Genomic DNA, 384,773 nt, shown 5'->3' with positions numbered 1-384,773 from the left:
CGGGCGTCGACGCCTCACCGGCAATGATCAGTCGGGCACGCCGCCTGCACCCCACCATGCGCTTTGCCGCCCTGGACGCACCACCGGCCTCGCCCCGTCCGGACGCAGGCTTCGACGCCGTTCTGCTCTTCGCCGTGCTGACCTGCATTCCCGGCGATGAAGCCCAGCACCGGTTGATCGCCGAGCTGAAACGCATCCTCAAGCCCGGCGGGATCCTCTACATCAGCGATCTTCTGCTGCAGGACGACGAACGCAACCGCAGCCGTTACGGCCGCCATGCTGATCACTACGGCAGCTATGGCGTGTTCGAAACCGGCGACGGTGCGGTCTGCCGTCACCACCCCCGCGAGTGGTTCTCCACCCTCCTCACCGAGTTCCAGAACGTCGACACCCGGACCATCACGGTGCCCACCATGAACGGGCACGAGTCAACGGGGATCCAGATCCTCGCCCGCAAGCCCACATCAGCATGAACGCAGCTCAGATCCACGGGTATTGACAATTACTCCGTCATTCCAGGCGCCCAGCCGTGGCAAGGTCTCCCGTGAGGATCAAGTTCCGGATCTAGAGGTGTTAGCGATGGCATTATCAGGCGGAGCACGATCCCCCTCACGTCACACAACGAGCGTCGCCACGTTAATTCTCCCCGGGCCAGAGACTACTTGCCGTGCTGGCCCTCCGCCGCCGTCGAGCAGCAGCGGAGTTCGGTACCGCACCACAAGTGCACCTGATCGAGCGGGGAGCACCGGGGAATCACGGTGAAGACAACCGAGTCCGACGATCCCACGGCTCGACCGTTCGCCCAGGTCAGCACCCGAACCGCCCCCGAATGCCCGCAGCTTCCCAAGTTGAGGTCTCCGGCCCCGTAGTCACGCACCGGCTGCCGTGGCTTGCTCCGGTCGACGGCATCAACAGCGTGGCTGAGCCCGGTGGGGGTGTAGCGAGGCATACGCACCCCTGATCGGTCGGCGCACCCGCCATCGTGGCTGACTGTCGTCGGCTGAGTTACAGACCCCGACGATTCTCCAGCTCTGTTCAGCGCGAAGGAGTGAAGCCAGCGGACTCGTCGAGGTGGAACGCAGAGCCCGGGACCGTCGGAGTCCAACCCTCGCTCAGGGCAAGACGAACAGCCGCAGCAACACCGGCCGGCAGTACAGGCTCAGCCTCGCGACCGATCCAGTTACTCGGATGTGGCTGGTCGGTGGTGACCACGAGCGTCATGCCCGGGGTGTCCGCATGCTCGACCACAAACGTGCACGGCGACCAGGCCAAGCCCCGGAAGTACGTCGGCCTGCCACGCAGCCGCCAGCGGTAGGCCGTACCGTCGACAACGATCCGTCGTGATCCCTTGCGGACCAGAGCCATCACACCCCTCCAACAGCGAAGATGCTAGCGAGCCCGGCCGCACCGTCCGTCTCAGTTTCCGTCTCATTCAGCGCCGGATCACGGACGTTCAGACGGGATCGGAGTCGGTAACCGCCCAGACGAACGGCCACCCACGAACACAGGTGAACGGCCCCATCCGAACCGCTCAGGACCACCACCACAGTTGGAAAGCGTGTTGGCAACCCTGCCCATCGGGGCTGAGGAGACGAGCCGACCTTGAATCGAGGATTCAGCGCGGCCCGCTCCGAGGAGTAGCCGGCGCGCGCCATCGTGTCCTCCTGAGGAAGACGTATCCCCAGGCCCGGCGCGTCATCGGATGCGCTGGGCCTGGGGGGGCAGCCTCAGCTCGTGAAGGTGAAGTACTTCCAGGAGCCGTGCGTAGTCGAGTTCACGGTGTCGTTCGAGGAGTTGTTGATGTAGGACGACCGCACGCGCATCGAGTAGCCGGTCTGGTGCGTGCCACGCAGTTCCACCACCGACTTGCCCTTGGAGTCGAGCTTGAAGTAGTCGTACCCCGCCGACCGCCAGGCGCCGGCGGAGTAGATCTGGAACTCCAGCTTCTGCGAGCGGCCGGGGTAGGCCGTCATCGTTGTCGTGAGAAGCGGATTGGTCTTCTTCCGGAAGTAGTACTTGGTCTGCCCGCTGACCTTGGCCGTCTTGTAGTAGCGGCTCAGGCTCAGCGACACCTTGACCTTCGCGCCCACCCGGCTCGTGGCCGTCTTCGGGGCGGTCCGCGCGTCGCCGGAGAAGGACGCGCTCACCGTGGTGTCGCGCTTGAGGGGCAAGGTGACCGACAGATTGCCCGCGCTGTTGACCGTGCCGGTCTTGACCAGGTACTTGCCCTTGCCGTCGCCCGCTGTGTCCGCGTAGAGCGAGAGCGTCCGGTTCTTGTACGTCGTGCCGAGATGGGCGGTGAACGTCACGTTGCTGGCGTAGTCGTAGACCGTGCCGTTCTTGTTCACGGTCAGGGTCGCGGAGGACCGGGAGACCTCGACCGTGTCCGAGGCGGAGGCAGCGGTGCGATCGGCGCCGCCGGCGTAGGAGACCTTGTACGTGACCTTGCCGCCCGCGGGCGGGATGTCGGTGAAGGAGAAGGTCCCGTCCGCTTTCACCGTCGTGGCAGGGAGCGCCTTGCCGTTCGGCGACTCCTGGTCCGTCCGGGTCACCGCGAGGGTGGTCCCCGCGGGCAGCCCGAGCGTGTTCGTGACCTTGCCGGAGACGGTCAGCGACTTGGCTCGGTCGGCGGTCGCCGGGGCGTTCACCGTGACGGTGGTGACGGCCTTGCCGGGGTCGGTGACGACGCGCAGGCTGTACTTGTTGGAGAGACCGTGTGTGACCGCGAAGAGCCGGCTGCTGTCGGGTGCGAAGGCGAGGTCGCCGTGATCGAGCAGCGTCTCCTGGGAGACTCCACCCTGTTCGTCGGTGAAATCGGCGGTCCGCCTCGGGGCCGTGCCGCCCGGCTCGTAGACGGACACCTGGGGGGTGAAGTTGGCGTAGGTGTCCGTGCCCACCGCGACGAGGCCGTCCGGCGCGACATCCACCGACCGTTGTGCCGAGTAGCCGCTTGGATACCTGATGGTCTGCGACAGGTCCGAGGTCCGGAAGACCTGCTGGAAGTCGCCTGCCGAGGTGGCCACCACGAGTTCCGTGCCGTCCGGGGTGAGCGCCAGGTCCTCCGCGGTGTTGCCGATGGCGGCGTCCTGCCCGCCGAGGAACGCGGTCCGGCCGGCCGTGCCGGACGACACGTCGTAGACGCCGAGGGTGAAGTAGTACTGGCGCGAGCCGGCCGCCAGGGTGTCGGGAGCGCCGGGTGCCGAGTCCAGCAGGGGAGCGTCCTTCCACGTCCCGTCGGCCTCCTGGGCGAGGGAAACCTGCGGCTGCCCGCCGGACAGGTCGAGAGAGCCGATGTTGCCGTGGCCGACGCTGCCGTAGCCGAACCAGAGTTTGCCGCCCGCGAGCGCCAGGTGCTGCGGATCTGTGCCGTCACCCGTCGCGTACCGCCCGGCCTCGGTGAGCGTCGCCGTGTCGATGGCCACGATCTCATCGGCTCCCGGCACGGCGACGTAGACCGTTGCCGAGTCGGCAGAAAGCTCCAGGCCGTCAGCCTGCGGCAGCGAGGTGATCGTCCCGATGACGGTGCCGTTGTAGTCGGTGGCGACGACCTTGCCTCCCGACGGGTCACTGATGAAGACCCGGTGGTGAACGCCGTCCACGATGATGTCGCCGCTGGACGTGATGGGCAGCGCGGCGCTGCTGTCGGCGACAGCAGCGCCCGCCGCCGACCCGATCAGGGCGACAGAACCGAGAGTGACCGCGAGCGCTGTTACGGCCGAAATGCTGCGCACACGCACAGTGATGCAACCCCCACTAGGAAGACAGGATGCCCACAAGACCCCTGGAGCCCCGTCAGGGTTGTACGGCACACCTGCGCAAGTTTCCGCAGGTCCCACTGGACGCCGCCCAGAAGCCGGGCACCTCTTATGGCAGGCGCGCACTCGGATCGCTGCGATCGAGGTCGAGCGGGTCGGGGATCGCGGCCGGCCGTGGGTGTCCTAAGCACTCGTCAGACATGCGGCCGACGATGTCCAGGGACGGCACTCAACGGCTGCTGAATTACAGCAGCGCCCAGCAGTATGGCAGGAGAGAGTGCCTCGAGCCCCGACCGCTGTACGGCAGGGCCGTACAGCAACCACCACGACCGCAGCCGACCGTCAATGTCTCCAAACACCCACGTGATCTGCCGAGCAGACTTCGACGCCGTCCCGCCCATGGTTCGGGATGAAGAGGTCGTCACTCATGTCTCGGCGTCGCGGCCGGCCCGGAGTACGCGCTGCTTGGGGTATGGCCCCCGAAACTGGCGCTGCCCGTCGATGAACACTCGCGTGAGTGCGGCGACCGATGGAATCACCGGAGTTTTCACGTCGGACGAAGGCGCACGCATCGAGGTCCGCGACCTGGGTGGCGAGATCGTCCTTGCGGCAAACGCTGCCGGGTTCAAGACTCTGGCCGGCCACCTCCTCACTCTCACTCAGGACGGCACGCCGGACGGCGCTCACCTCCACTGCCCAGCCACGGACGTAGGGGACGCCGGGCATCAGGTTCTCCGCACGCTTGGCGACTACCACTCCCCTGGTGACGTCAACCGCATGGGCTGGCACTGATGTCCAACCGCCCGGAGGCGTACGGCAGTGACAGGCAGATTACCCCGGAGACGAGCCACTCTCAGGCATACACTTCCGCCCACGGGGGTCGGCCTCTGTCAGGAAACTTACGCGCGAGCAGACAGAAGATGATCAAGGCATGGTCGCAGCCAAACACCCCCGGGCGAAACTGCACCCCTAACCAAGGACCACCCTTGCTGCATTTTGACGCCAATCTTGGCAAAGATCCACAGATTCTCCTTGCTTACTTTCGCGACGAATTCTCCAGAGCGGCAACCCGTCTAGGCTTCGAATATAAAAGTTCGCAATATAAGTTGCACGCCGCAGCGTTCAACCAATCTGCCGCCAAGATCATAGGTGGCGTAAAGCAAATGATTGACGCCACCGCGCGCAGTCAGAACTGGGCAGGCACGGAACGGCTATCAGCGCTACTCATGGCCCACTATACCGGCTGCATCACCATGATCGAAGGTCGAAATGCAATATGGCCGTATGAATACATGGCCTTTTCGCGCCGCATGGGCGAGCTGTGGCAGGCTTTCTGCCAGTTGGCCTTCGACCACCCACTGAGAAAACTGAAGCTGATCGATCCACCCCTATTTCAGGACGTCAGGAAAGAACTACAGCGAGAGCTAGCCGAATATGTAACTTCGCTCGACCTTACCACTACTGCAAAAAACGAGCTTCACGGTTACTACGACAAGGTGTGGCTACTCGTAGACTCCGGCCAGATAAAATTGGAACTCGACCTTCACTTCGAACAAGACGGCCAGAAGATAGTGGTAGACTTCAAGAGCGGATTCGGCTCAAATGAGAAGGGCAACACCAATCGACTTCTACTGGTAGCAACAATCTATAAAACGCTAGTTGAAGATTACCGGTGTCTGCTACTGGTTCGATCACCCGAGGATCAAAATAATCACTATTTCAGATCGCTTCGGGATTCTAAGGTTTGGGAGGCCTACTCGGGGCCCGGAGCGTATGAAAAGATCGGGGAATTCACCGGATTCGATTTGCGGAGGTGGATCGATTCTCATGTTGACTGGCTGGAACACCTCAACCATGGCACCGCACGTCTGATCCAAGAATCAGGGATGAAGGGATACATAGAGTGGTGACGCAGGGCAAGAAGCGATTTCAGGAATACTATACGACCTCTTCTCCAATTGTGGAGTACATGAGTCGAATGTTGTCGCCGAAGCCCGGAGATCGAGTTCTGGAGCCGGCAGCTGGTCAGGGCGCACTCATTGATTCGGTCATCAAGGCTGAGCCACACGCAGCTATTGACGCATATGAACTCAACGAGGAATCAGTACTTCACCTAAAAAAGGAATACGCCCACAACAACGAGGTTAGCGTAATCCATGCGAACACACTACTCCAGCGATCCTTTGGCGAGGAAGGGAAAGGTTCTGAGGTCTACGACAAGATCATCGGAAACCCGCCGTACGGTGCCTGGCTGGATTACGATGAACGGTCCAACCTGAAAAACCTCTTTCCCGGCATGTACGTGAAGGAGACGTATGGTCTATTTTTGGCTAGGTGCGTTGAATTGCTCAAGCCGGGTGGGCGACTGGTCTTTATTATCCCCGAGACTTTCCTCACTCTGCATCGGCATCAAAATTTGCGTCGTTTCATTCTGGAAACCTGCACAATTCACGAAATCTCAATTTTCCCGTCCGCCTATTTCCCTGGGGTTAATTTCGGGTACGCTAAACTGTGCATTATCACCCTGGAGAAGACGGGCATCTTGGGTGACCTTTCGGATCATGAAGTATCTATCCGATACAACTTTTCAGATGCTCATGAACTACTCAAGGGCATTTCTTTTTCGGGCACCAGAGTCCTGCGCAAGCAAGGGGACATCTACGCTTCAGCTGATCATGCCTTGCATCTTCACAGCACTCCCGGGGTCGTAGAGCTCATTAGCTCGGCAACCTCGCGGCTAGGTGACCTCGCTGACTGTGTTACCGGGTTCTACTCCGGCAACGATCTCCGGTTTCTTCGCCACAACTGTCCTAGCGCTCGAAGCGCTAAGCGATACGAGCAAATTACTGAAGAGTTGGTGACTTTCTCGCCAAGTAACGATGAGAAAATGCTTGGGATCGACGGGCCTCGACACTACGTCCCGATTCGCAAAGGTGGATCAGCAGAGTACGTGGCTGTGGAGAAATGGTACATGGACTGGTCACCCGACGCTGTTCATCATTACAAGACCGACAAGAAATCGCGCTACCAGAATTCTCTGTACTACTTCCGTAACGGGATCGGCGTACCGATGGTTTCCTCAACTCGGATTAAGGCCGCCCTCATCCAAGAGGAACTATTTGACCAATCGATTGTCGGCATCTTCCCGAGAGATCTAAGGCTGATCCCCTACCTGCTGGCCTTCTTGAATTCAGCAACCGGCAATACTCTCGTTAGGACGATCAACCCGACAGCAAATAACTCTGCAAACTATTTGAAAAAAGTTCCCGTGATCATCCCGAAAGACTCTACGCTGGATCGAATCGACGGGCTCGTCTCTCGCGTTATCGAGGAGCTTTCGACAGCCCCCTCGTCGACGCTTCTGAATTCAGTTCGATGCGAAGTCGATTCCATCTTCAAGGATATCTACGGCTTCTGACTGTTACTGCTGGTCGGCGAATTTTTCCATCCGAAAGGGTCCGTAATTTTCAAGCTCAAGGTTTGAGCAACCCTAGAACAACCCACATGTGACAGGGTTTCGCTCCGCTAGCCGCGTTGTACGCGGAGCATCCTTCTGAGCCGTTCCGATGATTCGGAGCGGCTTTTCTGCTGCCGAAGAGCGCTAACAGTCGCTGCGGCCTTACATCGCCTAGCACCTCCCAGGCTCGAGCGGATCGCTCGCGCCTTTTGCATGCCCGGAACCACCGGGCCCATCCCCGCCCCGGAGAGCTCCGGCTGCCCAGCGCCACGCGCCAGCGCGAGGCGCGAAAGGAAACGATCATGCGTTCTTCACTCGCCACCTACATGCTCGGCGCAACCAGCTCTACCGCGTCTGCATTGAGCGGAGCCCCGTGGGGTGCAGTCCTTGCTCTGGCGGCAGTGGCGCTTCTACTGCCTGTGATCCTCATGGAGTGGCGTAATTGGCGAGGCGACTGCCACAGAAGGACGGTCGATCAGTGGGCCTAAGCGCGTCGTCGCCGGCAGGAGGACGAACGTCGGGAGATACACGGCCTGATCAGGAGCGAGATCAGCCAGCTGCCAGAACCGGCAACCCGAGTTGAGACGTACCTGCAAATCCTCGCGAGGACTGGTTCTGACGAGTACGTGCAGGAACCACACCCGGCGAGGGCGCCGGGAACTTCCCTTAGGAGGCGTTCGCCGAGGGAGGCCCCGGAGGCGACTTCCGATCCCCTGTGCCCGACCATCCACCCTCAGAGCCGTCGAGGGAGTCACATTCGTACAGGTCAGGGAGGGATTGAGGGTGAAGCGTGCGGCCCCTTCTAAGGGCCTGCTCGATCATTTTGGGAACGTGAGCACGGGCTAGCCTCGATCTTGCATGACGTCCGTCGGTTCTTCCGACGGACCGTCGCGAGCTGGTCGTGGGATTGCTGGTGGCCCGGCTGTCGCGTCGGGTGGGCGCCGGGTTCCACTGCTCCGGTGGGGTGATGCGGCTCGGAGGGACTCGAGGGTGCCGGTCATGCCGGGGTTCGGTAGGGCTTGGAGCCGGTCAACCGCTGCGCTGATCACGTCGATCCAGGGCCAGTGCGCCGCGAGGCGCAGGTAGCGGCGGCGGCCGGTGGTGACGAGTTGCGCGGCGGCTGAGAACAGGCGGAAGCGAAGTTTCTTGGGTTCCCAGCGGCGGTTCTCGCCGGTCAGGGCGAGCATCGGCATCCAGGCGAGCAGGTCCAGGGCGAGCTGGACGATCTCCAGCCAGATCTGGTTCTGGGCGAGGCCGTGGAAGGGAAGATTGCGCAGGCCGGTGGAGCGGGCGTCCCGGATGCGGTCCTCGCAGCGGGCACGCTGGCGGTGGCGCAGTTCGAGGCCGGCGATGGCTTCGCCGGGAGTGTTGGTGGCGAAGCAGGTCAGGCGCATGCCGTCGGCGTCGGTGAAGCGCAGTTGGGCTCCGGGGTGCGGGTGCTCCTTGCGGACGATCAGCCGCATCCCCTTCGGCCACCCCTTCAGGCAGTCCCCGCCGATCTCGGCCACCCAGGCGCCGTCGCGGACCTCGCCGCCGAGCTCGACGGCCGGGGTCCAGGCCGATGCCGGGACCTTCAGCACGGTCTGGTGAATAGTGTCGGTGATGGTCATGCCGACCGAGTACGACAGCCACCGGCCCCGCGCCGCGAGCCAGTTGACGAACTCGTGGGTGCCGCCGCCGGAGTCGGTGCGGATCAGTGTGCGGCGCCCGCGCCTAAACCTCTTCGGGAGCTGGGCCAGGGCCAGCTGGGTGGCGGTGATGTGGTCGGCGGCGGTGTTGCTGCCCGCGTTCCCCGCTCTGAGCAGGCCCGCGACCGGCTCACCGGCGCCGCCCGCCCCGTGGTCGACGAACCCCATGATCGGATGGTGGCCGAACGTCCGCTTCCAGGTCGCCGCGGCGTCCTGCTTGTCCGAGTGGGCGATCACCAGCACCCCGTCCAGGTCCACGATCACCTGACCGCCCTGGTCGGGGGCGGCTTCCCCGGCCAACGCCCAGACACGTTCGCGGACCTGGGCGCGGGCCCGACGGATCGCGCCCAGCGCACGCTTCCCGCTGCCGGCAAGCGTGTCGACCAGGCGGGAGATGGTCGGGTCGGAGGCCACCGGCCCGAACACCGCCGGCTCGGCCCGCAGCATGGCGACATCGGACAGACATTCCCCGCCCAGCGCCACCGCGAGCGCCACATCCAGCAGGATCTTGCCCGGATCGTGCACCGCCCGCGCCTTGCGCCACGGCGCCAACGCCGCCGATATCGCGCTGTCCAGCCCGGTCTTGCGGACCGTCTCCACCAACAGCCCCGCCCCGGCCTGCGAAACCACTCCACGACCGCCGCCCTCAACACGGACACGCGGGTAAGACCCGATACGCTTGGTCACCTGAGAAGTGCTTCTTTCCTCGCAGCCAAGAGGACTCTCGACAAGCCCTATCGTTGCAGGTCAGGAGCACTTCTCGCATGTGTGATCAAACCGGGTCTTCAAATTCAGTGGGGGTGCGCTTCTCGTCGGCTCCGGCGAGTGGTTGCACAGCGTGAGCGCAGGCGCTGGTTCTCTCAGTTCCTGAAGCCGAAGGCGTTCCGCGCTTCGAGCTTGATGCCGCGCTCGACCGTGTGCCGAGCCTTCGTCCGCCGGTTCCATCCTCTGCGAAGGCCATGACGTTCACAGGATCTGAGAGATCTTGTAGGCGAGGCCGCCTTCGACCGGGTATCCCGACCCGACGCAGACCGTGCCGTTGAGCCATGCGTAGGGCTCGGCCCCTGTCTCGAAGAGCGGGGTGGTCCGGAAGTAGTAGCGGGTGGGGTCGGGGTCGGCCATGGCGTCGGGCGCGGGCGGGTTGACCCAGCGGCCCCCGTAGGTCATGTACAGGAGGGCACCGTCGTGAGTGCGCAGAGTCAGGCGTATGTCCAGGCATATCGTTCCATCGGTGCCGATCAACGCCCAGTCTCCGCCGCCGGGGAGGACGTCGCCGTGCAGCCTGGGGCCGTGGAACGTGCCGCCTGCGGCACCGAAGAGAACCCGACGGCCGAACGGGCCGCTACCGAAGGGCAGGGGCGGGTCCAAGTCGACGACCATGTCGAACAGGTGTGCTGTGCGGATGTCGCCGATGTCCTTCACACGCGGGTCTGCTGTCACGTGGTGTCGCCTCCTGTGCGCGCGGGAAGAGGGTGCGTCGGACCTCGTCCGTCGAGACGCCCGACTGGGCGCACAGCGTGGCCATGTCGAAGAAGAACCGTTCGCCCGCGATGAGGTCGCTTTTGAAGGTTAACTGGATGCCCCGTTCCCTGCCGAAGTGACTCAAGCCAGGCATACTGGATGGTTCATTGAGCTCTTTCAGCGTTGCCGCTCCAGGGTGAGTACGGCGGCGGCGATTGGCGGCATTCGATTCGGGCTGCATCGGGACCTGCGGAAGATCCGCCACGACTTCAGTCGTGCGACGCCGCGCTCGACCGGTGCCCAAGCCGCGGACAGTGCGCGGTTGACGGTTTGCCGGGTAGGGTCCTGACGGTCTCCTATTCGTTGGCGAGAAGTCCAGCGGGCACTTCCTCGGAGCAGGCATCGTCAGGGCTCCTCTCTTGAAACCCATCTGCCCTGTTGTCACCTCTCCCCGCATCTCGGGAACCTCATAGCGGTGCTTGATCGCACGCACGAATGGTTTTCGAAGCGTGAGCCGTCACGATGATCGGACACCCCAGGCCGCCGCGGAACGATGCGCGCTCACTTGAGAAGTGCGTCCGGCGGGCGCTGCGATTAGGAACTCGCCAGCACCATTCTTGCTGGTCAAGGCACTCTTTGCCTGCCTGGCGGCCCGTCGCGCAACATGCTCCGTGAAAGCGCGAGGCTAGGCCGACCGCCGAGCGTCAGGCAGGTCAAGCGGCTCATGGTGATGCCAAAGCAGGTGGCGGTCACCGCGGCGCAGCTCTGCGTCTCCCCACTCAAGGCGCATGACTCCGGTACCCATGGCGCACGCGTAAGCCAGGAGTACCAGGCCGGCGTCCGGGTCGAGCTGACCCAGCTCTTTATGGAACTCCTGCTCTTGCAGCTCCTCAAGCCCAAGATCTAACTCCCCCTGCATGGGTTCGGGACCGTGACGCCGAATCAGATCAGCTCGGAGGCCGACTGCACGACGGAGACGAGCCACGGTGACCGGTACGTCCCGCTTGGCGTAGCGGATCGGGTAGAGCACCTGTCCGGCGACAACCATCACCGTGCGCGCTTGCAGACGCACCGCTGTGACGCCTGGAAGATCAGCGAGCCCCGCTGCGAGCTCCTCGTATTGCGAGGCGTGAAGACCATGTCCGTACGCTTCCAGGGTCTGCGTACCCACGCCCCGGTGGCCGTCCCGAGCCCGCTCATGAGCCCTACCGATGCACTCTGGGATCAGCTTCGACAGCGGCACAGCCAGCTCGCCGAAGACGCTCCGCGACCATGACGAGCGTGCGCCCAGGTCCCCCATCTCGTTCCCCCTCGTACTCACGGCACTGTCAGAGGCAACTGCCAAACTCCGACGGTGACGCACAGTTAGGCTCCCCACAAGGGCGCACAGCAGGCGCTCCCGGCGCAGACCTTCAACAACACCGAAGTTGCGCCATCAACATCAGCTGTTCTGTGGACTGTCGACGCCGCGTCAAAGCTGGTGAGCGCCGCGGTGGGGATTGCTGGCATCTGGACTATCTGTGCACAGATCCGCGGCAACTTGACTCGATAGGTCCGCTGACCAGCACGATCCCCACGAGGCGAGGGACCCCCGGAGCCGTGTGCGCAGGTTCGAATCCTGCCGGGGGCACTCGCCGGTTCAGAAACTTGAAAGTGCGATCTGACGAGGGCGGATGCCTACAGATGATGCCGGGAGTCAGTCTCACTGACTCCCCCCATTTCTCGTTGTCTCTCACCGTTTGCGCACTATCTGCGATACACGCGGCCCACCTCCGACACACCGCGTGTGGTCGCCACGCGGTGGCGGAAGGGTGCGGACATGCCCAAGCCAAAGACCTTCGCTGCCGGGGCAAGCCCCGGCTGAGCTCCGCTCCGCCGGGCGCGCTCCCGGCTCCGCGGCGGGCGCCGCTTTTGCCTTCGGCCCGCTCCGCTTACGGGGCCATGATCACTCCCGCCAAAGCAGCTCCCGGCCAAAGTCGCTCCGCTGCCCGCGTGGTAGCGGGCCGCGCTGCCCACCTTGGCTTCGGAGGCATCCATGGCCAGCTATGAAGAACACGAGCAGGCTGCCATCGACCTCTTGGCGCCGCTTAGAGCTGTCGCGGGAGGAACGGTCCAGGTGGACTACCGCTTGCAGATGGCTCAGGTGGAGGCGCTTCTGGCGCTCGCCGCAGCCATAGCCGGTCGCCATTATGGGGACGGGGCGCCGGGCCAGCCGCCGGTCCCGAACGGCCACGCCGGCTTCTGAAGAGGAATACCGCCGAAGCCGCTACGCGGTGTTGGGCGTCTTGGCTCGTCCGAGGTCGCACAGCGACGACCAACGCTGACAACCCTCGACAGCCAAGGCAAAGGTCACAGTATTGGTCGCGCCCTCCTCGAACGACTCCATGACCTGGATGCGGAAATTGCGGGGGACGCCGGCGTCGCGGAGGAGTTGTGCCGCTTCCCCGGTTCCGGCGTAGGGACCCAGGGCGCCGGTCTCGCAGGGGGCGAGTCCGAGCGGGTCAGCCCAGGACCGGGGATCGGTCACGTAGGCGACGGGGTTGGGGGCTGGGGCGAGCCCGAGGGGATCGAGCGTGAGGGAGCGGCCCGCTTCCGGGTCGTAGTGGCGGAAGTGTTGTAGTGGAGCTCGGTTTCGGGGTCGTGGTACTGGCCGGGGAATCGAGGGGCGTGTACGCCGCGCTGTCGGCGCCCCAGGAGGTCCTGTCCTACAGCGTGGAACGTGTGCGCCGGACGATCCCGCCGGATTCATCGACAAGTTCTGTTGGTGCTCCGACGAGATCGGTGACGATCGCGAAGAAGCGGGAGTCGATCTCCTTCTGCGGCGCGTCGAAGGTCGTGCGGCGTTCGTCTGGGCGATGGGGCGCAGGCCGTCGTGGTCCCAGGTGAGGACGACGGGATGGGGGCCTCTGATGTGAGGGTGGTCTGCTCGCAGAGGGTGGCGCCATCCCAGGTGAACGTGGTTTGTTCGACGATCGTTTGGTTGTCGCTGCCAGGCGCTGCCTGGCTACGGACTATCACCGTTGGTGAAAGGAACATCACCCTAGGTCAGCAGGCCGCCCAAGTTACTTCGCGGCAAAGCGGTCGCTCCGTCGGATGCGGCGCATGTGACACCGCCTGCTTCAAGTTTTTACGCCTGCCTCAAGGGCACTCGGCCAGTGAGCGCGGAGGTACTGAGATGAGTGCCGGAGAGAAAACCAAGGCGAAGGTCGAACAAGTCGTCGGAAGGACCGTGCGAAAGGCGGCCCATGCGGTGCACCAGGATGCCCTCGCAGCCAAGGGTGCCGCCCTCGAAGCGCGAGGAAGGGTGCGGGGCGCGAAGGAGAGGACCAAGGAAGCCTTCAAGCGGTGACGCGTCGGGACACTTGAGTCACTGTGCGTGGTCGCGTCTGGCGCGGAACCATTGACAGAACCATTGACCAAGGCAGTGGCCGACTGGACAGCCGTTCTGCCAAGGGGGCAGCAGAGCCGGTTCGTGTCCTACGCGTGGTGGGCGCCCGGCACGCCTCCGACACAGCCTGTGTCGCCGGCGTGGTGGGCGCCCGGCACGCCTCCGACACAGCCTGTGTCGCCGGCGCCCTCTGGCGAACTCCGCCGCCGGTCCAACCGCCCGGCGGTGTCAGTCCTGCCGGGCACAATGCCGTCCATGAGTGAGCGCTACGAGGTCGTCTTTTCCTGCTACTTGCGCGACGACACCCCCGAACAGGTCATGGCCGCCCTGCGGTGGCACTTGGGCATGGATGCCGAGTTTCCCGAAGGTCTCGACGATCAGGACGGATTCCTGTACCCGCTACTCCTTCCCGGTGGCTACGCAAACCGCCGGGTGCCCGGTGGAGACGTCGTGTCCCTGCGTCGCGAGGTGCAGGAGTTCACGAGATCCGGGGAGCGGTACGAATGGGAGCTCTTCGCACGTAACGACTGGGTTGACGACTCCATGCTTCACCTCCGGGGCCTGTTGGACCTGCTGGCCCCACACATCGCGCAACCCGGCTACGGGGGCCACTTCCGCCACATATTCGACACCGAAGTGACTGTCTTCGACTTCCACGACGGAACGTACGAGCCCATCAAGATATGGGGTGTCGACCCACGCTGACAGGCGGCGACGGGTTCGTTCCCCGCGTGACCCACCGAACGGACGTCAGCGGCGACGGCGAAACTTCCTGCCCCCTCTGGCGTCCCGGGCCGGCGGTTGGGCTGTCTGTCGTCAGCCCGCGCTCGTCCACGCATCCGGGTGGGGCACCAGCACTGCGGTGACCACCGCGTGGGACGAGGCCATGACATCGGCCACGAACCGCAGGCGCCCCATGTCGAGTCGGCGCAGCGCCGGGCCGTGGTCGGCGGCGACGACCAGAGAGGCGGCGAGCAGGAGAAGTCGCCACGAGGCCATGACCGGGCGGCGCGTTGCGCGGGGCAGCTCGGCCAGGGAGCCGTGCAGTCGCTCGCAGTGGAACGGGACGTGGCGCTGCTCGTCGGTCAGGATCCGTCCCGCCACTTCCGCCGTGAGCGAGTCGTCGGTGCCATCACGCAGGGCCCGGTAATAACGCAGTGCCACCACTTCCGCGATCATCAGCACCAGCAGTTCCATGCGTAGGCCCATGAGACGCCGCAACCGTACGAAGACCGTGTCGCTCCAGTGCCCCGTCAGCGTCTCTTTGCCCCCGGCGGCCAGCAACCGCGCGAGCAGACGGGCGTGGTTCTGTTCTTCGGCGATGAAGAGCCGGACCGCCTGCGCGTAGTCGGAGTCGCCGGCCTGGTCCGCCTTGCCGACGAGGTTGGCACCGTCGCCGTCCTCGCCGACCTGGAAGCGCTGGATGCTGGCCCACACCGCCGGATGCAGCGTCGCGCCTTGCCCCCAGTCCGGGTCACCCTCGGCGCGTCTGCGCTCCCGCTCGTCCTCGAACCGCCTTGTCCACTTGGCGAAGCCGCCCGTACGCACCCGGTCTCCCCTCTCCCGGACACGGCCCTCGTGCCCCGGAGAGGGACGACGCCCGCGGGCAGCAAACCGTTCCACTGCTGCCCGACGACCACGGTTCACGGATTCATGTGCACGCGCCGTGCGAGAGTCCTGCCGGTCCCCCCTGGTGAACGGGGGTCGTCACCCGACCGCGCCGGGCGCTGCCGGGGAGCGGACGAGGGAGGACTCGTGTACTGCGAATACGGCGTCGCAGCGACGGCGGACACCGGCATCGTGGGTGGCGATGACCACGGCGCATCCGGCCTCGCTCATCTCGCGAAGGATGTCGATGACGACCGTGCCGTTGTCTTCGTCGAGTGCACCGGTCGGCTCGTCCGCGAGCACCAGGGCCGGCCGCTGGACCATGAGACGCGCCAGAGCCACGCGCTGCTGCTCGCCACCACTGAGGTGGAAGATCTTCTCCTTCTCGCGCCCCGCCAGACCGACGCGGTCAAGGGCTTCAGCGACAGCCGCACTGCCGTCGTTCCTGCCGTAGCCGTTGCCAGTGCCGTTGCCGTTCCCTTTGCCCTCGCTCCGCGCCAACCGCCGTGGCTTGGAGACCACTTCCAGGTTCTCGACGACCGTCGCGTTCTCGATCAACGCATAGTGCTGAAACAGATAGCCGAGAGTGTCACGGCGGAACCGACGGACATCACCTCGGCCGAATCGGGTGATGTCCTTCCCCTCGTGCCGGATCGTCCCGGTACTCGGCCTGTCGAGCAGGCCGAGGCAGTTCAGGAGGGTCGACTTGCCCGATCCACTCGGCCCTACGAGGGCAAGCATCTCACCACGGTTGACGGTGAGGTTGACGTTGCGCCACAAGGTCCGGGCGCCGAAGACCTTCGAAAGGTTCTCGATTTCGATCACAACATACTCCGGCTGAATGGCGGGTTTTTCGCACGGGCGGGGCTCACGACTCCGTCGCCCCTTCCTTCACGATGCGGCGATGGAAGAACGCGAGAGCGAGCAGCACGGCTCCGAGTTCGAAGACAACAAGACCGGTGATGACGGTGAGATCCAGTGCGCTGATGTGAATCGGCTGGAAGGGGGCAGGCGCGCCGGCCGCGGCGAACCTCTTCAGTTCCTGGTTCTGCTGCCAGGCCTGGAAAGGGACCCGCGTGGCGAAGACAAGCGCGATGGCCACCTCCACGGCGAGGACGAAGCGGTGGTTGGCGACATATCTCCAGCCGCCGATGTGTCGTACGAATATGCTCTGCGCGTTCTTTCGCGCGTAGATGAGGCAGACACCGACCCCGGCGATGAGAAGCACTATCACGGCAACAACAAGGTTGAATATCTCAAGCCGGAGCTTGGTGACCGCACTTCGTAGGTCCAGGGCGGTCTTCTGCCCGACCGGGCTCACCGAGTTCACGTAGTTCTGGACTTTTTTCGTCCTGATGGCATTCAGCACGTCATCAGGGTCGGGGAAGACCACTCCCGCCTGGGTGGCGAACGAGGTATAGGCGTCGTCCGTGAGGAAATGCGAACCATTGGGTACGGCGACGATGATCGGGTCGCGCACCAGGGACCTGTCCTCGTCCGCACTGTGCGCGGAATTGTAGACGTACGTGCCGGTGCTGTAGCCGAAGAGGCGCTGTCCGTCTCTACTGCTGAGTGTTTCCATCGGGATGTGCCGACTGCGATCCGGATCGATGATCTCGGAGGCCGCCTTGGCGATCGTCGCTGTGCGCGAGGAGAGGGAATCGGGAATGATGACCCGTACCGAGCGGGAGTCCGGTGCCTTGCCGCTCCGGGCCTCGGACACATAACGCCGTCCTGCGGGGTCGAAAACCGGCTGCTTGCCGAGATACGTGTCGTTGACGATGAGAATCTCTCCGGCCGGCAGCCGCGCGTCCGGCGCGGAGACCTGGAGGTCCCTGCGCCCGGCGACAATGACCTCGCCCCGCTTGTCGGCCTGGCGCAGCCACGGACCGACATGGTCGTTCAGTTGGTCCATGTGCATGGCGAAGGCGCCGTTGAGGCGGATCGAGACCGCGTCGCCCACGGTGCCGTAGATGTCCCGGTTCTCCTGGCGGGTCAGTACGTCCCGGCTCGCGAGCGTGACGTTCGTGGCGATGCCGAGAGCGAGCAGCAGCGCGGGGACGCGTACGAGGTAGACGCTGACGGACGCCGCCCGTGAGGGCAGTTCGCCCTTGAGGGCGTGCAGTACGTCGACCTTGTAGGTCAGAGCCAGCGCACCCGCGTGAGTGGCCAGCACCAGGGCGACGAGCAGGGCGGCGATGCCCGCGGCCAGCGCAGCGAACAGCCCCAGCCAGGCAAGGCCGTTGTAGAAGCCGAGGAAGGCGAGCGCCGCGGCCGTCACGGTGGCGACCGCGGTCAGCCAGAACACGGCCAGCTGCCGTAGCTCGCGAAGGAGGATGCCGGCGAAGGACATGCCCTGCATCCGCAGAATTCCGTACGACTTGGCGTTGAGCAGCACGCTCGCGCCGGTCATCGTCAGCGCCGCGAGGGCGACCACGCAGAAGGCCCAGTACAGGGGATCGTCCGAGTATCGGTCGACCAGTTCGGTGTACGACAGGGGGTGGGTAACGCCTACGGTCATGCCGTGGTCGTCGAGCTCCGCCTTCAGGGCGTCGGCCGCCGCGGCTGATCCGAACACGTAGTAGGAACCCCGCGGGTCCTGCTGTCCGATCTCGGAGATCGGATGCACCCGCGTCTCGTAGTTCCTGCTGAACGCCGGATAGCCCTTGTCCAACCAGTCCGCGGTCACGGAATGGGGTCCGCCCGGAGCCAGGTAAAGATGCCGAATCCCGTCGGGGTTCTTCAGATCGGCCACCTCGCGGGCCACCCCGACTTGGTGCTCGGCCGAGAAGGACTTGATTTCCCGGACGACTTGGGCACCGCTGACAGAATTGTCCGAATCCGCCACGTCGACCAGGGCCGAGTTTCCCAGGACCCCGCTCTCGTCCAGGCCGCGCAGGAACAGAAAGGCAAGGACTGCGGAGAAGGCCAGGACGGCGGCGTGGACGAATCGTATACCTCGATGCAGCATGGGATACCTAGGTCGAGGGCGCTCGGGAGCGCCCGTCCGGGAATTCATGGTCCGAGCAGAAAGGCTGTGGAGGCGAGGAATGCTCGCCTCCACAGCCAACAGAGCTCAGTCAGGCAACCGAGAGCGGCGCCACTCGTGGCTGCCTAGACTCGTCGAGTTTCGACCGGGAGGCTCAGCAGTTCGGGTTGTAGTAGTACGACACCGAGCCGTTCAGCCCCGCCGAGGCGAGGGACCACTTCCCCTTCGCGGTGCAGCCGCTGCCGAATACCGTGCCGCCCGTCTTCACCGAAGACGCGTGCTGGTTGTTCGGGTGCTTGTAGTTCGACCACGCCGTGTTGGCGCCATGGTCGTAGCTCCACGTGCCACCGCCCACATCGACGGTGGTCGCCAAGGCCGGCGTGGCCGCGGCCACGATGATGGCAGTGGCCGCCAGCGCAGCCTTTACCCCGTTGCGCATGCTCAAGACTGACTCCTCGTCATCCTGTTTTGGTCGGAACAGGGACAGATCTTGAACGAAAAATATGAGCGCGAGCAACCGAATATTCGAGTAACCCAGATCACAGCAGTAAATCGGCCGTGGCATGCATCAGGCAGGGTGCGCGATTTCCGGCCAACCGACCAGGACCACGTGCGGGTCGGAGAGAGAGATGAAACGCGCGAGTGGATGTCAAATACCGTTTCCGGGTTGCACTAAATATCGCCAGATTCAGGGGAGAGTTTTCAGCCATGGCCTCGGGGGCGTGGCGGACTTTTTCATGTACATGTACTGTCGTCGGGTTACGGGGAGGCGCAGACAATGTCCCTTGCCTTGCCGGCCAGTCTGGAATGCGCGCTTTTCTCGGGTGCTCCCGCGCGAACCGACAGCCGGTCCGGCGGGTCCTCAGTCATGTCGACGAACCGCTGACTTCAGTTCGCACCGCTACCCGAGGGCCCGACCACCTTCATGACTCCCCATCTGACCGCCCGCCGCCGACCCCTGCCCGTCTGGCTGATTCCCCTGCTGTGGACCCTGGCCCTGGGTGGGTGGGGACTGTCCCGGCAGCACAGCCTGTGGCGGGACGAGGCGGCGACCTGGCAGGTGGCCCAGCGGCCCACCCCCGAGATCTGGCACATGCTGGGGCAGGTCGACGCCGTACACGGGCTCTACTACCTGCTGATGCACGGACTCTTCGAATGCTTCGGGCCCGGCACGACGACGCTGCGGCTGCCCTCCGTGCTGGCCGTGGCGCTGGCCGCGGCCTGCGTGACGGTCATCGGCCGGCGACTGGCCGGGACCTGGGCGGGTCTGGGGGCGGGACTGTCACTCGGCCTGCTTCCGGCGGTGCAGTTCTATCTCCAGGAGGGGCGCCCGTACGCACTGGTCACGGCCGGAGCCGCGATCTCGACGCTGCTGCTGGTGACCGTGCTCGAGGGCCGCGGCGGAACAGCGCGGTGGGCGGCCTACGCCGGAGCCGTCCTGCTGTGCGGGTTGCTGAACTGGCTGGCGCTGATGATTCTGCCCGCGCACGCGGCGACCCTGATCTGGACACGGGCCCGGCGCGCGGTGTGGACCCGATGGACGGCGGCCTCGGCGGCGGCCGTGGCGGGCGTGCTGCCCCTGATCCTGTTCAGCCGGAGCCAGTCCGAACAGATCTCCTGGATACCGCCGTTGACCTGGCACATGATGATCGGCCCGGCGGTCCTGCTGGCGATCGGTGGCCTCGGCGCCCTGCTGGACCGGCCGCAGGCGGGCCGGCTGTCGGCGGCAGCCGTGGGGCTGCCGCTGCTCGCGGTGCCGCAGTTCATCCTGGTCGGCCTCTCCCTGGTCCAGCCGCTGTTCCTGGACCGGTACGTCCTGTTCAGCCAGCTGGGTCTGGCGCTGCTGATCGGGACGGCGCTGGGCACGGCGGTACGGGCGGCCACGCCGCGCTTCCCGAGGGCATCGCCCTGGATCCTCCCCGCGGTGATCGCCGTGGCCATGGCGGCGCTGCTCCCCCAGTCCCTGGCCAAGCGCTCCCCGGCCAGCCGGGTGGACGACGTCTTCGCCGTGGCGACGGACGTACAGCGACTCAAGAAGCCCGGAGACGCGGTGGTCTTCGTACCTGCGGCGCGACGCGACACCAAGCTCGTCTCCCCCCGCGCCTTCACCGGTCTGCGGGACATAGCCCTGACCGAGAGTCCGGAGAAGTCCGGGACGCTCAAGGGTGTGGAGGCCGCCCCGGCCCGGATCCGGACGGTGATGCTGGCCCAGCGACGGATCCTGCTGGTGACGGACAAGGCGGAGGTCGCGACGCCGGTGTCGGCGCAGCGGGACCAGACGAAGATCGCAGTGCTGAAGAGGTACTTCACGCCGGTGACGGACGAGCAGGTCCGCGGTCGCAGGGTGACGGTGTACCAGCGCATCGGGAGCCCGTGACCGGGCACGTGGCTCCGACGGCGAGGACGGTGAGAACGGTGAGGACCGTGAGGACGGTGAGGACGGCCCGAGGACACAGCCGCGTGGGCGTGGCAGCCCCGCCTCGACCGTGAAGTGGTCCCCTGGGCGCCTGGCGAGAGGACTGTCCGTCAGGCCGCGTTCGGGTCCGGGGCCTTGGAGGCGGACTGGGTGTGGGGGGACTTCTGCCGGGTCCGCAGGGCCACCAGTGTGGCGAGGCCGGCCGCCGCCGCTCCGGCGAGCATCGCGGCGCGGTCACCGACCGCCATGCTGCTGTGGCCCGTTCGGTCCACCGCGTCGGCGATGGCGGGAAGCAGCGCCGCTCCCAGCGCGGCGCCCAGCTGGCGGCTCATGTTGACCACGCCGCCCACCAGACCCTGGTCGCGGTCGGCGACGCCGGCGCTGGCGGTCACCATGCTTCCGAACGCCGTGCCGGCGGTGCCGAACCCGACCAGGGCCACGGCCGCCAGCTGTGCACGGTAGCCGCCACCCATGGGGAGCTGAGTCAGGATCAGGAAGCCGGCGGTGGCGGCCAGCGCGGTCAGCACCAGGACGCGCTGGATCCCCACGCGTCGCGCCAGCCGGGCGCCCAGCAACCCGGTCACCAGGCCGACGATGCCCTGCGGGGCGACCACCAGGCCGGCCACCAGCGGGGACATGTGCAGAACTTCCTGGAGGTACACGGAGAGCACCAGCATCTCCCCGCCGTTCCACAGGCCGAGCAGCATCATCAGGGTGCCGGCACTGCGCAGCCCTCGGGTGCGCAGCAGCGCGAGCCGCACGAGCGGATCGGCACGCCGTTGCTCGACGGCGAAGAACGCCACGGCGGCCAGGGCCGACAGGCCGAGCGGAACCAGCACGCCGGCGGATCCCACGCCGGTGATCCCGGCCTGGGAGACCGCGAAGACCAGCGCGGCGACGGCTCCCGTGATGAGCGTCGCGCCGACGGTGTCCAGGTGCCGCCCGGCCCGGCGCAGCCTCGACTCGTGCAGGAGACGGGGGGCCAGCAACAGGGCGGCCAGCCCCACCGGAACGTTCACCAGGAACACCGAGCGCCAGCTGAAGAACTCCACCAGGACACCGCCGAGCACCTGCCCGGCGACGAAGCCGACCGACGCCGTCGCCCCGTACAGGCCCAACGCACGGGTGCGCCGGGGGCCTTCGGGGAAGCCCGTGGTGATCAGGGAGAGCGCGGCGGGCGCGACCATCGCGGCGCCACAGCCCTGCACCGTGCGGGACACGATCAGGAGCAGCGGATCGTGCGCGAGCCCGCCGGACAGCGACGCGGCGGTGAAGACGCCGATCCCGGCCATGAACAGGCGCCGCCGCCCGTAGAGGTCCCCTGCGCGGCCGCCGAGGATCAGCAGCCCGCCGAAGGTGATCGCGTAGGCCGTGACCACCCACTGCACGGAGGTGGCCGAGATGCCGAGCTCGTGCTGGATGGACGACAGCGCGACGTTCACGATGCTGAAGTCGAGCACCACCATGAAGGACGCGACGAGGATCAGCGCGAGTCCCAGCCGTGGGTGCCCGGAGGCAGGGGCGGGGGCCGGCGTGCCCGCCGTCGGGACGGGGTCCCCGGGGGGCCGTGTCAGGCCGTTCTCCGGGTCACTTCGGGTGGCCGGCACAGCTGCTGCGGTCATCACCGGGGTCCTCTCTTGTGGGGTCCTGCGCGGCCCTTGCTCAGAAACCGCGCAGAAACCGCGCAGGGCTGGTACGGGGCTTGTACGGGGCTGGTCAGGCGGCGGTGTACACCGCGGCCAGGTCGTCGTCGGCGTGCCTTGCCGCGACGTCCCGCCAGCGGGGCAGCAGCGCCTGGGTGAGCGCGAGTTCGGTACCGCTGGCCCGCGCCGCCTGCACCGCCAGCTCGGCGTCCTTGAGCGCGTGCTTGAGCGCGAACGCGGGGGTGAAGTCACCGGTCAGCATGGTGGTGGCCTTCTGCATGGCGTACGGCGACGCGAGTGGCGTCGACTGCAGCAGGTCCACGATCGCGGTCGGGTCCAGACCGAGCCGGCGGGCGAAGGAGAGAGACTCCGCGGTGGTCTCGGCGAGGTCGACGAGCCAGTTGTTGAGCACCAGCTTGGCGCTGGTGCCGGCACCGGCCGGGCCCAGCCAGACGGTGGCCCTGCCGAGCGCGCCGAACATCGGGGCGAGGCCGTTGCGCATCCGGTCCGGCCCGCTGGCCAGGACGATGAGCTGCCCGGCCCGGGCCGGGCCCTCGCTGCCGGAGACCGGGGCGTCCACGAACGTCACCCCGTGGCGGGCGGCGGTGCGGCCGAGCCGGGCCGTCCATTCGGCTCCGACGGTCGCCATCTGCACCCAGACCAGCCGGGGCGCATGGGCCAGGAATCCGTCGGGTCCGGTGGCCGCCTGTTCGGTGGCGGGACCGTCGGCCAGCATGGTGACGAGGATCCCCGCACCCCGGACGGCCTCCGCCGGGGTGGGTGCTACGGCGGCGCCCACGCCGGTGAGGAGTGCGGCGCGGTCGGCGGTCCGGTTCCACACCCGTACGTCGAAACCGGCGCGGGCCAGGTTGGCGGCCATGGGGGCGCCCATTCGCCCGGTGCCCACGAAGGCGATCGGCGGGGTCCCCGTTGCGTGGCGGCGACCGTGCTGGTCGTCGGGGGCGGTGTGCTGTCGGGCGGGCGAGTTGGTGCTCATGGCATTCCCTCCGGCGGTGGTGGGGTTCGTACTTCGACGGTCGCAGCCGCGGAAATCCACTGGTAGTGGCCCCACGCTTGCCGGGGTACAAGCCGGGCTTGTACGGGAGCGCAGGCCTCGACGGCCGGAAGGCCGCAAGATCGCAGAACGGCATGACCGGGAGATCGGAGGACCGGAAGACCGGGAGACCGGAAGACCGGGAGACCGGAAGACCGGGAGACCGGGAGACCGGAAAGCCTCACCCCCGTGATCGACGAGTACGCGTCGACCACCCGTCGACCACGCACGTCCATCGACCTCGACCACGCGCCCCGTCGTCCACGTCCGTCTGCGCGCGGCCACCACGCACAGCGGTGACAACAGCCCTTCCGGCCACACCGCCCCTACGCCCCGCTGTCGCCCCGTCAGTGGGTTCGGCCGCTGTGACGCTTCTGGCTCTGGCGGGTCAGGATGTGGGCGATCAGGTCGCGGGCCGCGCCGCTGGGCGGGCTGGCGGCGCCGTCCCAGACGGCGCGCAGAGTGCGGCGCAGGTCGAGTTCGGGTGTCTGTACCGCGACGAGCCGGCCGCTGGCCAGGTCGTCGGCGACGGCGAGTTCACTGATGACCGCGGGTGCCGCACCGGCCAGCGCGGCCGAGCGGATCGCCGCCGTGGTGGACAGCGACAGCGCCGCGGGGGCCTGCGGGACACCGGGGCCGAGTACGGCGCTCAGCGCGGCGGTGAAGGTGTCCCGGGTACCGGAGCCGCTCTCCCGACTCACCAGCGGAGTGCCGGCCAGTTCGGCGGCGCTGACGGGCCGAGGGCGTGCCCACGGGTGGCCGGGAGCGACGACGACCGTGAGCCGGTCGTGGCCGACGGCCCTGCCGTGCAGTCCGGCGGGTTCGTGCGGGCCCTCGGTGAAGCCGATGTCCGCGATGCCCTCGGTGACATGGGTGACGACCATGGCGGTGTTGGCGTAGGTCAGGACGATCTCCGGGGCGTGCCTGCCCGGCGGGGTCTCCGCGCGGAAGGACGCCAGCCAGCCGGGCAGGAGCATCTCGGAGATGGTCGAGCTGGCGCTGACCCGGAGCCGGGCCCGCTGGCCGGCCCGCAGTGCCGTGATCCCGGCGTCCATTTCGGCCGCGACGTCCAGCAGCCGGGCGGCCCACTCCGCGATCATGACGCCTTCGACGGTCAGACTGGACCCGCGTGGGGTCCGGTGCACGAGGGTGACCCCGGTCTGTGCCTCCATCGCGCGGATCCGCGCCGATACGGCCTGCTGACTCACCCCGGCCTTGCGGGCGACGCTGTTCAGGCTGCCTTCCCGGGCTACACCGAGCAGCAGTTCCAGCGCGGCCAGGTCGGGGACATGCGTGCTGAGCATCGTCCCAGCCCTCCCAGCTGTGAGCCAGGGTTCCTGCCCCTCAAGCGTACGACCGCCGTTCGACCGCCATACGACGCCATACGACCGCCGCACGACCGCCGCACGACCCCCACCGGGGCCCGGCCGTGGTGGCGGGCCGCCGTGGTGATCACTCGCCGGGTGAGGTCTCGCGAGGCGGGGCGACGATGTCCGGGCTCGACCACGAGGACGTGGGCTTGACGGCCGGCGGCCGTAACCGGGTCCGCCCCGCCCGGTGGCCTGACCAGGGGGACGGGGCGGGACGCGTTCAGACGCTCAGTGCGATCGCGGCACCGATGCCGCCCAGACCGAGCGCGACGGCGGCGGCGGCCCAGCCGCCCGAGCGCCAGGGGAAGAACCGGTCGACGGACAGCCGACCAGGGCCGATGGCGGCGAGGGCGAGGGCCACGATGCAGATGGCGACGCTGTACTCGACACCGCCGTTCTGGATCCACAGGCCGTGGGCCCCGCTCACGGTCACCATGGCGTTGATCATCACGCCGATGATGGCGGCGGCAGCCAGCGGAGTGAACAGTCCGACGGCCAGACCGAGCCCCCCGGCGAGTTCGGACAGGCCTCCGAGCAGGGCGAACACCTTGCCCGGGTGGTAGCCGAGGGCGTCGAAGCCTCTGCCGGTGGCCGCCAGGCCCGGCCCCCCGAAGATGCCGAACAGCTTCTGCGCACCGTGGCCGGCCATCAGCAGTCCGAAGGTCAGCCTGATCAGCAGCAGTCCGCAATCACCGGCGGACAGCCGGGGACCAGCGCCGGCGGCATGCGTACCGCCCGGGGGGCCCGAGGCGGCCGGGTCGGCGGGCCTGCGGATCTCCGCGACGGGGCCCGCGGGGGCGCGTGCCTGGGTCAGTGACAGGACATGAGTTCTACCGAAGGGGTGGAGATGCAGAGCACGCATGACGATGCCTTCGCAGGTGAGAACGAGCCGGTCTGCCCGCTATAAGGCGAGCACTCCCCTTCGTCCAGCATTGCGCCATTACCTCAGCACATCCACCGGTATGTTGAAATATGCATTATTCCGATCGTTGATAACGAGCATGGCGCAACCCGGCGGCCATGGGGCGCGGTGCGCCACGGGGATCCGGACGGCGTCGGAGAAGCGCACGGTGACGGGTCGCCGGAGAAGCCGAGACGCGCGTCCGACACGGAGCCGCGGTGCCGGACGGGAGTGGTTTCATGCGGAGCGCTTGCGCGCTGCGACCGTCTTCTTGGCCGTCGACTTCTTCGCCGCCGTTTTCTTGGCCGTCGACTTCTGGGCCGTCGCCTTCCGGGCAGGCGTCTTCGCGGCAGACGTCTTCGCGGCCGTCCCCTTCGTCGCCGTCTTCTTCGGCGCCGTCTTCTCCGCCGTCGCCGTCTTCTTCGCCGCCGTCTTCTTCGCCGCCGCCCTCGGCCTCTTGCTCGGCATCGGGGTGACCTCCGCCTCCTCACCCCGCGACTCCTCGCCCCTCGACTCCTTCGCCGCGCGGACGCTCTTCTCCAGGGCCGCCATCAGGTCCAGGACCTTGCCGCCCTTGGCCGGTTCGGGGGTCTCCGGTGGGGCCTCACCGGCCGCCTTCGCGGCGATGACCTCCTCCAGGGCCGTCCGGTACTCGTCGTGCAGGTCCTCCAGGTCGACCTCGCCGAGGGTGTCCATCAGGGCGTCGGCGAGGTCGAGTTCCTTGTCGCGGACGGTGACGTCGACGTCGGGGGCGACGCCCTCCGGGGCGCGGACCTCGTCCGGCCAGAGCAGGCCGTGCATGGCGATGGCGTCGCCGACCACGCGGAGCATGCCGAGGCGTTCCCGGCCGCGCAGCGCGTATTTCGCGATGGCCACCTTGTGGCTGCGTTTCAGGGCCTCACGCAGGAGGGTGTACGGCTTCGCCGCCGGGGCGCCGCTCGCCGCCAGGTAGTACGCCGCGTCCATCTGGAGCGGGTCGATCCGGTCGGCCGGGACGAAGGCCACGATCTCGATGGTGCGGGCGGTGGGGATGGGCAGGTGGGACAGGTCGTCGTCGCTGATCGGGATGATCGAGCCGTCGGCGTCCTCGTACCCCTTGCCGATCTCCGACTGGGTGACCTCGCGGTCCTCCAGCTCGCAGAACTTGCGGTAGCGGATCCGGCCGTTGTCCTCGGTGTGGACCTGGCGGAAGGAGATCGAGTGGCTCTCCGTGGCGTTCACCAGCTTGATGGGGATGCTGACGAGCCCGAAGGAGATCGCGCCGTTCCATATGGATCGCACCTGCGGTTTCCTTCCGTCCGGACGTCCATCGCCTGCATGAGAATTTTGTATGAGATTGTCATCGTATGACGCCGATCACAGAGGTGGACGGGCGGAGGATCGCGCTCAGCAATCTGGAGAAGGTGCTGTATCCCGCGACCGGGTTCACCAAGGGCGAGCTGCTGCACTACTACGCGACGACCGCCGAGGTTCTGCTGCCGCATCTGCGCGACCGGCCGGTGTCCTTCCTGCGCTATCCGGACGGGCCGGACGGGCAGGTGTTCTTCACCAAGAACGTGCCGCCGGGTACGCCCGAGTGGGTCACCACCGCCGAGGTGCGCCGGTCGGACGGGCCGGCCCGGATGGTGCTGGTGCAGGACCTGGCGAGCCTGATGTGGGCGGCGAACCTGGTCACCGAGTTCCATACGCACCAGTGGCTGGTGCGGACGCCGGACGAGGCCGACCGGATCGTCTTCGACCTGGACCCCGGGGCTCCGGCGACGGTGGTGGAGTGCTGCGAGGTCGCGCTGTGGCTGCGGGAACGGCTGGCCGAGGACGGGATCGAGGCGTACGCCAAGACGGCCGGATCGAAGGGGCTGCACCTGCTGGCCGGGGTGCGGGGGGCGTCCAGCGAGCGGGTGAGCGAGTACGCCAAGGGGCTGGCCGTGGCGGCGGAGCGGGCGATGCCGCGACTGGTGGTGCACCGGATGACGCGGAGCCTGCGGCCGGGGAAGGTGTTCGTGGACTGGAGTCAGAACGCGGGTCGGAAGACCACGGCGGCCCCTTACACGGCGCGTGCGCGGCGGGAGCCGATGGTGTCCGCACCGGTGACTTGGGAGGAGATCACGGAGTGCCGGCGGGCGGAGGAGCTGGAGTTCCGGGCCGGGGAGGTCGCGGGGCGGGTCCAGCAGTACGGGGACCTGCTGGCACCGCTACTGGACCCGGAGCGGGCGACGCCGCTGCCGTGAGCGGGACGGGAGCCGACACGACGCCGCCGCCCTGAGCGGAGACCAGCGGCCGACGCGACGCCGCCGCCCTGAGCGGGGCCAGATCACAGGGGCCAACCCGACGCCGCCGCCCTGAGCGGGGCCAGATCAGGACCAACCCGACGCCGCCGCCCCGGAGCGGAGACAGGGGCCAACCCGACGCCGCCGCCGTGAGCGGAGACCAGGGGACGAGCGTCAGACCCTTCCCCACGTGTTGCGGTCCCGTGCCATCGCGTGCAGTGCCTCGACGTCCGTCGGTTTGAGGATTTCGCCCAGGCGGGACAGGCCCTCCAGGTCCCGGTCGCGTAGGACGCGGACCGCGCGGGGCGGGGCCGTCAGCGTGACGTCCGCCGGGTCGGTCAGCGCCAGGACCGGGTGCACCTCGGCCGTCAGGGCGTAGGAGGCCCGGTCGGCGTCCGCGCGCAGGCGGCGCAGCAGCGGCCGGGGCTCACGGCGGCCCAGGGAGACCATCGGGTCGGCGACCAGTACCTTCTGCTTGCGGGCGTAGAGCGCGTGCACGCAGAAGAGGCCGCCGGGGCCGATCAGCAGATGGTGGAGGCGGTCGCCGCCGGGCAGCGGGACGGAGTGCAGGGCGTGCCAGCCCACGCCGTCCAGTTGGTCCAGGGCGTCGCCGACGGTCTGCTCGGCGGTCAGCGCGCGGCGGCGCGGGTCGGGGCGCAGGCGGTGGGCCGGACCGGGGTCCCGGTCGAGAGCGATCAGCAGCGCCTCGCCGGGGCGGTTGGGCGCGAGGTCGTCATCGGGGTGCAGGGTCAGCCGCGCCAGTTCGGCGGGCGTGGGTACCGGTGGCGGGCCGACCGTGACCGAGCCGGTCAGGAACGGCCGCAGGGTTTCGAGTACGTCGTCCCGGCGCTCCTCGCTGAGCAGATTGACCCGGGCCGCCTCACGGTCGTACCAGGCGATGTTCCGTCCGTCCGTGAGGCAGACGTACAGCCGTTCCTGGCCGTGGCGCCAGGTCGGCACGACGCGCAGTCCGCTCATTGCGACATCACCCCACGACCATGGGAACAGGCGGGGTGCTCCGCGGGCAAGAACCCCGCTACCTTTGACAGGGGTTGACGGCCAGGGTTGGACGGACAGGGGTTGGCGCGCGCAGCGGGGAGGCGCCGGTGCGGATCCGTGGAGAGCAGTACGACGTTCCGGCTCCGGACAGCCCGTGGAGCGAGGTGCTGCCCGGGCTGTGGATGGGCGGCCACGAGTTCCGGGGGCGTGCGGGGCAGCTGGAGTCCGTTGTCGTACGGGACGAGTTCGATCTGGTGCAGAGTCTGCTGCGGCTGCCCGGACACGGCCCGGACACCGGGGTCGAGCATCAGGTGTGGCCGATCCCCGACGGGCCACTGGACGGTACCCAGCTGGCCGGCGTGATCCGGCTCGCCCGGGCGGCCAGTGAGGCCTTGGACGCCGGGCGGTCGGTGCTGGTGCGCTGCTACAGCGGGTACAACCGGTCGGGGCTGGTGGTCGCGCAGGCGCTGGTGCACCGGGGGCGTACGGCCGAGGAGGCGATACGGCTGGTGCGGGCCCGGCGCTCGCCCTGGGCGCTGCACAACGAGCTGTTCGTCGCCTATCTGCGCGCCGGTCTGACCACCGCCCGGCTGCTCGAGGAACTCGCCGAGTAGCCTCTCCCCTGCTCTCTCCCGTGCACCGGCCCCCCGGGCACAAAAAGGATTTCCCTACGAATTCGCGAATAAGGTGTACGGGGCCCCGAGACCCACAACCCCCCGAACCGCCCAGGAGCAGCGTGCCGACCCGTCGTCCCCTCCGTACCGCCCTCGCCGCCACCGCCGTCGCCCTGCTGGCGACGGCGGTGTCCGGCTGTGGCGACTCCGGCGGGCTCCAGGAGGCCGGAGCCACCCCGACCGCGGTCAGCCCCGTGAAGCTCTGGCCCGACCTGCGGCCGGCGTCCAGCCCGGCCTGGCCCTACGACGAGGGCAGCGCGCAGACCGTGAAGGGCGTCACGGTTCCCGGCGACGACCTCCGCGGGGTCGATCCGGTGGCCGTCGTACGGGCGGAGATCGCCTCGGACTCGGCGGCCTACGGGTCCAAGGGCGCGTACCACGAGACCACGAACCGGATGAAGGAGTGCGCGGCCGGTGGCGGCGGGGCGCGGTGTCCGCTGCTCAAGCCGTACTACCGGGATCTGACCGGGGACGGGCGGGACGAGCTGACGCTCGGCTTCCGGCTGTATCCGACCAACCAGACCGCGCTGCGCGTGTACACCGTCGAGAACCACCGGCTGGTGCAGGTGCTGGAGGACGACGACGCGATCATCGGGGTCGAGCTGGCCGGGCGGGCGGTCATCGTGCGGTCGCCGGCCGGGATCACCGGGTACGAGTACCGGACGACCTGGGCGTGGGACCCGGAACAGAAGGCGATGGTGTTCTCCCGGGACGAGTTCCTGCGCACCGGCAAGGCACGGCACAGCCGCACGCCGGCACCCTCCGCGCCCCCGGCTTCCGCCTCCGCCGCTCCGCCGGCCTCCGCCTCCCCCTCCGCGAGTGCGCGATGAGGCTTCCCCGCTGGGCCGGGACGCTCGCGGCGAAGTCGGCCGGGTTCATCACGGTGATGTGCTGTGCGCTGGCCGCGCTGCTCGGCGTGCTCGTGCATGTGTCGGTCACCGACCAGACCGTCGCACAGGCCCGTGATCAGGCATTGTCCCGGCTGACGGACGCGACGACCGCGTACGAGGCGGGCGACGCGCTGCTGCCGGGCTCGGCGATCGACCCGCCGGGGCTGCCGCCGCGGCTGCGGGTGCTGGCGGTGGCCGGGGAGCGCGGCACGATGGTCTCCAGGGAGGACGGTCGCCCCACGATGTGGGCGGCGGGCCCGGCCGACCACGGCCGGGCGCTCGCGGTGGCCGTCGACTACTCCCAGCAGGCCCGTACGATCGCCGGCCTGGACCGCTCCATCCTCTGGTCGTCGGCCCTCGCCATCGGGGCGACGCTGCTGGTCGGCGCGTTCGCGGTGACCCGGGTGACCCGGCGGCTGCACGGCACCGCGCAGGTGGCCCGGCGGATCAGCGCCGGGGACCTGGACGCGCGGGTGCACGACCCCCGGACGAAGGATCCGACCCGGCCGCAGGACGAGGTGGCCGCGGTCGCCGCCGCGCTGGACCGCATGGCCGCGTCGCTGCAGAGCAAGCTGCTGAGCGAGCAGCGGTTCACCGCCGACGTGGCGCATGAGCTGCGGACGCCGTTGACCGGGCTGCACGCGGCGGCGGAACTGCTGCCTCCGGGGCGGCCGACGGAACTGGTGCGGGACCGGGTCGCCGCGCTGCGCACACTCACCGAGGACCTGCTGGAGATCTCCCGCCTGGACACCGGCCGGGAGCGGCTGGAGACCGACGCGGAGGCGCTGGGCGCGCTGGCCGAGCGGGTGGTGCGGGCGTCCGGGACGGAGACCGAGGTGAAGGTCGTACGGGACGTGTGGGTGGAGACGGACCGGCGGCGGCTGGAACGGGTACTGGGGAACCTGGTCGCCAACGCGCACCGCCACGGGCGGGCGCCGGTGGTGCTGACGGTGGAGGGCAAGGAGGTCACCGTCCGGGATCACGGGAGCGGGTTTCCCGAGTACCTGGTGGCACACGGGCCCCAGCGGTTCCGGACGGAGGGCGGAGCCAAGGGGCACGGGCTGGGGCTGACGATCGCGGTGGGGCAGGCGGAGGTGCTGGGCGCGCGGCTGTCGTTCGGCAACGCGATCGACGGCGGGGCCGTGGCGACGTTGACGCTGCCGTAGGGAGCCGCGGGCGGTGCGCGCGGCTGCGGGCCGTCTGTGGCTCGTCGCGCGGTTCCCCGCGCCCCTTTGGGCAGGTGCACTGGCCCCACCCAAAGGGGCGCGGGGCTGTGTCGATATGCGGCTCCGCCGCGTGGGCGTGAGCAACCCCCACCGGCCGGCACATGACCCATCCCCCGAAACACCCCCGGACCACACGCCACGCTGGCGCAAGGCAACAAAGCACGCAACTAGCACTATGTGGGTAAGTTCCGGACATGACCAAGGCCGGAACCACCCTCACGGCGTCCGCGGCCCCGGCCGCCGCCGTCCGTCTCCCCCGGCGCCGTGGCATCGAGCTCGCCCTGATCGTGCTGGCCGTCCTGCTCTCCGTGTACGGCTACTGCGCGGTCGGCCTGGCCCGGACCGGCACCGTGCCGCCCGGTGCCGCCGGTTACGGCGCCGGCCTCGGCGTCCTCGCGCTCGTCGCCCATCTCGCCGTACGCTTTCGCGCGCCGTACGCCGACCCGCTGCCGCTGCCCATCGGCGTGCTGCTCAACGGACTCGGCCTGGTCCTGATCTACCGGCTGGACCTGCAGACCCCCGGCGACCGGGCGGCCCCCGCCCAACTCGTCTGGTCCACCCTGGGCGTCGGCCTGTTCATCATGGTCGTGCTGATGCTGCGCGACCACCGCCTCCTGCAGCGCTACTCCTACGTCTGTGTCGCCGCCGCGCTCGTCCTGCTGCTGCTCCCGATCTTCTTCCCGGCCGTCAACGGCGCCCGGATCTGGATCCGGATCGCCGGATTCTCCATCCAGCCCAGCGAGTTCGCGAAGGTGCTGCTCGCGGTGTTCTTCGCCGCGTACCTGGCCGCCAACCGCAACGCCCTCGCCTACGCCGGCCGCCGGCTGTGGTTCATGCAGTTCCCGACCGGGCGGGTGCTCGGCCCGATCGTCACCATCTGGCTGGTGAGCGTCGGCGTCCTGATCCTCGAACGCGACCTGGGCACGTCGCTGCTCTTCTTCGGCCTCTTCGTCGTCATGCTCTACGTCGCCACCGGACGCACCGGCTGGATCGCCGTGGGCTTGCTGCTCGCGGTACTCGGCGCGGTCGCCGTCGGCCATCTGGAACCGCATGTCCACGGCCGGATCGAGGACTGGCTGCACCCCTTCGCCTCGATCGACGCCGGGCACGGACCGAACCAACTCGCCCAGTCCCTCTTCGCGTTCGCCGCCGGGGGGGTCCTCGGCACCGGACTCGGCCTCGGCCACTCGATCCTGATCGGCTTCGCCACCAAGTCGGACTTCATCCTGGCCACCGCGGGCGAGGAGCTCGGCCTGACCGGCCTGTCCGCGATCTTCCTTCTCTACGGGCTGCTCGTCGAGCGCGGCTACCGGGCCGGCCTCGCCCTGCGCGAGCCCTTCGGCCGGCTGCTCGCGGTCGGGCTGGCCTCGATCGTCGCGCTCCAGGTGTTCGTCATCGCGGGCGGGGTCACCGGGCTGATCCCGCTGACCGGGATGGCGATGCCGTTCCTCGCCCAGGGCGGCTCCTCGGTGGTCACCAACTGGGCGATCGTGGCCCTGCTGATCCGGGTGAGCGACTCGGCCCGCCGCCACTACGACGGACGGGTGGCCCCATGAGCCGCCACGACCGCCAGGGCGCCGGCCTGGCCCGGTACATCCGACGGGCCCGCGCCTTCTGCGCGCTGCTGCTCTTCGCCCTGCTCGTCAACGCGGCCCGCGTCCAGGTGGTCCGGGCCCACGCCTACGACGACAACCCCGCCAACCGCCGCGCCTCCATCGCGCGTTACGGCCTGCCGCGCGGCGACATCCTGGTCGGCGGCGAGCCGGTCACCGGCTCCCGGGACAGCAGGGAGCAGCTCCGCTACGAACGCACGTATCCGCAGGGCCCGTTGTACGCCCCGGTGACCGGCTTCGCCTCCCAGCTGTACGGCACCACGTTCCTGGAGCACGCCGAGGACGCGCTGCTCTCCGGGACCGACCCGATGCTCGCGCCGTTCCCGCTGTGGAACGACACCAGCCGGTCGCAGAACCCGGGCGGGAACGTCGTCACCACCCTGAACCGGTACGCCCAGGAGGCCGCCTTCCGGGGCCTGGGCTCCCGCAAGGGCGCGGTGGCCGCGATCGAGCCGTCGACCGGCCGGATCCTCGCCCTGGTGTCCACGCCGTCGTACGACCCCTCCGAACTGTCCGGCAACGGCGAGCCGGTGGCCTCGGCCTGGGCGCGCCTCAACGGCGACCCGGAGAAGCCGATGCTCAACCGCGCGGTACGGCAGACGTATCCGCCGGGGTCGACCTTCAAGGTGGTCACCGCGGCCGCCGCCCTTGACGCGGGTGTGGTCACCGACCTGGACGCGCCGACCGACTCCCCCGACCCCTTCCGGCTGCCGGGCACCACGACCCGGCTGACCAACGAGGGCGACGGCTGCGCGGACGCCTCACTGCGGGCCGCCTTCGAGTGGTCCTGCAACACGGTCTTCGCCAAGCTGGGCGTGGATGTGGGGGTCGCGGACATGACGGCGACGGCCCAGGCGTTCGGCTTCAACGACAGACACCTGCGCATCCCCTTCTCCGCCGTGCCGAGCACCTTCGACACGAGCGTGGACAAGGCGCAGCTGGCGCTGTCGTCGATCGGGCAGTACAACACCCGCGCCACCCCGCTGCAGATGGCGATGGTCGCGGCGGCGGTGGCCAACGGCGGGATGGCCCGGCCGCCGTATCTGGTGGAGCGGACCGTGCGGCGGACCGGCGAGACGGTCGGCACGGGCGGCGCCGGGCCGGTCCGGCAGGTGATGAGCCCCTCGACGGCCGTCCTGATGAAGGAGCTGATGACGGACGTGGTCGAGGAGGGCACCGGCTCCAACGCGGCGATCCGCGGCGCCACGGTCGGTGGCAAGACCGGCACCGCGCAGCACGGCATCGGCAACTCCGGCGTGCCGTACGCCTGGTTCGTGTCCTGGGCGCAGGCGGACAACGACCTGGAGCCGAAGGTCGCGGTGGCCGTGGTGGTGGAGGACGCGGCGGCCGAGCGGGGCGACATCAGCGGGGGCGGGGACGCGGCGCCGATCGCCAGGGCGGTGATGCGGGCGGTGTTGGGGCTCTGAACCGGGGGCGGGTGGACGGGGCGGGTGGGCGGGGACGGGGGGCGGGGCCGACTGAACTGGGCCGGCTGTTCCGGGGCGATGGGACGGGATCCGGGTAGACGCGGAGTCAACAAGTCGCGCGCGGGGGATTGACCGTCTTGCTGACAAGCGGTCTCATAAGAGCCGACGGCAACATACCCCCGGGTAACGAGGTGAGGGAGCCATGACGACCCTGACGGAAGCGGACGCGGTCGACGGACTGCGCGACGCGCTCGGCCTGCTCAAGGACCGCGAGCAGGTGGCCGAACGGCTGCTCGTCTCCTCCGCGAAGCACTCCTTCGACCCGGACAAGGAGCTGGACTGGGACGCGCCCTTCGAGGACGGCAAGTGGTTCTGGCCGCCGGAGCTGGTGTCGCTCTACGACACCCCGATGTGGCGGCGGATGTCCGAGGAACAGCGGATCCTGCTCTCCCAGCACGAGGCCGCGGCCCTCGCCTCGCTCGGCATCTGGTTCGAGCTGATCCTGATGCAGCTGCTGGTGCGGCACATCTACGACAAGGCGGCGACGAGCGCGCATGTGCGCTACGCGCTGACCGAGATCGAGGACGAGTGCCGGCACTCGAAGATGTTCGCCCGCCTGATAGCCCGCGGTGACGCGCCCTGGTACCCGGTGAGCCGGGCCCACCTCAACCTGGGCCGCCTGTTCAAGACGATCTCGACCACGCCCGGTTCCTTCACGGCCACGCTGCTCGGCGAGGAGGTCCTGGACTGGATGCAGCGGCTGACGTTCCCCGACGAGCGGGTGCAGACACTGGTCCGTGGGGTCACGCGCATCCACGTGGTCGAGGAGGCCCGGCACGTCCGGTACGCCCGCGAGGAGCTGCGCCGCCAGATGATGACGGCACCCCGCTGGTCCCAGGAGTTCACCCGGGTCACCTCCGGCGAGTTCGCACGGGTGTTCTCGGTGGCCTTCGTCAATCCCGAGGTCTACACGAACGTGGGCCTGGACCGGCGGGAGGCGGTGGCCCAGGTACGGGCGAGCGGCCACCGGCGGGAGGTCATGCAGAACGGCGCGAGGAAACTGACGGACTTCCTGGACGACATCGGGGTTCTTCGGGGTGCCGGTCGGCGGCTGTGGAAGAGCTCGGGGCTGCTGGCCTGAGCCCCCGCGCGTCCTCAGGTGAGGGTCGGAGCCGTCGGTCCTGGCGTGCCGAAGCTCTCGTCCGGGCCCTCTGTCGCCGTCTTCGGGATGGCCGGGGGTGTGTAGCGGCCCAGGGGCCGGGACCCCGGGTCCGGGCGCACGGCGCCCAGGATGGGGTTGGCGGCGATCGGGGAGACCTTGATCCTCGCACCGGGGCGGGGGGCCTGGACCACCTTGCCGTCGCCCAGGTAGAGGGCCACGTGGGTGGCCTCGGGGAAGTAGACGACCAGGTCACCCGGGCGCAGCTGGTTCAGCGGGACGTGGGGCAGGTCGGCCCACTGCTGCTGGCTGGTGCGGGGGATGGGGGTGCCGGCATGGTCCCAGGCCTGTGAGGTCAGGCCCGAGCAGTCGTACGACGTCGGGCCCTGCGCGCCCCACTGGTACGGCTTCCCCAGCTGCCGTACCGCGTAGCGCACCGCGCGGTCGCCCTCCTGGGACGGGGGCGGTGTGGTGGCGCTGAGGGCACCGGACGTGGTGAGTTCGCGCTGCGCGTCGGCGGTGCTGGTCCGCTCCAGGTCGGCCACGGCGGTCAGCTGGGCGGGGGTGAGGGAGGCCAGCATGCGCTCCACCTCGGACAGCCGGCCCTGGACCTCGTCGCGCTGCTTCTTCTGGCTCTCGGCGAGGGCGAGTCGGGTGTCCAGCGCCTTGCGGGCCTTGCGGGCCAGGTCAGCCTGCCGCTTCTCGTCGTCCGCGAGACGTCCCACCGTCTCGGCCCGCTCGCGCGCCAACTGCCCAATGACATGGCCCTCGTCGAGCGCGTGCTGCGGGTCGCGGGCCAGGAGCAGCCGCACGTACGGGGAGATCCCGGTGACGCTCTGGTACTGCTGCCGGGCCAACCGGCCCGCCTCGGCCCTGCTGGAGTGCAGGGAGAGCCGGGACCTGGCCAGCTCGTCGTCCAGCCGGTCCACCTCGGCGCGCTGCCGCTCGAGCCGTTCCTCGGTGGCGTTGTAGGTCTCGGTGGCCTGCTCCACCTGCCGGTACCGCTGCTGAAGGTCGGTCAGCAATTCGGCCACCGGCCGCTCGGGGCCGGGCGCGGGGGGCGCGGCGACCGCGGCCACGGGCGCGAGGACGGCCTGGGCCGCCACCGCCGCCGTACAGGCCAGGCGCAGGAACCTTCCTGACACGTCATCACCTCCGATGCGGGACGGCCTCTCCGTTCCGCATCGTGATAATCAGACATGTACGTTTGATCCGCGCAGCGATTATGGGCTTATCGGCCCAGCCGTTTCACCCGTCCGTGTCATCCGGCTTGCGGAGCGGGGTGCTGTCCGGTGCGGGGGGCTGGTCCGGGACCGGATCCGGCTTCGACCACGGCCACTTCAGACCTCCTCCGCCGCCGCCGCGGCCGATGGGGTCGTACTCGTACTTCCAGCCCTGGGTCAGGCCCAGGCGCTTGCTCTGTCCGCGCGCGACGCGCCGGTAGACCAGGACGGTGGGCGGGCCGCCGGCCGGGTCCGGGACCGGAATGCGGTACGTCTTCGGGGGGTGGCCGGTCATACCGAGCAGCACCGGGAGCACGCGCCCGTCCATGGGGCCGCCCTCGAAGGGGGTGTCCTGACTCTTCACGGCACCAGTTTCAGCCATCCGACGCGAGGGCGTCGACGAGGGCGGCCGTCTGCGGGTCGCGGCGCGCGGTGACGCTCAGTACGGCGACGAACTGTTCCACCAGCCAGTCCCGCAGCTCCTCGACGGGCGGCTGCTTGTCCTCGTCCAGCCAGATCAGGGAGGCCGCCTCGACGGCCGTGATCCACATGCGGACGGTCATCCGCAGCCGGGGCCCGGGGTCGGCGATGCCGAGGTGGCTGAGAATGTGCCGCGCGGCGGCCCGTCGTACGCCGTCCACGGTCGCCGTCGTCCGTGAGGTCTCGACCACGCTGCCGCCCTGGAGCAGGGCGCTGAAGCCGGCGTCGTGCTGGTCGACGAAGGCGAGATAGCGGTCGAGGGCACGGGAGAGGCGGGGCAGCAGGGGGCCCTCGCGGGGTTCGTCGAAGCAGTGCTCCAGCTCCTCGGCGGCCGACCTGAGGGCGGCCTCGTAGAGCTGCTGCTTGCCGCCCGGGAAGTACCGGTACACCAGGGGGCGGGAGACCCCGGCCGCCTCCGCCACGTCATCGAGGGAGACGTCCTCGGGGACGCGGTGCGCGAAGAGGGAGAGGGCCGCTTCGAGGAGCTGGCTGCGCCGCTCCTCGACGGACAGCCTGCGGTAGGCGGGGGTGGCGGCCTGCGGGCTCATGGCTGCAGCGTATGCGCTCCGCCGGGGGCGCGGCGACGGGCGTCGTGCCGCGATGGGCCGCCGGTCGGGTGCGGCGCCGTCGTGGCCGGTCGCGCCCACGCGGCGGAGCCGCGTGTCGGCACAGCCCCGCGCCCCTTCAGGTGGGACCAGTGCACCTACCTGAGGGGCGCGGGGAACTGTGCGACCGGCCACCACGCACCGGCGGCCGAAAACCGCCCGGATCAGGCGGCGCCGGCCACCGACGCCAGATAGGCCGCCGTCGCGATGGCCGTGCGGGTCCGCTCCTGGCTACTGGGCATGAGGTGAGCGTAGATCCGCAGCGTCAAGGCAGCAGACGCGGCCCATGGCGTCCAGGTCGTTCGTACAGTGGCGCGCTCCGCCTGGACGCCAGGAACCACGCCCGCTCCACAGACGTGTGGGTCGACGGCGGACGGGATGGGCGCTGGGGAGAGTGGTGGGTGGAGATCGTCTGGTCCCTGACGAGGGACGACTACAGCCGAGATCGTAATGCCGTGGTGTTTGGAGGCGGCCGCTGTCAGACTCGCGGCGTTCGGTGAAGCACGTGATGGTTGAGGCTGCGGAGGGGACATGCTGGACGGGCTGCGGGACTATACGGGGACCATCTTGTTCTTTGGGATCCCCGTTGCCGCAGGGTCGATCGTCTTCATCTGGCGGCATCAGAATCTCGCACGCCGGGGTGTGACCGTCCATGCGCTGTGCTCCACCACTGCCCGAAACGAAAAGGGCCTGGTCACGCTCCGTCTGCTGTACGAGGTCGACGGCTCGCAGTACTACTGCGACAGCATGCCGTACAAGTTCCCGCCGATCGGCGTCGGCCAGCGCTTGGAAGTCATCTACGACGCGAAGGACCCCAGCTACGCCGAAGTCGTCGAACAGCGTGGGCGAGGCCGAGTGCCGTGGTTCCTCGGGGGAATCGCCCTGGTCTTCCTGCTGCTGCTCGGCCTTGCGCATCTATGAACGCTGCGCATGCGCCAACTGGAACCCATACGAGCATGACGCCAGCAGGCAATCGGTCTCGACGGGGACAACCATGAACTGGCGGGCAGTGAAAGCCAAACTGTCAAGGGCACCTGGGCCGTCTGACACCAGCGGCTGACACCAACAAGGGCGTACGGCGCCGATTAATGCCGAACCTCAGCGGCGGCCGCATCAGGGCTCAACGGACCTTCATCACGGTCGAGAGACCACCTCGATCGACCTGATAAGGATGAGGCCAGACCTTCAGGTCTGTGTCCGGCGCGGGCGCTGTTCCAACCCATGGGCGGCGTCCCGTGGCTTGCCCCAGTCACTGAGTCTCCGCCACCCGGAGGGTGCGTGGATCAGCTCCTGGCTACGCCGGAGGCGCGTAAGGGTTCCCGTCGGAGGCCGGTGGGCCACCCCATTGCACCCCCGGCGGCGGGACAGGAGCCCAGTCCGGGCCGCGGTGATCCAGCCACCACCTACCGACTGTGTGGAACTTGTCCTCGAAACTGCGATCCCAGCTGAGGAACCCGGTGATCGGCGCCCGCAGGCGGGTACAGCGGCCGCCCGCTTCGTAGATCACGACGGTCCGGCTTCCGAAGAAAGACTCGATCTGGACAGCTTGGACGTCCGACCACTGGATGGTCCGGCGGCGGAGGTTGCGCACGACAGCCGCCGATGGCGTGAGAGTGACCCCGAAAGGCAGCAAGGTGATCAGAACTGGCAGAACACCCCACAAAAGCAGTCCTGAGACAAGTAGAGGACCGAATGGTCCCCCGTCCAACCAGATCAAGACCTGGAAGGCCGTGACCATGACGACGCCAGGCAGCACGGGCAGCAAGCGTTGGAGGCGCGTCAACCGGTAACGAATGCGCTCCGGCGGCACAGCTGCGACCTGCGATTGCTCCATCGATCCCCACCCCTAACCCAATGCGGCCAGCGCTGACCCCTCACCGCCAAGGCAGCATGGCGGACCAGGGGCACACTGTCCACCTGCCTACTCTTGAGAGCTGAGCAAGCGCTCTGGAGAACTTGTCTAGCCACTTGGCGTGGTCGTGGATCTTGAGACTGACGACTTCGGCGTCGGCGTACCCGCCGGGTACGCCGACGCCGAAGTCGGGACAGTACACGGTCCCCGGCTCCAAGACCGAGGTCACGGCCGTGAAGGGCAAGCCCCTTCCGCCGACGCCCAAGGCTGGCCAGGGTTACACGCTTGTTGACCCGACCAAGCACAAGCCGAAGGGCAAGTGATGGGCGGGGCAGGCTCTTCGGGGCCTGCCCTTCCCACAGCGCGCTTCCACCAACAGCTTGAACTTGGAGTTCCGGTCATGAACGTCTACCCGGCCCACGGGCATCCCGAGGGAACCAGCGGCAGACCCTGGTTCACGACGAGGTAGCTGAACGTCAAAGGCCACAGCCGGCCCCATATCCGGGGCCGTCTGTGGGCCGTCCGAGGGCACCCAACGTCGACCAACAACGACAGAGGACGACAGCCGGAGCCCAGGTCAGGGCCCCGTCAGGCTCCAGAGATCGAGGCCAGATAGGCCTCCGTCCTCGCCGGCTCGTAGAAGAAGTTCTCGAAGTCCGAGGGGTCGTTGAAGGCGTTGGCGAAGCGGTCGGCGGCCGGCTGGAGCTGGCCGGCCGCGCCGATCAGGTTGAGGACGTGCTCCGGCGGCGGGGCGAGCATCGCGTTCGTCCACTTGGTGACGTGCTGGGCGGTGTCCCAGTAGCGGTCGAAGGTCTGCTGCATCCAGGTCTCGTCGAACTCCTTCTCGCCGTGTTCGAGGATCGAGGCGAGATAGGCGGCGGCGCACTTGGCGGCCGAGTTGGAGCCCTGGCCGGTGATCGGGTCGTTGGCGACGACGACGTCCGCGACGCCCAGCACCAGGCCGCCGCCGGGAAGACGGCCGATGGGGTTGCGGACCGTGGGTGCGTAGCGGCCGGCCAGTGTGCCGCCCGCGTCGGTCAGTTCGGCCTTGGCGGCCCGCGCGTACTCCCAGGGCGTGTACCGCTCCATGAGTTCCAGGGTCAGGGAGAGGTGCTCCGCCGGGTCCTTGACGCCGTTGAAGGCGTCCAGCGGGCCGCCGGGTATGCCCTCCCAGAAGAGGATGTCGGCCGGTCCCGAGGTGGTCAGGGTCGGCATGACGAAGAGTTCGCCGACACCGGGGACCAGGTTGCAGCGGACCGCGTGGAAGTCCGGGTGCTCGGGGCGGGGGCCGAGGCCGTGGACGTAGGCGACGGCGAGGGCCCGCTGCGGCTCGGTGTAGGGGGACCGCTCCGCGTCCCGGCCGAACATCTGGACCAGCTCGCCCTTGCCCGCCGAGACCAGCACCAGGTCGTAGGCGCGGGCGAAGTAGTCGAGGTCGCCGACCGCCGCCCCGTGGATGACCAGCTGGCCGCCGCGCTGGGCGAAGGTCTCCATCCAGCCGGCCATCTTCACCCGCTGGTCGACCGACTGCGCGTACCCGTCGAGCCTGCCCACCCAGTCGATGGCGCGGGCCGCGGGACCCTCGGCCCAGGAGCCGGGGGCCGCGACCGAGACGCCGAGTCCTTCGATCTTCGGGGCCTGGGACTCCCAGAAGTTCAGCTGGAGATCGCGCTCGTGCTGCAGTGCCGTGTGGAACATGCACTGCGTCGACATGACCCGGCCGGAGCGGATCTCGTCCGCGGTCCGGTTCGACATCAGGGTGACCTCGTAGCCGTGCGACTGGAGGCCGAGGGCGAGCTGGAGACCGGACTGGCCGGCCCCCACGACGAGTATCTTCCGCATGCGGGTGGTGGCTCCTAACGAAGATCTACTCGGGGACTACTCGGGGGGCTACTCGAGGACTATTCAGGGGTTTCGTCCAGCGCGTGGCCGACCAGGGACAGCAGTGTCTCGATCACCGGGACACGGCGGCGGGCGTCCATGATCATTACAGGTATGCGCGGCGGGATCGTCAACGCCTCCCGCACGTCCTCGGGTTCGAAGCGCTCGCTGCCGTCGAAGTGGTTGACCGCCACGACGTACGGCAGCCCGCAGCTCTCGAAGTAGTCCAGCGCCGGGAAGCAGTCCTTCAGACGCCGGGTGTCCGCCAGCACGACGGCCCCGATCGCGCCCCGCACCAGGTCGTCCCACATGAACCAGAACCGCTGCTGGCCCGGCGTGCCGAACAGGTAGAGCACGAGGTCGTCGTCGAGGGTGAGGCGGCCGAAGTCCATGGCCACCGTGGTGGTGAGCTTGCCGGGCGTGGCGGCGAGGTCGTCGGTCTCCTCGCTCGCCTCGGTCATCAGCGCCTCGGTCTGCAGGGGCGTGATCTCCGAGACGGCGGTGACCAGCGTGGTCTTGCCGACACCGAAACCGCCCGCCACGACTATCTTCGTCGCGATGGGGGCCCGGCCGCGGTCCGTCTGCCAGGACCGCACTTGCTCCTCGCCGTCGAGGAGCGGGGCGACGCCGGAGGCGTCAGAGACGGCGTAGTCCACTCAGCACCCTTTCCAGCAGAGCGCGGTCCGGGCGGCCCACGCCGTGACCGGTCCCCGTTCCGTACACACGGATCTTTCCCTGGTCCGCGAGGTCACTGAGCAGGACCCGGACCACACCGAGCGGCATCTTCAGCAGCGCGGCGATCTCGGCCACCGTGCGCATCCGGCGGCACAGTTCGACGATGGCCCGCATCTCCGGCATGACCCGGGTGTTGAGGGAACCATTCGTCAGTTCCTTGCGCTCCTCCGGGGCCTCCAGCGCGGCTGTGCTGCCGACGAACGTCTCCACGAGGAGGACGTGACCGAAGCGGGTACGGCCACCGGTGAGCGAGTAGGGGCGGACGCGGGCGGGTTTTCGGTCGCCGCGCACCGGGAGGTTCTGCCTGCGGTTCTTCGGCACGTTGCTCACTGGCCGCTCCTCGTCGCGTCTGCCTCCAGGGATTTCCTCAGTTCGCTGCGGAGCTCGGGGGTCAGGACGTGACCGGCGCGGCCGACGAACAGCGCCATGTGGTACGCCACGACACTCATGTCGCACTCCGCGGAACCGTGCACGCCGAGCAGCGAGCCGTCGCTGATCGACATCACGAAGAGGCTGCCCTCGTCCATCGCGACCATCGTGTGCTTGACCCCGCCGAAGTCCATCAGCCGGGCGGCGCCGACGGTCAGGCTGCCGATGCCGGAGACGATGGTGGCGAGGTCGGCGGCGGAGCCGCGCGGGCCGCGCCGCTTCTCGGTGCGGGCCTCCCGGGCCTCTTCGTTGCGGCCGGGGTCAGATGAGAGCAGGAGCAGGCCGTCCGAGGAGACCACGGCGACCGACTGGATGCCGGACACCTCCTCCACGAGGTTGCTCAGCAGCCAGTGCAGGTTACGGGCCTCACTGCTCAGTCCGAAGGTACTGGGCGCGGTCAACTGCTTGCCTCCTCGACTGTGCCCCCCGTGGCTTCACCGGATGCGGCTGATCCGGGTACCGCTGGTGTGGTGCTCGGCACGTGGTTCCGGGTGCCAGGCACCTGGTTCTGGCCGGTCTGCTCGGCGATCTCCGCCGCGACGTCACGGCGGCCGGCGTCGGCGCCGCTGCGGAAGCCGCCGAGCCTGCGCCGCAGGGCGTCGGCGTCGACGCCGGTGCCGCGCTGGCGGGGGGCCGGGGCTTGGGCGGTGATCTTGGGGGTGCGCTTGGGGAGGCCCTTGCTGGTGACCGGGTCCTCGTCGTCGGCGCCGCCGTCCCCGACGGGACCGCCGGTGCGGGCTTCGCCGAAGCCGTCGTTGCCACCCGCACCGCCCGTGCGGCTCTCGTGGGCGCCTGCGGACGGCCCCAGCGGGGACCGCTCACCGTCGGCGCCCGCGGATCGCGGCCGCGTATGCCCCTCGGCGTCAGCGGGATGCGTCCGCTGCCCGGCTGCGGGGTAGGCCTGCCCCCCGGCTGCGGGGTGCGCCTGCTCTCCGGCGGCAGCGGCGGGGTACGCCTGCTCCCCCGTGGTGGCTCGGGGCGGCTGTTCGGGAGTCGCGTTCGGTGGCACCGTGTGGTCCGGGACCAGGAGTTCCATCGTCGTCTCGGCGGGGGTCTCCGCCGGGGCCTTCGGGCGGGCCGCCGGTTCGGGGACCGTCGCCCTGGGTACGGCCGCCTGTTCGTGGGCGGGCTGCTCGTCGGCCTTCCGTACGGCCTGCTCCGCCAGCGTGACCAGGGGGTCGCCGGACTTCGAGCGGCCGTGCAGGACGTTCGAGTTGACCTCCGCGTCCGCGCCGGGCAGCGAGAAGCCGTGGGCGCCGCCGGCAGCCGTGGCGGCCGAGGGGACCGCCGTCGCGGGGGCCGCGGCCAGCAGGGCCTGGGGCAGGACCACGACCGCCGCCACGCCGCCCTGCTTCTGCTCGCGCAGCTGCACCCGGACGCCGTGCCGGTGGGCCAGGCGGGCCACCACGTACAGGCCGAGCCCGAGACCGTTCTCGCCCTCCTGGTCGTACGGCGCCTCGGGGTCGAAGCCGGCGAGGCGGCCGTTGAGGCGGACCAGGCGGTCGGCGGTCATGCCGATGCCCTCGTCCTGCACGGAGAGCATGACCTCGCCGCTCTCCAGCAGCCAGCCGGAGATCTCCACGGGCACGTCGGGCGGCGAGAACGAGGTGGCGTTCTCCATGAGTTCGGCGAGCAGGTGGCTGAGGTCGTCGGCGGCGAAGCCGGCCACGTGCGCGTGCGGGGGCAGGGCCGAGATACGGACCCGCTCGTAGCGCTCGATCTCGCTGACCGCCGCCCGCACCACGTCCACCAGCGGGATCGGGCCCGCGTGCTGCTGGACGTGCTCGGTGCCGGCGAGGACCAGGAGGTTCTCGCTGTGCCGGCGCATGACCGTGGCGAAGTGGTCGAGCTTGAACAGGGTGGCCAGGCGGTCCGGGTCCTGCTCGCGCTCCTCCAGGCCCTCGATGACGGCGAGCTGCCGCTCGACGAGGCCGAGGGTGCGCAGCGCGAGGTTGACGAAGGTGCCGCCGATGCTGGTGCGCAGCCGCTCCAGCTGGTCGCCGGCGGAGGTCAGTTCGGCGCGCAGTTCCTCGCGGGCGTCGGCCATCTTCTGGCGCTGGCCGACCAGGTGCTTGCGGTCGGTCTCCAGGGTGGCGATGCGGTCGTACAGTTCGGCGGCGTGTGCGTGCAGGGCGTTGACGGAGCGGACGACCTGGGCGAACTCGTCGTCGCGGCCCGTGAACGCGATCGGTTCCGCGGTGCGCGGGTCCTGGGCCTCGGCCAGCCGCGCCGAGCCCCGGCGGAGCACCGAGAGGGGGCGGGTGAGGGTGCGGGCCATGGCCGTGGCGATGCCGACCGCCACCAGCATCAGGGCGCCCAGCACCGCGACCCGGATCTCCAGCGCGGTGACGTCGTCGTCGCGGAGCCCCGCGAGATCCTTGGTGCGGTGGTCGTAGAGGGCGGACTCGGTGCCCCGCATCAGGTCGACCCGGGCGGACAGCGCCGTGTCCAGCTTCTTGGTGCCGGTGGCGAGGTCGTCGTCGGAGAGGGTCGGCTGGTCGGTGAGGGCGGCCAGGTACTTGTCGGCGTCGTTGACGTCGTTGCCGGTGACCGTGGAGTCGTACGACTCGACCGCCGCCTCGGGCGCGGTGTCGCGGAAGCCGGCGAGGGCCGCGTCGGCGCGCAGCCTGGCCTGCTGGGCGGCGGCGGTGAGCGCGTCGCGCTGCTTCCGGTCGGCGTCGGAGGTGGTGGTGCTCGTGGTGGGCAGACCGGTGAGCGGGTCGATCGTGGTCCGGGTGGTGCTGGGGATGGCCAGGGCGGCGAGGAGGAGACCCCGGGCGGCCGCGGACTGCTGGACGGCGGAGTCCAGCTCGGCGAGCGCGTAGGCGCCGGAGCCGGCCCTCGGGGGTGTCTGCTCGGCCAGTTCCTCGGCGAGCCGGTGGAGTTCGGTGATGGTCCGGGAGTACGCCTCGTGCGCCTGCAGGGCCGTGCTCTGGCCGGTGAGCGCGGACCGGCGGACGGCCGCGATGCCGTCGAGGTCGGTGCGCAGCCAGCCCGGGAGGTCGGTGTTCGCGCGCAGGTCCTCGACCTGGCGGTCGACCCGGGCACCGCGGTCCTGCGAGGGCGCCTTGGACTTGGGGCGGCCCGCGGCGACGTAGGAGGTGACCTCGTCGCGCTCGTCGGCGAGCGAGTTGGCCAGCGCCAGCGCGTCCTGGGTGCGCCCGGCGAGGGTCACCAGCTCCTGGGAGTCGCTCAGCTGACCGGAGGCGGTCAGCAGGGCGGGCGCGCCGGCCCCCGCGATCGCCGCGGCGACCACCGCCACGGCCACGATCAGCCGCGTGCGGACATGCTTGCGGCGGCCGGTGCCGACGGGAGCGGCGGTGCCCGTTTCGGAGGCCGTCTTCTTGCCTGTGCGCCGAGGCCGCGTCTTCTGCACCGGTGCTCGCATTCCTGAACTCGTGTACCCAAGGAGCCGGGTGGCACCCCGTCATAATCCCCGGCATTTCGGTGCCAAGTGGTGCGCGTACCCGGTACGTGCACCCGTTATGTAGGTCCCCGACCCTCCCAGCGCCGGTGGGCGGTGGTCTCGCATCGCCTGCCCCGCCACCCGAAGGAGTGAACATCGGAGGGGAGTTGGCGGGCAAGTTCCGGCGGGGCATGCGGAACCCTCTTCCGGCGGGCCGGTTGGACGCGGGCGACAGGCTTTGACAGGATTCGCCACCACGCCTTCCCGGAGTGCGCCATTCCAGCCCAAAACAGGCGGCTGACCTGCGAGAGCGCGTATATTCCCGGGCGGTTGCCAGCCTTTGGCGAAGATCGTGAAGGGGTCGTGCAGACTGGCCGGATGCGAACTGAACTCGTTTCGGAACCCGGCGCCCGCGACCGCCCCAACGAGGACTTCGCCGGTGTCGGACTTCCCGCCTCGGGGCAGGGAGGCTGTGCGATCGTCCTGGACGGGGTCACTCCGCCCAAGGACGGAACCGGCTGTCTGCATTCCGTCCCCTGGTTCACCGCGCGGCTAGGCGGCGCGCTGACCGAACTGACCGTTTCGGCACGAGATCTGACGCTGCGGGAGATCCTTGAACAGGCGATCCGGCGCACAGCCGACGCACACGGTGACACCTGTGACCTTTCTCACCCGCGCACGCCCCAGGCCACGGTCGTCCTGACCCGCTGGTCCGAGGAGACCCTGGAGTACCTCGTCCTGTCCGACTCCGCGCTGCTCCTGCGCTCCCCCGACGGCCGGGTCACCCCGGTCCTGGACGACCGGCTCGACCGTGTCCCCCGCTCCTCGCTGGCCTCGGACGCGATCGCCGACGCCACGGTCCGCAACAAGGAGGGCGGCTTCTTCACGGCCGCCGCCGACCCCTCGGTCGCGGCCCGTGCGGTGGCCGGGAGCCTGCCCCGGAACAGGGTCGGCGCGTTCGCCGCCCTCACCGACGGGGCGACCCGCTGGACGGAGAAGTTCCACGAGGGTGACTGGGCGGCCCTCTTCGACGTCGTACGCAAGGAGGGCGCGCGGGCGGTGGTCGACCGGGTACGGGAGCTGGAGGCGGCCGACCGGGAGAAGCGGGCGTTCCTGCGGCGGAGCAAGACGCACGACGACGCGACGGTGGTGTACGTCGAGTTCTGAAGCCCCGGCGCGCCCCGAAGCTCCCCGGTGCGCCTGAGGCCTCCGGCGGCGGCTACTTCTCCATCACGCCGTTCAGCTGGTGCAGCAGTCGGGCCAGTTCGGCGACCTCCTGGCGCGGCCAGTGGGCGAGCTGGCTGACGTAACGGCCGCGGCGGGCCTCGCGGACCGTGCCGACCCGGCGCCGGCCCTCGTCGGTGAGGGCGACCAGCCAGGCCCGTCCGTCGGCCGGGTCGGGCTCGCGGGCGATCAGCCCGAGCTCCTCCAGCGCCCGCAGCTGGCGTGACATGGTGGCCTTGCCGACGCCGATGTAGGCGGCCAGTTCGGTGGCGCGCTGGCCGCCGCACTCGTCGAGCCGGACCAGCAGGCCGTACGCGGCGGACTCCAGGTCGGGGTGGACCTCCCGGGCCATCTCCCCCTGGTTGGCCCGAGCGCGCCGCAGCAGCACCGTCAACTCGCGTTCCAGGGTCAGGAATTCCTGGTCTGCACCACTTGGCGTCAACCCGGTGGCGGCGCGCTGTTCGTCGCCCTTGTCGTCCTCGTGCACGTCAGCACCCCTGATCGGTTTCGCAGTCCTGAAAGTTTCCGTCAAACCCCGTCATCGCCGCAGCTCGCCAAGTATTCCGCAGGCGTAGACCAACGGCAGCCTCCGGACCCCCTTCCCCGGTTTCCTCTACGTGCGTAGCGTCTCTACCAGGCAATTGATGGCATGCCCACGCCAGCGGTTGGCGTCGCGCCGTGTGACCCCGCGTCGTGTCGCGCCTCTCGCGCCGACCGTCTCTGGCATATCTGGGACCCCCACCTCACCCCACGGAGGCACGTCATGCCCGTGCACAGACCCGCCCCCACTGTCCTCACCGGACTGCTCGCGCTGCTGCTCGCGACGGTCTCCATGCCCCCGGCCCACGCCGACCCGGCCGCCCCCGCCCGCGGTTCGGCGTACATGGGCATGGGCGTCCTGGCCCACGACGGCCAGAGCGGTACGCCCAAGAGCGGCGACGCCACCCAGACCGAGGGCGTCGACGTCGCCGGCTACCAGGGCAACGTCGCCTGGTCGACCCTGCTGGGCAGCGGGGTCAAATGGGCGTACACCAAGGCGACCGAAGGCACCTACTACACGAACCCCTACTTCACCCAGCAGTACAACGGCTCCTACGACGTGGGCATGATCCGCGGCGCGTACCACTTCGCGACCCCGGACACCACGAGCGGCGCCACCCAGGCCAACTACTTCGTCGACCACGGCGGCGGCTGGTCCAAGGACGGCCGGACCCTCCCCGGCGTCCTCGACATCGAGTGGAACCCGTACGGCGCCGCGTGCTACGGCAAGTCCGCGAGCTCGATGGTCAGCTGGATCGCCGACTTCCTGAACACCTACAAGGCGCGGACCGGCCGGGACGCCGTGATCTACACGGCGACCAGCTGGTGGACCGACTGCACCGGCAACTACAGCGGTTTCGCCGCGCGCAACCCACTGTGGATCGCCCGGTACGCCTCGGACGTGGGGACGCTGCCGGCCGGATGGTCGTACTACACGGCGTGGCAGTACACGTCGTCCGGTCCGACCGTCGGAGACCACGACAAGTTCAACGGGGCCATTGACCGGGTGATCGCACTCGCCAACGGCTGACACCGCACAGCGCGAAGGCCCGGGCCTCCTCGCGGGGACCCGGGCCCTCTTCATCCGGCAGCGTCCGTCACGCCGCTACCGGAACCTCCGGCGTCGCGCCGTTCGTGGCGGGCGCGAGCGCCAGCTCCAGGACCTGGCGGACGTCGGTGACGGCGTGGACGTCGAGCTTGTCCAGCACCTCCGCCGGGACGTCGTCCAGGTCGGCCTCGTTGCGCTTGGGGATGATGACGGTGCTCACCCCGGCGCGCTGGGCGGCGAGCAGCTTCTGCTTCACGCCCCCGATGGGCAGCACCCGGCCGGTCAGCGAGACCTCACCGGTCATCGCCACGTCCGTGCGGACCAGCCGGCCGGACAGGAGGGACGCGAGGGCCGTCGTCATGGTGACGCCGGCGCTCGGGCCGTCCTTCGGGACCGCGCCCGCCGGGAAGTGGATGTGCACGCCCCGCTCCTTCAGGTCGCCGACCGGGAGTTCCAGTTCGGCGCCGTGCGAGCGGAGGAAGGACAGGGCGATCTGCGCGCTCTCCTTCATCACGTCACCCAGCTGACCGGTGAGGGTCAGACCCGCCGCGCCCGTCTCCGGGTCGGCCAGGGATGCCTCCACGAAGAGGACGTCGCCGCCCGCTCCGGTGACCGCGAGCCCGGTCGCCACGCCCGGGACCGCCGTACGGCGCTCGGCCGGGTCCTGGGCGGACTCGGGCACGTGGTGCGGCCGGCCGATCAGGGCGCGCAGGTCCTCGTCCATGATCGTGAACGGCAGCTCCCGCTCGCCCAGTTCATGCTGGGCCGCGACCTTGCGCAGCAGCCGGGCGATCGACCGCTCCAGGGTGCGGACGCCCGCCTCGCGGGTGTACTCGCCGGCGAGCCTGCGCAGCGCGCTCTCGTCGAGGATCACCTCGTCCTTGGCGAGCCCGGCCCGCTCCAGCTGGCGCGGAAGCAGGTGGTCTCGGGCGATGACGACCTTCTCGTCCTCGGTGTAGCCGTCCAGGCGGACCAGCTCCATACGGTCGAGCAGGGCCTCCGGGATGGCCTCCAGGACGTTGGCGGTGGCCAGGAAGACGACGTCGGACAGGTCGAGTTCCACTTCCAGGTAGTGGTCGCGGAAGGTGTGGTTCTGCGCTGGGTCGAGGACTTCGAGCAGGGCGGCCGCCGGGTCGCCCCGGAAGTCGGACCCCACCTTGTCGATCTCGTCGAGCAGGACGACCGGGTTCATCGAACCGGCCTCCTTGATGGCCCGCACGATCCGGCCGGGCAGCGCACCGACGTACGTACGCCGGTGACCACGGATCTCGGCCTCGTCCCGGACACCGCCGAGGGCGACCCGGACGAACTTGCGGCCCATGGCGTGCGCGACCGACTCGCCGAGCGAGGTCTTGCCGACACCGGGCGGGCCGACGAGGGCGAGCACGGCACCGCCACGGCGGCCGCCGATGACTCCGAGCCCCCGGTCGCTGCGGCGCTTGCGCACCGCCAGGTACTCGGTGATCCGCTCCTTCACGTCCGCCAGGCCCGCGTGCTCCGCGTCCAGGATCGCCTTGGCGCCCTGGATGTCGTAGGCGTCCTCGGTTCGCTCGTTCCACGGCAGTTCGAGCACCGTGTCCAGCCAGGTGCGGATCCACGAGCCCTCGGGCGACTGGTCGCTGGACCGCTCCAGCTTGTCGACCTCCTTGAGGGCGGCCTCGCGGACCTTCTCCGGCAGGTCGGCGGCCTCCACGCGGGCGCGGTAGTCGTCGGACTCCTCGCCGTCCTTCGCGGAGTCGCCGTTCAGCTCGCGCAGCTCCTTGCGGACGGCTTCGAGCTGGCGGCGGAGCAGGAACTCACGCTGCTGCTTGTCGACGCCCTCCTGGACGTCCTTGGCGATCGTCTCGGCCACGTCCTGCTCGGCGAGGTGGTCGCGGAGCTGCTGGGTGGCGAGCTTCAGCCGGGCGACCGGGTCGGCGGTCTCCAGCAGCTCGATCTTCTGCTCGGTGGTCAGGAACGGCGAGTAACCCGAGTTGTCGGCGAGCGCGGAGACGTCGTCGATGGCCTGCACCCGGTCCACGACCTGCCAGGCGGCGCGCTTGCGCAGCCAGGCGGTGGCGAGGGCCTTGTACTCCTTGACCAGTTCGGTGACATGACCGGGCACCGGTTCCGGGACGCTCTCCTCGATACGGGTGCCCTCCACCCACAGGGCGGCACCCGGGCCGGTGGTACCGGCGCCGATGCGGACGCGGTGACGGCCGCGGATCAGCGCACCGGGGTCACCGTCGGCCAGCCGGCCGACCTGCTCCACGGTGCCGAGCACACCGGTGCTCGGGTAGGTCCCGTCGATACGCGGCACCAGCAGCACCCTGGGCTTGCCGGGCTCGGTACGGGCGGCGGCCTGGGCGGCCTCCACGGCGGCACGTACATCGGGGTCCTTGAGGTCCAGCGGGACCACCATCCCGGGCAGCACGACCTCGCCGTCGAGCGGCAGCACAGGGAGGGTGAGTGATGCGGACGTCGAAGCCATGATCTCCCCTTCGGCATTGAACTTGAGCTATGCCGACTCAATGCATGTGAGCCTCGGAATGTTCCCAGGGCCGCGTTCGCTCTGAGCGATCGGGTGGTGACCTGGCGATAGGGGACCGACGAAGGGAAAACAGCGGGATGGCACGGGCGCATTCCCGCCCCATCAGGGGCACGGGGCCGTGACCCGCGGGGCCGCACGGCCCAAGGCGCCGGAGCGGTGCCCCTCCGCGAGTTCGCCGTGCTCTACCGCGAGTCGCCGTACGCTTCCGCGAGTTCGCCGTGCTCCACCGCGAGTCGCCGTTCGCTTCCGCGAGTCGCCGTGCTCCTCCGCGAGTTCCACGACCTGGCCGCCGACCCGTACCCGCGCACCTGCCACCGACCGCCTGCACGGCGTGGCCCGGGAGCGGGGCCAGACCCTGGGCGTGGCGGAACCGGCGAACGGCCGGCGGCGGCGCGCCGGGCCCGACCCCGTGCGTCAAGCGGCGGTGGCACCGGCCGGGACCGGAGCCCGGTGCCGCTCCCGGTACCAGCGCCGGACCGCCGGCCAGAGCGCCGTCCCGATGCCCAGCGAGATCAGGTGGCCCCAGTTGGTCATCGGATCCTCGAAGGCGATGAGGTCCGTGACGAGGCTGTAGCCGACCACGGCGAGCAGGGGCCAGCGCAGCCAGGGGGCGAGCAGGCCGGAGAGGGCGCCGATGCTGGCGGCCACGCCGAAGCTGATGCCGTAGTCGAGGCGGTGCAGGGAGGTGTCGGGGAGGTGGCCGACCAGGACCGCGAGGCCGACCGGGACCTCGGTGGCGAGGGTGGCCAGCACATGGCCCGTCAGGAAGACGAGGATCGCCCGGGCGCCCCCTATCCGCCGCTCCAGCGCGGTCAGGACCAGCACGAAGGCGAGGGCGTACGGGGAGAGGAGACCGCCGGCGACCCACAGCGCACTGGCCAGCAGGACGAAGACGGGCGTGCGCACGAGGTGGGCGACGTCGGTGCTGGAGTCCTGGTAGACGGCGTGCAGCAGGCCGGGGCCGGCGTAGACGGCGAAGAGTGAGGTCAGGGCCAGGATCACCGTGTAGGCGAAGGTGACCGGGGCGCCGGTGGGGGTGGGCAGCAGCCGCCAGGGACGGAGGCGGAGGGCGGGGCGCGGGGCCCTCGGGGCGGGGAGCCCGTCCGAGCCGCGCTGGCGGGGCACACCGTCCAGCAGGACGGCGACCTCCGCGGCGGGAAACGGTCCCGGCGAAGCAGCCGGAAGGGGCCCCGGTGAAGCAGCACGGAAGGGCCCGCGCGAGGCAGCCGGAAGGGAGCCGGACGATCCACCCGGCGGACGTCCCGGCGAAGCGGACGGGAGCTGCCCCGTCGGCCCCGCCGCAGGCGTCCCCGGCGAAGTCGCCAGAACGGGCTCCGGCGTGGGCGTCGACGCGGCCCCAACGGTCCGTTCCACGGTGAGGCGCTCCTTCCGTTTCACCTCACCAGCCTTCGCCGTCCCGCGAGTCGCTGTCTATGACCGAGGCCACGCGGGGAGCGATTCACAGGATTTTCCGAATAACCGTGAGGGGTCGGGAGGAACCATATGAGTCACCTGCGGCCGCCTGCGGGCACGAAGCGCCGGGCGGCCCCTCGAACGAGTGACACCCGGGAGGACCGTCCGACACCCGTAATTCGCGTGGCCGCAAAGCCCTGTTGGGGCAGGATGGCCGTCATGGCGAACATCATGGGCACGAGGTCCGTGGACGACGGCCCTCCCGTGGTCCTGGACCGGCGCGAGGGGCCGTACGGCGAGGTGGTCCTGCGCAGACACGGCGGGCTGCTGCAGATCATCGCCAACGGCTGCTTCCTGATGGACACCTCTGACGGCCGCTCGGAGCGGCTGCTCGTGGACGCCGCCCGCGACGCCCTGGACCGACGGCCGGGGCCGGCCGTGCTGATCGGCGGGCTCGGCGTCGGGTTCTCGCTCGCGCACGCCGCGCGGGACCCCCGCTGGGGACGGATCACGGTCGTGGAGCGGGAGCCGGCGGTCGTGGACTGGCACCGGGACGGCCCGCTGTCGCCGCTGTCCGCGGGCGCGTTCGCCGATCCGCGCACGGTGATCGTCGAGGCCGATCTCGTCGCGTACGTCAATGAGACTTCCGACACATTCGACGCGCTGTGCCTGGACATCGACAACGGGCCCGGCTGGACCGTCGACGAGGACAACGAGGGCCTCTACTCCCCCGCCGGACTCGCAAGCTGCGCAAGGGTGTTGAGACCGGGCGGGGTACTCGCCGTATGGTCGGCGCAGCCCTCGGCCGAATTCGAGGAATCCTTGTGGAATGCCGGGTTCAAACAGGTGCGTACCGAAGAGATCCCGGTTGCCCGGGGCGTTCCGGACGTCGTTCACCTTGCCGTCCGCCCTGGATAGCGAGTGCGCCGCCTGTCCCCGTAATGTGCATCCCTGACGCGGATCATTCAAGCGTCAATCGCAGTCATGGGATCACCCCACTGGTTCCGGAAAGCACACAGGGGCGGGCGATGGAGCAGACACACACCTCCCACAACGGCACGGCGACGGCTACTCCGGGCGCCCAGCGCCGGGTTCTGGTCGTCGAGGACGACGCCACGATCGTCGACGCCATCGCGGCCCGCCTGCGCGCCGAGGGATTTCTCGTGCAAACAGCGGGCGACGGGCCGGCCGCCGTCGACACCGCCGAGGCCTGGCAGCCCGATCTGCTGATCCTCGACATCATGCTGCCCGGCTTCGACGGTCTGGAGGTCTGCCGTCGCGTGCAGGCCCAGCGGCCGGTGCCGGTGCTGATGCTCACCGCGCGCGACGACGAGACCGACATGCTGGTCGGCCTGGGGGTCGGCGCCGACGACTACATGACCAAGCCGTTCTCCATGCGGGAGCTGGCGGCCCGGGTGCACGTCCTGCTGCGCCGGGTGGAGCGGGCGGCCGTCGCGGCCTCCACCCCCCGGTCCGGCATCCTGCGCCTGGGCGAGCTGGAGATCGACCACGCGCAGCGCCGGGTGCGGGTGCGCAGCGAGGACGTACACCTCACGCCGACCGAGTTCGACCTGCTGGTGTGCCTGGCGAACACCCCGCGCGCGGTGCTCTCCCGTGAGCAGCTGCTCGCCGAGGTGTGGGACTGGGCGGACGCCTCCGGCACCCGCACGGTCGACAGCCACATCAAGGCACTGCGCCGGAAGATCGGCGCCGAGCGGATCCGCACCGTGCACGGTGTGGGCTACGCGCTGGAGACACCGACGCCATGACCGCCGGGCCGGCCGGACCGAGAGGCCCCGGGGAGGAGCCCTGGGGCACCGTGCGCCCGTTCTCGATCAAGACCAAGCTCGGCGCGCTGGTCGTCGTCTCGGTCCTGATCACCACGGGTCTGTCGATGATCGCGGTGCACACCAAGACGGAGCTCCGCTTCATCACGGTCTTCTCGATGATCGCCACACTGCTGATAACGCAGTTCGTGGCCCACTCGCTCACCGCGCCGCTGGACGACATGAACGCGGTGGCCCGGTCCATCTCGCAGGGTGACTACACGCGCCGGGTGCGCGAGAACCGCCGGGACGAGCTGGGCGACCTGGCCGAGACGATCAACGTCATGGCCGACGAGCTGGAGGCCCAGGACCGCCAGCGCAAGGAACTGGTGGCGAACGTCTCGCACGAGCTGCGCACGCCCATCGCGGGCCTGCGGGCCGTCCTGGAGAACGTCGTCGACGGGATCGCCGAGCCGGACACCGAGACCATGCGCACGGCCCTAAAGCAGACCGAGCGCCTCGGACGGCTCGTGGAGACCCTGCTGGACCTCTCCCGCCTGGACAACGGCGTCGTACCGCTGCGGCAGCGCCGCTTCGAGGTGTGGCCGTATCTCTCGGGCGTGCTCAAGGAGGCCAACATGGTCGCCGGGGCGCGCGGTCTGGCCTCGAACTCCGGCAGTCACACCCGTACGGACGTCCATCTGCACCTGGACGTCTCCCCGCCGGAGCTGACCGCGCACGCCGACCCGGAGCGCATCCACCAGGTGGTGGCGAACCTCATCGACAACGCGGTCAAGCACAGCCCGCCGCACGGCCGGGTGACCCTGAAGGCCCGGCGCGGCCTGCAGCCGGAGTCGCTGGAGCTGGAGGTCCTCGACGAGGGCCCCGGCATTCCGCGCTCGGAGTGGCACCGCGTCTTCGAGCGCTTCAACCGGGGAGCCGTACGACGGCCGCACGGGCCCGGCAGCGACGGCGGTACGGGGCTGGGGCTGGCGATCGCCCGATGGGCGGTTGATCTGCACGGCGGCCGGATCGGCGTGGCCGAATCCGACCGGGGCTGCAGGATTATCGTCACCCTCCCGGGGCTCTGATCCGTGCCAAGTTGACGTAAAGTTCGGTCCGGAGCCTCAAGATCCACCGGCGGTCCCGCGGACGACCGCGCAGCCGGACACGTGTGATCAGGTGCGGCCTCCGCGCACGTCGCGCCGGGGCCTGGAGCGCGGTGATCACCGGCGTGGCGGAGCCATGCCCGATTCAGTCCTCGCACAGCGGAACTACGCTTGTTTCCCGCCATTTCAAGCCCCGAAACACGGTTTCCGATGTGACTTACACGACGATGAACCGGCCCGAGCTGACCTTCACGGTCTTGGAGGCGTAGCCTTAATTCCCGCTGTCCATCACCTTGTGAAGCGGAAGAGGGCGGTTGCCGCCGTGTCGCCACAGTCCCCCAGTAACTCGAGCATCTCAACCGACGCAGACCAAGCGGGCAAGAATCCCGCAGCCGCGTTCGGACCGAACGAGTGGCTCGTCGACGAGATCTATCAGCAGTACCTCCAGGACCCGAATTCGGTAGACCGTGCCTGGTGGGACTTCTTCGCCGACTACAAGCCGGGAGCGCCCGCCGCCTCGGCTCCGGCAGGTACCGCGGCCGCGGGGGCCGCGGGCACCACGACGCCCGCGCAACCGCAGGCGCAGCAGGCCGCGGCTCCGGCCGCGCCGGCGCCCACCACGCCCGCGCCCGCCGCTCCGGCGCCCGCCCCGGCTGCTCCGGCCGCCCCGGCCGCTCCCCAGGCCGCAGCGCCCGCCGCCGCTCCGGCGCCCGCCGCCGCTCCGGCGCCGGCCGCCGCGAAGCCGCCCGTCGCCGCTCCGGCCGCCGCGAAGGCCGCGCCCGCCGCCGCGGCGCCCGAGGGTCCCGAGCTGGTCACCCTGCGTGGTCCCGCCGCGGCCGTCGCGAAGAACATGAACGCCTCGCTGGAGCTGCCGACGGCCACCTCGGTCCGCGCGGTCCCGGTGAAGCTGCTCTTCGACAACCGGATCGTCATCAACAACCACCTGAAGCGCGCCCGGGGCGGGAAGATCTCCTTCACGCACCTGATCGGCTTCGCGATGGTCCAGGCGATCAAGGCCATGCCGTCGATGAACTACGCGTTCGGCGAGAAGGACGGCAAGCCGACCCTCGTCAAGCCGGCGCACGTCAACCTGGGCCTGGCCATCGACCTGGTGAAGCCCAACGGCGACCGCCAGCTGGTCGTCGCGGCCATCAAGAAGGCCGAGACGCTGAACTTCTTCGAGTTCTGGCAGGCCTACGAGGACATCGTCCGTCGCGCCCGCGACAACAAGCTGACGATGGACGACTTCACCGGTGTCACGGTCTCCCTGACCAACCCCGGCGGCCTCGGCACCGTCCACTCGGTCCCGCGTCTGATGCCCGGCCAGTCGGTCATCATGGGCGTCGGCTCCATGGACTACCCGGCGGAGTTCCAGGGCACCAGCCAGGACACCCTGAACAAGCTCGGCATCTCGAAGGTCATGACGCTCACGTCGACCTACGACCACCGGGTCATCCAGGGCGCCGCCTCCGGCGAGTTCCTGCGCTCGGTCGCGAACCTCCTGCTCGGCGACAACGGCTTCTACGACGACATCTTCGAGGCGCTGCGCATCCCCTACGAGCCGGTCCGCTGGCTCAAGGACATCGACGCCTCGCACGACGACGACGTCACCAAGGCCGCCCGGGTCTTCGAGCTGATCCACTCCTACCGGGTCCGCGGCCACGTCATGGCCGACACCGACCCGCTGGAGTACAAGCAGCGCAAGCACCCCGACCTGGACATCGTCGAGCACGGCCTCACCCTGTGGGACCTGGAGCGGGACTTCGCCGTCGGCGGCTTCGCCGGCAAGTCGATGATGAAGCTGCGCGACATCCTCGGCGTGCTGCGCGACTCGTACTGCCGCACCACCGGCATCGAGTTCATGCACATCCAGGACCCCAAGCAGCGCAAGTGGATCCAGGACCGTGTGGAGCGCCCGCACTCCAAGATGGAGCGCGAGGAGCAGCTGCGGATCCTGCGCCGCCTGAACGCCGCGGAGGCCTTCGAGACCTTCCTGCAGACGAAGTACGTCGGCCAGAAGCGCTTCTCCCTGGAGGGCGGCGAGTCCGTCATCCCGCTGCTCGACGCGGTGCTGGACTCGGCCGCCGAGTCCCGCCTGGACGAGATCATCATCGGCATGGCCCACCGCGGCCGGCTGAACGTGCTCGCCAACATCGTCGGCAAGTCGTACGCGCAGATCTTCCGCGAGTTCGAGGGCAACCTCGACCCGAAGTCGATGCACGGCTCCGGCGACGTGAAGTACCACCTGGGCGCCGAGGGCACCTTCACCGGCCTGGACGGCGAGCAGATCAAGGTCTCGCTGGCCGCCAACCCCTCCCACCTGGAGACGGTCGACCCGGTCATCGAGGGCATCGCCCGCGCCAAGCAGGACATCATCAACAAGGGCGGCACGGACTTCACGGTGCTGCCGGTGGCGATCCACGGCGACGCGGCCTTCGCGGGCCAGGGCGTGGTGGCCGAGACCCTGAACATGTCGCAGCTGCGGGGCTACCGCACCGGCGGCACGGTCCACATCGTCATCAACAACCAGGTCGGCTTCACGGCGGCCCCCGAGTCGTCGCGCTCCTCGATGTACGCCACGGACGTGGCCCGCATGATCGAGGCCCCGATCTTCCACGTGAACGGCGACGACCCGGAGGCCGTGGTGCGCGTCGCGCGCCTCGCCTTCGAGTTCCGTCAGGCGTTCAACAAGGACGTGGTGATCGACCTCATCTGCTACCGCCGCCGCGGTCACAACGAGTCGGACAACCCGGCCTTCACCCAGCCGCTGATGTACGACCTGATCGACAAGAAGCGCTCGGTGCGCAAGCTCTACACCGAGTCCCTGATCGGTCGCGGCGACATCACCCTGGAAGAGGCCGAGCAGGCCCTGCAGGACTACCAGGGCCAGCTGGAGAAGGTCTTCACGGAGGTCCGCGAGGCCACCGCGCAGCCGGCCGTCGCGGACGCCCAGGCGCCGCAGGACGGCTTCCCTATCGCCGTCCCGACGGCGATCTCCACGGAGGTCCTCAAGCGGATCGCCGAGTCCCAGGTCAACATCCCGGACTACTTCACCGTCCACCCGCGTCTGCTGCCGCAGCTGCAGCGCCGGGCGGCGATGATCGAGGACGGCACGATCGACTGGGGCATGGGCGAGACCCTCGCCATCGGCTCGCTGCTGATGGAGGGCACCCCGGTCCGGCTCTCCGGCCAGGACTCCCAGCGCGGCACCTTCGGCCAGCGCCACGCGGTCCTGATCGACCGCGAGACGGGCGCCGACTACACCCCGCTGCTGTACCTGTCCGAGGACCAGGCCCGCTACAACGTCTACAACTCGCTGCTCTCCGAGTACGCGGTGATGGGCTTCGAGTACGGCTACTCGCTCACCCGTCCGGACGCGCTGGTGATGTGGGAGGCCCAGTTCGGCGACTTCGCCAACGGCGCCCAGTCGGTCATCGACGAGTACATCTCGGCGGCCGAGCAGAAGTGGGGCCAGACTTCCGGCGTCACGCTGCTCCTCCCGCACGGCTACGAGGGCCAGGGCCCGGACCACTCCTCGGCCCGTATCGAGCGCTACCTCCAGCTGTGCGCGCAGAACAACATGACGGTCGCGATGCCGACCCTCCCGTCGAACTACTTCCACCTCCTGCGGTGGCAGGTGCACAACCCGCACCACAAGCCGCTGGTCGTCTTCACCCCGAAGTCGATGCTGCGCCTCAAGGCGGCGGCCTCGAAGGCGGAGGAGTTCACGAGCGGGCAGTTCCGCCCGGTCATCGGCGACGCCTCGGTCGAGGCGAACGCGGTCCGCAAGGTCGTCTTCTGCACCGGCAAGGTCTACTACGACCTGGAGGCCGAGCGGCAGAAGCGCGGTGTCACGGACACGGCGATCATCCGTGTCGAGCGCCTGTACCCGCTGCCGGGTGCGGAGCTCCAGGCGGAGGTCAACAAGTACCCGAACGCCGAGAAGTACCTGTGGGCCCAGGAGGAGCCGGCGAACCAGGGTGCCTGGCCGTTCATCGCCCTCAACCTGATCGACCACCTGGACCTGGCGGTCGGCGCGGACGTCCCGGCCGGCGAACGCCTGCGCCGCATCTCCCGCCCGCACAGCTCCTCCCCGGCCGTCGGTTCCGCGAAGCGGCACCAGGCGGAGCAGGAGCAGCTGGTGCGTGAGGTGTTCGAGGCGTAGGCCTCCGGTTCAGCACGCCTAAGGGCCCGGCCCCCGTCAGGGGGGCCGGGCCCTTAGGCGTGTGTGCGCGTCAGCTGGCCTGGGGTTCGAAGTCCCAGTACGGCCGGTTGCGGGCGCGGGCCGAGACGGTGTGGACGTGCTGCTTGCCCAGGGTCGCCTCCAGGTCGGACAGGGCCTCCTGCTCGGTCTTCTCCGCCTGCTGACGGGCGCGCAGCCCGCGCAGGTCGGCCGCGTACGCGACCCGGGCGGACAGGGTGAGAGGGTGGGTGCGGCCGAGGGTCTCGGTGGCCCGGGCGATGGCGATCCTGCTCAGCTCCGCGGCGGACTCCGTCTCACCGACGAGGTTGCGCAGCGCGGAGGCGTTGATGGCGCAGCCGAGCGTGTAGGGGTGGTTCTCGCCCACGGCCACGGCCATGTCGGCGAGGGCCTGCTCGATCAGCACGTGGGCGTGCTCGCGCTCACCGACGTTGCGCAGGATCAGAGCGTGGTTGGCCCGGGCGCCGATGCTGAACGGATGTGCCTCCGGAAGCAGTTGCCCGTACCGGGCCAGGATGGACTCACTGGTCTCCCGGGCCAGGTCGATGTCACCGTGCTCACGGTTGAAGCAGCTGTGGCTGACGGCGGCGGAGAGGGTCAGGAGATCCCGGTCGCCGAGTTTGCGTTCGAAGCCCTCCAGCACCTTCGTCAGCAGCTTTCCGGCTGTTTCGCGCTCCCCGCCCCGCAGCATGCACAGCGCCAGGTTGTGTTCGGCGCGCAGGGTGTCCTGGTTGGTCTCTCCGGTGACGATCCGGTACTCGCGGACGTTTTTGGCCTGGATGGACTGCGCCTCCGCGTAGCGGCCCAACAGCCTGAGACCGATCGAGTACGACACCTCGGCGAAGAGCGTCCAGAGGTGCCGGTTCGTCAGTACGAGTCGTCGTTGCTCCAGGGTGCGCTGGGCGATGTCCAGCGCCTGCTGGTACCGGCCCATCAGCCTCAGCGTGTAGCCCCAGTTGTTCAGCGCGTTGAGCGTGCGCGAGTCCTGCTCGCCGAGGAGTTCCCGGTACATGGGATACAGCTGTTCGTCCAGCGCGAGGGCCTCGTCGTAGCGACCGAGAGCGCGTACGTCGGCGGCCAGCCCCATGAGCACGCGCAGATAGTCGAGATCGCGTTCGCCACGCTCCTCGCGCAGCCGGTTCACCGCCGCCCGTTCGATGGCTTCCGTCTCTTCCAGCCGTCCCGCCGCGCGCAACAGGTTGGCGTAGTGGTAGGTCACGTCCCAGATACGGGGATGGGAGTCGCCGAGCAGCGCGCGCCAGGTGTCCAGGGTTCGCCGGGCGAGTTTCCAGCCCGCGGTGTACTCGCCCGCGAAGTACATGTAGCGGAGGCAGTTGAGGACCAGGGTCTGTACCTTGCGGTCCCTGCTGTTGAGGACGTCGGCGTACTTCAGGTGCGGAATGAGTTCCGCGTACGCCTCCCAGTTGCGGGTGTCGGTCGGACGGCCGGGGTCGGCCTCGGCCAGTGCCCGGCGCACCACGTCGATGAACTCCCGCCGGTCCTGTTCCGGCATGTCCTTGCCGACGACCTGGTGGACCATCCGGTGGAGATAGACGGACTCACCGGCACCGGGTGACAGGGCCTCGTCCACACCCACCTCGTGGGACTCCAGGCGGACCACGGAGTACTGCCGCAACTGGTTGATCGCCTTGTTCCACAGCAGCGGGTTGTCCAGCAGCCCGGTGATCTGTTCGGGCAGATCGTCGTGGGGCATCTCGCGCAGCATGCGCACCGGGATGAAGCCCGGTGCGAAGAACGTGCACAGGCGGAGCAGGTCGACGGATTCCGGGACCGTGTCGCGCAGCTTGTTCAGCAGTATCGACCAGGCGGTCTGGAAGGTCACGGGGAAGTCGGCGGACACCCTCACGACGTCCTGGTCGACGCCGCCCTCCAGCAGCGCGATGTAGTCCTCGACGGACAGGTCGGAGTCGTTGAGCCAGCCGGCCGTCTGGTCGAGCAGCAGGGGCAGGTCCTCCAGGGCCTCGGCGAGTTCGTCGGCCTCCGGCTCCGTAAGCCGCGGCGCCCTGCGCCGGATGAAGGCGACCGACTCGTCACGGCCGTAGACGGGTACTTCGAGCAGCTTGCTGTTGTGCTCGCTCCACTCGGTGTTCCGGGAGGTGATGAGCACATGCCCGGGGCCGGTCGGGACCATGTCCCAGATCTGGTCGGGTTCGTCGGCGCCGTCCAGGATCAGCAGCCAGCGGGAGAACGGGGCGCCCCGGCGCAGGCCGTCACGGACCGCGCGGAGCCGCTCGCCGTATTCGTCACCCGTCGACAGACCGAGTTTCGGGGCGAGTTCGGCCAGCACGCGACGGTAGGTGGCCCGGCTCTCGGCGTTGACCCACCACACCACGTCGTACTCGGGCCCGAACCGGTACACGTATTCAGCCGCGAGCTGGGTCTTGCCCACCCCGGACATGCCGTGCAGCGTCAGCACGCCGGCGCCGGGTTCGCTGTTCTGGAGCAGGTGGAAAGCGTCGTTCAGCAGCGGCTCGCGACCGGTGAAGCGAGTGTTGCGGCGCGGCACCCCGCCCCACACCTCCGGCATGGCGGCGGGGAAGCGCGGCCCGCGTGGGCCGTTCGCCACCGGGGGGCGGACAGCCGGCACGTCGAGTCGGTCCAGCAGGCGGCGTTCCGCCTCGTCGGCGCCCATGTTGGTCAGGTCGACGGGGGCCAGCACCGCGACCGCCGCGGGCACCTGGGTGTTGGTGACGGAGACGGCGGCGAACTTGGAGGGATCCGGCGCGACGACCTCGCGCAGCGCCGCGTTCCACTCCTCGAAGGTCCGGGGGCCGAGTTGGAAGTAGCGCTCGCTCACCAGGATAAGGACCCGCCCCTCGGCGAGTGCCAGACCGCGCAGGAGGTCCACCAGGGTCTCCTCCGCCGGGGAGTCCCAGCGGATGTAGGCGACGCGAACCCCTTGCCGCTCCAGTCTGTCCCCGATCCACATCGCCCAGGCCCGGTTGAATCCGGCGAAGCTGATCGTGACGGTCTGCCTCGCGGCCGCCCTGTCGGTCGACCTGACTGGCGTACGAGTTTCAGACATGCGACAGCCTCCACGCGTAGTCATAAAAGCCTAGAACCTCGTTGCGGCTCTGGGGAGTCCGGCGACTTCGCAACCGAACACCTCGGTCTGTCGATCTTCGCGCAAGAGCGTCTGAGAAGTCGTCATTTCCGGGATTCACCACGAGGTCGGCGCTGCGTCCAGAGCACACGCGCGGCCTTGACATACGCCTGCGCACGCGCCGTGTCGCCCCGGGGGGCGGGCCGCTCCGCAAGCCGTTCGTGAGTGGCGGTCATCTCGTCGACGAAGCGCCGCCCCACCGCCGTCAGGTCCGGCGAGCCGGCCAACGCTGGCAGGGCGGCCCCGACCTGGGCGTGACAGCGCGCGAAGGACGCCCACGCGCCCTCGCTCCGCGCCGGGTCCCCGGTGAGCGCCCGGCGCTGGAAGAAGTCCGCGAGGGCGAGGTAGGAATACGTGCCCTGGAGGAGTCCGTCGTACGGCCTCGGGTCCGGGCGCCAGGGCGCGAAGTACCGGGCCGCCGGTCCCGCCCGGTGCAGTTCCGCCATCTCGCTCAGCGCCGTCAGCTTGGCGTGCTGGAGCTCATGGACGAGGGTCGCCGCGAGGGCGACCGGGGTCACGGGAGCGCTGCTGAGCAACGCCCCGAATGCCTCCCGGCTGGTTCCACTGCAACTGCCCCGGCCGCCCGCGGCCGGCATCTCCAGCGGAACGAGGCACCGCAGCAGCGCCAGCACTTCCATGAGCCGCCCCTCGCCGCCGCTGCGCAGTACTGCGGCGGTGCCGGACCAGTTCTGGAGCCACCGCTTGCGTTCGTGGTCGTCCGGCGCCACCGGGCCGCTCAGCCCGAACTGGTCCGGTGCACGGCCCGGCACCCGATAGGGGTCGAGGTCGTCCAGGGGCACGGACTCGGCATCGGCCACCAGGCCCGGCAGCGCGTACGCCGAGGTCCAGGCAAGCGAACCGGACCAGGCGCCGGTGCCGTTCTCCAGATACACGGACACCTGATCAAGCGTGATACGGCCTCGTGAGTGGGTCACTCGAACCCTCGCGTCACCGCCCTCGGCCGTGTGCAACATGCCCAGCGCCGGAAGGACCAGGACGCCGTCGCGGGCCGTCAGCTCGGTGGTGAAGGGGATTCCTGCGCGGGCCGCGGCCACGGCCGCCAGGGCGCTGAAGTAGGTCAGGTCACGGGCGAGTTCGCGACGCCGGTCCTCGGCGGGGGGACCCGTGCCGCCCGAGCCGAGGCCGGTCAGGCAGCTGCGGGCCCAGGCGCCGGTCAGCGGATACCGGAGTCGCTCCCGCGCCGGGGACGGCAAGGCCGCCCGGTCCGCCGCCGTCAGCAGCGCCCAGTCCTCCCGCAGCCGCGCCTTCGCCGCCGGCGGGCAGATCCCCGGTTCCGCCGCCTGGACCCCGTCCAGCACCGCGCGCAGCAGGAGCAGCCGCCGGGTGTCCTGGTCCCGGCCCAGCAGGGCGAGCGTGTCGGCGCCGCCCTCAGTGCGCCCGAGTTCGGCCAGGGCCACCTCCGGGACCGCCGGAAATATCACGGGGTGCCCCCTTCGTGAGCGGTCAGGGCGGGTGCCGCGTCGACGGCGAGCCGGCCGGCCACATGTCGGATGAAACGCTTCAGGTCGGCGCAGTACACCGAGGGATTTCGGAAGCCGTGCCCGTCCCGGTAGCGGTGGGCGTAGTGGCCACCGCCGCACACCGACAACAGCGGGCAGGCCCGGCATTCGTCGGCCAGGGCGGCCACGCCCGCGTGCCGTGCGGCGACCCCCGGGTGGCGTAACGCTTCGTCGAAGGCGTGCCGGAAGACGTCCAGTCCCGTCCGCGCCGCGCCCTCGTACGCCGATTTCAGGGAGTCGACCTGCTCGATCGTCCCGTCCGTCTCCACCACCAGCGCGTCGAACGGTGACAGGCCAAGGGATTCGGTGGCCGCCGGAAGGCCCAGCAGCAGCGCCAGGCACTCCTCGAAGAGCCGCACCCGGGTCTCCCGCCGTCCGGCCGACCACCAGCGGTCGAAGACGGCGCACAGCCAGTCGCCGTGGCGGCCGTCGCCCCACTGTGGCGGCGGCGCGGACCAATTGCCGTGCGGGAGGAGCAAGTCCATTGCGGGCGGTCGGAGTTCGAGCAGACTTTCGTAGGTCTCCACCGGATCCAGCATGGGGTCGACGACGGCCAGGATGCCCGCGTACGACTCCGGGAAACGGTCGGCGACCAGGCGCGCCCCGCGAACGGCGGCGGGCCAGGACGGGCGGCCGGCGTGGTCGACGCGACGCGCGTTGTGCTCGGGGCGGCCGCCGTCGAGGCTGATGCCGACCTTGATGCCGTGCCGGGCCAGGACCGTCAGACGCTCCTCGGTGAGGAGGGTGGCGTTGGTCTGCACAGTGGGCTGGACCGTGCAGGCGTCGGGCACGCGCGTGCGTACGGCGTCAGTGAGGCGGCCAAGGGTGTCGGGGCCCGCCAGCAAGGGCTCTCCGCCGTGCAGGACGAGGGAGACGGTGGTCAGCCCGTGGGTGCGGGCGTGCTCGGCGATGCGGTCGGCGGCGCGGTCCAGGACGGCCGGCGGAGCTGCTGCCGGGCGCCTGCGCCAGGTGCTGTCCGGGCCCTCGTAGAGGTAGCAGTAGGTACAGGCCAGGTTGCAGCGGCCGTGCACCTTCACGATGAACTGGCGGAAGGGGTGACCGGTCGTAGACACTCCAGCACCCCCATGCCGTACACCTTTCACACGTATCAGGCCGCATTCCCGGTCGGAGACCGGACGCAAACCCGAAACGATCGAAGTAGCCTTTTCCTGTCCCTATTTGGCAGAACGCGGCCGTCTTTTACTGCGTCATGTGGCTCGCAGCGCGCGTCCTGTGCGGTTCACATCGCGCTGTTGAATCCCCAGAGCATCTCGCTCGGCCGTTCCGCCCGTTCACGCAGCTCTTCCACCACATCGCGCAGTACCGGGTGTTGGATCGTCCTCAGCTTCTCCAGATCGAGGCCCAGTAACTCCGGCAAGGTTCCACCCGTTGCCGCCGACGTGTCGTCCTGTCCGCTCATGTCCCCGTTCCTCTCCAGTCGGTGTCGCGACTCGGTGTCGCGCTCACTCCAGTTCAGCCAGCCGCTCGGCCGTGTCGTCGGCCGTCGGCTCCCCCGTGCCCAGCGTGCCATCCGGCAGCCGCGACCACTCCGTGCGGGCGGCCCGGTAGGCCTCGCGGGCGGCCCGTGGACGGGCGGCCGCCTCGTAGGACATACCCCGCCAGTGGTGGGCCTGCGCGCCCAGCACCACCGCTTCCTGGCGGCGGCGCTCGGTACGGGCCTCCGCCTCCGCCTCTCGGGCCGACTCGGCGGCGAGACGGAAGGCGTCCACCGCCTCGTCGAGCCGGGTCGGGCGGCCGAGGCTGCGGTAGGCCTCGTACTGCGCCTGCCCCAGCTCCAGCCGGCAGCGGGCGGCCAGCAACGGACCGTCCGCAGCGGTCGCCGCGAGCCCGAAGAGGTACTCCGCCTCCCGGAGGTCGACGCGGTCGCCGCGCAGCCGGTAGCGGAGGATCAGGGCACGGCCGAGCAACAGCAGCCGCAGACCGAGCTCCCGGTTCCCCGTGGAGGTCTCCCGGCGGCAGTCCCGCAGCACCCGGATCGCCTGCGACAGCGGCGCCCACGCGCGGTCGCCGGTCTCCGAGTCCGCCCGGCGCAGCAGCGCCTCGCCCCACTCGGCGAGGACCTGGGAGTACTCGGGGTCGTCCCGCGGCATCTCCGCCGCCGCGCTCCCGAACGCGGTGGCCGCGTCCTGGAGTTCGCGCGGATCACCGGTCTCCGCGTACCGGGCGACCCGGATCCGCCCGGCCCGCAGATGCAGGGCGGACCGCTGGCCGCGCTTCCGGGTGACCGCCAGCGCCTCGTCGACCAGGTCCTGGGCCTCGTCCAGGGGAGCGCCCGCGCACAGCAGGGCGTCCACCAGGTCGAGCCGTACCCTGACCCGGTCCGGGGCCTCGGGGGCGGCCTCCAGGGCGTCGCGCAGCGACCCGGACGCCTGTTCCGCGTAGCCGCGGGCCTGCTCGGGGTCGGTCGTCGCGGCCGACAGGCGCAGCAGGATCCGGCCGTGCGCGCGCGGCAGTTCGGGCGGCCGGTGCCGGCGGTCCGGCCAGGCGTCGGCGAACGCCTCCAGCATGCCGACCGCGCTCTGCAGCAGCGCGCTGTCGCCGCCGAGGCTCCACTGCGCCTCCAGCGCGCCGACCCGCTCCAGCGTCAGCCGCAGCGCCTCCCGCTGATCGAGGTCGGGGGCGCCGCACGCCACCACGTACTCCCGATCGGCACGGCGCAGCAGGTCGAGGGCGCCCGCCCGGTCGCCGTGCCGCCTGCGGTCGGTGGCGGCGGCCCGCAACACCTGGGCCAGGACAGCCCGTTCGCGCCGGGCATGCGGGTGGGCCACGGCCCGCTCCGCCGCCTCCTCGGCCTCCCGCAGCAGCTCGGCGCCGCCCTGCACCTCCCACAGGCGCAGGGTGCAGTGCGCGTACTCCGCCCACAGCTCCGGGTCCGCGCCCACCGGCTCCTCGTGCTCGGTGGCCCCGCGCAGCAGCTGCACGGCGTCGATCAGGTCCTGCACCATGCCCTCGGTGTCGAACCGGACGAGCAGGGCGCGGGCCCGGTCGACCGCCTGGTGGGTGCGGTGTTCGCCCGGTCGTACGGCGGTGTCGCGGCCGCCGTAGAGGCGGAACTGCTCGGGCAACGGCATGAAACGCTCCAGGACGCGGGCCGCGACCTCGGCAAAGGGCTGCGGGACGAGGGTCGCGTCGCCGTTGTCGCCGCCCTGGGCCGGGTAGCCGGTGCCCGGCGGGGTGTACGGCCGCCCGGAGTCGCCGTCGCCGAGCTGGGCGAGCGCGAGGGCGGGGAAGTTGGGGCCGCCCTTGCCGAAGCGCTGCTCGATGTACTCGGAGCAGTGCTTGAGGACGAGCAGGGCCTCGTCGCGGCCGAGCGTGGAGAGCAGCGCCTCCTGGACCTCGGGGGCCATCTCGTACCACTGGGTGCCGTCCGTGTTCTGGTCGGCTTGGTCCTCGCGGGCCCGGGTGACCAGGCCGCCGAGCAGCACCTCGGCGAGTTCGGAGGGGCCGGAGTCGGGCAGCATGGTCCGCTGGACCAGTTGCATCACCGGGAGGCTGAGCGGGGCGGCGGCCAGGTAGACGGCGAGCCGGCCGGCGCTCGGGGAGGCGCCGGACTGGAACCTGCTGACCCGCTCGATCGGCGACAGCGGACGCCCGGCGCGGACCGCCTGCGCGGGCGGCTGGTCGGCGCGCACCCAGCCCACCGCGCCCGCCACCGGCCCGGCGCCGACCCCGGACAGCAGCCTCGCCCACGCGCCCAGCGCCACCGGCTCGGGCGGCAGCACCGGCACCGGTAGGGCGCCCCGTGGGCCGCCCGACGGCGTACCGGCCGGGGTGCGGACGCGCAGCGCGGTGGCGCCGCCCAGCGTCTCGCCGCGGCTCAGCTCCCCGTAGGTCACGGGCAGCCTGGTGCGGCTCCACATCCGCTGCGGCAGCGGCTGGAGCACCGCGACCGGCGCCTGCCGGGACAGGTGGTGCAGCAGCCGGTGGGCGCGGCCGCTGTGCCACAGTGGTCCGGCACAGTCGCTGATCAGGACGGTGATCCGGCGCCCGGTCGGATCGCTGAGGCGGTCGGCGGTGTGCAGCGGTGCCGTGCGCGCGTCCGCGCTGCGGCTGACCGCCGGCTCGCCGTCGGGGCCGGTGTGCAGATGGCTGATCTGGATGTCCCCGAAGGCACCCAACTGGCCGAAGACCTGGACCAGTTCGTCGAACATCCGGTCCCAGACCCGCATCGACGGGGAGGCCTCCAGAACCAGTTGGAGGCGGGCGTCGCCCCGGGTCACCGCGCGGTACACGGGCAGGATCAGACCGCCCGCGCGGGCGCTGTGCTCGGCGGTCCGCGTCTCGTCCAGTTCGGCGCGCAGCGGCGGAGCGGCGCTGCGGTAGGCCTGCAACGGCCGTAAAGCGCGCTGGAGTTCGAGTGGCGCGGGCAACGCGGGGGCGGCGGGTACGCCGACCGGCAGCCCAGTGATCCGGCCGGCCGGCCTGCTGTGCCCGCCGCCGTGCTGCTGCGGCACGGGGTACAGGGAGGTACGGCGATCGGCTCCACCGGCGCCGGGGGCGGCCGGCGCCGGCCGCGCCGGCCGGCTCTCACCGCCTGCCGCCGGGGTGTCCCCCGACGGGTCCTTCGGCGGTACGACGGGCCGCTTCGGCAGGCCGCCACCGGGGCCGGGGACCGCCTGCTCCGCCGCCGTCCCGACGGCGGGCCGAGCCCACCGGGCCAGCCAGAGGGCGTCGCTCAGCCCCTCGGTGTCCGGGTCGAGCCCGACCTCCCGCAGCCTGCGGACGAGTTCGGCCAGCGGGTCGCCATCGGCGAGGCCGCCCGGTTCCGGGCCGCCGCCGGCAGCGCCGGGGCCGCCCCGGTCCCCGTCGGTGCTCCCGGCCGTCCCGGGCACGCCGGAGGGTTCTGCCGCCAGGTCGCCGGGAGACGTACCGGGCGCGCCCGGTGCCTGGTCCTGGTCGGGTGGAAGGGGGCCGTGTCGCGGCGCTGCGTCCGGCATCAGCGGCTCACCTCGGGCGGTCGAGCCGCTGGATGAGCAGGTCGGCGAGCCGGTCGCGGCTGGGCGGGGCGGCCGCGTCGGTGAGGTAGACGGCGTTCAGCAGCTGGTCGGCGGCGAGCAGCTCGCTGCGGGAACGCTCCAGGAAACGGCTGATCAGATCGTCGCCCGCGCGGGCCGCCTCGTCGCCGAGGTGGGCGCGGACGAAGGTGGCGAGACGGTTGTGGTCGGGGCGGTCCAGTTCGAGATGGATGCAGCGGCGCATCAGCGGGGCCGGGAAGTCCCGCTCGCCGTTGCTGGTGAGGACCACGAACGGGAAGGCCCGGCAGCGCACCCGGCCGTCGCGGATCCGGACCTTGGTGCCGTCGGCGGTGAGCACCTCGGCCTCGCCGTCCGGCAGCCGGTCGGCGATCCGCTGGAGCTCGGGGATCTCGAACTCCCCTTCCTCCAGCACGTTCAGCAGGTCGTTGGGCAGGTCGATGTCGCTCTTGTCGAGCTCGTCGATCAGCAGCACGCGCGGGGTGTCGGAGGGCAGCAGGGCCGTGCCGAGCGGGCCCAGGCGGACATAGCTGCCGATCGCTTCCACGGCACCCGGGGTGCCGCCGGCGGTGCCGTACCCGCCCTGCGCGGCGATCTGGACGTCCTGGAGCCGGGCGATGGCGTCGTAGTGGTAGAGGCCGTCCTGGAGCGTGGAGCGGCTGACGATGGACCAGCGCAGCACGTCGCCCAGACCGAGTTCGTACGCCACCGAGTGCGCCAGGGTGCTCTTGCCCGCGCCGGGGCTGCCGGTGACGAGGAGCGGGCGGCGCAGATACAGCGCCGCGTTGATCATCTCCAGCTCCTCGGCGCCGGGCCGGTGCAGCTCGGCCAGATGCCGGTTGGCGCCGAGCCTGCGGTCCCGGGAGCCGTCGCCGTCGTGGGCCGCGTCCCGGCCGGAGAAGTCCCGCCAAGGGGGCGGCGGGGGCAGCCTGTTCATGCCGTCATGGGGTTCGCCGGCGCCTCGGTAGATGAGCCACTCACTGGATTCGGTCATGTCCGGTCCTCGTCGTCACTCGTCCGTCCGGTCCCCACGGCAGCCATCGAACGTGCATCACGTTATCGACCTTCAGGAGACCCCGTAAGGGCCTCACACAGGGCGCGCGAGTTCACGGCGCCTGCAGCAGGTCGCCCGTACCGGGCAGGGGTCGGTGCGGGTCGTCGTACAGGAGAGCGATGTCCTTGGCCCAGAACGCCTCCGTGAGCCCCTCGCGCACCTGTTTGCGCAGCCTGTGCACCGATTCGGGCAGCTCCCAGGCGCCGTCCACGTCGTAGACGGTCATCCTGGCGCCCCGGTGGAACTCACCGCACACGGAGTCGGTCGGGCGGCTCCAGCGCCGCCACAGCACCACCCCGTACCCCGCCCGGACGATCCGGCCGAGGGCGGTGGCGTCGTCCGGGTAGCGCCGGTCGCCCTGCCGGCACAGCACCGGGACGGTCCCGGGCGCGAGGCCGCGCAGCACGGCCACGTCGGACACCGGCCGGCGCACCGCGTCGTCGCAGTCCAGTATCTCGGCCCTGGCCCGGTTCTCGGCCCGCTCACGCCCGTCGTGCACCCGGTGCCAGCGGTCACGGCGGTCGGACTCCTCGTCGTCGTCGGGGAATCCGTCGCCCGGGAATTCGCCTCCTGGGCCTTCACCTCCGTACCAGCCGTCCTCCTCCCCCGGCAGCTGGTCACGGTCCTTGCAGCGGACCACGACCGGCCGTTCGACGCCCAACGGGTCGGCGCCGCGCCGCAGCCGCCACTCGTCCACCGGGAGGTCGAGCAGCAGATGCGGCAGCGCGGCCTGCAGCGGGACCGGCCGGCCGGGCTCGTCACAGCGGCGGAAGGCCTCGGCCAGCGGCTCGGCGACCCGGGCGGCGAGGTCGGCGAGCGGGGCACCCTGCCCGTCGTCGAGCCGGGTCGCCTCGCCGTCGGCCCGCACCACCGCGACCGACCAGTCGCAGTGGCCGCGGTTCCAGGCCAGATGCTCCACTTCGAGCAGGACGGACTGGTCGCGCGCGGTGTGCGGATGGTCCCTGCCCTGCTCCCCCGCCGCCCCCGCGACCCGGTGATCGCCGCGGTCGCGGCCGGTCCGCTCGCGCAGCCGGTCACCGAGGTGCTGGGCGCGCCTGCGGGCCAGCTCGCTGCGGTAGTCGCTGTCCAGCCGGGTCGCGGCCTGCTTGATCCATTCCCACAGGGCCTGCTCGGCGTCCAGCACGAAGGGCGTGACCGGGCGCTCGGCGGTCATGACCCGCATCGCGTACTCGGCGACGAGGCGCAGCGCGCCGTCGTTGCGCACGTTCTCGTACACCGCGCCGAGGCCGTCCCGCCAGCCGCGCGGTGCGAGCGACAGGGCCGGCGGCCGGAAGTTCGGCAGCGAGTGGAGGATGTCCAGCAGGCCACGGGTACTGTCCGGCGGCGGCAGGTCGGCGAGCCGGCCGAGCAGCTCCACCCGCTCGTCCGGGCTCAGGGTGCGGCCCGGGCGGGTGCCGAGTTCGGCCTGGAGGTCGGTCCAGGTGGGGCGCCCGGCGTCGGTGGGCTGCTGGCGGTCGCGGTGGTAGCGGTCGTGGGCGTGACAGACGGCCTGGTAGAGGTCGTGCTGGTACGGGTCGTGGTGGCGCAGCCCGTGCCGGTACAGGTCGTGCCGCCGGTCGCCCGGCACCGCCTGCAGGGTGCGCAGCCGCTCGATCCCGATGGAGGTGCCGCCCGATCCGTGGGCCGCACGTGCCTTGAGCACACCGACCACCTCGCCCCGCACCGGGTCGATCACCGGCCCGCCGGAGACCCCGGGCGGCAGCTCGTTCTCGCCGAGGCGCATCTGGACACCCGCCGACCAGCCGCCGACGGTGCCGTGCACGGTGAGGAAGCCGTCGAGGATCTCCGGCCGGCCCTGGTAGGAGGTCCAACCCGCGTAGAACACCCGGCCCTCGGTGTAGTGCGGCATCGGCCGCTCGGAGACGTAGACACAGTCGTGGTCCACCGGCTCGCGCAACCGGACGAGCGCCAGGTCCGGGGCGGGCCAGCCGCCCTGGACGGGTCGGTCGACGTGCTCGGGGAGGGTCGCGGCGACCTTGCCGGGCACCGCGCAGGGCTCCTCGAAGGGACCGGGCTGATAGACCACCGTGACCTCGCCCCCCTCCCCGCCGTGGATCACATGGGCACAGGTCAGCACCCAGTTCGGTGCGATGAAGAAGCCACTGCCGAGGAACGCCCCGGACTCCTCCGGGGCATACCCGACACCTGTGCGATGGATGCGTACGGTGGCCGCCATCACGAGTTCACGCAGCGCATGGTGGGCCGGATCCCAGCCGCCGGATGCGCCCCCGTCGTGCCGGTCCGTCATTCCGCGCCCCCGGCCCCGGCTCCCTGGGCGCCCCCGTGCACCGGGGCGCCGCCGGACGCGCCCGCTCGGGCGGCCGGGGAGCCGTCGTGACCGGCGTCCGGATCGGGCGGGCCGCCCCCGTGCCAGGTCAGGGTGACCGTGATGGCCGCCTTCGCCTCCCCGTCCGCGAGCAGCCCGACGACCTTGCCGGCCTTCGCGGTCAGCTCGATGCCGAACTCGACGCTCACCTCGTCGGGCCGCACCGCCCGCAACGGCTCGGCGAGCGACCGCGCGACCCCGCCGACCAGCGAGTTCAGGCTCTCGACAGTCGCCTCCACACGCTCGGTGAACCCGGTGTCGGTGTACGACAACTCCCCCGACGGCACGGCCAGTTCCTCGGCGCCCGAGATCCGCGCCCACACCGGTGTACCGTCCGGCAACCGCACCCGCGCTATCCGCGCGGCGTCCTGCTCCATGCCGCTCCCCCGTTCCCCCGAGCCCCGTGTGCTCCCTACGCCGTACCGTTCGTGGTTTCCCGCCCTTCCCGCACGGGAACACATCGCCGCTTCAATCCACGGGGAAAGAGTCCTTCCCCCCGGAGCCGAGCCCTACCCTTCGCCGACGGCACACCTTTGCCGTCGGCCTAGGCTGGTAGGCGCCCACCACCGGGCACCCACACATGCAGGCAGCAGGAGAGCAACCCATGTACTTCACCGACCGAGGCATCGAGGAACTGGAGAAGCGGCGCGGCGAGGAGGAGATCACCTTCGAGTGGCTCGCGGAACAGCTCCGCACCTTCGTCGACCTGAACCCCGACTTCGAGGTCCCGGTGGAGCGCCTGGCGACCTGGCTGGCCCGACTGGACGACGAGGACGAGGAGTAGGAGTAGGACGCCCCCTGCGAAGCAGCCCGCCAGGGGGCGCGGGAACCACGTGACCGGCCCCCACCGGCCCGTAGCGGGGGTGCGGCCCCGGGCCCTCGGCCGGCCGTCGTCAGTCCCGCGGAAACACCGTCTCGTACGACAGCTCCATCGCCCCGTGCGCCATCAGCACCGCCCCCACCGCGGCCCACGGCACACTGCGCCGGCGCATCCCCCACGCCACCGCCGGCAGCCCCACCGCCATCTCGGCCAGCGCCACCCTATGGGCTCTCGGCAGGCCGTCCCCGCCCGGCGGCGTACCTGTGCCGGACCCCGGAGGCCGGCAAAGGGCCCTGGATTCATCCGTCGACATGGACACACGGTAGGCAATTAATCCACTCATCGCCCGATATGTAACCACTCGAACCCTTCGAAGGGTCAACACGGAGCCCAACCGGTCACTCCGAAGAGCGCCTTGACTTCCGACAGCCACGATATATCGTGTTTATGGAAGACGCGATATGGCGCGAGCCGTGCACGCGCGTCTCGTACGCAGCCGCCATGCCCGGCCGAGGGAGGTCCGCACCATGTCCGAGTGGTCCGTCGCTGAGCCCAGGAAGCTCACCTTCGACACCCCCGTGAGCGATCTGCACGTGCGCATCGTCAACGGAACAGTCAACGTCGTGGGCACGGACGAGGGTTCCGCCCGCCTGGAAGTCTCCGAGATCGAGGGACCGCCCCTGATCGTCACGCACCACGGCGGCACCCTCACGGTGGCCTACGAGGACCTGCCCTGGAAGGGCTTCCTCAAGTGGCTCGACCGCAAGGGCTGGCGGCGCAGCGCCGTCGTCTCGCTCGCCGTCCCGGCGGAGACCCGCGTGGAGGTGGGCGTGGTCGGCGCCGTCGCGGTCGTCTCCGGGATCAGCGGCACGTCGGTGGTCAAGGGCGTCACCGGCGACACGACCCTGGTCGGCCTCGCCGGCCAGGTCCGGGCGGACACCGTCTCCGGGAACCTGGAGGCCCAGGCCGTCACCGGCGACCTGCGGTTCAACTCGGTCTCCGGAGACCTGACCGTCGTCGAGGGCTCGGGCTCCGCCGTGCGCGCGGACTCGGTCAGCGGCTCCATGATCATCGACCTGGACCCGGACGGCCCGACGGACGTCCGGCTGACCAGCGTCTCCGGCGAGATCGCCATCCGGCTGCCGCATCCGGCCGACGCCGAGGTCGAGGCCAACACCGCGAGCGGCACGATCTCCAACGCCTTCGACGGACTGCGGGTGCACGGCCAGTGGGGCGCCCACAAGATCACCGGCCGCCTCGGCGCGGGCACCGGCAAGCTCCGCGCCACCACGGTCTCCGGTTCCATCGCCCTGCTGCGCCGCCCGCCCAAGGAGGACGACGACGAGAAGACGGCCTGGGAGTCCGGCCCGACGCCCGGCCCCTCCGGACCGAGGGAACCCGTAGGTCCGACGGAACCCGTAGGGCCGACAGGACCTGTGGGCCCGACGGAACCCGTAGGGCCGACAGGACCCGTGGGTCCGACGGGACCCGCAGGGCCGACGGGCCTGTCCGCCCCGTCCGCACCCGCCTCGCCCCCCGCGCCCGCCTCCGGGTCCGAGACCGGGACCGGGACCGGGTCCGACAGGTCCGAGACCGGATCGGGGCCCGGGTCCGCAGACCCGGCCGACGGTACGACCGACAAGAAGGTGCTCTGAGATGCCTCCCGTCTTCGCCCACGGACGTCTCCGCCTCTACCTGCTCAAACTGCTGGACGAGGCCCCGCGCCACGGCTACGAGGTGATCCGGCTGCTCGAAGAACGCTTCCAGGGCCTGTACGCCCCGTCGGCGGGCACCGTCTACCCCCGCCTCGCCAAACTGGAGGCGGAGGGCCTGGTCACGCACACCACCGAGGGCGGCCGCAAGGTCTACGCCATCACCGACGCCGGTCGCGCCGAACTGGCGGATCGCGGCGGCGAGTTGGCCGACCTGGAGCTGGAGATCCGGGAGTCGGTGGCCGAACTGGCCGCCGAGATAAGGGCCGACGTCCGTGGCGCGGCCGGCGATCTGCGCCGCGAGGTGCGGGCGGCCGCCTCGGAGGCCCGGCGCGGCAGCGGGACGGGGGCCGCGGCCGGGGCCGGGGAGTTCGGCGACCTCGGTGACAAGGAGTCCTGGCGGGCCGCCAAGGAGGAGATGCGGCGTGCCAAGCAGGAGTGGAAGGAGCAGGCCCGCCGGGCCAAGGACGAGAGCCGCCGGGCCCGTGACGAGGCCCAGCGGGCGCGCCGGCAGGCCCAGGAGGCCCAGGCCCGGGCCCGCGCCCAGGCCCAGGAGGAGATGCAGCGCATCGCCCACCGGGTGCAGGAGCACGTCCAGGACCACTTCGCACGCGGTGACTGGCCGACGGGGGTCCGCGAGGGCCTGACCGAACTCGCCAAGGAGTTCGGGGAGTTCGGCAAGGACTACGGCAAGGGGTTCGGGAGGGAGTTCGGCAAGGACTTCGGCTTCGGCGGCCGTACCGAGCCGCAGCCCGGATCGGGCCCGGACCTCCGCAAGCCGGCGCCGGCCCAGCCCCGGACACCGGAGTACTCGGAGACCCCGGAGGACTTCCCGGCCCAGTACGTCCCCGAGTGGGCGCACGGCGACGAGACCGGCACCGGAGACCCGGCCCGCGACCTCGACCGGCTCCTGGACCGCTTCCGCGACGACATCCGGGACGCGGCCCGCGACCACGGAGTCAGCGCGGAGCAGCTCGCCGACACCCGTCGCCACCTGTCGGCGGCGGCGGCCCGCATCGGAGCGCTGCTGCGCGGCCCGAAGTCCTGAGGAAGGGGCGAGGGGAAGCGGGCCGCCCGTACACGGCCCAACCCGCTTCCCCTCCCGCCCGCTTCCCCCTCGCGCACGGCCTGGCCGCTCTCCCGCCCCTCAGGAGCCGGTCACGAGTTGGTCAGGACGATCTTCCCGAACTGGTCGCCGGACTCCAGCCGCTGGAAGCCCTCGCGGGCGCGGTCGAGCGGCAGCAGTTCGTCGATGACGGGACGTACTCCGGTGGCGGCGCAGAAGGCGAGCAGGTCCTCCAGCTCGTCCTTGGTCCCCATGGTCGAGCCCACGACCTTCAGTTCGAGGAAGAAGATCCGGGTCAGCTCGGCGTGCGAGGGCCGGTCGCCGCTGGTGGCGCCGGAGATGACGATCGTGCCGCCGGGGCGCAGCGACTTCACCGAGTGGGACCAGGTGGCGGCGCCGACGGTCTCGATCACGGCGTCCACCCGCTGCGGCAGCCGGGCTCCCGGTTCCACCGCCTCGACGGCGCCCAGTTCCAGGGCCCGCTTGCGCTTCGCCTCGTCCCGGCTGGTCGCGAAGACCCGCAGCCCCGCGGCCTTGCCGAGCACGATGGCGGCGGTGGCGACCCCGCCGCCCGCGCCCTGCACGAGGACCGAGTCACCGGGACGGACGCCCGCGTTGGTGAACAGCATCCGGTACGCCGTCAGCCAGGCGGTGGGCAGACAGGCGGCCTCCGCGAAGGACAGCTCCCTGGGCTTGGGCAGGAGGTTCCAGGTGGGTACGGCGACCTGCTCGGCGAAGGTGCCCTGGTAGCGCTCGGTGAGGATGGACCGGGGTTCGTTCGGCCCGACCCCGTGGCCGCTCTGCCCGATCACGGAGTGCAGGACGACCTCGTTGCCGTCCGCGTCGACGCCGGCGGCGTCACAGCCGAGGATCATCGGCAGCCGGTCCTCCGGGAGACCGACACCGCGCAGGGACCAGAGGTCGTGGTGGTTGAGGGAGGCGGCCCGGACATCGACGGTACTCCAGCCGGGACGGGCCCCGGGGGCGGGACGATCCCCCAACTCAAGGCCGGAGAGCGGCTGGTCGCGGTCGATTCGGGCGGCGTAGACGGCGAACATAGGGCCGACGATAGGTTCCCGGGGCCGAGGGCGAAACCGGGGGGTGCTGTGACACATCCCCTCTTGCGCGAGGCGCCCCGCGCAGGGGCACGGCCGCCGGCGTCCCGTGAGGGGCGCGGGGAACTGCGCGACCAGCCCCCACTCACCGGAACGGACGCAGCGCGTCCCGCCATCCCGTCCGGGGGTCCGGGGGCGGCGGCCTCCAGGGCAACGGTCACCACACCGGCACCCGAACGGGTGGGCGGCCAGGCAAAGAAATGGCCCCGCCCGGAAGGGCGGGGCCATTCGGGTTACCGCCGGGCAACACCTTCGGCCCGGGCAGCCGCGGCCACCGCCGCGGTCACCGCGGGGGCGACCCGCTCGTCGAACGGCGAGGGGATGACGTAGTCGGCGGCGAGATCGTCGCCGACGACCGACGCCAGCGCCTCCGCCGCCGCGATCTTCATCCCCTCCGTGATCCTGGAGGCCCGCACCTGGAGCGCGCCCGCGAAGATCCCGGGGAACGCCAGCACGTTGTTGATCTGGTTGGGGAAGTCCGACCGCCCGGTCGCGACGACCGCCGCGTACTTGTGGGCGACGTCGGGGTGCACCTCCGGGTTCGGGTTGGCCATGGCGAACACGAACGCGCCCTCGGCCATGGAGGCGACGGCCTCCTCCGGGACCGTACCGCCGGAGACGCCGATGAAGACGTCGGCGCCGGCCAGCGCGTCCTCCAGGGTGCCCTTGAGCCCGGCCTTGTTGGTGAACCCGGCCACCTCGCGCTTGACGGCGGTGAGGTCGTCACGGTCCGCCGAGATGATGCCCTTGCGGTCGGCCAGGGCGACGTCCCCGATGCCGGCCTCGACCAGCATCTTGGCGATCGCGACCCCGGCCGCGCCGGCGCCCGAGATCACCGCCCGCAGCTGGCCGATCTCCCGGCGGCTGAGCCGCGCCGCGTTCCGCAGCGCGGCCAGCGTCACGACGGCCGTGCCGTGCTGGTCGTCGTGGAAGACCGGGATGTCGACGCGTTCCTGGAGCTTGCGCTCGATCTCGAAGCACCTCGGTGCCGAGATGTCCTCCAGGTTGACCCCGCCGAAGGACGGGGCCAGCCGGACGACGGTCTCCACGATCTCGTCGACGTCGGTGCAGTCGAGGGCGATCGGGACCGCGTCCACGCCGCCGAACTGCTTGAAGAGGATCGCCTTGCCCTCCATCACGGGGAGGGAGGCCTCGGGGCCGATGTCCCCGAGTCCGAGCACGGCCGTACCGTCGGTGACGACGGCCACGACGGACGACTTCCATGTGTAGTCGTTGACCAGCTCGGGCTGTTCCGCGATCGCGGTGCACACGCGCGCGACTCCGGGCGTGTACGCGAGGGAAAGGTCGTCCTTGTCACGGATCGGCACGGTGGCCTGCACGGCCATCTTGCCGCCGCGGTGCAGCGCGAACGCCGGATCGAAGGAATCGAGGGGCTCGGCCCCACCGTCCTGGTCCGAATTGCCCGGCGTGCTGTCGCTGCGAGGATTGACGATCTCCGCTGCCACTTGTCTTACCCCTTAGGTATGCATGGTTGAGGGTCGGCCACTCCCGGTGAGGAAGTGGACGGGCACCGCGCAGGGCCCGATCACTGATACGTACGAGTGGCACGTACGAGCGCCTGCGCGACGGGCGCGCCGCACACGCGCCCTGGAGCCCCGGATGAGGGGTGTAAAGAACCTTCTTACCGGACGGACGGCGCCCACGACGAGTCGAATAGGCGCAAGGTCACATCACGGATGTCGTAGGTAACCGACAGATGAGCGGTCCGGGTGGCCGGCGGACGACCCCGGGGTGGGGCCCGGGATGAACCGGCGGTGAACCGAAGATCTTCCGGCCAGAAGGTCGGATTCCCGCAGATGTGCGGGGCGGCGAGTCAGGGAAGGCCCTGCCCGACGCGTCCCGGGGGTCACCCGTTATCCGATTTTGACATCGTGACACGCCTGAATGGGGCAATCCCAATGGCAGGATGCCGTAAACCCACGAGGTCGCGACACCCGATGGTGTGTGTTTCCGTCGACCCATCGGCATATCGACATATCAGGCACATCGGTATATCGGCTTGTTCAACCCACCGCCGGAGGAAACCACCATGATCGCAAGCTCCACCCGTCGTACCACTGTCGCGCGCTCCAGGACCGCAGCGTTCGGTGCGATCGCGGTCGCGGGCGCCCTGATCCTCACCGGCTGCGGTGACCAGACGGACAAGGGCAGCGACACCGGCTCCTCCTCGTCCTCGGCCCCGCTGGCGAGCAAGCTGCCGGACGACATCCGCAAGGCCGGTGTGATCAAGGTGGGCTCGGACATCGCCTACCCGCCGGTCGAGTACATGGAGAACGGCAAGGCCGTCGGTGTCGACCCGGACATCGCGGACGCGCTGGGCAAGCAGCTGGGCGTGCGGTTCGACTTCCAGAACGGCAAGTTCGCCCAGCTCATCGTGGGTCTGCAGTCCAAGCGGTTCGACATGGTGATGTCGGCGATGAACGACACCAAGGACCGCCAGAACGGCATCGACTCCGACACCGGCAAGAAGGTCGGCAACGGCGTCGACTTCGTCGACTACTTCACCGCCGGTACCTCGATCCTCGTCCAGAAGGGCAACCCGAAGGGCATCAAGTCCCTCGACGACCTGTGCGGCAAGGTCGTCGCCCTGCAGCAGGGCACCACCTCCGAGGGCATCGCCAAGGCGCAGAGCACGAAGTGTACGAAGGACGGCAAGAAGGCCATCACCCTGCAGACCTTCGACACCGACCCCGAGGCGCTGCTCCGGCTGAAGCAGGGTGCGTCCGTCGCCGACCTGAACGACTTCCCGGTCGCGGCCTACAACGCCAAGACCTCGGGTGGCGGCAAGGACTTCGAGGTCGTCGGCGACCAGATCGAGGCCGGCCCCTACGGCATCGCCGTCACCAAGGAGAACACCCAGCTGCGTGACGCCCTCCAGGCCGCCCTCGCCGCGATCATCAAGAACGGCGACTACCAGAAGATCCTGGCGAAGTGGAACGTCACGCAGGGCGCGGTCACCGAGGCGAAGACCAACGGCGGCTCCTGAGCACCCCGGGCAAGACTGAAGGGCTGTCACTGTGACTGACACGGCCGACAAGACTCCGGCGCCAGCGGTGCCGCCGGAGCAGATCAAGGCCATCCCGGTACGCCACTACGGCCGCTGGGTGGCCGGCGCCGCCGTCATCGCCGTCCTGGTGCTGATCGGTATCGCCTTCTCCAACGCGAACATCAACTACAGCATCATCCCGGACTACCTCACGGACGGCACCATCCTGTCCGGCGTCTGGCACACGCTGTACATCTCGGTGCTCGCGATGGTCCTGGGCCTGGTCCTCGGCATCATCCTCGCGGTGATGCGGATGTCCTCGAACCCGGTCACCAGCACCGTGGGCTGGCTGTACGTCTGGTTCTTCCGCGGTACTCCGGTGCTGGTGCAGCTGCTGCTCTGGTACAACCTGTCCCTCGTGTTCCCCATCCTCAACCTGGGGTTCTACAAGGACGAGATGAACCAGGTCATGACGCCGTTCCTGGCGGCGCTGCTGGGTCTCGGCCTCAACGAGGCCGCGTACATGTCCGAGATCGTCCGGGCCGGCATCCAGTCGGTCGACGAGGGCCAGACCGAGGCCTCGCACGCGCTGGGCATGACCAGCGGCCAGACGCTGCGCCGGGTGATCCTGCCGCAGGCGATGCGGGTGATCGTGCCGCCGACCGGCAACGAGTTCATCAACATGCTCAAGACCTCGTCGCTGGCGTACGCGGTGCAGTTCAACGAACTGATCAAGCGCGCCCAGGACATCTCCAGCACCTCGCTGGCGGTCGTGGAGATGTACTTCGTCGCGTCGATCTGGTACCTGATCCTCACCAGCGTCTTCAGCGTCGGCCAGTACTACCTGGAGCGCCGTTACGCCCGCGGTTCGACGCGCAACCTGCCGCCGACGCCGTTCCAGCGTCTGCGGAAGAACCTCCGCCTGTTCGGTTCCTTCCGCCGCCCGGAGGTGGCCCGATGACCGGTCTCGCCAAGGACATCACCCCGCCGAGCAGCGGCGCGCCGATGGTCAAGGCCGAGGGCGTGCACAAGTCGTTCGGGCTGGCGCACATCCTCAAGGGCATCGACCTGGAGGTGCTGCCGCGCGAGGTGTTCTGCCTGATCGGCCCGTCCGGTTCCGGCAAGAGCACGTTCCTGCGGTGCATCAACCATCTGGAGAAGATCAGCGCCGGCCGGCTGTACGTCGACGGGCACCTGGTCGGCTACCGCCAGCACGGCGACAAGCTCTACGAGCTGAAGGAGAAGGAGGTCGCGGCGCAGCGACGGGACATCGGCATGGTGTTCCAGCGCTTCAACCTCTTCCCGCACATGACGGCCCTGGAGAACGTCATGGAGGCGCCGGTCCAGGTCAAGCGCGAGTCCAGGGCGGTGGCCCGGGAGCGCGCGGAGCGACTCCTCGACCGGGTGGGCCTCGGCGACCGCAAGGGCCACTACCCGGCGCAGCTCTCCGGCGGCCAGCAGCAGCGGGTGGCGATCGCCCGCGCGCTCGCCATGCAGCCGAAGCTGATGCTCTTCGACGAGCCGACCTCCGCGCTCGACCCGGAGCTGGTCGGCGAGGTCCTGGACGTGATGCGGGACCTGGCCGAGGACGGCATGACGATGATCGTCGTCACCCACGAGATGGGCTTCGCCCGCGAGGTCGGCGACAGCCTGGTCTTCATGGACGACGGCGTGGTGGTCGAGTCCGGCCACCCGCGCGACGTCCTGACCAACCCCCAGCACGACCGCACGAAGTCGTTCCTGTCGAAGGTGCTGTAGCGCGGGTACCGCGGTTCCGTCGCGGCACGACGCGAAACAGCGGTGCGACGCGAAGGCGCGGTACGAGGCGAAGGCGCGATGCGACCCGGAAGGGGCGGTACGAGGATGCTCGTACCGCCCCTTCGGCGTTTACCTGACCGCGAGCAGCAGCGTGTCCGACGGCGAGCACCACACCGCCCGGGCCTCGCCGAAGCCCTTCTCCCGCAGCACGCGTGCGTGCCAGGCCGCGGGGGGCATCTCGCCCTCCGCGTGCTCGCCGTAGATCTCGAACCGACGGGCCGTCGGCCCGGCCAGTACCGGGTCCTGCGCGGCCAGCTGCCACCACTCGGCCCAGTCGAGCGCTCCCGATTCCTTGGCCTGGTCCATACGGCGATGCCGCTGCGCCCGTTCCGCCGCGTTGATCCGGGGCGTGCTGTCGTCGATCATGTGGTCCGCGTTCATGAAGACACCGCCGTCGCGGACGAGTTCCGCGACCTGACCGTAGAGAGCCGCGAGGGGTTCGCTGTGCAGCCAGTGCAGGGCCGTGGCGGTCAGGACGGCGTCGTACGAGTCGTACGGCAGCCTCGCGGTCCACTCGGGGTCCTTGAGGTCGGCGGTGACGAACGTGGCCCGCTCGTCGCCCGCGAAGGTGCCCTCGGCGATGGCGAGGAGGGCCGGGTCGAGGTCGACTCCGACGCTCACCGCCGCCGGGAAGCGGTCGAGCAGCCGGGCGGTGATGCTGCCGGTGCCGCACGCGAGGTCGAGGATCCGCGGGGCCGTACCGACGAGCGCCTCGACCATGTCGAGCATGATCCGGAACCGTTCCTCGCGGTCCGGCATGTACCACTCCTGCTGCCGGTCCCAGCTCTCCTGCCAGGCCCGCCAGTCGGCCCCGGTCGTGGTCGTCTGCGCGTCCGTCATGGCAACCCTCCGCCGTACGAGTCCCGTAATACCCTGGAAGCACGACCGGCTGTTACCCGACCGCACCACTGACCGTAGAACACCCCCGTAAGGACTACAAGTGGAACTGGCCTATTACTCGGACTACGCCGTCCGACTCGTCAACAGCGAGGAACCGGCCCGGGGCAAGGACTCCCTGACCTCGGTCGAGGCCGTCCGCGCCCTCTTCGGGGTCAACGCGTCGGCGGCCCGCCGCACCACCGACGCCGACGTCACCCGCTTCCGCTCGGTACGGGCCCGGCTGCGCGCGGTCTTCGAGGCGGCCGACAAGGGCGACGAGACGCTGGCCGTGGACCTGCTGAACTCACTGCTGCTCGAATTCCCGGTGTCACCGCAGATCTCCGGCCACGACCACCGGGACGAGGACGACCGCCCGCTGTGGCACATGCACCTGGCCGACCACCCCTCCAACGCCACCGCGGGCTATGCGGCGATCGCGGCGATGGGCCTGGCCTTCCACCTCACCGAGTACGGCGTCGACCGGCTCGGCCTGTGCGAGGCGACGCCGTGCCGCAACGCCTATCTCGACACCTCCACCAACCGCTCCCGGCGCTACTGCTCGGACCGCTGCGCGACCCGCGCCAACGTGGCCGCCTACCGGGCCCGCAAACGCCTGGAGGCGGACCGGCCCGACCTGGCCGAGCGGTCGGCGAGCACCGGGCGGGCCGCCGAGAGCGCCCAGCGCGCCAGCGCCAGCGGCGAGCGCTGACCGGCCCTGGGCGGCCGCCAGCGGAACAGGGCGCGGCCGAGGATCAGTTCCTCCGGCACGGCCCCGTAGTCCGTGCTGTCCCCGCCCGCGTACGCGTTGTCCCCGAGCACCCACCAGCCGCCCTCGCGCAGCTCCACGGCCCGCTTGACGACCAGCAGGTCCTGCTGGAAAGGATGGCGCAGGACGACGACGTCACCGGCCCTCACCCGGGTCCCATAGCGCACCAGGAGCTGATCCCCCTGGTACAGCGTGGGCACCATCGACGGGCCGGTCACCTCGGCCAGCCCGAAGAGCGCGGCGCCCCTCCCCCGCTCGGTCTCCTGCGACAGCTCCGGCATCGCCGGCACCTCCCCGGTCCGTTCCTCCACCAGTCTCAGTCTGACCCTGGACTTTTGTCCTAAGCCCATGGGGGCACTCGCGAAATCAGGCTTCCCAGGGAGTAATGTCCCACCTGAGAAGACGATCACGAGGAAGGAATGCTCCATGCTTTCCCGCCTGTTTGCCCCCAAGGTCAAGGTCAGCGCGCACTGCGACCTGCCCTGCGGTGTGTACGACCCGGCCCAGGCCCGCATCGAGGCGGAGTCGGTGAAGGCCGTGCAGGAGAAGATGGCCGCCAACGACGACCCGCACTTCCAGGCTCGCGCCACCGTCATCAAGGAGCAGCGCGCCGAGCTTGCCAAGCACCACGTGTCGGTGCTCTGGAGTGACTACTTCAAGCCCCCGCACTTCGAGAAGTACCCGCAGCTGCACGTCCTGGTCAACGACACCCTGAAGGCCCTGTCCGCCGCCAAGGCGTCCACGGACCCGAAGACCGGCGAGAAGGCCCTGGAGCTCATCGCCGAGATCGACAAGATCTTCTGGGAGACCAAGAAGGCCTGACCTTCCCGGTCCACCAGCCCGCACCCGGCCCGCAGGCCGCCACCCACGGCGGCCGAGGCGGCCGGGTGCGGTCGTCTTTCCCCGGCCCGGCCCATGAGGCGGCGGCCGGGCCCGGGTTCAGATCATGCGGAAGATCCCCGGGCCCTGCGCCGAGCCGTGGTCATTCGGTTTCACGAGCAAAGAGCCCGGCCGGGGAACCGGCCGGGCTCTTCGAGGTCGGGGCCAGGGCCTGTCTGACAATGCCCGTCTGCCTCGCGACGCCATGCGGGCGACGACGGGAATGGTCAGACCGGCCCTAGTGGTGGTCGTCCTCGCCGGCCTCCAGGAGGCCCGCCGCCGCACCCACGATCCGCGGGTCCGGGCTGCCGACGACCTCCTCGTCCTTGTTGGCGTAGTCGAAACGGGCCAGAACGCTGCGCATGGCCTCGACACGGGCCCGCTTCTTGTCGTTGCTCTTGACCACCGTCCAGGGGGCGTACTCGGTGTCCGTCTCCCGGAACATCGCGACCTTCGCGGCCGTGTAGTCGTCCCAGCGGTCCAGCGAGGCCAGGTCCATCGGGCTGAGCTTCCACTGCCGTACCGGGTCGACCTGGCGGATGGTGAAGCGGGTCCGCTGCTCGCTCTGCGAGACCGAGAACCAGAACTTCACCAGGTCCACCCCGTCGTCCACCAGCATCCGCTCGAACAGCGGGGCCTGCCGCATGAAGCGCCGGTACTCGTCGTCCGAGCAGAAGCCCATGACCCGCTCGACGCCGGCCCGGTTGTACCAGGACCGGTCGAAGAGGACGATCTCACCGGCCGTCGGGAGGTGTTCGACGTAGCGCTGGAAGTACCACTGGCCGCTCTCGCGCTCGGTGGGCTTCTCCAGCGCCACCACCCGCGCGCCACGGGGGTTCAGGTGCTCCGTGAAGCGCTTGATGGTGCCGCCCTTGCCGGCCGCGTCCCGGCCCTCGAAGACGATGACTATCCGGCGCCCGGTCTCCTTGATCCAGGTCTGCAGCTTCAGCAGCTCGATCTGCTGGAGCCGCTTGTGCCACTCGTACTCCTTGCGCTCCATGCGCTGCGGATACGGGTAGTTCTCCCGCCAGGTGTCGATCGGGGATCCGTCCGGGCGGATGAGTACGGGGTCGTCCGGGTCGCTGTAGTCGACCTTCAGGTCGGCCAGGTCGGACAGCAGGTCCGGCGTCGTCATCCAGTCCTCCTCAGCGGCTTGTGGGTCGGTGGATCAGTGGAACTGCGGCACGATCAGGTAGATGCCGTACGCCACCACCGCCGCGCAGGCGAGGAAGCACAGCCCCGCCTGGGCGGCGCCCACGGCGCTGGTGCCGCCCTGCTCCTTGGCCCCCTCGCGGCGGGCGAGCCCGAGGACGCCGAGGGAGAAGACAACCACCACTGCGAATGTAACTCCGATGCTCACGGCGGTGACCTCGCCGAGTGCGGTCCAGTCGATGCTCATGGGAACTCCCTCACTCAGGCGGCGGTGCCCACGTGCGACGGGGGCGTGGTGCGGATGGCGACCTCGTGGCCGTCGTTGACGTTCTTCGCGTCGATCGGGTTGCGACGCGACAGCAGGACGATGCCCGCCGCCAGCGCGGCGCCGACCAGCGCGACCACGACCGTGCCGAAGTTGCCGCCGTGCTTGACCGCGGCCGCGGAGATGCCGCCGACCAGCGCGGCGCAGGGCAGGGTGATCACCCAGGCGGCCACCATGCGCCCGGCGATGCCCCAGCGGACCTCCGCGAGCCGCCGGCCGAGGCCCGCGCCGAGGATGGAACCGGAGGCGACCTGCGTGGTGGACAGGGCGAAGCCCATGTGGGCGGAGGTCAGGATGACGGCCGTGGAGGCGGTCTCGGCCGCGAAACCCTGCGGGGACTGAATCTCGGTCAGGCCCTTGCCCATGGTGCGGATGATCCGCCAGCCGCCGATGTAGGTGCCGAGGGCGATGGCGAGACCGGCGGTGAAGATGACCCAGACCGGCGGGCCGGCGTCGCCGGGGAGCGCGCCGACGGAGATCAGGGTCAGGGTGATGATGCCCATGGTCTTCTGGGCGTCGTTGGTGCCGTGCGCGAGCGAGACCAGTGAGGCCGAGCCGATCTGCCCGAGCCGGAAGCCCCTGGTCACGGAGTCCGCGCGGCCGCGGGCGGTGAGCTTGTAGGCGCAGTACGTCGCGATCAGCGCGGCGACGCCCGCCACCACCGGCGAGGCGAACGCCGGGATGATGATCTTCTCGAGGACCTTGCTGAAGTTGACCGCGCCGGAGCCCGCGCCGACCCACACGGCGCCGATCAGCCCGCCGAACAGGGCGTGCGAGGAGCTGGAGGGCAGTCCGACCAGCCAGGTCAGGAGATTCCAGAGGATCGCACCCACCAGCCCCGCGAAGATCATCGCGGGGGTCACCTTGGCGTCGTTCACAATGCCGCCGGAGATCGTCTTGGCGACCTCGGTCGAGAGGAAGGCTCCGACCAGGTTCAGCACTCCGCTGATCAGAACGGCCGTCTTCGGTTTGAGAGCACCCGTCGCGATGGACGTGGCCATCGCGTTCGCCGTGTCGTGGAACCCGTTGGTGAAGTCGAAAGCAAGTGCAGTGACGATCACGACCGCCACGAGGAACGTGATGTGGTCCATTCCTATATGCAAACAAGCGCGAGCCAATTGCGCGAGAACCGGAGGGAAACGAAGGTACAAGAACAGATCCGGTCCGAGTGCGCGATGTGCATGCCATGCTGAGGCCATGACCCTGGAGGACCTGAGGCGGCTGCGCCGAACGCGCGACCGCATGGACCGCGAGTACGCCGAGCCGCTCGACATGACCGAGCTCGCGCGCACGGCCCTCATGTCGCCGGGGCACTTCCAGCGCAGCTTCCGCAAGGCCTTCGGGGAGACGCCGTACAGCTACCTCATGACCCGGCGCGTCGAACGGGCCAAGGCGCTCCTGCGGCGCGGCGACCTCACCGTGACGGAGGTGTGCATGGCCGTCGGCTGTACCTCGCTCGGATCCTTCAGCTCACGGTTCACCGAGCTGGTCGGGGAGACGCCGAGCGCGTACCGGGCGCGAGACCACGAGGAGAGCACGGTGATCCCGTCCTGCGTGGCCCGTACGTTCACCCGGCCCCGTCGCCGCCCGTACTGACCGGATCACTTTCCGCTGCCCCGGCCCTACACTGGCCGCCGAGGTCAACACCGTTGCCCGACAAGGTCTGTGCACGCATCGGGCAGGGTCCGCGCATGCATCGGGGGGATCCGTGGCAACTGCAATCATCTCCGTCCTCAGCCCTGCCCCGGTCGCGGACGCCGAGTCCCTGACCGACTGGCTCAGAGGCGAGCCGGCGCTCGCCGGCAAGGTCCGGCTGACCGGGGGCGGCCCGGCCGAGGGGCAGCTGGGCGTCCCCCTCGACACGGTGTCCGTACTGCTGGGCGCGGGCGGCCCGCTCACCCTGCTCGCCTCCTGCCTGCGCGCCTGGATCACCCAACCGCGCCGCAGCGACGTGAAACTGAGCGTCCGGCACGAGCACGGCCCGGCCGTCGAGATCGACGCCAGGCGGGTCAGCCGCGAGGACGTGGCGGAGATCCTGCGGCAGGCCCTGGAGGAGCGGCCGGAACAGGGCGCGTGACGTGCGGCTCCCCGACCCCCACCGCTCCCGGGTCGTCCTGATCGGCGCGAGCCGCTACTGCGACCCGGCGCTGCCCGACCTGCCGGTGGTGGAGCGGACCGTCACCGATCTCGCCGGGCTGCTCACCGAGCCCCCGTACCGGCTCGTCCCCGAGAACCACTGCACGGTGTTGCTCGACGACGGCGACCTGCGCACGGTCGGCGACCGGCTGCGCGCCGCCGTCGCCGACGCCGAGGACCTCCTGCTGGTCTACTACGCCGGTCACGGCCTGGTCTCCGGGCGCCGGCACACCCTGTACCTGGCGCTGCCGGACAGCCGCTGGGAGGCGCCCGACTTCAACTCCCTGGAGTACGACAAGCTGCGCGACGCCGTCCTCGACTCCCCCGCCGAGACCAAGGTGGTCGTCCTCGACTGCTGCTTCTCCGGCCGGGCCGTCGGCGACTCGCTCAGCGGCGACACCGGGCGGATCGACCGGCTGGAGGTGGCCGGCACCTATGTCCTGACCTCCGCCCAGCGCGACCAGGTCGCCCTCGCCCTCCCCGACGAGGAACACACCGCGTTCTCGGGCCGGTTGATACGACTGCTGCGCGAAGGGGTGGTCGGCGGGCCCGAGTTGCTCACGGTCGACGACCTCTACCGCCGGCTGAGCGCCGTCATGGCCGCCGAGGGCCTGCCCACCCCGCTCAACCGGGGCGCCGGCACGGCCGGTTCGATCGCCCTGGGCATCAACCGCGCCTTCGGCGCCACCGCCGGACCCGAACTGCGCCGCCGCCACACGGCCGCCGTCGAGCAGGGCCGGGCCGGGGACTGGACCGGGGCCGCCGCGCTGCTGCGGGAGATCGTCGACGAGCAGACCCGGATCCTGGGCGCCGAGCACGAGGACACCCTGCGCGGCCGCCAGTCCCACGCACACAGCCTCGGCGGCGCCGGCAGCCCCGTGGCGGCGGCCGCTCTGCTGCGCCACCTCCTCGCCGATCAGCTGCGGTTGCTCGGCCCCGACCATCCGGACACCCTGCGCACCCGGCAGTTCCTCGCTGTCAACCTGGGGGAGGCGGGGCACCGGGAGGAGGCGGTCGGGATGCTCCGGGTGCTGCTCGCGGACCGGGGGCGGGTGCTGGGCACGGACCATCCGCACACGCTGCGGACCCGCCATCTGCTGGCCCGCAACCTGGCGTTCGCGGGCGGCCGGGAGGAGGCCCTGGCGCTGCTGCGGGAGGTGGTGGCGGTGCGGGAGCGCCTGCTGGGCCCGGAGCATCCGCACACCCGGAGAGCCCGGGAGGATCTGGCGGGGGTGAGTCATGTACGAGAGGTTCAGTGACCGGGCGCGGGACGTCGTCGACCTCGCCCGCGCGGAGGCACGGGCGCTCAGGCACTGGTACGTCGAGCCCGGGCATGTCCTGCTCGGGCTGCTCGACGCGGACGAGACCGAGGTCGTACGACTGCTCGGCACGCCCGCCGGACGGCTGCGCGTGGCGTTGACCACGGCCCTGGGCGTGGGCACGGTCGAACCGGGGGACTTCCTGCCGCTGACCGGTGAGGCCACCGCGGTGTTCGAGCTGGCGTCCCAGGAGGCCGACCGGCTCGGTCACCGGCTCGTGCAGCCCTTTCACCTCCTGTTCGCCCTGCTGGCCACCGCGAACACCGTGCTGGTGGACGTTCTCGCGGAACACCGGGTCGACCCCCGGCGGGTCCGCGCATCCTTCACCGCCCCGGCCACCCCCGCCGCCCTGCTGGACTCCCTCGTCACCCGGGCCCTCGCCGGCGCCTCGGGCATCCACGCCCCCGACCCCGCCGACGGGGCCGCCCCGCCACCCGGTCACGACCCCTACGTCTGGGCCATGAGCTGACCCGGCACGGCGGACTGTTTCCTCCTAGCCTGACCCCATGGACGTAAAACTCGCGCAGTGTTTCATCGCCGTCGACGACCATGACAAGGCCCTGGCCTTCTACCGGGACGTTCTCGGCCTGGAGGTCCACAACGACGTGGCGTTCGAGGGGATGCGCTGGGTGACCGTCGGGTCGCCGCAGCAGCCGGGCGTGGAGATCGTGCTGGAGCCGCCGGGCGCCAACCCGGACGCCTCCCCGGCCGACCGGCAGGCCATGGCGGAGTTGCTCGCCAAGGGGATGCTGCGCGGGGTGATCTTCTCCACCACCGACTGCGACGCGCTGTACGAACGGGTGCGGGAGCACGGCGGTGACGTGATCCAGGAACCGACGGACCAGCACTGGGGCGTGCGGGACTGCGCGTTCCGGGACCCGGCGGGCAACCTGCTGCGCTTCACGGAACGCCGGGACGAGTAGCCCCTCTACGATCCCCTCCATGACCATCCGCTGGACGTACGCCTTCGCCGACCGCCCCGCCGCGCACCTGGCCGCCGCCCAGGCCTTCTGGACGGCCGTCACGGGCACCTTCCTCTCCGCACCCCGCGGGGAGAACGACGAGTTCGTGACGCTGCTGCCGACCACCGGTGTCGACGCCTGCGTCAAGGTCCAGGGCGTCGACTCGGGGCCCGGCGGAGCCCACCTGGACCTCTGCGCGGAGGACGTGCCGGGGCTGGTGAAGCGGGCCCGCGAACTCGGCGCCGAACCGGTCGCCGAGCACGAGGGCTGGGCCGTACTGCGGTCGCCGGCCGGGCAGTCGTGGTGCGCGGTGCCCTGGCAGGGGGAGTCGGTACGGCCGCCGGTCGTCGCGGGCAGCCGGCTCGACCAGGTCAGCCTCGACATCCCGCCGTCCGCGTACGAGACGGAGACCGCGTTCTGGGCGGAGCTGACCGGCTGGGAGCTGCTGACCGGTTCGCTGCCGGAGTTCCGGGTACTCAGGCCGCCGGCCGGGCTGCCCGTGCGGATCCTGCTCCAGCGGCTGGCCGACGAGCGGCCCGCCACCGCCCACCTCGACCTGGCCTGCGCGGACATCGCGGCGACCCGGGCCAGGCACGAGGAGCTCGGCGCCGTCCAGGTGGCCGAGGGCCGGCACTGGACGGTCCTGCGCGACCCGGCGGGCGGCGTCTACTGCCTGACCGGCCGGGACCCGGAGACCGGCGGACTTCCCGGCCGGGGCTAGCCCCAGGGCTCCACATCCACCACGGCCGCGACCGGGATCGGCCCGTACACGTGCGGGAACTCCTCGCCGCCCGGCTCCGCCGCCTCCCACTTCACCGGTACGCCGACCCGGGCCGGGTCCACGACCAGCACCACCAGCTCGTCCGGTCCGTCGTAGGAGCCGTACAGGAAGGCGGCTATGCGCGGGAGTTGGTCGCGGGTGGAGCAGTGGATGAAGCCCTCCTCCTGGAGGGTGCGGCCGCGGGTGGACAGCTCGTAGGAGCCCCGCGCGCGGGCCTCTTCCCACAGGGAGCGCTCGGTGATGTGCAGGATGTTCGGAAGTCCGGTCATGCCGTAACGCTAGGGCGTCGCCGGGTCGTGCTTCCCGGCGCCCTCTGACGGCGGGGACTGCGGCGGCCGCTTCCCCGCACGGTTCCCGGCGCAGTCGGGATTACGACAGGGACCGGGCCCCCAGACGGGAACCCACGCGCCCAGCGTCTTGTGCCGACGCACCACTCTCTCCACGGTCTGCCCGCACTCCGGACAAACCCGCTCCTGGCTGTCCATGTCTCCAGCCTAGGCCGAAACCGAGACCTCCGGGATCCGAAGGAAACCGGCAGAACCCGGCAGAAGGGCGACGGCGAAGGGCGTCGAGCCCGCCCCCCATGGCAGGCCCCGCACGCCGTGGCAGGCGACGCGCCCCTCGAAAACGACGGGCCCCGCACGCCGTGGGGATGTGCGGGACCCGTTGGGCCGGAGCCCCCGGAGAGCCGTACGGGGTCAGGAGCCGCGCGGTTCCGGGGGCCCCGGGGTCTTCACCTGCTGCGCCGGGTCACGAACTCGGCGAGCGCGAGCAGACCGCCGGCGGACTCGGGGTCGGGCACGGCACGGGCGAGCTCCTGCATCGCCCGGGCCATCCGGTCTGCCGCCTCGGCCTGTGCCCAGTCACGGCCGCCCGCCCGCTCCACGGCCAGTGCCGTACGCGCGATCTCGTCGGCGTCGGCCCGCACCCGCGGCTTGGCGTACAGCTCGGCGAGTTCGCCCGCGGCCGGGGTACCGGAGGTGAGGGCCGCGACGACCGGCAGGGACTTCTTGCGGGCCGCCAGGTCCGCGCCGGCCGGCTTGCCGGTGCGCCGTGGATCACCCCATATCCCGATGACGTCGTCGATCAGCTGGAAGGCGAGCCCGGACTGCCGGCCGAAGCCGTCGAGCGCCGCCACCTCCTCCTCCGCCGCCCCCGCGTACAGCGCGCCCAGGGCGCAGGCGGAGCCGAGCAGCGCCCCGGTCTTGGCCTCGGCCATGACGAGCACCTCGTCGAGGGTGACCTCGCCGGGTGCCCGGTCCTCCAAGGCCGTGTCCGCGTGCTGACCGGCGCACAGTTCGAGGACGCACTGTGCGAGCCGGGCGGCGGCGGGCCCGGACGCCGGGTGCGGGTCCTCGGCGAGCAGCCGCAGGGCCAGCGCCTGGAGGGCGTCCCCTGCGAGGATCGCGTCGGCGTCGCCGAACACGGTCCACGCCGTGGGCCGGTGCCGCCGGGAGGTGTCCCGGTCCATGACGTCGTCGTGCAGCAGCGTGAAGTTGTGCACCAGCTCCACGGCGGCCGCGGCCCGCACGGCGGCCGCGCGGGCTGCCGGTCCGCCGAGCGCGTCGGCGGCGGCGAGGACGAGGGCGGGCCGGATGGCCTTGCCCGCGTCGCCGGCCGCCGGGGTGCCGTCCGCGTGCTCCCACCCGAAGTGGTAGAGCGCGATCCGCCGCATCGAACCGGGCAACGAGTCGACGGCCGCGTGCAGTTCGGGGTCGACGGACGCCCTGGCCCGCTCCAGTATGGCCGCCGCCTCGGCCCCCTCGAGGGACTCGACCCCCTCCGGCGGCACCCCCGTGGCACGCTGCTGGCGCTCCGTCACGAACTCGGCCATGGCCTCCCCCTCGCGGAGTGCGCATATGGTGGCGTCTCCGCCCCGGCTCGGCACGTACCCCGAGGGTGTACCCGCCCCGGAGGGCGGGGACACGGCCGCGAAGTGCGGAAACGTCACCTCCAGCGGCCGATCTCGACGTTCTCCAGCACGCCGAGCGCGTCGGGGACCAGAACGGCCGCCGAGTAGTAGGCCGTGACCAGGTAGTTGATGATGGCCTGCTCGTTGATGCCCATGAAGCGCACCGAGAGGCTCGGCTCGATCTCGTCGGGGATCCCGGACTGGCGCAGCCCGATGACGCCCTGGTCCGCCTCGCCCGTACGCATGGCGATGATCGAGGTGGTCCGGGCCTCGGAGACCGGGATCTTGTTGCACGGGTAGATCGGGACCCCGCGCCAGGTCGGGATGCGGTTGCCGCCGACCTCGACGGACTCGGGGACCAGTCCGCGCTTGTTGAGCTCACGGCCGAAGGCGGCGATCGCACGCGGGTGGGCGAGGAAGAGCTTGGTGCCGCGGCGGCGGCTGAGCAGCTCGTCCATGTCGTCGGGGCTGGGCACGCCGTCGTGCGGCTGCAGCCGCTGGTCGTACTGGCAGTTGCTGAGCAGACCGAACTCCGCGTTGTTGATCAGCTCGTGCTCCTGGCGCTCCTTCAACGCCTCGACGGTGAGCCGGAGCTGATGTTCGGTCTGGTTCATCGGCTGGTTGTAGAGGTCGGCGACCCGGGTGTGGATGCGCAGCACGGTCTGGGCGATGCTCAGCTCGTACTCACGCGGCCGGGCCTCGTAGTCGACGAAGGTGTGCGGGATCTCGGGCTCGCCGCTGTGGCCGGCCGCGAGGGCGACCTCCTTCTCGCCGAACTTGTTGGTGCGCTGCTCGGGGATCGCACGCAGCTGCTGAAGGTGCTCACGCAGCGAGTCGGCGCGCTCCGCTACCTGCTCGAAGTCCTGCCGGGACAGGGTCAGCACGGTGCAGGCCGTGTCCGCGCGGGCGGTGTACTCCCAGATGGCGTCCGGGTCGATCAGGCCCTGCTCGCCGAAGTGCGCGCCGTCGGCGAGGACGCCGAGCACCGCGTCGTCGCCGTACGGGCCGGTGCCGATCTTCTCGACACGGCCGTGGGCCAGCAGATAGACCTCCTCCGCCTGGCTGCCGAACGAGGCGATGACCTCTCCCGCGGCGAAGTCGCGCTGCCGGCAGCGCTGGGCCAGCTCCCCCAGCACCTCCTGGTCCTCGTACGACCGCAGGACGGGCAGCTCGCCCAGCTCCGCGGGGATGACCTCGACCCGGTCTCCGGTCTTCAGGAACGTGATACGGCCGTCACCGACCGTGTAGGTGAGCCGCCGGTTCACTCGGTACGTGCCGCCCTGGACTTCGACCCAGGGGAGTGTCCGCAGCAGCCAGCGGGAGCTGATCTCCTGCATCTGTGGAGCGGACTTGGTCGTGGTGGCCAGGTTCCGCGCGGCCGCCGTGTCCAGAGACTGCTGCGGCTTGCCCTGATCCGTGCGGACCTCTTCGCCTACCGACATAAGGAAATGCCCTCCCATACCTGCGCGGACGCCGAACTGCCCACGCATCGGTCTCACCGGCCACCCTGTCATCACGGAACGTGCTCGGGCCATTACCCGAAAGAGCGGGAATAGATCATCGAACAAGTGGGCATGCCGGGCGAATATCCGCTTACCTGACCCGCGATATGGCGACTTGTCCGGATCGGCTCGTACACGATCCGAACACCTCCGCAGGGGCTGGTCCGGGACAGCCGACTTCTGTAGAAGGTTCGGGACAAGCCAGCACAAAAGCTAAGGAGGCGGTCATGGCCCCACCCATGTCCGCGGACGCTCTCCTCGACGCGTTGCGGAGCGAGGGCGTCACGGTCGTCGAGGTCGGCGACTGGCGAGAACACAACCGGAACCACAAGGGGCCCTGGGGCCCGGTGCACGGGGTGATGATCCACCACACCGTGACCCACGGCACCGGACCCACGGTCCGGATCTGCTACGACGGCCGCCCCGACCTGCCCGGCCCGCTCTGCCACGGCGTGATCACCAAGGACGGCACGGTCCACCTCGTCGGCCACGGCCGTGCCAACCACGCGGGACTGGGTGACGACGACGTCCTGCGCGCCGTGATCGCCGAGAAGGCCCTGCCCCCGGACAACGAGGCGAACACCGACGGCAACCGGCACTTCTACGGCTTCGAGTGCGAGAACCTGGGCGACGGCGCGGACCCCTGGCCCGAGGCCCAGCTGGAGGCGGTCGAGAAGGTGGCCGCGGCGGTGTGCCGGCGGCACGGCTGGTCCGAGCGGTCCGTGATCGGGCACGCGGAGTGGCAGCCGGGGAAGGTGGACCCCCGCGGTTTCACGATGACCTGGCTGCGCGAGCGCGTCCGGGACCGTCTGAAGTGAGCCCTTGTGCACGCTCCGGGCGAGAATGACGGCGTGACCAGCGCCGACATACTCACCCCCCGGCTCCCGTCCCCGCTTGAGGAGGTGGCCGACGACCGGTTCGCCCGCCACGGCGTCCGGCTCCTCCTCAAGCGGGACGACCTGATCCACCCGGAGCTGATCGGCAACAAGTGGCGCAAGCTGGTCCCGAACATCGAGGCGGCGGCCGGACGCCCCGTGCTCACCTTCGGCGGGGCGTACTCCAACCATCTGCGGGCGACGGCCGCGGCGGGGCGCCTGCTCGGCTTTCCGACGGTGGGCGTGGTCCGGGGCGAGGAACTGGCGGCCCGGCCGCTGAACCCCTCGCTGGCGCGGTGCGCGGCCGACGGCATGCGTCTGCACTTCGTCGACAGGTCGACGTACCGACGCAAGACCGACCCTGAGGTGCTCGCCGCTCTGGCGCGGGCGACGGGAGCCGCGGACGCGTACGCCGTGCCGGAGGGCGGCAGCAACGCGGCCGCCGTACGCGGATGCCGGGCCCTGGGCGAGGAGCTGCGCGGACGGGCCGACGTGGTGGCGATCGCGTGCGGAACCGGCGGCACGCTGGCCGGGCTCGCCGCCGGGCTGGGCGCGGGGCAGCGCGCGCTGGGGGTGCCGGTGCTGCGGGGCGGGTTCCTGGCCGCGGAGACGGAGCGGCTCCAGCGGGAGGCGTTCGGGGGCCGGCGGGGGGACTGGTCGCTCGACGAGCGGTTCCACTTCGGCGGGTACGCCCGGACGACGCCCGAACTCGACGACTTCGCCAGGGACTTCGAGGACCGGCACGGGCTGGCGGTGGAGCGGTTGTATGTCGCCAAATTGCTGTATGGGCTTGTCGAGCTGGCCGCGGAGGGCGCGTTGCGGCGCGGGACCCGGGTGGCGGCGGTGATCACCGCCTGACCAGCGCTTGCGCCGCGGACTCAGGCGGCCTCCCGGTATGCCGCCGCCTCCTCCAGGTCCAGACGTCGTAGCAGCGTGCGGAGCATCTCGTCGTCGATGTAGCGGTGGTCGCGGAGGCGCACGAAGACCTCGCGTTCGGCGCTGATCATGTCGCGGGACAGCCGGCGGTAGGTGTCGTCGACCGACTCGCCGGTGACGGGGTTGGTCTGGCCGAGGCGCTCCCAGACGGCGTTGCGGCGGCGTTCCAGGACCGAGCGCAGGCGGTCGGCGAGCGGCGGTGGCAGTTCGTTGCGTTCGTCGGAGAGAAGTTCGTCGAGACGGTTCTCGGCCGCGCGGGACGCCTGCGCCTGGGCGTTGGCCTCGGCGAGGGTCTCGGCCTGCACGTCCCGGGGCGGGAACTTCATCAGGCGGATCAGCGGGGCCAGGCTGAGGCCCTGCACCACCAGGGTGCCGATGACGGTCGTGAAGGTCAGGAACAGGATCAGGTTGCGCTGCGGGAAGGGGCCGCCGTCGTGCACGGTGAGCGGGATCGAGAACGCGACGGCCAGCGAGACGACCCCGCGCATGCCGGCCCAGGACTCGACGGCGGGCGTTCTCCAGGTGGGGTTCTCCTCCCGTTCGCGGATCCGCCGGGACAGCATGCGCGGCAGGAAGGTCGCCGGGTAGATCCACACGAACCTGGCCGCGACCACGACGAGGAAGAGGGCGATCGCGTACCAGGCGGCGTCGATGCCCCGGTACGCGCCGAGGCCCTTCAGGACGACCGGCAGTTGCAGTCCGATCAGCGCGAAGACCGCCGACTCCAGCAGGAACGCGACCATCCGCCACACCGCGTCCTCCTGGAGACGGGTGGCGAAGTCGACCTCCCAGGCGCGGTGGCCGAGATAGAGGGCGACCACCACGACCGCCAGCACACCGGAGGCGTGAAACTGCTCGGCGATGCCATAGGCGACGAACGGGATCAGCAGCGACAGCGTGTTCTGGAGCAGGGGCTCCTGGAGATGGGTGCGCAGCCAGTGGATCGGCACCATCAGCGCCAGGCCGACCAGCACGCCGCCGATCGCGGCCACCAGGAACTCGCCGACCCCGTGCATCCAGGAGGCGCCCTCGCCGATGGCGGCCGCGACGGCGACCCGGAAGGCGGTGATCGCGGTGGCGTCGTTCAGCAGGGACTCGCCCTGCAGGACCGTGGTGAGCCGGGACGGCAGCCCCACCCGGCGGGCGATCGCGGCGGCCGCGACGGCGTCCGTGGGCGCCAGCACCGCGCCCAGCGCCAGCGCCGCCGGCAGCGGCAGCCCGGGCACGATCGCGTAGGCGGCCCAGCCGACGACGAAGGTCGCGAAGAGCACGTACCCGACCGACAGCAGCGCCACGGGCCGCATGTTGGCCCGCAGGTCCAGGTACGAGCTCTCGGTGCCCTCCTTGTACAGGAGCGGGGGCAGCACCAGCGGCAGCACGATGTCCGGGTCGAGCGTGTAGCCGGGGACTCCGGGAATGTACGAGACCGCCAGTCCGACGGCGACCAGCAGCAGGGGCGCCGGCACCGGGGTGCGACGCGCCGCACCCGCGATCGCCGCGCTTCCCGCGACCAGCAACAGCAGTGGCAACACGTCCAAGATCCTCGCCCGCCCTCATTTTTCGCGCGGCCACCCGCACACCCGTCGTAATCTGGCAATCATGAAACAGTGCACGCACGCCGGCGCGCTGCCGCACCCGGAACCCGAACCGCTGAACGAGACCTGCCCAGAGTGTCTCTCGCGGGGCTGGCACCCCGTCCAGCTGCGGCTCTGTCTGACCTGTGGCCATGTCGCCTGCTGCGACTCGTCACCGGGAAGACATGCGACGGGACACCACGAGACGTCCGGTCACCCCGTGATGCGGACCTTCGAGCCGGGCGAGGACTGGCGCTGGTGCTTCGTCGACCACGTCCTCGTGTGACACTGCACTAGGGCCGCCGAAGGCGGCCGTGGTGACGGTTCGACGGTTCGACGCCGGGGTACGTCAACCCGGCGCGCGCTCTTCCCAATTGGGCAAGCCGGACCCCTAGACACGGAGCGTATCCACAGGTTTACTGTGAGTGACGCCAGGGGGTTGGGGTCCCGGGACGGAAAAGTTCGGAGCGCGGTAGCGTCACCGCTGAACCACGTAGTGCGTTACCCCGGGGGGCGACCCTCGGCCCCGAAAAGCTTGTACCACCATGGAGGTGAGGGTGTCCCAGATCGCAGGCGAGCCCGCGACCCAGGACTTCGTGGAAGTCCGGCTGCCGGCTGCGGGTGCCTACCTGTCGGTGCTGCGGACGGCCACGGCCGGTCTCGCCGCCCGCTTGGACTTCACCCTGGACGAGATCGAGGACCTGCGCATCGCGGTGGACGAGGCCTGCGCGATCCTGCTCCAGCAGGCCGTTCCCGGCTCGGTGCTCAGCTGTGTCTTCCGCCTCGTCGACGACTCGCTGGAGGTCACGGTCTCCGCCCCGACCACGGACGGCCACGCCCCTTCGCGCGACACCTTCGCCTGGACCGTGCTCTCGGCCCTGGCGGGCAAGGTCTCGTCGGCCGTCGACGAGGACAAGACCGTGTCGATCAGCCTCTACAAACAGCGCGGCGCGGGACCCGGGCCGGCGTGAGGAACGGGGACGGGCCGGTGCGGGACGAAGAGCGCGGCACACGGGAGCTGTCGGCCGGGGGCGAGGACCCCGAGGCCGGCTCCCGCCGCATGGCTGACGGCATCGACGGCATCCCGGAACAGGCCAGGCCGCACCCGGAGGAACCCTCCGCGCCGGTCGGGCTGGACGGTGCCGCGCAGAGCGCGCCTCCGGACGGGCGGAACGGGGTCGCGGCCCCGAACCGAGCCGGGGCGAAGGCTCGTGGAAGGGCGACGGGCGGGACGATGAGCGAGCACGAGCGATACGCCGAGGACGAGGCGCTGGCCGCGGAGGTTGTGCAGGCGACCCAGCACGTACAACCTCAGGACCGCAGCGGAGCCCGCGCCATGTTCATCGAGCTGCGCAAGCTGAAGGACGGCAGCGCCGAGTACGCGGAGCTGCGCAACAAGCTGGTCCGGATGCACCTGCCGCTCGTGGAGCACCTCGCACGCCGGTTCCGCAACCGTGGCGAGCCACTGGACGACCTCACCCAGGTCGCCACCATCGGCCTGATCAAGTCGGTCGACCGGTTCGATCCGGAGCGGGGCGTGGAGTTCTCCACGTACGCCACCCCGACCGTGGTCGGCGAGATCAAGCGGCACTTCCGTGACAAGGGCTGGGCGGTCCGCGTTCCGCGCCGCCTCCAGGAGCTGCGTCTCGCGCTCACGACCGCCACGGCGGAGCTGTCCCAGCAGCACGGCCGCTCCCCCACGGTCCACGAGCTGGCCGAGAAGCTCGCGATCTCGGAGGAGGAGGTCCTGGAGGGCCTGGAGTCGGCCAACGCGTACTCCACGCTGTCCCTGGACGTCCCCGACACCGACGACGAGTCCCCGGCGGTCGCCGACACGCTCGGCGCGGAGGACGAGGCCCTGGAGGGTGTCGAGTACCGCGAGTCTCTCAAGCCGTTGCTGGAGGACCTGCCGCCCCGCGAGAAGCGGATCCTTCTCCTCCGCTTCTTCGGCAACATGACGCAGTCCCAGATCGCCCAGGAGGTCGGCATCAGCCAGATGCACGTCTCCCGGCTGCTGGCCCGTACGCTGGCCCAGCTCCGGGAGAAGCTGCTGGTCGAGGAGTAGGTCTTTCCGTCGAGGCCGGAGATCAGCCGCTACGCCCCGGTCCCTTGATCCCAAGGGCCTGGGTGGTAGCCGAGTTCACCAGCAGAACCAGCGAAGCGATGGCCACCACGGCCAACGCGATCCCCGCCGGGATGGCCGCGCTGTCGGCCTGCAGCAGGTTGTAGGCCACCGGCAGCGCCATGATCTGCGTGATCACCGCGGGCCCCCGGCTCCAGCTCTTCCGCAGCAGCAGCCCCCGCGCCGCCAGCAACGGCAGCAGCGCCAGCACGATCACCGTGATGCCCCCGGTGACCGCCTGCCCCCGGTCGTCCGGAGACCCGGTGAGTCCGAGGACGAGCATCCAGACCCCGCCGACCGCCAGCGCGAGCCCTTCCACTCCGCTCAGCGCGGCCGCATACGTCAGCCGTCGCGGACGGGGTCCGTCGGTTACGTCGGCCTTCTCAGCCGTAGGCGCATTGCTCACGCCAGAAGGGTAGCCCTCGCCCGAAAACGTCGGCGCCGCCCCCGCGAGGCCACGTGTTCAGACTCACGCCTCTTTCTCTTACCGGATCCCTAACACGGCCTGGGCCCGGTACTTCCCAGTAGGTACGCTGCAATCCATGCGTGCACTTCTCGTGGTCAATCCGGCGGCAACCACCACAAGCGCACGTAGGCGCGATGTCCTGATCCACGCGCTCGCGAGCGAGGTCGAACTGGAGGCCGTCACCACCGAGTACCGCGGCCACGCCCGTGACCTCGGCCGACAGGCGGCGGAGAGCGAAGACATCGACCTGGTCGTGGCCCTCGGCGGCGACGGTACGGTCAACGAGGTGGTCAACGGTCTCCTGCACGCCGGCCCCGACCCGGACCGGCTGCCCGGACTCGCCGTGGTCCCCGGCGGCTCCACCAACGTCTTCGCACGCGCTCTCGGCCTGCCCAACGACCCGGTCGAGGCCACCGGCGCCCTCCTCGACGCACTGCGTGAGAAACAGGAGCGGGTCGTCGGCCTCGGACTGACGGCCGGCACCCCCGGCACCGCGGACGAGGCGGCCCCGGCCCGCTGGTTCACCTTCAACGCCGGGCTCGGCTTCGACGCCGGCGTGGTCGGCCGGGTCGAGCAGCAGCGCGAGCTCGGCAAGAAATCGACGCACGCTCTGTATGTACGACAGGTCGTGCGGCAGTTCTTCGGTGAACAGCACCGCCGGCACGGCACGATCACCCTCGAACAGCCCGGCGCCGACCCGATCACGGATCTCGTGGTGGCGATAGTCTCGAACACCTCGCCCTGGACGTATCTCGGCAATCGCCCGATGTACACGTCGCCTAAGGCCTCGTTCGATAAAGGCATCGACGTACTCGGTCTCAGCCGCCTGTCGACCGCCGCGGTTGCCCGGTATGGCACCCAGTTGCTCACTTCGTCCCCCGAGCGCGGACCCCATGGCAAGCACGCCGTGTCCCTGCACGACCTGGACCAGTTCACCTTGCATTCGAAGGTCCCCCTCCCCCTTCAGATGGACGGCGACCACCTAGGACTGCGTACGAGCGTGACGTTCACAGGCGTACGCCGCGCACTGCGTGTGATTGTGTGAGCGGAACGGGCCAAAGTCCTTTCACTCGAACGTTTAGGCCAGGATCCACCCCATGGAAGTACGGCTGTGACCCAGTCGACACCGAGGAATCAAAAAAAACTTTCCGGAAGGGGTTGTATCCGTCGCTGAGGTTTGCGAGGCTCTACGTGGCGATCGGGACGGCCCGCAAGACCGGCCTCCACTGATCACCGGAATCCCACTTCAACTCACAGGACCCCTGCCAGGGAACCTGGCGGTCGGCCCTTCACTTGTTGAGGGATTCGTGAAAGCGTTCACATTCACAAGCAACGTGCATGTAATACCAAGGAGAGGTAGCAGCCATGGACTGGCGTCACAACGCCGTTTGCCGCGAGGAAGACCCCGAGCTCTTCTTCCCCATCGGCAACACCGGTCCTGCGCTGCTGCAGATCGAGGAAGCCAAGGCCGTCTGCCGTCGCTGCCCTGTTATGGACCAGTGCCTGCAGTGGGCGCTTGAGTCCGGTCAGGACTCCGGCGTCTGGGGTGGCCTCAGCGAGGACGAGCGTCGCGCGATGAAGCGCCGTGCCGCCCGCAACCGAGCCCGTCAGGCCACCGCCTGACGGTCCCACCCCTGGTGACAGCCTGAGCTTGGCGGCGCGTACAGCGAGTACGCATCTCCCGCCCCCGAGCCGCAGCGCGCAGTACCCCCGATGCGCTTAACAGCAGCAACGAGTAATAAGCCCCGGACCCACCAGGTCCGGGGCTCTTTGCTGTGCGCAGGGTCCCCGGCGCTGCGCCCCGGCGCCCGAAGTGCCCCCCGTTCGGGCTACTTCTGCGGCTGCACCGGAACGTCGAGGATCACCCGGGTCCCCCGCTCCGGCGCCGGCACCATGTCGAACGTACCGCCCAACTCGCCCTCCACCAGCGTCCGTACGATCTGCAGACCGAGGTTGCCGGAGCGGTGCGGGTCGAAGCCCTCGGGCAGACCGACGCCGTCGTCCTGGACGGTGACGAGGAGCCGGGACTCCTTGGTGGTGCCGCCGCGGACCGCCGTGACCTCGACGGTGCCGGTCTCGCCCTCGCGGAAGCCGTGTTCGAGGGCGTTCTGCAGGATCTCGGTGAGGACCATCGACAGCGGGGTCGCCACCTCGGCGTCGAGTATTCCGAAGCGTCCGGTGCGCCGGCCGGTGACCTTGCCCGGCGAGATCTCGGCGACCATCGCCAGCACCCGGTCGGCGATCTCGTCGAACTCCACGCGCTCGTCCAGGTTCTGGGAAAGCGTCTCATGCACGATCGCGATCGAGCCGACCCGTCGGACGGCCTCCTCCAGGGCCTCCCGGCCGCGCTCGGACTCGATCCGGCGGGCCTGCAGGCGCAACAGCGCGGCGACCGTCTGGAGGTTGTTCTTCACCCGGTGGTGGATCTCCCGGATGGTCGCGTCCTTGGTGATCAACTCGCGCTCACGGCGCCGGAGTTCGGTGACGTCCCGGAGCAGCACCAGGGAACCGATGCGGGTGCCCTTGGGCTTGAGCGGGATCGCCCGGAACTGGATCGCGCCGTCGCTGGACTCGATCTCGAACTCGCGCGGCGCCCAGCCGCTGGCGACCTTGGCGAGCGCCTCGTCCACCGGCCCCCGGGTGGGGGCGAGTTCGGCCGTGGTCCGGCCCAGGTGGTGACCGAGCAGGTCGGAGGCGAGGCCGAGGCGATGGTAGGCGGAGAGGGCGTTCGGGGAGGCGTACTGGACGATGCCGTCCGCGTCCAGCCGGATCAGACCGTCGCCGACACGCGGCGAGGCGTCCATGTCGACCTGCTGGTTCGGGAAGGGAAACGATCCGGCAGCGATCATCTGCGCCAGATCGGAAGCACTCTGGAGGTAGGTGAGCTCGAGCCGGCTCGGGGTGCGCACGGTCAGCAGGTTGGTGTTGCGGGCGATGACCCCGAGAACCCGGCCCTCACGCCGTACCGGGATGGACTCGACCCGTACGGGGACCTCCTCCCGCCACTCCGGGTCGCCCTCGCGGACGATCCGGCCCTCGTCCAGGGCGATGTCCAGCATGGGACGGCGGCCCCGCGGGACCAGATGGCCGACCATGTCGTCCTGGTAGGAGGTGGGGCCGGTGTTGGGGCGCATCTGCGCCACCGAGACATAGCGGGTGCCGTCCTCGGTGGGAACCCACAGGACCAGGTCGGCGAAGGAGAGGTCGGAGAGCAGCTGCCACTCCGAGACCAGCAGATGGAGCCACTCGAGGTCGGAGTCGTCGAGGGCGGTGTGCTGGCGGACCAGTTCGTTCATGGAGGGCACTCTGCGAGCGTACCCGCGGGTCTGTTCATGGCCTAAAAGCGGCCGGAAGCACCCGCGGGCCGCGGCGCCTGGGAGGGACCCTCAACCCTCCCGGCACCGCAGCCCGGAGCAGCAACGGCCACGGGGTGTGCGGTCCCGATCGGCCGAAGGCGAGGACCCGGGGCAGTCAGGGCAGAGAGCTCCGGTTCCTCGGTCCGTCCTCCTGTGCGGGGAAGACGGAAGAGTGTGATGACTGTGTCGTACGGTCCCGCCGTACTCCTTCAGTCCTCGTACGCAATTGTGGACTAGACCACGGTGTGTGTCCATGCGTTGGAGACTGTTGACAGCCGACGCGAACGCAGCGTAGCCCGCCGGAGGCGGCTGTGGGGCCCGAAGCGGAGCGGCAATTTCCGACACCCCGGCAGGCGGGCGGGATTTTTCCTTGATTCACCCGTTCTGACGTATTCACGTAACCTCGCACTTGTCCCCTTTTCCTGCACCCGCTCCCGGGGTGAGGGGGGCTGGTTCTGTTAGATTGGTCCCATCGGATTGGTCTAAACCACATAGACAGAACGGCAGGCCCAGCGTGGAAGTTGTCATCGTTCCGGACGCCGCCGCGGGTGGCGAGCTGATCGCCGAGGCCATGGCCCAGCTGCTCCGCCGCAAGCCGGACGCGCTGCTCGGGGTCGCCACCGGCTCGACCCCGCTGCCCATCTACCAGGCGCTCACCGCCAAGGTGCGGTCCGGTGCCGTGGACACCTCGCGGGCGCGGATAGCCCAGCTCGACGAGTACGTGGGGCTGCCGGCCGAGCATCCGGAGTCGTACCGGTCGGTGCTGCGGCGCGAGGTGCTGGAGCCGCTCGGGATCGGGATGGACGCGTTCCTCGGCCCCGACGGCGCGGCCGAGGACGTGCAGGCCGCCTGTGAGGCGTACGACGGGGCACTGGCGCAGGCAGGCGGCGTGGATCTGCAGTTGCTCGGGATCGGGACGGACGGGCACATCGGTTTCAACGAGCCGTGCTCGTCGCTGGCCTCGCGGACGCGGATCAAGACGCTCACCGAGCAGACCCGGGTCGACAACGCGCGGTTCTTCGACGGCGACATCTCGCAGGTGCCGCACCATGTGATCACCCAGGGGATCGGGACGATCCTGGAGGCGCGCCATCTGGTGCTGCTCGCGACGGGTGAGGGCAAGGCCGACGCGGTCGCGGCGACCGTGGAGGGGCCGGTCGCCGCGGTGTGTCCCGCGTCGGCGCTGCAGTTGCATCCGCATGCGACGGTGGTGGTGGACGAGGGTGCCGCGTCGAAGCTGAAGCTTGCCGACTACTTCCGGTACACCTTTGTCAACAAGCCCGCTTGGCAGGGGATTTAGCGGATCCGTCCGCCGGGTGCGGTGCGCTGCGGGCCGACCGTCGTGGCGGGTTGCCCGCGCCCACGCGGCGGAGCCGCATATCGACACAGCCCCGCCCCCCTGACGGGGCGTTACAGCGGACGGGGCGCTCCCGCTAGCGGGGGGCCATGACCTCCGCCGCCGCTGTGCCGCAGACCTGTGCCGCGCCATGGGTCGCGATGTGCAGGGCGCCTCTGGCGGGGGCCTGGGGGACGCCCATCTCGACCACGATCGTGTCGGGGCGGGACTTGAGGAGTACGTCCAGGGCCGCGGTCATCCAGGGGTGGCGGTGTTCGTCTCGGAGCACTGCCACGATCCTGCGGTCCCCGGCCGCCGACAGGGCCTCCTCGCCGGCGTGGTCACCCGTGAAGTCGGCCGTCTCCGTGCCGGGCAGCCGGCGGGAGAGTTCCGCCGCCACGCCCCAGGGGGTCTCCGTGCCCACCGCGATGTTGGACACCGGGGTGAACACGGCCACGAAGGGGGCCGAGGTCAGGGGCGGGCAGGGGTCGACGCGCGTCACATCGAGTGCTCGGCGGGCCGCGACCAGGCCGATGTCGGTGGCCGTGGGGTCCGGGTGGGCCCGCTCCGTCGTCGCCGTCCAGCGGGCCAGTGACCGTACCCGGTCCGCCGCCTCGGCCAGGCGCTCCTCGGGGAGTTCCCCGGAGCGGACCGCCGCGACCAGGGCGTCGCGCAGACGTCGTACCGTCTCCTCGTCCGCGAGACCGCCGCCCACGCAGATCGCGTCGGCGCCGGCGGCGATGGCCAGGACGCTGCCGTGTTCGATGCCGTACGTCGCGGAGATGGCCTGCATCTCCATGCCGTCGGTGACGATCAGGCCCTCGTAGCCGAGTTCGCCGCGCAGGAGGTCGGTGAGGATCGTGCGGGAGAGCGTGGCCGGCCGGTCCGGGTCCAGGGCCGGGACCAGGATGTGCGCGCTCATCACGGCGCGGGTGCCGGCTGCGATGGCGGCGCGGAAGGGGGCCAGCTCACGGGCGTGCAGGACGTCTGCGGTCGCGTCGATGCGGGGCAGCGCGAGATGCGAGTCGACGGCGGTGTCGCCGTGGCCCGGGAAGTGCTTGGTGCAGGCCGCCACCCCGGCCGACTGGAGGCCGGTGACATAGGCCGCCGTGTGGCGGGCGACCAGGGCCGGGTCGGCTCCGAAGGAACGGACACCGATGACCGGGTTGGCCGGGTTGGAGTTGACGTCGGCGGACGGGGCCCAGTTGAAGTTCACCCCGCAGGCCGCGAGGCGGCGGCCCAGTTCGAGGGCGACCTCCCGGGTCAGTTCCGCGTCGTCGACGGCGCCGAGGGCGTGGTTGCCGGGGAAGGAGGAGCCGGTGTGCACCTCGAGGCGGGTGACGTCGCCTCCCTCCTCGTCGATCGCCACCAGGACGTCGTCCCGTTCGGCGCGCAACTGGGCGGTGAGGGCCGCGAGTTGTTCGGGCGAGGCGATGTTGCGGCCGAACAGGCCGACGGCGGCGAGGCCTTCACCGAGCCGGCGCAGCAGCCAGTCGGGGGCGGTGGTGCCGGTGAAGCCGGGCTGGAGGACCGTCAGCGCGTCGCGCGTGAGTGTGTCCGTACCGCTGGCGAGTGTCGTCATCGGGTGGCGTTATCCCTTCACGGCGCCCGCGGTCAGGCCCGCGGCCATCTTGCGCTGGACGAGGAGGAAGAGGACGACGATCGGCACGGCCATCATGGTGGAGCCGGCCATCATCGGGGCGTATTCGGTGCCGTGCTTGGTGGTGAAGTTCGCGAGCCAGACGGTCGCCGTCTGGTGCTCCTGGCTGAGCAGCATCAGGGCGTAGATGTACTCGTTCCAGGCCTGGATGAAGGCGTAGACCGAGGTGGCGACCAGGCCGGGGGCCAGCAGCGGGAAGACCACCCGGATGAAGGCGCCGGTGCGGGAGCAGCCGTCGACCATCGCGGCCTCCTCCAGCTCCTTCGGGATGTTGACGATGAAGCCGCGCATGGTCCACACCGTGAACGGAAGGATGAAGGTCAGATAGGTGATGATCAGGCCGGTGAGCTTGTCGTACTGCCCCAGGTCGTTGAGGAGCAGGAAGACCGGGATGATCATGGCGACCAGCGGGACCATCTGGACCGCGAGGATGCCGACGATCACGACCTTGCGGCCGCGGAAGGCGAACCGGGAGATGGCCAGGGCGGCCAGCAGGCCGACGACCATGCCGATCGCCACGACGGACAGGGAGACGATCATGCTGCGGCCCACCGGGCCCCAGAAGTCGGCGATGTCCAGCGCGCGGCGGAAGTTGGACAGGGTCAGGCCCGTGGGCAGCAGGCTGGGGTCCGGGTCGATGGCGTCCTTCGCCGGCTTGAACGCCGTGTTCAGCATCCAGTAGACGGGGAAGCCGACGACGACGAAGACGAGAAGGCCTAGGAGGTTCCAGCCCAGGCGGGGTCCCCTGCGGGCGGCGGCGGTGCTCATTCGACCTCTCCGATCTTCAGCATCTGGCGCATGTACACGGCGACGACACCGAGCAGGAGGAGCACGGTGAGCAGGGCGATCGCGGAGCCCTGTCCGTAGTTGTTGACCACGAAGGCGCGGTCGTAGGAGTAGGTGGTCAGCAGCTGGAACTCGGGCTCGGGGTGGCCGCCGCGCATCACGAAGACCTGCGGGAAGACGCCCATGTCCCAGATGACCGACAGGGTCGTGAGCATCACGATGATCGGCTTGAGGATGGGGAGCGTGACGTAACGGAAGACGCCCCAGGCGCCCGCGCCGTCGAGGCGGGCGGCCTCCTCCAGCTCCGCCGGGACCTGGGTCAGACCGGCGCTCAGCGTGATGACCACGAAGGGCACCGCTCCCCAGACCACCAGGAGCATGATCACCGCGAGTCCCTGGGGTCCGCTGGCGAACCAGTTGTGGCCGATCAGGTCGACCCCGGGGACCTTGCTGAGCAGGGCGTTGAGGATGCCGTAGTCGGAGTCGAAGAGCCACTTGAAGAGCGTGGTGGCGACGATGACCGGCATGCCCCAGCTGGCCACCAGCACGATGTTGACCAGGGTCTTCACCCAGCCGGAGACCCGCTGCAGCAGCAGGGCGATGAGCATGCCGACGACCATGGTGGAGACCACGCTGCCGACCGCGAAGACGATCGTGCGCAGCACGACCTGCCAGAACTCGGTGTCGCCCAGCACGTCGGAGAAGTTCCCGAACCCGACCCACTCGGCCGACTTGAACCCCCACAGCTGGGACTGCCCGAACTCCTGGAAGGAGAGGGCGATCAGCCGGTAGAAGGGGTAGCCGAGCACCAGCCCGAGAATCGCCAGGCAGGGCGCGAGCAGCAGCCAGGGGACGGCGGGGCCGCCCGATCTCCGGTCGGTTCGTGGTCGTACCGGGGTGCCCGACGGTGGCGCCGGCCGCGGCGCCGGCACCTTGGCAGGTGTGGTCGTATCAGCGGCACTCATCGCGCGCTCCTAAACAGTTCAAGAAACGTCAGGCTGAGGCGCCTCTCAAGGGGCGCGGGGCGGTATCCATGTGCGGCTGCCGCCGCGCGGGCGCGACCAGCCCCAACCGGACCCGCAGCCGCCCCACGACCCGACGCGGCACCTTCTGAACTCACCCACCCGCCGGACCCGCCCCCCGTCGGCAGGTCCGGCCGGTGTCCGACTACTTGGTGTTGATGACCTTGTCGATCGCGGCGTCCGCGGTCTTGGCGGCCGCCTCGACCGTCTGCTTGCCGGTGCCGATGTTCTGCAGCATGGTCTGCAGGACCTGCGCCTTCTCGACCTGGCCCCAGCCCGGAGCCATCGGGACGAACCAGTTGGACTCGGCCGCGGTGGCCGGCACCGCGGTCGCCGGGTCGTTCTTCAGCGTCGCGAGGTCGGTCTTGTTGTTGGGCAGGTTGCCCTTGGCCATCAGGCCCTTCTGACCGGAGGGACCGGTGAACGCGTTGATCCACTCGGCGGCGACGCCCTGCGCCTTGGACTTCACCGGGATGGCGAGGTCGGAGCCGCCCAGGAAGACCGGCATGTTCTTGCCGGACGGGCCGGGCATCACGAAGTTGACGAGGTTGTCCTTCAGCTTGCCGCCGGTCTTGTCGTTCTTCGGGTCGGCCGCGGTGGCACCCTCCCACGCGGCGCCGAAGATCATCGACGACTTGCCCTGGCCGTAGACGATGTACCGGTCGGACTCGTCCTTGGTCTTGTCACCGTGCATGTACTTGTCGATGACGTTCTTGAACTCGGTGAGGCCCTTGATGGACTCGGGCGAGGAGAGGTTGCCCTTCCACTGGCCGCCGGACTCCGCGGCGATGGAGCCGCCGGCGTCGTAGACGAAGGACATGGCCGCGTACCAGTCGCGGGTGGGCTGGTACCAGGCGCTGAACTTGCCGCCTTCCTTCTTCTGGATCTTGTCCAGGTCGGCGGTCAGCTCGGTGTAGGTCTTCGGGGTGGTCTTGACGCCGGCCGAGGCGGCGATGTCCTTGCGCCAGTTGGCGACGCGGCCACCGGCGTAGTACGGCACGCCGTAGGTCTTGCCGTCGTAGGTCACCGAGGCCTTGAGGCCGTCGAGCCACTGGCCGGAGTTGGTGAACTGGGAGGCGTCGACGGGGGCGAAGGCGCCCTTGACCATGTAGCCGAGCATCTCGGTGTTGCCCATCTCGACCACGTCGGGGGCCTTGTCCGTGGCGAGGACGGCGTCCAGCTTGGTGTTCTTGTCCGGCCAGCCGTAGTACTCGTGCTTGATCTTGATGCCGGGGTGCTTCTTCTGCACGGCCGCGTCGGCGGCCTTCACCAGGTCGGGCCAGTTGTTCTGGGCGTCCACGGTGAGCCAGACGGTCAGCTCCTTGGCGTCCGCCCCCTGCGCCTTGTTGTCGTCCTTCTTGTCACTGCCACACGCCGCGATGGAGACGACCATGCCCGCGATACCAATCGCGGCTATCAGCTTGCGCTTCACGCCACCCTCCTCAGGGATGCCACATACCCCCCTGCCTCCCCGCGCGAGCGTTGGGCCGGGACCTGGACCAATGGTGTAGACCAGTGCGGGAAGCTTGGCCCAGACCACCAGGCCTGTCAAGGGTGGTCGAATGGGCTCCGACCAGCCGTTATGCGACCTACATATGCAGGAACCTTTAAGTAAGAAGCCCTCGAAAACCCGGGGCGCGGACGAGACAATTCCGGTAGACCACTAGAGTGGTGGACTAGACCAAAAGAGCCCGCGGCGGTATACAGAGGGGATCACGCAGCGTGCTGGGGATATCCCGGTACGCTGCCGTGCCACGAAGTGGCCGGATCAGGAGCCGGGAAGGCGGAGCATGAGCACCGACGTCAGCAGTGCGGAGAACGAGAGCGGGACAGCCGTCCGTACCGCGCGTGTGCCCAAGTACTACCGCCTGAAGAAACATCTCCTCGAAATGACGGAGACACAGGCGCCCGGCACCCCGGTCCCGCCCGAGCGCACACTGGCCGCCGAGTTCGACACCTCCCGCACCACCGTCCGCCAGGCCCTCCAGGAGCTGGTCGTCGAGGGCCGCCTGGAACGCATCCAGGGCAAGGGCACCTTCGTGGCCAAGCCGAAGGTCTCCCAGGCACTCCAGCTGACCTCGTACACCGAGGACATGCGCGCCCAGGGCCTGGAGCCGACCTCGCAGCTGCTGGACATCGGCTACATCACCGCCGACGACCGGCTCGCCGGCCTGCTCGACATAACGGCGGGCGGGCGCGTGCTGCGCATCGAGCGGCTGCGCATGGCCAACGGCGAGCCCATGGCCATAGAGACCACGCACCTGAGCGCCAAGCGCTTTCCGGCCCTGCGCCGTTCCCTGGTCAAGTACACGTCCCTCTACACCGCCCTCGCCGAGGTGTACGACGTCCACCTCGCCGAGGCCGAGGAGACCATCGAGACCTCGCTGGCCACCCCGCGCGAGGCCGGCCTGCTCGGCACCGACGTGGGCCTGCCGATGCTGATGCTCTCCCGGCACTCCCTGGACCGCGAGGGCCAGCCCGTGGAGTGGGTGCGCTCGGTGTACCGCGGCGACCGCTACAAGTTCGTGGCCCGGCTGAAGCGTCCCCGGGACTGACGCGGGGCGCCTTTCACAGAATCGACATGCCGATAGCCGGACAGCTACTTCCGCTCCGGTGACGCCGTGACCTAGATTGCCTGCGCATTACACAGGCGAACGGTGAGGGGACGGAGCCGCGGTATGTCGGATGTACCTGAAGTGAGGCAGCCGGTGGTGACACCGATACGCGTGGTCATCACCGTCTGCCTCGTCGCGCCCTTCGTGGCGATGCTGTGGGTGGGCTCCTACGCCAAGACGGACCCGACGTTCATCGGGATCCCGTTCTTCTACTGGTACCAGATGCTGTGGGTCCTGATATCCACCGCGCTCACGATGACCGCGTACCAGCTGTGGCAGCGTGACCAGCGCGCCCGCAAGTCCGAGAGCACGAGCGGGGGTGCGCAGAAGTGAAGGACGGTGTGAACGGCGTCGCGCTCGGCGTCTTCATCTTCTTCTTCCTGGCCGTCACGGCCATGGGTTTCCTGGCCGCGCGGTGGCGCAAGGCCGAGAACGAGCACTCCCTCGACGAATGGGGCCTGGGCGGCCGGTCGTTCGGCACCTGGGTCACCTGGTTCCTGCTCGGCGGCGACCTGTACACGGCGTACACCTTCGTCGCCGTACCGGCGGCGATCTACGCGGCGGGCGCGGCCGGCTTCTTCGCGGTGCCGTACACGATCCTCGTCTACCCGCTGATCTTCACGTTCCTGCCCCGCCTGTGGTCGGTCTCCCACAAGCACGGCTACGTGACGACCTCGGACTTCGTGCGCGGGCGCTTCGGCTCCAAGGGCCTCTCGCTCGCCGTCGCCCTGACCGGCATCCTGGCGACGATGCCCTACATCGCGCTCCAGCTCGTCGGCATCCAGGCCGTCCTCGACGTCATGGGCGTCGGCGGCGGCGACGGCACCAACTGGTTCGTGAAGGACCTCCCGCTGCTCATCGCCTTCGGCGTGCTGGCGGCGTACACCTACTCCTCCGGTCTGCGGGCGCCCGCGCTCATCGCGTTCGTGAAGGACGGGCTGATCTACCTCGTCATCGCGGTGGCGATCATCTACATCCCGATCAAGCTGGGCGGCTTCGACGACATCTTCGCCAAGGCCGGCCACGCGTTCGCCCAGGTCAACCCGGCCACCGGCAAACCACGCGGGGCGCTCGCACCACCCGAGGCCGGGCAGTGGACCTACGCCACCCTGGCCCTGGGCTCCGCGCTCGCGCTGTTCATGTACCCGCACTCGATCACCGCGACGCTCTCCTCCCGCAGCCGTGACGTGATCCGCCGCAACACCACGATCCTGCCGCTGTACTCCCTGATGCTGGGCCTGCTCGCGCTGCTCGGCTTCATGGCCATCGCGGCCGGCGTCAAGGTCACCAACGGCCAGCTGGCGATCCCCCAGCTGTTCGAGAACATGTTCCCGGACTGGTTCGCGGGTGTGGCCTTCGCGGCGATCGGCATCGGCGCCCTGGTCCCGGCGGCCATCATGTCCATCGCGGCCGCGAACCTCTTCACCCGCAACATCTACCGGGACTTCATCAAGCCGGACGCCACACCGAAGCAGGAGGCCCAGGTCTCCAAGCTGGTGTCGCTACTGGTGAAGGTCGGCGCGCTGGTCTTCGTGCTCACCATGGACAAGACGGTCGCCATCAACTTCCAGCTGCTGGGCGGTATCTGGATCCTGCAGACCTTCCCGGCCCTGGTGGGCGGCCTGTTCACCCGCTGGTTCCACCGCTGGGCCCTGCTGGCGGGCTGGGCGGTCGGCATGGTCTACGGCACGGCCGCGGCGTACGGCGTGGCCTCCCCCACCCAGAAGCACTTCGGCGGCTCGGCCAAGGAGATCCCGGGCATCGGCGAGATCGGCTACATCGGCCTCACGGCGTTCGTGATGAACGTGGTGGTGACCGTGGTCCTGACATTCGTCCTGAAGGCCCTCAAGGCCCCCGAGGGCATCGACGAGACCAAGACGGAGGACTACACGGCGGACGCGGGCGACCCGGGAGTGGAAGCCGAACTCCCGCCGGCTGTCGCGGAGGGCGCACACTAGAGCACCCCGACAGGAGCGCGGGGCTGTATCAATATGCGGCTCCGCCGCGTATGCGCGAGCAACCACCCACAAACCGCAGCGGGCCGCCGAAAATCAAGCACAACGGCGGCCCGCTGTCGTGCACACTCACGCGCATGACGATCCTGATCCGGGAAGCGCAACCCACGGAATACGACATCCTCGGCGAACTGACAGCTGAGGCCTACCTCCGGGACGGCCTCCTCGACTTCGGCGAGAGCGATTCCTATCTCACCGAACTCAGGGACGTCGCGAAACGGGCAGCCGCGGCCACCGTTCTCGTCGCCGTGAACGGCAACGCCCTCCTCGGCGGAGTCACGTTCGTCCCCGGTCCCGGCCCGATGGCCGACCTCGCCGTCCCCGGAGAGGCCGAGATCCGGATGCTCGCCGTCGACCGGGCCGCCCGCGGCCAGGGGGCCGGCGAGGCGCTCGTCCGCGCCTGCGTCGACCGCGCACGCGCTCTGGACGGCTGCGAGAAGGTCGTCCTGTCGACCCAGCGCACCATGGAATCCGCCCACCGGATCTACGAACGCCTCGGCTTCGTCCGCACACCCGAGCGGGACTGGAATCCCTTGCCGCAGCTGGACGACATCACTCTCGTCACCTATGAGTTGACGCTGCGAGACGGTTCGCGACACAACATGTGGGGGTGACACCGCGACCCGGCACTAGATGTATGCTCATGCTCGCTGTCGCCGCAGGGGAATCCGGTGCGAATCCGGAACTGTCCCGCAACGGTGTACTTGCGCACATCTGTGCACAAGCGTCAGTCCGAGGACCTGCCGACAGCACGCCCGGCCGTCCGGCCCGGGTGTTCTGACGTCCGGGTCTCGTGGAGTGGGCCGGGGACGCGACACGCGTGCGTGCGCTCGTGTGCTGCCTCCTGCCCTCCGCCAGGCCCCGTGCCGAGCGAGGGAGAGCCCCACGTGACCATCGCGCCAGCCGAACCGGCTTCAGCGACCATCTCTGTGGACGAGGACGGTCCCGGCACCGCGTTGCTGCGGACCCTGACCGGGCTGACCGCCGACCTCCCCGACGCCGACCCCGGCCGGGTCGCCGCCGCCGCGTTGCGCGGCCGGTCCGCGCGGGCCGACGAGTCGGAGTTGCGCGAGCTGGCCACCGAGGCGGCGGCCGGTCTCATCTCCGAGGACCCCGCCTACTCCCGGCTCGCCGCCCGGCTGCTGACGATCTCGATCCGTGCCGAGGCCGCCTCGCAGGGCGTGACGTCCTTCACCGAGTCCGTCGCCGTCGGACACCGCGAGGGCCTCATCGCGGACCGCACCGCCGAGTTCGCGCGCCTGCACGCGGCCCGCCTGGACGCCCTGGTCGACCCGGACGCCGACGACCGTTTCGGCTACTTCGGACTGCGCACCCTGCACAGCCGTTACCTGCTCCGGCACCCGATCACCCGCAAGGTCATCGAGACCCCCCAGCACTTCCTGCTCCGGGTCGCCGCCGGCCTCGCGGATGACACCGTGCTTGATTCGAAGACGGGCACTCACGCCCTGGACGAGGTCGCCGCGCTCTACCGGCTCATGAGCCGCCTCGACTACCTCCCCTCCTCCCCCACCCTCTTCAACTCCGGCACCCGGCACCCCCAGATGTCGTCCTGCTATCTCCTCGACTCCCCGAAGGACGAGCTGGACTCCATCTACGACCGGTACCACCAGGTGGCCCGGCTCTCGAAGCACGCCGGTGGCATCGGTCTCTCCTTCTCCCGGATCCGCTCCCGCGGTTCGCTGATCCGCGGCACCAACGGGCACTCCAACGGCATCGTGCCGTTCCTCAAGACGCTCGACGCCTCGGTCGCCGCGGTGAACCAGGGCGGCCGGCGCAAGGGCGCGGCCGCGGTCTACCTGGAGACCTGGCACTCCGACATCGAGGAGTTCCTGGAGCTGCGCGACAACACCGGTGAGGACGCCCGGCGTACGCACAACCTGAACCTCGCGCACTGGGTCCCGGACGAGTTCATGCGCCGGGTGAACGCCGACGGGCAGTGGTCCCTGTTCTCCCCGGCCGACGTGCCGGAGCTGGTGGACCTGTGGGGCGACGCGTTCGACGCGGCCTACCGCAAGGCCGAGGCCGATGGGCTCGCGCGCAAGACCATCCCGGCCCGTGACCTGTACGGCCGGATGATGCGCACCCTCGCGCAGACCGGCAACGGCTGGATGACCTTCAAGGACGCGGCGAACCGGACCGCGAACCAGACGGCCACGCCTGGCCATGTCGTCCACTCCTCCAACCTCTGCACGGAGATCCTGGAGGTCACGGACGACGGCGAGACGGCGGTCTGCAACCTGGGCTCCGTGAACGTCGGCGCGTTCGTGGACACGGCGAGCGGTGACATCGACTGGGAGCGGCTGGACGAGACCGTCCGTACCGCGGTCACCTTCCTCGACCGGGTCGTCGACATCAACTTCTACCCGACCGAGCAGGCGGGCCGCTCCAACTCCAAGTGGCGTCCCGTGGGCCTCGGTGCCATGGGCCTGCAGGACGTCTTCTTCAAGCTGCGGCTGCCCTTCGACTCCGCCGAGGCCAAGGCGCTCTCCACCCGGATCGCCGAGCGGATCATGCTCGCCGCGTACGAGGCCTCCGCCGACCTCGCCGAGCGCGGCGGCCCGCTGCCGGCCTGGGAGAAGACCCGTACGGCACAGGGTGTGCTGCACCCCGACCACTACGGCGTCGAGTTCAGCTGGCCGGAGCGCTGGGCGGCGCTGCGCGCGCGGATCGCGACGACCGGTCTGCGCAACAGCCTGCTGCTCGCCATCGCGCCCACCGCCACCATCGCGTCGATCGCCGGTGTCTACGAGTGCATCGAGCCACAGGTCTCGAACCTCTTCAAGCGCGAGACGCTGTCCGGTGAGTTCCTCCAGGTCAACTCCTACCTGGTGCAGGAGCTCAAGGACCTCGGCGTCTGGGACGCCCGCACCCGGGAGGCGCTGCGCGAGGCCAACGGCTCGGTGCAGGACTTCGCGTGGATCCCGGCGGACGTCCGGGCGCTGTACCGCACGGCGTGGGAGATCCCGCAGCGCGGTCTGATCGACATGGCCGCGGCCCGCACCCCGTACCTGGACCAGGCCCAGTCCCTGAACCTGTTCCTGGAGACGCCGACCATCGGCAAGCTCTCCTCGATGTACGCGTACGCCTGGAAGTCGGGCCTGAAGACGACGTACTACCTGCGCTCGCGCCCGGCGACCCGGATCGCCCGTGCCGCGCAGGCCCAAGCCACCGTTCCCGCCCAGCAGACGGCCCCCGAAGACGCGGTCGCCTGCTCCCTGGAAAACCCCGAGTCCTGCGAGGCCTGCCAGTAATGACCAGCAACACCAAGGCTGCGACATCCAAGTACCTGCTCGACCCGGGCTTCGAGCTGACTCTCCGCCCGATGCGCTACCCGGACTTCTACGAGCGCTACCGGGACGCCATCAAGAACACCTGGACCGTCGAGGAGGTGGACCTCCACTCGGACGTCGCCGACCTCGCCAAGCTCAGCCCCTCCGAGCAGCACCTGATCGGCCGCCTCGTCGCCTTCTTCGCGACCGGTGACTCGATCGTGGCGAACAACCTGGTGCTGACGCTGTACAAGCACATCAACTCCCCCGAGGCGCGGCTCTACCTGAGCCGCCAGCTGTTCGAGGAGGCCGTGCACGTCCAGTTCTACCTGACCCTCCTGGACACCTACCTCCCCGACCCGGAGGACCGCACGGCCGCGTTCGCCGCGGTGGAGAACATCCCGTCCATCCGGGAGAAGGCCGGGTTCTGCTTCAAGTGGATGGACTCGGTGGAGAACCTGGACCGGCTGGAGTCCAAGGCCGACCGCCGCCGCTTCCTGCTCAACCTGATCTGCTTCGCCGCGTGCATCGAGGGCCTGTTCTTCTACGGCGCCTTCGCGTACGTCTACTGGTTCCGCAGCCGGGGTCTGCTGCACGGTCTCGCCACGGGCACCAACTGGGTGTTCCGTGACGAGACGATGCACATGAGCTTCGCGTTCGACGTGGTCGACACGGTCCGCAAGGAGGAGCCGGAGCTCTTCGACGACGAGCTTCAGCAGCAGGTCACCGACATGCTGCGGGAGGCCGTCGAGGCGGAGCTGCAGTTCGCCCGTGACCTGTGCGGTGACGGCCTGCCCGGCATGAACACCGACTCGATGCGCCAGTACCTGGAGTGCGTCGCCGACCAGCGGCTCGGCCGCCTCGGCTTCGCTCCGGTGTACGGCTCGGAGAACCCGTTCTCCTTCATGGAGCTGCAGGGCGTTCAGGAGCTGACGAACTTCTTCGAGCGGCGCCCGTCCGCGTACCAGGTCGCGGTGGAGGGCACCGTCGACCTGGACGAGGACTTCTGAGCCTGCTGCTCCCCGCGGTCCTCGTGGGCCTCCCTGATCTGCCGGTCGATGCGCCTGTCGCGCAGGACGCCGAGCACGGACGGGAGGGCCATGAGGACCAGGATGCCGAGGACCAGGACCATTCCGACGAGACCTTCGATCTGGTTTCCGTTCATGGACACCACTGTCGCGCCGAATACTCCTTACCGTGAGTGGCAGCACTGCCATGCACCCTCGAATTACTGCCAGCGACGAGGCACACTGGCAGCATGCTGACGAACGTGGCCGCGGTACTCCTGGACGGTGTGCACCCCTTCGAGCTCGGAGTGGTCTGCGAGGTCTTCGGACTCGACCGCTCCGACGAGGGGCTGCCGGTGTACGACTTCGCGGTGGTCTCGGCGGAGGGGCCGTCGCTCGGCACCCATGTGCCGGGCCTCACCGTCTCCACGCCGTACGGTCTGGACCGGCTGGAGGAGGCCGATCTGATCGCGGTGCCGGCCTCGGACTCCAATGTCGAGCGGGGCTACCCGCCCGAGCTGCTCGACGCGCTGCGCCGGGCGGTGGAGCGGGGTGCCCGGGTGCTGAGCGTGTGTTCCGGCGTCTTCGTCCTCGGCGCGGCCGGGCTGCTGGACGGGCGCCGGTGCGCCGTGCACTGGCGGCACGCGCGGCTGCTGGGCCGCCGTTTCCCGCACACCCGGGTCGAGCCGGACGTGCTGTACGTCGACGAGGACCCGGTGATCACCTCGGCGGGCACCGCGGCCGGTATCGACGCCTGTCTGCACATCGTCCGCAAGGAACAGGGCCCCGAGGTCGCCAAGAAGATCGCCCGGCGGATGGTGGTGCCCCCGCACCGGGACGGCGGCCAGGCCCAGTACATCGAGCGCCCGCTGCCGGAGGGCCCCTGCGACACGGTCGGCGAGGTGCTGGCCTGGATGGCGGAGCATCTCGACGAGGAGGTCACCGTCGAGCAGCTGGCCGGCCGCGCCCTGATGGCCCCGCGCACCTTCGCCCGCCGCTTCCAGCAGGAGACCGGCACCACGCCGTACCGCTGGATCCTGCGGCAGCGGGTGCTGCTGGCCCAGGAGTTGCTGGAGGGGACCGACGAGACGATGGACGCCGTCGCGGGCCGCACCGGCTTCGGTACGGCGGCCGCGCTGCGGCACCAGTTCGTGAAGGAACTGGGCACCACGCCGAACGCCTACCGGCGCGCGTTCCGGGGCCCGCAGGCCGCCTGAGCGCGCGCCGGTATCAGGAGTCACCCGCCGGTAGGCCGGTCACCAGGGCACGGGCGTGAGCAGCAGCCGCTGCGGCCGCAGGGTGATGCCCACCCGGGTGGCGTCATCGGAGCCGGGGACCTGCTCGAAGCGGTACCTGGCGCACAGCGCCGCCGTGATCAGGCTGAGTTGGGTCATGGAGAAGTGGTCGCTGGGGCACTTGCGGTTGCCGACGCTGAAGGGGCTCATGGCGTACTTCGGCACTTCCCGGGCCCGCTCCGGAAGCCAGCGGTCCGGGTCGAAGTCGAGGTGCGCGTCGTACGAGTGGGCGTCCCGCTGGATGGCGTAGGGGCTGTAGACGATGTCGGCCCCCGCCGGAATGCGATAGCCGCCGAGCTCGGTGTCGGCCTTGGCGCGCCGCGTCAATATCCATACGGCCGGCCGCAAACGCATCGCCTCGACGACGACATTGTTGGTGTGCGTGAGCTGCCGAACGTGCTCGAATCCAACCGGTCGACCTCCTGTCACGGATTCGACCTCGGTCCGTACCTTCTCGGCGTGTTCCGGATGTTCGGCGAGGACCTGGAGCAGCCACATGATCGTGGAAGCGACAGTTTCGCTACCGGGGGTGAGTATCGCGACGACCTGGTCGTGGATCTCCTGTTCCCCGATGGGCTCGCCATTCTCGTCCTTCGCCGCCAGCAATGCCGTCAGCAAATCGTCCGGATTTTGACCAGATGCCCGGCGCTCGGCGACGATCTCGTCGACGAGGAGATGCAAATCGGCCAGTGCCCGGTTGAATTCGCGGTTGGCCGGCAACGGCAGCCGGTACAGCGGACCGAGTGGTACGACCATCCGCCGGTACATACCGCGGAACACGCTCGCGAGGTCGACGCTCAGCCGCTCCGCGCGCTCGTCCATGTACTCGCCGCGCAGCAGGCAGCGGGCGGCGATGCGGACCGCGACCCGGAAGGACTCCGAGGTGCAGTCGACGGTCTCGCCGGGCTGCCAGCGCTCGGTCAGCGCGTGCGCCTCCTCCTCCATGATCGGCCCGTAGTCGGGGATCGCGGAGAGGTTGAACGCGGGCTGGATGGTGCGGCGCTGGCGGCGGTGGCGGGGGCCGTTGGCGGTGGCCACGCCCTCCTTGCCGAGCAGTCCCTCCAGGGACTCCCAGAGCGGGCCGGCGATGATGAAGTCGGGGTTGAGGGCGAGGGCCCCGGTGAGCGCCGGGGTGGTGACGGCGTAGACCTCCTTGGGGCCGAGGCGCAGGCGCACCATGTCGCCGTCGGCGCGCAGCCGGGACATGAAGGCCAGTGGGTCGCGGACCAGCTGCCAGCCGTGGCCGAGCATCGGCACACCGCCGCCGGCGAGGGGCGGTTCGCGCAGTTCACCGTGTTCGGAAGCCTCCGCGGTCGCGGGCTTCACGGACTCGACGGTCATTTCTCACCTGCCGCTTCGTTGTTGACGTACGGGGGCGTGGACCGGTCGTCCCAGCTGTCGACCATGTATCGGCCGGATTCGTGGTGGAACCAGTAGACGGAACTGAACCAGTTCCGCATATTGGCGACACAGGCCAGGACCGCGGCACCGAGTTCCTTTCCGCGCACGGTGCCGTCGTCGAGCTGTTCGGCAAATCGATGAGCGGTCCGCTCGGCGTCCAGGAATTCGCTTATGCATTCCCCGACGCGTCGCCCGACTTCCTCGACCGCCTTTTCCAGGCTCATTCCCTCGTGGGTGACGAGACTGATTCCGAGATTGTGCACCTCATCGCCCGCTATTTCCTTGGGCAGCGAGCAGAGGTCGTTGTACCAGGCCGCGAATTCCTGACTGAGCAACGCCGGACGGCGGTATGCAGGGTTCTTGCGCACGGCGTCCGGGAGTTCTGTCCCGGCACTCGGCTCAAGGAGGTCCGTCCATATCCAGTGGGCGAAGGTCAGGCGCCGCAGGGCGAGGTATTCCTCCACCTCCGGGACGTATCCCGTGGTGCGGTTGCGGTACTCGCGGTCGTAGGCCTCGATCACCTCGTGGAAGTGGCGGGCGAACCGCTGGTTCCAGGTCCCCGGCAGGAACGAGTACAGCCGGGCGACACTGTCCGCGAACCCCGCGACCAGGGTGTCCGGGTGGTGCAGATGGTGCAGCGGCGCATCGAGGGCCGTGTGCAAACGGAACCTCAGCCGCCGCCAGTCGGCCGCGCGGCCGTGCACGACGTCACGGTCGTGCCGGTCGTCCCAGGCGAAGAACCAGGCGCTGTAGTCGCATATCGCCTGGATCACCTCGTCGGACGCGCCCAGGTAGTACCCGGCCATGAGGTCGGTATAGCAAAGGCCATCGGCATATTCCTGCACCTTGTCGGCCGGCATCAGCCGCTTTTCCAGCAGCCAGAGGCGGGTCTTCTCCTGGAGCTGTGGCCAATACGGATGCAGTTGCCGAGGAAACTCGGCCTCGATCACGGGCAGGGCGAGTTGTGGTGGAACCGCGATCGCCGTCGGCGTCGATGTGGTGCTGTGTGAGAAAGCGTGCACGAACATACCCCTCTCAGCCGCCAGGTGCGCACACCCCTCCCGCTGTGCCGGGCGTGCGCCGTTGCGTATCCCCGCACTTCCATTCAGCACCACAACTGACCGGTCTGGGAACGGATTTGCTCCATTCACTACCCCACGATGCCGCGAATCTCCCCTTGTGTGACTGATTAGGAATCGCTAGGGGCGCACAAAGGATCGAATGTACGACGGACAGGCGAACGAGTCTGACCGAACATGACGAACGCCTGGCCGGGGCGATCCCGACCAGGCGTCACAACCGTCCTTGTCCGTCTCAGTCGTTGGCGACCACGGGGTAGCGGGGCTCGTTCTCGGCCATCTGCCGCAGGGCGTCCTTGCGCTCGCGCTTGGAGAGCCGGTCGATGTACAGGTACCCGTACAGGTGATCGGTCTCGTGCTGCAAACACCGAGCGAAGTAGCCGGTGCCGCGCACCTTGATCGGGTTGCCCTGCTCGTCCTGGCCGGTGACCTCGGCGTAGTCGGGCCGGGCCAGCGGGGCGTAGGCGGTCGGCACCGAAAGGCAGCCCTCGTTGCTGTCGTCCAGCCGCCGCTTGTCCGCCGGCAGGTCGACCAGCTTCGGGTTGCACACCACACCCACGTGCCGGGCGCCCTCGTCGTCCTGGCAGTCGTAGACGAAGACCTTCAGGTCGACGCCGATCTGGTTGGCGGCGAGGCCGACGCCCTCGGCGGTCCGCTGGCTGGCGAACATGTCGGCGACCAGCTGCGCCAGCTCGTCCCCGAACTCGGTGACGTCCTTGCACTCCTTGTGCAGCACCGGGTTCCCGACGACGGTGATGGGCCGCGAGGTCCCCCGCGCACGCCAGGCGTTCTCGCGCTCCTCGGTCCCCTCGGTGTCGACGACGAACCCGTCGTCATCCACGGGGAGCACGCCCACGTGCTGCTGATCGGTGTCCTGCTGCGCCATGACCGCGGTAAGCCTTCCTGGGTAAAACAAGGGGGATGTTGCTGATACAGGGTACGGGGAGTGGCCTGTCTTTCAGGGGCGCGGGACTATGTCCGATATGCGGCTGCCGCCGCGTGGGCGCGGGCAACCACGACGAATCCGCACCCGAAACACGGCCTCAGCAGACCTCTTCCAGATCCCGCCAGTCCCGGGAGTCAGGGCTGTCCGCGACCCACCCGTCCAGCAACCCCCTCACCAGCGCAGCCGGCGCAGCCACCCCGCACTCCCGCTCCGGTACCCACAACTGCCCGTCCGTCCGGTGTCCCAGCGGCCCCGGATGCCCCGGCTCACTGTGATCGTGGGGATCCAGATGCACCCCGTCGCCCTCGTCGGACGGCATCCGCGACTCGGAGCACATCCGGCACAGCAGCCGCACCGAGGAGGACCAGTCCTCCGCCGCGAACCCGGCGTCGCCGGCCAGCTGCTCCAGCGCGTCCCGGTCCGCCTCCGTCGCCGCCTCCAGCAGCACCACCCAGGTCGGCACCGGCGACGGCGCCCACAGCTCGATCTCGTCGAAGACGGGGTACGCGTGCCCGGTCGCCGTGGTGCGCTCGCCGTGCGGCACCCCGTCGTGCAGCACGACCTCGCCCCAGCGCCGCCCGGACGACGGCAGCGGGATGGACTGCACCTCGATGCGGGCGGGGTCCAGCCGCCGCCCCCACACCACCTCGGCCTCCCCCTCCGGGGACAGCCGTACGGCGGCGCTGCCCAGGTCCATCCCGTCCGGCTCGGCGGAGGCGGTGGCACCGCCGGGCACCCGCAGCCCGTACGCCTGCCAGGCCCGCCGGGCCAGCGGCCAGTCCTGCAGTGCGGTCGCGGCGATCCCGACGTTCCACCAGTCGGGCGCCCCGGCCTCCCGGTCGAGGAGGGCCACCGCCCGCAGTCCGGCGGCCCGCGCCTGCTCCCAGTCGTGCCGGAACTTGTGCAGCAGGGCGAGGTTGAACCAGGACTCGGACAGCCAGGGTTCCAGGTCGGCAGCGCGTGTCAGCAGTTCGCCCGCGTCCTCGTACCGGCCGTCGCCGATGAGCGTGAACGCGCGGTCGGTGGCCTGCCGCCAGGAGGCGGAGGGCCGGTGCCGTCCCTTGCCGAAGATCCTCACGATTCCCGCCTGCCAGTTCCATTTCCGCACAGTGGGCTGGCTTGTGCCCCCGGACATCACCCTCTCCCTCGCATCCAACCACGTACGACGGGAGGGCCGCTCATTACCCATGGGTTACCCAGCCGCGCGCAAGGTCAGACAGTCTCTGGAGAGCACGCGGGCCAGGGACTCCACGACCTCGGGAGCGTAGTCCCCCGCGGTGGCCAGCCGTAACTCCTCCAGCGCGGTCAGCGGCCCGCCGGGCCCGGAGTCCCGGGTCTTCTCCTCGTACGCGTTGACGACCCGCACGATCCGCGCGGCGAGCGGCTGCTCCCGGTACGGGTCGGCCTGCCGCTCCACGACCACGGCGACCGCCGCGTCCACCCCGGTCTGCCGTACGACGGCTCCGCCGAGCAAGGCTATCCGGCGCTGTTCCGCCGGCGCCAGGGCGGCCGTGGCCCCGGCCGGCACCGGGTCGACCAGGCTCAGCTGGCCGATGTCGTGCATCAGCGCCGCGTACTCCAGCACGGTCAGCTCCGCTCCGGACAGCCCCAGGTCCCGCCCGACGGCCTGGCTCAGCGTGGCGACCCGGCGGGCGTGTCCGGCCGGGGTGTACCCCGCTATCTCGGTGGCGCGGGCCAGGGAGGCGATGGTCTGCCGGTAGGTGGCCCGGACGGCCGCGTACCGGCGCAGGGACAGCTGGGTCAGCAGGAGGGGCAGGCAGAAGACGGGCAGCGCCCAGAGGCCGACGACGGCGACGGCCAGCGCCATCACCGCGCCGGTGGCGCAGACGGCGGACCCGATGCCGAGCAGTCCGCGCAGTTCGTCCCGCAGCAGCGGCCCGAACGGCCATCCGGAGCGGGAGTGTGCCTGCGCGGCGGCGAGGACGGCGTCGCACAGCGCGGTGAGCACCAGCAGCGCGATCAGCAACAGCGCGTACGCCGGTCCACGCCACTGCTCCAACACGCCCCTGCTGTAGAGGGGTTGGAAGCAGACGGCGGCGAAGCCGACGGTGAGCACCCGGCGGGCGAGCCGGTCGAGGGTGGGCCGGCGGCCGTCGGCTATGTGGGGCACGCTGCCGAGCAGCGAGGCCGCGCAGACGACGGTGACGATCTGAAAGGCCCCGTCGTGCGTGGTGGCCCCGCCATCGGCACCGAGCAGGGCGTAGGCGAGCCCTCCGGCGGCCGCGAGCGGAGCGGCCTCCAGGGTCTCGGTCCCGGTCCGCCGGCTGAGCTCGCCGACGGCGACGAGCCCCCCGAAGGCGAGCGCGATCTCCCCATCGGCGAGTCCCGCCCAGAGCGTGCCGCCGAAACAGCCGAGGACGAGAAGGAGCGCGGCGCCCCGGATGCCCCGGAGGACGCCGGGAGGACGGAACCCCGATCCGGCGGCCCCACCGGCAGCCCCGGCTCCACCGCCGGGGAACCCGGCCGGACCACCACCGAGCCCACGCCCGCCGTCGTCGGCGGTGGCCCCGGACGACCCCTCCCGCGTGGACCCCGCAGTCGCGGCGGCGTCCGGGGCCGTCCGGTTCGGGGCGGGCGAGGGGTCGTCGGACGTCATGGGGTCCCCCGGCCCACGCTCTGGGCCTCGCCGATCGGACGACTGGGAACCGGTGGGTCGGGTGGGACGTCGTCGGCGGTCACCGCGGGGTGCCAGCCCTGTCTGGCCAACGCCCGGGCCAGGGCGTCGACGGCCCGCGCGTCGAACTGCCGGCCGGCGCAGCGTCGTAGCTCCTGCACCGCCACCGCCACCGGCCGGGCCCGGCTGTAGGAGCGGGTCGAGGTCATCGCGTCGAACGCGTCGGCGACGGCCACCACGCGCGCGGACTCGGGGATCTGACTGCCGGCCAGACCGTAGGGGTAGCCGCTGCCGTCGATGCGCTCGTGGTGGTGGAGGATCGCCGCCCGGGCCTCGCCGAGGAAGGAGATCCCGCGCACCATCTCGTGGCCGTACTCGGGATGGAGCTCGATGATCCGCCGTTCGTCCGGGGTGAGCGGCCCGTCCTTGCGCAGCAGCCGGGTCGGGACGCCCAGTTTCCCCACGTCGTGCAGGATCCCGGCGAAGCGGAGCACCTCCACCCGCTCGTCGTCCATGCCCAGCTCGCGCGCGATCATCACGGAGGCCTGTCCGACCCGCTCACTGTGCCCGCGGGTGTAGCCGTCCTTGATGTCGACGGCCTGTACGAGCGCGCGGATGGTGGCCTGGTGGGCGGCCCGTTCCCGGTGGTACTGGGCGAACGCCCACCAGGACACGCACATCGGCAGCAGGACGAGCAGCGCGGCGACGGGACCGAAGGGGCTGCGCCAGAGCACGGCCATCATCAGCCCGGCGAGCCCGTGCGCCCCGATCGGCGCGAGGGAGCGGGAGAGCAGCCCGCGCCAGGCCCGGCGTGCCGGCACGCGCTCGGCCAGGGCGAGGATCCCGCCGTCCAGCAGTGCGAGCACCCCGCAGAAGGCGAGTACCGCAGCCGCACACGGCAGCAGCGCGTACGGGAAGTCGCAGCCCACGACGGAGTCCCGGCCGCCCAGGGCCCAGTGGACCCGCCCCGCTCCCCACACGGCGAGCGTCAGTTCGGCGGCCCGCCAGATCCGCCGTAGCGCCCGTGGCCGCTGCTCGACGTACGAGAGCAACGCACCCGGCAGCGGTACCAGCGCGGCGGCCGGCGGTGGCAGCAGGAAGGCACCGGCGAGCAGCACCGGGTAGAAGGTGCCGCCGAGCCGCCGTCGTACGACGTGCTCGCAGACCGCGTACAGCGCGGCCAGCAGGGCCACCGCCCACCAGGGTGTACGCAGGGCGGGCAGGGGCAGCAGACAGCACAGGGCGCAGAGGGCGACACAGGCCACGTAGGCGCGCACCCGTGCCGGAACCGCCTCCATCTCGCCCCTCCCCCGACCATGCCTGTCCAGGCTCCGGAGCCTAGGCGGGAGCCGGAGGGGCCGGGGGTTATGACCGGAGGATTAGCACATTCGGGTGACGGACCACCGGGGGCGGCACCGTCCGGCGAGGAGCGCTCAGCTCTCCTGCGGGGCGACCGGAGAGGCCTGTGTGACCGGTGTGGTCTGGGTGGCCGTGACGTCGTGCTCCGGGACGGCCTGGCCGGAGCGGATCAGGTCCAGCCGCCCCAGCACCTTGGCCCGCAGGTCGCTGGGCACGTCGTCATGGCCGCAGCACCGCTTGACCAGCTTCTTCACGGCCTGCTCCAGCCCGTACTTCTCCAGGCAGGGGGAGCACTCGTCGAAGTGCTGCTTGAACTTGACGCGATCGACGTCCGGCATCTCACTGTCGAGGAACTCGTACAGATGATCGAGTACCTCACCGCAGTCCGTCTCGTGCGGCTCTCCGCAGCTCATGAGCCCGAGCCTTTCGCTTCGTTCGACTCCCCGGCGCCGGCCGGGACGAGTCCGCGCTCACGCGCGTAGTCCTCCAGCATGCCGCGCAGTTGACGGCGGCCCCGGTGCAGCCGGGACATCACCGTACCGATGGGTGTCCCCATGATGTCCGCGATCTCCTTGTACGCAAAGCCCTCTACGTCGGCCAGGTAGACGGCGATGCGGAATTCCTCGGGGATCGCCTGCAGCGCCGACTTCACATCCGAGTCGGGCAGATGGTCGAGCGCCTGCGACTCCGCGGAGCGCAGACCGGTCGACATGTGCGACTCGGCGCGGGCGAGCTGCCAGTCCTCGATCTCCTCGGCCGCGGAGCGCTGGGGTTCGCGCTGCTTCTTGCGGTACGAGTTGATGAAGGTGTTGGTGAGAATGCGGTACAGCCAGGCCTTGAGGTTGGTGCCCTCACGGAACTGGTGGAAGGACGCGTACGCCTTGGCGTAGGTCTCCTGCACCAGGTCCTCGGCGTCGGCCGGGTTGCGCGTCATGCGCAGCGCGGCCGAGTACATCTGGTCGAGGAATTCCAGCGCGTCCCGCTCGAAGCGCGCGGTGCGCTCCGAGGTCGACTCCGCGCTCGTGCCCTGGCCCTCGGGCAGCTCCGCCTGGCCGTTGTCGGTCCCTGCGTCGGTCCCAGTGACCGGACCCACCTCCTCAAGATCCAGGGCGGGACCGAAACCGATCCCACTCGACTCGGAGGATAGAACACGACCCGTGCCTGCCGCCGCTCGAATAGGAGCGGTCTTGGCCGCGTGCAGCACTGTCCAGTCCAGGTCAGCGCTGCTGTTGCGGCTCGGGCAGATGGTCGAACCCATGCGGCGGACTTCCTCTCCTTCGGCGTCGGCGCTGGTGCCCCAGCACTTCTGTCCGCTTAAACATGGGCCCGCCGCGCAACATTCCCGGGCGTCACCCGAGGATCGCCATCCACTCGACGACGGCGTCCGTGATGATGGTCACTGCCTGTTCCGGCTCGGTGTCTGCCCTTTTGGGCACCGCGAACCCGTGATCGCCGTACGGCACCTCGACCAGTTGGTAGTCGCCGGCCGGGAACTCGGCCGGCTTCCCGAACGGGTCGTTGCCGCCCTGGACGACGAGCGTGGGCACCCCGGCTCCCAGCAACTCCGCGGCCCGCGACTTCTCCGGGCGGCCCGGCGGGTGCAGCGGGAAGCTGAGCGCGAGGACGGCGGCCGCGCCCAGCTCCGTGGCGGTACGGCAGGCGACCCGGGCTCCGGCGCTGCGCCCGCCGGACACCACCGGCAGCCCGGGCGCGGCGAGCGCCGGCCACACGCCCCGCCAGCCCACGTCGAGCGTCTTCGGCGCCGGGGCGACCTTCTTGCCGGCGACCCGCCAGGGCTGTTCGACGAGCGCGACGGTCACACCGTGCTCCGGCAGCGCCGCGGCGATCGCACGCAGATCGCGGGCCTCGATGCCGCCGCCCGCCCCATGGCTCACGGCGAGCACCAGCCGCGCGTTCTCCGCCTCGTGCCAGGTGATGCGGGCGTCCCCCGCCTCCGTACCGACGATCTTCGAAGTGGTCACGCCAGAAGGCTAGAAGAGCGGAAGGCCGGAGAGGCTAGAAGAGTGTGCTCTCTTCCGGTGCCTCCAGCTCGGTCAGCAGTTCCGGGCCGTTGTTGCGGACGTTGCTGACGGCCGTGGCGACCGGGTAGGCCCGCATCAGGCCCTCCGGCGGCGGGGCGAGCAGCGAGCGCAGTTCCTCGACGTCCGTGCGGGCCGGGTCGAGCCAGGCGTCCCAGCGGTCCGGGGTGAGCATCAGCGGCATCCGGGGGTGGATGTCGGACAGCGACCGCGGGCCCTCGGCGGGCGCCACCGCCAGCGGCGAGGTCTCCGCCTCCGTGGTGATCACCGAGCAGGTCACCCACCAGGCCAGCGGATGCTCGTCGGGCAGCGTCCGGTCCCGCCAGAACTCGTACAGCCCGGCCATGGCGAACACCGAGCCGTCGGCGGGGAGCACGAAGTACGGCTGCTTGCGCGGCCGTTTCTTCCTGCCCTCGACCTCCAGCTCCCGCTCCTCCTTGGCGGTGACCCACTCGTAGTAGCCGTCGGCGGGCAGGATGCAGCGGCGGGCGGCGAAGGCGCGGCGGTACGACGGCTTCTCGTGCACGGTCTCGGCGCGCGCGTTGATCATCCGGGCACCGCCCTCGGGCGACTTGGCCCAGGACGGCACCAACCCCCACTTGAGCCTGCGCAGCTGACGGACCGGCCGCTGGTCGTCCGCGTCCTTCAGGGGCCGGTCCAGAACCGCGTAGACCTCCTTGGTGGGGGCCACGTTGTAGTCGGGCGCCAGAGTCTCCTCGGGCTCCCACTTCTCGACCTCGAAGATTCCGGCCAGGTCCTCGGGCCTACGACTCGACGCGTACCGTCCGCACATCTTCACAACCCTACATTTCACTCCCAGGACTGAAGCCGGGACGACGGAATCGGCGCCGGGCCACCCGGGGCAGGTCAAGCACCTCTGGCCTACGTGCCGGTCAATGGCTCAGGCCGATACGCAGCTCAGGCAAACATCCGCAAGTAGGGCAAAATTCCGCTGCTTCCCTCCTTCCAGCCCGGGCGCAGTTCGGTGCCGGCCCGGGTCCCCGCCGGGCCGGCCCGGCGGCGCAGTGACCGGGCGTTCCTCGGCGCGCCGTCGCCCTCGTCGAACTGGTCGTGGGCCTCGGCCTGTTGGGGCAGGGCGAGGTGGACGGGCCGGCCAGGTGCCGCTGTCCGTCGGCCGGCGGCCTGTATCCCGTCCAGACGGATCTGGACGTGAAGCCGGGTGCGGTGACGGACCTGGCCCCGGGGCGCACTACGTCGAGCCGCGGCACAACACCGTGGTGCTGCTCGGCGAGGACCGGTCGCCGGCCTGCCGACGGCGGTGGACCGGCGCAGCGGGGAGGTGAGCGGCACGGCACGATCCGATCCGGGACCGCGGACAGTGATCCGCGACCGAGCACAGTGGTCCCGGCCCGTGGCCGGTGATACGGGGACGTTCCCTCTCTCATGGCCGTTGACATGCCGACCACACATACATACGTGTCAGACTGCCGACTCCGTACGACGAGAGGGAACGACCGCAGACCATGGACACCAGCACAGCGACCTCTCTCTGGGACGAGCTGACCGGCACCCAGCCCGACCCGGACCTGTGGGTGGTGATCGCGACACTCGCCGCCGCTGCCGCCGTGGTCGTCCCGCACACCGTGTGGCGGATATCCCGCAACGCCATCACGATCGCCCACGAGGGCGGCCACGGCCTGGTCGCCCTGCTCACCGGCCGCCAGCTCACCGGCATCCGGCTGCACTCCGACACCAGCGGCCTCACGCTCAGCCGGGGCAAGCCGCACGGTCTGGGCATGATCCTCACGGCGGCGGCCGGCTACACCGCGCCCCCGCTCCTGGGCCTGGGCGGCGCGGCCCTGCTCGGCGCCGGCCGCACCACTCTTCTGCTGTGGGTCGCGACGGCCCTGCTCATCGCCATGCTGGTGATGATCCGCAACGCGTACGGCGTCCTGACGGTGTTCCTGACGGGCGGCGCCTTCCTGCTGGTGTCCTGGCTGGCGGGACCCCAGGTGCAGGCGGCGTTCGCGTACGCGGTGGTCTGGTTCCTGCTGCTGGGCGGGGTACGCCCGGCCTTCGAACTCCAGGCGAAGCGGTCACGGGGCGGCGCCGGCGACTCGGACGCGGACCAGCTGTCCCGCCTGACCCATGTACCGGCGGGCCTGTGGCTGTTCCTGTTCCACGCGGTGTCCCTGTGTTCCCTGATCGGCGGAGGCCGCTGGCTCCTCGGAATGTGAACCAGCCGACGCGGGCGCCAACCAACCGAAGAACACAGCCGACCTGAGCGCAGCCACCCCAGGGGCGCGGGGAACGGCGCGACCAGCCCCCACACCGCCGCACCCGAACGACGGCCTCCCCGCGAAGCGACCCGCACACGAACAACGGCCCTCCCCCGCGGAGCGACCCGCACTCCCACCGCCCCCGCGCACTAAAGTGACCCCATGGCCGCAAACCCCACCGCACCAACCGCCCTCTGGCCCGCCCCCCACGCAAGCGGGGCCGTCGACGCGACGGTCCACGTGCCGGGGTCCAAGTCGGTCACCAACCGCGCCCTCGTCCTCGCCGCCCTCGCCTCCGAACCCGGCTGGCTGCGCCGGCCCCTCCGGTCCCGGGACACCCTGCTGATGGCCGGCGCTCTGCGGGCGATGGGCGTCGGCATCGACGAGACGGTGTCGTCCAGCTCCTCCGTCGCGGGCGGCCCCGGCGGCGCCGGCGAGGCATGGCGCGTGCTCCCCGCCGGCCTGCGCGGCCCCGCCACCGTCGACGTCGGCAACGCCGGCACGGTGATGCGCTTCCTCCCGCCCGTCGCCACCCTCGCCGCCGGCGACATCCGCTTCGACGGCGACCCCCGCTCCTACGAGCGCCCCCTGCACGGCGTGATCGACGCCCTGCGCGCCCTCGGCGCCCGTATCGACGACGACGGCCGGGGCGCGCTCCCGCTGACCGTGCACGGCAGCGGCGCCCTGGAGGGCGGCCCGGTGTCGATCGACGCCTCGTCCTCGTCCCAGTTCGTGTCGGCCCTGCTGCTCTCCGGCCCACGGTTCAACCAGGGCGTGGAGGTCCGCCACATCGGCCCGAGCCTCCCCTCCCTTCCGCACATCCGGATGACCGTCGACATGCTGCGCGCGGTCGGCGCCCAGGTGGACACCCCGGAGTCGGGTGGTGAGCCGAACGTCTGGCGGGTCACCCCGGGCGCCCTGCTCGGCCGGGACCTGACCGTCGAGCCGGACCTCTCCAACGCCCAGCCGTTCCTCGCCGCCGCCCTGGTGACGGGTGGCAAGGTGCTGATCCCGGACTGGCCGTCGCGGACCACCCAGCCGGGTGACCGGCTGCGCGAGATCTTCACCGAGATGGGCGGTTCCTGCGAACTGACCGAGTACGGCCTGGAGTTCACCGGTTCCGGCCGGATCCACGGCATCGATGTCGACCTGGGTGACGTGGGCGAGCTGACCCCCGGTGTCGCGGCGGTCGCCGCGCTCGCCGACTCCCCCTCCACCCTCCGGGGCGTGTCCCATCTCCGTCTCCACGAGACGGACCGGCTGGCCGCGCTCACCAAGGAGATCAACGAGCTCGGCGGTGACGTCACCGAGACCGCGGACGGCCTGCACATCCGCCCGCGCAGGCTGCACGGCGGGGTCTTCCACACCTACGAGGACCACCGCATGGCCACCGCCGGTGCGATCATCGGCCTGGCCGTGGAGGGCGTTCAGATCGAGAACGTGGCGACCACGGCGAAGACCCTGCCGGACTTCCCCGACCTGTGGACCGGGATGCTCGGGAGCGACGGGGCCTAGGGGCGTACGACCATGCGCCGCTACGGCAAGCACACCGACGAGGACGACATCCGCCAGCGTCCCAACCGCAAGGGCACCCGGCCCCGTACCCACATCCGCCCCGCGCACGAGGGCGCGGCCGAGGGCATGGTCCTCACCGTCGACCGGGGCCGGCTGACCTGCCTGGTCGGGGACCGTACGGTCCTGGCGATGAAGGCGCGTGAGCTGGGCCGCAAGGCGGCGGTGGTCGGTGACCGGGTGGCCCTGGTGGGCGACCTGTCCGGCAGGAAGGACTCCCTGGCCCGGATCGTGCGCATCGAGGACCGGACGTCCGTGCTCCGCCGCACCGCCGACGACGACGATCCGTTCGAGCGGGTGGTCGTCGCCAACGCCGACCAGCTGGCGATCGTCACGGCCCTGGCCGACCCGGAGCCGCGCCCGCGTCTCATCGACCGCTGCCTGGTCGCGGCCTTCGACGCCGGCCTCACCCCGCTCCTGGTCATGACCAAGTCGGACCTGGCCCCGCCGGACAAGCTCCTGGAGCTGTACGGCGACCTGGACATCCCCTACGTGGTCACGAGCCGCGCGGAACTGGAGACGGGCGACGCGGCCCGCGTGGTCCAGGAACACCTGGACGGCAAGATCACGGCGTTCGTCGGCCACTCGGGTGTCGGCAAGACCACGCTGGTGAACGCCCTGGTCCCCGAGGACCTCCGGCGTACGACGGGTCATGTGAACGCGGTGACCGGCCGCGGCCGCCACACCACGACCTCGGCCCTGGCCCTTCCCCTCACCGTGGCCGGGGGCACCTCCCGCTCGAGCAAAGCCGAGAGCGGGGGAGGCTGGGTCGTCGACACCCCGGGCGTCCGCTCCTTCGGGCTGGCGCACATCGACCCGTCCCGGGTGATCCTCGCCTTCCCCGACCTGGAGCCCGGCACCGTGAACTGTCCGCGCGCGTGCAGCCACGACGAGCCGGACTGCGCGCTGGACGCGTGGGTCGCCGAGGGCCACGCGGACCCGGCCCGCCTCTACTCCCTGCGCCGGCTCCTCGCGACACGCGAGCGCAAGGACGGCGACTGACCACCGCGTTGTTTGTCCTGACCCGAGTTCGGTAAGTGCATAATCGCACCGAGCTGGACTTACGGGAGGACGGCACATGGCGTGGCTGCTGGTGATCGTGGCCGGAATTCTGGAGACCGGCTTCGCCGTGTGCCTCAAGCTCTCCCACGGCTTCACCCGTCTCTGGCCGACGATCGCGTTCGCGTCCTTCGCCCTGGGCAGCTTCGGGCTGCTGACCCTGTCCCTCAAGAAGCTGGACGTGGGCCCGGCGTACGCGGTGTGGACAGGCATCGGGGCGGCGGGCACGGCGATCTACGGCATGATCTTCCTGGGCGACCTGGTCTCCACCTTGAAGATCATCTCCATCAGCCTGGTGATCGCGGGCGTGATCGGCCTCCAGCTCTCGGGCTCCACCCACTGAACCGGCCGCGCGCCACCCGGCTTTCACACCGGCTGCCGCGAAAGCGCCGCCCGGACCAGCTCCGCCACCCCGCCCTCCCCCGGCGGTGCGGCCACACACGACAGCGCGAGCCGCACCACGAGCTCGCACGACCGGGCCAGCTCACCGTTCCCCCGCACGGCTCCCGGTCCCGACAGCACCGCCACCGCCCGGTCCCGCACGATCTGCACGAAGTCCCCGGGCGTGGGCAACGGCCCGTCCGCCCTCCGCTGCGCCGGCACCGCCGAGGAGGGCGGCACCGCGGCCGGCGTCGGCGACGGCAACCGCTCGCTCCAGCACCCCGTGAGCATCGCCCGTACCAGCGCGTTCTCACGCGCCGCCGCGGCCATCCACTCGGCCGTCGCCGTCAGGCGTTCCCGCATCTCGGTATGGCTGCCCAGCGCCCGCTCCACCCCCGCGAGATACCCGTCGGCCTCCCGGCGCACCAGCGCCCTCGCCAGGCCTTCCTTGCTGCCGAACTCGTTGTACAGCGTCTGGCGGGACACCCCGGCCGTCACGGCCACGTCGACCATCCGCACGGCGGCCCACGGGCGGCGGGCGAGCGCCGTGTACGCGGCGTCGAGCAGGGAATCCCGGGCTGCAGGCATCATCGCCTCCTGGGGCGAGCGACTCTGCGCCCAGATTTGACGCGCACGATCCCACTGTCAAGGGTTCGCGAAGGCACCAGGGGGCGCCCTTCGGCCAACCCGCGCGGGCGCACCGAGGTCGCCGCTCACCGCCCGATCGCCGCACGGTCACCCACCGAGTCCCCGACCTCCCCGCGACATCCCCGTATCCGCCCCATCCCCGTGTAGCCCCGCCCCCACCCCGGCAGATAGCGTTCGTCACATGCCGGACTACCACGATGACCTGCGGCTCGCCCACGTGCTCGCGGACGCGGCCGACGCCGCCACCATGGACCGCTTCAAGGCCCTCGACCTCAAGGTCGAGACCAAGCCGGACATGACCCCGGTGAGCGAGGCGGACAAGGCGGCCGAGGAGCTGATCCGCGGCCAGTTGCAGCGCGCCCGCCCGCGGGACGCGGTCCTCGGCGAGGAGTACGGCATCGAGGGCACCGGCCCGCGCCGCTGGGTGATCGACCCGATCGACGGCACCAAGAACTACGTACGCGGTGTCCCCGTCTGGGCGACCCTGATCTCCCTGATGGAGGCGGCCGAGGGCGGCTACCGGCCGGTCGTCGGCGTGGTCTCGGCACCCGCGCTGGGCCGCCGCTGGTGGGCGGCGCAGGGGCACGGCGCCTACACCGGCCGCAGCCTCTCCTCCGCCTCCCGCCTGCACGTCTCCAAGGTCTCGACGCTGTCCGACGCTTCGTTCGCGTACTCATCGCTGAGCGGCTGGGAGGAGCGGGGGCAGCTGAACGGCTTCCTGGACCTGACCCGGGAGGTGTGGCGCACGCGCGCGTACGGCGACTTCTGGCCCTACATGATGGTCGCCGAGGGGTCGGTGGACATCTGTGCCGAGCCGGAACTGTCCCTGTGGGACATGGCGGCCCCCGCGATCGTGGTGACGGAGGCCGGCGGCACCTTCACCGGCCTCGACGGCCGCCCCGGCCCGCACAGTGGCAACGCGGCCGCGTCCAACGGTCTGCTCCACGACGAGCTGCTGTCGTACCTCACCCAGCGTTACTGAAACAGCCTTCTGAGGCAGAACAGGGCACTCCTTTCAGGCACATATGAGCGCGTGCGCCCTCAATTGGCTACCCACACCCCCTTGTTGACCCGGGCTTTACCTGCCACCCTATGAGAACCCCCCACTTTGTGAACTTGTGAATCGCTGAACTATCTCCGCGGTTCCCTAGGAGGTGGCACCTTTCATGCTCGTCCGTGACGCCATGAGCACGGTGGTCCTCACCGTCGGCCCAGCCCACACACTCCGCCAGGCAGCCGCCCTGATGTCCGCGCGCCGCGTGGGCGCGGCGATCGTCCACGACCCGGACGCCGGCGGCATCGGCATCCTCACCGAACGCGACATCCTGAACTCCGTCGGCCTGGGCCAGAACCCGGACACGGAGCCCATCCACGCCCACACCACCAACGACGTCGTGTTCGCCACCCCGACCTGGACCCTGGAGGAGGCGGCCGGGGCGATGGCCCACGGCGGCTTCCGTCATCTGATCGTCCTCGACGGCGGCGAACCGGCCGGAATCGTCTCGGTCCGCGACATCATCCGCTGCTGGGTCGGAGCCCGCACACCGCAACCGGTCTGACACCCGGGGTCCGGCGCGCGGAACGGGCGGCCGGACCCCGACCCTCCCAGCTCGGGGCCGCCCGCCCAGGACAAGCGGGCCGCCTGCCGCTCCCTCCGTCCGACTCCATCCCGTATTGGACTTGGTCCAAGTTGAGTTCGACTCCAAAATCACACCTGTTCGGAAAATGGTCGGCCTGCTGTTAGGCTGGATGCCATGAGTGACCTTCTGGAACGGCTGCGCGGACGCGGATGGCGGATGACCGCGCAGCGACGCGTCGTGGCCGAGGTACTCGACGGCGAACACGTCCATCTGACGGCCGACGAGGTCCACGCCAGAGCCGTCATCAAGCTGCCGGAGATCTCCCGGGCGACCGTCTACAACACCCTGGGCGAACTGGTCACCCTCGGCGAGGTCCTCGAGGTCTCGACGGACAAGCGCGCCAAGCGGTACGACCCGAACGCACACCAGCCGCACCACCACCTGGTCTGCGCCCACTGCGGCTCGATCCGCGACGTCCACCCGACCGGCAACCCGCTGGCCGACCTCCCCGCCTCGGAGCGGTTCGGCTTCACGGTCTCCGACGTCGAGGTGACGTACCGCGGCCTGTGCCCGGACTGCGCGGCGGCCGCCTGACGAACGTTCCCGAAAGGCCCCGGTACTCACGATGAGTGCCGGGGCCTTCGTGTCGTAGCTCTTCGCCGTAGACGGGTTTCCCGAATCTGACGGGCCGTCATATGGTCTTGGGGTCCGCACTCTTGCGAGGAGATCCCGTGGGAGAGCCGTATCAGCCGCCTCCGGCACATCCGAAACTCCAGGCCAGGCCCTGACCCGCACCTTCGGCCGAGCCCCGCACGCGGTCGACGCCCTCGGTCCGCTCGACCTGGCCGTCGCGCCGGGCGAGTTCGTCTGCCTGGTCGGGCCCTCGGGCTGCGGCAAGTCGACCCTGCTGCGGATCGCGGCCGGTCTGCTCCGCCCCAGCGCCGGCCGGCTGGAGATCCGGTCCGACAGCCCCCGCCCGGCCGCGATGATCTTCCAGGACTACGGCATCTACGACTGGAAGACGGTTCTCGCCAACGTCCGTTTCGGCCTCGACGTACAGCGTGTGCCGCGCCGCGCGGCGAACGCCCGGGCCGCGGACTGGCTGGGCCGGCTGGGGCTCGCCGATTTCGCCGACGCCTACCCCGCGACCCTCTCCGGCGGGATGCGCCAGCGGGTGGCGATCGCCCGCGCCCTGGCCGTGGAGCCGGAACTCCTCCTCATGGACGAGCCCTTCGCCGCCCTGGACGCGCAGCTGCGCGCGATCCTCCAGGACGAGCTCCTGGACCTCACCCAGGCCCTGCGTGCCACCACCCTCTTCATCACGCACAGCCTGGAGGAGGCGCTGGTCCTCGGCGACCGGGTGCTGGTGATGTCCGCCCGCCCGGGCCGGATCATCGCCGAGCACCGCCCGCCGTTCCCGCGTCCGCGCACCGGCCGGATCCGCGACACCCCCGAGTTCACGGCGCTGAAGAGCGAGCTGTGGGAGCTGCTGCGCAAGGAGGCGGTACCGGCATGACGACCCTCATCCCGGGCCGCGAGACCCGCGTACTGGTCCGCGCCCCCGGCCCCGCCGAACTCCGTCCCGCCCGCACCCACCGGCGCCGGCGCGCCCTGGAGCTGACCCTGGCGACCGCCGTGCCCGTCCTGCTGGTCCTCCTCTGGCAGCTGGCCGCGACCCGCGCCTGGATCGACGACCGCGTCTATCCGGCGCCGTCCACGATCCTCTCCGACGGCTGGGACCGGGCGGCGGCGGGCGAATTGTGGCCGGACGTCCGGGCGACCACCCGCCGGGTGCTCGCGGGCTACGCGGTGGGCACGGCGGCCGGCTGTCTGCTGGGCCTGCTGATGGGCTCCCTCCCGCTGGTCAGGGCGGCCCTGGAGCCGCTCCTGGACGCCCTGTACGTGGTACCGAAGCTGGCCCTGCTCCCGATCTTCCTGACGGCCGTACGCTCCTGGCCGACGACGTGGACGCGGGGTGGCGCTGCTCCGGGCCTACATCCGCACGGTCGACACGTACTTCGCCGGTGACTACGAGGCGGACGCGGCCTTCGTCACGTACCTCGCGAAGCTGCTGATGACCGCGACCCCGCGATCCTGCGCTCGACCCCGCCGCTGCGCATGGACTGGGAGATCCGCGCGGGCACGACGACGCGTCTGCAGTCGGCGTACCGGGCCCAGGGCGTCGAGCCGGGCGACCCGCTCCCCGAGTCCCGGACGGTGGACCGGGCGCTCTACGAGGAGGCGGTGGGCCACGCCCCGTAGGCGCATCCGTGCCTGAAAGAAACCTCTGAACAGAAACCCTGAACAGAAACCTCAGAGCAACGGCCCCAAAAACAGAAACCCGGGGACAAAAACCGAGGGCCGGAATCCGTTTCTGGATTCCGGCCCTCGGCCTTCAGTAGCGGGGACAGGATTTGAACCTGCGACCTCTGGGTTATGAGCCCAGCGAGCTACCGAGCTGCTCCACCCCGCGTCGATGAACAGAACATTACGTGAGGGGCGCGCACAGATGCAAATCCATTGCTGTCAGCCCACCTGACCTGCGGAAACGCGCAGCTCAGGCCGACAGCTCCTCGCGCAGCGCGTCCCGCAGCCGCCCCGCCCGCTCGGTTACCTCGGCCGGTCCCAGCGCCACCGCCCGGTCCGCCCAGCGCTGTCCCTCCGCGAGCTCGCCACGACGCGCGTAGACCAGGGCCAGCCGCAACGCCGCCCGCCCGTGCCCCGCGTCGGCGGCCCGCTGCCACCACACGGCGGCCTCGGGTTCGCTCCCCTCCCGGGCCAGCAGCAGCCCCAGGTTGAACGCGCCGTTCCGCGACCCGGCCTCGGCCGCGATCCGGTACCACCGCGCCGCCTCCACCACGTCCCCGCGCGCGGCGGCGAGCATCCCGACCCGCACCTGGGCGCGCCGGTGCCCCTGTGAGGCGGCCCGCTCGTACCACTCCTCGCACTCGGTCTTGGTGTGCAGCGAGGACTCCCCGAGCTCGTGCTCGGAGACCTTCGGCCGGCGCGCGTCGAGCACGGCGGCGAGCCGGTACGCGGCCTCGGCGCTCCCGCCGCCCGCGGCGCACCGCAGATGCCGCTCGGCGGCGGCCTCGTCGCCCTCCCGCAGCCGGGCGATGCCGACCTGGAGCGCCGCCTCCGTGTGCCCGGCGGCGGCAGCCCGCTCGTAACAGCGCAGCGCGACGCCGTCCTCGCCGCGCCCGGCGTAGAGGATCCCGAGGTTGAACGCGGCGTCCACGCTGCCGGCCTCGGCGGCCTTGGAGAACCACGGTTCCGCGCCGGCCGTGTCGCCGCCTTGGAGCAGCAGGATGGCGAGCGCGTTCGCCGCCTCCCGGTGCCCCGCGTAGGCCGCCCGCCGGTACCACTGCTCGGCCTGCGCGGTCCGCCCCTGCTCCGCGCAGAGCAGCCCGAGGTTGTACGCCCCGTTGTCGTCGCCGGCGTCCATCGCCGCGCGGTACCAGCGCTCGGCGGTCTGCGTCTCGCCGCGCTCGGCGTGCAGCGCGCCGAGCGCGTTGGCCGCGTTGCCGTCGCCGTCCTGCGCGGCCCGCAGCCACCACACGGCGGCACTCTCGGTGTCCCCGGCGTCGCGCAGCAGGAAGCCGAGCGCGCAGGCGGCCCGCGCCTCGCCGTCCTTGGCGGAGGTCAGGTACCAGCGCCCGGCCTCCTTGAGCCGGCCGCGCCGCTCCAGGATCGCCCCGAGATGCAGCGCGGCCCGCCGGTGGCCCCGGGCGGCGGCCTGCCGGTACCACTGCTCGGCCTCCTCGGCCTCCGGAGTCCCGGCGGCGGCCTCGGTGCCGGCACCGTCGTCGGCCCCGGCGTCGCCCTCACCGGCGCCCGCCCTGCGGTCGAGCGCGCGCGCCAGCCGGTACGCCGCCTCCCGATGCCCGCGCTCGGCGGCGGCCCGCATCCACTGGCCGGCGGCCGCGTCGCCGCGGTGCTCCAGGAGGTCGGCCAGCGCGTAGGCGCCGAGCGCATGGCCCTGCTCGGCGGACTGGCGCAGCCAGTACTCGGCGGCGGGCTCGTCACCGCGCTCCCGGTGGTGCCGGCCGAGCGCGTGGGCGGCGGCCGCGGAACCGGCCACGGCTGCGATCCGCCACCATCCCGCGGCCTCGTCGGGGTAACCGCGCTGGTGCAGCAGGACGCCCAGGTTGTTGGCGGCGGCACGGTCACCGGCGGCGGTGGCGGCACGCAACAGGGATTCGGCGCCGTCGAGGTCGCCACGGCGCAGCAGCATGGCGCCGAGCACACTCATCGACTCGACGTCACCGGCCTCGGCATGGAGCCGGTGTCGTGCCTCTTCAGCGGCCTCGGCGGCCTCGTCGCGGGTCGGCTCCTCGCCCGAAGGCTGCACAAATCGCCCTGTCTCGAACAGAGTTGCCTTGTCCCCCATAACGTCCATCGTCGCACCACCTGCAACCTGGGTACATCCGGTATACCGCAACCCGTGAGGTCACTTCAGCGTTTTGTCGACATGCCCACAGAACGACAAGTCAAACACATCTCGCGCAACTCCCCACAGCGGCTCGGCGACCTCGCGCACCGGTACATGCGTTCGCCGACCGTCCGGACGCCACGAGCCGACCATCCGGACACCACGCACGAGCCGCCGGTCCGGGCGCCGTTGGCTGCCCGTCCGCACACCACGAAGGCCCGGATCCAAGAGGATCCGGGCCTTCGATTCCAGTAGCGGGGACAGGATTTGAACCTGCGACCTCTGGGTTATGAGCCCAGCGAGCTACCGAGCTGCTCCACCCCGCGCCGTTGTGTTCAAACCGTACCACGGCGCGGGGCGGTCCCGATCACCCGCTCGGACTGGGACTGCTGCTCGCGGTGGGACTCCCGCTGGTGGCAGGGCTCGGACTGCTGCTCGGCGACGCGCCGCCACCGGTCCCGCCGGCCTTGGACTGCGCCGCCTCGGCCCGGCTGAGCGCGTCCCGCAGCTCGTCCTGGGCCTTGCCGTACGCCGTCCAGTCGCCCTCCTTCAGGGCCTCCTGTCCCGCCTCGAAGGCCTTCTGGGCGTCGTTCAGCGCCTGTTGGACCGTCGGATTGCCGGATGCCGGCGGCGTGGTCGTCCCGTTGTCGGAGGATCCCGTGTCCGAGGACCCGGTGTCCGAGCCGTTCGAGCCGAACACCTGGTTGAGCGCCTCGTCGAGGGTGTTCTTGAACTCGGTCCTGCCCTGATAGGTGACCAACACCTTGCGCAACAGTGGGTACTTGACCCCGGCGCCGCGTACGTAGACGGGCTCCGCGTACAGCAGGCCCCCGTCCAGCGGCACGGTCAGCAGATTGCCGTACTCGACCTCGGAGTCGCCGCCCTTGAGGAGTTTGATGGCGGCGGCGATCTCCTGTTCGGAGTTGAACTTGCTCTGGACCTGTTTGGGTCCGTCGACGGTCGTACTGGTCGGCAGTTTCAGGATTCTGATCTTGCCGTAGTCCTTGGAACCGGCCTCGGAGTCGACCGACATGAACGCACTGAGGTTGTCCCGGCCGTTGGGCGTGAACGTCGTCGACAGCGAGAACGTCTGCGCGCTCTGGTCCGGCATCTTCATGCTCAGGTAGTACGGCGGTACCGCGTCTCCCGACTTGTTGCTCGGGTCGTCGGGCACCTGCCACACCTCGCTGCCGGTCAGGAACGTCTGGGCGTCCGTCACGTGGTAGCGGGTGAGCAGTTCGCGCTGCACCTTGAACAGGTCCTGCGGGTACCGGAGATGGTTCATCAGGTCCTGCGAGATGGCGCTCTTGGGCTGCACCGTGCCCGGGAAGGCCTTCATCCAGGTCTTCAGCACCGGGTCCTCGGTGTCCCACTGGTAGAGCTTGACGTCGCCGGTGTACGCGTCGACGGTCGCCTTCACCGAGTTGCGGATGTAGTTGACCTGGTTCTGCTGGGCCACCACCGCGCGCGAGTTGTTGGTCGCGGTCAGCGAGTCGGCGGTGGTGTCACCGAGGGTCGTACGGGAGGCGTAGGGATAGCCGTTCGACGTCGTGTAGGCGTCGACGATCCACTGGATACGACCGTCCACGACCGCCGGGTACGCGTCGCCGTCGATGGTCAGCCAGGGGGCGACCGCCTCCACCCGCTCCTTGGGCGTGCGGTTGTAAAGGATCCGCGAGCCCTTGCCGATCGCGCCCGAGTACAGGATCTGCGGCTCGTTGAACGCCACCGCGTACGCGGCGCGGTTGACCGGGCTGGAGAGACTGACCCCGCTCTTTCCCTCGTAGCTGGTGAGCTTCTCACCGTTGTCGTCGGAGTAGTCGATCTCCTTCTGGGGACCGCCGACGATCGAGTACGTGTTCGTCTTCTCGCCGTAGTAGACGCGCTGCTGGTAGGTGCCCAGGTCGCCCTTGGACGGCAGGTCCGACTCGGTGAAGACCGGCTGGCCCTGGTCGTCGGCCTCGGTGCCCTTGGCGGCGACCACGCCGTAGCCGTGGGTGTAGCGGAAGTGGTCGTTGATCCAGTTGTTCTTCGGGATGCCGGCGAGGTTCAGCTCGCGCAGGCCGATGACGGTGTCCTGGACCTTGCCGTCCTTGGTGTAGCGGTCCACGTCCAGATTGGTCGGGAACGCGTAGTAGTTCCGCATCTGCTGGAGTTGCTGGAACGTCGGCGAGACGATGTTCGGGTCCATGATCCGGATGCTCGCCGTGGCGTCGACGTCGTCCCGGAGCTTGGTCTTGTCCGTGGTCGTGCTCTTGCCCGTGTACTCGGTGACCTGGGTGTCGTCGATGCCGTACGCCTCGCGGGTCGCCTTGAGGTTCTTCTGGACGTACGGGGCTTCCTTGGCCTGCTCGTTGGGCTGGACCTGGAACTTCTGGACGATCGCCGGGTAGAGGCCGCCGATGAGGATCGCCGACAGGACCATCAGGCCGAAGCCGATGACGGGCAGCTGCCAGGTGCGCCGCCACAGGGTGGCGAAGAACAGCAGCGCGCAGATGACGGCGATACAGAACAGGATCGTCTTGGCCGGCAGGTACGCGTTCGCGTCGACGTACCTGAGGCCCGTCCAGTTGCCGGTGGCCTTGAAGTCGCTGGACTTGACGGCCAGTCCGTAGCGGTCGAGCCAGTAGGCGACCGCCTTGAGGGCGACGAAGAGGCCGAGCAGCACCGAGAGGTGGCCGGTCGCGGCACCGGTGGCGCGCGCGCCGGGGCTGGTGACGCGCAGCCCGCCGTACAGGTAGTGGGTGAGCGCGGCGGCGATCAAGGAGAGGATCGCGGTGGCGAAGCCGAAGCCCAGCAGGAACCGGAACCAGGGCAGGTCGAAGGCGTAGAAGGAGACGTCGAGGTGGAACTGCGGGTCCTTCTGGTGGAAGGGCACGCCGTTCACCCACATCAGCCAGGTGCGCCACTGTCCGGCCGCGGAGGCGCCGGCGATCAGCCCGACCAGCGCGGTGACCGCGAACAGCAGCCACTTCTTGTACGGCGCGATGCCCATCCGGTAGCGGTCCAGGCTCTGCTGCTCCATGGACATGGCGCTCAGCGGCGGCCGCAGCCGGTGCGCCAGCCAGATGTTGAAGCCCACCGCGGCCGCCATCAGCAGCCCGAAGACGAAGAACAGCCCGATCTTCGTCCACAGGGTGGTGGTGAACACCGAGGAGTAGTGCACCGACCGGTACCAGAGCCAGTCCGTCCAGAAGCCCGCGAACATGGTGAACGCCATGCCGAGTACGGCAAGGACGCCCAGTGTCATGAGCAGGGTCCGGACGCGCCGGGACGGGCGGCCCGCTCTGATCCGCGGCCCCGTCGGGCCTCCGCCGCGGTCCGGCATCTGGAAAGCCAAGGTGCGCACCTCGAAGTTCGCTGTTTGATTCGCTGTTGATCCGCTTTTGTCGCGTCAGGCCCTGTTGTTCGCGGGCCGGACGTGGCCCCCCGTGATCGTGGGGCCACACCTATGCAACTTACTCACGGCTTACTCGGTTCCCGATTCCGGCCATGAACGAGGCAGGATTGTGACCATGTCCAACACTCCCATGGCAGCGAACCCGCTCACCCGGGCCGTCCTCGAGATCGACGAGTACGCCTCCGGTCTCGGCTGGGACCAGCCCGCTCGCCTCTTCGCCCTCGTCGACACCGCACGGCTGCGCACCCAGGAACCGGCTCTCGCCGCCCAACTCGGTCTGGAGGACGAGTCCGCGACCACCGGTCTCACCCCGATCGAGCAGGACGAAGTGCCAACGGACAAAGCGCTGGACGAGTTCCTGGGCACCATCGCCTGGCCGGACGCGGTGGTCGGCTGCGCGCTCACGGTGGAGCGGCTGATGCTGCCGCCGTCCGCCGAGAACCAGGTCCCGGAGGGGCTGAGCGACGCCAAGCTGGCCAAGTGGGTGGCGCAGCACCCCGACCGCCAGGAGGTCCGGATGACGGTCGGCGTACTGCGGGACGGCAGCCGCGACTCGGCGGTCCGGCTGCGCGAGAAGGACTCGCCGACGGAGGTCCTCACCGGCCCCGAGCTGGTCCCGGGCCTGGCGGAGGCCCTGAAGGCCACGTTCGCGGACTGAACGCGTCGCCGGCGGCCGGCACGGCCCCGCACACGGCTCTCATATGGCACCGGGGGCGCCCCTCGTGAGGAAGGGCGCCCCCGGGCTTTTCAGGTCCTCTGCGGAGCCTCAGCTCTTGGTGCTGCACTTCGGCAGGGCGCCGGTGTCCCCGGCGCGGATGTCCTTGAGTGCCCCGAGGGCGTCGTCGATCGTCTTGACCTTGACCAGGGTGAGCCCACTCGGGGTGTCCTTGGCGGCCTCGGCGCAGTTGTCGGCCGGGGTCAGGAAGTACTGGGCACCCTTGCTGCGCGCCCCGATCGTCTTCAGCGAGATGCCGCCGATCGGGCCGACCGTGCCGTCGTCGGTGATCGTGCCGGTGCCTGCGACGAACTTGCCGCCGGTGAGGTTGCCCGGGGTGAGCTTGTCGTAGATGCCGAGCGCGAACATGAGGCCGGCGCTCGGTCCGCCGACATCGGCGAGCTTGATGTCGATGTCGAACGGGAACGTGTGATCGGTCCCGGCGGAGATCCCGACGATGGCGCGCTTCTCGCCGCTGTCGCTGGAAGCGGTCGTCTTCAGGGTGACCTTCTCGGTCCTGGTGGCCGTCTTCTTCGCCTTCACGGCGGCCGCCTGCTCCTTGGCCGGTACGACCGTGAAGACGACGTCCTCGCCGGGCTTGTGCTTGGTCACCAGCGTGGCGACGTCGGTCGGCTGCTTGACCGCCGTACCGTCGACGGCCTTGATCACGTCACCGGCGTGCAGCTTGCCCTCGGCGGGCGAGTCCTTGAGGACCGTCGAGACGATGACCCAGGACTGCACCGGGACGCGCAGTTCCTTCAGGGCGGCCACCTTCGCGCTCTCCTGGGACTCGCTGAACTCCTCGGCGTTCTCCTGGGTGGACTGCTGCTCGGTCTTGCCGTCCGGGTAGAGCGTGTCGTGCGGCACGACCTTGTTGTCGTGGGAGAGCCATCCGAAGACGGCCTCCACGAGGTTCATCTTGTAGTCGGCGCTGGTGACCCGGACGGTCGTCATGTTCAGGTGCCCGGAGGTCGCGTACGTCTTGTGACCGGAGATCTGCAGCACCGGCTCGCCGCCGTGGTCCCCGAGCGTGTTCACGGTCGGACCGGGGGACATCTCCGAGTACGGCACGTTGATGAGCACTCCGGCGCACAGGAGCGCGATCAGCATCAGGGTGGAGGCGAGCATCGTCGCGGTGCGGCGTGGCATGCGAAGACAGTACGGGACGTGTCTGTCAGCGCACCGTCAGGGCCACCCGTCAGAGGCGTCTCAGCTGCCGGAGTGGGACCTCTCCATGGCCTCGCGGAACCGCGCGTACCCGTCGAGTTCCGGCCCGTCGCTGCGTGCCCTCCTGGTCCGGTTGGCCCAGCTGCCCCACAGACCGGCAGCGACCGCGGCCACAAGCGGAATCAGCAACCAGACAAGCGCCCCCATGCCGACCTCCCAACCCCATGACCGTCCGCGACTGACTGATCAGCAGATTAATCATCCGCACTGACAACGCTCACGCGGGGGGTACGGTTACGCAACCGGAGGCCGGACAGGCGTTCTTCAGCAGGCTCCGACCCATTCCTCCGTCCCGTCCGAGAACTTCTGGTGCTTCCAGATGGGCACCTCGTGCTTGATGTCGTCGATCAGCTTGCGACAGGCTTCAAAGGCGTCCCCGCGATGCGGACACGACACGCCGACGACCACGGCGAGATCACCCACCCGCAGGTCCCCCACCCGGTGCACCGCCGCCAGCGCCCGCACCGGATACTCGGCGACGACCTTCTCGGCGATCCGCCGCATCTCGCTCTCGGCACTGGGATGACACGAATAGCCGAGCGCGTCCACATCGGCGCCTCCGTCGTGGTTCCGCACGGTCCCCACGAACAGCGCGATGCCACCGGCCGCGTCGTCCCCCACGGCCGCGAAGACCTCGTCCACGGAGAGCGCGCTCTCCCGGATCCCGATCAGCTTGACGGGATCTTCGGCACCCAGCTCACCGGGATGATCGTTCACAGCAGCCATACCCCCATCGTGCCGCAAGCCCGACACCACACGGAATACGCCCAACCCCCGGCACACGCGCGTACCCGTTTGGAGACTCCTACGAGTCCCGGCTCGCGATCACGGGTTCCGGCCTGCGCCCGCCGCCCGGTCGGGGCCGCCGTCGGCCCCTCGTCAGATCCGCCGCCGGGCCTTCCGTGCCCGCCGTACCACGGCCGCGGCGCCCAGCAGTGCGACCGTCGCGCCCGCCGCGCCCGCGGCCGTCGCGTCCTTGCGGCCGAGCCGCCGCCCGACCACCGTGTGCCGTCCGGCCGCCTCCTCCAGCAACTCGGCGAGGACCTCCTCGTTCGTCCACCCCGGCCGCCACCCGGCCTCGTGCAGCCGGCTTCCGCTCACCACCCACGGATACATCGTGTAGGCGAGATCCCCGGCGGGCGAGGGTGTCAGCCCGATCCGGTGCAGCCGCGCCGCGGCGCCCAGTGCCACCGCCGACGGCAGCTCCATCCGCCGGATCCCGCTGAGCTCCTCGACCTCCTCCTGCTCCAGCCATCCGTCGCAGCCGACGGCGAGTTCCCCCTCGACCTGCTCCAGCACGGCGTACTCCAGCGCGCTGCACAGGTCCTCGACGTGACAGAACTGCCAGGCGGGCCGCGAGCCGGCGACCACGAGCAGCCTGGGCGACTCGAAATACCTGGTCAGCGCGGTGTCGGTGCCTCCGACGAGCACCGCGGGGCGCACGACGGTGACATTGAGCCCGGGGTGCGCGCGGGGCGCCCGGCGCGCGAGCCGCTCGATCTCCAGCAGGTCCCCCACGCCGGTGGCCTCCGCCGTGGCGCGCAACTCCGCGTCCTCGGAGAGCGGCAGCTCGTTGTCCGGGAGGGCGCCGTAGACCATCGCGGAGGTGCACAGCACCACGCGGTGCACCCCGGCCGCGGCCGCCGCCGTCAGCACGGTCTGCGTCCCCCGCACGTTGTAGGCCGTACGGGCGGCGGGATCGGTCTCCAGGTCCAGGTCGAGCGCGAGATGCACCACCACGTCGGCCCCGCGGAGCTTGTCCGCGATGGCCGGATCCCGCACGTCGAGGATGTGCCACTGGGCGTCCGCGCACTCCCCGCGCCGCTCGTCGATGGCGATGACCTGCTTGATCCCCTCGGACGCGGCCAGCCGCTCGGTGAGCAGCGCGCCGACCCCGGTCGCGGCGCCCGTGACGGCGACGACGGGCCCGCGCAGGGCGGCAGGGGTTGACGGGTTTCGCGCTGCGCGAACCTGCGGATCTGGGGAACTCACCGGGCGTCTCCAGCGGTTGTCTTCAGTACGAGCGTGAGTGACGCGTACGTACCAGGTGGCATCCATCCTGCCGCAGGCCGACTGTCGGCGAAGCACCGAGGCCCGATCGGGTCGGGGTGTCTACGCTGGGTGGTGTTGTCGGGCAGCCGCGCCGCCGGAGAGAACCGGTGGCCTTACCAGCCGAGGATTCCCGTGAGTGACACCCCATTCGGTTTCGGCCTTCCGCCGGAGGAGCCGGAAGACGGCGACGAGGGCAAGAAGGAGGACCAGCAGAGCGGTGGTGGGCAGGGACCGGCCAACCCGTTCGGTTTCGGCACACCCGGGGCGGGCGGTTTCGGCAGCCCCGGCGCCGACAATCCGTTCGCTGCCATGTTCGGTTCGCTGAACCCCACCGACCTGGGCGCGGCCTTCCAGCAGCTGGGCCAGATGCTCTCGTACGAGGGCGGCCCGGTGAACTGGGACATGGCCAAGCAGATCGCCCGCCAGACGGTCTCCCAGGGCACCTCGGACGGCGTCAAGGACGCGAGCGTGGGCCCCTCCGACCGCACGGCGGTCGAGGAGGCGGTACGGCTGGCCGACCTGTGGCTGGACGACGCCACGTCGCTGCCGTCGGGTTCCGGCTCGGCCGTGGCGTGGTCGCGCGCGGAGTGGGTCGAGGCGACGCTGCCCGCCTGGCAGGAGCTGGTCGACCCGGTCGCCGAGCGGGTCGGCGCCGCGATGGGCGACGTCCTGCCGGAGGAGATGCAGGCCATGGCCGGCCCGCTGATCGGCATGATGCGCTCGATGGGCGGCGCCATGTTCGGCACGCAGATCGGGCAGGCCGTCGGTGTGCTCGCGGGCGAGGTCGTCGGCTCGACCGACATCGGCCTGCCGCTCGGCCCGATCGGCCGGGCCGCGCTGCTGCCGGTGAACATCGAGGCGTTCGGCAAGGACCTCGGCGTGCCCAAGGAGGAGGTGCGGCTGTATCTCGCGCTGCGCGAGGCGGCCCACCAGCGCCTGTTCTCGCACGTGCCGTGGCTGCGCTCGCACCTGTTCGGCGCGGTCGACGGGTACGCGCGCGGGATCAAGGTCGACACGGCCAAGCTGGAGGACGTGGTCGGCCAGTTCGACCCGCAGAACCCCGAGCAGCTTCAGGACGCGCTTCAGCAGGGCATGTTCCAGCCCGAGGACACGCCCGAGCAGAAGGCGGCCCTGGCCCGTCTGGAGACCGCGCTGGCCCTCGTCGAGGGCTGGGTCGACGCGGTGGTCCACGCGGCGGCGAAGCCGCGCCTGTCGTCCGCCGACGCGCTGCGCGAGACCCTGCGCCGCCGCCGCGCCACGGGCGGTCCTGCGGAGCAGACGTTCGCCACCCTGATCGGCCTGGAGCTGCGCCCGCGCCGACTGCGTGACGCCTCCCGCCTGTGGGCCTCGCTCACCGACGCGCGCGGGGTCGACGGCCGGGACGCCCTGTGGGCGCACCCGGACATGCTGCCGACGGCGAGCGACCTGGACGACCCGGACGGCTTCGTGCACCGCGAGCAGCTGGACTTCTCCGAGCTGGACAGGATGCTCGGCGAGGCCGCCCAGAAGCCCGACCTGCACAAGAAGGACGACCAGAAAGACCAGGCAGAGGGCGACGACACCGAGTGAGCCTGTACGACGACGCGGTCCTCGTCCTCAAGGGGTACGAGGGCCAGGAAGAGCTGCGCCAGGCCTATCTGGACCATCTCGCGGCGCACCCCGACGGGATCTGGAAGGCATGTCACGCGGGGCATGTCACGGCGAGCGCGCTGGTCGTCGACCCCGAGCACGGCCGGGCGCTGCTGACCCTGCACCGGAAGCTGCGGATGTGGCTGCAGATGGGCGGCCACTGCGAGCCGGGTGATGCCACGCTGGCGGCTGCGGCCCTGCGGGAGGCGACCGAGGAGTCCGGGATCCCCGGCCTGACCCTGCTGCCGGGCGGCCCGGTGCGGCTGGACCGGCACCCGATCCCGGCGCCGTGTCACTGGCACTTCGACGTCCAGTACGCGGCGGTGGCCCCGCGGGGTGCCGCCCACGCGATCAGCGACGAGTCCCTGGACCTGCGCTGGTTCGCCTACGACGAGGTCGCGGAGGTCGCCGACGACTCGGTCGTACGACTGCTGGAGGGGGTCCGCGCACGGCTCTGAACCCCAGACCTGCGCAAAGACCCGTGTAAGGGGCGCTTGCCGCGGCGTGCGCCCCTTACCTCGTGGCCGTCAGCTCCAGGCGTTCCCCTGGTTCATTCCGCGCGCGCCCTGCTGGCCCATCCCGAACTGGGCGGCGAGGCCCTGGCCGATCTGGGCGCCCTGCGGCGGGAGCAGTTCACTCGGCTGGACCAACGCGAAGCCACTTCCCATGAAGCTGAGCTCCCAGCCCTCACCGGTGTTGCCGCGACGCCGCCACACACCCGAGGAATGCGTCTGGGCCTGCATCTGGACGCGCAGTCCGGTGGACCAGGCGACGATCGCGTCGGCGTCGCAGTTCACGTATTTGTCGGGCGTGACCTGCATCAGCAGCGGCGCGCCGGAGGTGATCAGGGCGACCTTGCCGCGACCGGTGATGTTGAGCTGGTACTTCCCCGAGCCGGAGATGCCGTAGAGGCTGTCCACGGCGACCACCTCGTAGTGCAGCGAGGAGTCCATGGCGAGGACGTAGCCGCTGTCCACGGTCAGTCCGTCCTGCTCGACGTCCAGGACGTGGACGTGCTGGGCGAGGTTGGCGAAGTAGACCGTGCCCTGCCCGTGGCAGCGCATCAGGTCCAGGCCCTCGCCGGTGTACGCACGCGCGCGTGACTGCTGGTTGTTCGTGTACTCGGCGTCGAACTCGACGAGCCCCTGGTAGGCGACCATCGTGCCCTTGCGGGCGAGGACGTCGTCGTGGCCCTCCAGGACGACCCGCAGCATCTGCTTGTTCTGCAGGCTGTAGCGGTCCCGGACCTGGGAGTCGTTGTGCGCGAAAAGCGGGCTCTGCATGATTCTCTGGCTCCCCCTCAGCCCCGGAAACGAAGGCGGTCGGTGCTGTCCTCGCTGGGCTGGACGACGACGATGCCCTGCCCGGAGAAGGCCATCTGGTAGGCCTCGCCGCTGCCCCGGCCGATCAGGGACTGCGCCTTGAAGCTGCGCTTGCCCTTCACCTTGAGGTTCGGCGACCAGGCGACCAGCGCGTCCGGGTCGACGTACGTCTCGTCCTCGCCACCGCCGCAGTCGACGACGATCGGCTTGCCCCGGGAGGTCAGCGCGACCCAGCCCTGCCCGGAGATCTTGGTGTTCCACAGGCCCTGACCGGCGAACTTCGCGAGCCCCTTGACCCGCTCCACACCCCACGTCAGATGCGCGTCGAAGGCGAGCAGGTTGGTGGCGTTGACGGAGATGCCGTCGCCGTTGAGGTTGATGACGACGACGTCGGCGCCGTAGTCGGCGAGGTAGAGCAGCCCGTCGCCGGAGCACTTCATCAGAGGCGCGCCCTCGCCGGTCATCCAGTCCCGGGCGATCTGGCGCACGGCCGGCGGGTTGGGCTCGTACTGGACGAAGCCCTCGTAGGCGACCATCGACCCCACGCGCGCGAGGAGGTCGTTCCCGGTCTGCATGGCGACCTTCAGCATGTTGTTGCCGTGGTTCTCCATGCGGGCGGTGACAGGTGCGGGGGCGTAGCCCGCGAGCGGCTGGTTCATGACGGGCTCCCTCAGACCTCGTACGGCTGGACCACGATGAAGTTGCCGGGGGCGCCCCGGAACTGCAGGTTGACGCTCTCGCCGGTGTCGCCCGGGTAGGCGTTGCGGCGCATCCGGACCTGGCTGGAGACGATCACCTGGGAGGCCGCCGACCAGGCGACCACGGCGTTGCAGTCGGCGAACGTCGTCGGCGTCACGGGCAGCACGACGGGCGTGCCGTGCGTTTTGACGACGATGGTGCCGGTGCCCTGGAACTGCATCGTGAACAGCGCGCCGCCGGGGATGCCGTGGCCCTCGATCCGGCGGACCTCGTACTGGAGGCTCTCGTCGAAGGCGAGGACGCTCTCGGCGGAGACACAGATCGCGTCGCCCTGGAGCTCGATGGGGTGCAGATGGGCGGAGTTCTCGGCGAGGAACACCTGGCCGTGGCCGGTGCAGCGCATCAACTGCATCTCCTGGCCGGTGGCGTTGCCCACGATCCGGCCGGCGAACCCGGCGCCCTTGTAGCCGAAGTCGACCTTGCCCTGGTAGAGCACCATGCTGCCCTGCCGGGCCAGCACCGGCTGGCCGCCCATGCCCAGGTCGACCCGGACGAGCTTCTTGTTCTGCTGCGTCCAGCGCTGCCCGGTGGGCGTCTCCTTGAACTTCTCGAGCGCCGCGCCCACTCCGGCACCGCCCTGGGGAGCGCCCTGCGGGACTCCGTAGGTCTGCTGGCCGGGGACCTGTCCGAACGGCGGCTGCTGGCCGTAGCCCGGGGGCGGGACCGGGGCCTGGGGCGCCTGGGGGTAGCCGGGCGGCGGGGGCGGGGCCTGCGGAGCCGACGGGGGCTGGCCGTAGCCGGGCGGCATGGGCGCGCCCGGGGCGGGCGGCTGACCGTAGGGCGCGGGGGCCGGGGACGGCGGCGGCACCGTGCCGGGGGCGGGCGGGGTCAGCGGGGCGATGACGGTGGGCGCGCCGTGCACGTTCGAAACCGGCGCGGGGCCGGGTGCCGGGGGCGGGGTGAAGCCCTGGGGCGCGGGTGCCGGGGTGTACGGAGGCGCGGGAGCGGGGGCCGCCGGGGCGGGCGCCGGGCTCGGTGCGGGCGCGGCCGGGGCGGCGAACGCGGGTGGCGCGAATCCGGGCGCGGGTCCGCTCTGCGAGGGCTGCGGCTCGGGCGCGGCGGGCGCCTCCTCCTCCATCACCTCGCCGCCGAAGTTCTTCAGCAGCGCCTCCAGACCGCCGTCGAAGCCCTGACCGACGGCGGCGAAGCGCCACACGTCCTTCAGGTAGAGGTCGCCCAGCATCACGGCGCGTTCGGTGGAGAACTCGGAGCCGTCGAAGGAGTACCGGGCCACCTCCTCGCCGCCCGCGACGATCCGGATGTATCCGGGCGCGACCTGCGACATCTGCCCGGCGCCGTCGAGGGTCGCCGTGAACGCCAGCTTCTGGATCCGCGGCGGGACCCGGTCCAGCGTGACCCGGAAGGACTCCGTGTCGCCCGCCTGCGCACCCAGCAGCTGGATGGACTCCTCGGGGGACTTCGGCTGGTTGAAGAAGACGAAGTACCGGTCGTCCGACAGCCGTTCGTCGGCGTCCAGGCCGAAGCAGCTGATGTCGAAGGACAGTCCGGGCCCGGCGATCTGCACACCTACGTACAGATCCGTGCCCGCCGTCAGGTCACTGATCCTGGCCTTGTGGCCGCGTTGGAATTCCCTGGCCATGCGCTACGACCGTCCCCCATCCCGATTGTGAGTGCGTCGCGCCAGGCTAACGGCTAACTCGGACATCGGAGGAAGTCGGTACAGACCCGGTACACAACCGGGCTCAGCGGCCCCGAAGGGAGCGCCTGTGGGGCGTGTCACTCGTCCCGGACGCCGGGCAGCTGGGGCAGCCGGTCGGCGGCGACCACCCCTTCGAGGTAGCCCCTGGCCCGCTCGGTCCGCGGATACGCCTCCAGGAGCCGCCAGAAGTCGGGACCGTGCCCGGGCACCAGCAGATGCGCCAGTTCATGGCAGAGCACATAGTCGACGACGTACTCGGGCATGCCCTGGAGCCGGTGCGAGAGGCGGATGCTGCCCTCGGCGGGGGTGCAGGAACCCCAGCGGGTGTTCTGGTTGGTGACCCAGCGCACCGAGGCGGGGCGGGCCCGGCCGTCGAAGTACTGTGCCGACAGCCGCTCGGCGCGCTCGGCCAGTTCGGCGTCGCCCAGCAATCGCTTGCTCTCCTGGGCGGCGAGTTTGTTGAGCATGACGGTGACCCAGCGTTTCTCCTCCGCCTCGGACATCCGGGCGGGGATCAGTACGACGGTGCGATCGCCCTCGCGGTACGCGGAGACCGTCCGGCGGCGCCGGGCGCTTCTGCGAACCTCGATCGCGCTCACCCCCAAGCCGCTGGGCGGCTGGCTCGTCATGCTGCGCTGTGGCTTTCCGGCGCGGTGCAGTGGGTCGGCGGGCACGCCCCGACGTTACCCGCTGCACACGGGGGAAGTCCCGGGTCCGGGACGGTTCGATGCCGATCCCCCACCATGCGTTTGATTTGTACGACGAATACCCACCGCCTGTGGACAACTTTCGGCACCCGTCGACCGGGCCGGGCATGCTGGCAGTCGTCGGGCGGAGCGTGACCGGCTCCACCGGCAGACGGGGATCTTCCAAGACCTACGGGGATCTTCCATGATCTTTCGACAGCTTACGGGGGGACTGTCATGCATCCGTTGGTGAAGCCCGCGCTCCGGCGCGGCTGGCGTGACCTCAACACCGTGCAGTTCGGGATGACCCCGGCGCACGCGATGACACTCGGGCCGATGGACACGGCGACCGGCAGCTTCCTGGACCTGCTCAACGGCACCCGCGGACTCGCGCTGCTGCGTACCGAAGGGCGGCGCATGGACCTGCCGGACGGGCATGTCGACGCGCTGGTGGAGCGGCTGTCACAGGCCGGGCTCGTCGACGACGCGCGCGGCGGCGGGCCGGCCGCGGCGGCGCTGCGCGCGAAGCAGGAGGTCCTGGACCGCCTCGGTCCCGATCTTGCGTCGCTTTCCCTGATCACGCCGGAGCCGGGCGGCGCGATCGGCCGGCTGGCGGCCCGGCGTGCCCTGCGGGTGCAGGTGCGGGGCGCGGGCCGGGTCGGTGTCACGCTGGCCGCGCTGCTGGCGGGCGCGGGTGTCGGCGAGGTCGACGTGCGGGACGTGGGCCGCGTCCGGCCGTGGGACGTGGCGCCGGGCGGGCTGCCCGCGGAGGCGGTCGGCGAGCGGCGGGACGAGGCCGCCCGCAGGGTCGTCCGCCGGGCCGCCCCGGATCGCCCGCCGCGCCGCCCGGACCCGGCCGGGGAAGAGCCCGGCCTCTCCCTGGTGATCATCGCCCCGCGTGACGACGTCCTGGTGCACGCCCCGGACGCGGGCTCCGCCGAGCCGCTCATGGCCTCCGGGACACCTCACCTCTACACGGGTGTCGTGGAGGGCACGGGCGTCGTCGGTCCGCTCGTCCTGCCCGGCGGGACCGGCTGCGCCCGCTGTCTGCACGAGCACCGCTCGGACCGGGACCCGGCCTGGCCACGCCTGATCGCCCAGTGGCGGTCCGGACAGGCCCGCCGGGTGGGGGCCTGCGACCTGACGCTGGCGACGGCCGTGGCAGGACTGGCCGCCGCGCATGCCCTGGCCTTCCTCGACGGGGAGTCGCCGTCCGGCACCGGAGTGCGCTGGGAGGCGTCCGTGCCCGCTCTGCACTGGCATGCGCGACCGGTCCGGCCGCATCCCGCATGCCCGTGCGGAGCGGCGGAGAAAGCTAAGGGGGGACACTCCTCAACCGACGGAGCTCCGCACGAGACAATGGTGGTGCAACGGCCGTCGGCGGAGCGACGAAAGCACACGGACGCCGCGCGGCCGACTGGGACTTGGAGGGCGCATGTCTGATCTTCCCCGGAAGGCGGTCACCCGGACCGCCAAGCTCGCCGCGCTCCCGCTCGGCTTCGCCGGCCGGGCGACCTGGGGTCTGGGTAAGCGCATCGTGGGTGAGTCCGCGGAGATCGTCGGCCGCGAGCTGCAACAGCGCACGGCCGAGCAGCTTTTCAAGGTTCTCGGAGAGTTGAAAGGCGGGGCCATGAAGTTCGGGCAGGCCCTGTCCGTCTTCGAGTCCGCCCTTCCTGAGGAGATCGCCGGCCCCTACCGGGCGGCCCTCACCAGACTCCAGGACGCCGCACCGCCGATGCCGACCCGCACCATGCACGCGGTGCTCGCCGAGCGCCTGGGCGAGGACTGGCGGGAGCTGTTCCTGGAGTTCGAGGAGAAGCCCGCGGCGGCCGCCTCGATCGGGCAGGTGCACCGGGCGGTGTGGCACGACGGCCGTGTGGTCGCGGTCAAGGTGCAGTATCCGGGAGCCGGTGAGGCCCTGCTGTCCGATCTCGGGCAACTGAGCCGTTTCGCCCGTCTGTTGGGTCCGCTTATCCCGGGCATGGACATCAAGCCCCTGATCGCTGAGCTGCGCGACCGGGTTTCCGAGGAGCTGGACTACGCCCTGGAGGCGCAGGCCCAGTCGGCGCACGCGGAGGAGTTCGCGGACGACCCCGATGTGGTTGTCCCCGCGGTGGTGCACCAGTGCGAGCAGGTCCTGGTCACGGAGTGGATCGACGGAATACCGCTCTCCGAGATCATCTCGGAGGGCACGCAGGAGCAGCGCGACCGGGCCGGTCAGCTCCTGGCGCGGTTCCTGTTCTCGGGCCCGGCCCGCACCGGCCTGCTGCACGCCGATCCGCACCCGGGGAACTTCCGGCTGCTGCCCGGTGGCCCGGAGGACGAGGAGGAGTGGCTCCTGGGCGTGCTGGACTTCGGCACGGTCGACCGCCTCGCGGGTGGCCTGCCCGCCCCGATCGGCGACTCCCTGCGGATGACGCTGGACGGCGACGCCGAGGCGGTCTACGAACTGCTGTGCGCCGAGGGGTTCGTCAAGGACTCCATAGAGCTGGATCCCGACGCCGTCCTGGACTATCTGCTGCCGATCATCGAACCGGCGCAGGTCGACGAGTTCACCTTCACCCGCAACTGGATGCGCAGCCAGGCGGCCCGCATCGCCGACCCCCGCAACCCCGCCCACCAGCTGGGCAAACAGCTCAATCTGCCGCCTGCCTACCTGCTGATACACCGGGTGACCCTGAGCACCATCGGCGTGCTGTGCCAGCTGGGCGCGACGGTCCGGCTGCGGGAGGAACTGGAGACGTGGCTGCCCGGGTTCGTACTCGAAGAGGCCGGGGAGGCAGACGACGTTCCGGAGGTCGTGGAAGCCACGGAAGCCGAGGTGGCGGAGGCGGCCGTGGAGGCGCAGTAGGGGACGGCAGGGCGGTGATCACCACCAGGACGTGTCGAGCCGGCCCTCGATCGCTCTGAGGTTCTCCCTGGAGCAGGTGTCGCAGAAGAACCGGCGATCGCCGTGCTCCATGGAGCAGGTCCAGGTGGCGGGCTGGGGGCCGTCGGCCGGCGTGCCGCAGCGGGCGCACACAGGAGGGTGGGGCTCCGCGGCGGACCCACCGTGATCACTGCCTCCGGAAGGACTCGTCACCCGGCGACGATAACGCCGCGGCGCGCGGATCCGCGGGCGCAACGCACCGCGGGGGCCGGTCCGTTCGGCCGGACCGGCCCCCGCGGGAAGCTTTCGCCTCCCTCAGCCGGGAGGCCGCCGCTTCAGGTGTTCGGGATCACTGCATGACGGCCATGGCGAGCGCGCGGCGGGCGCGCATCGAGGCGCGCTCGGCCCGGCGCTGCATCCGGCGAGCGGTCGCCAGGCGCACGGCCCGGCTCTCCTGCTCGGCCTCGTGCAGTCGCTCGTGCATATGCGCACGAGCCAGGGCTTCTGGAATGAGTTGCATCTCGCGGGTCCTGTTCTGACGCGAGCCGGTGGTCGTACCGGCGGGGGTGAAGTCTGGAATCGCGGAGCCGGTGGGCTCGCTGGTGGACGGCTTCATCGGGGCCTGCTTCTTGGGGTCGTGCGTGAGGGGGCGGTCGATCGTTCCTTGGATGTTCATGCCGAGACCGGGTTCTTGCGCGGGCGGCCACGCGGCCGCTTCCGGGCGACGACGACACCCTGGACGAACAGCTCGCCACCCCAGACACCCCAGGGCTCACGCCGCTCCTTGGCGCCGGCGAGGCAGGCCTCGATCAGCGGGCAGGTGCGGCAGAGGGACTTGGCGTACTCGACGTCCGCCGGCGACTCCGCGAAGAAGACCTCCGGGTCGTAGGAACGGCAGGGGACGGGCACGCCCAGGTTCTCGATGGCGTCGTCGAGCGCGGTGAGCGCGGTGAGCGGGATCAAGGTGGAGTCCTCCGTGGGGCCGGGCGGGGGGATCGTTTCGGAAGGCGGTACGGACGGGGCGTGCGCTTCGAGTTGCACGGCTGTTCTTCCTCGTCTGGTCGTGCCGGTCGGGTTGGACCGGTTGGCGGCTGGTACCGGGTTCTGCTCTTGCCCCGAGGCCCCTTCACCCGTCTGTCCCTGTGATGGGGACAAACAGAAGGGCCGCGGATCCCGGATGGGGTTCCGCGGCCCTGAAGGCGCCGGCCTGATCGATTCAGGCTGGATCACTCCAGGGTTCTGGCCCACGGAAGGCCCACATCAGGTGGTGCTGCGTCTGCTTCCGGCTTCCGGCACCGGCTGCCGTAAAGGCATAGGCGTAGGCCCCTGCCACTACTGCTTCCAGTGCCACAGTCGGTCGCTCATTGCGCTCACGGACGGGAAGATCCGCGAGAGAAACGGAGGACGCCGGACGCACGGCAGGAATGCCGGACACACCGGTGCCCAGGTTCGAGACGCCGAGCATGCACACGGAGACGGCCGAGAGATCGGTCATTTTGGCCGCGCTGGTGTTGGTCTTGATGCTGATCACTGGACTCGCCTCCTCTCGGCGTCTTAGGGGACTGGGTTGAGCCAGTCCGCTCGGATATGCAAGTACAACACGGAATGGGGCCTTCGAGAAGGCCGCCGCTTCCGTGCCTAGAACCTATGGGGATTGCTGGGGCATGCGCAAACTATTTTTTCGTCGAGTTGGCGTCAGTCCCCCTCAACGGCTCCCCCGGACTGCCGACCTGCGCAGATGGCCAGAACATCGGCGCCGTAACGGTTGAGCTTGCGCATGCCGACGCCGGGGATGCGAGCCAGCTCGCGGTCGTCTTCGGGCGCGCTCTCCGCGATCGCCATCAGCGTCCTGTCGGTGAAGACGCAGAAGGCAGGCTGGCCGCTGAGCCGGGCCTGGTCGGCGCGCCACTCCCGCAGCCGCTCGTAGAGGCCCTCGTCCATGTCGGAGGGGCAGTTGTCGCAGCGCATCAGCTTCATCTCGCCGGCATCGGTGAGAGTGCGCCCGCAGACCCGGCAGCGGGCGGGGGTGCGCTGGGTACGCCGGGGTGCGGCCACGGGGCCGCCGGTGAAACCGCGTTCGACACCTCCGGAGCCGGCGCCGGAGCCACGGCCGACGGTGCCCGTGGAGCCGGGGCGCAGCCCGTCCAGGAAGTGGCTGGGCCGACGGCTGGGGCGGCCGCCGGGGGTGCGGGAGAGCGACCAGGAGACATGGAGCCGCTCTCTGGCGCGGGTCACGCCGACATAGAGGAGACGGCGTTCCTCCTCGATCTGCTCGTCGGTCTTCGCATAGGTGATCGGCATCATCCCCTCGGTGACACCGACGAGGAAGACGACGTCCCACTCCAGGCCCTTCGCCGAGTGCAGCGAGGCCAGGGTGACGCCCTGGACGGTCGGGGCGTGCTGGGCGCCCGCGCGCTCGTCGAGTTCCGTGACGAAGTCGGCGAGGGTGGCGGCGGACCGGGCGGCGGCCACGTCGTGCGCCAGATTGACCAGGGCGGCCAGTGACTCCCAACGCTCCCGGACCGCGCCGGAGCCGGCCGGCGGCTCGGTGGTCCAGCCCTCCCCGGAGAGGACCGCACGCACCTGGGAGGGCAGGTCGACAGTGTCGTCGAGCAGCGCGTCGTTGCCGCCGAAGCGGGCCGCGGCACGCAGGGCGACACCCGCCTTGCGCACCTCGGGCCGGTCGAAGAACCGCTCGGCGCCGCGCAACTGGGAGGCCACGCCGGCGTCGGCGAGGGCCTGTTCGTAGATCTCGGACTGGGAGTTGGTGCGGAACAGAATGGCGATCTCGGCGGCCGGGACCCCGGCGTCCACGAGCTCACGGATACGGCGGGCGGCGCCCTCGGCCTCGGCGGGCTCGTCGGTGTACTCGGTGTAGACGGGCTCAGGTCCCGCCGGGCGCTGGGAGATCAGCTCCAGGCGGTGGTCGGCGGCGCGGCCGTGGGCCTGGGCCAGCAGGCCGTTGGCGAGGTGGACGACCTGGGGGGTGGAGCGGTAGTCGCGGACCAGCTTGACGACGGTGGCCCCGGGGTGACGGATGCGGAAGTCGAGCAGATGGTCGGGAGTTGCTCCTGTGAACGAGTAGATGGTCTGGCTGGCGTCGCCGACGACGCACAGGCTGTCGCGTTCGCCGAGCCACAGCTCCAGCAGGCGCTGCTGGAGCGGACTGACGTCCTGGTACTCGTCGACGACGAAGTGCTGGTACTGGGCGCGGACCTGCTCGGCGATGTCGTGCCGGTCCTGCAGGACGGCGACGGTGAGCAGCAGGACGTCCTCGAAGTCGATGACCGCGCGATCGCGCTTGAGGTCCTCGTAGACCGAGTAGATCTGGGCGATCTCGGCCGGGTCACGGGGAGCCTCACGGCCGGCCTTCACGGCGGCGGGCGGATAGTCCGCGGGGACGGTCTGGGTGACCTTGGACCACTCGATCTCGGCGATGACGTCCCGCAGCTCGCCCCGGTCGAGGCGGATGCGGCAGGCGGCGGCCGCGTCGGCGACCAGTTGGACCTTGCGGTCGACGAGCCGGGGCAGCGAGCCACCGATCGCTTTCGGCCAGAAGAACTGGAGCTGGCGCAGCGCGGCCGAGTGGAAGGTGCGGGCCTGCACCCCCTGGGCGCCGAGCTGGCGCAGCCGTCCGCGCATCTCCCCGGCGGCACGGTTGGTGAAGGTCACGGCGAGCACACTGGACGGCTGGAGAACGCCGGCCCGCACCCCGTAGGCGATCCGGTGGGTGATCGCCCGGGTCTTCCCCGTACCAGCTCCGGCCAGCACGCACACCGGCCCGTGCAGGGCGGTCGCCACCTCGCGCTGCTCGGGGTCGAGCCCTTCGAGCACCGCGTCGGCAGAGTCCGGTACCTGCGGGAAGAGGGAGGAGTGCGTTGCTGCTGTCACACAGCCATGCTGCCAGGTCGCCGGAGACCGCTGTGCCGGTTGTCCACAGGCAGCCCCTCGCAGTCGTACTAATGCGACAGGCGTCACCCGGGGCCGGTGTGGGAATGGCGGACGGGGCGCGTACGTTCCTCTCCTGGACGAACTTCCCGACCTGCCGAAGGAGCGCGAGCGAGATGCAGGGCACTGTGACGATGTACAGCACCACGTGGTGCGGCTACTGCCGCCGGCTGAAGAGCCAGATGGACCGCGAGGGCATCGCGTACACCGAGATCAACATCGAGCAGGACCCGGAGTCGGCCGCGTTCGTCGAGAAGGCGAACGGCGGAAACCAGACAGTCCCGACGGTGCTCTTCGGTGACGGCTCCACGCTGACGAACCCCTCGCTGGCCCAGGTCAAGCAGAAGATCAGCGCGTAATCTTCCTTCACGTGCTCCACACCGGCGCGTTGTTCGCGTTCTTCGCACAAGGCGGTCCCTGATCCGGTTCAGGGGCCGCCTTCGCGCATGGCGCCCGGCTTGTCCCACACCAGGGTGTAACGCCACATCAGTCGGCGCCGGTAACGGCGTCCGGGGAGCAGGTGTGCGGTGGCCCGCCGGACTTCCTTCCAGTTCATGATCGGGTCCTCGACAGGCATATCGGACGGACCCTGCTTACCGCCGTTCCTGCGCGCGCTCAGCCACGCCGCGGGGACCCCGCAACCGCTGATCACCCGGTCCAGGAGAGTGCGGTTGTAGGCCATGCCGACGATGACCAGCCGGCCGCCGGGGGCGAGCAGCCCCACCAACCGTTCGATCGCGTCGTCGAAGGGGGCGTGGTGGATGACGGCGACCGCGCTGACGAAGTCGTAGCTCCCCTCGTCGAGGAGCTCCCCGTCGAGATAGTCACCCTCCAGGAAGGTGACGTTGTCCACGCCGTCCCTTTTGTGTGCCAGCCGGATCATCTCCGGTGACCGGTCCACGCCGGTCACCGAATCCGCCCTGGCCGCGAGCTTGGCGGCCAGCAGGCCGTCGCCGCAGCCGACGTCCAGGGCGGCACGGCAGCCGGGCGGCACGGCGTCGAGCACCACCGGGTGGTAGTGGACGTTGTGGTTCCAGTAGGTGTCGTGGGTGTCGGTCATCAGCCGGGTCGCCGTCTCAGACGAAGCTCCTCGTCGGCAGCGGCTTGCCGTACCACATCTCGATGAGGCGGGCCGCGATGGAGATCCCGTACGGCGGCAGGACGTCGCCGGAGTCGAAGGCGGCGCCAAGTTCGTCGCGGGAGAACCAGCGAGCCTCGTGGATCTCGTCGCCGTCGACGTTGATCTCGGTCGAGGTCGCGCGGGCCATGAAGCCGAGCATCAGGCTGGACGGGAACGGCCAGGGCTGGCTGGCCACGTACTCGACGGGGCCGACGGTGATCCCGGCCTCCTCGAAGACCTCGCGGCGCACCGCCTGCTCGATGGACTCGCCGGGTTCCACGAAGCCGGCGAGCGTGGAGAAGCGGCCCTCGGGCCAGTGCACCTGGCGGCCGAGCAGGATGCGGTCGTCCTCGTCGGTGACGGCCATGATCACGGCGGGGTCGGTGCGCGGGTAGTGCTCGGCGCCGCAGGCGGGGCAACGGCGGATGTGGCCGGCGGCGGCGATCACCGTGCGCTCGCCGCAGCGGGAGCAGAAGCGGTGGGTGCGCTGCCAGTTCTCCAGGCCGACCGCGTGCACCATCAGGCCCGCGTCACGCGGCGAGAGCAGCAGTCCGGCCTCGCGCAGGCCGGCCGGGCGCGCGGACTGGTCGATACGACCGGGCAGGGCGTCCTTCTGGAGCGCGAAGTAGCTGACGCCCCCCTCGTCGGTGCCCAGGAAGTAGCGGTGCGCCTCGGTGAGGGGAGCCTCGAAGGAGGGGGTCATGACGAGTTCGGTACGGCCGTCGGGCGTCTCGTCGATGAGGACCTGGCCGCCGGAGACCACGAAGCAGCGGGTGTCGGGGTGGCTCCACGCCGCCGCGAGCCAGGCCTCGTCGAGCCGGTGGTGGGCAGCGCGGTCGATGCCGCTCGGGGCGGTGAGCGAGATGGGTCGGTCGGCGGTGTGGTCGGTCCAGGTGGTCACGGGTGCTTCCAACTCCCCCAGTGCAACGGATGTTTCAGCGGGCGGTTCAGCGGGACGAAGGGCGGGAGGAGACCGGGTCGGGCGGGGGCGGGACGACGGGGCGGCCCTTCCAGTGTGCCCCGCGCCTGGTGCCGCTCCGGACGGCGCGGACCGGTCAGGGGGCACGGCGCCAGTTCTCGGCCAGGTCACCCCACAGGTAGGCGCTGGTCTCGACGCCCTTGAGGAGAAGGTCCAGCTCAACCTTCTCGTCAGGGGCGTGCCAGCCGTCGGAGGGGACGGAGATACCCAGGAAGAGAACGGGTGCGCCGAGAACGTCCTGGAGGTCCGCGGCCGGTCCTGAGCCACCCGAACGTGTGAACCGGACCGGTCCCTCGAAGGCGCGGCCCATGGCGCGGGCCAGCGACTGGAGGCCCGGGTGGTCGAGCGGGGTCAGACAGGGGCGGGTGGCCGGCAGGAAGGTGATCTCGGCACGGATGCCGGCGGGGATCCGCTCGGTGGCCCAGGCGCGGACGGCCTTCTCGATGTGGTCGGGCTCCTGCCCGGCGACCAGCCGGAACGACAGCTTGACCATGGCCGAGGACGGGACGATCGTCTTGCTGCCGGGGCCCTGGTAGCCGCCGCCGATGCCGTTGACCTCGGCGGTGGGACGGGCCCAGATGCGCTCCAGGGTGGTGTGCCCGGCCTCGCCCTCGGTGGCGTACGAGTGCGCTTCGCGCAGCCAGCCCTCCTCGTCGAAGGGCAGCTCGGCCCACAGCTCCCGCTCCCGGTCGCTGAGCTCGACGATGCCGTCGTAGAAGCCGGGGATCGCCACGCGCGCGTGCTCGTCGTGCAGCGCGGCGACCAGGCGGGCCACGACGGTGGCCGGGTTGGGGACGGCGCCGCCGAAGGCGCCGGAGTGGATGTCCTGGTCGGGGCCGTGCAGGACGATCCCGCACTCGACGAGGCCGCGCATGCCGGTGCAGACCGTGGGGATGTCCTCGGACCACATGCCGGTGTCGGAGACGATCACGGTGTCCGCGGCGAGCCGGTCCGCGTGTTCCTCGACGAGGGCCCGGAAGTGCGGGGAGCCGGACTCCTCCTCGCCCTCGATCAGCAGCTTCAGGTTGACGGCGGGTGCGGTGCGGCCGGTGGCGGCGAGGTGGGCCCGGACGCCGAGTGTGTGGAAGAACACCTGGCCCTTGTCGTCGGCGGCCCCGCGCGCGTAAAGGCGGTTCTCCCGGACGACCGGCTCGAAGGGGTCGCTGTCCCAGCCGTCGGCACGGGCGGCGGGCTGCACGTCGTGGTGGCCGTAGACGAGGACCGTGGGTGCCTCGGGGTCACCGGAGGGCCATTCGGCGAAGACGGCCGGGGCGCCCGGTGTCTCCCAGACCTCGGCGGTCGGGAAGCCGGTCTCCCCGAGTGCGGCGGCGAGCCAGTCGGCGCTGCGGCGGACATCGGCGGCGTGTTCGGGCTGGGCCGACACGGACGGGATGCGCAGCCACTCGGCGAGGTCGTCGAGGAAGGCGGCGCGGTGCTGCTCGATGTACGTACGGACAGCGCTGTCCGGGGTCTGGCTCATGGTCACGAGCCTATCGGCCCGCGCCGACATCCTCGGCGGGCGGTTCGTCACACTCGGCTTGCCCGACCGCCTGCCCGGCCGCCTGTCCGATGATCAGCTTTTCCAGGGCGGCCCGGTCGGGCAGCCCGTCCGGTCGCTCGACCTCACCGGTGCGGACGTGCACGAACGCGACGCTGACCGACTCGGGCGGCACGCCCTGCTGCTCCGCCCAGCCGATCCGGTAGATCGCGAGCTGGAGCGGGTCGGCACGCCGCGTGCGGCTGGTCTTCCAGTCGACGATCTCGTACGTCGCCTCGTCGCCGTGCCCGGTCCGGTAGACGGCGTCGATACGGCCCCGTACGACCCGCCCGGCCAGGGCGAGTTGGAAGGGGGCCTCCACTCGATAGGGCGTGCGGTGGGCGTACTCGGTGCGTTCGAAGGCCTCCTTGAGGGATTCGAGGTCGCGTTCGTCGGCGATCTCGGCGTCGCCTCCGGGCAGCTCGTCGGGGTCCAGCATGGGCAGGGTGAGCTCTTCGAAGCGCGCCTCGACCCAGGCGTGGAAGCGGGTGCCTCGGCGTGCGGCCGGTTGTGGAGGGCGTGGCATGGGGCGCGCGAGTTCCTGCGCGAGCCCGTCCGGGTCCTCGGCCAGCCGCATCAGCTGGGTGGCGGAGAGCGCGGCCGGCAGGGGCACGTCGGTGACGCTCCGGCGGGCGCGCAGCAGCTCGCCGGTGAGGGCGTCGAGGTCGCGGTCCCAGGACGCGACGGCGCGAGCCTCCTCGGGGGTGAGGAGGGTGCGCTCCGGGGCACGCGCGTGCTCGGACCCGGCCACGCGCGCGTGCTCGGACTCCGTCACCCGTGCGGCCTGGGGTTCGGGGACGCGTGCGTGCCCGGGTTCCGGTCGGCGTGCGTGCTCCGGCGTGCGCTCGGCAGGCGTCGCCTGGTGCGGGACCGTGGGTCGGTCGGCGCTCAGGGATTCCCAGTCGGCGGAGTCCTCGTGCGGGAAGTCGTCCTCGTAGGGGTCTGGCTCGTCGTCGGGTGGCGGGGGCCACTCCGGGTCCTCGTGGGTGGCGGGGTCGTGACCGGCCGCCGGGTGGCCGTCCTCCCCTGCTGTGAGCGCGTCCAGGTGGGCGAGGACGGTCTCGGCGGCCGCGCGCCGGCGGGCCAGCGCGGCCTCGTCGAGGGGCAGCGGCCACACCTGGTCGGCACCGGCCGTGTGCAGGGCCGGGTTCTCCTCGTCCTCCTCCGGTTCGTCGGCCCAGGCCTCGATCTCGCCGTGTCCGGTGGCGCAGTGGTCGTACAGGGCCTGGAGGAAGTCGGAGGGGCCGCGCGGTCGCTTCTGGCTGGGGCCCCACCAGTGGCCGGAGCCGAGGAGCAGGGAGCGGGGGCGGGTGAAGGTGACGTAGCCGAGGCGGAGCTCCTCGGTGTGCTGGTGGTCCTTCATGGCCTCGTGGAAGGCCTTCATGCCCCGCGAGTCCCAGGCCTCGACGTCCGGCAGGGTGTCGGTGTCGCCGCGCAGGGCGTGCGGGAGCACCTTGGCCTGGGCGGTCCACTTCTCGCGGCCCTGGCTGCTCGGGAAGGTGCCCTTGACCAGGCCGGGGACGACGACGACATCCCACTCCAGGCCCTTGGACCTGTGCGCGGTCAGCACCTTGACGGTGTTCTCGCCGCCGGGCAGGGCGTTGTCGAGGCCCTTCTCGTACTGGGCGGCGGTGCGCAGGAAGCCGAGGAAGGCGAGCAGGGTCGCCTCCTGGTCGCCGGCCGCGAAGGAGGCGGCGACGTCCAGGAAATTGGACAGCGTCTCGCGGCGGCGGGCGGCCAGCGCGTGCGGGGAGGCGGACAGCTCCACCTCCAGGCCGGTGACCGCGAGGACGCGGTGCAGGACGTCCATCAGCGGGTCGGACAGGGAGCGGCGCAGCTCGCGCAGTTCGGTGGCCAGGCGGGCGAAGCGCACGCGCGCGTCCGGCGAGAACGGCAGGCCGTCGTCCTGGCGCTCGGTGTCCAGCGGCAGCTCCAGGAAGGTGTCCAGGGCGTCCGCGAGCGATATCACCTCGGCCGGGTCGACCCCCTCGACGGCCTCGGCGAGCCTGCGGTCCGGGTCGTCGGGGTCGCCCACGCGCGCGTGGGACACCAGCAGCCGGGCGCGGCGGCCCAGGAGGGCGAGGTCGCGGGGGCCGATGCGCCAGCGCGGGCCGGTCAGCAGCCGGACCAGGGAGGCGTTGGCTCCGGGGTCCTGGAGCACTTCGCAGACGGCGACGAGATCGGCCACCTCGGGCAGGTGCAGCAGCCCGGAGAGGCCGACCACCTCGACGGGGACGTCCCGCGCGACAAGGGCGCCCTGGATCTCGGCGAAGTCGGTCGCCGTACGGCACAGGACCGCGATCTCGCCGGCTGCCGTGCCGGTGCGGACGAGGTGGGCGACGGAGTCGGCGATCCAGTCCATCTCGTCGGCGTGGGTGCGCAGCAGGGCGCAGCGGACCGTGCCGTCGAGTTCGGCGCCCGGGGCCGGGCGCAGGGCCGCCACACCCGCGTGCATGGCGCGCAGCGGCTCGGCCAGGCCGTTGGCGAGGTCGAGGAGGCGGCCACCGCTGCGGCGGTTCTCGCTGAGCGCCTGGCGGGTGGCCGGGCTGCCGTCGGCGTGCGCGAAGTGCTGGGGGAAGTCGTCCAGGTTGGCGACGGAGGCGCCGCGCCAGCCGTAGATGGCCTGGCAGGGATCGCCGACGGCGGTCACGGGGTGGCCGGTGCCGCCGCCGAACAGGCCCGCCAGGAGTACCCGCTGGGCCACCGAGGTGTCCTGGTACTCGTCCAGGAGCACGACCCGGAACTCGTCGCGCAGCAGCCGGCCCACCTCGGGGATGCGGGCCAGCGCGGCGGACAGCGCGATCTGGTCGCCGAAGTCGAGCAGGTCCCGCTCGCGCTTGGCGGTCCGGTAGCGCAGGACGAGTTCGGCCAGTTCGCGGCGGGCGGCGGCCACCTCGGGGACCTTGCGCAGGTCGGCGTTGCCGAGCTTGGCGCCCGCGAGGGTGTTCAGCAGTCCGGCGTCCCAGGCGCGCAGGTCCTCGGGGCGTACCAGGTGCTCGGCGAGTTCGGAGTCGAGGGTGAGCAGGTCGCCGACCAGGTCGGCGAAGGAGCGGGTGAGGGCCGGATAGGGACCGGGGGCCTCGCGCAGCACCCGGGCGGCGAGCTGGAAGCGGGTGGCGTCGGCGAGCAGCCGGGAGGCCGGCTCCAGGCCGATGCGCAGGCCGTGGTCGGTCAGCAGCCGGCCCGCGAAGGCGTGGTACGTCGAGATGACCGGCTCGCCGGGCGGGTTGTCCGGGTCGATGACATCGGGGTCGGTGACGCCCGCCCTGACGAGTGCCTTGCGGACGCGTTCGGCGAGTTCGCCGGCCGCCTTGTTGGTGAAGGTCAGCCCGAGGACCTGCTCGGGGGCCACCTGGCCGGTGCCGACCAGCCAGACCACACGGGCCGCCATCACCGTCGTCTTGCCCGACCCGGCTCCGGCCACGATCACCTGCGGGGCGGGCGGCGCGGTGATGCAGGCCGTCTGCTCCGGGGTGAACGGGATGCCGAGGAGCTCTTTGAGCTGCTCGGGGTCGGTGATGCGGGCGGGCATGCCGTCGAGGCTAACGGTGACCACTGACAACCGTGGGACGGGCGTCGTACGTCACTCGACCACGTGGCGCCCCTCGGGTCGCGCGCTGCACGACGCCCGGAACGCGCAGTGCGTGCAGTGCTGGCCGGTGGTCGGTGTGAACCGTTCGTCGAGGACCTTGCCGGCGGCGGTGGCCAGCAGGTCGCCGACCCACTCCCCCTCCAGCGCCTCCTGGGCCTGCACCTTGGGCAGAGTCTCGCCGCCGTCGCGCCGGGCGGCGCCCTGCCGGAGGTGGACCAGTTCGGCGCCGCCGGCCTCGGGGCGTACGCCGTCGAAGGCCTCGTCCACGGCGCCCTCGCGGACCGCGAGCTGGTAGACGGCGAGTTGCGGGTGCCGGGCCACCTCGGCGGCGCTCGGGGCCTGCTTGCCGGTCTTGAAGTCGACGACGTAGGCCCGGCCCTCGCCGTCCGTCTCCACGCGGTCCATCTGGCCGCGGATGCGCACCTCGTAGTCGCCCGCTTCGAGGCTGACGTCGAAGTCCTGCTCGCTGGCCACGGGGGTGCGTGCGGTGCGGTCCAGGACGTGCCACTTCAGGAAGCGTTCGAGCGCCACGCGCGCGTTCTCCTTCTCCTGGGCCGACTTCCAGGGGGCGTCGAAGGCGAGCGCGTTCCACACCGACTCCAGGCGCTCCATGAGGACCGCGAGGTCGGCGGGGGTGCGTCCGGAGGCGACCTCGTCGGCCAGGACGTGCACGACGTTGCCGAAGCCCTGGGCGGTGGTGGCGGGCGCGTCGGCCTTGACCTCGCGGCCCAGGAACCACTGCAGGCTGCAGGTGTTGGCGAGCTGGTCGAGGGCGCTGCCGGAGAGCACGACGGGCTGGTCGCGGTCGCGCAGCGGCACCTTGCTCTCGGTCGGCTCGAACATGCCCCACCAGCGGTAGGGGTGGGCGGAAGGCACCAGGGGGCGGCCGTCGTCGTCGGCGAGCGCGGCCAGCCGGGCCAGCCGCCGGGCGGCGGCCTCCCGCAGCGTGTCGGACGCGCGCGGGTCGACCGTGGTCGCGCGCAGTTCGGCGACCAGGGCGGCCACGGAGAGCGGGCGGCGGGGCCGTCCGGTGACGTCCTGAGGCTCGGCGCCCAGTTCGGTGAGGAACCGGGAGGGCTGGTCGCCGTCGTCCGCGGGAGCCTTCACCGCGGTGACGACGAGGCGCTCACGCGCGCGCGTGGCGGCGACGTAGAACAGGCGGCGCTCCTCGGCGAGGAGCGCGCCCGGGGTGAGCGGTTCGGCCAGGCCGTCGCGGCCGATCCGGTCGGCCTCCAGCAGCGAGCCGCGGCGGCGCAGGTCGGGCCACAGGCCCTCCTGGACGCCGGCGACGACGACCAGGCGCCACTCCAGGCCCTTGGAGCGGTGCGCGGTCAGCAGGCGGACGGCGTCGGGGCGTACCGCGCGCCCGGCGAGGGTGTCGGCGGCGATGTCCTCGGCCTCGATCTCCGCAAGGAAGTTCAGCGCGCCCCGGCCGCCGCTGCGCTCCTCCGCGCGGGCGGCGGTGGCGAACAGCGCGCACACGGCGTCCAGGTCCCGGTCGGCGTTGCGGCCGGCCGCGCCGCCGCGCCGCGCGGCGCGTTCCAGGCGCGAGGGCCAGGGCGTGCCGTTCCACAGGTCCCACAGCGCCTCCTCGGCCGTACCGCCGCCCGCCAGGCGCTCCCGGGCCTTCCCGAGCAGTGCGCCGAGCCGCTGCGCCCCGCGCGCGTACCCGGGGTCGTGGACGGCCAGGCGCTCGGGTTCGGCGAGGGCCCGGGCGAGCAGGTCGTCCGAGGGCGGCGGCAGCGCGTTGCCGGCCGCCCGTTCCTCGTCACGCAGGGCGCGGCCGAGGCGGCGCAGGTCGGCCGCGTCCATGCCGGCGAGAGGGGAGGCGAGCAGGGTGAGCGCGGTCTCGGTGCCCAGCCAGCAGGAGGCTGGCTCGGTGTTCTCGTCCCCGCTGGGGCTCGCCTCGTCGGTGACCGTCCCCGCACCCGGGTGTGCCGCTTCCGCCTCCGCCACCGCCCTGAGCGCCGTCAGCAGGGGGGCCACCGCCGGTTCGTGGCGCAGTGGCACGTCGTCGCCGTCGATGTCCAGGGGTACGCCGGCCGCGGTGAGGGCGCGGCGGACCGTCGGGATGGTGCTGGACCCGGCGCGCACCAGGACGGCCATGTCGCTCCAGCGCACGCCGTCCTCAAGGTGCGCGCGCCGCAGGATGTCGGCGATGTTGTCCAGCTCGGTGCCGGGCGTCGGGTACGTGTAGACCTCGACGGCGCCGCCGTCCCGCACGGCGTCCAGTTCGCGGTGCGCGCGCACCTTGTCGGCGGGCAGCCTGGTCAGCGGCATCCGCTGGGTCAGCAGGCGGGTGGCGGCCAGCAGGGCGGCGCCGGAGCGGCGGGAGGTGCGCAGTACCTCGACCGGGGCGGGACGGCCGTCCACGCGCGCGAAGGCGGATGGGAAGTCCAGGATGCCGTTCACGTCGGCGCCCCGGAACGTGTAGATCGACTGGTCCGGGTCGCCGAACGCGACCAGCGTGCGGCCGCCGCCGGCCAGGGCGTGCAGCAGCCGCACCTGGGCGGGGTCGGTGTCCTGGTACTCGTCGACGTACACGGCGTCGTAGCGGCCGGCCAGGTCCAGGGCGACCTCGGGGCGCTGGGTGAGCAGCACCGCGCGGTGCACGAGTTCGGCGTAGTCGAGGACGCCCTGGAGGTCGAGGACGTCGAGGTACTCGGCGAGGAAGGCGGCCGCGGCTCGCCAGTCGGGGCGGCCGATACGGCGGGCGAAGGCGTCCAGGGCGGCGGGGTCGAGGCCCAGTTCGCGGGTGCGGGCGAGCACCGCGCGGACCTCGTCGGCGAAACCCCGGGTGGTCAGGCAGGCGCGCAGTTCGTCGGGCCAGCGCACCGGGTCGAGCCCGAGCCGCTCCAGCTCGGCCTGGCCGGCCAGCAGCTCCCGGACGGTGACGTCCTGCTCGGGGCCGGAGAGCAGCCGCAGCGGGTCGACGAACAGACCGCTGTCCTGGTGGGCTCGGACCAGGGCGTAGCAGTACGAGTGGAAGGTGGTCGCCCGGGGCGCGCGGGCGGCGCCGACGCGCAGGGCCATGCGGTCGCGCAGTTCGACGGCGGCCTTGCGGCTGAACGTCAGCACCAGGATCCGCTCGGGGTCCCCGCCGCGGGCCATCCGCGCGGCCACCGATTCCACGAGGGTGGTGGTCTTCCCGGTGCCGGGACCCGCGAGCACGAGCAGCGGGCCGGCCGCGTGGTCAACCACGGCGCGCTGTGCGGCGTCCAGACGAGGGGGACCCGTGTCGGCCGGCGGGGTCCGCACCAGTCGGTAAGCGCCACGGGTCCCCTGTCGCACCTGGGGGTGCGACAGGCGCCTGGTGGAGGAAGAGGAGCTCACGTGGTTCGCCGGTCCTGGTGGGTGTGCTGGTTGGCTCGCGGTCGCGCGGGCAGTGCGGTGGCCGTGGGGTGAGCGAGACCCGCGCAGCCGACGCTACGCCGACGAACCGGACGGAAGCAGAGCTTCCGCTTCTTCCCGTCCGCCTCGGGCGGCACTCGTGGCACGCGCACCCCACATCCCACGAACGTACGTCATGCCACGGACGTCCCGGATGTCCCTCGAACGGGCCACTGGTTCCCCCCGAGGGCCTCGGATGGCGGAAGCTGTCAAGTGTGAGCCCCCGAGTCCGCGTCGCCGTCCCACCGCGCCCGCTTCATGTCGAGCCGCGGCAGATGACCCTCCGCGGCCCTGCTCGCCTCCTTCAGCGCGGTGCCCTCCGCGCGGTAGTGGTCCAGGGCGCTCAGCTCGTGCCCCGGCAGCAGCACCCCGTCGGCGCGCACCACCCGCCACCAGGGGACGGAGCCGCCGTAGAGGGACATCACCCGCCCCACCTGACGTGGCCCTCCCTCCTCCAGCCACTCCGCGACGTCGCCGTAGGTCATCACGCGCCCGGGCGGAATCCGCTCGGCGACCTCCAGGACCCGCTCGGCGTACTCGGGCAGTTCGTCCGCGTACCCCTCTCGGGTGCCCTCGGGAAGGCTCTGCTCGCTCATTCGCCCCATCCTGCCGCACCCCACCGACAACCCGCGCGGTCCGTGTCAGGTCGCCGTCTCGCCCCCGGGCGGCGCTTGGGGCAGACTGTGCGCCCCCGCATCTGCACCCTGATGCCCTCGTGTGTCGGTGGGGCATGCCACCATCGTGCGGGCGGTGACTGGTGATACGAGATCAAGAAGAGACGACCAAGCAGCAGGGCGTGCACCCCGACGGAGCGGCGGGCACCCCTGACGCCGCCGCACGCCCGGACGCGGCCGAATCCGGCACCGTACCTTCGGAATCCGCGCGCGCGGAGGTCGTGGAACCGGACGCCGGACGCCCGCCCCCCGCCGTCGGACCCGACGCCGCCCCCGACGCCCCCGAGGCGGAACACGTGCCGGACGAGATCCACACGGACGAGGTGGAGGGCGACGAACCGCTGCTCCCCGCGCGCGTGCACCGCCCCTCCGACCTCATGCGTCTTCTGGTCGGCGTGCTCGCCATCGCCGTGCTGCTCGGCATCGCCGCGTTCGCGCACGGCACCACCTCCGGGCTCGAACAGGACATCAACAAAGGCACCGGGCAGGCCCCCGACCTGCTGATCAAGATCGCGGGGCTGGCCTCCAGCATCGCGATCCTGCTCGTGCCGGTCGCGTTCGCCATCGAGCGGCTGATCAAGCGGGACGGGCTGCGCATCGCCGACGGCGTGCTCGCGGCCGTCCTCGCGCACGGTGTGACCCTCGCCACCGACCTGTGGGTGGCCAGAGCCGCCCCCGGCTCGATCCAGGAGGCGCTCACCCAGCCCTCCCCCGGCGACATCCATGCCCTCACCGACCCGGTGCACGGCTATCTCGCGCCCGTCATCGCCTATATGACGGCCGTCGGCATGTCCCGGCGTCCGAGATGGCGCTCGGTGCTGTGGATCGTGCTGCTGCTCGACGCGTTCTCCATGCTCGTCACCGGCTACACGACACCGTTCTCGATCATCCTCACGGTGCTGATCGGCTGGACCGTCGCCTACGGCACGCTCTACGCGGTGGGCTCCCCCAACGTCCGCCCCACCGGCCGGACCCTGCTGGCGGGGCTGCGGCACGTCGGCTTCCACCCGGTCGGCGCGGCCCGCGAGGAGGCCCTCGACACCGAGAACGGCGACCGGGGCCGGCGCTACTTCGTCACCCTGGAGGACGGCCCGCCGCTGGACGTCACGGTCGTCGACCGGGAACAGCAGGCCCAGGGCTTCTTCTACCGCGCGTGGCGCAACCTGACGCTGCGCGGCTTCGCCACCCGCTCCAGCCTCCAGTCGCTGCGCCAGGCCCTGGAGCAGGAGGCGCTGCTGGCGTACGCGGCGATCGCGGCCGGTGCCAACGCGCCCAAGCTGATCGCCACCTCCGAGCTGGGCCCGGACGCCGTGATGCTCGTCTACGAGCACACCGGCGGCCGCACCCTGGACTCGCTGGCTGACGAGGAGATCACCGACGAACTGCTGCGCAACACCTGGCACCAGGTACAGGCGCTGCAGTCGCGCCGGATCGCGCACCGCAGACTCGCGGGTGACGCCATCCTGGTGGATCGTTCCGGCCAGGTGATCCTCACGGATCTGCGCGGCGGTGAGATCGCGGCCGGCGAGCTGCTGCTGCGCATGGACGTCGCCCAGCTCGTCACCACGCTCGGCCTGCGGGTCGGCGCCGAGCGGGCGGTGGCCTCGGCGGTGGGTGTGCTCGGGCCCGACGCCGTCGCCGACTGCCTGCCGATGCTCCAGCCGATCGCGCTCACCCGCTCCACGCGCGCGACGCTGCGAAGACTGGCCAGAGAGCGCGCCCAGCGCGAACGCGACGCGGTCCTGGAGGCGTCCCGGCAGGCCAAGCAGGCCCGCGCGGAGGAGGCCGAGAAACCCGACAAGAAGACGGTGCGCGCCGAGCAGCGGGCCGAGAAGCGGGCCCTGGACGACGCGCTGGAAGAGGCCCGCGAGGAGGACCTGCTCACCCAGATCCGGCACCAGGTGCTGAAGATCAGGCCGCAGGCGCCCGTCGAGCCGGCCCGCCTGGAGCGGGTCCGGCCGCGCACGCTGATCAGCCTCATCGCCGGCGCGATCGGCGCGTACTACCTGCTGACCCAGCTCACCCACATCGAGTTCGGCCCCCTGGTCGCGAACGCCCAGTGGGGCTGGGTGATCGCCGCGGTGCTGTTCTCGGCGGTCAGCTACGTCGCCGCCGCGATGGCGCTGCTCGGGTTCGTGCCCGAGCGGGTGCCGTTCGTGCGGACCGTGGCGGCGCAGGTCGCGGGGTCGTTCGTGAAGATCGTGGCGCCCGCGGCGGTCGGCGGTGTCGCCCTCAACACACGCTTCCTGCAGCGCGCCGGTGTGCGCCCGGGCCTCGCGGTGGCGAGCGTCGGCGCCTCGCAGCTGTTCGGGCTCGGTTGTCACATCCTGATGCTGCTCTCCTTCGGCTACCTGACCGGTACCGAGAAGACCCCGTCGTTGTCGCCGTCCCGCACCGTCATCGCGGGCCTGCTGACCGTCGCCGTGCTGGTCCTCGTGGTGACCTCGGTGCCGTTCCTGCGGAAATTCGTCTCCACGCGGGTGCGGTCGCTTTTCGCGGGCGTCGTACCTCGCATGCTGGACGTGCTGCAGCGGCCGCAGAAGCTCGTCACCGGCATCGGCGGCATGCTGCTGCTCACCGCCTGCTTCGTGATGTGCCTGGACGCCTCCATCCGGGCGTTCGGCAACGAGGGCTCCTCGCTCAGCATCGCCAGTGTCGCCGTCGTCTTCCTCGCCGGAAACGCGCTCGGCTCCGCGGCGCCGACCCCGGGCGGAGTCGGTGCGGTCGAGGCGACCCTGACCGTCGGCCTGATCGCCGTCGGCCTCCCCAAGGAGGTCGCGGCCCCCGCCGTCCTGCTGTACCGGCTGCTGACCCTGTGGCTGCCGGTCCTGCCCGGCTGGCTGGCCTTCAACCACCTGTCCCGCAAGGGAGCGCTGTAGCCCCGGCGCCGACGCCAGGGGGCACGAGACGCTTCAGGGGGCACGAGACGCTCCCGCTCGCACCGGATGCGCCGCGGGCATCCCGGGGTCGTACCTCGTACGGCTCGCGCCCCGCGCGCGTGGGCGCGTGCGACCCCAGGATGGGAGCATGCCGAACCCCTTCCGGATCCGTGTCGCCGCCCTGGTCACCGCCCTGATGCTGTCCTCCCTGCTGGCCGGGTGCAGCGACAGTGCCAAGGCCGGGGATCTGGCGGCACAGAAGCTGGACTGGAAGGCCTGCCCGGCCCCCGACGAGGCCGAGGGCGGTGGCGGCGCCCCCTCGCCGCTGCCCGGTGGCGCTGCCTGGCAGTGCGCGACCATGAAGGCGCCGCTGGACTGGTCGAAGCCGAAGGGCGCCACCATCGGTCTCGCACTGATCCGTGCCGAGGCCAGCGGCGACGCGAGCAAGCGGATCGGCTCCCTGATCTTCAACTTCGGCGGGCCCGGCGGCAGCGGCGTCACCACGCTCCCCGCGTTCGGCGAGGACTACGCGGCCCTGCGCACCCGCTACGACCTCGTCAGCTTCGACCCGCGCGGAGTCGGCCGCAGCGACCCCGTCGAGTGCGAGAACGACGAACAGCTCGACAACTACTTCCAGCAGGACGCGACGCCCGAGACCAGCGCCGAGCGCACCCAGCTGATCAACCGCACCAAGCAGTTCAACGCCGCCTGCGAGAAGAACTCCAAGACGATCCTGCCGCACGTACGCACCACCGACGCGGCCCGCGACATGGACCTCATGCGCCAGGTCCTCGGCGACAAGCAGCTGCACTACTTCGGCATCTCCTACGGCACCGAACTCGGCGGCGTCTACGCCCACCTGTTCCCGAAGAACGTGGGCCGAGCCGTCCTCGACGGCGTCATCGACCCCACCCAGAACCCCGAGCAGAGCTCGCTGGGACAGGCCAAGGGCTTCCAGCTCGCGCTCGACAACTTCGCCGAGGACTGCACCTCCAAGAAGACCGAGTGCCCGATCGGCGACACCCCGCAGGACGTGAAGGACCGTATCGCCAAGCTCCTCGTGGACCTCGACAAGAAGCCGATCCCCGGCATCCTCCCCCGACAGCTGACCCAGACCGCCGCCACCAACGGCATCGCGCAGTCCCTGTACTCCAAGGACTTCTGGGAGTACCTCACCGAGGGACTCGAAGAGGCGTACGACGGCGACGGGAAGATCCTGATGCTGTTGTCCGACTCCATGAACGGCCGTAGCCAGAACGGCGAGTACAGCAACATCACGGCGGCGAACATCGCCATCAACTGCGCGGACGAGAAGCCCCGGTACACCGCCGACTACGTCCAGCAGAGGCTGCCCGAATTCCGGGCCGCGTCCCCGCTGTTCGGCGACTACCTCGCGTGGGGCATGGTCAGCTGCACGAGCTGGGCGGTGCCGGGTGCCGCCGACCATCCCGACGTCAGCGCACCCGGGTCGGCGCCGATCCTGGTCGTGGGCAACACGGGCGACCCGGCCACGCCGTACGAGGGCGCGAAGAAGATGGTGGAGTCGCTGGGGAAGGGCGTCGGGGTGGAGCTGACGTACCGGGGGCAGGGGCACGGGGCCTACGACAGCAAGAACAAGTGCGTGCAGTCGGACGTGAACGGTTACTTGCTGGAGGGGAAGGTACCGAAGGCCGGCACGGTCTGTTCGTGAGCGGGGGGAGTTAAGAAATCGCAGGTCAAAAGGTTATCCACAGGCCGCAACAGCCTTCGCTCGATCCGCCTACTATGACCTGACCGCTTTCCGCGACGAACCTGCGGAGAGCCTGTGTGGGGGGTGTGCGCGCATGTTGCGTTCTGTACGGTGGGCGGCCGCTGTTGCCGCCGGGTTGCTGGTGGCCGGGTGCGGTGGTGGGTCCTCCGGCGGGGGCGGGGACGAAGGAAAGACACGGTCCCAACAGCCGTCGCCGGCCTCTGCCGCCCTGCCCTCCTCCCTCACCTCCCAGAAGCTCGACTGGGGCCGCTGCAAAGCCACTTCGGACTCCGCCGCGCCCGGTGGCGAGTGGCGGTGCGCGACGCTCAAGGTGCCGCTGGACTGGGCGAAGCCGGACGGGAAGACCATAGGGCTGGCGCTGATCCGGGCGAAGGCCAGCGGGGGTTCGGGCCAGCGGATCGGCTCATTGCTGTTCAACTTCGGCGGTCCTGGCGGCTCGGGCGTCTCGACGATGCCGTACTACGCCACCACCGTCTCCACGCTGCGCGAGCGGTACGACCTGGTGAGCTGGGATCCGCGCGGGGTGGGCGCCAGTGAGGGGATCCGCTGCCGCAGCGACAAGGACATGCGGTCCGCCGAGTCGATCGACGCCACCCCGGACACGGCGGCGGAGGAGACGGCGTACTTCCAGGACGCCGCCGCCTTCGGCAAGGGCTGCGAGACGGCGTCCGGCGAGCTGATCGCGCACGTCTCGACGACCGACACGGCCCGGGACATGGACCTGATGCGCCAGGTGCTCGGCGATACGAAGATGCACTACTTCGGTATCTCCTACGGCACCGAACTCGGGGGCGTCTACGCCCACCTGTTCCCGAAGAACGTGGGGCGGCTGATCCTGGACGCGGTGGTCGACCCGACCGCGGACTCGGTCGGACACGCGAAGAACCAGGCCCAGGGCTTCCAGCGGGCACTGGACGACTACCTCAAGTCCACCGGGCAGGACCCGGAGCAGGGTTCGCAGAAGATCGTGGACCTGCTGGAGAAGCTCGACACCGCGCCGCTCACGACCTCCTCCGGGCGGAAGCTGACCCAGACCCTCGCGGTCACCGGCATCGTCCTGCCGCTGTACAGCCAGGACAGCTGGCCGACCCTGACCAGCGCGCTCCAGGCGGCCGAGGACGGCGACGGCTCGGAGCTGCTGTCGCTCGCGGACCAGTACAACGAACGCGACACCTCGGGGCACTACGGCACGGCCGCCCACTCCCAGCGGGTCATATCGTGCCTGGACGACAAGCAGCGGCCCTCGCTCGCCCAGACGAGGAGGCTGCTGCCCGAGTTCGAGAAGATCTCGCCCGTCTTCGGCGACTTCCTGGGCTGGGACACGGCCGGCTGGTGCCACGACTGGCCGGTGGCCGGGGAGTACGACACCCCGGAGGTGAGCGCCCCGGGCGCGGCCCCGATCCTGCTGGTGGGCAACACGGGCGACCCGGCGACCCCCTACGAGGGCGCCCGGAGAATGGCCGACGAACTGGGCAAGGGCGTCGGCGTCGAGCTGACCTGGAAGGGCGAGGGCCACAGCGCGTACGGCCGCGGGAGCGACTGCGTGGACTCGACGGTGAACGGCTATCTGCTGGACGGCACGGTCCCGAAGGACGGCAAGGTCTGCTCATGACGAAGGCGGGGGCTCCGGGCGCCTGCCGCGCCCGAAACCCCCGCCCGTCGCTGAGACCGCGCTCAGTAGACCGGCTTCTCCGGCTCGATCTGGTTGACCCAGCCGATCACGCCGCCGCCGACATGGACTGCGTCCGCGAAGCCCGCGGACTTCAGGACCGCGAGGACTTCCGCACTGCGGACACCCGTCTTGCAGTGCAGGACGATCTTCTTGTCCTGGGGCAGGCCCTCCAGGGCGGTGCCGAGCAGGAACTCGTTCTTCGGGATCAGCTTGGCGCCCGGGATGGAGACGATCTCGTACTCGTTCGGCTCGCGGACGTCGATGATCTCGATGTTCTCGCCGTCGTCGATCCACTCCTTGAGCTGCTTGGGAGTGATCGTCGAGCCGGCCGCCGCCTGCTGGGCCTCCTCGGAGACGACGCCGCAGAAGGCCTCGTAGTCGATGAGCTCGGTGACGGTCGGGTTCTCGCCGCAGACCGCGCAGTTCGGGTCCTTGCGGACCTTCACCTGGCGGTACTGCATCTCCAGGGCGTCGTAGATCATCAGGCGGCCGACGAGGGGCTCGCCGGTGCCGGTGAGCACCTTGATGGCCTCGGTGACCTGGATGGAGCCGATGGACGCGCAGAGCACGCCCAGCACGCCGCCCTCGGCGCAGGAGGGGACCATGCCCGGCGGCGGGGGCTCCGGGTAGAGGCAGCGGTAGCAGGGGCCGTACTCGGACCAGAAGACCGAGGCCTGGCCGTCGAAGCGGTAGATCGAGCCCCAGACGTACGGCTTGTTGAGCAGCACGCAGGCGTCGTTGACCAGGTAGCGGGTGGCGAAGTTGTCCGTGCCGTCGACGATCAGGTCGTACTGGCTGAAGATGTCCATCACGTTCTCGGCCTCGAGCCGCTCCTCGTGAAGGACCACGTTCACGTACGGGTTGATGCCGAGGACGGAGTCACGGGCGGACTCGGCCTTGGAGCGGCCGATGTCGGCCTGGCTGTGGATGATCTGGCGCTGCAGGTTCGACTCGTCGACCTCGTCGAACTCCACGATGCCGAGGGTGCCGACACCGGCCGCGGCGAGGTACATCAGCGCCGGCGAGCCCAGGCCGCCGGCGCCCACACAGAGCACCTTGGCGTTCTTCAGCCGCTTCTGCCCGTCCATCCCGACATCGGGGATGATCAGGTGGCGGGAGTACCTGCGGACCTCGTCTACGGTGAGCTCAGAGGCTGGCTCGACCAGGGGTGGCAGCGACACGGGGACTCCGTTGGTCGGTCAATCACTACAGATGTTCTCCGTGTAACACTGCCATGGCCATCTTCATTCCGAGACACCTGTCCCGACCCGCGAGACGATGTCGTCCCAGTAGCCGGGCATGTTCTCCCAGGGGTCCACGCGCCCGCCGTGATCCGTGCGGTCCGTGAAGTAGATGGTCGCGGCGCCCTGCCAGCGGGCGATGCGCAGTGCCTCGTCGAGGTGGCCGCGGGGTATGCCGTGCACGAAATGACAGAAGCGGTCCGGCGGGTAGTCCGCGGTCCACTCGGCGACGTGCGACCAGCGGTAGTCGCTCCACGAGCCGGCGAAGGTCACCAGCTGGTCGGCGTTCTCCGCGTAGCCCGGATGGGGGTGGGTGCCGTGACCGAGGACGATGTGGGGGGCGTCACCGATGGTGCGGAGCGTGGCGACGGCGCGGCGGATCTCGGGGAGCGCCGTGCGTTCGCCGGGGCAGCGCTCCAGCAGGAAGCCGTCGACGCGGTACCAGTCGTGATAGCGGCGGGCGTCGAGGACCAGGTCGGCGTGGGGGCGGGCGCCGTAGGTGGTGTCCAGGCGGCCTAAGACGCGGACGCCCGCGTTGCGGAGCCTGCCGACTGCTTCCAGGCAGTGCGGGTCGGGGCGGCTGCCGGGGCCGTTCGCCACGTTGAGGACGACCCAGCGCAAGGGGGTGCCCGGGCGGGTGAGTTCGGCCCACTGCGCGGGGGCGAGCAGGGGGTGGGCGTAGCCCGGGATGCCGAAGGCGGTGCGGACGCCGGTGGCCGCGGCGCCCGACCTGGTGCTGGTCAGATGCGGCATGCCGCCTCCATCCAGATGTCCGCGAGGGACTCTTCGAGGTTGATACGGGGCCGCCAGCCGAGCCGGTCGCGGGCACAGCGCACGTCGGCCTGCTGCCAGCTGCCGCAGCCGTCCGGGTACGGGTAGGCGACCGGGGCCGCGTGGTCGGGGTCCAGGCGGGGGTGGCCGATGGGGCTGCGCATCGGGCCGGGCGGGCCGTCGAGTTCGTGCAGGGCGCCGCCGTATCCGGCGACCCGGGCGAGGACGGCGGCGGCGTCGCGGAGGCGGACGGCGCGGCCGGAGCCGATGTTGATGACACCTTGGGCGGCGGAGAGCGAGGCCGCGTGGACGGCGCGGGCGACGTCGCGTACGTCGACGAAGTCGCGCTGGGCGCCGAGGCCGCCGAGTTTGAGTTCGCCGTCGCCGGACTGCATGGCGCGGCGCATGGCTTCGGCGAGGCGGCCGAGCGGGGAGCCGGCCGGGGTGCCGGGCCCGGCGGGCGAGAAGACGCGCAGCACGACGGCGTCCAGGCCCGACCCGAGGACCAGTTCGGTGGCGGCGAGCTTGCTGACGCCGTACGGGCCGCCGGGGCGCGGTACGGCGTCCTCGGCCGTGGAGGAGCCGGGCTGGCTGGGGCCGTACTCGGCGCCGCAGCCGATCTGCACCAGGCGGGCGCCGCAGCCGCTGCGGCGCAGGGCCTCGCAGATGGTGGCGACGGCGACGGTGTTGTGCCGGGTGAGTTCCCGGGCACCGCCGCGGGTGGCGCCGGCGCAGTTCACGATGACGCCAGGGTGGACCGCGTCGAGGAAGCGGGTGAGCGCACCGGGACTGCCGGTGGCGAGGTCGAAGCGGACGTCGGCGTCGTCGCCGCGGCCGAGCGCGGTGAGCTGGACGGCCGGGTCGGCGAGTAGCCGGTCGGCGACGAAGCGGCCGAGGTACCCGTTGGCTCCGATCAGCAGAACCCTCATCGCGTGGCTCCCGGGGTGTGCGCTCCGGCGACTCCGGTGGTTCCGGACGCTCCGGGTCCGGGTCGGGAGGTGGTCATCTGGCGGTCTCCTTCAAGGGGTGATGCGGTTGCCTCCGGCGGGATGCCGGGCGCCTGCCGCCGCGACGGCACGGCGAGGCAGGCGAAGAGAACGGCGGCTGTGCTCACTCGGGGTCTCCCGTCGGCGCGTGGGCCGAGGCCCGGGTGAGAGTGCGGGTCGCCTGGAACAGCAGCGCCAGGGCCGCGACGCCGCAGACGAGTGCTGGGACACCGCCCGCGCCCCAGGCGCCGGCCACGGCGTCGACGGGGGTCGCGAGGAAGGCGCAGCCGGGCAGCCGGCCGGCCAGGACCAGCCCCACGGCGGCCGCTTCGGCGGCGGCGGCGAGGGCGAGGGCGGGGCGCTGCGGCACGTTGTGGACGGTGAGGAGGCGGGCGAGCAGCAGGAGGGCGCCGAGGGTGAGGGCCTCCGGGTAGCCGGCGGGTTCTCCGAGGGCGGCGCCGCACACGGCGAGCAGGGCGGTGAGGACGCCCAGGTAGAGGGCGAACGTGCCGAGCAGCAGCGGCTGTACGGAGCCGGCGAACTCCTCCAGGCCCCGGCTGCCCGTGAGCCTGCGGCGGGCACCCGCCGTGAAGAGATGGGCGCTCCAGGCGGCCGGGGCGCAGGCCAGGGTGAGGGCCAGGACGGGCGCGGCGGTCACCGGCCAGGGGCCGTGCGTGGCGCCGGTCGGGAGGCCGTCGGGGCCGCCGTCAAGGACGGCGCGCAGGAGGCCGTTGCCGAGGAGGGCGTAGGCAAGGAGCCAGCAGGTCCACGCGCGCGTGCCGGTCACGGTGTGCCGGGCGGGGAGGCGGCCGGGCCCGGCGAGGGGGCCGTGGCGCAGGGCCAGGCCCACGGCCAGGGCGAGGGCGAGCACGCCGACGGCCGCCGTCAGGAGGCGGGGGCGCCCCTCGGTGAGCCGTAGGCCGGTCACCACCGCCGCGCCGACCACGCCCGGCAGGAGGGTGAGCAGCGCCCAGTCGGCGCGCACGCGGGGCGCGGGCGCCGATTCCGGGCGCGGGCGCGGGTCGCCGTCGCGGGGCACGCGCGCGTAGAGCTCCTCGGCGAGTGAGAAGACGTCACGGTGCCGGAAGCGGGCGGCGGTCCGGTCGGTGACGCCGTGCGCTTCGAGGCCGGCCGCGATCTCCAGCGGGTCGACGGCCTGCTCACAGAGGGCGCGGTGGCGGTGCATCAGCGCCTTCACGGGATCGGCGGCGCCTCGACGTGGGGTTCGTCCCCGGCTGCCCGGGGCGGTCCGGGTGTGGCCCCCGCCGACGACCGCGGCCGAATCCCCGGCCCCGCTCCGGGAGAGGGCGCCTTCCGAGCCGTCGTCCGCCACGCCCAGGAGCCATTCCTCCGACCGCGCGTCCCAGGCGTCGGCCCCGCCGGGGCGCTCGGGCCGGTCCAGCTCTGCCGGACCGCCGTTCACGGCGTCGTCCTCGTCGCCGTTCACAGGGCACCCTCCGGCGCCGCGAGCGGGGTCGCCCGTACCGGGGTCGGCCGCGGTGCGGCGCCCAGGGCCCAGCCGGGGCCGCCCCGGCTCACGACGCGGGCCGTCGGACCGGTCCAACGGCCGGGGACATGGGCCTCGGCGGGAGCGGCGAACGGCAGCGGCTCGCCCGCCTCGTCGAGGACGACCCGGCGCACCGGGCAGTGCGAGACGATCTCCAGGTAAATGCCGTGAAATGCCGCGATGTTCTGCTCGACGGTGAACAGTTCGAGCGCCCGGGCGCGTGCCGCGGCTCCGAGGCGCTCACGGCGCTCGGGGTCGCGCAGCAGCGCCACGCACGCCTCCGCGAGCGCCCGCGGATTGCGCGGGGGAACGACGAGACCGGTGCCGCCGATGACCTCCACCACGGCGCCGACGTCGGTGGAGACGGTCGGACGGGCGCAGAGCATCGCCTCGACGAGGCCGACCGGAAAACCCTCGACGACGCTGGAGAGGACGACGACCGATCCGGACGCGTAGGCGTCGGCGAGGGTCGGTGCCTCCGGGCCGCCGATCTCCTCGAAGGCGACCGGGTTGTCGCCGACGGCGTGCACTCCTTCGGCCTCGTCCGGGAAGAGCTGGGCGGCGAGCGCCTTGCAGTGGCCCAGGTAGGCCCGGCCCTCCGGTCCCGCCGGGGCGCCCACGACCCGCAACCGCGCCTTGGGCTCCTCCTTGCGGACCTCCGCGAAGGCGTGCAGCAGCGAGACCAGGTCCTTGGACGGTTCTGTCCGGCCGACCCACACGAGCGTGTCCGGGTCGGCCCGGTCCGGCGCCTCGCCGACCTCGGCGAAGCGGGCGGCCTCCAGGCCCGGATGGACGGTGCGGATACGGGCGCGGTCGGCGCCGCAGCGCTCCTGCCAGCGGCGGGCGTGCGCGTTGCCGGGGGTGATGATCGCGGCGCGGCCGTAGACCTCGGCGGCGAGCCGGCCATGGAAGGCGGCGAGCAGGGCGCGCACGGCGGGGGTGGCCGCGTCGGGGCCGGAGGCGAGGTAGTGCGAGCGCAGTTGCACGCCGTACTCGGTGACCAGCAGCGGCACGTCGCAGAAGTGGCGGGCGAGCAGGCCGGGCAGGGCGGCCGGGCCGCCGGCGGTGGCGTGGCAGAGGTCGACGGCGCCGAGGCCGTCGTCGTCGTACCAGTCGAGCGAGAGGGGGCGCAGGGCGCGTTCGAGGTGCGCGGCGACGGCGAGCAGATCCGGCACGCGCGCCTCGCGCGCCGTACCGAGTGCGCCGGGCGCGCGGCAGGCGCGCTCCAGGGTGCGGACGGCGCTGTCGGAGCGGAGTGCGCCGACCAGTCCGCCCTCGTCACGGGCGAGTTCGGCGAGTCCGTAGAGCGCGCTGCCGAAACGGTCCGCCAGACGGCCGGGTCCGGCACCGGAGCCGCCCGCACCGTCCGCGCCGCCCGCACCGTCCGCGCCGTCCGCTCCGTCCAGGCCCGTACCGGCCGGGCCGCCGGCGCCCGGACCGGCGCACAGCACCGCCGCCAGCTCCCCGTAGCTCTCGACGAAGCGCCGGCGCGCGCGTCGGCCGTACGCGACCCCGTCCTCCTCGGCGGCCCACAGGGGCGCCGTCCGTACCCGGCTGACGTGCGGCGGCAACGGCAGCCAGCCCTCGTCCTCCTGACGCCTGCTGCGGCTGAGCGCGTAGAGGTCGAACTCATGCTGCCCGAGCCCGCGCACGAGCCGGTCGCACCAGAGTCTGGCGTCACCGCTCACATACGGATAGCCACCCTCCGTAAGCAGTCCGATGCGCACTGTGCACCCCCGATCGATCTCCCGTATGGGGAGCCACCGTTGCCTCGGTGGCTCGCAGCGGGACGAACGTATGCGGACAAGGCGGTGGCGCGACGGACGGTTGTCCATCGCGCCACCAAAAGGGGTGAACGGTCGTAACTTTCCCGTGCGGTTCGCGTTCGGTCGCGCTAAGAGATCGATCGACAGCGAAACGTCACATGGGGTTGGCTCCCGGGAGCTGCTGAAACGTCACGCCGACGCGAGTTCCCGCCGAGCCGCCCGACGCCGGGCCGCGGCCTCGGGGTCGAGGGCGGGTACGGCGGCGAGCAGTTGCCGGGTGTACGGGTCCTGGGGGCTGTCGTAGACCTCGTCGGCGGGTCCGGTCTCGACGATCCGGCCGCGGCGCATCACCGCGACCCGGTCGCTGACCTGACGGACGACGGCGAGGTCGTGGGCGACGAAGACGAGCGCCAGGCCGAGTTCGCGCTGGAGCTCACCGAGCAGGGCGACGACCTGGGCCTGGGTGGTGACGTCCAGCGCGGAGACCGGCTCGTCGCAGACGATGACGCGCGGGTCGGCCGCGAGCGCCCGCGCGATGCCCACGCGCTGGCGCTGGCCACCGCTGAACTCGTGCGGATAGCGCTCGTAGTGCGCCCCTTCGAGCCCCACCCGCTCCAGCAGTTCGATCACGCGCCGCCGGATGCGCCCCTGGTCCCGTTCGCCCCCGGCGCGCAGCGGGTCGGCTATCGACTCGCCCACGCTGCGCCGGGGGTTGAGGGACGACACCGGGTCCTGGAAGACCATCTGGACGGCCGGCCGCACGCCCACGCGCGCGTGCCCCTCGTAACGGACCTCTCCCGCCGTCGGCTCCAGCAGCCCGACCAGCATCCGGCCGAGCGTCGTCTTGCCGCTGCCGCTCTCGCCGACGATGCCGAGGGTCTCGCCCCGGTGGACGGACAGCGACACGTCGTCCACCGCGGCGAACGTCCCCTTGCCGCGCCCGAATTCGCGCCGCAGACCGGACGCCTCCAGCACGACCTCCTCGGACGCCTGTGAGGGCGCGCGCACCGCGTCCACGCGCGGGACGGCGGAGAGCAGTTCGCGGGTGTACGGCTGCGCGGGCGCCCCGAGCACGGCGGCGACCGGGCCCTGCTCGACCACGCGCCCGTGCCGCATGACGAGCACCTGGTCGACGCTCTCGGCGGCGACGCCCACGTCGTGCGTGACGAGCAGCAGCCCCATGCCGGTCTCCTCGCGCAGGGTGTGCAGCAGGTCGAGGATCTGGGCCTGGACGGTGACGTCGAGGGCGGTGGTGGGCTCGTCGGCGATCAGCAGGTCGGGCTCGCAGGCGAGCGCCATGGCGATCAGCGCGCGCTGGCGCATGCCGCCGCTGAACTCGTGCGGGCGGGACCGGGACCGGCGGGGCGCGTCCGGGATGCCCACGCGGTCCAGGACCTCCACGGCACGCGCGCGTGCGGCCCGTCGCGACACGCGCGTGTGCACGCGGTACACCTCGGCGATCTGGTCGCCGATCGCGTAGTACGGGTCGAGGGAGGAGAGCGGGTCCTGGAAGACCATCGCCGCCTTGGCGCCGCGCAGCCGCCGCAGTTCGTCGTCGGTGGCGGCCTGTACGTCGGTGCCGGCGACCTGGATCGTGCCGCCGACCTTCGCCCCCGTGCCGTGATGCAGGCCCAGCAGTGCCGAGGCGACCGTGGACTTGCCGGAACCGGACTCGCCGACCAGCGCCAGGGCGGTGCCCGCGGCCAGTTCGAAGGAGAGTCCGTCCACGGCCCGCAGGTCGCCGAACTCGACGGTCAGATCAGTGACTTGGACGAGACTCATGCCAGTACCACCCGTCGGTCGGCCACCGCGTACAGCACGTCGGCGACGGCGTTGGCGAGGACCACGAAGAAGCCGATGACCAGGACCATGCCGACGACGACGGGCAGGTCGACCACGGTGACGGCGTGGACGAGTTCCTGGCCGATGCCGGGAAGACCGAAGAGGGTCTCGATGAGGACGGCGCCGCCCACGGCACTGCCGAAGTCGTTGGCGTTCAGGGCGATGATCGGTGCCAGGGCGCCGCGCAGGGCGTGCCGGCCGACGATCGACCGTTCGCCCACGCCGTAGGCCCGGAAGGTCCTGATGTGGTCCTCGGCGAGCGTCTCCAGCATCGACGCCCGGGTCATCCGGGCGAAGTAGGCCGCCTCGGCGAGCGCCAGGGTGAACCACGGCAGCAACAGGTTCCAGGCCCACTGCTCGGGGTCGTCCGAGAAGGACACGTACTCCGGGAACGGCAGCAGCTCCAGTTGTCCGCAGATCACGATCATCAGGACGAGCCCGATGACGAAGACCGGCGTCGACATGCCCGCCAGGGTGAGGCCGGTCAGGGCGCGTTCGGTGAACCGGCCGCGCCGCCAGGCGGAGAGGATGCCGGTGCCGACCCCGAGGATCAGCCAGAGCACCATGGCGCCGATCACCAGGGACAGGCTGACCGGCAGCTTGGTCAGGATGATCTGGGTGACCTGCTGGTCGCTCTGGTACGAGAGTCCGAGGCAGGGCGCCGAGCAGTGCGCGACAGATGTGCCGGTCGAGTAGTCCTGGCCGGCGAAGATGCCCGACAGGAAGTGCCAGTACCGCAGGTACAACGGGTCGTCGAGCCTGAGCTGCTGGGAGACCTGGTGCACCTGTTCCGGCGAGCAGCGCGGGCCGCAGGTGATCTGGGCGACGTCGCCGGGGGTCACGTAGAAGACGACGTAGACGATCACCGAGATGGCCAGCAGGGTGATCACCGCGCCGATGGCACGGCGCAGCGCGAATCCGGCGAAGCCGGTCATGACTGGGTCTCCTTCGCGGCGGCCGTGTTCGCCGTCTGCGTCGCGGCGGCCGCCTTCGCCTCCTGCTTGCGACCCGTGCCGACGCGCAGCCGGGAGGCCGACCGCGGGTCGAGGGCCGTGCGGATGCCGTCGCCGAGCACGGTGAGCGCGAGTACGGTCACGAACAGGGCGCCGGCCGGCAGCAGCAGGTACTGCGGGGCCGCCTGGTACCAGATGTTGGCGGAGGTCAGCATCTGTCCCCAGGACGGGGTCGGGGGCTTCACGCCGACGCCGAGGAAGGACAGCGAGGCCTCGATGGAGATGTTGGCCGGCACCATGAGCGCCGCGTAGGTGATGACGGGCGCGGCGAGACCGGGCAGCAGTTCCCGGCGGGCGATCCGCCAGGTGCTCCAGCCGCTGAGCCGCGCGGCGGCCACGTAGTCGAGGTTCTTCAGGGAGAGCGTCGCGGCCCGCGTGATCTTGCCGATGGTGCCCCAGGCGACGAAGCCGATGATGAGCGAGACCAGGACCGGCCGCGGAAAACTGGCGGGCACGACGGCCAGCAGCGCCAGCGCCATGATGATCAGCGGCATGGCGACGATGATGTCGGTGACCCGGCTCAACAGTTGATCAACCCATCTGTTGCCGAGCGCGGCCGTGACACCCACGATGACACCGAGGACGACCTGCACGGTGGTCGCGGCCAGCGCGACGCCCAGGGAGACCCGGGCCCCGTACACCAGTCGCGCGAACAGGTCCCGCCCGGTCTGCGGTTCGACGCCCAGCCAGTGGTCGCCGCTGATGCCGCCGAAGGAGCCGATCGGGACGCCGCCGCGCGCGGAGTCGATGAGGGAGGGGTGGTAGGTGGTCGGGTCCTGGCCCTCCAGCGCGGTGAGCAGCGGCGCCGCGAGTGCGACCAGGACGAGCAGCGCGACGACGGCGGCCGCGACGAGGGCGGCGCGCCGGGTGCGCAGCCGCCGCCAGAACTGACGAGCCCCCGAGGCCCCCGAGGCGGGCGCCTCGGGGGCCTGGGCGGCGAGAAGTGCCTCGCTCACGGCGCTACTTCACCGCGACCTGGGAGATGTCCAGGACACCGGTCCAGTCGCTGATCACGACGTTCTTGATGTCCTTGCCGACCAGGCGCTTGTAGACCGGGTGGAACAGCGGCACGGTCAGGGCCTGCGCGCCGATCTTCTTGTCCAGTGCGCCCCAGCGCTGGGCGGCCGCGTCAAGGTCGGTCAACTTGTTGATCGCGTCAATCTCCGCATTGACCGAAGCATCATTGAGCTGGGCCGAGTTGAAGTTCGCGCCGTCCTTGACGATCTGCCGGCCGTCGAAGATCGGGGCGAGGAAGGGACCGCCGGAGGGCCAGTCGGCACCCCACGCGGAGAGGAAGAAGCCCGGCTCGGTCTTCACGTCGTGGATCGTGTCGGAGTAGTTGTTGTCCTCCAGACCCTGGAGCTTGACCGTGATGCCGGCCTTCTTGAGGGCGTCCTGGATGGCGGTCGCGATCTCGGGGCTGGTCTTGAAGTTCTGGGCGTTGTCGTGGGTCAGCGTGACGGTGAGCCCGTTCGGGTAGCCCGCTTCCTTCAGTAGTTCCTTGGCCTTGGCCGCGTTGCCGGTGTCGCCCGCGGGGAAGAGGTCGTACGGCGTGTAGCCGAAGGACTTCTGGTTGGGCAGGTAGGTGGTGGCGGCCTCGGCCAGCGCGCTGCCGCCCGCCGCGTTGACCACGGACGACCGGTCGACGGCGTACGAGATCGCCTGCCGCACCTTGGCGTTGTCGAACGGCTTGACCTTCGGGTTGAACGCTATGTAGTTCGTGTAGCCGAAGTGTCCGGTGCCGACGCGCGAGGCGAGTTCCTTGTCGCCGGTCACCTTGGCGAGCTCGGCCGGGCCGAGGTTGGTGTCCGTGGTGACCGCGGCGGCGTCCGTCCCCTGGGACGCCGACAGCCGCTGGTTGATCACCGAGGAGTCGAGCCCGGACTTGACGTCGATCTTGTCCGGGTAGGCCTTGCGCTGGTCGTCGACGGCCGACGACCAGTACGTGTTCCGTTCCAGCAGCAGGTGCTCCCCGTCGTTCTCGTTCTTCACGACCTTGTAGGGGCCGGACGAGACCGGGTGCTCCTCGTACTTGGTGCCCGTGTCCTTGGCCTTCGGGACGGGCGTGAACTGCGTCTGCGTGGCCAGGAACGGGAACTCGCCCTCGGGCTTGTTCAGGTGGAAGACGATCGTGCGGCTGTCCGGCGTCTCGATCGCCGAGAGCCCCTTCTTGTCCTTGTACGGCCCCTGGTAGTCGGCGGCGCCCACCAGCCAGTCCCGCAGGTAGGGCGCGCCGCCGGAGAGTTCGGGGGCGAAGGAGCGCTCGATGCCGTACTTGATGTCGGCGGACGTGATCGCGGTCCCGTCCTCGTACTTGAGGCCCTTCTTCAAGGTGTAGGTCCACACGGTCGCGTTCTCGCTGGGGCGCCCGGTGTCGGTGGCCAGGTCGGGGACGACCTTGGCGCCGGCCGCGCCGTTCGCGCGGTTGCGGGTGGTGAGCGTACGGAAGACCAGGGAGGGCACGTTGCCGCCGCCGGACGTGTACAGGCGGGCGGGGTCGAAGTCCGACTGGGGATCGGAGTTCAGGACCGTGAGCGTGCCGCCCTTGTGCGGCGTGGAGTCGCCACCGGAGCCCTTGGCATCGTTGTCCTTCGGCCCGCAGGCGACGGCTCCCGCTGCCACGACCAGGCTGACGGATGCCACGGCCAGGCGGCGCGCTGTGGCGGACGGTTGACGCATCGGAATGACGACCTCTCGGAAGGCGAGTCTCGGTTGGTGAGACAGATTGACGAGGAGTGAGACGAAGGTGAACAGACGTCTGCCCGGGCGTCAGGTCGTCGAAAGAGCCGTGACCGAGTCACGGCGACGGAGAAAGATCGCGACGCGAACGCCCAGGGGCGAGGGTCAGCGACAGTGAATGTCGGCCACGCAGAGCGCGGTCACACCGATGAGCGCCAGCTCGATGGCGGCGCGCGCGGAGGCGTGAAGGGACGACATGCCCAGAAATATGTATGAACTTTCTGCCCATGTCAATGTGATGTATGCGCCACCTGTCAACTCTTGGGGTACGGCCAGGGGTTGGGCAGACAGTGGATTCCGTCGTGGTCGAGGAACTTGGTCTGCTGCTGCATGACCGGCGCAAGACCGCCGTCCTTGTCGCAGGTCACATGGCCGTAGCCGAGCCGGTGGCCGACCTCGTGGTTGATCAGCATCTGCCGGTAGGCGTGGATCTTGTCGCCGTACGTCTTGCTGCCCTGCGCCCACCGGTACGCGTTGATCATGACGCGTTCGGTGGCGGCCGAGTCGCACGACACGTTGTCCTCGGTCGTGTCGAGGCCGGACTTGGCGCACCACTTGGCGGTGGTGCCCGGGCTGGCAAGGGTGATCACGAAGTCGGGCTTGCCGGAGTAGACGCGCTCGAAGGTGCGGGCGCCGTTGTGGGCCCAGCTGCGGTCGTCGTTGAGCGTCTTCTGCACGGCCGCGGCGAACAGTTCGCCGTCCAGCCCCAGCCCCTGCTCCACGTCGACGCGGTAGGTGTACTTCTGCCCCTTGCCGGGTGCCTTGGCGACCCCGGGCACGGCGTCGAACTTCCCGGACCCGGCCAGCCTGGCGCCGAGCGGGTACTTCTTGCCCATCGCCTGCTCGTACGAGAGCGTCGCCACGCGGGGCGAGGCGGAGACGGACGGTGTCGTACGGCCGTTGCCGCGCGAGGCGGCACCGTCGGTGACCCGTGCGTCGCCGGCGGCCGACTGGGACCGTACGCCGCTGTCACTGCCGTCGGCGACCTGCCCGGCGACGATCACCGCGAGCACGGTGGTGACGGCGGCGGCCGCGACGCCGGTGAGGGCCCGCCCCTTGCCGCCCCTGGGCTGCGCGGGTTCGCCGGTGGGCGGCGCGTCGTCATCGCCGGCGCCGCCGAGCGGCTCGGAGGCGAGCGCGGAGGTGTGCGGGCCGGAGTCGAGCAGGGAGGCAGCCGGGCCGGAGGAGGGCGGATACGTTTCCGCGCGCCGGCCTCCGATGCCGGTACCCGCGCCGGGGCGGGGCGTGAAGACGTCGGCGTCCTCGCCGAAGGCGTCGAGGTAGTCCTGCCGGGGCACACCGGGGCCGCCCTGCCGCTGCCGAGGTATCGACGGCCCGGCCGCCCCGGAAGCGGCGGCTCCGGCCTGTCCGCCTACCTCACCCCAGCCACCGCCGGCTTCCCGCTGCTGGGGATGACCGCCACGGGCCCGGGGCACACCGTGGGCAGGCGTCCCGTCCGGCAACCGGGGCACACCGTGGGCAGGCGTCCCGTCCGGCAACCGGGGCACACCGTGGGCAGGCGTCCCGTCCGGGAACCGAGGCATCCCGCGCGCGGGCGTGCCGTCCGATGGGCGCGGGCCGCCTTGAGCCGGCGCGCGGTTCGCGGGGCGCGGGAAACCACGGGCAGGCGTACCGTCCGCGAACCGCGGCGCTCCGCCCACCGGCGTACCGTCCGGCAGCCGCGGAACCCCTTGAGCCGGCGTGCCGTCCGGTGGGCGCGGGGGCCCTGCCTGAGGCGTGCCCTGGGTCGGGCGGGGTACCGGCCCGGTGCCTTCGCGCTCGCCCTTCCTCGGGTCGCTGTTCCGGCTCGCACCTATGCCGGTTATGTCCGCGGCATCGCCTCTGGGGGCCGGACCACGGCGGCTGTGACGTCCCACCCGCCCCTCAGCTCCCCACGCCCGGCGCGACCGCACCGGCGCCCGACTCGTCGATCTCCGCCAGCAGTTCACGGAAAGCCCCGGCCACCGTCGCCGGGTACTCCATCATCGCCACATGCCCGGCGTCCGGCATGGACAGCAGCCGGGAGTGGCGGAAGCTACGCGCGGCCTTCTGGGCCATGCGGTAGCCGACCAGCTGGTCGCGGCCGCCGTAGATCAGCAGGGTGGGGGCGAGCACGCGCTCGGCCTGGCGCCAGAGCCCGTGCTGACCGCCCAGGGTGTAGGCGTTGACGATCCCGCGCGCGGACCGCGCCATCGCGTCCCAGAAGTACGGCAGTCGCAGCCGCCGTTCCAGCTCCTCCACCGCGTACTCGAACGCCTCGGGCGTGACCCGGCCGGGGTCGCCGTAGCAGAGGGCCAGCACGCCCCGTACCCGCTGTTCGGCGGTCCACCTGCCGGTCGCGCGGGTGAGCAGTCCGGCGACGCCGGGCAGGCCGAGCAGCACTGTCGGCATGGCCGTGCGCTGCACGCGCAGTTCGGGCAGGGCCGGTGAGACGAGTGTGAGCGTGCGGACCAGGTCGGGGCGGACGGCGGCGACGCGGGTGCTGACCGCGCCGCCGAGCGAGTTGCCGAAGAGGTGGACCGGACCGCGGCCGACCGCGTCGAGGTAGCGGATGACCGCGCGCGCGTGCCCGGTGACGGAGTAGTCGCCGTCGTCCGGTGGCGGGGAGTCGCCGAAGCCCGGCAGGTCGACCGCCTCGCCGTCGACCACGCCTTCGAGCCGCTGCATCAGGTCCGACCAGTTCTGCGAGGAGCCGCCGAGCCCGTGGACGTACAGCGCGGGCGGCAGGCCTGCGCGCGCGGGCGGCCTGGACCGGACCGTGAGGGTGACGCCGGGCAGCCCGACCGTCCGCAGCCGCTCGCCCTCCGCGACTCTGACGGCCGCCGCCTTCGGCAGCACGCTGGTGGGCGGCACTGAGGGCAGCTCGGTCGAAGACATGGGCCAATGTTACGAGACGATCACACAGTGATTCGTGTGTTCGCCATCACAGAACCGCCCGGCGAGCCATCGCGCCACAGGGCGGCCGGCCGGACCACAAGAAGGGTGAGCCGCCGCGCCACACCACGCACGGTCCTCCGGCGCCCGGCCGCGGACGGCGCGAACGCCCGACGCCCGACGCCCGAACGCCCGACGCCCGACGCCCGACCGCCGACGATCCACGGACCGGCCATCGGTCCGTCGGGCGACAGGCCGCCGACAACTCGTCGACAACTCGTCGACAAGCTTCGGCTAGTCGTCGGTGAGGCCGTATGGCCGACGGTCGACAGCATCAGGGGCGGACGGCTGTCGACGGCATAGAACGGCCGTCGACGGCATAGCGTCCGCAACCGGTGTCTCCTAGGCTCATAAAGAGGGCACCCGTTTATGGCCCCCTGCTTCTGCCAGGGACATTCGATGGAAGGGAGCCCACGATGGCCTATGACCCCACCGACCCCGACATGCTCGACGATCTGCGGCTGGAGGCGGAGGACGCCCCGGAGATCGACGTCGAGGCCCCCGAGGGCGATGCAGCCGAGCAGCATACGGACGTCGCGCCGTCCCGTGACGACGCGCTCACCGGCGTGGACGAGGACCGCGCGAACGAGGCCGATCTCATCGAACAGGCGCGCGTGGTCTCCCTCGACGAGGAGGACTACCGCTGACCGCGAAGGCTCCGGCGGGTCCGTCTGGCCTGTCCGCGTTTCCCGGTGCGGCTTTCGCCGTCGTCCGGTACGTGAAATTCTGCGCTCGCACCGCGCACGGCACGGTTACCGAAAAGTACGATGGCCGGGCGGCGTAATCCGCATGTGGACGATTTTGGGAGGCGGCGTGACAGCCATCGAGCAGACAGAGGCGGCGCGCCCGCGGGGCACGCGCCTGCCGCGCCGTGCCCGTCGGAACCAGTTGCTGGGCGCCGCCCAGGAAGTTTTCGTCGCGCAGGGGTATCACGCGGCCGCGATGGACGACATCGCCGAACGCGCCGGTGTCAGCAAGCCGGTGCTGTACCAGCACTTCCCGGGCAAGCTCGACCTCTACCTGGCCCTGCTGGACCAGCACTGCGACGCCCTGATCCAGGCGGTCCGGGGCGCGCTCGCGTCGACGACCGACAACAAGCAGCGCGTCCGGGCGACCATGGACGCGTACTTCGCGTACGTCGAGGACGACGGTGGCGCCTTCCGCCTCGTCTTCGAGTCCGACCTGACGAACGAGCCCGCGGTGCGCGAGCGCGTCGACAAGGTCACCACCGAGTGCGCCGAGGCGATCTGCGACGTGATCGCCGAGGACACCGGCCTCTCGCGCGCCGAGTCGATGCTGCTGGCCTCCGGCCTCGGCGGCCTCGCCCAGGTGGTGGCGCGCTCCTGGCTGCACAGCGACCGCAGCGTCCCGCGCGACCAGGCGGTGCAGTTGCTGGCCTCGCTGGCCTGGCGGGGCATCGCCGGCTTCCCGCTGCACGGCACCGACCACCACTGAGGCGTCACGGGCCTGTCGGCACGAAATTCCCGTTCGCTGTTCGCTCCTGGCGTGCACGCCCGCAGCGTGTACGTCCCCTTACCGGGCTAATGTGTGCAGCGTACGGCGCGGAAGGTCGCGCACTTAACTGACCGTCGGAGGGACATAGCCGTGGAGGTCAAGATCGGCGTGCAGCACGCGCCCCGCGAGATCGTGCTGGAGAGCGGTCTCAACGCCGAGGAGGTCGAGCGCCTCGTCGCCGACGCGCTGGCCGGCAAGTCGCAGGTGCTGTCCCTGGAGGACGAGCGCGGCCGCAAGGTGCTGGTCCCGACGGACCGCCTGGCGTACATCGAGCTCGGCGAGCCGACGGTGCGCAAGGTGGGCTTCAGCGCGGTCTAGCCACAGCAGCACGGAGGGGCCCGTCGGACGTCTGTCCGACGGGCCCCTCCGTCGTGTCCGCTTTCCACATCCGGTCCACAAGTCACCCACAGAGGAGGATTGCATTCCGCAGGTCACGGGTATGACGGCCTACGACCGTGAAGCACCGGCCGACCGTGGGAGGGACCCCTCGTGATGCTGCTGGAAGCCCTAGGATCCGCACTGCTCGGCCTGGCCCTTTCGTGGGCTGCGGCCAGCCGCCTTTCCCACCGTCTTCCGGCCCGCCCCCTGGTGTTCTCCACGGGTGTCGCGGGAGCTCTCTTCGGCGACTTCGTCACCCACAGCGCGCTCGGCCCCGACACGGTCCTGGTGAGCCTTCTGGGTGCCGCGATCGTCGCGGCGGCCTCCCTCTCGCTGCTGCTCCGCCCGGCGGGCCGCCACCTGCGCCGACGATCGATCCCGGCGTAACGCCGAGCGCCGCCGAGGACGTTCAGACGCCGAAGACCTGCAAGCGCCCCGAGCCGAAGCGCCCCGGAAGGGGGCGGGGAACCGCGCGACCAGCCACCACGCACCCGCAGCCGCGCAACTCCCCCTGGTTCCCCCAGGCGCACAGAGCGCTAGGCGGCCAAGCCCAGCGCGGCCATCCGCTTCGTGTGCGCCTCGGTGATCCGCGAGAACATCCGCCCCACCTCGGCGAGGTCGAACCCGTCGGCCACCCCGCCCACCAGCATGGTCGACAGCGCGTCCCGGTCGGCGACCACCCGCTGGGACTGCGACAGCGCCTCGCCCATCAGCCGCCGCGCCCACAGCGCCAGCCGGCCCCCCACACGAGGGTCGGCGTCGATGGCCGCCCGCACCCTGTCCACGGCGAATCCGGCATGCCCGGTGTCGTCGAGCACGGCAAGCACCAGCTCGCGCGTGTCCATGTCCAGCCGGGCCGCGACCTCCCGGTAGAAGTCGCTGGCGATCGAGTCGCCGACGTACGCCTTGACGAGGCCTTCCAGCCAGTCCGACGGCGCCGTCTGCCGGTGGAAGCCGTCGAGGGCCGCGACGAACGGCTCCATCGCCTGCGTCGCGTCCTCGCCGATCTCCGTCAGCCGGTTCCGCAGCCGCTCGAAGTGCTGGAACTCGGCCGACGCCATCTTCGCCAGCTCGGCCTTGTCCACCAGCGAGGGCGCCAGCTTGGCGTCCTCCGCGAGGCGCTCGAACGCCGCGAGCTCGCCGTACGCGAGGGCGCCGAGCAGGTCCACGACCGCGGCACGGTACTGCGGGTCGGCGGCCGCCTGCGCCCAGTCCTGGGCGGCGACACCGGTCGGTTCGGCGGAGGCGGTCTCAGGCTTGTCAGAGCTCGTCATGAAGCGCACAATAGCCCGCCCGCGGCCCCCGGGAAGCCCCGGGGAAGGCCCCGGACTTCTCGGGGAAGCCCCGAGAAGTCCCGGACAAGTAACCGAGAAGCCGCTGGTCAACCGCTGTGACTACCACGACGTGACCGAATCGGCCATCGCATGTGCACGATTCCGGGGTATGGTGGTAATGCGCCTGCTGGTACGCCGTCGTATTCGGACGTACCTCGACAGGCCGCACGTATGAGGATGCCCGGTCGGTGGCCCGATCGGCTCCGACCCGACAGCCCTCCCGGCGCGTACGGCACATCGCGTACGACGACCGGAGGGACACCTCAGCGGTACGAGCGCTAGAGCGTTGGTAGAGGTCCCGTGTCATACGGCGTGCCCCACACGGCGGCCGTAAGGCAGCCGACGTCCCCCGGCACGGTCCGTCAAAGACCCCCGCGCTCGCCTCGGACCGCGACACACAGAAGAGGCAGCACCCTGACTACGACGTTTCGAGAACTCGGGATCCTTCCCGAGACCGCCGAGGCCCTGGAAGCCGTCGGCATCATCAACCCCTTCCCCATCCAGGAGATGACGCTCCCGGTCGCCCTGTCCGGCACCGACGTCATCGGCCAGGCCAAGACCGGCACCGGCAAGACCCTCGGTTTCGGTCTGCCGCTCCTGGAGCGCGTGACCGTCCCCGCCGACGTGGAGGCCGGACGCGCCGCCCCCGAGGCCCTCACCGACGCCCCGCAGGCGCTCGTCGTCGTCCCGACGCGCGAGCTCTGCACCCAGGTCACCAACGACCTGCTGACGGCCGGCAAGGTCCGTAACGTACGCGTGGTCGCCATCTACGGCGGCCGGGCCTACGAGCCGCAGGTCGAGGCCCTGAAGAAGGGCGTCGACGTCGTCGTCGGCACCCCGGGCCGGCTCCTGGACCTCGCGGGCCAGAAGAAGCTGAACCTGAAGCACATCAAGTCGCTCGTCCTGGACGAGGCCGACGAGATGCTCGACCTGGGCTTCCTGCCCGACGTCGAGAAGATCATCAACATGCTCCCGGCCAGGCGCCAGACCATGCTGTTCTCGGCGACCATGCCGGGTGCGGTCATCGGTCTCGCCCGCCGCTACATGTCGCAGCCCACGCACATCCGCGCCACCGCGCCGGACGACACGGGCGCGACCGTCGCGAACACCAAGCAGTTCGTCTACCGCGCGCACTCCATGGACAAGCCGGAGATGATCGCCCGCATACTGCAGGCCGACGGCCGCGGACTGGCGATGATCTTCTGCCGGACCAAGCGCACGGCCGCCGACATCGCCGAGCAGCTCCAGCACCGCGGGTTCGCCTCCGGCGCGGTCCACGGCGACCTCGGCCAGGGCGCTCGCGAGCAGGCGCTGCGTGCCTTCCGCAACGGCAAGGTGGACGTCCTCGTCTGCACCGACGTGGCCGCGCGCGGCATCGACGTCGAGGGCGTCACCCACGTCATCAACTACCAGTCCCCCGAGGACGAGAAGACGTATCTGCACCGCATCGGCCGTACGGGCCGCGCGGGCGCGAAGGGTACGGCGATCACCTTCGTCGACTGGGACGACATCCCGCGCTGGCAGCTCATCAACAAGGCGCTGGAGCTGGGCTTCCCCGAACCGGTGGAGACCTACTCGACCTCCCCGCACTTCTTCGAGGAGCTCAAGATCCCGGCCGGCACCAAGGGTGTCCTGCCGCGTTCCGAGCGCACCCGGGCCGGGCTCGAGGCGGAGGAGCTGGAGGACCTGGGCGAGACCGGCGGCCGTGGTGGCCGGGGTCGCGGTGGCCGGGACGACCGTCGCGACCGGGGCGCGCCGCGCTCCGAGGAGCGCGAGCGTTCGGCCCGCACCCCGCGCCGCCGCCGTCGCACCCGCGCCGGTTCGGCGCTGGACCCGGCATCCGGTACGACGTCCTCGGCGCCGGTCGCCGAGTCCGCGTCCCCCGCCGCCGAGTCCGTCACGGCGTCGGAGCCCGCGGGTTCCCGCACCCCGCGCCGTCGTCGCCGTACGCGCGGCGGGGCGTCGCCGGAGCCGGTGGCGGCCGCCGCCCCGGAGACCGTGACGCCCGAGGCGGTCGTGGAGACCGTCGAGGCCGTGGTGGAGACCGTCGCGCCGGAGAAGCCGCGTCGCCGTCGGACCCGCAAGTCCGCGGAGGCCACGGTGACGCCGGCCGAGGTCACGGAGGCTCCGCAGGAGACCGCCGAGACCATCCAGGCCGTCGAGGCCCCGGTGACACCGGTCCGCCGCCGCACCCGCAAGGCCGCTGAGCCGGCCGAGGCCGTGGTGACCGCGCCCGAGCCCGAGGTCGCCGAGGTCGCCGAGGCCAAGCCGCGTCGCACCCGCAAGACCGCGGCCGCCGCCCAGACGGCGGTGGACACGGCCGAGGCAACCGAGGCCAAGCCGCGCCGGACCCGCAAGACGGCAGCCGCCGCCGAAGCGGCCGTCGACACCGCCGAGGCCGTCGAGGCCAAGCCCCGCCGCACCCGCAAGGCCGCTGCCGCCGCTCCGGCGACGGCCGAGGCCGAGGCCGCGACGGAGACGGAGGTCGCCAAGCCGCGCCGGACCCGCAAGACGGCAGCCGCCGCCGAAGCGGCCGTCGACACGGCCGAGGCAACCGAGGCCAAGCCGCGCCGGACCCGGAAGACGGCCGCCGCCACCGAGTCGGTCGCCGCCACGGAGACCGCCGAGGTCGCCGAGGCCAAGCCGCGCCGCACCCGCAAGACCGCGGCCGCCGCCCAGACGGCGGTGGACACGGCCGAGGCCACCGAGGCCAAGCCCCGCCGGACCCGCAAGACGGCAGCCGCCGCCCCGGAGACCGCGCAGTTCGCCGAGGTCGCCGAGGCCAAGCCGCGCCGGACCCGGAAGGCCGCCGAGGCCGCCGTCGACACCGTCGAAGGCGCCGAGGTCAAGCCCCGCCGGACCCGCAAGACGGCCGCTGCCGCCGGTGCGGAGATTCCGGCGCAGGCCAGCGGGGAGCCTGAGGTCAAGCCGAGGCGTCGTACCACCCGGAAGGCGGCCGAGTCCGTCGAGGCGGTCGGCACCGCCGACGCGGCCGACGCGGAGGCGAAGCCGAAGGCCCGCCGGACCCGGAAGGCCGCCGCGGCGGCTCCCGAGGCCTGAGCACCTCACCGAACGGCCCGGCCCACCCTGTGTGGACCGGGCCGTTCGGCGTTCCCGGCCCGGGTCCCCCGCCCGCCTCCACCGCCAGGCGCCCGCCCGCCTCCACCGCCTGCCGCAGGCCGCAGGCCGCGTCCCGCCTCCCGCCTGCCGCCGTCTGACGCATAACGTCTGCCGCCTGAGTTCCGCCGCCCACCTCCACCGTCTATCGTCCGCCGCCCACCTCCACCGTCTATCGTCCGCCGCCCACCTCCACCGCCTACCGCCCGCCTCCCGTCCGCCGTCCGACTCCACCACCTACCGCCCGACTCCACCGCCTACCGCTCGCCGCCCACCTCCGCCCATCGCCCGCCTCCGCCGCCCACCGCCTACCGTCGCCGCGGGATTCATCCGCCGGCTTCCGGGGCGTCGCGGTGCGACGGATAACCTCTCCCCATGAGCAGGCCTCGTACCTTTGTCCCGCCCGTCGGTGCGCGCGCGTACGCGCTCGCCACCGCGCGAGGTGAGTTCGCCGTCATCGACGCCCCCCCGGCCGCCGGGACCGAGTCCAAGGGGACCGCGCTGCTGCTGCCCGGGTTCACCGGCAGCAAGGAGGACTTCAACCCGCTGCACGAGGCGCTGGGCGCGCGCGGGTACCGGACCGTCGCGGTGGACGGCCGTGGGCAGTTCGAGTCGGACGGCCCGGAGCACGACGAATCGGCTTACGCCCAGGAGGAGTTGGCGCGGGACGTGCTCGCGCAGGCGGCCGCGGTCGGCGACGGCCGGCCCGTGCATCTGCTGGGGCACTCCCTCGGCGGTCAGATCGCGCGCGCGGCCGTGCTCCTCGACCACACGCCGTTCCGCTCGCTGACGTTGATGTCCTCGGGCCCGGCGCAGATCTCCGTTCCCCAGCAGCAGCGGGTGAAGCTGCTGCGGGACGCGCTCGCGGTGCTGCCGATGGCCGAGGTGTGGGAGGCCATGCAGGCCATGGAGGCGCCGGAGGAGTTGGTCGAGGGCGACTCGGAGGATCAGGCCCACCGGGAGGACCAGGAGGATCTGCGGCGCCGCTGGCTGGGCAACAAGCCGGCCCAACTCCTGGCAGCCGGACGTCAGTTGTGCACCGAGCCGGACCGCGTCGACGCACTCGCCGCCGTACCGCTGCCGTTCCACGTGCTGTCGGGGGCGCGGGACGACACCTGGCCGGTGCCGCTGTTGGACGAGATGGCGCTACGGCTGCGCGCGCACCGGACGGTCATCGCGGGTGCCGAGCACTCCCCCAACACCGACCGGCCGGCCCCCACCGCCGAGGCGATCGCCGCCTTCTGGGACGGCGCGATCGGCTAGGGCGCGTGCGCCGGATCATCCGCGGACGCGGGGTGCGGATCACGCCGCATGCCGCAGGCACGGGGTGCGGATCACGCCGCCGACGCGAGGGCGTGGCACCGCTGGTTTCCTGTGGCCTGGCCCGCCGGACGGGCCCTGGTCGCGAACGGCTAGTACTGCGTCTGAAGGTGCTCCCAGAAGCCGTCCCGGAGGGCTCGACGCAGGTCGGCCTGGCCGCGCAGCGAGTACTGGAGCAGGGCCTCGGCCTCGACGAGGAGGTCCTGGTCGACGGGGCCCGGCAGGTAGGGATGGCCGGGCAGCAGCTCGACGAGCGCCTCACTGCCCCGCGAGGACAGCCACTTCGCGGCGATCTGCGCGCCGACGAAACGGACGTCCTCCCGGCTGGGTCTGGTGCCGCCGGCCTCGTAGGCGTGGGCGGTGCGCCGGGCGACGTACGGCTTGAAGAACTCGAGGTCGAGGGTGCGTTGGCTGTCGACCTCCCAGAGCAGCGGCTCGGCCTGGTTACGGCCCTCGGGCGCCTCGATGCCCCAGAGGTGGACACGGGCGCCGTAGCCCTGGGCCGCCTCGACCGCGGAGACCAGGTCCTCGTCGCCGCCGAGCAGGGCCGCGTCGCTGATGGCGCGGTGCCGGGCGAGTGACTCGAGGTCCGTACGGATCAGGGAGTCGACGCCCTTCTGCTGGTTGTTGGCGTTGAGGTTGCCGAGCCGGACCTTGACGTCGGGCAGTTCGGCGATGGTCTGCTGCTCGGCGGTGTGGATGCGGCGGCGGGCGCCGTCGTACCAGTAGACGCGCAGCAGCCGGCTGTCCGCGAAGATCTGGCGTGCCTTGTCGATGAGCGCCTCGATCAGGCCCTCGGCGTCGAGGTCGAAGGCGCGGCGGTCCTCCGTCCCTGCGACGAGCCGGCCCGTGGCCGCGTAGAGGTAGCCCGCGTCGACGAAGATCGCGTGGGTCGAAGGGGTCTTCGCCACTTCGGCGAGCATGCGGGTGAGCAGCTCGTTCGTGCGATCGATGCGGGCCTGGAGGGCGGCGAGGTCGTCGTTCATCGCCTCCATTGTCCCGGCGGTCACGCTGCGAACACAACCGGTCCCGGTCAGTCTCCCGGACGACTCTTACCGGTCGGTAATTAGGCGTTCGAAAATTTTCTTTAGCCAAGGGAATGTTTGTAACACGCAAGCCGTTGACTCAGAGGAACACAAGACGAAGGGAGAGGCAGATGCGCTTCGAAATCAGGCGACTGGACGAAGTCGACGGCACCACCGTGGACTGCACCGTCGTGGACGCCGCCTCCGTCAACAGGATCGTCCAGCAGGCCGCCGCCATCGGGCAGCGACTGTGGATCCGACCGGCCGAGAACCAGGCTTCGTAAGAGACGAGAACCAGGCCTCGTAAGGGATACGAGACCCGAGCCACGACAGACGACACACCACGAGACACAACAACGCGCGGAGCACCGCAGAGTCTTCGGAACCCCCGCACGGCACGAGGCCGTGCGGGGGTTCCGCGTCTGTCCGGCCGCCCGGCTACGCGCCCTTGATCACCTGGGTGACGCCGTTGATGATCTGCTGCACCGCGATCGCGGAGAGCATCATGCCCGCGAGCCGCGTCACCAGCACCACGCCACCGTCCTTGATGACCCGGATGATCAGCAGCGAGTACCGCATCACCAGCCACAGCACGACATGGATGGCCAGGATCGCGGCCCACACGGACACCTGGGCGGAGACGCTGTCCGCCTTCTGCACGGCGAGGATCACCGACACGATCGCGCCGGGCCCCGCCAGCAGCGGCATGCCCAGGGGCACCAGCGCCACGTTGACGTCCTTGGTCTGCTTCGGCTCGTCGTTCTTGCCGGTGAGCAGGTCGAGGGCGATCAGCAGGAGCAGCAGCCCGCCCGCGATCATCAGCGCTGGTACGGAGACATGCAGGTAGTCGAGGATCTGGTGGCCCAGGAGCCCGAAGACGGTGATCACCCCGCCCGCCACGCAGACGGCCTGGAAGGCCATCCGCCGCTGGACCTTGCCGGGCCGGCCGGAGGTGAGGGCGAGGAAGATCGGGGTGATCCCAGGGGGATCCATGATGACGAACAGGGTCAGGAAGAGGGAGCCGAAGACGGCGACGTCGAACATGCGTGAGCCTTGTGCCTAGGTCGGCGCTGCGGGCGGTTGTGCCGCAGGGCGATGGGAGTCACCACGCGCCGCGAGCCCGGCCCGGGAGAGGGCGGGCCCGACTCTCCGCGCGGGGAATTCGGGAACGGGGGTGAGCCTCAGCGTCCGCCGGTCCCCGGGACGGGGAACGCGCCGGTGGCACGGCGCGTGATCTCCCCGTACACCTCGGGGTCGGTCGTGTACTCGCCCAGCGCCACCGTCTTGCGGCTGCCGTGGTAGTCCGAGGACCCGGTGACCAGCAGCCCCAGCTCCGCGGCCAGCCCGCGCAGCCGGGCCCGGGTGTCGGCGTCGTGGTCCATGTGGTCGACCTCGATACCGTCGAGGCCGGCCGCGGCCAGCTCGGCGATCGCCGACTCGGGCACCGTACGCCCGCGCTCGGCGGCCGCCGGATGCGCGAACACGCACACCCCGCCGGCCTGCTTGACCAGCCGGATCACCGCGAAGGGGTCGGTCTCGTGCTTCTCCACGAAGGCCCGCCCGCCGTCGGCCAGCCACTCCTTCGTGAACGCGTCGCTCACGGTCGGTACGACACCCAGCTCGACCAGCGCGGAGGCGACATGCGGCCGCCCCACGGAACCGTCGCCGGCGATCCGCCGCACCTGCTCCCAGGTGACCGGCACGCCCAGCCCGTTCAGCTTGGCGACCATGCCCTGGGCGCGCGGCACCCGGTCGTCGCGGACCAGCTCGCGCTCGGCGAGCAGCTCGGGCTCCTCAGGGTCGAAGAGGTAGGCCAGCATGTGCATGGAGACGCCGTCGATACGGCAGGACAGCTCGGCCCCGGTGACCAGGGTGAGACCCTCGGGCAGCGCGGCGACGGCCTCGGCATGGCCCCGGGTGGTGTCGTGGTCGGTCAGCGCGACGACGTCGAGACCGGCAGCGGCGGCGTTCCGCACCAGCTCGGCCGGGCTGTCCGTACCGTCGGACGCGGTGGAGTGGCAGTGCAGATCGATACGCACGACGCGGACTCCAGGCGGGACGGGACGGAAGGGACGCGTCAAGGATAGCGGCCGGGAGCGGATGCCCTGTCACACCCGAAAGCCGGGGGCGCCCCGTACAGGCAGGTCACAGGCAGCCCCTGCTCGCACGCACTAGGGCTCCAGCAGGCGCGGCGACAACGCTCCGCAGGGCACCAGGTCCACCTCCGCGCCCGCGTCCCGCAGATCCGTGAGCACCAGCTCGTCGTACATCAGCAATCCGGTCTGCTCGGGCCACACCACCGCCCAGAGCCACATCCCCCGGGCCTCGCCCGCGAAGACGGCTCTGTCGTCCGGCGCTCCCGGTACATGCCACAGCGGCGCCGGCCGGCCGGCGGCGAGCACCTTCGCCTGCGGCGGCTTCTCCACGTCCATCGAGGGCCCGGGATCCGGTCCGTCGATGCCCGCGTACCGGGCGCCGAGGCCGACCCCCAGCTCCTCGGCGACCAGGATCATCTCCCCTACGCCGCCGAGCGGCGCGGGTCCGGAGCAGGCGACGGCGGTCGCGCGCCCACCGCTGCGGTCGTCACCGGCGCAGGCCACACCTGTGAACAGCCAGCCGACCGGCAGCGGCCAGGGCATCCACACCGGCACCTGGGTGCGGTGCACCACGACATCGAGGGCCTCGACGCTGGGCGGGATCACGGGCTGTACCGGATGCACGGTCCCGTGCACCTCGCACTGCCAGGTGTCGGCGAAGAGGCCGGGAGCCCTGACCCGGCCACCGCACTTCGGGCAACTGGGTTCGCCCCTCATAGGGCCCCACGGTCCTACCCGGAATCCCCCACGTCAAGGACGATCACCCGTCCGGGCGGAACCGGTCACCGGATGGAGTTAGATGCATCTTGCATTAATTAGCCACCCTAACTTACTATGTGTATACACCAACCAAATCGGCGTGAGCAGACCAGAGCTGCGGAGGAAGCGCATGGCAGAGTCAGCAGAACCGTTCGACGCGGGGGCGGGCACCCTCCTGCGACAGCCGAAGGCCGTGTGGGCGACGGCCGGCGCGTCCGTCGTCGCCTTCATGGGCATCGGACTCGTCGACCCGATCCTGCCCTCCATAGCCAAGGGCCTGGACGCCACGACCAGCCAGGTATCCCTGCTCTTCACCTCGTACTTCCTGATCACCGCCGTGGCGATGCTGCTCACCGGCTTCGTCTCCAGCCGGATCGGCGGCCGCAAGACCCTGCTGCTCGGCCTCGCGTTCGTGGTCGTCTTCGCGGGCCTCGCCGGCACGTCGGACACCGTCGGCCAGCTCGTCGGCTTCCGGGCCGGCTGGGGCCTCGGCAACGCCCTGTTCGTCTCGACGGCGCTCGCCGTCATCGTGGGCGCGGCGGCCGGCGGCAGCGCGGCGGCGATCCTGCTCTACGAGTCCGCGCTCGGCCTCGGCATGGCGTGCGGCCCGCTGCTGGGCGCGGTGCTCGGCAACATCAGCTGGCGCTATCCCTTCTTCGGCACGGCCACCCTGATGGCGGTCGGCTTCCTGTGCATCACCGCGTTCCTGAAGGAGCAGCCCAGGCCCGCCCGCAGGACCTCGGTCCTCGACCCGATCCGGGCGCTCGGCCACGGCGGCCTGGCCTCCGTCGCCGCCTCGGCGTTCTTCTACAACTACACGTTCTTCACCGTGCTGGCCTTCACCCCGTTCGTGCTGGACATGACTCCGTACCGCTCGGGTGCCGTGTTCTTCGCCTGGGGCGTGCTGCTCGCGCTCTTCTCGGTGGTGGTGGCCCCGCGCATGCAGCGGCGGTTCGGCTCGCTGAAGGTGCTGGGCGGCTCACTCGTGCTGCTCGCCGTGGACGTCGTCGTGCTCGGCTACGGCAGCCACGTCGCCGCGATCGTCTGCACGATCCTGTCCGGCGCGTTCATCGGCGTGAACAACACCGTCTACACCGAACTGGCCCTCGGCGTGTCGGACGCGCCACGCCCGGTGGCGAGCGCGGGCTACAACTTCGTCCGCTGGTTCGCCGCCGCGGCCGCCCCCTACTTCGCGCCGAAGATCGAGGAGTGGACCGACATCCACATCCCGTTCGTGGTGGCGGCGGTCACCGCCGTGCTGGGCGCGGTGGTGGTTCTCGTACGACGGAACGCGCTCGCGCACGAGGTGGCGGAGCTGGCGCCGTCGCACGCCACGGAGGACGGCGTCACCGTCTTCGCCAACTGACTGATTCGGAATGGCCCTTGGTGAGCTTGCTCACCCTCGTGCATCAGTCCAGCGGGACGGACCTGCGGTGCGGATCCCGGAGGTCCGTCCCGTTGGCCAGCCAGCGCTCCTGAAGGGCCTGTGCGCCGTGCACGCGTTTCCAGGCCGCCTCATTCGGGGTCATCGGCAGCAGCGGCAGGAACCGTACGGGATCGAGCGGCTCGTCCAGCGCCAGATCCTCGACGAGGCCGCCCGGCTCGCCGACCAGGACCGAGGTGAAGGGAGCGCCGGGCCACAGCGGCTCGCCGACGTCCAGCGACGCGCCCGGCGCCACGATCAACCCCTCCACCTGCGGAGACGCGGCCAGGACGGCCAGTGCGCGGAGCACCTTGTCGGTCTCGGCGAGCCCGGCGCGGACCGACAGGATCAGTTCGGCGCGGGGCCCCTTGACGGGGTCCGCGAGCGTCGCGGTGGGGTCGGTCATGGGGTGCGCCGACATGCCGAGCGTCGCGTAGCGCAGGACCTTCTCGCCCTGGAGATCCTCCTGGAACCGGAGCACTTCGACGCGGTCCGTGCCGAGGAAGGTGACCGCCGCGCGCGCGTCCGGTTCGCCCAGTGCGGTGGTCAACCGGGCCTCGACCAGAGGAAGAACATCAGCCATGTCGTGAGCATAGAACTCGTCAGTACCGGGCAAAGCAGCGCCTTGACACTGGGGGCTACTGCTACTCTGACCGCGGTGGTTCGGGGCAGCACGCAGAGCGTCGCGGTCAGACCCCGACGCCATGAGGACTCCCTTACGAGGGACCGGCTGGAGGAGGTGGGGCTGTCATGGATCGAAGTCACCCGTGCAGTACCACTCGCTCTTCCGCCCGCTGATTTCGTCTCCTGGTCGGCTGCCGCCTTCACGTTCGCGTTGTCGTTCGGAAGAGCACTTTGTTTTCGCTTGCCTGATCCCTCTGGCCGGTCCGTTCCGGATCTGTCTGGATCCGTTCGTCCGATCCGAATCAGTAGCGAAGTCGCCACCGCAACGGTGCGGTGCTCCCCGCTTTGTGGACGTGCCAAACATCCGCAGTCAGGACGTCCCCATTCCGGGTAGTTCCACCCGTTCGCCGCGGTCTTCCGCTGCCTGTCGCGAAGGAGCCTGCCCATGTCGATGATCCGCGACCTCCGTGCCGTGGTCCGCCCGACCCGCCCCTCCCTGCGCAAGACCCTGCGTGCCGAGACCGGCCCCTACGACACCACCCGCGACCCCGGTACGCCCTCGGCCGTCGTCGACTGCGCCGTCTACCGCAACGGTGCCCGCGTGGAGACGCCCAAGCCGCTGACGCCGCAGGAGGCGATGCGCCAGGTGCGCCGGGACGGCGGGTTCGTGTGGATCGGCCTGCACGAGCCGACCGAGGCCGAATTCGCCGGTATCGCGGGCGAGTTCGGGCTGCACCCGCTGGCGGTGGAGGACGCCGTACAGGCCCACCAGCGCCCCAAGCTCGAGCGCTACGACGACTCCCTCTTCACCGTCTTCAAGACCATCCACTACGTCGAGCACGACCAGCTCACCGCCAACAGCGAGGTCGTGGAGACCGGCGAGGTGATGTGCTTCACCGGCCGGGACTTCTTCATCACCGTCCGGCACGGCGGGCAGGGCTCGCTGCGGGCGCTGCGGCACCGGCTCCAGGACGACCCCGAGCTGCTCGCCAAGGGTCCCTCGGCCGTGCTGCACGCCATCGCCGACCATGTCGTCGACGGCTATGTCGCGGTCGCCGACGCCGTGCAGGACGACATCGACGAGGTGGAGACCGAGGTCTTCTCGCCCGGCCGCAAGGGCGGGGTCTCGCGTGGTGTGGACTCCGCGCGCATCTACCAACTGAAGCGCGAGGTACTGGAGTTCAAGCGCGCGGTGTCGCCGCTGCTGCGTCCCATGCAGCTGCTCAGTGAGCGCCCGATGCGGCTGGTCGACCCCGACATCCAGAAGTACTTCCGGGACGTCGCCGACCACCTCGCCCGCGTCCAGGAGCAGGTCGTCGGCTTCGACGAACTCCTCAACTCCATCCTCCAGGCCAACCTCGCGCAGGCGTCCGTGGCGCAGAACGAGGACATGCGGAAGATCACGGCATGGGCCGCGATCATCGCCGTACCGACGATGGTGTGCGGTGTGTACGGCATGAACTTCAAGTACATGCCGGAGCTGCACTGGAAGTACGGCTACCCGGTGATCATGGGCATCACGGTCTGCATCTGCCTCGGCATCCACCGCACCCTGAAGCGCAACGGCTGGCTCTAGGCTGAGCGCATGACAAGCGAGCTGCTCGGCCAGGCCCTCGTCGAGGAGGCCACGAAGAAGTCCGGCCTCATCTGGGTCCGGGGCGCCGGGGCGCCGGCCGCTCGTGCGGTGTGGCACGCCTGGGCCGACGGGGGCGTGTGCCTGGTCGGTGACGGGAGCGAGCAGCCGCTGACCGGGCTGGCCGACGGGGGGTCGGCCGAGGTGACCGTTCGCAGCAAGGACAAGGGCGGCCGGCTGGTGACCTGGACGGCGACGGTGACGGAGCTGTCCGCCGGCTCCCCCGAGTGGGACGCGGCGGTGGCGGAGCTGAAGGGCAAGCGCCTCAACGCACCCGACGGCGAGGCCATGACGGACCGCTGGGCGAGGGAGTGCCGGGTGCTGCGCCTGTGCCCGACGGGAGCGACGACACCGCTGCCGACGGGAAGCCTGGCGGCGGCTCCGGCGCCGTCCCCGGCGACCACCCGGCACCCGATCCCGGCGGGCCTGCCGAAGCTCCTCGCAAGGCGCAGAAAGCCCAAGTAGCCCGACCCGGACCGAGTCCGGCCCCCCGGCCACCACCGACACGGGCCGAGCCCGGCCCCCCGGCCACCACCATCACGGGCCGAGCCCGGCACCACCCGCCACCACCCGCCACCACCGACACGAGCCGAGCCCGGCACCACCGCCACCACCATCACGAGTCGAGCCCGGCATCGCCGAGCGTCGACGGCGGGGCTGAGCGCCGTCGCGACGGAATCCGGTACCGGCGGAATCGCCTTCCAGCGGCTCGCCGGCCGCGCGCGTCCGCCGCCCCGGTGCCCCCTACGACGTGGGCAGTTGCTTGCCGTAGTCGACCGTCTCGCCCTTTTTCGGCTCGGTGACGCTGAAGGACCTGCCCCAGTCCGTGAAGGTGAGGGTGCCGGCGCCGCCGGCGCGCTCCAGGCGCAGCGGATACGGCTTGCCCTTCAGCGAGACGTCCAACGTGCCGCCGGAGCCGCCGTCGCCGGCGATGCGGATGGTGGGGGTGCCCGACTGTTCGTGGTGGCCGTCGGTCGAGAGGGAACCGTGCAGGGTCAGCAGGCCCGACAGGAGGAGGTCCTTGTCCGTGAAGCCGCTGAACTTCTTGTACGAAGGGTCGCCCTGCGGAACCTTCACGTACTTGCCGTCGAGGGTGCCGGCCGCACTCGTGTCGCTCCCGTCGGCATGGTTCCAGAAGTCCGCGTCGGCCTGCAGGTACAGCGTCGCGCCCACCCGGAGCAGGTGGAAGGTCGAGCCCTTCGACGTGACCGACCCGGTCCCGCCGTCCGCGTTCAGGCGCATGTCCAGCTGGTAGGTACGCCCGCTCGTGACCACGGTCCCCGCCATCCGGACCGTCGCCACCGACGTCGCCGCCGCACGGGTCTTCGACTGGATGACGTCCGGGGCCAGCTTGCCCACCCCGTTGGTGCCCGCGTCCGGATCCTCACTGCACGCCGTGAGGAGGGCCAGCGCGCACATCGCGGTCACCAGTGCGGCGCGGCGAGTACGGCTACGGCCCGGAGCAATCGCGGTCACGGACGGGGCCACCTTTCTGACGGGTCCGGCACGGCGTACCGCAGCGTACCGGTGCCCCACCCGCCCGGCGGAGCCAGTCCGTCCGGACCGCCCACCAGGGCGTATCCGATCGGTACGGGCTAGCCTGAACCCCACCGAGCAGGCGAAAAGGACAGGAAAGTCACCAAGCGGTACTTCGGCAGAAAAAGGAAGCGAAGCCATGGCAGCCGGCGCTCCCCGGATCTTCGTCTCGCACCTCGCCGGTATCGCCGTCTTCGATCCCAACGGCGACCAGGTGGGACGCGTCAGGGACCTCGTCGTCATGCTGCGCGTCGGCCGCAAACCGCCACGGCTGCTCGGCCTGGTCGTCGAACTGTCCACCCGACGCCGCATCTTCCTGCCCATGAACCGGGTGACGAGCATCGAGTCCGGCCAGGTCATCAGCACCGGCGTGCTCAACGTCCGCCGCTTCGAGCAGCGGCCCACCGAGCGCCTGGTCTTCGGTGAACTCCTCGACCGCCGCGTCCAGCTGGTCGAGACCGGCGAGGAGGTCACCGTCCTGGACCTGGGCGCACAGCAGCGGCAGGCCCGCCGGGAGTGGGAGGTCGACCGCGTCTTCGTCCGCAAGGGCCGCACCGGCACCTTCCGGAGGACCAGGGGCGAGTCGCTCACCGTCGACTGGTCGCAGGTCACCGGCTTCTCGCTGGAGGAGCACGGCCAGGGCGCCGAGAGCCTGCTCGCCACCTTCGAGCAACTGCACCCCGCCGACCTCGCCAACGTGCTGCACCACCTCTCCGCCAAGCGCCGCGCCGAGGTGGCCGCCGCGCTGGACGACGACCGCCTCGCCGACGTCCTCGAAGAGCTCCCCGAGGACGACCAGATCGAGATCCTCGGCAAGCTGAAGGAGGAGCGGGCGGCGGACGTCCTGGAGGCCATGGACCCGGACGACGCGGCCGACCTGCTCGCCGAGCTCCCTGAGGAGGACAAGGAGCGGCTGCTGAGCCTGATGCAGCCGGCGGACGCGGCCGAGATGCGGCGGCTGATGTCGTACGAGGAGCACACCGCCGGCGGTCTGATGACGACCGAGCCGATCGTGGTGCGGCCCGACTCCACCGTCGCCGACGCCCTCGCCCGGGTCCGCAACCCCGACCTGTCACCGGCCCTCGCCGCCCAGGTCTACGTCTGCCGCCCGCCCGACGAGACTCCGACCGGCAAGTACCTGGGCACCGTCCACTTCCAGCGCCTGCTGCGCGACCCCCCGTACACCCTGGTCAGTTCGCTCCTCGACGACGACCTGCAACCGCTCGACCCCGAGGCCACGCTGCCGATCATCGCCGGGTTCTTCGCCACGTACGACATGGTCGCGGCGCCCGTGGTGGACGAGACCGGGTCGCTGCTGGGCGCGGTCACCGTCGACGACGTCCTGGACCACATGCTGCCCGAGGACTGGCGGGAGACCGAGTTCCACCTGGACGAGGAGGAGCAGGACAAGGAGGTGGGGAGCCGTGACGCCTGAACGCGAGGGCGGCCGGGAGCGGACACCGTCCGGCGCCACCGCCGCCACCCGGCCGCGTGGACCCCGTCTGGACCAGCCGCGCCCGCCGCGCCGCCGGCTCCTGCCCGAGTGGGACCCGGAGGCCTTCGGCCGGCTCTCCGAGCGCATCGCGCGTTTTCTGGGCACCGGGCGGTTCATCGTCTGGATGACGTTCGTGATCATCGTCTGGGTGCTGTGGAACATCTCGGCGCCCGGCAAGTTCCGCTTCGACCAGTACCCGTTCATCTTCCTGACCCTGGTCCTGTCCCTCCAGGCCTCCTACGCGGCCCCGCTGATCCTGCTCGCGCAGAACAGGCAGGACGACCGCGACCGGGTCAACCTCGAACAGGACCGCAAGCAGAACGAGCGTTCCATCGCCGACACCGAGTACCTGACCCGGGAGATCGCCGCGCTGCGCATGGGCCTGGGCGAGGTGGCGACCCGGGACTGGATCCGTTCCGAGCTGCAGGACCTGCTCAAGGACATGGAGGAGCGACGGGACGGCCACGGCGTATTCCCGGCAGAACGGTCGGCGAGGCGTGACGTAGACGACCGGTGAGGGGCGTTATAGACGCCCTGCGCGTCGCCGTACCATCGTGTGTATGGCTAGCGAAGACGCGGTGCGCGAGGCATTGGCGACGGTGAACGACCCGGAGATCAACCGACCCATCACCGAACTGGGGATGGTCAAATCGGTGGAGATCGGGGAGGACGGCGCGGTCGCGGTCACCGTGTACCTGACGGTCTCCGGATGCCCCATGCGGGACACGATCACCCAGCGGGTCACCGAGGCGGTCTCCCGGGTCGACGGTGTCACCCGCGTCGACGTCACCCTGGACGTGATGAGCGACGAGCAGCGCAAGGAGCTGGCGTCCGCGCTGCGCGGCGGCCAGACCGAGCGCGAGGTGCCCTTCGCCAAGCCGGGCAGCCTCACGCGGGTCTACGCGGTCGCCTCCGGCAAGGGCGGTGTCGGCAAGTCCTCGGTCACGGTCAACCTCGCCGCCGCGATGGCCGCCGACGGTCTCAAGGTCGGTGTCGTCGACGCCGACATCTACGGCCACTCGGTCCCCCGCATGCTGGGCGCGGACGGCCGCCCCACCCAGGTCGAGAACATGATCATGCCGCCGTCGGCGCACGGCGTGAAGGTCATCTCGATCGGCATGTTCACCCCGGGCAACGCCCCGGTGGTCTGGCGCGGCCCGATGCTGCACCGCGCCCTCCAGCAGTTCCTCGCGGACGTCTACTGGGGCGACCTCGACGTCCTGCTGCTCGACCTCCCGCCCGGCACGGGTGACATCGCCATCTCGGTCGCCCAGCTGGTCCCGAACGCCGAGATCCTCGTCGTGACGACGCCTCAGCAGGCGGCGGCGGAGGTCGCCGAGCGGGCCGGCTCCATCGCGGTCCAGACCCACCAGAAGATCGTCGGCGTGGTCGAGAACATGTCCGGCCTGCCCTGCCCGCACTGCGGCGAGATGGTCGACGTCTTCGGCACGGGCGGCGGCCAGGTGGTCGCCGACGGCCTCACCCGCACGACGGGTACGAACGTCCCGGTCCTCGGCAACATCCCGATCGACGTCCGCCTCCGCGAGGGCGGCGACGAGGGCAAGCCGGTGGTCCTGACCGACCCCGACAGCCCGGCGGGCGCGGCGCTGCGCGGCATCGCAGGCAAGCTGGGAGGCAGGCAGCGAGGCCTCTCGGGCCTGTCCCTGGGTATCACCCCGCGCAACAAGTTCTGAGAGACCCAGGGCTCCGCGCCCCTTCGGGGGCGCGGGGCTGTTTCACTGTGCGGTTCCGCGGCGTGGGCGCGATCGGCCACACCGCACCCGCGGTCGCACACGCGCCGCAACCCCTACGGCGAAGGGGCGCCACGAACCACCGGCGCCCCTTTTCTCACGCGTAGGCGGCGATGTTCTTTTCTCACGCGTACGCGGCGATGTCTCTCACGCGTACGCGGCGATGTCCTTGATCATCGCGAACCCCAGCCCGTACGCGGACATCCCCCGGCCGTACGCCCCCACATGCACCCCCTGCGACGTGGACCCGGCGAGCACCCACCCGAACTCCGACTCCCGGTAGTGGAACGGCGTGGCCACCCCGTCCACCGGCAGCGAGAGCGTGGACCACTCCGGTCCGTTCAGCTCGTCGGCCAGCTCCCACGCCGTCTCGGTCTGCTGCTCCAGCCAGTCGTCCCGCAGGCTGTGGTCCATCTGCCCCGGCCAGGTGAAGGACAGCAGCCCTACCCCCGCCAGCCACGCGGCCGACGAGACCGACGTGGCCTCCAGCAGCCCCGTCCCGTCGGCGCTCCGCCGGGACGGACTCGCCGCGACGGTCACGACCACCGCGAACTTCTCTCTCGGCTCACCGACGGACGCGGCCAGATGCTCGTTCCGCACCGACGGCTCGTCGCCGTGCCCGATCGACCCGTGCTCCACCGCACCGTCTGCCGCCGTACCCACCTGCATCAGCCAGCGCGGCCCTGTGAACGCCTCGTCGAGGCCGTACCAGGGGAAGGGCGCCTCCAGGTAGCCGCCGACCGTGCGACGGGCGGAGGGGACCTGCTGTCCGTTCTCCGCGACCGGCGTATGTTCGCCCACCCGACTTGTCGTCTCCATCTGCCCGGACGCCTCCTAGCTCTCGTCGGTCCGGGGCGGCCCGCCCCCCTTCGGGCGCACTCGTCCGGTCCGCACAACAACTCGGCAGCATATCCACCCCGCTGGGACCAGCAGCGAAACCGCCCGGCGCGTGGGTCGCGCGGGCGGCGGGATCAAGCCGTGAGCGGCGCAGACGCGGTATGAAACGCGTCACGTACCTCGCTCAGGCCCAAGTGTCCGGTACGGCTCAGGTGGCGTCCGCGTCGAACGGCGGACGGTCGTCCTGGCCGGGGTCCTCGGGCTTCTTGGTCATGTCGATGCGGCCGCCCGCGGAACCCGTACCCGTGGAAGGGGAGGAATCGGCCTCGCGGCTGTGCACCGCGTCCGTGACCTCGGCCATCTCCTTCTTCAGGTCGAAGCCGTTGCGGATCTCCTTCAGCCCCAGCTCGTCGCTGTCCAGGTGCTTGCGGACGAAATTCTTGGGGTTGAGGTCCTCGAACTCGAAGTCCTTGAACTCCGGACCGAGCTCCTCGCGGATGTCCGCCTTGGCGCTCTCCGAGAACTCCCGGATCTTGCGGATGGTCCGCATCACGTCCTGGATGACCTTCGGGAGCTTGTCGGGACCGAAGACGAGCACGGCGAGCACGACGATGGTCACCAGCTCGAGTGGTCCTATGTCATTGAACACCTGAAGCTCCTTGCGATGTCCTCGGTCCTCGGCCCTCCGGTCGCTGTTGCGGGTGTTCCGTGGTCCGGGCCGGGTCCACGGTACCCGGCGTACCTGTCCGACCGGTACCGTCCCGAGGTGTCCGACCGCGTGTGTACGACCGGTTTTCCGGGTTGTTTGCCTAGTCGGGGCACACGCGCGGTCCCGGCTGTGACGTTTCTGTCAGTTCCTGTCCGATCACAGCCGCCACGGGCACAGCCTGCGCACGGGATTCCACCAGGGTCGCGGGTCACCGCAGGGCCGCCCGGCAGACGGTCAGCGGGCCGGGCGGGGGGACGGGGAGGGAGCGGAGGTCGTGTCGGGGACGGGTGCGGCGAGCAGGGCGGGGCCGGTCGCCTCGGGCGTACTGGTCCACGAGGTGAGGGCGAACGGCGGGTTGGCGGTCAGCGGCCGTATCAGCGGGGAGACGGCGGCCGCGCCGGCCAGCACCGGTGCGGTCAGCTCACGCAGCGCCTTCTCGCCGGCGGCCGGGGAGGGCACCCCGGGCAGCAGCGGCGCGGAGACCGAGGTGGGAGCCGCGGTCGTGGCGCTGCCGAGCAGGGTGCCGGAGGACAGCAGCGGGGAGAGCGAGCGGCGGCGCTGCGCGTCGGCGGCGCCCGCGGTGCCCGCGCCCGCCGTACCGGCCGGGGCGACACTGCCGCCGGTGCCGCTGCGGGCGTCGGCGGCCGGGGAGCCGGGCAGGCCGGCGGTGACCCCGCCGAGGGCGACGGCGGCCAGCGAGACCGCGCCGGCGGCGACGAACGCGAACCGCATGCCGCGCGAGGCGGAGCGGTCGGCGTCCGGGCGGCCGACGGGGTGGATACGGAAGCCCCGGCCGGCGGCCACGGCCGAGTCGTGCGGGTGGGCCGGGACGTAGCCGAACTCGAAGCGGTCGTCCTGGCTCATGCCGAAGACCCCGCTGTCGGAGCGGCGTCCCGAGGGGTCTCCCCCGCCGAACGGCGAACCGCCGGTGTCACCACCCCCGGGCAGCCCCTGGAGGCGGGCCAGGAAGCTCTCGGAGGGCGGGGGCGGGGCGGCCTCCGCGAAGACGTTCTTCAGCGCGCGCTGGGCGTCGGCCTCCGCCTTGCACCTGGCACAGGTCGCCAGGTGGGCCAGGACACGATCGCGCGACTCATGGCCGAGCTCTCCGTCCACCAGGGCGGAGAGTCGGTCTCCCAGATGCTGCTCGGCGAGCTGACGCTCGGCGGGTTTCGGTCGTGAACCACTCACGCGGACGCGCCCCCTCCTCCCAGTGCGGGAACACGGGGCACGAAGGAGCGGCGCTCGGCCTTGCGGGCTTCCGGGGAGCGGTGCGCGAGGGCCTTGCGCAGCTGGGAACGGCCGCGGTGGATCCGGGAGCGGACCGTGCCGAGCTTGACGCCGAGGGTCGCGGCGATCTCCTCGTACGACAGACCCTCGATGTCGCACAGGACGACGGCGGCGCGGAACTCGGGCGCGAGGGTGTCCAGGGCCTGCTGCACGTCGGCGTCGAAGTGCGCGTCGTTGAAGGCCTGGGACGGGGTGGGCTCGCGACTGGGCAGGCGCTCGGCCGCGTCATCGCCGAGGGCGTCGAAGCGGATGCGCTGCTTGCGCCGGACCATGTCGAGGAACAGGTTGGTCGTGATGCGGTGCAGCCAGCCCTCGAAGGTGCCCGGCGAGTAGGTCGACAGAGAGCGGAAGACGCGGACGAAGACCTCCTGGGTGAGGTCCTCGGCGTCGTGCTGGTTGCCGGTGAGGCGGTAGGCCAGGCGGTAGACGCGGCCGCTGTGCGTGCTGACGATCTCCTCCCACGTGGGCGGAGTCCATGCCTGCCCGTCCGCGTCGGTGGAGAAGGTCGCGGTCCGGTCCTCACCCATGGCGAGCACTTCGGCGTGGCTGGGGTCAGCAGCGGTGTCGTTCACGGATTTCGGCCTGCCCGCCGATCCGAGGAAGCGCCGTAGCACTCCTCCCCGATCCCCGGGTGCGGCCGCACCTCCCCTGTCGGCTCTGGTGGTGTCCAGTGGAGCCCCTACCATAGCCACCTCGCCCGTTAGGACCGGATAAGCGGTTTTACGAGAATTTGATCTCTGCTGGTACGGCTCATCCGGCCGCATCAGCGGTTGCTCGACCGCTGTCTCGTCGTCGTGATCCATTCGTGTCCCCCCGCCCTGTCTTCCACCCCTCTAAACGCCTGGTCCCATCTGCGGGTTCCCGGCACCAACGGATACAGTCACGCCCAGGCAACCACGGGGACAGGAGAGGGTCATTACCGGCAACCGGCAGACGAGCTGGGCGTTCGCCGACGCCTTTGTCGCCGAGGACGAAGCACTGCGGTGGGCCCGTGACCGGGCCCGCGACGCAGGGCTGCGCTCGGTGTCGCCCGGCACGGGTGCCGCGCTGCGTCTGCTCGCCGCCTCCGTGGACGCCAAGGCGGTCGCCGAGATCGGTACCGGATGCGGGGTGTCCGGGATGCATCTGCTGCACGGCATGCGCGCGGACGGTGTCCTGACGACCGTCGACCCCGAGCCGGAGCACCAGCAGTTCGCCCGGCAGGCCTTCCGCGCCTGCGGCTTCGCCAGCAACCGGGCCCGCTTCATCCCGGGCCGCGCCCTCGACGTACTTCCCCGTCTCGCGGACGCCGGTTACGACCTGGTGTTCTGCGACGGCGACCGGCAGGAGTACTCCGACTATCTCGCTGAATCGTTGCGCCTGCTGCGCCCGGGCGGCCTGGTGGTCTTCGAGGGCGTCTTCGCCAACGGCCGCACGGTCGACTCCGGGCCGCAGCCGACCGAGGTGCTGCGGCTGCGCGAGCTGCTGCGCACGGTCCGGGAGAGCCCGGAGCTGGTGCCGTCGCTGCTGCCGGTGGGCGACGGACTGCTCTGCGCCGTCAAGCGCTGACCCCGCCGGGGAAGGACCGGGGGTACGGCTGCGCCCCGGCACCGCATACAGTGCCGGGGCGGCCGAAAGGGTATGGTCGCTGACGCCTCAGACGACGACGTTCTTGAGGGCGTCGGCGAGCGCCGCGGCCTCGTCAGGGGTCAGCTCGACGACGAGCCGACCGCCGCCTTCGAGCGGAACGCGCATGACGATGCCCCGCCCCTCCTTGGTCACCTCGAGCGGGCCATCACCCGTCCGCGGCTTCATGGCCGCCATGCTGGTTCCCCTTCCTGAAAACAGCTCATCGTCTGCCGACGGCCCACGAGGGCACGCGCGATCCTGACGGGACACGCGGCACCGGCATCGAACACATTGCTTCCAAGCCATTATCCCGCATCTCAGGACCCGATGACCAACATCAGTCGGCATCGCTTGGGCAACGCGCGCGAGCAAAACCACCCAATTCGGCGATGTGACTGCGATACTGCGCCGCCCCACGTCCTTACGCCGACCGAGTAGGCTCCGGTTTTCTTTGACGCAGGTCACACGACGGGTCCGGTCCTCGGGCCGCGAACTCCGCCATGCTGTCCTTCGGACACAGACGTACCGAGCGGTACGTCAGCCGCGACGACGGAGACGACGGAGGGGACGCACCATGACCGACACCGTGCTCTACGAGGTGAGCGACGGACTCGCGACGATCACGCTGAACCGCCCCGAGGCGATGAACGCGCTGAACATCGCGACGAAGGTCGCGCTTCGGGAGGTCGCGCAGGAGGCGGCGGCCGACACTGCCGTCCGGGCGATCCTGCTGACGGCCGCCGGGGACCGGGCGTTCTGCGTGGGCCAGGACCTCAAGGAACACATCACGCTGCTCGCGTCGGACCGGGAGACGGGTTCGGGGCAGACGATGACGACGGTCCGGGAGCACTACAACCCGATCGTGCGGGCGCTGGCCGGGGCACCGAAGCCGGTGGTGGCCGGGGTGAACGGTGTCGCCGCCGGTGCCGGTCTCGGGTTCGCGCTGGCCGCGGACTACCGCGTGGTCGCCGATACGGCAGCCTTCAACACGTCGTTCGCGGGGGTCGCGCTGACCGCGGACTCCGGGGTGTCCTGGACGCTGCCGCGGGTCGTGGGGCCGGGGCGCGCCGCCGACCTGCTGCTCTTTCCGCGGAGCATCAGCGCGCAGGACGCGTACGAGCTGGGCATCGCGAACAAGCTGGTGCCCTCGGCCGAGCTGCGGGACGAGGCCGAGAAGGTCGCCCGGAAATTGGCCGAAGGACCGACCGTGGCGTACGCGGCGCTGAAGGAGGCCGTCGCCTACGGGCTCACGCACTCCCTCGACGAGACGCTCGACAAGGAGGACGAGCTGCAGGCCCGGGCCGGGGCCTCCGAGGACCACGGGATCGCCGTCCAGGCGTTCGTGAACAAGGAGAAGCCGAAGTACTTGGGGCGGTGACCCGCCATGGGGAACTGCGGGTGTGATGGGACTGGTCGCGCCCGCGCGGCGGAGCCGCATGTCGATGCGGCCCCGCTCCCCTACCGGGCGCTACGGGCGACGCATGCTTCCAAGTGGTCGTTGACCAGGCCGCATGCCTGCATGAGGGCGTACGCCGTGGTCGGGCCGATGAAACGCAGGCCGCGCTTCTTCAGGGCCTTGGACAGGGCCGTCGACTCGGGGGTCACCGGCAGGACGTCGGCGACGCTCTTCGGCGCCGGACGAGTACCCGGCTCCGGGGCGAACGACCAGATCAGCTCGTCCAGCTCGCCCGGTTCCCACTCCGCCAGTACCTGCGCGTTGGCGATCGTCGCGTCGATCTTCAAGCGGTTGCGGATGATGCCCGGGTCCGCCAGCAGCCGCTCCCGGTCCTCGTCCGTGAAGGTGGCGACCTTCTCGATGCGGAAGCCGGCGAAGGCGGCCCGGAAGCCGGGGCGGCGGCGGAGGATCGTGATCCAGGAGAGTCCCGACTGGAACGCCTCCAGGCTGAGGCGTTCGTAGAGGGCGTCGTCGCCGTGGACCGGGCGGCCCCACTCCTCGTCGTGGTACGCCACATAGTCCTCGGTGGACAGGGCCCAGGGGCAGCGCAGCCTGCCGTCCGGCCCGGCCACGGCCGCGCCGGCGGTCACGTCCGTCAGGTCGGTCACGGCCGGTCCTCCGGCCCGGGCTTGTCCAGCGAGGTGTGCCTGGCGTGTGGCGCGGCCTGGGCGCCGGCCAGTGCGGACTCCAGGTCGGCGATCCGGGCGTCGCGCTCGGCGAGTTCGGCGCCGAGGCGGCTGAGCGCGTCGTCGACGTCCGCCATGCGGTAGCCGCGCGGGGCGAGCGGGAAGCGGAGGCTCTCGACGTCCGCGCGGTGTACCGGGCGGTCCGGGGGCAGTGGGTCCTGGAAGCGCTCGGGCGCCACCTCGGGCAGCGGGCCGCTCTCGCCGCCGCTCACCACCGAGAGCGTGACCGCGGCGACCACGACCGCGAGCGCGACGACCAGGAACAGGAACATAACCATCGCGGTGGCCCCCAGGCTCGATGAAGCTCGGCGCACTCATGGTGCCGAGTGCGCTTAGTGTGCTCGGTGTCGAATGTGTCTGTGTCCGATCGTGCCATGCGAGTCTGACAGTCAGGGGCGCAGGCGGTCGTACCGAGGGACTTACTACGAGAGGTCACAGGCGATGCTCAGGCTGGGCAAGCGGGAATTCGCGCCGCACGAACCGGTGATCATGGCCATCGTGAACCGGACCCCGGACTCCTTCTACGACCAGGGGGCGACCTTCCACGACGAGCCCGCCCTCGCGCGCGTGGAGCAGGCGATCGCCGAGGGGGCCGCGATCATCGACATCGGCGGGGTGAAGGCCGGGCCGGGCGAGGAGGTCTCGGCCGAGGAGGAGGCGCGGCGGATCGTCGGGTTCGTGGCGGAGGTGCGCCGGCGGTTCCCGGAGGTCGTGATCAGCGTGGACACCTGGCGGGCGTCGGTCGCGGAGGCGGTCTGCGAGGCCGGGGCGGATCTGCTGAACGACGCGTGGGGCGGGGTCGATCCGGGGCTGGCGGAGGTCGCGGCGCGGTACCGGGTGGGGCTGGTGTGCACGCACGCGGGCGAGGCGGAGCCGCGGACGCGGCCGCACCGGGTGACGTACGACGACGTGGTGGCCGACATTCTGCGGGTGACCCTGGGGCTGGCCGAGCGGGCCGTGGCGCTGGGGGTGCCCCGGGAGTCGGTGATGATCGATCCCGGACACGACTTCGGGAAGAACACCCGGCACAGCCTGGAGGCGACGCGGCGGCTGGGCGAGATGGTCGAGACGGGATGGCCGGTGCTGGTCTCCCTGTCCAACAAGGACTTCGTGGGCGAGACGCTGGACCGGCCGGTGAAGGAGCGCGTGATCGGCACGCTGGCGACGACGGCGGTGTCGGCGTGGCTGGGGGCGCAGGTGTACCGCGTCCATGAGGTGGCGGAGACCCGGCAGGTCCTGGACATGGTGGCGTCGATCGCGGGCCACCGGCCCCCGGCGGTGGCCCGGCGGGGGCTGGCGTAGCGTCCTGGCGGCTCGGACCCTGACTTCTCGGCAGAGCGGGTCGAGTGGGTGGGCGGGAGGCGACCGCTCCTAGCGGCCCGCCTCCTTCGACACCAGAGCCACCGCCTCCCCCACGTCGTCCGTGACGTGGAACAGGAGCAGGTCCTTCTCGCTCGCCTTGCCCTGGGCGATCAGGGTGTTCTTGAGCCAGTCCACCAGGCCGCCCCAGTACGCGCTGCCGAACAGCACGATCGGGAAGCGGGTGACCTTCTGCGTCTGGACGAGGGTGAGCGCCTCGAAGAATTCGTCGAGGGTGCCGAGGCCGCCGGGGAGCACCACGAAGCCCTGCGCGTACTTGACGAACATCATCTTCCGCACGAAGAAGTAGCGGAAGTTCAGGCCGATGTCGACGTAGGCGTTCAGGCCCTGCTCGAAGGGCAGCTCGATACCGAGGCCGACCGAGACGCCGCCCGCCTCCAGGGCGCCCTTGTTGGCCGCCTCCATCGCGCCGGGCCCGCCGCCCGTGATGACCGCCCAGCCGGCTTCGACCAGGCCCCGGCCCAGCTGCACGCCCGCGTCGTACTCCGGCGAGTCCACCGGCGTCCGCGCCGAGCCGAACACGCTGATCGCGGCGGGGAGTTCGGCGAGCGTGCCGAAGCCCTCGATGAACTCCGACTGGATGCGCAGCACCCGCCAGGGGTCCGTGTGGACCCAGTCGGAGGGGCCGCCCGCGTCCAGCAGACGCTGGTCCGTCGTGCTCGCGGTCACCTGACCGCGCCGTCGGAGGACCGGTCCCAGGCGCTGCTCGTCCGGCGGCACCTTCTTCCCCTCGGGGTTCCCGGTAGGCATATGTGCGCTCCCTCCGCTTGCAGGTGTATCCGCCCCAGCGTAGATCCACCCGGGTTACAGGCGCGGGACGTCGGCATGTCCGGTGCGAAGCGCCGCCGTGTGGCTCAGTCGGTCAGCCAGGCGCGGAGCCGCTTCTCACCTGCCAGGATCTTGCCGGTTTCCACCCTTTCGTCCCGCTTGTGGGCCAAGTGCGGGTTGCCGGGCCCGTAGTTGACCGCCGGGACGCCGAGGGCGGAGAAACGGGAGACGTCGGTCCAGCCGTACTTGGGCATCGGGGTACCGCCGACCGCCTCGATGAAGGCGGCCGCGGCCGGGTGCGAGAGGCCGGGCAGCGCGCCGGGGCTGTGGTCGTCGACCACGAACTCCTCGACCCCGCAGTCGGCGAAGACCTCGCGGACGTGCGCGATCGCCTCCGCCTCGGAACGGTCCGGGGCGTACCGGAAGTTGACGGTGACCACGCACTCGTCGGGGATGACGTTGCCGGCCACCCCGCCCGAGATGCCGACCGCGTTGAGGCCCTCGCGGTACTCCAGGCCGTCGATGACCGGGTAGCGCGGCTCGTAGGCGGCGAGCCTGGCGAGGATCGGGGCGGCCGCGTGGATCGCGTTGGAGCCCATCCAGGAGCGCGCGGAGTGGGCCCGCTCGCCGGTCGTCTTCAAAAGGACGCGCAGGGTGCCCTGGCAGCCGCCCTCGACCTCGCCGTCCGACGGTTCGAGGAGGACCGCGAAGTCGCCCGCCAGCCACTCGGGGTGGGCCTCGGCGACGTGCCGGAGGCCGTTGAGATGGGCGGCGACCTCCTCGTTGTCGTAGAAGACGAAGGTCAGGTCGCGGTTCGGGGCGGGGACGGTGGCCGCGATGCGCAGCTGGACGGCGACACCGGACTTCATGTCGCAGGTGCCGCAGCCCCACAGCACGCCGTCCTCGGCCAGCCGGGACGGCACGTTGTCCGCGATCGGGACGGTGTCGATGTGGCCGGCCAGGATCACGCGCTCGGAGCGGCCGAGGTTCGTGCGGGCGATCACGTTGTTGCCGTGACGGTCGACCGTCAGATGCGGCAGGGCACGCAGTGCGGCCTCGATCGCGTCCGCGAGCGCCTTCTCGGTGCCGCTCTCCGAGGGGAAGTCGACGAGTCGCGCGGTCAGCGCGGCGGCGTCCAGCGTGAGGTCAAGCGAGGTGTCGGCCATGGCCCCGACCCTAGCGCGCGGCATCGCGCGGGCGGTTTCACAGGCTTCCGCACCCAGGGTTGAGCCGCTCGTACTCTCCAGTATGTTGTACGCGTGCCAGAGCCGTCCCCCACTCGCCCCACGCGTCGCCGCCGTGCCCTGCGTTTCGTGTCGGGTTTGCTCATTCTGTCCGCCGTCGCTGCCTATCTGGTCGTCCAGTACGTCACCGGCGGCGGTGGCGCCGAGGGCTGCAAGGTCGTGTCGGACCGCAGCGACAGCGCGTCGTACGAGTTCACGCCCGAGCAGGCGGTGAACGCCGCGACGATCGCCGCCGTCGGCACCGGGCGCGGTATGCCCGAGCGGGCGGTGGCCATCGCGCTGGCGACCGCGATCCAGGAGTCGGGGCTGCTCAACATCGAGCACGGCGACCGGGATTCCCTGGGCCTGTTCCAGCAGCGGCCCTCGCAGGGCTGGGGCACCGAGAAGCAGATCCTCGACCCGGCGTACGCGGCGGGCATGTTCTACGCCCACCTGGCCAAGGTGCGCGACTACGAGACCCTGCCCCTGACGGTCGCCGCACAGCGCGTGCAGCGCAGCGGCTACCCGGAGGCGTACGCCAAGCACGAGACCGACGCCACGCTGCTCGCGGCCGCCCTGACCGGGCAGGCGGCGGCCACGCTGACCTGCGACGGGCGCCCGGCGGCCGGCACCGGGGCGACGGCGACTGCGACGGGTCCGGACGCGGTACGGACCGCGCTGGTACGGGACTTCGGGCGGGACGCGGTCGAGGAGGCCGGTGCGGAGGTGAACGACACGTCCGCGAGTTCGCCGACACCTACGCCGAGCGTGACCGCCACGGCACACGGGCGGACCGTGACCGTGCCGGTGCCGGAGGGCGGGAAGACCGACAGGTCCGGGCGTACCGAGAGCGAGCGCGGCTGGCAGCTGGCGCACTGGGCGGTGGCCAACTCCTCGGCGCTGCGCATCCAGCGGGTGTCGTACGCCGGCCGGGAGTGGTCCGCCGGGAGCACGGAAAGCCAGTGGCAGCCGGCGGCCGGTTCACAGGGCACGGGCGGTGCGGAGAAGTCCGCGGGGTCGGTGCGGATCGTAACCGGGCAGTAGTTCGGCGTTTCACTCCGTCGGGTCGGCCCGGGCCGATCGGGTAGATGCTGTGCCCAGGTTTTCGCACGGTCACTCGCGCACGCGCGAAATCCCTGGGAGCACGGGGACGTAAGGATTCTTCGGGTTACGGCGAGGTCTCGGCCCGGGCACTCTTTGCCCGTTTTTATCCACACCCGATAATGCGATGCGTTATCAATTCTTTACCCTGGGCCTCCGCAACCTTCGCGGGCTTCGAGCGGTAGTCACGGCGATCACGTTCCCTCCCGTCGAATGGAGCATCATGTCCCTCCCTCTGACCCGCCGGATCGCCCGTGCCGCGCTGCTCGTCGCAGCGGGAGCGGCTGCCGGGGTCGGTGCGGCCGGCTCCGCCAGCGCGGCCCCGAGTCTGCCGGCCACCACCCCCAACCTGGGCGGTCTGACCGCGCTGGACGGAGCGAGCGTCGGCAACACCGCCGACGCCGCGGCGCAGAGCGTCACCGGGACCGTCGGCCACACCGGTGGCAGGACGGTCGAGTCGGCGCTCCCGGCCGCGGGCAAGACCGGCGGCAAGGCCGTCAAGGTGGCGACGCCGGTGGTGCAGCACGCCGCCGGTGACGCGGCCGGCTCCGCCGGTGGGCTGCTCGGTGAGACGGCGGCCACGGCGACGAAGGGCGGGCTGCCGACGCAGGGGCTCACCAAGGGCGGGCTGCCCACGCAGGGGCTCACCAAGGGCGGGCTGCCCACGCAGGGGCTCACCAAGGGCGGGCTGCCCACGCAGGGGCTCACCAAGGGCGGGCTGCCGGTCAAGGGCCTGCCGCTGGGCGGCTGACGCGGCGATGCCGCGACGCCGGTGATGCGAGAAGGGACCCGGGGTTTGCCGCCCCGGGTCCCTTCTCGTTGTGTGTCGCGTGCGGGGCCGGTGGGGGGTGTTCGCGCCCGCGCGGCGGAGCCGCACGTCGGCACAGCCCCGCGCCCCTAGGTCAGTCGCGCCACCGCTGCTCGAACGCGCTCGTCCGTCGCCGTCAGGGCCACGCGTACGAAGTTCTCGCCCGCCGTGCCGTAGAAGTCGCCCGGTGCCACCAGGATGCCTAGTTCGGCCAGGTGGGCCACCGTCTGCCAGCAGGACTCGTCCTTCGTCGCCCACAGGTAGAGGCTCGCCTCGCTGTGCTCGACACGGAAGCCGTGGGAGAGCAGGGCCGCGCGGAGGGCCGTACGACGGGACGCGTAGCGCTCGCGCTGTTCCTGGACGTGGGTGTCGTCGGACAGGGCCGCCACCACCGCCGCCTGGGTCGGTGCCGACGTCATCATGCCGCCGTGCTTGCGGATCTCCAGGAGGGGGCCGAGCACCGCCGGGTCGCCGGCCAGGAAGGCCGCGCGGTAGCCCGCCAGGTTGGACCGCTTGGAGAGGGAGTGCACGGCCACGATGCCGTCGTACGAGCCGCCGTTCACGTCCGGGTGCAGGACCGAGACCGGGTCGGCCTCCCAGCCCAGTTCCAGGTAGCACTCGTCGGAGAAGACCAGGACGCCGTGGGCGCGGGCCCAGGCGACGATCTCGGTGAGTTCCTGCTGGGAGAGGACCTTGCCGGTGGGGTTGGACGGGGAGTTCAGCCAGAGGAGCTTCAGGTTCGCCGGGTCCAGGTCGCGTGGGTCGTCGTAGACCTCGTACTCCGCGCGGGCCAGCCGGGCGCCGACCTCGTAGGTCGGGTAGGCGAGGCGCGGGTAGGCGACCTTGTCCCCGGGGCCGAGGCCCAGCTGGGTGGGGAGCCAGGCGACGAGCTCCTTGGAGCCGACGATGGGCAGGACATGGCGGTGGGTGACGTCGCGGGCGCCCAGGCGGCGCTCGACCCAGCCGGTGATCGCGTCGCGCAACTCCGGGGTGCCCCAGACCGTGGGGTAGCCGGGCGAGTCCGCCGCGTCGATGAGGGCCTTCTGGATCAGGTCGGGAACCGGGTCCACCGGGGTGCCGACCGAGAGGTCGACGATGCCGTCCGGGTGCGCCGCTGCCGTCTTCTTGTACGGCTCCAGCTTGTCCCAGGGGAAGGTGGGCAGACGGTCGGAGACTGCGGACACGGTCACTGGCTCACTTTCTTCGGTACGACCGGTACGGCCGGTTACGACCGGCACGACCGGAACGGCAAACGCCTCGGTCCCGCAGGCGCCGATCGGGTGCGATCAGGCCGTACGGGACCGAGGCGGCACGGTGGTGCGGCGGCCGCCGGTACGGCTTACTCGGCCTGCGGGGGCAGCGCGGCGACGAAGGGGTGGTCGCGCTCGATGAGGCCCAGCTTGCTGGCGCCGCCGGGCGAGCCGAGCTCGTCGAAGAACTCGACGTTGGCCTTGTAGTAGTCCTTCCACTCCTCCGGAGTGTCGTCCTCGTAGAAGATCGCCTCGACCGGGCAGACCGGCTCACAGGCGCCACAGTCAACGCATTCGTCCGGGTGGATGTACAAGGACCGCTGGCCCTCGTAGATGCAGTCGACCGGGCACTCCTCGATGCACGCCTTGTCCTTCACGTCGACACAAGGCTGCGCGATGACGTAGGTCACGCTGTCGTTCCTCCTCGATTGGGCGCTGGCGGGCCTCCGTAGGCTCCGCCGCCTGGCGCGCGGGAGCGCGGCGTCGTCGATGCCCGCCTCTAGTATCTCCGTTCTCGGGCATGATCCGAACAGGAGGGGTGAACTGACCAGTGGAAATCTCGGCCGCAGGACGCTTCGAGGTCCGTATCACCGCTGCTGACGTGGGCAAACGGGTCTCCGTGCGCCGTTTGGCCGGAAATGGCGTCACCGAGGAGAAGTTCACCGACACGGTGGGTGTTCTCACATCATGGGACGACACCGGCGTGTTGACGATCACCAGGCGGGACGGGCAGATCGTCCGGATACCGGAGTCCACGCTGGTGGCGGCCAAGGTGGTACCGGCCGCTCCGGCGCGCCGCCGGGGACCGGCGGCGACGTACCGGGAGCTCGCGCGTGTCGCCTCGCGCGGCTGGCGGCCGCTGGAGAGCGAGCAGCTCGGCGAGTGGGAGCTGCGGGCCGCCGGAGGGTTCACCCGGCGGGCGAACAGCGTGCTGCCGCTGGGCGATCCGGGGCTGCCGCTCGACGCGGCCCTGGAAGCCGTGCGGGGCTGGTACGCCGAACGGGGGCTGCCCGCCTACGTACAGGCCGCGACCGGCGCCGAGGGCACCCAGGAGCTGCTGTGCGCGGAGCTGGAGCGGCGGGGCTGGGTGCGTGAGGTGAGCGCCGAGCTGTGGACCGGCGCGCTGGCGCCGGTGGCGGACCGGGCGGAGGGGGCCGGTGTGATGCTCTCCCGGACCGCCGACGAGGCCTGGCTGGCGCGCTACCAGCGCAAGGGGGTCAGCGAGGTCGCCCTGCGGGTGCTGGGCGGGGGGCCGTCCGTGTGGTTCGCGACCGTTCCCGGCGAGGGTGCCCCGGCGGCCATCGGGCGGTTGGTGGTGGACGGCCGGTGGGCCGGGTTCGCCGCCGTCGAGGTGGATCCGGCGCTACGACGCCGGGGGCTGGCCGGCGAGGTCATGGCCGCGCTCGCCCGGCGGGCGCTGGAGGAGGGCGCGTCGGCGGCCTGGCTGCAGGTGGAGGCGGAGAACACGGGAGCGCGGGCGATGTACACCGGGCTCGGGTTCGGGGCGCACCACACCTACCACCACTACAGGGCGCCGGGGGCGGACGGCCGCTGAGGCCGCCGCGGCACGGATCGTTCCGGAAGGGCATCGAACAGCTATGCATCCCCCTTTTCCAGATCCGGATCCGGATCCTCGTCCGCAGCCACGTCCGCCGTCGCCGGATCGGGCCGCCGAGGTGCGGGCCCGGTTCGCCGAGGAGGTGCGGTCCGAGCGGCCCGATCTGGCGACGCTGTGTCTGCTGCTGGGCGCGGCGGCGGACGGCTCGCTGGACGAGGCCGGGATCGACGCGGCGCAGATGGAGCTGGACCGGCTGGCCGGGCAGCTGCCGTACCGGCCGGGCGGGCCGCTCGCCTGGGCCACGGCGGCCCACCGGGTGCTGGGCGAACGGTCCGGCTTCCACGGTGCCGCCGCGGACTACCGCCGGCTGGAGTCCTCCCTGCTGCACGCGGTGCTGCGGCGGCGGCGCGGGCTGCCGATCCTGCTGTCCGTGGTCTGGCTGGAGGTGACCCGGCGGGCGGGGGCACCGGTGTACGGGGTCGCGCTGCCCGGGCATTTCGTGGTGGGGTTCGGGCCGGCCGACGAGCAGGTGCTGGCCGATCCGTTCGACGGGGGGCGGGTGCTGACCGGGTCGGACGCGCAGACGCTGGTTACGGGGGCGGCGGGGGTGCCGCTGGAGCCGGCCATGCTGGAACCGGCCGATCCGCTGGACGTCCTGCGGCGGATCCTCAACAACGTGCGGGCCTGGGCGGCGGCCCGGCCGGAGCGGTCGGACGTGGGCCTGTGGGCGGTGGACCTGTCCCTGCTGATGCCCTCGCACCCGGCCCGGCTGCGGTACGACCGGGCGCGGCTGCTGGTGGAGCGGGGTGACTTCGTCGACGGCGCCGAGGAGCTGGAGGAGTACGCGGGGCTGATCGACGCGGTCGACGAGGGGGCGGCGGAGAAGGTGCGGGGCGAGGCCCGGGCGGCACGGGCCCGGCTCAACTGACAGGAGTGAGGCCGCCTCCGCTTCGCCGTAGGGGTGGTGGTGGGTGCGCGGCTGCGGGTGCGTCGTGGCTTGTCGCGCGGTTCCCCGCGCCCCTGGGTGGGCTGCCCCGCCCGGCGCCGGGAGACTGCTGTCGCTCAGGCTCCCGGGTTTCCTACAGCCAGCCCTTCTCCCGGGCGATCCGGACCGCTTCGGCCCGGTTGCGTACCGCCAGCTTCTGGATGGCCGTCGAGAGGTAGTTCCGTACCGTCCCCTGCGAGAGGTGCAGCGCCGCCGCCAGTTCCGCGTTCGTGGAGCCGTCGGCCGCCGCGCGCAGGACCTCCCGCTCGCGGTCGGTGAGGGGGTTGGCGCCCTCCGCCAGGGCGGCGGCGGCCAGGGTCGGGTCGATGACGCGCTCGCCGGCCAGGACCTTGCGGACGGCCTCGGCGAGTTGGGCGGCGGGGGCGTCCTTGACCAGGAACGCGTCGGCGCCCGCCTCCATCGCGCTGCGCAGATAGCCGGGCCGCCCGAAGGTGGTCAGGACGACCAGTTTCACGGCGGGCAGCGCCTTGTGCAGCTGGGCCGCCGCCTCGATGCCCGTGCAGCCCGGCATCTCGATGTCGAGCAGGGCCACGTCGACGCCGTGCGCCCGCGCCGCCGCCAACACCTCGTCGCCGCGCGCTACTTGGGCCACGACCTCGATGTCGTCCTCCAGGCCCAGCAGGGCGGCCAGCGCCTCGCGGACCATCGACTGGTCCTCGGCGAGGAGGACCTTGATCGTGCTGCTCATGCCCCGGATCCTACGGCCCCGCCGACGCCGAGCGGGACCCGGGCGACCAGCCGGAAACCGCGCTTCACGCGGCCCGCCTCCAACGTGCCGCCGGCCTTCTCCAGCCGCTCGGTGAGCCCGGTGAGACCGTTGCCGGGGACCTTGCCGGAGCCGCCCGAGCCGTTGTCCTCGACGGAGAGTTCGAGGACCGGGCCGTCCAGGGTCTGACGGCGCAGCAGCTCCACCGTGCAGGCGCTCGCGCCGCTGTGCCGGACGATGTTGGTGATCGCCTCGCGCAGCGCCCACGCGAGGGCCGCCTCGCCGTCCTCGGGCACTCCGGTGAGGTCGGGCTCGGCCGGGATCTCCGCGGTGACCGCGGCGGCGGTCAGGGCCACCTGGGCGCCCGCGAGTTCGGCGGCGAGCCGGGGGCGCCGGTAGCCGGTGACCGCCTCGCGGACGTCCACCAGGGCCTGCCGGCTGACCTGTTCGATGTCGGAGACCTGCTGGGCCGCCTTGTCGGGGTGGTCGGGGAGCATCCGGCCGGCCAGCTCGCTCTTCAGGGTGATGAGCGAGAGCGAGTGCCCCAGCAGGTCGTGCAGGTCCCGGGCGAGCCGCAACCGCTCCTCGTTCGCGGCCAGTTGGGCGACGGTGGCGCGGGCCTTGCGCAACTCGACGGTGGTGGCGACCAGTTGCCGTACGCCGATCATGGAGTAGCCGACCAGGAGCACCACCAGGAACAGGCCCCAGGCCTCGTCCAGGTCGTGGTGGTACCAGCCCGCCAGCATCATGGCGGCGGTGTTCAGCGGGATCGTCCAGTAGGCGACCCGCAGCGGGAAGGTCACTCCGCACATCACGGAGACGTACACGAACAGACCGAACCAGGAGCCGCCGAGGCCGAAGGCCAGCACGACCGCGAGCGCCCCCTCCACAGCGATCGCGGCGTCGACGATCCAGCCCCGGAAGGGACGGCCCATGGAGCGGAAGACGATGGCCAGGTAGATCCCGGCGAAGGCCACCAGGCCCGCCCAGCCGGCCACCGTCGCCCCGGTGCCGTGGTGGCCGGAGGCCAGATCGTCCGCCGGGGAGGCGAGGTAGATCAGCCAGGGCAGGACCCACACCATCTTGCGCAGCGCCTCGCCCCGGCTGCGGGGCGGCTGACCGATCCGCACCAGCCGGTCTCCGCGCGCTTGCTCGTCCGGCCTCGGGTCTTCCGTCATCGTGCTCACGCCTTCAGCGTGTCCTTCCGGTACAGCCAGGCCGCGCCGCCGACGAACAGGGCGAAGAAGACGACGAGGATGGCGATGTCCTTGGCCTGCGGGGCCTGGCTCTGTTCGATGGCCCGACCCAGTGCAGCGTACGCGTGCGTGGGCAGCCACTTCGCGATGTCCTGGAGCCAGGTCGGGAAGGAGGAGGACGGCCACCACAGGCCGCCGAGGATCGACAGGCCGAAGTAGGTGATCATCGTGATCGGGCGGACCGCGTCACCGGAGGCGAGGTAGCCGATGGCCACGCCGAGCGCGGCGAAGACCAGGCTGCCGGCCCAGATGGCGCCGGTGAGGGCGAGCCACTGCCAGGCGTCCAGCCGTACGTCCTTCACCGTGGCGGCGATCACGAAGACGACCACGATGGAGGGCAGGCTCACCACGGCGGCGCTGGCGGTCTTGGCGAGGACGTAGCCGCGACCGGGCAGGGTGGTCAGTCGCAGCTGCCGTACCCAGCCGCTCTCGCGCTCCTTGGCGATGCGCTCGCTGTTGCCCATCAGGACGGCGGTCAGGGCGCCGAAGGAGGCCATGGAGACCATGACGTAGGCCGCCAGGGAGAGCCCCGAGTCGTCGACGGTCTGGCTGGTGTCGCCCTGGCTGGCGACCAGCAGGAAGATGATCGACGGGTAGATCACCGAGAAGAACAGGAACTTGCGGTTGCGCAGGGCCCGGGCGAGCTCCAGCTTGATCAGTGCGTTCACGACTGCGTGGCCTCCTTGGCCTCTTCGGCCTCCGTGATGGCGACGAAGGCCTGCTCCAGGCCGAGCCCGGCGACTTCGAGGTTGTGGGGGTAGAGGCCGAGGCCGTACAGCGCGTGGACGGTGGCGTCGGCGTCGGACGACTGGATGCGGACGGTCTGGCCGGAAATGTCGACGGCCGTGAGGAACGGCAGCGCCCGCAGCGGCGCCTCGTCGATCTCGCCCTCCAGGTCGAAGGAGACCCGGCGGGCGCCCGCCTTGGCCTTGATCTCGGCGGCCGTTCCGTCGGCGAGCAGCCGGCCCCGGTGCAGCACCAGCACCCGGTCGGCGATGGCGTCGGCCTCTTCGAGGTAGTGGGTGGCGAACAGAACCGTCCGCCCCTGGTCGGCCTGTTCCCGCATGGTGGCCCAGAAGGCCTGGCGGGCGGAGACGTCCATGCCGGTGGTCGGCTCGTCCAGGACGATCAGGTCGCTGTCGCCGGCTGTCGCGAGGGCGAAGCGGACGCGCTGGGACTGGCCCCCGGAGAGCTTGTTGACCTTGCGGTCGGCGATCCCCGAGATGGCCGCGCGGGCGAGGACGTCGGTGACCTTGTAGGGCCTGGGGTGCAGCCGGCAGGCGAGCCTGACGAGTTCGGCGACGGTGACCTCGTCCATCAGGCCGCCGCTCTGCAGCATCGCGCCCACCCGTCCGGCGACGATGGCCTCGCGCGGGGTCGTGCCGAAGACGCTCACCGAGCCGGTGTCGGCCTGCTTGAGGCCGAGCAGCAGGTCGAGCGTGGTCGACTTGCCCGCGCCGTTGGGCCCGAGCAGGGCCACGGTCTCCCCCGGGTGCAGCCGCAGCGAGAGCCCGTCGACGGCCCGCACCTTCCCGTAGATCTTGCTCACCTGGTCGAACCCGACCACCACCGGGGTGCCGGTGGCGGTGGTCGCCGCTGTCGTTGTCATGCCGTCCATGTTCGCGGCGAGCCCCTGGCCGGGGGCAGTGCCGACCGTCCGGAGAGCCGCATGACAGATGTCATCCGCACGGCGTGACACGCCGGAGGGGGGCGCCCGGTACTCACCGGGCGCCCCCCTCTGGAGTGGGCGTCAGCTGGGGTTGGTGTCGATGACTCCGATGCGCTCTGCCGGCGTCTTGCCGACCAGTGCCCTGCGCAGCACGGAGGCGACGTCCTGCGGGGTGACGGCCGTCTTCTGACCATTGCCCCGGGTGATCAGCACGCCGTCGAAGGTGCTGCCGTATGCGTTCTTGAGCGCCTCAAGGTCGTACGTCTCCACCAGCTTGCCGTCGACGGCCTTGAAGCCGAGGATCTTCGGCAGGGACACGGCACCGAACGGGATGCTGTGCACCGCGTCCGTCTGCACGTAGACCTTGGCCGACATCGCCGGCTCCGCGAACGCCTTCATCTCGCGGTCGACCTCGGCGTTGGAGACCGTCGGCTGCACGGTGGTCGTCGGTACGGCGACCGCGGAGGCCGTACCCGTCTCCACCATCGACTCGTACGCCTGCTTCACCGCGTTCGTGGAGGCGGCCGCGTCGATGCCCTTGCCCGCCTTGCCGTAGACCGCGACGGCCTTGCCCGAGGTGAACTTGATCGTGCCGTCGGTGGCCGAGCCGGAGCCGGAGCCGAGGCCCTTGAGAGCGGCCTGGAGCTTCTCCTCGTCGACCGGCATGGCGGGCTCGACGACCCGCTTCTGGCCGAACAGGGACCCGATCACGGAGACCGGGTTGTAGTCGCTCTGGGCGGCGGCCTCGACCGTGGACTGCATGTCGAACTGCAGGCCCGCCTGGTCCGGCGGCAGCGAGACGGCCTTGCCGTCGACCGACAGCTTCAGCGGCTTGTTCACCCGTGAGCCGAACGCGTCGTCGAGCTTCTTGACGGCGTCGTCACGGGTGCCGCCGCCGATGTCGACGCCGAGCACCGTGGTGCCCTTGGGCACGTCGGAGTGGTTCATCAGGAGCCCGGCGCCGTAGACGCCGAGGCCGGCGACCACCACGACACCGACGAGCAGCGGCAGCTTGCCGCGCTTCTTCTTCGCCTTCGCCTTGCCCTTGGACTCGGCCGGGGGCGGCGAGACAGGCTCGGGCAGCTTCGGGGGCGTGTGCGGCAGCGGCCCGTCGGCGGGCGCGCCCGGCGCGAACGGGGAGTTCGCGCCCGGCGGTACCACCGGGATACCGCTGGTGACGGTGTGTCCGGAGACGTTGCCCGCCGGGGATCCGTAGCCGGGCGTGCCCGGTTCGGGGGCGGGCTTCTGCGGGGTGAGGATCGCGGTGTCGTCGCTCAGGCCGCCGCCGGGGCCGAGGCCGGGACCGGCGGGGGCGGTGCGCGCGCCGGGTCCGGCCTGGGCGTGCCGGCCGGCGGGGCCGCCCGGGCGTGCACCGGGGCCGGCGGGGCCACCGGGGCCGGCCGGGCCGCCCGGCGCGCCGAAGGGCTCGCCACCCTTGAAGGGCGCGCCGCCCGGGCCCGCGAAGGACTCACCGCCGTTGACCGGCGGGATGAACGGGCCGTCGCCGGTGACCGGGCCGCCGGTGGGGCCCGCCGGGCCCTGCGGGCCGCCGGGACCGCCGGGCAGGCCGGGGCCGTTGAAGCCGCTGGGGCCGCCAGGACCGGCCGGGCCGCCGCCGGGCGCGCCGGGACCGGGCTGGGCGCCGTTCTGGCCGCCGTTCTCGGAGAAGTACGGCAGTTCGTCCCGGCGGGGCTCGCCGGGGCCCTTCGCGCCGCCCCGGGGGCCGCCGAGCGGGCCCGCGGCGAGCGCCTCGGTCACGTCGAAGGAGCCGGTGCCGCCGCCGTGTCCGGGGGCCACCGGGCCGCCGGTCGCACCGGTGGGCAGCCCCGCGCCGTTGGTCGAGCCGGGCCGGGACGTGCCGGGCACGCTCATGGAGCCGACGACACCGCCGGGGCGGCCGCCGTTCGGACGCGCGGCACCGGGGGCACCCTGCGCGGCCGGGCCGTTCGGCGCCGCGGCGGGCGAACCGCCGGGCAGGCCGGCACCGTTGGTGGCGCCGCCGCGCTGACCGCCCTTGGCCGGCCCGGACTTGCGCGGCGCGAACCAGTCGCTGGCCTGCTCGCCGGTGGCGGGCCCCGGCGCGGTCTCGGCGGGCGGCTCGACGGTGCCGGTGGACATGGCGGCGCCCGTCGGCTGCGCGTGCGTGCCCGTCTCCTCACCGGCGCCGCTCTCGGCGTCGGTGACGGGGGTACGGACGACCACCGGCGGAATCGGCCGGGATCCGGGGATGTTGATCCGGATCCGGGTCGTCAGCGTGGTCTCGGTCTTTCGTTCCTCCGGCTGCGCGGCCGAACGGCCCGCGCCCTTCCCGTCGTCGGAAGCCATGGGGGTCCCGTACGGCGGCGTGCCCGAGGGGTAAGCGGCTCCCCCGTGCCCGTCGGGCCCGGAGGAAGGAGTGTCAGTTTCACGACTCAAGGCAGGTTCTCCCGGTTGGCTCCGCCGCCCGTACGACCTTGCTCGGGCGGCTCGGCGGCGCGCACCACCATACTGGCCACTTCTGTCGCTTATCCCATGACCGCTGGGGAAACCCACACCGGACTCGCACGCGCGCCGCACGGCGAAGTGGTACGTCACTTGCCAAGTCGGGCGCCGTCCGTGTCGGGTTGCCGCCCCAAACCTATAGTGGCGCAGATCACAGCCAGCGCCATGCCGCCGAGCAGGAAGAGGTAGGAGCCGCCTCCCGCACCGAACAGGAAGTCGCCCTCGGGTCTGCTGGCGGTGAGCAGGATGACGGCGACGACCCAGCCGAACGCGGGTGCCACTGCCCCGGACCGGCTGCCCAGCGCCCGCGACCCGCCGAGGAAGAGCCCGGCGGCGCCGGCCAGGGCGAGCAGCAGCCCGCCGGGGAACCAGGCGGCCTGGACGAGGGTTCCGGCGAGGCCGACGACCGCGCCGAGCACGATCAGCCCGAGCAGGGCGGCGATCCGCCCGGCGGGGGGCCGCTGCAACGGTTGCGCCAGCATCGAGCCACGTCCTGCGGAGCTCATGACGCCTCCCCGATACCGGCGAAGAGATCGGTCTCGCGCGCCGCGCCCGGCTCGCCGACCGCCAACTCGTAGTACTCGGTGATGAATACGGGCTGCGCCAACTCATTGCTCAGCGCGAAGTAGGGGGCACCGTGCGGGGCCACCTCGATCTGGGTGGCGTGGGCGGCCATCGCGGCGGTCTTCGCGGCGGCGTACCCGGTGCCGTCGATCTCGGTGGTGACACGACGGTCCTCCACCACGCCGGGCACGTCGTCGACGGCGGCGGACTTGGCGAAGGGCAGCCCCGGCAGCTCGTCCTGGAGCCGGGCGAAGGCGGCCACGGCGACCGCGCGCGGGACGCGGTTCCAGTAGACCTTGGAGACGCGGTGGCCGGCCTCGGCGGCCAGGTCGACGGCTCTCATGGCGACACGGTGGGCCTGGATGTGGTCCGGGTGGCCGTATCCGCCGTTGTCGTCGTAGGTGACGAGGACCTGGGGGCGGACCTCCAGGATCACCTCGGCCAGGCGTCCGGCGGCCTCGTCGACGTCGGCCTGCCAGAAGCAGCCGGGCGCTTCGTTGTCGGGCAGGCCCATCATCCCGGAGTCGCGGTAGCGGCCCGGGCCGCCGAGCAGACGGAAGTCGGTGACGCCGAGCTCGCGCATGGCGGCGGTGAGCTCCCCGAGCCGGTACTCGCCCAGCGCCGGGCCGGTGAGATCCCGCAGCTCGGGCGGAATGACCTCACCGCCCTCACCGAGGGTGCAAGTGACCAGCGTCACATGGGCACCCTGGTCCGCGTAGCGGGCCATGGTGGCGCCGTTGTTGATCGACTCGTCGTCCGGGTGCGCGTGCACCAGCAGCAGTCGCCGGGCGGGTAGCGGCCGGGCGGGCGGTTCCGTCATGTGCCCAGCCTACGAAACGCCACCGACAGCGCCACGCAGCCCCGGTCCGTGAGGTCGGCCGGGTCGGAAGGTGGTCCGGGTCAGAACTTGATGCTGCCGATCATGCTGGCGACGTTGGTCGTCAGATCGCTGATCGTCGGCGCGATGGTCGAGGAGGCGAGATAGAAACCGAGCAGCACGCAGACGACCGCATGCCCGCCCTTCAGACCCGACTTCTTGATCAGCAAGAAGACGATGATCGCCAGCAGCACCACCGCCGAAATCGAGAGTGCCACGGCGGCTCACCTCCAAAGGTCCCTGGGACGCGGGGGGTTCGGGTATGGGGGTTGTAGATCGGTACAGCAAATCCATGCGCAAGCCAGCGGGTTCATACCCACTCAGCGGTAGTGATCATAACTATGCGTGCTCGCGCATCGCTCGGCGCACGGCCGCACAAGGGGGCGCATGGCCAATATGGTCGGGGCATGAAGACCGAGGCTGTCTCATTCCCCCGCCGGCACGCCCGCACCCAGCGTTTCACGCTCGGCGCGCCGCGCGCGTTCACCGTGGCCCCCGACGGCTCACGCGTGGCGTTCCTGCGCTCCGGTTCCGGTACGGACCGGGCCAATTCCCTGTGGATTCTCGATGTGCCGAGCGGCGAGGAGCGCCTGGCGGCGGATCCGCGCACCCTGCTCGGCGGCGCCGAGGAGCACCTCTCGGCGCAGGAGCGGGCCCGTCGCGAACGCAGCCGTGAGGGCGGTGCCGGCATCGTCGGCTACGCCGCCGACGCGGCCCTGGAGCTGGCGTCTTTCGCCTTGTCAGGGCGGCTTTTCACGGCGGAGCTCCGAGCCGGCACCACACGCGAACTCACGGTCCCCGGGCCGGTGATCGACCCGCGCCCCTCTCCCGACGGCCGTCATGTCGCGTACGTCGCGGAGGGCGCCCTGCGTGTCGTGGGCGCCGGCGGCGAGGGCGACCGGGCGCTGGCGGAGCCCGAGTCGGAACAGGTCACCTATGGACTGGCCGAGTTCATCGCGGCCGAGGAGATGGGGCGTTCGCGCGGATTCTGGTGGTCGCCGCGGTCCGACCGGCTGCTCGTGGCCCGCGTGGACGACACGCCGGTACAGCGGTGGTGGATCGCCGACCCCGCCCACCCCGAGCGTGAGCCACATCATGTCGCCTACCCGGCGGCGGGCACCGAGAACGCGGACGTACGGCTGTTCGCCTACGACCTCGAAGGGGGGCGCGCGGAGGTCTCCTGGGACCGGGCACGCTACCCGTACTTGGCGCATGTGCACTGGTCAGAGGCGGGTGCACCGCTGCTGCTCGTACAGGCGCGCGACCAGCGCAGCCAGCTGTTCCTCGCCGTGGACCCGGGGTCGGGGGCGACCCGGATGGTGCACGCCGACGAAGATCCAACATGGCTTGAACTGTTCGGTGGAGTGCCCTGCTGGAGCCCCTCCGGACAGCTGATCCGGATCGCCGACGAGGGCGGCGCCCGGGTGCTCGCGGTGGGTGAACGGCCGCTCACGGGCGCCCAGTTGCACATCCGTGCGGTTCTCGACGTGACCGCCGACGACGTGCTGGTCTCCGCGTCCGCCGGCGAGGAGGCCGAGTCCCCCGAGATCGGCGAGGTACACGTCTACCGCGTCAACGAACTCGGCGTGGAGCGCGTGTCGCAGGCGCCCGGCGTGCACACGGCCGTGCGCGCCGGGGGCGTGACCGTTTTGGTGTCCGCCGCTCTGGACACCCCGGGCGCCCGTGTCCAGGTGCTGCGTGACGGAAAACCTCTGGCAACTGTCACGTCGTACGCCGAAGATCCCGGTTTGTCCCCGCGCGTGACACTCACCGAGGGGGGCGCACGCCGAATTCCGTGCGCCGTGCTTATGCCACGGGACTACCACGGGGACACTCCCCTTCCGGTTCTGCTCGACCCCTACGGTGGTCCGCACGGCCAGCGCGTGGTCGCCGCGCACAACGCCCACCTCACCTCCCAGTGGTTCGCCGACCAGGGTTTCGCGGTGGTCGTCGCCGACGGCCGGGGCACGCCGGGCCGCTCCCCCGCCTGGGAGAAGTGCATCAAGGACGACATCGCGGCGATCGTCCTCCAGGACCAGGTCGACGCGCTCCAGGCGCTCGCCGCCGACTTCCCCCTCGACCTCACCAAGGTGGCGATCCGCGGCTGGTCCTTCGGCGGCTACCTCGCCGCACTCGCGGCGCTGCGCCGGCCGGACGTCTTCCACGCGGCCGTGGTGGGCGCCCCGGTGACCGACCTGCGCCTGTACGACACCCACTACCAGGAGCGCTACCTCGGCGACCCGGGCGAGCAGCCGGACGTGTACCGCCGCAACTCGGTGATCGACGACGCGGGCCTGGTCGACGCGGCCGAACCGCACCGCCCGATGATGATCATCCACGGCCTGGCGGACGACAACGTGGTGGTGGCCCACTCACTGCGCCTGTCCAGCGCCCTGCTGGCGGCGGGCCGCCCGCACGAGGTGCTCCCGCTGTCGGGCGTGACGCACATGACCCCGCAGGAACAGGTGGCGGAGAACCTCCTCCTGCTCCAGCTGGACTTCCTCCGGCGCGCTCTCGGACTGGGCTGAGCAACAACTCTCCGCAGAGCACCGCAACCAATAATTGAGGAACCACGGCGAAGCACCAGCCAGGTCCGCGAGAGCGGCGCCGGTTTAGGTGCAAAAAGGGGCAACGGGCCGGAGCGACATGGCGCGCTCCGGCCCGTTTACGGCACCCGCACGGCCGTACGCTGATTACAGTGCCGCGTCCGTATATCGGGACCGGGTCGGCGAAGTTGCCTCCGTGTTAACGAGATTGACCCCGGTTCGCCCTGCTATGCACCCCCGTCGGCAAGATCGTCCGGCCGCTCTTCCGGCGGCACCACCTGCTTCTCCTCCGCGAAGTGGCAGGCGGAGTCATGGGCCGCCGGCCCCGACGTCTGCTGGAACACGGCGGGCACCGCGAGCAACGGCACCTCCAGCGCGCACCGCTCCTGCGCCTTCCAGCACCGCGTGCGGAACCGGCACCCCGACGGAACGTTCGTCGGCGACGGCACGTCCCCGCTCAGGATGATCCGCTCCCGGTGTTCCCGCGCCTCCGGGTCCGGCACCGGCACCGCGGAGAGCAGCGCCTGGGTGTAGGGGTGGGTCGGGTGCTCGTAGATCTCCTCGTCCTTGCCGATCTCCACGATCCGCCCGAGGTACATCACCCCGACCCGGTCCGAGATGTGCCGCACGATCGACAGGTCGTGGGCGATGAAGACGTACGACAGGTCGAAGTCGTTCTGGAGCCGGTCGAGCAGGTTGATCACCTGGGCCTGGACGGAGACGTCCAGCGCGGACACCGGCTCGTCCGCGACGATCACCTCGGGGCGCAGCGCCAGCCCCCGTGCGATGCCGATGCGTTGCCGCTGGCCGCCGGAGAACTGGTGCGGATAGCGGTTGATGTACTCGGGGTTGAGACCGACGACGTCCAGCAGTTCCTGGACCCGCTTGCGACGGTCGCCCTTGGGGGCCACCTCGGGGTGGATCTCGTACGGCTCCCCGATGATGTCGCCCACGGTCATCCGGGGGTTGAGCGAGGTGTACGGGTCCTGGAAGACCATCTGGATGTTGCGGCGGACGGCCTTCAGTGCCCGCCCGCCCAACCTGGTGATGTCCTCGCCCTTGTACTTGATCACCCCGGCCGTCGGCCGCTCGAGATGGACGAGCATCTTGGCGACCGTCGACTTGCCGCAGCCGGACTCCCCGACGATGCCGAGGGTCTCTCCCTTCTTGAGCACGAAGTCGACACCGTCGACGGCCTTGACGGCACCGATCTGTTTCTTGATCAAGATGCCCTGCGTCAAGGGGTAGTGCTTGACCAGTCCACTCACTTCCAGGATCGGCTCAACCATCGCGTCAACCATTGAGGCACTCCCTCCAGAAGTGACAGGCGCTGCCCCGGTGTCGATCCACCTCGTACAGCGGTGGCTCGTCGGTGCGGCACACGTCCTGGGCCATGGGGCAGCGCGGGTTGAAGGCGCAGCCCGGAGGGATGTGCATGAGGTTGGGCGGCAGGCCCTTGATGGCGTAGAGCTCCTGGCCCTTCTGGTCCAGGCGCGGGATGGAGTCGAGGAGCCCGCGCGTGTACGGATGCGCCGGCGCCTTGTAGATGTCGTGCACCGGCGCGGACTCGACGATCCGTCCCGCGTACATCACGGCGATCCGGTCGGCGACGTCCGCGACCACGCCCAGGTCGTGGGTGATCAGGATCAGCCCCATGCGGTACTCGCGCTGCAACTCCGCGAGCAGGTCCATGACCTGGGCCTGGACGGTGACGTCCAGCGCCGTGGTCGGCTCGTCCGCGATGATGAGCGCCGGCTCCAGGGCCAGCGCCATGGCGATCATGATGCGCTGGCGCATGCCTCCGGAGAACTGGTGCGGATAGTCCCGCACCCGCTGGGCGGCGCCCGGGATCCGCACCCGGTCCATCAGCTCGACCGCCTTGGCCCGCGCGTCCTTCCTGGACATCCCCCGGTGCACGACGAACATCTCGCCCAGCTGGTCGCCCACGCTCAGCACCGGGTTCAGCGCCGACAGCGCGTCCTGGAAGATCATGGCCATCTCGGCGCCCCGGATCTTCCGCCACTCCTCTTCCTTGAGTTTCAGCAGATCCCGCCCCCGGAAGAGGATCTCGCCCCCGCCGATCCGCCCCGGCGGCGTGTCCAGGATCCCCATCACCGCCTGGGCCGTGACCGACTTCCCGGACCCGGACTCCCCCAGCACGGCCAGCGTCTCCCCGGCGTCGACGGCGTAGGAGACGCCGTTGACGGCCTTCGCGATCCCGTCCCGGGTCCGGAACTCCACGTGCAGGTCGCGCACTTCGAGCAGCACGGCGGCGCTCACCTCAGCTTCGGGTCGAGGGCGTCGCGCACCGCGTCGCCGAGCATGATGAAGGCCAGGACGGTGAGCGCGAGGGCTCCGGAGGGCCACAGCAGCGCGTGCGGGGCGTTGCGGATGTAGGGCGAGGCCGCGGAGATGTCGATGCCCCAGGAGACGCTGGGCGGCTTCAGGCCCACGCCGAGGTAGGACAGGGTCGCCTCCAGCGCGATGTAGGTGCCGAGCGCGATGGTGGCCACGACGATCACGGGGGCCACCGCGTTGGGCGCGATGTGCCGCAGCAGGATCCGGGAGTTGGAGGCGCCGAGCGCGCGGGCGGCCTGGACGTAGTCGTTCTGCTTGGCGGTGATCACCGAGCCGCGGGCGATCCGGGAGATCTGGGGCCAGCCGAGCAGCACCATGAACCCGATGACCGGCCAGACCGTATTGCTGGTCACCACGGAGAGCAGGACGAGACCGCCGAGGACGACCGGGATCGCGAAGAAGACGTCGGTGATCCGGGACAGCACAGAGTCCCAGAACCCGCCGAAGAACCCGGCGAGCCCGCCGAGGACCGACCCGAGCAGCGCGACCCCGAGCGTGGCGCAGACGCCCACCGTGACGGACGTACGGGCCCCGTAGACGGTCCGGGTGTAGACGTTGCAGCCCTGTCCGTCGTACCCGAAGGGCGCGCCCGGCTGGGAGCCCTCCTGGGCCTTGGCGAGGTCGCACTTGAGGGGGGAGCCGGAGGCGATCAGGGACGGCCACAGGGAGATGACGACGAGGAAGAGGATGACGAGGGCGGAGACGATGAAGACCGGGTTGCGGCGCAGGTCCCGCCAGGCGTCGGACCAGAGCGAGCGCGCCCGTCCGCCGGAGGCGGCTGATGGGTACTGGGCCGCCGGACCCGTGCCCGGCGGCCCGCCCGGTGTCCTCTCCAGCGTCTGCGCCTCGCTCGTCGCGAGGTCCATGGCCCCGCCCGCCCCGGTCCCCGCGATCGCCCCCCGGTCGGGCTCGAACGGCTGCTCAGGCATAGCGGATCCTCGGGTCGAGTACGGCGTAGAGCAGGTCCACCAGCAGGTTGGCCACCAGGAACACCAGGACCAGGACCGTCACGAAGCCCACGACCGTCTGGGTGTTCTGCCGCAGGATCCCCTGGTAGAGCTGGTAGCCCACGCCGTGGATGTTGAAGATCCGCTCGGTGACGATCGCGCCGCCCATGAGGGCGCCGATGTCGGTGCCGATGAAGGTGACGACCGGGATGAGGGAGTTGCGCAGCAGGTGCCGGGTGATGACCCGGTGCCGGGGCAGCCCCTTGGCGACGGCCGTACGGACGTAGTCGCTCCGTCTGTTCTCGGCGATGGAGGTGCGGGTCAGCCGGGTGACGTAGGCGAGCGAGACGGAGGCGAGGACGAGCCCCGGCACGATCAGCTCGCCGAAGGTGGCGTCCGGGGAGACGGAGGGCTTGATCCAGCCCCACTCCACGCCGAGCAGCAGCTGGAGCAACAGGCCGGTGACGAACGTCGGTACGGAGATGACGACCAGGGTCGCCAGCAGCACCCCCGTGTCGACGGGCCGCCCGCGCCGCAGACCGGTCAGGACGCCGAGGGTGATACCGATGACGACCTCGAGGACGATGGCCACGATCGTCAGCCGGATGGTGACGGGGAAAGCGGTGGACATCAGCTCGGTGACCGGCTGTCCGTTGAACGCCGTACCGAAGTTCCCGGTGAAGACGTTCCCCATGTAGGTGAGGTATTGCTGCCACACCGGCTTGTCGAGTCCGAACTCCTTCTTCAACTGGGCGGCGGTCGCCGGATCGCAGGCCCGCTCTCCGCACAGCCCGGCGATCGGGTCGCCCATGACGTTGACCATCAGGAAGATCAGCAGCGTGGCCCCGACGAACACCGGGATCATCTGGAGCAGCCGCCGGACGACATAGCGCCCCATGCCGCGTCAGCTGACCTTGATCTCGTTGTACACGGGGACGCTGAACGGATTGAGGGCCACGTTCGAGAGCCGCTCGGAGTAGCCGGCGCTGCCGTTCTGGTACCAGAGCGGAATGGCGGCCATGTTGTCGCGGACGACTTCCTCGGCCTTCTGGAAGGTGCCGACGGCCTTGCCGGTGTCCGTCTCGGCGTTGGCCTGGTCGACGAGTTTGTCGAAGTCCTTGTTGGACCACTTGCCGTCGTTGGAGGAGGCGTTGGTGTAGTAGAGCGGCTGGAGGAAGTTCTGGATGAGCGGGTAGTCCATCTGCCAGCCCGCGCGGAACGGGCCGGTCATCTTGTGCTGGCCGATCTGGTTGCGGAAGTCGGCGAAGGTGCCCACCGGATTCCCGACGCACGCCTTGTCGTTGCCGAGCGCGTTGTTGATGGAGTTGCACACGGCGTCCACCCACATTCTGTGCGAGCCGGTGTCGGCGTTGTACGTGATCTTGAGCTGTCCGCCCGGCAGCCCCCCGCCCTCCTGGACGAGCTTCTTGGCCTGCGCCGGGTCGTAGTCACAGGCGCTCCCGCACAGCCCTTCCTTGAAGCCGCCCACCAGGCCGAGCACCGGCGAGGTCCAGTCGGTGGCCGGGGTGCGGGTGTTCCGGAAGATGGTGTCGGTGATCTGCTTCCGGTTGATGGCCATGGAAAGGCCGGTGCGGACCTTCTCCGATCCGCTCTTGTTCCAGGCGCCGTCGTAGTAGGGAAAGGCGAGCGTCTGGATGATGCCGGCCGGGGTGTTGATGTAACGGTCACCGAGATCGTTCTTGACGTTCTTCAGCTGCGAGGCGGGAACGTCGTCGACGAGGTCGAGGTTGCCGGCGATGAGGTCGGTGTAGGCGGTGTCGCTGTCCGTGTAGACCTTGAGCGTCACTCCACCGTTCTGCGCCTTGTCGGCACCGGGGTAGCCGTCCCACTTCTTCAGGGACATCTGCGATCCCTTGGTGTACGACTCGATGGCGTACGGCCCGTCGCCGACCGGCTGCTTCAGCCAGCCGGCGTGGTCGGTGAAGAAGGACCGGGGCAGCGGGGCGAAGGCCGCGTAGCCGAGGGTGTCGGGGAAACTGGAGAACTTCTGGTTCAGCTTCACCGTGAAGGTCTGGTCGTCGACGACCTTCAGACCGGAGAGCGCCTCGGCGCTCTGGCTTCCACTGTCGGGATGGACCTTGTCGTATCCCTCGATGTACCCGAAGAAGTAGGCGTTCTTCTGGTTGTTCTTGAGGCTCGCCCCGTAGTTCCAGGCGTCGACGAAGGAGCGGGCGGTCACCTTCTCGCCGTTGGAGAAGGTCCAGCCGTTCCTGACGGTGATCGTGTAGTTCTGCGAGTCGCTCGTGTCGATGTTCTGGGCGAGCATGTCCTGCGCCTTGCCGGTCTTCGGGTCGTACTTCTTCAGACCCCGGAAGATCATGTCGAGGACCTTGCCGCCCTGGACCTCGTTGGTGTTGGCGGGCTCCAGGGGGTTCTGCGGGTCGCCCCAGGAGGAGCTGAGCACGCCGCTGTCACCGCCGCCCCCGCCGCTGCCGCCGCCGCCCCCGCAGGCCGTGGCGGCGAGCGCCGTCACGGCCGCGCAGGCCGCCCATCGGGCGTGCGTGGCTGAACGCATGGCGTGCCTCCTCCATGAAGGGTCATCCGCGAAAGGTGCGCTACCGGTCAATATCGACTCAATCGGTCGATATCGCTCACCCACTGCACCGAACGGCGGCCCTCAGGAGCCCCATGACGACCTTTAGGGGGACACGTCACCCGATTGCAGACGACCCCTCGAGAGCCGGTTGAGGATCTTGAGGTCGCAGCGCAATGGATCTACGCGTAACGATGCCGAAACGTTGGATTGCGACCCAGCGATGTACGCATTTCGGCACACTCGCGTCCGCATATCGAACTCCTTGCCCGTTTAGCCCAATTAGTCCGAACTAAAGCACGGGGTGATTACGAGGTGCTACCCGCGTAGCTACGGAACGGTCAAGGCCAGGTAAAAAAAGTAAAGAGAAACCCAAGCCGCCCGAGAATTTATTGACCTTGAATGAATTGCGTTGAAAAAGTCCGGCGTAGCCCGTAGGGGAGTGCCCTGCGGAGTCATCAGACCCTCCCTTGGGCCAGGAGCACCATGACCCCCCCAACTCCATCCGCGGCTGCCCCGCTCGAGGTGACCGACGAGACCGAGAAGAAGTCGACGACTTCGGACGGCTCGAAGGGCAGCGAGAGCAGGTCGCCGGGCCGCCTGGCCTGGAAGCGCTTCAAGCGCGACCGGACGGGCGTTATATCCGCTTACGTCGTGATCTTCTTCTTCGTGATCGGCATAGCCGCGCCGCTCATCGCGAAGCTGTACGGGAAGGACCCGTACACCACCTACACCACCCAGCACCCCGAGCTGCTCAACGCCTTCTCGTACCCCGCAGGGCCCAACGGCGGCATGAGCTCGGAGTACTGGTTCGGCATCGAACCCCAGCTCGGCCGGGACGTCTTCACGTTCCTGCTGTACGCCATCCGCAACTCCCTCGGTATCGCGACGGCCGCCGCCCTGCTCACCACGGTCCTCGGCGTCGTGATCGGTGTCACGGCGGGCTACCTGGGCGGCAAGACGGACTACCTCGTCAGCCGGATCATCGACATCCTGCTGTCGTTCCCGTCCACGCTCTTCTTCATCGCGTTCATGCCCGTCGTGTTCGGTTTCTTCGTCGCCCCCGACGAGAACATCCCGACCTCGCTCCGCGCCACCGCGCTGATCCTGGTGCTGTCCGCCTTCGGCTGGGCGTCCATCGCCCGACTGCTACGCGGGCAGGTACTCGGCCTGCGCGAGCGGGAGTTCGTCGAGGCGGCCAAGGTCACGGGCGCGTCACCGATGCGCGTCGTGTTCAAGGAACTGCTGCCCAACCTCTGGACTCCGATCATCATCCAGTCCACCCTGCTGCTGCCGGCCTTCGTGACCGCGGAGGCGGGCCTCGCCTTCCTCGGCGTGGGCATGATCGATCCGACCCCCGACTGGGGCGTGATGATCGGCCGAGGCGCGCAGTTCTACACCGAGGACATCACCTTCATGCTCTTCCCGGGCATCTCCATGGTGATCTTCGTCCTCGCCTTCAACCTGCTCGGTGACTCGGTGCGCGACGCGCTCGACCCGAAGTCCAAGCGGTAGCGACCCCCTGCACCACCCGGCCCGGTTCGATGACGTCCGGCTGGTTCCGACCATCCGAATTGACCCCTATAGGCAGGCTCAGCATGTCTTTTTCTCGCAGAAACTTCCTGATCGCCACCGGTGTGGCTGCGGCTTCCACGACCGTGCTGAGCGCTTGCAGCAGCGGTGACGACAGCAAGGGCTCGTCGAAGGTCCCGTCCGTCTCCACCGCGAAGACCATGAACATCCCGGTCGGCACCAAGGCGGACTCCACGGGTCCGGCGCCCGAGGTCCCGGGCGCGGTCAAGGGCGGCACGGTCTACTCGCTCGACCAGTTCGACATGGACCACCTGGACCCGGCGCAGATCTACGTCTCCACCGAGGGCGCCATCACCCGCCCGATCCTGCGCGGTCTGACCGGCTACAAGGTCGACGACAAGGGCGGCGCCACGCTCGTCGGCGACGTCGCGACCGACGCCGGCACCATGAAGGACGGCGGCAAGACCTGGTCGTTCACGATCAAGGACGGCATCAAGTGGGAGGACGGCACCGACCTCTCCATGGACGACGTCCGCCACACCTTCGAGCGCCTCTTCGCCTCCTTCGTGACCGAGGGCCCCCGCTACGTCCAGCAGTGGCTGGTCGGCGGCGACAAGTACAAGGGCCCCTACGACGGCAAGAAGCTCTCCTCGATCGAGATCTCCGGCAGGACGATCACGTTCACGCTCACCGAGGCCCGCACCGACTTCAACTACACGCTCGGCATGCCGGGTTACGGCCTCGTCAACAAGAAGAAGGACACCAAGGAGAAGTACGACAAGCGTCCGTACTCCCTCGGTCCCTACAAGATCGACAGCCGCAGCATCGGCAAGTCGATGACCTACGTGCGCAACGAGCACTGGGACGCCGCCACGGACTCGATCCGCAACGCGTACCCGGACAAGTACATCTTCCAGTTCGGCTTCCAGCCGGTCGCCTCCACCGACCGCTACATCGCCGACAAGGGCAACGACCAGTACGCGATGTCGATCTTCAACGAGGTCGCCGCGGAGCGCACGGCGCAGGTCCTCACCAACGCCTCGCTGAAGAAGCGCGTCCTCACCCAGGTCGACACGGTCACCTACTACTGGCCGATCAACATGACCCGGATCAAGGACGTGAAGGTCCGCCAGGCGATCAACTGGGCGTGGCCGCACCAGCAGCTGCAGACCATCCGCGGTGGCGCCTCCACCAGCGAGCTGGCCAGCACCATCCTCAGCCCGGTCACCCCCGGCTACAAGAAGTTCGACCTGTACGGCGTGACCACGAAGCCCGGTGGCGACCCGGTCAAGGCCAAGGCGCTGCTGAAGGAGGCCGGCAAGGTCGGCCAGAAGCTGGTCATCGCCTACCAGCAGTCGGACAACGCGGTGAAGCAGGCCGTGGCCATCAAGAACGCCCTTGAGGCGGCCGGCTTCCAGGTCGTCAACCAGCAGGTCGACAAGACGACCTTCTACACCCAGATCGGCAAGATCGACAACGGCTACGACCTGTTCGCGGCCGGCTGGAGCCCGGACTGGCCGAACGGCTACTCGGTCTTCTACCCCTGCTGGAGCGGCAAGAACATCGGCGACGGCCGCAGCAACTACGCTCAGCTGAACGACCCGAGCGTGAACAAGGCGATCGACGCGGCCGCCAAGATCGCTGACGTCGCCGAGGCCAACAAGGCCTGGGGTGCCATCGACAAGCAGATCATGGAGCTCGCGGCGGTCGTCCCGGACTACCACTCCATCCGTAACTGGATGTACGGATCCAAGATCGGCAACGTCGTCTACGACGCCGGCAACACCTGCGTCGCGCTCTGCAAGCTGTACGTCAAGAAGTAAGCGCACCAGACCCTCGGGGGGCGGCCATGACCTGGCCGCCCCCCTACGGCCCACCCCTCACCCCGGCGACGGCGCCCCGTCCGGAAAGTCACGCCCCATGTTCCGCTTCCTTGTCCGCCGAGTCTTCGGCGCGCTGGTCATCCTTTTGATCATCAGCGCCGTCACCTTCTGGCTCTTCTACGCCATCCCGCGTGACCCCGCCACGTTGTCCTGCGGCAAGAACTGCACGCCCGACATGCTCGCGCAGGTCCGGCACAACCTGGGCATCGACCACCCGGTTCCGGTCCAGTACTGGTACTGGCTCAAGGGCATCTTCGTCGGACGCAGCTACGGCGACTTCGGCAACTGCAGCGCGCCCTGCCTCGGGTACTCGTTCGCCAACCGCGAGCCCGTCCTCGGCACGATCCTGGACCGGCTTCCGCTGACCCTGTCGCTCGCCTTCGGCTCGGCCGTCGTGTTCCTCATCTTCGGCATCGGCTCCGGCATGCTCGCCGCCGTCAAGCAGGGCAAGTGGCAGGACAAGGTCGCCAGCTCGGCGTCGCTGGTCGCCTCTTCGATGCAGATCTACTTCGTCGGCTACATCGCGATGTACTTCTTCGTCGCGAAGCTCGGCATCCTGGACAACCCGTCGTACACCCCCCTCACCCAGAACCCGATCGAGTGGGCCTCCGGCCTGCTGCTGCCGTGGCTGGTGCTGGCCCTCATCTGGACCGCGAACTACACCCGTATGACGCGCTCGCAGCTGGTCGAGACGCTCAGCGAGGACTACGTGCGCACGGCTCGGGCCAAGGGTCTGTCCCGCCGCAACGTGTTCTTCCGGTTCGCCTGGCGTGGCGCCATGGGTCCGATCGTCACGATCTTCGGCATCGACCTCGCCACGCTCATCGGCGGCGCGATCATCACCGAGACCGTCTTCAGCCTCCAGGGCGTGGGCCAGCTCGCGCTGAAGTCCGTGGACCAGAGCGACCTGCCCATGGTGCTCGGCGTGACCCTGCTGTCCGCCGGCGCGATCGTGATCTTCAACATCGTCGTCGACGCCGTCTACGCCCTCATCGACCCGCGGATCCGGCTCGCCTGACCTCCGCCCCACCCCCGACCTCTCGCATCACCCCCCAGGAGCGTCACCGTGACGAGCACCGATCAGCAGCCGTTCCTCTCCGTCAAGGACCTCAAAGTCCACTTCTCCACCGAGGACGGCATCGTCAAGGCCGTCGACGGGCTCAGCTTCGACCTCGTCAAGGGCCAGACACTCGGCATCGTGGGCGAGTCGGGCTCCGGCAAGTCCGTCACCAACCTGACGATCCTGGGTCTGCACGACCCCGCCCGCACCCAGATCGACGGCGAGATCCTGCTCGACGGCAAGGAGCTGCTCACGGCTTCCGAGCGGGAGCTGGAGAAGCTGCGCGGCAACAAGATGTCGATGATCTTCCAGGACGCGCTGGCCTCGCTGTCGCCGTACCACACCATCGGCACTCAGATCTCCGAGGTGTACCGCAAGCACACCGGCGCTTCCAAGAAGGAGTCCCGGGCGCGGGCGATCGAGATGCTCAGGCGGGTCGGGATCCCGCAGCCGGACGTGCGGGTGGACGACTACCCGCACCAGTTCTCCGGCGGTATGCGCCAGCGCGCGATGATCGCCATGGCGCTGGTGTGCGACCCCGAGCTGCTGATCGCGGACGAGCCCACCACGGCGCTCGACGTGACCGTCCAGGCGCAGATCATGGACCTGCTGAAGGACCTCCAGCAGGAGTTCGGCACGGCGATCATCTTCATCACCCACGACCTCGGTGTCATCGCCGACATCGCTGACGACGTCCTGGTGATGTACGGCGGCCGGTGCGTGGAGCGCGGCACCAAGAAGCAGGTGCTGGGCGCGCCGCAGCACCCGTACACGCTGGGCCTGCTCAACTCCATGCCGAGCCTCGACGGACCGGTCGACGTCCCGCTGTCGCCCATCCCCGGCTCGCCGCCCTCGCTGCTCAACCCGCCCACCGGCTGCCGCTTCCACCCGCGCTGCGCGTTCGCGGACAAGGTGCCGGGCAACAGGTGCTCCACCGAGCGGCCGCTGCTCCAGCTGACCGAGGGCCGCGGTTCTGCCTGCCACCTGGAACTCAGCCAGCGTGACGACCTCTTCGCCGACTACGCGGCGACCAGCCACAACTGACGGACAAGACGGGACTTCACGATCATGAGCAACACGAACCCCCTCCTGGACGTCTCCGGGCTGACCAAGCACTTCCCGATCAAGGGCGGCTTCCCGATCAAGCGGACGGTCGGCGCGGTGCAGGCCGTGGACGGTCTGGACTTCCAGGTCGCCGAGGGCGAGGCACTGGGCCTGGTCGGCGAGTCGGGCTGCGGCAAGTCGACCACCGGCCGGCTGATCACCCGCCTCCTGGAGCCGACCGGCGGCAAGATCTCCTACCGCGGGCAGGACATCACGCACGCCGGCCGCAGGCAGCTGGCGCCGATCCGGTCCGAGATCCAGATGATCTTCCAGGACCCGTACGCGTCCCTCAATCCGCGGCAGACGGTCGGCAAGATCATCGCGGGTCCGATGGAGATCAACGACATCAACCCGCCCGGCGGCCGCGAGGCCCGGGTCCGCGAGCTCCTCGAGATCGTCGGCCTCAACCCGGAGCACTTCAACCGCTTCCCGCACGAGTTCTCCGGCGGCCAGCGCCAGCGCATCGGCGTCGCCCGTGCCCTCGCGCTGGAGCCTAAGCTGATCGTGGCGGACGAGCCGGTCTCGGCTCTGGACGTCTCGATCCAGGCCCAGGTCGTGAACCTTCTCCAGAAGGTTCAGAAGGAACTGGGCATCGCGTTCGTCTTCATCGCCCACGACCTCGCGATCGTGCGGCACTTCTCGCAGCGGGTCGCGGTCATGTACCTCGGCAAGATCGTGGAGATCGCCGACCGCGAGGACCTGTACGAAAACCCGCGCCACCCCTACACGCGGGCGCTGCTGTCCGCCGTGCCCGAGGCGACGGTGGATGTGGAGCCGCGCGAGCGGATCCGCCTGGTCGGCGACGTCCCGTCCCCGATCAACCCGCCGTCCGGCTGCCGCTTCCGCACCCGTTGCTGGAAGGCGACGGAGAAGTGCGCGACGGAGGCCCCGCCGCTGGTCCAGGCCGAGGGCAACAAGCCCGGCCACCTGACCGCATGCCACTATCCTGAGGTGCGGGACATGGTTCCCGCCCCGCGCCTCTCCAAGGACCCCGAGGCAGCGGCCTGACACACCCCTTTCCGTCAGCCGCCGCCTGCGGAACGGACTTTCACCGGCCCATTGACCCGAGCCCCGAACGTCCGCTCCAGGGGAGAAAGGCCCGCACCTCCCCAGGTGCGGGCCTTTCTCATGGCCGCCGCCGTCAGGTGGGCGTGGCGTCGCCCGCACCGGTGTCGGGCAGCGGCACGTCGGTCTGCGGCGGGGTGTCCGATGTCGCGGTACCGGCCGCCGAGGACCGGGGCCGGTCCGCGTCCGGCGCCCGCAGCGATCGCACCGCGGGAGACAGGAGTGCGGCGAGCGTGGCGGTGACGATCAGGACCGCGCAGACCTCCAGCATCCGGTCGGTGCCGAAGGCGTCGGCGGCGGGACCCGCCAGGGCGAGGCCGAGCGGCGCGAGGGTGAGCGAGCCGAACCAGTCGTAGGAACTGACCCGGGACAGCGCCTCCTCGGGGACCTCACGCTGGATGGTGGTGGACCACAGCACGCCGAAGAAGTCCAGGCTGACGCCGGCGGCGAAGGCGCCCACCGCCACGACCCACAGCGGCGCCCCGACCCCGAGGAGGACCGGCGGCAGGGCGACGGGCAGGGTGAACAGGACCGCCGCCAGGATCGGCCGACCCACCCGGGTACGGCCCGCGATCCCGGCACCGGCCACGGCCCCCAGGGCCTGTGCGGCCACCACCAGCGACCAGGCGCGGGCCCCGCCGAAGTGGGCACTCGCCGCCAGTGGCCCGAGGACACCGGCGTTGGCGTTCATGGCGGCGACGACCACGGAGAACTGGACGACGACCACCCACAGCCACTGACGGGAGGCGAACTCCTGCCAGCCCTCGCGTAGATCGGTCCAGCCCGAGGTGGCCTTCCGTGGCCGACGGCTCAGCCGCAGCGGGACGGTGAGCGCCGCGCTGACGACAAAGGACAGGCTGTTGAGGGCCAGCGCCCAGCCGGCCCCGACCCATGCCACGGTCACGCCCGACAGGGCCAGCCCCAGCAGCAGCGAGGTGTTGGTACCGACCCGCAGCAGGCCGTTGGCTCGCTGGAGCACCTCGGACGGCACCAGCCGCGGGATGACCCCGTCCATCGCGGGCCCGAAGAGGGCGGATGCGATTCCCGCGGTGACGGCCAGTGCGCACAACGCGGCGACAGGGGCGTGGCCGCTGAGCACCATCGCCGCGAGTCCGCCGTAGGAGAGGGCGCCCAGCACGTCCGACACCACCATCAGCCCGGAGCGGGAGACCCGGTCGGCGATCACACCGCCCACCAGGACCAGAGCCAGCTGCGGCACCGCCTGGCAGGCGACGACCAGCGAGAGCTCCCCCGGGGTCGCGCCGGGCAGCGAGAGCACCGCGAAAGCCAGCGCGATCCGGGCGAATCCATTGCCCAGGACGGAAATGATCCGGGCCAGTGCCAGCCGGACGAAGGCGGCGTTGCGGAGTAAAGAGGGGGTGCGGTCGGCGACAGACATGGACGGGCACACTACGCCTTCGGCGTCTCGGGCCCTTCTCTCCCCCTGCGGTCACTCTTCGACGAACAGCTCCGCGGCGTCCGTGACGTGCATCGCCGGCTGGGCCCAGACCTCAAGCTGGCCCGGGTCAGTGCAGGGCCTGCACCAGCTCGCGCACGGCATCACACCAGGCACGAGTCGACGAACTGCACGAAGACCGTGGCGACCCCACCATCACGCCACCCCCAGCTCACACCACACGTACTTGCCCCGGTCCCCGAACCGGGACGACGGCTGCCAACCCCAGCAGTCGGCACACGCCACCACCAGCCCCAACCCCCGCCCCGCCTCCTCGAGACCCGCCACCGCATCCAACGACCCCGGCGGCTCCGGAGGCACGGGATCCGCATCCCACACCCCGATCCACACGACGCCCTCCGGGGAACACCGGACCCTCAGTGCGGCCGGTCCCTTCGTGTGTCGTACGGCGTTGGACACCAGCTCCGCCGCCAGCAGCTCCGCCGTGTCGGCCAGGCCGATGAGCCCATGCATCGTCAGGATCAGACGCAGGGTGCGGCGGCAGATCGTCACCGCTCTGAGGTCGTTCGGGACGGAGAGCGTGTAGTCCCAGATTTCGGGCATGCGTCATCAACTCCGGTCGAGTGAAGGGGATTTCACACTCGGTGGCATCGCCGCACGACGGTACGGTGCGCTTCCTCAGCGTGTGCGTTGCGTCACCGACGGTAGACGTAACTGTTAATGCGTCGCAACCCGGTCGCGTAATCTGACGCCCGAACGAGTCGACTTCCCGGACGTGTTGAGAGGACCAGCCGATGGCATTGAGGGCCGAACCGACGGCACGTCAGATGCGTCTCGCCGTCGAGCTGCGCAGGCTTCGAGACGCAGCAGGCCTCAGCGCTCGGGAGGCGGCGAAACTGCTAGGTGTGAGCCCTCCGCACATCAGCCAGATCGAATCCGGCCTGACCGGGGTGAGCGAGAACCGCCTGCGTCGCCTTGCGTCCAACTACTCCTGCTCGGACCACGCACTCGTCGAAGCTCTGGTGGCCATGGCGACCGACCGCACGCGAGGCTGGTGGGAGGAGTACCGGGAACTGCTGCCGACACCCTTCCTCGACCTGGCCGAGCTGGAATACCACTCGACGTACCGGCGGGATGTGGAGTTCCTGGTCATCCCGGGCCTGCTCCAGACGGAGGACTACGCCCGCGCCGCGTTCTCCTCCAGGGTTCCCGAACTCCCCGAAGAGGAGCTGGGGCTACGGGTGCGGCACCGCATGCGGCGCAAGGTCGTCCTCGAAAGGACCGACCCCCTCCCGTACGAGGCCGTCGTCCACGAAGCGGCACTTCGCATCAAAGTCGGCGACCGCGTCACTTCACGAGCCCAGCTCGCTCAGGTCCTGGAACTCTCCGAGGCCGACCACATCACCGTGCGCGTCATCACCTTCGAACTGGACGGCTTCGGTGGGGCCTGGAGCCCAATGATGCTCGCGGGAGGTGCCGTACCCAAGCTGGACACCGCCGCTCGTGACCATCCCGACGGCACCGGGCTCATCGACTCCGAGGCTCAACTGGGCGCACTGCGAACACTCTTTCGTAGAGTAGAAGCAGCGTCTCTCGACCCCACCCGCTCCCGTGACTTCATCCACCGCCTGGCCAAGGAACTGTGAGACTCACCGTGATCGCTCTCGACACCTGGCGGAAATCGTCCTACTCCGGTGGCGGCGACGGCAACAACTGCCTGGAGATCGCCACCCGCCCCACCCACATATCCATCCGCGACTCCAAGGCCCCCACCAGAGCCACCCTCACCTTCCCCGCCGCCGCCTTCACTCCGTTCCTCGACGCCCTGAAGGGCACCGCCCCTCACACCTCCTGAGCCACCAGCTCCACCTCGAAGCCGTCCCCGTTCTCCAGGTAGGCCGCGTAATGCCCGGGACCGCCCGCGTACGGGTGGCGGTCGGTGAAGAGCAGTTCCCAGCCGTGTCCCGCGGCCTCCTCCACCAGCGCATCCACCGTCGCCCGGTCGGCCACGTGGAACGCCAGGTGGTTCAGGCCCGGGCGCATCCGGTCGTGCCCGGCGTCGCCGCCCCGCAGGGCCGGCGACCGCTCGATCACGACGTACGTCGCCCCCAGCCGCCAGCTGCGGCCCGCCGGCCAGTCCTGGTACGGCGTCCAGCCCAGCCGCTCGAGCAGCCAGCCCCAGGACTCCGTAGCCCGGCCCAGGTCCGCCACCCACAGCTCTACGTGATGAAGCATCCTCGCCCCAAAGGAAGTTGATAGAAAGTCAAGAAGACAGCCGTTCCTGACCCTTCGTTCAACATCGTGTGGCAGACTGCCGCGGTGGTCGATCATTCGTTCGCGGATATTTCGCTCGCCGCGCTGTACGACAGCCTCAACCCGTGGGGTCCGGGTGACGACTTCTACCTGGGTCTCGTCATGGCCGCCGGGTCCGTGCTCGACGTCGGCTGCGGCACCGGGCGGCTGCTGCGGCAGGCCCGCGAGGCGGGGCACGAGGGACGGCTGGCGGGGCTCGACCCGGCGGCCGCGATGCTCGTGCAGGGGCGGCAGGCCGACCCGACCGTCGAATGGATCCTCGGCGATCTCCGTACCCGGCTCTGGGACGGACCCGGCTTCGACCTCGTGGTGATGACCGGTCACGCCTTCCAGGTGCTGCTGGGCGACGAGGAGTTGCGCGTCGCGCTGACCGCCGTACGGCAGGCCCTCTCCCCCACCGGCCGCTTCGTCTTCGAGACCCGCAACCCCGCCGCCCGCGCCTGGGAGAGCTGGACCCCCGACCGCGTGCACCACGTCACCGACCCGGACGGCCGTGAGGTCCGGGTCTGGCACGAGGTCGAGGGAACCCCGGCCGGGGACCGGGTGACCTTCACGGAGACCTACGACGGCCCCCACTGGCCCCGGCCCCGGGTGTGCCGCGCCACCCTGCGCTTCCTCGGCCCCGACGCCCTCGCCGGCTTCCTCACCGGAGTCGGTCTGAAGGTCGTCGAGCAATACGGCGACTGGGCACGCGGCCCGGTCACCCCCGACAGCCCCGAGATCATCACGGTCGCGGGGCCCGCGCGCTGAACCCGGTCAGCCCAGTGGCAGCGTCAGGTGTGACGCCTCGCCCTCCGGGGAGGTGATCGTCGTGGTGCTGCCGTCGACGCTCTCGTCCGAGTAGAGCTGGTCCTTGCTGCCGACGACCAGCATCAGGCGGTGGTCCGTTGCCACGTCGTAGCCCGCGGCCTGGAGTTTCCAGGTGACCGTTCGGTTCTGGCCGGCGCTCAGGCCGGTGAGGGTGAGCGGCTCGTGTGTGACGATGCGGGCCGTGTTGTCGGGGCTCACGTCGAACAGGTAGGCCACCAGGGTGGTGGAGTCGGCCGTACTGCGCACCGTCAGCGTCAGTTCGGGGATGCCCCGGATGCGGCGGGCCGCCGCGCCCTCGCGGCCCGCCGGAAGGGGGTCGCTGGTCCAGACGGCCAGGTACTGGCGGTCGAACTTGTCCGTGGCGTAGCTCTTCGGGTTGCCGTTCCACTCGGCCTGGCCGGTGGTGATGACGGCGTCGACGGCCGTGGCGTCGGTCAGCTGACCGGCCGTGAACTCCCGCTGCCAGCCCGTCTCCGGTTCGATGCCCAGACCGCCGTCCCTGCTTGCCGACGCTGCGGCGGTCAGGTACCAGCGTTCGGTGGAGGTGGTGACATCTCCCCAGGACGGGCGGGGCTCACGGACGGCCGGCTCCGTGATGACGTCCTTACCGGTCTCCGGGTCGATCCGGGTCCGGTAGGTGAACATGATCTGACTGGTGACCGGGGACCAGCCGGGTACGCCGTTGTCGGCCCCGAGCACATGGTGGTCCAGCCACGCGAACGCCTCCTCGACCGCCACGTTCGGGCCGCTGAACGGGACGGTCAGACCGGCGCTCTCGGGGGCGGCGTGGTCGCCGATCCAGAGGTTGAGGTGCTTGGGTACCGTCAGCCGGTCGAAGAGCTCGATGACCTCGTTCACCGGGAACAGCGTCTCGTGCCAGGTGTTGGAGATGAACGTGGGGACGCCACGGGCGTTGGTCTCCTCGACGTATGCCGACGGAGCCCGCTCCTTGCCCCACGCCACCACGTCGTCCATGTTCCGGCCGGCCTGGAAGTCGTCCAGGATCTGTTGGGTGGCCGCGTCGAACTTCCGCTCGACCGGGCCGCCGGTGAAGTTGACCAGGGCGGTCACCGCGGCCAGGTGCCGGGTGTCGTACTGGTAGAGGCTGTCGGCCAGGTCGCCCCAGGTGCTCAGCGCCACGACCGCGTCCACACGCTCCTCCGGATCGTGCGCGGCGACCAGCTGGCTGATGCCCGAGCCGTACGACTCACCGAGGAACGCGATCTTGCTCGGGTTGAAGTGCCGCTGGGCGTAGCCGATGACGGTCGAACCGTCGGCCCAGTCCGCGGGGCCGCCCACGTCGATGGTGCCGCCGGAGGTGAACGGGCTGTCGATGTAGCCGCCGCCCGGGATCCGCAGCGTGAGGCCGATACCGCGCGGGGTGTAGGCCAGCACGTGGTATCCGCGCAGCGCCAGCTGGAGGTACGTGTACTCGAACAGGACCCAGCCGAAGGGCGTCCAACCGGCGGGGACGATCACCACCGGCCGGGGTTCCGTGGTCCTCAGCTTGATCGTGTGGGCCGACAGCCGTACGCCGTCGTCCGCGGTGATCCAGGGGAAGCCGACGGTGGCCGCCTGCCGCACCCGTTCGGTGAGCTGCTGGAGGTCGGCGGTCAGCAGCGTCCTCTCGGCCGTGCCGCTCAGGGTGGCCACCAGGGCCTCGGCGAGGTGGGCGGCGGCCGGGTCGATCGAGGTGGGCGAGGTGTAGACGCCTCGGTCGGCGATCTCGGCTAACTGTGCCGCGGTGACCGCGCCGATGGTGTCGTCGTCATGCGGGTTGCTCACGGAGCGCTTCCTCTCTGCGCCGCCGACCGGGAGAGATGGAACGGTCGGCGTGTGCCGTACGCCGGGAACCCGACGCCCCATAGGCCTTTCCATCCCCGCGACGGCATCCACGAGCGTGCGGAAGCGCGGCTACCGCTTAGGCGTGAACCGGGCGCTCACCGGGCGAACGCCCACGCCGGTCGCCCAACGGCGCAACCCCGACGGCAGAGCCCCCCCCCCCCGCTACTTCCCCCTCTCCTCCCTGTCCTCCAGCGCCGCCAGCGCCGGGTCCAGGACGATGTCCTCGTCCCTCGCCTCCGTCGTCGGCTCCTCCGGGAAGTGGCAGGCCGTCAGGTGGCCCTCCCGGTTGCCCGAGATCTGGACCAGCGGCGGTTCCTCCGTCGCGCACTTGTCCTGGGCCTTCCAGCAGCGGGTGCGGAAGCGGCAGCCGGACGGCGGGGAGATCGGGGAGGGGACGTCGCCGGCCAGCCGGATCCGCTCGCGGCCGACCGCGTCCTCCCCGCCCGAGAGGTTCACCTCGGGCACCGCCGAGAGCAGGGCGTGGGTGTAGGGGTGGCGGGGGCGGTTGTAGATGGCGTCCCGGTCACCGACCTCGATGATCTTGCCGAGGTACATCACCGCGACCCGCTGGGAGAAGTGCCGTACCACCGCCAGGTCGTGGGCGATGAAGAGGAAGGCGATGCCCAGTTCCCGCTGGACCTGCTGGAGGAGGTTCACCACCTGGGCCTGGATGGAGACGTCCAGGGCCGAGACCGGCTCGTCGGCCACGATCAGCTTCGGCTCCAGGGCCAGCGCGCGGGCCACCCCGATGCGCTGGCGCTGGCCGCCGGAGAACTCGTGCGGGAAGCGGTTGAAGTGCTCGGGGTTGAGGCCGACGATCTCCAGCAGCTCCCGTACGCGCTTCTCCCGGCCGCCCTCCGGCTCTATCCCGTTGATCTCCATCGGGCCCGAGATGATCTTGCCGACGGTCTGGCGCGGGTTCAGCGAGGAGTACGGGTCCTGGAAGATCATCTGGATCTCGGAGCGGATCGGCGCCAGCTGTTTGCGCGAGGCACGGCTGATGTCCTTGCCGCGGTACGAGATCGAACCGCTGGTCGGCTCCATCAGGCGGGTGATCAGGCGGCCCGTCGTCGACTTGCCGCAACCCGACTCGCCCACCAGGCCGAAGCTCTCACCCACCCCCACGGTCAGGTCGATGCCGTCCACGGCCTGGACGTGCCCGACCGTCCGCCTGATCGGGAAGCCGCCCTTGACCGGGAAGTACTTGGTCAGCCCGGAGACCTCCAGCAGCGGTTCTCCGGCGGCGGCCTCGCGCTGGGCCGGAAGGATCGTGTCCTGGGTCATGACGTGTCGTCTCCTAGCCCAGTCGGGGCTTGATCTCTTCGATGAAAATGGTTCGCTTCTGGTCCGCCGTGAGGTGGCAGGCCGAGGCGCGGTCGGGGGCCAGCAGCGGGCGTTCGGTGACGCAGCGGGCGCCGCCGACCCGGTCCTGGAAGGTGCAGCGCGGGTGGAAGCGGCAGCCGGACGGGGGGTTCAGCAGCGAGGGCGGAGCGCCGGGGATCGGGCTCAGCGGGGTGGCGAGGTCGGAGTCCAGGCGGGGCATGGAGTTCAGCAGGCCCCAGGTGTACGGGTGCTGGGGTGCGCGCAGCACCTCGTCCACCGTGCCGCGCTCCACCGCGCCGCCCGCGTACATCACCATGATGTCGTCGGCCATGTCGGCGATCACCCCCAGGTCGTGGGTGATGAAGATGATGCCCGATCCGAACTCCTGTTGCAGGTCCTTGAGGAGGTCCAGGATCTGGGCCTGGACCGTGACGTCCAGAGCCGTGGTCGGTTCGTCGGCGATCAGCAGGTCGGGGTCGCAGACCAGGGCCATCGCGATCATCGCGCGCTGGCGCATACCGCCGGAGAACTGGTGCGGGTAGTCCTTCGCCCGCGCCGCGGGGTTGGGGATGCCCACCTTGCCGAGCATCTCCACGGCCCGCTCCCAGGCCGCCTTCTTCGAGGCGCCCTTGTGCTTCATGAACGGCTCGGCGATCTGGCGCCCGACCGTGTAGTACGGCGACAGCGCGGTGAGCGGGTCCTGGAAGATCATGGCGACCTTGTTGCCGCGCAGCTTCTCCATCTCGGATTCCCTGGCGGTGGTCAGTTCCTTGCCGTCCAGGAGGATCTCGCCCTCGACGGTGGTGAACTGCGGGTTGTGCAGGCCGAGGATGGTGAGGTTGGTGACGGACTTGCCGGAGCCCGACTCGCCGACGATGCCGAGCGTCCTGCCGCGCTGCACGTCGAACGACAGCCCGTCCACGGCCCGCACGACACCGTCCTCGGTGCGGAAGCTGACGTACAGGTCCCGCACGGAGAGGAAGGCGCCCGCGTCGGCCGGGGCGGGGGCGCCGGCGTCCTTGGTCAAAGTGGTCACGACGGTTCTCCTCTTACCCGGCTAGGCCAGCCGGATGCGCGGGTCGATGAACGCGTACGCCGCGTCGACGATGATGTTGAACAGCAGGATCATGGCGGCCGAGAACAGCATCACGCCCAGCAGCAGCGGAAGATCGCTGAAGAACACGGACTGCACGGCGAGTTGGCCGAGCCCCGGCAGGCTGAACGTGTACTCGGTGATGATGGCTCCGCCGAGCAGCGAGCCGAGGTCGATGCCGAAGATGGTGACGATCGGGATCAGTGAGCCGCGCCAGGCGTAGCGGAAGAAGACGTACCGCCGGGACATGCCCTTCGCACGGGCCGTGCGGACGTGCTCCTCCTGCAGCTGTTCGATCATCGCCGAGCGCGCCATACGGGTGTACTGCGCGGCGAAGATCGTGGACAGCACCACCCAGGGGATGATCAGTCCGGTGAACCAGGTGACCGGGTTGTCCTCGAAGTTGTTGTAGGCCGGTTTGTCGAACCAGTGGGTCTGGTAGACGAGGATGGCGAGCGCGAGCGGGCCGAGGAAGTAGATCTGCATCGAACTGAGCACCATCGCCCCGGCGGTGGCGGCCTTGTCGACGAGGGTGCCGCGTTTCCAGGCGGCCGCGAGGCCGGTGCCGAGACCGATGATCAGGAAGCAGACCGCGCCGCCCAGGGTGAGCGAGACCGTGGTGGGCAGCCGGTCCATGAGCGTCGGCCAGACCGGGTCGTTGGTGTGGTACGAGTACCCGAAGCACGGGGCGGGGCAGGGGCCCTGGTCGAACTGGTTGCTGCCCAGTACCAGGTTGTGCAGGAAGATTCCGTACTGCTCGGGGATCGACTTGTCGAGGCCGAGCACATGGTGGATGTTCGCGAGCGACGTGGGGTTGCACGTCTTGCCGCACATCAGCAGCGCCGGGTCCCGGGGCATCCCGAAGAACAGCAGGAACGTGACGATGCTCAGCAGGAAGAGGATGACGATCGCACCGAGGGACCGGCGGACGAGGAAACGCAGCATGACAGGGGCAGCTCTCTCGCGTCGGCGGGCCGGACGGTACCCGGTACGCCGTCACCCGCGCGGGGCGTACGGACGTACCGGGTACCGGACCGACGGCGGCGGTTACTTGATGTAGAGGCGACGCGGGTCGATGCCGCCGATCACGTTGTCGTAGACGAGCCCGCCGACCTTGGAGCCGGCGATCTGGACCTGCTTGTAGTAGGCGGTCGGAACGACGTTGACGACGTCCGTGAGCAGGTACTTGTCGATCTTCTCCCAGGCCGCGGCGGACTTGGCCGGGTCGGTGATCGCGTTGGCGGCGTCGATGTCGCTGTTGACCTTGGGGTCGTTGACGTGCGAGTAGTTCGGCGAACCGTCGGCGATCGCCCGGCCGTCGTACAGCGGCGGGATCACGGTCGAGGCGGACGGCCAGTCGGCGCCCCAGGCGGTGTGGTAGATGTCGTAGTTGTTGGTGACCTTGCCGATCTGGTCGTAGTACGTCTCGGCCGGGATCTCCTGGCGCTGGACGTCGAAGCCGGCCTTCTCCAGGCCCGCCGCCATGGCGGTCGAGTACTGCTGGCCCTCAGGGGTGTTGATGTAGCCGAAGGTCAGCTTCATGCCGACCTTGCCGGCCTCCTGGAGGAGCTTCTTGGCCTTGTCCGGGTCACCGGCCGGCTTCGCCTTCTTGCCGAACGGGTCGAACTTGGCGTCGTAGCCGGTGACGGTCGGGGAGATCAGACCGCCGGCCACCTCCATGGCGTCGTTGCCTCCGTAGGCGCGGATGAACGGCGTGATGGGCAGCGCGTACGCGATGGCCTGACGGATCTTCTTGTCCTTGATGTGGTTCAAGTTGATGTTCATCTGGCCCACGTACGGCTGGTAGCCGGCGACCGTACGGGCCTTGAGGGTCGAGTCGCTGAGGACCTTGGACAGGTTGCCCGCGTCGACCTGGTTGTTGAAGCTGACGCCGGTCTGGTCGGCACCGCTGTCCGCGAGGAGGGCCTTGGTGGACGTCTCGAACTGCTGGTTGAAGGTGAAGTCGAACTCGTCCACGTACTGGCTGCGGATCGGGTCGGTCTTCGGGTCCCAGTTGGTGTTCTTGACCAGGACCATCGACTTGCCGGACTTGAACGACTGGATCTTGTACGGGCCGCTCGTGACCGGGGTCTTGTCGTACTTCGCCTGGGTGTCACCCTTCTTGGACACCACCGCGTAACCCGCCATGGCGAGCGCGTACGGCAGGTCCGGGTGGGCCGTCTTGAAGTGGAAGACGACGGTCTTGGCGTCGGGCGTCTCCAGGATGCTGTCCGGCAGGTGCTTGCCCTTGTAGGGGCCGTCCGGCAGCAACTTGCGGTAGTCGGCGCCCGTGGTGTCGGCCAGCCACTGCTGGAGGTAGGTCGGGCCCTGGTTGATGAAGGACGCGAAGAGCCGCTCGTAGGTCTGCCGGAAGTCCGCCGACGTGATGGGCGTGCCGTCGGCGAACTTGATGCCGTCCTTGAGGGTGTACTTCCAGGTCTTGCCGCCGTCGGTGGTGGTGCCGGAGTCGGTGGCGAGGTCGCCGACGACCTCGTGGCCCACTCCCTTGTCGTCGGTCGCCTTGTACCCGGTCAGGCCTCTGTGGATCAGCGTCGCGAGGGAGCCCTCGTCGGAGACGTAGATCTGGGCCGGGTCGAGGTGGGCGTAGCTGTCACGCTGCAGCACCTCCATCTTGCCGCCGCTCTTGGCGCCGGGCACCGCCTTCGCGGGGCCCTGGGAGTCGGCCGCGTCACCGAACTTGATGGCCGCCTGCTGCGCCTTGGCGTTGTCCTGGTCCTTCTTGCTGTCGTCGCTCGCATCGCTGCCCCCCTTGCTGCAACCGGTGAGCATGAGAGCTCCGGCCGCGAGCACTGAAACCGCCGTGTATGCGTGGCGTCCGCCCCTACTCATCACTGAATTTCCACCTATCTCCGTGTCACCGGTGCACAAAGGGAATTGCCGTGCGGTATCCGGGCGAGGACGCCCACGAACGAGCGGTCAGCGCGCCGTCTTGGGATCGAAGGCGTCGCGGACCGAGTCCCCGAGCAGGTTGAAGGCCACGATGAAGATGATCATCGAGATGCCGGGGAAGAACATGTAGGTGATGTCGTTCTGCAGTACGAGCTCGGTGGAGGCCTTGGCGAACATCTGCCCCCAGTCCGGGGTCGGTTCGACGATGCCCACCCCGAGGTAGGACAGCCCCGCCTCCGCGGTCACGAACCCCGGCAGCATGTACGTCGACTGGACGAGGATCGGGGTGACGACGTTCGGCAGCATCTCCCTGCGGATGATCCGCCAGGGCGAGGCCCCGCTGACCTTGGCCGCCTCGATGAACTCCCGTTCCCGCAGCGCGAGCGAGGTGCCGCGCAGGATGCGGCCGAGGCCCATCCAGCCGAGGAACCACTGCACCAGGATCAGCGCGACCACCCGCACATAGGTGGGCGTCTCGTCGCGCGGGTTCACGAAGAGCGAGACCACCACCGGCATGCTGGCGATGAAGAACAGCTGGGCCGGGAAGGCGAGGAGGAAGTCGATGACCCGCCCGATCCAGTAGTCCGTCCTCCCCCCGAGATAGCCGGCCGCGATGCCCAGCAGGATGCCGGTCAGCACCGTCGCGAGCGTCACCGCCACCGAGATCATCAGCGAGGTCCGGATGCCGTAGATCAGCTTGGTGAACACGTCGTAGCCGTTGCCCGGTTCGAGACCGAACCAGAAGTCACCGCTGATGCCGCCGTTGGGCTGCACCGGCACGCCCGCGCTGTCGAAGAGTTCGGGACGCTCGTCCGCGTAGACGGTGTACGGGTTCTTGCCGTACAGCATCGAGATCAGCGGGGCGAGCAGAGCGATCAGGAAGAAGAAGCCCACGACGTAGGCCGAGAGGACGCCGGTGCGGTCGCGCTTGAAGCGCATCCACATCAGCTGGCCGGGGGACCGGCCCTCGAGCTGCCTCGCCTCGGTCTTCGTGTCGGGTTGCGGCCCGCCGTCGATGACGGCCGGCCTTCCGCCACCCTCTATGTCCGTAGGACTGGTCACAGTTCGTCCAATTCACAGGTCTGGGTGTGCCGAACCGGCGACCGGCATGGGGGAGCACGGCCGCGGGGGGCAGGATCTGAAGGCGTGTCAGGGCATCCCGGAGCATGCGGGAAACCCACAGCCGGACGCGCGTAGGCGAGCGACGGCGCTACGCGGCCGGCCGGTTCCTCAGAACCAGCCGCCGGACGAACAAGGGCATTCGGGAACGGACGACGATGGAACCCACCTGGTGCCTGTGACACTGCACATGGGACCCCTCCTCATGACTTCACGTGTTCACCAACCGGAGAGGGCTTCCGTCTTCCCTCCGACACCCCTGACGGAGGGTCAGACGCCCCCTGGTGCTCGTGAGTCGGCGCTGTCCCCACAGCGCGAGACCCATTGACCCGAGCGCTACGCGGCTAACTATCTGCCATGAGCCAGGTGCCGACCACTGTCTTTAAATCTCAATTCAGTCACAGCCGATGCCAAGTTCTTCCGAAAAATGGACAAACTGTTCGGCGGGAGAAGGCCACGAAACGGACTTGTTACATGGGTATCGGGCGAGGATCTCCGCATTTCGGACACTGGCCGAAGGTGACTCACTCCTGGCCACCCGAAAACGGGTTGCAAAAAGCCCGGGTGCCCCCATCATGGGGGCACCCGGGCCTCGATGTCCTGCGATCAGCCGTGCTTGGCGCGGCTGGCGGCGCGGGCCCGCTCCCGGGCGTCCAGGTTCACCTTGCGGATGCGAACGGCCTCCGGGGTCACCTCGACGCACTCGTCGTCACGGCAGAACTCCAGCGACTGCTCCAGGGAGAGCTTGCGCGGCGGGACGATCGCCTCGAACGAGTCGGCCGACGACGACCGCATGTTGGTGAGCTTCTTCTCCTTGGTGATGTTCACGTCCATGTCGTCGGAGCGCGAGTTCTCGCCGACGATCATGCCCTCGTACACCTCGGTGCCGGGGTCGGTGAACAGCACACCGCGCTCCTGGAGGTTCGTCATCGCGAACGCGGTGACGGCGCCGGCGCGGTCGGCGACGAGCGAGCCGTTGTTACGGGTCGTCAGGACGCCGAACCACGGCTCGTGGCCCTCGTGGATGGAGTGGGCGATGCCGGTGCCGCGCGTGCCGGTCAGGAACTCGGTGCGGAAGCCGATGAGACCGCGGGACGGCACCACGAACTCCATGCGGACCCAGCCGGAGCCGTGGTTGGACATGTTGTCCATCCGGCCCTTGCGGACGCCCATGAGCTGCGTGACCGCGCCCATGTGCTCCTCGGGGACGTCGATCGTCATGCGCTCGACGGGCTCGTACGTCTTGCCGTCGACCTGCTTGGTGACGACCTGCGGCTTGCCGATGGTCAGCTCGAAGCCCTCACGGCGCATCTGCTCGACCAGGATGGCGAGCGCCAGCTCACCACGGCCCTGGACCTCCCAGGCGTCCGGACGGTCGGTGTCGAGCACGCGGAGCGAGACGTTGCCGACCAGCTCGCGGTCGAGGCGGTCCTTGACCTGGCGGGCGGTGACCTTGCGGTCCTTGACGGCGGCCTTGTTGTCGGCACCCTTGCCGGTGCCGCCGCGGCCGACCAGCGGCGAGGTGTTGGTGCCGATGGTCATCGAGATCGCGGGCTCGTCGACCGTGATCAGCGGCAGCGGGATCGGGTTCTCGGGGTCGGCGAGGGTCTCGCCGATCATGATGTCCGGGATACCGGCGACCGCGCAGATGTCACCCGGTCCCGCCATCTCGGCGGGCTTGCGGGTGAGCGCCTCGGTCATCAGCAGCTCGGTGATACGGACGTTGGCCATCGTGCCGTCACGCTTGATCCAGGTGACGGTCTGGCCCTTGCGCAGCTCGCCCTGCTCGACCCGGAGCAGCGCGATGCGGCCGAGGAAGTTGTCGGCGTCCAGGTTGGTGACGTGGGCCTGGAGCGGGGCGGCCTCGTCGTACTCGGGAGCCGGGACGTGGGACAGGATCGTGGAGAAGAACGGCTCCAGGCTGTCGCTGTCGGCCGGGACGGTGCCGTCCTCCGGCTTGGTCAGCGAGGCCACACCGTCACGCGCACAGGCGTAGACGATGGGGAACTCGATCTGGTCCTCGTCGGCGTCGAGGTCGAGGAAGAGGTCGTAGGCCTCGTTGACGACCTCGTCGATGCGCGAGTCGGGGCGGTCCGTCTTGTTGATGCACAGGATGACGGGCAGGCGGGCCTGCAGCGCCTTGCGCAGCACGAAGCGGGTCTGGGGCAGCGGGCCCTCGGAGGCGTCGACGAGCAGCACCACCGCGTCCACCATCGACAGACCGCGCTCGACCTCGCCGCCGAAGTCGGCGTGGCCCGGGGTGTCGATGATGTTGATGGTGACGACCTCGCCACCGTCCTTCGGGTGGTACTTCACGGCCGTGTTCTTGGCCAGGATCGTGATGCCCTTCTCACGCTCCAGATCGTTCGAGTCCATCATGCGGTCGTCGAGCGACTCGGCGGCGTGCGCGGCGAAGGCGCCGGCCTGCTTCAGCATGGCGTCGACGAGGGTCGTCTTGCCGTGGTCGACGTGGGCGACGATGGCGACGTTGCGGATGTCGTGGCGCGTGGCCATGAAGGCGTATCTCCTGGAATGTGAGGAAGGCCCGGCGCGTACGTCGGTGATACGCGGACCCTGCCGGGCTGGACACGCCACGGCCTTACTCCATCCTACGTGGCCCCGGCGGGAGACTCATTCCGGAGCCTTCCGTGTGATCTTCACCGCGGTTTTCCCGCCTCGGATCCGCCTGCAAACGGCCAAGAAGGCCGCGAAGGCCTCATACCGTTCCCTGCCACGAGACATGAGTGTGGCCGGACCTGCGAGGAGGTCCGGCCACACTCATGTGGGGGCTGCGGGCCCTACCGGCCCGACGCGCTCGGCGACGGCTTGGCCCCCTTCTTCAGGAACCCCATGTCCTGGTAGACCGGCGTCTGGAACCCGAACGCCCCGACGTTCACCAGACCCTTCCGGGCCCCCACGATCTGCGGTCGCTGGTACAGCGGCAGCGACCCGGCCGACGCCCAGATCCGCGAGTCCGCCTTCCGCAGCAGCCCGTCCGCCTCGTCCTCGTCCAGCGCCCCGAGCGCCTGGTCGAAGAGCTGGTCGACCTGGTCGGTGCCCACCCTCGTGTAGTTCTGCTCGACGTTCAGCGACCCGTCGGCGGCCGGCACCGGCTTCGCGTAGATCGGCCGTGCGTCCGTCGCCGGGAACGCGGACGACGGCCACGAGTACAGCGCGAGGTCGTACTGCCCGGACGCGATGTGGTCCTTGAAGTAGCTCTCGTCGGAGACCTTGGTGATCTCGGCCTGGATCCCGACCGCCGCCAGCATCTGCCGGACCCGCTCGGCGACGTCCTGGAGCGTCTCCGACCCCGGCCCCGACGGCAGCACGAAGCGCAGGCTCAGCGCCTTGCCGTCCTTGGCCAGCGGAGCGGACACGGCCTGCGCCCCCTTGGGCGCGGCCGTGCCCTTCGGCGCGTACGCCCCGGGCGCCCCGTGGGCGTGGTCCCTCTGGTGGTCGCGGGTGTCCTTGTCGTCGGGGCTCCTGCCGTCGGGGCCCTTGTCGTCCTCCCCGACGATGTACTGCCCGTCGCTCCCGCCCTCGGAGTCGTCGCCCTTGCCGCCCTTGTCTCCCTTGTCTCCCTTGTCTCCCTTGCCCGTCTTGCCGCCGTCCCCGGTCTGCGCGCCGGCCGCCTTGTCCCCGGCCTTGATCGGACCGCCGGCCACCCATCCCGCGTCGGCGAGCAGCGCCTGTGCCTCGTGGGTGTCGAGGCCGCCGATCGACCCGCTGCTGTCGGCGTAGGCGGCCTGCCCGGACAGGGCGAGATGGCTGCCGACCGGTACCGCGGGCAGCCCCAGCGGGGTGAGGACCAGCTTGGCCAGGGACTGGCGGTCGAGGGCCCGGGCGACGGCCCGGCGAACCCGCTCGTCGGCGAGCGGGCCCTCGGAGCCGTTCAGGGCGAGCTGCGTGTAGGCGGGCTCCAGGGACTTGCGCACGTCGAAGTCGCGCAGCTCCTGCTGCTGCTCCAGCCACTTGGCGATGGTCCTGCGGAGCTTCTTCGGGCCCTTGGGCAGCTTCTCCTCGTCCATGCCGAGGGTGAGCGCCCAGGAGCGCAGCTTCTTCGCGGAGGTCTTCCCGGAGCCCTGCAACGGCGTGCCGGTGCCCTTGTCCCGCCCGGCGATGATGATCCGCTGGGCCTCGGAGGCGTCGATGTCGGCGACGTCGACCGTGCCGGCGGCGAGCGAGGTGGCCCGCTTCTCCCGGTCCACGGCGTGCAGGTCGATCTCGTCGAGCTTGGCCGGGCGGCCCCACCAGCGCGGGTTGCGGGTGAGGACCACGTCCTTCTTGGCGGTGTCGACCTTGTCGACCTTGAAGGGTCCCGCGGTGACCGCGAGCTTGCGGCGGGCGCCGTCGTTGAAGGCGTCCGGGGTGCCCGTGACCTCCTTGGGGTAGAGCGGTGAGAACAGCGATTTCCAGTCGGCGTAGGGCCGCTCGAAGGTGACCCGGACCTCCAGGTCGTTGGCACCGCGTTCGATCTTGCCGATGCGGTCGTAGCCGGCGTTGCGGGCGGTCCAGTAGGCGGAGTCCTTGCCGGACAGGGCGCGCCACTGGGCGGCGAAGTCGGCGGCGCCGATCTCCCGGCCGTCGCTCCATACCGCCTGCTGGTTGAGCTTGTAGAGGACGACCTGGCGCGGCTCGGTCTCGATGACCTTCGCGGACTCCAGGTAGTCGGGATCACGGACCGGACGGCCGGTGGCGTCGATGGTGAACATCGACGGCAGCACGGCCTGGGCGACCCGGGTGGTGCCCGCGTCGGCGTCGGCCTGGAAGGTGTTGAGGGTCTCCGGTACGGCGTCCACGGCCCACTTCAGGGTGCCGCCCTCGGCGACCGCGTCACGGGCGGCCGCCGCGATGTCCTGTCCGGCCAGCGGCTTGCTCCCCTCGTCGTCGGAGCCGCAGCCCGCGAGGAAGGGCACCGCGAGGGCGCCCGCGGTCAGGAACGTGACGGAGCGCATGACCGCACTGCGGCCAGCCCTGGGTCCGACGCCGTGGTGAGACATCTCTGCTACCTCCGGGAGGCCCGGTGACACGGGTGGGGTCTGTTCACATTTGGGGGTATTTTGGAGTTGATCACATGTAAGAAGTACGGACCCCACTGAAATGGACGGGGTCCGTCGGCCGGGGACGACACGGCGGCGGGGGCTGCCAAAGCCCACCCGTGCGGCGCAACGCCCACCCGGGCGGCGCACGGGGCGGCATCCCTCGTGGCGGCGCCCGTCCCCGGCGCACGCAGAGCGCGTGCGGGCGTGCGACGGAGGCGCGCAATCCGCCAATCGCTGCACATGCCTTCACATCAGCAGGTGTGACGCGCAACACTCGCAGGCGCATGAACGTTGCCGCCTTGGACACCGAAGTCCGTGGAAGTGAGGTCACGTCATGTCCGTGCACGACGACCTGACGTCAGTACAGCGCTGCCTTGACGACCTGAACCGGTCCGTCGGCCGCCTGGAGCAGCAGCTCGGGAGCGGCGGACTGGAGATGCGCCGCGTCCGTGCCGACGCCGATCACCTGCGCGAGAGCGTGGCACTGCTGCGGGAGACGGCCCACGCCGGCACCCCGAGCAAGCGCCCCGAGCTCGTCACCATCTCCGACGACCCCTACGACATCAACCTGTGGACGGACACGGACGACGAGGGTCTCGGCGCCCGCGACCGGCGCGCCCCGTAGGAGGCGTGACCGGCACCGCCGGCAGGCGTGCTGCCCGCAGGCCCCGACCCCCGAACCGACCGGAGTCACCCATTGGCCACTGGTACGGAACCACATCCGAACAGCGGCGGCGTACGCACCCGTACGCGCGCCGCGATCTCCGCCCCGCACCTGCGGACCGACCGCTGGTGGCTGGCACCCGCCGTCACCGCGGCCGGTCTGTTCGCGTTCGTCGTCTACTCGACCTGGCGGGCCTTCGCCAACGCGGACTACTACTCGGCGCCGTACGTCTCGCCGTTCTACTCGCCCTGTCTGGCCGAGAACTGCAAGACCATGCCGTCCGGCCCGAACGCCGACCTCTTCGGCAGCTGGTGGGCGATCTCCCCGGCGATCATCATCCTGATCTTCCCGCTGGGCTTCCGGCTGACCTGCTACTACTACCGCAAGGCGTACTACCGCAGCTTCTGGGCCTCCCCGCCGGCCTGCGCGGTGGCCGAGCCGCACGCGAAGTACACCGGTGAGACCCGCTTCCCGCTGATCCTGCAGAACCTCCACCGGTACTTCTTCTACTTCGCCCTGCTGGTCGCGTGCGTGCTGACCTACGACACGGTGCTGTCCTTCCGGGACCCCCACGAGAACTGGGGCCACATGGGCCTCGGCACCCTGGTCTTCCTGGTCAACATCGTGCTGATCTGGGCGTACACCCTGTCCTGCCACTCCTGCCGGCACATCGTCGGCGGCAAGCTCAAACACTTCTCCAAACACCCCGTGCGCTACAAGGCGTGGCAGTTCGTCGGCCGGCTCAACGCCCGGCACATGCAGCTCGCCTGGGCGTCGTTGGTGAGCGTGGCGCTCGCCGACTTCTACGTCTATCTGCTCGCGTCCGGTGTCTTCGACGATCCGAGGTTTTTCTGATGCCCGTGGTGGACCGGCAGGAGTGGGACGTCGTCGTGGTCGGTGCCGGTGGCGCGGGCCTGCGCGCCGCGATCGAGGCGCGCGAGCGGGGCGCCCGTACGGCGGTGATCTGCAAGTCGCTGTTCGGGAAGGCGCACACGGTGATGGCCGAGGGCGGTATCGCCGCGGCCATGGCCAATGTCAACGAGCACGACAACTGGCAGGTCCACTTCCGCGACACCCTGCGCGGCGGCAAGTTCCTCAACCAGTGGCGGATGGCCGAGCTGCACGCCAAGGAGGCCCCGGACCGGGTCTGGGAGCTGGAGACCTGGGGCGCCCTGTTCGACCGTACGAAGGACGGGAAGATCTCCCAGCGCAACTTCGGCGGCCACGAGTACCCGCGCCTGGCCCATGTCGGCGACCGCACCGGCCTCGAACTGATCCGGACCCTGCAGCAGAAGATCGTCTCGCTTCAGCAGGAGGACCAGAAGGAGACCGGCGACTACGAGTCCCGCCTGAAGGTCTTCCAGGAGTGCACGGTCACCCGGATCCTCACCGCGTCCGACAGCGGCTCCGCCGCGGGCGGCAGCCGGGTGACGGGCGTCTTCGCGTACGAGCGGGAGTCCGGCCGTTTCTTCGTCCTCGAGGCGCCCGCCGTGGTGATCGCCACCGGCGGCATCGGCAAGTCCTTCAAGGTGACGTCGAACTCGTGGGAGTACACCGGCGACGGGAACGCGCTCGCCCTGCTGGCCGGGGCTCCCCTGCTCAACATGGAGTTCGTGCAGTTCCACCCGACGGGCATGGTCTGGCCGCCGTCGGTGAAGGGGATCCTGGTCACGGAGTCGGTGCGCGGCGACGGAGGGGTGCTGCGCAACTCCGAGGGCAAGCGGTTCATGTTCGACTACATCCCGGACGTCTTCAAGGAGAAGTACGCCGAGTCCGAGGAGGAGGGCGACCGCTGGTACGAGGACCCGGACCACAACCGGCGCCCGCCCGAACTGCTCCCCCGCGACGAGGTGGCCCGGGCCATCAACTCCGAGGTGAAGGCCGGCCGCGGCTCCCCGCACGGCGGGGTCTTCCTGGACGTGTCGACCCGGATGCCGGCCGAGGTGATCCGGCGTCGGCTGCCCTCCATGTACCACCAGTTCAAGGAGCTGGCGGACGTCGACATCACGGCGGAGGCGATGGAGGTCGGGCCGACCTGCCACTACGTGATGGGCGGGGTCGCGGTGGACTCCGACACGGCGGCGGCGCGGGGGGTGCCCGGGCTGTTCGCGGCCGGTGAGGTGGCCGGCGGCATGCACGGCTCCAACCGGCTCGGCGGCAACTCGCTCTCCGACCTGCTGGTGTTCGGGCGCCGGGCGGGCTGGCACGCGGCCGACTACGCGGCCGGCCTCGCCGCCCGGCCGGAAACGGACGACGAGCAGATCGACGCGGCTGCGGCGGAGGCGCTGCGACCCTTCTCCGCCGAGGGCCAGGAACCGGACTCCGGCCCGCCGGAGAACCCGTACACGCTCCACCAGGAGCTCCAGCAGGCCATGAACGACCTGGTCGGCATCATCCGCCGGGAGGGCGAGATGGAGCAGGCCCTGGAGCGGCTCGGTGCGCTGCGGGTCCGGGCGCGCCGGGCCGGGGTGGAGGGGCACCGCCAGTTCAACCCGGGCTGGCATCTGGCCCTGGACCTGCGGAACATGCTGCTGGTCAGCGAGTGCGTGGCCCGGGCGGCCCTGGAGCGCACCGAGTCGCGCGGCGGCCACACCCGCGAGGACCATCCGACGATGGACCGCGACTGGCGCCGGATCAACCTGCTCTGCCGACTGGCCGACCCCACGGGCGGGCTGGCGGCCACCGACCCGGTGCGCGGCCAGATCACCCTCACCCGCGAGACCACCGACCCCATCCGCGCCGACCTGCTCGCCCTCTTCGAGAAGGAGGAGCTGGTCAAGTACCTCGCCGAAGAGGAGCTGTACGAATGAGCGGCTACACGGCCCACTTCAGGGTGTGGCGAGGCGACGTCGAGGGCGGCGGCCTGGAGGACTTCAAGGTCGAGGTGAACGAGGGCGAGGTGGTCCTGGACATCATCCACCGCATCCAGGCCACCCAGGCCCCCGACCTGGCGGTCCGCTGGAACTGCAAGGCGGGCAAGTGCGGTTCGTGCTCGGCGGAGATCAACGGCCGCCCGCGCCTGATGTGCATGACCCGGATGTCCGTCTTCGAACGGGACGAGACGCTCACCGTCACCCCGCTGCGCGCCTTCCCGGTGATCCGCGACCTGGTCACGGACGTCGGCTTCAACTACCAGAAGGCCAGGGAGGTCCCGGCGTTCGTACCGCCCGCCGGAGTGGGCCCCGGCGAGTACCGGATGTTCCAGGAGGACGTGGACCGCTCCCAGGAGTTCCGCAAGTGCATCGAGTGCTTCCTGTGCCAGGACACCTGCCATGTGGTCCGCGACCACGAGGAGAACAAGACGGCGTTCGCCGGGCCGCGTTTCCTGATGCGGGTCGCCGAGCTGGACATGCACCCGCTGGACGCGGCCGAGGCGTCCGGCCTGGACCGCAAGCGCACGGCCCAGGACGAACACGGTCTCGGCTACTGCAACATCACCAAGTGCTGCACGGAGGTGTGCCCGGAGGGCATCCACATCACCGACAACGCGCTGATCCCCCTGAAGGAGCGGGCCGTGGACCGCAAGTACGACCCGCTGGTGTGGCTCGGCTCGAAGATCAGGAGGCGCCCCGCAGGAGGCTGAGCACCCGCCGGAGGTTGGACTCGGCGATGTCCCGCATCGGTTCGCGCTCCGGGAAGTCGCCGTCCAGCAGCCTGAGCGGCCCGGCGACGAGGTTGAGGTGCATCGCGAGCCGGTACAGCTCCATGCGGTCCTCGTCGAGGTCGGCGGTGCGCAGCACGTCGTAGGCGGGCCCGAAGCGGTGCTGGAGGAAGACGTGCTCCCACTCGGCGTCGAAGTACATCAGGCCTTCGATGTCGATGAGCGCGGGATCGCCCTCCTCGGTCACCAGGACGTGGTCCGGGCCCAGTTCGCCGTGGACCAGGGAGACGTGGTCGCGCGGCTCGATCGCGTCGTAGAGCTGCCGGACCCGCTCCGACAGTGCCTGGCGGACCTCCCGCACCCGGGGGTCCCGCTCGGCGACCTCCGCGATGTCGTGCACGGCGCGGTCCGCGACGACCTGCTCGCAGGAGCTGCCGAGCGGCTTGCCGCCCTCCTCCACCAGGGCGGCCTTGCCGTACCCGGGGGACACGCACTCCCGGAGCACGCCGAGCGCCCCGGCCAGCCGGGCCAGCGGCACCCGGGCCGCGCCGGGGTCGCTGCGCAGCAGCACCTCCAGGCTGCCGCCGCGGACGTCCTCGACGACCGCCGCGTACGAGGGCAGGTGCTCGGCCTCCTCGTCGGCGAACAGCAGACGCGGGGTGCGCACACCCAGCTCGGTCAGCCGGTCATAGGCCGACAGGAAGAGACCGAGCCCGGAGGCGTGCGCGAAGGGGTCGCGGATGTCGGCGTCGGCGGGACCCCAGTAGTCCTCCTCCGGGGACCAGACGTAGGCGATCGCGGTCCTGCCGTTGTCGAGGGCGAGCCGGTAGACGCCTTTCTTGGAGCCACCGCGCAGCCGGGTGACGGCGGCGGGGGCACGGCCGAGGGCCTCGCGGGCGAGCGGCGCGAGGTCGTCACGGGTGAGGTGGGCACGAGCGGTTGTCATGACGTACGGACCCAGTCCTTCCGATAAGAGGTCCAGTCATCCTCGGTGGCGGCGAAGTCGACGTACAGGGCGACGCCGAAGTTAGCGCGATCCGGGTCCGTGCGGGACAGTCCCAGCCGAACCCCTCGCACGGCGGCCGGTACGGTCTCCGCGTGCGCCCAGTGGCCGAAACGGTTCTCGTGGTAGAAGGGCAGACCCATCAGGAGGTCGGTGTCCGCCGGGGTGACCTCGAGCGCGAGGCTGGTCTGCTGCGCGACGTACCCGCCGTACAGGCTCTGCAGCGGCTGCATGGTGTCGTACGACATCACCGCGATCTGGTCCACCCGGCGGGCGACTTGCCCGAAATACTCCTGTGACCACCATTTGGGATGGCCGGTGACAGTACCCCAGAAGGAGTGAAAAGCGGGGAGCGGATCGATCTGGTGTGCGGCGACGGACAGCAGCGGGGTCACCGGCCGCAGCGCGTCCAGGAGCGCCAGGTAGTTCCGGTCGCCGGAGTGCAGGGGCTCCAGGTCGAAGTGGACCCCGTCGAAGCCGGCGGCGATCACCTGCCGGGTCGAGGCGACGACGGCGGCACGCGTCTGCCTCTTCTCCAGATGCATGGCGTACGGCTTCTCGGGCGCGACCTCGTCCCCGAGCCAGGCCTGGACCCGGACGCCGGGGAGTTTTCGATGCACGGCCGTTATCAGCCAACGGGCCTTGGGGTAGTCCGTTCTGGGCAGCGTGCCGTTGTGTTCCAGTGGTCCGGCATGGACGTAGAGGTCGCGTATGCCGGTGTCCGCGAGCCGGGCGGCGAGGGCGGTGACGTCGGCGTCGGTCTTACGGCCGTCGACCCAGGCGTGCCCGAGCCAGAGGACGTCCTTGTCCCGGGTGTGGGTGCCGGGCCTCGGGTCGCCGGTGTAGTTGACGCGGAGGGCGGTCTCGGCGGTGACGAGAGGGAGGATCAGGAGCAGGACGGCGGCGAGCCCGATGCGCCGGGCCCGGCGGACCCAGGGGGCCCTCTTCCGTGCGCCGGGCACCTCCGGCGCGCCCTCGCCTTCCCGCTCCGCTTCCCTCGCCCCGTCCCCCTCCCCCTTCGACTCTGATTCCGTTGCCATCGGTCGCCCCCCGGTTCTCGTCGTCCCCCAGCCGTCCCCGCCCCGGTCGCGAGTCCGACTTGCTGCCCATACGCTCCGAAATGTGACGTCATCCTTGATCCGGGGCCGTCCGAGGCACGCCCCCGGCCACATAGGTGTGCGGGTGGGGCATGCCGTGCTGGGCGGGGTGGCCGGAGCGGTCTGGCTGGTGTTGCCGGTGATGACGACCACCACTCAAGATCCGGTTCCCGCGGCGCGCGAGCCGGTCGCCGCGGCCCGGGCGGACGGGGCGTCCACCGCCGACTACGTCATGCCGCTGGTCGCGGTGGCGGCCGCCGGTGCGCTGGGCGGCTACGGGTACGTACGGCGGGTCCGGCGGTCCCGCTCGCGGACCACCCCCGGGACCGTCTCCGCCGCCCCGCCGACGCCGTCGCCGGTCGATCTCGAGCGGCAGGCGCGGACCGCCCTGGTCCTGGCCGACGACTGCGTCCGCACCAGCCGGGAGGCGCTCGGGTACGTCGACGGCGGCGACTCCGTCGCGGGGGCCCTGCGGGCGGCCGGGGCCGAGCTGTCGGCGGCGTTCGCGATATGGCGGCGGTACGAGGAGGGGATACCCGGGGACGACACCGGCCGGCGTCAGGCGCTGGTCGGGGTGGTGGGGCGGTGTGCGGAGGCGGGGCGGCAACTGGACGCGGCGGCGGAGGGGTTCGACGCCGAGTGGGGTGCGGGGGACGCGCTGGCGGTGGCCGAGGGGCGGTTCCGGGAACTGGCCGCGGGCACGGGCGGGGTGGCGGCCGCGCTGACGGAGGCCGGCGAGCGGTACGGGAACGGGGCCGTGGCCGCCGTGGTGGGTTACGTCGAACAGGCCAAGGACCGGCTGGTGTTCGCGACCGGACGGCTCAACCAGGCCCGCCAGGACGCCGACTCGGGCGACGGCGACGGGTTCCGCCGTGGCGTGCGTGCCGCCGAGGGCGCGGTGGCGCAGGCCGGGGTGCTGCTGGGCGGGGTGGCCCGGCTCGCGGCGGAACTGCGCACGGCGGCGGCCCTGGTGCCGGCCGCGCTCACGGGCGCGGAGGCGGAACTGGCGGGCGGCCGGGCGGCCGCCTCGCCGTCCCGCCTGGCCCACGCCGACACCGTGCTGGCCGCGGTGCGGGGCGAGGTGACCGGCGGGCCGTACGACGCGCTGGACGCCCTGCGCCGGGTGGTACGGGCGGTGGAGGGCGCCGGGGGCGGGCGGTCCGGGGTGATCGCCGCGGGGGCGGAGTTGGTGGCGCGGAGCGCGCTGGAGGCGGCGGACGACTTCGTGGGGGTGCACCGGGGGGCGGTGGGCGCGGAGGCGCGGGCGCTGCTGGCGGAGGCGCGGCGGGCCGCGCCCGCGGACGCGGACCGGCTGGCACGGCGGGCCCGGGAGTTGGCGGGGCGGGACGTACGCGCCCATGGCAACCCGTACGCCGGGGAGGCGGCCCACGAGAGCGGGCTCGCGGGGGCGGTGCTGGGGGGTGTACTGCTCGGCGAGGACGGGACCGGCGGGCCGGTGGTGGCGTTCGGCGGCCCGGAGACACGGACGCGGTTGGGCTAGCCGCGAGAGCCAGTCAGGCGGCTGCGGGTGCGTGGGGGCTGATCGCGCAGTTCCCCGCGCCCCTGAAGGGGCGCTGCGCCTGACACCCCTGAAAGGGACGCGGGAAACCGCGCGACCAGCCACGACGACGCCGCCCACAGCCAACCCACCCCAACCCCGCCAGGGACGCGGGAAACCGCGCGACCAGCCACGACGACGCCGCACACGGCGAACCCCACCCCAACCCCGCCAGGGGCGCGGGGAACTGCGCGACCAGCCCCCGCGGCGCCGCACACGGCGAACCCGGCGCAACCCCGCCAGGGGCGCGGGGAACTGCGCGACCAGCCCCCGCGGCGCCGCACGGGCGCACCGGCCGCAACCCCTGTAAGGGGCGCGGGGAACTGCGCGAACGGCCACGACGGCGCCGGGGCCCTGAGGCGGGCGGCGCCGCTGGTCTCAGAACAGGCTGAGCAGGGCCTCCGCGGGGTCTGTCAGGCCCGTCTCGCCGTCCGGGAGGGGGAGTTCGAACCACACGGTCTTCCCGCGTGGCGTCCGGCGCGAGCCCCACGCCGCGCTCAGCAGCCCGACCAGCTGGAGGCCCCGGCCGCCCTCGTCGGTGTCGCGGGCGCGCCGGCGCCTCGGCTGGACCAGGCCGGAGTCCCAGACCTCGCAGACCAGCGTCCGGTCGAGCAGCAGCCGCAGCCGGATCTCGCCCTCTCCGTACCGCAGCGCGTTGGTGACCAGCTCGCTGACCAGCAGCTCCGCCGTGTCGACCAGCGGCTCCAGGTCCCAGCTGAGCAGCTGGCCGCGCGCGTACTCACGGGCCCGGCCCACACTGCGCGGCTCGCGCGGCAGCGTCCAGTCGCCGACCGACTCGGCCGGCAACCCCTGTACACGTGCCATCAGCAACGCGATGTCGTCCTCGCCGTGGTGCGTGTCGAGGGTGTTCAGGACGTGGTCGCAGACGTCCTCAAGGGGCTGGGAGGGGTCCGTGAGCGCCCCCACGAAGGCCTGGAGCCCCTCGTCGAGGGGATGGTCGCGGGACTCGACCAGGCCGTCCGTGTAGAGGGCGAGCAGCGCCCCCTCGGGGAGTTCGACCTCGACCTCCTCGAAGGGCTCGCCGCCGACGCCGAGCGGCATGCCGGGCGGCACGTCGAGCATCAGCGCGTCCTCGCCCGGTTCCACGAGCACCGGCGGCAGGTGGCCGGCGTTGGCGAACGTACAGCGCCTGGTGACGGAGTCGTAGACGGCGTACACGCAGGTCGCGAGGTAGACCTCGGAGAGGTCGGCGTCGCGGGGCTGGCGGGCCGTGCGGGTGGCCTGCTGGACTCCGCCGGGGGTGCCGAGGCCGCGGGCGATCTCGTCCAGCGCGGAGAGCACCTCGGCGGGTTCGAGATCGAGAAGGGCCAGCGTACGGACCGCCGTGCGGAGTTCGCCCATCGCGACCGCCGCGCGCAGCCCTCGGCCCATCACGTCGCCGACCACCAGCGCCGTGCGGTGGCCGGGGAGTTCGATGACGTCGAACCAGTCGCCGCCGACCTCGGTCGCCGCGTTGCCGGGCAGGTAGCGGCACGCGATGTCCAGCCCGGACGCCTCGGGGTCGCCGGGTGGGAGCAGGGACCGCTGCAGTATCAACGCGCGTTCGTGCTCACGGCGGTAGAGGCGCGCGTTGTCGATGCAGACGGCGGCGCGGGCGGCCAGTTCGACGGCCAGCTCGCGGTCGCGGTCGCCGAACGGCTCGCTGCCCTTGGTGCGGGCGAACTGGGCGAGGCCGACGACCGTGTCGTGGGCGACCATCGGGACCGCGAGGGTGGACTGGACGAGGCCGCCCTCCTCGGCCGGCACCTGCTGCGGACGGGCGGTGCGCAGGGCGTCCGCGCAGGGCGAGTTGAAGGGGTAGTGGTGGACCGCGCCGACGGCGACCGGGGCGCCGCCGCCCACGAAGGGCGCGTCGGAGACCGCGCTGGCGAACGCGACACGGCGCAGCTCCGCGCTGCCGTCGGAGAGCCCCGGCGGCCGCTCGTCGCCCGCCAGCAGACCCTGGTAGAGGTCGACGGTGGCGAGGTCGCAGAAGCCGGGCACGACCACGTCGAGGAGTTCGCGGGCGGTGGTCTCCAGGTCGAGGGAGTTGCCGATCCGGGCGCCCGCCTCGTTGAGGAGGGCGAGATTCCGCCGGGCCGCGGCGGCCTCGCGGGCGGCGGCGCGGCGGGCGGTGATGTCCAGGCCGAGCCAGGCGATGCCGATGGGACGGCCGGTGCCGCTGTGCACCCGGTAGAGGTTGATGGACCAGTGCCGGCGCTCCTCGGAGCCCGGCACGAACCCCGTGACGTGCATGTCCGTGATGGAGTTGCCGGTCTCCAGGACCCGCCGCAGGGTGGCCGCGACCCGCTCGGCCTCCGAGCGCGGCAGGTAGTCGTGGACGCCCTTGCCGCGGTGGTCGTCGGGGCTGCCGCCGAAGACGGAGGAGAACCGCACGTTGGCGCGGCGGATCCGCAGGTCGGGGTCGATCAGCAGGAAGCCGAACGGAGATTGACCGAATATCGACTGCGAGGCGGCGAGGTCGGTCTCGATGCTGCGTAGGGTGCGGACGTCGACCACTATGCAGACGGCCGCGTTCTCGCCCTCGGCGGTGCGGGTGGGCATGACGTAGACCTCGGCGAGGCCCTCCTCGCCGCGCTCGCCGTCCGCCGTGTCGGGCATCCGGAAGGGAACCACACCGGTCCACTCCCGCCCGTCCAGGATCTCGGCCATCTTCCGCTGGCCGCGCTCGCGCAGGTCGGGGTCGACGAACGCCTCGATGGGGTCCATGCCGACGGCGCGCTCCGCGGGGATGCCGAAGATCTGCTCGGCGCGCAGGCTCCACTGGTCGACCAGGCCGCCGGCGCCGATGGAGAACGAGGCGACCTTGATGTAGTCGTAGATCGAGCCGGGTGGACTGCTCTGCCACATGGCGTCGCCGGGGGCCGCGGCTGTCTCCGCGGTCCCCGCCCTCGCACCGTCCGACGGGTCCTCGGACTCCGTGGCCTTAGCTGGTATCTCGCTCACGCGAACCGTCCCCTCCAGCTCACCGCGCCCGGCACCGGTCACCGGGGGCGGCTGCCCGCAGTATCCAGCACTACGGTGCCGCCTGACACGGTGTTCACGATCACAGCACGGTCCCGACGATTTCCGGACCGGACCGTGACAACACTTCCAGTCTTCTAACCAGGGAACACGCCCTCGAATCACGCGCTGCGGCACCCATTCCCCGGCCACTCCCGAGAGTGGACGCCGTAGCACTGCGTGTACACCCCGTTCACCCCGTCCGGTCGGGTACCGCCAGCTCGAACCAGACCGTCTTGCCGGTGTCGCCGGGCCGGGTACCCCAGCTCCGCGAGGAGCCGGCGACCAGTTGGAGACCGCGGCCGCTCTCGTCGTCGGGGCTGGCGGCGCGCTCGCGGGGCGGGTCCGGGAGCGGGTCGGAGACCTCCACCCGGAGGGTGTGGCCGAGGTCCGCGGGGCGGACCAGGCGGACGCCGATGGGGCCGGTGGCGTGCCGGAGCGCGTTGGTGACCAGCTCGCTGACCAGCAGGGCGGTGATGTCGGCGAGGCCGTCGAGGCCCCAGCCTGTCAGTTGGTCACGGACCGCGGTCCGTGCGGTGCGCACGGCGCCCGGTTCCGCGGGAAAGGTCCAGTCGGCGGTCTCACCTTCGGTGTCGATCACACCGATCACTTCCCAGTCGCATCGCTGGCCGCGAGCCCACCCATGTCCGGTTTCGTGGGGTTAATGGGCACATACCCGGTTACCGGGATGCAGTACCGCACGGGAGGGCGCACTGTGGCCCGAACGGCGCACAGAAAGAGGGCCGGGCGCCCAGGGGGTAGGGGGTGCGGGCGTCGGGCGGCTGCGGCGCCGTCGTGGCCAGTCGCGCCCACGCGGCGGTAGCCGCGTATCAATGCAGCCCCGCGCCCCCGGGGGAACCGGGGCTACGCCCCGAGTTCCACCATCGCGGCAACCTCACGTACCGCCTGCACGTCCTGGTCCAGCCAGTTCACGTCCCAGAGCTCGTCCATGGTCAGCCACCTCAGCTCGTCGTGGTCCTGGAGGGACTTCGGGGCGGGGGAACCCGGACGCAGGGCGGCCGTCCACACCTGGAGGACGTAGGGGTCCCGCAACGGCCACTCGCCCGGCACCCGCGTCAGCGGCTCCGCCGCCACCCCCAGTTCCTCGTGCAGTTCGCGCACCAGGGCCTGTTCGGGGGTCTCGCCCGGCTCGACCTTGCCACCGGGCAGTTCCCAGCGGCCGGCCAGTTCCGGGGGTGCGCTGCGGCGGGCCGCGAGCAGGCGGCCGGCGTCGAGCAGGGCGGCTCCGACCACCACGATCCGTTCGCTCATGACCCGGAGCCTACGGGAGGCGGTACGCGGTCAGTTGCGCGTGCCGCCCCCGCCGCCACCGCCGAGGCCGATGCGCTCGACCCAGTAGAGCTGCTTGTGTCCGCGGTCGTCGAGACTGTCGGCGATCTTCTGCGCCTCGGCCCGGGTCGCGTACCGGCCGACGCGGTAGCGATTGCCGTTGTCGTCCTGCCGTATGACCAGCCAGGGGAGAGAGACCGTGCCTTCCGTCATCGCACCCCTCCGTCTCTCCCGGCTCCCGCCCATCCCCGCCCCGCTAAGGAAACCGCACTCCGCATATGCCCGAGCGTACGCCTAACCTTTACGCAGCGAATACGGCTTTTCACAAAGAGGTACGCAACCAGCCAGAAGGGTGGGGGCGCACGATGACGAATGCGCCGGTCGCGCGCCTGGCACTTCGGGTCGCGGACATACCGCGGACAGCCCGGGCCACCTGCGAGAACGGCCGGAGCGCAGCGGCCGGCCCAGGCCCCGACAGAGGCCGTGCAGACGTCAACTATCGCAAGGGTGTGCGCTACTTCACGGGCAGGTGGTACGCGGCGCGGTACCGGTCGGCCGGGATGACGACGTCGGCGGTCTCCACCGGGCGGCCCGAGGCGTAGTACGTCCGCTGGATCACCAGGACCACATGGCCGGGGACACCGCCCAGGGTGAGCAGTTCCTCGGCGAGGCCGGGGCGGGCGCCGACCTCCTCGGTGACGTTGTCCACGATGACGTCGATGGCCCGCATCCGCTCGACCACGCCCATGCCCCCGAGGGGGCCCTCCTCGGGAAGCATCACCGGGGTGCGGCCGGTGACGGCGAGGGGCTCCCAGGAGGTGGAGAGCATCATCGGCTCGCCCGCGTCCCGGAACAGGTACCGGGTACGCATCACCCGGTCGCCGACGTGGATGCCGAGCCGGTCGGCGATCACGGCGCCGGCCTCGGCCTGTTCGCTGCTGGACTCCCAGGTGCCGCGCGCGGCCGCCTCGGTCTGCTCCTGCCGGAACGGGGTGGCGCCGCCGACCGGGCGGAACCCGGAGCGGGCCACCCGCCGGGGCACCGGCCGCTCCCGCACATAGGTCCCGGAGCCGGAGCGGCCCTCGACCAGCCCCTCGGCCATCAGCACCTTGCGGGCCTCCAGGGCGACGGTGTCGGAGACGCCGTACTCCTCGCGGATGCGGGCCTGGGAGGGGAGCCGGGTGTGCGGGGGCAGCGAACCGTCGACGATCTTCTTACGGAGATCACCCGCGACACGCAGATACGCCGGCTGCTCACCGAAAGTCACTGGCCGCTCCCATCAGGTTGTACAGACAGCAACAGCCTGGCAACCCTGGGTTCCACCACGCAAGCAAAGGCCAGAGAATCACTCGATGTGATGACATGTGACTGGGGAAGGCTTTACGCAGGCACTTTCTCCCCGCTATGACCGCGGTCACACCTGCATACCGGAGCCACTTCCTCCGCTGCCGGAGCCGCTGTCTCCGTCGTCGTACGCGGGCGGGACGGTGGTGAGGCCCAGAGCATCGCGTACGGTCACCGTGCGGTGCGGGTCGATCAGCTTGTACCCCTTGTCGTAGTGCGCGTAGAAGGTATCGACGTCCGACGCCTTGGCGGCCTTCGCCCACTCCGTACGCGCCTTGTCGAGGTCGGCGGCGAGGGCGAGGACCGGCTTCCTGGTGCCCGCGGTCCACTCGTACGAGCGCAGCAGCGCCGACTCCTTGCCGAGCGCCGTGGCCACCCGGCCCGCCCACGCCCTGTTCCCGGGCAGGTCGTCCTCGACGTACTCGGTGTCCGGTGCGGTGTCCAGGGCCGTGTTCAGGACGTGCGCGGACTTGAGGTAGGCGACCTGTTCGGGGGCGTAGGAGTCGGCGTCCTGGTGGTAGGAGTCGGTGAGCTTGTCACCGTCGGTGGCACTGCCGAAGGCGCAGACGACACTGCGGTCCCCGGCCGCCCAACTGTCCTCGCTGGGCGTGAAGTAGTACACGGCGACGTCGTCGGGGACCGCCCAGACGTCGAAGGCGTAGGTGTCCTCCAGGCCGTAGCAGCGGTGGTCCGCGGAGTCGCCGACCGAGTCGTCGCCCGGGTAGTCGGTGCCCTTGAGGTCGTAGGTGGCGAAGACCTCGCCGTCGTGCGCGTCGTCGCAGGTGACGTGCGTGACGTCGGTGACCAGGTCGCCGGTGAGGGTGCCGTCGGGGGTGTCGAAGCAGTCGCCGGTGGACAGCGAGAGGCTGGAGCTTTCGGCGGCGCCCTCCTTAACGCCTTCCCAGAAGTCGCCGGCGCCGCCGGTGGCGAGCAGCAGCACCCACAGGGCCAGCCCGAGCCCCGAGAACACCGACCCGACGACCGCCATCGCCCTGCCGCGCTCACCGCGCCTGCGGATCTGGCTCAGCGCGACCAGTCCCAGCGCCAGCCCCACCCCCGGCAGGCAGCACAGCAGCCCGAGCACGAGGGAGGCGATGGCGAGGCCGTTGACGGGCGCCGGGACCGCGTAGGGGCTGTAGCCCTGGCCCCAGGGCTGGTACGGCGAGGGATACGGCGGCTGCTGTCCGTACGGTCCCTGCGGGTACTGCGGGTACTGCGGCAGGCCCGTCTGGGGCGGCTGGTACGGCCCTTGTGGCTGCTGGGGGCCGGGAGGCGGAGGTATGGACACCGGTACCGTGCTCCTGAGGGGGCGTCTGGCCGCGTGAAACGGACGGCTGAACTGACGTACGACTGCGCGCATCGTAAGCGCGCCGTGAACGGGGGCGGAATGAGGGTGGACAGAGCGGTCGTGCGCGCGGTGAACGCGCTGACCACCCGCTGGGCGACCACCGCGGAGGACGGCACGGTGTTCTCGGCGGCCGGGGTGTGGCCGCTGCTGGCGTTTCTGGCGGACAGGGCGCACGGGCGGGCGCGGGCCGAACTGGCGGCGGCGCTGGGCCTGCCGGCCGGGGAAGCGGCCGGTGCCGCGCGGGAGTTGCTCGGCGCGATGGCCGGCGCGGAAGGCCTGGACACCGCGCTGGGCGTGTGGACGAAGCGGACCCTGGAGCTGCGGGAGGGCTGGGCGGCCGGGCTGCCCGCCGACGCGCACGGGGTGCTGACCGGGGACGAGCCGGTGGACCGCGAGGCACTGGACGCCTGGGCCGCGCGGCGCACGGGCGGCCTCGTGGACCGGATGCCGGTCGCCCTCGACAAGGACACGGAGCTGGTCCTGGCGAGCGCGCTGGCGATGCGCACCCGCTGGTTGGCGCCGTTCGACGAGGTGGCGCTGGAGACGGCGTACGAGCCCTGGGCGGCCACCGAGCGGCTCGGCCTGCGGCGCTCCAGCGCGCTGCTCGACCGGATCGGCGTGGCGGACACCGCGGACGGGTTCGTCACCGAGCTGAAGGTGCTGGGCGGCAACGCCCTCGACGTCCATCTGCTCCTCGGCGAGGAGCGGATGACGCCGGGACAGGTACTGGGGGCCGGCGTCGGCATCCGCCGGCCCCGCGCCCGAGCGGCGTTACGTCACCACCCGGATCGACGCCCGCTTCGACCGCCCCTTCGGCTTCCTCGCCCTGCACCGGCACTCCCGGCTCGTCCTCGCGGCGGGCTGGGTCACGGATCCCCTGCCCTTCCCCGAGTACTCCTGGGAGGACGACGAATGAACAACACCGTCAACACCGTCAGCGCCGTCAACGCGCTCACCGCACGCTGGGCGCAGCGGACCAGACAGGGCACGGTCTTCTCGGCCGCCGGTGTCTGGCCGCTGCTGGCCCTCCTCGCCGACGGCGCCACCGGCCGCGCCCGAGACGAACTGACCCAGGCCGTGGGACTGCAAGCGGACCAAGCGGCCGCAGGTGCACGGGAGTTACTCGGCGGGCTCGACTCGACGCACGGTGTCGGGGCGGCCCTGGGACTGTGGACCGACCGTGCGCTGGAGCTGCGCGCCCAGTGGGCGGCGGGGCTGCCCGCCGGCGCGCACGGGGTGCTCGGCGCCGACCCCGCGGCCTCCCAGGAGGCGCTGGACGCCTGGGCGGTCAGGCAAACCGAGGGGCTGGTCGGGCGGATGCCGGTCAAGCTGACCGAGGGCGCCCGGATGGTGCTGGCGACCGCGCTGGCCCTGCACACGGACTGGCGGCAGCCGTTCCGGGAGACCGTGCTGCGGCCCGGCTCCGGGCCCTGGCAGGGCCGTACGCTGGCCGGTCTGCAGCGCAGCAGTGTCCGCACGGACCGGATCGGGGTGACCGCCGGACCGGACGGGCACGTCACCACGCTGAAAGTCCTCGGCGGCAACGCCCTCGACGTCCATCTGCTCCTGGGCGAGGAGGGGATGGCGCCCGGGCAGGTGCTGCACACCGGCATCGGCGTCCTGGAGCGCGCCCTGCCGGTGACCACCGGCGGTCAGCTCCCCTACGGGCCGGCGGGTCCCGGGGTGACCGTGGAGCGGCTGCCGTCGGCCACCCCGGACCCCGTGCTGCTGGATGTGACGACCGTCGGCTTCGAGGTGCGCGCCGACCACGATCTGCTGCAACTGCACGGTCTGTTCGGGCTCTCCACGGCCGCCGACGCCCGCGAGGGGCACTTCCCCGGCATCAGCGACGCGCCGCTGGCCATCGGGGCGGCCGGGCAGTCCGCGGTCGCGGAGTTCGGCCCGCTGGGCTTCCGGGCCGCCGCGATGACGGCCGTGCTGGCGGCGCCGGGCGGCGGCCCGCCGCAGTACCGGCACGAGTCGACCGTCGTCCGGGCCGCCTTCGACCGCCCGTTCGGCTTCCTCGCCGTGCACCGGGAGACGCGGCTGGTGCTGGCGGCGGGCTGGGTCACGGAGCCGGCGGGCGGCGCCGGCTAGCCGAAGCCGGTACCGCTGCCGGAGCCCCGTCCAGGACGGCGTCAGACGGCGGGCGATACCCGGCCCCCGGTCACCCGCAGCCTGATCGTGCGTGCCTCGGCGCGCAGCGCGAACTCGGGCCACACGTCCGGTCCGCAGGCCCGGGAGCCGAGGCCGTGCTGGGCCGCGTCGATGATCAGGTGGCTGGTGGTGGACTCCGGGAGTTCGAAGGGGTGGGCGGCCCGGGCGAGCTGCTGGGGGGTGTGGCGGGCCAGGGTGAAGCCGGGGCGCCGTCCCCGGGTGTCGGGGAGCGCCGTCAGGTGCAGTACCTCGGTGTCGGCGCTGGTCAGCGTGAGGTGGCGGAGCCGGGAGCGGTGGCCGGTCTCCTGGGGGCGGGCGTAGCCGGCCGCGAGGTCCGCGACGGCGGCGGAGAAGCGGCCGGTGCGGGCCGCGCGGAGGCTGTCGGGGTAGGACTCGTGCGGGCCCAGGCCGAACCAGTCGGCGCCGTCCACCGGGGCCGTCGCGTCGGGCAGTTCGAAGCGCACCCCGATCCGCGGCCACACCGTCGTCCAGCCGCGCGAGGGCTCGATGTCCACGCGCAGTTCCAGCTCGCCGTCCTCGACGGACCACACGGTCTCCACCGTCACCGACAGCGCGGAGTGCGCGGCGGAGACCCGGTCGACGGTGCGCAGGGCGTCCGTGGCCTCTTCCACGGTGACCCGCCGTGCGGTGAGGCGGTCGAGTCCGTCCCGGCGCCACAGGTCGGCGCTGGACACGTCGGCGGCGCTGTCGTCGCTGCCCTCCAGCCGGTCGGAGGTGCCCTCGTCGTTGTCGGTCGGGGCGCGGAACAGTTCCAGCCGCGGGCCGCTCACCGGCCGACCGGCGAGGCGGGTGAGGGAGCCGCCGGTGAACTCGGCGATGCCGAGGGCGAGGGTGCCCGCGGCCGGCCGCCAGCCGGTCCGGCGCCGGACTGCGGGCACCGGGCGGGGTGTCGAGCGGTCCAGCTGGGCGGTCGCGATCTGGTGCCCCTCGGGTGCCCAGGCCGTCTCCGCCGCCAGTACCGCCTCGACCGTCAGCCAGGTCTCGGCGTCCGGTGCGACCGGGACCTGCGGCAGCGGCACCCGCTCCGACTCGCCCGCCGCCACCGCCGGGACCTTCAGGTCCCCGGACGCCACGAGGGTGCCGTCGTGCTCGACGCGCCAGCAAAAGCGCAGGTCGGAGGTGTCCGCGGAGTGCCGCAGGTTGGTGATCGCGAGCCGGTCGCCGTCGAAGGCGAAGCGGATCGGCTGCACCACGGCCTTGAACTCGTGGAGGCCGGGTGTCGGCACGTCGTCGCTCAGCACCATGCCGTCCATGACGAAGTTGCCGTCGTGCACGACCTCGCCGAAGTCGCCGCCGTAGGCGTAGTACGGCGTCCCCGCCGGGGTCCTGGCCAGGATGCCGTGGTCGCGCCACTCCCAGACGAAGCCGCCGTGCAGCCGGGGGTGCCGGTGCACCAGTTCCTCGTACTGGTCGAGGGCGCCGGGTCCGTTGCCCATCGCGTGGGCGTACTCGCACAGCAGGAACGGCCTGGTGCGCTGCCGGGCGCCCTGGGCGGGGGTGCAGCCGAGCAGCGGGGCGCGGGAGCCGTCCGTGCCGATCTGCTCGGTCTCCGTGACGGTCGCGTACATGCGCGAGTAGACGTCGGTGTACTCGCCGGTGTAGTCGCCCTCGTAGTGCACGGGACGCTCGGGGTCACGGGCGTGCACCCAGGCCGACATGGCGGCGAGGTTGGCGCCGGTGCCGGCCTCGTTGCCGAGCGACCACATCACGACGCCGGGGTGGTTCTTGTCGCGCTCGACGGTGCGCTCGATGCGGTCGAGGCAGGCCGCGCGCCAGGCCGGGTCGTCGGTGGGGTTGCCGGTCCAGCCGACGTGGTCGAAGCCGTGGGTCTCCAGGTCGCATTCGAGGACGACCCAGAAGCCGAGTTCGTCGGCGAGGTCGAGCAGCCGGGGGTGCGGCGGGTAGTGGCTGGTGCGGATGGCGTTCACGTTGAACCGCTTCATCCGGGCCAGGTCCTCGCGGGCGTGCGCCTCGTCGAAGACCCGGCCGCGCTCGGGGTGGGCCTCGTGCCGGTTCATGCCGTGGAAGACCACCCGGCGGCCGTTGACCAGGAAGCGGTCACCGCGTATCTCGACGGTGCGGAAGCCCACCCGCAGGGCTATGGTCTCGGCCGCCGACGACACGGTGACGTCGTACAGCCGGGGCTCCTCGGCCGACCACGGCTGCACGCCCGGGACGTCGAGGGGCGTCACGTCGGCCGCCGTCTCCCAGACCCGCTCGACGCCGAGTTCGGGGATGCGCAGGGTGACGGGGAAGGCCGCGGCGTCGGCGGTGATCTCGGGGTCGATCCGGCCGTGTCCGTCGGCGTAGCCGGGGCGCAGCCAGACGTCCTCGACGCCGCCGGCCGGCCGGGCGAGCAGGGTGACGTCCCGGAAGATGCCCGGCAGCCACCACTGGTCCTGGTCCTCCAGGTAGCTGGCCGCGGACCACTGGTGCACCCGGACGGCGACGACGTTGTCACCGGGGCGGACCGCGGACGTCACGTCGAACTCGTGGGCCAGCCGGCTGCCGCTCGCGCTGCCGATCTCGACGCCGTTCACCCACACCTTGAACAGCGACTCCACCCCGTCGAAGCGCAGCAGCACCCGCTCGGCGTCCGACCAGCCGTCGGGGAGCCCGAAGTGGCGGCGGTAGTCGCCGGTGGGGTTCTCGTCGGGGACGTGCGGCGGGTCGATCGGGAACGGGAACTGGATGTTGGTGTAGATCGGCCGGCCGTGGGCGCCGTCACCCTCCAGCACCCAGTGCGCGGGCACCGGGATGCCGTCCCAGCCGTGGTCGTCGAAGTCCTCGGCCGCGAACTCCTCGGCGACGGCCGCCGTCGGCGACAGCCGGAAACGCCAGTTCCCGTTCAGCGAGAGGGCGGGGGCGTCGGAGTGCAGCCACGAGCGGGCCGGGCGCAGGGCGCCACGCCACGGGGCGGTGTCCGATACGTACGCGGAGTGCTCGGAGGGCAAGAGTTCACAACTTTCTTTGTATCGGGGGTGGTGGCTAGCGCAGGACGACGGTGCGGATCTCCCAGGGGCCGAGGACGAGTTCGAGCCCGTCCCCGGTCACCGGCTCCGCGGCGATCGGCCGGCCGAGCAGGTCGACGGTCGTGGCCTCGGTGAAGGCGCCGGTCACCCGGACGGCGGCCGCGGTGTCGCGCAGGGCGGCCAGCCGGACCTCGGTGCCGGGCCCGTGCTCGGGGTCGGTGACCCGGCGGACGCTGGACACCTGGACGTCCTGGCCGTCGACCCGCACCCCGGTCGCGTCCGGGGGCAGCGGGCCGCCGCCGGTCGCGGTCCCGCGGGCGACCAGGACGTCGGCCCGGAACTCCTCGGCCAGCGCGACCGCGTCCGCGTCCTGCCAGCCGCTCGCCGAGGGCAGCACGGCGAACCGGTTCTCGATGCGCATGCCGAGGTCCTGCGCGCCGGGGACGGGGATCTCGCTCGCCGCGGGTTCGTCGCGCAGGGGGTGGAGGTTGACGCTGATCGAGCCGATGGCGCGCAGCAGGGTGAGGGCGAGGGCGGAGCCGTCGTCGACGAGTTCGTACTCGGCGGAGTGGTCGAGCAGCACGGTGGCCGGGCCAGCCGACACGAAGGAGCTCGCGGGGAAGGTCGGCAGGGGGTACTCGCCCCAGCCGCCCTCGGCGGTCAGTCCGCGCTCGGTGACGGCGAACTGCCCGGCCGCCGCGGAGCTGGTGACGGGTTCGGGCAGCGGCACGTGGAAGCGCAGCCGGTGATCGGCGCTCTGGTTGAGGAACGCGGTGGCGATCCGGACGAACGGCTCGCCCGCGCGGACCTCCACCACCATGTCCACGGGGGTCGGGACGGTACGGCCGTCGCGCCGGTCCCGGTCGCCGTCGGCGAGCGCGGCCGGCCAGTCGTAGACGCGGGTGACGCGCAGCCGGGCCCGCAGCGGGCCCTGGTCGAGGAGTTCGACGCCGACCCGGGCCGGCTCGGAGACGAGGACGTCCCGCGCCGGCGGGGCGTAGTTGTAGCTGTCGCCCCGGTCGCCGCCGTCGACCAGGCGGCCGACTCCGGACAGGACGGTGCCGTCGGGTCCGGTCACCTCCAGGGTGCCGTCGGCGGCCACCGTGACCTCGACCAGACCGTTGGAGAGGCGGTCGGGTGCCGCCGTCACCGGCTGCGCCGCCGAGGAGGTGGGCCGGTCGGCCGGCTCGACCCGGAAGGCGGCCAGTCCGCCGGCGGGGACGGGCACGGCCACCAGCGCGGTGGCCCGGGCCTGTGCCAGGGTCCGTACCCGCCACTCCCCCGGGTGCGCGGCCGCCGCGGCGGCGACCTCGCCGCGCAGGGTCATCAGGTCGAAGGGTCCGGCCGGCGCCTCGGCGAGGTGGAAGACCAGGGAGTTCGGGGTGAGTTCGTAGCTGTCGATGAGCAGGCCGAACAGCTCGCGGCGGTGGATCCGGCGCAGCACGCGTTCGAGCTGTGAGGCGTCGTGCCGCTCGTCGCTGAGGACGGTGGGTGCCTCGGAGACCAGCTGGACGGGGTGCGCGGAGCCGTCGGCGGTGGTCGCGACCAGCGTGCGCCCTTCCGGTGCGGCCACGACGTCCACCTCGACCAGCGCGGTACGGGGTACGGGCAGCGGGTTGGCGACCAGGTGGCCGTCGCTCGGGACCAGGGCGGCGGGCTCGGCGAGGGCCGCGTCCCGGACCGCCCGGGCGGTCTGCGTGGCCTCGGCGAGGCGGGCGGCGACCTGGTCGCAGGTCTCGTCGGTGCCGGATCCGACCACCGAGTCGTGGGCGGTCGACTCGATGATCTTGTGCCAGGCGAGGGCGAGGAAGTGCGACTCGTCGCGCCGGGACCACAGGGCGTTCATCCGCTCGGCGTGGTCGACGGTCCGCTCGGCGAGGGCCATCCGCTGCTTGAGCCCGAGCCGCACGGACAGCACGCCCGGCAGGATGTTGCCCCGGACATGGCTGCGCAGTTCACCGGTGACGACGGCGGTCACCTCGTCCCGGACGTGCTTGCGGAGGTACTCGTCGAGCGTGCCGACGGTGATCGGCCGCTGCTCGCCGGAGGCCCGGCGCAGCCAGTCCCCCAGCTTCGGGTCGGGCGCGTTGTGGTCGGTGCCGGCCATGGCGAGGAGCGGGTCTGCGCCCCACCGTCCGGCGGTCAGCTCGGCGTACTCGGCGAGTGCCTGCCGGATCCGGTCGGGTACCAGCAGGACGTCGAGTCCGTTGTCGTACCCGTCGAAGAGGAACTCGGTGCGGACCTCGGAGCCGTCGGGGGCGCGCCAGCGGAAGGCGTGGCCGTCGACCGAGCCGGGCACCCCGCGCCACAGGGCGGCGTGCTCGATGCCGGCGCGGGCCAGGATCTGCGGCATCTGCGCCACATGGCCGAACATGTCCGGAAGGTAGCCGATGGGCATGGCCCCGCCGAGGCGCTCCGCGGCCGCCCACCCCATCTGGAGGTTGCGGACGATGGTCTCGCCGGAGCAGAGGAACTCGTCGAGCAGGATCAGCCAGGGTCCGACGGCCAGCCGGCCCTCGCGGACCAGGGCGGCGACCCGGTCGCGGTTCTCCGGGCGCATCTCCAGGTAGTCCTCGACCGCGGCCATCTGCCCGTCGACGGTGAACCGGAAGTCCGGGTCGGCGTCGGCGGTCGCCAGCACGGTGTCGAGGGCGGTGACGAGGCGGTGCCGGAACACCTGGAACGGCTCGTACCACTCCCGGTCCCAGTGGAAGTGGGGCACGAAGACGGCGGAGTCGGGCATGACGTGGGGCACCTTCCGGGTGGTCACTTGAGGGAGCCGGCGGCGAGACCGGTCCGCCAGAAGCGCTGGAGCAGGATGAACACGATGATCACGGGCACGATCGAGACCAGTGAGCCGGTGATGATGGACTGCTGGAGCGCCGGGGCGCGGGCGGTCTGGCCGTTCCACTCGTACAGGCCGAGGGTGATCGGGAAGAGGGACTCCTTCTGCAGCATCACCATCGGCAGGAAGAAGTTGTTCCAGATGGCCACGAACTGGAACAGGAAGATGGTCACCAGGGCCGGTGTCATCAGCCGGAAGGCCACCGAGAAGAAGGTCCGGAACTCACCGGCGCCGTCCAGCCGCGCCGACTCGATCAGCTCCTGCGGGACGGCCGCGTTGGCGAAGATCCGCGCCAGATAGACGCCGAACGGGCTGACGATGCTCGGCAGGAACACCGCGAAGTAGGTGTTGACCAGCCCGGTCGCCGAGAACAGCAGGAACAGCGGCAGGGCGAGCGCGGTGGTGGGCACCAGGACCCCGCCGAGGATGACGGAGAACAGGAACTCCCGGCCGCGGAACCGGAACTTGGCGAGGGCGTAGCCGCACAGCGCGGAGATCAGGGTGCCGACGGCCGCGCCCAGCACCGCGTAGATGACGGTGTTCAGGGCCCAGCGGCCGAAGATGCCGTCGCTGCGGGTGAACAGGACACGCAGGTTGTCGAACAGGTTGAAGTGCGAGAACGCCAGCCCGTTGGTGGTGGCGAGGTCGCCCTGCGGCTTGGTCGCCGCGACGACCAGGAAGTAGACCGGCAGCAGGAAGTAGACGGCCAGGAGCAGCATCAGGCCCATGGCGGCGGTCCGGCTGACGCGGCTCTCTTTGATCACGGAGGGTTGGTTGCTCACAGGCCGGCCTTCTTCGAGGTCAGTCGCATGAACCCGAAGCTCAAGACGAAGGTGATGACAGCGATGACGACGGAGATGGCCGCGGCCTGCTGGTAGTTGTTCCCGGAGGCCACCGTGTAGGCGAGCATGTTCGGGGTGAACGTGCTGGAGATGTTCGAGGAGATCTGCCGCAGCACGGCCGGCTCGGCGTACAGCTGGAGCGTGCCGATGATCGAGAACACCGTGGTCAGGACGATCGACGGGGCGATGATCGGGACCTTGACCCGCCAGGCGATCGTCCAGTTGGAAGCGCCGTCGATCTTCGCGGCCTCGTAGAGCTCCTGCGGGATCGACTGGAGCGCCGAGAACATGATCAGCATGTTGTAGCCGGTCCACAACCAGGTGGAGACGTTCGCGGCCGACCACAGCACGGCACCCGGGCCCAGGAAGTCGGGGTGCAGCCCGACGCTGTTCAGCAGGTCGACGACGGGGCTGAGCTGCGGCGAGTAGAGGTACGACCACATGATCGCGGCGATCACCCCGGGCACCGCGTACGGCATGAACGCGGTGATCCGGAAGAACGCCTTGGCCTTCAGCAGCGGGGTGTCCAGGAGCAGCGAGATGGTCAGCGCGACGAACAGCATGACCGGCACCTGCACGATGCCGAACAGGCCGATCCGGCCGATGCTGGACCAGAACTCGGTGTTCTGGAAGACCTGGACGTACTGGTCGAAGCCGCCGAAGGTCGTGTACGAGGTGCCGTACTGCCCTCCGCTGCGGCGCACCACGCGGAAGCTCTGCCAGAGCGCGTAGCAGACCGGCACCAGGTAGAAGAGCAGGAACGGCAGGAAGAACGGGGTGACGAAGGCGGCGATGGTGCCCAGCCGGGGGCCGCCGCCGTCGAGACGACGGCGGCGGCCCCCGGTCGGCAGCACCGCGCCGGTCGGGCGGGGCGCGATGTCGGTCATACGGCGGTCACTTGCCCGCCTCGGCCGGAATGGCCTGGTCCTTCATCGACTTCAGCGCGGCGGCCTGGGCGGCCGCGAGGGCGTCGGTGAGGGTGCCGTCGCCGGCCGCGGCCTTGGCCATCGCGTCCTGGAGCGCCAGGTTCACCGTCTTCTGGGTGGGGCCCCAGCTGAAGCTGGTGTCGATCTTCTTGGACGAGTCGGCGAAGACGTCGAAGATCTTCTCGTTGTTGTAGTACGGCACGCCCTTGGACAGCGCGGGCAGCTTCAGCCCGGCGTCGGCGGCCGGGTAGAGGCCGCCCAGCTCGTTCTCCATCGCCAGCGCCTGCGGGTCGCTGTTCAGCCAGGTGTTGAACTCGACCGACTCGTAGAGGTGCTTGCTGCCCTTCATGAACGCGACGGTCGAGCCGCCCCAGTCACCGGAGGAGCCGTTGGTGCCCCAGGTCGGCATCGGGACGATCGACCACTTGCCCGACTGCTTGGGCAGGTTGTCGCGGAACATGCTGTAGCCCCAGGCGGCGCCCACATAACTGGCGATCTGGTCCTTCTGGTACGCCGCGTACATCTGCGTCGACCCGTTGGCGAGGTCGGTGCGCACCAGCTTCCCGGAGATCAGCTTCTGCCAGTAGTCCGCGACCTGCTTGCTCTGCGCCGACTCGACGCTGACCTGCCACTTGTCGCCGGAGTAGCCGTACATCTTGGCGTCGTTCTGCCAGAGGAGCCCGTTGAACCACTCGGCGTTGTTCGGGTCGAAGAACGTGATGTCGAGGTTGGGGTCCGCCTTGTGCAGCTTCTCGGCCGCGGTGGCGTACTCGTCCCAGGTCTTGGGGACGGCGACGTCGTACTTCTTGAAGATGTCGGTGCGCACGAACAGGGCCATGGGGCCGGTGTCCTGCGGGAGGGCGAACACCCCGGTGTTGCCGAAACTGGTCTGCGACCAGGTCCAGGGCACGAACTTCGACTTGGCCGCGGTGGCCGCCTTGCAGGCGGAGGCGTCCACGAAGGCGTTCTGGGTGCGCAGGTTGGGCAGTTCGTCGTAGCCGACCTGGGCGAGGTCCGGCGCCTTGCCCGCCTTGAGGGCGTTGCCGAGGGTGCCGTACTGGTCGTTGGAGATGTTCTTGGTCTCGACCTGGACGTCGGGGTGCTGCTTGTTCCACAGGGCGACGACCTTGTCCATGCCCGGAACGGTGTTCCAGTACTGGAGGGTGACCTTGCCCTTCGCCGGTGCGCAGGACGAGGCGGAGGCCGCCTTGTCCGACGTACCGGACGAGGAACATCCGGCGAGTACGACGATGCCCGCTGTGGCGGCCGCGGCGGCGAGGCGGGTGCGTGTGGCTGTGCTGGTCATGTCTTCCGTTCCAGAGAACGCCTGGCGAAGGTCGGCAGGCGGGTCGACGTTGACACCTGGAGGCGGATGCCTTCTGGTTGGAATCAGGTTCCGTGAGCGGTAACGTGAGCGCTCACGGGAGCGGTAACGGGAAGTGATTGGGAGTGTGGGCTCCGGTCCGCCGGAGTGTCAAGGCTCAAGACGTCGGACCCGGCATACTCGGTGTCCCTGCGACGCGGTCGCGTCGGCAACTGCACGGAGGTGAGAGATGGCGCCGTCGGGGACCGGACCCCGCAGGGTGACGATCGACGATGTGGCCGAGGCCGCGGGTGTGTCCCGGCAGACCGTGTCACGCGCGCTCAACGACAAGGGCGAGATCGGCGTCTCCACCAAGCAGCGCGTCCTGGACGCCGCCCTCGAACTGGGCTACCGGCCGAGCCGGTTCGCCCGGGGGCTGGTCCGGCAGGACACGATCAGCGTCGGACTGGTGATCCCCGATCTGCTCAACCCGTTCTTCACCGAGGTCGCCGCCGCCGCGCTGGACGCGGCCCGGGGCCGCGGCTGGCACGTCGTGGTGTACGACACCGGCGACCGCGTCGAGGAGGAGCAGGGCACCCTGGAGGTGATCGCCTCGCAGGTGGACGCCGTGGTGGGCTATCTGAGCCTGCCGGAGGACGAGATCGCGCGGCTCACCCGTGGGCTGCCCGTCGTCCTCATCGACCGGAAGAGCCCCACCGAGCGGTTCAGTTCGATCCGGATCGACGGCGAGGCGGGCGTATACGCGGCGATACGCCACCTGATGGAGGCCGGGCACCGGCACATCGGCATGCTGGACCACGCGGAACGCTCCGAGCCCAGCGTCCGGCACGAGTGGTTCGACACCGCGATGTCCGCGTGCGCGCTGGACTCCGGTTCGGTGGCCCGCGCCGACCAGAGCGTGGACGGCGGGGAGCGCGCGCTCCAGGAACTCCTGGCCCGGCACCCGCACCTGACCGCCGTGTTCACGTTCAACGACATCATCGCCTTCGGAGCGTTGCGCGCCGCCCGCCGGCTCGGCCGCCAGGTCCCCGGGGATCTCGCCGTGCTGGGTTTCGACGGCCTCGGCCTGGGCACCCTCGTCGAGCCGGCGCTGACCACGGTGGCCCTGGACACCCGCCGCCTCGGCGCGCTCGCCGTCGAACAGACGGCCAGACTCCTGACCGGAGCCGCTCCGCTGCGCCCCGACGAACTGACGGTGGGGGCGCAACTGCGGCTGCGCGAGTCGGCGTAGCCGGCGCCGGGAACAACGGCTGGGTGAGGCGGCGTCACCGGCGGGCCGGTCGCGCGGGCTCGGTGGCCTGCCTCGGGTCCGCCGTGCCCGGGCGCGCCGCCTGTGCGCGGCCCGTTGTCCCGGTGGCACCGGCGGAGCGGTCGGCCCCTCTCAGGGCGGCGGTGGGTTCCCGGGCACGGTCGCCGTGCTCAGGCTCCTTCCTCGGACCCGCGGGCGCGGCGGTTGCGCCAGCGGGTCACCAGCCACAGGACGTTGATCCCGCCCAGGGTGACCAGCACGGCCGCCGAGTCGGCGTTGCGCGCGAGACCGTGGTCCGGGCCCAGCCCGCGGACCGCGCGGACCAGCAGGGTGAGGTCGGCGGGAAGGGTGACGGCGGCCATGAACGCCAGGCAGGCCACCGTGCCGGCCACGAGGACGACGCTGTAGAGGCGGACGGCGCGGCGCTCGTGCGGCGGGAGCCGGGTGCTCGGGTCACCGGCCGCGGCGGGGTGGGGAGCGCCGGAGCGGGCGACGCCGAGGTGGGTGGCGCGCAGGAGCCGTCGGAACCGGTAGCGGGCGTAGGCCAGTCCGTCGCCGTACAGATTCCGGCAGCCGGTGACGTCCTGGAGGACGAAGTAGAGGTCGGTGCGCGTGAACACCATGCACTGGAAGGGCAGCGGCAGCAGGGCCAGCAGCAGGGCGGCGGCGAGTAGCCGGTGGGCCGTCGTCCCGGTGGGCGTCAGGGCGAGGACCAGCACCAGGGCCGAGGCCACGGACAGGTTGAGGGCGATGCCCGCCAGGTAGGCCGTCAGCCGGTGGCGGCGGGGCGCGAGCTCGATGCCGCTGATGTCGGTCTGCATGACGAGGAACTGCAGCCGGGTGCCCAGCCGCATCCTCCCCGGCACACCCGCGGCCCGGGCGGTGACCAGATGCGCCAGCTCGTGGGCGAACAGCAGCGCCCACCCGGCCGCCGCCCCGGTGAGCAGGACCAGGCTGCCGTGCGGGCTCCACAGCAGGTCTCGGTAGCCGGGGACCAGGTCGGGACGGCGGACCAGGACGGCGACGGCGGCCGTCAGCAGTACCGCGACGAGCACCGCGAGCCCCGGGTGCAGGGCGAGCCGGACGGCGCGGGGCCGCAGCCACGGCAGTGACGCGCGCGGCGGCACGGCGTCCGCGACCGGGCGGTCCCCGATCCGTGCCACGAAACCCAGGGCGGCCAGGTCCCTGACGAAGTCCGCGATGTCGAGTTCCTCGCCGGTCTCCTCGCGCAGCAGCTCCGCCGTGCGGGCCACGGTCAGTCCCCGGCCGAGGAGTTCCACCGCCCGGGCCCCGGCCGCGGGCAGGGCGACGAAGGTCCGGGTGGCCATGCGGCCCACGATCCACTCGTCCCGGTCCCGCCGTATCCCGAGGTCGTGCAGCAGGACCCGGGTCGACGGCTCGATCCGGGGCCGGTCCATCGCCGCGGTCTCCGTCACGCGAGCTCCCCGGCCGGCCGGGCCGCGCCGCAGGCGGGGCAGTCGGGGCGGCGCTCCGAGCGCTGCATGACGGGGTCGCCGGGCAGCATGAGGTTGAGGCCGAACCGGCATCCGGGCTCGACCGGCGGGATCCCGCACAGCAGCATCAGCGCGGCATGGGCCAGCAGGCTGCCGGACAGGCCCGCGGTCACCGCGTTGACCGGGTTCCACGGCATCCGGGGTGAGGCGACCTCCTCGTCCTGGCCGGGCGCGAGCCGCAGATCGCGCCGCTCGATCTCGGCGCTGCGCAGACACTCCCAGCACGCACCCCGGCCGGGCGTGAACACCCCGACGCTGACCAGCGGACCCCGGTATCCGGCCTCGGCCCACGACGTGCCGGTGGCCAGACAGACCTCGTTGGCCCACCTGCGGATCACCGCGGGGCGGTCGGCGGCCAGCAGCAGCACGTCGTACTTCGCGTCGCCGTCGGAGGCCGTGGTCAGCAGTTCTTCGAGGTCCGTCGGCCCGTGCACCTCCCGGCGTTCGCCCGTGACCGTCGCGTCCGAGTTCAGGGCGTGCAGTGCCGCCAGCGCCGCGTCGATCTTCGGCGTGCCGAGGTCGCGCTCGCCGAAGAGGGTCTGCCGGTTGAGGTTGGACAGTTCGACGACGTCCGGTTCGACGCAGTGCAGCCGGCCCACCCCGGAGGCCACCAGGTCCCGCGCGGCGGCCCCGCCGGTTCCGCCGACGCCGACCAGCAGCACCCGGGCCCGGCGCAGCCGCAGCTGCGGCTCCCAGGCGCTCTCCCGGGGCCGGAGGTCCATCCAGCGCAGCAGGGTCATGCCCCTGCCGTACCGCTCGCGCTCCCGCTCGGACAGCTCCGCCGGCGGCGCGACACCGGCGTCCTCCACATACCCGGCCAGGGTCAGGTCCGTGATCGCCTGGGCGATGTCCGGGTCCGGCAGCCGCAGTCCCGGATGGCGGCGGGACACCTCGGCGACGATGTCCGCCGCGCTCCGGGTGCCGTCCATGGTCTCGACCAGCGTCCACACCCAGCCGTCGGGATCCGTGACCTCGGCCCCGATGCCGTGTACGACACTCCCGATCCGCACATGGCCGTCGACGGTCCGGTAGGCCCGGTGTTCCGGCTTGATCCGAGGCCGCCGCATCGCGGGTACCGTCATCTTCGCGCCAATCTCCTGAGCCTCAACTCGCGAGTGGACCAAGGACGTTGACAAGGGTTGCCGGTACGGCGAACTCTGGCAAGAGCACACCGATCACCGCACGCCACCGCCACAACCGGGAGGACATGGCATGCCGAACAAGATCGAGATCCGGCCGCTGGACAAGAAGGAGACCACCGGCGACAGCGGTGGCAACGGCGGCAGCTGAACCCAGACGCCGATGCCTGACCGTTACCTCACGGTCGCGGAAGTCACCGACGCGGCGAGGCGGCTGGTCTCCCGGTTCCCCGGGACCGGCCGGCTGCGCCGGATCGGCACGTCCCGGGCCGGCCGCCCGATCCTGATGCTGTCCGTGGGACACGGGCCGCACCACGTCCTGGTGGTCGCCCGGCCGCACCCCGACGAGCCCGTCGGCGGCACGACCGCGATCGCCCTGGCGGAGCAGGTGGCGGGCGCCCTGACGGAACGGGGGCCGAGCGGCCCGGCGAAGCGGGAGCCGAGCGTCCCCGTGGCGCGGGGACCGCGCGGCGACCTGATGGCCACGGCGACCGACCCGTCCCTCGTCACCTGGGACATCGTCCTGTGCCTGGATCCGGACGGCGCCGCGCTGAGCCGGGGCATCGAAGAGGCGACGGCCCGGACCGGCCGCACCCTGGCCGACTACTACCGCGCCGCCTACCGCCCGGTCGCGGCGGAACAGCCGGAGTGGGCACCCATCGAGTCCCGGGAACTCCCCGAGAGCCAGGCCCTGTTCGACGTCATCGACGAACTGCGGCCCATCCTCCAGTGTTCCCTGCACAGCGTCGAAGCGGGCGGCACCTGGGTCCAGTTGACCCGCGTCCTCCCCGAACTCGCCGCACCGTTCGAGAAGTCGGCCGCGTCGCTCGGCATCCCGCTCCAGCGCGGCACGTTCGACGCCCTGTACTGGGAGAACCCCGGCCCCGGCATCTACGTCCTGCCGCCGCCGGAGAGCGCCGCCCGGCTGGCCGCCGGGTCCGAGAACATCGGGGCGTCGACCTGGTGCGCTCCCGGGCGGTACGGCGGGGTCACGGCGATCGTCGAGGTACCGCTGTGGGCGACCGACCTGGCCGACGACCCGTCCCCGCACCCGGAGGCCGGTGCCGTCCTGCGCGGCCTGACCGAGTTGGTACGGGACGGCGGACGGCAGGTGACCGCCGTCCTCGACAAGGCGCGCCCCTTTCTGCCGCCGGCCCGGGACTGCGCGCCCAGACGCGTACTGGAGTGGATGGCCGACGGCCTCTACGACCTGGTCGCCGGCTCCTGGGAACCGCTCGCCCGGCAGGCGGCCGACGGTCCGCCGGGGCTGACGACGGCCCAGGTCTGCGCGCTGGACATCGTGGCCCGCCGACAGCCGCTGCGCGCCGCCGGTCTGCTGCTACGACTGCTCGAGGCGGCGGACGACCCCGCGGCGCCGGGGCTCCACCGCGACCTGGACGGCCTGTTCACCACCTGGTGCACGAACTTCGAGAAGACCCTGCGACTACGCCGGGTACCCGTGCGCCGGCAGGTGGCCCACCAGACCCGCACGGTACTGGCGGCGGCCGAAAGCACACTGACCGCCTTGCACTGACCTTCACCCCCGGCGACATCACCCCGGCCGCGGCCGCCTACGACACCGCGAGAGCCGGCGCAGTGTCAGGTTCGTGCGCCCCATGGGGGGACGGCCGACAAAGGCCGGACCAGGGATACCCTCGGAGGATGTCGAATCGGGCGGTAGCGGCTGGCGTAGGTCTCGCGCGGGTGATGGCGCACTGCGGGGGCAGCCCAGCGGCAGCCGTGCACTATCTGGCGGGTGCCATCGCCTCCTCGCCTGAGAACCCCGAGCCCTATGCGGTTCTCGCCGAGTTGTGGAGGGACAAGCCGTCGGAGCTGGGCGAGGTCGTTCAGGGTGCCGACTCCTTGAGGACGGTGCTGGCGCAGTCGTACATCAGCTTCCTTGAGGGGGACATGGACGCCGCGGCGCTGGCCATCGGGTCGGTCACGGGTGTGCGACCCGGCATCGCGTGGGCCAAAGCCGCCTGGTTCAGCGATGAACGATTTCTTGGTGTGGTGAGTGCCGATGCGTTGGCCGAGGCCGCGATGCGGACGATGGACTATGGCCATGATCTGGACGCCGAAAGCATGCGGGAACGGTTTCGGCCCTGGTTCGAGGCCATCGACGTGGTCTCCGCCCGCCAGCCGTTGCCGGATGCGCTGGCCAAGATGGCGATCCTGCTGCGGGCATGCGGTCTCACCGATGCGTCGTTCGCCCTCTGCGACCAGGCCGACTCCGGTGAGCGGATCATGCTGACGGAAGTTGTGCGGGCGGGCACGTGGCGCAAGCTGGGTGATCTTCGGCAGACCGTGGCAGCGTTCGAGCGCGCTCTCGCCCTGGAACCGGCCAACTGGTCGCTCTATCTCGACCTGGCCGATGTACGTGCCGAGCAGGGCGACTTCGCCTCTGCGGTCCAGCTGATCGATCAGGGGATGAGGTACGAGCCGGCCGAGCTCTCACTTCGCGCGGCCGGGGCTGCCTACCGTGCACGACTGACGGGCTCAGGCGCCGATCTGAGCGAACTCGTCGAACTGGCGCCGAATCTGCCGAACGACTCGTACCGGGACCTGCTGATCGATCACGCGTGTGCTGGTCCCGCACTGCCGGCCGAACTCGTGGCGGAGGCCCGGCGCATCCAAAACAGCTGAGGCTCCGCTCCTCCAGCCAGCCGGTGCTCGGGCGCGCCCATGCCCGTGACGAGGTCACGCCTGACGTCCTCGACACGCTTGTTGATCCGGGCGAGCATCTTGCGGTCGTGGTTGGGCCAGGACGTGTCGTCCTCCCGGCCCTGCTCTCGAAGCCGAACCTCACGCAATGCCCCCACTGGCCGCATCTGGCGAGTCGGGGTCGATCAGCGGGCTCACTCCGCCGCGAGGCTGAGCAGGGGTTCGGCTCCGAAGAGCCGAACCCCGTCCGACCTGCTCAGGTGAGGCTGCGGCTAGACGTTGAAGCGGAACTCCACCACATCGCCGTCCTGCATGACGTAGTCCTTGCCCTCCATGCGGGCCTTGCCCTTCGCGCGGGCCTCGGTCACCGAGCCCGTCTCCACCAGGTCGTCGAAGGAGATGACCTCGGCCTTGATGAAGCCCTTCTGGAAGTCGGTGTGGATGACACCGGCCGCCTCGGGGGCCGTGGCGCCCTTCTTGATGGTCCAGGCGCGGGATTCCTTGGGGCCGGCCGTGAGGTAGGTCTGGAGGCCGAGCGTGTTGAAGCCGACGCGGGCGAGGGTGGCGAGGCCGGGCTCTTCCGCGCCCACCGACTCCAGCAGCTCCAGGGCGTCCTCCTCGTCGAGTTCGGCGAGGTCCTGCTCCAGCTTGGCGTTGAGGAAGATCGCCTCGGCCGGGGCGACCAGGGCGCGCTGCTCGGCCTTGAAGGTGTCGTCGGTCAGCTCGTCCTCGTCGACGTTGAAGACGTAGAGGAAGGGCTTGGCGGTGAGGAGATGCAGGTCGTGGAGGAGCTCGGCGCGGTCCGAGCCCTGGACGATGCCCTGGGAGAACAGGGTGTCGCCCTTCTCCAGGATCTCCTTGGCCTCCTCGACGGCCTTGACCTTGGGCGCCACGTCCTTCTTGATCCGCGACTCCTTCTGGAGGCGTGGCAGGACCTTCTCGATCGTCTGGAGGTCGGCGAGGATCAGCTCGGTGTTGATCGTCTCGATGTCGTCCTTCGGCGAGACCTTGCCGTCGACGTGCACGACGTTCTCGTCCTTGAAGGCGCGGATGACCTGGCAGATCGCGTCGGACTCACGGATGTTCGCGAGGAACTTGTTGCCCAGGCCCTCACCCTCGGAGGCGCCCTTCACGATTCCCGCGATGTCGACGAAGTCGACCGTGGCCGGGAGGATCCGCTGCGAGGAGAAGATCTCGGACAGCTTGGCCAGGCGGGCGTCGGGGACGCCGACCACACCCACGTTGGGCTCGATCGTGGCGAACGGGTAGTTGGCCGCCAGCACGTCGTTCTTGGTCAGGGCGTTGAACAGGGTCGACTTGCCGACATTGGGCAGGCCGACGATTCCGATCGTGAGCGACACGTTGCGACTTCCCGTAGTGAGTGGGTGAGTGAGCCGGAGGCTGCCAGTGCCGGCGGGCCGGCCGATCCACCAGTTTACGGGGTTCGGGGCCCGGGCCGGCGGCCGCGTCGAACACCTGGACAAGCTCAGCTCTTCGGCTTGGTTTCGGCGTGTCTGGGCTGCGACTGGGCACATTAACCGACCTAAGTTGGTCCGGTGGAGCATCACAGGACCCGTCCCCGACAGCACGGACAGCGCCGTGGAGCCCCCCAACCACCCCTGCCTCCGCAGGCCGGAAGACGGCCGGCGACGGCCGAACGCCGGCCGGCCCCGGGCGGGTCCCGTACGGCGGCTGCCGGGCCCCCGCGGCCGTCCGGCCCCCGGCTCACCGGACTCGGCGGCGGCCTGTTCTGCGGGACCGTGATGTTCCTGGTCGGCTTCCTGGACAATCTGCTGTTCGGGGCGTCCCTGCCGGTGTACGGCGTGCTGTCCCTGCCGGTGTGCGCGCTGACCGCGCTGTGGGTGCGCGGGAGCGATCTGCTGACCGCCCCCGTCGTCTTCCCGATCGCCTTCGCCGCCGGCCTGCTGACCGTGGCCGACGACGGCGGCGGCGGTTTCCTGGGCGGTGTGATGGGCCTGGTGACGGCCCTGTCCACGCAGGCCGGCTGGCTCTACGGCGGCACGCTGGTCGCCGGGGTGATCGTCGTCGTCCGCCGGATCCGGCTGATCCGGCACCGGCGCGGAGGCTGATCCCCCGGCTGCTCCCGGCGGCCCGCTGCCGACCACCGCGTGCCGCCTGCCGGCTGCCCGCGGCTACTTGGCGTGGTGCGCCGCGCGCATCGCCGCGCCCACGATCCCCGCGTTGTTCTGCAGCTGGGCCGGCACGATCTCGGCCCGGATGCCCTCGATGAGGGGCAGGAACTTGTCGGCCTTGCGACTCACCCCGCCGCCGATGATGAACAGCTCCGGGGTGAACAGCATCTCGACATGGGCGAGGTACTTGGTGACCCGGCGTGCCCAGTGCTCCCAGGTGAGGTCGTTGTCCTCCTTGGCCTTGCTGGAGGCCTTCTTCTCGGCGTCGTGGCCGTCCAGCTCCAGGTGGCCCAGCTCGGTGTTGGGGACCAGCTCGCCGTCGGTGAACAGGGCGCTGCCGATGCCGGTGCCGAAGGTGAGCAGCATGACCACGCCCTTGCGGTCCCGGCCGGCGCCGAACTGCATCTCGGCCACGCCCGCCGCGTCCGCGTCGTTGACCACGGTCACCGGCAGGCCGCCGAGCCGGTCGCTGAACAGCGTGCGCGCGTCGGTGTCGATCCAGCTCTTGTCGACGTTCGCCGCCGTACGGATATGAGTGCCGTCGCTGATCACTCCGGGGAAGGTGAGCCCGACCGGGCCGGTCCACCCGAAGTGGTCGATGACCTGCTTGACCCCGTCGGCGACGCTGTCGGGCGTCGCCGGATGCGGGGTGAGCACCTTGCAGCGCTCCTGGGCCAGGTCGCCCTTGTCCAGGTCCACAGGAGCGCCCTTGATCCCGGAACCACCGATGTCCACGCCGAAGATCTGCATGGCTCCACGTTACGTGGTACGACTGACAGTCACGACGCCGGGACGGCCGCCGGTCACACCGTCGTACGAGCGCCGCTCATGCCCCGGTGCCGCTGCCGCCGCGCTCGGCGACCAGGGCGGCCGCCTCTTCGCGCAGGTCACGGCGGAGTTCCTTGGGCAGCGAGAAGGTGATGGACTCCTCGGCCGCCTTGACGATCTCCACATCGCCGTAGCCGCGCTCGGCGAGCCACTCCAAAACCTCCTCGACCAGCACCTCCGGGACGGAGGCACCGGAGGTGACGCCGACCGTGGTCACGCCGTCCAGCCAGGCCTCGTCGATCTCGGCGGCGAAGTCGACCAGGTAGGCCGCGCGGGAGCCGGCCAGCTTGGCGACCTCCACGAGCCGCTTGGAGTTGGAGGAGTTGCGGGAGCCGACCACGATGACCAGTTCGGCCTCGGCGCCCATCTGCTTCACGGCGAGCTGACGGTTCTGGGTGGCGTAGCAGATGTCGTCGCTCGGCGGGGAGATCAGCTGCGGGAACTTCTCCTTCAGCGCGTCGACCGTCTCCATGGTCTCGTCGACGGAGAGCGTGGTCTGGGAGAGCCAGACGACCTTGGACTCGTCACGGACCTCGACCTTGGCCACGTCCGCCGGGCCGTCGACGAGCTGGATGTGGTCGGGGGCCTCGCCGGAGGTGCCGATGACCTCCTCGTGACCCTCGTGGCCGATCAGGAGGATGTCGTAGTCCTCGCCTGCGAAGCGGACGGCTTCCTTGTGGACCTTGGTGACGAGCGGGCAGGTCGCGTCGATGGAGGCGAGGCGGCCGCGCTGGGCCTCCTCGTGGACGACGGGGGCGACGCCGTGCGCGGAGAACATCACGATGTTCCCCGGCGGGACCTCCTCGGTCCGCTCGACGAAGACCGCGCCCTTCTTCTCCAGGGTCTGGACGACGTACTTGTTGTGGACGATCTCGTGGCGGACATAGATCGGGGCCCCGTACTGTTCCAGGGCCTTCTCGACGGCGATCACGGCGCGGTCCACACCCGCGCAGTAGCCACGGGGGGCGGCGAGCAGGACACGGCGGCCAGGCGAAGCAGTCATGGCACCCATCGTAAGGCCGCGTTCGGGGGGCCTGAGATCGCGTCCCGGTGACGGTTCCGGGGAGACCGACGCCCCTGGACGCCGCGTCGGACGGCACGGTGGCCCGCGTCCATGCCGTCGCCACGGCCGCGGTGGCGTTCGCCGCGTTCAGGCGGCCCGCGGGGTGACGGGCCTGTCAGTCGGCGCCGTTACTCTCGGCGCATGGCTTTGAACACGTCTGTCGAAGCGCCTGTGCCCGTCGGCGAGGTGTCCCGGTTGATCGGTGGGTGGATCGACCGGCTCGGTGCCGTGTGGGTCGAGGGGCAGATCACCCAGCTCTCCCGGCGGCCGGGTGCCGGTGTGGTGTTCCTGACGCTGCGGGATCCGTCGTACGACATCTCGATCGGCGTCACCTGCTACCGGCAGGTGTTCGACGCCGTCGCGGACGTGGTGGGTGAGGGCGCGCGGGTCGTCGTCCACGCGAAGCCGGAGTGGTACGCCCCGCGTGGGCAGCTGTCGTTGCGGGCGGCCGAGATAAGGCCGGTCGGGGTCGGGGAGCTGCTGGCGCGGCTCGAGGCGCTCAAGAAGGCGCTGGCCGCCGAGGGCCTGTTCGCCGCCGAGCGGAAGAAGCCGTTGCCGTTCCTGCCGCAGCTGATCGGGCTGGTGTGCGGGCGGGCCTCGGCCGCCGAGCGGGATGTCCTGGAGAACGCCCGGCATCGGTGGCCCGCGGTGCGGTTCGAGGTGCGCAACGTGCCGGTGCAGGGCGTGCACGCCGTGCCGCAGGTCGTGCAGGCGGTCAAGGAGCTCGACGCGCTGCGGGACGTCGACGTGATCATCGTGGCTCGTGGCGGTGGCAGCGTGGAGGATCTGCTGCCGTTCTCCGACGAGCAGCTGGTGCGGGCGGTCGCCGAGTGCCGTACGCCCGTCGTGTCCGCCATCGGGCACGAGCCCGACACCCCGCTGCTCGACTACGTCGCCGACCTGCGCGCCTCCACCCCCACCGACGCCGCGAAGAAGGTGGTCCCGGACGTCGGCGAGGAGCTGGAGCGGGTGCGGATGCTGCGGGACCGGGCCCGGCGGTGTGTCGACGGGCTGGTGGGGCGGGAGGAGCGGGGGCTGGCGCATGCGCTGGCGCGGCCCGTCATGGAGGATCCGCACCGGATGGTCGACGAGCGGGCCGATCATGTCGCCTCGCTGGTGGACCGTTCGCGGCGCACTTTCGGGCATCTGCTCGACCGTGCCGACTCCGAGCTGACGCACACCCACGCGCGCGTGGTGGCCCTCTCCCCCGCCGCCACGCTGAAGCGCGGATACGCCGTGCTGCAGAAGGACGACGGTCACGTGGTGCGCGACCCGGGGGACGTCGAGCCGGGCGAGGCGTTGCGGGCGCGGGTCTCCGAGGGCGAGTTCACGGTGCGGGTGGACGGCTGACGCCGTGTCGTACCCGTCGATGAGAAAGGTCAGTGCATGAGCAGCAGGACGGAAGAGGCCGCCCTCTCGTACGAGCAGGCGCGGGACGAGCTGATCGAGACCGTGCGGCGGCTGGAGGCCGGCGGGACGAGCCTCGAGGAGTCCCTCGCGCTCTGGGAGCGGGGCGAGGAGCTGGCCAAGGTGTGCCGGCGGTGGCTGGAGGGGGCGCGGGCCCGGCTGGACGCGGCGCTGGCCGAGGAAGAGGGGCAGGGGGAAGGGGAGGACGGGGACACGGAGGGGGAGTGAGCGGGCGGTGTGAGCGGGCGGTGGCTGTGAGGCGGATCACCAGGCCCTGACCTTTGTTGAAGGTTGAACCTTCAGGGGTTATGGTCGTGGCGTCAGCCTATCCGGACCGCGGTCCGGATTCGACGGATCGCGATCTCCAGGAAGTTCGAAAACATGTCTCTTGTTCTTGACCCCGCCGCCCAGGACCTGCTGTTCCGCGAGGCCCGCACCGCCAACACCTTCACCGACGAGCCGGTGACCGACGAGCAGCTCCAGGCGATCTACGACCTGGTCAAGTACGGCCCGACCTCCATGAACCAGTCGCCCCTCCGGGTGGTTCTGGTCCGCTCCCCCGAGGCCCGCGAGCGCCTGGTGCAGCACATGGCCGAGGGCAACCAGAAGAAGACCGCCACCGCCCCGCTGGTCGCGATCCTCGCCGCGGACAACGAGTTCCACGAGGAGCTGCCGCAGCTCTTCCCGCACTTCCCGCAGGCCAAGGACGCCGTCTTCGGCGACCGCGCGGTCCGTGAGGGCAGCGCCGCCCTGAACGCCGCTCTCCAGGCCGCGTACTTCATCATCGGCGTCCGTGCCGCCGGCCTCGCCGCCGGCCCGATGACCGGCGTCGACTTCGCGGGCATCCAGAAGGAGTTCCTGGACGACGACCACACCCCGTTCGTCGTCATCAACATCGGCAAGCCGGGCCCGGACGCCTGGTTCCCGCGCTCCCCGCGCCTGGCCTACGACGAGGTCGTCACGACGGTCTGAGCCACCCCGTACACACGCGAGAGGCCCCCGGCAACGGCGCCGGGGGCCTCTCGCGTGTGACGGAACGGGTCACGACGGAACGGGTCACGACAGGACGGGTAGTGACAGCGCCGATCACGACAGCGCGGGCCAGGACCGCGCGGGTCAGGACCGCGCGGGTCAGGACATCTTCAGGGCCGCGGCCATCTTCGCCAGCTGGGTGAAGGAGGCCGTGCCGGCCACCACCGTCGTGGAACCCGGGGTGTTCTCCAGCACCAGCGCGTCGTAGCGGCCACCCGTGTAGTGCGTCCAGGTGCGGTCGCCGATCTTCTCGGTCGTCTTCGTGGCCGACGCGCCCTGGCTCGCGTCGCTGATGAAGTCCGTGGGCTTCTGAGTCGACTGCTCGATCTGGACGTACTGACCGTCGGGGGTCTGGTAGCCGAGGTGCCAGCGGTCGCCGGCCTCGCCCTGGAAGCGGACCGAGGTGGCCTTCCAGGCGCTGGGCAGGCCCTCCGGCGCGGCCACCGGGTAGGTCGCCGCCCGCCGAGCCGTCAGCAGCTCGACCCGGTAGTCGACCCGCTGGATGTCGGGAGCGTGATCGTCGTGCGGGACGAGCAGGTAGATGAAGCCCGCCGCGAGGCCGATCAGGGCCAGGGAGAGGATCATGTCCCGGACCGTCTGCTGTTTGCCGTTCGTGCCTGCCACGTCCCCTATCGTCGCAGGTGCCCGCTGCGCTCATCCGTGGGGTCCCCTGCTCATTTTGTCAGCCTGGCGATAGAGTCGACAGGAACCCTCATCCGGCCGTCGTCGTATCAGAAAGGTGCGCTCCGATGACCGAGCATCATCACTTGCCATCCGAACTCGATGTCCCCTCCGAGGCCCCCGACCGCAACCTCGCCCTGGAACTCGTCCGGGTGACCGAAGCCGCCGCGATGGCCGCCGGTCGCTGGGTGGGCCGCGGCGACAAGAACGGCGCCGACGGCGCCGCCGTGCGCGCGATGCGGACCCTCGTCTCCACCGTCTCGATGAACGGCGTGGTCGTCATCGGGGAGGGCGAGAAGGACGAGGCCCCGATGCTCTTCAACGGAGAGCGCATCGGTGACGGGACCGGGCCCGAGGTCGACATCGCCGTCGACCCGATCGACGGCACCACGCTGACCGCGAAGGGCATGCCCAACGCCATCGCCGTGCTGGCCGCCGCCGAGCGCGGTGCCATGTTCGACCCGTCCGCCGTCTTCTACATGGACAAACTGGTCACCGGCCCGGAGGCGGCGGACTTCGTCGACATCAACGCGCCGGTCGCGGTCAACATCCGGCGGGTCGCCAAGGCGAAGCGGGCCACGCCCGAGGACGTGACCGTCGTCATCCTCGACCGGCCGCGGCACGAAGGGATCATCCAGGAGATCCGCGAGGCCGGCGCCCGCATCAAACTGATCTCCGACGGTGACGTCGCCGGCTCGATCTACGCGCTGCGCGAGGGCACGGGCGTCGACATGCTGCTCGGCATCGGCGGTACGCCCGAGGGCATCATCTCCGCGTGCGCCGTGAGGTGCCTGGGCGGCACCATCCAGGGCAAGCTGTGGCCCAAGGACGACGAGGAGCGCCAGCGGGCCATCGACGCCGGGCACGATCTGGACCGGGTGCTGACCACCGAGGATCTGGTGACCGGGGAGAACGTGTTCTTCGTCGCCACCGGGATCACCGACGGTGAGCTGCTGCGCGGGGTGCGGTACCGGTCGGAGACCGCGCTCACCGAGTCCATCGTGATGCGGTCGAAGTCGGGGACGGTGCGGCGGATCGACTCCGAGCACCGGCTGCGCAAGCTGCGGGCGTACAGCACGGTCGACTTCGACCGGGCCAAGTAAAGCCCACGGGGGGCTGCTGACCGTACGCGGCTACAGATGTGCTGTGGCTGGTCGCGCAGTTCCCCGCGCCCCTTCGGGGCACTACGCAAAAGGCGCCCTCTGTGCGGAGAGGGCGCCTTTTCCCTAGCCGGCTTGCGCTATGCGGTTCGCCGCCGACGCTCGTGCCGCCTTCTTCAGTTCCATGTCACGGCGCCTGCGCCTGGCCAGGACCACGCGGCGCTCCGCTGCGGTGAGACCGCCCCAGACGCCGTACGGCTCGGGCTGGAGCAGCGCGTGTTCGCGGCACTCGACCATCACCGGACAGCGGGCACAGACCCGTTTGGCCGCCTCCTCCCGGGACAGCCGGGCGGCGGTTGGTTCCTTGGAGGGTGCGAAGAACAGGCCGGCCTCGTCGCGCCGGCACACCGCCTCGGTGTGCCAGGGTGCGTCTTGGTCCCTGTCCCGCACTGGCACCCGCTGGGCCGGTACGGCAGCTACCTGCAGGGACGAATGCGGCGGTTGCAGCACGGGTCTACTCCTGACGACGGCTTCGCGAGCGAGAGACGATGCAGCAAGGCCTACCCGCTGTGCGCGGGCCTATGCACAGCGTCCTCAACAGCCGTGCCGCGGCGGCCTGTTCACGGCCCCGAGCGCCGTCCGTCGAGCAGTGATTCGCGTCCGTCAACGATCCAGGTGTTTGCGCAGCTTCCTGTCGACCTTGTCATGGACCCGGTCCAGGATGTCCTCGACGAGCTTCCCGCGCTTCGGCCGCGCCTCCACATTGCCGAGGACGGCCCACCCCTCGACGTAGACGACGGGCGCGTCGGAGTCGACCGAATCGAGCGTGTCCGCCTCGAAGTTGCCCAGTACGCCGCCGCCGGTGCCGCGCAGCGACACGTTCTCCGGGACGCGGATCTGGACGTCCCCGAAGATCGAGAACGCCCTGATGACGACCTGCTGGTACTCGAAGATCGCCTCGGTGAGGTCGAGCTCGACGGAGCCGAAGACCGCGTACGCGTGCAGCCGTCGGCCCGCCCGCCAGCGGCCCCGGCGGCGGGCGCTGCTGAAGACGGCCACCACGTTGCCGTCCGGCTCGACGGGGATCGCGCCGGGCGTCGGCCGGGGCGGTACCGGCATGTAGGGCGGCGCGGCCGGGCGGGCGTGGGCCGCGGGCAGGTCCCGTATGAAGACCTCCAGCTCGCCCACCGTCTTGGCGCTCAGCACGCCTTCCACGCGCTCGGCGTGCTCGTCGGCGGTCAGGCGCCCCTCGGCGAGGGCCTCCCGCAGGATGTCGGCGATGCGGTCACGGTCGGCGTCCGAGGCGCGCAGCTCGGCGACCGGCGTTCCGGCGCGCTCCTGAGGGGTCTGCTTCTGAAGGTCCACGGCAGCAGAGTACCGAAACGCGATAGATCGCGACTAGGGGTGTGGACAACCCCGGGCGTGTCGAACTGAGCCTTACCTCACAAGCTCCGTGTCAGAGCCAGGTCCTACGCTGGAGAGCGCTCGCCAGCGTCGGCGGGCGGCCGTCCGTCAGAGTGAGGAATGGGCTGAGATGCCTGAGTTCGCGTATACCGATCTGCTCCCCCAGGGCGAGGACACCACCCCGTACCGGCTGGTGACCTCGGAGGGCGTGTCCACCGTCGAGGGACCGGACGGGCGGACGTTCCTCAGGGTGGAGCCGGAGGCGCTGCGCAAGCTGGCCGAAGAGGCGATCCACGACATCCAGCACTATCTGCGGCCCGCCCACCTCGCCCAGCTCCGGCGGATCATCGACGACCCGGAGGCGTCGGCCAACGACAAGTTCGTCGCCCTCGACCTGCTGAAGAACGCGAACATCGCGGCGGCGGGCGTGCTGCCCATGTGCCAGGACACCGGCACCGCGATCGTCATGGGCAAGCGCGGACAGAACGTGCTGACCGAGGGCGGCGACGAGGCGGCGCTGAGCCGCGGCATCTACGACGCCTATCTGAACCTCAACCTGCGGTACTCGCAGATGGCTCCGCTCACCATGTGGGAGGAGAAGAACACCGGCTCCAACCTGCCCGCCCAGATCGAGCTGTACGCGGCCGACGGCGGCGCCTACAAGTTCCTCTTCATGGCCAAGGGCGGCGGCTCGGCCAACAAGTCGTTCCTCTACCAGGAGACGAAGGCGGTCCTCAACGAGGCCTCCATGATGAAGTTCCTGGAGGAGAAGATCCGCTCGCTCGGTACGGCCGCCTGCCCGCCGTACCACCTGGCGATCGTCGTGGGCGGCACGAGCGCCGAGTACGCGCTGAAGACCGCGAAGTACGCCTCCGCGCACTACCTGGACGAGATCCCGGCGGAGGGTTCCGAGCTCGGCCACGGCTTCCGGGACAAGGACCTGGAGCAGAAGGTCTTCGAGCTGACGCAGAAGATCGGGATCGGCGCGCAGTTCGGCGGCAAGTACTTCTGCCACGACGTGCGCGTGGTCCGGCTGCCCCGGCACGGCGCCTCCTGCCCGGTCGCCATCGCGGTCTCCTGCTCGGCGGACCGGCAGGCCGTCGCGAAGATCACCGCCGAGGGCGTCTTCCTGGAGCAGCTGGAGACGGACCCGGCCCGGTTCCTCCCGGAGACGACGGACGAGCATCTGGACGAGTCCTCCGACGTGGTGAAGATCGACCTGAACCAGCCGATGGACACGATCCTCGCCGAGCTGACCAAGTACCCGGTCAAGACGCGGCTCTCCCTCACCGGTCCGCTGGTCGTCGCCCGTGACATCGCGCACGCCAAGATCAAGGAGCGGCTCGACGCGGGCGAGGAGATGCCGCAGTACCTGAAGGACCACCCGGTGTACTACGCGGGCCCGGCGAAGACCCCCGAGGGTTACGCGTCCGGCTCCTTCGGTCCGACCACGGCCGGCCGCATGGACTCCTACGTGGAGCAGTTCCAGGCCGCCGGCGGCTCCAAGGTGATGCTCGCCAAGGGCAACCGCAGCAAGCAGGTCACCGACGCGTGCGACGCGCACGGCGGCTTCTACCTGGGCTCCATCGGCGGCCCGGCCGCACGGCTCGCCCAGGACTGCATCAAGAAGGTCGAGGTCGTCGAGTACGAGGAGCTCGGCATGGAGGCCGTCTGGAAGATCGAGGTCGAGGACTTCCCGGCGTTCATCGTCGTCGACGACAAGGGCAACGACTTCTTCCAGGATCCGGCCCCGGCTCCGACGTTCACGTCGATTCCGGTCCGGGGCCCCGGCCTGGCGTAGCCCGTCCGGCGCGGCGGGGGGATTCCGCCCCCGCCGCCCGCCCGTCCCGGGGACCGCCTCAGCCGTACCGGTCAGTGGGGCATGCAGCCGAACCAGTTCAGCTGGTCGCCGTCCTTGGTGTAGCCCATGCATCTGAGGGTCGTGTCGTGCTCCGTCTCGGTCCGCTCGACCGGTCCGTTCTGGTAGTCCGTCTTGTGGTGGGGCTCCACGAGGGTGTCGACCTCGACGCGGTACCAGCGGTCCTCGTCGGACGGCACGCTGCAGCCGCGGCCGGTCACGTTGCGGCTGGGATCGCCACTCCAGACCGGCCGTTCGGCGCGGTCGCAGTGGGCACGGTGGGCGCGGCCGGTGGCGGCCGCGGTGCCGGATCCCGTGCCCAGCAGGGCCGCCGCGCCTATGGACACCGCCGCGATGACGCCGAGCAGACCCTTGGGAGTGAAGTTCATCGGTTGGTCCTCCTGCCAGCCGTGGTGACGGCGGGGATCGCCTTGTCACCTCGGGGTGATAGTCACATTTATCCGTGATGTCCGCCCTGGCGGCCGGGGACGCAGTCCCCCGACCCGGTGACGTCGGTGGTGCCAATGCAGCAGGCCGAGGTCCGACCGTGCCCCGTGCGGCCCACGGTCCGGAACAACCGCGACGCCCCGATCGCTGTTATCGGCATGAGCGACTACCGCATCGAACACGACTCCATGGGCGAGGTCCGGGTACCGGCCCACGCCAAGTGGCGGGCCCAGACGCAGCGGGCCGTCGAGAACTTCCCGGTCTCCGGGCAGCGGATCGAGCGCGCGCACATCGAGGCGCTGGCCCGGATCAAGGGCGCGGCGGCCAAGGTGAACGCCGAGCTGGGGGTGGTCGACAAGGACATGGCCCAGGCGATCCAGGAGGCGGCCGAGGAGGTCGCCGAGGGGAAGTGGGACGACCAGTTCCCGGTGGACGTGTTCCAGACGGGGTCGGGGACCTCGTCGAACATGAACACCAACGAGGTCGTCGCGACGCTGGCGACCGAGCGCCTCGGACGCGAAGTGCATCCGAACGACCACGTCAACGCCTCGCAGTCGTCGAACGACGTGTTTCCGTCGTCCATCCACATCGCCGCCACCGCCGCCGTCACGCGCGACCTGATCCCGGCCCTCGAGCATCTGGCCGCGTCGCTGGAGCGCAAGTCCGACGAGTTCGCCGACGTCGTGAAGTCCGGGCGGACGCATCTGATGGACGCCACTCCGGTGACCCTGGGGCAGGAGTTCGGCGGGTACGCGGCACAGGTGCGGTACGGCGTGGAGCGGCTGCGGGCCTCGCTGCCCCGGCTGGCCGAACTGCCGCTCGGAGGCACGGCGGTGGGTACCGGCATCAACACCCCGCCCGGGTTCTCCGCCGCCGTGATCGAGGAGGTCGCACGGGTCACCGGGCTGCCGTTCACCGAGGCGCGCGACCACTTCGAGGCGCAGGGCGCGCGGGACGGGATCGTGGAGACCAGCGGGCAGCTGCGGACCGTCGCGGTCGGCCTGACGAAGATCGCCAACGATCTGCGCTGGATGGCCTCGGGGCCTCGGACCGGGCTCGCCGAGATCGCGCTGCCGGATCTGCAGCCGGGGTCCTCGATCATGCCGGGGAAGGTCAACCCGGTGATCCCGGAGGCCGTGCTGATGGTGTCCGCGCAGGTCATCGGGAACGACCAGACGATCGCGGTGGCCGGCGCGGCCGGGAACTTCGAGCTGAACGTGATGCTTCCGGTCATCGGCAAGAACGTGCTCGAATCCGTGCGGCTGCTCGCCAACGTCTCGCGGCTGCTCGCCGACCGGACCGTGGACGGCATCACCGCGCACCGGGAACGGGCCCGGGAGTACGCCGAGACGTCGCCGTCCGTGGTGACGCCGCTCAACAAGTACATCGGGTACGAGGAGGCCGCCAAGGTGGCCAAGAAGGCGCTGGCGGAACGTAAGACGATCCGCCAGGTCGTCATCGAGGGCGGGTACGTCGACAAGGGTGATCTGACCGTCGAGCAGCTGGACGAGGCGCTGGATGTCCTGCGGATGACACGGCCGTAACCGCGTGCGAACGTTTCGCGCCGCCCGGCCAGAACCGTGACGTCCGCCGCAGCGTCGTATGCCTACGGCACCTAATATCTGTGCATGGCAGACGGTGGAGCGGTGAGACGCGTGACGCGCGGGGAAACGGGCGGTACGACCGGTGACGAAGCCGGGTTCTGGGCTCCGGGGAGCCAGATCCTGTGGCGGTACCGGGAGAACGCCGGAGACGGTTTCCACATCGCGCGCCCCGTCACCGTCGTACGGGACGACGAGGAGCTGCTCGCCGTCTGGCTGGCTCCCGGCACCGAATGCGTCAGGCCGGTGTTCGCCGACGGCACGTCGGTCGGCGAGGAGCCGCTGGAGTCCCGGTACACCAAGCCGCGGACCGTGGCGCGCGGCCACTGGTTCGGCACCGGGGTGCTGAAGCTGGCCCGGCCCGGTCAGCCCTGGTCGGTGTGGCTGTTCTGGGAACCTGGCTGGCGGTTCAAGAACTGGTACGTCAATCTTGAGCAGCCGCTGGTCCGTTGGGACGGCGGAGTGGACTCGGAGGATCACTTCCTGGACATCTCCGTGCACCCGGACCGGAGTTGGCACTGGCTCGACGAGGACGAGTTCGCCCAGGCCCAGCGGGACGGCCTGATGGACGCGGAGACGGCCGAACGGGTGCGGGCGGCGGCCCTGGCCGCGGTGGCCGCCGTACGGGCCTGGGAGCCGCCGTTCCCGGACGGCTGGCAGCACTGGCGCCCGGACCCGGCCTGGGCGGTACCGTCGCTGCCGGAGGACTGGGACCGTACGCCCGCGCGCGTGTCCACATGAGACCCTTGATGCGCCCCCGGTGCACAACCGTAGGATCGTCCTCCGCAAGGGCGCGTTGAGCACAACTCCCGGAGTGTTCATCCGGGCTGACCGAACGTCACCGAGGGGCGGCAGGACGTGAGCGAGGGGTACGAGGGCAGCACCGGCGAGCGGGGCCCGGCCCGCAGATCGTCCGCCGGTGGCACAGGAACAGCCTCCAGCCACGCCGGAATTCCGTTCCTGGGGCACCTAATCCGGGTATCGGAGTTTCGGCGGGACCACCTGCGCGCCCGGCGCGCAGCCCCGGACGGACGGATTCGACACGCGTGACGGAGCACCCCACCTCCTACGAGCGCCCCCAGCCGGGCGCCGACCCCGCGGAGGCCCGCGGGGCGCTCCTGCGTACCCCGCAACCGCCGCCGCAGCCGCAGGCACCGCCCCGTCCGCTCGGCGCCACCGCCTTACCGGCACAGGCCCGCGCGGGCGAGACGCCCTCCGGCCCCGGTACCAGCACGTCCAAGGAGCACTCCGTCAACGGCCCCGAGCACGCCCAGCCCACCAGCGCTGAGCCCGATCCACACCGGCCGCGCCCCGCCCCGGAGGGCATTCCGCCGCAGCCCGGCGCCGAGCAGGAGCGGGTGGCGGGCGCGGGCGCCCAGGAGCGCCGTACCGGACGCGGGCTGCCGCCCGGCCGGCCGATGCCGATGCGCCGGGACGGTGACCGGCTGCGCTTCGTGGGTGCCGCGACCCGCCGGATCGCCCGGGGCATCGACCTGGACGAGATCGTGATGGGGCTGTGCCGGGCGACCGTGCCGACGTTCTCGGACGCGATCCTGGTCTATCTGCGCGACCCGCTGCCGGTCGGCGACGAGCGGCCGGTCGGCCCGGTGGTGCTGCGGCTGCGCCGTACCGACCGGATCCCGGAGGAGCGGGACACCGACGGCTTCCCGCCGCTGCCCGTCCCGGAGCCGGAACCGGCCGACATCGGCCTGTCCGCGCTCACCGCGGAACTGTGCGAGGTACGGCCGGGCGGCGCCCTCAACGAGGTACTGCGGGGCGTACGACCGGTTTTCGCCGACTCCCCCGCCGCCCGTGCCGCGCTGCCCGAACTCCTCGGCGAGGGCGCCGAGTCCCTCGTGCCCGGCGGACAGCACGCGATCCTCGCCCCGCTGCGCGGCCGGCGCCGGGTGATCGGCGCGGCCCTGTTCCTGCGCCGCCCGGAGCGGCTCGCCTTCGAGACGGACGACCTGCTGGTCGCCGCCCAGCTGGCCACGCACAGCGCGCTCGGCATCGACAAGGCGGTGCTGTACGGCCGGGAGGCCTACATCGCCGACGAGTTGCAGCGGACCATGCTGCCGGAGCACCTGCCGAGCGCCACCGGCGTGCGGCTGGCCTCGCGCTACCTGCCGGCCGCGGAGACCGCGCGGGTCGGCGGTGACTGGTACGACGCGATCCCGCTGCCGGGCAGCCGGGTGGCGCTGGTCGTGGGCGATGTCATGGGGCACTCGATGACCTCGGCCGCCATCATGGGGCAGTTGCGCACCACCGCGCAGACGCTGGCCGGACTCGACCTGCCGCCGCAGGAGGTCCTGCACCATCTGGACGAGCAGGCGCAGCGGCTGGGCAGCGACCGGATGGCGACCTGCCTGTACGCGGTGTACGACCCGGTGTCGCACCGCATCACCATCGCCAACGCGGGCCATCCGCCGCCGGTGCTGCTGCACCTGGGCGGGCGGGCCGAGGTGCTGCGGGTGCCGCCGGGGGCGCCGATCGGGGTCGGCGGGGTCGACTTCGAGGCGGTCGAGCTGGACGCGCCCGCCGGGGCGACGCTGCTGCTGTACACCGACGGGCTGGTGGAGTCCCGGCTGCGGGACGTGTGGACCGGGATAGAGCAGTTGCGGGAGAAGCTCGCCGCGACCGCGCAGCTGACCGGGCCGGACCACCCGCCGCCCCTGGAAGCGCTGTGCGACGAGGTGCTCGACATGCTCGGGCCCGGTGACCGCGACGACGACATCGCGCTGCTCGCGGCCCGGTTCGACGGGATCGCGCCGAGCGATGTGGCGTACTGGTTCCTGGAGCCGGAGGACGCGGCGCCGGGGCGGGCCCGGCGGCTGGCCCGGCGGGCGCTTGCGCGCTGGGGACTCGAGGAACTGTCCGACTCCGTCGAGCTGCTGGTCAGCGAGGTCGTGACGAACGCGGTGCGGTACGCGTCACGGCCGGTGACGCTGCGGTTGCTGCGGACCGACGTGCTGCGCTGCGAAGTCGGCGACGACGTGCCGCAGTTGCCGCGGCTGCGGCAGGCGCGGGCGACGGACGAGGGCGGCCGGGGGCTGTACCTCGTCAACAGACTGGCCAGACGGTGGGGAGCGACCCGGCTGAGCACCGGAAAGGTCGTCTGGTTCGAGCTGAACCGGTAGCGCCGTAGGACGTGAGGTCGCCGGGGAACCGCGGGCCGGCGGGGCCGGTCGCGCAGTTCCCCGCGCCCCCTTTCAGGGGCGCGGGGCACCCGGATGACTACTGGAAGTCGTCCGCCGGGTCCAGCGGGTTGTCCGTGATGCCTCCCGTCGGGGACTGACTCGGCGTCTGCGACGGGGTCTGGGACGGCGTCGCCGACTTCGACGGAGTCTGGGACGGCGTCTGCGACGGGGTCTGGGACGGCGTCGCCGACTTCGACGGAGTCTGGCTCGGCGTCTGCGACGGGGTCTCGGACGGCGTCGCGGACTTCGACGGGGTCTCCGAGGGCTGGACGGCCGCGCCCAGGTCGGTGTTCAGATCGAACTTCTGCTTCTTCGTGACCCCGAAGGTGTACGTCGCCCAGATCTGCGCCGGGTAACCGCCACCGTTGATGCGGCCGGTGCCGGGGATGAGGCCTGTGGCGCCGGTCAGCGAGACCTGGTTGTGGCTCTTGGCATCCTCGCCGAACAGTCCGACCGAGGTCACCAGGTCGGGCGTGAAGCCCGTGAACCAGGCCGACTTGTTGTTGTCGGAGGTACCCGTCTTGCCTGCCACCTGCTGGCCCTTGCGCAGCGGGTTCTGGGCCACCGACGCCTTCGCCGTACCGTCGTCGACCACACCGGTCAGGACCGAGGTCACCTGGTCGGCCGCGCTGCTGCTGATCACCTGTTCGCCGATCGGGTCCGGCAGGTCGACCTTGCGGCCGGTCTTCTCCGCCGACGCGAGGATGGTCGGGGTGACCTTCTTGCCGTGGTTGTCGAGGGTGGCGTACACCCCGGCCATCTCCAGCGGGCTCGCGCCCATGCTGCCCAGGGTCTGTGCGGGCACCGCCGGCAGGTCCGTGGTGTCCAGGCCGAGGTCGTCGGCGACCTTCATCACGTTCTTCATGCCGACGTCCACACCCATCTGCGCGAACACCGAGTTGACGGACTTGTTCATCGCCGTCTGCACGGTGATGTTGCCGTAGTCGGCGTCGTCCTCGTTCGGCGGCGAGAAGGCGATGTCGCTGCCCTTGACCGGGCGGCCGCTGGTGCCGTCGTAGATCGTGTTGGCGTTGATCTCCTTGCCGTCCTGCGTCTTGGCGTCCTGGTCCAGGGCGGCGGCGAGGATGATCGGCTTGAAGGTGGAGGCCGGCTGGTAGTCGGCCCGGGTGGCGTTGTCGGTGTAGTGCTTGTAGTAGTCGATGCCGCCGTACAGGGCGACGATCTTGCCGGTCTCGGGGTCGACGGAGACGCCGCCGGCCTGGACGTTCTTGTCGACCTTGCGCTTCTTGCCGTCGAGCTTGCTGGTGAGCTGGCTCTTGACGGCCGCCTCCAGCTTGGCCTGCTTCTTCGGGTCGATGTTCAGGGTGATCGTCCAGCCCTGGTCGACGACCTGGGCCTCGGCCTCGGAGCGGGTGAGGCCCTGCGACTTCATCAGCTGGTTCTCCAGCTGGGTGTTGGCCAGTTCGACGAGGTAGCCCTTCTGGCCCTCCAGACCCGAGGCGGCCTTCGGCTCCTTGGGGATGGGGAACTTCAGGGTGTCGCGCTTGGACTTGTCCAGCCAGCCCTGGCCGACCATGTTGTTCAGGACGTAGTTCCAGCGCTGCTTCACCAGCTTCTTGCCGACGGGGCCCGCCACCGCCCAGTCGTACTGGCTCGGCGCCTGCAGCAGCGCGGCCAGATAGGCGCCCTGCTGGACCGAGAGCTTGTCGGCGTCGACGCGGTAGTAGGCCTGGGCGGCGGCCTGGATGCCGTAGGCGCCGCGGCCGTAGTAGCTGGTGTTGATGTAGCCCGCGAGGATCTCGTCCTTCGACTTCTCGCGGTCCACCTTCAGCGAGATGACCAGTTCCTTCAGCTTGCGCGAGACGGTCTGGTTCTGGTCGAGGTAGTAGTTCTTGACGTACTGCTGGGTGATCGTCGAGCCGCCCTGGGTGCCGCGGCCCCGCGCCGTGTTGTAGAGGCCGCGGGCCATGCCCCTGAGGTCGATGCCCGAGTCGGTGTAGAAGGTCTTGTTCTCCGCGGCGACGAAGGTGTGCTGGACGTCCTTCGGGACCTTGGAGAGGTCCACGATCTCGCGGTTGACGGTGCCCTTGCGGGCCAGGACCGAGCCGTCGCTGTACTTGTAGACGTTGCTCTGCGTCTGTGCGAGCGCGTTGCCCTGGGGGACGGCCACCATCACGTACAGCATGACGAAGGCGCCGATGCCGAGCAGACAGACGGTGAAGAAGGCGCCGAGCATCTTCTTCCAGGTGAACAGCCGGCGTATGCGGCCCTTCGCGGACTTGCCGCCCTTGGCCGGCTTGCCTTTCCCGGCGGCGGCCTTACGGCGCTCCGCGCGGGTGCCGCCCTCGGCCGGCGGGGCCTGGACCGCCGTCGCGGTGCCGCCCGGGGTCTCGGGTGACTCGTGCGCGGCCTGCGGCGACGAGCGGGGCCTGGGCGCGGCACGGCGGCCACCGCGCTGCCGCGCTTTTCTCTCTTCCGCTCGTCCCATGAGTCCGTCTGCTCCGCTTCGTCTCGGCTGTCACACGTGTGTACGGGTGTCACACAAGTACGTGGCTCAGGTCAGCTCAGAAAGCTAACACCGCTCTCTATGACAAAGAGCAGACGATCCGCCCTTTACGGACGTGACAATCAGCACCCCGCCCCAACGGAACCGACGAGCGGAGAGGGTAGAGGGTTGCCTCTGCCCTCCAAAGTGTTATCACCGCATCGGTGTGGCGGGCCGGGGACGGGTTGCGGTCGGCCCACGCGCAGATCGAGTTCCTGTTGCGGCGCACTTCGCGGAATCCAGCCGGCTCCCCGGCCAGACGCGCCCTTTCGGCGGCCTACGTCAGCTCCGCCTTGAAGCCCTGGCGCCAGGACGGGTACCGCGGCTCCCAGCCCAGCTCCCGCCTGGCCTTGGCGTTGGAGAAACCGCGCCCCTCGGTCATGATCACCACCGCCTGGTCGCCGGCCAGCAGCCGGGCCAGCCAGACCGGTACCCGCAGCGGCCGCTTCGCCCCGGCGCACTCGGCGAGGTACGGCAGCCATTCGGCGGCCGGCGCCGGCTCGTCGTCGACGATGTTGAACACGCCCCGCGCCTTCTGCTCGACCGCCAGCACGGTGGCGCTCGCCGCGTCGTCGAGGTGGATCCAGCTGCTGTGCCCGTCGGCACGGCCGACCAGGGGGTACTGGCGCTTGCGGACCAGGGTCACCTGGTCGTCGATGGCGCCGGGGCCGTAGAAGGCGCCGTACCGCAGGGCCGCGCCGCCCGCTTCGAGGACCGCTTCCTCCAAGTGGCGCAGCGCCAGCATGCCCTGGTGCGCCGCCGTCCCGGCCATCAGGTCCAGCGGGTCCTCCTCCGTCTTCACCCAGCCGCCCTCGCGGATGCCGTTCCAGCTGGCGTGGCTCTGCGCGACGACATGGGGGACGCCGGCCGCCTCGGCCGCGGCCAGCAGGTGGTCGGTGCCCTCGGTGCGCAGCCGGTTGGTGAGGGCGAACCAGCGGTCCGGATGCCTGATGTCGGGCTTGCCCGCGTGCGCCATGGAGATCGCGGTCAGCTGGTGCACGATCACCTCCGGGCGGGCCGCGGCCACCGCCGCCCCGACCGACAGCGCGTCGAGGCCGTCCATCACCACGCCCTCGGCCCCCAGTCGCCTCAGGAGATCCAGCCGGGCCGCGCTGGTCGTGGTGGCCGTCACCCGATGCCCCCGCGCCACCAGTTGCGGCACCAGCCGCCGTCCCAGAACACCACTGCCACCCGCCACGAAGACCCGCACGGCCATCACCTTCCCGAGCTGAGGAACAGACTCCCGGAGCAAGGACGAGACAGGCTCGCGCGCCGTGACATCGCGCTGTCGCACAACCGTGACAATCGGCTCCCACCTGCGCGTTCACACACCCCGCCATGATCTACACACCGTGCGTATACATGGGGCGTATACACCGTGTGTACAGTGCTGCCATGTCCATCGGTCACACCCTCCTGGGACTCCTGGAGTCCGGCCCGCGCCACGGTTACGACCTGAAGCGGGCCTTCGACGAGAAGTTCGGTCACGACCGGCCGCTGCACTACGGCCAGGTCTACTCGACGATGTCGCGCCTGCTGAAGAACGGGCTCGTGGAAGTCGACGGCATCGAGGCCGGCGGCGGCCCCGAGCGCAAGCGGTACGCCATCACCGACGCCGGCGTCACCGACGTCGGGAAGTGGCTGGCCACTCCGGAGAAGCCGGAGGAGTACCTCCAGTCGACCCTGTACACCAAGGTCGTACTCGCCCTGCTGACGCACCGCGACGCCGGCGACGTCCTCGACAGCCAGCGCTCCGAGCATCTGCGCAGCATGCGGATCCTCACCGACCGCAAGCGCCGGGGCGACCTCGCCGACCAGCTCGTCTGCGACCACGCCCTGTTCCACCTGGAGGCGGACCTGCGGTGGCTGGAACTGACCGCCGCCCGCCTCGACAAGCTCCGCACGGAGGTGACCAAGTGACCGCTCCCGCTGGTTCGCTGCTCGCGGCCGAGGGGCTGCGCAAGGCCTACGGCCCCACGCTCGCGCTCGACGGGGCCGGGTTCTCGATACACCCGGGCGAGGTCGTCGCCGTGATGGGCCCGTCCGGCTCGGGCAAGTCGACCCTGCTGCACTGTCTCGCCGGGATCGTGCCGCCCGACTCGGGCTCGATCGTCTACGCCGGGCGCGAGATGGCCACCATGAACGACACCGAGCGCAGCGCCCTGCGCCGTAGCGAGTTCGGTTTCGTCTTCCAGTTCGGCCAGCTGGTACCCGAGTTGACCTGCGTGGAGAACGTGGCGCTGCCGCTGCGGCTGAACGGCACCTCCCGCAAGGAGGCCGAGAAGGCCGCGCTGGGCTGGATGGAGAAGCTGGAGGTCGACGACCTGGGCCGCAAGCGGCCCGGCGAGGTCTCCGGCGGCCAGGGGCAGCGGGTCGCGGTGGCCCGGGCGCTGGTGACCGAGCCCCGGGTGCTGTTCGCCGACGAGCCCACCGGCGCGCTGGACTCCCTCAACGGCGAGCGCGTGATGGAGCTGCTGACGGACGCGGCCCGCTCCACCAACGCGGCCGTCGTGCTCGTCACGCACGAGGCCCGGGTGGCCGCCTACTCGGACCGCGAGATCGTCGTACGCGACGGCAAGTCCCGGGACATGGAGCGGGTGGTATGAACGTCAGGCAGTGGTCCAGAGATCTGGCCATGGGGGTCCGGTTCGCCTTCGGAGGCGGACGCGAGGGCTGGTTCCGGGCCACGCTGACGGCCGTCGGCGTGGGACTGGGGGTGGCGCTGCTGCTGCTCACCACGGCTCTTCCGAACGCGCTGGCCGTGCGCCACCAGCGCGATGTGGCGCGGGCGGACTACACGTACGTCTTCGGCCACCCCATGAAGGCCGGCGAGAAGACGTTCGTCATCGCGGACATCGAGACCCCCTACCGCGGCGACGACATCCGCGGCCGGATGATCCAGCGGGAGGGCGCGAAGGCGCCGGTGCCGCCGGGGCTCACCAAGTACCCGGCGCCCGGCGAGATGGCCGTCTCGCCCGCGCTGAAGCGGCTGCTGGACTCCCCCGACGGAGCGCTGCTGCGCACCCGGCTGCCGTACCGGATCACCGCCACCATCGCGGAGAGCGGACTGACCGGCTCGCAGGAACTCGCCTACTACGCGGGCTCCGCCGACCTCGCGGCCCGCATCGACCCGCCGAACGTGGCCCGGATCGACCACTTCGGCAGCCCCAGGTCGCCGGACGCGGAGTCCGACCCGGTCCTCACCCTGCTGGTCCTCGTGGTGTTCGTGGTGCTGCTGATGCCGGTCGCCGTGTTCGTCGCGGCCGCCGTCCGCTTCGGCGGCGAGCGCCGCGACCGGCGGCTGGCCGCGCTGCGGCTGGTCGGCTCCGACGGCCGGATGGTACGGCGGATCGCGGCGGGCGAGGCGATGGCGGGGGCGCTGCTCGGCCTGGTCTTCGGCGTCGGCTTCTTCCTGGTCGGCCGGCAGTTCGCGGGCACCACCGAGGTGTTCGGCATCAGCGTGTTCCCGAGCTATCTCAACCCCTCCCCCCTGCTGGCCGTGCTGGTGGCGGTCGCCGTCCCGGCGGCGGCCGTGCTGGTGACCCTGTTCGCGCTGCGCGGGGTGGTCATCGAGCCGCTCGGCGTGGTGCGGACGGCGAAGCCCAGGCGGCGCCGGCTGTGGTGGCGGCTGCTGCTCCCGGTGGCGGGCCTGGCCGCGCTCTACCCGATGATCGGGCAGGGCCGCGGCGGCGGCGACTTCAACCAGTACCTGGTCACCGGTGGTGTCCTGCTGCTCCTGGTCGGCGTCACGGCCCTGCTGCCGTGGGTCGTCGAGTCGGTCGTCGCACGGCTCGGCCGGGGCGCGGTGGCCTGGCAACTGGCCGTCCGACGACTCCAGTTGAGCAGTGGTACGGCGGCCCGCATGGTCAACGGGATCGCGGTGGCGGTGGCCGGCGCGATCGCGCTCCAGATGGTCTTCGCCGGCGTCGAGGCCGACTACACCAAGCAGACCCACAACGACCTCACCCGCGCGCAGATGTCGGTCCAGGTGCCCAACGGCGTCCCGGTGCCCGAGGTCGCCCGGGCCATGGCCGGCACCAAGGGCGTGCTGAAGGTGGTCTCGATCGCCGACGGCCAGGTCGGCGACCGGAAGAAGGACCCGAGCCAGACCGCCCAGGTGAGCATGGGAAGTTGCGCCTCACTGCGGGAGGTCGCCGTCCTGCCGTCCTGCCACGACGGCGACGCCTTCGTGGTGCAGGGCTCGGACACCGGGTCCGAGACGACGAAACTGCTGACGACCGTGGAGAAGCACGGCCGGACGCTCTACCTCGACCCCTCCTACACCGGCGACGACCAGGGGGCCGCGAGCCGCTGGACGGTACCGGCGGGGCTGAAGCAGGCGCAGACCCGCGAGGACCCCACCGGCTACCAGCGCGGCGGCTTCCTGCTCACCCCCGGTGCCCTGCCGGACGGTGCCAGCAGGGCGGTACAGGGCGTGGTCTACCTGTCCATCGACTCCGGGGTGCGCGACGCCAGGGAGTACGCGATCAACACCGCGGTCGGGATCGACCCGCTGATGCACGCGGAGACGCTGACCTCGATCGAGCGGGACGGCCAGTTCGAGTCGATCCGCACCGGGCTGTTCGCCGGCGCCGCCGCCGTACTGGCGCTGATCGGCGCGAGCCTGCTGGTCGGCCAGCTGGAGCAGCTGCGCGAGCGCAAGAAGCTGCTGTCGGCGCTGGTCGCCTTCGGCACCCGGCGGCGCACGCTGAGCCTGTCGGTGCTGTGGCAGACCGCGATCCCGGTCGGGCTCGGACTGCTGCTGGCCGGCGTGGTGGGGCTGGCGCTGGGCACGGTGCTGCTGAAGATGGTCGGCTCCACGGTGCGGGTGGACTGGCCGGGCGTGCTGGCGATGACCGGCTTCGGCGCGGCCGTCGTGCTGGCCGTCACGGTGCTGAGCCTGCCGCCGCTGCTGCGCCTGATGCGCCCGGACGGGCTGCGTACCGAGTAGGGGTCTACGAGTCGGCGTCGAGTACCCGGACGGGCAGCGGCCGCAGCGCCTCGCGCAACGCGTCCGCCAGCTCCCGGTACTCGGCGCCGCGCGCTGCCCCGGCGCGCATCGCGAGGGCGATCCGTCGGCTCGGGGCGGGCTCGGCGAAGGTGCCGGTGAGCAGCCGGTCGCTGCGGCTGGTCTCGACCCGGACGGCGGTGTGCGGCAACAGGGTGCAGCCGAGCCCGCCGGCCACCAGCTGGACGAGGGTGGCCAGGCCGGCGGCCGTGGTGGTGACCGGGGCGTCCTTGCGCCCGGCCTCCCGGCAGATGTCCAGGGCCTGGTCGCGCAGGCAGTGCCCCTCGTCCAGGAGCAGCAGGTTCAGCTCCCTGAGGGCCTCGCGCGCAATGCCGGTCCGGCCGCCGAGCGGCTGGTCCAGCGGGGTGACGAGCAGGAAGTCCTCGTCGTACAGGGGAAGTTCGACGACACCCGGGATGCCCAGGGGGACGGCGAGCAGCAGCAGGTCGAGGCGTCCGGCGGTCAGTCCGTCCAGCAGGCTGGCGGTCTGCTCCTCGTGGACCTGGAGGTCCAGGTCCGGGTAGCGGTCGTGGACCAGCCGCAGCACGGTGGGCAGCAGATACGGCGCCACGGTCGGGATGACACCGAGCCGCAGCGCGCCGGTGAACGGCGCCCGCACCGCCTCGGCCTCCGCCAGCAGCGACCGCATCTCCTCCAGTACGGCCCTGGCGCGTACGGCGAGCCGCTCGCCGGCGGGCGAGAGCAGTACCTTGCGGGTGGTGCGCTCCAGGAGCGTGACGCCGAGCGTCTCCTCCAGGGCCGAGACGGCTCCGGACAGCGCGGGCTGGCTCATGCCTATCGCGGCGGCCGCGTCCCGGAAGTGGAGGTGTTCGGCGACGGCGGCGAAGGCGCGTAGCTGGGCGAGACTCGGTTGACGGCGCTTGTTCCCCACGCCGACGCCGTTCCCCATGGGGTTACCCACAGCCACTGATAGCCACCTCCGATCAACCCGACCGAGTGTAGCTATTTCAGGAATCAATGCACCTTGTGCCACGATCGGCGGCGTCCAACCCATCGGAGGCGACCCCGCGATCCGGGGTGCTTCCGCGCTGCAAGGAGAGCATGTGCTCACTGTCGGTGACAAGTTCCCCGAGTTCGAACTGACCGCCTGTGTCTCGCTGGAGAAGGGCAAGGAGTTCGAGACGATCACCCACAAGACCTACCAGGGTTGGAAGGTGGTCTTCGCGTGGCCCAAGGACTTCACCTTCGTGTGCCCGACCGAGATCGCCGCGTTCGGCAAGCTGAACGAGGAGTTCGCCGACCGTGACGCGCAGGTCCTCGGCTTCTCCGGTGACTCCGAGTTCGTCCACCACGCCTGGCGCAAGGACCACGACGACCTGCGCGAGCTGCCGTTCCCGATGATGGCCGACTCGAAGCACGAGCTGATGCGCGACCTGGGCATCGAGGGCGAGGACGGCTTCGCCAAGCGCGCGGTCTTCATCGTCGACCAGAACAACGAGATCCAGTTCTCCATGGTGACCGCGGGCTCGGTGGGCCGTAACCCCAAGGAGGTCCTGCGGGTCCTCGACGCGCTCCAGACGGACGAGCTCTGCCCGTGCAACTGGACCAAGGGCGAGGACACCCTGGACCCGGTCGCGCTGCTGGCCGGTGAGTGAGTTGTCGCTCGACGCCCTCAAGTCCGCGGTCCCGGACTACGCCAAGGACCTGAAGCTCAACCTGGGTTCGGTCATCGGCAACTCCGAGCTGCCGGCCCAGCAGCTGTGGGGCACGGTCCTGGCGACCGCCATCGCCTCCCGCTCCCCGATCGTGCTGCGCGAGCTGGCGCCCGAGGCGAAGGCGAACCTCACGCCGGAGGCGTACCGGGCCGCGAAGTCCGCGGCCGCGGTGATGGCGATGAACAACGTCTTCTACCGCACCCGTCATCTGCTCTCCGACCACGAGTACGGCACGCTGCGCGCGGGTCTGCGGATGAACGTCATCGGCAACCCCGGTGTCGACAAGGTCGACTTCGAGCTGTGGTCGTTCGCGGTGTCCGCGATCAACGGCTGCGGGATGTGCCTGGACTCGCACGAGCAGGTGCTGCGCAAGGCCGGTGTCGACCGTGAGGTGATCCAGGAGGCGTTCAAGATCGCCTCGGTGGTTCAGGCGGTGGGCTCCGCCCTGGAAGCCGAAGCCGTGCTCGCCGAGTTCGAGTAGGCGCCGACGCTCCGTGGACCCCGCTCACCCCTCAATGGGCGGGGTCCTCCGCGTTCCTGAGGGCTGCGCCCCCGGACCCCCCTTCGGCCTGAACGGCCTCGTCCGCAAACTCCGGACCGGCTGACGTGTGTGGCTGAGCGCCGTCGTCGGGCTCCGCGTCCGCGTATCTGTCGTTCGAATACTGGTGCAGATAGCTGACGACCGTGTTCGTCACCGCCACCAGCGGTACGGCCACCACCGCGCCGCCGATGCCCGCGACCAGGCCGCCGGCCGCGACCGTGAGAACCACCGCGAGCGGGTGGACGCGGACCGCGCGGCCGAGGATGAAGGGCTGCAGGATGTGGCCCTCGATCTGCTGGACCGCGAGGACGACGGCCAGGGTCATGACGGCCGTGAAGACGCCCTGGGTGACGAGCGCGACCACCACCGCCAGGGCGCCCGAGGCGACCGCGCCGACCAGCGGGATGAACGAGAACAGGAAGATGAAGACGGCGAGCGGGACGGCCATCGGGACGTCCAGGAAGTAGATGCCCAGGCCGATGAAGATGGCGTCGATCAGGGCGACCAGGACCGTGCCGCGGACGTAGGCGGTGAGCGTGCGCCAGGCGCGCGGGCCGGCGCCGGCCACGCCCTCGCGGGCGGCGACGGGCACGAGCTTCAGGAACCACTGCCAGATGCGCGCACCGTCGTACAGCAGGAAGAGCGTGGAGAAGAAGACCAGCAGGATGCCGGTCAGGGCCTCCACGACGACCTGGACGCCCTCCAGGCCGAACGAGGTGATCTGGTCGGTGTTGGCGCCGATCGCCTCGCGGAGGTTCTTGGCGATCTGGTTGATCTGTTTGTCGGTGACGTGGAAGGGGCTCTTCAAGAGCCAGTTGCGCAGGTCGTCGATGCCGTTCTGGACCTGGTCGGAGAGGGTGTCGATGTTCTCCATGACCTGCCAGGTCACGAACCAGCCCATCAGGCCCATCACCACGAAGCCCAGGATGGCGGTGAGCGCGGTGGCGGGGCCGCGGGGCATGCCGTAGCGGCACAGCCGGGCGACCGTGGGCTGGAGCAGGGCGGTGATCAGCAGCGCGATGACGAAGGCGAACACCACGAGTTGTACGGCGCTGATGACCCGCATCAGGATCCACACCGTGCCGGCCAGCACCAGCAGCCGCCAGCCGGCCTCGGCGGCGACCCGTACGCCCCAGGGGATGGCCGTCACGGGGTCGGGGCGCGGGGCGGGCTTCCGGACGGGCCTGGGAGCGGCGGCGGGGGACGCCGGTGCGGGAGCGGGGGCCTGTGCGCCCAGTGCGGGCGACTCGGGTTCGGCGTGCTCGCGCGCCACCTCGGCGCGGCGCTCGTCCAACCGCTCGCCCATCTCACTCAGTCCGGCACCCAGCCTGCCGAGCCACTCCGGCACTCGCGACATGATCCGCTCTCTTCCCCCGCGTCTCCGGGTGCTCCTCACCACTCCCCCCTGGAGTCGTTCGTTCCGACCGTACAGGGCGACAGCCCCTCCCCCTAGGACGGGGAGGGGCTGTCGAAGGTTGAGAGAAGCCGAGTGGCCTCTAGTACCAGCTGTTCGCCTGCCAGAACGACCAGGCCTGGCAGGGGCTGCCGTACCGGGAGTTCATGTAGTTGAGGCCCCACTTGATCTGGGTGGCCGGGTTGGTCTGCCAGTCGGCGCCCACGGAGGACATCTTGGAGCCGGGCAGAGCCTGGAAGAGACCGTAGGCACCGGAGGAGGCGTTGACCGCCTGGTAGTTCCAGCCGGACTCGTGGCTCACGATGTTGCTGAAGCACTGGAACTGGCCGCTGGCCACCATCTGCTGCGCCATCGCCTGGATCTGCGCCACGGTGTACGAGCTCTGGACCGCGAAGGTGACAGAGGAACGGCTGGCCGCCTTCTTCGCCTCGGCGCGCTCCTTCGCTTCCTTCGCCGCCTGCTCGGCCTCGGCCTTCTTGGCGGTCGCGGCCTTGGCGGCGGCCACCCGGGCCGCCTGCTCGGCGTCCTTCTTGGCGGTCGCGTCGGCCTGGATGGCCACGGCGTCGGCCTGCTGCGTCAGGGACGCGGTCTGCACCGTTGCCTGCTGACCCGCGGGGATGTCCGCGAGCAGCGTGGTGTCGGCTGCCGTCGCCTCAGCGTCGTTGGGCTGCGCGACGCTGCCCGAGGCAACACCGACAACGCTTCCGACGGCGGTGACCGCGGTGGCCGAGGCCACTGCGAATCCCCGGACCGAAATCCGGCTCACACGGTTTCCTTCCAGCATCGCCCGCTTCGGTGACCCTGGCGGACGCAATCGTTCCCCTGACGCTGGCCTCCCAACTGCGGGGTCACGGGAGGCACGGGCCCGATGGGCGGCTCCCCCGTGGGGAGCGCCGTGTGGTGCTCGGGCGGCATACGACGTCGCTATGGAATTAGCCGTGATGCTTCTGTGTTGCCCTACCGCTGGGGGTACAGGTGTGTCGTATGCGGGGCCTGACAGGAGTGAGACTCTGCCGTAACCCGACGCCGGGTGGCAATTCCGAGTTGCGTGTGAAAGCTCACATCCCGTTTCCCCCAGGGGATTTCAGGAAAGCCGCACGCACGAAGACGCCGCCCGGCTAGGCTCACTGCCTTTGCCGGACGGCGCCAACGGATGGCTAATCAGCCCAAGTTGGACACAGAGATCAGATGGATCAAAGGTGTCCGTCCTCCAGCATTTCGGTCACAAGTGCGGCAATCTGGGACCTCTCGGACCGGGTGAGGGTGACATGCGCGAAGAGCGGGTGCCCCTTCAGCTTCTCCACCACGGCGACCACACCGTCGTACCGGCCGACCCGGAGGTTGTCCCGCTGGGCCACGTCGTGAGTCAGAACCACCCTTGAATTCGCGCCGATCCGGGACAGAACGGTCAGCAGGACGTTCCGTTCCAGCGACTGGGCCTCGTCGACGATCACGAAGGCGTCGTGCAGGGAGCGGCCGCGGATGTGGGTGAGCGGCAGCACCTCCAGCATCCCGCGCGCGGTGACTTCCTCGATGACCTCGCGGCTGGTGACCGCCGAGAGGGTGTCGAAGACCGCCTGCGCCCAGGGGCTCATCTTCTCGGACTCGGAACCGGGCAGATAGCCCAGCTCCTGCCCGCCGACCGCGTACAGCGGACGGAAGACCATCACCTTCTTGTGCTGGCGGCGCTCCAGGACCGCCTCCAGGCCCGCGCACAGCGCCAGCGCCGACTTGCCGGTGCCGGCCCGGCCGCCCATCGACACGATCCCGACGTCCGGGTCGAGCAGCAGATCGAGCGCGATGCGCTGCTCGGCGCTGCGGCCCTTGATGCCGAACGCCTCCCGATCGCCGCGTACCACACGGACGTTGCCCTCCGCCGTCACCCGGCCGAGTGCCTTGCCACGCTCGGACTGGATGGTCAGGCCAGTGTGCACGGGGAGGTCGGAGGCCTCCGGGACGTACACGTGACCTTCCTCGAAGAGGATGTCCACCTGTTCGCCGGAGAGCGTCAGTTCGGACATTCCGGTCCAGCCCGAGGCGCCCGTGATGGCGAGCTCGGCGCGGTACTCCTCGGCCAGCAGGCCGACCGACGACGCCTTGATCCTGAGCGGGAGGTCCTTCGAGACGACGGTGACGTCGTATCCCTCGGCCTGCAGGTTGCGGGCCACCGCGAGGATGCGGGAGTCGTTGTCCCCCAGGCGGTAGCCGCTGGGCAGCACGCTGGGGTCCGAGTGATTGAGCTCGACACGGATCGTGCCGCCGAGGTCCCCGATCGGGATGGGGGCGTCCAGACGGCCGTGCCGGACCCGGTAGTCGTCGAGCAGACGCAGGGCCTGCCGGGCGAAGTAGCCGAGTTCGGGATGGTGCCGTTTGGCCTCCAGTTCCGTGACCACGACGATCGGAAGCACGACCTCGTGCTCGTCGAAGCGGGTCATGGCGTTCGGGTCGGCCAGCAGGACGCTGGTGTCGAGAACATAGGTGCGCCGGTCGGACTTGCGGCGCGTTGTGCTGGTCACCACGGAAGGACGTACCCCCTCGGATGAGGTCGGGGAGCGACGAAGAGGAGCTGGACCGGTTGACGGCCACCCTGCACGGGCCGAAAACCGGCCCTCCGCTGCTTCTTCCGTGCCGTGACCGCACGGTCGGGCTGGTGCAAAGGGCCTCCCGGGCGGACGACCCCGAGTCGCCCGCTGAGATCCGATGCCCGTGGTTCGGGCATCGACCTGCTTGCCTTATGCCCTCGAACATGCGCCGCCATGCCACGGTCTGCAACGACGCGCAGGTGAACTCCGTGTTACTGGCGCCCTGAAATGGGTGATTCACGCCTCATGCGCCCGATGGGGTCATCCACCGTAGCGAGGGGGTTATCCAGCGTGGCGACGGTGACAGGGGTCCTGTGTCGCGTCGACGACCGCCGTCACGATCACGTCACCCGCCGTAGCGGCGGTGGCGGGCCGCGTAGTCCCGCAGGGCGCGCAGGAAGTCGACCTTGCGGAACGCGGGCCAGAAGACCTCGCAGAAGTAGTACTCGGAGTGCGCGGTCTGCCAGAGCATGAATCCGGACAGCCGCTGCTCCCCGCTGGTGCGGATCACCAGGTCCGGGTCGGGCTGGGCACCGGTGTAGAGGTGCCGGCCGATCATGTCGACGTCGACGGAGTCGGCGAGGTCGCCCATCGCGATGCCCTTGTCCTGGGCGTCGAGGATCATCGAGCGGACGGCGTCGGCGATCTCCTGGCGGCCGCCGTAGCCGATGGCGACGTTCACCAGTATTCCGTCGACGTGCGCGGTGGCCTCCTCGGCCTCCTTGAGCGCGTTCTGCATCGGGGAGGGCAGGAGGTCGGGGGTGCCGACGTGGTGGACCCGCCAGCGGCCGTCGGCGGCGAGGGTGCGGACGACGTCCTCGATGATGCCGAGGAGGGGGACCAGTTCCTCCTTGGCGCGGTCGAAGTTGTCCGTGGAGAGCAACCAGAGGGTGACGACCTCGACATCGGTCTCGGAGCACCAGCCGAGGAACTCCTCGATCTTCTCGGCGCCAACCCGGTGGCCGTGCACGGTGCTGGATCCGGCGGCCTTCGCCCAGCGGCGGTTGCCGTCCATGATGACGCCGATGTGCTTGGGCACCTGAGCGTGGTCCAGGTGACCTTCCACCCGGCGTGCGTAGAGCCTGACGAGCAGGCCGCGCAGCTTGTCGCGCAGGTTCACTTGAGGTCCGCCCCTCGTGATTCGGATGCGGGGGTCCGCGTGATCGGATGCGGGAGTCCGCGGGGTTCGAATGCGGGAGTCCGCCCGCCGAAGCCTACCCCGCGGGGAGTTGAGGGAGGCGCGGGAGGCAGGGCGCCCCGGGGGCGGGGGTTCCGGTCGCCACCCGGCCGCGGGCCGGTTGTGGCTGGTCGCGCCCCGCGGCGGAGCCGCCGATGTGCGCAGCCCCGGCACCCCTTCGACGGCGTGGCCCCGAGGCCGCCTGAGAAGTGGGTGAAAAAAACGGGCCGGTCCGTGGGGGGGAGACGGACCGGCCCGAGGGGGGGTTTCCACCATAACCCTTTGTAAGTGATGCTGCGTGCATCGGCGTGCCACAACTACTCTCCGGAGTCGTCCGGCGACGCCACGATGGGCCCGGAACGCTGGATTCAAGGGCCTCGCATGGCCGATTCGCGGCGGAATCCCAGGGAAACTGGCCGCATTCGGGGAGATCAAGAGGGTTTGGGCCGTCTTGGTGACGCCTCGGCGGGTTGCGCACCCGTCCCTCCGATGGGCTACCCCGGCCGCGAACGACGGCTTGACGGGAGCCGGTGGGGCATCGCGGCACCGCGCAGCCCCCTCCACTGCGCGGTGCCGCCCGCGCAGCTTTGCTCACGCGAATTACCTTGGTCTGAACTTACGTGAGCCAACAGGGTGATACGGGACGTCAGAGGTAACGATGTGAAAACACTGGGGAAATGAAAGATGAACAGAGGGGCTGGCTGTTCACGTATGCGTAGATCCGCGAACTAGCGAACGACTTGCCCCGATTGGGTCACCACTGTCACGACATGCACCACGATGATCTTCGATGATCCTTTGGGTCCACCCGGTACCGGGTGGACGTCCGGGGCGTCGAACGGCAGTTCTTGGCCATTCTTCGTCGCCTGGCATTCCAAGGCCGGTGGATCACGGCCGGCGCTCCGGCTTGCGGGCGTCGAAGAGGTGCCTGGCGCTGTGCGCGACGAATGGTCCTTCCGCCTCGATCCGCCGGTGCAGGGCGCGGAGTTGGGGCTCGTACTCCTCGACCGTGAAGCCGGGGACCATCCATACGACCTTCCGCAGGAAGTGCACGACGGCGGCGACGTCGTGGAACTCCATCCGCAGCCGTTCGCCCCGCAGGCCGACGACCTCCAGCCCCGCCGCCTCCGCCGCGGCGCGCTCCCGGTCGGCATGACGCGCGCCGCGGACCGCCTCCGGCTGCGGCCCGAGGAAGTACTCCACCAGCTCGAAGACGCTGGCGGGTCCGACGTGCTGGGCGAAGTAGGTGCCGCCGGGGCGCAGCACGCGCGCGATCTCGGACCAGTGGGCCCGCACCGGGTGCCGGCTGAGCACCAGGTCGAAGGACTCGTCGGCGAACGGCAGTGGGGCGTCCTCGGCCGAGGCGACGACCACGACGCCCCGCGCGCTCAGCAGGGCGCTCGCCTTGGGGACGTTCGGCGCCCAGCCCTCGGTGGCGGCGAGCAGCCGGGGCCGGCGGCCGGGGGCGGCGGTGTCAAGCGTCTTGAGGGCGAAGTCGAGGACCTCGCCGCCGCCGGTCTGGATGTCGAGGACGGCGGTGGCCCGGCCCAGTCGTCCGCCGGCGGCGCGGGCATAGCCCCAGGAGGGGCGCGCCTCGGTGGCCCGGCCCTCGAACCAGGAGAAGTCCCAGCCCTCGGTGGGCACGGCGGCGCCCTCGGCGACGAGGTCCTCGAAAGTACGGTGCGTCTGCTCGGCCATGGCCCGCATGATCCCAACGGAATGTCAGTGCCCGCTGCTATTTTCGCCCACCATGACGACGACGGATGGCACGTACACCGCTGGTGAGAAGGAAATCCTGCACGCGAGCCTGGACCGGCACCGGGACGCGGTGCTGTGGAAACTGGAAGGCCTCGACGACGAACAGCTGCGCCGCCCGATGACCCCGTCCGGGACGAACCTGCTGGGGCTGGTGAAGCATCTGGCGTCGGTGGAGTACGGGTGGTTCGTGGCGACCTTCGGCGGCGAGGTCGAGCCGCTCTGGTTCGACCCGTACACGGACGAGGACCTGTCGGTCGGCCCCGGCGAGACGACCAAGCAGATCATCGACTTCTACGGCCGTGCGCGCGCCGCGGCCGACGCGGTGATCACCGGGCGCCCGCTGGAGGCACTGGGCCGCCCGGACTGGCGGGACCACCCGGTCTCCCTGCGCTGGGTGCTGGTCCACATGCTCGAGGAGACCGCCCGGCACGCCGGGCACATCGACATCCTGCGCGAGCTGATCGACGGAACGACGGGCGATCACCGGCGGCCCGCGACCGGGGGTACGGGCTGACTGGGCCGTCGGGTGGGGGCGACTGAGGGGGCCGTCGGACGGGGGCGACTGAGGGGGCCGTCGGACGGGGGCGCTCGACGGGGCCGTCGGACGGTGCCGGTAGTACCGACCGAGTGGGCAGTCCGGCGGTGCCGCTTGAAAACCGGCCGGGGGGCGACCGAGCGGGCCGCCGTCCGGCGGTGCAACCTGACCGGGCCGTGCGGCAGTCCCGCCTGACTGGGCCCCGGGCCCTGGGCCCTCCGGCAGTACCGCAGTACCGCAGTACCGACCGCCGGACCGCTCACGGCACCAGTGGCCGGACCTCCTCGGCGGTGAACCGTACGAAGCCCTCGGGATCGGGTTCGTCCCCCGTCGGCTGGAGGATGACGGTGTCGGCGCCGGCCTCGGTGAGCCGCCGCACGGCTTTGGCGACGGCGCCCGCGTCTCCGGCGACGCCGAGTTCGGGGACCGACTCCAGGCCCTCGGCGGCGAGTTCGGCGCGGAGCCGGGCGGGCGCGTCGGCCCCGGTGGCGGTGAGGAGATAGGCGACGACCTGGTGCGGCTCGTCCGCGCCCCGGCCGGCGGCCGCCCGTCCCTCCTCGATGAGCCGCCGGGCCCGGCGGACGCCGTCGGGCGGGGTGGCGGCGGTCAGGACTGTCCCGTCGGCGGCCTCGCCGGAGAGGCGGAGAGTGCGGGGGCCTTCGGCTCCGGCGAGGATCCGGACGGGGTCGGCGGGCGGCCAGTCGAGCGTGACGTCGTCGAGCCGGACGTACCGCCCGTCCACGGTGAGCCGCTCGCCGCGCAACAGTGCGCGCAGGGCGTCGAGATGCTCACGGAGCAGGGTCAGCGGGGACTCGACGCGGGCGCCGACCTGGCCCATCCAGTCCTGCACGCCGTGGCCGACGCCGAGGATCGCGCGCCCCGGGAACATCCGGTGCAGCGCGGCGGCCTCCATGGCGGTGATGGCGACGTTCCGCAACGGTACGGGCAACAGCCCTACGCCGACCCGCACCCGCTCCGACCAGGCGAGGGCAGCGGCGGCGGTGGAGATCCCACCCTCCCGGAAACAGTCCTCCCACAGCCACAACTCCTCGAGCCCGACATCATCCGCGACCCGAACCACGGCACGGAGTCGCTCGGGGGGCAGCTGGGGGCGGAATACGGCGCCTAGTGCGGTCATGGGGAAGGTCCTACCCGGGCCCGGGGGCGTCACAACTGGATTGCCGCGCTGTCGGAGCGGACGATCGTCAGGGGCCGACCGAATCGGAGTCCGCCACCCGGACCCCGGCACGCCGGGCGAGTTCGAGAGCCTGGGATCCAGCTCTGTGCCCGTCTGCGGGAATGCCCTGGTGGCAGCTCGGGCGCTGGTGGATCACGTAGATGCGGCGTGGTCCCGGGGCCGCGATCACTGCGGCGAATCGTGGGTCACCGGCGAACCAGATCTCCCGTACTTCCGCCTTTCGCGCAGCCGTGGCACGCTTCCCGAGGCGCCCACCCCACCAGATGGAGCGCACATGCGAGTGCATCACCATCGTCACTTGCTGATCCGGCACTTCGGGGTTGGGGAGCTTGAGCCAGGCGTAGCCGTTGCGGACACCGGCGAGGTTGCCGATACCGCTTTCCGGGGTCTCGTACACCTGCCAGGGATATTGCCGCAGGAGGCGCCGTGCGCGAAAAGCTCCCCGCCAATAGGCCCATTGGAGGAAGGTCCGGTAGAACGTGTAGGCCATCGGGACGAAGAAGAGCCACAACGTCCACGTGACCGACATGGACACGTACCAAGCCAGCAGTCCCACCCAGGCCGCGGGCCACAGCAGCTGACCGAACGCGGCGGAGATCAGCAGCTTCGTCCAGGCACGACGGGTCGCCGGATCGTCCCAGGCCGTCGGTGGGTGCGGAGCGGGCATGTCAGTCCTCGTCGGGTACGTCGTCGAACTCTTCCGGAAGGGGGTTTTCGAAACTGACCGTACCTGCGATGTCCAAGAGCAGCGCACGGTAGTGCCTCGCCCGCGCGACAGCCGTCGTGGCCAGCGAGAGGATTGCGATACGCGCGCCGTCCGGGCATGGCACGTAGGCCGTGAGCTGGAGCAGCTCGCACGGGGCGTCGAGTCCCAGTTCGGGCGGCGCGATCAAGCGGGTCTGTACAAGTGAGGCCGGCCCGCACGGCAGGTCCAGAGTCTCGAGATGCTCCGGCCGCTGCGCTCCGGCTGCGGCGCGGGCCGCGAGGATACTGCGCGGGGCCCATTCGGTCCGCCGCCAGGCCAGCGTGAATAAGGACAACAGCGGCCCGCCGTCTCCCTGGTCGTCGGCGTGCAGTCCAAGGCAACAGTGCACCGTTCCGGCTTCCAGAAGCAGCCGTGCCAGCCGGAGCACGGGACCGAGGTCGGTGAAGCGGCCGTCCGCCTGATCCGGTTCACGCCCGGCCGCGGTCAGTTCCTGGAGTGGCAGCGAAACGAATCCCGGGACCAACGCGAACCAGATATCGGCGTCCTCGCTCTGGGCGGAGGCATCGATCGCATAAGGAGCACTGCTCATGACGCTTCACCAGCGCCGCGCAGCAGGAAGTGGAGAGCACCCACGGTCGCCGGAACATCGACGCCCAGGGTTCTGGGCCCGTCGAGGAGGTTGCCTACCGTCTTGGCCGCGTCGTTGTCCAAGGTGTTCACAAAACTGCTCGTTACACCATAGAGAGCCGTCCCGGCCCCCACCATCGTCGCCGGCTTGTCGATCTTCTCCACGATCGGTGCCAGCCGGCCGCCGAACACCCTTGGATGGGCCAGCAGGCTCGCAGCCCCTCCAGCTGCGGCCGCTTCTGACTTGATCGACGTCCCCACGGTCTTGAGCGATGTTCCGACATTGGTGCCGGCCCTCACGAGCTTCTGTCCGAGCGTCAGCACCTCTTCGCCCTCTCCCACGAGCGACAGCAGTTCCCCGGACTCGCCCACTGCGCGGAGCCCGAGGTAACTGCCCTTGGCCACCACCCCGAGCCCCGGCAGCATCCCCAGGAAGTCACCCGCCACCCCCAGCAGGTTGCCCCAGAAGTCGACGTCGAGTTCGCCCTTCGTGAGGCCGTCCTTCAAGGTCGCCAGGACTTCGGGGTCGCTTACGCGCAGGCTGAAGGCCAGTCCGCTGAGCAGTCCGGCTGCCAGGAACAGCATCCACGGAGCGACGGCCGTCAGGCCCAGCAGCGCGATCACGCCCAGCACTGCCGCGCATGCGCTGAGAATGTCCGGGAGGTTGTCGCCCAGCCAGCCCGTGAACGTGTCCCACGCGCTCGGCTCCTGCGGCGCCAGCCTGTGCGTGGCGTCGCTGATGTGCCGGGCCCGCCTGCGGGCGGTGTCCTCGTGCTCGCCCGCCAGGGATCGGGCCCGCTCCAGTACGTCGTCCAGGTCGTCCTGCGCCGCCCTGACCCTGCTGTTCGCCTGGTCCACAGCCGAGCCGGTATCGCCCTGTGCCCTGCGCCTACTCGCGTCCGGGGTCTCCGGGGCCCTCTTAACCTCGTCCGCGTGGTCCTGAGCACGCTGCAGCGCCGCGCGGGCGTCCTTGGCCTCACCGTCGAGCTTTTTCGCGCGCCGCTGGAACTCCTCGAGTTCCCCCGCCCACAGGTCCAGTTGCTTCGCGGCCTTGTCGACGGAGTGGGCACCGTTCTTCAGATTGAGCGGCAGCGGGCCACCCTCCAACCGCTCGCGGAACGCGACGGCCGCATCGCCCTCCCAGTAGCTGCCGTTCATCAGTCCGGTGACCTTGGAGTGCGCCTTCTCCATCTCCTTCGCGCAGCCGGACAGTCTGCGGTGGATGTCGTGCACCAGGTCCGTGCTGCCGGGGGCGGGGTTGAAGCCGAGGTGCGGGTAGGGGTCCGTGACCGTCACTTGCTCCCGCTCTCCCGCCTCGCCTTTTCCAACGCCTTCTCCAGGGCCACGTCCACCTCGTGGAAGTCGTCCCTGGCCTTCTTCGTGATGTCCGTGAGCTCCCCGATCTGCTCGGCGATCTCCTTGGCCCCGTGGTGCCAGTCCTCCTGGAACCGGTCACAGGCCTGGTCCAGGTCGTCGGTGCCCAGACCACTGACGCCTGGGTCACGCAGTACCTTCTGCAGGGCTGTGAACGACTCCTGCGCTCGCTTCAAGTCCTTGAAGAAACGGCCGAGCTCCGTGCCGTCGACCTTCAGCCGCTCAGCCATGAGGACACCTCGTCACCGTGGTGGCGAAGGCGTCGTCCGGAAGATCACCCGACGTGGCACCCGAGGGCCGCAGGCAGCCCACACCGAGGGCAGTCGTGAGGAACCGGGCAGGGCGGTGCACTTGCGGACTCCAGGTGGGGCCGGAGGTCTCTTGGTCCTCCCGACGATATCCGCGGGACATGGGCGACCCCGGGTACGGAGCCGGCGGGCCGGGGGCGACCGGCCGGACCGGTCTCCCTGCTCTGAGGCGAAAAACCCTGCCGCGATGCGCACTTGAGCACTGCGGCAAGCTTCACTCGTCCGTGTTGCGGATACGGTCACTTCGGGAACCGCTGGGAGACAAGCGAGAGGCAGACCATGAGGCGCTGGCGGGACGGGCGAGGAAGGCTGGTCATCCATGGCGGCGAGGAACCGGTCGTCGTCCCGCTCGAGATCGCCACCTCCTATCGCGCTCGCGCCAAAGGTCTGTTGGGACGTGATGGGCTCGACGGTGCGATCCTGCTCTCCCCCGCCAGCAGCATCCACACGTTCCGGATGCGGATGCCGATCGACGTCGCCTATCTGGACCGGCGTCTGACCGTCATCGCCGTCCGCACCATGCCGCCGGGACGTCTCGGCCTGCCGCGTCTCCGGTCCCGGCATGTGCTGGAGGCGGAGGCCGGGGCCATGGCGGGGTGGGGTGTGGAGGTGGGGGCACGGGTGGGCGTCGAGACGGAGTAGCCGCTCACTCGGCGCGGACCGCCCTCTCCGGCAGGCCCGGGTTCACGCCTGCGCGTCGGCCGTCACTCTCGTCACTCAGCCCCCCGTCCTCGGGAACGTCACCTCCACGCGGCGGTTCTTCTTGCGGCCCTCCTCCGTGGAGTTGTCGGCGATCGGGTACTGCTCGCCGTAGCCGCGGACGTCGAAGGTGATGTTCGGGTCGTTCAGGTCCTGGTCGAGGACGCCCTGTACGGCGTTGGCGCGCTGACGGGAGAGGACGTCTCCGTGGGCCGAGGAGCCCAGGTTGTCCGTGAAGCCGAAGACGCGGACCTGGGTCGCGTTCTGCTTCCTGATCTCCTCCGCGATCGTGTCGATCCGCGCCTTCGCCGCCGCGCTCAGCTTCGAGCTGTCCTTGCTGAACAGCACCTCGGCCTGGAGGGCGAACGTCACGTCCGCGTTGGTGTCCTCACGGCGCTCGTCACCGCTCTGGTCCTCGACGACCGACTTGATGTCCAGCACCTTGGGATCGGCGAGGGTGGCACCTTCGGGGAGCTTGAGGTCGGGGTCGGTGGGGTCGATCTTCACGGGCGCGGCGGCGGAGGGCTCGGTGCCCGGGGGGACGCTCGGGTCGCCGCCGTCGGCACGGGCGGCCGTCGCGCCGTAGAGATTCGTGACCAGCAGGAGCGTCGCGGCGCCCAGGGTCAGCGGGAGGCGTGGTGTGGTCACTTCGGCCTCACCCGGAGATCTGGATCGTGCCGCTGGCGAAGGTGGGGAGTTGGAGGGTGACCTCGGTGGTGTCGGCTGGTGGGGCGGGGAACTGCATGAAGACCGCGAGTGTCTGTCCCGCCTTCAGTGTCGAGAAACCGGTCGTGGTCAGAGGGCGGCCGTCCGTGTCCCGCAGCACGTAGTACCGCTTCTTCCCCTTGGAGTCGACGAGCGTGGCACCGCCGAGCGACCGGCCGTTCCTGATGATCTCCGTCTCGTTGCCACTGAGGGCGGACGGAATGACGACGGTCTGAGCGCCGTCGTTCTTCAGGACGCCGTTCACCGTGACGAATCCACCGGAGTCGCGTTGTGCGGAGCTGATCTGGAGAAGGAGACCGTTGGACCCCTGCAACTCCGCGATGGGAGTGGACGACTGACCCTCCTGGGTGCTCGGGTCGGCCTGGCCGCTCCTGGCCGCCGAGGCCTGCGGCGTCTTCCCGTCGTCGCCGCCTCCCCCGCCGCTGCCACATGCGGCCGCGCCCAGGGCCAGACCGGCCGCGGCGATCAGAGCGACCATCCCCCTGCGGGCCTGCGTGGTGAACCGAACGCTCATCGCTCCGCTTCCTTCATCACTCGTCGATTCGATTGTCAGTCGGCCAGATGGACGTCGAAGAGGTCCTCGGGTTTCGGGAGATCCGTGAGGTGGTGCGGGTCCAGGTCCCAGACACCACGGCCCCGGCAAGTGAGTTCGGGCAGCGGCCGGTCGTCGCCCGAGGAGGGGCTCGCGGTGGGGTCCGGGGAAGGGGTTGGAGACGGGTCCGGGGCGGGGAACGTGCAGAGCGACTCGATCACCGCTGTGGCCCGCGCCCGCGACTTGACGTTCTCCGTACCGGGTACGACGGAGTCCCCCACCGATTTGTTGGTCCGGGCCTCGACCTCATAGCTCAGCGGACCTTCCGCATGGCACTGCAGACGGGTGGCGTCGTTCTGTGACAGGAGTTGGTCGGCGCGCCAGCACGAGTCGGAGACCAGGACATTGCCCTGGAAGACGTCCTGCCACTTGGTCGGGTCGAGAACGTCCAGCAGCCACTGGTCCGCGAGTTGCTTACGGGTGTCGAGGGCCGCCGCGAGAGCCGCCGAGTCGGCGGCCGTCTGGGCGCCATTGCGATTCACCGCGGCCTGGCCGACCGCCAGGTAGGCGAGTGCGAGGAAGAGCAGACCCGCCACCACCGTGATGTAGATGGGAAAGGCCTGCCCCGCGTCTCGGTAACGGCGCGCGTCCGTCAGCCGGTGACCTCGGCGATCTTCGAGGTGATCGCGTCGTAGATCGTCTGACCGATACTCGTACCCGTGATCGCCAGCACGATCGCCACCACCACCGCGATGATCCCCAGGTACTCGACCGCGGTCTGCCCCCGGTCGTCGGCGCGGCGCTGCAGCGCGACAAGCATCCTCAGCATCCGGTCGCTCATGGTGCTCCCCTCCGGGTTCGGTTCCGATCGTGGCAACGTACGGCGGAACATACCCGTCCGCGGAGGGTCCCAGGACCCAAATCCGGACCCAGTTCATCCTGTTCAGCCTCATGACACCCCCAGCCACTTGGCCGTCGCCTGGGCGCGGGTGGCGGTGTGGAGCTTGGCGAAGATGCGGTTGATGTGGTTCTTGACCGTCTTCTCGCTGATGAAGCAGACGGCGGCGATCTGCTGGTTGTTCATGCCGGACGCGATGAGGTTCATGATCTCCGCCTCCCTGCCGCTCAGTTGAAAACGGGACCTCGATGACTGTCCCACAGCTGATTGCAGTTGCGAAAGCCCTTTGGGTGGAAAATGTGTTGGGAGGGCGCGTAGTTCGGGTTTTGCGTGTGCAGTTGCATGGCCTCTGATATGGGCCAGCAATGCGTTCGTGGCCGTCGGTGTGAAGTGCGGCCGGCCGCCGCCCACGTCCCGTACCGCCTGCGCCAGCTGTGCTGTCGTGAACTCGCCGTGGACCAGGTAGCCGCCGGCGCCCAGGCGTACGGCCTCCTGCACGATCTCCGTCTCGTCGCTGTACGTCAGCATCATGACCGGGGCCAGGCGAACCAGGTGCGGCAGCGCCGACATGCCGTCGACACCGGGCATGCGGACGTCGAGCAGGATGACGTCGGGACGCAGGCGCAGGGCCGCCTCGTAGGCCGCGCGGCCGTCGTCGGCCTCGGCGACGACCGTGAGGCCGTCCGCGGCACGGAGAACGGCCGTCAGGCCCGCGCGGATCACCGGGTTGTCGTCGGCCACCAGGACGCGCAGGGGCGGGGGCGGTGGCTCTTCGCGCTCCGTGAAGGGGTGCTGCGGCATCGGGGGGCCTCCTCTCGTCTCCGTCATGTCAGTGGCACCTCCACGCGGACCTCGGTGCCCTCGTCGGTGGTCAACCGGAGGCACGCGCCCATCGACGCGGCCCGTTCCGTCATGCCGAGGAGGCCGAAGTGGCCGGCGCGGCGCAGGTCTTCGAGAGTCGCGTCCGGGGGCAGGCCCCGGCCGTCGTCCTGGATGGTCACCACCAGGTGGGTGGGCGTGGTCCGAGCCCGTACCTCGACCCTCGTCGCGCGTGCGTGGCGGTACGCGTTCTCCAGGGCCTCCGCCGCGATGCTCAGCAGCTGGCGGCTCGCGGCGGGGGCGAGGGGGAAGGGGCCGGCCGGGCCGTCGTACGTGGCGGGCAGGGACGTGCGGGTGGTGAAGTCCGCCGCCAGGGACTCCAGTTCCGCCAGTACGTCCGAGGGGTGCGCGTCCGTCGCGGTCCGCAGGTCCGTCAGCAGGTCCCTGGACTCCTCCGCCGCCTTGCGGGCCGCGTTCGCCACCAGTTCCGCCTGCTGTCTGATCAGCGCCGGGTCCAGGCGGTCCGGGGACGCGGCCGCCGACTCCGCCAGACCGTCGGCGATCAGTGCGACGCCGTAGAGGGTCTTGGTCACCGAGTCGTGCATCTCGCGGGCCAGGCGGGCGCGTTCGGCGCTCACCGCCTCCGTCGCCGCCAGGCGTGCGCGGGTCTCGGTGAGGGCCTCGGTGGCGGTGCCGAAGCGGAGTATCAGGGTGCGCAGTGTGGAGCCCATCGCGCCGGTGATCACGCAGAGGCCGGGCAGCAGGAGGGAGTCCGCCACACCGGTGTGGTGCTCCAGCGTCTCCTCCACGACCAGGAGGATCAGCGACTGGAGAGAGGCGAAGACCGCCGCTCCGCGCCAGCTGTAGAGGAGGCCTGCGAGTAGCGGGGTGCAGACGCTGACGTAGGCCAGGGTGGTGTCGGGGCCGGCCGAGACCAGCAGGAAGGAACCGAAGAGGGTGTCGGCGGCCAGCAGGGTGGGGTGGCGCAGGAGAAGCGGGCCGAAGCGCTGCCAGTCCCGGAAGAGGACGTACGAGATCATGAAGGTGACGACCACCGCCGAGCCGACCAGGCGGGTGCCCAGGCCGGGGGTGGCGTTGAGGAGGGCCGCGGGTGCCGCCACGGCGATCATCGCCAGGCGGAAGCCGAAGACCTGGCGGCCCATCGCCCGCAGGGCCCGGATCTCGACCTTCCCGTCGTCCTCCCGTGCCGCCATCACCATCACCGCCCTCCCTCGGCTACTTCCCCGTGACCGACCCGAAGTCGACCCCGGAGCCCAGCAGCAGGCCGGCGGCCAGCAGGAGCATCGTGGCCGGAACCATGAACGTGGTGATCATCAGCGTGGCCCTCGGCACCGCCCGGGCCGCCTTGCGGCGGGCGTTCTGGGCGTCCGTACGACGCATGTCCTTGGCCAGGGCGACCAGGGTGTCGACGATCGGCGCGCCCAGTTCCTCGCCCTGCTGGAGCGCCGTGACGAACATCGCCACCTGTTCGGAGTCGTTGCGGCGGCGGAGTTCCGCGAAGGCCTGGCGGCGGCTCATGCCCAGGTCCAGCTGGCGGAGCGTGATGCGGAGTTCGTCCGCCCAGGGGCCCTCGTAGTGCGAGGCCACCCGGTCCAGGGCCTGCCGGAAACCGAGGCCGGCGCTCACCACCACCGCGAGGACGTCCAGGAAGTCGGGCAGGGTGCGTTCGATGACGTCCTTGCGGACACGGATCGCCGACCAGATGCCGACCTCCGTCCAGAACGCGCCGAAGAGGAGGAGGAGAACGGCCATCAGCCATTGCCCCCTCAGCAGGAAGACCAGGAAACCGACGCCGCCGAGTGCGCCGTAGACCGCCCGGCGGGCCGCGTACCGGTCGATCGTCAGGCCGCCGGGGTTGCCCGCCAGGTCGATCCTGCGGCGGTACTTGGCGACCAGGCGCGGGCCCATCAGGCGTAGGACGGCGGGGGCGTAGCGCATGCCCATGCGGTCGATGAGGGAGTTGGCGGCGCCGGTGCGGGTGGCGCCCACCTCCAGGGCGATCGCCAGGTCGGCGGGGAGTTTCGCGTCCGCGCGGTACATGCGGACGCCCGCGAAGACACCCCAGACGCCGAGGGCCATCAGGAGGGCCAGGAGTAGTTCCATGGTCACAGCCCCCTATACGTCGATGCGGCTGAGGCGGCGGATGAGGACGAAGCCGATGACGTAGAGGCCGAAGGCGATGAGCACGGCCGCCTGGCCCAGGGTGGTGCCCGTCATGCGGTCCAGCGTGTCGCCCTTGACCCCGTTCATCAGGAACAGGGCGCCGATGCCGAGCACCGGGACGGCGTACGACGTCATCGTCACCTGGGAGAGCTGGGTGCGGACCTCGCGGCGGGTCTCCTTGCGCTCCTCCAGGGTCTCGGTGAGGTTGCGCAGGGCGGAGACGACCTGACCGCCCGCTTTGTTGGACAGGACGAGCGTGGTGACCAGGACGACCAGCTCGCGGGACGGGAGCCGGTCGGTCAGTTCGCCCAGTGCGTCGTCCATGGTGTGGCCGATCGCCAACTGGTCGGCCACCTTGCCCAGTTCCTCGCCTGCCGGGGCCTCCAGCTCCTCCGCCGCCATGCCGATCGCGGTGCGCAGGGCGAGTCCGGCGTGCGTGGCGTTGGCCAGGATGCGGGCGAGTTCCGGGAGTTGTGCGATGAACCGCTCGATGCGTTTCTGCCGCTGCCAGTTGAGGAACTGCACGGCGGCGAAGACCCCGAGGAGGCCGGCGATCGGCCCGAAGAAGGGAGCCAGGGCGGCCTGGCCGATGAGCCAGAGGGCCACGACGGCGGCCAGCAGGTAGACGAAGAACTCGCCGGGCGTCACGTCCAGGCCCGTCGCCGCCAGCCGGAGTTCCAGCCGCCTGCCGATCCCCGTGCCGCGCAGCCGCCGGTCGAGGTTGCGGAAGCGGCGCCGGCGGCCGGTGAGCGGGGCCTGGCCGGTGGCGGAGAGGCGGTCCACGAGGGCGGCGCGCTGGGCCCGGCCGGAGGCGTAGGTGTACAGGCCCACCACGGCCAGCAGGCAGGTCAGCAGGGTGATGCCGGTGGTGAGGGTGACGAGGTCATGGAGGGTCATGGCCTACCTCGCTTCTCGGGTGGTGAGCTGGTCGAAGTGCTGGGCCACGCCGAAGGCCTGCGGGATCGGCTGGCTCGCCATGTAGAGGCGGTCGGCGGTGCGGCGCGGGAGCGGGAAGTACTGGAAGGCGCCGTGGACATGGCCGTCGTGGGTCATGGGCCGGGCGTCGAAGCGGGCCACCGTCGCCAGCCGGTACGGCTCGCTGCCGTGGCTGTCCAGCACCGCGATCTCGGTGATCCGCCGGGCGCCGTCGGCGAATCGGGTCAGCTGGACGATGACCTCGACCGCGCTGTTGATCTGGTCGTGCAGGGCGACGAAGGGAACTTCGACGTCCGACATGGAGGCCAGGGTCTGGAGCCGGGTCAGGGCGTCCTCCGCGCTGTTGGCGTGGACGGTCGCGAGCGAGCCGTCGTGGCCGGTGGACATGGCCTGGAGCATGTCCAGGGACTCGCCGCCGCGGACCTCGCCGACCACGATCCGGTCGGGGCGCATCCGCAGCGAGTTGCGGACCAGGTCGCGGATGCTGACCTGGCCCTTGCCCTCGACGTTCGCCGGGCGGGACTCCAGGCGGACCACGTGCGACTGCTGGAGCTGGAGTTCGGCGGAGTCCTCGATGGTGATGATGCGCTCGTGCGCCGGGATCAGCCCGGAGAGGGCGTTCAGCAGGGTGGTCTTCCCGGTGCCGGTGGCGCCGGAGACGATGATGTTGAACTTCGCCTGCACCAGGCCGGCCAGCAAATACACCATGGGCTCGTCGAGCGAGCCGAAGCCGATCAGCTCCTGGAGGGTGAAGGAGCGCGGGAAGCGGCGGATGGTGAGGATGGGGCCGGTCAGGGAGAGCGGCGGGATGATCACGTTGACGCGTTCGCCGGAGGGGAGCCGGGCGTCGACCATCGGATTCGACTCGTCCACCCGGCGGTTGACCGTCGACACGATCCGCTCGATGGTCTGCATCAGCTGGTCCGCGGACGCGAACCGCAGCGGCAGCTGCTCGACCCGGCCGCCGCGCTCGACGAAGATCGCATCGGGGCCGTTCACCATGATTTCCGTGATCGACACGTCTTCCAGCAGCGGTTCCAGGATGCCGAGGCCGAGGGCCTCGTCGACGACCCGGCGGATCAGCTGCGAGCGTTCGACGGTCGACAGCACCGGGCCCTCGCGGCTGATGATGTGACCGAGGACGCGTTCCAGGCGTGCCCGGCGCTCGGCGGCGGCCAGCGCGCTCATCTCCGCGAGGTCGATCTCCTCCAGGAGCTTGGCCCGGTAGGAGGAGACCAGATGGCCGTCCTCGCCCCGGCTGCCGTGCTCCTCGGGGGAGTTGATACGTGCCCGCAGGCTCATGGTTGCCGTGCTCCTCGTTCAGTGGTCGACGGGCATCGTGGCGGACTTGGTGGCGTTGCCCAGCTCCCAGACGATCTTCGGGATGTGGACGGTGGCGGTCACGGTGACCGAGTCGCCGCCGCCGGAGGACGCGCAGCTCACGTCGATCCCGCCGCTGACCGCGCCGGCGCAGGCCGCGCCGACGTCCTGGCTCAGCGAGGCGGCCCGGGCCCCGGCCCGGGCCGCCGTCCCGGCCTGCTCGGCGGCGTAGGCGACGGCGCCGAGCTGGATGCCGGCCAGCCCGACGATGAGCAGCACCGGGATGAATCCGAGGTACTCGACGGCGACCTGGCCGCGGTCGCGCTCGGTGCGACGCGTCATTGCTTCACCTCCTCCACCGTGCCGGCGTGGCCGTGCACGGTGACGGGGAAGTCGATGGTGCCGGGGAAGAGCACCGGGACGCGCAGCGAGACGTCGGCGGTGACCATGCCGGTGCCGCCGCACCGGTCCACCGTGGCCCCCTCCCGCCAGGCGCTGGAGAGATCCTTCAGCGCGGCCTGCTCGCAGACACCGAACCGTTCTCCCCGGGGGACGGCCGTGCCCGCGCGTACGCCCTCGTCGGCGGCGTTTCCGGCGAGGGTGACGGCGTATCCGACGAGGACGGCCTGCCACATGAGCACGAGGGTGAGGATGATGACCGGGGTCATGCCGAGGAGTTCGACAGTGACTTGGCCGCGGTCGGGTGCGGGCGCGGCGGGCCGTCGGCCGGGTGCGGGCCGGTGGGGGCTGAGCGCGCAGTTCCCCGCGCCCCTACGGGGCGCTTCCTTGCGGGACGCTTCGAAGACGCGCTTCGCTGAAGCGCGCCCAAGGGGCGCGGGAAACTGCGCGGCCAGCCCCCACGCACCCGCACCCGGCCGACGGCCTTTCATGGCAGCTCCCTCCGCCGCCGGAATCCCACCGCCGGCCGCTCCGCGCCCCGCGCCCGGCGCGGCACCGTCCCCTCCGCCGTCCGTACCAGGCCCAGCTCCCCGGCCAGCGCCCACAGCGCCTGCTTCACCGTGCTGCGGGCGTCCAGTTCGTGGACGCGTCCGGCGTCCACCACGCCCTGGAGTTCCTTGAAGTTGGCGGGGATCGGGGTCCCCGCCAGCGCGGTGCCGGTGATCCGCTGGATCAGGGCCGGCTGGATCTCCGTGGCCCTGGTGTGCCGGTTGACGACCACCGTGGTCTCCTCGGCCTTGCGGATCTGCAGCCGGTCCCACATCCGCACCGTGCGCTTGGCGGCGCGTACGGCGACCACGTCGGGCGTGGTCACCAGGAGGGCCAGGTCGGCGGTCTCCACGGCCGCCGCGCCCGCCCCGCCGAGCTGGGCGCCGCAGTCGACGACCACGATCTCGTGGCGGGAGCGCAGGGCGCTGAGGATCTGGCGGGCGGCCCGGTCGGTGACCTCCTCGCCGCGTTCGCCCTCGGCGGGTGCGAGGAGCAGGGCGAGCCCGGAGTCGTGGCGGAAGACGGCCTCGGCCATCACGCGGGGGGAGATGTCGTTGACCGCGGCCAGGTCGGCGACCGAGCGGCGGAACTGGACGTCCAGGTAGGAGGCGACGTCCCCGGTCTGGAGGTCGAGGTCGACCAGGGCGGTGGAGTGGCCGGAGGCCTGCGCGGCGAGGGCGATCTGGATCGCCACCAGGGTCGCGCCGGTCCCGCCCTTGGCGCCGCTGACGGTGACGACGGTCCCGCCGACGCCGGCGAACGCGTCCGCGCCGTGGCCGAGGTGGCGCCGTACGCCCGTGGACCACTGGGCGACCGCCTGGACGCGGCCGGCCAGCTCCTCGTAGCTCATGGGCAGCCCGACCAGGCCGCGGGCGCCGGCGTCCATCGCGGCGGCGAACAGGCCGGGGCTGGTGTCGGTGGTGACGAGGACGACGCCGACCGCGGGGAAGCGCAGGGCGACCTCGCGGATCAGCTCCAGGGCCGGGACCGGGCCGATGCGTTCGTGGACGACGACGACCTCGGGGAGTTCGTCGACGGACTCGGCGGCGAACCGGGCCAGGGTGTCGACGAGTTGGGTGGAGTCGACGACGGGGGACAGCGGTTCGCTGTCCGGGAGCTGGCTGAGCAGGGAGACCAGGGAGCGGACGGCGTCCGCGTCACCGACGGCGGGGAGGATCCTGATGGGCATGCGAGGCGCCTCTCACTTGTCCGTCGCGAGTTCGTAGGTGCGGTCCTTGTCCGGCACGGTGGTGGTCGTGCCGGGCGCGACCAGGGCCAGCCGGACCCGCTGGGCGAAGGACTCCGCGTAGGTGAGGCGCTGGGCGTCGAGCGTGGACAGCGCGAAGGTGATGGGGACGGCGTCGCTGGGCTGCTGGTTCCGGTTGTCCGGGTCCACGTAGCTGAGCTGGGCGCCGACGTCCAGGACCCGGGCGTCGGTCACGATGATCTTCGATTGGTCGGGGTCGCTCTGCTGCTTGCCCTGGAAGGTGGCGTAGACGTTGACCAGCGAACCCGGGGTGATCTTGCCGGCCACTCCGGTGGCCGCGTCGATCATGATCGCGACCTCCTGCTGGCCGGCCTTCAGCGCGGGCTGGGCGACGATCATGTCGGTCTGGAGCAGCGAGCCCCTCTTCAGCGTGGTGACCGCGATCTTTCCCTCGATCGCGCTGAGGCTGGTGACGGCGTTGGCGGACAGCCACCGCTTGGGCATCTCGACCTTCTCGAACTGGCCGGCGCTCAGGGTCGTGTACGGCTTGACGTCCGACCGGACCTTGTACGCGGTGACCTTGGGGCCGACCTCGGACTTCGCGTTGTCGATGACCGAGAGCACGCCGGCGAACGCGCCGAGCGCGCAGATCACCGACAGGATCAGGAGTATCACGCCGCGGCGCTGACGGGAGTTCATGGACCGTGCGACCTCATCGGGGGAAGCGGGGAAGTGGGGGAACCGAGCGGTGGGTGGTACGGGTCAGGCGGGCGTCCGCTGCTCCAGCGCGCGGTGCGCCGGGGGGTCGTAGACGGGCGGGGTGGCGGAGCAGAAGACACAGCGGTCGCCGATGACGTCGATGCCGCACCAGTGACAGCTGGTCCGCCGGACCGAGGTGACCAGTTGGTAGAGGACCGACAGGTCGGCGAGGTAGCTGGTGAACTCGATCATCCGGCCGGTCCCCCACCACCGGGACGACTCGGCCGGCAGCGGGGTCTCGCGCAGGCCGTAGGAGCCCCAGGTCTTGGCGAGGCCGCCGATCCACTCGGACTGCAGCTGTCCCCTGGCGACCAGCATCCAGGTGCTGAACTCGGGTCCGGGCAGGGTCGCGTCCGGGCCGATCCGGACCAGTCGCGGCTGGGGGTGCGCGACGACGGCGAACTGGGTGCCGGGCATCCAGGACTTGGCGTGCGCCTTGAGGGTGACCGGGACCCGGTCCAGCTTGGCGACCGAGCCGAGGACGGCGCCGGAGTGGATGTAGTGGGTGAGCAGCCGGCCGGCCGACGCGAGGACGCCGGGGCTGAGGTCGCAGGAGGCCAGCTGCCGCAACTGCCGGGCCAGGACGGCGATGCCGAGGGGCGGCAGGTCGGGGCGGAACAAGGCGATCCGGTCGCTCTCCAGCAGGGAGCGCAGGGTGTGCAGGCGCCGGGTCACGGCTTCGGGTACGGCCGCGGAGCAGACGACGATCACGTGCCCGTGCTGCTCGATGAGCGCCACGAACTCGGCGAGGGTCTGGTCGAGCGGCCGCTGGTCCAGGTCCCGGAGCACGACCGCGGGCATGGTCCGCTCGTCCTGCACCGGCAGCGCCATGTCGGCGCTGGTCACGGCAATGGCAGTTGGCACGCGCAGCTCCCCGCTCTTCACACCCCGGCGGCCCACCGGTGTTACTCCAATGAGCCGGGACGACTTCATTGCGTGACTACCTCAGCACTGTAACCACGCCTCTGTGACCGGAGAACAGCGTTTGTCCAGCTGTCTGGGATCCGTGACCACACAAGTAGCTTCAAATCGGGACAGGTTGAGCATATGACCGGGGCCTGACCCGGTCAGCGGCGGCTTTGAATTTGGTCTGGACCTATTGACACGTGAATTGGTCTGGACCACCTTGATTGTCATGCCCAGACTCATCCCCCGACTCGTGTCCCGGCATGCCGGACAGCGAGGTATCCGAACCTGGTCGGCCGTGGCCGCGCTCGCCACCGCCCTCGCGATGGCGGGCCTCGCCTCCTCCCCGGCCTCCGCCGCCGATGTCAACAACGTGAAGAACGCCGGCTTCGAGTCGGCCCTCGCCAACTGGACCTGCTCCGCCGCCAGCGGTACGACCGTCTCCTCCCCCGTCCACTCCGGCGCCGCCGCCCTCAAGGCGACCCCGGCCGGGCAGGACTACGCCCAGTGCAGCCAGACGGTGGCGGTGAAGGCCAACTCCACCTACACGCTGAGCGCGTGGGTGCAGGGCTCCTACACCTACCTCGGGGTGACCGGCACCGGCACCACGGACGTGTCGACCTGGACCCCGAACACGTCCTGGACACAGCTGTCGACGACCTTCACCACCGGTTCCTCGACCACCTCGGTCACGGTCTGGACGCACGGCTGGTACGGCCAGGCCGCCTACTACGCCGACGACTTCTCGGTCTTCGGCCCCGACGGCGGCGGCGGTTCCGACCCGACGCCGACCGTCCCGGCGACCCCGACCGGCCTCGCGGTCTCCGGTACGACGTCGTCCTCGGCGTCCCTGTCCTGGAGCGCGGTGTCGGGCGCGACCGGCTACAACGTCTACCGCAACGGCACCAAGATCACCGCGGTCACCGGCGCCTCGGCCACGATCACCGGGCTCGCCGCCTCGACGTCGTACTCCTTCCAGGTCACCGCGACCAACTCGGCGGGCGAGTCCGCCAAGTCGACGGCGGTGACGGCGACCACCACCGCCTCCGGCGGCAACGGCGGCGGCACGCTGCCCAAGCACGCGGTGACGGGCTACTGGCAGAACTTCAACAACGGCGCGACCGTCCAGAAGATCTCCGACGTGCCCTCCTCCTACGACATCATCGCCGTCGCCTTCGCGGACGCGACCGGCACACCGGGCGCGGTGAGCTTCACCCTCGACTCCGCCGGGCTCGGCGGGTACACGGTCGACCAGTTCAAGGCCGACATCCAGGCCAAGAAGGCGGCCGGCAAGAAGGTCATCATCTCGATCGGCGGCCAGAACGGCACGATCTCGGTGAGCGACTCGGCCTCCGCGACGAACTTCGCCAACTCCGTCTATTCGCTGATGCAGACGTACGGCTTCGACGGCGTCGACATCGACCTGGAGAACGGCATCAACGCCACCTACATGAGCCAGGCGCTGCGCTCGCTGTCGGCGAAGGCGGGCTCGTCGCTGATCATCACCATGGCACCGCAGACGATCGACATGCAGTCGACGTCCAACGGGTACTTCCAGACGGCCCTGAACATCAAGGACATCCTCACGGTCGTCAACATGCAGTACTACAACAGCGGTTCCATGCTGGGCTGCGACGGCAAGGTGTACAGCCAGGGCTCGGTGGACTTCCTCACCGCACTGGCCTGCATCCAGCTGCAGGGCGGCCTGTCGCCGTCCCAGGTGGGCCTCGGGCTGCCGGCGTCGACCAGCGCGGCGGGCAGCGGCTACGTCTCGCCGACGGTGGTCAACAACGCCCTGGACTGCCTGACCAAGCTCACCAACTGCGGCTCCTTCAAGCCGTCGACGGCGTACCCCGACCTGCGGGGCGCGATGACCTGGTCTACCAACTGGGACGCGTCGTCGGGCAACGCGTGGTCCAACTCGGTGGGAGCCCACGTCCACGGCCTGCCGTAGCGGTCACTGGAAAGCGCCCCCTGGGTGAACTCGCCCAAGGGGCCGCGACCAGCCCCCGCCCCCGCGAACGGGCCGCGACGACCACCCCCCGTCGCGGCCCACCCGGCGGGGCCAGTCGCACTCACACGTTCCGAGCCCGAACCACCGTTCACGCGTACTGGACGCGGATCTTCGCCCGGTCCCCCGGCGCCCCGTCCCGCACATCGACGTACGCGCACACCTGGCGGGTGAACCACAGCCCCTGCCCGGGTTCCGGCTCCCCGGCCGGCGGCGGCACGAACCCGGCGAGCGGGTCCCCCACGGCCCGGCACAGCCGCAGCTCGCAGACGCAGGCCGGGGCCTCGCCCCAGGCCAGGAACTCGACGACCGGACCATGGGCGCCGGCCGCGGCCACGACCGCCCGTGCGAACAGCTCCGCGTCCGCGGCCGCCAGCCCCTGCCCGGCCGCCCAGGCGCCCACCGACTCCGCGGCCGGCAGCCGGATGACCGTCCGCGGTGGCGGGGGCAGCGGTACGGCGTCCAGTTCGCGCACCAGTACCGGCGGTTGCTCGTACACCCCGGTACCCGGATGGGCGCGGCGGGCCGCGTCGACGACCGCCGGGCCCGCCGTCCGGTTGTCGTACGCGCACAGGACCGTGGTGGCGAAGGGGGCGAACAGGAGGTTGGCGAGGGACTCGTAGCGGATCCACTCGGTGCTCTCCCGTACCGAACGACCGGCCCGGCCCGCCCAGTCGGGCTCCATGAGCAGGTGGACACGGCCGCCGGGCCCGGCGTTCACGGCGAGGTAGCCGGCGCCCTGGGCCACGGCGTTGGCGGCCGTGCCCGTGTACCAGTCGGTGTGGTCGATGAAGCCGATGTCCCCGGCGTCGGCGCCGAGCGCGTCGCGCAGGGCGGCCAGCAGGCCGGGGGCGGCGATGGCGACGGGCGGAGGCTCGTCGGGGGCGGCGAGCCCCTCGGCGAGGAAGGGCAGGGCGGCGGCGACGAACGCCTCGTCCGAGCCGAACACGGCCATCCGGTGGTCGAAGTGGCCCTCGGCCGCGGCGGGGCGCGCGCTCGTACCGGTGCTCATCATCACCCAGCCCTCCTTCTGGCCCTCCGTCCACGGTCTCCCGGGGGACCGGGCAGACGCACATGGACGTCACGCGGGCGGGTGTATTTCGGTGGGGGCCACCTGCGGTTGGGGGTAAAGGCGTAATCTGCGCGCCGTTTCGCACGGCCGGTATCCGCGGCTGATTTTACCGTCTTGACCTGTCCATGCCATTCCTTGGACGATGAGCGACACTCGCACAGCCTTCGCACAACAACTGCACAGGCACGTCGCACTGAACCACCCCCACCTCCCCCAGGAGACTTCATGCGACTTCGCATTCGCGGCTCCGGCGCCCGCGGCCGGACCGCCGCGCTCGGCGCCCTGCTGGCCCTCGCCCTCGCGGCCCCCGTGTCGGCGACGGCCACCCACGCGTCCGCCGACAGCGCGCGCCCGGCGCCGCCCTCGGCCGACGACGTCCGGCAGTACGAGATCCACCAGAGCACCACCCCGGTGACCCGCGCGGCCATCCAGCAGACCGGCGTCACCGTGGACGAGGCCGACGAGGAGACGGTGGTCGTCTCCGGACGGGCCCAGCAGATCGCCGCGCTGAAACGCCTCGGCTACGACGTCACGCCCCTCGGCGCGGCCCCCGACCGGTCCACCGCCGCCGACGGGCTGCGCCTGTTCGACTTCCCGACGGCCGACTCGAAGTACCACAACTACGCCGAGGCGAACGCCGAGATCGGCCAGCGGCTCGCCGCCTACCCCGCCATCATGAGCAGGCAGGTGATCGGCAAGTCGTACCAGGGCCGGGACATCGTCGCCGTCAAGGTCAGCGACAACGTGGCGACGGACGAGAACGAACCCGAGGTCCTCCTCACCTTCCACCAGCACGCGCGCGAGCACCTCACGGTGGAGATGGCGCTGTATCTGCTGCGGGAGCTGGGCGCGGGATACGGCTCCGACCCCCGGATCACGAACATCGTCAACAGCCGGGAGATCTGGATCGTGCCGGACCTCAACCCGGACGGCGGCGAGTACGACATCGCCACCGGCTCGTACCGGTCGTGGCGCAAGAACCGGCAGCCCAACTCGGGCTCCTCGTACGTCGGTACGGACCTCAACCGGAACTGGAACTACCGATGGGGCTGCTGCGGCGGCTCCTCGGGCAGCACGTCCGCGGAGACCTACCGGGGCGCGGCCGCCGAGTCGGCGCCCGAGGTGAAGGTCGTCGCCGACTTCGTGCGCAGCCGGGTCGTCGGCGGGAAGCAGCAGATCAAGGCCGGGATCGACTTCCACACGTACAGCGAACTGGTGCTGTGGCCGTACGGGTACACGACGGCCGACACCGCCACCGGGATGACCGCGGACGACGCGGCCGCGTTCAAGGCCGTGGGGCAGAAGATGGCGGCCAGCAACGGCTACACGCCGGAGCAGTCCAGCGATCTGTACATCACGGACGGGTCGATCGACGACTATCTGTGGGGTACGCAGAAGATCTTCGACTTCACGTTCGAGATGTACCCGACGTCCAGTTTCGGGGGCGGGTTCTATCCGCCCGACGAGGTGATCGAGCGGGAGACCTCCCGGAACCGGGACGCGGTGTTCCAGCTGCTGGAGAACGCGGACTGCATGTACCGGTCGATCGGGAAGGAGGCACAGTACTGCGGCTAGGCGGCCACGGGACCGGGGCCGCCCGCCTGCGCCGGGCTACTTCTCGTCGCGGACCTTGTCCTCGGTTCCGGCCTCGGTCTTGGCCTCGGTCTTGTCCTCGGCCTCGGTCTTGTCGTCCGTCTCCAGGGCGTCTTCCTCTGCCTCGCCGTCCTCGAAGTACGCGTCCAGGACCGCGTCCAGGTCGTCCTCCCACTCCTTGAAGCGGGAGCGGGACGTCGCCTCGATCTCGATGGGATACCAGCGGCGGTCCGGCGTGTGGACGGTGATCGTGAAGCGCTTCCCGAAGCGCGGTGCCTCGGTCTCGATCGCGCCGATCTCGTCCCAGCGGAACTCGCACTTCTCCTCGTCGAGACTGAGGCGCACGCCCTGGCGGTCGGCCACTATCCGGGCGCGCCGGTCGGAGGCCTCGAAGAGGGGACCGTCGACGGTCTCCTCGTCGTCGTCCTCGTCCGCCGCGACCCAGGTCGCGGACGCCGGTTCGGCCGTGCCCTCGACGGCCTCGCCCTCTTCCGCCTCGGCGGCCTTCGCCTCCGCGTCCTTCGCCTGCGCGTCCTCCGGCTGGGCGGACGCGGGCGAGGTGAGCCCGGGGATGAAGGCCGGGTCGAATCCGGCGCCTTCCAGGGGCTGGCTGTTGGCTCCTATGCGCTGCTCCACAGCGGGCAGTATGGTCCAAGAACCTGTGCCGGAGACAGCCAGCCCCGACTTCGTTATCAGACGCCTACACGAAGACGCTCAGCACACCCGCCACCGCGAACCCGGCCACCGACAACACCGTCTCCAGCACGGTCCACGTCTTCAGGGTGTCCCGCTCACTGATACCGAAGTACTTGGCGACCATCCAGAAGCCGCCGTCGTTTACGTGCGAGGCGAAGATGGAGCCCGCCGAGATGGCCATGATGACGAGGGCGACGAAGGCCTGGGAGTGGTGGCCCTCGCTCAGCAGCGGGGCGACGATGCCCGCCGTCGTCGCGATCGCCACCGTCGCCGAGCCCTGCGCGACCCGCAGCACGACGGAGATCAGGTAGGAGAGGACGATCACCGGGAGGCCCACGCCGTTGAAGGTGTCGGACAGTGCCTGGGCGACCCCGCTGGCCTTCAGCACGGCCCCGAAGATCCCGCCGGCGCCGACCACCAGCAGGATGTTGCCGACCGGCTTGAGGGACGCGGTGGACACCCTCTCCAGGGACTGGCGGGACCAGCCGCGCCGGATGCCCAGCAGGTAGTAGGCGAGCACCAGGGCGATGGTCAGGGCGACCATCGGCGTGCCGAAGAACTCGATCACCGAGCGGCCGGTGGAGGGGTCCAGGGCGATCGAGGAGAAGGTCGCGGCGAGGATGAGGACGAGCGGGGTGCCGATGATGGCCAGGACCGTGCCGAGCGGGACCGGCTTCTCCTGGGGCTCCACTCCCGCCGACCGCTGCTCCGCCAGCACCGCCTGCTTGGCCTCCTCCGCCGCCTCGACCATGTCCTGCGGTACGGCGACGAAGATCCGCCTGCCGATCCACGCCGAGTACACCCATGCGGCCAGCACCGCCGGGATGCCGCAGACGATGCCCATGAGGATGACCCAGCCGAGCTGGACGTGCAGCAGCGCGGCGGCGGCCACCGGGCCGGGGTGCGGGGGCAGGAAGGCGTGGGTCATGGAGAGACCGGCGAGCAGCGGGAGGCAGTACAGGAGGATCGACTTGCCGCCGCGCTTGGCGGCCGCGTAGACGAGCGGGGCCAGCACGAAGATGCCGACGTCGAAGAAGACCGGGATGCCGAAGATGAGCCCGGTGAGGCCCATGGCGAGCGGGGCCCGCTTCTCCCCGAAGAGGTTGAGCAGCCGGGAGGCCAGTACCTCTGCCCCGCCGCTGACTTCGAGGATCGCGCCGAGCATGGTGCCGAGGCCGATGATGATCGCGACATGGCCGAGGATGCCGCCCATGCCGGACTCGATGGTGGAGACGGCGTCCGAACGCTGGACGGTGCCGAAGAGTTCGGTGACGGAGAGACCGGCCAGCAGGCCGACGGCTATGGAGACGGCGAGCAGGGCGACGAAGGGCTGGAGCCGCGCCTTGATGATGAGGAAGAGCAGCAGGGCGATGCCGATGGCGGCGACGGTGAGCAGTCCCGCGGTGCCGTCGAGGAGGAGGAGCAGTCCTCCGGTGTGGGGTGGGGTGGCTGGGGCCGAGGTGGCGGATGCGGCGAGCGGTAGGGACATGTGGGGGTCCTCTTCGTAAGTACATGGTCCGGGGGGTTTGGGGGGTGTCCCCCCGACAGGCACAGCCGGGCAGGGGGGATCGCGGCACGGCGCCCGGTGCGGGGGCCGTGCCGTGACAGACGTACGGTGTGCGGGAACTGATGGGTCGTCAGCCGAGGACGGCGAGGGCGTCGATCTCGATGAGGAGGCCGGCGGGCAGACCGACGTAGACGGTGGTGCGGGCGGCGGGCGGGGCGGTGAGGCCCTGCTCCTCGAAGTAGGTGTTGTAGATGCCGTTCATCTCGGCGAAGTGGTCCACGTCCGTCAGATAGACGCGGATCATCATCACGTCGTCCCAGGAGGCGCCGCCCTCCTCCAGGATCGCCTTGACGTTGGCGAGGGTCTGGAGGGTCTGCTCGCGGAGCGTGGGGCCGGCCGGCGTCGGGGGCTTGCCCTCCTCGGCGGGCAGGAAGCCGACCTGGCCGGCGACCTGGAGGATGTTGCCCTTGCGCACGCCGTGGGAGAACTTGGCGGGCGGGGTGGTGTGGGTCGTGGGGGTGAGGGCGGTCTTCTCGGTCATCAGTTGCTGGCTTCCTTGATCGGAGTTCTGCCGGAGTACTCGCCGCTGATCGCGTCCGCCGTACGGCGCACCTGCGGGAGCAGGGTGAGGAGTTCGTCGGCGGTGACGACGACGTTGGGCGCGGAGACCGACATCGCGGCGACGACCCGGCCGTCGGCGCCGCGGACGGGGGCCGCGACGCAGTTGATGGACTCCTCGTGGCCGCCGAGGTCGGTGGCCCAGCCCTGTTCGCGCACCTTGGCCAGTTCCTTGCGGAAGGCCTCCGCGTTCGGTGTCGAACGGGCCGTGTACATGGGGTAGTCGAGCTTGTCGGTGAGAGCGCGCCGCTCGGGCTCGGGCAGGTCGGCGAGGAGCAGCTTGGCGACGGCGGCGACGGTGATGGCCACCGGCTTGCCGATCCGCGAGTACATGCGCACCGGGTAGCGGCTCTCTACCTTGTCGATGTAGAGGACCTCGCCCTCCTCCAACACGGCGAGGTGCACGGTGTGCCCGCAGGCCTCGTTGAGGCGGGCCAGGTGGGGGTGGGCGATCTCGCGGATGTCGAGGTTCTCCATCGCCTCCTGGGCGAGCGCGAAGAGCCGGGCGCCGAGGCGGTAGCGCTGGTCGGACTGGCGGTAGACCAGCCCGTGTTCGTGGAGGGTGCGCAGCAGCCGCAGTGCGGTCGACTTGTGCACGCCGAGGCGCTCGGCGACCCGGCCGAGGTCGGCGGGGCCCTCGGCGAGCAGCGGCAGGATGCTGAGCGCTCGGTCGACGGTCTGGCTCATGGGGTGCGTACCTCCTCTTCGGCCGCGTCGGCTTCGGTCCAGCCGGGGCCGAGTCGAAGTCTCTCCCACGCGTCGGCGTCGAAGGCGGTCAGACGGTCGGCGGTGTCGCGGGCGGGGGGTGCGGCGAGGTCGGCGGGGGTGGTGAGGGCGGCGGCGGCGAAGAGGTGACCGAGCCGCAGTGTGCGCCGCAGGGACAGTCCGCGCAGGGTCCCGGAGAGAAACCCGGCGGCGAAGGCGTCCCCGGCACCGACGGGGGCGACGACGTCCACGACGGGGGCGGGTTCGAAGGTGGGGGTGGGGTCGCTCACCGGCCTTGGCAGGGCGTCGCCCGCGCCCACCCTCCCCCACTCTCGGCTTCGCTCGAGCGGGGGGACCCCCGTCGCCCCAGCGGCACGACTGCCCGCGGCTGAAGAGAAACGGCTGGCGAAGCGCCCCGTAAGGGGCGCGGGGAACTGCGCGACCAGCCCCCACGCACCCGCACCCGCACCCGCACCCAGAGACGAAGCCGCACCCGACACGAAAGCCGTGGCCCCCACTCCCCCCTGCTTCACCACCAGCACGCCCGGCTCCGGCAGCAGTTCGCGAACGGCCTCCGGGCCTCCCGTCACCCCCCACGCCTCCTCCGCCTCGTCCTCCCCCACGAACACGATGTCGGCCCGGCGCGCCAGCTCCAGCAGGACATCCGGCCCGTCGCCCGAATCCCACAGCCCGCGCCGGTAGTTGACGTCGAAGGACACCACCGGCCGCCCCTCGGCGGGAGCCGTCAGCTCCCTCAGCAGGTCCAGGCACCCGGGCGACAGCGCGGCCGTGATGCCGGACAGGTGCAGGATCCGGGCCGCGCGCACCGCGGCCAGGTCCACGGTCGCCACCGACATCGCGGACGCCGCGGACCCCGCCCGGTAGTACGCGACCTCATGGGCGTCCGTCGCCCGGTCCCCGGCCGTTCGGAAGTACACCCCCGTCGGACGCCCGGGATCACGGTCCACGCACGCGACGTCCACGCCGTACGAAGCCACCGTCTCCACCAGATGGTCGCCGAACCCGTCCGCGCCGACCCGGCTGACCCACCGCACCGCATGTCCCGCCGCGGCCAGCGCACACGCCACGTTGGACTCCGCGCCGCCGATCGCACGGTCGAAGGACGGCACGTCCGCGAGGCGCCCCGGCCGCGTGGGCAGGAACGTCACCATGGACTCGCCGAGCGCGACGACGTCGAGGGCGTCCACGGCATCAACAGCGTCCACGACGTCAACAGTGGCCACGACGTCAACGGTGTCCAAGACGCAAACGGCGTCAACGGCGTCCGTGGCCTTCACGATGGTCGTGGCTCCTCGTCTCGGGTCGCTGCGGGCTCCATTGACCCGGCGTTGGCGTGGATGTTAGACAGCGGTAAGCGATATACGCAATGGACGTTGCACACAGTGCAACTCACCAGATCAGGGAGGCTCCGTGTCCTTCGACACCGGCACCGACGCGCTCGCCCGTCTCACGGAGGAACGCGTCGACCACCGTTTCAAGGGCCTCCCGCCCGACGCCGAGGGCCTCACCGTCGGCGAGCTGACCGCCCAGCGCCGCAACCTGTTCTCCGACGGCTTCGCCACGCCCGTGCTGGCCCTCTCCGCCGAGCGCCTGGAACACAATCTCGCGCTCATGGAGACGTACACCGAGCGGCACGGCCTCGCCTTCGCCCCGCACGGCAAGACCTCCATGGCCCCACAGCTCTTCCAGCGGCAGGTCGAGCACGGGGCGTGGGGCATCACCCTCGCCGTCCCGCACCAGGTACGGGTGGCCCGCGCCTTCGGCACCCGGCGGATCTTCCTCGCGAACGAGCTCGTGGACGCCCCGGCGCTGCGCTGGATCGCCGCCGAGCTGGAGCGCGACGCGGAGTTCCGCTTCGTCTGTTACGTCGACTCCGTGCGCGGGGTGGAGCTGATGGACGCGGCGCTGAAGGGAAGCTCCCGTCCGGTCGACGTCGTCGTGGAGCTGGCCGCCGGGGAGGGCGCCCGCACCGGCGTCCGTACCGAGGCGGAGTGCGCGGCGGTCGCGGACGCGGTGGCCGGGGCGGCGGGAACCCTGCGGCTGGTCGGGGTCGCCGGGTACGAGGGCGAGGTCCCGCGGGCCGACCCCGACCGGGTGCACGCCTATCTGCGCCGGCTCGTCGCACTCGCCGTCGACCTCGACAAGACGGGGCGGTTCGCGGGCACCGACGAGATCGTCGTCAGCGCGGGTGGCAGCGCCTGGTTCGACGCGGTCGCCGACGTCTTCGCCGGGATCCCCGCGCTCTCCCTCCCCGTACTGAAGCTGCTGCGGTCCGGCGCCTACGTCTCGCACGACGACGGCCGCTACCGGGAGGTCACCCCCTTCAACCGTGTCCCCGAGGAGGGCGCCCTGGAGCCGGCCTTCCGGCTCTGGGCGCAGATCGTCTCCCGCCCCTCCGCCGAGCAGGCCTTCGCCAACGCGGGCAAGCGGGACGCGGCCTATGACCTGGACCTCCCGTTCGCCCAGGTGATCCGCCGGGACGGCACGGAGCGCCCGGCGACCGGGGTGTCGGTCACCGGCCTGTCCGACCAGCACGCCTGGCTCGCCACCACCCCCGAGGCGGACGTCGAGGTCGGGGACTGGGTGGGCCTCGGCCTGTCGCACCCGTGCACGTCGTTCGACAAGTGGCAGCTGATCCCGGTCGCCGAAGCGGACGGCACGGTCGTCGACTACGTCCGCACGTTCTTCTAGGAGGAGCCGTGGATCAGCTCGTCATCCGGGACGCGGACGTCGTCGACGGCAGCGGGGCCCCCGCCTACCGCGCGGACGTGGTCATCGACGGGGGCCGGATCGTCACCATCGTCAAGGAGGCCGCGGCGGCGGGCTGCCAGCGCCCGCGCGCGACGCGCGAGCTGGACGCCGAGGGTCTGGTCCTCGCCCCCGGCTTCATCGACATGCACGCCCACAGCGACCTGGCCCTGCTCCGCGACCCGGACCACAGCGCCAAGGCCGCACAGGGGGTCACCCTCGAAGTCCTGGGCCAGGACGGGCTGTCGTACGCCCCCGTCGACGACCGCACCCTCGCCGAGGTGCGCCGGGCCATCGCCGGCTGGAACGGCCACGGTGACGACATCGACTTCGACTGGCGCTCGGTGGGCGAGTACCTGGACCGCCTGGACCGGGGCATCGCCGTCAACGCGGCCTATCTGATCCCCCAGGGCACGGTCCGCGCGCTGGCCGTCGGCTGGGAGGACCGCGAGGCCACCCCGGCCGAGCTGGACCGGATGCGCCGGCTGGTGGCGGAGGGCATGGCACAGGGCGCGGTCGGCATGTCCTCCGGCCTCACCTACACCCCCGGCATGTACGCGAAGGACGCCGAACTGACCGAACTGTGCCGGGTGGTGGCGTCGTACGGTGGCTACTACTGCCCGCACCACCGCTCGTACGGGGCGGGTGCCCTGGAGGCGTACGAGGAGATGGTGGCCCTGTCCCGGGAGGCGGACTGCTCCCTCCACCTGGCCCACGCCACCATGAACTTCGGCGTGAACAAGGGCCGGGCACCCGAGTTGCTGTCGTTGCTGGACCAGGCCCTCGCGGCCGGCGCCGACATCACGCTCGACACCTACCCCTACACGCCAGGCAGCACGACCCTCGCGGCGATGCTGCCGAGCTGGGCGAACGAGGGCGGCCCGGACGCGGTCCTGGCGAGGCTGGCGGACGGGGACACGGCCGAGCGCATCCGCCACCACCTGGAGGCCCTCGGCTCCGACGGCTGCCACGGCGTCCCCATCGAGTGGGACACGATCGAGATCTCCGGCGTGGCCGACCCGGCGCTGGCGGACTTCGTCGGCCGTACGGTGGCGGAGTCGGCCCGGCTGCGCGGCGAGGCCCCGTGGACGACGGCCCGCCACCTGCTGCTGGCGGACCGGTTGGCCCCGTCCATCCTCCAGCACGTCGGCCACGAGGAGAACGTCCGCGCGATCATGCGGCACCGCGTCCACACCGGCGGCTCGGACGGCATCCTCCAGGGCACCAAGCCGCACCCCCGGGCGTACGGCACGTTCCCGCACTACCTCGGCCACTACGTAAGGGAGTTGGGAGTCCTCTCCCTGGAGGAGTGCGTCGCCCACCTCACCGGCCGTCCCGCGGCCCGGCTGCGCCTGCCGGACCGCGGCCTGATCCGCGAGGGCTACCGAGCCGACGTCGTCCTCTTCGACCCGGAGACGGTGGCGGCGGGCTCGACGTTCGACAACCCGCGCAGACTCCCGACGGGCATCCCACACGTCCTGATCGACGGCCGCTTCGTGATGGAGGACGGCCGGAGAACGGACGAACTGGCGGGACGTTCTGTCCGTCGCGAGCCGTCATGCTTTTAGGGGCGCGGGGCCGTGTCGATCTGCGGCTGCCGCCGCGTGGGCGCGACCGGCCCCCACCCACCCGCAGACACACACGGCCGCCCGCCACCCCCTACGGCTTGGGCAGGGTGCAGCCACTCGCACTCAGGTTCAGCACGTTCCCCGTCGTGAAGCACGCCGGGATGATGTACGTCTCCTCCGCGTAGTTGATCCCCTGCCGCACCGTGACGTTCCCGTTCGCGTCCACCTCGCACGGGTTGTCCACGGTGCACCGCTCCCCGTCCTCGTTGCCGGTGTTGTTGACGGCGACGACCTGCCCCGTGGTGGTGTCGATCACGGGCGAGCCCGAGGTCCCGCCGATCGTGTTGCACGCGGAGGTGTAACGGACCGAGTCCTTCCAGGTCCAGTCACCCTCCTTCAGCCGGTACACGAACCCGTCGATGCTGCAGCTGTAGATCGTCTTCCAGTAGCCGGAGACGACCTTGATGGCGGTGCCGGCGACGGGGTGCGCGCTGCTGACGGTCAATGGGCTGATGCCGTAGGAGCTCTTGATCGCCGCGTACGTCGTGGTGGTGCGGTAGATCGTGACGTCCGTGTCGGTCATCGTCGAGTAGACGACCTGGTTGGCGCGGAGCGTGGCGACCTTGGTGCCGGCGGAGTTCAGCAGGCCGAAGGTACGGCTGGAGGACTGGCCGGTGATGACCTCGCCGGGCTCGGGGAAGCCGGTCTCCAGGCAGTGGCCGTTGGTGAGCACCAGCGCCGGGTCGGTGTCCGCGGAGTTCGGGAACCGGATGACCGATCCGGAGCAGTTGCTGAGCGAGACGGTGCCGGCGAAGTTGACGGTCACCGCGGCGGCCTTTGCCGTCTGTGGCACGGCGACCGCCGGAGCCGTGCCGATCCCGGTGATGGCCAGGGAAGCGAGCGCGGCGACGAGAGGCTTGTTCATGTGGGGGTCCCCTCTTGACGACAAGGCGACCGGAGATCTTCCGGTCGCCACTTGTTTTGTCATGTGCATTGTGATGGGAGGGGGGTGGTGGGGCAAGGAGTTGTTTCAGGACCGGCGTTGGCGGATTTCCGCACACGCGGCGTCGACGTACTCGAAGAACGCCGGAATGCCGGCCGTGATCCGCGCATCGAGGTCGTGGCTGCGCTGCTCACGGGCCGGAGTGACACGGCCCGTGCAGAACACCGCGGGGCCCGTGAAGAGGCCCTCGTCCCGGCCGGCCGCGAGATCGGTGAACCCGGCGTCCGCGTCCGGGCCTCGCGCGACATCGGAGACCAGCAGATCGATGGCGGTGTGGGTGCGGAGAATCCGCTCGGCGGTGGGTCCGCTCGGGGCCAGGGGAATGGTCAGACAGGCCCTAGTGGGACCGGCCGCCGCCGCCCCGCCCGTGCCCCCAGCCGTGACCCCCGTACGTGGGGGTCTCGGCCGGCGTCTCGGTGGTGGCGGTCGGTGAGGGTGTCGCGCTCGGGCGGGCGGTCGGGCCGCCGCTCGGCGAGGTGCCGGCGGGCGGCGCGGCGGCGGAGGCGGTGGCGGACGGCGGGACGCTCGCGGGCGAGGCCGCCCGGGTGGACGGCACGCCCCCTGCCGCCGGTACGGCCGACGCGGCGGAGGGGGTGACCGACGCGCTGCTCGGGCCGTCCTGCGGCGGCTGCGGCGAGGACTCGCCGACGGTCCGCTCCGTACGGCTCCGGACGTCCTGGGTGCCGTCCGACGAGGAGGAGAGGGCGAACCCGGCGACCAGCGCGGCCACGGACGCGGCGCCCGCCGCGCCCACGGCGACCGCCCATCGCCTCGGACGCCGGCCCTCCGCGTCGCGGGCCGACCGCCGCCGCTCCGCCCGGCCCACCGCCGGTACGGGTGCCGGCGCGGGTGCCGGTACGACGGGCGCGGCGGGCGTGATCCGGGGCAGCTCGCGGGTCTCGTCGTACGCGTTGAGCCAGCCGTGTGCGGACGCCGGGTCCCGGTACTCCTCGTACACGGGGGCCGGTCCGCCCCCCTGCGGTTGGTAGACGCTGGGCGCCCCGGTCTCGTCCTCGGCAGGTCTCGGCATGGACGCGGATTCTAGGAGGGAAGGAGCCGATGAGACAGCTACCGGCGATAACAGGCCAAACTTCCGGGGACTTTTCGTGTCTCACGTGGTGGAAAACACGACGCGACGAGCCATACCGCACCGTAAGCTCACCGGCATGCAGGTGATCCAGTCGACCAAGCTCGCCAACGTCTGTTACGAGATCCGGGGCCCGGTTCTCGAGGAGGCGATGCGGCTAGAGGCGGCGGGACACCGCATCCTCAAGCTCAACACCGGAAACCCGGCCGCCTTCGGCTTCGACTGCCCGCCGGAGATCCTGGAGGACATCCTCCGCAACGTCTCCTCGGCGCACGGCTACGGCGACGCGAAGGGCCTGCTGGCCGCACGGCGCGCGGTCGTCATGCACAACCAGACCATCGGCATCGAGACCGACGTCGAGCACGTCTTCATCGGCAACGGCGTCTCCGAGCTGATCGTGATGGCGATGCAGGGCCTGCTGGACGACGGCGACGAGGTCCTCGTCCCGGCACCGGACTACCCCCTGTGGACGGCGGCGGTCTCCCTCTCCGGCGGCACCGCGGTCCACTACCGCTGCGACGAGCAGTCCGACTGGATGCCCGACCTCGCCGACGTCGAGCGCAAGGTCACCGACCGCACCAAGGCCATCGTCATCATCAACCCGAACAACCCGACGGGCGCGGTGTACGACGAGGCGATGCTGCGCGGGCTGACCGACATCGCCCGCCGCCACAACCTCCTGGTCTGCTCGGACGAGATCTACGACAAGATCCTCTACGACGACGCCACGCACACCCCGACCGCCGCGATCGCCCCGGACCTGCTCACGCTCACCTTCAACGGCATGTCCAAGGCCTACCGGGTGGCCGGTTACCGGGTCGGCTGGATGGCCATCTCCGGCCCCCGCGCACACGCCGACTCCTACATCGAGGGCCTGACGATCCTGGCGAACATGCGGCTGTGCGCGAACATGCCCGGCCAGCACGGGGTCGTGGCCGCGCTCAGCGGGCGCCAGTCGATCAACGAGCTGGTACTGCCGGGCGGGCGCCTGAAGGAGCAGGTGGACACGGCGTACGAGCTGCTCACCCAGATCCCTGGCGTGACCTGCGTTCGGCCCAAGGGCGCCCTGTATCTCTTCCCGCGCCTCGACCCCCAGGTCTTCAAGATCAAGGACGACCGGCAGATGGTCCTGGACCTGCTGCGGCAGGAGAAGATCATGGTCGTCCAGGGCACCGGCTTCAACTGGCCGGAGCCGGATCACTTCCGGGTGGTGACCCTGCCGTCGGTGGGCGACCTGCGGGACGCGATCGGCCGGATCGGCCGGTTCCTGGACGGCTACGGGCAGCCGTAGCCGGGGTGGCCGGGGCCCGTCGTAGCCGCCGGACCACGGACCGTGAACCGGGTCAACTTTAGACGAGATCTAAGGTAGGATGGCTTCCTGACAGCACAGGAGGCCATCTCCCATGTACGAAGCGATCCGCACCAAGTCGGTCCACAGCACGATGGCCGGCGCGGCTGCCGACTTCCCTCACCGGACGCGCGAGGAGGAGCTGGACATCCAGCTCGCGGGACATCTCGCGGCGTTGCTCGCCGTCACCGACGAGCTGCGCGGCCTCACACCGTCCACCGACCTGGACGCCGCCGCGACCCGGCTGGCGGAGCAGGTGACCCGGCTGCGGGGCGGACGTACGCCGGTCCGCGCGTCGCCGGCCGCGGCAGGACGGCCGGCGCCCCTGCACGAGCGCGCCCACGCACTGGCCGGCCGCGCGCTGGTGGTCGCGGCCTCCCGGGCGGACACCGCGGCGGCGATCCTCGCGGCGGAACGCATGGACGCCCACGCGGCCGCGACCGAACTCACCACGACGGCCTGACCCGGGCCGACCACCCACCCCGGCCGATCAGCCGGGCCCCCCGACGGCCCCGGTCCGCGCGCCCCCAAACCCCGCGCGGACCGGGTTGCCACCACCCCCACCTCCCCGCAGGCGGTCCCTTCCCGCCGCAACGGCGACCAGCCACCACGACTCGGCCCGGCGGTGCCGCTCCGATGCGTCCGGCACCGCCGCATCCCACCGCACAGGCCGAGCGCCGTCGCGGCGGGCTCTTCTGCCGGCCCCGCCGCACCCCTGATCGGTCCTCGTCCCCCCGTTGTAATCCGGGACGTCCACTTCACGCCCCGTTCACCCCGAGCGCCCTGGAATGTGGAGTTCCGCGAGCACGCTCCCCGGCGTGAGACGTATCGCGGGAATCGTCCTGGCGGTACTGCTGATCGGTGGCGTGGTGGCTGCCGTCGTCGCAGGCCGGCAAGGGGACGACAAGGGCACGGCAACGAAGACCGTGCGTGGTGTGATCGGTTCGGAGAAGTCGGACTTCTTCGCCGATCCCGATGTGGTGAAGGCCCTCGCCGCCAAGGGCTACACCGTGAAGACGGAGGCGTCGGGGTCCTGGGCCATGGACGGCCTGGACCTGAAGGGCTATGACTTCGCGTTCCCGTCCAGCTCGGCACCCGCCGACCAGCTGGCCGCGAAGTACCACGCCCGCCAGCCGCTCCCCCGGCCCTTCTACTCGCCCCTCGTGGTGGTGGCCCATCGCAGCGCCGCCGAAGTACTGGCCGCGAACGGCCTCGCCGTGCTCGACGGCAAGGGCAAGGGCACCCTGAAGATGGCCGCATACCTGGACGCCGCCCGGCACGACCGGACCTGGCAGCAGCTCAAGGGGGCCAAGGCGCACGGCGAGTTGACCGGGACGCTGTACATCACCAGCACCGACCCGGAGACCTCCAACTCCGGCGCCCTGTACCTCGCCGCCGCCTCCTACGTCGCCAACGGCGGCCAGGTCGTGGCGGGCGACGCCGCCGTCGCGAAGACCGCACCCCTGCTGCACAAGCTGGTCAGCGTCCAGGGCGCCCAGCAGCCCAGCAGCGACTCGGTCTTCCGGGACTTCATCAGCGGTGCCGGCAACCCGCTGGTGTGTCTCTACGAGTCGCAGGTCGTCTCGCTGCTCGCCGAACGGCACGGCGCCGACGACCTGGTGGTCCTCTACCCGGACACCACGGTCAACAGCGACCACACGATCGTGCCGATGGACGACGCCGGCCGGGAGCTCGGCGAACTCCTCAGCACCGACCCGGCCCTGCGCAAGCTCGCCGTGCAGCACGGCTTCCGGCCCCAGGGCGACTCCGCCGAGTTCGTCACGGCCACCGCCGACCGGGCCGCGTACCTCAACCAGACACTGACCGGCGTCCGGCAGGCGCCCGTGCCCACCTCCGCGGTGCTGCACGAGATGGCCCGCCGGGCGCGCGGCTGACGGGGGGAACCTGTGAGCAACTTCGACAAGATGAGGCCGGGCGGCGGCGAGCACCCGCCCACGCTGAGCGGTGAGGACGTCTTCACGCTGACCCCGCCCGAGGCGGTCGCGCCGGTGCCGCGGGAGAGGGCCGGCGGACTCGTGCCCGTCGACGACAGTGTCCGTACCGACATGGCGCACAAGGCCTCCGTGTACGTCCGGGACCTCGCCGCCCTGGACGCGCGGTCACCGGAGTTCGCGAGCAAGGTCGGCGAGATCACCGGTCTCGGCGCCGGCGAGATGCGCAGCGCCGCCTCGCAGTCCAACCGCATGCTGGAGCGGGCCGTCCGCAGCCTGCCCGACAAGGGCGGGGACGCCCAGGCAAAGGTCGCCGGCTCACTGGTCGAACTGCGCCGGGTCGTCGAGGACCTGGACCCGCGCGACCTGCCCGCGGGCAAGGGCCGCAAGTTCCTCTCCCGGCTGCCCGGCGGCAACAGGCTCCGCGACCATGTCGCCAAGTACGCCTCCGCGCAGGGGACGTTGAACAAGATCGTGGGGTCGCTGCGCGGCGGCCAGGACGAACTGCGGCGCGACAACGCCGCGTTGCAGACCGAGCGGGTCCGGCTCTGGGAGACGATGGGCAAGCTCCAGGAGTACGTCGTCCTCACCCAGGCCCTGGACACCGCCGTCGAGCAGCACATCGGCCGGCACCCGGACCCCCAGGAGGCCGACGCGCTCCGCGCCGACGTGCTCTTCCCGGTCCGGCAGAAGCACCAGGACCTGCTCACCCAGCTCGCGGTGTCCGCGCAGGGCTACCTGGCGATGGACGTCGTACGACGCAACAACGACGAGCTGATCAAGGGCGTCGAACGCGCCGCCACCACCACCGTGTCGGCGCTGCGCATCTCGGTGATGCTGGCCTCCGCGCTGGACCACCAGAAGAAGGTCATCGAGCAGGTCAACGCGTTGCGCGGGACGACCGAGGACCTCATCCGGGGCAACGCCGAGATGCTCGCGAGCCAGAGCGGGGAGATCCAGCGCATCGCCGCCGACCCGGCCGTCGGCGCCGAGACGCTGCGCGCCGCCTTCCAGCAGATCTACCGCACCCTGGACGCCATCGACACCTACAAGGTGCAGGCGACCGAGGTGATGGCGAACACCGTGCAGTCCCTCACGGACGAACTCCAGTCGGCCGGCGCCTACCTGGAGCGCAGCCGCTCCAAGGGCGCGCTGGAGGGCGGCCCGGCATGAACAGACGCCCGCTGCTGACCCTGCTCGCCACCGCAGCCCTGCTGACCGGGTGCACCTCCGAAAGCCACCGGGACGACGACTCCACCGCCCCGAAGCCCGGCACGCTGCGGGTCCTCGCCTCCTCCGAACTCAGCGACATGACGGCCGTCTTCGACCGGGTCCGCAAGGACACCGGCGTGACGATCCGCCCCACCTACCTGGGCACCCTGGACGCCGTGGACCTGGTCGCCCAGGGCAAGGCGGACGGCAGGTACGACGCCCTGTGGCTGTCCTCCGACGACTACCTGCGGCTGCGCCCCCAGGCGGCGAAGAAGGTGGTCTCGGAGACCTCGATCATGTCCAGCCCGGTCGCGATCGGCGTCCGGACGGCCACCCTCAGGTCGCTCGGCTGGAAGCCGGCCGACGTCACCTGGTCGCAGATCGAGCAGGCCGTGGAGGCCGGCCGGCTGACGTACGGCATGACCGACCCGGCCCGCTCCAACTCCGGTTTCTCCACGCTGGTCTCGGTGGCCTCCGCGCTCTCCGGCGCCCAGTCGGCGCTCACGGACGCCGACGTGACCAAGGCGACCCCGCGGCTGAAGAAGTTCTTCAAGGGCCAGACCCTGACCTCGGGCTCCTCCGGCTGGCTCGCCTCCGCCTACCGGCGGCGCGGCGACGTCGACGCCCTGCTCAACTACGAGTCCGTTCTCAAGGGCATCCCGGGCCTCACCGTGATCCGCCCCGCCGACGGCGTGATCACCGCGGACTACCCGCTCTCCTCGCTGGCCGCCTCCTCGGCCGACACCCGCGAGGACGTCCGCAGGGTGGCCGAGGACCTGCGGACGACGGCCGTGCAGAAGCTCCTCACGGACACCACCCACCGCCGCCCGGTGGTCGCCTCGGTGCCGCCTGCCGCCGGTCTCGACACCTCCCGCCGCCGTGAACTCCCCTTCCCCGGCAGCAAGTCGGTGGCCGACGGGCTGATCTCCGCGTACGAGAACGAACTGCGCCGGCCGTCCCGCACGGTCTATGTCCTGGACACCTCGGGCTCGATGGAGGGCGACCGTCTCGCCCGCCTGAAGAAGGCCCTCACCGACCTCACGGGCGACTTCCGCGACCGCGAGGAGGTCACCCTGATGCCGTTCGGCTCGGACGTGAAGAACGTCAGCACGCACGTCGTCGACCCGGCCGACCCGGACACCGGCCTGAACGCGATCCGCAAGGACACCGACGCCCTGCGGGCCGACGGCAACACCGCCATCTACACCTCGCTGGAGAAGGCGTACGGCCGGCTGCGCGCCGACCGGGACACCTTCACCTCGATCGTGCTGATGACGGACGGCGAGAACACCACGGGCGCCAAGGCCGGCGAGTTCGACGACTTCTACCGCGGCCTGTCCACCAGCCGGCGGAACATCCCCGTCTTCCCGATCCTGTTCGGGGACTCCTCCCGCACCGAACTGCAGCACATCGCCGCCCTGACCGGCGGCCGTCTCTTCGACGCCCAGCAGGGCTCCCTGGACGGCGCCTTCGAGGAGATCCGTGGCTACCAGTAAGTTCCTCGGCTATCTGGAGTCCCGCAAGAACCTCACCGGATCGGCGGGCGGCCTGCTCGGCCTGGTCCTCACCTTCACCGGGGTGGCCGGCCCGTACTGGCCGGTGGTGGTGGCGGGCCTGTACGGCGCGGGCGCGCTGATCGCCCCGCCGGAGCGGCCGCCGCTGCCGGACTTCCCGACGCCGTCGGCCCAGCTGGAGGGGGTGCGGGCCGACTTCGGGAAACTGGAGACCTATCTGGCGGAGGTCGGCCTGCCCGCTTCGGCACAGGCCCGGCTCGGCGAACTGACCGACCTGCTCACCGCGTTGCTGGACCCGGGCTGGGCGGCCGAGCTGCTGGCCCAGGACCCGGAGGGCGTCCACGTGCTGTCGCGGACGGTACGGCAGGACATCCCGGAGGCGGTCGACAGCTTCGTCCGCACCCGGTGGTGGACGCGTCTGACCCCCGGCCAGGAGCCACCGGAGCAGCACCTGGAACGGCAGCTGACCCTGTTGAAGGAGGAGGCCGAACGCCTGGCAGCGGGGCTGAGGGACGCGGAAGCGAGACGCCAGGAAACGCATACCCGCTATTTGGAGGAGAGGGGCAACTGAAGCGCCCCCGAAAGGGGCGCGGGGCTGTATCTATATGCGGCTCCGCCGCGTGGGCGCGACCAGCCACGACGGCGCGGCACCCGACAACGCACCCCGTACAGGCGAAGGCCCGCCGCCCCCGCCCCCGTCGGGGCGGACGGGAAGTGACGGGGACGGCAGGCCCAGGGCCACGCACTCCGTTGTGCGCGGCCTCGCCCGTTCACACCGCGGCCGGTCGTGACGATCGCTGGTCAGGGCACACCCGTACCGGCCGCGGAGTCTTCACTCGGGGCTCAGCCCAGGCGCTCCACCAGCGCCCGGTACTCGTCCCACAGTTCCTTCGGCGTGTGGTCGCCGAAGGTGTTGAGGTGGTCGGGGACCAGCGCGGCCTCCTCGCGCCAGGCCTCCTTGTCGACGGTCAGCAGGAAGTCGAGGTCGCCGTCGGCCAGGTCGAGTCCCCTGGTGTCGAGGGCCTCACGCGTCGGCAGCACGCCGATCGGCGTCTCCACGCCCGCCGCCTTGCCGTCCAGCCGCTCCACGATCCACTTCAGGACCCGGGAGTTCTCGCCGAAGCCGGGCCAGACGAACTTGCCCGCGTCGTTCTTGCGGAACCAGTTGACGTAGTAGATCTTCGGGAGCTTCGCCTGGTCCTTGCCCTTGGCGACGTCGACCCAGTGCGCCATGTAGTCGCCCATGTTGTAACCGCAGAACGGGAGCATCGCGAACGGGTCGCGGCGCAGCTCACCGACCTTGCCCTCGGCCGCGGCGGTCTTCTCGGAGGCCACGTTGGCGCCCAGGAACACGCCGTGGTTCCAGTCGAAGGACTCGGTCACCAGCGGGACCGCGGTGGCGCGCCGGCCGCCGAAGAGGATCGCCGAGATCGGCACACCCCGCGGGTCCTCCCACTCCGGCGCGATGATCGGGCACTGCGCGGCGGGCACGGTGAAGCGGGCGTTGGGGTGGGCGGCCGGGGTCTCGGAGTCCGGCGTCCAGTCGTTGCCCTTCCAGTCCGTCAGGTGGGCCGGAAGCTCCTCCGTCATGCCCTCCCACCAGATGTCGTTGTCGTCGGTGAGCGCCACGTTGGTGAAGACCGCGTTGCCCCACAGCGTCTTCATGGCGTTGGCGTTGGTGTGCTCACCGGTGCCGGGCGCGACGCCGAAGAAGCCGGCCTCGGGGTTGATCGCGTAGAGGCGGCCGTCCTCACCGAACCGCATCCAGGCGATGTCGTCGCCGATGGTCTCGACGGTCCAGCCGGAGACGGTGGGCTCCAGCATGGCGAGGTTGGTCTTGCCGCAGGCGCTCGGGAAGGCGGCGGCAACGTACTTGGACTCGCCCTGCGGAGGAGTGAGCTTGAGGATCAGCATGTGCTCGGCGAGCCAGCCCTCGTCCCGCGCCATCACGGAGGCGATGCGCAGGGCGTAGCACTTCTTGCCGAGCAGGGCGTTGCCGCCGTAGCCGGAGCCGTAGGACCAGATCTCGCGGGACTCGGGGAAGTGCGAGATGTACTTGGTCTGGTTGCAGGGCCAGGGGACGTCCGCCTGGCCGGGCTCCAGCGGGGCGCCGAGGGTGTGCACGGCCTTCACGAAGAAGCCCTCGTCACCGAGTTCGTCGAGGACGGCCTGGCCCATGCGCGTCATGGTGCGCATGGAGGCGGCGACGTACGCGGAGTCCGTGATCTCCACGCCGAGCGCGGAGAGCGGGGAGCCGAGGGGGCCCATGCAGAACGGGACGACGTACATCGTCCGGCCCTTCATCGCGCCGCGGAACAGGCCCTGCTCGCCGGAGAAGATCTCGCGCATCTCGGCGGGAGCCTTCCAGTTGTTGGTCGGGCCGGCGTCCTTCTCCTCCTCGGAGCAGATGAAGGTGCGGTCCTCGACCCGGGCGACATCGGTCGGGTCGGAGGCCGCGTAGTAGGAGTGGGGGCGCTTGATCGGGTCGAGCTTCTTGAAGGTGCCCTTCGCCACGAGCTCTTCGCACAGTCGCTCGTACTCGGCCTCGGATCCGTCACACCAGACCACGCTGTCCGGCTGCGTCAGTTCGGCGATCTCGTTGACCCACGAGATCAGTTCCTGGTGCTTGGTGGGGATGACGGTGGGAGCCGCGATGTCGCGCGCCACGATTGCTCCTAAATGAGGGATTTTTTGATCTTTTTGGTCCGCTGAGGACCTTGCGCCCCGTGGGGGCTGCGACCCGGATGCTTCACGGTCATCGACCGTCTGGCGCTCATCCGGTGCCGACCGCACTCATTTGATCCTCCGACTCGATCACCCATCTGTCCAGAGGGAGTCACAGATGAGCGACGTGAGGAAGGCCACGGTCGCGGTGCCGACCTGCGTTTCTTTGCGTCCACATTGAGTTCGCCTCAAGGTCTTTTTGCCCGGTATCGCAAGACCGCCGTGCCGCCGACGGGTCACCCGTGAGACGATGGCCACTCCCGGGCCGTCATCGGCCGAGACTGATCCGTGACTTACGGTTCCGTAGGTACGATGCGGTGCATGACTGCACCCGTCCCCGACGCGCCCACGGACTCGCCGGCCGCCGGCCACGGGTCCAGTGCGCTCTCGTCCCTGTCGCACCAGGTCAAGCCCAAGTTGCGCGGCTGGCTGCATCTGGGCATGTTTCCGGCCGTACTCGTCTCGGGCCTCTTCCTGACCGCACTCGCCGACTCACCGCGCGGCCGTGTCGCCTGCGGGATCTACGCCCTGACGGCATGTCTGCTGTTCGGCGTGAGCGCGCTGTACCACCGGGGCAACTGGAGCCCGCGCATGGACGGCATCCTGCGCAGGCTCGACCACGCCAACATCTTCCTGATCATCGCGGGCACCTACACCCCGCTGACCCTGCTGCTCCTGCCCGCCGCGCAGGGGCAGTGGCTGCTGTGGGGCGTCTGGGCCGCGGCGGCCGCCGGCATCGTCTTCCGGGTCTTCTGGGTCGGCGCCCCTCGCTGGCTGTACACGCCCTGCTACATAGCGATGGGCTGGGCGGCGGTCTTCTACCTGCCCGACTTCATGCGCACCGGCGGTATCGCCGTACTGGTCCTGGTGATCGTCGGCGGCCTCCTCTACAGCGCGGGCGGCGTGATCTACGGCATCAAGCGCCCGAACCCGTCACCGCGCTACTTCGGCTTCCACGAGGTCTTCCACTCCCTCACGCTGGCCGCGTTCGTCGTCCACTACGTGGGGATCTCGCTGGTGGCCTACCAGCACGCGTAGTCCCCCGCCCTCTCCGAGTGGCCACGGCTCCCGAGCCGTGGCCACTTTTTTCATGCCCTGACAGCAGCTCCCCATCGACATGTACTAGATTTTGAGAGCTACTCTCATTTCATGGCTACTGTCACTCAGCTGGAAGAGACACATCAGAACCCCCGCCGCTGGTGGGCCCTGGGCGCCCTGGTCGCGAGCATGCTGGTGCTCGGCTTCGACACGACGATCCTCAATGTGGCGCTCCCGACCATGGCCGGCGAGCTCGGCGCCACCACCAGCCGGCAGCAGTGGATGGCGGACGCGTACGTCGTCGTCTTCGCCTCGCTGATGCTCCCGGCCGGGCTCCTCGGCGACCGCTTCGGCCGCCGCCGGATGCTCGTCACCGGCCTGGTGATCTTCCTGGCCGGGTCCCTGGTCGGCTCCCTCGCCGACGACGTGAACTGGGTGATCGCCGCCCGCACGGTGATGGGCGTCGGCGCGGCACTGGTGATGCCGCTCGCCATGTCCGTGCTGCCCTCGCTGTTCGGGCCGAAGGAGCGCACCCGGGCCGTCGGCATCGTCTCGGCCGCCTCGGCGCTCGGCCTGCCGCTGGGCCCGATCATCGGCGGTTTCCTGCTCAACCACTTCTGGTGGGGCTCGGTCTTCCTGATCAACGTCCCGATGGCCGCCATCGGGATCGCCGCCTGCGTCTTCCTGCTCCCTGAGACCAGCGACCCCGCCTCCCCCAGGGTCGACGTCCTCTCCACCGCGCTCACCGTGACCGGCCTCGGCGCCCTGATCTACGCCATCATCGAGGCGCCCGACCGCGGCTGGGGCGACCCGCTGGTCCTGGCCCTGCTGGCGGGCTCCGTCGTCCTCGTCGCGGGCCTGGTGCTGCGCGAACGCCGGGTCGAGCGCCCCATGCTCGACATGACCCTCCTCGCCCACCGCGGCTTCCTGCTCAACACCCTCGCCGCGACGCTCGTGATGTTCGTGCTGTCCGGCCTGCTGTTCGTGCTGCCGCCCTACCTCCAGGCGGTCCTCGGCAACGACGCCTTCGGCACCGGCCTGAGGCTGCTGCCCATGATGGGCGGCCTGCTGGTGGCCGCCCGGGGCGCCGAGGCGATGGTCGCCCGCTTCGGATCACGCGCCGTGATCGCCACCGGCCTGGTCGCCCTCGCCTTCGCCGCGATCCTCGGCAGCCGTACGACCGTGGACTCCGGCTACGGCTACACCGCGCTGTGGCTGTCGATCGCGGGCCTCGGCTTCGGCTTCTCGGTGGTCCCCGCCATGGACGGCGCCCTCGCCGCCCTGCCCACCGACCGGGCCGGCAGCGGCTCCGGGCTGCTGATGACCACCCGCCAGGTCGGCGGCGCCATCGGCATCGCCCTGCTCGGCAGCCTGCTCGCGAGCACCTTCCGTGACCGCCTGGACGTGACCGGCCTGCCCGCCCCGCTCGGCCACACCGCCGGCGAGTCGGTGGTCGCCGCCCACCTGGTCGCGGAGAAGACCGGCTCGGCCCCGCTGGTCGCCTCCGCGAACGCCGCGTACGTGCACGGCATGGGCTTGGTCCTGCTGGTCTGCGGTGCCGCCGCGCTGGTCACCGCGCTGCTGGCCGCCGCGCTGCTGCCCAACACACCGACCGCCCACCCCACCGAAGCGGAAGGCAACGAGGACGCGGCCGTGGCCCCCGCCACCGCCGATGCCGGACAATGACCAGCATGACGGCACCGCACACCTCCTTCTCCCCGGCCGACAACCCCCGGCTCGGCCTGCGCGAACGGAAGAAGATCAAGACCCGCGAGGCGATCCGCGAGGCGATGTACGCGCTGGTCGAGGAGCAGGGGTACGAGGCCACGACGATCGAGCAGATCGCCGAGCGGGCCGAGGTGTCGCCGTCCACCGTCTTCCGGTACTTCCCGACCAAGGAGGACATCGTCCTCACGGACGAGTACGACCCACTGATCCTGGAGGAGCTCCGGGCCCGGCCCGCCGACGAGCCGTGGCCGGAGTCCCTCCGCCATGTGATGCACCGGGCGGTGGCCCTCGGCATGAAGGACGCCCACTCGGTCTCCCGGCTGCGCACCCGGCTGATGGTCGAGGTGCCGGCGGTGCGCTCCCGGATGATGGAGAGCATGTCGGAGACCGGCCGGCTGCTGTGCCAGGCCATCGGCGAGCGCACCGGGCGCGACCCGCACAGCCTGGAGGTGCGGGTCTACGCGATGTCCATCGTCGGCGGGCTGATGGAGACCTCGATGTACTGGGCGGAGCAGGACCACGAGCCCGACTTCACGGCCCTAGTGGACCGCGCCCTGAAGGTCATCGAACACGGACTGCCGCCGGAAAAACCCTGAGGTACCGGGCGCCTCCCGTGCCATCCTGACCAGGTGAACACTGCCGAGATCCGTGTCGAAGTCGCCCCCGGGCTGGCCCTGTTCGTCCCGCACGCCCGCCGCACCGGCGCACACCTGCTCACCGTCGACGGCGTCTCCACGCTCGGCCATGTGATCGAGTCCCTGGGCGTCCCGCTCACCGAGGTCGGCGCGCTGGTGGTGGACGGCCGGGAGGTGCCGGCCGCGCACATCCCGGCGGACGGCGAGTCGGTGGCCGTGCGCGCGGTCCGGCGCCCGCAGGAGATCCCGGGCGCTCCGCTCCGCTTCCTCCTCGACGTCCACCTCGGCACCCTGGCCCGCCGGCTGCGCCTGCTGGGCGTGGACACCGCGTACGAGTCGACGGACATCGGCGACCCGGCCCTCTCGGCCCGCTCGGCGGCCGAGAAGCGCGTCCTGCTCAGCCGCGACCGGGGCCTGCTGCGCCGCCGCGAACTGTGGGCCGGCGCCTACGTCTACAGCACCAGCCCCGACGACCAACTCCACGACATCCTCGACCGCTTCACCCCCGAGCTGCGTCCCTGGACCCGCTGCACGGCCTGCAACGGCCTGCTGAGGAAGGCGACCAAGGAGGAGGTGGCGGACCAGCTGAAGGGCGGCACACAGAAGTCGTACGACGTCTTCGCCCAGTGCACGGAGTGCGGCCGCGCCTACTGGAAGGGCGCGCACCACCAGCAGCTGGAGGCCATCGTGGAGCGCGCCCTCGCCGAGTTCGCCTGAGGCGGCCGGGGCCCGGGGTCAGTTGCGGCCCAGCGCCCGGTACTCCCAGCCGGCCGCCCGCCACTGCGCGGGGTCCAGGGCGTGCCGGCCGTCCACGACCCGGCGCCGGTTCACCACGGAACCCATGACCTCCGGGTCGATCTCCCGGAACTGCGCCCACTCGGTCAGCAGCACCACCACGTCGGCGTCCGCGGCGGCCTGCAGGACATCGGTGCCGTACTCCAGCTCCGGGTGGACACGGCGGGCGTTGTCCATCGCCACCGGGTCGTAGACGGTCACCCGGGCACCGGCCCGGTGCAGCGTGGCGGCGACGTCCAGCGCCGGGGCGTCCCGTATGTCGTCCGAGTTGGGCTTGAAGGCCGCCCCCAGCGCGACCACCTTCGTCCCCGCCAGTTCCCCGCCGACCAGTTCACGGACCAGGTCCACGGTGCGGGCCCGGCGGCGCTGGTTGATCCCGTCCACCTCGCGCAGGAACGCCACCGCCTGGGCGACGTCCAGCTCCTCGGCGCGGTGGATGAAGGCCCGGATGTCCTTGGGCAGGCAGCCGCCGCCGAAGCCCAGGCCCGGCTTGAGGAACCGGCCGCCGATCCGGTCGTCGTAGGCCAGCGCCTCGGCCAGCAGGTGCACATCGGCGCCGGTGGCCTCGCAGACCTCCGCCATGGCGTTGATGTACGAGATCTTCGTGGCCAGGAAGGAGTTGGCGGCGACCTTGACCAGTTCGGCGGTCGGCAGGTCGGCCACCACCACCGGGGTGCCCTGGGCGATGACCGGCGCGAACGCGGCGCGCAGCTGCTCCTCCGCCCACGCGGACTCGGTGCCGAACACCAGCCGGTCGGGGTGCAGGGTGTCCTCCACGGCGAAGCCCTCCCGCAGGAACTCCGGGTTCCAGGCGAGTTCGACCTCGTCCCCGGCCGGCGCGGTCTCGCGAACCAGCTCCGCCAGCCGGGCCGCGGTGCCCACCGGCACCGTGGACTTGCCGACCACCAGGGCCCGGCGGCGCAGGTGCCGGGCCAGCTCGGTGACCGCTCCCTCCACATGGCGCAGGTCCGCCGCGTAGGAGCCGGGCTGCTGCGGGGTGCCCACGCAGACGAAGTGGATGTCGCCGAACTCCGCGGCCTCCGCCAGGCTGGTGGTGAAGTGCAGCCGGCCGGATTCCTGGGCCTTGACCAGGAGTTCGGGCAGCCCTGGCTCGAAGAAGGGCACCTCCCCGGCTCTCAGCAGCTCGATCTTGCCGGGGTCCACGTCGACGCCCAGTACTTCATAGCCCAGCGCCGCCATGCACACGGCGTGCGTGGCGCCCAGGTAGCCGGTGCCGATGACCGTGAGACGGGGAGCGTCGGTGCCGTCGAGAAGAGTGTCCATGATGCCTCCGAGAGGGTTTCCCGAGCTGAAGGTGCGCATGCCGAGGACGCGCTTGGGTGAAGGAGAGGGGACTGCGGCCGCGTGTGGGGCCCGGGTGCGAACCGGGCCCCCCGCGTCAGGAGGAGCAGGCGGTGTTGGCGAGGCCCTTCGCCGCGTCGCTGACCTTGTTGTCGCAGGCGACCTTGTTGTTCTCGACGGGCGCGAGATGGAAGCCGTAGCCGGGGCCGTCCACCTGCGCGGTGTTGGCCTGGAACACGTTTCCGGTGCCCCAGCCGTCGAGGATCCGGTGGGTCTGGAAGCCGTCCTCACGGGAGTGACGGCCGACGTTGCCCTTGATCAGCCAGTCGTTTCCCTTGACGTCGACCCAGGAGTCGTTGTGACCCCCGCTGAGCCCGGCGCCGTCGAAGGTGTTGCCGGTGAGGGAGCCGCCGGTGGTGCCCTCCTTGATGTCGACGGACTCGGCGGTGGTGGCGCTGACGTGGTTGCCGCGGATGACGTTGTCGTCGCTCTTGTCGGGCTTGCAGTCGGTGACCGTGCACCAGTTGGACTCGGCCGAGCCGACGTAGATGCCCTCGCCGAACTGCTCCTTGCGCTTGCCCGTGGCGCGGACGGTGTTGTTCTCGACCACGTTGCCGGAGCTGAAGTCGCGCAGGTGGATGCCCTCGTCGCCGATGTTCTCGACGGTCAGGCCCTGGATGACGGTGCCCTGGACCTTGTCGGCCATGACCCCCTTCTGGCCGTTGCGGACCGTGAAGCCGATCAGCCGCCAGTGGCTGGCGCCGTCGAGGTGGAAGGCGTAGCCGCCGTCGACGTCACCGGCGTCGATCACCGCGCCGGGGCCGCCGCACAGGAAGATCGGCTTGGCCGCGGTGCCGGGGGTGGCGGCGGTGAACTTGTCGTCGTACACCCCGTCCCGCATCTGGATGACATCGCCGGGCTGGGCGTGGTCCAGGGCGTCGTCAAGGGACTTGGCGTCGCTGACGGTGACGGTGGCGGCCGGGCACTTCACCGGTCCGGACGCGGCGGCCGCCGCGGAGCCGGACGCGGTGGGCGCGGCCGTCGCCTCGTCGGACGCCGTACCGCTCGGTTCCGGATCGGCGGACGTGGCACCGGGGCCGTCGGTGGCGTCGGTGCCGTCGGTGGGTGTGGCCACCGCAATGGTGGGGCCCGCGTCGGGGCCCGCCCCGTACACCACGGGCGGGCCGTCTCCGGTGGAGGCCGCCACGATCAGCGCCACCACCGAGATCAGCAGGGCGGCCGAGGCCACCCACAGCGGCAGGCCGCCGGAGAGCCAGATCCGGCGCAGCCGTTCCGCCGGCGTGAGCTGTGCTCCCGGGGTGCCGGCACCTGTCCCGCCCGGTGTGTCGTCGCTCATTCGCTCATCACCGGTGTCCTGCGGCGCCCCGCCACCTCGATCTCGTCCGGGGGCGGCGCGGGCAGCGGTGCCTTGTCGGAGTACGGGTGGACGATCCGGCCGGCCCGCCCGTGACCGCGCCGCCTGCGCCGGCCCATGACGGCCGAGAACAGGATCAGCATCAGGATGCCGGTCCACAGCAGGGTCATCGGGCTCGCGTAGTGCTTCACCTTGACCCAGAAGGAACTGGTGTCGTACCAGGCGAAGGTCTGGTTCTCCTTGATGTCGGCCCCGCCGTGGGAGCGGCTGGAGTCCAGCGCGCTGGGGCCGACCCCGCCGATCACGTTGAACGAGACCGTCGTACCGTCCACGCCGCCGACCAGGCTGACACCGTGGTTGGTGGCGTCCTGGACGGTGTTGCCGCGTATCTCGGCGGCCGAGTCGCGGACGTACACGCCGGTTTCCGGGCCGTCGATGATGTTGCCGGTGACCGTGGCGTCGCTGACGCCGTCCCGGACCGAGATGCCCTGCCGGTTCTGGCCGCTCAGGCGGTTGCCGGTGATGGACACCTTGTCCGCCGCCAGGCGGGCCACGATCCCCATGTCACCGCCCTCGATGCGGTTGTTCTGCACCCCGACGTCGAACCCGCCGAGTACCTCGACGCCGTAGCGGCCGTTGTCCTTGGCCACGCTGTTGGCGACCGAGTTGGAGCCGTAGCTGTCGACGGCCTGCCCGGAGGCGGAGGGGCCGTCGGCGAGCGGCTTGCCGCTGAGGGTGTAGCCGTTGCCGCCGTTGCCCTGGGCGGTGGAGCCGCTGATCCGCACCTGCTGGGTGGCGCGGGAGAGGATGAAGCCGTCGCCGCCGTTGTCCTTGGCGACCGTGCGCTGCACCAGCGAGCTGGAGACGAAGCGGTGCAGCACCACGCCGTCCTCCAGGCTGTTCTCCACGGTCGTGTCGCTGATCTCGATCCCCGTGGCACTGGAGATGAAGATCCCGAAGGCGTTGCCGGTGATGGTCGAGTGGGTGATCGACCCGGAGACGTAGGAGAGTCCGCCGGTGGAGAACCGGGCGTCGGGAGTGGTCAGTTCGCCGGACGGCATGGCGGTGACGTCACCGCTGCTGGAGCCGTCGTCGTCCTGCGCGTTCCCCTGCTCCTCGGCCCGCTCGCGCGCGGTCTTGCCGTGGATCTGGCCGGTGTCCTCCAGCGAGCCGGTGTTCGGCCGGTCGGTGCCGGTGAGGCTGAGCCCGCCGGTACGGCCGCTCCAGAAGCCCAGGTTGGCGAGTTTGGTGTGCGTCATCTCGAACTGGCCGCCGATGGTGCGGACATAGGCCCGGCCGTCCCGGACGTCGGTGTCGGCCTTGTTGGCCTGCGGGTCCCAGCTGGTGATCGTCAACGGCGCCTGGGCGGTGCCCTGGAGCGCCAGTTCGCCGCCGAAGGAGACGATGGAGACGAAGCCGGTGCGGTTGCTGGCCATCCGCAGGGTGAGGCCGCCCGGGTTGGACAGCTTCAGCTTGGCGCCGACGTTGAGGTAGATGTTCTCGGTCAGCAGGTACGAACCGTCCTTGCGCCGCACAAACGTCTGCGGGGCGAGTTTCAGCAGGTCGGCGATGGTGTATGCGTTGCTGCGCTGGGTGAGCACCAGGGTGTATCCGTTGTCGGTGTCCAGCCGGTACGGCACGGTCCACTTGGTGCTCTGCAGGGG

336 protein-coding genes, 2 tRNA genes, 7 pseudogenes and 1 riboswitch (1 of these 346 only partly in view) are annotated in these 384,773 nt (G+C 70.7%); of the genes and pseudogenes, 140 read left to right on the top strand and 205 right to left on the bottom strand.

The window, feature by feature from the left end:
• A partial coding sequence (locus ACZ4N4_RS23670; protein ID WP_467591787.1) for a class I SAM-dependent methyltransferase occupies window positions 1-473 on the top strand: 473 nt, incomplete at its 5' end.
• 562 nt (window positions 474-1,035) lie between these two features.
• On the opposite strand, the gene ACZ4N4_RS23665 is transcribed toward ACZ4N4_RS23670, so the two are convergent.
• The gene (locus ACZ4N4_RS23665) at window positions 1,036-1,365 is read right to left on the bottom strand and encodes a hypothetical protein (RefSeq protein ID WP_467591784.1); all 330 of its coding nucleotides are present in this window, start codon (window positions 1,363-1,365) and stop codon (window positions 1,036-1,038) included.
• 362 nt (window positions 1,366-1,727) lie between these two features.
• Window positions 1,728-3,731, bottom strand: coding sequence for a YncE family protein (locus ACZ4N4_RS23660; RefSeq protein ID WP_467591781.1), 2,004 nt, complete (start codon window positions 3,729-3,731; stop codon window positions 1,728-1,730).
• Window positions 3,732-4,268: 537 nt separating this feature from the next.
• Between ACZ4N4_RS23660 and ACZ4N4_RS23655 the strand changes: the two genes are divergently transcribed.
• From ACZ4N4_RS23655 to ACZ4N4_RS23645, 3 genes are all read left to right on the top strand, one after another.
• Window positions 4,269-4,547: an Imm32 family immunity protein gene (locus ACZ4N4_RS23655; protein WP_467591778.1), complete on the top strand. Its 279-nt coding sequence runs from the start codon at window positions 4,269-4,271 to the stop codon at window positions 4,545-4,547.
• 194 nt (window positions 4,548-4,741) lie between these two features.
• Window positions 4,742-5,665, top strand: coding sequence for a hypothetical protein (locus ACZ4N4_RS23650; RefSeq protein ID WP_467591775.1), 924 nt, complete (start codon window positions 4,742-4,744; stop codon window positions 5,663-5,665).
• Window positions 5,662-7,173, top strand: coding sequence for an HsdM family class I SAM-dependent methyltransferase (locus ACZ4N4_RS23645; RefSeq protein ID WP_467591772.1), 1,512 nt, complete (start codon window positions 5,662-5,664; stop codon window positions 7,171-7,173). Before ACZ4N4_RS23650 ends, ACZ4N4_RS23645 begins: the two co-directional genes overlap by 4 nt.
• A 1,040-nt stretch (window positions 7,174-8,213) precedes the next feature.
• Here ACZ4N4_RS23645 and ACZ4N4_RS23640 read toward each other — a convergent pair.
• From ACZ4N4_RS23640 to ACZ4N4_RS23625, 4 genes and pseudogenes are all read right to left on the bottom strand, one after another.
• Window positions 8,214-9,587, bottom strand: a pseudogene (locus ACZ4N4_RS23640) (IS1380 family transposase); the annotation flags it as partial.
• 279 nt (window positions 9,588-9,866) lie between these two features.
• Entirely contained in the window at window positions 9,867-10,340 is a 474-nt protein-coding gene (locus ACZ4N4_RS23635) for a DUF3237 domain-containing protein (protein WP_453385810.1), read from the bottom strand.
• 198 nt (window positions 10,341-10,538) lie between these two features.
• Window positions 10,539-10,703 (bottom strand): annotated as a pseudogene (locus ACZ4N4_RS23630) (IS5/IS1182 family transposase); the annotation flags it as partial.
• Between the two features lie 343 nt (window positions 10,704-11,046).
• The gene (locus tag ACZ4N4_RS23625; protein ID WP_467591769.1) at window positions 11,047-11,532 is read right to left on the bottom strand and encodes a hypothetical protein; all 486 of its coding nucleotides are present in this window, start codon (window positions 11,530-11,532) and stop codon (window positions 11,047-11,049) included.
• Window positions 11,533-12,396: 864 nt separating this feature from the next.
• On the opposite strand from ACZ4N4_RS23625, the gene ACZ4N4_RS23620 reads away from it, so the two are divergent.
• A complete protein-coding gene (locus tag ACZ4N4_RS23620) occupies window positions 12,397-12,606 on the top strand; it encodes a hypothetical protein (protein WP_453577665.1) in 210 nt (69 codons plus the stop codon).
• 234 nt (window positions 12,607-12,840) lie between these two features.
• Here ACZ4N4_RS23620 and ACZ4N4_RS23615 read toward each other — a convergent pair.
• Window positions 12,841-13,346: pseudogene (locus ACZ4N4_RS23615) on the bottom strand (RHS repeat-associated core domain-containing protein); the annotation flags it as partial.
• Window positions 13,347-13,536: 190 nt separating this feature from the next.
• Here ACZ4N4_RS23615 and ACZ4N4_RS23610 point away from each other — a divergent pair.
• The gene (locus tag ACZ4N4_RS23610; RefSeq protein ID WP_453577667.1) at window positions 13,537-13,710 is read left to right on the top strand and encodes a hypothetical protein; all 174 of its coding nucleotides are present in this window, start codon (window positions 13,537-13,539) and stop codon (window positions 13,708-13,710) included.
• 294 nt (window positions 13,711-14,004) lie between these two features.
• Window positions 14,005-14,454: a hypothetical protein gene (locus tag ACZ4N4_RS23605; protein WP_453577670.1), complete on the top strand. Its 450-nt coding sequence runs from the start codon at window positions 14,005-14,007 to the stop codon at window positions 14,452-14,454.
• Window positions 14,455-14,565: 111 nt separating this feature from the next.
• Here the strand turns inward: ACZ4N4_RS23605 and ACZ4N4_RS23600 are convergent, their stop codons facing one another.
• From ACZ4N4_RS23600 to ACZ4N4_RS23585, 4 genes are all read right to left on the bottom strand, one after another.
• A complete protein-coding gene (locus tag ACZ4N4_RS23600) occupies window positions 14,566-15,297 on the bottom strand; it encodes a ferritin-like domain-containing protein (RefSeq protein ID WP_467591764.1) in 732 nt (243 codons plus the stop codon).
• A gap of 159 nt (window positions 15,298-15,456) precedes the next feature.
• Entirely contained in the window at window positions 15,457-16,182 is a 726-nt protein-coding gene (locus ACZ4N4_RS23595; RefSeq protein ID WP_467591761.1) for an ABC transporter ATP-binding protein, read from the bottom strand.
• 43 nt (window positions 16,183-16,225) lie between these two features.
• Window positions 16,226-18,328: a hypothetical protein gene (locus tag ACZ4N4_RS23590; RefSeq protein WP_467591758.1), complete on the bottom strand. Its 2,103-nt coding sequence runs from the start codon at window positions 18,326-18,328 to the stop codon at window positions 16,226-16,228.
• A gap of 172 nt (window positions 18,329-18,500) precedes the next feature.
• On the bottom strand, window positions 18,501-18,785 hold the full coding sequence (locus ACZ4N4_RS23585) for a lactococcin 972 family bacteriocin (RefSeq protein WP_453577754.1): 285 nt from the start codon (window positions 18,783-18,785) through the stop codon (window positions 18,501-18,503).
• Between the two features lie 486 nt (window positions 18,786-19,271).
• Between ACZ4N4_RS23585 and ACZ4N4_RS23580 the strand changes: the two genes are divergently transcribed.
• Window positions 19,272-20,723: a glycosyltransferase family 39 protein gene (locus tag ACZ4N4_RS23580; RefSeq protein ID WP_467591755.1), complete on the top strand. Its 1,452-nt coding sequence runs from the start codon at window positions 19,272-19,274 to the stop codon at window positions 20,721-20,723.
• Between the two features lie 149 nt (window positions 20,724-20,872).
• Here ACZ4N4_RS23580 and ACZ4N4_RS23575 read toward each other — a convergent pair whose 3' ends face one another.
• From ACZ4N4_RS23575 to ku, 5 genes are all read right to left on the bottom strand, one after another.
• Window positions 20,873-22,384, bottom strand: a complete 1,512-nt coding sequence (locus ACZ4N4_RS23575) for an MFS transporter (protein WP_467591752.1) — start codon at window positions 22,382-22,384, stop codon at window positions 20,873-20,875.
• A gap of 94 nt (window positions 22,385-22,478) precedes the next feature.
• On the bottom strand, window positions 22,479-23,402 hold the full coding sequence (locus ACZ4N4_RS23570; RefSeq protein ID WP_467591749.1) for an NAD(P)-dependent oxidoreductase: 924 nt from the start codon (window positions 23,400-23,402) through the stop codon (window positions 22,479-22,481).
• 404 nt (window positions 23,403-23,806) lie between these two features.
• Window positions 23,807-24,763, bottom strand: coding sequence for a LysR family transcriptional regulator (locus tag ACZ4N4_RS23565; protein WP_467591747.1), 957 nt, complete (start codon window positions 24,761-24,763; stop codon window positions 23,807-23,809).
• Window positions 24,764-25,049: 286 nt separating this feature from the next.
• On the bottom strand, window positions 25,050-25,532 hold the full coding sequence (locus ACZ4N4_RS23560) for a DoxX family protein (RefSeq protein WP_467591847.1): 483 nt from the start codon (window positions 25,530-25,532) through the stop codon (window positions 25,050-25,052).
• A gap of 435 nt (window positions 25,533-25,967) precedes the next feature.
• Window positions 25,968-27,011, bottom strand: a complete 1,044-nt coding sequence (ku, locus tag ACZ4N4_RS23555) for a non-homologous end joining protein Ku (RefSeq protein WP_467591744.1) — start codon at window positions 27,009-27,011, stop codon at window positions 25,968-25,970.
• A gap of 65 nt (window positions 27,012-27,076) precedes the next feature.
• On the opposite strand from ku, the gene ligD reads away from it, so the two are divergent.
• On the top strand, window positions 27,077-27,958 hold the full coding sequence (gene ligD, locus ACZ4N4_RS23550; RefSeq protein WP_453577686.1) for a non-homologous end-joining DNA ligase: 882 nt from the start codon (window positions 27,077-27,079) through the stop codon (window positions 27,956-27,958).
• 213 nt (window positions 27,959-28,171) lie between these two features.
• Here the strand turns inward: ligD and ACZ4N4_RS23545 are convergent, their stop codons facing one another.
• Window positions 28,172-28,975 (bottom strand): nuclease-related domain-containing protein, encoded by an 804-nt coding sequence (locus ACZ4N4_RS23545; protein ID WP_467591740.1) that lies wholly within the window; start codon window positions 28,973-28,975, stop codon window positions 28,172-28,174.
• Window positions 28,976-29,103: 128 nt separating this feature from the next.
• On the opposite strand from ACZ4N4_RS23545, the gene ACZ4N4_RS23540 reads away from it, so the two are divergent.
• The 6 genes from ACZ4N4_RS23540 to ACZ4N4_RS23515 all read left to right on the top strand — a co-directional run bounded on the left by ACZ4N4_RS23540 (window position 29,104) and on the right by ACZ4N4_RS23515 (window position 35,967).
• Window positions 29,104-29,610: a protein-tyrosine phosphatase family protein gene (locus ACZ4N4_RS23540; RefSeq protein WP_453577692.1), complete on the top strand. Its 507-nt coding sequence runs from the start codon at window positions 29,104-29,106 to the stop codon at window positions 29,608-29,610.
• 122 nt (window positions 29,611-29,732) lie between these two features.
• The gene (locus ACZ4N4_RS23535; protein WP_467591736.1) at window positions 29,733-30,500 is read left to right on the top strand and encodes a hypothetical protein; all 768 of its coding nucleotides are present in this window, start codon (window positions 29,733-29,735) and stop codon (window positions 30,498-30,500) included.
• Window positions 30,497-31,726 (top strand): ATP-binding protein, encoded by a 1,230-nt coding sequence (locus tag ACZ4N4_RS23530; protein WP_467591733.1) that lies wholly within the window; start codon window positions 30,497-30,499, stop codon window positions 31,724-31,726. The genes ACZ4N4_RS23535 and ACZ4N4_RS23530 overlap by 4 nt, the downstream gene beginning before the upstream one ends.
• A 254-nt stretch (window positions 31,727-31,980) precedes the next feature.
• Window positions 31,981-33,342: an FtsW/RodA/SpoVE family cell cycle protein gene (locus ACZ4N4_RS23525; RefSeq protein WP_467591730.1), complete on the top strand. Its 1,362-nt coding sequence runs from the start codon at window positions 31,981-31,983 to the stop codon at window positions 33,340-33,342.
• Window positions 33,339-34,826, top strand: coding sequence for a penicillin-binding transpeptidase domain-containing protein (locus ACZ4N4_RS23520; RefSeq protein WP_467591727.1), 1,488 nt, complete (start codon window positions 33,339-33,341; stop codon window positions 34,824-34,826). The genes ACZ4N4_RS23525 and ACZ4N4_RS23520 overlap by 4 nt, the downstream gene beginning before the upstream one ends.
• 202 nt (window positions 34,827-35,028) lie before the next feature.
• A complete protein-coding gene (locus ACZ4N4_RS23515) occupies window positions 35,029-35,967 on the top strand; it encodes an AurF N-oxygenase family protein (RefSeq protein WP_453577705.1) in 939 nt (312 codons plus the stop codon).
• Between the two features lie 14 nt (window positions 35,968-35,981).
• On the opposite strand, the gene ACZ4N4_RS23510 is transcribed toward ACZ4N4_RS23515, so the two are convergent.
• The 3 genes from ACZ4N4_RS23510 to ACZ4N4_RS23500 all read right to left on the bottom strand — a co-directional run bounded on the left by ACZ4N4_RS23510 (window position 35,982) and on the right by ACZ4N4_RS23500 (window position 38,236).
• Window positions 35,982-37,130, bottom strand: a complete 1,149-nt coding sequence (locus ACZ4N4_RS23510) for a C40 family peptidase (RefSeq protein ID WP_467591723.1) — start codon at window positions 37,128-37,130, stop codon at window positions 35,982-35,984.
• A 103-nt stretch (window positions 37,131-37,233) separates the two neighbouring features.
• Window positions 37,234-37,572 carry a hypothetical protein gene (locus ACZ4N4_RS23505; RefSeq protein ID WP_467591720.1) on the bottom strand — a complete coding sequence of 113 codons (339 nt, stop codon included), beginning with the start codon at window positions 37,570-37,572 and terminating at the stop codon, window positions 37,234-37,236.
• A gap of 10 nt (window positions 37,573-37,582) precedes the next feature.
• A complete protein-coding gene (locus ACZ4N4_RS23500) occupies window positions 37,583-38,236 on the bottom strand; it encodes a TetR/AcrR family transcriptional regulator (protein WP_467591717.1) in 654 nt (217 codons plus the stop codon).
• A 588-nt stretch (window positions 38,237-38,824) separates the two neighbouring features.
• On the opposite strand from ACZ4N4_RS23500, the gene ACZ4N4_RS23495 reads away from it, so the two are divergent.
• Both ACZ4N4_RS23495 and ACZ4N4_RS23490 read left to right on the top strand, forming a co-directional pair.
• Window positions 38,825-39,214, top strand: coding sequence for a hypothetical protein (locus tag ACZ4N4_RS23495; RefSeq protein WP_467591714.1), 390 nt, complete (start codon window positions 38,825-38,827; stop codon window positions 39,212-39,214).
• A gap of 1,065 nt (window positions 39,215-40,279) precedes the next feature.
• Window positions 40,280-40,468 (top strand): hypothetical protein, encoded by a 189-nt coding sequence (locus ACZ4N4_RS23490; RefSeq protein WP_467591711.1) that lies wholly within the window; start codon window positions 40,280-40,282, stop codon window positions 40,466-40,468.
• A gap of 265 nt (window positions 40,469-40,733) precedes the next feature.
• Here ACZ4N4_RS23490 and ACZ4N4_RS23485 read toward each other — a convergent pair whose 3' ends face one another.
• Genes ACZ4N4_RS23485 through ACZ4N4_RS23465 form a run of 5 tightly spaced genes read right to left on the bottom strand, consistent with a single transcriptional unit; the run spans window position 40,734 to window position 46,566 of the window.
• Window positions 40,734-41,987, bottom strand: a complete 1,254-nt coding sequence (locus tag ACZ4N4_RS23485; RefSeq protein WP_453577719.1) for a styrene monooxygenase/indole monooxygenase family protein — start codon at window positions 41,985-41,987, stop codon at window positions 40,734-40,736.
• A 59-nt stretch (window positions 41,988-42,046) separates the two neighbouring features.
• Complete coding sequence (locus ACZ4N4_RS23480) at window positions 42,047-42,682, bottom strand: GTP-binding protein (RefSeq protein WP_467591707.1); 636 nt, start codon at window positions 42,680-42,682, stop codon at window positions 42,047-42,049.
• Window positions 42,663-43,091 carry a DUF742 domain-containing protein gene (locus tag ACZ4N4_RS23475; RefSeq protein WP_453577722.1) on the bottom strand — a complete coding sequence of 143 codons (429 nt, stop codon included), beginning with the start codon at window positions 43,089-43,091 and terminating at the stop codon, window positions 42,663-42,665. The genes ACZ4N4_RS23480 and ACZ4N4_RS23475 overlap by 20 nt, the downstream gene beginning before the upstream one ends.
• Complete coding sequence (locus ACZ4N4_RS23470) at window positions 43,088-43,591, bottom strand: roadblock/LC7 domain-containing protein (protein ID WP_453577724.1); 504 nt, start codon at window positions 43,589-43,591, stop codon at window positions 43,088-43,090. The genes ACZ4N4_RS23475 and ACZ4N4_RS23470 overlap by 4 nt, the downstream gene beginning before the upstream one ends.
• Complete coding sequence (locus ACZ4N4_RS23465; protein WP_467591704.1) at window positions 43,588-46,566, bottom strand: sensor histidine kinase; 2,979 nt, start codon at window positions 46,564-46,566, stop codon at window positions 43,588-43,590. Before ACZ4N4_RS23465 ends, ACZ4N4_RS23470 begins: the two co-directional genes overlap by 4 nt.
• A gap of 408 nt (window positions 46,567-46,974) precedes the next feature.
• Here ACZ4N4_RS23465 and ACZ4N4_RS23460 point away from each other — a divergent pair, with 408 nt between their 5' ends.
• Window positions 46,975-47,763, top strand: coding sequence for a protein phosphatase 2C domain-containing protein (locus tag ACZ4N4_RS23460; RefSeq protein WP_453577730.1), 789 nt, complete (start codon window positions 46,975-46,977; stop codon window positions 47,761-47,763).
• Between the two features lie 52 nt (window positions 47,764-47,815).
• On the opposite strand, the gene ACZ4N4_RS23455 is transcribed toward ACZ4N4_RS23460, so the two are convergent.
• Window positions 47,816-48,307: a MarR family winged helix-turn-helix transcriptional regulator gene (locus ACZ4N4_RS23455; RefSeq protein WP_453577733.1), complete on the bottom strand. Its 492-nt coding sequence runs from the start codon at window positions 48,305-48,307 to the stop codon at window positions 47,816-47,818.
• A 276-nt stretch (window positions 48,308-48,583) separates the two neighbouring features.
• Here ACZ4N4_RS23455 and ACZ4N4_RS23450 point away from each other — a divergent pair, with 276 nt between their 5' ends.
• Entirely contained in the window at window positions 48,584-49,390 is an 807-nt protein-coding gene (locus tag ACZ4N4_RS23450; RefSeq protein ID WP_453577735.1) for a lysozyme, read from the top strand.
• Window positions 49,391-49,457: 67 nt separating this feature from the next.
• Here the strand turns inward: ACZ4N4_RS23450 and lon are convergent, their stop codons facing one another.
• The gene (gene lon, locus ACZ4N4_RS23445; protein ID WP_467591699.1) at window positions 49,458-51,878 is read right to left on the bottom strand and encodes an endopeptidase La; all 2,421 of its coding nucleotides are present in this window, start codon (window positions 51,876-51,878) and stop codon (window positions 49,458-49,460) included.
• A 474-nt stretch (window positions 51,879-52,352) separates the two neighbouring features.
• Window positions 52,353-53,072 carry a rhomboid-like protein gene (locus ACZ4N4_RS23440; protein WP_467591845.1) on the bottom strand — a complete coding sequence of 240 codons (720 nt, stop codon included), beginning with the start codon at window positions 53,070-53,072 and terminating at the stop codon, window positions 52,353-52,355.
• Between the two features lie 498 nt (window positions 53,073-53,570).
• Here ACZ4N4_RS23440 and ACZ4N4_RS23435 point away from each other — a divergent pair, with 498 nt between their 5' ends.
• The 4 genes from ACZ4N4_RS23435 to ACZ4N4_RS23420 all read left to right on the top strand — a co-directional run bounded on the left by ACZ4N4_RS23435 (window position 53,571) and on the right by ACZ4N4_RS23420 (window position 60,391).
• Complete coding sequence (locus ACZ4N4_RS23435) at window positions 53,571-54,269, top strand: spermine/spermidine synthase domain-containing protein (protein WP_453577744.1); 699 nt, start codon at window positions 53,571-53,573, stop codon at window positions 54,267-54,269.
• Window positions 54,270-54,379: 110 nt separating this feature from the next.
• Window positions 54,380-55,120, top strand: coding sequence for a response regulator transcription factor (locus tag ACZ4N4_RS23430; protein ID WP_362722323.1), 741 nt, complete (start codon window positions 54,380-54,382; stop codon window positions 55,118-55,120).
• Complete coding sequence (locus ACZ4N4_RS23425; RefSeq protein ID WP_450755118.1) at window positions 55,117-56,208, top strand: HAMP domain-containing sensor histidine kinase; 1,092 nt, start codon at window positions 55,117-55,119, stop codon at window positions 56,206-56,208. Before ACZ4N4_RS23430 ends, ACZ4N4_RS23425 begins: the two co-directional genes overlap by 4 nt.
• A gap of 340 nt (window positions 56,209-56,548) precedes the next feature.
• Window positions 56,549-60,391 carry a multifunctional oxoglutarate decarboxylase/oxoglutarate dehydrogenase thiamine pyrophosphate-binding subunit/dihydrolipoyllysine-residue succinyltransferase subunit gene (locus tag ACZ4N4_RS23420; RefSeq protein ID WP_467591694.1) on the top strand — a complete coding sequence of 1,281 codons (3,843 nt, stop codon included), beginning with the start codon at window positions 56,549-56,551 and terminating at the stop codon, window positions 60,389-60,391.
• 70 nt (window positions 60,392-60,461) lie between these two features.
• Here the strand turns inward: ACZ4N4_RS23420 and fxsT are convergent, their stop codons facing one another.
• From fxsT to ACZ4N4_RS23380, 8 genes are all read right to left on the bottom strand, one after another.
• Entirely contained in the window at window positions 60,462-63,473 is a 3,012-nt protein-coding gene (gene fxsT, locus ACZ4N4_RS23415) for an FxSxx-COOH system tetratricopeptide repeat protein (RefSeq protein WP_467591691.1), read from the bottom strand.
• A gap of 122 nt (window positions 63,474-63,595) precedes the next feature.
• The gene (locus tag ACZ4N4_RS23410; RefSeq protein WP_467591843.1) at window positions 63,596-64,990 is read right to left on the bottom strand and encodes an aKG-HExxH-type peptide beta-hydroxylase; all 1,395 of its coding nucleotides are present in this window, start codon (window positions 64,988-64,990) and stop codon (window positions 63,596-63,598) included.
• Window positions 64,990-66,144: an FxsB family cyclophane-forming radical SAM/SPASM peptide maturase gene (locus ACZ4N4_RS23405; protein ID WP_467591687.1), complete on the bottom strand. Its 1,155-nt coding sequence runs from the start codon at window positions 66,142-66,144 to the stop codon at window positions 64,990-64,992. Before ACZ4N4_RS23405 ends, ACZ4N4_RS23410 begins: the two co-directional genes overlap by 1 nt.
• Window positions 66,145-66,311: 167 nt before the next feature.
• On the bottom strand, window positions 66,312-66,491 hold the full coding sequence (gene fxsA / locus ACZ4N4_RS23400; RefSeq protein ID WP_467591684.1) for an FxSxx-COOH cyclophane-containing RiPP peptide: 180 nt from the start codon (window positions 66,489-66,491) through the stop codon (window positions 66,312-66,314).
• A gap of 43 nt (window positions 66,492-66,534) precedes the next feature.
• On the bottom strand, window positions 66,535-70,029 hold the full coding sequence (locus ACZ4N4_RS23395; protein ID WP_467591681.1) for an SAV_2336 N-terminal domain-related protein: 3,495 nt from the start codon (window positions 70,027-70,029) through the stop codon (window positions 66,535-66,537).
• A gap of 7 nt (window positions 70,030-70,036) precedes the next feature.
• Complete coding sequence (locus ACZ4N4_RS23390; protein WP_467591678.1) at window positions 70,037-71,059, bottom strand: AAA family ATPase; 1,023 nt, start codon at window positions 71,057-71,059, stop codon at window positions 70,037-70,039.
• Window positions 71,060-71,171: 112 nt separating this feature from the next.
• Window positions 71,172-73,388, bottom strand: a complete 2,217-nt coding sequence (locus ACZ4N4_RS23385; protein ID WP_467591675.1) for a VMAP-C domain-containing protein — start codon at window positions 73,386-73,388, stop codon at window positions 71,172-71,174.
• Window positions 73,385-73,843 carry a CU044_2847 family protein gene (locus ACZ4N4_RS23380; RefSeq protein WP_450755102.1) on the bottom strand — a complete coding sequence of 153 codons (459 nt, stop codon included), beginning with the start codon at window positions 73,841-73,843 and terminating at the stop codon, window positions 73,385-73,387. The genes ACZ4N4_RS23385 and ACZ4N4_RS23380 overlap by 4 nt, the downstream gene beginning before the upstream one ends.
• A 227-nt stretch (window positions 73,844-74,070) precedes the next feature.
• Between ACZ4N4_RS23380 and ACZ4N4_RS23375 the strand changes: the two genes are divergently transcribed.
• On the top strand, window positions 74,071-74,250 hold the full coding sequence (locus ACZ4N4_RS23375; RefSeq protein ID WP_152776632.1) for a DUF6104 family protein: 180 nt from the start codon (window positions 74,071-74,073) through the stop codon (window positions 74,248-74,250).
• 109 nt (window positions 74,251-74,359) lie between these two features.
• Here ACZ4N4_RS23375 and ACZ4N4_RS23370 read toward each other — a convergent pair whose 3' ends face one another.
• The gene (locus ACZ4N4_RS23370; protein WP_467591671.1) at window positions 74,360-74,491 is read right to left on the bottom strand and encodes a hypothetical protein; all 132 of its coding nucleotides are present in this window, start codon (window positions 74,489-74,491) and stop codon (window positions 74,360-74,362) included.
• Window positions 74,492-74,813: 322 nt separating this feature from the next.
• Between ACZ4N4_RS23370 and ACZ4N4_RS23365 the strand changes: the two genes are divergently transcribed.
• Complete coding sequence (locus ACZ4N4_RS23365; RefSeq protein ID WP_467591668.1) at window positions 74,814-75,941, top strand: DUF4097 family beta strand repeat-containing protein; 1,128 nt, start codon at window positions 74,814-74,816, stop codon at window positions 75,939-75,941.
• A gap of 1 nt (window position 75,942) precedes the next feature.
• Entirely contained in the window at window positions 75,943-77,046 is a 1,104-nt protein-coding gene (locus tag ACZ4N4_RS23360; RefSeq protein ID WP_467591665.1) for a PadR family transcriptional regulator, read from the top strand.
• Between the two features lie 110 nt (window positions 77,047-77,156).
• Here the strand turns inward: ACZ4N4_RS23360 and ACZ4N4_RS23355 are convergent, their stop codons facing one another.
• Together ACZ4N4_RS23355 and ACZ4N4_RS23350 are read right to left on the bottom strand one after the other, a co-directional pair.
• A complete protein-coding gene (locus ACZ4N4_RS23355) occupies window positions 77,157-78,122 on the bottom strand; it encodes a zinc-binding dehydrogenase (RefSeq protein WP_453580330.1) in 966 nt (321 codons plus the stop codon).
• A gap of 290 nt (window positions 78,123-78,412) precedes the next feature.
• Window positions 78,413-79,645 carry an NAD(P)-dependent malic enzyme gene (locus ACZ4N4_RS23350; RefSeq protein WP_351705051.1) on the bottom strand — a complete coding sequence of 411 codons (1,233 nt, stop codon included), beginning with the start codon at window positions 79,643-79,645 and terminating at the stop codon, window positions 78,413-78,415.
• 584 nt (window positions 79,646-80,229) lie between these two features.
• Between ACZ4N4_RS23350 and ACZ4N4_RS23345 the strand changes: the two genes are divergently transcribed.
• From ACZ4N4_RS23345 to ACZ4N4_RS23335, 3 genes are read left to right on the top strand one after another with little or no spacing between them, the layout of a single operon-like run.
• Complete coding sequence (locus ACZ4N4_RS23345; protein WP_467591661.1) at window positions 80,230-81,186, top strand: ABC transporter substrate-binding protein; 957 nt, start codon at window positions 80,230-80,232, stop codon at window positions 81,184-81,186.
• 31 nt (window positions 81,187-81,217) lie between these two features.
• Window positions 81,218-82,147, top strand: coding sequence for an amino acid ABC transporter permease (locus tag ACZ4N4_RS23340; protein WP_453580323.1), 930 nt, complete (start codon window positions 81,218-81,220; stop codon window positions 82,145-82,147).
• Complete coding sequence (locus ACZ4N4_RS23335; RefSeq protein WP_358919137.1) at window positions 82,144-82,944, top strand: amino acid ABC transporter ATP-binding protein; 801 nt, start codon at window positions 82,144-82,146, stop codon at window positions 82,942-82,944. The genes ACZ4N4_RS23340 and ACZ4N4_RS23335 overlap by 4 nt, the downstream gene beginning before the upstream one ends.
• Window positions 82,945-83,073: 129 nt before the next feature.
• Here the strand turns inward: ACZ4N4_RS23335 and ACZ4N4_RS23330 are convergent, their stop codons facing one another.
• On the bottom strand, window positions 83,074-83,844 hold the full coding sequence (locus ACZ4N4_RS23330; RefSeq protein WP_453580320.1) for a class I SAM-dependent methyltransferase: 771 nt from the start codon (window positions 83,842-83,844) through the stop codon (window positions 83,074-83,076).
• A 100-nt stretch (window positions 83,845-83,944) separates the two neighbouring features.
• On the opposite strand from ACZ4N4_RS23330, the gene ACZ4N4_RS23325 reads away from it, so the two are divergent.
• Window positions 83,945-84,592, top strand: a complete 648-nt coding sequence (locus ACZ4N4_RS23325; RefSeq protein WP_467591657.1) for a CGNR zinc finger domain-containing protein — start codon at window positions 83,945-83,947, stop codon at window positions 84,590-84,592.
• Here the strand turns inward: ACZ4N4_RS23325 and sodX are convergent.
• Window positions 84,478-84,930, bottom strand: a complete 453-nt coding sequence (sodX, locus tag ACZ4N4_RS23320) for a nickel-type superoxide dismutase maturation protease (RefSeq protein WP_453580357.1) — start codon at window positions 84,928-84,930, stop codon at window positions 84,478-84,480. The genes ACZ4N4_RS23325 and sodX overlap by 115 nt on opposite strands.
• Window positions 84,931-85,075: 145 nt before the next feature.
• On the opposite strand from sodX, the gene sodN reads away from it, so the two are divergent.
• Entirely contained in the window at window positions 85,076-85,471 is a 396-nt protein-coding gene (gene sodN, locus ACZ4N4_RS23315; RefSeq protein ID WP_055634112.1) for a superoxide dismutase, Ni, read from the top strand.
• Between the two features lie 295 nt (window positions 85,472-85,766).
• Here the strand turns inward: sodN and ppk2 are convergent, their stop codons facing one another.
• Genes ppk2 through ACZ4N4_RS23300 form a run of 3 tightly spaced genes read right to left on the bottom strand, consistent with a single transcriptional unit; the run spans window position 85,767 to window position 88,096 of the window.
• Window positions 85,767-86,663 carry a polyphosphate kinase 2 gene (ppk2, locus tag ACZ4N4_RS23310; RefSeq protein ID WP_360477053.1) on the bottom strand — a complete coding sequence of 299 codons (897 nt, stop codon included), beginning with the start codon at window positions 86,661-86,663 and terminating at the stop codon, window positions 85,767-85,769.
• A 33-nt stretch (window positions 86,664-86,696) separates the two neighbouring features.
• Window positions 86,697-86,927, bottom strand: coding sequence for a hypothetical protein (locus tag ACZ4N4_RS23305; RefSeq protein ID WP_467591654.1), 231 nt, complete (start codon window positions 86,925-86,927; stop codon window positions 86,697-86,699).
• Window positions 86,928-86,941: 14 nt separating this feature from the next.
• Complete coding sequence (locus tag ACZ4N4_RS23300; protein WP_453571025.1) at window positions 86,942-88,096, bottom strand: inorganic phosphate transporter; 1,155 nt, start codon at window positions 88,094-88,096, stop codon at window positions 86,942-86,944.
• Between the two features lie 106 nt (window positions 88,097-88,202).
• Here ACZ4N4_RS23300 and ACZ4N4_RS23295 point away from each other — a divergent pair, with 106 nt between their 5' ends.
• From ACZ4N4_RS23295 to ACZ4N4_RS23270, 6 genes are all read left to right on the top strand, one after another.
• Entirely contained in the window at window positions 88,203-88,601 is a 399-nt protein-coding gene (locus ACZ4N4_RS23295) for a helix-turn-helix transcriptional regulator (RefSeq protein ID WP_453380349.1), read from the top strand.
• A 112-nt stretch (window positions 88,602-88,713) separates the two neighbouring features.
• Window positions 88,714-89,082 carry an effector-associated constant component EACC1 gene (locus ACZ4N4_RS23290; RefSeq protein WP_467591650.1) on the top strand — a complete coding sequence of 123 codons (369 nt, stop codon included), beginning with the start codon at window positions 88,714-88,716 and terminating at the stop codon, window positions 89,080-89,082.
• Between the two features lies 1 nt (window position 89,083).
• A complete protein-coding gene (locus ACZ4N4_RS23285) occupies window positions 89,084-90,400 on the top strand; it encodes a caspase family protein (RefSeq protein ID WP_453571019.1) in 1,317 nt (438 codons plus the stop codon).
• On the top strand, window positions 90,381-90,929 hold the full coding sequence (locus ACZ4N4_RS23280) for a Clp protease N-terminal domain-containing protein (protein WP_467591646.1): 549 nt from the start codon (window positions 90,381-90,383) through the stop codon (window positions 90,927-90,929). The genes ACZ4N4_RS23285 and ACZ4N4_RS23280 overlap by 20 nt, the downstream gene beginning before the upstream one ends.
• A 37-nt stretch (window positions 90,930-90,966) precedes the next feature.
• The gene (locus ACZ4N4_RS23275; protein WP_362731516.1) at window positions 90,967-91,383 is read left to right on the top strand and encodes a VOC family protein; all 417 of its coding nucleotides are present in this window, start codon (window positions 90,967-90,969) and stop codon (window positions 91,381-91,383) included.
• A gap of 19 nt (window positions 91,384-91,402) precedes the next feature.
• Complete coding sequence (locus tag ACZ4N4_RS23270) at window positions 91,403-92,143, top strand: VOC family protein (RefSeq protein WP_467591642.1); 741 nt, start codon at window positions 91,403-91,405, stop codon at window positions 92,141-92,143.
• Here the strand turns inward: ACZ4N4_RS23270 and ACZ4N4_RS23265 are convergent.
• From ACZ4N4_RS23265 to ACZ4N4_RS23250, 4 genes are all read right to left on the bottom strand, one after another.
• Window positions 92,140-92,472, bottom strand: coding sequence for a DUF952 domain-containing protein (locus ACZ4N4_RS23265; RefSeq protein ID WP_467591639.1), 333 nt, complete (start codon window positions 92,470-92,472; stop codon window positions 92,140-92,142). The two genes, ACZ4N4_RS23270 and ACZ4N4_RS23265, sit on opposite strands and share 4 nt — an antisense overlap.
• A gap of 9 nt (window positions 92,473-92,481) precedes the next feature.
• Complete coding sequence (locus ACZ4N4_RS23260) at window positions 92,482-92,688, bottom strand: hypothetical protein (RefSeq protein ID WP_467591636.1); 207 nt, start codon at window positions 92,686-92,688, stop codon at window positions 92,482-92,484.
• Between the two features lie 248 nt (window positions 92,689-92,936).
• Entirely contained in the window at window positions 92,937-94,037 is a 1,101-nt protein-coding gene (locus ACZ4N4_RS23255) for a family 2 encapsulin nanocompartment cargo protein polyprenyl transferase (protein WP_467591633.1), read from the bottom strand.
• Window positions 94,038-94,150: 113 nt separating this feature from the next.
• Window positions 94,151-95,557, bottom strand: a complete 1,407-nt coding sequence (locus tag ACZ4N4_RS23250; RefSeq protein WP_467591630.1) for a family 2B encapsulin nanocompartment shell protein — start codon at window positions 95,555-95,557, stop codon at window positions 94,151-94,153.
• A 287-nt stretch (window positions 95,558-95,844) separates the two neighbouring features.
• Here ACZ4N4_RS23250 and ACZ4N4_RS23245 point away from each other — a divergent pair, with 287 nt between their 5' ends.
• Together ACZ4N4_RS23245 and ACZ4N4_RS23240 are read left to right on the top strand one after the other, a co-directional pair.
• Window positions 95,845-96,435, top strand: a complete 591-nt coding sequence (locus ACZ4N4_RS23245; RefSeq protein WP_453571000.1) for an N-acetylmuramoyl-L-alanine amidase — start codon at window positions 95,845-95,847, stop codon at window positions 96,433-96,435.
• Window positions 96,436-96,468: 33 nt separating this feature from the next.
• Window positions 96,469-97,350 (top strand): 1-aminocyclopropane-1-carboxylate deaminase/D-cysteine desulfhydrase, encoded by an 882-nt coding sequence (locus tag ACZ4N4_RS23240; RefSeq protein ID WP_467591627.1) that lies wholly within the window; start codon window positions 96,469-96,471, stop codon window positions 97,348-97,350.
• Window positions 97,351-97,370: 20 nt separating this feature from the next.
• On the opposite strand, the gene ACZ4N4_RS23235 is transcribed toward ACZ4N4_RS23240, so the two are convergent.
• Window positions 97,371-98,966 (bottom strand): Na+/H+ antiporter, encoded by a 1,596-nt coding sequence (locus ACZ4N4_RS23235; protein WP_467591624.1) that lies wholly within the window; start codon window positions 98,964-98,966, stop codon window positions 97,371-97,373.
• 61 nt (window positions 98,967-99,027) lie between these two features.
• Between ACZ4N4_RS23235 and ACZ4N4_RS23230 the strand changes: the two genes are divergently transcribed.
• The 3 genes from ACZ4N4_RS23230 (at window position 99,028) to ACZ4N4_RS23220 (ending at window position 101,067) form a co-directional block, all read left to right on the top strand.
• On the top strand, window positions 99,028-99,288 hold the full coding sequence (locus ACZ4N4_RS23230) for a UBP-type zinc finger domain-containing protein (protein WP_365801712.1): 261 nt from the start codon (window positions 99,028-99,030) through the stop codon (window positions 99,286-99,288).
• Window positions 99,289-99,559: 271 nt separating this feature from the next.
• Window positions 99,560-99,973 carry an ATP-binding protein gene (locus ACZ4N4_RS23225; protein WP_004925829.1) on the top strand — a complete coding sequence of 138 codons (414 nt, stop codon included), beginning with the start codon at window positions 99,560-99,562 and terminating at the stop codon, window positions 99,971-99,973.
• On the top strand, window positions 99,970-101,067 hold the full coding sequence (locus tag ACZ4N4_RS23220; RefSeq protein ID WP_467591621.1) for an RNA polymerase sigma factor SigF: 1,098 nt from the start codon (window positions 99,970-99,972) through the stop codon (window positions 101,065-101,067). Before ACZ4N4_RS23225 ends, ACZ4N4_RS23220 begins: the two co-directional genes overlap by 4 nt.
• A 22-nt stretch (window positions 101,068-101,089) precedes the next feature.
• Here the strand turns inward: ACZ4N4_RS23220 and ACZ4N4_RS23215 are convergent, their stop codons facing one another.
• Window positions 101,090-101,530, bottom strand: a complete 441-nt coding sequence (locus tag ACZ4N4_RS23215; RefSeq protein ID WP_453570990.1) for a hypothetical protein — start codon at window positions 101,528-101,530, stop codon at window positions 101,090-101,092.
• A 136-nt stretch (window positions 101,531-101,666) separates the two neighbouring features.
• Between ACZ4N4_RS23215 and ACZ4N4_RS23210 the strand changes: the two genes are divergently transcribed.
• Window positions 101,667-102,635, top strand: coding sequence for a diacylglycerol/lipid kinase family protein (locus ACZ4N4_RS23210; RefSeq protein ID WP_453570987.1), 969 nt, complete (start codon window positions 101,667-101,669; stop codon window positions 102,633-102,635).
• A gap of 320 nt (window positions 102,636-102,955) precedes the next feature.
• The gene (locus ACZ4N4_RS23205) at window positions 102,956-103,213 is read left to right on the top strand and encodes a WhiB family transcriptional regulator (RefSeq protein WP_010353616.1); all 258 of its coding nucleotides are present in this window, start codon (window positions 102,956-102,958) and stop codon (window positions 103,211-103,213) included.
• Window positions 103,214-103,419: 206 nt separating this feature from the next.
• Here the strand turns inward: ACZ4N4_RS23205 and ACZ4N4_RS23200 are convergent, their stop codons facing one another.
• On the bottom strand, window positions 103,420-104,886 hold the full coding sequence (locus ACZ4N4_RS23200) for a sensor histidine kinase (protein WP_453570985.1): 1,467 nt from the start codon (window positions 104,884-104,886) through the stop codon (window positions 103,420-103,422).
• A 574-nt stretch (window positions 104,887-105,460) separates the two neighbouring features.
• Between ACZ4N4_RS23200 and nagB the strand changes: the two genes are divergently transcribed.
• Window positions 105,461-106,246 (top strand): glucosamine-6-phosphate deaminase, encoded by a 786-nt coding sequence (gene nagB / locus ACZ4N4_RS23195; RefSeq protein WP_384480584.1) that lies wholly within the window; start codon window positions 105,461-105,463, stop codon window positions 106,244-106,246.
• A 133-nt stretch (window positions 106,247-106,379) separates the two neighbouring features.
• Here the strand turns inward: nagB and ACZ4N4_RS23190 are convergent, their stop codons facing one another.
• The 4 genes from ACZ4N4_RS23190 to ACZ4N4_RS23175 all read right to left on the bottom strand — a co-directional run bounded on the left by ACZ4N4_RS23190 (window position 106,380) and on the right by ACZ4N4_RS23175 (window position 111,182).
• Window positions 106,380-107,864 (bottom strand): glycoside hydrolase family 3 protein, encoded by a 1,485-nt coding sequence (locus tag ACZ4N4_RS23190; protein WP_467591614.1) that lies wholly within the window; start codon window positions 107,862-107,864, stop codon window positions 106,380-106,382.
• A 9-nt stretch (window positions 107,865-107,873) separates the two neighbouring features.
• Window positions 107,874-108,710 (bottom strand): carbohydrate ABC transporter permease, encoded by an 837-nt coding sequence (locus ACZ4N4_RS23185; protein WP_467591611.1) that lies wholly within the window; start codon window positions 108,708-108,710, stop codon window positions 107,874-107,876.
• On the bottom strand, window positions 108,707-109,693 hold the full coding sequence (locus ACZ4N4_RS23180; RefSeq protein WP_467591609.1) for a carbohydrate ABC transporter permease: 987 nt from the start codon (window positions 109,691-109,693) through the stop codon (window positions 108,707-108,709). The genes ACZ4N4_RS23185 and ACZ4N4_RS23180 overlap by 4 nt, the downstream gene beginning before the upstream one ends.
• Window positions 109,694-109,895: 202 nt before the next feature.
• Window positions 109,896-111,182: an extracellular solute-binding protein gene (locus ACZ4N4_RS23175; protein ID WP_450755043.1), complete on the bottom strand. Its 1,287-nt coding sequence runs from the start codon at window positions 111,180-111,182 to the stop codon at window positions 109,896-109,898.
• A gap of 358 nt (window positions 111,183-111,540) precedes the next feature.
• Between ACZ4N4_RS23175 and ACZ4N4_RS23170 the strand changes: the two genes are divergently transcribed.
• From ACZ4N4_RS23170 to ACZ4N4_RS23145, 6 genes are all read left to right on the top strand, one after another.
• On the top strand, window positions 111,541-112,305 hold the full coding sequence (locus tag ACZ4N4_RS23170) for a GntR family transcriptional regulator (RefSeq protein ID WP_450755041.1): 765 nt from the start codon (window positions 111,541-111,543) through the stop codon (window positions 112,303-112,305).
• 123 nt (window positions 112,306-112,428) lie between these two features.
• Window positions 112,429-112,698 carry a DUF3311 domain-containing protein gene (locus tag ACZ4N4_RS23165; RefSeq protein ID WP_450755039.1) on the top strand — a complete coding sequence of 90 codons (270 nt, stop codon included), beginning with the start codon at window positions 112,429-112,431 and terminating at the stop codon, window positions 112,696-112,698.
• Window positions 112,695-114,323 carry a monocarboxylate uptake permease MctP gene (gene mctP / locus ACZ4N4_RS23160; protein WP_453570967.1) on the top strand — a complete coding sequence of 543 codons (1,629 nt, stop codon included), beginning with the start codon at window positions 112,695-112,697 and terminating at the stop codon, window positions 114,321-114,323. The genes ACZ4N4_RS23165 and mctP overlap by 4 nt, the downstream gene beginning before the upstream one ends.
• 134 nt (window positions 114,324-114,457) lie before the next feature.
• Entirely contained in the window at window positions 114,458-114,994 is a 537-nt protein-coding gene (locus tag ACZ4N4_RS23155) for a GNAT family N-acetyltransferase (RefSeq protein ID WP_467591604.1), read from the top strand.
• 23 nt (window positions 114,995-115,017) lie between these two features.
• Window positions 115,018-115,142, top strand: a riboswitch (cobalamin riboswitch).
• Window positions 115,143-115,267: 125 nt separating this feature from the next.
• Window positions 115,268-117,652, top strand: coding sequence for a ribonucleoside-diphosphate reductase subunit alpha (locus ACZ4N4_RS23150; protein WP_467591601.1), 2,385 nt, complete (start codon window positions 115,268-115,270; stop codon window positions 117,650-117,652).
• Window positions 117,652-118,680 carry a ribonucleotide-diphosphate reductase subunit beta gene (locus tag ACZ4N4_RS23145; RefSeq protein ID WP_467591598.1) on the top strand — a complete coding sequence of 343 codons (1,029 nt, stop codon included), beginning with the start codon at window positions 117,652-117,654 and terminating at the stop codon, window positions 118,678-118,680. The genes ACZ4N4_RS23150 and ACZ4N4_RS23145 overlap by 1 nt, the downstream gene beginning before the upstream one ends.
• Here the strand turns inward: ACZ4N4_RS23145 and ACZ4N4_RS23140 are convergent.
• Complete coding sequence (locus tag ACZ4N4_RS23140) at window positions 118,593-118,835, bottom strand: hypothetical protein (protein ID WP_450755032.1); 243 nt, start codon at window positions 118,833-118,835, stop codon at window positions 118,593-118,595. The two genes, ACZ4N4_RS23145 and ACZ4N4_RS23140, sit on opposite strands and share 88 nt — an antisense overlap.
• 93 nt (window positions 118,836-118,928) lie before the next feature.
• Between ACZ4N4_RS23140 and ACZ4N4_RS23135 the strand changes: the two genes are divergently transcribed.
• Window positions 118,929-119,894, top strand: coding sequence for a helix-turn-helix domain-containing protein (locus ACZ4N4_RS23135; RefSeq protein WP_467591595.1), 966 nt, complete (start codon window positions 118,929-118,931; stop codon window positions 119,892-119,894).
• 39 nt (window positions 119,895-119,933) lie between these two features.
• Here ACZ4N4_RS23135 and ACZ4N4_RS23130 read toward each other — a convergent pair whose 3' ends face one another.
• The 10 genes from ACZ4N4_RS23130 to ACZ4N4_RS23085 all read right to left on the bottom strand — a co-directional run bounded on the left by ACZ4N4_RS23130 (window position 119,934) and on the right by ACZ4N4_RS23085 (window position 130,224).
• A complete protein-coding gene (locus tag ACZ4N4_RS23130; RefSeq protein WP_467591592.1) occupies window positions 119,934-121,313 on the bottom strand; it encodes a bifunctional albaflavenone monooxygenase/terpene synthase in 1,380 nt (459 codons plus the stop codon).
• The gene (cyc1, locus tag ACZ4N4_RS23125) at window positions 121,310-122,395 is read right to left on the bottom strand and encodes an epi-isozizaene synthase (RefSeq protein ID WP_467591840.1); all 1,086 of its coding nucleotides are present in this window, start codon (window positions 122,393-122,395) and stop codon (window positions 121,310-121,312) included. Before cyc1 ends, ACZ4N4_RS23130 begins: the two co-directional genes overlap by 4 nt.
• 292 nt (window positions 122,396-122,687) lie before the next feature.
• A complete protein-coding gene (gene def, locus ACZ4N4_RS23120) occupies window positions 122,688-123,338 on the bottom strand; it encodes a peptide deformylase (RefSeq protein ID WP_351704917.1) in 651 nt (216 codons plus the stop codon).
• 157 nt (window positions 123,339-123,495) lie between these two features.
• Window positions 123,496-124,476: a hypothetical protein gene (locus ACZ4N4_RS23115; RefSeq protein WP_360247898.1), complete on the bottom strand. Its 981-nt coding sequence runs from the start codon at window positions 124,474-124,476 to the stop codon at window positions 123,496-123,498.
• 114 nt (window positions 124,477-124,590) lie between these two features.
• The gene (locus tag ACZ4N4_RS23110; protein ID WP_467591589.1) at window positions 124,591-126,015 is read right to left on the bottom strand and encodes an HD-GYP domain-containing protein; all 1,425 of its coding nucleotides are present in this window, start codon (window positions 126,013-126,015) and stop codon (window positions 124,591-124,593) included.
• Entirely contained in the window at window positions 126,012-127,331 is a 1,320-nt protein-coding gene (locus ACZ4N4_RS23105; RefSeq protein ID WP_467591586.1) for an HD-GYP domain-containing protein, read from the bottom strand. Before ACZ4N4_RS23105 ends, ACZ4N4_RS23110 begins: the two co-directional genes overlap by 4 nt.
• A gap of 135 nt (window positions 127,332-127,466) precedes the next feature.
• Window positions 127,467-127,805 carry a mycothiol system anti-sigma-R factor gene (gene rsrA, locus ACZ4N4_RS23100; RefSeq protein WP_453570942.1) on the bottom strand — a complete coding sequence of 113 codons (339 nt, stop codon included), beginning with the start codon at window positions 127,803-127,805 and terminating at the stop codon, window positions 127,467-127,469.
• A complete protein-coding gene (sigR, locus tag ACZ4N4_RS23095) occupies window positions 127,802-128,485 on the bottom strand; it encodes an RNA polymerase sigma factor SigR (protein ID WP_362569623.1) in 684 nt (227 codons plus the stop codon). The genes rsrA and sigR overlap by 4 nt, the downstream gene beginning before the upstream one ends.
• Window positions 128,486-128,741: 256 nt before the next feature.
• Window positions 128,742-129,374 carry an alpha/beta hydrolase family protein gene (locus tag ACZ4N4_RS23090; protein ID WP_467591583.1) on the bottom strand — a complete coding sequence of 211 codons (633 nt, stop codon included), beginning with the start codon at window positions 129,372-129,374 and terminating at the stop codon, window positions 128,742-128,744.
• 34 nt (window positions 129,375-129,408) lie between these two features.
• Window positions 129,409-130,224, bottom strand: coding sequence for an SOS response-associated peptidase (locus ACZ4N4_RS23085; protein ID WP_467591580.1), 816 nt, complete (start codon window positions 130,222-130,224; stop codon window positions 129,409-129,411).
• Window positions 130,225-130,915: 691 nt separating this feature from the next.
• Between ACZ4N4_RS23085 and ACZ4N4_RS23080 the strand changes: the two genes are divergently transcribed.
• The 4 genes from ACZ4N4_RS23080 to ACZ4N4_RS23065 all read left to right on the top strand — a co-directional run bounded on the left by ACZ4N4_RS23080 (window position 130,916) and on the right by ACZ4N4_RS23065 (window position 134,645).
• A complete protein-coding gene (locus ACZ4N4_RS23080) occupies window positions 130,916-131,629 on the top strand; it encodes a M50 family metallopeptidase (RefSeq protein ID WP_467591577.1) in 714 nt (237 codons plus the stop codon).
• Between the two features lie 204 nt (window positions 131,630-131,833).
• Window positions 131,834-133,186 (top strand): 3-phosphoshikimate 1-carboxyvinyltransferase, encoded by a 1,353-nt coding sequence (gene aroA / locus ACZ4N4_RS23075; RefSeq protein ID WP_467591574.1) that lies wholly within the window; start codon window positions 131,834-131,836, stop codon window positions 133,184-133,186.
• Between the two features lie 12 nt (window positions 133,187-133,198).
• Window positions 133,199-134,245 carry a ribosome small subunit-dependent GTPase A gene (gene rsgA / locus ACZ4N4_RS23070; protein ID WP_467591571.1) on the top strand — a complete coding sequence of 349 codons (1,047 nt, stop codon included), beginning with the start codon at window positions 133,199-133,201 and terminating at the stop codon, window positions 134,243-134,245.
• A 76-nt stretch (window positions 134,246-134,321) separates the two neighbouring features.
• A complete protein-coding gene (locus tag ACZ4N4_RS23065) occupies window positions 134,322-134,645 on the top strand; it encodes a DMT family transporter (protein ID WP_360476918.1) in 324 nt (107 codons plus the stop codon).
• A gap of 23 nt (window positions 134,646-134,668) precedes the next feature.
• Here the strand turns inward: ACZ4N4_RS23065 and ACZ4N4_RS23060 are convergent, their stop codons facing one another.
• Complete coding sequence (locus tag ACZ4N4_RS23060; RefSeq protein ID WP_467591567.1) at window positions 134,669-135,271, bottom strand: TetR/AcrR family transcriptional regulator; 603 nt, start codon at window positions 135,269-135,271, stop codon at window positions 134,669-134,671.
• A 241-nt stretch (window positions 135,272-135,512) separates the two neighbouring features.
• Here ACZ4N4_RS23060 and hisN point away from each other — a divergent pair, with 241 nt between their 5' ends.
• The 6 genes and pseudogenes from hisN to ACZ4N4_RS23030 form a co-directional block, all read left to right on the top strand.
• The gene (gene hisN, locus ACZ4N4_RS23055; protein ID WP_453570924.1) at window positions 135,513-136,313 is read left to right on the top strand and encodes a histidinol-phosphatase; all 801 of its coding nucleotides are present in this window, start codon (window positions 135,513-135,515) and stop codon (window positions 136,311-136,313) included.
• A 184-nt stretch (window positions 136,314-136,497) separates the two neighbouring features.
• Window positions 136,498-136,890, top strand: coding sequence for a CBS domain-containing protein (locus ACZ4N4_RS23050; protein ID WP_453570922.1), 393 nt, complete (start codon window positions 136,498-136,500; stop codon window positions 136,888-136,890).
• Between the two features lie 195 nt (window positions 136,891-137,085).
• Window positions 137,086-137,505 carry a Fur family transcriptional regulator gene (locus tag ACZ4N4_RS23045; protein WP_467591564.1) on the top strand — a complete coding sequence of 140 codons (420 nt, stop codon included), beginning with the start codon at window positions 137,086-137,088 and terminating at the stop codon, window positions 137,503-137,505.
• Between the two features lie 101 nt (window positions 137,506-137,606).
• Window positions 137,607-138,427 (top strand): annotated as a pseudogene (locus tag ACZ4N4_RS23040) (ABC transporter ATP-binding protein).
• Window positions 138,424-138,849: pseudogene (locus tag ACZ4N4_RS23035) on the top strand (ABC transporter permease); the annotation flags it as partial. The pseudogenes ACZ4N4_RS23040 and ACZ4N4_RS23035, both read left to right, overlap by 4 nt.
• Window positions 138,789-139,173 (top strand): annotated as a pseudogene (locus tag ACZ4N4_RS23030) (ABC transporter substrate-binding protein); the annotation flags it as partial. The pseudogenes ACZ4N4_RS23035 and ACZ4N4_RS23030, both read left to right, overlap by 61 nt.
• Before the next feature lie 137 nt (window positions 139,174-139,310).
• On the opposite strand, the gene ACZ4N4_RS23025 reads toward ACZ4N4_RS23030, so the two are convergent.
• From ACZ4N4_RS23025 to ACZ4N4_RS23010, 4 genes are all read right to left on the bottom strand, one after another.
• Window positions 139,311-139,384 (bottom strand) — tRNA-Met (locus ACZ4N4_RS23025).
• A gap of 84 nt (window positions 139,385-139,468) precedes the next feature.
• Complete coding sequence (locus tag ACZ4N4_RS23020) at window positions 139,469-141,310, bottom strand: tetratricopeptide repeat protein (RefSeq protein ID WP_453570913.1); 1,842 nt, start codon at window positions 141,308-141,310, stop codon at window positions 139,469-139,471.
• 285 nt (window positions 141,311-141,595) lie between these two features.
• Window positions 141,596-141,669, bottom strand: a tRNA-Met gene (locus ACZ4N4_RS23015).
• Window positions 141,670-141,710: 41 nt separating this feature from the next.
• Window positions 141,711-144,671: a UPF0182 family membrane protein gene (locus ACZ4N4_RS23010; RefSeq protein WP_453571056.1), complete on the bottom strand. Its 2,961-nt coding sequence runs from the start codon at window positions 144,669-144,671 to the stop codon at window positions 141,711-141,713.
• A gap of 181 nt (window positions 144,672-144,852) precedes the next feature.
• Between ACZ4N4_RS23010 and ACZ4N4_RS23005 the strand changes: the two genes are divergently transcribed.
• Window positions 144,853-145,401: a PPA1309 family protein gene (locus tag ACZ4N4_RS23005; protein ID WP_467591560.1), complete on the top strand. Its 549-nt coding sequence runs from the start codon at window positions 144,853-144,855 to the stop codon at window positions 145,399-145,401.
• Window positions 145,402-145,509: 108 nt separating this feature from the next.
• Here the strand turns inward: ACZ4N4_RS23005 and ACZ4N4_RS23000 are convergent, their stop codons facing one another.
• The 4 genes from ACZ4N4_RS23000 to ACZ4N4_RS22985 all read right to left on the bottom strand — a co-directional run bounded on the left by ACZ4N4_RS23000 (window position 145,510) and on the right by ACZ4N4_RS22985 (window position 148,677).
• Window positions 145,510-146,607: a YlbL family protein gene (locus ACZ4N4_RS23000; RefSeq protein ID WP_467591557.1), complete on the bottom strand. Its 1,098-nt coding sequence runs from the start codon at window positions 146,605-146,607 to the stop codon at window positions 145,510-145,512.
• A gap of 60 nt (window positions 146,608-146,667) precedes the next feature.
• Window positions 146,668-146,832, bottom strand: a complete 165-nt coding sequence (locus ACZ4N4_RS22995) for a hypothetical protein (RefSeq protein WP_351745444.1) — start codon at window positions 146,830-146,832, stop codon at window positions 146,668-146,670.
• A gap of 117 nt (window positions 146,833-146,949) precedes the next feature.
• The gene (locus ACZ4N4_RS22990) at window positions 146,950-147,411 is read right to left on the bottom strand and encodes a molybdenum cofactor biosynthesis protein MoaE (protein WP_384480508.1); all 462 of its coding nucleotides are present in this window, start codon (window positions 147,409-147,411) and stop codon (window positions 146,950-146,952) included.
• A 153-nt stretch (window positions 147,412-147,564) separates the two neighbouring features.
• Complete coding sequence (locus tag ACZ4N4_RS22985) at window positions 147,565-148,677, bottom strand: SDR family oxidoreductase (RefSeq protein ID WP_450754996.1); 1,113 nt, start codon at window positions 148,675-148,677, stop codon at window positions 147,565-147,567.
• Between the two features lie 192 nt (window positions 148,678-148,869).
• Between ACZ4N4_RS22985 and ACZ4N4_RS22980 the strand changes: the two genes are divergently transcribed.
• Together ACZ4N4_RS22980 and ACZ4N4_RS22975 are read left to right on the top strand one after the other, a co-directional pair.
• Window positions 148,870-150,306, top strand: coding sequence for a zinc-dependent metalloprotease (locus tag ACZ4N4_RS22980; RefSeq protein ID WP_467591553.1), 1,437 nt, complete (start codon window positions 148,870-148,872; stop codon window positions 150,304-150,306).
• Window positions 150,303-150,824: an NUDIX hydrolase gene (locus tag ACZ4N4_RS22975; protein WP_467591550.1), complete on the top strand. Its 522-nt coding sequence runs from the start codon at window positions 150,303-150,305 to the stop codon at window positions 150,822-150,824. The genes ACZ4N4_RS22980 and ACZ4N4_RS22975 overlap by 4 nt, the downstream gene beginning before the upstream one ends.
• Window positions 150,825-150,893: 69 nt before the next feature.
• Here ACZ4N4_RS22975 and ACZ4N4_RS22970 read toward each other — a convergent pair whose 3' ends face one another.
• The 4 genes from ACZ4N4_RS22970 to ACZ4N4_RS22955 form a co-directional block, all read right to left on the bottom strand.
• Window positions 150,894-151,649, bottom strand: coding sequence for an AIM24 family protein (locus ACZ4N4_RS22970; RefSeq protein WP_453570897.1), 756 nt, complete (start codon window positions 151,647-151,649; stop codon window positions 150,894-150,896).
• A 17-nt stretch (window positions 151,650-151,666) separates the two neighbouring features.
• Entirely contained in the window at window positions 151,667-152,347 is a 681-nt protein-coding gene (locus ACZ4N4_RS22965; RefSeq protein ID WP_351704845.1) for an AIM24 family protein, read from the bottom strand.
• Between the two features lie 11 nt (window positions 152,348-152,358).
• Window positions 152,359-154,047, bottom strand: a complete 1,689-nt coding sequence (locus ACZ4N4_RS22960; RefSeq protein ID WP_467591546.1) for a TerD family protein — start codon at window positions 154,045-154,047, stop codon at window positions 152,359-152,361.
• Between the two features lie 137 nt (window positions 154,048-154,184).
• The gene (locus ACZ4N4_RS22955; protein ID WP_453570893.1) at window positions 154,185-154,781 is read right to left on the bottom strand and encodes a M48 metallopeptidase family protein; all 597 of its coding nucleotides are present in this window, start codon (window positions 154,779-154,781) and stop codon (window positions 154,185-154,187) included.
• A gap of 249 nt (window positions 154,782-155,030) precedes the next feature.
• Between ACZ4N4_RS22955 and ACZ4N4_RS22950 the strand changes: the two genes are divergently transcribed.
• Entirely contained in the window at window positions 155,031-156,236 is a 1,206-nt protein-coding gene (locus tag ACZ4N4_RS22950) for a TOMM precursor leader peptide-binding protein (RefSeq protein WP_467591542.1), read from the top strand.
• Complete coding sequence (locus ACZ4N4_RS22945) at window positions 156,229-157,644, top strand: ABC1 kinase family protein (RefSeq protein WP_467591539.1); 1,416 nt, start codon at window positions 156,229-156,231, stop codon at window positions 157,642-157,644. The genes ACZ4N4_RS22950 and ACZ4N4_RS22945 overlap by 8 nt, the downstream gene beginning before the upstream one ends.
• Window positions 157,645-158,011: 367 nt before the next feature.
• Here the strand turns inward: ACZ4N4_RS22945 and ACZ4N4_RS22940 are convergent, their stop codons facing one another.
• From ACZ4N4_RS22940 to ACZ4N4_RS22925, 4 genes are all read right to left on the bottom strand, one after another.
• Complete coding sequence (locus ACZ4N4_RS22940) at window positions 158,012-158,338, bottom strand: hypothetical protein (RefSeq protein ID WP_450754983.1); 327 nt, start codon at window positions 158,336-158,338, stop codon at window positions 158,012-158,014.
• The gene (locus tag ACZ4N4_RS22935) at window positions 158,335-158,703 is read right to left on the bottom strand and encodes a WhiB family transcriptional regulator (RefSeq protein WP_450754981.1); all 369 of its coding nucleotides are present in this window, start codon (window positions 158,701-158,703) and stop codon (window positions 158,335-158,337) included. Before ACZ4N4_RS22935 ends, ACZ4N4_RS22940 begins: the two co-directional genes overlap by 4 nt.
• 175 nt (window positions 158,704-158,878) lie before the next feature.
• Window positions 158,879-159,193 carry a hypothetical protein gene (locus tag ACZ4N4_RS22930; RefSeq protein WP_467591536.1) on the bottom strand — a complete coding sequence of 105 codons (315 nt, stop codon included), beginning with the start codon at window positions 159,191-159,193 and terminating at the stop codon, window positions 158,879-158,881.
• A gap of 164 nt (window positions 159,194-159,357) precedes the next feature.
• Window positions 159,358-161,553 carry an ATP-dependent DNA helicase UvrD2 gene (locus ACZ4N4_RS22925; protein WP_467591533.1) on the bottom strand — a complete coding sequence of 732 codons (2,196 nt, stop codon included), beginning with the start codon at window positions 161,551-161,553 and terminating at the stop codon, window positions 159,358-159,360.
• A gap of 173 nt (window positions 161,554-161,726) precedes the next feature.
• On the opposite strand from ACZ4N4_RS22925, the gene ACZ4N4_RS22920 reads away from it, so the two are divergent.
• Complete coding sequence (locus ACZ4N4_RS22920) at window positions 161,727-161,969, top strand: mycoredoxin (RefSeq protein ID WP_351704819.1); 243 nt, start codon at window positions 161,727-161,729, stop codon at window positions 161,967-161,969.
• Between the two features lie 68 nt (window positions 161,970-162,037).
• On the opposite strand, the gene ACZ4N4_RS22915 is transcribed toward ACZ4N4_RS22920, so the two are convergent.
• The 6 genes from ACZ4N4_RS22915 to ACZ4N4_RS22890 all read right to left on the bottom strand — a co-directional run bounded on the left by ACZ4N4_RS22915 (window position 162,038) and on the right by ACZ4N4_RS22890 (window position 172,824).
• Window positions 162,038-162,670, bottom strand: a complete 633-nt coding sequence (locus ACZ4N4_RS22915) for a class I SAM-dependent methyltransferase (RefSeq protein ID WP_467591530.1) — start codon at window positions 162,668-162,670, stop codon at window positions 162,038-162,040.
• 16 nt (window positions 162,671-162,686) lie between these two features.
• Window positions 162,687-163,631, bottom strand: a complete 945-nt coding sequence (gene nudC / locus ACZ4N4_RS22910) for an NAD(+) diphosphatase (RefSeq protein ID WP_453570874.1) — start codon at window positions 163,629-163,631, stop codon at window positions 162,687-162,689.
• 154 nt (window positions 163,632-163,785) lie between these two features.
• Entirely contained in the window at window positions 163,786-165,189 is a 1,404-nt protein-coding gene (locus tag ACZ4N4_RS22905) for a dipeptidase (protein WP_467591527.1), read from the bottom strand.
• A 10-nt stretch (window positions 165,190-165,199) separates the two neighbouring features.
• On the bottom strand, window positions 165,200-168,778 hold the full coding sequence (locus ACZ4N4_RS22900; RefSeq protein ID WP_467591525.1) for a UvrD-helicase domain-containing protein: 3,579 nt from the start codon (window positions 168,776-168,778) through the stop codon (window positions 165,200-165,202).
• Between the two features lie 51 nt (window positions 168,779-168,829).
• Window positions 168,830-172,171 carry an ATP-dependent helicase gene (locus ACZ4N4_RS22895; RefSeq protein WP_467591522.1) on the bottom strand — a complete coding sequence of 1,114 codons (3,342 nt, stop codon included), beginning with the start codon at window positions 172,169-172,171 and terminating at the stop codon, window positions 168,830-168,832.
• 266 nt (window positions 172,172-172,437) lie between these two features.
• Window positions 172,438-172,824: an MGMT family protein gene (locus ACZ4N4_RS22890; protein WP_467591519.1), complete on the bottom strand. Its 387-nt coding sequence runs from the start codon at window positions 172,822-172,824 to the stop codon at window positions 172,438-172,440.
• 161 nt (window positions 172,825-172,985) lie between these two features.
• Here ACZ4N4_RS22890 and ACZ4N4_RS22885 point away from each other — a divergent pair, with 161 nt between their 5' ends.
• The 3 genes from ACZ4N4_RS22885 (at window position 172,986) to ACZ4N4_RS22875 (ending at window position 179,143) form a co-directional block, all read left to right on the top strand.
• The gene (locus ACZ4N4_RS22885) at window positions 172,986-175,781 is read left to right on the top strand and encodes a lysylphosphatidylglycerol synthase domain-containing protein (RefSeq protein ID WP_467591516.1); all 2,796 of its coding nucleotides are present in this window, start codon (window positions 172,986-172,988) and stop codon (window positions 175,779-175,781) included.
• 148 nt (window positions 175,782-175,929) lie between these two features.
• The gene (locus tag ACZ4N4_RS22880) at window positions 175,930-177,471 is read left to right on the top strand and encodes an alpha/beta hydrolase (RefSeq protein ID WP_467591513.1); all 1,542 of its coding nucleotides are present in this window, start codon (window positions 175,930-175,932) and stop codon (window positions 177,469-177,471) included.
• Window positions 177,472-177,604: 133 nt separating this feature from the next.
• Window positions 177,605-179,143, top strand: coding sequence for an alpha/beta fold hydrolase (locus ACZ4N4_RS22875; protein WP_467591510.1), 1,539 nt, complete (start codon window positions 177,605-177,607; stop codon window positions 179,141-179,143).
• 62 nt (window positions 179,144-179,205) lie between these two features.
• On the opposite strand, the gene moeZ is transcribed toward ACZ4N4_RS22875, so the two are convergent.
• From moeZ to ACZ4N4_RS22815, 12 genes are all read right to left on the bottom strand, one after another.
• Window positions 179,206-180,384 carry an adenylyltransferase/sulfurtransferase MoeZ gene (gene moeZ, locus ACZ4N4_RS22870; RefSeq protein ID WP_351704789.1) on the bottom strand — a complete coding sequence of 393 codons (1,179 nt, stop codon included), beginning with the start codon at window positions 180,382-180,384 and terminating at the stop codon, window positions 179,206-179,208.
• A 63-nt stretch (window positions 180,385-180,447) separates the two neighbouring features.
• Window positions 180,448-181,197, bottom strand: a complete 750-nt coding sequence (locus tag ACZ4N4_RS22865; protein WP_453570850.1) for a spherulation-specific family 4 protein — start codon at window positions 181,195-181,197, stop codon at window positions 180,448-180,450.
• Window positions 181,185-182,144, bottom strand: coding sequence for an NAD-dependent epimerase/dehydratase family protein (locus ACZ4N4_RS22860; RefSeq protein WP_453570847.1), 960 nt, complete (start codon window positions 182,142-182,144; stop codon window positions 181,185-181,187). The genes ACZ4N4_RS22865 and ACZ4N4_RS22860 overlap by 13 nt, the downstream gene beginning before the upstream one ends.
• 181 nt (window positions 182,145-182,325) lie before the next feature.
• The gene (locus ACZ4N4_RS22855; RefSeq protein ID WP_467591838.1) at window positions 182,326-183,399 is read right to left on the bottom strand and encodes a hypothetical protein; all 1,074 of its coding nucleotides are present in this window, start codon (window positions 183,397-183,399) and stop codon (window positions 182,326-182,328) included.
• Window positions 183,400-183,644: 245 nt separating this feature from the next.
• The gene (locus ACZ4N4_RS22850; RefSeq protein WP_467591506.1) at window positions 183,645-185,396 is read right to left on the bottom strand and encodes a glycosyltransferase; all 1,752 of its coding nucleotides are present in this window, start codon (window positions 185,394-185,396) and stop codon (window positions 183,645-183,647) included.
• 267 nt (window positions 185,397-185,663) lie between these two features.
• Complete coding sequence (locus ACZ4N4_RS22845; protein WP_453570842.1) at window positions 185,664-187,256, bottom strand: dipeptide ABC transporter ATP-binding protein; 1,593 nt, start codon at window positions 187,254-187,256, stop codon at window positions 185,664-185,666.
• Window positions 187,253-188,251 (bottom strand): ABC transporter permease, encoded by a 999-nt coding sequence (locus ACZ4N4_RS22840; protein ID WP_467591502.1) that lies wholly within the window; start codon window positions 188,249-188,251, stop codon window positions 187,253-187,255. Before ACZ4N4_RS22840 ends, ACZ4N4_RS22845 begins: the two co-directional genes overlap by 4 nt.
• The gene (locus tag ACZ4N4_RS22835; protein ID WP_453570837.1) at window positions 188,248-189,285 is read right to left on the bottom strand and encodes an ABC transporter permease; all 1,038 of its coding nucleotides are present in this window, start codon (window positions 189,283-189,285) and stop codon (window positions 188,248-188,250) included. The genes ACZ4N4_RS22840 and ACZ4N4_RS22835 overlap by 4 nt, the downstream gene beginning before the upstream one ends.
• Window positions 189,286-189,289: 4 nt before the next feature.
• On the bottom strand, window positions 189,290-191,008 hold the full coding sequence (locus tag ACZ4N4_RS22830) for an ABC transporter substrate-binding protein (protein WP_467591498.1): 1,719 nt from the start codon (window positions 191,006-191,008) through the stop codon (window positions 189,290-189,292).
• Window positions 191,009-191,173: 165 nt separating this feature from the next.
• Window positions 191,174-191,266: an Ms4533A family Cys-rich leader peptide gene (locus tag ACZ4N4_RS22825; RefSeq protein WP_351321593.1), complete on the bottom strand. Its 93-nt coding sequence runs from the start codon at window positions 191,264-191,266 to the stop codon at window positions 191,174-191,176.
• 56 nt (window positions 191,267-191,322) lie between these two features.
• The gene (locus ACZ4N4_RS22820) at window positions 191,323-192,945 is read right to left on the bottom strand and encodes a DUF3152 domain-containing protein (protein WP_467591494.1); all 1,623 of its coding nucleotides are present in this window, start codon (window positions 192,943-192,945) and stop codon (window positions 191,323-191,325) included.
• Between the two features lie 7 nt (window positions 192,946-192,952).
• The gene (locus ACZ4N4_RS22815) at window positions 192,953-193,945 is read right to left on the bottom strand and encodes an alpha/beta fold hydrolase (protein ID WP_467591491.1); all 993 of its coding nucleotides are present in this window, start codon (window positions 193,943-193,945) and stop codon (window positions 192,953-192,955) included.
• Window positions 193,946-194,418: 473 nt separating this feature from the next.
• Here ACZ4N4_RS22815 and ACZ4N4_RS22810 point away from each other — a divergent pair, with 473 nt between their 5' ends.
• From ACZ4N4_RS22810 to ACZ4N4_RS22795, 4 genes are all read left to right on the top strand, one after another.
• Window positions 194,419-194,649, top strand: coding sequence for a hypothetical protein (locus ACZ4N4_RS22810; RefSeq protein ID WP_450754942.1), 231 nt, complete (start codon window positions 194,419-194,421; stop codon window positions 194,647-194,649).
• Between the two features lie 166 nt (window positions 194,650-194,815).
• Window positions 194,816-195,457 carry a TetR/AcrR family transcriptional regulator gene (locus ACZ4N4_RS22805; RefSeq protein ID WP_453570826.1) on the top strand — a complete coding sequence of 214 codons (642 nt, stop codon included), beginning with the start codon at window positions 194,816-194,818 and terminating at the stop codon, window positions 195,455-195,457.
• 150 nt (window positions 195,458-195,607) lie between these two features.
• Window positions 195,608-195,835 (top strand): DUF3107 domain-containing protein, encoded by a 228-nt coding sequence (locus ACZ4N4_RS22800; protein WP_046730492.1) that lies wholly within the window; start codon window positions 195,608-195,610, stop codon window positions 195,833-195,835.
• A 174-nt stretch (window positions 195,836-196,009) separates the two neighbouring features.
• Window positions 196,010-196,282, top strand: coding sequence for a hypothetical protein (locus tag ACZ4N4_RS22795; protein ID WP_453570824.1), 273 nt, complete (start codon window positions 196,010-196,012; stop codon window positions 196,280-196,282).
• Between the two features lie 149 nt (window positions 196,283-196,431).
• Here ACZ4N4_RS22795 and ACZ4N4_RS22790 read toward each other — a convergent pair whose 3' ends face one another.
• Complete coding sequence (locus ACZ4N4_RS22790; protein WP_467591487.1) at window positions 196,432-197,178, bottom strand: ferritin-like fold-containing protein; 747 nt, start codon at window positions 197,176-197,178, stop codon at window positions 196,432-196,434.
• A 558-nt stretch (window positions 197,179-197,736) separates the two neighbouring features.
• Between ACZ4N4_RS22790 and ACZ4N4_RS22785 the strand changes: the two genes are divergently transcribed.
• Window positions 197,737-200,289: a DEAD/DEAH box helicase gene (locus ACZ4N4_RS22785; protein ID WP_467591484.1), complete on the top strand. Its 2,553-nt coding sequence runs from the start codon at window positions 197,737-197,739 to the stop codon at window positions 200,287-200,289.
• Window positions 200,290-200,721: 432 nt separating this feature from the next.
• Window positions 200,722-201,609 (top strand): alpha/beta fold hydrolase, encoded by an 888-nt coding sequence (locus ACZ4N4_RS22780; protein WP_467591480.1) that lies wholly within the window; start codon window positions 200,722-200,724, stop codon window positions 201,607-201,609.
• A 149-nt stretch (window positions 201,610-201,758) separates the two neighbouring features.
• Here the strand turns inward: ACZ4N4_RS22780 and ACZ4N4_RS22775 are convergent, their stop codons facing one another.
• The gene (locus ACZ4N4_RS22775) at window positions 201,759-202,661 is read right to left on the bottom strand and encodes an NYN domain-containing protein (RefSeq protein ID WP_453571050.1); all 903 of its coding nucleotides are present in this window, start codon (window positions 202,659-202,661) and stop codon (window positions 201,759-201,761) included.
• Window positions 202,662-202,822: 161 nt separating this feature from the next.
• On the opposite strand from ACZ4N4_RS22775, the gene ACZ4N4_RS22770 reads away from it, so the two are divergent.
• Window positions 202,823-202,975, top strand: coding sequence for a hypothetical protein (locus ACZ4N4_RS22770; protein WP_351704745.1), 153 nt, complete (start codon window positions 202,823-202,825; stop codon window positions 202,973-202,975).
• Window positions 202,976-203,129: 154 nt separating this feature from the next.
• On the opposite strand, the gene ACZ4N4_RS22765 is transcribed toward ACZ4N4_RS22770, so the two are convergent.
• The 3 genes from ACZ4N4_RS22765 to ACZ4N4_RS22755 form a co-directional block, all read right to left on the bottom strand.
• Window positions 203,130-203,735 (bottom strand): MarC family protein, encoded by a 606-nt coding sequence (locus ACZ4N4_RS22765; protein WP_450754934.1) that lies wholly within the window; start codon window positions 203,733-203,735, stop codon window positions 203,130-203,132.
• Between the two features lie 137 nt (window positions 203,736-203,872).
• Window positions 203,873-204,730, bottom strand: a complete 858-nt coding sequence (locus ACZ4N4_RS22760) for a PHP domain-containing protein (protein ID WP_453570816.1) — start codon at window positions 204,728-204,730, stop codon at window positions 203,873-203,875.
• 132 nt (window positions 204,731-204,862) lie between these two features.
• On the bottom strand, window positions 204,863-205,504 hold the full coding sequence (locus ACZ4N4_RS22755) for a DUF6758 family protein (protein WP_450754930.1): 642 nt from the start codon (window positions 205,502-205,504) through the stop codon (window positions 204,863-204,865).
• Between the two features lie 172 nt (window positions 205,505-205,676).
• Here ACZ4N4_RS22755 and ACZ4N4_RS22750 point away from each other — a divergent pair, with 172 nt between their 5' ends.
• Window positions 205,677-206,912 (top strand): MFS transporter, encoded by a 1,236-nt coding sequence (locus tag ACZ4N4_RS22750; RefSeq protein ID WP_467591475.1) that lies wholly within the window; start codon window positions 205,677-205,679, stop codon window positions 206,910-206,912.
• Between the two features lie 43 nt (window positions 206,913-206,955).
• Here the strand turns inward: ACZ4N4_RS22750 and ACZ4N4_RS22745 are convergent, their stop codons facing one another.
• Window positions 206,956-207,552: a suppressor of fused domain protein gene (locus ACZ4N4_RS22745; protein ID WP_467591472.1), complete on the bottom strand. Its 597-nt coding sequence runs from the start codon at window positions 207,550-207,552 to the stop codon at window positions 206,956-206,958.
• Between the two features lie 486 nt (window positions 207,553-208,038).
• On the opposite strand from ACZ4N4_RS22745, the gene ACZ4N4_RS22740 reads away from it, so the two are divergent.
• Together ACZ4N4_RS22740 and ACZ4N4_RS22735 are read left to right on the top strand one after the other, a co-directional pair.
• Window positions 208,039-209,169, top strand: a complete 1,131-nt coding sequence (locus ACZ4N4_RS22740) for a magnesium and cobalt transport protein CorA (protein ID WP_467591469.1) — start codon at window positions 208,039-208,041, stop codon at window positions 209,167-209,169.
• A 9-nt stretch (window positions 209,170-209,178) separates the two neighbouring features.
• On the top strand, window positions 209,179-209,691 hold the full coding sequence (locus ACZ4N4_RS22735) for a hypothetical protein (RefSeq protein ID WP_467591466.1): 513 nt from the start codon (window positions 209,179-209,181) through the stop codon (window positions 209,689-209,691).
• Between the two features lie 279 nt (window positions 209,692-209,970).
• Here ACZ4N4_RS22735 and ACZ4N4_RS22730 read toward each other — a convergent pair whose 3' ends face one another.
• On the bottom strand, window positions 209,971-210,702 hold the full coding sequence (locus ACZ4N4_RS22730; RefSeq protein ID WP_467591463.1) for a hypothetical protein: 732 nt from the start codon (window positions 210,700-210,702) through the stop codon (window positions 209,971-209,973).
• Between the two features lie 199 nt (window positions 210,703-210,901).
• On the opposite strand from ACZ4N4_RS22730, the gene ACZ4N4_RS22725 reads away from it, so the two are divergent.
• The 3 genes from ACZ4N4_RS22725 to ACZ4N4_RS22715 are packed head-to-tail and all read left to right on the top strand — an operon-like array spanning window position 210,902 to window position 213,951.
• Window positions 210,902-212,197 (top strand): magnesium transporter MgtE N-terminal domain-containing protein, encoded by a 1,296-nt coding sequence (locus tag ACZ4N4_RS22725; protein WP_453570793.1) that lies wholly within the window; start codon window positions 210,902-210,904, stop codon window positions 212,195-212,197.
• Window positions 212,187-212,774: a DUF1003 domain-containing protein gene (locus tag ACZ4N4_RS22720; RefSeq protein ID WP_453570791.1), complete on the top strand. Its 588-nt coding sequence runs from the start codon at window positions 212,187-212,189 to the stop codon at window positions 212,772-212,774. The genes ACZ4N4_RS22725 and ACZ4N4_RS22720 overlap by 11 nt, the downstream gene beginning before the upstream one ends.
• 43 nt (window positions 212,775-212,817) lie before the next feature.
• Window positions 212,818-213,951 carry an Mrp/NBP35 family ATP-binding protein gene (locus ACZ4N4_RS22715; RefSeq protein WP_450754915.1) on the top strand — a complete coding sequence of 378 codons (1,134 nt, stop codon included), beginning with the start codon at window positions 212,818-212,820 and terminating at the stop codon, window positions 213,949-213,951.
• A gap of 204 nt (window positions 213,952-214,155) precedes the next feature.
• Here the strand turns inward: ACZ4N4_RS22715 and ACZ4N4_RS22710 are convergent, their stop codons facing one another.
• The 4 genes from ACZ4N4_RS22710 to sigE all read right to left on the bottom strand — a co-directional run bounded on the left by ACZ4N4_RS22710 (window position 214,156) and on the right by sigE (window position 217,455).
• Window positions 214,156-214,827, bottom strand: a complete 672-nt coding sequence (locus tag ACZ4N4_RS22710) for a hypothetical protein (RefSeq protein WP_453570788.1) — start codon at window positions 214,825-214,827, stop codon at window positions 214,156-214,158.
• A gap of 226 nt (window positions 214,828-215,053) precedes the next feature.
• Window positions 215,054-215,494 (bottom strand): sec-independent translocase, encoded by a 441-nt coding sequence (locus ACZ4N4_RS22705; protein ID WP_450754911.1) that lies wholly within the window; start codon window positions 215,492-215,494, stop codon window positions 215,054-215,056.
• A gap of 294 nt (window positions 215,495-215,788) precedes the next feature.
• Entirely contained in the window at window positions 215,789-216,742 is a 954-nt protein-coding gene (locus ACZ4N4_RS22700; RefSeq protein WP_467591458.1) for an anti-sigma factor family protein, read from the bottom strand.
• The gene (gene sigE, locus ACZ4N4_RS22695) at window positions 216,739-217,455 is read right to left on the bottom strand and encodes an RNA polymerase sigma factor SigE (protein ID WP_467591455.1); all 717 of its coding nucleotides are present in this window, start codon (window positions 217,453-217,455) and stop codon (window positions 216,739-216,741) included. The genes ACZ4N4_RS22700 and sigE overlap by 4 nt, the downstream gene beginning before the upstream one ends.
• Window positions 217,456-217,690: 235 nt before the next feature.
• On the opposite strand from sigE, the gene ACZ4N4_RS22690 reads away from it, so the two are divergent.
• Window positions 217,691-218,389 carry an O-methyltransferase gene (locus tag ACZ4N4_RS22690; protein ID WP_351745689.1) on the top strand — a complete coding sequence of 233 codons (699 nt, stop codon included), beginning with the start codon at window positions 217,691-217,693 and terminating at the stop codon, window positions 218,387-218,389.
• A gap of 87 nt (window positions 218,390-218,476) precedes the next feature.
• Here ACZ4N4_RS22690 and ACZ4N4_RS22685 read toward each other — a convergent pair whose 3' ends face one another.
• Window positions 218,477-218,644, bottom strand: a complete 168-nt coding sequence (locus tag ACZ4N4_RS22685) for a DUF3117 domain-containing protein (RefSeq protein ID WP_004950282.1) — start codon at window positions 218,642-218,644, stop codon at window positions 218,477-218,479.
• Window positions 218,645-219,023: 379 nt separating this feature from the next.
• On the opposite strand from ACZ4N4_RS22685, the gene chcB reads away from it, so the two are divergent.
• Window positions 219,024-219,827: a 2-cyclohexenylcarbonyl CoA isomerase gene (gene chcB, locus ACZ4N4_RS22680; RefSeq protein WP_467591452.1), complete on the top strand. Its 804-nt coding sequence runs from the start codon at window positions 219,024-219,026 to the stop codon at window positions 219,825-219,827.
• Window positions 219,828-219,907: 80 nt separating this feature from the next.
• Here chcB and ACZ4N4_RS22675 read toward each other — a convergent pair whose 3' ends face one another.
• Window positions 219,908-220,495 (bottom strand): DNA-3-methyladenine glycosylase I, encoded by a 588-nt coding sequence (locus ACZ4N4_RS22675; RefSeq protein ID WP_467591836.1) that lies wholly within the window; start codon window positions 220,493-220,495, stop codon window positions 219,908-219,910.
• Between the two features lie 14 nt (window positions 220,496-220,509).
• Entirely contained in the window at window positions 220,510-220,869 is a 360-nt protein-coding gene (locus ACZ4N4_RS22670; protein ID WP_467591449.1) for a DivIVA domain-containing protein, read from the bottom strand.
• A gap of 163 nt (window positions 220,870-221,032) precedes the next feature.
• Between ACZ4N4_RS22670 and folP the strand changes: the two genes are divergently transcribed.
• Entirely contained in the window at window positions 221,033-221,893 is an 861-nt protein-coding gene (gene folP / locus ACZ4N4_RS22665; protein WP_453570773.1) for a dihydropteroate synthase, read from the top strand.
• Window positions 221,894-221,962: 69 nt separating this feature from the next.
• Here the strand turns inward: folP and ACZ4N4_RS22660 are convergent, their stop codons facing one another.
• Together ACZ4N4_RS22660 and dapE are read right to left on the bottom strand one after the other, a co-directional pair.
• Window positions 221,963-222,721, bottom strand: coding sequence for an LOG family protein (locus tag ACZ4N4_RS22660; protein WP_453570770.1), 759 nt, complete (start codon window positions 222,719-222,721; stop codon window positions 221,963-221,965).
• A gap of 104 nt (window positions 222,722-222,825) precedes the next feature.
• Entirely contained in the window at window positions 222,826-223,905 is a 1,080-nt protein-coding gene (dapE, locus tag ACZ4N4_RS22655) for a succinyl-diaminopimelate desuccinylase (RefSeq protein ID WP_467591445.1), read from the bottom strand.
• 93 nt (window positions 223,906-223,998) lie between these two features.
• On the opposite strand from dapE, the gene ACZ4N4_RS22650 reads away from it, so the two are divergent.
• Both ACZ4N4_RS22650 and ACZ4N4_RS22645 read left to right on the top strand, forming a co-directional pair.
• A complete protein-coding gene (locus tag ACZ4N4_RS22650) occupies window positions 223,999-225,006 on the top strand; it encodes a VldE C-terminal domain-containing protein (protein ID WP_467591442.1) in 1,008 nt (335 codons plus the stop codon).
• 280 nt (window positions 225,007-225,286) lie between these two features.
• Window positions 225,287-225,814, top strand: a complete 528-nt coding sequence (locus tag ACZ4N4_RS22645; RefSeq protein ID WP_467591439.1) for an ATP-binding protein — start codon at window positions 225,287-225,289, stop codon at window positions 225,812-225,814.
• A gap of 146 nt (window positions 225,815-225,960) precedes the next feature.
• On the opposite strand, the gene ACZ4N4_RS22640 is transcribed toward ACZ4N4_RS22645, so the two are convergent.
• The gene (locus tag ACZ4N4_RS22640) at window positions 225,961-227,055 is read right to left on the bottom strand and encodes a bifunctional succinyldiaminopimelate transaminase/glutamate-prephenate aminotransferase (RefSeq protein WP_453571044.1); all 1,095 of its coding nucleotides are present in this window, start codon (window positions 227,053-227,055) and stop codon (window positions 225,961-225,963) included.
• Window positions 227,056-227,210: 155 nt separating this feature from the next.
• The gene (gene fdxA / locus ACZ4N4_RS22635; protein WP_007495984.1) at window positions 227,211-227,531 is read right to left on the bottom strand and encodes a ferredoxin; all 321 of its coding nucleotides are present in this window, start codon (window positions 227,529-227,531) and stop codon (window positions 227,211-227,213) included.
• 140 nt (window positions 227,532-227,671) lie between these two features.
• On the opposite strand from fdxA, the gene ACZ4N4_RS22630 reads away from it, so the two are divergent.
• A complete protein-coding gene (locus ACZ4N4_RS22630) occupies window positions 227,672-228,676 on the top strand; it encodes a GNAT family N-acetyltransferase (RefSeq protein ID WP_467591436.1) in 1,005 nt (334 codons plus the stop codon).
• Between the two features lie 43 nt (window positions 228,677-228,719).
• Window positions 228,720-229,607, top strand: coding sequence for a transglutaminase family protein (locus ACZ4N4_RS22625; protein ID WP_467591434.1), 888 nt, complete (start codon window positions 228,720-228,722; stop codon window positions 229,605-229,607).
• Between the two features lie 151 nt (window positions 229,608-229,758).
• On the opposite strand, the gene ACZ4N4_RS22620 is transcribed toward ACZ4N4_RS22625, so the two are convergent.
• From ACZ4N4_RS22620 to ACZ4N4_RS22585, 8 genes are all read right to left on the bottom strand, one after another.
• A complete protein-coding gene (locus ACZ4N4_RS22620) occupies window positions 229,759-230,373 on the bottom strand; it encodes a response regulator (RefSeq protein WP_453380457.1) in 615 nt (204 codons plus the stop codon).
• Window positions 230,370-231,578, bottom strand: a complete 1,209-nt coding sequence (locus ACZ4N4_RS22615; RefSeq protein ID WP_453570753.1) for a sensor histidine kinase — start codon at window positions 231,576-231,578, stop codon at window positions 230,370-230,372. Before ACZ4N4_RS22615 ends, ACZ4N4_RS22620 begins: the two co-directional genes overlap by 4 nt.
• Window positions 231,575-232,315, bottom strand: a complete 741-nt coding sequence (locus ACZ4N4_RS22610; RefSeq protein ID WP_453570750.1) for an ABC transporter permease — start codon at window positions 232,313-232,315, stop codon at window positions 231,575-231,577. The genes ACZ4N4_RS22615 and ACZ4N4_RS22610 overlap by 4 nt, the downstream gene beginning before the upstream one ends.
• Window positions 232,312-233,256, bottom strand: a complete 945-nt coding sequence (locus tag ACZ4N4_RS22605; protein WP_467591429.1) for an ABC transporter ATP-binding protein — start codon at window positions 233,254-233,256, stop codon at window positions 232,312-232,314. Before ACZ4N4_RS22605 ends, ACZ4N4_RS22610 begins: the two co-directional genes overlap by 4 nt.
• A 141-nt stretch (window positions 233,257-233,397) precedes the next feature.
• Complete coding sequence (locus tag ACZ4N4_RS22600; RefSeq protein ID WP_467591426.1) at window positions 233,398-235,731, bottom strand: peptidoglycan binding domain-containing protein; 2,334 nt, start codon at window positions 235,729-235,731, stop codon at window positions 233,398-233,400.
• 155 nt (window positions 235,732-235,886) lie between these two features.
• Window positions 235,887-236,303: a DUF6113 family protein gene (locus tag ACZ4N4_RS22595; RefSeq protein ID WP_467591423.1), complete on the bottom strand. Its 417-nt coding sequence runs from the start codon at window positions 236,301-236,303 to the stop codon at window positions 235,887-235,889.
• Window positions 236,300-237,181: an N-acetyl-1-D-myo-inositol-2-amino-2-deoxy-alpha-D-glucopyranoside deacetylase gene (gene mshB / locus ACZ4N4_RS22590; protein WP_467591421.1), complete on the bottom strand. Its 882-nt coding sequence runs from the start codon at window positions 237,179-237,181 to the stop codon at window positions 236,300-236,302. The genes ACZ4N4_RS22595 and mshB overlap by 4 nt, the downstream gene beginning before the upstream one ends.
• An 80-nt stretch (window positions 237,182-237,261) precedes the next feature.
• Window positions 237,262-237,456: a hypothetical protein gene (locus ACZ4N4_RS22585; protein WP_351745642.1), complete on the bottom strand. Its 195-nt coding sequence runs from the start codon at window positions 237,454-237,456 to the stop codon at window positions 237,262-237,264.
• Window positions 237,457-237,645: 189 nt separating this feature from the next.
• Here ACZ4N4_RS22585 and ACZ4N4_RS22580 point away from each other — a divergent pair, with 189 nt between their 5' ends.
• Window positions 237,646-239,766, top strand: coding sequence for a prolyl oligopeptidase family serine peptidase (locus tag ACZ4N4_RS22580; RefSeq protein ID WP_453570735.1), 2,121 nt, complete (start codon window positions 237,646-237,648; stop codon window positions 239,764-239,766).
• A gap of 245 nt (window positions 239,767-240,011) precedes the next feature.
• Here ACZ4N4_RS22580 and ACZ4N4_RS22575 read toward each other — a convergent pair whose 3' ends face one another.
• From ACZ4N4_RS22575 to ACZ4N4_RS22555, 5 genes are read right to left on the bottom strand one after another with little or no spacing between them, the layout of a single operon-like run.
• Window positions 240,012-241,073 (bottom strand): ABC transporter ATP-binding protein, encoded by a 1,062-nt coding sequence (locus tag ACZ4N4_RS22575; RefSeq protein WP_467591417.1) that lies wholly within the window; start codon window positions 241,071-241,073, stop codon window positions 240,012-240,014.
• A gap of 4 nt (window positions 241,074-241,077) precedes the next feature.
• Window positions 241,078-242,052, bottom strand: coding sequence for an ABC transporter ATP-binding protein (locus ACZ4N4_RS22570; protein WP_467591414.1), 975 nt, complete (start codon window positions 242,050-242,052; stop codon window positions 241,078-241,080).
• Between the two features lie 8 nt (window positions 242,053-242,060).
• On the bottom strand, window positions 242,061-243,071 hold the full coding sequence (locus ACZ4N4_RS22565) for an ABC transporter permease (protein ID WP_453570727.1): 1,011 nt from the start codon (window positions 243,069-243,071) through the stop codon (window positions 242,061-242,063).
• The gene (locus ACZ4N4_RS22560) at window positions 243,064-243,987 is read right to left on the bottom strand and encodes an ABC transporter permease (protein ID WP_450754867.1); all 924 of its coding nucleotides are present in this window, start codon (window positions 243,985-243,987) and stop codon (window positions 243,064-243,066) included. The genes ACZ4N4_RS22565 and ACZ4N4_RS22560 overlap by 8 nt, the downstream gene beginning before the upstream one ends.
• Window positions 243,988-243,993: 6 nt before the next feature.
• Complete coding sequence (locus ACZ4N4_RS22555) at window positions 243,994-245,625, bottom strand: peptide ABC transporter substrate-binding protein (protein WP_467591410.1); 1,632 nt, start codon at window positions 245,623-245,625, stop codon at window positions 243,994-243,996.
• 543 nt (window positions 245,626-246,168) lie between these two features.
• Here ACZ4N4_RS22555 and ACZ4N4_RS22550 point away from each other — a divergent pair.
• From ACZ4N4_RS22550 to ACZ4N4_RS22530, 5 genes are all read left to right on the top strand, one after another.
• Window positions 246,169-247,158, top strand: coding sequence for an ABC transporter permease (locus tag ACZ4N4_RS22550; protein WP_453570720.1), 990 nt, complete (start codon window positions 246,169-246,171; stop codon window positions 247,156-247,158).
• An 83-nt stretch (window positions 247,159-247,241) separates the two neighbouring features.
• Complete coding sequence (locus ACZ4N4_RS22545) at window positions 247,242-248,999, top strand: ABC transporter substrate-binding protein (RefSeq protein WP_467591407.1); 1,758 nt, start codon at window positions 247,242-247,244, stop codon at window positions 248,997-248,999.
• A gap of 97 nt (window positions 249,000-249,096) precedes the next feature.
• Complete coding sequence (locus ACZ4N4_RS22540; RefSeq protein WP_450754859.1) at window positions 249,097-250,077, top strand: ABC transporter permease; 981 nt, start codon at window positions 249,097-249,099, stop codon at window positions 250,075-250,077.
• 48 nt (window positions 250,078-250,125) lie between these two features.
• On the top strand, window positions 250,126-251,163 hold the full coding sequence (locus ACZ4N4_RS22535) for an ABC transporter ATP-binding protein (RefSeq protein ID WP_467591404.1): 1,038 nt from the start codon (window positions 250,126-250,128) through the stop codon (window positions 251,161-251,163).
• Between the two features lie 24 nt (window positions 251,164-251,187).
• On the top strand, window positions 251,188-252,231 hold the full coding sequence (locus ACZ4N4_RS22530) for an ABC transporter ATP-binding protein (protein WP_362713038.1): 1,044 nt from the start codon (window positions 251,188-251,190) through the stop codon (window positions 252,229-252,231).
• A gap of 133 nt (window positions 252,232-252,364) precedes the next feature.
• On the opposite strand, the gene ACZ4N4_RS22525 is transcribed toward ACZ4N4_RS22530, so the two are convergent.
• Both ACZ4N4_RS22525 and ACZ4N4_RS22520 read right to left on the bottom strand, forming a co-directional pair.
• Window positions 252,365-253,687, bottom strand: coding sequence for an MFS transporter (locus ACZ4N4_RS22525; protein ID WP_467591400.1), 1,323 nt, complete (start codon window positions 253,685-253,687; stop codon window positions 252,365-252,367).
• A gap of 213 nt (window positions 253,688-253,900) precedes the next feature.
• Window positions 253,901-254,308, bottom strand: coding sequence for an ATP-binding protein (locus tag ACZ4N4_RS22520; protein ID WP_467591397.1), 408 nt, complete (start codon window positions 254,306-254,308; stop codon window positions 253,901-253,903).
• 191 nt (window positions 254,309-254,499) lie between these two features.
• Here ACZ4N4_RS22520 and ACZ4N4_RS22515 point away from each other — a divergent pair, with 191 nt between their 5' ends.
• The gene (locus ACZ4N4_RS22515; RefSeq protein WP_467591394.1) at window positions 254,500-255,351 is read left to right on the top strand and encodes a helix-turn-helix domain-containing protein; all 852 of its coding nucleotides are present in this window, start codon (window positions 254,500-254,502) and stop codon (window positions 255,349-255,351) included.
• Window positions 255,348-255,560 carry a DUF397 domain-containing protein gene (locus tag ACZ4N4_RS22510; RefSeq protein ID WP_467591391.1) on the top strand — a complete coding sequence of 71 codons (213 nt, stop codon included), beginning with the start codon at window positions 255,348-255,350 and terminating at the stop codon, window positions 255,558-255,560. The genes ACZ4N4_RS22515 and ACZ4N4_RS22510 overlap by 4 nt, the downstream gene beginning before the upstream one ends.
• Here the strand turns inward: ACZ4N4_RS22510 and ACZ4N4_RS22505 are convergent.
• Complete coding sequence (locus tag ACZ4N4_RS22505; RefSeq protein ID WP_467591388.1) at window positions 255,548-255,940, bottom strand: VOC family protein; 393 nt, start codon at window positions 255,938-255,940, stop codon at window positions 255,548-255,550. The two genes, ACZ4N4_RS22510 and ACZ4N4_RS22505, sit on opposite strands and share 13 nt — an antisense overlap.
• Before the next feature lie 84 nt (window positions 255,941-256,024).
• Here ACZ4N4_RS22505 and ACZ4N4_RS22500 point away from each other — a divergent pair, with 84 nt between their 5' ends.
• On the top strand, window positions 256,025-256,768 hold the full coding sequence (locus tag ACZ4N4_RS22500; RefSeq protein WP_467591386.1) for a class I SAM-dependent methyltransferase: 744 nt from the start codon (window positions 256,025-256,027) through the stop codon (window positions 256,766-256,768).
• 6 nt (window positions 256,769-256,774) lie between these two features.
• Here the strand turns inward: ACZ4N4_RS22500 and ACZ4N4_RS22495 are convergent, their stop codons facing one another.
• The 8 genes from ACZ4N4_RS22495 to ACZ4N4_RS22460 all read right to left on the bottom strand — a co-directional run bounded on the left by ACZ4N4_RS22495 (window position 256,775) and on the right by ACZ4N4_RS22460 (window position 270,118).
• On the bottom strand, window positions 256,775-258,613 hold the full coding sequence (locus ACZ4N4_RS22495; RefSeq protein ID WP_467591383.1) for an alpha/beta fold hydrolase: 1,839 nt from the start codon (window positions 258,611-258,613) through the stop codon (window positions 256,775-256,777).
• Between the two features lie 222 nt (window positions 258,614-258,835).
• Window positions 258,836-259,957, bottom strand: coding sequence for an ABC transporter ATP-binding protein (locus tag ACZ4N4_RS22490; RefSeq protein WP_467591381.1), 1,122 nt, complete (start codon window positions 259,955-259,957; stop codon window positions 258,836-258,838).
• Window positions 259,958-259,970: 13 nt separating this feature from the next.
• Complete coding sequence (locus ACZ4N4_RS22485; protein ID WP_467591378.1) at window positions 259,971-261,032, bottom strand: ABC transporter ATP-binding protein; 1,062 nt, start codon at window positions 261,030-261,032, stop codon at window positions 259,971-259,973.
• 21 nt (window positions 261,033-261,053) lie between these two features.
• Window positions 261,054-262,034 (bottom strand): ABC transporter permease, encoded by a 981-nt coding sequence (locus ACZ4N4_RS22480; RefSeq protein ID WP_467591375.1) that lies wholly within the window; start codon window positions 262,032-262,034, stop codon window positions 261,054-261,056.
• A gap of 102 nt (window positions 262,035-262,136) precedes the next feature.
• The gene (locus tag ACZ4N4_RS22475) at window positions 262,137-263,939 is read right to left on the bottom strand and encodes an ABC transporter substrate-binding protein (RefSeq protein WP_467591372.1); all 1,803 of its coding nucleotides are present in this window, start codon (window positions 263,937-263,939) and stop codon (window positions 262,137-262,139) included.
• Window positions 263,940-264,026: 87 nt separating this feature from the next.
• On the bottom strand, window positions 264,027-265,061 hold the full coding sequence (locus ACZ4N4_RS22470) for an ABC transporter permease (RefSeq protein ID WP_467591369.1): 1,035 nt from the start codon (window positions 265,059-265,061) through the stop codon (window positions 264,027-264,029).
• Between the two features lie 663 nt (window positions 265,062-265,724).
• Complete coding sequence (gene typA, locus ACZ4N4_RS22465; RefSeq protein WP_453570674.1) at window positions 265,725-267,632, bottom strand: translational GTPase TypA; 1,908 nt, start codon at window positions 267,630-267,632, stop codon at window positions 265,725-265,727.
• Between the two features lie 284 nt (window positions 267,633-267,916).
• A complete protein-coding gene (locus tag ACZ4N4_RS22460; RefSeq protein ID WP_467591366.1) occupies window positions 267,917-270,118 on the bottom strand; it encodes an ABC transporter family substrate-binding protein in 2,202 nt (733 codons plus the stop codon).
• Between the two features lie 376 nt (window positions 270,119-270,494).
• Between ACZ4N4_RS22460 and ACZ4N4_RS22455 the strand changes: the two genes are divergently transcribed.
• From ACZ4N4_RS22455 to ACZ4N4_RS22440, 4 genes are all read left to right on the top strand, one after another.
• Entirely contained in the window at window positions 270,495-270,785 is a 291-nt protein-coding gene (locus tag ACZ4N4_RS22455) for a hypothetical protein (protein WP_453570668.1), read from the top strand.
• Window positions 270,786-270,857: 72 nt separating this feature from the next.
• Window positions 270,858-271,679: a hypothetical protein gene (locus ACZ4N4_RS22450; RefSeq protein ID WP_453570665.1), complete on the top strand. Its 822-nt coding sequence runs from the start codon at window positions 270,858-270,860 to the stop codon at window positions 271,677-271,679.
• On the top strand, window positions 271,679-273,634 hold the full coding sequence (locus ACZ4N4_RS22445; RefSeq protein WP_467591362.1) for a fumarate reductase/succinate dehydrogenase flavoprotein subunit: 1,956 nt from the start codon (window positions 271,679-271,681) through the stop codon (window positions 273,632-273,634). Before ACZ4N4_RS22450 ends, ACZ4N4_RS22445 begins: the two co-directional genes overlap by 1 nt.
• Entirely contained in the window at window positions 273,631-274,407 is a 777-nt protein-coding gene (locus ACZ4N4_RS22440) for a succinate dehydrogenase/fumarate reductase iron-sulfur subunit (RefSeq protein ID WP_450754822.1), read from the top strand. Before ACZ4N4_RS22445 ends, ACZ4N4_RS22440 begins: the two co-directional genes overlap by 4 nt.
• On the opposite strand, the gene ACZ4N4_RS22435 is transcribed toward ACZ4N4_RS22440, so the two are convergent.
• Window positions 274,382-275,371 carry a phosphotransferase family protein gene (locus ACZ4N4_RS22435; RefSeq protein WP_467591359.1) on the bottom strand — a complete coding sequence of 330 codons (990 nt, stop codon included), beginning with the start codon at window positions 275,369-275,371 and terminating at the stop codon, window positions 274,382-274,384. The two genes, ACZ4N4_RS22440 and ACZ4N4_RS22435, sit on opposite strands and share 26 nt — an antisense overlap.
• Entirely contained in the window at window positions 275,368-276,468 is a 1,101-nt protein-coding gene (locus ACZ4N4_RS22430; protein WP_467591356.1) for a glycoside hydrolase family 18 protein, read from the bottom strand. Before ACZ4N4_RS22430 ends, ACZ4N4_RS22435 begins: the two co-directional genes overlap by 4 nt.
• A gap of 82 nt (window positions 276,469-276,550) precedes the next feature.
• On the opposite strand from ACZ4N4_RS22430, the gene ACZ4N4_RS22425 reads away from it, so the two are divergent.
• Window positions 276,551-278,026, top strand: coding sequence for a hypothetical protein (locus tag ACZ4N4_RS22425; protein ID WP_467591353.1), 1,476 nt, complete (start codon window positions 276,551-276,553; stop codon window positions 278,024-278,026).
• 435 nt (window positions 278,027-278,461) lie between these two features.
• On the opposite strand, the gene ACZ4N4_RS22420 is transcribed toward ACZ4N4_RS22425, so the two are convergent.
• The 6 genes from ACZ4N4_RS22420 to ACZ4N4_RS22395 form a co-directional block, all read right to left on the bottom strand.
• On the bottom strand, window positions 278,462-281,050 hold the full coding sequence (locus tag ACZ4N4_RS22420) for a SpoIIE family protein phosphatase (protein WP_450754815.1): 2,589 nt from the start codon (window positions 281,048-281,050) through the stop codon (window positions 278,462-278,464).
• Window positions 281,051-281,300: 250 nt separating this feature from the next.
• Window positions 281,301-281,717, bottom strand: coding sequence for an ATP-binding protein (locus ACZ4N4_RS22415; protein WP_467591348.1), 417 nt, complete (start codon window positions 281,715-281,717; stop codon window positions 281,301-281,303).
• A gap of 254 nt (window positions 281,718-281,971) precedes the next feature.
• The gene (locus tag ACZ4N4_RS22410; RefSeq protein ID WP_453570647.1) at window positions 281,972-282,379 is read right to left on the bottom strand and encodes a (deoxy)nucleoside triphosphate pyrophosphohydrolase; all 408 of its coding nucleotides are present in this window, start codon (window positions 282,377-282,379) and stop codon (window positions 281,972-281,974) included.
• Window positions 282,380-282,409: 30 nt separating this feature from the next.
• Window positions 282,410-282,610 carry an SPOR domain-containing protein gene (locus tag ACZ4N4_RS22405; RefSeq protein ID WP_453570644.1) on the bottom strand — a complete coding sequence of 67 codons (201 nt, stop codon included), beginning with the start codon at window positions 282,608-282,610 and terminating at the stop codon, window positions 282,410-282,412.
• Between the two features lie 301 nt (window positions 282,611-282,911).
• Window positions 282,912-283,664 carry a GntR family transcriptional regulator gene (locus ACZ4N4_RS22400; protein ID WP_351708743.1) on the bottom strand — a complete coding sequence of 251 codons (753 nt, stop codon included), beginning with the start codon at window positions 283,662-283,664 and terminating at the stop codon, window positions 282,912-282,914.
• 147 nt (window positions 283,665-283,811) lie between these two features.
• Window positions 283,812-285,029 carry a DUF4190 domain-containing protein gene (locus tag ACZ4N4_RS22395; RefSeq protein WP_467591343.1) on the bottom strand — a complete coding sequence of 406 codons (1,218 nt, stop codon included), beginning with the start codon at window positions 285,027-285,029 and terminating at the stop codon, window positions 283,812-283,814.
• A 99-nt stretch (window positions 285,030-285,128) separates the two neighbouring features.
• On the opposite strand from ACZ4N4_RS22395, the pseudogene ACZ4N4_RS22390 reads away from it, so the two are divergent.
• Both ACZ4N4_RS22390 and ACZ4N4_RS22385 read left to right on the top strand, forming a co-directional pair.
• Window positions 285,129-285,563: pseudogene (locus tag ACZ4N4_RS22390) on the top strand (serpin family protein); the annotation flags it as partial.
• A 438-nt stretch (window positions 285,564-286,001) separates the two neighbouring features.
• Window positions 286,002-287,186 (top strand): serpin family protein, encoded by a 1,185-nt coding sequence (locus ACZ4N4_RS22385; RefSeq protein WP_467591834.1) that lies wholly within the window; start codon window positions 286,002-286,004, stop codon window positions 287,184-287,186.
• Between the two features lie 41 nt (window positions 287,187-287,227).
• Here ACZ4N4_RS22385 and ACZ4N4_RS22380 read toward each other — a convergent pair whose 3' ends face one another.
• From ACZ4N4_RS22380 to ACZ4N4_RS22360, 5 genes are read right to left on the bottom strand one after another with little or no spacing between them, the layout of a single operon-like run.
• Window positions 287,228-290,221, bottom strand: a complete 2,994-nt coding sequence (locus ACZ4N4_RS22380; RefSeq protein ID WP_467591340.1) for a glycoside hydrolase family 2 TIM barrel-domain containing protein — start codon at window positions 290,219-290,221, stop codon at window positions 287,228-287,230.
• A gap of 34 nt (window positions 290,222-290,255) precedes the next feature.
• Window positions 290,256-292,982 carry a glycoside hydrolase family 38 N-terminal domain-containing protein gene (locus ACZ4N4_RS22375; protein ID WP_467591337.1) on the bottom strand — a complete coding sequence of 909 codons (2,727 nt, stop codon included), beginning with the start codon at window positions 292,980-292,982 and terminating at the stop codon, window positions 290,256-290,258.
• A 23-nt stretch (window positions 292,983-293,005) separates the two neighbouring features.
• A complete protein-coding gene (locus tag ACZ4N4_RS22370; protein WP_453571041.1) occupies window positions 293,006-293,812 on the bottom strand; it encodes a carbohydrate ABC transporter permease in 807 nt (268 codons plus the stop codon).
• Between the two features lie 50 nt (window positions 293,813-293,862).
• A complete protein-coding gene (locus tag ACZ4N4_RS22365; RefSeq protein WP_467591334.1) occupies window positions 293,863-294,813 on the bottom strand; it encodes a carbohydrate ABC transporter permease in 951 nt (316 codons plus the stop codon).
• A 7-nt stretch (window positions 294,814-294,820) separates the two neighbouring features.
• Window positions 294,821-296,158, bottom strand: a complete 1,338-nt coding sequence (locus ACZ4N4_RS22360) for an ABC transporter substrate-binding protein (RefSeq protein WP_467591331.1) — start codon at window positions 296,156-296,158, stop codon at window positions 294,821-294,823.
• A 247-nt stretch (window positions 296,159-296,405) separates the two neighbouring features.
• On the opposite strand from ACZ4N4_RS22360, the gene ACZ4N4_RS22355 reads away from it, so the two are divergent.
• Window positions 296,406-297,407: a LacI family DNA-binding transcriptional regulator gene (locus ACZ4N4_RS22355; protein WP_467591328.1), complete on the top strand. Its 1,002-nt coding sequence runs from the start codon at window positions 296,406-296,408 to the stop codon at window positions 297,405-297,407.
• Window positions 297,408-297,595: 188 nt separating this feature from the next.
• Here ACZ4N4_RS22355 and ACZ4N4_RS22350 read toward each other — a convergent pair whose 3' ends face one another.
• Window positions 297,596-298,861 (bottom strand): hypothetical protein, encoded by a 1,266-nt coding sequence (locus ACZ4N4_RS22350; protein WP_467591325.1) that lies wholly within the window; start codon window positions 298,859-298,861, stop codon window positions 297,596-297,598.
• The gene (locus tag ACZ4N4_RS22345; RefSeq protein ID WP_467591322.1) at window positions 298,858-300,021 is read right to left on the bottom strand and encodes a HesA/MoeB/ThiF family protein; all 1,164 of its coding nucleotides are present in this window, start codon (window positions 300,019-300,021) and stop codon (window positions 298,858-298,860) included. The genes ACZ4N4_RS22350 and ACZ4N4_RS22345 overlap by 4 nt, the downstream gene beginning before the upstream one ends.
• 220 nt (window positions 300,022-300,241) lie before the next feature.
• On the opposite strand from ACZ4N4_RS22345, the gene ACZ4N4_RS22340 reads away from it, so the two are divergent.
• Both ACZ4N4_RS22340 and ACZ4N4_RS22335 read left to right on the top strand, forming a co-directional pair.
• Window positions 300,242-301,612: a M14 family zinc carboxypeptidase gene (locus ACZ4N4_RS22340; protein WP_467591319.1), complete on the top strand. Its 1,371-nt coding sequence runs from the start codon at window positions 300,242-300,244 to the stop codon at window positions 301,610-301,612.
• A 128-nt stretch (window positions 301,613-301,740) separates the two neighbouring features.
• Window positions 301,741-302,724: a tetratricopeptide repeat protein gene (locus tag ACZ4N4_RS22335; protein ID WP_467591316.1), complete on the top strand. Its 984-nt coding sequence runs from the start codon at window positions 301,741-301,743 to the stop codon at window positions 302,722-302,724.
• Here the strand turns inward: ACZ4N4_RS22335 and ACZ4N4_RS22330 are convergent.
• Window positions 302,655-302,822, bottom strand: a complete 168-nt coding sequence (locus ACZ4N4_RS22330; protein ID WP_467591832.1) for a type II toxin-antitoxin system RelE/ParE family toxin — start codon at window positions 302,820-302,822, stop codon at window positions 302,655-302,657. The two genes, ACZ4N4_RS22335 and ACZ4N4_RS22330, sit on opposite strands and share 70 nt — an antisense overlap.
• A 192-nt stretch (window positions 302,823-303,014) precedes the next feature.
• Window positions 303,015-304,103: a redox-regulated ATPase YchF gene (gene ychF, locus ACZ4N4_RS22325; RefSeq protein WP_453570606.1), complete on the bottom strand. Its 1,089-nt coding sequence runs from the start codon at window positions 304,101-304,103 to the stop codon at window positions 303,015-303,017.
• A 195-nt stretch (window positions 304,104-304,298) separates the two neighbouring features.
• Between ychF and ACZ4N4_RS22320 the strand changes: the two genes are divergently transcribed.
• Window positions 304,299-304,832, top strand: a complete 534-nt coding sequence (locus ACZ4N4_RS22320; protein WP_453570604.1) for a DUF6542 domain-containing protein — start codon at window positions 304,299-304,301, stop codon at window positions 304,830-304,832.
• A gap of 63 nt (window positions 304,833-304,895) precedes the next feature.
• Here the strand turns inward: ACZ4N4_RS22320 and ppgK are convergent, their stop codons facing one another.
• Together ppgK and ACZ4N4_RS22310 are read right to left on the bottom strand one after the other, a co-directional pair.
• Window positions 304,896-305,645, bottom strand: a complete 750-nt coding sequence (ppgK, locus tag ACZ4N4_RS22315) for a polyphosphate--glucose phosphotransferase (protein WP_453570602.1) — start codon at window positions 305,643-305,645, stop codon at window positions 304,896-304,898.
• A 76-nt stretch (window positions 305,646-305,721) separates the two neighbouring features.
• Window positions 305,722-306,735, bottom strand: a complete 1,014-nt coding sequence (locus tag ACZ4N4_RS22310) for a 4-hydroxy-3-methylbut-2-enyl diphosphate reductase (protein ID WP_453570600.1) — start codon at window positions 306,733-306,735, stop codon at window positions 305,722-305,724.
• Between the two features lie 192 nt (window positions 306,736-306,927).
• Between ACZ4N4_RS22310 and xseA the strand changes: the two genes are divergently transcribed.
• The 3 genes from xseA to ACZ4N4_RS22295 all read left to right on the top strand — a co-directional run bounded on the left by xseA (window position 306,928) and on the right by ACZ4N4_RS22295 (window position 309,165).
• Window positions 306,928-308,136 carry an exodeoxyribonuclease VII large subunit gene (xseA, locus tag ACZ4N4_RS22305; protein WP_467591310.1) on the top strand — a complete coding sequence of 403 codons (1,209 nt, stop codon included), beginning with the start codon at window positions 306,928-306,930 and terminating at the stop codon, window positions 308,134-308,136.
• Window positions 308,137-308,172: 36 nt separating this feature from the next.
• The gene (locus ACZ4N4_RS22300) at window positions 308,173-308,421 is read left to right on the top strand and encodes an exodeoxyribonuclease VII small subunit (RefSeq protein ID WP_453380517.1); all 249 of its coding nucleotides are present in this window, start codon (window positions 308,173-308,175) and stop codon (window positions 308,419-308,421) included.
• A 153-nt stretch (window positions 308,422-308,574) separates the two neighbouring features.
• A complete protein-coding gene (locus tag ACZ4N4_RS22295; protein WP_467591307.1) occupies window positions 308,575-309,165 on the top strand; it encodes a malonic semialdehyde reductase in 591 nt (196 codons plus the stop codon).
• A gap of 159 nt (window positions 309,166-309,324) precedes the next feature.
• On the opposite strand, the gene ACZ4N4_RS22290 is transcribed toward ACZ4N4_RS22295, so the two are convergent.
• On the bottom strand, window positions 309,325-309,849 hold the full coding sequence (locus ACZ4N4_RS22290; protein WP_467591304.1) for a DUF4245 domain-containing protein: 525 nt from the start codon (window positions 309,847-309,849) through the stop codon (window positions 309,325-309,327).
• 125 nt (window positions 309,850-309,974) lie between these two features.
• Between ACZ4N4_RS22290 and glpX the strand changes: the two genes are divergently transcribed.
• A complete protein-coding gene (gene glpX / locus ACZ4N4_RS22285) occupies window positions 309,975-311,009 on the top strand; it encodes a class II fructose-bisphosphatase (protein ID WP_453570591.1) in 1,035 nt (344 codons plus the stop codon).
• 123 nt (window positions 311,010-311,132) lie between these two features.
• On the opposite strand, the gene ACZ4N4_RS22280 is transcribed toward glpX, so the two are convergent.
• The gene (locus tag ACZ4N4_RS22280) at window positions 311,133-311,516 is read right to left on the bottom strand and encodes a WhiB family transcriptional regulator (protein ID WP_453570589.1); all 384 of its coding nucleotides are present in this window, start codon (window positions 311,514-311,516) and stop codon (window positions 311,133-311,135) included.
• A 153-nt stretch (window positions 311,517-311,669) separates the two neighbouring features.
• Complete coding sequence (locus ACZ4N4_RS22275) at window positions 311,670-312,371, bottom strand: DUF1707 SHOCT-like domain-containing protein (protein WP_467591300.1); 702 nt, start codon at window positions 312,369-312,371, stop codon at window positions 311,670-311,672.
• Window positions 312,372-312,540: 169 nt separating this feature from the next.
• On the opposite strand from ACZ4N4_RS22275, the gene ACZ4N4_RS22270 reads away from it, so the two are divergent.
• Window positions 312,541-314,211, top strand: coding sequence for a fumarate hydratase (locus ACZ4N4_RS22270; protein WP_467591297.1), 1,671 nt, complete (start codon window positions 312,541-312,543; stop codon window positions 314,209-314,211).
• A gap of 71 nt (window positions 314,212-314,282) precedes the next feature.
• On the opposite strand, the gene ACZ4N4_RS22265 is transcribed toward ACZ4N4_RS22270, so the two are convergent.
• Entirely contained in the window at window positions 314,283-314,657 is a 375-nt protein-coding gene (locus ACZ4N4_RS22265) for a hypothetical protein (protein ID WP_453570583.1), read from the bottom strand.
• A gap of 216 nt (window positions 314,658-314,873) precedes the next feature.
• Here ACZ4N4_RS22265 and ACZ4N4_RS22260 point away from each other — a divergent pair, with 216 nt between their 5' ends.
• The 3 genes from ACZ4N4_RS22260 to ACZ4N4_RS22250 all read left to right on the top strand — a co-directional run bounded on the left by ACZ4N4_RS22260 (window position 314,874) and on the right by ACZ4N4_RS22250 (window position 319,453).
• Window positions 314,874-316,259 carry a class II fumarate hydratase gene (locus tag ACZ4N4_RS22260; protein ID WP_467591293.1) on the top strand — a complete coding sequence of 462 codons (1,386 nt, stop codon included), beginning with the start codon at window positions 314,874-314,876 and terminating at the stop codon, window positions 316,257-316,259.
• A gap of 84 nt (window positions 316,260-316,343) precedes the next feature.
• The gene (gene fomD / locus ACZ4N4_RS22255) at window positions 316,344-317,057 is read left to right on the top strand and encodes a cytidylyl-2-hydroxypropylphosphonate hydrolase (protein ID WP_467591290.1); all 714 of its coding nucleotides are present in this window, start codon (window positions 316,344-316,346) and stop codon (window positions 317,055-317,057) included.
• Window positions 317,058-317,362: 305 nt separating this feature from the next.
• Complete coding sequence (locus ACZ4N4_RS22250; RefSeq protein WP_467591287.1) at window positions 317,363-319,453, top strand: SpoIIE family protein phosphatase; 2,091 nt, start codon at window positions 317,363-317,365, stop codon at window positions 319,451-319,453.
• Between the two features lie 97 nt (window positions 319,454-319,550).
• Here ACZ4N4_RS22250 and ACZ4N4_RS22245 read toward each other — a convergent pair whose 3' ends face one another.
• Window positions 319,551-321,962: a transglycosylase domain-containing protein gene (locus ACZ4N4_RS22245; protein WP_467591284.1), complete on the bottom strand. Its 2,412-nt coding sequence runs from the start codon at window positions 321,960-321,962 to the stop codon at window positions 319,551-319,553.
• 334 nt (window positions 321,963-322,296) lie between these two features.
• The gene (locus ACZ4N4_RS22240) at window positions 322,297-323,235 is read right to left on the bottom strand and encodes an NAD-dependent epimerase/dehydratase family protein (RefSeq protein ID WP_467591281.1); all 939 of its coding nucleotides are present in this window, start codon (window positions 323,233-323,235) and stop codon (window positions 322,297-322,299) included.
• 179 nt (window positions 323,236-323,414) lie between these two features.
• On the opposite strand from ACZ4N4_RS22240, the gene ACZ4N4_RS22235 reads away from it, so the two are divergent.
• Genes ACZ4N4_RS22235 through ACZ4N4_RS22225 form a run of 3 tightly spaced genes read left to right on the top strand, consistent with a single transcriptional unit; the run spans window position 323,415 to window position 326,970 of the window.
• Window positions 323,415-323,939: a PadR family transcriptional regulator gene (locus ACZ4N4_RS22235; protein ID WP_450754748.1), complete on the top strand. Its 525-nt coding sequence runs from the start codon at window positions 323,415-323,417 to the stop codon at window positions 323,937-323,939.
• The gene (locus ACZ4N4_RS22230) at window positions 323,936-324,625 is read left to right on the top strand and encodes an ABC transporter ATP-binding protein (RefSeq protein WP_467591278.1); all 690 of its coding nucleotides are present in this window, start codon (window positions 323,936-323,938) and stop codon (window positions 324,623-324,625) included. The genes ACZ4N4_RS22235 and ACZ4N4_RS22230 overlap by 4 nt, the downstream gene beginning before the upstream one ends.
• Window positions 324,622-326,970 (top strand): ABC transporter permease, encoded by a 2,349-nt coding sequence (locus ACZ4N4_RS22225; protein WP_453570569.1) that lies wholly within the window; start codon window positions 324,622-324,624, stop codon window positions 326,968-326,970. The genes ACZ4N4_RS22230 and ACZ4N4_RS22225 overlap by 4 nt, the downstream gene beginning before the upstream one ends.
• Before the next feature lie 4 nt (window positions 326,971-326,974).
• Here the strand turns inward: ACZ4N4_RS22225 and ACZ4N4_RS22220 are convergent, their stop codons facing one another.
• The gene (locus ACZ4N4_RS22220; RefSeq protein ID WP_467591830.1) at window positions 326,975-327,937 is read right to left on the bottom strand and encodes a LysR substrate-binding domain-containing protein; all 963 of its coding nucleotides are present in this window, start codon (window positions 327,935-327,937) and stop codon (window positions 326,975-326,977) included.
• A gap of 154 nt (window positions 327,938-328,091) precedes the next feature.
• On the opposite strand from ACZ4N4_RS22220, the gene ACZ4N4_RS22215 reads away from it, so the two are divergent.
• Both ACZ4N4_RS22215 and ACZ4N4_RS22210 read left to right on the top strand, forming a co-directional pair.
• The gene (locus tag ACZ4N4_RS22215; protein ID WP_453570567.1) at window positions 328,092-328,643 is read left to right on the top strand and encodes a peroxiredoxin; all 552 of its coding nucleotides are present in this window, start codon (window positions 328,092-328,094) and stop codon (window positions 328,641-328,643) included.
• 1 nt (window position 328,644) lies between these two features.
• Complete coding sequence (locus ACZ4N4_RS22210) at window positions 328,645-329,184, top strand: alkyl hydroperoxide reductase (RefSeq protein ID WP_467591827.1); 540 nt, start codon at window positions 328,645-328,647, stop codon at window positions 329,182-329,184.
• A gap of 31 nt (window positions 329,185-329,215) precedes the next feature.
• Here the strand turns inward: ACZ4N4_RS22210 and ACZ4N4_RS22205 are convergent, their stop codons facing one another.
• From ACZ4N4_RS22205 to ACZ4N4_RS22185, 5 genes are all read right to left on the bottom strand, one after another.
• The gene (locus ACZ4N4_RS22205) at window positions 329,216-330,601 is read right to left on the bottom strand and encodes an AI-2E family transporter (RefSeq protein WP_467591274.1); all 1,386 of its coding nucleotides are present in this window, start codon (window positions 330,599-330,601) and stop codon (window positions 329,216-329,218) included.
• A gap of 139 nt (window positions 330,602-330,740) precedes the next feature.
• On the bottom strand, window positions 330,741-331,442 hold the full coding sequence (locus ACZ4N4_RS22200; RefSeq protein ID WP_467591271.1) for an aggregation-promoting factor C-terminal-like domain-containing protein: 702 nt from the start codon (window positions 331,440-331,442) through the stop codon (window positions 330,741-330,743).
• Window positions 331,443-331,851: 409 nt separating this feature from the next.
• Window positions 331,852-333,177 (bottom strand): PhoH family protein, encoded by a 1,326-nt coding sequence (locus ACZ4N4_RS22195; protein ID WP_450754736.1) that lies wholly within the window; start codon window positions 333,175-333,177, stop codon window positions 331,852-331,854.
• A gap of 409 nt (window positions 333,178-333,586) precedes the next feature.
• Window positions 333,587-334,360, bottom strand: a complete 774-nt coding sequence (locus tag ACZ4N4_RS22190; RefSeq protein WP_450754734.1) for an isoprenyl transferase — start codon at window positions 334,358-334,360, stop codon at window positions 333,587-333,589.
• Window positions 334,361-335,305: 945 nt separating this feature from the next.
• Window positions 335,306-336,115, bottom strand: a complete 810-nt coding sequence (locus ACZ4N4_RS22185; protein ID WP_467591266.1) for a class I SAM-dependent methyltransferase — start codon at window positions 336,113-336,115, stop codon at window positions 335,306-335,308.
• Window positions 336,116-336,167: 52 nt separating this feature from the next.
• Here ACZ4N4_RS22185 and ACZ4N4_RS22180 point away from each other — a divergent pair, with 52 nt between their 5' ends.
• Window positions 336,168-336,689, top strand: a complete 522-nt coding sequence (locus tag ACZ4N4_RS22180; protein WP_467591263.1) for a DinB family protein — start codon at window positions 336,168-336,170, stop codon at window positions 336,687-336,689.
• 280 nt (window positions 336,690-336,969) lie between these two features.
• On the opposite strand, the gene ACZ4N4_RS22175 is transcribed toward ACZ4N4_RS22180, so the two are convergent.
• The 5 genes from ACZ4N4_RS22175 to ACZ4N4_RS22155 all read right to left on the bottom strand — a co-directional run bounded on the left by ACZ4N4_RS22175 (window position 336,970) and on the right by ACZ4N4_RS22155 (window position 340,845).
• Window positions 336,970-337,848, bottom strand: a complete 879-nt coding sequence (locus tag ACZ4N4_RS22175) for an LLM class flavin-dependent oxidoreductase (protein WP_467591260.1) — start codon at window positions 337,846-337,848, stop codon at window positions 336,970-336,972.
• A gap of 67 nt (window positions 337,849-337,915) precedes the next feature.
• Window positions 337,916-338,575, bottom strand: coding sequence for a hypothetical protein (locus ACZ4N4_RS22170; protein ID WP_467591257.1), 660 nt, complete (start codon window positions 338,573-338,575; stop codon window positions 337,916-337,918).
• A gap of 1 nt (window position 338,576) precedes the next feature.
• Entirely contained in the window at window positions 338,577-339,203 is a 627-nt protein-coding gene (locus ACZ4N4_RS22165; RefSeq protein ID WP_467591255.1) for a hypothetical protein, read from the bottom strand.
• Window positions 339,200-340,537, bottom strand: coding sequence for a putative T7SS-secreted protein (locus ACZ4N4_RS22160; protein ID WP_467591252.1), 1,338 nt, complete (start codon window positions 340,535-340,537; stop codon window positions 339,200-339,202). Before ACZ4N4_RS22160 ends, ACZ4N4_RS22165 begins: the two co-directional genes overlap by 4 nt.
• Window positions 340,534-340,845 carry a hypothetical protein gene (locus ACZ4N4_RS22155; RefSeq protein ID WP_467591249.1) on the bottom strand — a complete coding sequence of 104 codons (312 nt, stop codon included), beginning with the start codon at window positions 340,843-340,845 and terminating at the stop codon, window positions 340,534-340,536. Before ACZ4N4_RS22155 ends, ACZ4N4_RS22160 begins: the two co-directional genes overlap by 4 nt.
• Window positions 340,846-341,202: 357 nt before the next feature.
• Here ACZ4N4_RS22155 and ACZ4N4_RS22150 point away from each other — a divergent pair, with 357 nt between their 5' ends.
• Window positions 341,203-341,565, top strand: a complete 363-nt coding sequence (locus ACZ4N4_RS22150) for a DUF192 domain-containing protein (RefSeq protein WP_467591246.1) — start codon at window positions 341,203-341,205, stop codon at window positions 341,563-341,565.
• 75 nt (window positions 341,566-341,640) lie between these two features.
• Here the strand turns inward: ACZ4N4_RS22150 and ACZ4N4_RS22145 are convergent, their stop codons facing one another.
• From ACZ4N4_RS22145 to ACZ4N4_RS22080, 14 genes are all read right to left on the bottom strand, one after another.
• Complete coding sequence (locus tag ACZ4N4_RS22145) at window positions 341,641-342,270, bottom strand: OmpA family protein (protein WP_467591244.1); 630 nt, start codon at window positions 342,268-342,270, stop codon at window positions 341,641-341,643.
• A 7-nt stretch (window positions 342,271-342,277) separates the two neighbouring features.
• A complete protein-coding gene (locus ACZ4N4_RS22140; protein ID WP_450754722.1) occupies window positions 342,278-342,862 on the bottom strand; it encodes a hypothetical protein in 585 nt (194 codons plus the stop codon).
• A gap of 35 nt (window positions 342,863-342,897) precedes the next feature.
• Window positions 342,898-343,536 carry a pilus assembly protein TadG-related protein gene (locus tag ACZ4N4_RS22135; protein ID WP_467591824.1) on the bottom strand — a complete coding sequence of 213 codons (639 nt, stop codon included), beginning with the start codon at window positions 343,534-343,536 and terminating at the stop codon, window positions 342,898-342,900.
• A complete protein-coding gene (locus ACZ4N4_RS22130; protein ID WP_362172351.1) occupies window positions 343,533-343,721 on the bottom strand; it encodes a Flp family type IVb pilin in 189 nt (62 codons plus the stop codon). Before ACZ4N4_RS22130 ends, ACZ4N4_RS22135 begins: the two co-directional genes overlap by 4 nt.
• 108 nt (window positions 343,722-343,829) lie before the next feature.
• A complete protein-coding gene (locus tag ACZ4N4_RS22125) occupies window positions 343,830-344,606 on the bottom strand; it encodes a response regulator (protein WP_467591241.1) in 777 nt (258 codons plus the stop codon).
• On the bottom strand, window positions 344,603-345,817 hold the full coding sequence (locus tag ACZ4N4_RS22120; RefSeq protein WP_467591238.1) for a sensor histidine kinase: 1,215 nt from the start codon (window positions 345,815-345,817) through the stop codon (window positions 344,603-344,605). The genes ACZ4N4_RS22125 and ACZ4N4_RS22120 overlap by 4 nt, the downstream gene beginning before the upstream one ends.
• A 16-nt stretch (window positions 345,818-345,833) precedes the next feature.
• Window positions 345,834-346,721, bottom strand: coding sequence for a DUF5936 domain-containing protein (locus ACZ4N4_RS22115; protein ID WP_467591235.1), 888 nt, complete (start codon window positions 346,719-346,721; stop codon window positions 345,834-345,836).
• A 12-nt stretch (window positions 346,722-346,733) separates the two neighbouring features.
• Window positions 346,734-347,678: a type II secretion system F family protein gene (locus tag ACZ4N4_RS22110; RefSeq protein ID WP_467591232.1), complete on the bottom strand. Its 945-nt coding sequence runs from the start codon at window positions 347,676-347,678 to the stop codon at window positions 346,734-346,736.
• A 3-nt stretch (window positions 347,679-347,681) separates the two neighbouring features.
• Complete coding sequence (locus tag ACZ4N4_RS22105; protein ID WP_453568752.1) at window positions 347,682-349,019, bottom strand: CpaF family protein; 1,338 nt, start codon at window positions 349,017-349,019, stop codon at window positions 347,682-347,684.
• A gap of 18 nt (window positions 349,020-349,037) precedes the next feature.
• Window positions 349,038-349,379: a TadE/TadG family type IV pilus assembly protein gene (locus ACZ4N4_RS22100; protein ID WP_365794195.1), complete on the bottom strand. Its 342-nt coding sequence runs from the start codon at window positions 349,377-349,379 to the stop codon at window positions 349,038-349,040.
• Window positions 349,376-349,705: a pilus assembly protein gene (locus ACZ4N4_RS22095; protein ID WP_467591228.1), complete on the bottom strand. Its 330-nt coding sequence runs from the start codon at window positions 349,703-349,705 to the stop codon at window positions 349,376-349,378. Before ACZ4N4_RS22095 ends, ACZ4N4_RS22100 begins: the two co-directional genes overlap by 4 nt.
• A gap of 218 nt (window positions 349,706-349,923) precedes the next feature.
• Complete coding sequence (locus ACZ4N4_RS22090) at window positions 349,924-351,174, bottom strand: AAA family ATPase (protein ID WP_467591225.1); 1,251 nt, start codon at window positions 351,172-351,174, stop codon at window positions 349,924-349,926.
• A 12-nt stretch (window positions 351,175-351,186) separates the two neighbouring features.
• Window positions 351,187-351,891 carry a Flp pilus assembly protein CpaB gene (gene cpaB / locus ACZ4N4_RS22085; protein WP_453568758.1) on the bottom strand — a complete coding sequence of 235 codons (705 nt, stop codon included), beginning with the start codon at window positions 351,889-351,891 and terminating at the stop codon, window positions 351,187-351,189.
• 63 nt (window positions 351,892-351,954) lie between these two features.
• The gene (locus ACZ4N4_RS22080; protein ID WP_467591222.1) at window positions 351,955-352,851 is read right to left on the bottom strand and encodes a hypothetical protein; all 897 of its coding nucleotides are present in this window, start codon (window positions 352,849-352,851) and stop codon (window positions 351,955-351,957) included.
• A 235-nt stretch (window positions 352,852-353,086) separates the two neighbouring features.
• Between ACZ4N4_RS22080 and ACZ4N4_RS22075 the strand changes: the two genes are divergently transcribed.
• A complete protein-coding gene (locus tag ACZ4N4_RS22075) occupies window positions 353,087-354,811 on the top strand; it encodes a chitinase (RefSeq protein WP_467591219.1) in 1,725 nt (574 codons plus the stop codon).
• Window positions 354,812-354,959: 148 nt separating this feature from the next.
• Here the strand turns inward: ACZ4N4_RS22075 and ACZ4N4_RS22070 are convergent, their stop codons facing one another.
• On the bottom strand, window positions 354,960-355,880 hold the full coding sequence (locus tag ACZ4N4_RS22070; protein WP_467591217.1) for an MEDS domain-containing protein: 921 nt from the start codon (window positions 355,878-355,880) through the stop codon (window positions 354,960-354,962).
• Between the two features lie 285 nt (window positions 355,881-356,165).
• Here ACZ4N4_RS22070 and ACZ4N4_RS22065 point away from each other — a divergent pair, with 285 nt between their 5' ends.
• Window positions 356,166-357,515: a M14 family metallopeptidase gene (locus ACZ4N4_RS22065; RefSeq protein WP_467591214.1), complete on the top strand. Its 1,350-nt coding sequence runs from the start codon at window positions 356,166-356,168 to the stop codon at window positions 357,513-357,515.
• 36 nt (window positions 357,516-357,551) lie between these two features.
• Here ACZ4N4_RS22065 and ACZ4N4_RS22060 read toward each other — a convergent pair whose 3' ends face one another.
• The 5 genes from ACZ4N4_RS22060 to ACZ4N4_RS22040 all read right to left on the bottom strand — a co-directional run bounded on the left by ACZ4N4_RS22060 (window position 357,552) and on the right by ACZ4N4_RS22040 (window position 362,231).
• Window positions 357,552-358,169 (bottom strand): hypothetical protein, encoded by a 618-nt coding sequence (locus ACZ4N4_RS22060; protein ID WP_467591212.1) that lies wholly within the window; start codon window positions 358,167-358,169, stop codon window positions 357,552-357,554.
• 64 nt (window positions 358,170-358,233) lie between these two features.
• Window positions 358,234-359,718: a GntP family permease gene (locus ACZ4N4_RS22055; protein WP_467591209.1), complete on the bottom strand. Its 1,485-nt coding sequence runs from the start codon at window positions 359,716-359,718 to the stop codon at window positions 358,234-358,236.
• Window positions 359,719-359,866: 148 nt separating this feature from the next.
• Window positions 359,867-360,277, bottom strand: a complete 411-nt coding sequence (locus ACZ4N4_RS22050) for a RidA family protein (RefSeq protein ID WP_351708518.1) — start codon at window positions 360,275-360,277, stop codon at window positions 359,867-359,869.
• On the bottom strand, window positions 360,277-361,041 hold the full coding sequence (locus ACZ4N4_RS22045; protein ID WP_453568766.1) for an IclR family transcriptional regulator: 765 nt from the start codon (window positions 361,039-361,041) through the stop codon (window positions 360,277-360,279). The genes ACZ4N4_RS22050 and ACZ4N4_RS22045 overlap by 1 nt, the downstream gene beginning before the upstream one ends.
• Window positions 361,038-362,231, bottom strand: a complete 1,194-nt coding sequence (locus ACZ4N4_RS22040) for a sugar kinase (protein WP_467591821.1) — start codon at window positions 362,229-362,231, stop codon at window positions 361,038-361,040. Before ACZ4N4_RS22040 ends, ACZ4N4_RS22045 begins: the two co-directional genes overlap by 4 nt.
• A 259-nt stretch (window positions 362,232-362,490) precedes the next feature.
• Between ACZ4N4_RS22040 and ACZ4N4_RS22035 the strand changes: the two genes are divergently transcribed.
• Together ACZ4N4_RS22035 and ACZ4N4_RS22030 are read left to right on the top strand one after the other, a co-directional pair.
• A complete protein-coding gene (locus tag ACZ4N4_RS22035; protein WP_467591206.1) occupies window positions 362,491-363,771 on the top strand; it encodes an amino acid deaminase in 1,281 nt (426 codons plus the stop codon).
• Between the two features lie 8 nt (window positions 363,772-363,779).
• Window positions 363,780-365,396 carry an N-acyl-D-amino-acid deacylase family protein gene (locus ACZ4N4_RS22030; RefSeq protein WP_467591203.1) on the top strand — a complete coding sequence of 539 codons (1,617 nt, stop codon included), beginning with the start codon at window positions 363,780-363,782 and terminating at the stop codon, window positions 365,394-365,396.
• Window positions 365,397-365,487: 91 nt separating this feature from the next.
• Here the strand turns inward: ACZ4N4_RS22030 and ACZ4N4_RS22025 are convergent, their stop codons facing one another.
• The gene (locus ACZ4N4_RS22025; RefSeq protein ID WP_467591201.1) at window positions 365,488-366,321 is read right to left on the bottom strand and encodes a trypsin-like serine peptidase; all 834 of its coding nucleotides are present in this window, start codon (window positions 366,319-366,321) and stop codon (window positions 365,488-365,490) included.
• 415 nt (window positions 366,322-366,736) lie between these two features.
• A complete protein-coding gene (locus ACZ4N4_RS22020; protein ID WP_467591198.1) occupies window positions 366,737-367,429 on the bottom strand; it encodes a hypothetical protein in 693 nt (230 codons plus the stop codon).
• A gap of 136 nt (window positions 367,430-367,565) precedes the next feature.
• On the opposite strand from ACZ4N4_RS22020, the gene ACZ4N4_RS22015 reads away from it, so the two are divergent.
• From ACZ4N4_RS22015 to ACZ4N4_RS21990, 6 genes are all read left to right on the top strand, one after another.
• Window positions 367,566-368,777, top strand: coding sequence for a pyridoxal phosphate-dependent aminotransferase (locus tag ACZ4N4_RS22015; protein ID WP_467591196.1), 1,212 nt, complete (start codon window positions 367,566-367,568; stop codon window positions 368,775-368,777).
• A 112-nt stretch (window positions 368,778-368,889) separates the two neighbouring features.
• Window positions 368,890-369,297, top strand: coding sequence for an SCO4983 family protein (locus ACZ4N4_RS22010; protein WP_467591193.1), 408 nt, complete (start codon window positions 368,890-368,892; stop codon window positions 369,295-369,297).
• 355 nt (window positions 369,298-369,652) lie between these two features.
• Entirely contained in the window at window positions 369,653-370,729 is a 1,077-nt protein-coding gene (locus tag ACZ4N4_RS22005; protein WP_453568779.1) for a hypothetical protein, read from the top strand.
• Between the two features lie 30 nt (window positions 370,730-370,759).
• The gene (locus tag ACZ4N4_RS22000) at window positions 370,760-371,959 is read left to right on the top strand and encodes a toxic anion resistance protein (RefSeq protein WP_453569192.1); all 1,200 of its coding nucleotides are present in this window, start codon (window positions 370,760-370,762) and stop codon (window positions 371,957-371,959) included.
• Window positions 371,956-373,494, top strand: a complete 1,539-nt coding sequence (locus ACZ4N4_RS21995; RefSeq protein ID WP_467591190.1) for a substrate-binding and vWA domain-containing protein — start codon at window positions 371,956-371,958, stop codon at window positions 373,492-373,494. The genes ACZ4N4_RS22000 and ACZ4N4_RS21995 overlap by 4 nt, the downstream gene beginning before the upstream one ends.
• Complete coding sequence (locus ACZ4N4_RS21990; RefSeq protein WP_467591188.1) at window positions 373,481-374,083, top strand: hypothetical protein; 603 nt, start codon at window positions 373,481-373,483, stop codon at window positions 374,081-374,083. The genes ACZ4N4_RS21995 and ACZ4N4_RS21990 overlap by 14 nt, the downstream gene beginning before the upstream one ends.
• A gap of 272 nt (window positions 374,084-374,355) precedes the next feature.
• On the opposite strand, the gene ACZ4N4_RS21985 is transcribed toward ACZ4N4_RS21990, so the two are convergent.
• Complete coding sequence (locus ACZ4N4_RS21985; RefSeq protein ID WP_467591185.1) at window positions 374,356-376,179, bottom strand: phosphoenolpyruvate carboxykinase (GTP); 1,824 nt, start codon at window positions 376,177-376,179, stop codon at window positions 374,356-374,358.
• A 378-nt stretch (window positions 376,180-376,557) separates the two neighbouring features.
• Here ACZ4N4_RS21985 and trhA point away from each other — a divergent pair, with 378 nt between their 5' ends.
• The 4 genes from trhA (at window position 376,558) to ACZ4N4_RS21965 (ending at window position 380,354) form a co-directional block, all read left to right on the top strand.
• A complete protein-coding gene (gene trhA / locus ACZ4N4_RS21980) occupies window positions 376,558-377,274 on the top strand; it encodes a PAQR family membrane homeostasis protein TrhA (RefSeq protein WP_453568787.1) in 717 nt (238 codons plus the stop codon).
• Between the two features lie 111 nt (window positions 377,275-377,385).
• Complete coding sequence (locus tag ACZ4N4_RS21975; protein ID WP_467591182.1) at window positions 377,386-378,960, top strand: MFS transporter; 1,575 nt, start codon at window positions 377,386-377,388, stop codon at window positions 378,958-378,960.
• Window positions 378,957-379,598: a TetR/AcrR family transcriptional regulator gene (locus ACZ4N4_RS21970; RefSeq protein WP_453568791.1), complete on the top strand. Its 642-nt coding sequence runs from the start codon at window positions 378,957-378,959 to the stop codon at window positions 379,596-379,598. The genes ACZ4N4_RS21975 and ACZ4N4_RS21970 overlap by 4 nt, the downstream gene beginning before the upstream one ends.
• Window positions 379,599-379,631: 33 nt before the next feature.
• The gene (locus ACZ4N4_RS21965) at window positions 379,632-380,354 is read left to right on the top strand and encodes a Mut7-C RNAse domain-containing protein (protein WP_467591179.1); all 723 of its coding nucleotides are present in this window, start codon (window positions 379,632-379,634) and stop codon (window positions 380,352-380,354) included.
• Between the two features lie 18 nt (window positions 380,355-380,372).
• On the opposite strand, the gene ACZ4N4_RS21960 is transcribed toward ACZ4N4_RS21965, so the two are convergent.
• The 3 genes from ACZ4N4_RS21960 to ACZ4N4_RS21950 all read right to left on the bottom strand — a co-directional run.
• On the bottom strand, window positions 380,373-381,716 hold the full coding sequence (locus tag ACZ4N4_RS21960; protein ID WP_453568795.1) for a UDP-glucose dehydrogenase family protein: 1,344 nt from the start codon (window positions 381,714-381,716) through the stop codon (window positions 380,373-380,375).
• Window positions 381,717-381,831: 115 nt separating this feature from the next.
• Window positions 381,832-383,091, bottom strand: a complete 1,260-nt coding sequence (locus ACZ4N4_RS21955) for a right-handed parallel beta-helix repeat-containing protein (protein ID WP_467591176.1) — start codon at window positions 383,089-383,091, stop codon at window positions 381,832-381,834.
• Window positions 383,088-384,773: the 3' portion of a right-handed parallel beta-helix repeat-containing protein gene (locus ACZ4N4_RS21950; protein ID WP_467591174.1), read on the bottom strand. It continues 252 nt past the right edge of the window; the window shows 1,686 of its 1,938 coding nt (coding positions 253-1,938); its start codon lies off the right edge, out of view; its stop codon occupies window positions 383,088-383,090. The genes ACZ4N4_RS21955 and ACZ4N4_RS21950 overlap by 4 nt, the downstream gene beginning before the upstream one ends.

This window comes from Streptomyces sp. NPDC026538 (assembly GCF_055567535.1).
Note: the sequence above shows the minus strand (reverse complement) of the source record. Positions and strands in the feature narration are given on the sequence as shown.

Excerpts from the sequence above, each read along its gene's own strand:
- ACZ4N4_RS23665 (WP_467591784.1), bottom strand. The coding sequence starts at position 1,365 with ATGGCTCTGGTCCGCAAGGGATCACGACGGATCGTTGTCGACGGTACG.
- ACZ4N4_RS23620 (WP_453577665.1), top strand. The coding sequence starts at position 12,397 with ATGGCCAGCTATGAAGAACACGAGCAGGCTGCCATCGACCTCTTGGCG.
- ACZ4N4_RS23610 (WP_453577667.1), top strand. The coding sequence starts at position 13,537 with ATGAGTGCCGGAGAGAAAACCAAGGCGAAGGTCGAACAAGTCGTCGGA.
- ACZ4N4_RS23605 (WP_453577670.1), top strand. The coding sequence starts at position 14,005 with ATGAGTGAGCGCTACGAGGTCGTCTTTTCCTGCTACTTGCGCGACGAC.
- ACZ4N4_RS23590 (WP_467591758.1), bottom strand. The coding sequence starts at position 18,328 with ATGCTGCATCGAGGTATACGATTCGTCCACGCCGCCGTCCTGGCCTTC.
- ACZ4N4_RS23585 (WP_453577754.1), bottom strand. The coding sequence starts at position 18,785 with ATGCGCAACGGGGTAAAGGCTGCGCTGGCGGCCACTGCCATCATCGTG.
- ACZ4N4_RS23580 (WP_467591755.1), top strand. The coding sequence starts at position 19,272 with ATGACTCCCCATCTGACCGCCCGCCGCCGACCCCTGCCCGTCTGGCTG.
- ACZ4N4_RS23575 (WP_467591752.1), bottom strand. The coding sequence starts at position 22,384 with ATGACCGCAGCAGCTGTGCCGGCCACCCGAAGTGACCCGGAGAACGGC.
- ACZ4N4_RS23570 (WP_467591749.1), bottom strand. The coding sequence starts at position 23,402 with ATGAGCACCAACTCGCCCGCCCGACAGCACACCGCCCCCGACGACCAG.
- ACZ4N4_RS23565 (WP_467591747.1), bottom strand. The coding sequence starts at position 24,763 with ATGCTCAGCACGCATGTCCCCGACCTGGCCGCGCTGGAACTGCTGCTC.
- ligD (WP_453577686.1), top strand. The coding sequence starts at position 27,077 with ATGACGCCGATCACAGAGGTGGACGGGCGGAGGATCGCGCTCAGCAAT.
- ACZ4N4_RS23545 (WP_467591740.1), bottom strand. The coding sequence starts at position 28,975 with ATGAGCGGACTGCGCGTCGTGCCGACCTGGCGCCACGGCCAGGAACGG.
- ACZ4N4_RS23530 (WP_467591733.1), top strand. The coding sequence starts at position 30,497 with ATGAGGCTTCCCCGCTGGGCCGGGACGCTCGCGGCGAAGTCGGCCGGG.
- ACZ4N4_RS23525 (WP_467591730.1), top strand. The coding sequence starts at position 31,981 with ATGACCAAGGCCGGAACCACCCTCACGGCGTCCGCGGCCCCGGCCGCC.
- ACZ4N4_RS23520 (WP_467591727.1), top strand. The coding sequence starts at position 33,339 with ATGAGCCGCCACGACCGCCAGGGCGCCGGCCTGGCCCGGTACATCCGA.
- ACZ4N4_RS23515 (WP_453577705.1), top strand. The coding sequence starts at position 35,029 with ATGACGACCCTGACGGAAGCGGACGCGGTCGACGGACTGCGCGACGCG.
- ACZ4N4_RS23500 (WP_467591717.1), bottom strand. The coding sequence starts at position 38,236 with ATGAGCCCGCAGGCCGCCACCCCCGCCTACCGCAGGCTGTCCGTCGAG.
- ACZ4N4_RS23495 (WP_467591714.1), top strand. The coding sequence starts at position 38,825 with ATGCTGGACGGGCTGCGGGACTATACGGGGACCATCTTGTTCTTTGGG.
- ACZ4N4_RS23485 (WP_453577719.1), bottom strand. The coding sequence starts at position 41,987 with ATGCGGAAGATACTCGTCGTGGGGGCCGGCCAGTCCGGTCTCCAGCTC.
- ACZ4N4_RS23460 (WP_453577730.1), top strand. The coding sequence starts at position 46,975 with ATGCGAACTGAACTCGTTTCGGAACCCGGCGCCCGCGACCGCCCCAAC.
- ACZ4N4_RS23450 (WP_453577735.1), top strand. The coding sequence starts at position 48,584 with ATGCCCGTGCACAGACCCGCCCCCACTGTCCTCACCGGACTGCTCGCG.
- lon (WP_467591699.1), bottom strand. The coding sequence starts at position 51,878 with ATGGCTTCGACGTCCGCATCACTCACCCTCCCTGTGCTGCCGCTCGAC.
- ACZ4N4_RS23435 (WP_453577744.1), top strand. The coding sequence starts at position 53,571 with ATGGCGAACATCATGGGCACGAGGTCCGTGGACGACGGCCCTCCCGTG.
- ACZ4N4_RS23430 (WP_362722323.1), top strand. The coding sequence starts at position 54,380 with ATGGAGCAGACACACACCTCCCACAACGGCACGGCGACGGCTACTCCG.
- ACZ4N4_RS23425 (WP_450755118.1), top strand. The coding sequence starts at position 55,117 with ATGACCGCCGGGCCGGCCGGACCGAGAGGCCCCGGGGAGGAGCCCTGG.
- fxsT (WP_467591691.1), bottom strand. The coding sequence starts at position 63,473 with ATGTCTGAAACTCGTACGCCAGTCAGGTCGACCGACAGGGCGGCCGCG.
- fxsA (WP_467591684.1), bottom strand. The coding sequence starts at position 66,491 with ATGAGCGGACAGGACGACACGTCGGCGGCAACGGGTGGAACCTTGCCG.
- ACZ4N4_RS23395 (WP_467591681.1), bottom strand. The coding sequence starts at position 70,029 with ATGCCGGACGCAGCGCCGCGACACGGCCCCCTTCCACCCGACCAGGAC.
- ACZ4N4_RS23390 (WP_467591678.1), bottom strand. The coding sequence starts at position 71,059 with ATGACCGAATCCAGTGAGTGGCTCATCTACCGAGGCGCCGGCGAACCC.
- ACZ4N4_RS23385 (WP_467591675.1), bottom strand. The coding sequence starts at position 73,388 with ATGACGGACCGGCACGACGGGGGCGCATCCGGCGGCTGGGATCCGGCC.
- ACZ4N4_RS23380 (WP_450755102.1), bottom strand. The coding sequence starts at position 73,843 with ATGGAGCAGGACGCCGCGCGGATAGCGCGGGTGCGGTTGCCGGACGGT.
- ACZ4N4_RS23375 (WP_152776632.1), top strand. The coding sequence starts at position 74,071 with ATGTACTTCACCGACCGAGGCATCGAGGAACTGGAGAAGCGGCGCGGC.
- ACZ4N4_RS23370 (WP_467591671.1), bottom strand. The coding sequence starts at position 74,491 with ATGGCGGTGGGGCTGCCGGCGGTGGCGTGGGGGATGCGCCGGCGCAGT.
- ACZ4N4_RS23365 (WP_467591668.1), top strand. The coding sequence starts at position 74,814 with ATGTCCGAGTGGTCCGTCGCTGAGCCCAGGAAGCTCACCTTCGACACC.
- ACZ4N4_RS23360 (WP_467591665.1), top strand. The coding sequence starts at position 75,943 with ATGCCTCCCGTCTTCGCCCACGGACGTCTCCGCCTCTACCTGCTCAAA.
- ACZ4N4_RS23355 (WP_453580330.1), bottom strand. The coding sequence starts at position 78,122 with ATGTTCGCCGTCTACGCCGCCCGAATCGACCGCGACCAGCCGCTCTCC.
- ACZ4N4_RS23345 (WP_467591661.1), top strand. The coding sequence starts at position 80,230 with ATGATCGCAAGCTCCACCCGTCGTACCACTGTCGCGCGCTCCAGGACC.
- ACZ4N4_RS23335 (WP_358919137.1), top strand. The coding sequence starts at position 82,144 with ATGACCGGTCTCGCCAAGGACATCACCCCGCCGAGCAGCGGCGCGCCG.
- ACZ4N4_RS23330 (WP_453580320.1), bottom strand. The coding sequence starts at position 83,844 with ATGACGGACGCGCAGACGACCACGACCGGGGCCGACTGGCGGGCCTGG.
- sodX (WP_453580357.1), bottom strand. The coding sequence starts at position 84,930 with ATGCCGGAGCTGTCGCAGGAGACCGAGCGGGGGAGGGGCGCCGCGCTC.
- sodN (WP_055634112.1), top strand. The coding sequence starts at position 85,076 with ATGCTTTCCCGCCTGTTTGCCCCCAAGGTCAAGGTCAGCGCGCACTGC.
- ppk2 (WP_360477053.1), bottom strand. The coding sequence starts at position 86,663 with ATGACGACGCCGGACCTGCTGTCCGACCTGGCCGACCTGAAGGTCGAC.
- ACZ4N4_RS23305 (WP_467591654.1), bottom strand. The coding sequence starts at position 86,927 with ATGAGCATCGACTGGACCGCACTCGGCGAGGTCACCGCCGTGAGCATC.
- ACZ4N4_RS23300 (WP_453571025.1), bottom strand. The coding sequence starts at position 88,096 with ATGGACCACATCACGTTCCTCGTGGCGGTCGTGATCGTCACTGCACTT.
- ACZ4N4_RS23295 (WP_453380349.1), top strand. The coding sequence starts at position 88,203 with ATGACCCTGGAGGACCTGAGGCGGCTGCGCCGAACGCGCGACCGCATG.
- ACZ4N4_RS23280 (WP_467591646.1), top strand. The coding sequence starts at position 90,381 with ATGTACGAGAGGTTCAGTGACCGGGCGCGGGACGTCGTCGACCTCGCC.
- ACZ4N4_RS23275 (WP_362731516.1), top strand. The coding sequence starts at position 90,967 with ATGGACGTAAAACTCGCGCAGTGTTTCATCGCCGTCGACGACCATGAC.
- ACZ4N4_RS23270 (WP_467591642.1), top strand. The coding sequence starts at position 91,403 with ATGACCATCCGCTGGACGTACGCCTTCGCCGACCGCCCCGCCGCGCAC.
- ACZ4N4_RS23265 (WP_467591639.1), bottom strand. The coding sequence starts at position 92,472 with ATGACCGGACTTCCGAACATCCTGCACATCACCGAGCGCTCCCTGTGG.
- ACZ4N4_RS23260 (WP_467591636.1), bottom strand. The coding sequence starts at position 92,688 with ATGGACAGCCAGGAGCGGGTTTGTCCGGAGTGCGGGCAGACCGTGGAG.
- ACZ4N4_RS23255 (WP_467591633.1), bottom strand. The coding sequence starts at position 94,037 with ATGGCCGAGTTCGTGACGGAGCGCCAGCAGCGTGCCACGGGGGTGCCG.
- ACZ4N4_RS23250 (WP_467591630.1), bottom strand. The coding sequence starts at position 95,557 with ATGTCGGTAGGCGAAGAGGTCCGCACGGATCAGGGCAAGCCGCAGCAG.
- ACZ4N4_RS23245 (WP_453571000.1), top strand. The coding sequence starts at position 95,845 with ATGGCCCCACCCATGTCCGCGGACGCTCTCCTCGACGCGTTGCGGAGC.
- ACZ4N4_RS23230 (WP_365801712.1), top strand. The coding sequence starts at position 99,028 with ATGAAACAGTGCACGCACGCCGGCGCGCTGCCGCACCCGGAACCCGAA.
- ACZ4N4_RS23210 (WP_453570987.1), top strand. The coding sequence starts at position 101,667 with ATGCGTGCACTTCTCGTGGTCAATCCGGCGGCAACCACCACAAGCGCA.
- ACZ4N4_RS23205 (WP_010353616.1), top strand. The coding sequence starts at position 102,956 with ATGGACTGGCGTCACAACGCCGTTTGCCGCGAGGAAGACCCCGAGCTC.
- ACZ4N4_RS23200 (WP_453570985.1), bottom strand. The coding sequence starts at position 104,886 with ATGAACGAACTGGTCCGCCAGCACACCGCCCTCGACGACTCCGACCTC.
- ACZ4N4_RS23190 (WP_467591614.1), bottom strand. The coding sequence starts at position 107,864 with ATGACGACACTCGCCAGCGGTACGGACACACTCACGCGCGACGCGCTG.
- ACZ4N4_RS23185 (WP_467591611.1), bottom strand. The coding sequence starts at position 108,710 with ATGAGCACCGCCGCCGCCCGCAGGGGACCCCGCCTGGGCTGGAACCTC.
- ACZ4N4_RS23180 (WP_467591609.1), bottom strand. The coding sequence starts at position 109,693 with ATGAGTGCCGCTGATACGACCACACCTGCCAAGGTGCCGGCGCCGCGG.
- ACZ4N4_RS23170 (WP_450755041.1), top strand. The coding sequence starts at position 111,541 with ATGAGCACCGACGTCAGCAGTGCGGAGAACGAGAGCGGGACAGCCGTC.
- ACZ4N4_RS23165 (WP_450755039.1), top strand. The coding sequence starts at position 112,429 with ATGTCGGATGTACCTGAAGTGAGGCAGCCGGTGGTGACACCGATACGC.
- ACZ4N4_RS23155 (WP_467591604.1), top strand. The coding sequence starts at position 114,458 with ATGACGATCCTGATCCGGGAAGCGCAACCCACGGAATACGACATCCTC.
- ACZ4N4_RS23145 (WP_467591598.1), top strand. The coding sequence starts at position 117,652 with ATGACCAGCAACACCAAGGCTGCGACATCCAAGTACCTGCTCGACCCG.
- ACZ4N4_RS23140 (WP_450755032.1), bottom strand. The coding sequence starts at position 118,835 with ATGAACGGAAACCAGATCGAAGGTCTCGTCGGAATGGTCCTGGTCCTC.
- ACZ4N4_RS23135 (WP_467591595.1), top strand. The coding sequence starts at position 118,929 with ATGCTGACGAACGTGGCCGCGGTACTCCTGGACGGTGTGCACCCCTTC.
- ACZ4N4_RS23130 (WP_467591592.1), bottom strand. The coding sequence starts at position 121,313 with ATGACCGTCGAGTCCGTGAAGCCCGCGACCGCGGAGGCTTCCGAACAC.
- def (WP_351704917.1), bottom strand. The coding sequence starts at position 123,338 with ATGGCGCAGCAGGACACCGATCAGCAGCACGTGGGCGTGCTCCCCGTG.
- ACZ4N4_RS23110 (WP_467591589.1), bottom strand. The coding sequence starts at position 126,015 with ATGACGTCCGACGACCCCTCGCCCGCCCCGAACCGGACGGCCCCGGAC.
- ACZ4N4_RS23105 (WP_467591586.1), bottom strand. The coding sequence starts at position 127,331 with ATGGAGGCGGTTCCGGCACGGGTGCGCGCCTACGTGGCCTGTGTCGCC.
- rsrA (WP_453570942.1), bottom strand. The coding sequence starts at position 127,805 with ATGAGCTGCGGAGAGCCGCACGAGACGGACTGCGGTGAGGTACTCGAT.
- ACZ4N4_RS23085 (WP_467591580.1), bottom strand. The coding sequence starts at position 130,224 with ATGTGCGGACGGTACGCGTCGAGTCGTAGGCCCGAGGACCTGGCCGGA.
- ACZ4N4_RS23080 (WP_467591577.1), top strand. The coding sequence starts at position 130,916 with ATGGACACCAGCACAGCGACCTCTCTCTGGGACGAGCTGACCGGCACC.
- aroA (WP_467591574.1), top strand. The coding sequence starts at position 131,834 with ATGGCCGCAAACCCCACCGCACCAACCGCCCTCTGGCCCGCCCCCCAC.
- rsgA (WP_467591571.1), top strand. The coding sequence starts at position 133,199 with ATGCGCCGCTACGGCAAGCACACCGACGAGGACGACATCCGCCAGCGT.
- ACZ4N4_RS23065 (WP_360476918.1), top strand. The coding sequence starts at position 134,322 with ATGGCGTGGCTGCTGGTGATCGTGGCCGGAATTCTGGAGACCGGCTTC.
- ACZ4N4_RS23060 (WP_467591567.1), bottom strand. The coding sequence starts at position 135,271 with ATGCCTGCAGCCCGGGATTCCCTGCTCGACGCCGCGTACACGGCGCTC.
- hisN (WP_453570924.1), top strand. The coding sequence starts at position 135,513 with ATGCCGGACTACCACGATGACCTGCGGCTCGCCCACGTGCTCGCGGAC.
- ACZ4N4_RS23050 (WP_453570922.1), top strand. The coding sequence starts at position 136,498 with ATGCTCGTCCGTGACGCCATGAGCACGGTGGTCCTCACCGTCGGCCCA.
- ACZ4N4_RS23045 (WP_467591564.1), top strand. The coding sequence starts at position 137,086 with ATGAGTGACCTTCTGGAACGGCTGCGCGGACGCGGATGGCGGATGACC.
- ACZ4N4_RS23020 (WP_453570913.1), bottom strand. The coding sequence starts at position 141,310 with ATGGACGTTATGGGGGACAAGGCAACTCTGTTCGAGACAGGGCGATTT.
- ACZ4N4_RS23010 (WP_453571056.1), bottom strand. The coding sequence starts at position 144,671 with ATGCCGGACCGCGGCGGAGGCCCGACGGGGCCGCGGATCAGAGCGGGC.
- ACZ4N4_RS23000 (WP_467591557.1), bottom strand. The coding sequence starts at position 146,607 with ATGCCACGCCGCACCGCGACGATGCTCGCCTCCACCCTGATGCTGATC.
- ACZ4N4_RS22995 (WP_351745444.1), bottom strand. The coding sequence starts at position 146,832 with ATGGGGGCGCTTGTCTGGTTGCTGATTCCGCTTGTGGCCGCGGTCGCT.
- ACZ4N4_RS22990 (WP_384480508.1), bottom strand. The coding sequence starts at position 147,411 with ATGGCTGCTGTGAACGATCATCCCGGTGAGCTGGGTGCCGAAGATCCC.
- ACZ4N4_RS22970 (WP_453570897.1), bottom strand. The coding sequence starts at position 151,649 with ATGCAGAGCCCGCTTTTCGCGCACAACGACTCCCAGGTCCGGGACCGC.
- ACZ4N4_RS22965 (WP_351704845.1), bottom strand. The coding sequence starts at position 152,347 with ATGAACCAGCCGCTCGCGGGCTACGCCCCCGCACCTGTCACCGCCCGC.
- ACZ4N4_RS22960 (WP_467591546.1), bottom strand. The coding sequence starts at position 154,047 with ATGGCCAGGGAATTCCAACGCGGCCACAAGGCCAGGATCAGTGACCTG.
- ACZ4N4_RS22950 (WP_467591542.1), top strand. The coding sequence starts at position 155,031 with ATGCATCCGTTGGTGAAGCCCGCGCTCCGGCGCGGCTGGCGTGACCTC.
- ACZ4N4_RS22945 (WP_467591539.1), top strand. The coding sequence starts at position 156,229 with ATGTCTGATCTTCCCCGGAAGGCGGTCACCCGGACCGCCAAGCTCGCC.
- ACZ4N4_RS22940 (WP_450754983.1), bottom strand. The coding sequence starts at position 158,338 with ATGAACATCCAAGGAACGATCGACCGCCCCCTCACGCACGACCCCAAG.
- ACZ4N4_RS22920 (WP_351704819.1), top strand. The coding sequence starts at position 161,727 with ATGCAGGGCACTGTGACGATGTACAGCACCACGTGGTGCGGCTACTGC.
- ACZ4N4_RS22915 (WP_467591530.1), bottom strand. The coding sequence starts at position 162,670 with ATGACCGACACCCACGACACCTACTGGAACCACAACGTCCACTACCAC.
- ACZ4N4_RS22905 (WP_467591527.1), bottom strand. The coding sequence starts at position 165,189 with ATGAGCCAGACCCCGGACAGCGCTGTCCGTACGTACATCGAGCAGCAC.
- ACZ4N4_RS22900 (WP_467591525.1), bottom strand. The coding sequence starts at position 168,778 with ATGCCCGCCCGCATCACCGACCCCGAGCAGCTCAAAGAGCTCCTCGGC.
- ACZ4N4_RS22890 (WP_467591519.1), bottom strand. The coding sequence starts at position 172,824 with ATGAGCGAGCAGAGCCTTCCCGAGGGCACCCGAGAGGGGTACGCGGAC.
- ACZ4N4_RS22880 (WP_467591513.1), top strand. The coding sequence starts at position 175,930 with ATGCCGAACCCCTTCCGGATCCGTGTCGCCGCCCTGGTCACCGCCCTG.
- ACZ4N4_RS22875 (WP_467591510.1), top strand. The coding sequence starts at position 177,605 with ATGTTGCGTTCTGTACGGTGGGCGGCCGCTGTTGCCGCCGGGTTGCTG.
- ACZ4N4_RS22865 (WP_453570850.1), bottom strand. The coding sequence starts at position 181,197 with ATGCCGCATCTGACCAGCACCAGGTCGGGCGCCGCGGCCACCGGCGTC.
- ACZ4N4_RS22860 (WP_453570847.1), bottom strand. The coding sequence starts at position 182,144 with ATGAGGGTTCTGCTGATCGGAGCCAACGGGTACCTCGGCCGCTTCGTC.
- ACZ4N4_RS22845 (WP_453570842.1), bottom strand. The coding sequence starts at position 187,256 with ATGAGTCTCGTCCAAGTCACTGATCTGACCGTCGAGTTCGGCGACCTG.
- ACZ4N4_RS22840 (WP_467591502.1), bottom strand. The coding sequence starts at position 188,251 with ATGACCGGCTTCGCCGGATTCGCGCTGCGCCGTGCCATCGGCGCGGTG.
- ACZ4N4_RS22830 (WP_467591498.1), bottom strand. The coding sequence starts at position 191,008 with ATGCGTCAACCGTCCGCCACAGCGCGCCGCCTGGCCGTGGCATCCGTC.
- ACZ4N4_RS22825 (WP_351321593.1), bottom strand. The coding sequence starts at position 191,266 with ATGTCGTCCCTTCACGCCTCCGCGCGCGCCGCCATCGAGCTGGCGCTC.
- ACZ4N4_RS22815 (WP_467591491.1), bottom strand. The coding sequence starts at position 193,945 with ATGTCTTCGACCGAGCTGCCCTCAGTGCCGCCCACCAGCGTGCTGCCG.
- ACZ4N4_RS22810 (WP_450754942.1), top strand. The coding sequence starts at position 194,419 with ATGGCCTATGACCCCACCGACCCCGACATGCTCGACGATCTGCGGCTG.
- ACZ4N4_RS22795 (WP_453570824.1), top strand. The coding sequence starts at position 196,010 with ATGCTGCTGGAAGCCCTAGGATCCGCACTGCTCGGCCTGGCCCTTTCG.
- ACZ4N4_RS22785 (WP_467591484.1), top strand. The coding sequence starts at position 197,737 with ATGACGCTCCCGGTCGCCCTGTCCGGCACCGACGTCATCGGCCAGGCC.
- ACZ4N4_RS22780 (WP_467591480.1), top strand. The coding sequence starts at position 200,722 with ATGAGCAGGCCTCGTACCTTTGTCCCGCCCGTCGGTGCGCGCGCGTAC.
- ACZ4N4_RS22775 (WP_453571050.1), bottom strand. The coding sequence starts at position 202,661 with ATGGAGGCGATGAACGACGACCTCGCCGCCCTCCAGGCCCGCATCGAT.
- ACZ4N4_RS22770 (WP_351704745.1), top strand. The coding sequence starts at position 202,823 with ATGCGCTTCGAAATCAGGCGACTGGACGAAGTCGACGGCACCACCGTG.
- ACZ4N4_RS22765 (WP_450754934.1), bottom strand. The coding sequence starts at position 203,735 with ATGTTCGACGTCGCCGTCTTCGGCTCCCTCTTCCTGACCCTGTTCGTC.
- ACZ4N4_RS22755 (WP_450754930.1), bottom strand. The coding sequence starts at position 205,504 with ATGAGGGGCGAACCCAGTTGCCCGAAGTGCGGTGGCCGGGTCAGGGCT.
- ACZ4N4_RS22750 (WP_467591475.1), top strand. The coding sequence starts at position 205,677 with ATGGCAGAGTCAGCAGAACCGTTCGACGCGGGGGCGGGCACCCTCCTG.
- ACZ4N4_RS22745 (WP_467591472.1), bottom strand. The coding sequence starts at position 207,552 with ATGGCTGATGTTCTTCCTCTGGTCGAGGCCCGGTTGACCACCGCACTG.
- ACZ4N4_RS22740 (WP_467591469.1), top strand. The coding sequence starts at position 208,039 with ATGTCGATGATCCGCGACCTCCGTGCCGTGGTCCGCCCGACCCGCCCC.
- ACZ4N4_RS22735 (WP_467591466.1), top strand. The coding sequence starts at position 209,179 with ATGACAAGCGAGCTGCTCGGCCAGGCCCTCGTCGAGGAGGCCACGAAG.
- ACZ4N4_RS22725 (WP_453570793.1), top strand. The coding sequence starts at position 210,902 with ATGGCAGCCGGCGCTCCCCGGATCTTCGTCTCGCACCTCGCCGGTATC.
- ACZ4N4_RS22715 (WP_450754915.1), top strand. The coding sequence starts at position 212,818 with ATGGCTAGCGAAGACGCGGTGCGCGAGGCATTGGCGACGGTGAACGAC.
- ACZ4N4_RS22710 (WP_453570788.1), bottom strand. The coding sequence starts at position 214,827 with ATGGAGACGACAAGTCGGGTGGGCGAACATACGCCGGTCGCGGAGAAC.
- ACZ4N4_RS22685 (WP_004950282.1), bottom strand. The coding sequence starts at position 218,644 with ATGGCGGCCATGAAGCCGCGGACGGGTGATGGCCCGCTCGAGGTGACC.
- chcB (WP_467591452.1), top strand. The coding sequence starts at position 219,024 with ATGACCGACACCGTGCTCTACGAGGTGAGCGACGGACTCGCGACGATC.
- ACZ4N4_RS22670 (WP_467591449.1), bottom strand. The coding sequence starts at position 220,869 with ATGGTTATGTTCCTGTTCCTGGTCGTCGCGCTCGCGGTCGTGGTCGCC.
- folP (WP_453570773.1), top strand. The coding sequence starts at position 221,033 with ATGCTCAGGCTGGGCAAGCGGGAATTCGCGCCGCACGAACCGGTGATC.
- ACZ4N4_RS22660 (WP_453570770.1), bottom strand. The coding sequence starts at position 222,721 with ATGCCTACCGGGAACCCCGAGGGGAAGAAGGTGCCGCCGGACGAGCAG.
- dapE (WP_467591445.1), bottom strand. The coding sequence starts at position 223,905 with ATGGCCGACACCTCGCTTGACCTCACGCTGGACGCCGCCGCGCTGACC.
- ACZ4N4_RS22645 (WP_467591439.1), top strand. The coding sequence starts at position 225,287 with ATGTCCCTCCCTCTGACCCGCCGGATCGCCCGTGCCGCGCTGCTCGTC.
- ACZ4N4_RS22625 (WP_467591434.1), top strand. The coding sequence starts at position 228,720 with ATGCATCCCCCTTTTCCAGATCCGGATCCGGATCCTCGTCCGCAGCCA.
- ACZ4N4_RS22620 (WP_453380457.1), bottom strand. The coding sequence starts at position 230,373 with ATGAGCAGCACGATCAAGGTCCTCCTCGCCGAGGACCAGTCGATGGTC.
- ACZ4N4_RS22605 (WP_467591429.1), bottom strand. The coding sequence starts at position 233,256 with ATGACAACGACAGCGGCGACCACCGCCACCGGCACCCCGGTGGTGGTC.
- ACZ4N4_RS22595 (WP_467591423.1), bottom strand. The coding sequence starts at position 236,303 with ATGAGCTCCGCAGGACGTGGCTCGATGCTGGCGCAACCGTTGCAGCGG.
- mshB (WP_467591421.1), bottom strand. The coding sequence starts at position 237,181 with ATGACGGAACCGCCCGCCCGGCCGCTACCCGCCCGGCGACTGCTGCTG.
- ACZ4N4_RS22580 (WP_453570735.1), top strand. The coding sequence starts at position 237,646 with ATGAAGACCGAGGCTGTCTCATTCCCCCGCCGGCACGCCCGCACCCAG.
- ACZ4N4_RS22575 (WP_467591417.1), bottom strand. The coding sequence starts at position 241,073 with ATGGTTGAGCCGATCCTGGAAGTGAGTGGACTGGTCAAGCACTACCCC.
- ACZ4N4_RS22565 (WP_453570727.1), bottom strand. The coding sequence starts at position 243,071 with ATGCCTGAGCAGCCGTTCGAGCCCGACCGGGGGGCGATCGCGGGGACC.
- ACZ4N4_RS22560 (WP_450754867.1), bottom strand. The coding sequence starts at position 243,987 with ATGGGGCGCTATGTCGTCCGGCGGCTGCTCCAGATGATCCCGGTGTTC.
- ACZ4N4_RS22555 (WP_467591410.1), bottom strand. The coding sequence starts at position 245,625 with ATGCGTTCAGCCACGCACGCCCGATGGGCGGCCTGCGCGGCCGTGACG.
- ACZ4N4_RS22545 (WP_467591407.1), top strand. The coding sequence starts at position 247,242 with ATGTCTTTTTCTCGCAGAAACTTCCTGATCGCCACCGGTGTGGCTGCG.
- ACZ4N4_RS22540 (WP_450754859.1), top strand. The coding sequence starts at position 249,097 with ATGTTCCGCTTCCTTGTCCGCCGAGTCTTCGGCGCGCTGGTCATCCTT.
- ACZ4N4_RS22530 (WP_362713038.1), top strand. The coding sequence starts at position 251,188 with ATGAGCAACACGAACCCCCTCCTGGACGTCTCCGGGCTGACCAAGCAC.
- ACZ4N4_RS22525 (WP_467591400.1), bottom strand. The coding sequence starts at position 253,687 with ATGTCTGTCGCCGACCGCACCCCCTCTTTACTCCGCAACGCCGCCTTC.
- ACZ4N4_RS22520 (WP_467591397.1), bottom strand. The coding sequence starts at position 254,308 with ATGCCCGAAATCTGGGACTACACGCTCTCCGTCCCGAACGACCTCAGA.
- ACZ4N4_RS22515 (WP_467591394.1), top strand. The coding sequence starts at position 254,500 with ATGGCATTGAGGGCCGAACCGACGGCACGTCAGATGCGTCTCGCCGTC.
- ACZ4N4_RS22505 (WP_467591388.1), bottom strand. The coding sequence starts at position 255,940 with ATGCTTCATCACGTAGAGCTGTGGGTGGCGGACCTGGGCCGGGCTACG.
- ACZ4N4_RS22490 (WP_467591381.1), bottom strand. The coding sequence starts at position 259,957 with ATGACCCAGGACACGATCCTTCCGGCCCAGCGCGAGGCCGCCGCCGGA.
- ACZ4N4_RS22480 (WP_467591375.1), bottom strand. The coding sequence starts at position 262,034 with ATGCTGCGTTTCCTCGTCCGCCGGTCCCTCGGTGCGATCGTCATCCTC.
- ACZ4N4_RS22475 (WP_467591372.1), bottom strand. The coding sequence starts at position 263,939 with ATGAGTAGGGGCGGACGCCACGCATACACGGCGGTTTCAGTGCTCGCG.
- typA (WP_453570674.1), bottom strand. The coding sequence starts at position 267,632 with ATGGCCACGCGCCACGACATCCGCAACGTCGCCATCGTCGCCCACGTC.
- ACZ4N4_RS22460 (WP_467591366.1), bottom strand. The coding sequence starts at position 270,118 with ATGTCTCACCACGGCGTCGGACCCAGGGCTGGCCGCAGTGCGGTCATG.
- ACZ4N4_RS22455 (WP_453570668.1), top strand. The coding sequence starts at position 270,495 with ATGTCCGTGCACGACGACCTGACGTCAGTACAGCGCTGCCTTGACGAC.
- ACZ4N4_RS22445 (WP_467591362.1), top strand. The coding sequence starts at position 271,679 with ATGCCCGTGGTGGACCGGCAGGAGTGGGACGTCGTCGTGGTCGGTGCC.
- ACZ4N4_RS22440 (WP_450754822.1), top strand. The coding sequence starts at position 273,631 with ATGAGCGGCTACACGGCCCACTTCAGGGTGTGGCGAGGCGACGTCGAG.
- ACZ4N4_RS22435 (WP_467591359.1), bottom strand. The coding sequence starts at position 275,371 with ATGACAACCGCTCGTGCCCACCTCACCCGTGACGACCTCGCGCCGCTC.
- ACZ4N4_RS22430 (WP_467591356.1), bottom strand. The coding sequence starts at position 276,468 with ATGGCAACGGAATCAGAGTCGAAGGGGGAGGGGGACGGGGCGAGGGAA.
- ACZ4N4_RS22410 (WP_453570647.1), bottom strand. The coding sequence starts at position 282,379 with ATGAGCGAACGGATCGTGGTGGTCGGAGCCGCCCTGCTCGACGCCGGC.
- ACZ4N4_RS22405 (WP_453570644.1), bottom strand. The coding sequence starts at position 282,610 with ATGACGGAAGGCACGGTCTCTCTCCCCTGGCTGGTCATACGGCAGGAC.
- ACZ4N4_RS22385 (WP_467591834.1), top strand. The coding sequence starts at position 286,002 with ATGAACAACACCGTCAACACCGTCAGCGCCGTCAACGCGCTCACCGCA.
- ACZ4N4_RS22375 (WP_467591337.1), bottom strand. The coding sequence starts at position 292,982 with ATGCCCGACTCCGCCGTCTTCGTGCCCCACTTCCACTGGGACCGGGAG.
- ACZ4N4_RS22370 (WP_453571041.1), bottom strand. The coding sequence starts at position 293,812 with ATGGGCCTGATGCTGCTCCTGGCCGTCTACTTCCTGCTGCCGGTCTAC.
- ACZ4N4_RS22365 (WP_467591334.1), bottom strand. The coding sequence starts at position 294,813 with ATGACCGACATCGCGCCCCGCCCGACCGGCGCGGTGCTGCCGACCGGG.
- ACZ4N4_RS22360 (WP_467591331.1), bottom strand. The coding sequence starts at position 296,158 with ATGACCAGCACAGCCACACGCACCCGCCTCGCCGCCGCGGCCGCCACA.
- ACZ4N4_RS22355 (WP_467591328.1), top strand. The coding sequence starts at position 296,406 with ATGGCGCCGTCGGGGACCGGACCCCGCAGGGTGACGATCGACGATGTG.
- ACZ4N4_RS22345 (WP_467591322.1), bottom strand. The coding sequence starts at position 300,021 with ATGACGGTACCCGCGATGCGGCGGCCTCGGATCAAGCCGGAACACCGG.
- ACZ4N4_RS22340 (WP_467591319.1), top strand. The coding sequence starts at position 300,242 with ATGCCTGACCGTTACCTCACGGTCGCGGAAGTCACCGACGCGGCGAGG.
- ACZ4N4_RS22335 (WP_467591316.1), top strand. The coding sequence starts at position 301,741 with ATGTCGAATCGGGCGGTAGCGGCTGGCGTAGGTCTCGCGCGGGTGATG.
- ACZ4N4_RS22330 (WP_467591832.1), bottom strand. The coding sequence starts at position 302,822 with ATGCTCGCCCGGATCAACAAGCGTGTCGAGGACGTCAGGCGTGACCTC.
- ppgK (WP_453570602.1), bottom strand. The coding sequence starts at position 305,645 with ATGCAGATCTTCGGCGTGGACATCGGTGGTTCCGGGATCAAGGGCGCT.
- ACZ4N4_RS22310 (WP_453570600.1), bottom strand. The coding sequence starts at position 306,735 with ATGGGTGCCATGACTGCTTCGCCTGGCCGCCGTGTCCTGCTCGCCGCC.
- xseA (WP_467591310.1), top strand. The coding sequence starts at position 306,928 with ATGGCTTTGAACACGTCTGTCGAAGCGCCTGTGCCCGTCGGCGAGGTG.
- ACZ4N4_RS22300 (WP_453380517.1), top strand. The coding sequence starts at position 308,173 with ATGAGCAGCAGGACGGAAGAGGCCGCCCTCTCGTACGAGCAGGCGCGG.
- ACZ4N4_RS22295 (WP_467591307.1), top strand. The coding sequence starts at position 308,575 with ATGTCTCTTGTTCTTGACCCCGCCGCCCAGGACCTGCTGTTCCGCGAG.
- glpX (WP_453570591.1), top strand. The coding sequence starts at position 309,975 with ATGACCGAGCATCATCACTTGCCATCCGAACTCGATGTCCCCTCCGAG.
- ACZ4N4_RS22270 (WP_467591297.1), top strand. The coding sequence starts at position 312,541 with ATGCCTGAGTTCGCGTATACCGATCTGCTCCCCCAGGGCGAGGACACC.
- ACZ4N4_RS22265 (WP_453570583.1), bottom strand. The coding sequence starts at position 314,657 with ATGAACTTCACTCCCAAGGGTCTGCTCGGCGTCATCGCGGCGGTGTCC.
- ACZ4N4_RS22260 (WP_467591293.1), top strand. The coding sequence starts at position 314,874 with ATGAGCGACTACCGCATCGAACACGACTCCATGGGCGAGGTCCGGGTA.
- fomD (WP_467591290.1), top strand. The coding sequence starts at position 316,344 with ATGGCAGACGGTGGAGCGGTGAGACGCGTGACGCGCGGGGAAACGGGC.
- ACZ4N4_RS22245 (WP_467591284.1), bottom strand. The coding sequence starts at position 321,962 with ATGGGACGAGCGGAAGAGAGAAAAGCGCGGCAGCGCGGTGGCCGCCGT.
- ACZ4N4_RS22240 (WP_467591281.1), bottom strand. The coding sequence starts at position 323,235 with ATGGCCGTGCGGGTCTTCGTGGCGGGTGGCAGTGGTGTTCTGGGACGG.
- ACZ4N4_RS22235 (WP_450754748.1), top strand. The coding sequence starts at position 323,415 with ATGTCCATCGGTCACACCCTCCTGGGACTCCTGGAGTCCGGCCCGCGC.
- ACZ4N4_RS22225 (WP_453570569.1), top strand. The coding sequence starts at position 324,622 with ATGAACGTCAGGCAGTGGTCCAGAGATCTGGCCATGGGGGTCCGGTTC.
- ACZ4N4_RS22220 (WP_467591830.1), bottom strand. The coding sequence starts at position 327,937 with ATGGGGAACGGCGTCGGCGTGGGGAACAAGCGCCGTCAACCGAGTCTC.
- ACZ4N4_RS22205 (WP_467591274.1), bottom strand. The coding sequence starts at position 330,601 with ATGTCGCGAGTGCCGGAGTGGCTCGGCAGGCTGGGTGCCGGACTGAGT.
- ACZ4N4_RS22200 (WP_467591271.1), bottom strand. The coding sequence starts at position 331,442 with ATGCTGGAAGGAAACCGTGTGAGCCGGATTTCGGTCCGGGGATTCGCA.
- ACZ4N4_RS22185 (WP_467591266.1), bottom strand. The coding sequence starts at position 336,115 with ATGGCCGAGCAGACGCACCGTACTTTCGAGGACCTCGTCGCCGAGGGC.
- ACZ4N4_RS22180 (WP_467591263.1), top strand. The coding sequence starts at position 336,168 with ATGACGACGACGGATGGCACGTACACCGCTGGTGAGAAGGAAATCCTG.
- ACZ4N4_RS22175 (WP_467591260.1), bottom strand. The coding sequence starts at position 337,848 with ATGACCGCACTAGGCGCCGTATTCCGCCCCCAGCTGCCCCCCGAGCGA.
- ACZ4N4_RS22170 (WP_467591257.1), bottom strand. The coding sequence starts at position 338,575 with ATGCCCGCTCCGCACCCACCGACGGCCTGGGACGATCCGGCGACCCGT.
- ACZ4N4_RS22165 (WP_467591255.1), bottom strand. The coding sequence starts at position 339,203 with ATGAGCAGTGCTCCTTATGCGATCGATGCCTCCGCCCAGAGCGAGGAC.
- ACZ4N4_RS22155 (WP_467591249.1), bottom strand. The coding sequence starts at position 340,845 with ATGGCTGAGCGGCTGAAGGTCGACGGCACGGAGCTCGGCCGTTTCTTC.
- ACZ4N4_RS22150 (WP_467591246.1), top strand. The coding sequence starts at position 341,203 with ATGAGGCGCTGGCGGGACGGGCGAGGAAGGCTGGTCATCCATGGCGGC.
- ACZ4N4_RS22140 (WP_450754722.1), bottom strand. The coding sequence starts at position 342,862 with ATGAGCGTTCGGTTCACCACGCAGGCCCGCAGGGGGATGGTCGCTCTG.
- ACZ4N4_RS22130 (WP_362172351.1), bottom strand. The coding sequence starts at position 343,721 with ATGAGCGACCGGATGCTGAGGATGCTTGTCGCGCTGCAGCGCCGCGCC.
- ACZ4N4_RS22125 (WP_467591241.1), bottom strand. The coding sequence starts at position 344,606 with ATGACGGAGACGAGAGGAGGCCCCCCGATGCCGCAGCACCCCTTCACG.
- ACZ4N4_RS22120 (WP_467591238.1), bottom strand. The coding sequence starts at position 345,817 with ATGGTGATGGCGGCACGGGAGGACGACGGGAAGGTCGAGATCCGGGCC.
- ACZ4N4_RS22115 (WP_467591235.1), bottom strand. The coding sequence starts at position 346,721 with ATGGAACTACTCCTGGCCCTCCTGATGGCCCTCGGCGTCTGGGGTGTC.
- ACZ4N4_RS22110 (WP_467591232.1), bottom strand. The coding sequence starts at position 347,678 with ATGACCCTCCATGACCTCGTCACCCTCACCACCGGCATCACCCTGCTG.
- ACZ4N4_RS22105 (WP_453568752.1), bottom strand. The coding sequence starts at position 349,019 with ATGAGCCTGCGGGCACGTATCAACTCCCCCGAGGAGCACGGCAGCCGG.
- ACZ4N4_RS22100 (WP_365794195.1), bottom strand. The coding sequence starts at position 349,379 with ATGACGCGTCGCACCGAGCGCGACCGCGGCCAGGTCGCCGTCGAGTAC.
- ACZ4N4_RS22095 (WP_467591228.1), bottom strand. The coding sequence starts at position 349,705 with ATGACCCCGGTCATCATCCTCACCCTCGTGCTCATGTGGCAGGCCGTC.
- ACZ4N4_RS22090 (WP_467591225.1), bottom strand. The coding sequence starts at position 351,174 with ATGCCCATCAGGATCCTCCCCGCCGTCGGTGACGCGGACGCCGTCCGC.
- cpaB (WP_453568758.1), bottom strand. The coding sequence starts at position 351,891 with ATGAACTCCCGTCAGCGCCGCGGCGTGATACTCCTGATCCTGTCGGTG.
- ACZ4N4_RS22075 (WP_467591219.1), top strand. The coding sequence starts at position 353,087 with ATGCCCAGACTCATCCCCCGACTCGTGTCCCGGCATGCCGGACAGCGA.
- ACZ4N4_RS22070 (WP_467591217.1), bottom strand. The coding sequence starts at position 355,880 with ATGAGCACCGGTACGAGCGCGCGCCCCGCCGCGGCCGAGGGCCACTTC.
- ACZ4N4_RS22065 (WP_467591214.1), top strand. The coding sequence starts at position 356,166 with ATGCGACTTCGCATTCGCGGCTCCGGCGCCCGCGGCCGGACCGCCGCG.
- ACZ4N4_RS22055 (WP_467591209.1), bottom strand. The coding sequence starts at position 359,718 with ATGTCCCTACCGCTCGCCGCATCCGCCACCTCGGCCCCAGCCACCCCA.
- ACZ4N4_RS22050 (WP_351708518.1), bottom strand. The coding sequence starts at position 360,277 with ATGACCGAGAAGACCGCCCTCACCCCCACGACCCACACCACCCCGCCC.
- ACZ4N4_RS22045 (WP_453568766.1), bottom strand. The coding sequence starts at position 361,041 with ATGAGCCAGACCGTCGACCGAGCGCTCAGCATCCTGCCGCTGCTCGCC.
- ACZ4N4_RS22040 (WP_467591821.1), bottom strand. The coding sequence starts at position 362,231 with ATGGTGACGTTCCTGCCCACGCGGCCGGGGCGCCTCGCGGACGTGCCG.
- ACZ4N4_RS22025 (WP_467591201.1), bottom strand. The coding sequence starts at position 366,321 with ATGAACAAGCCTCTCGTCGCCGCGCTCGCTTCCCTGGCCATCACCGGG.
- ACZ4N4_RS22020 (WP_467591198.1), bottom strand. The coding sequence starts at position 367,429 with ATGCCGAGACCTGCCGAGGACGAGACCGGGGCGCCCAGCGTCTACCAA.
- ACZ4N4_RS22015 (WP_467591196.1), top strand. The coding sequence starts at position 367,566 with ATGCAGGTGATCCAGTCGACCAAGCTCGCCAACGTCTGTTACGAGATC.
- ACZ4N4_RS22010 (WP_467591193.1), top strand. The coding sequence starts at position 368,890 with ATGTACGAAGCGATCCGCACCAAGTCGGTCCACAGCACGATGGCCGGC.
- ACZ4N4_RS22000 (WP_453569192.1), top strand. The coding sequence starts at position 370,760 with ATGAGGCCGGGCGGCGGCGAGCACCCGCCCACGCTGAGCGGTGAGGAC.
- ACZ4N4_RS21995 (WP_467591190.1), top strand. The coding sequence starts at position 371,956 with ATGAACAGACGCCCGCTGCTGACCCTGCTCGCCACCGCAGCCCTGCTG.
- trhA (WP_453568787.1), top strand. The coding sequence starts at position 376,558 with ATGACTGCACCCGTCCCCGACGCGCCCACGGACTCGCCGGCCGCCGGC.
- ACZ4N4_RS21975 (WP_467591182.1), top strand. The coding sequence starts at position 377,386 with ATGGCTACTGTCACTCAGCTGGAAGAGACACATCAGAACCCCCGCCGC.
- ACZ4N4_RS21970 (WP_453568791.1), top strand. The coding sequence starts at position 378,957 with ATGACCAGCATGACGGCACCGCACACCTCCTTCTCCCCGGCCGACAAC.
- ACZ4N4_RS21960 (WP_453568795.1), bottom strand. The coding sequence starts at position 381,716 with ATGGACACTCTTCTCGACGGCACCGACGCTCCCCGTCTCACGGTCATC.
- ACZ4N4_RS21955 (WP_467591176.1), bottom strand. The coding sequence starts at position 383,091 with ATGAGCGACGACACACCGGGCGGGACAGGTGCCGGCACCCCGGGAGCA.